This window comes from Loktanella sp. F6476L, from assembly GCF_023015725.1.
GTDB lineage: Bacteria > Pseudomonadota > Alphaproteobacteria > Rhodobacterales > Rhodobacteraceae > Yoonia.
The window spans coordinates 1-361,347 of the sequence record NZ_JALKAR010000003.1 but is presented as its reverse complement, the minus strand read 5'-3'; the positions used below and the strand labels follow the sequence as shown (position 1 = coordinate 361,347).

Below are 361,347 nucleotides of genomic sequence, written 5' to 3'. Positions count from 1 at the left end.
TAGCCCACTGGTCAATGCAATCCGCACCGCATCTTGGCGAAATTCGTCCGTACGTTTCAGTCCCATAGTTCATCTCCTTTGTTGCAGTAAATGCTATCAAAGGAGCGGCATCAAACCGCGACAGGTCCAGACTGTATCGAATGTGGATCGCGACGCCGATTGCACGATCAAGATCACGGCGCCAAACTTGGCGAAACTGATCAAAGGCAAGCTGAACCCGATGACCGGTGTTGTGACTGGTAAGCTGAAGGTGTCTGGCGATGCACGGATCGCGCTAAAGCTGGGCGAATTGCTAAAGTCCTAAAGAAATTGCCCCGCTGGCGCAGGCCAACGGGGCAGTACCACAATACCACTTAAGAACTACCCGCATGATGCGGATTCCTTACCGGTTCATCGTATGTTTGGGGCATTACGATATTCTGAACGCGGCTGGATTTATTCTATAGTCACGGTATTCAGCTGAGGAAGTTTCACAGGCTTCAGATTTTTTCTTTCGAGAGGCGTTCGAAATACGGCAGCGTTTCTTCCAACAATTCTGCGTCGCGACCAGTCAGTTCTGGCAATGGCCCTTCGGCGCCCGCGAACCCTGTGGATTTATGAACGGCCCCATACCAATGCTGCGCCCAAATCCCGTCCGCATCACGCGGGCCTGCATCCCACGCCAACATCGCCGGATCAAAATCCAGCCCGATGTAGTCGCACAGAAGGTGTAGCATTTCTTCGGGGTCTTCACGGATATCGCTGCTGTCGATGACCGCACCGCCGATTTTGTCGAACAGGTCGACCTGCTGTTTGAAACCGAGATCAGCCGCTGTGACCTGTTCGCGTTTTGCCGCATAACTCGCGATCACACGCGCCGGGTGACGGATCAGGTGGACGTTTTCACACTCTGCTGTCCAGTCCATCGGTATGCCATCAATCATGTGATGTGGCATGTGTTTCATGTAAAAATGCGGCTTTTCGTCAGGAATACAGCCTATGCACCGCGCGGCGACCTTAGCCGGATCATCCTCATGGGCTGCGATAATCTGATCGGCCATGGGATGATCAAGACCGGTTTGCTTCAAATACGCCGCATAAAACGGTTCGTCCCATGCCGCGAAATCCGCGCGGTTGCCGAAGGCGTACATCATGGCTGTCGACAGGTTACGCGGGCCAGACCACATCGCGATCCGCATTAGCTGCACTCCTGCGCGATAAGGTCGGCGTAAAGTTTACGGATGCGCTTTGTCATTGGGCCAAGTTCACCGTTTCCGATTTGCCGCCCGTCGATGGACCCGACAGGCGTTTGCGCCCCAAACGTGCCGGTCAAAAACACCTCGTCAGCGCCGTAGGTATCAACGAGCGAATAGTTGCGTTCGAACACAGGAATACCGTTCGCGCGGCACAGGTCGATGACCTTTTGGCGCGTGATCCCGTTCATGCAGTAATCACCTGTGGAGGTCCAAACAGCCCCCTTGCGCACGATGAAAAAATTGCAGGCGTTCGTCGTGTTCACGAAACCATGCACGTCGAGCATCAACGCCTCGTCTGCGCCGGCCTTTTGTGCGGCGATGCAGGCGAGGATGCAGTTAAGTTTGGAATGCGAATTCAGTTTCGGGTCCTGCGTCATCGGCAAGCCACGCTGGTGCGGCACGGTTGCAAGGCTGATCGGACGCGGAATTTTCGGTTTCGAATGTTCCACGATGATCACAAACGTCGGGCCAGATTGCGACAGGTTCGGGTGCTGGAACGGACGTACTTTAATCCCCCGCGTGATCATCAAACGCGCATGGGCGTCGGTGGTGATGCCGTTGGCTTTTTGCGTCTCTAACAAGGCGTCAAACACGCCTTTTCGGTCCATCCCGATATCAAGATCAATCGCTTTCGCAGCTTCAAACAAACGGTCGAGATGTTCGTCGGCAAAAGCCCAGTGATTATCGTGCAGACGCAGCCCTTCCCAGATGCCGTCGCCCAACATGAAACCGCTGTCATAAACGCTGACCACGGCCTGCGATTTGGGCACGATTTTACCGTCAACGTAGATCAGGATGTTGTCGTTACGCGCGTCTTCTTCGGCTTGGTGGGTGGTCAGGTGGTCATCGGTCATCGTTGGAAGGCCTGTACTTCGGAAAGATCGGGGATCACGTCGGCGGTGCCGTTTCGCGTGACCATCAATGCGCCTGCTTTCAGGGCCTGATTGATGGATTGTTCCATCGGTAAACCGCGGTCGAGGCCCGCCAAAACGTAGCCGGTGAACGTGTCGCCGGCACCAGTCGTGTCGACCGGATCAACCTTGATCGCGTCAAAATGCTGTTTGCCAACGCGGCTATACCAGTCCGCGCCATCCGCGCCCAACGTTACGATCACGTCGGCCACGCCCAAGTCTTTGGCGTCTTGGCCAGTTGCGTCTTTCAGCTGTGCGGCTTCGACTTCGTTCAGGATCAGGAAATCGATGTATTCGAGAACCGCTTTGACGCGTTCTGCATCAAAAGGAGCTGCTGCATATCCGACCTTCAGCCCCATCTTTTTGGCAAGCTGTGTTCCCGTGCGTTGTAGGTTCGTTTCGTTCTGCGTGATGAACCAATCGCCTGTTTGGGCTTCGGACAATGCGGTCTGCAAAATCGCCTGCGGGATTTTGGCGTTCGCACCCGGATGCAGGATGATCATGTTTTCTGAATCCGCATCCACCGCGATAATCGCATGGGCGGTTTCAGTGTCTAACGTGGTGATATGGCGTGTATCGACGCCATATTCGAGCAAGCGTTGCTTTGCCCACGCCCCATCATGCCCAACGGCACCGATGTGGTTTACTTGTGCCGCAGCTCGCGCCGCAGCAACGGACATATTGGCCCCTTTGCCGCCCAGAAAAACCTTCCGGTCGGTTGCTGCCAGTGTTTCGCCACGCGCGGGAATATGCGGCACCGCATAAACGTAATCCGCGTTGATAGAGCCTAGATTCCAGATCGCCATGATTTACCCAATACGACAAGCGGCGATGACCGCCATGTTCAAGATATCGTTCACCGTAGAGGTGGTTGAGCAAAGTTGTACAGGCTTTCCGACGCCTGACAAGATCGGCCCGATCACAGTCGCGCCCGCCATTTCCTGCATCAGCTTCACCGAGATCGAGGCAGAGTGCCGCGCAGGTACGACCAAAACGTTTGCCGGACCTGTCAGGCGTTGGAATGGATACTGCGCCATGACGGCTGGGTTTAGCGCCACATCGACGTTCATTTCACCTTCGTATTCGAAATCGACACCCCGTTGATCAAGGATATCCGGGGCAACGTGCATCTTTTCGGCGCGTTCAGACACCGGATAGCCAAAGGTCGAAAACGACACGAAGGCAACGCGCGGATCAAGACCCAGTTCACGCGCGACCGCCGCACCCCGTTCAGCGATATCCGCCAGATCGTTTTCGTCCGGCCATTCGTGCACCAGCGTATCCGCCATCAGCACGATTTTACCTTTGTTCAGGATCGCGGTGACACCTACAGCGCCGTCATGCGGTTCAGCGTCAAACACGCGGTTGATCAGTTCCAGAACATGTGCGGATTTCCGTGTCGCACCTGTGACCATCCCGTCGGCGTGACCATGTGCAACCATCAATGCCGCGAACACGTGGCGATCACGGGCTGCAAGACGGTGGACGTCCTGCATATCCAGCCCTTTGCGTTGTAGGCGTTTGTATAGAAAGTCCTTATACGTATCCAAGTGGTGTGTGTTGGCCGCATTCACGATTGTCAGTTCGTCGATTGCGTCAGCCATGCCTTCTGCTGTCAGCTTTTCTGCAACGTCATCTGCACGACCCACGACAAGCGCCGTCCCGAAGCCAGACCGCTGATACGTGACTGCAGCCCGCAAGACGCGCGGATCGTCGCCTTCTGCGAAAACGACTGTGGATTGATTGGACCGGGCGCGCGCGTTGAGGTTACGCAGCATGTTCGCGGTCGGATCCATGCGGGCCTTCAGCGATGCTTCGTATCCTTCCATGTCAACGATTGGCCGACGTGCAACGCCAGTGTCCATGCCTGCCTGCGCTACTGCGGTTGGGATGCGGTAAATCAGACGCGGATCGAAAGGGGTCGGAATGATATAGTCGCGGCCAAAGGACAATTTCTTGCCGTAGGCCATCGCGACCTCGTCTGGTACATCTTCGCGAGCCAGATCAGCAAGCGCTTGGGCGCAGGCGATTTTCATTTCGTCGTTGATCGCGCGTGCATGAATGTCGAGCGCGCCACGGAACAGGTAGGGGAAACCAAGGACGTTGTTCACTTGGTTCGGATAGTCGGACCGACCTGTGGCCACGATCACGTCGTCGCGGACTTCGTGGGCTTCTTCTGGTGTGATTTCCGGGTCGGGGTTTGCCATCGCGAAGATCACGGCATTGGGTGCCATCGACATCACCATGTCCTGCGTCACGGCCCCTTTTGCCGACACACCAAGGAAGACATCGCAGCCAGCCATTGCCTCGGCCAAAGTCCGTGTATCAGTGTTGGCCGCATGCGCAGATTTCCACTGATTCATGCCTTCGGTGCGGCCCTGATAAATCACACCTTTGGTGTCGCACATGATGCAATTGTCGTGTTTCGCACCCATCGCCTTGAGCAATTCAAGACAAGCAATCCCAGCAGCGCCAGCACCGTTCAGAACAATCTTCACGTCTTCAATTTTCTTGCCAGAGATATGCAACGCGTTGATCAGGCCTGCAGCACAGATCACAGCCGTCCCGTGTTGGTCGTCATGGAACACGGGAATGTCCATTTCTTCCTTCAGGCGTTGTTCGATGATAAAACATTCTGGCGCTTTGATATCTTCGAGGTTGATGCCACCAAAGGTCGGGCCCATAAGTTTCACAGCATTGCAGAACGCGTCGGGATCTTCTGTATCAAGTTCCAGATCGATCGAGTTCACGTCGGCGAAACGTTTGAACAAAACAGATTTGCCTTCCATGACCGGTTTCGACGCGAGCGCACCGAGGTTGCCCAAACCCAGAACCGCGGTCCCGTTCGAGATCACGGCGACCAAATTGCCCTTGTTGGTATAGTCGTACGCCGTCGCAGAATCGGCTGCGATTTCTTCGCAAGGGATCGCCACGCCGGGGGAATAGGCCAGCGACAAATCGCGTTGTGTGGTCATAGGCACGGTTGCCTGAATTTCCCACTTCCCCGGTGTTGGGGCAATGTGGAAAGACAGTGCGTCTTCCCGTGTCATTTTCGTCTTGGCCATGGTGTTCCTCCCGCATGCGTCCGACCTTTGTAAGGGGGGATCAAACCAAAGGGCAACGGGTGGATTTATGGGTTTCGTCGCTAACATTGCGTCGGTAATGTCGCCCCGATGACCGTGGGGGAAATGTCGTGGCTGCCGAGAAAAGCACAGTGACGCCGATGATGGCGCAATATCTGGAGATTAAGCAGGCGCATCCCGATGCGTTGCTGTTCTACCGGATGGGTGATTTCTACGAGATGTTCTTTGACGATGCTGTTCATGCGGCAGAGGCGTTGGATATCGCGCTGACCAAACGCGGCAAACACGATGGAAATGACATCCCGATGTGCGGCGTCCCCCATCACGCCGCCGAAGGGTATTTTCTAACGCTGATCCGCAAAGGGTTTCGCGTCGCAGTGTGCGAACAAATGGAAAGCCCTGCTGAAGCGAAGAAGCGTGGCTATAAAGCGGTTGTGAAACGCGAAGTTGTGCGGCTGGTGACACCCGGCACGCTGACCGAAGATTCATTGTTGGATGCACGGCGGCATAACTTTTTGGCCGCCTATGCCACTGTGCGTGATGAAGGTGCGCTGGCGTGGGTCGATATTTCGACGGGCGCGTTTCACGTGATGACATGCCCGCGTGTTGCGTTGGGGCCCGAACTGGCGCGACTGACACCGCGTGAAGTGATCGTCGTTGACGGGACCGAACCAGAATTCGCCGAATTAGTATCTGATGCGGGCGCTGCTTTGACCACGCTGGGGGCTGCGGCCTTTGACAGCACGGCTGGCGAAAAGCGACTGCTGAACCTCTACAACATCGGGTCGCTCGACGCTTACGGCACTTTTGCGCGGGCCGAGATTGCAGCAATGTCGGCCGTTGTTGAATATTTGGAAATTACCCAGAAGGGCAAATTGCCACTGCTGCGCCCGCCTGTGTCTGAAGGCCAACGCGCAACGATGCAGATTGATGCGGCAACGCGGCGGTCGCTGGAACTGACGCATGGGATGAACGGCGGTCGTGCCGGATCGTTGCTGGGTGCGATTGATAAAACCGTAACGGCTGGTGGTGCACGGTTGTTGGAACGGCGTTTGGCGTCGCCGTCTTGTAACCTTGCGGTCATTCAGGAACGGCAGGACGCGGTTGCGTTTTTGGCAGATGACAGCCGCCTGATCGGTGATCTGCGGGATCATCTGAAAGGCGTACATGATCTGGATCGTGCGTTGTCGCGGCTTGCGCTAGATCGCGGTGGTCCACGCGATATGGCCGCTATTCGCAACACAATTGGGCAGGCACAGACACTGTTTTCCACACTGCAGGGTGATCTGCCGGGCGTTTTGGTGAGTGCTGCTGCGGGGTTGCAAGGTCACGACGAATTGCTGGCGTTGCTTGATGCGGCATTGATCGCAGAACCGCCCTTGTTGGCCCGCGATGGTGGATTTATCGCGCAGGGCTATGACGCGGATCTGGATGAGGCGCGGACGCTGCGGGATGAAGGTCGGTCTGTAATTGCCGCCATGCAAACGGAATTTATTGAATTGTCCGGCGTGTCGGCTTTGAAGATTAAGCATAACAACGTGCTGGGCTATTTCATCGAAACCACAGCGACCCACGCTGAAAAAATGATGACGCCGCCTTTGAACGAAACATTCATTCACAGGCAAACAACGGCAAACCAAGTACGGTTCACAACTGTGGAACTGTCCGAAATCGAGACGCGGATTTTGAATGCCGGCGGACGGGCACTTGAGATTGAAAAGCGAATTTATCAGTCTCTAACACAGGCGATTGTGGCGCAAGCGGGTCCGCTGGGTGCGTTGGCCCGCGCCTTGGCTGAAATTGATTTGACCGCTGGTTTGGCGCATCTGGCTGCACAGGAAAACTGGGCGCGTCCCAAGATGGACGACAGCCGCGCGTTTGATTTGCAAGGCGGGCGGCATCCTGTGGTGGAAGCAGCCCTTAGCCAAGCGGGCGAGCCGTTTATCGCGAATGATTGCGATCTGTCGGATCAGTCGATCTGGTTGCTGACAGGTCCGAACATGGCGGGTAAATCGACGTTCCTGCGCCAAAACGCATTGATCGCGGTGCTGGCGCAGATGGGCAGTTTTGTACCTGCAAAGTCCGCACATATTGGAATTGTCAGCCAGATTTTCAGCCGCGTCGGGGCGTCGGATGATCTGGCAAAAGGACGATCCACGTTCATGGTCGAAATGGTCGAAACTGCCGCGATCCTGAACCAAGCGGATGATCGGGCCCTCGTGATTTTGGATGAAATCGGGCGGGGAACAGCGACCTACGACGGTCTGTCCATCGCTTGGGCCACTTTGGAACACCTGCACGATGTGAACCGCTGCCGCGCGTTGTTCGCCACGCATTACCACGAGATGTCCGCGCTTTCCGCGAAACTGGACGGCGTCGACAATGCGACGGTGACGGTAAAGGAATGGGAAGGCGACGTGATCTTCCTGCACGAAGTCCGCAAAGGCACCGCGGATCGCAGTTACGGGGTGCAGGTTGCGCGGCTTGCCGGACTGCCACCCGCGGTGGTTGAACGCGCAAAAGTCGTGTTGGAAGCGCTGGAAAAAGGCGAACGCGAAGGCGGGTCAAACCGCAAGGCGATCATCGATGATCTACCGTTGTTTGCCGCCGCGCCACCGCCCGCGCCAGTGAAAGAAGTCGTGAAGGAATCCGCAGCAGAGGAGCGGTTGAAAACAATCATGCCGGATGAATTGACGCCCCGCGAGGCGTTGGCGTTGATCTACGAATTGCGAGATTTGGCGGACGGATAAGCGTTACCAGCTACCGCTTGCGCCGCCACCGCTGGAGCTGCCACCGCCAAAGGATGATGATCCACCGGACGTTGATGAAAAGCTGCTACTTGAATTGCTTGAGACATTTTGATCTTCGATCTTTGGAATGACAAATGTGGTCACTGTTTCATGATCGCAGTTTTTGCAAAGCGCATAGGCTCTGCCGTGGCCTTGGCTGGTTCGCGTCGGATAGGTGTCGGTGATTTTGGTGATGTATTGCGTTTTGTAGCTGCAACTTGGGCAAACTTTGTGACTATTGAAGAGCGCTGGATAGGCTTCGACCCGCACATGTTCACATTGGCGGCAGGCCCAGACGTCGTGATCCATCGCCTTGATCTGTTCTTCGATGATCTGGCCTTGGCTTAGGAATGCGTCTTCTTCCTCTTCGGTCAGCCAGTACATCTTTGACCCGTCATTCCGACAAATGCGCGGTTTTGTCCGTTTGTGGTGACGGTACGCTTTGGTGCCGAAATAGAGCCCGAACGGCGTGCCGATTCCCAAGATCCACCAGAACGCCATCGCAACAAATCGGCCTGTTGCGTTTAACATTCGTGTCAGAAGGTTCGCGTCATATTCACCAGGATATCGACCTGTGACGGCTTGGATGATCTTAATCATGCCTTCGTCGATGCCGGTGTAATATGCATCTTCTCGAAAGGCGGGCGTGATAGTCGTGTCGATGATACGCTTCATTTCCGCATTGTATTCGGTACCATAACCGGCGCCGAGTTCGATCCGCAGTTTGCGATCCCGACGTGAAACGAGAAGAAGGATACCGTCGTTCGTGTCCGCATTACCGATTCCCCATTCATTGAATAGGTCAGTGGCGAAAGGTTCAATCGCGCCGCTGTGCCCGTAATCAGACATGCGATTGATGGTCAAAATGGTGAATTCGATGCCCCGAGCATCATTCAGTTCTTCAAGCCGATACCGCAGCCGTGACTCCCAAGAATTGGGAATTAAGCCCGCGTAGTCATTGACGTAAAGGTCTTCATAATCGGGATAGGTTGTTTGCGCCTGCCCCGCAGACGCAAAGAGCAGGAGCATCACTGCCCCCGCCCTGATCATATTTGCAAAAGCGCCGATTAGGACGCTGGTGTTGAGGAAACCCCAACTTGGGCTGCGCGCAGAAGACGGTCGTGCAACATGAAACCTTCGGCGGCGACTTGGATGATGTCGCCTGCTTTGGTGCCGGGCACGGGGGCTTCGAACATCGCTTCGTGCAGTTTTGGGTCAAATTTGTCGCCAACCTCAGGCACGATTGGGTCAATGCCGTGCTTTTTGAAGGTCGAGATCAATGCGCGCATTGTCAGTTCGACACCTTCGAGCAAAGCAGCGTTTGCGTCACCTTCGACTTCTTCCGCTGAATTCAACGCGCGGCGCATGTTGTCGTAGACCGGCAGCAAATCACGCGCGAGTTTGGACCCACCGTAGTTTTCCGCTTCACGCCGATCCCGATCAGACCGCTTGCGGATGTTTTCAACGTCGGCCAGTGCGCGCATGAATTTGTCGCGGAAATCGTCACGCTCTGTCTTGATGGCTTCGATTTCTTCAAAGCCGCCTTGATCAAAATCAGGCTCTTCACCCTCAGCAACAAGGTCATCCAAGGACATCGGTTCTGCGTTTTCGTCTACCATCTTTTTCTACCTCTAGGACCGGTCGGCAATCATTTTGCCCACCAGCTGTGCCGTATAATTTACGATGGGAACAATCCGCCCATAATTAAGGCGAGTCGGCCCAATGACGCCAACGGCGCCAATAATCTTCTGATCGGCGTTCATATAAGGAGAAACCACCAAAGAGGAACCCGAAAGTGAGAACAATTTGTTCTCTGACCCAATAAAAATGCGAACGCCATCGGCATCGTCTGCCAGTTCCAAGAACTGGGCGATGTCGCGCTTTGCCTCTAGGTCATCAAACAGGGTGCGAATGCGGTCGAGATCGGCCTCGGATTCGTTATCCGTTAACAGGTTTCCCCTGCCCCGCACGATCAGCCGTTCGGTTGTTTCGCCTTTGTTTTCCCAAATCGCCGCGCCTGTTTCGACGAGTTCAGCGGCAAGCGCGTCAATTTCCTGACGCCGCGCTGCGATTTCACGCGTGATGATGCCATCGAGTTCGGACAGCGTGTGGCCTTCGGCAATTGCGTTCAGGAAATTGGCAGCTTCACGCATGGATGATGGCGTTTGTCCGGCTGGCGGTGTGAACAGGCGGTTTTCGACGTGGCCATCGGCGAACACGAGAACCACGAGTGCCCGTTCGCGCGACAGCGACACAAAGTCGATATGTTTAATCGGCGCTTCGTGCTTTGGCGTCAGGACAAGGCTGGCCCCATGGGTCACGCCGGACAAGGCAGACCCGACACGGTCCAACAACGCAGTCACGTCGCTGTCTTTTTCGCCCATGGTCTGGTCGATCCGCTGGCGGTCTTCGGCACCAAGATCGCCCATTTCAAGAATACCATCGACGAACATCCGTAGACCTAGCTGCGTTGGCACACGACCTGCGCTGACATGGGGCGACCCGACAAGACCCAGATATTCGAGGTCCTGCATCACGTTCCGAACAGTCGCGGCAGAAACGCTTTCCGACAATGTCCGCGTCAATGTCCGCGACCCAACAGGTGCGCCAGTTTCAAGATAGCCTTCGACGACCCGCTGAAACACTTCCCGGGACCGATCGGTCATATCTTCGATTTGTAGCTTCTTGTCGGACATCAGACTTCTTCAAAAGGAGCAGTGCAATTAAGACCAAGTAGTTGCTGGCGTCAATCAGGCTTGGAATTTTCATGTGGGGCGCGTATCGCAGGTATGCAACCAATGACAGGAGTTCCCCCATGCGTCCATCAGGCCGTCAGACGAATGAAATGCGCGAAGTTTCCATCGAGACTGGTGTCACGATCCACGCCGAAGGATCCTGTTTGATCAAGATGGGCAACACCCATGTGTTGTGCACTGCGACGGTTGACGAAAAAGTGCCCCCTTTCATGCGCAATTCTGGTCTGGGTTGGGTGACTGCGGAATACGGGATGCTGCCGCGGGCAACGCATACGCGGATGCGCCGTGAAGCGAAGAATGGTCAATCTGGCCGGACCCAAGAAATTCAACGCTTGATCGGTCGGTCCCTGCGGGCTGGTGTTGATCGCGTGGCTTTGGGCGAACGTCAAATTCAGATCGACTGCGATGTGATCCAAGCCGACGGCGGCACGCGCTGTGCGGCGATCACCGGTGGTTGGGTTGCGCTAAAACTGGCCGTGAACCAATTGATGAAAGCGGGCATGATCACGTCCGATCCGTTGGTTGAACCTGTAGCTGCGATTTCATGCGGTATCTACGCGGGCCAAGAAGTGCTTGATCTGGATTACCCTGAGGATTCAGAGGCTGGTGTTGATGGCAATTTTATCATGACCGGCGACAAGTTGATCGAAGTGCAGATGTCCGCTGAAGGATCGACTTTTACCCGGGCACAAATGAACGGCTTGCTGGACCTCGCTGAAAAAGGCGTGTCCGAACTGAAAGCAGTTCAGCTGGCAGCGGTGTCCTAAGATGCGGAAGTTCACGGGTGATCAGCTGGTTGTGGCGACACACAACAAGGGCAAGCTGGAAGAGATTTCAGCGTTGCTTGCGCCCTTTGGCGTGAAGATTTCGTCTAACGACGATCATGGCCTGCCGGAACCTGTGGAAGACGGTCAGACATTTATCGACAATGCACGGATCAAGGCACATGCAGCGGCCAAAGCGACTGGTTTGCCTGCTTTGGCCGATGACAGTGGTTTATCCGTTGATGCGTTAGATGGCGCACCCGGAATTTACACAGCGGATTGGGCGGAAACGCCGAATGGCCGTGATTTCCCGATGGCGATGAAAAAGGTCGAAGATGCGCTGGCGGCGAAAGGCGCAGAAGTTTCACGTAAAGCGCAGTTCAACTGCACGCTTGTTCTTGCATGGCCGGATGGCCACGATGAAGTGTTCCCCGGTATCATGCCAGGTCAGCTGGTTTGGCCGATGCGCGGAAGTGAAGGCCACGGATACGATCCCGTGTTCCAACCAGACGGATACGACATCACGTTTGGCGAAATGGACCGTTGGGAAAAGAACAAGATCAGCCACCGCGCTGATGCGTTTGCCAAGTTAGTGTCTGGTTGCTTTGAATAACGATTGGGAAAACGGGGGCTTCGGCCTCTATATCCATTGGCCGTTTTGTCAGGCGAAATGCCCCTATTGTGACTTCAACAGCCACGTCGTGCGCGAGATTGATCAAGCGGTTTGGCGCGACGCGTATATCAGCGAAATCCGCCGGACCGCTGCGGAAACCGAAGGACGCGTTTTGCGATCCGTGTTCTTTGGTGGCGGCACGCCCAGCATGATGGACCCCGATCTGGTTGACTCGATCTTACGCGAGGTTCGCGCGGCGTGGCCTGCTGCGAACGATATCGAGATCACGCTTGAGGCAAATCCAACATCTGTCGAAGCGGGTCGGTTTCGAGGATATCGCGATGCTGGTGTGAACCGTGTGTCGATGGGTGTGCAGGCGTTGAACGATCCGGATCTGAAAGCGCTTGGACGTTTGCATTCTGCATCCGAAGCCATGGCTGCATTTGATGTCGCACGTGGTGTATTTGATCGGGTGAGTTTTGATCTGATTTATGCGCGTCAGGATCAAACTGTTGGGGCGTGGGAAGCTGAGCTGAAACAGGCACTAAACCTCGCAATAGACCATCTTTCCTTGTACCAACTAACGATCGAAGACGGCACTGCGTTTGGTGATCGCTACGCTGCTGGTAAGCTACGCGGCTTGCCCGACGAAGATCGCGCAACAGAAATGTACGAAGTCACGCAAGCGATCACGGTCGATGCGGGATACCATACCTACGAAGTGTCTAATCACGCAAAACCGGGACAGGAAAGCAGGCACAATCTGTTGTACTGGCATTATGGCGATTACGTCGGAATTGGACCTGGTGCGCATGGCCGCGTGACGATTGACGGGCAACGTTATGCGACCGAAGCTCCGCTTGGTCCGTTCGATTGGTTGAAAGCAGTACGCAAAGGCGGCAGCGGCGAAAGTGATCGCACCGCTTTATCCCTACCCGACCAAACTAGCGAATTTCTACTGATGGGGTTGCGCGTGACAGAAGGCGTATCATTGGCGCGTCTGCAAGCATTGTCCGGCGACACATATGACGCAAACATCGCAGGTTTGCGCGACATGGGCATGGTCGAAACGAAAGACGGCCAATTGCGCGTTACTGCAAAAGGCCGTCCATTATTGAATGCTGTGTTGAGCGAACTGTTACGGGACTAGCCGCCCAAAGCGCGCAGCAAATCGTCAAGCTGATCAAGGCTTTTGTAGTTCAGAATCATCTTGCCGCCCTCACCATCACCGGAATGATCAATGCTGACTTTCATGCCAAGATTGGCGGCAAGCTCTGCCTCGATCTGGAGCGTATCGGCGTCCTTTTTACCTGCAGGCTTTTTCGCTTTTGGTGTCTGATCGCCCGCGTTCGGGTCTTTTTTTGCAAGACGTTCGGCGTCGCGTACTGACAATCCATTCTCGACAATCTGCCGCGCCAGAGCACTGGCAAATGGATGACCGACCAAAGCACGCGCGTGACCTGCGGATAGCTGACCTTCAACCAACATCCGTTGCACGTCATCAGGCAGGTTCAGCAGGCGCAAAAGGTTCGCGATGTGGCTACGGCTTTTACCAAGCGCCTGCGACATCTGATCTTGGGTGTGCCCAAAACGATCCATTAACTGACGGTACCCTGCCGCTTCGTCCACTGGGTTCAGATCTGCACGTTGAATGTTTTCGATAATCGCGATTTCAAGAACTTCAGTGTCGTCGAATTCACGGACAATCACCGGCACTTCATGCAGCTGGGCGATCTGCGACGCGCGCCAACGGCGTTCACCCGCAACGATTTCAAAATGGTCGGGCCGATCTGCGATTGCACGGACGATCAAAGGCTGAATGATGCCTTTTTCTTTGATCGAAGACGCCAGTTCAGCCAATGCATCTTCGTTAAAAGCACGACGCGGCTGGTCCGGATTTGGGTGTACTCGTTCGACCGGCAGATGCGTTTCCGCTTTGCGTGGTGCTGCCGTCTGTTCAGGTCCGACATCCGCCATCAATGCAGACAAGCCACGCCCCAGACCACGGTTTTTGTTCGGTTTGTTCGACATGGTTTAGGCCCTTTGCTTAGCGGGCTGTTCACGCCCGATGATTTCTTTTGCAAGCGCGCGATACGCCTGACTGCCCTTGGATTGCGCGTCGTATTGCAGAACTGGCAGGGCAAAAGATGGTGCTTCGCTTAGCCGGACGTTCCGCGGGATTACGGTCTGGAACACAAGATCACCCAGATTGTCGCGCGCGTCCATTTCAACCTGTTGCGATAAGTTGTTGCGGCTGTCGTACATGGTGAGTGCCACGCCTTCGATCCGCAAATTCGGGTTCGCGGTTTGACGTACATCGCGGATTGTCAGCATAAGCTGCGACAGACCTTCCAAGGCGAAAAATTCACTTTGCAGGGGGACTACGACGGAATCGGCAGCGACCATCGCGTTCACCGTCAGAATATTCAACGACGGCGGGCAATCGATTAAAACATAGTCGAAACCATAGCGGTCGATATCGATCTGGCGCAGTGCATCATGCAGCAGGAAGCTGCGTTTTTCATTTGAGATCAGTTCGATATCGGCAGAACTTAAGTCAGTTGTCGCCGGAATAATCGCGAGGTTTTGGATATCTGTCGCTTGGATGGCTTCTTCGAGCGTCGCTTCGCCCGCGAGCAAATCGTACGTTGTAACATCACGATCGTCCTGTTCAACACCAAGACCAGTTGACGCATTCCCCTGTGGGTCTAAGTCAACCAACAACACGTGACGCCCAGCTTCGGCTAGTGCCGCGCCAAGGTTGATCGTCGTTGTTGTCTTGCCAACGCCACCCTTTTGGTTCGCAACAGCGATAATTTTAGGTCCGGTACTGCGGCGATTATGCGGCACGGGCGATCCTTTTCAGTGAGAGAATGCGTGAGTCTAGTTCGGTGATACTGGTGTATTCAGCCAAATCAAAGTCCCAATTACCACGAACGGCATTCAATTCTTCGGCGTATGTCCGACCCTTCATCAAAAGCGCCTGCCCCTCTGGACGCAGATGCACTTCGATCATCGGCAGCAAGTCTTCAATGCTCGCCAATGCACGCGCGCTTACTATATCTGCGTCTTGTGGAGCTGCATGTTCTATACGTTGTGGTATTACATAGGCGTTCAATCCGAGTTCGCGAATTGCGGTTCTCAGAAATGTGCACTTACGCGCATCGCTTTCGATCAGTGTGAACTTTGTATCTGGCGACAGTTCTTTTGCGATAATTGCCGTAACGATCCCTGGGAAGCCACCGCCACTGCCGATATCTACCCAATGCTTCGGGCTATCAGCAAACTGGAACACTTGCGCGGAATCGATAATATGTCGGTTCCAAATATCTGGGACTGTTGATTTTGCGATCAAATTGATCTTGGCAGTCCATTTTGCAGTAAGCTCACCAAATGCTTCGAGATGTTGAATTGTTTCACGTGAAACACTGACGCCAATTTTTTCGATCATATTAACTACCGGTCTTTTTAACTGAGGACTTCCGCAAACAGCTAAGAATTAACATGAGCGCTGCTGGGGTAACACCATCAACTCTACCAGCCTTCGCAATGGTTTCAGGTCGCGCTTTTGTCAGTTTTGCCACCATTTCGTTAGATAGCCCGTTGATTGACGCATAATCGAGGTCTGAGGGAATGATCTGCGCTTCATCCCTCTCCATTGCAGCAATGTCTTTCTCTTGCCGCGCAATGTAGTTGGCGTAAAGCGCATCGCACTTAACCTGCTGTTGGATCACGGGATCATCTGTCAAAGGCGCGTCTGACAACTGTTTGATATGAGAGAAATCAAAGTCGATCAAAGCCAGAGCATCCAATGCGGAGCGCCGCGGACCGTCGGCGTTCAACTTCACATCCTGCCCTGCTATTTCTCGCGCAGACAGTGAAATATCAGCCAAAGACGCCTTCGTTGCATCGATCGCCGTCATCTTTTCAGAAAACGCCCGCCACCGAGCATCTGAAACACAACCAACCTCACGACCTAGGCCTGTCAATCGCTGATCGGCGTTGTCAGCGCGCAGCGACAACCGGAATTCAGCCCGAGAGGTAAACATGCGATATGGTTCGCTGACGCCTCTAGTCGTGAGATCGTCAATCATAACCCCGATGTAGGAAGAGCGCCGGCTAAAGTGCAGCGCTTCTTTGCCCTTGATGCGTCGCGCCGCATTCAAACCAGCAACCAATCCTTGAGCTGCTGCTTCTTCGTATCCAGTAGTTCCGTTGATTTGACCGGCAAGATAAAGCCCCGGCACGTCTTTCAATTCCAATGTGAGGCTCAACGCACGCGGATCAACGTAATCGTATTCAATGGCGTATCCCGGTTGCAAAATTTTGGCGTCTTCCAGTCCGTAGATCGAATGAACGTAGTCGTCCTGAACATCCACCGGCAACGATGTTGAGATACCATTCGGATAGACGGTATGATCGGTAACCCCTTCAGGTTCCAAGAAAATCTGGTGTGACGTCTTATCCGCAAACCGAACGATTTTATCTTCGATTGAAGGGCAATACCGTGGCCCAATGCCATCTATGTGCCCACCATACATCGCCGAGCGCTTCAGGTTCTCACGAATGATATCATGCGTTGCTTCATTTGTATGGGTAATACCACACGAAATTTGCTGGGCGGTTGGCGTTTTTGACATGAAAGAGAACATCGTTGGCGCGTCATCACCCGCCTGCATCTCGAGCTTATCCCATGCGATCGTACGTCCATCTAAGCGTGGCGGCGTACCAGTTTTGAGTCGTCCAAGCGGAAGATCGAAGGAATCGATACGTTCGGCTAATTTAATCGAAGGCTGTTCCCCCATACGACCACCCGGCTTCGCGACATCACCTACATGAATAACCCCGCGAAGGAATGTACCCGTTGTCAAAATGACCGCTTGCGCATGAATCTCGCTCCCATCTGGGAGCGTGATGCCGGCGACCTTCCCGTCTTTCATGATGAAATCAGCGACTTCGCCTTCAATCACATCGAGATATTGCTGTTCGCTAGTAAGGTGTTGCATTTCACGACGATAGATTGCGCGATCAGATTGCGCACGCGGACCCTGCACTGCTGGACCTTTTGTACGATTCAGAAGCCTGAACTGGATACCTGCGAGATCAGCGACTGTACCCATGACACCATCAAGCGCGTCAATTTCACGAACGAGATGTCCTTTTCCCAGTCCGCCGATGGCCGGATTACAAGACATGACACCAATAGTATCTGCACGAAGCGTCACCAGAGCGGTTTCAACACCCATTCTGGCCGCCGCATGCGCAGCTTCGGTTCCGGCGTGCCCGCCGCCAACAACAATGACGTCGTAATGTTTCACGTGAAACACTCCTTATTTGCCGATGCAAAAACTCATGAAGATTTCGTCCAAGACGTGTTCAACATCTACACGACCAACAAGCGAATCGACAGCCCGAATTGCCGTGCGTAGATCTTCGGCAATGAGATCGCTCATTCCCAAGGGATCATCAATGGAACCGATTGCCACATCAAGCCCTTCGATCCCTTGTTTTAGCGCAATCCGATGACGTTCGCGCATCGCAACCCCAACAGAAGCAACACGTTGCTTTAACTCTGTTCCGATACGATTGATCAGTTCGTCAACACCTGCACCTGTTTTACCGGAAATGGCAAAATCGTCGGAAGGTTCAACATCTCCTTTGGCGCGCACGATAATATCACCATCTACCATATGTAGTTGAGCGGTTTCGCCATCAAGCAACATATACACGCGAAGATCGGCTGCGGTTGCTCGGTCTTTCGCACGCGCGACACCCATCATTTCGATCTGATCTTCGCTTTCGCGCAGTCCTGCAGTGTCCAGGAATGTGACAGGTAAACCGTCTAAGTCGAAACGCACCTCGATCACATCGCGTGTTGTACCCGCAATATCAGAAGTGATCGCTGCATCGCGCCCCGCAATCCTGTTGAGTAACGTAGATTTGCCAACATTAGGCGCGCCGACAATTGCAACTTCGAAACCGTCACGAACGCGTTCGGCAATCTGCACGCCGTCATGTTCGCGAACAAGGCTATCCCGTACATCAAGAATCAGTTCTTTCACTTCGGGCCGCGTGTCGACCGGTACCTCTTCATCTGCGAAGTCGATGGTTGCTTCCAACAAAGCTGTCGCTCTGATCAGCTTGCGCCGCCAATCTTCCGCCCGTTGCCCAAGTTCGCCGGAAAAAACGCGAAGCGCTTGTTTCCGCTGTCCTTCGGTTTCAGCGTCGATCAAATCGGCAAGACCTTCGACCTGTGCCAGATCGAGTCGTCCGTTTTCGAGCGCTCGTTTGGTAAATTCACCTGCTTCCGCTTGGCGCAGCAACGGATGATCGCCGAGAACACGTAGCACCGCCGCCACAACAGCCGGGCTTCCGTGTAATTGAAGTTCGACGACCTCTTCACCGGTAAAGCTTTGCCCAGATGGAAACCGCAGAACCAAGGCCTCATCAAGCAAGACACCATCTGCGTCGATAATGCGCCGCACACCGCGATCTGCTGGCACATTTGACATGATATCTTGCGCCGCGGCCACCGCATCAGGGCCAGACAAGCGCACAACTGCAACGCCTGCCCGTCCCTGTGCTGTCGCCAAGGCAAAAATCGTATCCATCATCCTAACCCATTGTTTAGGAATAATAATTTATGTGTTCATTGAGTCGAAGAAGTCTTCGTTTGTCTTTGTCTGCTTCAATTTCCCGATCAGGAATTCGATCGCATCCGTGGTCCCCATTGGGTTCAGGATACGGCGCAGCACATAGGTTTTCTGAAGATCAATCTTATCGACCAACAGCTCTTCTTTCCGCGTACCGGACTTGAGAATATCCATCGCTGGGAAGACGCGCTTATCTGCAACCTTACGATCCAGCACGATTTCGGAGTTACCCGTCCCTTTGAATTCTTCGAAGATGACTTCGTCCATCCGGCTGCCTGTGTCGATCAGCGCTGTCGCGATGATAGTCAAAGACCCGCCTTCTTCGATGTTCCGCGCCGCACCAAAGAAACGCTTTGGACGTTGCAAGGCGTTCGCATCCACACCACCGGTCAGAACTTTACCGGATGACGGCACTGTCGTGTTGAATGCACGGCCCAAACGCGTGATGGAATCGAGCAGAATGACAACGTCGCGTTTGTGTTCGACGAGACGTTTCGCTTTTTCGATAACCATTTCGGACACAGCCACGTGACGCGTTGCTGGTTCGTCGAATGTAGAAGACACAACTTCGCCCTTCACGGACCGCTGCATGTCTGTAACTTCTTCCGGCCGTTCGTCGATCAACAGAACGATCAGGTAGCATTCAGGGTGGTTCTTTTCGATGCTGTTCGCGATGTTTTGCAGCAGAACCGTTTTACCTGTCCGCGGAGGTGCAACGATCAAGGACCGCTGTCCTTTACCGATTGGCGACACAAGGTCGATAATCCGCGCAGATCGGTCTTTGGTGTTGTTCTCTGATTTGACTTCCATGTTCAGCCGCTCATCTGGATAGAGCGGTGTCAGGTTATCGAAGGCGACTTTGTGTTTTGCTTTTTCCGGTTCTTCGAAGTTGATAGATTCAACCGAGATCAGCGCGAAATAGCGTTCGTTTTCAAGTGGTTCTTTAATGACCCCTTGAACCGTATCCCCAGTCCGCAAGGAATGGAGCCGGATCATTTCAGGCGACACGTAAATATCGTCGGGGCCTGGTAGGTAGTTCGCTTCTGGTGAACGCAGGAAACCAAAGCCGTCTTGCAGCACTTCCAGAACGCCGTCGCCGCCGATTACCCATTCTTCATCCGCACGTTCGCGCAGAATGGCGAACATCATATCGCCTTTACGCATGGTGGACGCGTTTTCGATCTCGAGCTCTTCAGCGAGAGACAGCAGGTCCTTCGGGCTTTGCGCTTTCAGGTCGGCAAGGTTCAGACGGTGGGTCATATACAGTTATCCACGCGCAGGCCCATGGGTTGCGCGACTTTCAAAACAAATCTGGAAAATGCGGTCCCCGAACGGGGTGCGCCTGCTGTGTAGGTTTTTCAGCTTGCCGAGTCAATCAAAACGGACGAACGACAACAGCGACGAGAATGACAAGCATCAGAACTGTCGGAATTTCGTTTGCCATTCGGTATTGACGACCCGTCTTCGCCTGCCCGACTGCCACCGCTTTACGTTGCTTGCCTAACCACACGTGGAACACCGTCATAGCGATGACACCCAACAGCTTGGCCCAGCCCCATACGGCCCCTAAATCCAGCATCCCTAGCCCGATCATGATCAATCCGCAGACCCACGCAACCATCATCGCAGGGTTCATGATCACACGGTGCAGTTTTTCTTCCATCATCTGGAACGTTTGATCCATCTCTGACCCTGAACCAGGTGTTGTCCGTTCGACGTGATGCACCAATAATCTAGGCAAATAGAACAGCGCTGCCATCCAGCTGATCACGGCTGCGATGTGTAGCATTTTGATCCATGGATAGAGATAGCTAAGCAGGTCGATCATAGCGCTGTCCTTATTCTTTCTACTCTTAAATATATATTAAGTATTAGAAAGATGATGATGATTATAGTGTCGTCGTTTTCTGTGGTTTCTTTTTTTATCCGGCAAGTTATCCACCGGTTGAGACCGACCATATTTTGTGAACTTTTGTATACTTATTTCAGTATATTTAATTATTTCAATGGTTTATTCTTCATTCTTTGCGTTCGATGACTTAGCGTCATCCATTGACTCTCGCATAGCGTGCGATTCGTCCACAAGCCTGACTTATCCTCATCCACCGTGGACAAACGGGCTGAACTCTGGGCAAAAAGTCGGGGTTATACCCAAGCCGCTGGTTGGGTCGATTTACCCTCAGATGTGTGCTCAGATTCTTCACGCATTTTTCCAAAAGGTTATCCACATGGCTGATCCGATTATCCTTGCCTCTGGTTCTGAAATCCGCGCGACGCTTTTGCGCAATGCTGGTGTCGATTTCGATGTCGTTGTTGCCCGCGTGGATGAAGATGCGATCAAACAAGCCCTTCAGGCCGAAGACGCCCCGCCCCGCGACATTGCCGATACCTTAGCCGAGATGAAAGCCCGCAAGGTTGCGTCAAAACATCCCGATGCTTTGGTGATTGGCTGTGATCAGGTGTTAGCCTTTCAACAACAGACGTTATCCAAGCCCACATCGCCGGATGATGCCCTTGCCCAGTTGAAGATGATGCGCGGTAAGGTCCATCAGTTGTTGTCGGCTGCTGTTCTTTATGGCGAAGGGAAACCGCAATGGCGTCATGTTGGCGTCGTTCGTTTGCATATGCGCGATGCCTCTGACGCTTATCTTGAAGGTTATGTCGACCGGAATTGGGACAGCATTCGTCACGCGGTTGGTGCCTATAAACTGGAAGAAGAAGGCGCACGCCTGTTTCACCGTGTTGAGGGCGACTATTTCAATGTCCTTGGTCTGCCGTTACTAGAGTTACTATCGTATCTAACCTTGCGCGGGACTTTAGACGGATGAGTGTGACTGTTATTCCATTGGCTGGCGTGATCGGGAATCCGATCTCGCATTCGAAATCACCCAAAATGCACAAATACTGGCTGCGGAAATATGGCCTGTTGGGTGATTATGTGCCGCTGCACGTTCACGAGGACGATCTGGAACGTGTGATCCGTACGATGCCCTTGATGGGGTTCGCGGGCGCAAACGTCACGATCCCGCATAAGGTCAACGTGATGTCGATTGCTGATCAGGTCAGCGACCGTGCCACGTTAATTGGTGCCGCCAATACGTTGATTTTCAAGAAAGACGGTAAGATTTACGCCGATAACACCGATGGCTACGGGTTTATGGCGAATATCAAACAAAACGCGCCTGACTGGAATCCAAAGGCCGGCCCTGCTGCGATCTTTGGCGCGGGTGGCGCGGCGCGTGCTGTGATCGTCGCACTTGCTGATGCGGGTGTGCCCGAGATTTACCTGTCGAACCGGACGCGCCCGAAGGCCGAGGCGCTAAAGTCCGAATTTGGTGCGCGGATCAAAGTCGTGGACTGGGTGCAGGCGGGTAATATGCTGGATGATGCCAGCACAGTTGTGAATACGACATCGCTTGGGATGAAGGGTGCCGCCGAATTCCGTGTGCCGTTAGATGGTTTGCGCCCGGGAATGGTTGTGACCGATCTGGTTTATACGCCATTGCGCACGCGGTTGTTGGATGAAGCGGAAAAGGCGGGCTGTACCGTCGTTGATGGTCTTGGGATGTTGCTGCACCAAGGCGTGCCGGGGTTTGAACGGTGGTTTGGTGTTCGCCCCGAAGTTGACGATGATCTGCGGCAGGTGATGCTACGATGATCACACTTGGTCTGACGGGTTCGATCGGGATGGGAAAATCCACGACGGCGCAGATGTTCGCGGATCTTGGCGTGCCTGTCTGGGATGCGGATGCTGCTGTTCACCGGATTTACAGTGTTGGTGGGACGGCTGTTGGTCCTGTATCTGACGTCTACCCGATGGCGATCACCAATGGCGCCGTGGATCGTGGCAAGCTGAAAGATATGATGGCGGACCGTGAGGGCGTGTTGGAGAAAATTCAGGAAATCGTGCACCCACTTGTCGCTGCTGATCGTCAGGCGTTTCTGGACGATCACAAAGACGCCGATTTTGTTCTGCTGGATATTCCTCTGCTCTTTGAAACGGGTGCTGAGAAATGGATCGACGTGACGATCTGTGTCTCTGCCCCCGCTGACGTGCAGGAAAACCGCGTTCTATCGCGTAAGGGCATGACAAAACAGGCGTTTGATATGATCTTGTCACACCAAATGCCGGATGCGGATAAACGCGCCAAAGCGGATCATGTCATTGAGACACTTGAACTGGAAGCGACCCGTGATGCTGTCGCGAAACTGATGACTGACTTGAAGGCTACCCATGGCTGATCGCGAAATCGTTCTTGATACCGAAACCACAGGCTTTGAACCGCATGAAGGCGACCGGATCGTTGAAATCGGTGCGGTTGAACTGATTGGCCACGTGCCGACTGGCCGCACATATCACCAATATATCAACCCGATGCGGTCGATGCCGGAAGGTGCGTTCGGTGTGCATGGGATCGGTCCCGATTTGCTTGATGTGCCACGTGATCCGAAACCGGGTGAGGTAATTCTAAAGGACAAACCAGTCTTTGCTGATGTCGCACAGGATTTCATCGATTTTGTCGGGGATTCCCGCATGGTGATCCACAATGCAGCATTCGATATGAAGTTCCTGAACGCCGAACTGGGCTGGCTGAACCGTCCGCTTTTACCGATGGATCAATCGTTGGATACGCTGGCTATTGCGCGGCGCAAATTCCCCGGTTCGCCTGCGTCTTTGGATGCGTTGTGTCGCCGGTTTGGCATCGACAACACAAACCGGACGCTGCACGGCGCGTTGCTGGATAGTGAAATTCTGGCGGAAGTGTATCTGGAGCTGATCGGTGGTCGTCAGCCCGGCATGGTTTTGCAGGCGGCTACGACACAAAAGGCGGGCGAATCTGATGAAGATTGGCGGCCATCGCGCCGTCCTGATCCCTTGCCTTCGCGTATTTCCCAAGAAGAGGCCGCCGCCCACGCTAAATTCATTGATAGCTTGGGCGACGATGCTTTGTGGAAGACGCTAAATTAGCGTCCAAACCTTACTGAACAGGTGTTTCAGCTTTTTGCGCTTCAACGCGACGCGCGATTTCAGAGCGGTACAGCTGCAAGAAGTCGATTGTTTCGAGGTTCAGCGGCGGGAAGCCACCGTCGCGTGTCACATCGCTGACCACACGGCGCACGAATGGGAACGTGATGCGGGGGCATTCGATCAACAAGTACGGGTGCATCTGTTCTTCTGGCACGCCTTCAACGTGGAAGATTCCAGCATATTCCAGTTCCAGTACGAACAACGGCTCGCCGGAGTCTTTCGCGCTGCTGGTGATGTTCAGCTTTGTGATGATTTCGAACTGGTTTTCAGCAGACCGTTTTTTCGCATCAAGGTTTACCTGAACTTTGATTTCAGGTTTCGCATCAGGGCTGGCACCCTTTTGCGCAAGGATGTTTTCGAAAGAAAGGTCGCGGATGTACTGTGCCAAAACGCGGCTTTTCGCCTGCATGGCTTGTTCTTGCGGTGTTGCTGCTGCTGTCTCTGGTGTTTCGTCTGCCATGGGATGCTCCGGCCTTTAAAAATTGATTTCGCGAATTGGTAGCAGGACGTTGCACCAGCCTCAACCACGTTAGTGTTTTGTCCACCCCGATGGGCGACGTGGGCTGTCGTGGGTTTGTGTGACGTCGCTGAATTCACCGTCGATGACACGATCTTGCGGCCCGCGATGATGGTGTTCGTGGGGTTGGTGGTTTTCGGCGCCGCCCATTGTGAAGCTTTGCACGTTCACTCGCGATTTCAACGCGCGAAATGCAGCTGCGCGAAACTGCGGGACCAGCAGCGCAAATCCGAAGGCATCAGTGAAGAATCCTGGTGTCAGCAAGAGTGCGCCTGCAAAAAGGATCATCGCCCCGTTCGCCAATGGTTCGGTCGGGTCACGCAGTTCATTGAACGAACCACGTAGATTTGCCAGTTCACGCGCGCCTTGCGATTTAACCAGCCACGACCCGAGCATCGCCGTCAAAAGGACGATCAACAGCGTCGGCCAAAGGCCAATTGCGCCGCCGACTTGGATAAATAGACCGATTTCGATCAGCGGAACGGCGATAAATGCGAATAACAACCACATAAGGGTGCCTCTTGTGCGACTTCTTGGTGCGAAAGGTGGACTCGCACCCTTCTCGAACCTACATAAGCATTGCTATGCGTTTTTCCATGGTTTCCGAGGATGAGGTCCGAATGAACAACTCGATTATTCAGCTGCTGGTATTGGTTGGCATTGCTGTGTTTCTAATTTTGCGTCTGCGCAGTGTTCTGGGAACGCGGGAAGGTTTTGAAAAACCCGATGTGGTCCAGCCGCAGCGCCGCGGTCCTGATCTAGAAGTGATCGAAGGTGGTCCTGATCTGGACATCACAGATCATGCGGAAGAAGGCAGCGACATGGCGAAAGCCTTGGCTGCGATGAAACGCGTTGACCCATCTTTCCACGTGGGTGAATTCCTCGGTGGTGCTAAAGGTGCCTACGAGATGATCTTGATGGCGTTTGAACAAGGTGAATTGGAAGGCGTTGTGCCGTTCATTTCCGAAGACGTGTTCGAAGCGTTCGCCAGCGTAATTGACCAGCGCGAACAGCAAGGTCTGACGATTGAAGCCACGTTTGTTGGCCTGTCTGACCTAGCGCTTGTTGATGCGGAATTTGATGAGACCACAAAAGAGGCCGAACTGACGGTCCGCTTTAAATCCGAACTGGCCTATCTGGTTCGTGATAAAGGTGGCGACATCGTCGAAGGCGATCCAAACGAGATCAAACGCCAGAAAGATGTCTGGACCTTTGCCCATGACATGGGGTCCGACGATCCGAATTGGCGTCTTGTCGCCACGGGTGAATAACATTTCATGCTGGGTCGTGCGGTCGCATTTGCATGGCTTGGCTTGATGCCAGCGGGGGCCGCATTGGCTGATCCGACATATACAATGCTTGGGTTTGACGACCTGAATGGCTGGGCCGCTGATGATCATCAGGCGGCCCTTTCCACGTTTTTGAACACCTGCCGCGATATCAATGACCCCGAATGGGAAAATTTGTGCGCCTACGCGGCTGATGCACCTGATGCGAAGGCGTTCTTTGAATTGTTCTTTCAGCCTGTGCTGATCGAAGATGGTGAACCGATGTTGTTCACTGGCTATTTTGAACCGGAATTGCGCGGATCACGGACCCGCGGTGGTGAATACCAACATCCCATCTACGCGGTCCCTGATGATCTTGTGGCTGGTCAACCCTATGCCACCCGCCGTGAATTGCAGGAGGGTGATCTGCTGGCGGGCAAGGGATTGGAAATCGCTTGGCTGGCTGATCCCGTTGATCTGTTTTTTTTGCAGGTCCAAGGGTCCGGTCGGGTGAAACTGCCAGATGGTGGTGGTTTGCGCGTCGGATATGGCGGTAAGAACGGGCGAGATTATTCGTCCGTTGGGCTGGAACTGGTCAGCCGCGGGATTTTTGAACAGCATCAGGTGTCCGCCGATGTGATCCGTAATTGGGTGAATGACAATCCCGAAGAAGGTCGCGAATTGTTGTGGGTGAACGACAGCTACGTCTTCTTCCGTGAAGTCAGTGAAGTACCTGCCGACAAAGGCCCGCTTGGCGCGATGAACAGGTCGATTACGACGATGCGGTCGATTGCCGTTGATCCGTCGATCACAAAACTTGGCGCTCCGGTCTGGATTGAAAAAGAAGGCGCTGATCCGCTCAATCGTCTGATGATTGCGCAGGATACTGGTTCTGCGATCAAGGGTGCCCAACGCGCCGATATTTTCTATGGCACGGGTGATCAGGCAGGACGCGATGCGGGTCGGGTCAAGGACACGGGCCGCATTGTTGTGCTGCTGCCGATCCAGCGTGCTTTCGCGAAATTACCTGACGATGTGATTGAATAATGCGCAAGCCACGGCATCTGTCACCCGAAGAACGGGACCTATGGGATTCCGTGGCGGGCCGGATGAAACCGCTTGATCCAAAACGGCCAAAGACACCTGAACCGGCCGCACCACCTAAGAAAGCAGCCCCGCGCGAACGCGATATTATTCAGGATTTCATGGTTGGCGCGAAGGCCGACCCGAAACGCCCCAATGATGTGCTGAAACCTGTTGGTGCACGACTGCAATCGGCCCCCGTGAATATGGACGCCAAGAACTACGGGCGGATGACGAAGGGCAAGCTGAAACCGGAAGGACGGCTTGATCTGCACGGGATGACATTGTCCGAGGCGCATCCTGAATTGGTTGCGTTCATCCTAGGCGCGCAGGCTGTTGGCAAACGACTTGTGCTCGTGATCACGGGTAAGGGTAAAGAACGCGATGAAGGGTATGCGATCCCCGTGCGCAACGGGATTTTGCGGCATCAAGTGCCACAATGGCTTGCTTTACCGCCAATGGCGCAGGCGATTTTGCAGGTCACGCCTGCCCATCTGAAACACGGAGGGCATGGGGCCTATTACGTGTATTTACGGCGCAGTCGGTAGATCTTTGGATGCGTTTTTGAGCGGGACTAGCATCACCGAAATCGCGACGATAAACGATGCAGCGTACCCCAACATTTGCTGTTCAAACCCAACACCTACGTCGATCAACCAACCCGACAATCCGGGACCGATGGCGGAGCCCAGCACCATCACGGCCGTCGCCGCCGCCTTGATCGATCCGATGTGACGCGTGCCGTAGAATTCGGACCAGATCGCCATCAATACTGTCGCCTGCCCACCACCCGCGAGCCCCATGAGACATACGGCCAGCGCTGTCCATGCAAGGTGATCGGCGGACCAGTGCAGGGTGAACGCGGCGACCAACGGCAACAAGTAAAACGGCAGAATGGTCTTGGCGCCAATCCGGTCGATCAACCATCCGTAAGCGATGCTGGATACCGCAAGTACCCCCGTTCCGATTGGAAAGACGGACACGAGCGCGAGGTGGCTGTATCCTTTCAGTTCGGCGAAATGGACTTGGTGGAACCAAAAGGCGGTCGCGAAGGCGGGAAAGAACATGATGGTGGGCGTCAACGCCCAGAAAAGGGGGTGGCGCAAAGCGTCGCGGCGTGTCCAATGGTGGCCGCCCATACCGGGTGATGCATTTTCTTGGGTCACGGATTGTGGTGTGCGTTCAAGACGCAAGAGGCGGATCAACACAGGGATCATCGCAAGCGTGAAGATCGCTGCGCAGATCCACAACGTGCGCCAGCTTGCGAACGTTTTTAGCCAAACGAAGGTGAGCGGCAATGTTGCCTCGGCTAGCATGTAGCCAAGTCCGGCAATTGCCAGCGCCTTGCCCCGTGTCGCGACAAACCAGCGGGCCATAGCAACAACGGCAGTGTGGGTCATCATGCCTTGGCCAGTAAAGCGCAGCGCAAAGATCACAAATGGCAAGATGATCGTTGTGGTGTTGTAGGCCATTGTGAAACAGGCAGCGGCGAGCATGGCAGCGACGATAATGCCAAGGCTGCGTACGCGGAACCGGTCCGCCAAACCACCAGCGAACACCATCGCGACAGCGGATGCGCCCGTGCCCAACATATACAGCAGGCCCCAGTCACCGTGGGACAGATTGAATTCGGCCCTAATGTCCCCCGCGAACACAGCGATGAAAAACGTCTGCCCGAAGGAGGACAGAAACGATAAGAGCGCACCCGTCGCAAGGAAGGGTGCATTTTCGCGCATGAACTGGATGTAGCCTGGAGTCATGGCGCGACATTGCGCCGAAGCGGATTGGAAGGAAAGACCGCTTTTGCCCAGACAGGCGGGGGGCCAGCCCCCTGCACCCCCCGAGATATTTTTGATCAAAAGAAAGGGGGGTGCGGGATGTGGGTTTAGAGTACGTAACGGCTGACGTCTGTGGAACGGCTGAGTTCGCCCAAGTGTTCTTCGACGAAGGCTGCATCGACGGTGATTTCGTCGCCTGCTTTGTCGGGCGCGTTGAAGGACAGGTCTTCGAACACCCGTTCCATCACGGTGTAGAGCCTGCGCGCACCGATGTTTTCAACGCTTTCGTTCACTTCCGCGGCGATTTTTGCGAGCGCTGCGATGCCTTCAGGTGCGAAGGTGACTGTGACCTCTTCGGTTGCCATTAGCGCCGTGTATTGCAGAGTCAGCGCGTTGTCAGTTTCGGTCAGGATGCGGATGAAGTCGTCTTCAGTCAGCGCGCGTAATTCAACGCGGATCGGCAGGCGACCTTGTAGTTCTGGCAACAGGTCAGACGGTTTCGCGACGTGGAATGCGCCGGACGCCACAAACAGGATGTGGTCGGTTTTGATGGGGCCGTGTTTCGTGGACACGGTTGTGCCTTCAATCAACGGCAGCAGGTCGCGCTGCACACCTTCGCGGGACACGTCCGCGCCGCGCGCGTCGGATTTTGCGCAGACCTTGTCGATCTCATCAAGGAACACGATGCCGTTCTTTTCAACCGCCTCCAGCGCGACCTTTGTCACGCTTTCATCGTCGAGCAGTTTGTCGGCCTCGTCCGCGATCAAGGCGTCATAGCTGTCCGCAACGGACATCTTTTTCTTGACCGTGCGTCCGCCTGCCATTTTGCCGAACAGGTCGCCGATGTTCATCATGCCACCCATACCGCCGGGCTGACCGGGGACTTCGAAACCGCCCATGGGGTTCGAATTATCGGCCAGTTCAAGTTCGATGATTGTGGCGTCGAGTTCGCCAGATTTCAGCTTGCGCCGGAACATTTCGCGGGTCTGATCGCGCGCATCGGTGCCCGCGACGGCGGTGATCACGCGTTCTTCTGCCGCTTCACGCGCCTTGGCTTTCACGTCTTCGCGCATGTGGTCGCGCGTGTCGTTGATCGCGATCTCAATCAGGTCGCGGATGATCTGTTCGACGTCACGTCCAACATAGCCGACTTCGGTGAACTTGGTCGCTTCAACCTTGATGAAAGGTGCGCGTGCGAGTTTCGCCAAGCGCCGCGAGATTTCGGTTTTCCCGACACCGGTTGGCCCGATCATCAGGATGTTTTTCGGATACACTTCATCGCGCAGGTCGTCGGACAATTGATTGCGCCGCCAGCGGTTTCGCAAAGCCACGGCAACAGCACGTTTCGCGTCCTTTTGGCCGATGATGTAGCGGTCCAGTTCGGACACGATTTCGCGGGGGGTCAGGTCAGTCATAAGGGTCTCTTATTCAGCAGGAGGAAGACGGTGCAGCGGGATGAAACCGGGCATAAGGCGTAGCAGCCTTGCGCGGAATTTTTCCCAGAATGCACCTAAGATGAGAAGGATGATCCCAAGGGCAAGGATCGTGGTCGCGATGCCATCGCCACCAAAGACGGTGCCTGCGACGGCCACGACATAACCGATGGCCGTGATCAGGAACGACCGGCGGTCGATGATCATTGCGATGACAGCGATCACTGCGAGGAATGCCAGTAGAACGGTCATGTTTTCGTCGTTGATCAGCGACAGGGCGATGGTGTTCACAAGCGCGGGGGCGGCGACAACATGCAGCCAGAACCCGTTTGCGGCACGGCGCGTGACGCGGTGCGGATCGGACATATCAAACGCCATGGCGGCAATGAAGATTGCGATGCCAAGGCCAAGAGTGATCCACGCGAAGGGTCCGCCAGCGGACAGAAGAAACAGATCAGCGGGGTTTTGCGGGGTTCCTTGATTAATGGCTGCAATCATCATTGCGACAAAGAACAAGCTGACGGCAATCATCGCCATCGCAAAGGGTACACGGAACCGCAGCCAGAAAAGGCCGACAGCGACGGTGGTCATGGCAAGTGGGAAAGGCAGACTGCTGTAGTCTTGTTGGCCGATCATGAAGGGTTCGGCGAAGTAGGCGACAAGCGTAACGCCAGCGTTCAAACCAAACAGGATCGACAAGGCAATCGCGGGGCCAACCATGCGCCTGCGCCAGATGAAATATTCCGACAGCAGCCAAAGGAATGCCGCACCGGGCACCCCGTACCAGAGTGCTGCATCACGAAATCCGATAATTTGTGTGTCGAAGACGGCGGTGATCAGGCCGATCCAACCAAGCGACAGGATTAGTAGGCCCACGATGATGAAAATTTCGTTGAAGCCTTTGAACAGCTCAAACGGTTCATCGCCCGGATGCAGGCCTTCGCGCGCGCCACGGCGACTGTGCGCGAGGGCGGTCAGAGACGCGGCCTGCTTTTCCGACAGAATGCCTGCGGCGACGCTTGCGCGGATGTCATCAGTTTCGATCATGTCAGATACCTATGGTCTGTTGGGCCAAAGGCCAAGTGATGACATGATTTTCGCGACAGTTCACAAACGCGTATGCGCGGTATCCTGACAGATTTTTCGCCGCTAGGGTCTGTCGCAAGAGGCCATTTACTGGAGGATACCAATGGACCGTCGTACCTTTCTTGCTGCCGCACTTGCCACAACTGCTGCCCCTGCTGCCTTTGCTGGCGGGCATGGCCGGTTGTTCACCTTTCGCGGCATCAACAATCACACGGTGACAGGCACCGCAGAAATTGTCGGTAATACCGTGCATTTGCTGGATGATTTCAATTTCGACAGCGCCCCTGATCCCCGCATCGCGCTGGGCAAGGATGGTGTTTATGATCCCGCAACGGTCCATACGCTTGTCCTGCAGCCGAGCCAGTATAAGGGTGCGTCGTCATGGGAATTGCGCCCGAGCGTGAACCCTGATGATTACAATGAGGTCTGGATCTGGTGTGAGAAGTTCAGCGTTGGGTTGGCGATTGCATCGGCGAAGTAATTGGGGGCCAGCCCCCAAACCCCCGAGGTATTTAGGACCAAAAGAAAGGGCCCGCGTTTACGACGTGGGCTTTTTGATTGTTTCAACGGTGAGTTTGCCGTTGGTATAGACGCAGATGTCGGATGCGATGGCCATTGCTTTGCGTGCGATTGCTTCGGCGTCCAGATCGCTGTCCATTAGGGCGCGGCCCGCGGCGAGCGCGTAGTTGCCGCCGGACCCGATTGCCGTGACTTCATGTTCGGGTTCCAGAACGTCCCCTGCCCCTGTGATCACCAGTAGTTCGCGGCCGTCGGACACGATCAACATCGCTTCGAGTTTTTGCAGGTATTTGTCGGTGCGCCAGTCTTTGGCAAGTTCAACAGAGGCGCGCGCGAGTTGGCCTGGTGTTGCCTCGAGTTTCTTTTCCAGACGTTCCAACAGTGTAAACGCATCTGCTGTCGATCCTGCAAATCCACAGATCACGTCGTGCCCGCCTGGTGAAAGGCGTCGCACTTTACGCGCTGTCCCCTTAATCACCGTCTGGCCAAGGCTGACCTGACCGTCGCCTGCGATGACCACTTCGTCACCTTTGCGCACGCCGATGATTGTGGTGCCGTGCCAGCCGGGAAAGTCGTCGTTTGCCATGGGTCGCGTCCTTTGTTGCTTAGCGTCTATATGGCAATCCGAAGGTTTGCTGACAATAGCGGCTGCCAAAACGCAAAAGGGCGCCCCAATGGACGCCCTTTCGAACCAAAATGATTGGTTTAGATGGATTCTTCGATCCAGCCTTGGATCGCAGCCTTTGGTGCCGCGCCTGTTTTGTTAGAGACGACTTCGCCGCCTTTAAACATGAACAACGCGGGAATGCCGCGCACGCCCATCTGTGCTGGTGAATTCGGGTTTTCGTCGACGTTAACTTTGACGATCTTAACTTTGCCGTCCATTTCAGCGGACAGTTCTTCCAAAGACGGGCCGATCTGTTTGCAAGGACCGCACCATTCTGCCCAGAAATCCACAACAACGGGGATATCGGACTGACGGACTTCGGCGTCGAATGTGGCGTCGGTGACGGCTACTGTGGCCATGATGGCTCTCCTAGATTTATGTGCTTGGCCAGAACCTATGAACCAGCGCGGGTAGGGTCAAGCGGCGTTCACGCGTCAGTTACTGTACGGATTGCATCGCGGGTCAGGTCCGCAGGCAGCCGCATCAAATTTGCTGTGTGTGTCCAAAGGATTGCAGTTTCAATCGCGTGGTTTGGAAAGATTTGGTGCAACGCCGATTGGTAGGCCCCCATCTGACGCAATAGGCCGACGGGGACGTCCTGTGGTTGATCCGGCACCTTGTGGTTCGACTTGTAATCAATGGCCAGCACGTTGGTCGCTGTGACGATCAACCGGTCGATCGCGCCGTGAATACGGTCGTCGTTCAGTTCGGGCAGATCGGCGGTTACATCAACTTCGACAAGTGCATCGGGGGTGAAGATTGGCGTCAGGTCCGGCGTGTTCAGCAAACCAATGACGTGGTCAATCAGATCGGTGTCAAAGGTGTCATCCCCCTGCCCGTTTAGTATTTTCAGGCCAAGGTCATTGCGGTTTTCTGGTTCAGCAAGTGGCAGGTGTTCCAGCAAGAGGTGGATCATGGTGCCGCGTGCCTTTGCGGTTTCTTGATCGGCGTCGCGCGGATCGCCGGGTAGCACTTTGGCGCCTTTCAGATCGGACGGTGAGATGGTCTTTGATCGTGTCCCTTCGGGGGTTTCGCCGAATGTAATCTTCTGAACTTCTGCCTTTTTAGTGACTGTTTTTTCGCGACGTTCGCCTGCGTTCCAGTCAAGGTGTGAGACGCGGCGGATGTCGTGATACCCTACCCTCTCTACGATATCGCCAGCCTGCTTCATGCCGTCCGAAATGATGTTGTACCAACTGTCATCACCGTCTTTGACATCGCCCGCAGCGGCCACGATCAGCCACTTTTCCGCTCGCGTCATGGCAACGTAAAGCAGCCGCATCCGTTCTTCGGTCTGCTTGGCTTTGATTGCGTCCAGCTTTTCGGCGATTGCGGGTGGCGTGCTGTCGGATTTGGTTTTCCATAACGCGACACCGTTCTTTTCGATCAATTCACTGCGCACGATGTTTTTGCGTTCCGCCGTTTCGGGCAGGAATACGATCGGTGCCTCTAGCCCCTTGGCCCCATGCACGGTCATAACCCTGATCCGGTCGCCTTGGCTGTCCATTTGGCGTTTGACCTCTAGGTCGTCGGTCGCCATCCACGCAAGGAACCCCGTGAGGCTGGGGACGCCGGTGGATTCATAGGCCAGTGCTTGGGACAGCAGCGCGTCGATACCGTCTTCGGCTTCGGATCCCAACCGCGCGAGAAGTTTGCGACGCCCGTCGTGGCGCGTCAGAATGCGTTCGATCAGATCGTAAGGGCGTAAGAAATCGGCCTGTTTGCGAAGATCGCGCAAGACGGTTTTGGTAGTCTCGTATTGATCGCTGTCACGCAAGGCGGGCCAAAGGTACCCCTTTTGCGGACGATGGTGTGCGAGCGTGTAAAGATCCTGTTCGGTCCAGCCAAACAGCGGGGATTTCAACGCAGCGGCTAGCGACAGATCATCCTCTGGCAAAGCCAAGAAGGATAGAAGTGCTGCGAGGTCTTTGACGGCCAGTTCCGCCCCGACTCGCAATCGATCTGCGCCCGCGATCTTCAGTTTGGCGGTTTTGCAGGCGCGGATGATTTCCGAAAACAGCTCAGATCGCCGTTGCACCAGAATAAGAATGTCGCCTTCGGTCACGGGACGACGATCATAGGTGCCGGAATGGCCGATTTCGACTGGAATAGTCTCTTCTTTGATCATCCGTTTGATGTCGAATGCGATCTGATCGGCAAGCCGGACGACGTGATGATCGGGGCTGATCACATCAACAGGATTAGTCCAGTCAATATCGGGTTTTTCGTCAGATGGTTCGACCACGGGCCATAGATCAACGCGCCCCGGCATGTTTTGCTTGAACGCCAGATGCTGCACGTTTGGTTCCAGTCCAGCGGCGCGGTCGCGGGTGAATGTTTCGTCCACGACGCGCAGGATCGCCTGCGACGAACGGAAAGAATGCAGCAACGCTTCGCCATGCAAACGGTCGTCAACGGCTGCGAGACCTTCCTCAAAGTGACCGCGCATTTGGTCGAACGCGGCGGGATCAGCGCCCTGAAACGAATAGATCGACTGCTTTTTGTCCCCAACGACAAAAATGGTGCGGCGACGCGATGGATCAGCGCCCTCGCCTGCAGTGAATTCCTGCGTCAGTTGTTTGATCACGGCCCATTGGTCGGGGCTTGTGTCCTGTGCTTCGTCCACCAACACGTGGTCGATACCGCCGTCGAGACGAAACAGAACCCATTGGGCGACACGACGGTCGGTGAGCAAGGCTTTGGTTTTCTGGATCAGGTCGTCGAAATCTAGCATGCCCATCGCCGTTTTACGGGCTTCGTATGCGGGCACGAAGGCCGCGCCGAACCGGTTCAGCGCGGTCGAGCGTTCAAAAGCCATCAAAGCCAGACGGTCATTGCGGGCCTGTTCGACGGTTTCCATGATGATGTTCACGTCGTCGATCAGTTCTGCGTTCGCTTCGCGTGTGGCCTTAGTCGGGAATTTGTCGATCTTCGCGCCAAAGGGGGCCTTAGCAGTTGGACCGAACAGAAAAACAGACTCTAATACAGCTATATCGGCTAATCTTGGTGGCGCAGCAAAGTCGATTGATGCAAGCGCATTTGCTGCTTTGATCTCTGTGCTGCTGCCTTTCGCGAGCACCGCTTGCAGGCGTTTCAAGGTGTCGCGTTCTTCTGGCCCCAATACGGTGTCGAGCAGAACGTCCTTTGTCACCCCTTCCGCCAGATCGAGCGCTGCGTGCAGATCACTGTCTTTGGTATTTGCGGTGAATAGGCTGCGTTTGCTCGCGATTTCAGCCGTCAATGCCGCGACATCTGCTCCCGTGAAATGACGCAACATCGTGTGAACCGTGTCGGCGTGCGGGCCAAGCAGCAGGTCATCCATGACCTCTGCACGCAGCAATTCGGCCTGCCTGTCTTCCATTTCGCGGAACTGTGGGCTGACGGCGGCCTCTAGCGGGAACCGACGCAGCACGCCCGCGCAGAATGAGTGGATCGTTTGAATTTTCAGACCACCCGGCGTTTCAATCGCCTGCGCAAACAAAGTGCGGGCACGATTGAGTTCTTCTTTCGTAATCGTCTTGTCAAAACCTAGCGTCGTCAAATCAGCCCGCAACGCGTCGTCTGGCATCATCGCCCATGCGCCAAGCCGTTTGAACAGGCGGTTTTGCATCTCGGCAGCGGCGGCTTTGGTGTAGGTCAGGCAGAGAATGTTCTGCGGATCGACCTGTTCGAGCAAAAGCCGCGCCACGCGGTCGGTCAGCACCCGTGTCTTGCCCGACCCTGCATTGGCAGACAGCCATGTGGAATTTAGTGGATCGGCCGCGTTGACCTGTCGTTGGGTCGCATCATCACGCATCATGACAAATCCTCCGGTTTTGGCAGATCCGCCATCGTCCATTCGCCGAAGCGCGACAAGTGATCGTAGGGGCTGAAGTCGTCTTTGCTGAACATTGCCATACGGGCGCTGTAGCCCGTGGTTTGCGTGTTCCATTTGCCAAATAGCGTCTCTAACCCAGCGTAAACCGCTTCAATCGGGTTTTCATCCAAAGGTGCCGGCACGTCGCGCATGGCTGCATTCACGCCGAGAAAAACCGCTTCGTCTACGCGTTTTTCGCCAAGGTCCTTGAACGCGCCGCGTGATACCATCACGGCCTCTGCCAGAAGCTGTTTGTCGAACTTTTCCTGCACGTCCTTGGTGGGCACCGTTCCCGTTTTGTAATCGTAGATTAGGGCGGTGTTTTCCGGCGTCAGGTCGATCCGGTCCGCTTTACAGGTGATGCAGATGCCGACGGACGGCATGTGCATTTCGCCCCACCCTTCGGAGACTGCGAGACTGCCTTTGGCTTGCCGCATTGCTTCTGCCGCGAGGAAAACCGGCGCGAGCTTTTCCATGCGTGCCATCCATTGCGCCCGGATGGTGGGCCATGGGCAGTTTGCAGTGAAATGGCGTGCCGCGGTTTCCATCAGTTGCGTGAATGCGGCAGGGTTTTTCGCGTCAGGTTTGCTACCGATGAATTCATCAAGGATCGCATGGATGATGACGCCGCGCAGCGGTGCATCGGCCGTCGGGACAAGCGGGTCGAGATCACGCAGGCGCAGCACCTTCGATGCGTAAATGGCGTAGGGGTCCCTGATTAGGGTCTTGATCTGCGTGACCGAGATTGTGTCGGGACGTTCGCTGACCGGCGGTTTCGGGGATGGACGGTGCGCAGGTTTGGTCGGCGCGTCCGGCACGCTTAACTGTGCAGCCATCGCGATCCAACGGTTGCCTTCGGATTGCATCGCTTTCAACGCGGCAGGACCGTTTTGATCCGGCAAACCGCTGAGCAGGTTGGTCAGACGGTTCACCCAGCGCGACGGAACGGTTTCCGCATCGGCGTTGCGTTTGGCGCGTGTGATCCAGACCTCGGCCCCTGCGACGGCCTGCTGGTAATCGTGCGCGGATAATCCGATGCGCCGTTCGGGTAGCAATAGCCCCGCTTGTGCCCGCATTTTGCGGTTAAGCCATGGATCGGGTGTGGGTGCTTCTGGCCAGACACCTTCGTTCATGCCGCCAAGTATGACGAGATCGGCGCTTTGCACACGCGCCTCTAACGTCCCCCAGATTAGGATGTTCGGATGGCCCGCATCGCGGTCGCGCACGGTGCCTGCCGCCAAAAGCGCACCGAACAGGCCCGTGAATTCGGTGGCGGACATGTCGCCACTGGCGTCAGCGTCGCGCAGGATCGTATCGCAAACCTTGCGGGCTTCGCGACCGGCTGCTTCATCCCAAAGACCACCGGACCCTTCATCGCTTTGACCACGCGCAAGCGCCTCTGATAGATCAATAATGCGTCCAATATGACTTGTTAGAGACTGTTTTCGCGATGATGAAACGGATTGCAGGATCGTTTGCACCCATGCGGACCACTCCGGATCGACACGAAATCCCTTGTGATTTGAAGCGTCGATTAGCGTCTGTTCGTCTGGGAAAGGGACAGCGTTGCGGCGGATAAACAGCTCTAATTCTCGCGTGGATAACAAATGCGGACCACGGTCGTTCTCGGTGGAATGACACAACGGATGTTTGAGCAACGTCAGCAACGCTTCACTGGTAAAAGGGCGGTTCAATGCGTCAGTGACATGTCGCAGGAACCGACCGGGTGGGGATAGGGCAAGCGGCATACCCGCACTGTCGTCGGGCACGATGTTCCATAGATCAAGGGCAGCGGCGACTTGGCGCGTCAAGTTTCGGTCTGGCGTGATCAGGGCGGCGGTGACACCGTCTTCTGCTGCTTGGCGTAGGCGCAGGGCAATCGTTTCGGCCTCTGCCCGTGGGGATGGGGCTTCGACCAGCGTTAATCCTTTGCTCGCGGCGGTGAGATCACCAAGATCGGGGCCGTCCGCGAGCCATTGGTCTGTTACGGGGGCTGGGCGTAATGACAGCGAAACCAATGCGTTACGCGCAGGGTTCGGGGCAGGGCGGTTGCCCCATTGCTGGATATCGTTGGGCTGCAGATCCATCGCAGACATCAGTTTGCGAAACCTGAATTGCGGGTGATCTTCTGCGACGCCTTTGTCGCCATCAAGCGCATTCCAGACGTGCGTTGGCATGTCGAAATCGAAACCGGGCAAGACGATTGCGCCGTTTGGTAGGTTCGCAACTGCGCGCATGAACAATCCCGTTGCCCCGCGCGATCCGGTTGACCCTGCGACGATGATCGGATTGGCGGGCGGTGTATCGGCCCATGTCGCGATCAGTGTTTCAATGACTTGGCGTTGGCGGGCTTCGATATCGGGTTCTGCGCCGTCGGTCGCAAAGTAGGGCGCGATGATGTTCAGAAACTTTAACGCGCGGTCCCAATGCCCGGATTGATCGGTGATGTCGAGGCCGCTGATGTTGTCAGGCGTAACCCCTTCGCCTTGCATTTCATCCATCAATTTTGCGAGGCTGTCGGATAGATCGTAAAGTGCTGCGCGCGGGGCCAGTTCGGGTTCCTTGTCTAGTAAAGCAGACACGAACTTGGCCAATTCCAACCGTCTGCGCAATGGTGACACAGGTGCCGTTACATCCGTGGCGATGGGGTCTTTGGCTAAATCGGTGATCAATCGGATACGCGGCAGTATTCGTGCGGGGCCGGCGTCGAACACGTCTCTGATGCGGCGTTGCATGCGCGATGTGTTTACAAAAATCTGGATTTTCGCGAAGTCCTGCGGAGGCATGTCGCCTGCGTAGTCCAGCAATCCGGCCACTAGTGCGGTCGCGAAATCTGATCCCGGTGGCAGGCCGAAAATACGTGGTTTTGTGCTTGGTTCAAACATCTGCGTTCTTACCGATCAGTGTTTCTGCGATCGGGATGCTGTCAGGTTGACCCACGTCGCACCAACGCCCCGCATATGTGATCCCGTGCAAAGTGCCGCGTGCAATTGCGTTGTCCCACAGGCGGTTAAGGGAAAATACGTCGTCTGAAATCTCGGCCAACCCATCGGTGCGGATCATCTGCAGGCCGCTGTAAATGTGACCGGGTTGGCGGGTCAGGCGTCCTGTGTTGTCGATTACGAAGTCGCCCTTGCCTTTATGACCCAGAACTTGCGCGGTCGGGATCAGCATAAGCAGTCCCTCCATGTCGTCGCGCCATGCATTCAGCAGTTGCGCAATCGGATTTGGCCCGTTCCATATGGCGTCCGTATTCAGCGTGACAACAGGATCGGGGCCCAGCAGAGGAAGCGCGTGACGCAGCCCACCACCGGTATCGCGCAGCAAATCGGTTTCGTCGGAAAATACGACAGATCGATCATCTAAATGGCCACGCAGGATGTCTGCTTTGTAGTGCAGGTTCACGACAGGTGGGGTCAGCGGTTGGCTTTTGGTCAGATCAAGCGCGTAATCAATTAACGGGCGTCCTGCGACTTCTACCATCGGTTTTGGTTTGTCGGCGGTCAGTGGACCCATGCGCGTGCCAAGGCCCGCTGCGAATAACATGATGGAGGTCATAGCAGGTCCTTTATTGCCGCATTTTCCGGCGCAGGTAGTGTCTGTTCAACGCATTTTTGCAATTCTTGCAGGGCAGGGTGGGTAAGATCGGTTTGGATCATTTGCCACACATGCGGGATCATAGCCATGTATCGTGTTTTTCCGTCGCGACGGGCAAGACGCGCGAAAACACCCAAAATGCGTAGGTTCCGTTGGACAGCCAGACAGGCAAGTGCGGCTTGCATCGCATTGGGATCAGCGTCGGTTTTGACGATGAAATGATCCGTCATGGCGCGGGCCAGATCGGGATCAACGACGCGCCGGACATCACGGAGCAACGAAACAAGATCGTAGCCGCGCGGCGCGATAAATGCGTCTTGATAGTCAAGCAGGCCAACTCTGTCGCTGCCCTCTTTATCGGCGCGCCAAATCAGATTTTCGGCGTGGTAGTCCCGCAGCGCGATCTTATCAGCCATTGGACAGAGCCGCGCCATGTGGTCTGACATTTCGTCAGCGATCTGGGTTTGCAGGGGGTCACCGTACCATTCGGCGGTGATTTCCAGCATTTCGCCACCAACTTCCGGCGTCATGCGGACAAGGTCCGGTGGTGGCGTCGCGCGGTCAAGTGTCACCAGAATGTCGGTCGCAGCTGTATAAAGCTGGGTTGCTTGATCGGGTGCGTGGGTCAGCTGGATCGCGAAATCGGTGGGCCCGAGGTCTTCGAGCAGAAGTAGACCATTGTTCGGATCATGCAGCAGGTTACGTGGGGGGCACAGATGTTGATCCGTCAACCAGTCACCGATTTTCACAAATTTCGCAGTGCTTTGCCCTGTTTGCGGGTCCGCGTCCATGAGAATGACAGACTGGTTTTCGTTGGTCAGGCGCAGATAACGCCGCGATGATGCATCACCCGCAAGCGTGTGCTGCGTCCAAGTTTCCCACTGCGACCCTTTCAGGAAATCGCCGATCAACGATGCCCGATCAGTCATTGAGATGGTCCAACCGTTTGGCCCATGCTGGGTTTGGCGAATAGGTGACTGAATGACCATTTTCCAAGGCTTGGAAATGCAGGGTTAGGGCATTTGACGGGGCATCGTCGCCCAATCTATCCGGCCATTCGATCAAACATATTGCAGTTTCAAACGCCTCATCAAGCCCGAGTTCGAACGCTTCGTCCGGATGCGTGAGCCGATAGAGATCGCAGTGCCAAATCTCTGCGGTCTCCGTTTCGTATGTCTGCACAAGGGTGAAGGTCGGCGATGGAACGTCGATTTCTGCACCAACCATGGTCCGAATGACCGCCCTTGAAAATGCCGACTTTCCGGCCCCGATGTCACCTGACAGCAGGATCGTATCACCGGGGGCCAAGATAGCCGACATTTGCGCGGCAAAGCGCTGCGTATCGGATTCAAGCGGGAAAAATAGCGTGGTCGTGGTCATATCCCATGATTATGACCTGACGCTGTACCTGCAAGCGAATTCAGCCTTTCAGCCCGTAGATCGCTGGGTCAGGCATAGCCAATTTTTGCTGAACTCGTGGGCTCATCCGCGACAGGACGGAGAATGAAATCATCGTCTTACCGCCAGCAATTGGTTGCGCCTTACAGGTAAACTGTCGCCCATCGTCCAAAATCGCGCGATCGGTCCACAGTTTGCGATGCCCGCTTTTGCCAATGAATTCGCGCAATTCGCCCCAAATCGGTGCGGCGGCGCAATGGCTTTGCCACATCAGCATTTCTGCCCGTAGATCGTGCACGCGCACAGTTGTGTCATGATCGACATCCCAAAGGTCGACGTAGGCCTTGTTCCTTGTCACCAATGTGCCGTTTGCAGAAAATACAGCGATCGCATCGGGTAAAGCGTCCATAACGCCTTGTCCGGTTTCGAGGTCTGACCGAAAACGGCGGGTCATTGAAATTTCAGCAGTGATGTCTTCGAAGAAGAAGGCGTAAGATCCATCTCGTGCCGGTTGGCCCGTCACCTTAAAGGTTTGCCCGTCGGCAATTTCCCAGTTTTCGCAATAGGCTGTGCGTTTCGTGGATGAATCGTTCAGCGGGAATTGTTCTCTCCATTTGACGTAATCTTTGGGTTCCGGCAGCAGCCGGGCTTCTCTCAGGCTGTCCAAAAACATTTGCATCGATGGTTTGCTGCTTAGGAATTCTGGCGCCAGATTTGTCATTTCGATGAGCGCCGGATTAAACATCGTCAGGCGATGGTTCGCGTCAAAAGTTGCAAGTCCGGTCGAAAGTTGCGCGAATATACGGCCAAACATTTGAACGGCTTTGCGTTTCTCCTGTTCCGCAAGGACTGCCCTATTCGCATTGCTCGCGAAATGTAGCGCGTCGTTTCCGTTTTTGAAGGTTGTGATATCGAACCACGCTTCGCCATTTTTGGCCGGAATATCGATCGATTTACGCCGCGACACGTGATCGTCGTCGGTCATATCGTGATGCAAATCGGGGAAAGCAGGTTCGCTTGGCCACGATTTAACGGACTTATTCTGATCGTCAGATATGAGGTCGCACAGGTCGAGATATGCCTGATTGGCCCAATTTAGCTGCCCGTCGCTGTCTTGCTGCCAGACCATGTGCGGGGATTTGTCCGCGATGTTCCGAAGCATGGTCAGTTCATCAAGCATCGCATCCTGCGCGGCGATTGCGCTGATCGTCAAACTGTCTTGGGTGCATGTCCCGATCAGTTTTATTTGGATCAACCCGTCGATTTCAGTGACCTCAAGAGAAATGGCTGAATCGTCCGTTGCCGTTAGTGTTTGCACTTCATTTCGACCGATACGGTCCATGACTGTGTTCAATGTCGGAAAGCGTGCGCCTAAGATATGCAACATGGATTCCCGTTCGTTCATGTGCGGCGGGACGTCCTTAATCAACATCTGTGCGTCGGGTGTTGCGTCGCGCAATTCGTTCCCATCAAACAGAAATGTAGGAACGATGTTGTCTAATCCCGCGTAGCGATGGTTCAAACCGAGCGTGCAGTAGAACCAAAACCCAAATGCGACAACTGCAGTTCCACCCAACGATACGGTAGCGATCAACGCTACCTCCAAAAGCCCTAGTGATTCCATTTGCCCAACCTAATTTTGCCCAGGCTGAGAGTCGCTTTGTAAGGTTAATGTTGCGTAAACGTTTAGTGAGACTCAGAAAATTCGTGTCGATCGTTATGAAAATTGTTGGTTTTCGCCGAGCGGTTCATCGGTATCAGGGGTCGCGATGAATTCAATGTTGCGGGGCCAGCGGACAGATACGATCGCACCACCAAGCGGTTGTCCCGCCCAACCAGCTTGCCCTTTGATGCGGCTGTTGGCGAAGGTTAGCGTCGCGCCAGACCGTTCCAGCAACGTCTTTGCGATGAACATACCGAGCCCCATACCTTCGTACCCGGGACGGTCGTTGGTTTGGCGCCTACGCCGAACAAAGGGATCGCCGATGCGGCCGATAACCGACGCTGGAAACCCAGCGCCGTCATCCATGATCCGCACTTTGATCAGGTCTTCGCCCCATGCAACTTCGATCTGGACGCTTGTTTCTGCAAAATCGACTGCGTTCTGGATTAGGTTACGCAGACCGTGCACGATTTCAGGGCGGCGCGGAATGGACGGTTGCGCCAGTGAATCGTCATCCATCGGACCAACACGCAACATGACCGTTTTCCCGCGATTCATGTGGGGTTCAGCGGCTTCACGGACCACGGTTTCCAAAGGCGCATGCCGGACGTGAAGATCGTCTTTGCCGGCCCTGCCCATGGATCGCAGAATATCACGGCACCGATCGGCTTGTTCCCCAATCAAAACGACATCGTCGTAGTGATCCGTATTTTCGGATAGATCTTCCATCAATTCGCTGCTGATCAGCTTGATCGTTGATAATGGCGTGCCCAATTCGTGCGCCGCTGCGGCCACGACCCCACCTAGATCGGTCAGCTTTTGTTCGCGTGCCAATGCCAGTTGGGTCGCCAAAAGCGCCTCTGCCATCGTGTGCATTTCCATCGTGACTTGGCGGGCGTAGACCGCAAGGAACGTGATCCCGATGACCAAGGCGGTCCAAAATCCGAACTGGATTAAGGGGGGTAAGGTCAAAACGATCCCATCCGCCGTCGCAATGGGTTGCGAGAACTGCGAGATCAGTGAAATTAACGTGATCGCGACCATCCCCAGCACCAAAGTACTGCGCAACTGCAGAACGGTTGCGGCGATAGTGACGGGCGCCAAGATCAGGACCGCAAAGGGGTTCACCAAGCCACCGGTCACATACAGCAAAAGTGTCAGCTGAAAGATGTCGATGATCAGCATGAAGAACGCTTCACGTTCCGAAAGGCGCTTGTTCTCGGGATAGACGGACGTGAAATACAGGTTCGCGATGATCGCCAAACCAATCACTGCGGTCGCGTAACCCGTTTGCATCTGCAATCCATAGAGCTGGACCGCCACAAGGATTGCGGCAGATTGTCCCGCAATCGCAAACCATCGAACGCGCAAAAGCGTGCGTAGCCTGACCCAATTGCTGCGTTCGCGGTCTTCGCCGATGTGGTAGTCAGAAACGTCCATGTGATCGCCGTTTACCTGTCTGTTATGTACCCCTACATACAGGATACGTTATACACGGGCCATGCGACCAAAAAGGGACAGACTATGTCAAAGAAACTTGCGATAGCGGCGGCGACAGTTGTCGGTCTAGGGATTGGCGGAACGATTGCCGTGACACAACTTGGCGGCGGCATCGAAGAATGCGGTGCGACCGCTGTTGCGGGTGGGGATATTGGCGGATCGTTCGAACTGTTGGATAAAAACGGCGAACTGGTCACGGACAAAGACATTATCACGGAACCGACGCTGATCTATTTCGGGTTCACCTTTTGCCCAGATTTCTGTCCGGTCGATATGGCGCGCAATTCCCAAGCCGTTGATCTTTTAGCCGAACAGGGGATTGAAGCCACGCCAGTCTTCATTTCGATTGACCCAGAACGCGACACGCCTGAAATCGTGGGCGATTACGCCTATAATTTTCACGACAAAGCCATTGGTTTGACTGGTAGCGCAGAGCAGGTCGATGCGGCTTCAAAGGCCTACCGCACCTTTTATCAAAAGGATTCCAGCGGTGATCCTGACTACTACCTGATGCAACACACAACCCTGACCTATTTGACGTTGCCTGAAATAGGGTTTGTGGAATTCTTCCGAAACACCAATACTGCAGAGGAAGTTGCAGAGACGGTGAGCTGCTTCGTGAACGCCACTTAGGGGAAAAGGTCGCATTTGACCCGGCGTTCCGTTGGTCTAAGTCCTGTTTCGAACAAAGGAAACGGTGATGACTGCGGAAAATAATGCACTGCCCATCGGCGAAGACCCGTCACTTCTATTAGTTGATGATGATGAAGCTTTTCTGAAACGCCTCGCAAAGGCGATGGAAAAGCGCGGTTTCGCCGTTGAAACGGCCGATTCAATTGCAGCAGGAAAGGCCATCGCGACAGCGCGCCCACCTGCATATGCTGTCGTAGATTTGCGTCTTGGCGATGGGAACGGCTTGGATGTCGTCGAAGTTTTGCGCGAACGCAGGCCTGACGCCCGCATTGTTGTCCTGACCGGATATGGTGCGATTGCGACAGCGGTTGCTGCGGTGAAGATCGGCGCAACCGATTATTTGTCAAAGCCTGCGGATGCGACTGATGTCACGAACGCCTTGCTTGCCAACGGTGATGATTTACCACCACCCCCTGAAAACCCGATGAGCGCGGATCGCGTCCGTTGGGAGCATATTCAGCGGGTGTACGAGCTATGCGACCGCAATGTGTCTGAAACTGCACGTCGATTGAACATGCACCGCCGGACATTGCAGCGCATTTTGGCAAAGCGAAGCCCGCGTTAACGGGCTTTGCTAGGCGGCATTATTCAGATGCGGTGCGTACGTTCCATGTTTGATTGGCCGCGTTGTCATCTGTGCACGTTTCCAGTGACAGCACTTTGATCTGATTGGCATCGCTGCGCCCTGTGCGGGTGTCTTCGGCGACAGTGAAACACATCGTGTCATTGGAAACCGGTGTAATTGTACCTTCACCAGAGAAGTTGAATGCTTGGGCATCGCTGCCATCACAGGTCGCCAGATCAATGGTTGTACCCGCTTCGTCCGACGCAATTTCAGCACAAACGTCGAATTCAGGCATATACAGCACGTTATCCGCGAACTTTTCAGTATCAAAGATTTGGTCAACCATAAGTTCGCCGGATGGGCTGTAGCATGTATGGCCTTGCAAGCCGTCGTCTGGATTTGCGGCTGTTCCCTGCGCGCGTGCGATATCGACACAATAGCCGTTTTGCGTGTTGTCCAGCATATCGACCAGATAGATTTCAACGCTATCAGCGAAAGCAGGTGTCGTTGTCAGAATGGCAGCAGAGACGGCGGCAATGGCAGTGCGGTGTAACATGGCTTTTCGTAATCCTCTAAAAATGCGTTGATGGTTAAACGCAGACGTCACAGGTTTCCGTCGTTCGGAATGCAAAAGAAATGGACGTAAGCCGCAGAGCTACTTTTGCGACAGCAACCATTTGCGGAAAGTTTTGACCTTAGTGGTTTCGGCGCCGTCTTGGCTGACAACGTAGTAACCAAGGTTTCGCACCGCTGCGGCTTCTTGCACTACGATCAACCGACCCGATACGATGTCGTCTTCGACCATTGCGCGGATCACCACCGAAATCCCGCCACCTGCGCGTACGGCCGATGTGATCATGCTCATGGAACTAAGCTCGCGGATCGTGCAGACATCCACGTCCAACCCGTTTTCAGACGCCCAGCGCTTAAAGACGGGCAGGGTGGGGCTAAACAGCCAAGTCAAATCCTGCAGATCGGCTAACGTATTTACCCTGCGGTTCCCCAACAGGTCAGGTGTGGCGACGACGACGTAGTCGCCCGCCACCAAGAACTGCGATTGCAAACCTGGATAGTCGCCTTCGCCATAGCGAATGGCCATGTCGTATCCGTCGCGGCGCAGATCAATCAGGTCATTGCTTGCGTGGACAGTGACTGTGATCTCGGGATGCTGGCTCCAGAAACCACAGAGCCGCGGCATCAACCAGTATTCCGCAAAGTTCGGGGTCACAGTGACGGTTAAAGGGCGTGTATTCACGTCTTCAACGATGCGGGCCACCCCATCAATGATTGTGCTGAACCCTGTGCCCAGATCATTGGCAAGCTGCGCACCCGCATCGGTCAGGACCATTTTGCGGCCTTCGCGGTTAAGGAGGGACATGCCCAAGTGTGCTTCAACGGATCTGACGTGCTGTGCGATTGCGGCATGGGTGACGTTCAGTTCACGCGCAGCCGCGCTGAATGATCCCGCACGCGCGGCAGCTTCGAAACCCTTTAGGGCTGCAAGCGATGGGATGTCACGCCAGTTCATATGATAGTTCAGCTAACATATCGAAATTCTTCCTGACTCGGCGTCTGGACGCAAGTGTTTTATCAAAAATGCAGGAAAACACGAAAGGAACGCAAAATGTTTGGTATCTTCAACCGTACGATCAAGACTGCAACTATGATTGATGACTGGCGCGCGCCTGATCATTGGAAGCACAACTTGCACCAAGACACATATCACCGCCAGCAGCGCAAAGCGGATGAACACCGGATTCGCATGGCGAAAGACATCGGGCTTTGGCGATAGTTGAGGTTTAAAGCATTAGTCGCTTTGTAATCCGATCCATCGGCGTGCCGTCTGCCAGCGGCACGTCTTTGTCGATTGCGTGATCCGTAAAGCCCATCTTTGTATAGTACGCCAAACCGGGGACGTTATCCGCCCTGATCTTGGCGTTGATAAACGTGTAACCGGCGGCGATGGCGGCGGCTTTGGTCGCTTCAAACATAACAGACCCTGCACCCCCTACAGGGTTTTGTTGATCCGTAAAGCTGCCGATAGATAAGCCGTTGTCTGGCAGTGCAAAAACCGCTTGAAAACCGACGGGTTGGTCATCTTTCAGAACAGTGTGGACCATAACGGGGTCATCAAAATAGTAAGTTTTGAAGGTTGGCACGTCCCATTCTTCTTCGTGTGCTGTTGTGCCGCCCTGTCTGACCGTGTGGTTAAACAGCGCGGCGAGAGCAGGTAGATCGGGTTCTTGGGAAGGACGTGCCGTCAGGGTCATAATTGGCCTAAGAGTTGTGCGTGTTTTGTCGTAAATTCCGCCCGTACATCCGGCGCAGGGCGTAATGTAATGTTTAACCCGACAATCAGCGTTTGGTCTACTTTACCGAAAAACTTGTCCGCTTCTGCAACAGTAAAGCCTGCAATCTGCGTCGCTTCCATCCATGCACTGACCTTGTCCGCTTTTTTGATCTGTTTCTTAATGGTTGCGGGGATTTTCGCGGGCAAGCCGAACCGGATGTGAATGGCTGCGGCCAACCGTTCATCCAGCGCCTCATATCCCGGACCGACCGCGTTTTTCACGGGGCTGATCATGTCGCCAATCACATATTCAGGCGCGTCATGCAGTAACGCGGCCAATTGCCATTTTGCTGGGGCTTTGGGTTGCATGCGGCAGAACAGGTCCGTGACCAAGAGCGAATGTTCAGCGACTGAATAGGCGTGATCGCCCGCCGTTTGGCCGTTCCAACGCGCTACAAAGGCAAGGCCGTGCGCAATATCTTCGACTTCGATATCAACGGGCGTCGGATCAAGCAGATCTAACCTGCGGCCTGATAGCATCCGTTGCCACGCGCGTGGTTGTTTCATGTTTTATCTTTCCTAAGCTCCGCGTTCTTTTTTGCACCAGTGCGTCGCATTGTCGAGAACGGCTGGGAATGTTATGGCGACCCAAATTCACATGCATCAGGACTTTTCCCATGGCTGAAGACTATATCGTCAAAGACATCGCGCTCGCCGGTTTCGGCCGCAAGGAACTCGACATCGCTGAAACTGAAATGCCGGGCTTGATGGCGTTGCGCGCTGAATATGGCGACAGCAAACCACTCGCGGGTGCGCGGATCGTTGGTTCGCTTCACATGACTATTCAGACTGCGGTTCTGATCGAAACGCTGGTCGCGTTGGGTGCCGATGTGCGTTGGGCGTCTTGCAACATCTTTTCGACGCAGGATCACGCAGCCGCGGCGATTGCGGAATCCGGTGTGCCTGTGTTTGCGATCAAAGGTCAGTCATTGACCGAACATTGGGACTACCTTGACCGGTCCTTCATGTTCCCAGAAGGCGCGAACCTGATTTTGGACGACGGTGGCGATGCAACGTTGTACGTTCTGTTGGGCGCCCGCGTTGAAGCTGGCGAAACCGATCTGATCGAAGTGCCGACATCCGAAGAAGAAGAAGCCGTTTTCGCACAGATCAAAAAGCGGATGGCAGAAACACCGGGCTGGTTTACAAAAACCAAAGAAGCGATCCTTGGTGTATCGGAGGAAACAACAACAGGCGTTCACCGTCTCTATGAACTGCAGCGCGAAGGTCGTCTGCCGTTCCCAGCGATTAACGTCAACGACTCTGTGACTAAGTCCAAATTCGACAACAAGTACGGCTGTAAGGAAAGCCTTGTCGACGGCATCCGCCGCGCCACAGACACGATGATGGCTGGTAAAGTTGCTGTTGTGATGGGTTACGGCGACGTTGGGAAAGGGTCCGCTGCGTCTTTGTCCGGTGCTGGTGCCCGCGTAATCGTGACCGAAGTCGACCCAATCTGTGCGTTGCAGGCTGCAATGGACGGCTACCAAGTGACAACGCTGGACGATGTGGTCGAAACCGCTGATATTTTTGTCACCACAACTGGCAACAAAGACGTCATCCGCATCGAACATATGCGCCGGATGAAAGACATGGCGATCGTGGGCAACATCGGCCACTTTGATAACGAAATCCAAGTGGCGTCGTTGAAGAACCACAAGTGGACGAACATCAAAGAACAGGTCGACATGATCGAGATGCCGAATGGCAATCGCCTGATCCTGTTGTCTGAAGGCCGTTTGTTGAACCTTGGTAACGCGACTGGGCACCCATCCTTTGTGATGTCCGCGTCGTTCACAAACCAAGTGCTGGCCCAGATCGAATTGTGGAAGAAAACGGCGGAATACGCGCCAGGCGTCTACATTCTGCCAAAGCATCTCGACGAAAAGGTTGCGCGCCTGCACCTCGACCGCATCGGTGTGAAGCTGTCGACATTGGATGCCGAACAAGCAGCTTACATCGGCGTGAAACCAGAAGGCCCGTTCAAGCCAGAGCACTATCGCTACTAAGGCGTCTGGGTGAAACCTCACCTACGACCTGAAGACAAAAAACGCCGTCCGTCCCTGTTGGGGCGGGCGGTGTCTTTGCTTTTGGTCTGTGGTATTGTTTGGGGTGGTTACCAGGCGTTGTACCATCCGCAGACGCTATTGCCGCGCGGTTGGAATCCAACGTTGCCATTGCAAGTGGCGGACGACGTGACCCCAATTACCGGATGGAAATTGGATCGTGCGCTTGCGTCGACGCAAAGTTGTTTGGCTGCGTTAGAGCCTGCGGCCCAATATACGGCGATGCCGGATCTAGGGGCATCTGACACTTGCCACATCACAGGCCGCGTGGAATTGCGTGAGGTTGGTGACGCGTCTCTTGCTTCGATTGAAACGCGTTGCGCCATTGGATTGCGCATGGCGATGTGGGAAGAACACGCGCTTCAGCCCGCTGCACGCGACCTGTTTGGCGCGCAGGTTTCACAGATTGACCATATCGGCAGCTACAATTGCAGGCGGATCAGGGGGTCGTCCGAACGCTGGAGCACCCATGCGACTGCGAATGCGATTGATGTGTCGGGGTTTCGTCTAGACGATGGAACGCGCTTGCGGTTGATCAATGATTGGGATGACGGTGGACCGAAAGGCGCGTTCCTGCGTCGGGCGCGTGATAGTGCCTGCGATTGGTTCCGTGTGACACTTTCGCCGGACTACAACGCCCTGCATGCCGACCACTTTCATGTGCAATCAAGTGGCTGGGGTTTGTGTCGCTGATCCGCTCATGCAAAGTTTCCCCCTGATTTTTCCTTTACGCAGGACGAATCGACGGATTAACGTAACCGCAATGCGCGCGGAGACCGCGCGATACCCGGCCAAAATCGGCCAAATATATGAACGGGGACGACAAAATGGGTAAGAGAGACGATTGGATCGCAAAGTACGCGGAAGATCTTAAGGGCAAATGCAACATGACGCCTGACATGGATTTGCTGACAAAGGTTACGATTGGCTGCGGTCCTTCGATCTATAACGCCGATGCATCTACAGTTGCGGGCAGCCAAGCGTCAGAGCTTGAAACCGTCAAAAACAACTTCCTAATCAAAAAACTTGGCCTGAAAGACGGTCCAGAGCTGATGGAAGCGATCAATTCGGTGATCGAAGTTTACGGCAAATCAGAACGCAACAAATACCGCGCTGTTGTCTATTACATGCTGACAAAGCATTTCGGCAAAGAATCCGTTTACGGTTAAGCCGACGGTTTAGATTTAGGAAAGGCCCGTCCGTTGCTGGCGGGCTTTTTCGTTTTTGGTTCAAATTTTGGACAACGTTTGTTCGCGATTTGCGCCTGAGTGGTGTATCAAATCATCACGGCCAGAACGGCCCCGACCAGAATTCAGATACGCGTGTGGTGCTAGGGAGCACGCGGGGTGAAAGAGGGTCCGGTGGCGCGTCGGATCCTCTTTTTCGGTTCAGAACAGGCCCAAAACGGCCCCGATCACGGCACATCCAAAGGTGGCGTATCCTGCATCAATCAGCGTCAGTTTGAACGGCCGCATGCCGTAAGCGTTGTTGATCATGATCCAAGGACTGATGAAGAACAGACCAACACCAAGTCCGGAAATTAGGCCTTTCCCGAAGGTTTCGATGCCCGACAACGCAAATGTGTGCCGCATCATTCCTGCGACTAAAATCATCGCGATCATCGACATGATGTAGGGTGCCGCGGAATCCCCGACAGGTCTGCCGTTTTCGTCAACTTCGATCTTGGCCGCGGCCACCCATGGCTTTGACAGCGTCATGTACCACGCTGCCCCGAATGCCCAGCCAGCGACGGCCGCTACAATCACTGCAATAAATCCCATAGTCCCCTCCGTTATTTTGGATGGTGTGAACTATGGGCGACGTTTGGCCGGACGCCTAGGGTTTTGTATCGCCAAGCGCGCAGACGATGGCCCATTCGTCATCGGTGACCGGCTGCACTGAAAGACGCGACGATTTTACCAGCGCCATTTCAGACAACCTGTCGTCCGCTTTGATGTCCTGCAAGGTCACCGGTTTCGCGAAGGGACGCACCGCTTTGACATCGACGCAGTCCCAGCGTTCATCATCTGTTGTGCTGTCTTGGTGGGCTTCAGCGCAGACCTCGACGATCCCGACGATTTCCAGTCCGGACCGCGAGTGATAGAAAAACCCACGGTCCCCTTTGGCCATCGCCCGCATGTTGTTGCGTGCTTGGTAGTTGCGCACGCCGTCCCATTCTTCGCCTGCGTCGCCTTTGGCGGTTAGATCCTCCCAGCCGAAGACATCGGGTTCTGATTTGAAAAGCCAGTAGGCCATCAGCCAATTACCTTGTTCCATGCATCCAAAGTGACGCTTTCGAACAGGCCCGCCTTTGCATATGGGTCATTGTCTGCAAATGCTTGCGCTTGCGCCATGTCTTCGACGTTTAGCACGATCAGCGATCCGCACATGCCACCGTCTGCGTCCAGCAGTGGCCCAGCCATTTCAACGATACCGGACGCTTTGATATGCGCCAGATGTGCTTCGCGATTATCAAGCCGCGTTTGCAAAGCACCAGATTTATCGCGGGCCAATAGTGCAACAAGCATGTCTATTCTTCCTTTAGGGGACGGGCCATCAGCGCCTCTAGCGCCGTGGACACGTCGGTTTTTGCATCAATCAGATCAGCCACAACCGTGCAGATCGGCAGGTCCAATTCAAGCGATTTCGCGAGTTTAGTGACTGATTTTGCGGTGGCGGCACCTTCGACAGTCGTAGTTTTGTCAAAGCCGGTTTCGCGGGCCAGCGATTGCCCATACCGGAAGTTGCGGGATTGGGTAGAGGTGCAGGTCAGTACAAGATCACCGAAGCCGGAAAGTCCGCCAAGCGTTGCACGTTCCGCGCCCAATTTATCCGCGAGCGTCAGCATTTCAGAAAACCCGCGCGTCATAAGGGCGGCCCTTGCGCTATCACCGAGGCCTGCGCCGATGGCGACACCACATGCGATTGCCATCACGTTCTTTAACGCGCCGCCCAGTTCCGCACCAATCGTGTCGGTCGCGCGGTAGATGCGCAGCGTCGGGGTGGATAGCTGGGTCTGCAATGCTGTGCCGATGGCATCGTCAGAAATTGCGAGCGTCAGCGCGGTTGGTAGACCCTTTGCGATATCGGCGGCAAAGCTTGGCCCTGTGAGCATCGCGGCATTGGCGTCTGGTACGATTTGCCGGATCGTCGAAACTGGCCCTGTCATAGTGGTCAGGTCGATCCCTTTGCAGCACGCGATCAGCGATTTGCCGGAAAGAGCCTGTTTGTGGGTTTCCAAGAAAGGACGCATTGCCTGTGCAGGAAGTGCCAACGCGATCGTGTTCTGTGTAAAAGCAATGTCTAAATTGGCAGAACAGGTGATTTTTGCGGGTAGCGATACGTCCGGCAGGCGCGGCACCTTACGGTTTGTCTGCATAGCATTCATGACGTCTGCGTCACGGCCCCAAAGGGTGACGTCTTGACCTGATTGCGCCCATGTTATGGCCAATGCTGCGCCAAATGCGCCAGCACCAATGACTGCGATGCTCATGCTTTTGCGCCTTTCTTGCCAAACCCCAACATGGGTGCGGCGGTGTTATCCAAGGGCCAGCGCGGGCGCGCTGATAGGGTCAAATCATCGACGTCATTCTTGGCCAGTCGCGTTAGTCCAACATAGGCGATCATCGCTGCGTTATCGGTGCAAAGTGCCAAAGGCGGTGCAGTGAATGCGACATCGTGTTTCGCGCAAAGGTCTTGCAACCCCGCGCGGATCGCTGTGTTCGCAGCGACACCGCCTGCCACCGCCAAAGTTGGGGTCGTTGGGTTCAGTTTAAGGTATTCAGTCAACGCGCGACGCGATTTTTCGACAAGGACATCTGTGATCGCTGATTGAAATCCAGCACAAAGATCCGCCTGATCTGCTTGCGTTAGACCCTGTTTTTCGGCAACGACGCCGTCGCGGGCGCGCAGCATTGCGGTTTTAAGGCCCGAGAACGACATATCACATCCTTCCCGATCCAACAGTGGACGGGGTAGTTTGAACCGTTTGGGGTCACCGTTTGCCGCTGCCTTTTCAACTGACGGACCGCCCGGCTGTGGCAGGCCCAGAATACGGGCGGTCTTGTCGAATGCTTCGCCTGGTGCATCGTCGATGGTGCCGCCAAGTCGTTTGAAATCGTCGGGGCCCTTCGCGATCAGGAATTGGCAATGCCCACCTGATACGAGCAACATCAGGAATGGATAGGCGATGACGTCGGTCAGGCGCGGCGTCAAAGCGTGGCCCGCAAGATGGTTCACGCCGATTAGGGGAATCCCCGTCGCAGCGGATAGACCTTTGGCGCACATGACGCCGGACAACACACCACCGATCAGACCCGGACCGGCCGTGACCGCGATCCCGTCGAGATCTGATAGCGTCAGATTTGCCTGAGACAGGGCGTCTTCCACGCAATGATCCAGCTTTTCAGCATGCGCACGTGCTGCAATTTCTGGGACGACGCCGCCGAAATCAGCGTGCAGCGCAGTTTGGCCGTAGACGACAGAGGACAGCACATCAGCGGTGCCATTCAACCGGACCACGGCGGCGGCTGTATCGTCGCAGCTGCTTTCGATCCCAAGAACGGTCAGAGTATCAGTCATCATGCGCCCATTGCCTGTTTCCGTTTCGCAGGTAACACTCTGCACAGGGCAAAACAACGGCGGGGCGATCCGACATGTCAGCAACTGTGCTGATCACACGACCAAAAGCGCAGGCAGAAGCGTTTGCTGCATCATTGGAAGCGGCGCATGGTGGGCCTTTGCACTGTGTTATCTCTCCTTTGATTGAAATCGCGCCGGTTGCGGTTGTCGGGGCGCTGGATGAGGTGAAGCACGTCGTATTCACATCCATAAATGGTGTTTCGCAAGCGATGCGCGTGGGAATCCCTGTTGGCATAACAGCGTGGTGCGTTGGAACGCGGACCGCGCAGGCGGCGGCTGAGCTTGGGTTTGATGTACGGATCGCGGATGGGAATAATCGCAGCCTTGTGGCGCTTATTGTCGCACAGGCACCGGTTGGTCGGATGGTTCATCTGCGGGGTCGTCATGTCGCTGGCACTGTCGTCGATGATGTATCTGCTGCAGGTATCAATTGCGAAGCTGTGATCGCCTATGATCAGGTTGCGATTGCGCCCACGCAATTGGCGCTTGATACATTAAAAGGCGAAACCCCTATAATTGTGCCACTTTTTTCGCCACGCAGTGCGAAACTGTTCGGACAGATTGCGGATTTCAATGCACCGCTTCATCTCGTCGTCATAAGTGAAGCGATTGATGTCGTGCAGCAAAACGCGCCCGTCGTCAGTCGCGCAGTTGCAAAGTCCCGCGATGGGGCAGGGATGGTTGCGGCGACTTTGGCGCGATATGCCGAAATCTCCCCCTGATCATGACTTGAGGGTCTGTGCTACGCGTTATAACGTGAACCGTCGGCCTTTGGGTCGCGTTGATGAGTTGGGAAAGGGCGATACGTTGGCCAAGAAGAGCAAATCTAGTCAAAAGGCTAAGACCCCAGACGTGGTCGAAGCCGAAGAAACGATTGCCGAGGCAACGCCTGACGAAACACCGGAGGTGACAGAAGACGTCACCGAAGAAACGATCCCCGACACGCCAGAAGAAGTTGCTGTCGCCGAAGAGATTACGCCGGAACCTATCGTCGAAGAGACAGTCGTTGATGATACACCCGTGTCATCGCCGGAAACGCCTACGCAACAGGTCCACGCGTCCCCTGAACCACACGATTCCGCGTCGAATAGTGTGTTCTTGCCCGCCATTTTAGGCGGCCTGATTGCAGCGGGTCTTGGATTTGGCGCTGCTTATTATTTCATCCCACGGTTTGAACCTGCGATGGTTGAAACGATGAACACCAATGAAGCCGCGATTGCCGATCTGCAGGCTGAAATTGCGGGTTTGGGAACAGGTCCGGACATCACGCCTTTGGCGGATGAAATTGCGGCCCTTAGCGGTCAAGTGACTGACCAATTCGCGTCCGTTGACGAACGAATCACCTCTTTTGAAGACCGCCTTGTCGCGCTGGAAAAGCAGCCAAGTGCGGATGGTACGCTACAAGACACTGCGCTGCAGGCCTATCAGGCAGAGCTGGACAACCTGCGTGCCCAAGTCGAAGAACAAGCAAGCGCCGCTTTTGCGCAACTTGAATCGACCCGCGAAGAAGCGGCAGCGATTGAAGAAGCTGCTTTGTTGGCCGCGCGTAACGCGAAAGGCCGTGCAGCACTGGCGCAGATCCGCAGTTCTTTGGATACCGGTGCACCGATGACCGATGCATTGGCTGAACTCGAAGATGTGCTGGGCGAACCTGCGCCGGAGGCTTTGACGGCAGTTGCCGAAGGCGTGCCAACATTGGCGAAGCTGCAAGGCGACTTTCCACCTGCGGCCCGTCAAGCATTGTCCGATGCGCGATCTGATGGGTCATCCGGCGAAAGTACCGGCGCATTCGGATCGTTCTTGCGGGAACAATTTAACGTCCGGTCTGTTGCACCTCGTGATGGGGACGACGCAGATGCCATATTATCACGTGCGGAAGCTGCTTTGAAAGAAGGCCAGCTTGAAACCGCATTGTCCGAAGTGTCCGCCCTTCCTGAAGGTGCCGCTGGTCCATTGGCCGGCTGGGTGCAACAGGCGCAAGCCCGTGCTGATGCATTGGCTGCGGCGAACGACATTTCTACTTCCTTAAACGATAACTGAAGGTCAACGCGATGCTCTGGTCCCTGATCAAAATTCTGGCTTTCATTCTTATTGTCACTGGCCTGACATACGGCGCGACCCAATTGCTTGAGGTTGAAGGCGGTGTTGCCCTGACCATTGGCGGGGTCGAAATTACGCTGTCTGTGCTTGAAGCGGTGTTTGCCTTCATCGCGCTGATCGTTCTGGTGTGGCTGGGGCTGCGGTTGGTGAAATTGCTGATTGCGACGTTCAAGTTCCTGAACGGCGATGAAACCGCGATCTCGCGTTACTTTGACCGCAACCGTGAACGCAAAGGGTTTGAGGCGCTGTCCGAAGGGATGATGGCGCTGGCATCCGGCGAAGGTCACCTTGCGATGACAAAAGCGTCTCGCGCCGAACGCTACCTTGATAACCCGAAGCTGACGAACCTTCTGACAGCACAAGCCGCTGAAATGGCCGGTGATCGTCGCAAGGCCGAAGCGACGTACAAAAAGCTGCTGGCAGATGACAGCACGCGCTTTGTTGGTGTGCGCGGTATTCTCAAGCAAAAGCTGGATGATGGCGAAACCGATACGGCGTTGAAATTGGCGCAAAAGGCGTTCGCGCTGAAGCCAAAGCACACTGAAACACAGGACGTTCTGATCAAGCTGCAAGCTGAGAAAGAAGACTGGAAAGGTGCACGCGAAACGCTGAATGCGAAACTGAAAGCGGGGTCATTGCCGCGCGATGTACATCGTCGTCGTGATGCTGTTCTGGCACTGTCCGAAGCCAAGGATATCCTGAACGAAGGCAAAGATGTCGAAGCCCGCGAAGCTGCGATTGAAGCGAACCGGATGTCACCGGATCTGATCCCAGCTGCTTGTATGGCTGCCCGTGGTTACGTTGCCGCTGGCAATGCGCGCTATGCGTCACGTGTGATTGTTAAGGCGTGGACCGCCCAGCCACACCCTGATTTGGCGGCTGCCTTTGCCGAGATTGCACCGGACGAAACCGCCGCTGCACGTCTGAAGCGTTTCAAAACGTTGACGAAAGTGAAGCCGGATCATCCTGAAACGAAGATGCTGTTGGCCGAATTGAACATCGCTGCAGAGGATTTCCCAGAAGCAAAACGCGCCCTTGGCGATCTTGTCACAACGGATCCGACTGCGCGTAGTCTGACACTTATGGCGGCGATTGAACGTGGTGAAGGCAAAAGTGATGAAGTCGTTCGTGGTTGGTTGACCAAAGCGCTGACCGCATCACGTGGTCCGCAATGGGTCTGTTCAACATGTCAGCACGTGCATCCGGTTTGGGTTCCTGTGTGTGACAATTGTTCTTCTTTCGACACGTTGGCGTGGACGACACCGACCAAGGGCGATGTGGCGATGCCATCTGGAACCGAAATGCTGCCGTTGATTGTTGGTCAGTTGGCGAAGCCCGCAGAACCAGAAGATGTGGCGACCCCTGATAACGATGTCATCGTTGTTGAAATCGAAGACGCCGAAGAAGTTGTCGATGCGCCAGAGGTAGATGTGGCGACTGAAACCGATCCAAAACCAGGTCACGTCAGATAAAACCTATGCCGCGCTGTTTTTACGACGGCGCGGCGGTAGCTTCTTGGTCGTTTGCGTTGCCTGAAGCCAGTCAGGCACGTCGCTTGCTGGCATAGGATGCGCCACGCCGAACCCCTGAATGTGATCGCGGCCAAGCGCATTGAGCACGAGCCGTTCTTCGGGTGTTTCGATTCCTTCCGCCAATACATCGATCCGCAAAGAATGCACTAACCCGATCATCGCGGATGTGATGCGAGCGAGTTCGGAATATAGATGGACGTCTTTGACAAAGCTGCGATCAATCTTGATCCGGTCCACCCTGAAATGCCGTAGGTTTGATATCGACGCATGGCCTGTTCCAAAATCATCCAGTTCCACTTTGATACCTGCAGCGGACAGATTTTTGATATTCTCGATCATGCGCTTCGATGTGTTATCAATCATCGCGCTTTCGAGAATTTCAACGCTGATCTTGCTAGGATCGACCCCCGCATCGCTTGCCGCGAACAGAATGGTATCAACCAGATCGACATCTAACAGGCGGCTTGTTGTCAGGTTCAGGGAAACCTGTGGCACGTCGAGCCCTTGATCAATCCATGTACGGAGCGTGGTAAAGGTGCTGACCATCAGGTGCTGATCAAGCTGATCGAGCAATCTTGCATCTTCGGCGGCAGACAGGAAATGGAATGGTGTTAGCACCCCGCGTGAAGGGTGATGCCATCGCGCCAAGGATTCAAAACCAACGATTTTGCCAGATCGTCCTTCGACTTGCGGTTGGAAATACGGTCTGAATTCGCTTTTTTGCAAGCCCTCGCGCATGTCCGATTGTAGTTCTTCGACCTTCTCAATCTGGGTTCGCAATGTGGGCGAAAAGAACCTGCTTTTACCGCGCCCGTCGTTCTTTGCGGTATAAAGGGCGAGATCAGCGTTCCGAATGTATGAATCAAGCGGCAGACCATCCGCAAAACTGCCTGTTTCGATCCCAACGCTTGCCCCTGCGTAGCATTCCTTGCCCTCTACGATGAAAGGCGTGGAAATGGTGGCGATCAATTGATCAGCGATGTCCTTTAGCGCGTCAGAAACGAAGTCGCCAAATAGCAGGAGTACAAATTCGTCCCCACCGGTACGCGCGACAAACATGTTGGGATGATCGGCGGATATCATCGCAGCTGACGCGTGGCGCAGCGCCTTGTCACCGGCCGCATGCCCCATCGTGTCATTGATGATTTTCAAACGATCCAGATCGATCTGCATCACAGCGACGTTGCTATGGGGCCAATGCCCTGCGTCGTACCGTTGGATATGGTCATACAATGCGCGCCGATTTGGCAAACCAGTCAGTTCATCGACCGACGCCAATCTGGATGCGCTTTGATCCCCGATCTGGCCAACATGTCGGGCCGCCGCCAACAGCCCGTCTATCGTTTGATGCAAATCTTCGGTCACGATCCGCATTAGTTCACGCAATTCCGTTGTTTCAGGACGTTGATCAAACAGAAGCTGAGTGCAGATGCTAATGCCGATGTCTTCAAAGCATCTGAACGAATCCTCGGTTTGGCGCGTAAACGCTTTTGACATGATCTGAATGAGGTGGTTGTCGCTTCCGTGCAGAATGTGATCACCTGCATTTCGCAAACGGGCCCACAAACCGGATATTTCGCGCAATCGCTGACGCACAACACGCGCGTCGTTTGGCCCGCTATCGGACAATGTACTGGCAGATAAGCACAACATCGCGAAACTATGACTGGCAAGTCGCAGGTTATGCACTTCGTCTAGCAGCACACTGAAACGGGCCATGTGAAATGGTGTATGGCTTGTCGGTCGTTGTGTTTCTTCAGGTCCCACTTTCAGCAGCACCTTTCAGCATGGTAGTGCAAACCGCATTGAGTGCAGTCTGCCACGCATCCTGATGTGCAAGGGTCCAGTGATTATCCATGAGCGCAGAGATCGTTTCGATCAGAATCTGTGACACCAGTTCGTAATGTTCCGGTTCAGCGCCGTATTGCACGTGTCTGGCGCCAAGTTGTTTCAGCGCGTCCGTGATTTCACCAAGGTCGTCTGCACTTTCCACAACCATGACGATGGAATTCCAAAGTTTTTCGCTTTGGTTGAACATGTCGTCCGGAAACAGATTTCGGATGCTTGGTGCGGCTGAGAACAGGTTTGCGTAGAACGCATTTGTTGCCGCCACATTGGTTTCGGCAATGCGTTCGGCGGAATCCCTGATGAGATCAATTTGATTGTCCGTTAACATGAGGTCCACGTTCTTCATCCGTTGCGACGCCGAACATGACCCACATTTCCTAAGATTAAGTGACTCCAACCCAGAATGAAAAAGGCCCCGCAAATGGCGGGGCCTTCTGTTGTTTTCAATTGGTCTTAGCTGGCTTTCGAAACAGCCCGTCCGGTCATGACTTTGACCAGATGCGCCCGATATTCAGCGGTCCCGTGCAGGTCGCTGATCAGATCATCCGCTGGGACTGTCAGATCCGCCAAGGCGTCAGCTGAGAAGTTCGCGGAAAGCGCTTCCTCTGCGGCCGTCCAGCGATGCACGCCATCATTGGATGCGCCTGTCACGGCGACGCGTACACCGTCCGCGTATTTGGCGACAAACACCCCAACGAGCGCAAAGCGCGACGCGGGCTGCACGAACTTTTCGTAGTGCGCCTTTTCCGGAACTGGAAACGATACCGCCGTGACGATTTCGCCTTCTTCCAGTGCCGTCGTGAACATTCCTTGGAAGTAGTCGTCTGCTGCGATTTCACGTGTGTTTGTCACGATCGTCGCACCGGATGCCAACGCTGCCGCAGGATAGCACGCTGCCGGGTCGTTGTTGGCGATTGACCCGCCAATGGTCCCGCGATTGCGCACGGCAGGATCGCCAATGTTGGCCGCCAAACCGGCGAGCGCTGGATAGATCGCGCCAGCCTCGGATGCGACGGTCGCATGGATGGTTCCACCACCGATCCGCAGATTGCCGCCTTCCGACGACATGCCCTGCATTTCGGCGATACCAGACAGGCTGACCAGCTTTTCAGGGCTGGCGAGCCGTGCTTTCAGTGTCGGGATCAGCGTTTGACCGCCGCCCAGCGCCTGTGCGTCTTCGTTTGCTAACGCCGCGGCGGCGTCTGCCACCGTTGCGGGCCGTTCAATGTCAAATGCATACATGGTCCGCTCTCCTTATTCAGCGTTGTTCATGGCAGCCCAAACCCGATGCGGGCTGACAGGCATGTCGATGTGCGTGACGTTATTACCGCCGGACTGTAGCGCGTCGATTACGGCATTGACCACCGTTGGCGGTGACCCAATTGCGCCTGCTTCGCCGCAGCCCTTTACACCCAATGGGTTATGCGTACAGGCATTCCCTTGGCTATGATCGACGATGTAGTTCGGCAGATCATCGGCTCGCGGCATAGTGTAATCCATGTAAGACGCCGACAAGAGCTGACCGTTTTCGTCGTAGGTCGTGTTTTCGAGCAAAGCTTGCCCAATCCCCTGACCCAGACCGCCATGCACTTGACCGGTCACAACCATCGGGTTGATCACGTTGCCAAAGTCATCAACGGCCGTCATCCGGTCTACACGCACTTTGCCGGTTTCGGGGTCAACTTCGACCTCGCAACAATAGGCACCTGACGGATAGGTGAAGTTTGCAGGGTCGTAGAAGGCTGTTTCTTCAAGACCCGGTTCGATGTCTTCGAGTGGGAAGTTGTGGGGGATGTAGGCCTTCAACGCAACTTCGCCGAAGCTGACCTTTTTGTCGGTCCCAGCCACAGAGAATTCACCATCCGTGAAGTCGATATCACCTTCCGCTGCTTCCAACATGTGGGCTGCGATCTTCTTCGCTTTGTTGATGATTTTCTCGGTTGCCCGCACAACAGCAGACCCACAAACCGCGAGGGAACGCGACCCATATGTCCCCATCCCAAACGGGATTTTTGATGTATCGCCATGCACGATGTCGATGCTAGCCGGATCAATCCCCAGCATTTCAGCGACCACTTGTGGGAACACCGTTTCGTGGCCTTGGCCGTGGCTGTGCGCACCGACCATGACGGACAGATTGCCAGTCGCGTTTACACGCACCGTTGCAGCGTCATACAGCCCAACGCGCGAGCCGAGGATACCAACAAGGTTTGACGGCGCGATGCCGCAGGCCTCGATATACGCGTTCACGCCGAAACCACGCAGCATGCCTTTGGCTTCAGATTCCTTCCGACGGGCTTCGAAACCAGCCTTATCGGCGACTTCTTCCATCTTATCCATCAGGGCGTCGTAGTTGCCTGAATCGTATTCAAGACCAGCCGCAGAGGCGTATGGATATTGATCCGGTTTGATAAAGTTCTGGCGACGCAGATCTGTCGGATCACGACCGATTTCACGCGCGGCCATGTCGATGACGCGTTCTAGCGAATAGGTCGCCTCTGGACGGCCAGCACCACGGTACGCATCGACGGGAGCAGTGTTGGTGAACACTGCTTTGACGTTCACGTAGACGTTTGGAACGGTGTAGTTCCCCGCCATCAATGTGCCGTGCAGGAAGGTTGGCGTCGCGGTGGAAAAGTTCGACAGATACGCGCCGACGTTGGCGTGTGTTTCTGTGCGGAAGGCAAGAAAATTGCCGTCCTTGTCCAGTGCGAGTTCGATCTTGGTTACGTGATCGCGGCCATGGGCGTCTGTCAGGAACGCCTCTGTCCGGTCGGCAGTCCACTTAACCGTGCGACCGAGTTTCTTGGCGGCTGCCAGAACAAGCGCTTCTTCACCGTAGTGATAGATCTTGGACCCGAAACCACCGCCTACATCGGGTGCGATGACAGTCAGCTTGTTCTCAGGGATGCCCATCACAAACGCAGAAATCAGCAACCGTGTCAGATGCGGGTTCTGTGATGTGGTGTGCAGCGTGTAATCGCCTGTACCGGGGTGATAATGACCGATGGAACAGCGCGGTTCCATTGCGTTTGGCACAAGGCGGTTGTTGACCAATTCCAGCGTCGTCACGTGATGGGCGTTCTTGATGGCCTCGTCAGTGGCCGCGCGGTTGTCTTCGATCCAACCCCAGTCAAAACACTGGTTTGTCCCGATTTCGTCATGCACATAATTGTCGCCAGCAAGGGCGTCTTTCATATTCACGACGGCGGGAAGTTCTTCGATGTCGATCTCAATCGCCTCAACCGCATCACGGGCCTGTGCAGCCGTTTCAGCAATGACAGCGGCGTAAGCGTCGCCCACATGACGGACCTTGCCATGCGCCAGAACCGGACGCTTTGGTTCCTTCATTGGTTCGCCATCGCGGCTGTTGATCAGCCAGCCAGCGGGGTTGCCGCCAACCTCTGCGAAATCTTCCCCGGTGAAGATCGCAAGAACGCCGGGCATGCCTGCGGCTGCGGTTGTGTTGATTGATTTGATAACACCGTTCGCCACGGTTGAGCGTGCAAACACAGCCGCGCATTCGGCATTTGTTTGGATGTCGTCGGTATACGTTCCTGTGCCGGTTAAGAACCGGACGTCTTCGCGGCGCGTGGTTGCTGCGCCAATTCCACCATCTTTAGGCATTTACGTTCCTCCCTTTGTCCATCGCGCCCTCCTCGACACGACGTCCAAATTTTCTAGAAATTTGCTTACTCCGCAGCGATTGCGCTGACATCTTGACCCGATGCCGCCAAGATCGCTTTGACGATGTTGTGGTAACCGGTGCAGCGACAAATATTGCCTTCCAGATGCTCTCGCACTTCCTGTTCGGTCGGTTTCGGATTTTCTTTAAGCAGAGCAGCCGTCGTCATCACCATGCCCGGTGTACAGAACCCGCACTGCAGGCCGTGGTGATCCTGAAACGCCTGTTGGATCACGTTCAAAGACCCGTCTGCATTCGCTTGGCCTTCAATTGTGGATACCTGCGCGCCGTCCGCCTCTGCTGCAAACATCGTGCAGGATTTCACCGCTTTACCGTCGACATGCACAACACAGGCGCCGCACTGCGACGTATCACAGCCGATGTGAGTCCCCGTCATGCGCAAGTCTTCACGCAAGAAGGACGACAACAATGTGCGTCCTTCTACGTCGCCGGAAACCTCTTTTCCGTTGATGGTCATCATGACTTTTGTCATCGCATCCTCCCTTGGATTTCTTGTCTCAGCTGCCGGTCATGCGCCGGAACCAGCCTTTCTTTTTTGTATCGTCTTCTGCGTCGGCCGCATCTGGATCGGGTGGTTCCACCGCATCCTGAAAGTTCGCAAAGAACTGATCGGCCATCTTTTTGGCGAAACCATCAATGATCCGGCTACCAAGCTGCGCGAGCTTGCCGCCGACGTTTGCTTCGACATCGTAATGCAGGATCGTGGCGTCGCCATCGGCCTCTAGCCGCACGTTCGCGCCGCCCTTGGCAAAACCCGCAGGCCCACCTTTGCCTTCGCCCGTCATCACGAGGCTTTCGTTCTCGACCATGTCGGACAATTGAACTGCGCCTTTAAAGGTCGCCTTCACCGGCCCCACTTTTTGCACGACTGTGGCTTCGAATCCCTCTTCGGGGGATCCGGACATTTCGGTGCATCCTGGTACGCATTCTTTCAACACGTCAGGGTTCAAAAGCCCTGCCCAGATTGTGGTCACGTCCGCTTGAATAGTACGGCTATCGGTTAATTTCATAAGGTATTCCGTTTTGCTTGCGCAGCTTAGCCTAGGACCGCGATCTTCTTGGCGATATACGACCAAGGGCTTAGTGACGCAGGAGTCGTGTGCCGATGATGACACCAAGACCGCGCTTCGCCAAAACATTTTTGCGGTCGTGTCACAAGGCGGCCTTAGACCTTTGGTGTATTGGCGCGGCTGCAATTGGCTGATTTACTGGCGTTATGACAAGTGATCTTCAAACCGCTTCCGCTGATACGCGTTTTGCGCACACCCGCGGTTGGGCATTGATCATCGATGACCATCCGCTTTTCTGTGACGCGTTGGAATTGACGCTGAGCGCGTTGGATGACTTCACCGAAGTTGTCACCGCCGACTGTATGGAGCAGGGGCTTCGTGTGTTGGCGGACAGGGGATCACCCGGTCCTGCGTTGATATTGCTTGATCTGAATTTGCCTGACGTCAGCGGGCTAGATGGATTAATCCGCATCAAACGTGCCGCGGAAAAAACCCCCGTCGTGATTGTGTCGTCGATGACCGACAACGCGATCATCAGCGGGGCGATTGCCGCTGGTGCGTCTGGATTTGTGCCAAAGCATTCCGGCAGGGTCGTTTTCAAAGAAGCCTTGGCCGCGATTGCGCAGGGCGGCGTTTATAAGCCCGCAGGTTTTGTCGAATCGGCCCAAGGGGATGATCTGGAACAGGTACTGACCCGACTATCGTCTTTGACGAACCAGCAGGGGCGTATTCTGGAATTGATTTGCGAAGGCAAGCTGAACAAGCAAATCGCGTTTGATCTGTCGATCGCGGAAGGCACTGTTAAGGTCCACGTGACCGCGATCATGCGTAAATTGGGCGTGCAGCGCCGGACACAAGCGGTGTTGGTCGCACAAGAAGCACGGTTCTTTAACAGATTGCCAAACGGAGAGACCTGATCATATCTTTCGGTCAGGGAGAAACGACAATGACGACGACGGGGGGAGTCCGCCAGAGCGTGCTCTGTAAGGCGGAGGTGCGGTGTACGACAACCGCGCCAGTCAAAGCATTACGGCAATTGCTGGGTGATGAACCGCTTGCGCTATTGGCGCTTTTCGTCACGTCGCAGGCCGATTTTCCAAGCGTTGTTGCGGAAGCTGGCCAACTTTATCCGGATACTGATGTCGTTGCCTGCACCACGGCGGGCGAAATTGGCGCGATGGGCTACGATGATGGTTTGATCGTTGCGGTCGGCTTTCCAGCCGCTGATTTCGCGTCGAAGTCTTTGGCGTTCACCGATCTCGAAAACTTTCAGGTTGAATCCGAAATGGACCGCGTCGCCCAAGAACGTGTCGCCTTGCAAGACCGTAGCCCCGAGATGGAAGAAGGGTTCGCCTTTTTGATTGTTGACGGCTTGTCCCTGCGTGAAGATGCGCTGACGACGACAATTTCACCTGCACTGCGCGATATGCCGTTGTTTGGTGCGTCCGCTGGGGATGGCGCGGATTTCACTGAAACACTGGTCGCTTTGAACGGGCAAATCGTGGCGAATGGTGCTATCTTGAACATGATCCGCAGTCGCCACCGCACCAAAGTGTTCAGCCTTGATCACCTTGTGCCGACCGATATCCAAATGGTCGTGACCGATGCCGATCCAGAATTGCGGATTGTGAAATCGATCAACGCCGAACCCGCTGGTCGCGAATATGCGCGGATTGTGGGCAAAGACCCTGAACAGCTTGACCGGTTTACGTTCGCGTCGCATCCCGTGGTCGTACGGATTGGCGGTGATCACCATGTGCGGGCGATCCAGCAGGTGAATGACGCGGGCGAACTGGTTTTCTTTTCTGCGATTGATGAAGGCATGGTTTTGACGGTGGCGACGCCTCAGAACATGGCCAGCCATCTGTCGGATAAAATGGCCGACATGGCCGCTGATCAACCGTTCACGGATATCATCGGGTGTGATTGTATCCTGCGTCGTATTGAGGCCGAGCAAACCCAAATGACGAACGAATTATCGTCCATTATGGCCAAGAATAGCGTGACCGGTTTTTCTACATATGGCGAACAAATTGGCCCGTTGCATGTGAACCAAACGATGACTGGCGTTGCCTTTTACCGCAAAGATAGCACCGCATGTCGATCGTAAACCCGAATGATCCGTTAGAGCGGCAGAACGAAAAGCTGCTGGTGATTGCCCAGTCGTTGATGCGGCGTGTTGAACAGAAGAATGATCAGTCGGGCCTAGCGTATCAGCAGTTTGAACGCGCGGCGTTGCTTGAAACGCAGGTGCGGCAGCGAACGCAGGAACTGGAGCGGACGCTTGATCTGCTACAGGATTCCAATGCGCGGTTGGAACAGGCGAATTTCGAAACCGAAGCTGCGCGAACGAACATCACTGAAGCGATCGAAACGATCAACGAAGGCTTCGCGCTGTTTGATCCGGATGAACGGCTGGTGTTGTTTAATAGTCGGTTTTGCCGCGATATTGCTGATGTTGCCGACGATCTGGCCGAAGGATTACCGTTTCAGGAATACGTCGAATTGGTGTCGCGAAGCCCGCATTTGGCGCATGAAAGCGGGGAAAGCCCTGCAGATTGGGCTGCTGCCCGTTTGTCCCGTCATAGCCACGACCACGTCGTGTTTAACGTCAGGCTGAGATGGAATCGCTGGCTGCAGATTTCGGAACATCGCACGGCGCGGGGCGGGACGGTTATTCTGCAAACAGATGTGACCGACATGATGCGGTCCGAACGGCAACAGCGTGATCAATTGCTGGATCAACAAGCACGTATTCTGCAGGCCACGCTTGATCACCTGAACCAAGGTGTCTGCATTTTCAACCACGACAAAGAATTGGTCGGTTGGAATAAAACAATGAGCGATTTTGCCGCGATGCCAGCCGATGAAAGCGTACATGGGCTGACGTTTTCGGCGCTATTGGCCAACATCCGCAACGAATTGACGTTCCATGATGGTTTTGACGACGCGCGTTTGTCGCGCTGGGCCAATCATCGGTCGCGGCGCAAGCCGATTGCGTTTGAAGTCACCCGAAATGAAGTCCAAATCCTAAGCGTCTTTGCACAGGAAATGCCGGATCGGGGTTTTGTGATTAGTTTCACCGATGTCACGTCGGAACGCCAAGCGGCGCGGGCGTTGTTCGATATGAACGAAACATTAGAAGCGGGCGTAATTGCGCGGACCGAAGAACTTGGTGTGGCGCTGGCCGAAGCGGAACGTGCGAATGCGTCGAAATCGCGCTTTGTCGCGGCTGCATCGCATGACCTTTTGCAACCCTTGTCTGCCGCTAAACTGTTCATGTCGTCTTTGTCGGATCAGTTGGATACGCCGCAAACCCTGACCGTTCTAGGCAAAGCAGAGACAGCGCTTGCTGGCGTTGAAAACATCATCGCCGCCTTGTTGGATATTTCCAAACTAGACGCGGGCAAAGCCGTATTCGATGTTCAGCCTGTCAAATTATCAGCGATTTTTGGTCCGTTGCGCGATGAACTGACGCCTGTGGCGACGGCAAAAGGTCTATCCCTAACGATCATTGAAAGCAGCCTAAGTGTGCAAAGCGATCCGGGCTATCTGCGACGGATCATGCAGAACCTGATTTCCAATGCGATCAAATATACGACGGCTGGCCGCGTTGTGGTTGGGGTGCGCCGCCATGAAGGATCAGCGCGCATCGAAGTGTGGGACACCGGACCGGGTATCGCGGAAAAAGACCAGCAAACCGTGTTTCAAGAATTCGAACGATTGGATGGGGCGACGCCGAATGACGGGCTTGGCCTTGGGCTTGCGATTGTTGACCGCGCGGCAAAGGGCCTTGGTCATGATTTGAACCTGCGGTCCGAAATCGGGCGCGGCAGTTGTTTTACCTTGGATACAAAGATCGCGCTGGGCAGCGGTGATACACTTGGATCAATTCCGCAGTTTCAGGCGGATTGGGGAGATGCGCTTGACGGGATGATCGTCTTGTTAGTGGAAAACGACGCGCAGTTGGCCACAGCCATGACATTCATGATGGAAAGCCACGGAGCAGAGGTTCTGCCAGCAGGCAACGCGCAAGACGCGAAAGAGCTGCTCGAAGAAATTCAATTGGTGCCTGATGTGGTCCTGCTGGATTATCAACTTGGCAGCGACGTGACCGGCATTGATCTGTATCGCGATTTACAAGCGGCTTACGGGAACGTGCCTGCGGCTGTTATTTCGGCGGATCACAGTCAGGCGTTGCGCCGCGATTGCGCGGCGCTTTCGCTTAAGCTGCTGGCAAAACCGATCGACAAGGAAAAGCTGCTAAGTTTCCTTGTCGTGCTGCGAGAAGAAGGGGTTGAACAAACGTGACGGATTTTGATTGGGACGATGCATTCGCCAATTCTGCCTACATTCCGGGATCGGAAACCTTTCCGGATCGCTGGACATCCGAGGCCGCAGCATACCGCGACAGTGGCATCCAGATTGAACAAGACATCGCATATGGCGCAGCCCCGCGTGAAGTGTTTGACCTGATTTTACCGGATGGGGCACCGCAGGGCTTGGCCGTGTTTGTGCATGGTGGCTATTGGATGCAAACGGACAAATCCATGTGGACGGCATATGCCGAAGGGGCGCGTGCGCGGGGTTGGGCAGTGTGTTTGCCAAGCTATACACTGGCCCCAGAGGCGCGCATCACAGATATCACCGAACAGATCACCGCGGCGATTACCCATGCGGCGAGTTTGGTGTCGGGACCTATTCGTATTGCGGGGCATTCGGCTGGTGGGCATCTGGTTGCGCGGATGGTTTCAGCTGATAGCCCGATTGCGGATCGTATCGATCACGCGTTGTCGATCAGCGGCGTCCATGATCTGCGTCCGTTGATGCAGACAAAGATGAACGCGACTTTGCGCCTTGATGAAACAGAGGCTGACCGCGAAAGCCCAGCTTTGTTGACCCCACATCCGGCGGCCCGGATCACCGCGTGGGTTGGTGGCAACGAACGCCCTGAATTTATCCGCCAAGCGCAGTTGTTCGGGCGGGCATGGTCAGCGCAAGGTGCGCAAATCACCTGTCAAATCAACGAAGGTCGCGACCATTTCTCGGTGATTGAGGGGTTGAAGGACCCTGACAGTCGGATCACACATGCCTTTGTTGGCTAACGAAGGACGCGTATCATGACCCTGCCGCTGAAAGATCAATTCGTCTTGCCTGAGGGCATGATTTATCTTGATGGGAATTCTCTTGGCCCTTTACCCAAAGCGGTGAACGCGCGGCTGCAGGCTGCCGTGACTGATGAATGGGGCCAACATCTGATCAAGGCGTGGAACGTCGATGACTGGATGGGCCAACCGATGCGTGTCGGTAATATGGTCGGTCGTTTGATCGGTGCGCCGGAAGGATCCGTCACGATGGGCGATACCCTGTCGGTCAAGGTCTATCAGGCGTTGTCGGCTACGCTTGAAATGCGTCCGGATCGCAAGGTGATCTTGTCCGACAGTGGAAATTTCCCATCCGATTTGTATATGGCGCAAGGCCTGATTGCGCATCTTGGCAAAGGGCACGAACTGCGGATCGTGGAACCTGAAGATGTGATGGATGCGCTAACCGATGACGTTGCCGTCGCGATGATCACGCAGGTGGATTACCGGACAGGGCGGTTGCACGATATGGCATCGATGACGGCCAAGGCGCACGATGTGGGTGCCGTGATGCTGTGGGATCTGGCGCATAGTGCAGGGGCCTTGCCTGTTGATGTCACCACATGTGGCTGCGAATTCGCCGTTGGCTGTACCTACAAATATCTCAACGGTGGACCGGGTGCGCCCGCGTTTATCTATGCGCGTCCTGATATCGTTGGTGATATCTCTCCAGCCCTTTCAGGTTGGCTAGGCCACGACGCGCCATTCGCGTTTGAACCTGATTATCGTCCCGCAATGGGGATTGAACGCATGCGTGTCGGAACGCCACCTGTGCTGCAAATGACCGCGTTAGAGACTGCTTTGGCCGTTTGGGACAATGTCGATATGGATGATCTGCGGGCTGCGTCGGTCGCACTTTGTGATCAGTTCATTGAAGAGATTGAGGCGCGTTGCCCTGACCTGACGCTGGTCAGTCCTCGGGATGGGACGTTACGCGGCAGTCAGGTGTCGTTTGCGTTTGAGCATGGTTATGCCGCGATGCAGGCGGTGATTGCGCAGGGCGTCATCGGTGATTTCCGTGCCCCCAACATTATGCGTTTCGGGTTTACGCCGCTTTACATTGATGCGGCTGATGTGACGGGCGCCGTGGATGTTATTGCCAATGTGATGACCAATCGACTGTGGGATGATCCCAAGTTCAAACAAACCAGTCGGGTGACGTAAATGGATCGCGCAGATATTGTGCATGACGCGTTTATGACGCGTCTCGCGTCAGGTGATTTTCCGGACGGCGCGGCCCCTGAAGGCCCCTTGTCTAATGCAGAGGCGCTGGCGATATTTGAGGCGCAGTGCCTAAGCCGCAATCTTGATCGCAGGTCTCGCAAAATGCAGGCGGCGGGCGAAGGATTTTATACGATCGGATCATCCGGCCATGAAGGGATGGCTGCAGTCGCGTCGGCCCTGCGTCCAGATGACATGGCGTTTCTGCATTACCGCGATGGTGGGTTCCAGACACGTCGGTCCGCACAGGTCGGCGTCGATGCGACCCGCGACATGTTGCTCAGCTTTGCGACATCGACTGACGACCCAATTTCGGGCGGTCGGCATAAGGTGCTGGGATCGCGGGCCATGAATATTCCGCCGCAGACATCCACCATCGCCAGCCATCTGCCGAAGGCGGTTGGTGCCGCCTATTCGGTGGGGATGTGTCAGCGACATACGCCTGTGCAACAATCAATCCCAGACGATGGCTTGGTGATGTGTTCGTTTGGTGATGCGTCGTCGAACCATTCCACCGCGCAAGGGGCGATTAACACGGCCTGCTGGACGTCCTACCAATCGGTGCCCTTGCCGCTTTTGTTTGTGTGCGAAGATAACGGGATCGGCATTTCGACCCGCACGCCGCAGGGCTGGGTTCATGCGAATTTTGCGCAAAAACCGGGACTGAAGTACTTTCACGCCAACGGTCTTGATCTGTTCGAAACCTACCGTGTCGCGGCAGAGGCAGCGGCTTACGTCCGTACCCGCAAAAAACCGGCCTTCCTGCATTTGTCCCTTGTTAGGCTCTATGGTCATGCAGGTTCAGACATGCAGCAAAGCTATTTGCCCAAGACTGTTTTTGAAAGTTGGGAAGGCGACGATCCCTTACTGCATTCCGCACGTTTGTTGATTGCGTCTGGGGCTGCAACGGCGGATGAGATTGCCGCGATTTACACGCGGACCGAAGATGATTGCGCGCGCGTCGCGGCAGAGGTGATCACCCGACCGCGTTTGCAGAATGCCGCCCAAGTCATGGACAGCATCGTGCCGCCAAAGCGTGATCTTCCCGCGACCAACGGTCCGTCGACAGACGCCAGAAGCGCCGTGTTCGGGTCTGATTTGAAACAGATGACCCAACCGCAACCGATGTCAAAACTGCTGAATTGGGCGTTGACCGATCTGATGCTTGCGCATGGCGACATTGCGATGATGGGCGAAGATATCGGCGCAAAGGGTGGCGTTTACGGCGTCACGCAAAAGCTGTCTGCGCGGTTCGGGCGTGACCGGATGATCGACACGTTGCTGGATGAACAATCCATCCTTGGGCTGGCGATTGGCATGGCGCATAACGGCTTTACGCCAATGCCGGAAATCCAGTTCTTGGCGTATCTGCACAACGCCGAAGACCAGATCAGGGGCGAGGCTGCGACGCTGTCATTCTTTTCCAACGGTCAGTTCACGAACCCGATGGTCGTGCGGATCGCGGGGTTGGGGTATCAGAAGGGCTTTGGCGGGCATTTCCACAACGACAATTCACTGGCCGTGCTGCGTGATATTCCGGGGGTGGTCGTGGCGGTGCCAAGCCGTGGTGACGATGCCGTAAAGATGCTGCGCGAATGTGTGCGGCTTGCGCGCGAAGAACAGCGCGTCGTGGTGTTTGTAGAGCCTATTGCGCTGTATCCGATGCGTGATCTGAACGAAAAAGACGACAAAGGATGGATGCAAACCTATCCGGCGGTGGATGAAACCATTGCGCTTGGCCGCGTTGGCGTGACGGGTGACGGGCCTGTCGCGATTGTGACATACGGAAACGGTCATTACCTTAGCCAGCAGGCTGCGGCTGACTTGGCAGACAAAGGAATTGCGACGAGGATCATTGATTTGCGGTGGATTTCGCCTTTACCAGAGATTGATTTGATCGCAGCGCTTGCAGGTGCAGAACGCGTGCTGGTGGTCGATGAATGCCGGAAATCGGGCAACGTGGGCGAAGGCGTCGTGACGCTTTTGACTGAGCAGACCGATTTGCCCGTGAAACTGCTTGCCGCCGATGAAAGCTTTATCGCAACGGGGCCTGCCTATGCGGCCACGATGCCATCCAAGGACAGCATCGTGACGGCGGTTCTTAACGGCTAGATTGCGCCTGATATGGACCTGCCGGGATGACCTTGGCGGGCACCATTTTACCCAGAACATCGACCTCGACTGCGGTGCCTTCTGCGGCATATGCAGTCTCTACAAAGGCATATGCGATGTTCAGGCCGGTCCGGTAACCCCAATCACCCGATGTGACGGTGCCTACGACTTTGCCTTCGATCATGACCGATGACCCACCGTGTGCAGCCGCATCGGTGCTATCAAGTGCCATAGACACAAGCAGGTGTTTCGGGTCGCCCTTTTTTTCCAGCGCGGCTTTGCCGACGAAGTCTTCTTTGTCCATTTTAATGAAACGGTTCAGGTTCGTTTCGAACGGATCGAATTCGGTCAGAATATCGGCTTTCCAATGCAGGTAACCCATTTCCATCCGCATGGAATCGACCGCTTTTGCACCGAAAATTTTCATGCCATGAGCCTTGCCCGCTTCACGAAGCGTCAAATACGCACCGTAAAGAGACGCGTTCGGGATGTGCAATTCGTATGCGGTTTCGCCAGAGAAACTGACCCGCATCACGGTCGCTGGCGCGATCCCGATGTATGCCTCGCGCACGGCGAGGAACTTGAACGCCTCGTTCGACCAATCGCCACGGCTGACCGACGACAGTACGTCGCGGGCCTTTGGACCAGCGATGATCAGGATGGTTTGATCGTTCGTCAGGGATTTGATCTGCACGTCCTCGTCGTCGCGAATGTGCTGCTGCAACCAGTCCATGTCGTGCAATTCGGACGCGGCGGCTGACCCGTACCATACGCGATCAGGTCCACGATCCGACGCAGGAATGTTCGCGATTGTGGCTTCCGCTTTGACGTTGCCGAGGTGGTTGAGCAGATAGATCAGACCCATGCGGCCCGGTTTGCGTGGCACGGTGCTACATGACATCCGGTTCAGGAAATTGCTTGCGTCTGCACCTGTCAATTCGAACCGGTTGAACCCGTTGACTTCGCAGATGCCAACGCCAGTTTGCACCGCTTTGACTTCTTCGCCGACGGCATCGAAGCTTTCGTCGAACTTGAAGGTGTGGGTGTGGTGGAAGTCCGCTGATGGCTTGATGTAATCCACGCGTTCCCAGCCGTTTACGATGGTGAATTCCGCGCCTTCAGCCGCCATGACTGGTGTCAATGGCGTGGTTTTGGCATTACGGCCAGCTGGACGGTGTTCGTTGGGGAAATGGAAGCGGAATTCGTTTTGGTAATCTTCGATTGCTTTTAGCGCGGTCAGTTCGACGTTTGTGTGTTCGCCGAAGCGACGCGGATCGATGCACCATGTGTCATAAACCGCTTCGCCATGGACGATCTGTTGGGCCAGCAGCCAGCCGTGACCGCCGCCTTCACCAAGCCCCGCCCGCAGACCGATGCAGCAGAACGCGTTGCGCTTGCCGGGGATCGGTCCCACAAGCGGTGCGCCGTCGATGGTGTAGGTGATCGGGCCGTTCACGACATTCTTGATGCCGACTTCCATCAGGGCAGGCATCCGTTCAAACGCGCCCTCCAAAACGTCGGTAATCCGGTCGAGGTCGTCGGGGCAAAGCGCATTCACAAAATGCGGATCGATGCCGTCCATGCCCCACGTCTTACAGCCCTGTTCGTAGAAGCCGATCAAGAGGCCGTTCTTTTCCTGACGGCTGTAGTAATCGCTGATCGGGCAACGCAGCAGCGGCATACGTTTGTCGGATTCGACAATCGCAGGGATGTCTTCGGTGACAAAGTACTGGTGTTCCATCGACGTAACAGGATGTTCAACGCCCATCATCGCGCCGACCTCGTTCACGCGGTAACCACATGCGTTCACCACGATTTCACAGTCGATATCGCCATGTTCGGTGTGGACCGTCCAGCTGTCATCTTTGTGCTGCGTCAGGCCAGTCACAGGAGTGTTGCGATACACCTCGGCCCCCGCTTTGCGGGCGCGCCGCGCAAGCGCTTGGCAAAGCGATGCCGGATCAATGTCACCGTCGTTGGCATCCCACAGACCACCAAGCAGGTTGTCGGTTGAAATCAGCGGATGGCGGCGCGCGCATTCCTCGGCATCAAGGATTTCGAATTCAACGCCCATACCACGCGCCATAGACGCAAAGTGACGGTAGCCGTCCATCTGTGCCTCTGTGTTGGCAAGACGGATACCGCCGTCACCATGATTGTATTGTACCGGATAGTCGGCATCGTCGCGCAGTTCTTTGTAAAGATTAATCGAATGGGTCTTCAGACCAACCATCGTCTGATTGCCGCCAAAGTTCGTGACCTGTGCTGCGGAATGCCACGTCGTGCCGGATGTCAGTTCATTGCGTTCGACCAAGACAACATCGGACCAGCCTTCTTGGGTCAGGTGATAAAGAGTTGAGCACCCTGCAATACCACCGCCAATAACGACAACCTTTGTTTGCGACTTCATGTGACAGTTCCCTTGTGTGTTTAAACCCAATGACAGCGAAACACGGGCAGCGGTCAAATGGAATTTTCAGCGTTCTATTTTTGTCGAACGGGGCGTCAAGGAATCCGGAAAACGAGAGAAAGGTTTTGCTTTATCGTCGCTGAGGCATTTCAGTTTTTGTCAGGCAGCAAAGGAACGATGATGTCAGACAAACCGCGGCGGTCAGGACGTAATGCAAGGCTTGCGAAACGCGCAGCGCCGCCCACGGTGAATCCGGCACCTCCCGGGCAGCGGGGAGGTCAGTATCGTCCGTTGTCCGAGACTGATTTGCGTCAGGTTTACGATACAGCGCTGCGGTTGTTGGCAGAGCTTGGAATGGGCGAGGTGCCCGATCGGTTGCGTGCCGACCTATTAGGTGCAGGCGCACAATCCCGCGACGATGGGCGTGTTGTTTTCCCAAAGGCCTTGGTCGAAGATTGCATCGCAAGAGCTGCTAAAAAGTTCACGCTGCATGGTCGCGATCCGGATCGGTCAATCGAGGTAGGCGGTGACAAGGTATATTTTGGTACCGGTGGCGCGGCGGTGAACACGCTGGATCTGGACACGGGGCTTTACCGGCCATCGACGCTGCGCGACTTACATGATTTCACGCGTCTGCAGGATCAGCTTGATAACGTCGCGTGGTTCACGCGGTGTTGTATTGCGACGGACGTCCCCGACAATTTCGATTTGGACGTCAATACGGCATACGCATTGCTGCGCAATACGACGAAACCGACGGCGACTGCGTTCACAATAGCGGAACATGTCGATCCCATCGTGCGTATGTTCGATATCGCGGGAGGGGGTGAAGGGGCCTTTGCCAAGCGACCGTTTGTGAAGTGCCATATCTCGCCGGTTATCTCGCCGATGCGGTTTGGAGATGACGCTGTGGATGTTGTTTATAAGTGTATCGAACATAACATTCCGATGTCGTGCATTACGGCCGCCCAAGCAGGGGCGACGGCACCGGCCACGATGGCGGGTTTCCTTGCGCAGTCCTTAGCCGAAACGCTTGCGAGCCTAGTTATGGTGAACGTTATTGCGCCGGGATATCCGATGGTGTTTTCGAATTGGCCGTTGGTGATTGATCTGCGCAGCGGGGCCTTTGCGGGTGGTGGCGGGGAAACGACGTTATTGAACGCGGCCTCTGCACAGTTATCGAATTGGTTGGGGCTCCCGTCCGGTGTGGCGGCATCGATGACGGATGCGAAAGGGATCGATGCGCAATACGGGGTTGAAAAAGGCATGACGTCATTGGCGGCGGCGCTGGCTGGTGGAAACCTGATTTACGAAAGCTCAGGTATGACCGCCGCGTTGTTGGGGGCAAGTTTCGAAGCGTTCATTCTGGATGACGAAATGCACGCGATGACGTATCGGGCGCTGCGCGGCGTTGAAGTGACCGAAGATAATCTGGGGTTCGACGCTATCTGTGGCGCTATCTTGGGTGACGGGCATTTCCTTGGGGCAGATCATACGTATCAAGCGATGGAACGTGACTATCATTACCCAAAGTTCGCTGACCGCACCCAGCCGCAAGTTTGGGCAGATGCTGGCGCTGAGTCTGCATGGGACAGGGCCAATGCGCGGGCAAAGCACGTTTTGGGTGAAGACGGCCCTTCATATCTGACGACTGACCAAGATCAGGCTATCCGAGAACAGTTCCATATTCTGGACCATTAGCGATAAGTCGCCGATACGCCGAAAAATTTGACGTTATGGATCGCTGATCCTTTGTCGAATCATTTTCGCTTTGTCGTCTGATTGACAATTGATGCTGCGATGCAGCATTGCGGGTGCTGCTTTTGTGCGCATTTGCTGAAAAGTTTATCAAAAATCTGGATTTTGTTATTATAAATTAGCCCCTTAAAGTTTTAGGAAATTAGCCTTTGTCGGCGTTGCAGCGCGAATTATCAAAAATCAAATCAACTAATTCTACCTAAAAGCGATTAGAAATTGCCCTCAAAAATAATTACTATGGTTAACAGAGGTTTAGATTAGAATCGGAGATTCTTGCAATATTGCCATATACTTAAGAGATACTCGAAACCACCATTTGCTAAATTTGTTACGCTTTGTTAAGACCTCGAACTAGTTTATCGAAGAATAAGAAATTTCTAAGCACTACTAGTTCAGTTCCCGGGGGACACTGTGAAGCATCAACCAGTCGAAGAGTTTGCAGTTACTCCACGTGCCTCCAATGCGTCCGCAGCATTATCACCATGCCGTTCGCGCACTGTTGACCCGGGTTTGGTTTACACGGCAACGAAACGTGCGTTTGATATCGTAATGTGCGTTCTACTGGCACCAGTGATGCTTCTATCAGCGGTTGCACTTTTGGTTCTGAACCCGTTCAAAAACAAGGGCCCATTGTTTTATGTCCAAACGCGTATGGGCAAGGACTGCGTACCGTTCCGCGCTATTAAGTTCCGCAGCATGACGTGTGCACCTGTGATCGAGCGCGGCGCAAACGACCCGCTTGAAACGCACCGGATTACAAAGCTTGGCAACTTTCTTCGTAAGTCGCGTTTGGACGAGGTCCCGCAAATTATCAACGTTCTCAATGGCGACATGAGCATGGTCGGGCCACGTCCCGACTTTATCGATCATGCGATTGAATACGCTGAGACGATCCCCGGCTATAAAGAACGCCATGCTGTTCGTCCGGGCATTAGCGGGTATGCCCAGACTGAAGTTGGCTATGTCGAAAGCACAGAGGGTACGCGCAACAAAGTTGCCGCTGACCTCCACTATATCCAGAATAGATCGCTTGGTTTGGAAGCTTGGATTGTGTGGCGGACGATGCAAACTGTTATGCGCCGTGGCGGTGCGTGATCAACCGCTTAGCAGGATTGAATTCCCATCTTGATAATGTCTGACCCACGAAAGCGATAGACATCAACGATTTCGTAACGCCCTGTCTTCATATACCAATCTTTGAGAACTGCTGGGTAGTGCTCTGCCATGACCTTTGATGCTTCTTCGAAAAGCGCCGGTTCAAGCGGGCGTCCGTAGGAGCTGGGTCCGTGAAAGCCAAATGTCGTTGACGGTGAAACGCAAGTTTGCGGTAAACCTAGAAACATGGTGCATGTCGAATAGCAGATGTTGCCCGTGATCCTCACGCTTTGCCCAGTTCGGCGCAGTTGCTGCAGTTCAGCAATACGATCAAGTAGCAAGCCACCGCGATCGTTGGAAATCTCGACATAGTTGCCGGTCACGGGCGTTGATTGCAGTTGCGCTGACGCAGTCGACCCCACGATTATGGCCGCGAACGCGAATTTGAGTATGTCAAAGACCTGCGCTTTGGCATTGTAAAGGTGTTGCATTGATCACTCCTCGATATGAACGACCTTGGTTTGGTCGAACGTTTCACCGGGGACGAATTGATCATATCAGTCTTAATCAGCTATTTCTGGGATCTGGCAAAGTAGTTGGCATTTAATGGGACATTTTTCGTTTTTTGAATCAAGAAGGGCCGCAGTCGAAACTGCGGCCCTTCCAAAAACTAGTCTAAATTCGTATCGAATTTAGTTTGTGCCGCTTGTACCGCCGCTGTCACCGCCACCGGCGATCGCGCCGATTGCAATGATTGCGCCAAGACCAAGTGCGAGCGGGCCGGCTGCGCCGAGAGCCGCACCAGCAAGCGGTGTGAAGCCGGTCACAGGAGCAGCAGTGTTGTTCAGTGCTACAGTGCAGATGTCCAAGCCAGCGTTCGCAGCTACTGCGCAATCAATTTGCGGAGCTTCTGTGGTCTGAGCAAAAGCAGGTGCTGACGTCAAAGCCAAAAGTGCGGCAGAGATGATAACTTTAGTGTTCATTGGGTTCTCCAGATTTTCCTAGTATCGCATACCATGTTACAAACGCGATTCAAAGCCTTAGAGTGCTTGTTTTTATGGAAAATGCCGATTAGGACACGGGGAATTGCAGGTGTTTCACCACCCACGAAGTTCCCCGTAGTTTTTGCGGGGAAATTGGCATAGTTTGCCGAGATAGAAGAAATATGTGTGGCTAGTTGATATTGCTGCCGCCTAGCCGAACTGAGAAGCGGATAAGTCATTGGATCAAAAGCGTTTTGTTGAAGATGTCGATGACGACACAATTGATTTGTTTGCGCTGCTACGGACGGTTTGGCTTGGTAAGTGGATCATTGCGCTATTTTTCGTTATTGCTGCTGGTATTGGCGTATACGTCGCGTATTTTGCATCAACTCCGATTTACAGGTCCACAGCTGTTGTAATTCTGGAAACGAATCAACAGTCACCTGTGCTTGATTTGCAGAGCGTGGTAAGCGGTGCGTCGGGCGATTCAACTGAAGTGAAATCCGAAATTGAAGTTCTGCGCGCGCGCAGCCTGATGGAATTGGTCGTCAATCGTATGAATTTGACGAATGATCCAGAATTTAATGCGTCGTTGCGCCCCGAAACCAAAGTTGATCAGTGGAAATCCACTGCGATCGATTCCGTAAAGGGAGCTATTGGATCTATTACGGGCGCTGATTTGTCGGGCGCTGAAACCGAAGACATTCCCGAAGAAGTTGCAGAGCAACGTGCGTTGGATTCTGCAGTTGATACGCTGCTTGAAAAGACGTCTGTGCAGAACGTGAACGGCTCTCTCGTATTTCGGATTACTGCGGAATCCGAAAGCGCAATTAAGGCCGCGAAAATTGCCGATACAATTGTAGAATTGTACATCATCAATCAGGTCAATGTGAAATTCGAAGCGATGGAGCAAGCTACCGCTTGGCTAAGTAATCGCGTCTCCGAATTGAAGATTGAACTTGAGGATGCGGAAGGTGCCATTGCAGATTTTAACGCTGGCACCGATCTGGTGTCGCTGGAAATCATCAAAGATTCTGAATTAGAACTCAATGACTTACGACAACGTTCGGCTGATGCCCGCGAAACATTGAGCGAATTTGAAATCGCATTGGAGGCATTCGAATCCGCGACGAGCATCGAAGAAAAAGTTGCCGTTTCTAATGACCCGCAACTGCGTCGGCTGTCCGATACTGTGGCGTCCGACCCACGCAGCGTTGCAGCGTTTGATGTCCGTTTTGCGTCGCTGCTTTTGCGCGCCGAACAGAACGCCGAAAGCGCTGAATTGCAGGTCACGGCGTTGGATAACGCGGAGCAAGAATTGGAAGCGCGGATCGCGACGCAAAGCCGTGATTTGATCGCGCTTCAGCAATTGACGCGCGAAGCGGAAGCGACCCGTCTGCTTTACGAATATTTTCTGTCACGGTTGAAAGAAACCTCTGCCCAACAGGGTATCCAGCAAGCGGATAGCCGGATTCTTTCGGATGCGGTCATTCCGCGCAATCCGTCCGAACCTAAAAAGTCGCGGATCGTTGCGCTGTCCGGTATCCTTGGGATTATGTTGGGTGTTGGTGTTGTCTTGCTGCAGGCAAGTCGTCGGAACGGGTTCCAAACCGCAAGTGATTTGGAAAAACACACTGGCGTCACCGTCGTGGGACAAATCCCGACAATCCCAGCCCGTCGCCGGATGAAAGTTCTGGATTATTTGATCTCGAAACCAGCTTCTGCGGCTGCCGAAGCCGTTCGTGATTTGCGTACGTCAATCATGTTGTCTGATCTTGATAACCCGCCAAAAGTGATTGTTTCGACGTCATCTATCCCGGGTGAAGGTAAGACAACAAACTCTTTGGCATTGGCGCAAAATCTGTCTTCCATGGGTCAAAAAGTTCTTCTGATTGAAGGGGATATCCGCCGTCGCACGCTGAACCAATACTTCGATGCGAAACCGACCCATGGTATCGTTTCGGTTCTATCTGGTGACAAAGCGGTATCCGAAGTCGTGGAGCATTTCGAAGACAAAGGCTTCGACGTCATATTCGGGGAAAAGACCAGCGCGAACGCGGCTGATGTTTTCTCGTCTCGCCGCTTTAAAGACTTTATTGCGGAACAACGGGACAATTATGACATTATCATCATTGATACGCCGCCCGTTCTGATCGTTCCTGATTCACGGATTATCGCACAGGTCGCTGATGCGACGCTTTTCTCAGTGAAATGGGACAGTACATCGCGGCCGCAAGTCGACGAATCCTTGCGCTTGATTCAGAACGCGAACCAAAAAGTGACAGGGTTGATCCTAAGTCAGGTCGATGCGGCCGGTATGAAGAAATACGGTTATGGCGGTAGTTATGGCGCATACGCTGGATATGGCGCGCAGTACTATTCCAACTAACTATATGCGAACGAGACCGTCTTGTGACTGGATCACAAGCACTGAAACGGTATATGTTCGCGCAGATTGCGACGCTAATACGTGTCCGAACGATAAGATGAGGAGTACGCGGGTGCGTCTGATAGGAATGGCTGTGATTGCGTTGGCCTTAGCGGCCTGCGACTCTGTTTATCGGACACCTGACGTGATTGCGGGCGCCGGCCAAGGCACGAACGTGCGTGTTGTACCAGTCACTGCCGAAACTGTCGTACAAGCTAATCGGTCACCGTATACACCGGCGGCGCTGCCTGCGATCTTTTCGCAAACAGCTGGATCAGGTGGTGCAATTCGCGGCGCGGGCGCTTTGCCGGATGCGCCATTGCAGCCTGAAATTGCGCCTCAATCCTTGACCTTGCGTTTGCCGCCGGATGCGCCAGCGCAACCTTACCAGATTGGCGTGGGCGACGTTGTTTTGCTGTCTACGCCAACGCCGACCGGTGACACAGTTGCTGAATTGTCCGGCTTGCTGGCCGCACAAAACTCGCGCCAAGGTTACACTGTGCAAGACGACGGCACGATCAACATCCCGAACATTGGCCGGATTGATTTGGCTGGGCGGAGTATCGAAGACGCCGAAGCGCGGTTGTTCCAAGAATTAGTGCGCAATCAGGTTGATCCGAATTTTAGCCTTGAGATCGCAGAATTTAATTCGCAGCGTGTTTCAATCGGCGGTTCCGTATCGAACCCGACGGTTGTCCCTGTGACGCTCGTCCCGCTGTATTTGGACGAAGCATTGGCGCGCGCTGGTGGGATCGCAGTCAGCGACATCGATTTTGCCTCTGTCCGCCTGTACCGCGACGGTAGTCTGTATCAAATCCCGCTCGCACAGCTTTACGCGAATAGCCAACTTACACGGACCCGTCTGCAAGATGGTGATGTGTTGTTCGTCGATTCCGAATTTGAACTGGATCTCGCCCAGCAGTATTTCGAACAGCAGCTTACCATCGCCAACGTGCGTCAAAGCAATCGGCAGTCAGCGTTGCAGGAACTTCAGCTTGAAATCGGTCTGCGTCGTGCTGATTTGACCGAAGCGCGTCAGAACTTCCAAACACGGATCGATCTGGGTGCGGACAACCGCGACTATGTCTATCTGGCCGGTGAAGTGGGTCAGCAATCCCGGTTCCCATTGCCGTATGAAAGCCGTGCAAGTCTTTCCGATGCACTGTTTGAAAATGGTGGGATCGCGTCATCAACAGGCGACGTGAGTCAAGTATACGTCCTGCGCGGGTCCACTCATCCGCGGGAATTTGGCGCTGTCACGGCGTGGAATCTTGACCTGCGCAATGCTGCTAACTTCACGTTGGCCGCGCAATTTGAATTGCGCCCTGACGATACGATCTTTGTCGCGCAACAGCCTGTCACACGTTGGGATCGTGCGTTGTCGCAACTCATTCCGCAGATCATTAGCATTGGGACGCAGGTCACCAACTAGCAGCTCATTTTGTGAAGTGCGTGCTCGGTATGGGTGGATGTAAGCATTCCACCTATAGGATCCGTGTGGGCCTTTTTATAATGACCACGATCTCTTAAGTGGTCATTTCAAAGCCAAATTGATCGACAATACTAATGGTTAGTTCTCTTATTTCGCGTGACGGCGTTAACCATATTCGACTGCGACGTCGTAAAACTTAGGCTGTCGCTGTCCGACATGCATAAAGTGTATTAACGCGTTTCGATTTGCACGCTAAGGGTGAATCAAAGCAATGAATTGTGGGAACAAACGGGATTAACCAAGCGTTTGTGTGGTGGGAATAAAGAGTTCCTATTCGACAGTTATCCTACAAGGACGAACAAATGGCGTCATCACAACACTCGAACCGCATGAAAGAACAGCAGACCGAAGAAGGGCCATCGCAAAACTTTGATCAGGAAACACGCGACAAAAGTACTGACGCATTGTTTTCCCTTTTGACTCATTTGAAACGTCGAGATGAAGAGACGGACTACTAGTCTCTTACGCTTTTCTTGAGAATCCAAACCCTACGCAATCCCGGTACCTGTCCGTGCGAAAACGCGCCCCGTGCTCTCCTGCGATTTTCCGCAGCAATGGCACGGGGCCTGACATTCAAATGGATGAACGCGCGCGTTTCCGTCGTCGAAAGACTTGAGAAAGGCGAAAACGGAACAGGTTCGCGTCCGTATCATGCTACCAAATGGGTATGGATATACTGGCGAACCCCCGCACCCCCCTTTCTGGTCTTTACGATGTGCCTTGGCCCAGCAGCGACGCGGACCGTCCGATGGCGTTGCTACAACGATGCCCAGCCGCTGCGGTAACGCCATTGGTATCAGTGCCCGAATTGGCGGCGATGACTGGCGTCGCACATGTGTCAGTCAAAGACGAACGGGCACGCATGGGCTTGGGCAGCTTCAAGGCGCTGGGCGCTGCTTACGTGATTGCCTGTGACGCGGAAGCGAGCACCGCAAAGGGGCGAACATACGTCACAGCGAGCGCTGGCAACCACGGTCTGTCCGTGGCTGCAGGCGCTGCTGCATTTGGCGCAAAGGCGGTCGTGTACCTGTCGCAATCAGTCCCACATGCTTTCGCAGACCGCCTAGCCGCAATGGGGGCGACGGTTGTGCGCCACGGCGACATTTACGAAGACAGCATGGCCGGTGCGCAGGCCGCAGCGATGGAAAAGGGGTGGACCCTTTTGTCGGATAGTTCGTGGACTGGTTATATGGACCGTCCGCATCGGTTGATGGAAGGGTACCTGACCCTCATGGCCGAAGCCGTTGATCAAATGGATGCGCCACCGTCGCATATCTTTTTGCAAGCCGGTGTTGGTGGACTAGCGGTTGCTTGCGCGACATATGCCCGCAATGTGTGGGGTGCGTCGCCAAAGATCGTTATTGTCGAACCGACCGCAGCACCTGCCATTCATGCGTCAATCGCCGCAGGATCGGCGCAGACTACGACCGGACCAGTGTCTAACATGGGGCGGTTGGACTGTAAGGAACCGTCTTTGATCGCCCTGAAGGGGCTTGCAAGGGATGCGGATTTCTTTGCGCTGATTTCAGAGGATGAAGGGCAAATGGGGGCGGATGTCGCAGCAACGTTAGGCCTGCCATCAACGCCATCCGGCGCTGCGGGGATTGCCGGGCTGCTCGCCGCGTCTGGTCATCAAGCGGAGCTTGGACTGACGCCTTCGTCCCATGTCCTATGCATTCTCAGTGAAGAGGCAACATGACGCCGCCGCGCGGTTTTAAACCTGCTGAATTTCAACGACGGGTCGCGGCGGCCCAAAACCTTATGGCGCAAAACGGCATTGATGCGCTTCTGCTGACGACAGAGCCGGATGTGCGGTATTTTACCGGATTCCTGACACGGTTTTGGGAAAGCCCCACGCGGCCGTGGTTTGTGGTGATACCGTCTAAGGGGGCGCCGATCGCTGTCATTCCAGCCATTGGTGCGCATTTGATGGCGCAAACGTGGATCACGGATATCCGAACGTGGCGTGCGCCCGATTACGATGATGATGGTATTGGTCTGCTTGTTGATACACTAGCAGAATGCGCTCCACCCGGCGGTCGGATTGCATTGCCAGATCAGTTGGAAACACACGTGCGGATGCCCTTGGCCGCGCTGAAGGCCCTTGAACAGAGACTGCTTGATCGCGTCCTTGTCGGGGACAGCGCGCTTGTGCGCAATTTGCGGATGGTCAAGTCGGATGCCGAGATCGCTAAGATCGAGACGGCATGCCGGATCGCAGAACGCGCCTTTGATCGGGTGCACGAAATTGCGAAAACCGGAGTGCCGTTGTCAAAAGTCTTTCGCGGATTCCAGGCCTTGTGCCTGCACGAAGGGGCCGATTGGGTGCCGTATCTTGCTGGCGCTGCAGATCAGGGTGGATATGGCGACGTGATTTCACCAGCGTCTGATACGCCCTTGGCAAATGGTGATGTCCTCATGTTGGATACAGGCATGGTTTGGGACGGATATTTCTGTGATTTTGATCGAAATTTTGCGGTCGGGGCGCCGAATGCCGATGTTAGGAACGCGCATGATCGTTTGATGGAAGCGATACAAGCGGGTGCCAGCTTGGCCCGTCCGGGTTCAACGATGGCAGACCTTTTTTACGCCATGAACGATGTGGTCAATCCTGGAAAAACAGGCTCTGACGCTGGGCGTTTGGGGCATGGTTTGGGGATGCAGTTGACGGAATGGCCGTCGATTATAGCCGCGGATGAAACGGTGCTTGTACCGGGCATGGTGCTGACACTTGAACCCGGGATCGTGATGCAGAACGACAAGATGATGGTCCATGAAGAGAACATCGTGATCACAGATGGCGCAGCGCGGTTTCTGTCAGATTTCCGACCGAACCATATGAGAGCGTTGTAATGGCATTACCGTACAAATTGGTCGAAACCGGTCGAAAGTGCATCGGGTTAGCGGTTTTGCAAACCGACGAGACCTTGGAAAATGATATGCGGCGATTGTTGCCAGCTGATGTCGACGTTTATGTCTCGCGCGTGCCTTCCGGCACGACAGTTTCATCCGATACACTAGCAGGTATGGCGCAGGTTTTGACGTCCGCCACCGCGCTTTTTCCGCCGGGTTTAACGTTTGATGCGATTGGGTACGGGTGCACATCAGGAACGGCAGAGATTGGCCCTGCCAAGATCGCAAGCCTCGTCCGCGCGGGGGCACAAACGTCTGCTTTCACCGAACCGGTTTCTGCGCTAGTCGCGGCATGTCACAGGCAAAATATCACGCGTATCGGGCTGATTAGTCCCTATGTCGCTGAAGTGTCGGCCAAACTACGACAGGTGTTGGCGGCAAATGGGATCACGGTCACCAGCTTTGCCAGTTTTGATGAACCGGAGGAGCGAAACGTCGTTCGGATTGACCCCGCCGATATTCATGCGGCGGCTATTGGTTTGCAGGGCGATTTTGATGCCATCTTCTTGTCTTGCACAAACCTACGGACGCTTGATGTGATCGGTCCTATTTCTGCAGAGATCGGAAAACCGGTCATGTCGAGCAATCAGGTACTTGCCGATCACTTGATGGAGTTGATCGCGTAATAGTCGATCTTTCGCTTGTTGAGACTCTTTTTGGGTGGTCGCAGGCGGCATCGCTCCTATTTGCAGTCTATGGATGATCCAAGAAACAGATCGCGCGCTACCGCCGTCCCTGCGAGCCGCCTAAGCAGGTTGACGCGATTGGGGTCGATGACCGCTGGCGTCATGGGCAATATGGCGGTTGGCGGTGCTGCAAGCCTTGGTCGTGGTCAGCGCCCGTCCATGCGTGATTTGCTTTTGACGCCGCGCAATGTAGGTCGCGTCGCCGATGAACTGGCGAAAATGCGCGGTGCTGCGATGAAAATCGGGCAACTGGTGTCGATGGATACGGGTGACGTGCTGCCACCCGAGTTATCGCAGATCATGGCGCGGTTGCGCGATGATGCCCATATCATGCCACCCGCCCAGCTGAAAAAGATGCTGAACGCGCAGTGGCCTGATGGATGGCTTCGTTCGTTTACGAAATTCGATGTGCGTCCCATTGCGGCGGCGTCGATTGGGCAGGTGCATCGTGCGACGTTGAAAGATGGCCGCGATTTGGCGATTAAGGTGCAGTATCCGGGGGTGGCGCAAAGTATCGACAGTGATGTTGCGAATGTCGGCGCATTGATCCGGATATCGGGGTTGTTGCCCAAGGGATTCACGCTGGCACCCTATCTTGATGAAGCGCGCAAGCAGCTGCATGAGGAAACGGACTACACCCGTGAAGGGGCGCAAATGATGCGCTTTCGAGACCTGTTAAAGGATGACGAAACCTTCGCTGTGCCAGACCTACAGGATGATTGGTCGACGCGCCAGATTTTGGCGATGACGTATATGGATGGCGCAGCAATTGAGGATCTTGTCGATGCGCCTCAAACCGTACGCTACCAAGTTGCGACTGATCTGATCAGTTTGACGCTACGGGAACTTTTTACCTTTGGTTTGATGCAAACAGACCCTAACTTTGCGAATTACCGCTATGGTCAGACATCCGGTCAGATCGTTTTGCTCGATTTCGGTGCGACGCGTGTGATCGGGGCTGAGTTTGCCAATTTGTATCGGCAACTGATCCTTGCGGGCATCGCCCGAGATACCGCAGAGATAAGGCGCGTTGCGCTGGACATCGGATTTATTGACGGGACGACAAAACCTGAACACAGCGACCGGATTCTGACGATGATTGATATGGTCTTCGCAGAACTTACGGCAAAACCAGTGATCGATTTTGCCGATTCGACGCTGTCGCGGAAAATGCAGGCAGAGGGCATGAAATTGGCCGAAGACGGCTTTGTTCCGCCGCCATTGCCGATTGACGTGCTGTTCTTGCAGCGCAAATTTGCGGGAATGTTCCTACTTGCGGCACGGCTAAAAGCCGTTGTTGATGTTCGCAGCCTGATCGCGCCCTATTTGGCCTAAATCGGTACGGCCACCAAGCCCACGAAGTCCCCCATTTTCACCAGCCCAGGGACATGGCGTGCGGTCATAATACCAGCGCGCTGGGCATGGCAGATTGTTGGGGCCACACCCGTCCGATCAGCGGGCCAAATCCGCGCAATAGGTTGATCTATGGCGACAGTTTCCCCCAAATCAACAAGGTATTCGATCAACCCCGCATCGCGCGCGAACACGAAACATGTGTCGTCGGGCATATCGAGCTGAACGCTGTCCGTGATCTGCATCTCGCCTTGCAAAATACCGGTATGGATCAGTAGATTTTCGATGCCTTTGCTCGCAATAGACACGCTTTTTGCAGTCGCCGTGCCTGCACCGCCGAGTTCTGTGGTTATGAAGATTTTGCCTTGGCTTTCCACTTCGGTGTCTAACATGCCGACATTATCGATCTCTAACATTCGGACCGAATAGGGAGCGTTAAACGCCTGCATCGCGGCCATGCAGGCCGCTTCTTGGGTCTTGTCATCAAGGATATGAGCCGCAGCGAACGGCAGGAAATCGAGCGTGCGCCCCCCTGAATGAAAGTCCAAGACAAAGTCGGCTCGCGGAACCAGTTCCGTCGCAACGTAGTGGCATATTTTCTGCGTGACGGTCCCGTCAGATCTTCCCGGAAAACTGCGGTTCATATTCGCATCGTCAATTGGGGAACACCGCGTTCCCGCCGCAAACGCGGGTTGGTTCATCATTGGTAGGATGATGACACGGCCTGTGATCGTTGCAGGGTCCAAGGACGCGGCAAGATTTTGTAGCGCAATAGGGCCTTCGTATTCGTCCCCGTGGTTGGCACCCGTCAAAAGCGCGGTTGGACCGTCGCCATTTGAAACGACCGTGATCGGGATCATGATAGACCCCCACGCGCTGTCATTACGGCTATAGGGCAGTTTGAGAAACCCGTGATGGACCCCGTTTGCATCTAGCGGAATAGTTGATGTGATCATGCTTTGACCCATAGAGAACGAGGTGTGTTGCACAGGCATTCGTGACCCGTTTGTGTGATCAGGATGGGTTCCGTAATTTCGAGCCCACCGTCGTCAAGCCATAGCGCGGGCATAAAGTGGAACGTCATACCGGGTTCAAGGATAGTCGTGTCGCCGCGTCGAAATGAAATCGTGCGTTCCCCCCAATCAGGTGGATAACTGATCCCGATGGCATAACCACACCGACTGTCTTTTTCAAAACCGGCCTTATTCAGTGTCTGATTAAAGGCATTTGCGATGTCTTGCGCCTGATTTCCGGGTTTGGCTTGCGCCAGACCGGCTTCGATAGCGTCCAGCACGGCGGCCTCTGCATCGCGATATTTTTGTGGGACCTCACCTAGAAAAAGCGTGCGGGACTGCGGGCATTGATACCTGCGATGCGCGCCTGCGATTTCGAAAAACGTCGCTTCGCCCTTTTGCATAGGACGGTCGTCCCACGTCAGATGCGGGGCGGTTGCATCCAGACCAGAAGGGGCCATAGGCACAATCGCGGGGTAGTCGCCCCAATGCCCATCGGCACCACGGATCGCGGTCGCATAGATTTCGGCGATCAGTTCGTTCTTACGCAATCCCGGTTCAGCCAGTTCAAGGACCCGTTCGTGCATGCTTTCGACGATCCGCGCGGCGCGACGCATATAAGTGATTTCCAGCTCTGATTTCACAGCGCGTTGCCAGTTCACGAGACCAGTTGCATCTGTGAAGGTGGCATTGGGAAGATGGGCGAGAAGGACAGTGTGCGCCTTGGCGGTGTAATAATAATTGTCCATCTCGACACCAATACTGGCGTTTTGCAGGCCAAGCTCTGCCATCAATGACGCAAGTTTCTGCATCGGGTGTTTTTCAGGGTTCTGCACAAAGGTGTCGTCGTAGCCCCTGATGTGATCTCCATGGGACATGAAAACAGTGCGCTGCGCCCCGACGGCATCCATCGCACGGCCCCACCAAACTGGATCACCTTCCAAGGTGAGTATCACGCCTTGATGGACGTAAAAGGACCAACCATCGTAGCCCGTCAGCCATGCCATATTCGACGGGTCGGTGACAAAAATAGCCTGCAATCCGGCCTTTTCCATCGCTTTACGCACCTTGGTGATCCGTTGCCGGTATTCTGCGGTGCTAAAGTTATCGTCTTGGTCGGTCATCGGGTTTCACGCTTTCGTAATAGGCTGGCATGTTCAAATTTGACCGTTTTGAACAACCTGACAAGTCTGCTACCGACCATTTGCATGGCTAGTTTGTCGTGATTGGGGGTAGTTGTGCTGAAACGGATGTCCTAGCGTCGCGATGAACCACGGCGGAGCAATCGATGACCAACACCCTCACAAACGATCAATTGACCCAATGGGACCATGATCATTTTTTCCATCCCTCCACGCATCTTGCGCAATTTGCGCGGCGCGAGATGGGCAACCGGATCATTCAAGGGGCGAAAGGTGTGCACATCACTGACCGCGAAGGGCGGTCATCATTGGATGCCTTTGCGGGTCTTTATTGTGTGAATGTCGGATATGGCCGGACCGAAATTGCGGATGCGATTGCCGCGCAAGCCCAAGATCTGGCTTATTATCATTCCTATGTCGGGCATGGGACTGAAGCGTCGATTACGTTGTCCAAGATGATCGCGGACCGTGCGCCCGACGGACTAAACCATGTCTACTATGGGATGTCAGGGTCTGATGCGAATGAGACGAACATCAAACTCGTTTGGTATTACAACAACATCCTCGGACGCCCGCAGAAGAAAAAGATTATCTCGCGATGGCGGGGGTACCACGGGTCTGGTCTTGTGACAGGGTCGCTGACGGGGTTGGAACTGTTTCACAAGAAATTCGATCTGCCTTTAAGCCAAGTCATCCACACAGAGGCGCCCTACTATTATCGCCGCGCTGATCGCGACATGGATGAAGCCGCTTTTTCCGCTGATTGTGCCGCGAAACTAGAGGCGCTGATCAAGGCCGAAGGCCCGGACACCATCGCCGCATTCATCGGCGAACCCGTTTTGGGAACAGGGGGCATCGTGCCGCCACCTGCGGGGTATTGGGAGGCGATTCAGGCGGTTCTGAAAAAGTACGACATTCTGTTGATTGCGGACGAAGTCGTGACTGGTTTCGGGCGACTTGGCACAATGATGGGGTCCGATCACTATGGTTTGAAACCTGATCTGATCACGATCGCTAAGGGCCTGACATCTGCTTATGCGCCTTTGTCAGGGTCTATCGTGTCCGACAAAATGTGGGAGGTGTTAGAACGTGGCACCGACGAATTTGGCCCCATAGGTCACGGTTGGACCTACTCGGCACATCCGATCTGCGCGGCGGCGGGTGTTGCGAACCTGAAACTACTGGATGACCAGCAATTGGTGTCTAACGCAGGCGAAGTCGGCGCATATTTGAACAAAGCGATGACTGAAGCGCTGGGTGATCATCCGAATGTCGGCGAAATTCGCGGTGAAGGAATGCTGTGTGCCGTCGAATTGGTCAAAGATCGCGACGACCGTGTGTTTCTGGACGCAGCAGACAAAACAGCACCACGCATAGTGGCCGCAATGTTGGAGCGTGGCGTAATTGCCCGTGCGATGCCGCAAGGCGATATCATTGGTTTTGCGCCGCCCTTCTGCCTAACGCGCGATCAAGCAGACGAAGTGGTGGCGGTCACCAAAGCTGCCGTCGACGCGGTTCTTTAGGCGCAGCACATCAATCGCAGGGCGTCGTAAATCGCGGCATGCGTATTGCGGGCAGACACGGCATCACCAATCCGGAACAGCTGAAAAGCGCCATCTGGATTGGTAGTGATTCTCTGGGGTTTACGGTCGATGAAAGCGTCGTGATCCAGTTCGCCACGATTTGACGACATGTCCTTCAGGTCAAAATACAAATCATCCAGTGGCAACGTCCCATAATTTACGACCACTTGGTCGTAGTGTTGCACCGTGGTGCGATCCGAATAATCGGTGCCGATGGTAGCAGCCAATCGATTGCCATCTTTTGCCACGGCTTTCAGGCGCTGCGTGACCGTGAACGTCACGTTGTCCGCTTGCAACGCGCGCATGTAGGGGGTCAGGTTCATCGCCATGACTTCTGGTGCGAAGGTGCGGTCTGGCGTCATAATCTCGACGTTAGAGCCGGTTTTCATCGCAATCTCGGCCGCTTGCAGACCTGCATGATCACCCGCTTCATCATAGACCAGAATTGATTGCGCTGGTGTCGCGTCGCCAGAAATAATGTCCCATGACGACACAACGTGTTCCGCGTCTTGGCCCGTTTCATAAAGCGCAATGTTCGCCATCCCGCCTGTTGCGATGATCACGATGTCAGGGTTTTCTGCGGTGATGTCAGCAACGTCCGCGAAGGTGTTGTAGCGGATCGTCACACCAAGTCGTTCGCATTCTGCGATCCGCCAATCGATAATCTGCATCATCTCGGCACGCCGTGGTGTCTGTGCGGTTAACCGGATTTGACCGCCCGCCTGATCTGCGGCTTCGAACACAATAGCTGCGTGGCCGCGTTCGGCTGCGACACGCGCGGCTTCCAATCCGGCGGGACCTGCTCCGATGACCACGACCTTTTTCTTGGTCTCGGCCTTCGTAATCCTGTGCGGCATCTCCTGTTCGCGACCCGTCGACGGGTTGTGGATGCAAAGCGCCATACCACCCTGATAGATCCGGTCGAGACAGTAATTTGCCCCGGTGCAGGGTCTAATTTCTGCTTCGCGACCGGCCATGATTTTTTGCACGACATGCGGATCAGCCATATGGGCACGGGTCATTCCGACCATGTCGAGATGACCTTCCGAAATCGCATGACGGGCCGTTGAGACGTCTTGGATGCGGGATGCGTGGAAGGTTGGCAAATTTGTCGCTTTGCGAATTTCGGATGCGAAATCAAGGTGCGGCGCGCTGCGCATCCCAGCGACGGGGATCATGTCAGTCATCGCAGGATCGGTATGGATGCGACCACGGTTCACGTTGAAGAAATCGATCATGCCGCTGTCGCGCAGCATCGTGGCAATTTGCACGCCTTCCTCTGTTGTGATCCCGCCCTTTTGCATTTCATCGACAGTGCCCCGCACCCCAACGATGAAATCAGACCCGACCCGTTTGCGAATGGCTGTCAGCACATCCAGCGTCATCCGTACGCGGTTTTCAAGCGTGTCGGCGCCGTAAGGTCCCTGCAGTGTATTCGACAGCGGCGACCAGAATTGATCAAGCAAATGACCACCTGCATACAGTTCGATCCCGTCCATGCCGCCCGCCTGCATCCGTTCTGCGGCAGCAGCATAATCTTCGATAATGCGGGCGATGTCCCAGTCTTCCATCTTTTTCGGAAAAGCACGGTGCGCAGGTTCGCGGTCATGGCTGGGTGCCACCGACGGCAGCCAATCACCTTTGTTCCAATTCGTGCGTCGCCCCAGATGCGTCAGCTGGATCATGCAAGCGGCCCCATGTTCGTGCACCGCATCGGTCAGTTCACGCACCCAAGGCACGACTTCGTCCTTATAAGCCAGAATGTTGTTGAACACGGGCGGGCTATCGCGGGCAATTGCGGCTGAACCGGCGGTCATGGTGAGAGCAACACCGCCTTTGGCACGTTCCGCATGATAAGCCCGATAGCGCCCCTTTGGCATCCCGTCTTCGGGGTAGGCGGGTTCATGGCTTGTCGTCATGACCCTGTTTTTCAGGGTGAGATGCTTGAGCTGATAAGGCTGCAATAGGGGGTCGGTGGACATGAATGCAATCCTTTAGCGGTCAAGAATAATGTCGGTCAACGGACGGCTGGTGCAGGGCAGAATGAAACCGCGATCCATTTCGCGCTGCCGGATACCGCCCGCGTTTGTCATGTTCACTTCACCCGAATGCTTGAACGTTTTGCAAGTCCCACATTCACCTTTTAAACAAGACGACGGCATTGGCACACCAGCGTCTTTCGCGGCCCGCAGGATGTTCGTCCCTTCGGGGCAATCAAAGGTGACGCCTGTCTTGGCGAAGGTTATGCGCCGGAGCGGGGCGTCTGTTGCAGCATCTTCGACGTCCGCAACGTCCGCGAAGGTAAAGCTTTCCTGAAGGTAGTTCGCAGGTGGCACACCTGCGTCCATCGCGGCGTCATACACCATCGCCATAAAGGCATCTGGACCGCAGCACATGATGTTGCGATCAGCCAGATCCGGGATCAACAGTGATAGCACTTCGGGATCAAGTCGGGTAGCATGTGCGCCTTGGGATGGCAAAATGTGAGACACTAACAGGGGCAGTTTGCGATGTAAGACGGGAATCTCGTCTGCAGCGATTGCGGTTGTCGCGTCGCGGGTCACGTGAACGAAGACGCAGTCCAATGCGATGCCACGATCAGCGGCTGTGCGTAGAATTGACAGCATCGGTGTCACCCCGCTTCCCGCTGCGATCAAGGCGATTTTCTTGCCCTCAAACGGGATTGGCGTGAATTGTCCAGAAGGCCCGAAGGCTTCGATCACTGCGCCTACCTTCAGGGTCTCATGCAATGCGCCAGATGCGGCCCCGTCGGGTTGGTGTTTCACTGTGATTTCGATGCCGCCATTGCGCGCCGCAGATGATGCGATCGTGTAGCAACGTTCGGTGGTTCCGCCTGCCGTTTCGATGCGAAACGTCATGTATTGGCCGGGATTATGGGCGATGCGTGATCCTTCGGTTGGGGTCAGCAAGAAAGTACGCACACCGGGTGCATCGTCCCAAGCTGCGCGACAAGTCAGCATGCCCCACCGGTCTGATGGCCAAGCCCGTTTGCGTCGTGCTTCCCAGACGTTTTCCATGATCATGTCGCGTGTCCGTGGGCAGTCATGCGTTCAACGTACCAGGTCGCAAATTCATCCAATGCGCGTTCGGTGAATGGCGAATATGGGCCGGGGCGATACCCTGCTGAAGACACGCCCTGATGTGCCAGCGCCACCAGATTAGCATCTTCCGCATTCGTGGCTTTCCAAACGGCGGTCAGGTGATCAAGATCGTAATCTTCGCCTTCAACGGCGTCCTTGTTCACAAGCCATTTTGTACGAACGAGCGTCTTGTCAGGACCGATGGGAAACGCGGTAAAGATCACGGCATGATCCGCCATGATATGGTTCCACGAATTGATCCCCCACAGGTGCAGGTCGCCGCTGCCCGACATCGTCATATTCCCCAACGGGATTGCGCTGGCAGCACGGGTGTCCATGGTTTGCGATTCACCAAGACCTGCGATGATCAAGCGCTGCATGCGAAAATTCGTGGGATACCCAACGGTGTGTTCAATCGCGGATGGGTCTAACCCCTGCGTTTCCCATATCTTGCCCTGCTCTTCGTAGGCTTTGGCAAGCGCATCGGCCTCGTCTTTTTCGGTGGGCGTCAGGCCTTCTGGATCAAAACCGAAATCGGCTGAATGGAACGATAGGCTGAGTTCTGGATGGTTTGACGCGCAATGATAACATTCGCGATTGTTTTCCATCGTTAGTTTCCAATTGCCGTCTTCGATGATCTCGGTTTCGTATGCGACTTTGGCATTGGTCAGATCATAGGGTGCAAGGCGCGGTCCCACTTTGTTGATCAGATGTGTGATATCGTCGGGCGGTTCGTCTGATAGGCAAGCATATAAAATGCCGCCAATGGATCTAAGCGCGACCGGCTTGAGATGATGCAAACTGCGATCAAAGTCGACGCCCATCTGCGGGGCCAGCGCCAATGCGCCGTCCAAATCGTAGGTCCATTGATGATACGGACACACGAGTTTTCCAACGACCGAACGGCCCGGCGGAACCAAGCGCGATCCTCTATGTGAGCAGACATTATGGAAGGCGCGTATGTTCATGTCGTCGTCACGGACGATAACGATTGATGATGTCCCAATCTCGATTGCGATCACATCACCCGGTTCTTCGACGTCGCAGTCCACGCCAACAGCGATCCAATGCTTGGCAAAGATGGCATCGCAATCGGCCAGGTATGCCGCATGGCTAATATATATTTGCGCAGGTAACGTATGACCGACCTGCCTTTGGCGCAGTAACGATCCGATTGACGCATCGCCTGCGTGCAGATTTTTCTCATCTAACATGGGCAATCTCACGGTAATGATACGTAAGACTATCTGCAGATTTCGACGTGCGACAACTGCAGTAATTTGCTACCAATGCATGACTACTGATTATGTATTGGAGGCAGCCTTGCGCCGATTACGACGATCCATTCCATCGCTCGGTGCGCTAAATGCGTTTGAAGCGGCGGCACGATTGCAAAGTTTTACGGCTGCTGCCGCAGAGCTGGGTGTGACCCAAGCCGCCGTCAGCCGACGCATTAAAGAGCTGGAGATTGCATTAGAAACACAGCTTTTCGTTCGTGCAAACCGGCGCGTACAGGCGAACGGTGCCGGATTGGAATTGTTTGAAGCTGTGAATGAATCGTTCGATAAAATTGCGGTCGCTATCGACAACATCCGATCAGCGGCCGCTGTGGATAGCGTGACAATCGGCGTATCACTCGCGTTCGCGCATTTTCGGTTGATACCTGCGTTAACGGCGTTTCACACGCTTTACCCAGACATTCGAGTAAGGGTTATTTCCGAAGACGTTTGGACGCATTCACCAGATCAATCATTGGATTTGGAATTGCGCTATGGGACCGGTCAGTTTGACGGCCAAACTATCATCGCATCACTTCCGGAAGTCGTATTCCCAGTATGCTCGCCCGATTTCGCCGCGCATCACGGCATTGATCCCTCGCAAGAGATAACGGGCGCTACGCTCGCGGAGCTCCCATTGATCGAAGGGGAGCAACGATCGGGTCGGTTTTTGTCATGGGGACAATGGTTTCGTTGGATTGGCATGCCGACAACATCCATCAGTCCACGGCTTCAGTTCAGCAATTATTCGGACGCCGCATATGCGGCGATGAACGGTGATGGCGTCGCTGTCGGTTGGGGAAGTCTTTTGCAGCGACCAATATCTGACGGGCGACTTATTGCGCTCGGAACTACCCGTTTTACCCCGCCAGGGCAGCATCATCTACTTGTTAAGCAGGGGCGCAGTCCAAAGAAGTCCGTCGAGGCATTTGCCGAATGGTTCACGCAAGCGCTAGTACAGTCTAGAAGTCGTTAAGGCATTCAATAGGTTAGAATGGTTTACGCTCCCGTGACCGCTGGCGTGGTTGATCTGTTGCGTGATGAAAACGAAACTACGGTGTCGTCGTATTCGGCAACGGTAAACAATTTCAACAATTCCAGCAGGTTTGCCGCTTCTGATTGGAGCGCGCGAACGTTGTTCGTTGAATTGTCGACCATTATCGCATTTTGCTGGGTTACGCGATCTAGGTTTGTCACGCCGACATTAATCTCTTTAATGCTGCCGGCTTGATCGGTTGCCCCTGCAGAAACCGAAGCAATCAGCGTCGAAATCGTTTCGATGCGTTTCACAATTTCCAAAAGCATACCTTCCGTATCGCGGACCAGCGCCACGCCTGTTTCGACATTTGTTGCGCTGGTTGTGATGAGTTCTTTGATCTGACTGACGGCCTCTGTCGAACGCATGGCCAGTTGCCTGACTTCGGCTGCAACCACCGCAAAACCTCGGCCGGCATCACCGGCGCGGGCCGCCTCGACACCCGCATTTAAGGCGAGAAGGTTGGTTTGAAACGCGATATCGTCCACAACCCGAATGATAGACCCGATTTCCTTGGATGACTTTTCGATTTCGCCCATCGCACTTGTCGTATTTTCGACGACTGATCGCCCCTTTTTAGCATCTTCATCAACTTCATAGATCAGCTTTTCGGCTGATTTCAGCTCTTGCGTACTTTCCGCGATCTTGCTGGTGATTTGATCAATGGCAGCGGCAGTTTCTTCGAGCGTTGCCGCCTGATTTTCGGTGCGGCGCGATAGTTCTTGCGCCTCTTCGCCCATTTTTTCGGTTTGATTGCCGATCATTGTGGAAAACTGCTTCAAATTCTGGATCGTCGATCCAACGCTTTGGACGCTATTGTTATAATCAGCGCGGAGCGCGTCATATTCGGCGGCGAAAGTCTGTTCCAACGGCTTTGTAAAATCTCCGGCAGCAAGCCGCCTTAATCCGCTTCCCAATTCGTCAACGGCGTATCGTTGCGCGTCGGCTTTTTCGTTTTCTTCGATCAGTTTTTGGTCAAAGGCCCGCAAGCGATCCGCCATAAGTTCCAAGGTACGGGAGAGATCGCCAATTTCATCTTTGCGGCGCGTGTCTGGAATGGTGAAACTATAATCGCGGTCGCCGATCTTTTGCATTGCTTGCACAATCGAAGTCAGAGGATCTGTGAAGGTTTTGGATATGAACGAACCTACCAGTGCGACAAGCAACATGGCCGCTAACGTCAAAACGAAAACCTTGTTTCGCTCCTGTTTCGCAATCGCGTACACTTCTGAAAGTTCAAATTCCCCGACCAGAACCCAGTCTTTACCAAGGATGTCGATGACACGTGCGACGCCAATGGACAGCGCGCCATTTAAGTTTACGTCGTTTGCATAAGTGCTCGCCCCGGTTTCAAAGGCGTCGATCACTGACTGATTGGGGGTCAATGAGTCAAGCGTTGAATGGCGACTGTCAAAACGGGATTCGGACCGCGCCAGCATGTCGGGTGCTAGCATTGTCAATTCTCCGGTTTTACCAAGCCCATCCGCGCGCGCGATGACGTCGCTAACTGCACCCAAAGCCAACTGCACTGCAAAGACACCAATTATGGTCCCTTGCGCGTTTTCCACTGGTGTCGCGATAAAACCCGCGGGCGCGCCGTAGCTTGGTTCGTATGGTTTAATGTCATTGAAAACCGTTTTGCCGACAGGAATCGTGAGGGCCGTTTCAAACGCGGCAGCAAGGCCAGAATTTGCGTATGGCCCGGTCAGGAAATTAGTCGCAAAATCGGTTTCTTTATAAACGGAGTACAGCAGGTTGCCGTCTGTATCGAAAAGAAAAACGTCATAGAGGCTAAGCCGGTTTTTTATGTCCCGAAAGAACGGATGGAAGTTTTCGTGCTGAAAATTGTAGGGGATTGATGCAGGCGCGCGGTCGAAAAGGTCTTTTTCACCGACCGGGTTCGGATTTTCGTCGATGTAAGCCTTGTGCAAGTCAGCGACTGGATCATCCATGAGCAGCCCAAACGTTGAATTGAACCCTTGTATCGCTTGGATGACTGTGGGGTCGGACGCATAGCTTGCTACTTTTGAATCAAGGGATTCGAACCAGTTTTCCATCGCAAGCGAACGTTCAACCGTTAGAATTTCAAGCTTTGCCTGCGTTTGTTGCAACAGGCTGCTTTTGAAATCTTTGTAGTTTAGCCAGCTCAATGACAACGCCACGCTCAATGACAGCAAAACAAATGCCACTGGCAGTTTCGCGGTCATTCGGATGTCGTTGATGTTCATCGCGGCTTCTCCAACTCAAGCTGAAAGGTCCGCCGTCAATACAGGACACATTCTTAAGGAAGCGATAAACTCAGATTGTATTTGTTGGTGCTGCTGCTTTGACCTCTTCGGCGATTTGTTCCAGTTGCTGGGCAAGCGGATTGGTCTTACGCCATATCATGCCAATGGTTCGCGATGGTTGCGTGTCGCCGAACCGGTTGACGCAAACAGGTGCGGATCGGGTTTCGACGCTTAGCGCCATTTCAGGAATCAGTGTCACGCCGATCCCTGCGCCGACAAGTTGCACTAGTGTGGACAGTGAACTGCCGTCCAGACCTTCGCGTGCTCGCGCTGTTTGCATGTTGCAGTACGATAGAGCCTGATCGCGCATGCAATGGCCTTCCTCTAGCAGCAAAAGCCGCATGGTTTGTAGGTCATCAATATGTGGGATCGGTTCGCTAGCGTCTTTAGCGGGTCGGACCAAAACGAAGTCTTCGGTGAACAGCGGTGCAACCGTAAAGGACGGTTCAGCGATAGGAAGTGCCACGATTGCCGTATCGATCTGGCCATCCAGCAATTCTTGTACCAAGCGCGGGGTGGTTGTTTCGCGCACGTGGATATCGAGTTCGGGGTGCGTTTTTGTGAGCCGACCAAGAATATTTGGCAGCAGATAGGGGGCGATGGTGGGAATGACGCCAATCCGAAGGCGGCCAGCCATTTGACGGCCAGGCATGCGTACCAAATCTTCCAGTTCTTCAACACCACGCAGGATGTCCCGCACACGCAAAGCAAAGTCTTCGCCGAATCCCGTCAAACGAACCTGTCGCGCACTACGTTCGAATAGCGGCGCGCCAAGCGTTTCTTCCAACTCTTTGATCTGCATCGACAAAGCGGGCTGAGAGATGGCACAGGTATCCGCGGCCCTCCCAAAGTGGCCGTGTCGTGCGAGCGCTTCGAAATAGCGGAACTGTTTGAGGGTGACGTTTATCATAAGGTGAACTTATCGCATCAATCAGGATATTCAACTTAAACTAATTCTAAATTCTTGCTACGACTCGCGCAAACGGCACATCAACAACGGAGTATTCCCATGGACGGCAACGCCTTTGACACAAACGACAGCTCGGCAAAGTGTCCGGTTCTTGGTGGCGCACATCGCCACGGTGCAAAAGGCACCACTGCGAACCAGCACTGGTGGCCAGAACAGCTAAACCTGCGGATGCTGCATCAGAACACGCCCCAAGGAAACCCGATGGGCGACGATTTTGACTATGCGGAAGAGTTCAAATCGCTGGATATCGACGCTGTCAAAGAAGACCTGAAAGCGTTAATGACGGACAGCCAAGATTGGTGGCCTGCCGACTATGGCCACTATGGTCCGTTCATGATTCGGATGGCGTGGCATTCTGCGGGTACGTACCGTGTGGGTGATGGCCGTGGTGGCGCATGTTCCGGTAGCCAGCGTTTTGCACCGCTGAATTCATGGCCTGATAACGTCAGCCTTGATAAAGCGCGCCGCCTGATCTGGCCGATCAAAGCCAAGTATGGTCGCAAGATTTCTTGGGCTGACTTGATGGTTCTGACCGGCAACGTCGCGCTTGAAACGATGGGTTTCGAGACATTCGGTTTTGCAGGCGGTCGTGAAGATATCTGGGAACCAGAAGAAGACATCTACTGGGGTCCAGAAACTGAATGGCTGGACGATAAACGCTACACAGACGCCCACGACATGATCGGCGAACTGGGTGCGGTTCAGATGGGTCTGATCTACGTGAACCCGGAAGGTCCAAACGGCAATCCTGATCCGTTGCTGTCTGCACGCGACATTCGCGACACCTTTGCCCGTATGGCGATGAACGACGAAGAAACTGTGGCGTTGGTTGCTGGTGGTCACACCTTTGGTAAGGGCCACGGTGCCGCTGACCCAAATGAACACGTTGGCGTTGAACCAGAAGGCGCGGCGCTGGAAGCGCAAGGTCTTGGCTGGCATTCTACATACGGGTCCGGCAAGGGCGAACACACCATTTCGTCCGGTCTGGAAGGCGCTTGGACAAGCAACCCGATCGCATGGGACAACGGTTATTTCTCGAACTTGTTCGAACATGAATGGGAGCTCGGCAAAGGTGCCGGTGGTGGCCATCAGTGGTATCCGAAAAACGGTGAAGCCGATGTGCCGGACGCCCATGTTGATGGCAAAAAGCACCTGCCAACGATGTTCACATCCGACATCGCACTGAAAGAAGATCCCGCCTACCGCGAGATTTCCGAACGGTTCTACAAAGACCCGGCAGCGTTCCAAGAAGCGTTTGCGAAGGCGTGGTACAAGCTGACGCACCGCGACATGGGTTCATACGAGCGTGGCTTGGGTGATCACAAACCTGCAGAGCCACAGCTGTGGCAAGATCCGGTGCCTGCAGTTGATCACGAATTGATCAACGACACGGACATCGCTGACCTGAAAGCGAAAATCCTTGCGACGGACCTGACAACGGCTGAACTGATCTCCACCGCTTGGGCATCCGCATCCACATACCGCGGCTCTGACCGTCGTGGTGGTGCCAACGGTGCACGGATTGCACTGGCCCCTGCCAAGGATTGGGAAGCCAACAACCCTGCGCAACTCGCCAAAGTGCTGGACGTGCTGCGCGGTGTGAAATCTGACTTTGCCAAGCCTGTATCGCTTGCTGATCTGATCGTTCTGGGCGGTGTTGCTGCGCTGGAAAAAGCTAGCGGAATGGACGTGCCGTTTGCGCCGGGCCGGACTGACGCGACGCAGGACATGACCGATGTTGAATCATACGCATGGCTGGAACCAAAGGCAGACGGTTTCCGTAACTACTACAACAAGGACGCCAACCTGCGCACACCTGCAGAAATGTTGATCGATAAGGCACAACTGCTGACGCTTACTGCGCCGGAAATGGTTGTGCTGTTGGGTGGTATGCGCGCGCTTGGCGCGAACTACGACGGGTCAGCGGATGGCGTGTTCACCGACACACCTGGCACGCTGAACAATGCGTACTTTGTGAACCTGCTCGACATGGCGACCGAATGGAAAGCAACGTCCAAGGACAGCTATGAAGGCATCGATCGCGCTTCTGGCGACGTGAAGTGGACAGGCAAATCTGTGGATATCCTGATGGGGTCCAATTCCGTGATGCGTGCGGTGGCCGAAGTGTACGCGTCAGCTGATGCGGCGGATAAATTCAAGTCCGACTTTATCGCAGCTTGGACGAAGGTCATGACGGCTGACATCGTCTAAACCATCCGATGGTTCAAAATTTGAACGGCGCCCTGCTTGGTTGGGGCGCCGTTTTTGTTTGGGTCTGCCGTAGCGACTTGATACTGGGGACGTAACAAACAACTACAGGTAGCAGCATGTCCCAACACCAGCCGATAGGCATCGCATTGATTGGTGCGGGCATGATCGCCGAGCGCCATGTCAAAGCCATTTCCGCAGCGCAGGACGACATGCATCTGCGAGCTGTTGTGTCCCGTAATCCTGACCGCGCGCGGGGGCTTGCCGAGGCTTATGATGGACCCGCGCCCATCTTTACATCCGACCTTTCTGAAATCGCACGAGACCCAGATATTCACATGGCCATTGTTGCGACTCCGCCGAGTGTACGTGCCGACGTAATCGCGCCATTGGCAAATGCCGGCAAACATATCCTGCTCGAAAAACCGGTCGGGCGAACGACCGCAGAAGCAACCGAGGTCGTCGAGATATGCGAAGAAGCTGGTGTAACGCTTGGCGTTCTGTTCCAGCATCGTGTTCGCGACACCGCCCGTGCTGCTGCCAAATACGTGGCAGACGGAACGCTTGGCCGATTGGGTCATGTCGAAATTGCCGTCCCGATCTGGCGTGCGCAAAGCTACTACGATGAACTAGGGCGCGGGACCTACGCACGTGACGGGGGCGGGGTATTGCTGACCAATGCGATCCATTCGATTGACCTTGCGCTGTCTTTGACGGGCCCTGTGAAAAGCGTGCAGGCGATGACGGCGACATCGCCGCTGCACCGTATGGAAGCGGAAGACGTAGCCGTTGTTGGACTGCAATTTGCATCGGGTGCTGTTGGGTCACTGCTGGCCAGTACGGCCACGTTCCCGCATGGGACCGAAACGATCATGCTTCACTTTAGTCAGGCGTCATTGCGGATGACCAAAGACACATTGACTGTCAGTTGGCATGACGGGCGCGTGGAGACGCCTTTCAAAGATAACAGCGACGGTGTGGTGGTTCCACTTTCGGGTGGTCAGGTGGCTTGGCACCAAGACGTTATCGCCGATTTTGCCACCGCGATACGAACGGGCAGTGCGCCGCTTGTAACAGGACGACAGGCGCTCGAATCCCATGCATTAATCACTGCAATCGAAACCTCCTCGCGTTTGGGGCAGCGTGTAGACATGGGGGCGTGACCGCGTTGGACATGTCCTTTCTTTACGCGGGCCTTGATCCAGCGACGGCGGTTTTCCTGTTTGTGATCAGCTTCTTCGGGTCATTCATTACTGTCGCAATGGGGATTGGTGGCGGGGCAATGATGCTGGCGGTGATGGCGACCTTGTTGCCACCCGCCGCGTTGATACCGGTGCACGGGGTCATCCAATTCGGATCGAACGCCTACCGCGCTTTTGTATTGAAAGAGCATACGTTTTGGCCGCCCATCGCGGCATTTGCAATTGGCAGCCTGATTGGTGTCAGTGTTGGCGGTTTAATCGTTGTTGATCTACCGCCGAGTGCTGTTCAAATCGGCGTTGGCCTATTCGTGGTCTGGTCTGTCCTGCGTAAGCCGCCAAAGTGGCTGACGCATTGGCCGTTTCTGACGGGGCTTTTGTCGAGCTTCCTAACGATGTTCTTTGGCGCAACGGGTGTATTCGTTGCGGGCATCGTAAAATCCCATCAATTGGGCCGTGAAGCCCATGTCGCGACCCATGCGGTGATGATGACGTTGCAGCATCTGTTGAAGATCATCGTCTTCGGAATGCTCGGTTTTGCATTCGGGCCTTGGCTGGGTTTCATGGGGGCCATGATTACATCAGGATTTGTCGGAACATTGGCTGGCAGACATGTTTTACGCCGCATGAACGATGCAGTCTTTGGCAAAGTCTTGAATGTTATCTTGATGCTATTGGCCGCACGCCTGATCTGGCAAGGGATTGCGGGCCTTTAGCTGGTGAATTTCCAAGGTTGGATAACAGCAACCTGTTTCTGTGCTTCACCACGTTCCACAACCACCGCAACAGCGAGGCCTGGAAACAATTCACCCATGCCGAATTTGCGCAAGATATCGGCATGGACGAAGATTTCTTCGTTCGTGCGGAACAGCATGACGAAACCGTAACCTTTGACCGAGTCGAACCATTTCACGCATCCTGGTTCAAGCGTCTCTTTTTCCTCGGCCGTCAGGTCATCGTAGGTCACGACATCGTTGGGCTGGCGGATCTCAAGAACCCGCGCGACGCGGACACCACGGTCCGTGCCTTCGATAAGGAAGTCGACAACGACTTCCTTGGCTATTGTGTTGATGCCAAACTCGCGCAACGTGTTGACGTGCAACAGCACCTCATTCCCTGACTCGGCGTCGACGACGAAACCGAAGCCTTTTGCGGGATCGAACCATTTGACAGAACCAGAGTAACTTTTGTCGTCAGAATACATAATGTGACCGCGAAACATGATCAGAAGATTGGCATCTTCTTTGGGGTAAGCTTGGACTGCTGTGCAATCAATCGTCGTAACGTGCGACCTGACCTAAAGGTCAGGTTCAATTCGTGATTGTGCGCTGAACGGGTCAACATATTGTCAATGAAGTGTCGAAAAGCATGAAAAATAAACAAAATTTCGACGCTGTAGGTGACGAAGGCGTTAACTAAGAATCAACGAACTTGACCACTTTATACGATCATGATGACTTTAAGGCGAAATTTAATGATGCAGGTGAACGTATGACCCAGTTTGACATCCGTGATCCGGCTTTCTCTGATTTGTTTCCGGATGGCGCTGGGCTGCAAGAAATCGCGACAGGTTTCGGTTTCACGGAAGGCCCGATTTGGCACCCCCACGACAAGTGGCTCATGTTTTCGGATATCCAAGAAAGCAAACAATACATTTGGCGCGAAGGGGCGGGTCACAGTATTTTTCGCCAACCCAGCAATCAGGCGAATGGTAACTTCTTTGATCGCGACGGGCAGGTTCTGACGTGTGAACACGCGGCATCACAGGTGACGATCCACGACCACAGTGGGAAGCGGGTCAGGCCAATCGCGACCCACTATGAAGGACGCGCATTAAACAGCCCTAACGATGTCATTTGCGACAGCTTGGGGCGGATTTGGTTCACTGATCCGGCGTACGGACGGACGCGGGCCGATTTGGGCATCATTCGCGATCAGGAACTGGCGTTTCAGGGGGTTTACCGGCTTGATCCTGACGGGTCCCTTCACCTTGTCGCGCGCGATTTTGACCAACCGAATGGTCTATGTCTGTCGCAAGACGAAACCAGACTGTTCATTAACGATAGTCCGCGCGGCCATATTCGTGTGTTTGATGTCGCAGCTGACGGGGCGCTGTCGGGTGGTGAAATCTGGGCGAATGTCGTGGGCGATGGACCATGGGTGCCGGATGGCATGAAGACGACGACGCAGGACCATATTCTTTGCAATGGCCCTAGCGGGGTGCACGTCTTTACAGCTGATGCACAGTGCCTTGGCGTCATCCTGATGCCGCAAAAATCCACGAATTTTTGCTTTGGCGGTGCCGATATGACGTCGTTGTTCATCACGGCATCTGCGTCAGTCTACCGGATCGAAACGCGCATGACTGGACTGGCAATGTTTTGAACGAAAATGCCCTGCCGTTTCCGCGAAACGACAGGGCATTGGATTGGTTTCTAAAGGGTTGTTATAGGCCCAACTTAGAATTCTCTGTGTACATACCAACAACGGCGTTCATATCGGCCATCGTCTTGTTCAAACCTGTGAAGATCATCGCGCGGGTTGCTTCATCAACGGATCCGCCAGCCGATACGGTTGCCACGTGATCGCTGATCTCTGCCCAATCCGCTCGCACGATTTCCAGACCTGTCAGAATTTCTTCAGTCGGTGCGGGCGAAATGCCGGCGCCATCCATTCCGAAGATAAGCGCGTTCAACGAAGTTTCGAACATGCTGACAGTTCCGCCGAGCGTTTCAAGCGACGCATCCGCGTAGATGCCTGACGTGATCAAGCAGACCTCTTTCGAGATTTTCTGTGACAGCATGCGCTGACGGCCAGCAATATCGATGGTCAACGCGTCAGACTGCAACAAAGCGGTTGGATCGGCATATTGGCCTGAAATTTCACTGACGAGCAGTTTTGCTGCGTCCAGAACTTCCATGTTGTGTTCGGCTAGTTCCAGGACTTCTTCGTCGGTGCCGCCGGTAGCTTCGATGTCGTCAAATGCGGCATGGAGCGGATCGTATTTTGCATGAAGGTTTGCGATCGCGGCCAGTGTCTTGCGACGCTGTTCTTCACCGATGATGTTCAACGTCTCATCACCAAATTCAAGGGCAGCGATAATCGTGTCGAACTCTACTTTTGCAGCGTGCAAAACGGCGTTGCTTTGCTCCGGTGCGATACCAGCGTGATAAGTACAGGCCGCAGCAGGAATGCGCTGGCTTAACATTCGTAGTTTGCCCGATAGGTTGATCCGCTCGCTTGCGCCAATATCTTCCAGAAACTGGGTCAGCAGGATCGGATCTTCGGGTGGAATTGAAATAGCACCGGATTGCGCAACGCCTTGGGTTGCGGTCGAAAGCGTCAATGCAGCAACGGCACCGAGCGTTATTTGTGTAATACTTGAAGTGCGTTTCATCTTGATCTCCTTTTTCCACACCGCAAAGGGTGCAGGATATCACCGGCATGAATCGCAGCACGTGGGCAGATCGAAACCGGTTCTGAAAATTCAAAGTGCTGTTGGCAAAAGGATGCCAAACAGGCGACCCGTGGGTGATGCGGGCACAGCCATTTGACTGTGCCCGACAAAATTACCCGCGGGCAGCTTCGATCCACACTTCAACGCGACGGTTAATCGTGCGACCGTTTTCGTTGATGTTACATGCGGATGGTGCGATCTCGCCGAAGCCGGACACGCCCATTTCAAGGTTTGCGACACGATCACCTGCAAATGCAGCAAGTTCGGCCATCACTTGGTTCGCGCGGCTTTCTGAAAGTGTCCGGTTGCTATCAAACGCACCAACACCGTCTGTAAAGCCAACAAAACGCACTTTTGTGCCTTCTGGCTGCGCTTCAAGGAAGTCGGCCAAACGTGCCATATCAAGCAAGCCACGTTCATCCAAACGGGATGATCCTGTCGCGAAACGGAATGTTGTGGACAAGCGGTCGTAATCAACCATTTCAGACAACATTTCACGCATCACGCCGCCTTCGTAAGCGTCGACGTTTGGATCAAGCAATGCACGTGCGCGTGCGCCATCAAGCGCCTGTTCGCGGCGGCTGATGCCCAAGTCGATAAAGCCTGCTTTTGCGATCACGCCATCAGCATCTTTGGACACGGTATAGTCCACGAAATCTTGTGTGGATGCATCAATCGCGTCGCTACGGTTGTAGAGATACAGACGACGTTGCAGGGCGTATTCTTCTGTCTTGGCTGAGAACGCGTCAGGTGTCACCGAAATTCCGCATTCGTTCACAACGGACAAGGCTTTTGCGCCACGCTGGAAAGCGTAGCCAACATAACCCAGCGCAAATGGATCTTCGTTCACCATTGCGGCCATTTCGTTGTTGCCTTCGACAACTGCTGCCGTGGAAACGAGTGATGGTTCGATTTCACCAAAGATACGGCTTTCGAATACGGCACGTGTACCGGATCCGTCGACACGTGTGATCAGCTTGATTTCAGCGTCACCACCGCCCACTTCGGACCAGTTTGTGATGGCACCCGAATAGATACCGCGCAGTTGTTCCAGCGACAGTTCTTTGATTGGGTTTTCCGGGTGGGTGATAACCACAAGGCTATCCACCGCAATCACATGTTCCTGTTTTGCGCTGACCATGTTGCCAGCGCCGTTGTCACGCAATGCACGGGCTTCAGCTGGACGAATCCGGCGTGATGACATGCCGATTTGGGCTGTTCCATCCAGAAGGGTAGAGAACGCATCGCCGGACGATGTTGATGTCACAAGATAGCTGCCGATTTCATCGCCAAATCCGCCGTCACCAACAAGGTTCGCCAGAATTTGACCGCGGGTTTCTGTCGCGATGACCGATGCTTCTGCATTCAGGTGCGACGCGTAGCCGGAAATCAGCAATGGCATCATACCAAGACCAACTGTGTCAGACCCAGCGATTTGGATGTCTGCAGTGGCAGTATCAAAGACGGGGCATGCATCGCCTTCACAGCGAACGCGGTTCGCGGCAATCCGAAGATCGCCAAGGCCGGTGCGGATGACGTAGTTGTCGTCGACGAAATCGACGAATTCCCCAACAAGGTTTACGGTTCCGTCAGCAGACTTGAGCGTAACCTCGTCTGCGAGAACTGACATTGGCAAAGCGCCTGCAGCAAAAGTAATTAGGGCACGTGCCGCAATTTGGCGTGCGTTGTACTTGTTGAAAAACATATCGAAATCTCCTCATAACCAAACAAAAACGGGCGTCTAAACTTGAAAAAGCGACCCATCCACGAACGCAAACGTTTTCATTCGCGTCATTGATGGTGAGATTTGATAAGGTTTTGTGGAAAATTTATGACCAAACTGAGTGCGGAAGCTGACCTAACGGCAGTCTCATTTTTGGTCTACACGTAAGGGTTTAGTGCGGTTTTGGCCCTAAAGTTTAGATTTTGACCACGCACTGTGCAAATTTGCCATATTTTCAGACGCATAGCACAAAATAGCAGCTTCTGAAGAAGTCTTTACGATTGCAACAGATCCGGCTTCATCTAAGGCATCATTCAAGCAAATAAATCCTGTTGGACCCGCTAATTGTTCCACTGATTGAGAAAAACTGTCCCATTTTGCATCAATCGCTGCGCGTAATATCGCCAGTTTTGCGCCATCTCCGCCGGTTGTGTTCTCGGACCCGTCTTTCAAAACCACCCAAGCGGTGACAAAATCCCCGCAATCACGAACAAAAGAGATCATCGGTGTTAACGGCGCCGGGTTCAGGTCAACGCCCCAATGCGCCGCAAGATTCTGTGCGGTAAGACCCGCGTCAGACTGGCCACCCATCGCGTCGGGTTCGTCACTGACAACTGTCAATTCACCAGCCGTTGCAGTGAACTGATCAATGATACCATGCAGACCATCAATGACGTCCGGCGCATCGTGGGAAATCGATTTCCCCAACACACCCATCACGCCTGTGATGTCTTTTGATGCCTGCACCAAACCGCGCAGACGACGTCCGCCCGCGACCAAAGATATTTCGGATCCGTTCATCTTAAACGTCAGTTTGCGCGGCAAGACGGTCATGTCGATTTCGTTCAGGATCGCGGTCAGAATCGGCGGTTCTGTCCCGTCAGATACTACGCGCAGGCCGTTTTCAAAGCTCTCACCTTCAGATGAAAGCGCGGCGAGTTTCTGGGCAAGGGTTTGTTTATCCATCACAAAGGTGATCCTGCATCGTGCGACATGGGAAGGGTTGCGAGATCGATCATCATGATCCGCTGCTAATTTTTTGAAGCGTCGGGCGCGCTGCTGTCAGGAACGATGACACGTCAATATCTGGCTGACAGATGCAGCACAGAACATCAGACGGTTCGTTTGCTGCGCGCAAGAAAATGGTCAGTTGATCGCGTGTTGCGATCATTGCTGTGTCGCTTTGACCGTCGCCAAAATTTGGACTTCCGGGTTTACCAAGGCTTTTGGCCGCGTCTGCGCACAACGCGTTCAGCGCCTCGCGTTGCTGCGGGGCGTCGGTGTTTGTAACCAAAACCATCTCGGTGGACAGATCCGCAAACGCGAGCGTTTCACACTTTGGAAACTGGCTGTGCAGCGCGTCCAATTCTTCTGTGGCCATGTCTTGCGCACTCTATCCCGTTACACCCAAAGTCCTTTTATGACATTCGGGCACACAGGGAAAGGGACTGCAACATGCGTCGGTTGTTTAAGATGCAATCTGCGCTGGGTTTTCAACAGTCTCGTCGTCCATGTGGAAAACGGGACGTGATGTGTTTGGGCGCGGCCTGTGTGAATTGTCATCTGCAGCGTCTACGCGATGTGCGCTGACACGGCGCGGCACCACTGGTGCGGCTTCGGGATCGCGACCGTCTACAACGGGGTCTGTCAACAAAAGCGGCGAAGGTTCTGCGTCAGTTGCATCGACTTCTGTTGCTTCCGGAGCCGACACGTAAAGCGTTTCGGTTGTTCCTGCGACTGCGATGGTCAGTTCCTGAACCATTTCGATCAAATGTTCGGTGAACGCGCCAGCACCACTGGCGTCCCATGCATCGTAATCTTCGCCAGCATTCAATGCCTGAAGCAGGGATACGGGGAAGGTCGCGCCGAATTGACCTTTGGTTTCGTGCTTGACCCGCGCCAAGACGCGATTGCGGTCACGCTCTGTCGTCAACTTATCGAAACGCGTGATCAACAGGATAGACCGCTTGCGTACGGCTTCGGGCATCTGGGCCCAAACCGCAGCTTCGGACTGCCGCCATGCTTGGGTCGCGTGGGTACACCACAACACGGCGTCGACTTCTTCCAGCATCCGTTCCACCACATCAGATGACATGTTCGGGTCGGAAATGCCTGGAAAATCAATTAGATCACACACATCAAGGATATCACTTTCAAAGAACAAGCGGATCACGCGTGTGTTTTCAACGCCAATTTCTTCGAGATGCGACAGTGAAATCAGTTCTTCGGTGCCGTCCACATCAACGCGGTAAGGGGGCTGCGAACCGGATGCCATCCAAACAGGTGACAGGCGCGTTGCCGTTACCTTTTCCGGCAAGGGGCGTGAGCCCAGCAGCAGATTTGACAACGTGCTTTTGCCAGCACTGAATTCACCCATAAGCGCAATGCGTGGCTTACGGTTCAGCGAAGTGGAATGGGTCATGCGGCAGCACCTCCAGATATTTTTGGGTCAACGTCGTAGTCATCGTCATCAATCGCGAGATCTTCGAAAATGATGTCGAACAGTTCTTCACGTTCTTGCTGGGCTGTAATGCCGAACAGGCCTTCCAGATCACCAAGACCGATTTGAGATTTTTCAGCGATATCCGTCAGAATGCCGCGTTGTTCAGCCAAGAAATCGGCCATCTCGCCGAGGGCGGTTTGGCGGATGTCGTTCAACTGACGGTTTTTTAGGTCATCGACGATAGGGGCGGTTTCCGCCTCGATCAATTCATAGAAATTGCTGGCAAAGGCGCGGTATCCTTTGCGGCGTTGCCACCAACCTTTCCACCAAGATGTCTGCAGATCAAGCGCGATGGTTTGTCCCAAAGACACAGGAGCAGGCACGCCAGGTGCGTCTGGTGGTGTCACCGTGAAGTTTTCGACATCAACCGAAAATGCCTGTGCATATAGGTCAGTCAAATCAGTCGCGGCATCGCCAAAAGCGGCATCGCACATGGCGGTGAAGTCTTTCTTCATCACCTGATAACCGGTGCGCAACAGAATGCGCAGACCATCAGGAGAATACTGCCAAATCTCGTTTTCACCCTTAGTTTCAAGGTGTTGGATCAGCGTCTCAACCGCGCGGTCAAGGAATCGTTTGTTCGATTGATCAATACGGCGGCTAAACTTGGCAAAGACTTCGTCCAGACCGTCATTCAGTTTCTGAATATGCTTCGCGTCGATGGCATCAAGATGCGCTTTCAGCGTCGTTTCATCCATCGTTGTGACATTGTCGCCTTCCAGACGCATGGACACCAGTGAACTCGACGCCCGTAGGCCGCCCACATGGTTTTGCGCGCTCTTGCGGATGGACGTCAAACGTTCTGCGCCAGAACCTTCGGCGATCCGTTCGGAAATCGCGTCGAACAGATGTGGCAGGCCGGACAATTGCCAGACCATTTCGAACGCATCCATATCTGTGGCTTGGTCGCCAAGGATCGATTCGGCGTAATTGAACAAGGCATTGGCGCTGTCATCAACAATTTCGGTCAGATCACCGCCCAGCGCCATGTTGGCCCAGTAGGCAGACCCGAACAGCACTTCGCAGTTTTCGGGGCCGTTGTTGTCAGACAAAGTCTGCAGAATAGACGCACGAATTTCAGGGATCTGATTTGCTGGATCGGACAGTTCGTCGACACGGTTCACAAAAATCACGACTTCACGGCTTTTCACGTTTGAAATCAAACGGATCAAGCCCATGTCCATGGTCGACAACGCTTGGTGTGCAGACAGAACAACCACACAAATCCGGCTGTCACGCAGGGCTTTGATCGTGATCTGCTCACGCATCATGAACGTATCGTTCACGCCTGGCGTATCGCGGATACACAATGGCATCGGCAAGAAACTAGCGTCCATGTACAGGTCAGCTGATTTCGTAATATCGGCGAAACGACCCTGCTGTTCGGCCTGCGAAATCTCGTCGAAGTCATCGCCCATGCAGACGTAGCGCTGCATCAGGTCGTCGTCGAGTTCGGCGTAGTTGTGACGTTGCCCCAGCAGCAGTTCGAACTTACGTCCCAACCGTTCGCGGGTTTTTTCGTACATCTGGCCGATCTGTTCGCGGACCTTGTTCATTTCTTCATCGGCGCCAGCGCGGCTGGACAATTCGCCGATACGGCCACCGTTTTCGACCAAATGATCCCATTCGTTCTGGTCAAAGAACTGGAATGACGCACGCGGCGCATCGGGCGCCATCGGCGTGTTCAGGTGAAGTGACGTGATGACGGATGTCCACGGGTTCACGTCCGCTGGCAGCAAACCGGGACGGCCTGCCATGGCGTTCACGAGCGATGTTTTACCGGCCTTAATCTGGCCGATCATCGTGATGTTTGGTTCAAACGCACGTAGCTGCTTGACCAGCTTTTGCGCCTTTTTGGCCGCTTCTGGGCCGCCAATCTTTTCGATGTCGAAAAGGGTATCTTCAAGATCGCTCAGTTCGTCGTGGTAGGTCTCAAGCTTGTTCAGACCAATCCGCATGAATCCGGGCTGTGACACTTGGGCCTGCTCACCCTGATCGTTTGTCAACTTTTCCATATCCACGTTCTTTCCTGCCCGCGTTTTGTGCGGGTCGTTGGCTCTGGTTGGGGCCAATAGGCGGCCCGAACCCTAATTGATCCGTCTAAAGAAACAGTCTGCCGCGGCGGAATTAAGGCAAAAGTTCGCTTAAAAATTGAACCGTCGCTCGGTCGGCAGGGGCTGTTTCCCCTTATTTTATGCGGCTTGATGACGGTTTGTGTGACGGGCCAGCGCGATTTCAGATTCGAGATCGCGTTTCAATTGGATCACCAAGCTTAGCGCATCAAGCGCCGCAGAATCGTTTTTCTCGATCTGCATCAGCTGGACCAGTTCAGTGGCATCCAAGGCCCGCGTGCGGGACTTTTCGAGCACAGGATCATCAGCGATAGACAGATCTTCGAGATAGTCAGACAACCACATGATATTGTCCGCAGACGCGTTCATCAGGTGATCGGACGACAGGTTATCATTTGCGGCCATGTCTTGTGTCAGCGCACGCCCCTGCTTTGTCAGGTAAGCGATTGCTTCATCGTAGGCGGCGCATGTTTCGGGTGTCGCACGGGGAATGATCACCGTCGTGCGCGCCTTTGGCATAAAGCCAGGACGTGCCTTCTTCGGCGCAGGATCGGCCGCAGGTGCTGTTTCGACAGGCGCTTGTGGCGCGGGTGCCGGGGCTGCCTGCGGTTTTTGCGTAGGGCGCGATGGTTCGATGGCCACAAGTTTGGATTTGACCCGTGGGCGTGGTGCAGACTTAGCTGCCGCTTCGACCATATCGACAGGCTTGGCTGTCTTCATTTCAACGACATTCACAGGCTTTGAAGGCGTGATGACGGGTTCTTGCGCCACGGGTGTTTGTGCGACTGGTTCGGCGATTTTTGCGACTGGCGCATCTTTGTATTGCGCGACCATTGCGCCGGCTTCGTCAACAGCGCCTTGCAACCGCGCATCGACCTGTTTCAAGATCGAAGAAATCAGCGTCAATGCACCACTTTTTTGCATCATTGCTTTGTCGACGCTGCCGTCAGGTTGGCGCGCAGCAATAGCGCTTGGCGTCGCGATAGGCATGATTTTGTTGAACTGATAGGCGTGATTCTGACGGATGCTACCCAACAGATGATCCAATTCACCACGGGCCAAGGCCTGATCAGCGTGGGTCAGCAGCAAGTATGCGTTGTCTTTGATGGCATCGGGCATTGTGTCCCACAACGCCTGTTCAGACCGGTCAAAATTGTCGGTGCACCACAGCGCCAGATCGGTTCGTTTTGCTGCCCAATGCATTGCACGTTGTTGGTCCTGCAATACGGCAGGCGCCACAACTTCAAGCACATTGATCCGGCCGAGTGCTGCCAACGGCAAAGCCACTTCGACGAACATAGGTGCAGCTGCCGCGATCTGAAATGGATCAGCTTTATCCAGGGTTTCGCGGCGCCCATCGCTGAGCGTCATGACGGCTGACGGGTTTTCGCCATGGACATATTGCGTTGTCGGCAAGCTAATCCCGTCGGGGATAACCGCGTCGTTCAGCAATAAGTTGACCAAGGTGGATTTACCGGCACCGGGTAAGCCCAAAAGAGTGACCCGTACGGGCTGTCGCAGACGCTTGAGCAATGCGTTCGCAGCGTCAGCCACGTCAGCAGGAATTTTCCCAGACACCAGCGCGTCGTTAAGCGCGAGGTGAACTTGATCGGCGGCAGCCCGTACAGACATATTACTTTACTCCGGATACCAGTTTCAGTGCTGGTTCTTCATCAGATGCAGCGGATGCAGCATTTTTCTTAGCTTCGGCCACCTCATCCAGATGGACGACACGGGTCACGGACGCAGATGTGGTATCAACGATGTCGGTCGGTTTCACCCGAACGGCGCGATCCATCGGCTTGTTGTGGTTCAGCTTGATCACGGCAAAAGACACGTTGTCCTGATCCACATCACCCAGCTTTTCGATAGCCTCCAACAGATGCCCTGCAATTTCGGCGCTTTTACGGCGACGATACTTGTGCAGGATCTTTTGGATCACCGGTTCATCAAGATACTGAAGCCCATCCGAAGACACGACCACGATATCGCCAATCTCAAGACCAAACGGATCGTTCGGGCAATCAGACTTCGCGACGCGTTCGCCTAAGATCACCGACGTCAGACAGTTCCGATCAGGGTGGTTCTTGGCAACTTCCGGGTCCAAAAGGCCCGATTGCACCATGAAATCAATCTGCGGAGCCATTGAATGATCTTCGTTCAACTGGCGCAGTTTACCACCGCGCAACAGATACAACGGGCTGTCACCAATCGACATCCAGAACATCCGGTTTTCCACCATGACGAGCGAAACCAAAGTCGCACCCATACCGCGGGTTTGCGGGTTGTCTTGGACATGGTCGCGGACACATGCGTTCGCGCCAGCTGCCGCAGAGGTCATCATCGACGGGATGTCTTTTTCGAATTCGTGAAAGTTCGCAGATTGGAACTTCAGTTCGCTAAAGACTTCTGTGACGACGATCTTTGACGCCACATCACCAGCCGCATGGCCACCCATACCGTCAGCAAGGACGACAACACCGCTATCAGATCCAAACGGAAAGTCGGTGACAATCGCGTCTTCCTGATAGTCACGGCCGCCTTGGCACAACGCAGAGGCTACGTCGTAACGGGGTTCAGGCGATCGCCACATCGTCGGACTCCTCGTTGTCGGTGGTGCCTTCAGCTGCCCAGTTAAAGTCTGGGGAACAAAGCGGCACAAAGCGCAAAGTCGTCTCACCGATCCGGATCATATCACCGTCTTTCAGAGCTTCATTGCTGATCACTGGTTGGTCATTCAAGCGTACGATGTTGCTTTTGCCACCGTGACCCAACAGGAACGTGTGGTTTTCAGCATCATAGACAATCGCGGCATGGTTTGTGCGCGACACGGCGTTATCGCCGAAATCAAGCTGGATGGCTTGGTCTTCGCCACGTCCAATCTGGGACATACCGGATTCCAGCGAGAAACATTCGCCACGGCCTGGGCCGGACACAACAATCGCCCAACCAACTGGGAACTTTGCCCGTTTGGTAGGTGCTGCTGCCGGTGTGCTGTCAAACAGATCAACAACGCCAGAGCTGCTTTCGAAACCGATCAGGCGTGTCTTCGTGCGGCGTGCACGGGACGGGGCCTTTGCAGGTGCCGGAGCACTTGGGCGAATTTCTTCGAGCGACGCGACCGGTGGCAAGTCTTCTTCATCATCCCAGATGTTCACCTTAGGAGATTTATCGCCAACTTTTTCGTTCACATTGTCGATCAACGCATTGGTGTTGACCTGATCAAGCGTTGCGTCAGCGCGTGTCGCGACATCCGCAAAGTTTTCGATTGGTGCATCGGCCGGCTTGGCGTCGGAACGCTTGCGACTAAAAAGATCACTTAGAAATTTCATGGGTTATACCTCTTTTTTCCTTAGGGCACAGGCCGATTTCATTGCGCATTGCCAGCGTAATCGAGCGATGCAATCCACATCGTTCCGTCACGGTTGACAGCAAAGCTAAACAGCGATTTGCCGTCAGCAAGTTCACGATCCATGATCGTTTTCATTGATGTGCGATCATCCACAAGTTCGGATGTCAGCATGTATGCGATCAGTTGATCGCCGACCTTCAGGTCGCTTTTCGCGCTTGCCGGTGCATCAGTCACAGTTGTGACCCACGCATCGTCGATGCGACGTGTTTCAAAGCTGATCCCATTCAAAAGTGCTGTCTTTTGGATGATAGGAAGGGTCCAGTTTTGTTCAGTTTGATTGCCGGTTTCCGCATCTTTGATGCCGAAGCTGACCTGCAATTCAGTCTGATCTTCTAGTTCGATCGCGCTTTTCAGCGTATCGCCAATACCGTCGATGTTCGCGATTGCGCGGCCATTCACGGTATCAATTTCGACGCCTTCATTCACCCAAAGCGGGGCGACAGGGCCAACGTTGCCGATGACACGGGACGATGACGACGCTGCCGCAAACGGCAATTCAACGGTCCAGTTGGACAGAACGAACGAATTGTCTGCCGGTGGCTGGTTGACGATCTCGCGGCCCGGCGCGAACGCTGGGATTGCCTCTGACAACGCCAATGAAACAGATGTGAAACCTGAGGCGGTCTCGGGGAAGACGAAATCAGCTGTATTAGCGAAACCGGATGCGTTCGGACCTTCCGCCAGAATGGCTGCAAAGGCAGTCGCGGGCATTTCAGGTGCGCCGGTGATCCCGGCAAGCGCGATCAATTCGTTAGAATCCATCGGCGGTGTTGGAGTGTCCAGCGTCGCGGCGGCCAATGCTGCAGCTTCAGCTTTGCGCGCAGCTTCCGCAGCTTCCACAGCTGCAACACGTGCGGCTTCTTCGGCTGCTGCCTGAGCTGCGTCAGCTTCAGCTTGTGCAATGGCACGTGCTTCTGCTTCGGCGGCGTCCTGTGCTTCTTGCGCAGCACGTGCTTCGGCCAATTGGCGCGCTTCTTCAGCCGCTGCGGCTTGTGCTTCTGCGACAGCTTGTGCTTCGGCTGCTACGGCGGCGCGTGCTGCGGCTTCAGCTTGGGCTGCTTCGCGGATTGCCAATGCCGTGGCGCGTTCTTCGGCGAGCGCGATACGGCGTGCTTCGTTTTCAGCGGCGAGCGCTTCAAATTCGGCGGCCTTAGCGGCGCGTTCTTCTTCGGCGGCACGTTCCAGTGCAGCCAATTCGGCTTCGACTTGAGCTTGGGCTTCAAGAACAGTGGTGTCTGTTGCCTGCGCAGGTTCGACTGCGGCACTTTCTTCGATCGCATCTTGTGTCGCCGCTTCAACTAGCGCCAAAGCTTCTGCCATGGCGTCTGGTGTTTCAGCTACAGTTGCGGATGCGTCGGCCTCGACGACCTCTGCCGCGTCAAAAGCACCGGTTGAGAATGCGACGCCAACGCCGACAACAGCAATTGCTGCGGCTGATGCCATCAACATTGCTACTTTGGACTTGCCTTGTGATGACGGCGCTGTCGCTGCGACTGCTGATGCAACCGTTGCTTTGCTGCCTTGGGCAGTTGGCAAATGCTTGCCTGCAATCATGTCCAACCATTCCTGTGCGGACTGAACGCGGTTCTTTGGTAGGACTTCAAGCGCCTTATCAATAGCTGACAAGAAATTGGAATCGTAGCCCGGTATCGCGCCATTCAGCGGAACGTATGGATCGCTGTCACCGGATGCGATTGCAGCCAACCGTGCTTGTGAATTCGGCGGAACCTCACCTTTGATGAAGTGATAGAAGCTGGCGCCAAGTGCATACAAATCGGATGACGCGTTCTGGTCTGATCCGGCGATGTAGAATTCTTGCGGCGAATAACCGTCTTTCACAACGCTGAGTGCAGATAGCACACGGCTTTGCTTGGTGGCTTCTTCACGTGCTGCACCAAAGTCGATCAGAACCGGACGACCTGATGGTTCGATCAGGATGTTGTCTGGTGAAATATCGCGGTGCAGAATGTCTTGGCTGTGAATGAAGCCAACCGCGCCCAGCACGTCAATCAACATCGACTTGATGGTTTCCGGTGCCATGACCGCATCTGGATCATCTAGCGTATCCAGCATGTCGCGACCCTCAACAAAGTCGAGCGCCATGTAAGCGGTGTCGTTATCTTCAAAGACTTGGTGAACGCCCACGATGTTTGGATGGTTCAGTTTGGCAAGGCTCTTCGCCTCTTGCACAAACAAGCGCACCATCGAATTCAGTTCTTTCTGGTGGGCACGGGACCGTGCCTGCACAATCGACCGGCTGCGGCGGCAGAAAGATCCAGGGAAACATTCCTTGATCACGATCTTCCGATCAAGACTATCTCTGGCCAAGTACGTGATGCCAAAGCCGCCTGCATTCAGGAAGCTTTCGATCGTATACTGGCCGTGCATCAACTGCGTGCCCGGCTTCAGCTCGTCAACGAAATCCTCGTCGGTGCCGATTTCTGCTGCGTTCTCGTTGCCCATATCACATCCAGCTTTCAAACAAATAAATTGACGGGGGGATCCGTCTGACTTGGGATCGAGATTTGTCATTCAAATTAGGCTAAAAGGTGACGCGACTTTGTTGTTTCAGGGCCATTAATCATCTTTTCGGACGTTGATTGGAGTCAATCCGAGAACAATGGGGGTAAGTTTTCCGGAAACAATCACTAGCGGGCGGACCTATTTTGCACCAAACTTTACCTGCAATATAGGGGGTTTGGATGCCAAGCACTGCACAAGCGACAGCCTTAAACCACGTTGAACAATCAGCTGAAGACCTTTCAAAGGCATGCCAAACCATTTTCAACTTCGGTGAAACCGCATGGCGGGAATACGAATCTGCCGCGTGGTACGTCAAACGGCTGCGCGAAGAAGGATTCGCAGTTGAAGAAGGTAGCGCGGGGATGCCAACGGCATTCTGTGCAGATTGGTCGAATGGCGATGGTCCAATCATTGGGATGTATGCCGAATACGATGCTGTGCCTGGCAATTGTCAGGCGGCGACGACAGATCGTGCTCCACGTGATGGTCTCGGTTACCAAGCAGGCGGGCATACTGATCCGCATTCCGGTCTTGGGATCGCAGGGCTTGGCGGATTATTGGCGACCAAGGCCGCAATGGAAAAGCATGGGATCAAGGGAGGGCTGCGGTTTACCGGTGAACCTGCCGAAAAGGTGCGCGGGTCGAAACCAATCCACGCCGCTGCCGGATACTATGACGGGCTTGCTGCGATCCTATCGTTTCATCCGTTCTATATGCTGCCGATGTGTAACACGGTGCGGTGGGATACCCACTGTGGTGCCGCCTATTCCATGGTCTACCGCTTCCTTTGCGATGCGCCCGAAAAATGGGGCACGACCGACACACCGATCCCGCAAAGCCATTCGGCGGTTCGGGCGCCCGGTGCGAATGATGCGTTGAATATGATGTACCTCGCGTCGAAATCCCTACGCGACAACATGCTGCCGCATCAAGGTGGCTGGTCGATTTCCGAAGCCATCCTGACCGCAGGGCAAGCCACGGCTGATAACCTGCCAGCCGGACTGGCCGAGATACAATACATGATGCGCACGCCCGACATTGCGATGGCGGAGCAGATCACAGCTGTGCTGGACCGAAACGCGCAGGCCGCAGCGGATATGACTGGGTGCCGCTGGGAAAAACACTGGGTCTGCAAATCCCGACCCGGATTGGCGAACCACGCGATCGCGCGCACCGTTTGGGAAACGATGGTCGAAGTAGGACCACCGATTTGGGATGATGGGGCTAAGGCCATCGCACGTGAAATGCAAAAGAACCTAGGCTTAGCGCCAATGGAGGACCCGTTCATTCCAGAGATGTCGCGCCTGATTGATCCGGAAGCGGCAGAAGCGATTTTGCGACATGACCTACCGCCGTCGCAGACAAATTCAACATCTGACGACTATACAGACATGACGTGGCACGCACCGACAGCACGGTTCTATGTGGCGCGCCCTGCGTTGGCGGCTGCGTCCGGCGTGACTTACCCGTCGTGAGTGATGAATGCGCTTGGGGGTATCCCTGCAACGATTGACCCAATGGTACAGGCGGCGGCGAAAGTTCTCGCGATGTCTGCTGTTCGGCTGCTTGAAGACGAAGACGCGCGTGACGCCGCAATGGCTGAATTTCAATCGCGCACGGCAAAGGACCCGATCCCGCCTTTGTGTGACTACGATCCGCCGATCCATTTCCGTTGGCCGGAATATGTGACGACGGCGCGTGGGCGCGACTGGTGGATTCCCAAAGACATGGATGGTGCATGACATGACGAACGAATTTTCTTTGCAACGACGTAACGGGCAAGGTGGCACGCCGCTATTGGACACATGGGGCTTTGCCAATGAAACGGATCGGCTGACGGATGTCTTGCTGGGGTCGCCCGCGCAACTACGGCACCTGTCCACCAGTTCGTTGTCTCGTCATCATCTTCGCGAAAATCCGTGCAACGTTCAGGTTGCCCAAGCCCAGCATGCGGAATTGGTCAGCGCATACGAGCATTTCGATGTCACTATACATATGCATGACCCGCAACCTGAATTGCCAATGCAGGTCTACGCGCGCGATAGTTCGGTCATGACACCCTACGGCGCGGTGATCACGGCAATGTCCCAATGGTGGCGGCGCGGCGAAAATTATGCAGCGATCCGTACGTATGAACAGCTCGGCATCCCAATTTACGACATGGTCACGGCTGGCACTTTTGAGGGCGGCGATTTCAACGTCATCGAAGAAGGTTGTGTGCTGATCGGTTGTGGTGGTGCGCGGACCCAAGAAGAAGGGGCGCGTCAGGTTCAAGCGTGGTTCGACGCTGAAGGCTGGGAGACCCGGCTTGCCTTTATCGATGAATATTATGTGCATATCGACCTGATGGTTGTGCCGATTGCGGAAAAGCTGACAGCAGTATGTCTGGATTGCACGGAACCTGCGATTGTGGATTGGTTGAAAGCCAAGGGCCACGAAATCATCGACGTCCCGTTCCGCGATACCATGGCGCTGGGCTGCAATTTCATGTCGCTCGGCGGGGATCGCGTCATTGCGCCGACGTCTTCGCAGACGTTGATTGATCAACTGCGCGCGCGTGGTTTTGATGTTGCAGCGATTGATATGTCCGAGATCAGCAAAACTGGCGGTGGCATTCATTGTATGGCGCAGGCACTGAAACGGGTTGCGTGACTTGCTCGGGCGACAACCTTCGGCAATGGTGGTGTCATGACAGATGACACCCCGCAGATGACCGCCCTGATGGCCGCGATTGAAGATCGCCGCGACGACCTGATCCAGTTGACTGGGGATTTGATCCGTATCCCGACGCTGAACCCGCCGGGCGAGAATTATCAGGCGATCTGCGACTTCCTTGGCGAGCGTTTGAAAACATCGGGGTTCGAGATCCAGATGATCCGCGCCCATGGCACGCCCGGCGATAGCGAACGCTACCCCCGCTGGAACGTAATTGCGCGACGGGACGGCAAACATGAGGGCGATTGCGTGCATTTCAATTCGCATACGGATGTGGTCGAGGTCGGCAAAGGCTGGACTGTTGATCCCTTTGGTGGCGAATTGATCGACGGCAAAATCTACGGGCGGGGGGCCTGCGACATGAAGGGCGGGTTGGCTGCGTCGATCATTGCAGCAGAGGCGTTCATCGCGACTTACCCCGATTTTCACGGCGCGATTGAGATTTCCGGCACGGCTGACGAGGAATCCGGCGGCTATGGTGGTGTTGCTTATCTGGCGGAGAAGGGCTTCTTTGCGCCCGAACGGGTCCAGCACGTGATCATCCCCGAACCGTTGAACAAGGACCGCGTGTGTCTTGGGCATCGCGGCGGCTGGTGGGCCGAGATTGAGACGTTTGGCGAGATCGCCCATGGCTCTATGCCGTTCCTTGGCGATTGCGCTGTCCGCCATATGGGCGCGGTCTTGGACAAGTTTGAGAGCGACCTTTACCCCGCCATGGCCCTGCGCCGCACGGATATGCCCGTGGTGCCAGAGGGGGCCCGCCAATCGACGATGAACATCAACTCAATTCACGGCGGGATGGCCGAACAATCGGATGATTTCACCGGATTACCAGCTCATTGCGTACCGGATTCCTGTCGTGTGGTGATTGATCGACGGTTCTTGGTTGAGGAGCCGCTAGAGGACGTGCGGGGAGAGGTTGAGGCGTTGCTGGAAGGCTTGAAAGCCGACCGACCCAAGTTCGACTATGCGTTGACGGAATTGAACAGCGTCCTGCCGTCCATGACAGATCGGGACGCGCCCGTGGCCGCGACCGTAGCGGCAGAAATCGCGCATGTGTTGGGGAAAGAGGCGGAATTCGTGGCCTCACCCGGGACCTACGATCAAAAACACATCGACCGGATCGGGAAGCTGAAAAACTGCGTGGCCTACGGGCCGGGGATTCTAGAGCTGGCGCATAAGCCAGACGAATATGTGGGGGTCGATGATATGATCGACAGCGCGAAGGTGATGGCGCGGACGTTGGTGCGGTTGTTGGTGGACGAAAAAATGAACACGTCCTTCTCAAATAGTCACGGTGAATAGTATGGCGTCATTCGATCCCAGAAAAGCTGTCGCTGAAGCGTCTCGGACGAGATGGTACGATTTCCTTTTTCCTCGCCCCTTTCCCCCATTTAAGGACCAATCGTCACTTGACAGTGCAAATTGGTATGCCGCAATTTACTCTAGAGAAATACGTAACTTACAGCTCGGCAGAGCATTTTGGGCATGGATAGCGCTCATAGCTGTAGTAGTAGCGATTTGGGGATGGATGACGTAGAGTTCCCGAAAACGATGCATAGACTTCGGCGATTGAGTCAAACCGCAATATTATCAATCAACCGCACTCCAGCCAGCCAAGCTGCTGCGAACAACCGCGCCCCCTCAACTGGTTGATCCAGTAACCCAAGGTCCGTTCCGTCCCGCAGGTCGAGGTATTCCACCTCGTTGAACCCTGCGTTCACGATCTTCGCCTTTGCGTCTTCCAGCAGGTCCGACATCCGCCCACCAGCCAGCAAGGTCTCGCGCAATTCCTCCATCACTTCCGCCAATGCAGGCGCTTTCACACGTGCGCGATCCGAGATCAGCAGGTTGCGCGATGACATCGCCAGCCCGTCTTCTTCGCGGATCGTGGGGCAACCCACGACGTCGATTGGAATGTCCAAATCCATTGCCATGCGTCGCACGATTTGCAGTTGTTGGTAGTCTTTTTCGCCGAAAAACGCTTTGTCAGCGGAGGTCTGCAAGAACAGCTTGGACACCACCGTCGCCACACCATCGAAATGCCCGGGCCGGTGTGCGCCGCAGAGCATATCGGTCAGCCCGTTCACTGACACGTTCGTCGCAAAACCGTCAGGATACATCTGCGGCCCATCGGGATTGTAGATCAGGTCAACGCCGATGGATTCCAGTTTCTTTGCGTCTTCCTGTTCGGTGCGTGGGTAGTTTTTCAGATCGTCGGGGTTGTTGAACTGTTTGGGGTTCACAAAGATCGTGACGATCACGCGGTCGCAGGTTTCGCGGGCCGCCCGTGCGAGCGACAGATGCCCTTGATGCAGTGCGCCCATCGTCGGGACCACACCAATCGTTTCGCCAGCCTTGCGCCAGATCGCGGTCTGCGTGCGAAGACCCGCGAGCGTCTGTTCAATCGGGGCGATCATTTGCTTGGCGCTTTGTCAGAGAACACATGTTCAGCGGCAGGGAATGTCCGCGCGCGAACTTCCTCTGCGTAGGCTGCAATCGCGGCTTCGCCGTCGTCTGCAAGATGGGCGTAGCGTTTCACGAACTTGGCTTTGAACGCTGTGAACAGGCCGAGCATGTCGTCCACGACGAGGATTTGACCGTCACAACCCGCACTCGCGCCGATCCCAATGGTGGGGATGTCGACCTGCGCCGTGACCTCATCGGCGAGCGTTTCCGGCACCTTTTCAAGCACGACGGCGAAAGCGCCTGCTTCGGCCACAGCAATGGCGTCGGCCATCAGCGCGTCACCCGCGTCACCGCGACCTTGCACCTTATAGCCGCCCAGCGTGTTGATCGACTGCGGCGTCAAGCCGATATGGGCCATGACGGGAATGCCGCGCTTGACCAAAAATGCGATCGTCGGGGCCATTTCAACGCCGCCTTCCAGCTTCACCGCACCTGCGTTTGTTTCGGACATAAGACGTGCGGCGTTGCGGAAAGCTTGCTGCGGGCTTTCTTCATAAGACCCGAACGGCATGTCGATCACCATCATCGCGCTGGTCAATCCGCGCGACACCGCTTGTCCGTGCATCACCATCATATCCATCGTCACGCCAAGCGTGGATGGCAATCCGTGCAGCACCATCCCGACACTATCGCCGACCAGAACAAAGTCGCAATGCGCGTCCATCATCTGGGCCATCGGTGTCGTGTACGCGGTCAGACTGACCAGTGGAGTCCCACCTTTCGCCGCCCGAATATCATCAGGCATTGGGGCGCGTTTTTTGGCTGTGGCGCTCATATTGGCAGTCCTTGGTTAGCACATGTTGACGGGCCCAATAACAGTCACTCAGTTTGGTTTCTAGCCATTGGACTTGATTTGACCCAAGGTTGCGTCAACAGTGATGGGAACCAGAGGGGGTTCATCATGAAACGTTTCCAAACATTCATCGCGTCATCCTTTGTTGCGATCTGCGCGACCGGCGCATTGGCCAATGACAGTGTGACCATCGCCGTCCAGTTAGAACCGCCTAATCTTGACCCAACCGGTGGCGCAGCACAGGCGATTGATACGGTGGTCTATCATAACGTGTTTGAAGGTCTGACGCGGTTCGAGGCGGACGGCGCTGTGGTGCCAAGTCTTGCGCAAAGCTGGGATATTTCCGACGACGGTTTGGTCTACACGTTCAGCCTTGTACCCGACGTGATATTCCATGACGGCACGGCGATGGACGCGGATGATGTGGTGTTTTCGCTGGATCGTGCGCGGGCCGAGGATAGCACCAATGCGCAAAAGGCGTTGTTTGCCGGTATCGCAAGCGTCGAGGCGGTTGACCCTTTGACGGTGAAGGTCACCCTGTCCCAGCCAAACGGATCGTTCCTGTTTAACATGGCATGGGGCGATGCGGTAATTGTGTCAGAGGACAGTATTGCAGATATCGCGACGAACCCGATTGGTACGGGTGCTTATAAGTTCGGTGATTGGGCGCAAGGGGACCGGATCGAATTGGTGCGCAATGACGCCTACTGGGGCGATGCACCTGCGATTGAAACCGCGACATTCCGGTTCATTAGCGATCCAACGGCGGCTTTTGCGGCTGTGATGGCCGAAGATGTGGACGCCTTTGCCGGTTTTCCCGCGCCTGAAAACCTGCCGCAGTTCGACGCTGATCCACGTTTCACGGTGCTGCGCGGAAATACCGAAGGTGAGACGATCCTGTCCACCAACAACAAGATGCCGCCGTTTGACGATGTACGGGTACGCCAAGCTGTCGCCCATGCGATTGACCGCCAAGCGATCATTGACGGGGCGATGTTTGGGGTTGGAACGCCGATTGGGACACACTTCGCGCCGCATAACCCCGATTATGTCGATTTGACCGCGAATTCGAGCTATGATCCTGAAAAAGCGAAAGCGTTGTTGGCCGAGGCAGGCTTTGCTGACGGGTTTACGACGACGCTGAAGCTGCCGCCGCCATCCTACGCGCGGCGCGGCGGAGAGATTATCGCGGCTCAACTGCGCCAAGTCGGGATCGAAACCGAGATCAGCAATCTGGAATGGGCGCAATGGCTGGAAGAAGTGTTCAAGGGCAAGGACTTTGGCCTGTCGATCGTCAGCCATACGGAACCGATGGATATCGGGATTTATGCGAACCCCGACTATTACTTCCAATATGACAATCCCGACTTTCAGGCGCTGATGATGGACCTGACTGGAACTGCTGATCCAGCCGCGCGGTCGGATCTGTTGGCCCAAGCGCAGACGATAATCTCGGAAGATTATGTGAATGGCTACTTGTTTGAGCTCGCGTGGACCTCTGTCGTGAAGGCCGACTTGCAGGGTATGTGGGAAAACCAGCCGACGGCGTCAGTTGATCTGACAGCGCTTAGCTGGGCGGAATAATTGCAAAAGCCTCCGGCGATCAGCCGGAGGCATTCGACTTAGGCGGCTGCATGCATATTCTGATACACGCCCGTGATCGACAGCGCGGCCTTTGCCGCCTCGCGGCCTTTGACCTTGAAATGGTCGCGGTAGACCGCGGTGTGGTGCGCCGTTTCCTGAAAATGATGGGGCGTCAGGCTGACGGACAGGATCGGCGTGTCGGTTTGCAGACCAACGTCCATCAGCCCCTTAACCACAGCATCGGCGACAAATTCATGCCGGTATATACCGCCATCAACGACCAGCGCGGCACAGGCGATTGCGTCGTACTGCGGGGCAAGTCGTTTGGCGAGCAACGGCATTTCAAACGCGCCGGGCACGTCGAATACATCAACGGTTGGGATCAATTCCTGAAAACCTACAAGCGCATGATCAACGATATCAGCGTGCCAGTTGGCTTTGATGAATGCAAAACGGGGTGGTGTCATTTGTGATCTCCTTTTGTAACAATCGACACGTCACCCAAGGCATCACACGTCCACACTTGTCCCAAGGGACATGCGTGACCGCGTTCTCTTTCATCCAGACTATCACTGTCGGCTCAGGCATCGCACCTGATCTGCTTGACCCTTTCGCGGACGAAAGGCGCTCGCGGGCTCGTGTTGCCACATACCGCCGGTGGGGAGTTACACCCCGCCCTGAGAACGATCCGATTGATACACGATTGATATATGGGTGCAAGAGATGATCCGATATGTCTTGGGCCGATTTCTGTCACTCGTGATCAGTTTGATTGTGGCGTCTTTCGTGATCTTCGCAGTGATCGAAATTGCTCCAGGTGATCCGGCGTCGTTCATGTTGGGGATCAATGCGCAACCCGAAACAGTGGCGGCGTTGCGGACTGAACTTGGGCTCGATGTGGCGAAACCTGTGCGTTACTTGAATTGGGTAACAGGGATGATCACTGGCGATTTTGGTACGTCGTACACCTACCGCGCACCTGTGTCAGAACTGATCGCGGATCGCGTTGTCGTGTCTTTACCACTTGCCATTTACGCGCTGATTTTATCGACGCTCATCGCCTTTCCGGCGGGCATTTACGCTGCATCCCGCCGTGGCCGTGTCGGCGACATGTCGGTGATGGGGGCCACGCAATTGGGCGTTGCGATCCCGAATTTCTGGTTCGCGATGATCATGGTTCTGATCTTTGCCATCAATCTGCGTTGGTTTTCGGCGGGTGGATTCCCCGGTTGGGACAAAGGGTTCTGGGGCGGGATGAAGGCACTGACGCTGCCCGCCATATCTTTGGCACTGCCCCAAGCCGCGATCCTTGCGCGTGTGATGCGATCATCCTTGCTGGACATGCTGGGCGAGGATTTCATGCGCACCGCCCGCGCCAAAGGGTTATCGCAACGGCGAGCGCTTTGGAAACACGGGGTGCGCAATGCGCTGATCCCCGTGCTGACGATCATCGGTTTGCAGTTCTCGTTTTTGCTGGCCGGCGGGATCATCATCGAACAGGTGTTTTTCCTGCCCGGACTTGGGCGCCTGATTTTCCAAGCCATCAGTGCTCGCGATTTGATCGTCGTGGAAAGCGTGGTGATGTTGCTCGTCTTCGTCGTGATCGTGGTGAACTTCGTGGTCGACATCGCTTATGCCGCCGTCGATCCACGTTTGAGGACACGGGCATGAAGGGGCTGTGGATTGGCGCAATTCTATCGTTAAGCTTTATCGCGATGGCACTGCTATCCTTCGTGTGGACACCCTACGATATCGAGGTGTTCGATATCCCGAATAAGCTGAAATCACCGGATGCGGCGCACTGGCTTGGCACCGATCAATTTGGACGGGATATTCTGTCGATGATCATGATGGGCGCGCGGACATCCATCGCGGTGGCACTGCTCGCCGTGGGGATCGGTATGGCCATCGGGGTGCCGTTGGGCCTGTGGGCTGCTGCAAAGCGGGGCGCGTTCATTGACGAATTCATCATGCGTGGGAACGATTTGATCTTCGCTTTCCCGTCGTTGGTCATCGCGATCCTGATCACGGCTGTATTCGGGGCAGGGGCGGTTAACGCGATCATCGCCATCGGCATCTTTAACATACCTGTCTTCGCGCGATTAACCAGAGGGGCGGCGCTGTCGTTATGGGAACGTGATTTTATCCTCGCGGCCCGCGTTTGCGGGAAATCAGCTTACCGCATATCGTGGGAACACATCCTGCCCAACATCCTGAACTTGATGATTGTTCAAGGCACGATCCAATTTTCGCTTGGCATTCTGGCCGAAGCGGCACTGTCCTACATCGGATTGGGGGCGCAACCACCCACGGCAAGCTGGGGGCGGATGCTGGCAGACGCGCAAACGCTGGTTAGCTTCGCACCGCACACCGCCCTGATGCCGGGCGGGGCAATTGTTGTGATGGTCTTGGGTTTGAATTTGCTCGGTGACGGTTTGCGCGACGCGCTTGATCCACGGATCAGGGTAGACCGGAAATGACATTGCTACGCGTTCAAAACCTGTCCGTCGCAATCCACGAGACACCGATCCTGCACGACGTTTCGTTTGACGTGCAGGCAGGCGAGATCGTGGCAATTACAGGCGAAAGCGGTTCTGGAAAATCGCTGACAGCGCTGGGCGTGATGTGGCTTTTGCCGCGCGGGTCTGTCGCAACGGGTGCAATTGATCTTGACGGGCAAGACGTATTGCAAGCGTCTGAAGCGCAGTTGTGCGGGATGCGCGGGAATGATGTTGGCATGGTTTTTCAAGAACCGATGACCGCGCTCAATCCTGTGCAAACCATCGGTGATCAGGTATCCGAAACTATTCGCGTACACGGGGATGCTTCGCTTGCAGATGCGCGTAGACGGGCTGCTGAAATGTTGGCGCGCGTGGGTCTGCCCAATGATCGGTTCCCGCTATCGCGCTATCCCCACGAATTATCCGGCGGCCAACGTCAGCGCGTCGTCATTGCGATGGCAATCGCGTTGCGGCCAAAATTACTGATCGCGGATGAACCCACGACGGCGCTGGACGTGACGACGCAGGCGACCATCCTTGCGCTCTTGCAAGACCTCGTGGCCGAATTTGATATGGGCCTGCTGATGATCACCCATGATCTGGCGGTTGTGGCGAATATGGCTGACCGGATCGTTGTGATGCAAAAGGGGCGGATCGTAGAGCAGGGGGCAACCGCCGACCTTTTGCGTACAAAAAAACATCCATACACACGGGCGCTATTCGCGGCGTCTGGGCACAAGGTTGTCTTACCCCCCGTCGCTGCGCACAGTCCGCTCTTATCGGTCCAGCGCGTCAGCCGTGATTACCGCACGCCACGCCCTTCGTTTTTAGCGAAAACGGGGCGGTTTCGCGCTGTTGATGGTGTCAGCTTTGATTTGCGGAGCGGTGAACGGATTGGCCTTGTCGGGGAAAGCGGCTGTGGGAAATCGACCCTAACACGGGCTATCCTTGGGTTAGAGCCTGTTCAGGCTGGTACTATTACACTTGATGGCGATCCCGTCTTTGCTGGCAAACAGCCGAACCTGAGCGTTCGCCGCAAGATGCAAGTCGTGTTCCAAGATCCGTTTGGATCGTTCAACCCACGTCATCGTGTGGGTCGTTTGATTGCAGAGCCATTCCATTTGTCCGACCCCAGGCTGACACAGGCGGAACAGCACACCCAAGTGGCTCAGGTGCTATCCGACGTGGGTTTGAAACCGGCAGACGCACACAAATACATCCATGAATTTTCAGGCGGGCAGCGTCAGCGCATCGCCATTGCACGCGCCTTGATCACGCAACCCGATCTGATCGTTTTTGACGAAGCCGTCTCTGCGCTTGATGTGTCTGTGCGGGCGCAAGTGCTTGATCTGATCGCAGCACTTTGCGCGCAACGGTCGTTTTCTTACCTGTTTATCTCGCATGACTTGTCGGTTGTGCGGACGATCACGGATAAGGTGCTTGTCATGCAAGCGGGCAGGATCGTCGAACAAGGCGCGACCGAAGACGTTTTCCAAAATCCGCAGCATCCATACACGCAAACATTGCTTGCAGCCGCGCCGACTTTACCGGACGATGGGTGAAACCACTGAAAAGGGAACTGATGAAAACCGGCCCCCTCAATCTGATCACCGACGTGCGCGGTTTGCGGGTCGGGAATGCGCAAGACAGCGATGTCAAAAGCGGCGTGACCGTGGTGACGGCGGATGCCTCATTTACAGCTTCGGTGCATGTGATGGGCGGTGCGCCCGGAACGCGTGAAACGGATTTACTGGCCCCTGATAAATTGGTGCCTGCGGTTGATGCGTTGTTCTTGTCAGGCGGATCTGCATTCGGGTTGGACGCGGGATCAGGCGTAATGGACGGATTGCATGCCGCTGGACGCGGTTTTGCCGTAGGCAATGTGACAGTCCCCTTGGTGCCCGGTGCGATCTTGTTCGACCTGATCAACGGTGGCGACAAAACGTGGGATCAGAACCCGTATCGCGCGCTCGGGCGGGCGGCATATAATGCGGCAGGTTCAGAATTCGCGCTGGGCAGTCATGGTGCTGGCACGGGCGCGACGGCTGCGATGCAAAAGGGCGGGTTAGGGTCGGCTTCTGCTGTTTTGCCAGATGGGACGACTGTGGGCGCATTGGTTGCGGCTAATCCGATTGGGTCTGTTACGACGCTTGATACCCGCCATTTCTGGGCTGCGCCCTATGAGGTCGGCGAAGAATTCGGCGGCTATGGCGTCAATCCGTCTGCGCATCTGGGCGACCTACCAGATAGTCAAAAGGCGGCCGCAATGGCGTCGTCCGGCCAGCCAACTAATACAACGATCGCAATTGTTGCGACTGACGCCCCGTTGACCAAAGCGCAATGCCAACGCATCGCTGTTGCAGCACATGACGGTATGGCCCGTGCGATTGTGCCGTCGCATACGCCCTTCGATGGGGATCTCGTTTTTGCGGTATCGACAGGTGACGCTAAGACACCTGTCGATGATGGGGCGCTTTTGGCGATTGGACATGCCGCCGCCGTTTGCCTAAGCCGCGCGATTGCACGCGGCATCTACCACGCAACACCTGCGATAAATGATCTCTTGCCGTGCTGGTCAGAGACCCTGTAGCCATTGGTTGAATTTGAAGGACAGATAATGACGCGCAAAACAGTTCAGACCGCTCCGATTGATGGCCAGAAACCCGGAACTTCGGGTCTACGCAAAAAGGCGCGGGTGTTCATGGAGCCGCATTATCTTGAGAATTTCGTCCAATCGATCTTTGACGGGATCGGTGGTGTTGCGGGCAAAACACTGGTGGTTGGCGGCGATGGGCGGTTCCACAACGATGTCGCGGTCCGGACAATTTTGCGTATGGCTGCTGCGAACGGGGCGGCGAAAGCTATTGTGGGGCAAGGCGGTTTGCTGTCGACCCCTGCCGCGTCACACCTGATCCGGCTGCATAAGACGGACGGTGGCATTATTCTGTCGGCCAGCCATAACCCCGGCGGGATTGATGAAGACTTTGGTATTAAGTTCAACACGCCGAACGGTGGACCCGCGCCTGAGGCCGTGACAGACGCCATTTTTGAACGAACCACCACGATTGATACCTACCACATCTGGGAAGGTGACGCGCCGGATATCGACCAAATCGGCGACAGTATGCTTGGCGAGATGGCTGTCCAGATCGTCGATCCAGTCAGCGATTACGCGGATTTAATGGAAACCCTGTTCGACTTTGGGGCAATCCGAGCGCTTTTTGCCGATAATTTTACGATGCAGTTTGACGCAATGAACGCGATCACGGGTCCCTATGGGCGCGAGATTTTGGAAAACCGATTGGGCGCGCCCAAAGGGACTGTCGTGCACGGAACGCCGCAGCCGGATTTCGGTGGCATGCACCCTGACCCTAACCCGACGTGGGCGCATGAACTGATGGACACGATGTTTGCCGAAGACGGACCGGATTTTGGGGCGGCCTCTGACGGGGATGGTGACCGGAACATGATCGTGGGCCACCAATGCTACGTCAGCCCGTCCGACAGCCTTGCGGTTATCGCGGCCCACGCCACGGTGGCGCCGGGTTATAAGGACGGCTTGAGCGGTGTGGCGCGGTCGATGCCAACATCTGCAGCGGTGGATCGGGTAGCCAAATCGCTGGACTTAACATGCTTTGAAACCCCGACAGGATGGAAGTTTTTCGGTAACCTGATGGACCACGGGCAAGTGGCACTGTGCGGCGAAGAAAGCTTTGGCGCGGGGTCGGACCACATCCGTGAAAAAGACGGTCTTTGGGCTGTACTGATGTGGTTGAACATAATCGCGGCGACTGGGCAGGGCGTTGCGGAATTGCTGAAGGCGCATTGGGCTGTATATGGTCGGAACTACTATTCGCGGCATGATTTCGAAGCCATTCCAACGGAACAGGCTGATATCGTCTTTAACGGCCTACGCGATAAACAAGCGGGGCTTGTCGGGCAGGTTTTTGCGGGTCTAACCGTCACTGCGGCGGACGAATTCAGCTATAACGATCCGGTTGATGGATCCGTGTCCCACCAGCAGGGCCTACGTGTGATGTTTGGGGATGGAACGCGATTTGTCCTGCGCAAATCCGGCACGGGTACAACGGGTGCGACGCTGCGGTTGTATTTGGAAGCATTGGAAGAAGATCCGGCGAAGCTGGATCAAGATGCGCAGGCTGCTTTGGCTGATGTGATTGCTGCGGCGCATGCAATTCTGGGTATGGAAGCCGCGACAGGGCGCAGCAAGCCAGACGTCATCACCTAGATTGTCTGACCGAAATGGGCCTGCCAAGGCAGGCAAGACATTTTGGATAGCTGAACGCCGAAGCCAGTGGGGATGACAGCCCTGATGCCTCCGGCGGAGATATTTATGACCAAAAGAAGCGGCGTTAACCCACAGACGTCAGGCGTTTAAGAAGGGAAGAGGTATCCCACCGACCACCACCCAGCTTTTGGACGTCTTTGTAGAACTGATCGACAAGTGCTGTGACGGGTAAGCTTGCGCCGTTTTCTTCTGCTGTTGCCAAGCAAATTGCGAGGTCTTTGCGCATCCAATCCACTGCAAACCCATGATCGAATTCGTCGGCGATCATCGTCTTATAACGGTTCGCCATTTGCCAACTGCCAGCCGCGCCCTGACTGATCACCTCAACCACGGATTCGCCGTCAAGTCCGGCCTTATCGGCAAAGTGAAGCGCCTCTGACAGGCCCTGAACCAGCCCTGCGATGGCGATTTGGTTGCACATCTTGGTGACTTGTCCCGCACCACTGTCACCAATCCGGCGGCACAATTTGGCGTAAGTTGTGATGACTTTTTCGGCAGCATCATACTGGGCCTGCACACCACCACACATGATCGACAGTTGACCATTTTCAGCGCCTGCTTGACCGCCAGACACGGGCGCGTCGACGAAACCGATGCCCTTGTCGGCAGCAGCTTGGAATAATTCACGTGTCACGGCGGCGGACACCGTTGTGTGGTCTACGAACAATGTCCCGTCGGCCATTCCTGCAAATGCACCGTCATCGCCAAGTGTTACTGACCGCAGATCGTCATCGTTGCCGACGCAGGCCATCACCAAATCAGCGCCGATTGCGGCTTCGCGAGGTGTTTTTGCGGCTGCCCCGCCGTGTTCTTTGACCCAAGCGTCTGCTTTTGCAGCGGTCCGATTATAAACGGTGACGTCGTGGCCAGCAGCTTGCAGATGTCCGGCCATCGGATAGCCCATGACGCCGAGGCCCAAGAATGCGAGTTTTGCCATAAGAGGTCGCCTTTTGCTTTGGTAAGTTTCCTTGACCACAGCATGGCGAAAACAGCAGTCGTCGCAAGGTGAATTATAGATTTGGCAGAAGCTCTTGTATATCGTCGACGCCCATGGGACGCGCCAGACCGTAGCCTTGCAAGAAATCGCACCCAAGGCTTGCGAGAACATTCACGTGTTCTTGGGTTTCGACGCCTTCTGCGACGACTGAAATGCCTAGAACATGACCGATTTCGATGATGGAGGCCACGAGCCTGCGTTGTTGCTGACTACGGACGAGGGGCATGACCAATTGGCGATCAATTTTCAGTCGGTCAGGCCGGAGGTTCAGCAACCCCACCATGGAGGCATGGCCGGTTCCAAAATCGTCGACTTCGATCGCAATCCCGAGTTTGCGGATACAATCGAGATTGGTCGCGAGGTTATCATCCGCGTCGTCGAGAAATACGGATTCTAGCAGTTCGAAAGCGAAGTTTTGTTCTTCGTCGGCGAGGTGGGATATGCGCATGGCAAGCATCGGATCCAAGAGCCGCTTGGCCGAAACATTCACCGAGATTTGTGGAACGTATTTCCCTGCTGCGCGCCACCGCGTTGAATCTTTCAGTGCCTGTTCGAATACGATCTGATCGATCTTTGCAACGATATCAAGATCTTCGGCAACATCTAGAAAGGCATCGGGCGTTAACCTACCTCGTGTCGGGTGATCCCACCTGACCAATGCTTCGGCGCCGACGATCTCAAGCGTTTTACAGTCATATTGCGGTTGGTAGACGCACTGAAATTGGCCTTCATCAAGTGCGATGAGCATGTCGTCTGCGCATTGCCGTCGCGCCAGTGCCGCCGTTTTCAGGTCCGCAGTATAAAAGTGCAGTTGCCCGCGCCCGTCTTCTTTAGCGCGGTAAAGCGCCAGATCCGCGTTTGAAAACAGGGCGGTGTCATCCATCAGCAGATGGTCGTCTGTCGCGATGCCGATGCTCAGCCCGAAACGGCATTCGTGGCCTTCATACATAAAGGGACGTTTTGATTCCTGAATGATGCTGCGTGCCCAATACCCTAACAACGCATTGTGAGGAGCGTGATCCAAGAAAACGGCGAATTCATCACCGCCGACACGTGCAACGATGCAGTTTGGCGTCGCTGCACTGCGCAGGATATCAGCAACATGGCGCAAGACCGCATCACCGGCCGCATGTCCCAATGTATCATTGATCTGCTTGAATCGGTCGAGGTCGATATGTAGCACCGCACTGCGCATCTTGTTTTCAACGCGGCGGTCCCGAGCGTTTTTCAGATAGCGTTCGAGCATGCGCCGATTTGGCAAATCGGTCAGCGCATCGTGGTTGGATTGGTATTCCATTTCTGCGCGTGCGGCTTCCAAAGCAGCATTTTGTTCAACCGCTTTTTCGTTGGCTTCGCGCAGTGCTTCGGCCTGCTCATGTTCGCGTGTTGTATCCCAATTGATGCCAATCAGTTTGTCTACACCCTGCGCATCAGTAAAGTAATGCCCAGTCGAACGCAGGTGGCGCATCACGCCATCGCCGCGAATGATGCGATATGACAGATCGAAATCGACGCGATCGCGCATCGAAATTGCACTTGCTTCAACGATTTCATCGTAATCATCGGGGTGAAGCGAATCTTCCCAGATCGTTCGGGATTTTTGCTGATCACCATCGGGGATCCCATACATCGCGTACATTTGCCGGTCCCACGTTACAGTCTGCGTGTCGATGTTGAATTCCCAAACACCGAAACCTGACGTCCGAATAGCCAGTTCCAAACGCTTCGAAACGTCGTCGTATTGATTGCCGAGCTGCTTGAGGTGAGTGATATCTGTATCAGTGCCAATGATGCGTGTCGGTTTACCGTCGGGGTTACGCGACACAACCTGACCGCGTGACAAGATCCAAATCCAGTGTCCGTCAGCGTGCTTGTCGCGATATTCGTAAAAGAACTGATCAAGCTCTCCGCGCTCAACGGCATCCATAGATTTCATCAGGGCCGCGTGATCCAGTGTGTGGACGCGATTGAGTAAGTCACTGCTGCTCGTAACACCTGGGTGATCCGCAGGAAGGCCACGAATAAGACGCCACCCTTTAGAAAAATAGCGGATGTTCGCTGCGTTATCGATGTCCCACATGCCGTGCATTTCGCTGTCCATGGAGTGGAGCCAGCGAAATTTAAGTTTGTTGAGTTCTTCTAACGACGATTGGGTCTGTTCCAGCTGTGAAACATCGCTATCGGTCCCGATAATTCTAATCGGTTTTCCGTTTTCGTCGCGCTCCGTGACTCTGGCTTGCGACCGAATGAATATCCAATGCCCATCAGCGTGCTGTTCGCGAAATTGCACATCGCAGGCACCATCAAGCATCAATTTGCGGGTAGCCTGCAACACATTTGACAGGTCATTGGGGTGTATGCGGGCAAGTTGGGCCGCGCGCGATGTGTGCAGATGTTCGGATTTATCGAGGCCACGCAACGCAAACCATGCATCGGATCGAAATGATTCTTTCAGGGACCGATCATAGGACCAAAAACCGTCAGGCAGGTTGTTGATGACTTCGGACCAAAAGCAGCTTTCCGGTCGATAGCCATTGGGCTGCATGTCACAACTGCGGCTTGGGACAACAAGGCCTAGGATACCAGAATCCCATTTCTGGATCCCGCCCACAGCCGTGAACCAAATCGAACGCCCCTTGTGAGTGGTACGAAAAACGCAGCCATCCCCGTGGGTTAAGCCTATTGGACTAAGTCGATCTATAAACGCGCTGCGCTGGGATGGGTGAATAAGGCTACAAATATTTGGGCCAAAAACTGGGGTAGGGTCCGCGCTGATCCAATCGACCCAAGCATCGTTATGATGAATGATGACACCATCCGGCTTTAAATAGACTGCGGGAATCGTCAGCGGGTCAATCAGGCTAGCCGCTAGCAAGTCCGTCGGAGATTCACGCCCCATTCTCAACTTGTTTGCCTCGCTTCCACAATCGCCCACCCAGCTATCGCTAATAAAGGTTAAGATAGCGTTAAGAACTTAATTGCTGACACAATCAGCTGTGACATCTAGCCACTTGTACCGTGTGCCTGACAAAGTTACCCAACCGGTGAAACCTATGAGTAAAGGGATGATTCAGATGCTTAGATTTATGGCGGTTTTGGCAGCCGTTGCGATGCCATCACTGGTCGCAGCACACGAGTATAAGGTTGGTGATCTGGTGATCGACCACCCTGCCGCCAAGACAACACCTGCGTCCGCAATGACCGGCGCAGGCTACTTGACGATCACGAATAACGGCGACGCAGCTGATACATTGATTGCCGTTGAAGCTGATTTTCCGCGCGTTGAAATCCACGACGTGAAAGTCGAAAATGACGTGGCAACGATGTTCCAGATCGAGGGCGCAGAAATTGCACCGGGCGAATCTGTGACGTTCGCGCCGGGTGGCAAGCACATCATGTTTATGGGCCTTGATGGCGACCCCTTTGAAAAAGGTGAAACTGTGAACGCGACGCTTGTTTTCGAAACAGCGGGTAGCATCGAAGTCGTCTTTGACGTCGAAACGCTTGAAGAAATCGTCGAGCGCGTTGGTTCAGGGCATATGGACGGCATGAAGATGGATCACGGCGAAGGCCATGACGACCACCGCAACCACTAAGGCATGTCTTTAATTACTCTCCAGCGGTTCCATCGCGGGAGAGTAGATTGAATTTGCGCAGCTTCACATAAAGCGATTGCCGTGAAAGCCCCAGCATTTCTGCGGCGGCCACGCGGTTGTTCATGGTCAAAGCAACTGCTGTTTCAATACACATTTTTTCGACCACATTTGTCGTTTCTGCGACGATGTCTCTCAATGTGGCCTGACCGACAAGTTCCTTCACAGATTGCATCGTATCTTCAGCGGTCGCGCCGGTAGCCTCGCGGGCGGTGTCTGACCCCGTATTTTCGCGGATCACATATGCAAGTAGTGGCGTTTTACCGGCCATGATCTGCGAGACTGAGATGTCAACAGCGCGCGGGCTCCCATAATCGCCCGCAACACGGGTCGCGTAGAACCGCATCTTGCCGTTGCGAGCTGCATTTTCAGCCATGACTTTGACGTCGACCGTGCCCCTTTGGAGGTAGTTGGCAAGGTTATTGCCCCGCACCGATATATCATGTGCGATGTCGATTAGGTTCAGGAATCCGTCATTGGCCGACATGATCGTGCCGTCGTCGGTCGTGAAAACGATCGCGTCCGTGCTGCTTTTGTAAAGACCGCGCAAATTTGCTGATAGATCATCAGGGCGAACGGCTGTCTCATCTTTCGGGGCAATCCGGCACAACAGCACGCGTTCGCCCGCTGCCCGAAACAGGGTCGGGGTCATCAACAAATCAACACCGGATTTGCGCAATGTCGCTGTGACGGGTGTGTCTGTCTCTGCAATTGCTTGGGTCGTCATGTCCGCGACAAGATCACCCGCTTTGCGCACAGCAAATGAATCCGCGAAATGTCGACCGACCAAACTGTCACGATTGCTTTCCAGCAAGTTGGCGGCGATGTGATTCGCTTCAGTAATCAGACCGCTATGTGCCGACACAAAGACCATGGCGTCGGTTGTGTTTTCCATAAGAACCCGAAACCGCGTGTCATGTTCGCGCTGCGTTTCGTAGTCTTTTTCAAGCGCGATCTGGGCTTGGACCAATTGTTGCTGCATCTCTGCGACAGGACGCAGATCACGCCCAAGCATCAAAATAGCACCGTCTGGGCCAATGCTGTGGAAACTGTAACGGATGGGGAATTCCCACCGACCTGTTGCGCTGGCGTGGTTCAGTTCAACAGGTTTGACGTTCTCGTCTTCGCGCAAAAATGCAGCAAGGCGGCTTTCAAACTTTGGAATGCTTTCCGTTGTCAGGATCGTGCGGATGTCGCGATTTTCGAACCGTTCGAACGACTTGAATGAATCGTACAGCGGATTGACCAGCACCGATAACACGTGACCTTCGCTTGAAATCACGATGCCGAGGTCAGCGACCTCAGCAATGATGTTGCCCAGAATTTCAGGAGCGATCAGTGGAATGGAGCCGGAGTTCCAGTATTTTGTACCGCGCGATGTCATCGCTGTCGTACCGGTGTTTGGCACTTGGTCATGGTCTAGGTCCTGGCGGTATTTTGGGACGGCTGTTCTTTTAGGCCGCAAAATGTGATCGCCTCATCGATATTTGATGTCATGATGTCCGCCCCGGTCAGGGCCGCAACATCGGCTGATGTCTCTAAAACCGACCCGCCAATCGCAATCGGCAAACGGTGAAAAGTTAACGTCCGTACAAACTCTATCAAACGACGCAATTTATCAAGGCTTTCAGACCGCGCAGCCGAAATGAATATGGCGTCAAAGGCAATGCGATCCATCAAACTGGCAACAGATTGCCGGTCGGCATCAAATGCCATCCTGACTGAATACCCGTTACGGCGGAGTTGCCCTGCAATAACTGCCGCTCCAAGTGTGTGAGCGGCGTTCCGTGGGGTGATCAACAAGACGCCGGGTGCATTTGCGGGTGCTGTCGAATCTGCGGACCATTCGGGGCCGAGTTCGCGTAGCAATGCCTGTAGGCGGGCCACTCCAATGGTCACACTGGCAAATCCAAGAACGTCGCTGCACCAGTGATCGCCCAAAACCTTGGCAACCGCAGGAATGTAGTGATCGGCCAAAGTCATCTGCGCGATTCCGGCGCTGGCGGCTTGCGCTACGGTCAACTTGCAGTCTTCGCGGCTGGACGACAGCGCCGCATCGTAAAGCGACAAAAGGATGTCTGCGTTCAAAGCGGGGTTTGCGTTTGCAAGCTGTGCTTTCGTTTCAGACGCGCCAACCCGCAAACCCTGAGGCGCCTTTGTTGTTGATGATTGAGTCATCTACGCACCTTTGTGCCGTTTCGGAAAGGATCATTCAGTGGGATTGCAAGAAGTGACATGCAGTGTCTGCGCAAGTTGACGAATTGTCAAAGATAATTGACACTTTTTCTAACTCGGTTTTGCAACAATTGCCCTATCTTTATAATATATAGGGCGAAATTTGATAGGATGTTCATATTGTAAGCGCTAATATTTCCATCACAATGTGTAACTTAAAGTTGACACTTTGCGACTTTGGGACCTAGCATGACACATGCAAGCGTCAGGAAAAGTTTACATGAGCGTCCAAAGCATCGGTCAGAATAGCGGACAGTCAGCGGTCTTTCGGGGCGCGAAGAAATCTGTGACGCCCCTGTATACACCGGACCAAAAAGCACGTCGCGACGCGACACGTTGGACGCTCGTGCAGGGCGTTTTGGCGCCGCTTCAGTTTCTGGTCTTTCTCGTCTCGTTTGGCTTGGTGTTGCGCTATCTCGGGACTGGAACGGGGTACGAGGCCGCAACGGCATCAATCATTCTGAAAACCGGCGTCCTTCTATTGATCATGGTGACTGGCGCGATTTGGGAAAAAGTCGTTTTCGATCAGTACCTTTTCGCACCCGCATTCTTTTGGGAAGACGTATTTAGCTTTGCCGTTATCGCCCTGCATTTGCTTTACGTCTTTGCGCTGATCTCTGGCGCTTTTGCCCCAATGACCTTGATGTGGATCGCGCTCGCCGCCTACGCCACCTACGTCGTGAACGCCGCCCAATTCGTCTGGAAACTGCGCTTGGCGCGTTTGTCCGCAGAGGTGGTCGCATGAACCTGCCGCTAACTCCATCCAATGGTGGATGCCGTACCGCCCCAGTTCTGAAGGAACGCGGGCAGCGCGAAGTGTTCTGCGGTCTGACGGGAATCATCTGGCTGCACCGGAAAATGCAAGATGCCTTCTTTTTAGTCGTTGGGTCGCGGACCTGTGCGCATCTTCTGCAATCGGCGGCGGGCGTAATGATCTTTGCGGAACCACGATTCGGAACAGCGATTCTCGAAGAGACCGATTTGGCTGGCATGGCCGACGCGCACACAGAAATTGATCGTGAAGTCGCCCGTCTATTGGCGCGTCGCCCCGATATTCGGCAATTGTTCCTTGTCGGGTCCTGCCCATCTGAGGTCATCAAGATTGATCTGGCCCGTGCAGCCGAGCGCCTGACCCAAGTTCACTCGCCGCATGTGCGTGTGTTGAATTACTCTGGTTCGGGAATTGAGACCACATTCACGCAGGGCGAAGATGCCTGTCTTGCCGCGATGGTGCCGGTTCTAAAAGACACAACCGAGCGTGAGCTTCTTGTTGTGGGTGCTTTGCCTGATGTTGTCGAAGATCAAATGATTGATCTGCTCAGCAAACTTGGGATCGACAACGTGCGCCTGCTTCCTGCGCGGCGTATCGATGACACGACAGCAATTGGGGAAAACACTGTGTTTGCCCTGACCCAGCCGTTTCTGGGCGATACTCACGCAGCATTGGAACGGCGCGGGGCACGGCATATCGCGGCACCTTTCCCGTTCGGGGATGAAGGCACAACTGCTTGGCTGCGTGCAATTGCTATTGAATTTGGGGTATCTGAAGACCTGTTTGAACAGGTCACTGCAGCGCCACGTGCGCGGGCGCGCAAGGCAATTAGCCAAGCTGCGGACGTCTTGAACGGCAAGTCCGTATTCTTCTTTCCGGACAGTCAGCTGGAAATTCCATTGGCGCGGTTCTTGACCCGTGAATGCGGGATGACCGCGATTGAAGTCGGTTCTCCCTATATTCACGACGCTCTGCACGGTCCCGATTTGGACCTGTTACCTGCAGGACCACAAATTTCCGAAGGGCAGGACGTCGACAAACAGCTGGCGCGGGCACGTGTTGCGCGCCCTGATCTGACGGTCTGCGGGCTCGGCCTTGCGAATCCGCTAGAGGCGGAAGGCCTGTCCACAAAATGGGCCATCGAATTGGTCTTCACGCCTGTCCATTTCTACGAACAGGCGGGTGATTTGGCGGGCCTGTTTTCGCGCCCGTTGCGCCGCAAATCCGTGTTGAACCTAGAGGCCGCGGAATGAAGTTGACGGTTTGGACATATGAAGGCCCCACGCATGTCGGCGCGATGCGCGTTGCGACCTGTATGAAGGGGCTGCACTACGTTCTGCATGCACCGCAGGGCGATACCTACGCCGACTTGTTGTTCACCATGATCGAGCGGCGCAATCATCGCCCGCCCGTGACCTATACGACCTTCCAAGCGCGTGATTTGGGGTCTGACACAGCGTCGCTTTTCAAAGCGGCGGCCCAAGATGCAGTCGATCGGTTCAAGCCCGAAGCGATCATCGTGGGTGCGTCCTGCACTGCAGAATTGATCCAAGATGATCCTGCGGGATTGGCTGAAACTATGGGTCTTTCGATCCCTGTCATCCCTTTGGAATTACCTAGCTATTCCCGCAAGGAAAACTTCGGTGCGGATGAAACATTCTACCAGATCGTCAAAAACTTGACGCGTCCGGCTGAACGGACAAGGCACGTGACCTGCAATATTCTGGGGCCAACCGCGCTTGGGTTTCGGGCTCGCGATGACATTGAAGAAATCACCGGCCTTTTGGAAGACATCGGCGTTTCCGTGAATGTCGTAGCTCCTTACGGCGCAACGCCCACAGATATAGCTGCTTTGCCTGCCGCCCATTTCAACGTCCTTCTGACACCAGAGACGGGCGAGTCTGCCTGCCGCTGGCTCGAGAAAAATCACGATCAGCCCTACACCAAAACTGTCCCGATTGGCGTCGGAGCCACGCGCGATTTCATCGCAGAGGTCGCCGCAATCACGGGACTGCCGTGCCGCGCCGATGAAAGCCGGTTGCGCATGCCATGGTGGTCTAAATCCGTCGATTCGACATACCTAACCGGCAAACGCGTGTTCATTTTTGGTGATGGCACGCATGTTGCGGCGCATGCACGCATCGCGCAGGATGAAATGGGTTTTGAGGTCGTAGGCATCGGTTGCTACAACCGCGAAATGGCGCGGCCGATCAGAGCATTAGCCCAAGAATATGGTCTGACCGCGTTGATCACAGACGATTATCTCGCGGTTGAGGATGCGATCCAAGATGCGGCCCCCGAAATGATCCTTGGCACGCAAATGGAACGGCATATCGGCAAACGGCTTGGCATTCCTTGCGCCGTTATTTCCGCCCCTGTTCATGTTCAGGATTTCCCTGCGCGGTATTCGCCGCAAGTTGGGTTTGAGGGCGCGAATGTTATCTTCGACACGCTTATCCATCCGCTTGTGATGGGGCTGGAAGAACATCTGCTGACAATGTTCCGCGATGATTTTGAATTCCACGACGCAGCCGGTCCATCCCACCACGGCGGACATAGCCCGTTGCCCGCGCAAGAAGCCACTGTAGAGATCCCACCCCGAGACGTGCAAGCGCCCGCAGCTGATAACGTGGTTTGGCTGTCCGACGCTGAACGCGAATTGAAAAAGATTCCGTTTTTTGTGCGCGGTAAAGCGCGGCGCAATACCGAAGCGTTCGCGGCGCAAAGAGGTTTGGCTCAAATTTCATTGGATACGCTGTACGAAGCGAAGGCTCATTATGCGCGATAGTGGTCCCCCTAATCCGTACCGTTTTGTGATTGTCACGCTGGATAGTCACACAGCAGGTCCTGCGACACGGGTTCGCGACCGGCTGGTTGCCGATTTTCCAGGGCTAGAGATTGCAGTGCATGCGGCTGCCGAATGGGGCGAAAACCCCGCCGCTTTGGCTGATGCGAAGCAGTCGATTGCGCAGGCGGACATTATCGTCGCGAACCTGTTGTTTCTTGAGGATCATACGACGGCCATTTTACCCGACCTTTTAGCGCGGCGTGATGTCTGTGATGCGATGATCAATGTGATCGCCGACAGTGACATCGTGAAACTGACGAAGATGGGCGATCTGGACATGTCTAAGCCCGCCAGCGGCGCGATGGCATTGCTGAAAAAGCTTCGGCCGGCCCAGTCGAAAGAGGCAAAATCTGGTAAGTCGCAGATGAAAACGCTGCGCCGCCTGCCCAAAATTTTGCGGCTGATCCCCGGCAAGAGCCAAGATCTGCGGAACTGGTTCTTGTCGATGCAATACTGGTTGGGCGGATCTGACGCGAATATCGAACAGATGATCCGGATGTTGGTATCGCGCTATGCAGTTGGACAATCTTGGGCACCAGTGAAGGCAAATCCGCCGATCGAATATCCCGAGGTCGGTCTTTATCACCCTGATCTGGCCGAACCACATATCGTCACTGATTTTGACGAACTTCCACAGATCAACGATCCAATTGCGACTGTCGGGTTGTTGATGCTGCGGTCCTATATTCTGTCGTCGGACAAGGCGCACTATGACGCTGTTATCCGCGGTTTTGCGGCCCAAAATATCCAAGTTATCCCCGCTTTTGCTGGTGGATTAGACGGGACGCCCGCGATTGAAGCTTACTTCCAAGGTCGTGTCGATGCGATGGTGTCGCTGACTGGATTTTCGCTGGTCGGTGGGCCTGCATATAACGACAGTGATGCAGCAGTTGCCCTGCTAAAATCGCTGGACGTGCCCTATGTCGCGGCGCAACCACTCGAATTTCAGACACTGGGTCAATGGGCTGGTAGTCCGCAGGGGCTTGGTCCGATTGAAACGACCATGTTAGTTGCTTTGCCGGAAATCGATGGTGCGACGAACCCGACCGTCTTTGCAGGGCGGCATGGTAGCGGTGGCTGTCAGGGCTGTGCGCAAATGTGTCAGGCGACTTCTACCCACAAGGCGATGGCGCCGTGTTTTGAACGGATTACAACGCTTGTCGAAAAGACAAAACGGCTGGCATTGTTGCGGCGTAAGGCGAACGCGGACAAGAAAGTTGGCGTTGTTCTGTTCGGCTTCCCGCCAAATGCTGGTGCTGTTGGCACGGCTGCCTACCTCAGTGTTTTCGAGAGCCTTTTCAATACACTGACACGGATGAAGCGGGAGGGTTATACGCTTGATGTGCCACGTGATGTGGACGCATTGCGGGCGCTAATCTTGCAGGGCAATGCCGCACAATACGGGCAGGACGCCAATGTCGGGGCCTATGTTGATGCCGATACGATGGTCGCGAACACGACGCATTTGAGCGAAATCGAAGCGGTTTGGGGTCCTGTCCCCGGAAAACATCAATCCGACGGGCGTGGCGTATTCATACTTGGGTCGCAGCTTGGCAACGTCTTTATCGGCGTGCAGCCCGCATTTGGATACGAAGGCGATCCGATGCGTCTGTTGTTTGAGCGCGGATTTGCGCCAACACATGCGTTTGTACAATTCTATCGGTGGCTGCGCGATACGTTCGCAGCGGATGCCTTGCTGCATTTCGGTATGCACGGCGCGCTTGAATTTATGCCGGGCAAACAGGCGGGCCTTGGGGCACAGGATTGGCCGGATCGGTTGATTGGTGAGATGCCCAACATCTACCTTTACGCGGCCAACAATCCGTCTGAAGCATCACTGGCAAAACGGCGTGCGAACGCGATCACGATCAGCCATTTGACGCCACCTTTGGCGAAGGCGGGTTTGTATAAGGGGTTCGTAGATCTGAAAGACAGCCTGACGCGCTGGCGCGGGATGTCGCCGAACGATGCGGCGAAGGGTGATTTGGAAAAGCTTATTCGGGATCAAGCCAACGCGGTGGACCTGAATGCGCGTGATCTGGATGGGCTTTGGCTGAAAGTTCTGGAAACAGAAGGGTCGCTGATCCCTGACGGGTTACATGTTGTTGGCCAGCCGATGTCGGCGGCAGCATTGCACGATATGGCAACGTTAATGGGGCCGGACGCGCCAGTTGATCTATTGCACGAGGATCATGAACTGCCAGCGTTGATGCGGGCCTTGTCCGCACACTTCATTCCGCCAGTTGCGGGTGGTGATCTGATCCGGTCGCCCGAGATTGTCCCGACGGGCCGCAACATTCACGCGTTTGATCCGTTCCGGATGCCGACCACTTTTGCGATGACTGACGGCCATAAACAGGCGGATCTGTTGCTCTCCACCCCTGACTGCATGCCGCGCACTGTTGCGATGGTGTTGTGGGGGTCAGACAATATCAAGTCTGACGGGGTCCCAATTGCGCAAGCCTTGGCGTTGATGGGAGCGATTCCTCGGTTCGACAATTTTGGACGATTGTCCGGCGCTGATTTGATTCCATTGGCCAAGCTTGGGCGGCCACGCATCGATGTTGTGATGACGTTGTCGGGGATTTTCCGTGATCTCCTGCCGCTGCAAACACGGATGCTGGCCGAGGCCGCGTTGAAAGCAGCGCAGGCAGATGAACCGGTTGAGATGAACTTCATCCGCGCCCATGCGCTTGCCTATGCCGAAGAGATGGGTTGCACGTTAGAGGGCGCAGCGCTGCGGGTCTTTTCCAACGCGGAAGGTGCTTATGGGTCTAATGTGAATCAGCTGATCGATAGTTCTGCCTTTGGTGATGAGGACGAACTGGCAGATGCCTATGAGGCGCGGAAATCATTTGCATATGGTGTTGATGGCAAGGCGTCACAGAACCCAGCATTGTTGCAGAAAGCCCTGAAAGACGTCGATCTCGCTTACCAGAATTTGGAAAGTGTCGAGTTGGGCGTGACGTCGGTCGATCATTATTTCGACACGCTGGGTGGCATTGCCCGCGCTGTGAAGCGCGCCAAGGGTGGCGATGCGCCAGCGGTCTATATCGGGGATCAAACGCGTGGGGCCGCAAAGGTGCGCACCTTGCAAGATCAGGTGTCGCTTGAAACGCGTGCACGTTCGTTGAATCCGAAATTCTACGAAGGTTTGTTGAAGCACGGCCATGAGGGCGTGCGCCAGATCGAGGCGCATATCACGAACACCGTTGGCTGGTCGGCCACAACCGGCGAGGTCGAGCCATGGGTGTATCAACGGTTGTCCGAGACATTTGTGTTGGACGAAGACATGCGCGCGCGCTTGGCAGAGATGAACCCGCAGGCGTCAATGCGCATGGCGAACCGACTGCTGGAAGCATCGGACCGCGCCTATTGGGCCCCTGACGACGCGACCTTGGCCGCCCTGCAGAATGCGGCGGACGAGATTGAAGATCACATGGAAGGAGTTGCTGCAGAATGATGAGAGACGCTCGCTTTTGCAAAGCATCGCCCCTCCCACCATCCCGCATGGTGCGTTGTTTTGGACAGATGAAAACGGAAGGAGGCTCTGCATGAGCCCACGTGACGAAGTACCCAACATACGCGGATTGGATGGCGAAGGGTCTGTTCAGGTCCATCAGGATGAAAATACGAAGATCGAGGGCGCCAAGGTGTTTTCGGTTTATGGCAAAGGCGGGATCGGGAAATCGACCACGTCGTCGAACCTGTCAGCGGCCTTTTCGATGCTGGGCAAGCGTGTGTTGCAGATTGGGTGTGATCCCAAACATGACAGTACGTTCACCTTGACCGGCACGCTGGTGCCGACGGTCATTGATATCCTGAAGGACGTTGATTTCCATTCAGAGGAATTGCGCCCCGAGGATTTCGTCTTTGACGGGTTCAATGGTGTGAAATGCGTTGAAGCAGGTGGCCCGCCTGCGGGCACTGGCTGTGGTGGCTATGTTGTTGGCCAGACGGTCAAATTGCTGAAACAGCATCACATGCTCGAAGAGACGGATGTCGTGATTTTTGACGTTTTGGGTGACGTTGTTTGTGGTGGCTTTGCCGCCCCTTTGCAGCATGCCGATCGCGCGCTGATCGTTACGGCCAACGACTTTGACAGCATCTACGCTATGAACCGGATTATTGCCGCGGTGCAGGCGAAATCGGCAAATTACAAAGTCCGGTTGGCGGGCTGTGTTGCGAACCGTAGCCGCGAAACGGACGAGGTCGACCGCTACTGCAAGACCGTCGGGTTTAACCGCATTGCCCACATGCCGGACCTTGATGCGATCCGGCGCAGCCGCCTGAAAAAGAAAACGTTGTTCGAGATGCCGGACGACGAGGAAATTGTGCTGGTCCGCAAGGAATACATCCGGCTGGCAGAGACGCTTTGGAATGGCACGGAACCTTTGGCGCCCGCACCGTTGCCGGATCGCGAGATTTTTGAACTGTTGGGTTTTGATTGATGGATTACACCGCCACACGTGACCGCGTTGAAGATTACTTCGACCGCTCTGCGACCAAGGTTTGGGAACGGTTGACGTCGGATGCGCCGGTGTCTGGCATTCGTGCGACGGTGCGTGCGGGCCGTGATCGTATGCGTCGATTGATGTTGGATCAGTTGCCGCAGGACCTGTCGGGGTGCCGTGTGTTGGACGCCGGATGCGGGACGGGCGCTGCAGCCGTCGAATTGGCGAACCGTGGTGCCGATGTTGTTGCGATTGATATTTCACCCGCGCTTGTGAAAATCGGCCAAGATCGTGCCCCACGCACGTTAAAGGGTACGATTGATTGGCGGTCCGGCGATATGTTTGATGCCGGGTTGGGTCATTTCGATCATGGGATCGCGATGGATTCGATGATCTACTACACCAGCCCAGATGTCGCCCGCCAGCTGGCCGCAATTGGCCCCCGTGTATCGGGTAAATTCGTCTTCACGTTGCCGCCGCGCACCCCGTTGTTGATGGCGATGTTCGGGGCTGGAAAGTTGTTTCCGCGTGCTGATCGGTCCCCACAAATGGTGCCGCAAAATGGTCGTGCTGTTGAAAAGGCGCTACGCCGGCAGGACACGCAAGGCCGTGTCACTGAAATCGAACGTATCAAATCAAGCTTCTACATCTCGACCGCATTGGTTTTCGAGGGAGGTGCTGCGTGATCTTTAAGGCCAAATCCCTGCAATCCTTGTCGACCCGCCTTTTGCCGTTTGGCGACGCGGTGTCTGAAGATTTGCCGCTTGGCCAGTTGCTACGTCTGTCATTGTTTCAGGTGTCCGTGGGGATGGCCGCTGTGATGCTTTTAGGCACGTTGAATCGTGTCATGATTGTTGAGCTCGGCATCGGCGCGATGCTGGTTGCCGCGATGATTGCTATTCCGGTTTTGGTGGCCCCGTTCCGTGCCTTGGTTGGGTTTAAATCCGACAATTATCGGTCTGCGATTGGTTGGAAACGCATTCCATACCTGTGGTTTGGGACGATGTGGCAGTTCGGTGGTTTGGCGATTATGCCGATGGCTTTGCTGGTTTTGTCAGGTGACCGGGCGATTGATATTTCGTGGGCGGGCTATGTTGGTGCCGCACTTGCATTCCTGCTGACGGGCATCGGGATGCACATGACGCAAACTGCGGGGCTAGCACTTGCCGCGGATCGCGCCACCGAGGACACCCGTCCAAAGGTCGTGGCCCTGTTATACGTGATGCATCTGATCGGGATGGCCTTCGCGGCGATTATTATTGGGGCTTTGTTGCGCGATTATAGTGCTTTACGCCTTGTGCAAGTGGTGCAGGGGACCGCTGTTGTCACCCTGCTGCTGAACCTCATTGCGTTGTGGAAACAGGAAAACGTAGCCCCGATGACGAAGGCTGAACGCGCCGCCGAAGGGCCAACGTTCAAAGCGGCTTGGTCCGACTTCGCAAGCGGTGGTGACGCGGGCCGTCTGTTGGCGGTCGTGTTTATCGGGACAATGGCCTTCAACATGCAGGACGTGCTGCTTGAACCTTATGGCGGCGAAATCCTTGGCCTTTCTGTATCGGCCACGACATTGCTGACGGCCACTTGGGCAGGTGGCGCTTTGTTAGGGTTCGGGACGGCCGCAAAGTGGTTGGCCCGTGCAATGGACCCCTACCGGATGTGTGGGCGCGGCATATTGGTTGGCATTGCCGCCTTTGCTGCCGTGATCTTTGCGGCACCGCTTGGGTCGTCTGTATTGTTCTACGTTGGATCCGCATTGATCGGATTTGGAAGCGGGTTGTTTGGCGTCGCCACGCTGACGGCCGCGATGACTATGAAAACCACTGGAACAGCCGGGCGGGGTCTTGCCCTTGGCGCGTGGGGGGCCGCACAGGCCACTGGCGCCGGGTTGTCGATATTTATCGGGGGCACATTGCGTGACCTCGTGAACCATGCCGCTGGAACCGGCATGTTGTCAGAGGCGCTCGCCACGCCAGCCACCGGCTATTCGGTCGTCTATCACACCGAAATTGGCCTTCTTTTCATCACGTTGATTGTTCTGGGACCGCTTGTGCGGGTCAAGGCGATTACACATGGGGCTCAGACAAGAACCGGTCTTGCTGAGTTCCCGACCTGACCACCGAAAGGACCACATCATGGTTGGTACAACATTCCTTGGTAATTTCGATCTGGCGAGCCTTGCGATTTGGGGTTTCTGGATCTTCTTCGCGGGCCTCGTTTATTATCTGCAAACCGAGAATATGCGCGAAGGGTATCCGTTGATTGATGATGACGGAACGCCGTCGTCTGGCCCGGGAATTTTTCCAACACCTGCCGATAAGACGTTTGCATTGCGTGATGGTCGCGGTGAATTGACGGTGCCGTCTGGGCAAAACCCAGAGCGTGCTGATTTGCCATTGGCCCAGTCGTCGGTGTCTGCGGGTTCCCCAATGGTCCCAACAGGTGATCCGATGGTTGACGGTGTTGGTCCAGCAAGCTGGGCTGCCCGCAGAGATCACCCAGAACTGGACGCTCACGGTCACGTCAAGATCAAGCCGATGACGTCATTGGCAGATTTCAAGGTGTCCGCTGGTCGCGATCCGCGGTGTTTGCCTGTGATGGGTGGTGATGGCGAAGTGATTGGCCGCATCGTGGATATGTGGATCGATGTGCCTGAACAGATGGTGCGTTACCTGACTGTTGATTTGAACCCGGAAGGGTCCGGTCAGCACAGGTTGATCCCGATGAACATGGCGCGGATCAAGCCGGATCACGTGATGGTCCAATCACTGCATGCCCACAATTGGGCGGGAATTCCGCAAGCGAAATCCGCTGAGCAGATCACCTTGCTTGAAGAAGAAAAGGTGATGGCTTGGTTCGGTGGTGGCGCGATGTACGCCAACCCAAAACAATAACGTATTTGGGGTCCGGTTCGCCGCCGGTCCCCTTGTGATCTAATCCACAGAGGGATGCTGTGATGACCCATGATGACTTTCAGTTCGAACCCGTAAGGGGCCTGCCTGAAGAATTGCCCGAAGATGAACATATCTTGTGGCAAGGTGCCCCCAACCCTCGTGCATTAGCCCGCGAAGCATGGGGTATCCGATGGGTCATGGGGTATTTCGTTTTGCTGGCTGTGTGGCGTATCGGGGTGTCATCCACCCAAGTTTCACTGACCCAATCGATGGCACACGGCATCCCCTTTGTGATTATCGGCGGGATTGCCTGCGCGATCATCTACGGCATTGCTTATTTGCAGGCGAAATCCACCGTATATACGCTCACCAACAAGCGGGTTGGCATGCGGATCGGGGCTGCGCTGACCATGACGTTGAACTTGCCCTATACATGGATCGGGACGGCCAAGCTTGACACAAAACCCGCGGGCACGGGCACGCTTGCCTTTGAACTGATCGGTGAAACACGGCTGTCGTACCTGATGACCTGGCCGCATGTCCGGCCATGGCACATCAACCGCACGCAACCGGCACTACGCTGTATTCCGCATGCCGCCAAAGTGGCCGAGATATTTGCAGAAGCTGCCGAAACACGGATCAGCCAGCCGCAAATCACGCGTGTCGAACCAAACAGCGGCGCAGCCGTTGCAGCGGAGTAAAGCAATGACCAGTCTAGACCACCCCAACCGGCGTCCCGAGAAAGAAATGGTGCCGCGCATTCTTGTTCAAGCCATGTTTGCTCTGATGGTCGGAAGCTGTGCGCTGGTCGGTTATGCCCAATGGGCTGACGTGCCGGACACGGGCGTGCTGATTGAAGCGCCTGTTGTGCAGGAACGCACTGTCACCTTGGTCGGCGACCGGACTGGAAAATATACGGTGCGCGACGATACCGGAGCAGTGATTGCAGCGTCATCGGACGACAAGGCCGGGTTCTTGGGCGTGATGGGCCGCGTGATTGAACGCGAACGCGCGCTGCAAGCCCTAGCAATAGACGCGCCGATCCAAGTTGTCCGCCGCACCAACGGGCATGTTGGGATCGTCGATCCGTCCACGGGAATGGTCATCGATCTTATCGGTTACGGCACCGACAACGTCGCGGCATTTGCGAATTTACTGAAGTGAACGAAACCACCACTTGCGACGGATTAGCCATCCTGCAGCAGCATATGTGAAAGGGAACACACAGATGGGACTACTTTTCAGAACACGCGAAACGGCACCTTGCACGGTGACGATCAGCCACCGGTTCGAAGAACTTTCCGCGCACGTCAAATTTAACAACGGCGCTGTCGTTCATCCGGGCGACACGGTGCAGGTTCAGGGGCCTGAAATCATGGCGGCCTTCGGCGAGCTGGTTGAAGAAGACCGTACTGCGGTGATCACGCGGGCGAGCCGTATCGAACAAATTTGGACACGTGCCACGGGTGATTTCGAATTTATGGAATTGTGCGAATTTTCCTTTAGCGAAGAGGTGATGTCATGAATATTCATTCATCCGAGGCCCTGACCGCCGAAGACGCCATCGCCGCGCAAGAGGCACTTCCGCCACTGACCAACGAAGAAGCGACGCAAGTGGCCATGTCCAATACGCTGCTGACGCCGCGGTTCTACACAACCGATTTTGCGGAAATGGATGCGATTGATGTCACGCCTGTTCGCGCGGATTGGGACTCCCTGATCGCCCAGATGAAATCAGATCCGAACCGGGGTCATTTCAAGAAAAACGAAGATTGGGACACCGTCGACTGGGACGGGATGGAACCAAAGCTGAAGGCCGAATTCATCGACTTCTTGATCTCAAGCTGTACCGCCGAATTTTCGGGCTGCGTGCTGTACAAGGAAATGAAGCGGCGCGGGTCGAACAAAGATATCACAGAGCTGTTTCAATTGATGGCCCGTGACGAGGCAAGACATGCCGGTTTCATCAACGATGCGCTGCGCGAGGCCGGCATTGCGGTGAACCTTGGCTTTTTGACGCAAGCGAAGAAGTACACCTACTTCCGACCAAAGTTCATCTATTACGCTACTTACCTGTCTGAAAAGATTGGATATGCGCGTTACATCACGATCTACCGACACCTCGAGAAGCATCCGGAAATGCGGTTCCACCCGATTTTCAAATGGTTCCGCGAATGGTGCAACGACGAATTTTCTCACGGGGAAGCGTTTGCCTTGCTGTTGAAAACGGACCCTGCGCTGACCGAAAGCCGCGTTAATAAACTGTGGATCAAGTTCTTCCTGACAGCCGTGTTTTCGACGATGTGGGTGCGTGACCACCAGCGGCCAGAATTCCATAAGGCGCTGGGCGTTGATCCCAAATGGTATGGCCAAGAAGTGTTCCGCAAAACATCGGACATTTCGCGTCAGGTCTTCCCGATGGTGCTCGATATCGATCACCCGCGTTGGGAAAAGCAGTTGAATAAGGTGCAGGACGCAAATGTGCAAATCGCAGCAGGCAAACGTGCGGGCGGCGTTGGCGGGTTTGTGACGCGGATGATCGGTTCTGCAAGAGCAGGGGCCGCATTCCTGTCGCTGCTGACGATCCCTGCGATTGCGAGTGATGTGCCTGAAAGCCCTGTGATGGCACCTGCCTATTGATGGGGTGGAGGGCCCGCCCTCCCACCCCTTTTCGGGGCTTTGCCCCGGACCCCAAGATATTTGAAACCAAAAGAAGATGATGACGCCCTGACATGACACAGCCTTGGATCGCAGCATTATTTGCCTTGTTCATCTGGTGGTTTTCCACCGGCGTGATCATGATGGCTGTGCGCCGCGCGGACCGCGTTGATGGCCATGTCGCCTTGGTCATAGCAGGCGTGCCGGTTTTAGTGATCGGCGTCGCGTTGGTGAGTGCATCTTTGCAGGCCCAAACCATTGTTGGCGTCTACCAAGGGTTCTTAGGTGCCCTTGCAATTTGGGGTTGGATCGAGCTTGCATTTTTGGCTGGCGTTCTGACCGGTCCACGCCGCGTTGGTGCGATGTCCGGTGAACTGGGGTGGCCGCGCTTTGTGAACGCTGTGTCGGCGCTGGCCTATCATGAGGTGTTATTGCTGGTCGCGGCGATTGGGCTGAGCGTTGTATCTGATGGTGCATTGAACCAGATCGCGATTGCGACGTTTTTGATCCTGTTTCTGGCCCGTGTTTGCGCCAAGCTGAACTTGTTTTTCGGGGTTCCCCGAATCAATTTGGAATTCATCCCAGCGCGCCTGACCCACCTGAAAACCTTTTTCAAACAGGGACCTGTGACGTTGGCATTTCCGATTGCAATCACCGTGCTGACCGCCGTTTTAGCAGTTTGTGCTGAACGGCTTTGGACCGCCCAAACCGATGTGTCCCAGATTGGTTTTGCTTTGCTGACCGCTTTGGCAGCGCTTGCCTTGCTTGAGCATTGGCTGATGGTGATCCCGCTGCCGGATGCAAAACTATGGCGCTGGATGCTGCCGGCCCCACGACAAGATGACTTTGGAAGAAAGACGGATAGACACCATGGACTTTGATACGCTTTTCAATGCCCAGCTGGACCAGCTGAAAGCCGACGGCAATTACCGCTATTTCGCGGAGCTGGAACGCCAATGTGGGAAGTTCCCCAAGGCTGCTAATCATGCCGAGGATGGCGTGCGTGATGTAACGGTCTGGTGTTCCAACGATTACCTCGGCATGGGCCAACATCCTAAGGTGATTGCTGCAATGTGTGAGGCTGTTGAACGCACAGGCACAGGCGCAGGCGGCACCCGCAATATCAGTGGTACCAACCATGATCACCTGTTGTTGGAACATGAACTGGCTGACCTACATGGCAAGGAAAGCGCGTTGCTGTTCACGTCCGGTTACGTGTCGAACTGGGCCGCGTTGTCGACGCTTGGGTCGCGTTTAGACGGATGTGTGATCCTGTCTGATGCTGGCAACCACGCGTCGATGATTGAAGGTATTCGCCATTCCCGCGCCCAGAAAGTCATCTGGAAACATAACGACGTGGCTGATCTGGAAGAAAATCTTGCCGCATTGCCTGCGAATTGCCCAAAGATTGTAGCGTTCGAAAGCGTCTACTCCATGGATGGCGATGTCGCACCCATCCGAGAGATTGTCGACGTTGCAGAAAAGTATGGTGCGATGACCTATCTGGACGAGGTCCACGCCGTAGGCATGTACGGTTCACGCGGCGGCGGTGTATCTGAACGCGACAAGATTGCAGATCGGATCACTCTGATCGAGGGCACGTTAGGCAAAGCGTTTGGTGTTGTTGGCGGTTACATCACAGGGTCGGCAGCCTTGTGTGATTTCATTCGTAGTTTCGCCAGTGGTTTCATTTTTACGACCGCTTTACCGCCTGCAGTTGCGGCTGCTGCACGCACGTCCATCGCACACTTAAAGGCGTCAAACGCTGAACGGGAAGGCCAGCGCCGCCAAGTCGCCAGATTGCGTCAGGCGCTGGACCGCGAAGGTATTCCGCATATGCAGAACGAAAGCCACATCGTGCCTGTGATGATCGGTGATCCTGTGAAAACCCGTATGCTGTCGGACTATCTGATGCGTGAATGGGATATATACGTGCAGCCGATCAACTACCCGACTGTCCCTAAAGGAACGGAACGTCTGCGCTTTACGCCATCGCCATTGCATACAGATGATGACATTGATCATTTGGTAAAGGCGCTGCGTGTATTGTGGAAACAATGTGCCCTCGCGCATGCGGTGGCTTAACGCCGATCACGGAGAATTTTACGACTAGGGACTGGACGCCTCAAGCGCAGGCGCTAACGTATAGAGTGACGCTGATGTATCAGATACATGTGGCGACAGAATTAGATCGAGAGGAAGACGATCATGAAGACATTTAACATCGCAGCGGCGATCACGATGCTTGCCGCACCTGCATTTGCCGACGGTCATGCTGCATCCGGTGATGCGGCCGCGGGCGAAGAACAGTTCAACCGCCAGTGCGTATCCTGCCACGTGGTAGCAGATGCCGACGGCAACGTTTTAGCCGGTCGTGCCGCCAAAACGGGCCCTAACCTGTACGGTGTTGCGGGTCGCGTCCCCGGCACAGTTGACGGGTTCCGCTATGGCAACTCTATCGTTGAACTTGGCGAATCGACTGGTCTTGGTTGGACCGAAGAAAGCTTTGTCGCTTACGTCATGGACCCAACGGGTTACCTGCGTGAAGCGCTCGACAACAACCGTGCGCGTGGGAAAATGTCCTACAAAGTACGTGACGAAACGCAGGCTGTTGATATGTACGCATATCTCGCGACATTCGCCGAATAGGCCACTTTCGAATGATTTTTGCAAAGGCCGTTAGGGGAAACCTTGGCGGCCTTATGCATTTATGACTGAAGCGCGGACAGAATGATGTCGGCGATTTGGTCCGCATCTTCTTCGTGGGCAAGATGGCCAAGATTTGGCAATTTCAAAACTCGCGCGTTTGGCATATGCGCGGCTGCTTCCGCGCTAGTTTGCGGGGGGACCGCTTTGTCATTTGCGCATGCGATGAGGGTGGTTTTCACATCAATTTGCGGGAGGCGAGCAAGCAGCGGATCAAGCGACCACTGCGCCACCATCGACAAAGTTGCGCCCACATGACCCGTGTCTTGGACTAACCGCAGATAAAACGCCTCTCCCTCGGGGCCGATGTTTGATCCGGTTCCTTTGATTAATTTGTGTACGGATGCCGCCGTCGTGGTCGCGCAAAAAACGCTTGCCGTAAAAGGCGTCGCGGCTAGAAACTTGGCCATCGCCGGAAAAAGCCATCCCGCCACGCCTTTAAAATTTCCAAGTGCTGCGTTGATGCCGACAACGCCATGCGGCGGCCTGATCCCAAGATCACAAAGCCGTAGCGCAATCGCAGCACCCGCAGAATGGCCAATTATAAGGTCAGGTTTCGCGTCGATCTGATGCAGTAGCCGCAATAGGTCATCGGCCATCGTGTCCAGTCCGCATCGTCCCTGTCCACCCAGTTGCGTGAAACCCTGACCGGGCAGATCGATCGCCAACACTGTGTTGGTGGTCGCAAGAATAGGAAACAAGTGCCGGAAACTTTGCGTGGCTCCACCAGCGCCGTGGATCAAAAGAATAAGTGGCCCGCTTCCAGCTGTCTGCACATGCCAGCGATGAGGTTTGCACAGAATATGCTGGGAAAATTCGCGCATGGGCCAGTTGGACGCATCGCGTGGCCAGCGCACGTCAGACGTCCAACGCGGCGCTAACAGCACCGGACAGGCGGTGTGCATCGGCGCGCGGTAGCGGTAAGTAGGCCGCACCAAGTGTTGAAGCGAGGTGTTTCAGCATGGCTTCGGGCCGGTTGCCTGTATCAATGACCAGACTTTCGACACCGTGAGACCGCACAGCAATTGCCATGTCTTGCGCATCTTGGGCCGCTTGTTGTCTGTTTGTTGTGCCATCAAGAGCAATATTTGCGCGGCCATCCGTCAACATAACCACAGTTGGGGTCAAGCCTTTCTGCTTGGCATGCAGCGCTTGCATCAAGCTTTCCTGCAAACCTGCCGCAAGCGGTGTGCCGCCCCCACCGGGTAGGGCCGCCAGTCTGCGCTTTGTTTGCACAAGCGATCGTGTTGGCGGCAACAACAGTTCTGCGGTCGTTCCGCGAAACGCGATCAAACTGACGTGGTCGCGACGCGCGTAGGCCTGCGACAGCAGCAATTCGATTGCGCCTTTTGCTTCTGCCAGCCGTGCGATAGCCGCGGATCCGGATGCGTCGACGGCAAAGATCAACAAGCGGTCACTGCGGTTTTCATAGCGTTTGACGTGAATGTCTGACTGACGAATGTGCAGACGGTCACGCCCTGTCATTTGCCGCCTGATCGTCTGCCAAGGTGCAGCGCTGCGCAATGTGCCGATGAGGTCGATTCGTGCGCCGTCCGACAACCGCCCCTGACGTGCAGGTAACGGTCTACCGCGGCGGTTACTTTTTCGTGCGGCGCCACTCCCGTTGCCTTGTCCGGCTAGCGCTTTTTGTGCGGCGATCCGATCCAGTAAATCGTCGGGCAACATGGCCCGAATTGCGTCCAGCACCAGATCGTCGGGAATTTCCGTTGGCGTTTGTTGTCTCTCTGCCGATTGTTCTGGTGCGGGGGAATCGTCTGTTTCTTGCGGGAACTGTGTCGCGCGGTGAACGAGCGTCAACTGAGCGGCGGTTTCCAGGTCACCAGTCGCACGTAGCGCCTTTAGCGCAAATGCAGGCGCACGCAGCGACGCGACCCCCAACTGATTTGCAATCGCGATGATCTGGTGCAGGTCGTCGTCGGACGTTTTTGTCTGGTTCAGCGTATAAGAAACGCTAGAAACATCACCGATGCCCACCTCTGTGAGATCAATATTGAACGCGAGCCGTTCTAGTAGGTTCGCAGGGGCCGTTTCGTCAGGTGTCGCGCCTTCGTCCAATACAATCAGCCGCTTGGTTGGGTCTTGATCCAATACGCATCCAAGACGCGCCGCAAGTCCGACGGTACACCGTTCCCCCATCGCAAGAACGAAGGTATTGCCCGCCGTCAAAAGGCCCGGTTTTTCGACCAATGATCCAGACGCCAGCGTCGTGGTCAGATCAATCCCGCCAAGCAAAACATCATCCGACATCAGCGGGTGTAAACGGGTCACGCTGCCAAAATGTTCATTCACAGCGGTCATGAAAGCATCACGGACAGGACTTGACCGCGCACGCACAACCATGCCGTCAAGTCCCGAATTTTGCGCCAACACATGCAGCGCAAGCATCGCATTTTGCCATATTTCGCTACCCAAGGACATCGGCCACAACACGACCAACACGGGCACCTGACCCTGCTTCGTCCAGTGGATCGCGGCGCAGGCGGTGGCGCAACGCCATGCCTGCCACATCGCGCACATGCGCACGCGTCAGAGCGGTATCATCACGCCACGCCGCATAAGCACGCGCCGCTTTCAGTAAGGTTAATTCGCCGCGCAAACCGTCTGATCCCATCTTGAGGCAGAGTTCCGCGACATCGCGCAGCGTCGCATCGGGTGTTTTGAGGTCTTTCAATGCTTTGCGTGCAGTCAGAATGCGGTCGCGAATGGCGGCATCTTCAGCCTGCCACCGGATCATAAAGGCTGCGTTGTCATTTTCATAAGCGTCGCGTCGTTTGATCACGTCGATCCGCGTCTCGATGTCTTTTGGACTGGCGACTTCGACAGATAATCCAAATCGGTCAAGCAGTTGGGGCCGCAGTTCGCCCTCTTCAGGGTTGCCAGACCCCACGAGCACAAAACGGGCAGGGTGCCGGATCGAAAGCCCTTCCCGCTCCACAACGTTTTCACCGGATTGCGCGACATCAAGTAGTAGATCAACGATGTGATCTTCGAGCAGGTTCACCTCGTCGATATAAAGATATCCCCGATTTGCCCGCGCCAACAGGCCGGGTTGGAACGCTTTCTCGCCTTGTGACAAAGCCTTTTCAATATCTAGCGCGCCCGTCACGCGATCCTCTGTCGCGCCAAGCGGTAGGTCTACGACGGGGGTCGGAACTTCGTGTGTGGCTTTGGTTTTGAGGTTGGCCCAATCCGGAACCTCGCCCGCCTTTGCGCTGTTCACGGGGCATCCTTCGATAGCCGAAATGGGCGGTAAAAGGGCGGCCAATGCGCGCACAGCGGTGGATTTGCCAGTACCACGATCACCAAACACCAAGACACCACCAATTGACGGATCAATCGCTGTGAGGATCATCGAGCGTTTCATTTCTTCTTGGCCGACGATAGCAGAAAACGGGAAAGGCTGTGTCATGCGGGATCCAGTTCTGATCTGGTGAGGTTTGCAAGCGGCGACGTGCCGCCCCACGTGCCGATGTCGGATTGAACGACGAAGCGGGCGTAAAGTTCTTCTTTGAACCAGCCTTCTTGGCGTACCGCCTTGATCGCTTGGGCGTGGGGTCCGGTGCGGGCGAATGCGTCCAACGCGGCCTGCGATGGCCAAATGGAAAAAGTGACTTGATGCAGCATCGGGACCTCGCCAATCCCAATTTTGAACGCGACATTGCGGTCGGTCCCGATCGTCGCTGAAATATCCGGTACGCGCGCCCAAAAGCGTGACAAAATGCCGGGCTTTATCGTGGCTCGCGTCAGCGCCGCGAGAGGGCCGCTGTTGATCTGCTGTGGCAAAAACGGCCTTTCACCAGACCAATCCCCACGTACTGACGTGGGGGTCAAAAATACGGTCCAGTTCTCTACGGATTCGGCGCGGTAGCGTTGATAGATGGAGGTCGCGGCTACCCTCTCATGTGCAGTTTGCGCGTCCGGCCACGTGGCGAGGATTGCGAAGACATCCGGGGCGATGCGCGGCGTGAACCCTTCGCCCTTGCCGGACCCGCATAGTTTCCAAAATCCGATATCGGGAATGCGGGCCATAGGTCTGCGCGCAAAGCCCATCATAGCAAATGCCCACATCCGTGCGATGGGGCCTGCGAACCTGAAGAAAGAAAGAGTGACCGTTTGCGGCATGAAGATTCCTATTGTGTAAACTTACCCTGACATATGAATCTGCTTTTGCAAAGGTTGCATACGCATGGCTTGTACTTGCCAGTTCGAATTTCCCAACTTAGTGTAAATCTATGTTGACACATTTCACTTCACCCTCTGATTCCAATTCAGCACTTGTTGTGGGCGCAGGCTTGGGCGGTTTGGCGGCGGCCATGCGTCTTGGTGCGAAAGGTTATGCCGTTACAGTGTTGGATAAGCTTGATCGCGTGGGTGGCCGCGGATCATCCGTGATGCAAAGCGGACATCGTTTTGATCTTGGCCCGACGATTGTCACCGTCCCGCAGGTGTTCGAGACATTATGGGCAGATTGCGGTCGTGATTTTCGCAAGGACGTTGATTTGAAGCCGCTTGATCCGTTCTACGAGATACGCTGGCCGGACGGATCGAAATTTACCGCATGCGGAGACACCGATCGTATGGTCGCTGAGGTGGGTCGTTTGTCGCCGCGCGATGTGAAAGGCTACAAGCGTTTTCTCAAGGACAGCCAGCGCCGCTATGTTGTGGGCTTCGAAGGCATGGTCGCTGAGCCGATGCACAAGGCATGGTCCACAATTAAAGTGCTGCCAGAGTTCGCGAAACTGCGCGCGGATCGCTCTATCCTCGGTCTTGCAAAGGCCCGTGTGAAAGACCCGCGTTTGCAAATGGCGTTGTCGTTTCACCCGCTGTTTATTGGCGGTGACCCGATGAATGTGACGTCGATCTACGCTTTGGTCAGCCATCTCGAGAAGGAATATGGCGTCCATTACGCTGTCGGCGGCGTGCAGGCGATTGCCGACGCCATGGCGTCCGTGATCCGATCGCAAGGCGGCGTCATTCGGCTGGGTGAACAGATCGATGAAATCGTCGTCGAAGATGGTGCCGCTAAAGGCGTGCGCACAACCAATGGCGAAGCACTAGCCGCGCCTTTGGTCGTCAGTAACGCCGACGCGGGCCATACTTACAAAGAGATGTTGAAGAAACCAAAGAGGTGGATAGGTGCAAAGCTGGACCGCAAACGGTGGTCCATGGGATTGTTCGTCTGGTATTTCGGCACAAAAGGTACCGCTGATAAATGGGAAGACGTGGGTCATCACACGATCATGTCCGGTCCGCGCTACGAAGGGCTTTTGCGCGACGTTTTTATCAAAGGCAAACTTGCAGACGACATGTCGCTTTATGTGCATCGTCCTGCGGTGACTGATCCTACGGTCGCCCCGAAGGGTGATGATACCTTTTACGCGCTATCACCGGTGCCACATCTGGGCCATGCAAACCCCGTTGATTGGGGTAAGGAACGCGATCTTTATAAGGCTAAGGTCGCTGATGTTCTGGATGGTTTAATCCCCGGTTTCAGGGACCATCTGACGACCGAATTGATTTACACACCCGAAGATTTTCGTGACCGGTATCTGTCGCCGCATGGCGCGGGTTTCTCGCTTGAACCTCGTATTTTGCAATCGGCCTATTTCCGTCCGCACAATGTGAGCGAAGAAGCGAAAGGTCTGTATTTGGTAGGCGCGGGGACCCATCCGGGTGCCGGCCTGCCCGGTGTGGTATCAAGCGCAGAAGTGCTGGGCAAATTAGTGCCAGATGCGCCCGTACAGCGTGACATAAGGATGGCTGCGGAATGATTGATCCGGCTGATCTAGACCATTGCCGCGAGACCATCCGCACAGGATCGCTAAGCTTTCACGCGGCGTCCAAGATATTGCCGGCGTCTGTGCGTGATCCGGCTTTGGCGCTGTATGCGTTTTGCCGCTTAGCAGATGACGAAGTAGACGAAGGCACGTGTAAAACATCCGCCGTTTTACGCCTGCAGGATCGGCTTGATCTGGCCTATGCTGGTCGACCGCGCAATGCACCGGAAGACCGCGCTTTCGCTGCGATTGTCGCGGAATTTGAAATGCCGCGCGCGCTGCCCGAAGCTTTGCTTGAAGGGCTTGCTTGGGACGCGGATGAACGACGCTACAAGGACCTGTCAGGCGTGCGTGATTATTCGGCTCGCGTGGCAAGTGCTGTCGGTGCCATGATGTGCGTCTTGATGCGGGTGCGCAACCCTGATGCGCTTGCGCGAGCTTGTGATCTGGGTGTTGCGATGCAACTGACCAATATTGCTCGCGACGTCGGCGAAGACGCTCGAATGGGACGGATATACCTGCCGATGGATTGGCTGGCAGAAGCGGGGATTGATCCGTTCAATTTCACCCGCGACCCACTGCCGACCGATGCCGTGCGGATGATGGTGAAACGCCTATTGGCCGAGGCGCAGCGGCTCTATCTGCGATCTGAAGCAGGGATCAACGCGCTGCCTTTCAAAGCGCGTACCGGAATTTGGGCAGCGCGTTTGATTTATGCGGGCATCGGTACGCAAATTCGCCACCAAGGGTACGATACGATTTCGATGCGGGCGCACACGAGCAAGGTGCAAAAACTAGGGAGGTTACTGCAAGCTGGCACGCAAACGTCGGTGTCGACGTTTATGCCCAAATCAGCGGTGATCTATGCAAAGCCGCTCAATGAAGTCCAGTTCTTGGTCGATGCGGCGTCGCATCGCGTGCCTGATCAGCGCAGATCGTTGGCCGTGTTGGATATTCTTGCGGACCTGAAAGCGCGTGACCAAGAAGCCAGTGGAACCAATCGCCAAAAGGCATAGTTATGCAGGTACGACCCGTAACAAAGGGCTGATCCATGGACTTCGTTTACTTCGTCATTTTCCTCCTCGCGACATTCGGGGCCGCCGCCACAGGTGCGCTGTTTCCAACTGGGGAATGGTACAAGCAACTGAACAAACCAACCTGGGTGCCGCCCAACTGGGTATTTCCCGCCGCATGGACGTCGATTTATCTGTTGATCGCTTTTGCGGGCGCACGCGTTGCTGGCATCGAAGGATCGCAAATTGCGCCTGCCTTTTGGGCCCTGCAGATCGCGTTCAATACACTGTGGACGCCCGTGTTCTTTGGGTTGCGCGCGTTGAAGAAATCCTTGCCGATCATGGCTGCGCTTTGGTTGGCGGTATTGGGCTGCTTGATCACCCACTTTCAAGTCGATTTTTGGGCAGGCATGGCCTTTGTGCCCTACATGGTTTGGGTGACAATTGCGGCGGCACTGAACCTGAAAATGGTTCAGCTGAACCCTGACCAAAAACCGTTGGACATTGCGAAGCTCTAGACCTCTTGCGCCTTCCTCAAAACGGTGAAACCATTGGGGATGGAACAACACATTAAATCTTGGGCTGAAACCGCCCCCCGTTTGGTTGCAGTCGCCGCTGGTCGCGAACATGCCGATCTGGTGATCCAAGGCGGTCGCCTTGTAAACGTACAATCCCGCGAAATTCTGGACGGCTGGCAGGTCGCCATCGTCGAAGGCCGCTTTGCCTATGTCGGCCCTGATGCGTCGCATTGCATCGGCCCTAATACAGACGTTTTGGACGCCGCCGGACGTTACCTGATTCCCGGTCTCTGCGACGGTCACATGCATATCGAATCCGGTATGCTGACGCCCGCTGAATTTGCCGCAGCCGTGATCCCGCATGGGACGACAACGATGTTCACCGATCCGCACGAGATCGCGAACGTCTTGGGGCTGGAAGGCGTGCGGATGATGCATGACGAAGCGCTGATGCAGCCCGTGAACATCTATACGCAGATGCCGTCCTGCGCCCCGTCCGCCCCCGGTCTGGAAACAACAGGTTTTGAGATTTCCGCGGATGATGTGGCTGAAGCGATGGCTTGGCCGGGTATCATCGGACTTGGGGAGATGATGAATTTCCCGGGTGTGATCAACGGCGATCCGCAGATGCTGGCTGAAATGGCCGCGACAATGAACGCGGGCAAGACTGTGGGTGGCCATTACGCATCACCTGACAAGGGCATCCCGTTTAGCGCCTATGTCGCGGGCGGTGCCGCCGATGACCATGAAGGAACCGCCGAAGTAGATGCGATTGCCCGTGTCCGGCTTGGGATGAAGTCGATGATGCGGCTTGGCTCTGCGTGGTATGACGTCGAAAGCCAGATTACTGCTGTGACGGAAAAGGGGCTTGATCCACGCAACTTCATTCTGTGTACGGATGATTGCATGGCCGGAACCTTGGTCAACGACGGCCACATGAACCGCGTTGTGCGTCATGCGATTGATTGCGGGTGTGATCCTGTGATTGCGCTGCAAATGGCGACGATCAACACGGCGACACACTTTGGCTTGGAACGTGAACTCGGGTCGATTGCACCGGGTCGCAGGGCCGATGTCATTCTGACGTCTGATTTAAAGACACTGCCGATTGATGTGGTTTACGCACGCGGGGTGAAGGTGGCAGAGGCAGGCAAAATCACCGTCGATTGCCCGCATTACGCGTGGCCTGAAAAGGCGCGCCAGACGGTGCATATGGGCAAGACGCTTGCCGCCGCTGATTTTGAGATCGCAGCGCCTGCGGGCAAAAACACCGTGACCGCCAAGGTCATCGGCGTCGTCGAGAACCAAGCGCCAACAGAGGCCCTGACCGCGGACTTGCCCGTAGTAGAGGGTGTGGTGCAGGGTGAAGGTAAGACATGCCAAATTGCGCTTGTCGAACGGCATCGCGCGACCGGTGATGTGGTCAATGGCTTTGTGTCCGGCTTTGGCTACACAGGCGACATGGCAATCGGGTCGACCGTGGCCCACGATAGCCATCACATGATTGTGGTCGGCACAGACCGCGCTTGCATGGCGCAGGCGGCGAACCGTCTGGGTGAAGTTGGCGGCGGCGTAACTATCTGGAAAGACGGCAAGGAAATAGCATTGATCGAATTGCCTATCGCCGGATTGATGTCAGACAGACCCGCAGCGGAAGTGGCTGCAAACGCCGATCAGATGGTCGCGGCGATGGCCGCATGTGGATGTACGCTGAACAATGCCTATATGCAGCATTCGCTTCTCGCGCTGGTGGTCATCCCCGCGTTACGCATTTCTGATTTGGGTTTGGTCGATGTGACCAAATTCGAAATGACGTCGCTGTTTGAAGATGAAAACGAAAAATAAATAAGAATAAGTGAAGATAATCGTATGATGAATGAAAATACACGCACCTTGCTGACACCCGATGTGCCAGCCCCTGAAAGCTTTACCGATCCGGCAGCAGCCGTCGCCCGCTTGAATGAAATCTATCAAACCGCAACGCAGTTCCTGTGTGGGCATTTTGCGGAAGCGGTGTCGGGCAAAACGCCAGCGCATAAATATCGCGCGTTTTACCCTGAAATCCGCCTGACGACGACAAGCTATACAAAGGCGGACAGCCGTCTGTCTTTTGGCCACGTCGCAGAACCTGGTGAATATAGCACCACGGTGACCCGTCCCGATCTGTTTCAACATTATCTTGAGCAACAGATCGGTCTGCTGATTGAAAACCACGGTGTGTCTGTTGTGATCGGTTGTTCTGACACGGAAATGCCGGTGCATTTTGCGGTGGCGAACGATGCCACTATGACTGTTCCGCAAGAAGGGTCTATGGATTTCGCATTGCGCGACGTATTCGATGTGCCAGATCTCAGCACCACACACGATAACATCGTGAACGGGGCAGGGTTCCAGTACCCAGACGGGTCCGCACCATTGGCGCCATTCACAGCACAGCGCGTGGATTATTCGCTGGCGCGTTTGCAGCATTATACCGCCACTGCCGCAGAGCATTTCCAGAACCACATTCTGTTCACGAACTACCAGTTCTATGTCGAGGAATTCGAAGGTTACGCGCGTCAAATGTTGGCTGATCCTGACAGCGGCTACACAAGTTTTGTCAGCACAGGGAACGTGGAAATCTCTGATGCAGACGCACCGCTAAACACGCCCGCGAAACTGCCACAGATGCCGACCTATCACTTGAAACGCAAAGGCGGCGGCGGGATTACCTTGGTTAACATCGGTGTTGGCCCATCCAATGCGAAAACAGCGACTGACCATATCGCGGTGTTGCGCCCCCACGCGTGGTTGATGGTGGGGCACTGCGCTGGCCTGCGTAATTCGCAAAGCCTAGGTGATTTTGTGCTGGCCCATGCGTACCTGCGTGAGGATCACGTTTTGGACGATGATCTGCCGGTTTGGGTGCCGATCCCTGCGTTGGCCGAAATTCAGATTGCGTTGGAAACAGCCGTGGCCGACGTGACCAAGCTGAAAGGCTATGAGCTGAAGAAAATCATGCGGACCGGTACCGTTGCCACGATCGACAACCGGAACTGGGAATTGCGCGAACAAGCGGGCCCCGTACAGCGGCTGTCGCAGTCACGAGCGATTGCGCTAGATATGGAAAGCGCGACAATCGCGGCGAACGGTTTTCGCTTCAGGGTGCCGTATGGTACGCTCTTGTGTGTCTCGGATAAGCCGCTACATGGGGAACTGAAGTTGCCCGGAATGGCGTCAGATTTCTATAAAACACAGGTGGCTCGTCACCTGATGATCGGAATCAGGGCGATGGAAGGCTTGCGTGATATGCCGTTAGAACGCATTCACAGTCGTAAATTACGCAGCTTTGAGGAAACAGCGTTCCTCTAAAGGCGCAAAACCCGTAAAAAACAGTGGAAAACGCGTTATTTTCCTTGCGCAGGACACACAAATTGTAGTGGATAGCCACCATATACCGTTCGCTCAGACGGTAGGGGACCCTATGGGTTGTTAAAGTATAAAACGAGGGAGACTGAACCATGGCCACTAAGCCTATGACAAAAGCGCAGCTGGTAGCTGCACTCGCCGAAGAAACCGGCTTGGACAAAAAAGGCGCGACAGGCGCGCTTGATGGGATCGTTTCCATCATCACGAAAGAAGTATCCGGCGGCGGCGCTGTGACACTTCCTGGCGTTGGCAAAATCTATTGCCGTGAACGTCCAGAGCGTATGGTTCGCAACCCAGCCACTGGTGAGCAGATCAAGAAAGACGCAGACAAGGTTGTCAAAATGACAATCGCGAAAGCGCTGAAAGATTCCGTAAACGACTAAGTCGTTGCGCATCTTGCAAGATTGGGAAAGGGTCGCCGAAATGGCGGCCCTTTTTCGTTTGTGAGGTAAGATGGACATACGCGCAATTCTGATGGGCCTTGCTTTCGCGGCGATGTGGTCGTCCGCGTTTACGTCTGCTCGCGTGATCGTGGAATACGCGCCGCCGTTGACTGCGCTTGCCTTTCGGTTCCTTGTGTCCGGCACGCTCGGGGTACTTATCGCCGCCGCACTTGGCCAGAACATGCGTTTATCGCGCCAACAATGGGTTGGCGTCGTCGTTTTCGGTGTTTGCCAGAACGCGTTGTACCTTGGACTGAACTTCGTGGCGATGCAAACGATCGCCGCGTCGCTGGCTGCTATCATCGCGTCAACCATGCCGCTGCTTGTAGCCTTGGTCGGCTGGCTGTTCTTAGGGCAGAAAATCAAAGCGCTGGGTATTGCCGGCCTTATCGCCGGTGTAATCGGTGTCGTCGTCATCATGGGCGCACGGATCACAGGTGGCGTTGACCTTTACGGCCTCGTCCTGTGCTTGATCGGGGTCGTGTCCCTGACAATCGCGACGCTTGCTGTGCTTGGGGCTGCTTCAGGCGGCAATGTGCTGATGATTGTTGGCCTGCAAATGCTTGTGGGCAGTGCTATGCTTTGGGCCCCCGCATTCGCGTTTGAAACCTTCGACGTGACGTGGAATTGGCAACTGATCGTGGCCTTCATCTACACAACTATCGTGCCCGGGCTATTGGCAACGTGGGTTTGGTTCGTGCTTGTCGGGCGTATCGGCGCTGTCAAAGCGTCAACGTTCCACTTCCTCAACCCGTTCTTGGGCGTTGCAATTGCGGCGGCCCTGCTCGGCGAAACCATTGGTCTGCTCGACGTTTTGGGAGTTGTGATCATAGCAGGAGGTATCCTAGCCGTACAATTGAGCAAACAACCGGCCTAATTCTTCTTTTGGTCAAAAATATCCCGGGGGTTTGGGGGCTGGCCCCCAATTAACCGATCTGGCCACGCACGCCGCCTGTTTGACCGCGATCCAACAGCAAGTGATCCAAAATCACACAAGCCATCATGGCTTCACCCACAGGCACCGCACGAATACCAACGCATGGGTCGTGCCGCCCCTTGGTGATCACCTCTGTTGGTGTGCCATCCATCCGGATTGATTTCCGCGGGCTCAGGATCGACGACGTTGGCTTTACGGCGAACCGAACCACGATATCCTGGCCGGTGCTGATTCCACCCAAAATGCCGCCAGCGTGGTTTGACGAATACTCTGGACCGCCTTGGCCCATAAAAATCTCATCAGCGTTGTCGCGCCCTGTGAGCGCTGCTGCGGCCATGCCCTCGCCAATTTCCACGCCTTTCACAGCGTTGATAGACATCATCGCAGCCGCGAGATCGGTATCGAGCTTACCATAGATCGGTGCGCCAATCCCTGCAGGAACGCCGCGCGCGACGACTTCGATAATCGCACCGACGGAATTGTGATCGTCTTTGCGCAGCCATGCCAGGTAGTCGTTCCATTCCGATGCTGCATCGGCGTCTGGGCAAAAGAAATCATTCTTGTCGATCTGGCTCCAGTCCAGTTTGGACCGATCAATCTGTTTGGCGCCCATCTGGGTCATGTAACCGCGAATTTCGACATTGGGGGCGATCACTTTGATCGCCTCACGCGCGACACCACCAGCCGCAACCCGCGACGCGGTTTCACGCGCCGACGACCGTCCACCGCCCCGATAATCCCGCACACCGTATTTCTGGTGGTACGTGATATCCGCGTGGCCGGGGCGGAATGTATTGGCGATATCGCCGTAGTCTTTGGACCGCTGATCTGTGTTTTCGATCATCAACTGGATCGGGGTGCCCGTCGTGACTCCATCAAACACGCCGGACAGGATTTTGACTTCGTCCGCTTCTTGGCGCTGGGTGGTGTTCTTGTTCAAACCGGGGCGGCGTTTATCCATCCATTGCTGGATCATCGGTGCCTCCAGTTTCACGCCGGGAGGGCAGCCATCAACTGTCGCGCCCAACGCAGGCCCATGGCTTTCGCCCCATGTGGTGAACCGGAAAAGATGGCCAAAGCTGTTGATCGACATGAATGTCCCCTTCGTTTGGTCCCGAATAGGGCAATCGGCAGGTGCAGGAAAGGGGCACAAATGTATGGGCTGTTGGGTTTTCCCGCTGGTGTGGCGTAAATTGATCCGCCGTAGCGGCTTTATCGCCCGTCTAAATAGTCCGCGGACACATATCCGGAAACGCGCGGAGCATCGGCAAGCGCCACTTCGCACCACAATTGACCCACTTCGGTAACACAGTCGCGGCGCACAAGATCGGTCCCATCCGGCAACCCCAATACCACAGCAAACCCAAGCCCCGGTCCCGACCGCAGCTTCAGCAGATCGTCTGTACCGACACCAACGACGGTTGTTCGATCACGCCCTAAACCACCGCACGCGGACAAAAGGGTGGCAGCAAGAAAAACAAGGATAAGCGATGGACGCATGATGTAGCCTAAGGATTGGTTTTCAATTTCGTGCGCGGGACTTGCACTGCTTTGATTTGTAAAAGCAATGACAGCCAAAAGCGATGACAGTTTCGATGATACGGCCGAATCATACCAAGTGTCGCAATCATACGACCCACAATCCCAGCAACGTATCAGCCTTTGGTAGATAAAGGTAAGGAGGGAAAGTGGTGAGCCGTGATGGGTTCGAACCATCGACCTACTGATTAAAAGTCAGTTGCTCTACCAACTGAGCTAACGGCCCACTGGGGGCGCTTCTAGGAATACCGGTCGACAGCGTCAACCCTAAATTTGCGCGCATCTGGATAAGATCACAAACCTTGTCTATATGCGCCTGTATGAGCCAGAAAAATGTGACCAGAATCCCGTTTATGAAGATGCATGGACTGGGAAATGACTTTGTTGTCATTGATGAGCGGGAAATCACCCCGCGCGTTGATGCTGCATTGGCGATTGCTATCGCGGACCGCCATCGGGGGGTGGGCTATGACCAGCTCGCTGTTCTCAGTGATTCGCCTGGTGCAGACGTTCATTTGACGTTTTGGAATGCCGACGGATCACAAGCTGGCGCATGCGGGAACGCAACCCGTTGTATTGCCAGACACATGATGGACAATTCCGGGGCCGATTCCGTGACCTTAACCACCGAACGCGGCGCGCTTCAGGCTGTCGATGTGGATGGTATGGCGTCCGTGAATATGGGGCACCCGCAACTGAACTGGGATGAGGTGCCGCTGGCGCATGAGATGGACACGCTATCTTTGCCGATTGATGGTGCGCCAACGGCCACCGGAATGGGCAACCCACACTGTACCTTCTTTGTGGATGACGCTGATTCTGTTGATCTGGAGGCGCGTGGTGCCGAGATAGAACATCATCCGCTTTATCCGCAGCGCACAAACGTTCAGTTCGCCAGTCTGATTGGCCCTGATCATATCCGCATGCGTGTGTGGGAACGTGGCGTTGGCGTGACACTTGCGTCTGGGTCGTCATCCTGTGCGACTGCTGTGGCTGCCGCCCGCCGTGGTTTAACAGGGCGTAAGGTCCAGATTGATCTGGATGGTGGTACGTTGCAGATTGACTGGCGGGATGATGGCGTTTGGATGACGGGCCCGACGGCCCATGTGTTTGATGGTGTCTGGCATGGCTAAAGCTCCAATTTTTTCGAATCATGGGTGTCGTTTGAACGCCTATGAAACCGAGGCGATGAAAGATCTGGCGACCCAAGCGGGCGTGTCTGACGCGATTATCGTCAATACTTGTGCGGTGACGGCAGAGGCGGTGCGCAAGGCCAAGCAAGACATTCGTAAGCAGCGCCGCGCCAATCCGGATGCAAAGATCATCGTGACCGGATGTGCAGCGCAGACTGAACCCAAGACGTTTTCGGATATGGGTGAGGTCGACGTCGTCCTCGGCAATACCGAAAAGATGAACCCTGATACGTGGGTCCAGATGGCCCCTGACTTGATCGGGGCGACCGAACCTGTACAGGTCGACGACATCATGTCCGTGACCGAAACCGCAGGTCACCTGATCGACGGCTTCGGCACGCGCAGCCGCGCCTACGTGCAGGTTCAAAACGGGTGCGACCACCGCTGCACATTCTGTATCATTCCCTACGGTCGTGGTAATTCGCGATCTGTGCCAGCAGGCGTTGTGGTCGATCAGATCAAACGGCTCGTGCAAAAGGGTTATAACGAAGTCGTGCTGACCGGCGTTGACCTTACGTCGTGGGGGGCTGACCTGCCGTCAGAGCCTAAGCTTGGCGATCTGGTCATGCGAATCCTCAAATTAGTGCCTGACCTGCCACGCTTACGGATCAGTTCCATCGATAGCATCGAGGTGGACGAAAACCTCATGCAGGCCATTGCGACCGAACCGCGTCTGATGCCGCACCTTCATCTGTCGCTTCAGCATGGCGACGACATGATCTTGAAACGGATGAAACGGCGGCACCTGCGTGACGATGCAATCGCATTCACCGAACAGGCCAGCAAACTGCGCCCTGATATGACCTACGGGGCGGATATCATTGCAGGTTTCCCGACCGAAACCGACGCGATGTTCGCCAATTCACTGGCATTGGTGAAGGACTGCAATCTGACTTGGCTGCACGTCTTTCCCTATTCTGCACGTGAAGGCACGCCTGCTGCGCGTATGCCGGCGGTAAACGGTAAACTGATCAAAGCCCGCGCCGCCCAGCTTCGCGCAGCAGGTGATGCCCAAGTGCAGAATCATCTGAAGGCCCAAATCGGTCAAACCCATCACATTCTGATGGAAAATCCCCGCATGGGTCGGACCCAGCAGTTTGCCGAAGTTACCTTCGGCACCGACCAACCTGAATCCCAGATCGTGACCACCGCAATCACCGGTGCCACAGCCACGCAGCTGACGGCATAAACGCCACAACCCGCTTCTTTGACGTACTCTATATCCCCGCCGGAGGCTCCCGCATGACGCCCCAAACACCGATCCTTTGGTCTTTTCGCCGTTGCCCCTACGCAATGCGGGTACGTCTTACGGTTCTTTACACTGGTGTGACGGTCGATCTCCGCGACATTCTTCTCAAGGAAAAACCGGTCGAAATGACAACGGTCAGCCCAAAAGCGACTGTACCTGTCTTGAACGATAACGGGACAATCGTTGAAGAATCGCGCGACGTGATGATGTGGGCCTTGAGCAAGAATGATCCGGAAGGCTGGCTTGATATGCCTGCCGAAGGGCACGCGATGATTGATACCAATGACGGTCCTTTCAAAAAGGCGCTTGATCACACGAAATACGCGGTGCGTTTCCCTGAACGTGATGCGTCTGCTGATCGTGCGGCCGCCGCAGATGTGTTAATGGGTCTAAACGACCGGCTTACACATCAAACCAATCTCTTTGGCGATATGGTCAAAATGGCTGATACGGCGATCCTCCCCTTTGTGCGTCAGTTCGCGAATACGGATCGCGATTGGTTCAATGCCCAAGACTGGCCGCATCTGATCCGTTGGTTGACAGCGTTTGAAACCTCGGACAGCTTCGCCACCATTATGGTCAAGCGACCCATCTGGGTGCCGGGGGCTGAACCTACTTATTTTCCATAAGGCAGACCATGCATCCCAACCCGTCCTTCCGCAAACCTGACGATGTCCAAAACATCACCTTTGCGCGGGAACGTGGATTTGGCGTATTGGCGGTGAACCATGACGATGGGCCGCTGGTGTCGCATATTCCCTTTGCGCTGACTCCGGATGGGGTGACCGCCGATCTGCATCTTGTCAGGTCAAACCCGATCTTACGCCAGCTCGACAAACCCCAAAACGCCGTCATTGCCGTGACAGCGGCTGACGGATACGTGTCGCCCGATTGGTATGAGATTCCCGATCAAGTTCCGACGTGGAACTATGTTGCCGTCCACCTGCGTGGCACGCTCGAACGGCTCCCGCAGGATGCAATGCGCGAAATGTTGGATCGGCAGTCGGCGCATTTCGAAGATCAACTTGTGCCAAAACCGCCTTGGTTGACGACAAAGATGACGCCGGACGTGCTGGACAAGATGATGCGTCAGATTGTGCCGTGCCGACTGCATGTTAGTGCGATCAACGGCACATGGAAGCTGAGCCAGAACAAGCCTGATGATGTTCGCCTGCGCGCGGCTGACAAGATCGAAACATCAACGACAGGTATCGACACCCAAACCCTTGCGCATCTGATGCGTTATCCACCGCAAACTTAAGGAAGCCACATGAAACTGATTATGTCCCCGACGTCGCCCTATGTGCGCAAAGTACGTGTGTTGATCCGTGAAATGGGGTTGGAAGATGTCGTTCCGGAACAAGCCGTCGCCACGACGGCGTTTAACTCTGATGCGACTGTGATCGCGGCGAACCCGCTCGGGAAAATCCCTGCATTGGTCCGTGATGATGCCCCAACGTTGTTCGACAGTCGCGTTATCACGCGGTTCCTCAACGATACCAACAACGGCAGCATGTATCCTGCTGCACGGATTTGGGACACGTTGACTTTAGAAGCCACCGCAGACGGTATCATGGATACGACCGTTTCAATGGCCTACGAGGTACGTTTGCGTCCCGAAGCGGAACAATCCGCCGATTGGGTCGAAGCGCAATGGCAAAAGGCCAGCCGCGCAATCGCGTCGATCAATGACCGCTGGATGAGCCATTTGTCAGGGCCGCTAGATATGTCCCATATCGCGGTCGCTTGTGCGTTGTCTTATGTGGATTTACGGCACGATGTGCGGAACTGGCGTGACGGTAAGGGCGACTTGGCCGCTTGGCATGCCGCATTTGTGGAACGCCCGTCGATGCAGGCGACAGCGACTTAAAAGCTAAAGCTGACGCCGACGTTTAATGCGTTGGTAAAGATGTCGGACGTCAGCGATCCGCCGCCGTCCAATTCCACGTCGTTGGACGTGAACGTTCCTTTGTATTCGCCAAAGACCGACCATTCGTCGTTCACGGGATAGGTCACCCCTGCAAGCCACGTCGCGGCCACGCCGGTGATTTGGTATTCAAAGGTGTCGGACCCTTGGTAGCGGACTTCGACCCCAGGAGCTGAAATGCCGAGACCCGCGCCAACATAAGGCGTGGCGTCCCCGACGGCGTTTTGCCAGCGGCGGTACCCGTTGATCGTCCAAGTGTTCAGCCCGTCAGTGAATTCGAGCGCGGAAAAGCCCGCGGGCAATTCGCCGTTCGGTGGTCTGACCTTGTTATGGGCATAGTCCAGACCATAACCGTATTCTGGCGTGCGCCAGTTTGTGATGCGAAAACCTGCGTAGATCGGCCAGTTGAACGACTGTCCTTCCCACTTTTGTTCAAAGCTAAGGTCAGGAATCGTGCTGTCACCAGTAACGTTGATGTCGGATGGCGGCCCAGACTGGTTTCCCAGATAAAGGCTGACTTCGACTTCAGAAAGCGCCGCTGATGGCACTACAAAACAGAAAAGAATGGTCGAAATTGACCGGTACAGCATAGAAACGAATCCCTTTGGCAGTCGTCGTACCGAAAAGGTTACGCAGCTTCCCCTGATCGCGCAAATCAAACTCGCGCGAGATGCTAATTAAAAGTTGAAGCTCACCCCAACGTTGAGCGCGTTCGTAAAGATGTCGCTGGACACTGTTCCGCCAGTATCCAAGTCACCTTCGTTGACCGTGTAAGTGCCTTTGTATTCGCCAAAAATCGACCATTTGTCGTTAATTGGCATGCTGGCACCAGCGATCAGAGTGGCGGCAGGACCGGTCACCTGATAGCCAAGGGTCCGGCTGTCAGCGGTCAGAACCTCTACATGTGGGATAGACAGCCCGACACCGCCCCCGACATATGGTGTGATCTCGCCCAATGCGTCTTGCCAGCGGTAATACGCATTTGCCGTCAATGTGTTCAGACCATCGGTAAATTCTAACCGATCATACCCTGCCGGCAATTCGCCGTCCTGCGGGTACACTTTGTTATGTGCGAAATCGACGCCGTAACCAAACGATGCGCTCTGCCATTTTGTGACACGAATGCCATAGTAGACGGGTGCATCAAATGACCGACCTTCCCAATCGATGCCGAAAGTCGCGTCGGGAATCACATCGTCGCCTGCAATCGTTACATCAGACGAAGGCGCGTTTTGGATGCCGCCGTAAAAGCTAAGTTCAACCTCAGCAGCAGCAGTGTTTGCAGCGAAAAGCGGGATCAACAATGAAATAAGGCGGATGGCGGTCATGGCGGTGGTCCAGCGTTGCAGGTTCCATTCCGCTATAGACCCCTGTTTTGCCCTGCTCAACCATCCAAAACGCCACATCTGTTCACCTCTTCGCTAGTTTCCGCCGAGAATCGAATCAGCAATTACGCTTTCTTGCCCACGATTGCGCAGGTCTGGGGGAATCGCGCTGATAAGACGCAGGATATAGTCCCAGAATAAAGTATGGCAGGTTTAACGGGTTAGCGACGCGTAACACTTAGACATCAGATAACAGGCTGCGCCCGAATGTCCGCTGGACTGGCAGGGAATTGCCGTCTAAACACCGCCGCAATGGGCGGCCCTTTATGGAACGACCTCTATTCGTGCGGAATGTCCGCAACATTAAAACGGAGATGCACCCCGTGTCACATGCAGACGAACACCAGGGCACACGCCGCGACTTTATCTACTACGCCACCGCTGGTGCGGGCGCAGTGGTTACAGGCGCTGCTGTCTGGCCGCTGGTCAATCAGATGAACCCCTCTGCCGATGTTTTGGCCTTGGCCTCTATCCGCGTTGATATCAGCGCGATTGATCCCGGCACACAGATCACTGTGCTGTGGCAGGGTAAGCCGGTTTTCATCCGGAACCGCACAGAAGAAGAAATCGCAGAGGCCCGTGAGGTCAGCGTTGACGATCTGCCTGATGCAGAAGCGAACAACGACAACCTTGGCGAAGTGCCTGCGACCGACGAAAACCGGTCCTTGGACGAAGCTGGTCAATGGCTGGTGCAAATGGGTGTTTGTACGCACCTTGGCTGCGTGCCGCTTGGCGATGCTGGTGATTTTGGCGGTTGGTTCTGCCCGTGCCACGGTTCTCACTACGATACGGCTGGCCGTATCCGTAAGGGTCCAGCACCGCGCAACCTGCCTGTTCCCGTCGCGTCGTTCATCGACGAAACAACAATTCAACTCGGTTAAGGAGAGATACCCATGGGCGGCATTCCCCACGACCATTACGAACCAAAGACGGAATTCGAAAAGGGCCTTGATAAGCGCTTGCCAATTGTAGGCTTGCTGCACGGCACTTTGATGATCCCGACTCCGAAAAACCTGAACTGGATGTGGATTTGGGGCATTGTCCTGACATTCACATTGGCGCTGCAGATCATCACCGGCATCGTGCTGGTTATGCACTACACGCCACACGTTGATATGGCGTTTGCGTCTATCGAACACATTATGCGTGACGTGAACGGCGGCCATATGATCCGTTACTTCCACATGAACGGGGCATCCTTGTTCTTTGTGGCTGTTTACGCCCACATTTTCCGCGGTCTTTACTACGGGTCTTACAAGGCACCACGTGAAGTCACATGGATCATCGGTATGCTCATCTATCTTCTGATGATGGGGACCGCGTTCATGGGCTACGTTCTGCCATGGGGCCAGATGTCGTTCCACGGTACCGCCGTTATCACAGGCCTGTTTGGGGCGATCCCGTTCATCGGTGAAAGCATCCAGACATGGTTGTTGGGTGCTGGCGCCGTTGGCCAACCTGCGCTGAACCGCTTCTTCTCACTGCACTATTTGATGCCGTTCATCATTGCCGGTCTCGTGATCCTGCACATCTGGGCGTTCCACACGACAGGCAACAACAACCCAACTGGTGTTGAGGTACGTCGGACATCAAAAGAAGACGCACAAAAAGACACGCTGCCATTTTGGCCATACTTCGTGATCAAAGACCTGTTCGCACTCGCTGTGATCTTGGTCGTGTTCATGGCGGTTGTTGGCTTCATGCCGAACTACTTGGGCCACCCTGACAACTACATCCCTGCGAACCCGCTTGCGACACCTGCACACATCGTTCCAGAATGGTACTTCTTGCCATTCTACGCGATCCTGCGGGCCTTCACTGCAGACGTTTGGGTTGTTCAGATTGTTCAGTTCCTGAGCTTTGGCATCATTGATGCGAAATTCTTCGGTGTTCTCGCGATGTTTGGTGCGATTGCAGTCATGGCGTTGGCGCCTTGGTTGGACACATCTTCTGTTCGCTCCGGTCGTTACCGTCCAATGTTCAAATGGTGGTTCGCGCTGCTGGTTGCCGACTTCATATTGTTGATGTGGGTTGGTGCCCGTCCGGCTGAATTCCCGTATGACTGGATTTCTTTGATCGCCTCTACTTACTGGTTTGCCTACTTCCTCGTTATCCTGCCATTGCTCGGCGTGATCGAGAAGCCAGACACACCACCGGCGACTATCGAAGAAGACTTCAACGCGCACTACCCGGCCAAAGGCACTGATGGTGCCACACAGCCGGCAGAGTGAGGAAAGATACAATGACTATGTTCCGTAAACTCACCCTTTCAGCCGTTGCTGCCGTGTCCCTTCTGGGGACACAAGCGGCGGCTGCCGGATCCGAAGTGCACATTCATGACGTTGATTTTTCATTCGATGGCATGTTCGGGTCTTTCGACCAGATGCAACTTCAGCGTGGTCTGCAGATCTACACAGAGATTTGTTCGTCATGCCACGGTCTTGAACATGTAGCGATCCGCACACTTGGCGACGAAGGCGGTCCTGCACTGCCCGAGGATCAGGTTTTTGCCTACGCTGAATTCTACGAGGTCTTTGACCCTGCATTGTTCGACGGCGAAGGCGATTTCCGCACAGCCACACCAGCTGACAAATTCCCAGCTGTGACATCAGCAAACGCGCCCGACCTGTCCTTGATGGCAAAAGCGCGCGCTGGTTTCCACGGTCCATATGGCACCGGCCTTGCCCAGTTGTGGTACGGCATGGGTGGCGCTGAATACATCACAGCGCTGCTGTCCGGCTACGAAGAAGAACCAGAATGTGCGGCTGATGCGAACATGGATGGTTACTACAACACGGCGTTCGCGTCTGGTGGTTTCCCTGCAAGCTGCATCGATGAAAAAGGCAAGCACATGGTGCCTGGATCATGGATCGGCATGGCACAGCCAATCTACGGCGGCGACATCGACTTTGCTGACGGCCATTCCAACGACATCCACCACATGTCCGAAGACGTCGCAGCGTTTCTGATGTGGACAGCTGAACCAAAGATGATGGCGCGTAAGCAGGCTGGTCTGACCGGTGTGATCTTCCTCGCGATCCTGTCTGTACTGCTTTACCTCACAAACAAGCGTTTGTGGGCGCCGCACAAGCACAAAGACTGATATCGTCTTGAACCAATTTGAAAGGCCCGCCAGTTTGGCGGGCCCTTTGCGTTTCGGGTGCTAGCCCAGATAGGCTTTTAATGCCGCTGGTGGATCGTCGAAAATCTGTTGCCCGTCGACGGGTGGGTGCGCGGTGCCCTCAGCGACCAGCAGCACACGATCAGCGATACGTCGCGCATCGTCTGGATCATGCGTCACCATTACAATGGATTTGCCTGCCGCTGCCAAGGTCGATGTGACCAATTCCAGCATTTCGTCTTTGAGTGCAGGGCCCAAGGCCGCGAACGGTTCGTCCAGCAAAACCAAAGGTCGATCCGAAACGAGCACACGGGCCAATGCCGCGCGGCTTTGCTGGCCGCCGGACAGCGCGTTCGGTTTGCGCGATCCTAAATCGGTCAAGCCAACTTGCGTCAGAGTCTTCGCGACCGTCTCTTTTTGGGCGGTTGAAAGCTTTAGGTCGGGCCTAATCCCCAGACTGACGTTCTGTTCAATCGTTAGATGCGGAAATAGATTGTTGTCCTGAAACAACATGCTGGCGGGGCGTTCACCGGGCGGTTGCTTAGACAATGATTTATCGTTCCACAGGATGTCGCCTGCGGTCGGTGCGATGAATCCGGCAATCGCTGCCAAAAGCGTAGATTTGCCGCCACCGGACGGACCAATGATCGCGGTAATCCCCGTTGGGATCGTAAGGTGCGCAGCCAGATGGAACGTGCCCTGTGTCAGAGTTACTTGATCAAACGTCAGCATCAATGCGTCCTCCACGATCACAAATCCAAAACAGCAACAGGCTGAGCGCAACCAAGAGCAGCCCGGCACCCGCTGCCGCGTCCATCTGATACGCGCCCATCAGCCGGTACATCGCAAGCGGTAAGGTCGCGCCGTTTTCATCCGCGAATAAGGCGATCACTCCCAAATCTCCCATGGACAGCGCTGCCGCGAGGCCAAGCGCAAAGCCCAGTGGCCTGCGTATGCGGGGTAGCATGATCAGGCGCAGCCGTGTCCAGCCAGTGACATTCAGCTGGTCCATCAACCGGCCATAGTCGGCGACAACGCCATCAACGGCAGGCGCAATGGACCGCAGCGCAAATGGTAATGCCAGCGTCGCGTTGACCAATGCTGTGACAGGCAAGGCAAGATCGGATGGCCGCCAGAAGGGAAAGACAATTAGGAACAACCCTGTGCCCACGACCAGACCTGATGCGGAAAGAGGCAAAACGCCAATGATCGACACGATGCGCCCGCCTTGCAAGGCAAGCGCCAAGGCCATCGTGATGCAAAAAATTGCAGATACGAGGGCGACAAACACCGATCGGGTGGCGGCTTGGATAATGCTGAATGGTAATTCGGACAGGCTCATGATTCCGTTGATCACGACCATCGACAGGGGCACGATCAGAAATGCGGCGGCAAGGCCGATCCAAGCAAAATCGATGGACCGCGACCCATCCCAACGCTGCACCACACGGTCCAGACCCGCGCCGAAACCATCCACGGCCGTGACCTGCCAAGCAACGATGGCGGCGATAGTGCAGATGCCAAACTGGATACAGGCCAGCAAAGCGGCACGCCCAAGGTCGAAATCGAACCGGACAGCTTGATATATGGCGAGTTCCACTGTCGTTGCCTTCGGCCCACCGCCAAGGGTCAACGCGACCGCGAAACTGGTCAGGCAAATCAGGAAAATGACAAGAAACGTTCCGGGCAAAACGCTGCGCAACATCGGCCATTCCAACAGGCGACCGACAGGTGCGTTTAGCGTCGCCGCAAGCCGGAAACGTTCAGACGGGATCGCGAGCCAGCCTTGCAGAATGAACCGCGTCGCGAGTGGCAGGTTAAAGAAAACATGCGCCAGAACCACGCCATGAAAACCGTAGATCGTAAAGGTGGGTAGGCCCAACGCCTCTAACCCTGCATTCAAAATACCGTTGCGTCCGAAAACTGCGAGCAATCCAAGAACGGCCACGATGACGGGAAGAATAAACGGGGCACCAAGCAGGGTGATCAACGCGCCACGCCCGCGAAACGATTGTCGTGCTAAGGCGCGCGCGACGGGGATCGCGATGATAATGCTGACCAATGCAGATACAAATGCCTGCGATACCGTAAATTTGATCGCGGCCCAATCTGCGGCAGAAAGGCCAGTGCCCACTTCGGCCCGCATCGCAACTGCGATCAACGTGCCAAGCGTCAGCACCAGCACCAACATCCCCGCCATGACGGCGGGGATGCGCGTGATTATTGGGACAGCGCTGCGCGCCATTCGGCCAATGCCTCTTCACGGACCGCAAGCGCATCTTCCGGTGTTTTCAGCAAAGATGTGGCTGGCGCGATCAATGTGTCGAAACCGTCTGGCAGACCATCCGCAGGTGTGGCGGCTGGGTACATCCAGTTGGTTGTCGGGATGATTGATTGGAACTCGTCTGACACCATGAATTCCAAGAACTGGTCAGCCAATTCAGGCACATCGGTGCCGGCCACTTTGCCAGCGACTTCGACCTGCATGTAATGGCCGTCACTGAATTCCCATGCGACCTTGCTATCGTCTTCTTCGGCGATCAGGTGGTAGGCCGGTGATGTGGTGTAGGACAACACGGCATCCGCTTCGCCATCAAGGAACAGACCGTAGGCTTCGGACCAACCGGGTGTCACGGTGACAATGTTGTCAGCGATTGCGTCCCAGAATTGTGGGGCTTCGTCGCCATAGACTTCTTTCGCCCACATCAGCAGACCAAGGCCCGGTGTGGATGACCGTGGGTCCTGGATCACGACCTTGATGTCGCTCTCGGCCAATTCGCGCAGTGACGTAGGTGCGTCCGCGTCGGCGTTGCCCACAAACGCGAAATAGCCCCAGTCGAAAGGCATGAATTCCGTGTCGGTCCAGCCCAATGGCAGCGTCAGGTCAGCCGTGATGCCGTGCGGTGCAAAAAGACCTGTTTCACGGGCTGCGGCTGTCAGGTTTGTATCCAGTCCGAGCACGATATCGGCTTCGGTCCGTGGTCCTTCCAGCTGCAAACGTGCCAGCAATGCAGCGCCGTCACCAGCCCCGACAAATTCCAGATCACATGCGCAGATTTCTTCAAACGCCGCTTCCACCGCAGGGCCGGGGCCCCATTCGCTGGTGAAGCTGTCGTAGGTGAGAACAGACAATTTCGGGGTCTCTGCCGTGGCTGCAGTCGCCAAGCAAAGTCCCGCAACAGCTGTCAGATAAGTGGTTTTGAACATCGTATCCTCCAAATGCGACGGGCGGATTGGGGGATAGCGTGCGTGCTAAACCTTCCCTCCGCCGGTCTTAACCGGTTCAGGTTCAACGGGTCAGCTTGCGCAATCTCAGCCGTATTGGCCCCCCGAGGTAGGGCGTTGGTAGGATGCTTTATGGGGAAGGGCAAGGGTAGCGGTTAACGCATCTTAGCGGCTAGCCATCGTTTCTAGCGTTTGTGATCCACGTGATCAGCGTTTCGCGGGCGTCATCGTCCATCTGTATCGCGTTGGGGGGCGGCATGGCGTGTGAAACGCCAGCGTGTAGGTAAATCTGGGTTGCGTGTTTGGCGACGTCTGCTTGCGTTTCAAGGTACACGCCTTTGGGTGCCCAGCGAATGCCATCCCAGAACGGTTCGCGCGCGTGGCACATTGAACAATTGCCAAGCACGGTGTTGTAGGCGTCGTCGAACCCTTCGGCTGACGCATAATGCTGTTCATAGGGCGTCATCGCGCGGGCTTCGGCCTGTTCGATGGTTTCTGTGGACCTGACCGATGACAGCCAAGCGATGATCAGCATCAGCAGCACGGTGACCGCCCACGTCCAGTTTGGACCTGCACCCGTGGCGTGCATCGTGTTGAAGTAGTGCCGGATCGTAACGCCCGTCAGGAAAATCAGGCTGGCGATGATCCATGCGTATTCAGTCCCGAACGCCAGTGGGTAATGATTTGACAGCATCAAGAACACGACCGGCAAAGTTAGGTAGTTGTTATGTGTCGACCGGAGCTTCGCGATCTTTCCGTATTTTGCGTCAGGCGTGCGCCCTGCTTTCAGGTCTGCGACAACGATACGTTGGTTCGGCATGATCTGGAAAAACACGTTTCCGGTCATGATCGACGCGGTGAAAGCGCCAAGATGCAGTAGCGCGGCGCGTCCGGTGAATATCTGGTTATACCCCCACGCCATTACGACGAGGATGATAAACAGCAACACCATCAACGTGGTTGGTTGTTCGCCAAGCTTGGATTTGCACAGGAAATCATAGGCCAACCAACCGATGGTCAGTGATCCGCCAGAAATCAGGATGCCCTGCCACAACGTCAGATCAGCCTTGGTCGGATCGAGCAGGAATAACTCGCCACCGACCCAATAGACGATCATTAAAAGGGCTGCACCGGAGACCCACGTGATGTAGCTTTGCCATTTATGCCAGATCAGGTGTTCGGGCATGTTCGGCGGGGCGACCAGGTATTTCTGAATGTGATAAAAACCGCCGCCGTGCACCTGCCATTCTTCGCCATGCACACCGTCGGGCATGTTCGGTGCTTTCTTTAGTCCAAGATCAAGCGCAATGAAAAAGAACGATGCGCCGATCCACGCCATGGCCGTGATCACGTGCAGCCAGCGGACGGAAAATGCGATCCAGTCCCAAAGAATTGCCATGTCGTACATTAGGGTCTCCGCCGTGCCGTGTATAAAGTGCGGCCACACTAGGCCGCTTGTGATTGTTCTGCTATTGCTTGGAATGGCCAAACAGCATCAAAAAACCCAGAACAATGTCATACCTCGATAATATCCGAACTTTTGTGCGCGTCTACGAACTGGGCAGTATGTCTGCTGCTGGGCGTGATTTGCGGATATCGCCTGCTGTGACATCGGCGCGGATATCGCAACTTGAGGAAAAATTAGGCGTCCGGCTGTTCCAGCGGACCACGCGCAGCCTGACCGCGACCGAACAAGGCCAAGCGTTCTATGGTGGGGCCTGCGAGGTACTAGAGGCCGTCGATGCAGCCGAAGCGAAGGTCGTGAACATCACTGATCAACCGCGCGGATCGCTGTATGTTGCCGTGCCATTGGGCATTGGGAAACGCTTGATCGCGCCACTTATTCCCGGTTTTTTAGAAGAATATCCTGACGTGCAGGTCAGGTTGCGGTTGACGGACCGGACGGTTGATTTGACGACGGAAGGGTTAGATCTGGCGTTTTTCATGGGCCAACCGACGGACAGCAATCTGCGGATGCGCAAAATCGCCGATGTGGAACGCGTGCTTTGTGCGGCGCCCGACTACATCGCGGCCCGTGGTCATCCTCAGAACGGCACGGCGTTGATTGCGGACGGCCATGAATGTCTGAACCTGCGCTTTCCGGGTGCGACCGAATTCCAGTGGCGGTTAATGACCCCCGATGGGCCCAAGAAGTTTCAAGTCGCGGGACGTTACGAATGTGACGATGGCGATGTGTTGACCAATTGGGCGTTGGCTGGCTGCGGGGTTACGCTCAAGCCGGTATTCGAGGTCGCGGATCACATTGCGGCCGGACGACTTGTTGTGGTGGCGGATGAGACCCCCCCAACGCCTGTGCAGCTGGCCTGCTTGTTCACGCACCGACGCAATCAGGACCCCAAGACAAGGTTGTTCATGGACTACGTGATCAGTCGGATCGCACCGATTGTCCGCGCCGCCGATTAACTACCGCGATAGGTGCTGTAACCGAACGGGGATAACAGCAGTGGCACGTGATAATGCGATTGCTCTGACATGCCGAACCGGATCGGGATGATATCAAGGAACCGCGGGTCCTCAGCCGGCGTGCCGATCGCGTCAAGGTAGGCGCCCGCGTGAAACACCAATTCGTAGGTGCCGATGGTGAAATCTGCAGCAGGCAAAATCTGGCTGTCTGTGCGTCCGTCATCGTTGGTGGTCAGCGATGTGATGTGCGTCCGCGTGTCACCATCAATGCGGTACAGGTCGATTTTTAGACCCTGCGCAGGGCAGCCGCGCGCCGTATCGAGAACGTGAGTTGTCAAAAATCCGGTCATAACAGGTCTTTCCGCTGCAAAAGGTGCCTCTGGTGAGGTCGATCTATACGTCAGCCTGCCGCAAGTGCCAAAGGGGACGTGCAAGAGGCAGCTTCATGTTTTATTTGAAAACCAAGCTGATCAGTTTGATTTACAAGGTACCCGCATGATCAAGGAAAACAATGTGAACCGCTACCCCCGTGATATGACTGGTTACGGCGCCGTCCCGCCCGCAGCCAACTGGCCGAATGGGGCCAAGATTGCTGTGCAAATCGTGCTGAATTACGAGGAGGGCGGTGAAAACAATATCTTGCACGGTGATCCCGCGTCAGAGGCGTTTTTGTCCGAAATCACAGGGGCGCAACCTTGGCCGGGGATGCGTCACTGGAACATGGAATCCTTGTACGAATACGGATCGCGTGCCGGTTTCTGGCGTGTGCACCGGATGCTGTGGGATTTGCCAGTCACGGTTTACGGCGTCGCCACTGCGCTTGCACGTGCCCCTGAACAGGTCGCGGCGATGCAGTCTTCGGGCTGGGAAATCGCCAGCCACGGTCTGAAATGGATCGAACACAAAGACATGCCAGAGGACGAAGAACGCGCCGCAATCGCTGAATCCATCCGTTTGCACACCGAAGTCACCGGTACCCCGCCGCGCGGTTGGTACACAGGCCGCTGTTCGAACGATACGGTGCGGTTGGCCGCCGAAACTGGCAAGTTTGCGTATATCGCGGACAGTTACGCCGATGATCTGCCGTACTGGATGGAATTTGGGGATCAAGACCAGTTGATCGTGCCGTACACGATGGATTGCAACGACATGCGGTTCGGCATTCAGGCAGGTTTCACCGCAGGTGATCAGTTTGAAAGCTACCTGAAAGACAGTTTCGACACGCTTTACGCTGAAGGTGCGGCTGGTGCGCCAAAGATGCTGTCGATCGGTTTGCACTGCCGGATCATCGGCCGTCCTGGGCGTGCTGCTGCCCTGCGCCGCGCGATCGAGCATTTTCAGTCGCATGACGGTGTTTGGTTCGCCACGCGTGAACAGATCGCGGATCATTGGGCCGCGACACATCCGCACCAGCGTTTTGCCCGCCCGTCGCAGATGGATCGCGCGACCTTTGTCACTGAATATGGCAGCATTTTTGAACATAGCCCGTGGATTGCCGAAGGTGCGCATGCGTTGGAACTTGGGCCGACGCATGACACCGCACAGGGCGTGCATTCGGCACTTTGTCGCGTGTTCCGCACAGCATCCGATGATCAACGCTTAGGTGTGTTGCGCGCGCATCCAGATCTAGCCGGTAAATTGGCGGCGGCGAAAAAACTCACCGCCGAAAGCACCGCAGAACAGGCAAGCGCGGGCCTCGATGCGTTGACCGACGACGAACGTGAAATGTTCCAAGACCTGAACGCGCGTTACGTTGAAAAACACGGGTTCCCATTCATCATCGCAGTGGGTGACAATACGAAAGCGACCATCACAGCCGCCTTCAACCGACGGCTTTTCAACGACACGGCTGATGAATTGCAAGAGGCCTGCCGCCAAGTCGAACGCATCGCGCAACTCCGCCTAATCGCGAAGTTCGGCACATGACCGTCCTGCATTTGCAATCGCTGACGGTAGAGGCGTTCGCGCCGTTTGGTGATGTCTTAGAAGTCGCTGGCGACCCTGATAAAATCATCAACCAAGGGCTTTGTGGGCGGCATCATGACCTCGCCCAGCTCGACTTTGCAGATGGCAAGGCCGGGATCAGCTTGTTTAACGCGCAGGCCCGCAGTTTTCCGATCGCGCTGGATATGATGGAACGTCACCCCGACGGCAGCCAAGCGTTCATCCCGATGACGCACACGCCATTTGTTGTGGTCGTCGCTGCGGACGACAACGGCAAACCGGACCACCCACAGGCGTTTCTGACGCAAGCAGGCCAAGGCGTGAACTATCACCGCAACACATGGCACGGCGTACTGACGCCGATCAGCACACCGGGGCTATTCGCAGTGGTGGATCGGATCGGGAAGGGTCCGAACCTGCAAGAGCATTGGTTTGAAACAGCGTTTCAAATCGCGCAAAACGCATGACACTTGCGAAAAGAGACCAGCGTCAAGACTGGCAAAACGACCAACAAATAGGGACACAAAACAATGACAGACATAAGATATAGCGATCCAAATGTGACGCCACCCATCGCGCAAGCCATACCGCTGGGCTTACAACACGTGCTTGCGATGTTCGCATCCAACGTGACGCCATCGATTATCGTGGCAGGTGCTGCGGGCCTTGCTTTTGGCGGGCCAGAGCAGATTTATCTGATCCAAATGGCGATGCTTTTTGCTGGTATCGCGACCTTGTTTCAGACTGTCGGGATCGGACCAATTGGTGCGCGACTGCCGATCATGCAGGGCACAAGTTTTGCTTTCGTTGGCGTACTGGCCGGAATCGCCGCGACGATGGGTCTTGGTGTGGCGCTGACGGCCTGCATCATCGGCGGCGTTGTGCATTTCCTTCTGGGGGCAGTTATCGACAAGCTGCGGTTCCTGTTTCCACCACTGGTGATCGGGCTCGTTATTCTGGCGATCGGTCTGTACCTCATTCCAGTTGCGATCAAATACGCAGCCGGTGGTGCGGCTGATTTCCAAATGGCGGCTGAAAGTTTTGGGTCGCTGAAACACTGGTCGGTCGCGCTGACAGTGATCGTCGTGTCGCTATTGCTCAAGTTCTACACCAAAGGCGCATTATCCAATGCAGCGATCCTTGTCGGTCTGCTGGCAGGTTACGCCTTGGCATGGGTGCTGGGCATGGTCAGCTTTGGTTCTGTGGCGGGTGCGTCGTGGATCACGTCGATCCAGCCGTTGCCATACGGGTTTGAATTCAACCTTGGCGCCGTGATCGCCGTGACATTGGTGTCAATCGTATCCGCGATTGAAACTGTTGGCGACGCGTCAGCGACGGCCAAAGCAGGCGCACAGCGCGAAGCAACTGACGCGGAAATCGCTGGTGCGACCTATGCAGACGGTCTTGGGACAGCGGTTGCGGGTATCTTTGGTGGCCTGCCAAATACATCCTTCAGCCAGAACGTCGGCATTGTCGGGATGACCGGCATCATGAGCCGCCACGTTGTAACAATTGCAGGCCTGATCATGATCGTTTGTGGTTTGATCCCTAAGGTCGGGGCAGTGATCGCATCCATGCCTCTACCAGTGCTTGGTGGCGGCGTGATCGTGATGTTCGGCATGGTGGCTTCTGCTGGCCTTAACATGCTGACTGACGTCAACATGACACGCCGCAACATGATCATCATCGCGGTATCACTCGCCTTCGGGCTGGGCCTGAACTTGGTACCAACCGCTGTGCAATATCTGCCAGGCGTCGTGAAGGTCTTGGCAACGTCAGCAGTTGCACCGACGGCATTGATGGCGATTGTCCTAAACCTGATCCTGCCAGAAGAAGAGTAAAGACTAACAAAGCCGGTAAACAAATAAGGCACCTGCAAACGCGGGTGCCTTTTTCATTTGGTCAGCGGGTTAAGGGTTTCAATCCCATGTGCCGGTTCACGTCCTTGTATAACAGATACCGGAATTTGCCCGGTCCACCTGCATAACACGCTTGCGGGCAGAACGCGCGCAGCCACATGTAATCGCCGGCCTCGACCTCGACCCAATCGGTATTCAGCCGATAAGCGGCTTTGCCTTCCAACACATACAGCCCGTGTTCCATCACGTGAGTTTCCAAGAATGGAATCACAGCACCGGGTTCAAACGTCACAATAGTCACATGCATGTCGTGGCGCAGATCAGTCGGGTCGACAAAGCGGGTCGTACCCCATTTGCCGTCTGTATCCGGCATAATCGTTGGGGCGATATCATTTTCGTTCAAGATCAGCACCTCTGGGGCGGACAAACCGGGGACAGCTTCGTAGGCTTTTCTGATCCAATGGAACCGCAAAGTCGTGTCGGATGTGTTCCGCAAACTCCAGTCGCTGGCGGGCGGGATAAAGGCGTATCCGCCTTCGTCTAGCTGATGCGTCGCGCCGTTGATCGAAAGCGTGGCTTTCCCTTCCACGACAAACAAAACCCCCTCGGCGCTCGCGTCTGTCTCTGGCGTGTCAGAGCCACCGTTCGGGGCGACTTCCATGATGTAATGCGAAAATGTCTCGGCGAAGCCAGTCATAGGGCGTGCAATCACCCAAAGGCGCGTGTCGTTCCAAAATGGCAGGAAACTGGTCGTGATATCACGCATCGTGCCTTTAGGGATAACAGCGTAAGCGTCTGTAAAAACAGCACGATCCGTCAAAAGCTGAGTCTGCGGAGGATGCCCGCCGGATGGTGCGAAATACGTGTTAGACATGTTATCCCTTTGCGCGGCTTGAACACGACGATTATGTGCGACCCTGCCAGTGTGGACCAGCGATAACGCCGCAAAGGACTTTACAGATTGTTTTGATAATACGCGGCCTGCGCCGCTGCATCTTTTCCGAACTAAGGAAAATGGTGCCCAGAAGAGGACTCGAACCTCCACGTCCATACAGACACCAGCACCTGAAGCTGGCGCGTCTACCAATTCCGCCATCTGGGCACGGTTGGTAGCGGTGATCTAGTGACCTGCGCGGTGCCTGTCAACGCGATTCGCACGGGTTTTTGCACGAACACGGCTCTACCATGCGATCCTATCCGCAAAACCCGTTAAAACATGCGAAACCGAACTGTGCCTTTCGTCTTGTCTGCCACGGCTGTCAGGCGTAAACACGGGCGAAATCAATGAAAGGCCAGCCTCATGTCCAAGCTTGTTACCATTTTTGGCGGTTCCGGTTTTGTCGGGCGTTACATCGCGTTGCGGTTGGCCAAAGAAGGCTGGCGGGTGCGTGTTGCTGTACGCAATCCTGAACAGGCTGGTTTTGTGCGCCCTTACGGTGTGGTTGGTCAGGTTGAACCGGTGTTCTGCAACATCCGTGATGACGCAAGCGTCGCGGCTGTGACCCAAGGCGCCGATGCAGTTGTGAACTGCGTAGGTGTGCTGGCCGAGACTGGCAAAAACACCTTCGAAGCTGTCCAAGCGGAAGGCGCCGAGCGCGTGGCGCGGATCGCTGCGGGTATGGGCATTGACCGTATGGTGCATATCTCTGCCATCGGTGCGGACGCCGACGCTGACAGTGATTACGCTAAGACCAAGGCGCAAGGCGAAGCAGGCGTTCTTGAACATATGCCCAACGCGATGATCCTGCGTCCGTCGATTGTGTTCGGTGCGGAAGACGAATTCTTTAACCGTTTCGCAGGTATGTCCCGTTTTGGGCCAATCCTGCCTGTCGTTGGTGCGGACACGAAATTCCAGCCTGTCCATGTGGACGATGTAGCTGCCGCCGCTGTCAAAGGCGTGAATGGCGATGCGTCCGGCGTGTTTGAACTTGGTGGGCCAGAGGTGAAAACCTTCTGCGAACTGATGCAAGACATGCTTGCTGTCGTGCGCCGCCGCCGTTTGGTTCTGAACGTGCCGTTCTTTGTGGCAAAGATCATGGCATCGCTTTTTGGCATTGGGCAGTTTCTGACAGCCGGCATCGTCAAAGCACCGATCACGAAGGATCAAGTTATCAATCTGGCCGTTGATAATGTCGTGTCTGATGATGCGCGGGGCTTTGATGCGTTGGGGATCCGTCCTGCAACGATGGCGACGATCCTGCCCGATTATCTGTGGCGGTTCCGCCCGTCAGGTCAGTACGACGCTATCAAGGAATCTGCGAAAAACTTGCGGACCTAAAGGTTTGCGCGGCAGGGTAGTGTCACTTCAGACACCCCATCGCGCGCGCCTGTCGTGACACCAACCCGTATTACCGTCGCGACTTGAATTCAGTTTCATGGGCCGTTGCCTGATTCTGTTGACGTCGTGATTATCGGTGGCGGTGCTGTTGGTGTTTTTGCGGCTCTGTATTTGGCCGCTCTACTGATGGATCAAAGCTGAATATCGGGCCGGGGCTTTAGCTGTAGGCGATAAAAAGCAGAACCACGCCAAGGATGATCCGGTAAATGACATAGGGTGTGTAACTGACCGATTGCAGCAGCTTCATCATCAAGAAAAGTGCGGCGAGTGCGGCGATACAAGACATGGCCGCGACGATTGCGATATCGCTGATTACGCCGGGCGTTCCGATGACATCGAGGCTCAACAATGCCGCCGAGGCGATGATCGTCGGGATCGACATCAGCATCGCCAGCCGCGCCGCGTCGCGCCGATTATAACCCAGTTGCCGCGCGCCAGTAATGGTGATGCCTGACCGCGATGTGCCGGGGATCAATGCGATGCACTGCCACAGCCCCATGATAAACGCGTGCTTTAATGTCCATTCTTCGGCGCTGCGTGTCTCTGCGCCCTTTTGGTCGGCCCAATACAGAACGATACCAAAGATCAGCATCGACCAACCGATCACAGTGATCCCTCGCATTGCGTCAGCCAAACCAGTAACTTTTAGGATCAAGCCGACGGCAATGACAGGAATGGTTCCGATTAACAGGCAAAGGGCCAAAAAGGCACCTTTAGTGTCGATTTTGCCGCGCATCAGGCGCAACGTGCCAAACAGGGCCAGCTTCACGTCCGACCAAAAGTAGATGATGACCGCAATCAGGGTGCCAACATGGGCCGCGACGTCGATGACCTGACCTTGATCATCAAGACCAGTCAGGGACGGAAGAAGGATCAGGTGGCCCGATGAGCTGACTGGCAAAAACTCTGTCACGCCTTGAATAAGGGCAACGAGGATAAGATTGAACAGCGGCATGTGCGATCCTTGATTCGGTTTCGCGCACCATAGACCCCTTTAAAATTGGGGAAAGAGTCGAATTAGGGCTTGATCCGGACCTAAAAAATCAACCGGACCTCAAAATTATTATCGCTTTGACGTCAAAATCCGATTAATAGGTCAGTAGTGCTGACTTTTCATTTCTAACGCTCCCGCATAAAAGGGCGCTCTAGCCCTTTGACAGGAGGATGCCATGGCCGGCCAAAAGATGCTCAAGTTCGTAAACGTCGAACGCGATATGCCAGAAAAACGCGTACCTAATTTGCGCAACACGGATTTTCAGGAAATCTACGCTGAATTTGCGACGGCCAAAGCCGAAGAGCAGGCCAGCCGCTGTTCCCAGTGTGGTGTCCCTTATTGTCAGTCGCATTGCCCGCTGCACAACAACATTCCTGATTGGCTTCGTCTGACCGCTGAAGGCCGTCTGCGCGAAGCGTATGAAGTATCCCAAGCCACAAACACTTTCCCGGAAATCTGTGGCCGCATCTGCCCGCAGGACCGTCTGTGCGAAGGCAACTGTGTGATCGAACAATCTGGCCATGGGACTGTCACCATCGGCGCGGTTGAAAAATACATCACAGACACCGCATTCGAAGAAGGTTGGGTCGCCCCGATCCGTCCGCATGCTGAACGCACCGAAAGCGTTGGTATCATCGGTGCGGGTCCGGGTGGTCTTGCTGCCGCTGACATGCTGCGCCGTGAAGGTGTGCAGGTCACGGTTTATGATCGTTACGATCGCGGGGGCGGTCTGCTGACCTACGGTATTCCGGGCTTTAAGCTGGAAAAAGACGTTGTGATGAAACGCATGGCGCAGCTCGAAGATGGCGGCGTTGAATTCGTACTGAACTGCAATGTTGGCGAAGACATCTCATTCGACGCCATCCGAGGAAAGCATGACGCAGTCCTGATCGCGACGGGTGTTTACAAAACACGCGACCTTGAGGCGCCGGGTTCTGACGCGGACGGCATTGCCGACGCGATTGATTACCTGACCGCCAGCAACCGCAAATCTTTCGGCGATGTTGTCGAAGAATTCGAAAGCGGTGAACTGAACGCCGAAGGTAAACGCGTTGTTGTCATCGGTGGTGGTGATACGGCCATGGACTGTGTGCGTACTGCTATCCGTCAAGGTGCGACATCCGTGAAATGCCTGTACCGTCGTGACAAAGCGAACATGCCCGGCTCACAACGCGAAGTGCAAAACGCCGAAGAAGAAGGCGTCGAATTTGTCTGGCTGTCTGCCCCGAACGGTTTCGAAGGCAACACAGTCACTGGCGTGAACGTCCAGAAAATGCGTCTTGGTCAACCCGATGCGACGGGTCGTCAGGTGCCTGAGCTGATCGAAGGTGCTGATTACGTCGAAGAAGCTGATCTTGTGATCAAAGCGTTGGGTTTCACACCCGAAGACATTCCCGCCCTATGGGGTGTTGAAGGTCTGGAAGTCACGCGTTGGGGCACGATCAAAGCGCAATTCGAAACGGGCCAAACCAGCCTTGATGGCGTGTTTGCCGCAGGTGACATCGTGCGCGGTGCGTCGCTTGTTGTGTGGGCGATCCGTGACGGGCGTGACGCGTCAGCCGCAATCCTACAGTATTTATCCCAAGCCACATCAGTCGCAGCGGAGTAATCTTATGAAGAAGACACTGACTTGCCTTTTGATCAGCGCAGCGGTTCCTGCTGTCGCCCAAACTGCCGAAGTATTTGAATTGCCAGCGGGCTGCGATGCCTACCTGACAATCCAGACCGAAGCCTGTTCTGTCGACCATATCTTTACGTGTGAAGGTGACGCCGAAGGCCACCAGCGCCGGATCAGCATCGGCGAAAACGGCGTCACATACGCCGGTGAGATTGATGAAGAAACGCAGTGGGTTGAAAGTTTCCACGTCGGGTCCGGTCATGTTGAACGGCTCGAGGCGGAACCGCGTGATCGCGCGTCTTTCTCTGAACTGGTTGAGATGGGCATCGACACCTACGACTTTATGACCGAATCCGAAGAAGTCGGGAAAACACGCTATGTGGGTCAGGATTCGTTGACAGGTGAACAGATCACCATCGACGGCGTTGTGCTTGATCAGACGCAATACAACATCACCGCTTATGATGAAGCAGGTGATGTGAAATGGGCGTCTGAAGGGAATGAATATATTTCCCAGCGCTTCAACATGTTCTTGGCCGGATCCAGCAAAGTCACGACTGAAAACGGCACCTTTGATAACGACGACAATCCGGTTGAATTCATCTTCCCAGGTGAGCCCGGCTTTTTGTCAGCTAACCCAAAACACGGCTGCGGTGAGACTTTGTCGTCTGCCCCATCCCTGATCCAACGCTTGGAGTCCCTTAATGACAAACTATGATGAAAACTGGGTCGCCGCCGAAGAGGCAAAGCGCCAATGGATGAACGACAACGGCCTGTACCGTGAAGAAGAAGAACATTCTTCGTGTGGTGTTGGTCTTGTTGTCGCAATCGACGGTGAAGCGTCGCGTGGCGTTGTGCAAAAGGGCATCGATGCGCTGAAAGCGATCTGGCACCGTGGTGCTGTTGATGCGGACGGTAAAACCGGCGACGGCGCTGGTATCCACGTCCAGATTCCAGTGCAATTCTTCTACGATCAAGTACGCCGCACAGGTCACGAACCGGATCAGGATAAGCTGATCGCGGTTGGTCAGGTGTTCCTGCCACGGACAGACTTTGGCGCACAAGAACGCTGCCGGACTATCGTTGAGGCCGAAGTGCTGCGCATGGGCCACTACATTTACGGCTGGCGCCATGTGCCTGTGAATGTGAAATGCTTGGGCGATAAGGCCAACGCGACACGTCCGGAAATCGAACAAATCCTGATCCGCAATGAAAAGGACATCGACGAGGAACAGTTCGAACGTGAACTCTACATCATCCGTCGTCGTATCGAAAAAGCGGTGACAGGTGCAGGCGTTGCAGGCTTCTACTTCTGCTCATTGTCTTGCCGCTCGATCATCTACAAAGGCATGATGCTGGCCGAACAGGTTGCGGATTTCTATCCTGACCTGCTCGAGGATCGTTTTGAATCTGCATTCGCGATCTACCACCAGCGTTATTCCACAAACACATTCCCACAGTGGTCATTGGCCCAGCCGTTCCGCATGTTGGCACACAACGGCGAGATCAACACGCTGAAGGGCAACGTCAACTGGATGCGGTCCCACGAAATTCGCATGGCGTCCGGCGCATTTGGCGAAATGGCGGAAGACATTAAGCCGATCATCCCGTCAGGCACATCTGACTCAGCCGCGCTCGATTCCGTGTTTGAAGTTCTAGTGCGCGCAGGTCGCGACGCCCCTATGGCCAAGACAATGTTGGTGCCCGAAGCATGGGCGCATCAAGCCGTGGATATTCCGAAGGCTTGGCAGGACATGTACGGCTATTGCAACGCTGTGATGGAACCATGGGATGGTCCTGCGGCCCTTGCGATGACCGACGGTCGTTGGGTTTGTGGTGGTCTGGACCGGAACGGTCTGCGTCCGCTGCGTTATGTCGTGACTGGCGATGGCCTGCTGATCGCAGGTTCCGAAGTGGGCATGGTCACCATCGACGAATCCACAGTCGTTGAAAAAGGCGCGCTTGGTCCGGGGCAGATGATTGCCGTGGACATGAAAGAAGGCAAACTGTTCCACGACACCGAAATGAAGGACACATTGGCCGCAGCGCAGCCATTTGGTGATTGGGTGAGCAAGGTCAACAACCTATCACTGTCGATGCGCGATCTGCCAGAAACATCCGTTTTCGCGGGCGAAGAGCTGCGTAAACGTCAGGTGGCCGCTGGCTATTCCATCGAAGAACTGGAAAACGTGTTGGCCCCGATGGCCGAAGACGGCAAGGAAATGATCGCGTCCATGGGCGACGACACACCGTCCGCGGTTCTGTCCAAGAAGTACCGCCCGCTGTCCCATTTCTTCCGCCAGAACTTTTCTCAGGTGACAAACCCGCCAATCGATTCACTGCGCGAAAGCCGCGTGATGTCGTTGAAAACACGGTTCGGGAACCTCAAGAACGTTCTGTCCGAAGATAGCAGCCAAACCGAAATCGTCATGCTCGAAAGCCCGTTTGTGGCGAACGCAGAATTTGACAAGATGGTTGCGCATTTTGGGGACAACGTCGCGTTCATCGACTGTACGTTTGAAACAGGCCGCGACGCATTGCGCGCTGGGCTGCAACGCATTCGTGCCGAAGCAGAAGATGCCGTGCGTTCGGGTGCCGGTCACCTTGTTTTGACTGACCAACACCAGTCCGAAACACGCGTGCCAATGCCGATGATCCTTGCGACATCTGCTGTGCATTCCGGCCTGACCAAGAATGGTCTGCGGACATTCTGTTCGATCAACGTGCGCTCTGCTGAATGTATCGACCCGCATTACTTTGCGGTGCTGATCGGCTGTGGTGCGACAACTGTGAACGCTTATCTGGCACAGGATTCGATTGCTGATCGTATCGAACGTGGCTTGATCGAAGGCTCCTTGATTGATGCTGTGCGCCGTTATCGCGCAGCTGTGGACGCGGGTCTGCTCAAGATCATGTCGAAGATGGGTATTTCCGTGCTGTCGTCTTACCGTGGTGGTCTGAATTTCGAAGCCGTCGGTCTGGGCCGTGCGATGTGCGCGGAATATTTCCCAGGTATGCAGTCACGAATTTCCGGCATCGGAACCATCGGTATTCAAGCCAAGGTCGAAGAAGTCCACGCGAAAGGCTGGAAAGCCGCCAACGACGTGTTGCCAATCGGTGGGTTCTACAAATCCCGTCGGTCCGGCGAAAAACACGCGTGGGAAGCGCAGACAATGCATATGTTGCAGGCGGCTTGTAACAAAGCGTCCTACGCGATGTGGCAGCAGTTCTCGAAGTCCATGCAATCGAACCCGCCGATCCATTTGCGCGACTTGCTTGCAATCAAAACAATGGGCGACGCGATCCCGATTGAAGAAGTCGAAAGCATCACGTCGATCCGCAAACGCTTTGTGACACCGGGCATGTCTTTGGGGGCGTTGTCGCCAGAGGCGCACAAGACCCTGAACGTCGCGATGAACCGGATTGGTGCAAAGTCTGACTCTGGTGAAGGCGGCGAAGATCCGGCGCATTTCCATCCGGAACCAAACGGTGACAACCCGTCTGCGAAGATCAAACAGGTCGCATCTGGCCGGTTTGGTGTGACAGCCGAGTATCTGAACCAATGTGAAGAGCTTGAAATCAAGGTCGCCCAAGGTGCAAAACCGGGTGAGGGTGGTCAGCTTCCGGGGATGAAGGTCACCGACCTGATCGCGCGTCTGCGTCATTCGACCAAAGGCGTGACGCTGATTTCACCTCCACCGCACCACGATATCTACTCAATCGAGGATCTCGCGCAGCTGATCTACGATCTCAAGCAGATCAACCCACGTTGTAAGGTCACCGTGAAGCTCGTGGCGTCTTCTGGCGTTGGGACAATTGCGGCCGGTGTTGCGAAGGCGAAAGCCGACGTGATCCTGATTTCCGGCCACAACGGTGGGACAGGTGCATCCCCTGCGACATCCATCAAATACGCGGGCCTGCCGTGGGAAATGGGTCTGACCGAAGCACACCAAGTGCTCGCGATGAACAACCTGCGTGAACGCGTGACTTTGCGGACTGATGGTGGCCTGCGCACGGGTCGTGACATCGTCATGGCCGCGATGATGGGTGCCGAGGAATACGGCATCGGCACCGCCGCATTGATCGCGATGGGCTGCATTATGGTCCGTCAGTGTCAGTCCAACACTTGTCCGGTGGGCGTGTGTACACAGGACGAAGCACTGCGCGAAAAGTTCACAGGTAACGCCGATAAAGTCGTGAACCTGATCACATTCTACGCCACCGAAGTCCGCGAAATCCTCGCGTCTATTGGTGCGCGTTCCCTTGATGAAGTGATCGGTCGTGCTGATCTGCTGACGCAGGTATCACGTGGCTCTGCCCACCTTGATGACCTTGATCTGAACCCGCTTCTGATCACCGTCGATGGCGCTGGCGAGATCAAATATGACCGCAACAAACCACGCAACGCGGTGACCGATACGCTTGACGCGCAAATCGTAAAGGACGCGGCACGCTTTTTGAACGACGGCGAAAAGATGCAGCTTGATTACGCAGTGCAAAATACACTGCGGACCATCGGTACGCGTACATCCAGCCACATCGTCAAACAGTTCGGGATGCGCAACAACCTGCAACCTGACCACCTGACCGTGAAGCTACGCGGTTCTGCGGGCCAGTCACTGGGTGCCTTTGGCGCGCCGGGTCTGAAGCTGGAAGTGTCCGGCGATGCCAACGACTACGTGGGTAAAGGTCTGTCTGGCGCGACTATCGTTGTACGTCCGCCAATGGCGTCCCCACTGGTGGCTGCAAATAACACGATCATCGGGAACACTGTGCTTTATGGTGCGACCGCGGGTTATCTGTTTGCGGCGGGCCGTGCGGGTGAACGTTTCGCTGTGCGGAACTCTGGCGCGAGTGTCGTGATCGAAGGCTGCGGGACCAACGGTTGTGAATACATGACCGGTGGTGTGTCCGTAATCCTTGGGTCAATCGGTGCGAACTTCGGTGCCGGTATGACAGGCGGGATGGCGTACATCTATGATCCTGAGGGTGCCGCAGGCGACCTTATCAACATGGAAACGCTGGTGACATGCCCGGTGACTGTTCCGGCTTGGGAAGATCAGCTTCTTGGGCTGATCAAACGCCACTTGGCTGAAACAGACAGTCGCAAAGCTGCAGAGATTTTGCAGAATTGGGATACTGAAAAAGCCAACTTCGTGCAGGTTTGCCCGAAAGAAATGCTGGTGCACCTCAAGCATCCGCTGGCCACTGAAGAACAGGCAATTCCAGCGGAATAAGATCAAGGGGACAGCCGCAGGGCTGTCCCCTTTGCTTTTCAAGTCGCGTTGCACGTGTGCAACATTGCGGTGTGCCCGCTTCACGTCACCTTTTAGACAAAATCGAATAATAGTCTGTCTATACATGAGTTAGTGTATTGGACTTTTGACGTGGCTGATTTCACTCTAACCGCCCAAAATGTGAACGGAGATCCGTTTACGGATGGCAGCAATATCAACATCGTCGCGAATTCGACGACCCAATTGATATTTCAGGACGTCGATAACCAACTTGGTGGGCCGACCGGCGGCGAAACAGTGTCGATCGATGGTGGCGTTACCTTTTTGACCTATACATTCTTAGGTTATGGCGATGTGCGGGCGGATTCATCCCAAGACGCTGCTTTTGTCAGGGTGAATTTGGCGGATGGCTCAACGCAAACATTCGCGGTTGATATGAACGCCGATGGTGACGGCCTACCAAACCTAAGCAATGGTAACACAAAGCTGGCGACGACCGATCTGGATACGGATCGCGTGTCCAATTTTCCTGTCCCGCCCTGTTTCGTGTCAGGGTCATTGATCAGGACGGACAAAGGTTACCGGAAAGTCGAAGACTTGGTCGCAGGTGATCTGGTCTGGACGCGTGACCATGGATTTCAGCCTATCGTTTGGCACGGGCGGCGCAGCGTTTGGGGGGGCGGAGATTTCGCTCCGATCCGGTTCGCCCCTGGTGCATTTGGCAACGATACCGCACTGTTGGTGTCACCGCAGCACCGCATGCTCGTCACCGGTTGGATTCCGGAATTCTATTTCGGAGAGAAAGAAGTGCTTGTCGCCGCAAAGGATCTTGTCGATGGCGATCTGATCACATCCGAACCGGTTCAGACCGTGACGTACCATCACATTCTGTTTGCTCAGCACGAAGTTATTCAGGCTAACGGGACCTGGTCCGAAAGCTTTTATCCCGGGGACTACATTCTCGGGGCGATGCCGGGCGTTTCCGCAGAACTCTTTGCCCTGTTTCCCGAACTGAAGGATGACGGTGTGGATCACGGGCTTTGCATGGCCCGTCCGAACCTGTCAGGTCGTGAAGCAATTGTCCTACAATCCGAAGCAGTGTTTGCCGCTTGATCGGTGTGGCGACGCGTGTGAACACATGCAACCACGCTTGACCAGATGCCCGTGCCTATGACTTAAGACGTTATGGCCAAATCAACCCGTAAAACCAAAGCAAAGCCGCGCAAGCCTGCGAAAAAGGCGATGCCGGGGACGTCGCTTATCCAAAGGATGCGGCGCTGGTTTTGGCGGGTCGTGCTTGGCGCTATCGCTGTCGTCGTAGGGCTGACAGTGCTTTACGCCATCGTGAACCCACCAACGACGCCTTATATGTTTCAGGAAGGTCGCCGTGTCGGGGACGTGGCATATAACTTTGTTCCGCTCGAAAACATTGCACCTGTGATGGCGCGCTCTGTGGTGGCGGCAGAGGACGCGAATTTCTGCCTGCACTGGGGGTTGGATGTGAACGCGATCCGTGACCGGATTGAACGGGGTGGCACAGGCGGCGCATCCACGATTTCGCAGCAGGTCGTCAAAAATGTCTACCTGTGGCATGGTCGATCTTGGGTCCGCAAAGCGACGGAAGCATTGTGGACACCACTGACGGAACTGATCTGGACAAAACACAGGGTGCTGGAACTGTACCTGAACGTCGCAGAATTCGATGAAGGCGTGTTTGGGGTGCAGGCCGCAGCGCGTCATTATTTCGGCGTGAATGCGTCTGACCTATCGGCAGTACAAGCGGCACGACTTGCTGCGATCCTGCCGTCTCCAAAAACGCGATCTGCATCGAACCCGTCCAATGCGACCCGCAGGCGCGCGGCATCAATTCTGGACGGTGCTGCAACAATCCGCGTTGACGGGCGGGCCGCTTGTTTCAACGGCGAATAGAGACGCCCATTGAAACAGGACGCCGGTTGCGGCATTGAAGACAAGCACCACAAGAGGGACCCCAATGAATCGTTTGTACCATTACCCGCTGTCACCTTTTTCTCGCAAAGTGCGCCTGAGCCTTGCCGAGAAGAAAATTGAAGTGGAACTGGTCGAAGAACGGTACTGGGAACAGGACAGCGATTTCCTGCGGCGCAATCCTGCAGGCAAAGTGCCGATCTTGAAGCTGGGCAACCGGACAATGGCTGACAGTGCCGCGATCTGCGAATATTTGGAAGAAGCGCACCCGACGCCTGCTTTGCTGCCCAAAGGGGCCGAAGCACGTTACGAAGTCCGCCGTCTGGTCGCATGGTTTGATGACAAGTTTTACAAAGAAGTGACGTCGATGCTGGTTGGCGAACGCGTGTTTCGCAAGGTGATGGGCACAGGATATCCCGACAGCGCGAACGTGAAATCAGGTGCGAAGGCGATCCGGTATCATCTGGATTATATGACGCATCTTCTGGACCAGCGTCGGTGGTTGGCAGGCAATGAAATGTCATTGGCGGATTTCGCAGCTGCAGCGCAATTGTCCTGTTTGGATTATATCTCTGACGTGGATTGGAACCGCTCGGAGATCGTCAAAGACTGGTACGCGAAGATCAAATCGCGCCCTGCCTTCCGGACGTTGCTGGCGGACCAGGTGCCGGGTTTTCCACAACCGCGCCACTATGCGGACCTTGATTTTTAAACGCGGGACGATTTTTTTGCGATAAATCGGTTGGGGGCCAGCCCCCAAACCCCCGAGATATTTAGGACCAAAAGAAATATGGGCCTGCGTGATGATCTTGTCGCTTTCGCCACAGACGCAGGTTTTGCGAAGGTCGGCATTTGTCGGCCTGACGCGGCACCTGAAACTGCGGATCGACTAGCTGCTTTCGTTGATGCCGACATGCATGGTCAGATGGCTTGGATGGCAGAACGGATGCATTGGCGGGGTAATGCCGCAGCCCTTTGGCCCGCTGCAAAATCGGTGATTATGCTCGCCGAGGTTTATACGCCTGATCATGATCCGTTGGTTGTTTTGGAACAACCGGATTGCGCTGCGATTTCCGTCTATGCCCAAGGCCGCGATTATCATGACGTTGTCAAAAAGCGTCTGAAGCGGGTTGGTCGCTGGTTGATCGAACAGGACCCGAGCGCGGAAATAAAAGTATTTGTTGATACGGCTCCGGTTATGGAAAAACCGTTGGCACAGGCCGCCGGATTGGGCTGGCAGGGCAAGCATACCAATCTGTTGGGGCGTGATCTGGGGTCTTGGTTCTTTTTAGGCGCAATTTTCACGACGCTTGATTTTGAACCTGACGCGACTGAGCAAAGCCATTGCGGCAATTGCACCGCGTGTCTGGATATCTGCCCGACTAATGCTTTTCCCGCGCCTTACCGATTGGATGCCCGACGGTGCATTTCATATCTGACGATTGAACATAAGGGGCCTGTTGATCTCGAATTGCGGGCGTTGATGGGCAACCGGATTTACGGTTGCGATGACTGCTTGGCGGTTTGCCCGTGGAACAAGTTTGCCCAAGACGGGCGCGATGCGAAGTACGATCCGCGTGCAGACAACCTTGCCCCGTCTTTGGCTGTACTTGCCGCACTTGATGATGCGGATTTTCGCGCAAGGTTTTCAGGGTCTCCTATCAAACGAATTGGGCGGGACAGATTTGTGCGTAACGTTTTGTATGCAATCGGAAATTCCGGCAATCCAACGCTAGCTGATGCTGCAAAGCCATTGGTCAATGATCCCGATCCGGCCGTTGCTGATGCTGCCCGTTGGGCCATTGATTGCCTGACCACGGGAACTTGAATTGGCTTTAGGCAGTTGCACCTTACGCTGTGCATCAGCCCCAAGATAAGGATTGCGACCATGCGATTGAGCCTGTTGTTTTTTGTACTACCCACGCTGGCCATTGGTCAGGTCGAGCAGGGCGCGCCCAATGCCGGTTTTGACCCAGCATTTCCCGAACAAACCCGCGCCTCTGCGTTGGAAACAACACCCGTTACGACGACCATTTTGGCGGATGGGTTGCAGCGCCCTTGGGGGATCGCCGCATTGCCTGATGGCGGATTTGTGGTGACCGAACGACCCGGCAGAATGCGATTGATCGATGCGAATGGTGTGTTGTCTGACCCGATATCCGGTTTGCCTGATATCTGGGATCAAGGGCAGGGCGGTTTGCTGGACGTTGCTGCGTCCCCCAATTTTGCGACGGACCGTACGTTGTTCTGGACCTACGCAAAGCCAGTCGATGGTGGTGCTGTCACCGCCGCTGCGCGCGGCATACTTGGGGACGACAACACGTTAACAGACGTCCGCGACATCTTTGTGCAGTCGAACCCGACATCGAAGGGCCAGCATTTCGGCAGTCGCGTGATTCCGATGTCTGACGGCACCGTTTGGATCACAACCGGCGATCGCGGCGCCGGTGATGATGGCACATTGGTGCAAGATATCACGACGACGCACGGCAAGGTCATTCGCGTCACAGACACAGGCGGCGTTCTGACGTCGAACCCTTTTGTGAACCAGCTTGGCGATGACGCAGTTTGGTCCTACGGGCACCGCAATATGCAGGGTGCAACGATTGGGCCGGATGGTGCGCTTTACACCATTGAACATGGTCCGCGCGGTGGGGATGAGTTGAATAAACCGGTGGCTGGCGGCAATTACGGCTGGCCGCTTGTATCCTACGGGATCAATTACCGTGGTAGCGACGTTGGTGAAGGGGTGGCGGTGCAAGACGGCACAGAACAGCCGGTTTATTACTGGGATCCGGTGATCGCGCCGGGTGGTATGTCGTTTTACGACGGTCCTTATGCGGATTGGCAGGATGATCTTCTGATCGGATCGCTGAACCCCGGAGCGCTTGTGCGGCTGAAGATGACTGACGGGTTGGTCACGGGGGAAGAACGGCTGTTAACCGACGTGGGCCGCGTCCGCGATGTAGAGGTCACTGCAGACGGCCGCGTCTTTGTACTGATCGACGACACGGAAGGTGCGGTGCTTGAAGTTGTGGTGGGCGAATAATGCTGAAACTTCGTCTTGCCCGTATCGCCAGCGCGATTGAACGCCGCCTTGATCCGCTTATTCAGCGGCGACACGTGGCATCGGTAATTGCGCCTTATATCGGTTACGCGACGCCAGAACATCTTGTCGTGCGTGGGCGTGTGCTCGGCAACGCGCAGAAAACCGTAGCCCATGCCAGTCAAAGCAAATGGCGGAATTTACGTCAGATGGTGGCTCTATTCCTGACCGACGAAGTCGCCGATGTGACGGTGACCTGCGGCGACTACACGGCGGTGACGGATGAGGAAGGGTATTTTACCATTCTCGTGCCACGCGGTGATCAAACAGGTTGGACCGATCAGGTGATTTCGGCAGGCGACGTGACGGCTGTTTGCCCTGTGTTCGTCCCACACCCTGATGCGGATTTCGGCGTGATCTCTGATATTGATGACACGATGATGGAAACAGGGGCCTATTCGTTGTGGCGTAACCTGTGGACGTCTTTGACGGGTAATGCCTTGACGCGGAAGGTCTTTCCCGACGCGGTCACGTTGATGACGCAGTTGCACCAGAACGGGCGCAATCCTGTCTTTTTCATTAGTTCGTCACCTTGGAATATGCACGGTTTCCTTGATCAGATTTTCGCACGCACTGGATTGCCCAAAGCGCCCAAGTTCTTGCGCGATTACGGGATATCGGAAACGCAATTCATCACAGGCACTCATGGGGACCATAAGGGAAGCGCGATTGATCGTGTCCTTGCTGCAAACCCTGATTTGGCGTTCTATCTGATCGGTGACACGGGCCAGCACGATGCGCATGTGTATCGCGACGCCGTTCAGCGACACCCCGGTCGGATCAAGCAAGTCATCTTGCGCGCACCCGGCGATGGGGCCGATGCAGATGACATGTCTTATGTTGATGCGATCCGCGCGCTGGGCGTGCCGGTGGACGTCGCGCCCGATTATATCGATACAATTGCGGCCTTGCACCCAGATGAGCCAAGCCTAGTGTGACCCCGAAAGGGGCCGCCAATGCAACCTGTTCATGGTATCGCGCTCAAGGTAATTTCTGTCTGTATGTTTGTCTGTATGGCCAGCCTGATCAAGGCGACCGCTGACAGTGTACCGCCCGGCCAAGCCGTCTTTTTCCGGTCGTTCTTTGCGCTGCCGATTATCTTTGGCTGGCTCGCGATGCGGCATGAATTGCGGGACGGGTGGAAAACCAATAACCCCTTGGGCCATTTCTGGCGCGGATTGATCGGGACGGGCGCTATGGGGCTTGGGTTCACCGGTCTAGGCTTGCTGCCGCTGCCTGAAGTCACGGCGATTGGCTACGCAGCCCCCCTGCTGGTGGTTGTCTTTGCCGCGATGTTTCTGGACGAAAAGGTCGGGATATTCCGGTTGTCCACCGTCGCTTTGGGCATGGTCGGGGTTTTGATCGTGCTATCACCGCGCTTGTCAGCGGCGCTGGGTGTGTCCGAAACGCTGGGCGCATTAGTGGTCTTTATGGGGGCGGTTCTGGCGGCACTCGCGCAGGTATTTGTGCGCAAACTGGTCGCGACTGAAGGTACGGCAGCGATCGTGTTCTGGTTCACAGTCACATCAAGCATCCTGTCGTTGTTCACGATTCCTTGGGGCTGGGCATGGCCCGGCTGGTCAGCGGCGGCCTTGTTGATTTGTGCAGGACTGTTCGGCGGGATCGGTCAGATTTTTCTAACATCAAGCTATCGCTACGCTGACGCGTCTTTGGTTGCGCCCTTTGACTATACATCCATGCTGTTAGCGCTCGGCATCGGGTATTTCATCTTTGACGAAGTTCCCACAGCGACAATGCTGCTGGGCGCTGCGATTGTTATCTCAGCGGGTGTTTTGATCATCTGGCGTGAACGGACGTTGGGTCTGCAAAGGGCACAAGCACGCAAGGCGATGGGATCAATTGGCGGGAAGTGAGGCAAGGGCGCGTGATTTTCAACGGCCAACGACGCGCTGATCTGCTACAGTCTTGAAACGGGCTGCCGCAAAAGGAAAACACATGCGAAAAATTTCGATGGTCTTCATTGCGGCAATCGCTGCGCTGCATTTTTATATCGCATGGTTTGAAATCTTCGCGTGGACCACACGTGGCCCCAAAATCTTTACGACTTTTCCGGAAGAGCTGTTCGAACAGACAATCGTTCTGGCGGGCAATCAGGGCATCTATAATGCGTTTCTTGCTGTTGGTCTGGTGTGGTCGTTGTTGATCAAGGATCGGTACTGGTCGGCAAATGTCGCGACATGTTTTTTGCTTTTTGTGGCGGCTGCGGGATTGTTCGGGGCTGCGACCGCGTCGCCTAGCATCCTGTTTGTACAGACGGTGCCTGCGACCATCGCGTTAGTCCTTAGTTATTTGGGACGCAAGTCCGACAGCTAAATGTCGATAAAAAGGGGCGCCGAAGCGCCCCGATCTGATTACATGCGAACCAGTTTTTCGTAGTCCGATGCGATTTCTTGCGCCATGGCGCCAACTTCAAAGTTGTAGTCGCCGATTTGACCAACTGGGGTCACCTCAGCGGCAGTGCCTGTCAGCCAGCATTGTTCGAACCCTTCCAGTTCTGCTGGTTTGATGGTGCGTTCTACAACTGTGATGCCTTTGTCGCGCAGCATGCCGATAACAGTCTGACGGGTGATGCCGTTCAGGAATGCGGATGCGTCCGGCGTGTGCACTTCGCCGTCTTTCACGAAGAAGATGTTCGCGCCCGTAGCTTCGGCAACGTCGCCTTTGTAGTCAAACATCATCGCGTCAGAACACCCTTTGGCCTCTGCAGCGTGTTTGGACATGGTGGCGATCATGTAAAGACCAGCAGCTTTCGCTTGGGATGGTGCGGTTTCCGGCGACGGACGCTTCCATTTTGCAATATCGAGCTTGGCACCTTTGGTTTTCGCGTCACCGTAGTAATTGCCCCATTCCCAAACGGCCACGGCAAGGTGGACAGGGTTGGCGGCAGCCGCGACACCCATATCGGTGCCGGATCCGCGCCATGCAACTGGACGTACATACGCGTCTTTCAAACCGTTGGCGTCAAGGGCGGCCTGCTTGGCTGCTTCGATTTCATCCACTGTGTAAGGAATGTCAAAATCGATGAGCTGGCCGGACTTGATCAGGCGTTCAGAATGTTCACGTGATTTGAAGATTTTGCCAGAATAACAACGCTCACCTTCAAAGACAGACGACGCATAATGCATTGCGTGGGTCAGAATGTGGACGTTGGCGTCACGCCATTCCACAAGCTTTCCGTCGAACCAGATTTTGCCGTCGCGATCGTCATATGCAGCTGCCATTGCGGCCTCCCGATTTGCATTTGTTGCGCGGACATGTCCGAAATGGACTTAATGTTGCGCAATTTCTCAAAATCGCTAACAGTTGATTCTTGGAATGTCAACAAAGCTGACGTATTCTGAACGAGCCAGGTGGAGGAAGCCATGACACAAAGCGGTCAATCGACGACGGGTCAAAGCCTGCTGTTCCTAACGGATGAACAGCTGCGCAAAGGAACCGAGGCAATGTTCTTTGCCTATCGCGGATTTACCGCTGATCCGGATCGTATCCTATCCGAACGAGGCTATGGTCGTGCCCATCATCGTGCCGTACATTTCATTCATCGCAGCCCCGGAACGACGGTCAATAACCTGCTTGCGATCCTTGGCGTTACAAAACAATCGCTTAATCGTGTGTTGCGTACATTGGTCGAAGACGGTTTGGTGCTCAACACAGTTGGGACAAAAGATAAGCGGGAACGTCATTTGTATTTGACGGAAACGGGTACGGCGTTGGAACGTGCCTTATCTGACGCCCAGCGGGACCGGATGCGCGCGGCTTATCGTGCGGCTGGTCCTGTGGCTGTTGCGGGGTTCCGGCAAGTGCTGGAAGCCATGATGGACGAAGAAATGCGTCGCCACTACGACGCGCTGAAGGACAAAGCGGAATGAATGCAGACGACGCCCACCTGCTGATTGTTGATGACGACGAACGTATTCGGGGTCTTTTGCAGAAATTTCTGATGCGCAGCGGCTTTTTGGTCAGCAGCGCCAAAGATGCGGCCCACGCACGACGTATCCTCAGCGGGCTCGAATTTGATTTGATCGTGCTGGACGTCATGATGCCGGGTGAAGACGGTCTGTCGCTATGCCGCGATCTGCGGACACAGATGACCACGCCGATCTTGTTGCTGACCGCTAAGGGCGAAACGGACGACCGGATCACAGGGCTGGAAGCGGGGGCCGATGATTATCTGGCCAAACCGTTTGAACCCAAAGAACTGCTGCTACGGATTAACGCAATCCTGCGCCGTGTGCCTGCGGCCGAACCTGTGGTGGCAACCCCGAAGGTGCTGAACTTGGGTCCAGTGCGGTATGACATTGAACGCGGAGAGATGTGGCGGGGCGAAGAACTGGTGCGACTGACATCCACGGAAAGCCAGCTGATGCGGATTTTTTCGGGTGTGCCAAGCGAACCTGTGACACGGGCGAAGCTTGTGGAAGAGTTAAGCCGTTCCGGCGGGCAAACCCAAGAACGGGCGGTTGATGTTCAGATCACAAGGCTGCGTCGCAAGATTGAAGAAGACCCCAAGCAACCCCGCTATCTGCAAACTGTGCGTGGTGCCGGATACATGTTGGCCCCTGACCAATCCTAATCTACCAAGCTTGATCCCATTGTGCGGCTACGCCGCAAGTGATTAGTTTAGTTGTGGCTGCATCACTGTTGTCGTCCGCAGGGCGACGTAGGCACATGTTGCCACGGCGGACCCTCCGGGGGAGATATTTATGACCAAAAGAAGGGCGAATTGATGGCGACCGTTGTGATTACACACAAGGATTGTTTTGATCATGTAACACCGCCTGGTCATCCGGAACAAGTTGCGCGGCTGGATGCTGTTTTGACAGCGCTTGAGCCGTTGGATGTGCAGCAGGTCACCGCCCCGCTTGCTGCAGATGATGACATTTTGCGCGCTCATCCGAAATCTCATGTGGCGTCTATCAAGGCGGCCGCGCCTGCAGAAGGATGGCGGTCGTTGGACGCGGACACGCATATGTCCGTAGGTACTCTGGCAGCTGCGTATCGTGCAGCCGGTGGCGTCGTGAAGGCCGTGGATATGGTGTTAGGCGGTGAAGTTGGGAACGCCTTTGCCGCCGTCCGCCCGCCGGGCCATCACGCAGAACGTGAAACCGCGATGGGGTTCTGTTTCTTTGGCAGCGTCGCAATTGCTGCCAAGCACGCGTTGGACCATCACGGGCTGAAACGCGTCGCGATCCTCGATTTCGACGTGCACCACGGTAATGGGACGCAAGATTTGGTCGAGGATGATCCCCGGATATTGTTTTGCTCTAGCCACCAATCGCCGCTTTACCCTGGCACCGGGGCTGCCCACGAGACAGGCGTTGGGAATGTGTTGAACGTGCCCTTGCCAGATGGCACAGGGTCTGCTGCTTTTCGTAAGGCATGGGATGATATCGTGTTTCCACGCGTGGATGCATTTCAGCCCGAATTGATCCTCGTGTCTGCCGGATTTGATGCGCATCATGACGATCCGTTGGCCGGCATGATGTTGAAGACCGAAGACTTCGCGAGGATCACCCGCCGGATTTGCGCGCTTGCGGATTTGCATTGCGCGGGGCGCGTGGTATCCGCGCTTGAAGGCGGTTACGATTTGGATGCCCTTGGCGCCAGTGTTGCCGCGCATGTCGGTGTTTTAGAGGAAGCAAGCAGATGACAGACGCTGTTGATCAGATGAGTTTTGAAGACGCGATGAAAGAACTGGAAACCGTTGTTGGCCAGCTGGAACGCGGTGATGTGGCTTTGGATCAGTCGATTGCATTGTATGAACGCGGTGCTGCTTTGAAAGCGCGGTGTGAGGCGAAGCTGAAAGAGGCCGAAGAAAAGGTCGCGAAGATTACCCTTGGTGAAGGTGGCACGCCAAACGGGACTGCGCCGCTGGATGCTTAAGGCGGCGCTACAGGATGCGCAGAAACGCGTCGCTGCGATCGTTGATGCGGCCCTGCTCGATGTTGACCTGCCAGTTGCTGACGCGATGCGTTATGCTGTTGGTGGTGGCAAAGGTTTGCGCGGATTTCTGGTGTGCGAAGGTGCGCGTCTGCATCAGGAAACCGCCGCTGACCACGTTGCTGCCGCGATTGAATGTCTGCACAGTTATTCGCTGATACATGACGATATGCCTTGTATGGACGACGATGCATTGCGTCGTGGTCTACCGACTGTTCATGTAAAATGGGACGAAGCGACCGCCGTATTGGCGGGTGATGCGTTGCAATCGCTGGCGTTTGAACTGATCGGTAACGCGCCGATGGATGCGGCCCCGCGTGTCGACTTGATGACGTCGCTAGCCATTGCTGCGGGTGTACGCGGCATGGTCGGTGGGCAGGCGCTGGATATCGCTGCGGAAACCGCGCCGTCACCATTGACGCTTGATGAAATCACGACGTTGCAGGCAGGTAAAACTGGTGCGCTTATCACGTGGTCTGCCATGGCAGGCCCGCGTATGGCGCAGGCGGATACGGCAGCGTTGCAGGCATATGGCGATGCACTCGGGCTCGCTTTTCAAATTGCGGACGACATTCTGGACGTCGAAGGGGATGCTGCCACGGTTGGGAAGGCCGTCGGCAAGGATCAGGATGCGGGCAAGGCCACCTTTGTTTCGCTTCTCGGCTTGGATGCGGCAAAACGTCGGGCAAAGGTGCTGGTAGACGAGGCCTGTGATGCACTATCACCGTATGGGAATGATGCGGAAACGCTGCGGGATGCTGCCCGCTATGTGATTACTCGCGATAAGTAGGAGCCGACAAATGGCTGACCGTCCAACAACCCCGATCCTTGATCAAGTGACTGTGCCTGCGGATATGAAATCCCTGTCTGACGCGCAGTTGCGGCAGTTGGCGGATGACGTGCGTGAAGAGACGATTTCGGCGGTGTCTGTGACGGGCGGGCATCTGGGCGCTGGGCTTGGCGTGGTTGAACTGACGGTTGCGCTGCATGCGGTGTTTGATGCGCCGAAGGATAAAATCATCTGGGACGTGTCCCACCAATGTTATCCGCACAAAATCCTGACAGGTCGGCGTGACCGTATCCGGACCTTGCGGATGGAAGGCGGATTGTCCGGTTTCACGAAGCGGTCCGAAAGCGAATATGACTGCTTTGGCGCTGCGCATTCCAGTACGTCGATCTCTGCGGCTTTGGGCTTTTCGGTCGCCCGCGATCTGGGTGGTGAAGGTGGGGACGCAATCGCGATCATCGGTGATGGATCGATTTCTGCGGGTATGGCCTACGAGGCGATGAACAACGCGGGCCACTTGGGTAAGCGCCTTATCGTGATTTTGAACGATAACGAAATGTCGATTGCACCGCCTGTTGGGGCGATGTCGACCTACCTGTCCCAGCTTTACGCAGGCGAACCGTTTCAGGAACTGAAAGCCGCGGCCAAGGGCGCGGTGTCCTTCCTGCCGGAACCGTTCCGCGAAGGCGCCAAGCGCGCCAAGGATATGGTCAAACATATGACCGTGGGTGGGACCCTGTTCGAACAGTTGGGCTTTTCCTACATAGGTCCGATTGACGGGCACGATATGGACCAGTTGTTGGCTGTTTTGCGTACAGTGAAGGACCGCGCGACGGGTCCGGTGCTGATCCACGCGATCACCAAAAAGGGCAAAGGGTTCGCACCGGCAGAAGCCGCCCGTGATAAAGGACACGCCACAGGCAAGTTCAACGTCGTGACCGGCGAGCAGAAAAAAGCGCCGTCAAATGCGCCGTCTTACACCTCTGTTTTTGCGGAAAGCCTGCTGAAACACGCAGCGACCGATACGAAGATTTGTGCGGTGACTGCGGCGATGCCTGACGGCACAGGTCTGAACAAATTCATGGAACGTTACGCGAGCCGTTGCTTTGACGTCGGTATCGCTGAACAGCATGCAGTGACCTTTGCGGCAGGCCTCGCTGCGGGCGGGATGCGTCCGTTCTGCGCGCTCTATTCCACGTTCTTGCAACGCGGTTACGATCAAGTTGTCCACGATGTTGCGATCCAACGCTTGCCTGTGCGTTTTGCGATTGATCGCGCAGGGCTTGTTGGTGCGGATGGCGCGACACACGCAGGGGCGTTCGACGTCGCCTTCCTTGCAAACCTGCCCGGATTTGTTGTGATGGCGGCGGCTGACGAGGCGGAACTGGTGCATATGGTTGCGACCGCCGCGGCCCACGACGAAGGCCCAATCGCATTCCGTTTCCCACGCGGTGAAGGTGTGGGCGTTGATATTCCGGCAGACGCGCAAGTCTTGGAGATCGGCAAAGGTCGCATGATCCGCGAAGGGTCCAAGGTCGCGATCCTGTCTTTCGGGACCCGCCTGCAAGAAGTCGAAGCCGCTTGCGAAGCGCTGGGCGCGAAAGGTATTATGCCGACGATTGCGGACGCGCGATTCGCCAAACCGCTCGACCGCGATATGATCCTGAAACTGGCAGAAGACCACGACGCCTTGATAACGGTGGAAGAAGGCGCTGTTGGCGGCTTCGGGTCACATGTGGCGCAATTGCTGGCTGACGAAGGCGTGTTCGATCACGGCTTGAAGTTCCGGTCGATGGTGCTGCCCGATATTTTCATCGACCAAGCGAACCCGCGCACGATGTACGACGTGGCCGGATTGAATGCGGCTGACATCGAAGCCAAAGTGCTCGAGGTGATGGGCGTCGCAACGATCGAGAAACGTGCCTGACACGGGTATTTCGCGGATGTCTTGGGGGCTAGCCCCCAAACCCCCAAGGTATTTACGACCAAAAGAAGGGGGCGGCGCACGACCTAACGGTTGTTTGCATCCAGACGCCGTTCAATCGCGATAAGTTTTGCCATGACTTCGTCTCTGTAAGCATCCGTCGCGGCGTTTCCTTCTTCAGCGTGCGCATCTTGCATGGAATTCACGATCAGACCGACCAGCAGGTTCACAACGGCGAAGGTTGTGATCAGGATGAACGGGACAAAGAACGCCCACGCGGTCGGATAAACCTCCATCACGGGGCGCACGATGCCCATCGACCAGCTTTCCAACGTCATGATCTGGAACAAAGTGTAGGCGGACAGTGCGAGATTGCCGAACCAATCTGGGAAGGCAGCGCCAAATAGCTTTGTGGCTATGACCGCGCCGATGTAGAAAATGATGCCCATCAGCAAAAACACTGATCCCATGCCGGGCAGGGCGGTCACAAATCCTTCAACAACGCGGCGCAGCGAAGGCGCGACGGACAGCACGCGCAGGACACGCAGCACGCGAAGCGCGCGCAGAACGGATGCGCCTTGCGTGACGGGCACAAGCGATATGCCGACAACAGCAAAATCGAACAGGTTCCAACCATTGCGGAAAAACCGTGGGCCTTGCGCGAACAGCTTGGCTGCGATTTCCACGGTAAAGATGGTCAAACACAGCAAGTCGAGGAAACGGATCACGGAACCAGCCTGCGCCATGACCGTCGTCGACGTTTCCAGTCCCAAGATCACCGCATTGAACAAGATGACGACGATGATTGCGTTCTTAACGGGTTGGCGGTCGAGAAAATCAGATGTTTGTTGACGAAATGACATGCCGCGGCCCTTAATAAAGTCTCGGTTTCATATGGGTCGGACAAGCTAAATGCGCAAGGCGGCAATGGTGACGCCATGTCTTGCTGGACCGAAATGGTTTTCCACGTTTGACTGGTCCCAGGAGGACCCAAAGATATGATGAACAAACGGCGCATTTTCCGGTGGATCGTGTTTCTTTTGGCCGCGTTCTATTGCTTGCGCACCTTATTCTTTGGCGATTTTTCCGAATTTGGCGGCCCGTTCCGCTATTTGACGATCTGGGCGCTGTTCTGTTCGTTCTTTGCCGCAAGTCGGATGATGGCGTTGGAAGAAGGACGCAGCACGCGGCGCTGGGATGGCTTTGTGTGTATGACCGCTGTGATCAACGCGATGGTCGTTTTCTTGTATTGGCGGCTGTTTTTCGCGGACCCTGCGTCTGTCACCCGCGACGGCGAACTCGGGCAGATCTACCTCGAAATGTATCTGCACGGCCTTGGCCCCGCGTTGCAGATCGCTGACACGCTGTTTGTGCATCGCAGCTACAGGAAACTGACCGCACCATTGGCGTGGCTCTTTGGGGTGATCGCAGCCTACATCGCGTGGGCCGAATTGGTAGTTGGTCCAATGAACGATAGTCCGGTCGGTGCGGTGACAAGCGGTTTGCCCTACCCATTCCTGAACGATCTGGCACTAAACGGCAGGGCGGTTTTTTACGGATCAAACTTTGCGGTCGCGTTGGTTATGTTGCTTGTTTTTGCTGCGGTAGCTTGGCTTATCCGCCGGACATTTCCTGTGCAAACAGCGCCTTAAGTCCTGATTTGTAGTCGGGGTAAAGCAGATCAACACCCAATTCATCTTTGATCCGGTCGTTCCGCACCTTTTTGCTTTCGGCATAAAAACTGCGGGCCATCGGGGTCATTTCAGCCGTTTCAAAATCCTCGGCCTCTGGCACGGGCAACCCAAGCAGTTCGGCTGCGTAGGCGATCACGTCTTCGGGCGGGGCAGGGTCATTGTCACAGACGTTGTAGGCTGCTCCCGGATTGGGACGTTGAATTGAAGCGTCAAGAATACGGGCGATGTCAGCGACATGAGTTCGGCTAAACACCTGTCCGGGTTTGATAATGCGCCGCGCAGTCCCATTGCGGACCTTCGAAAACGGACCACGTCCGGGCCCATAAATACCAGCGAGCCGGAAAATATGCAGCGGTAGCCCGTCAATCTCTGACCACGCAGCTTCCGCTTTCACACGCGCGATGCCACGTTTGGTGGCTGGGGTCAGGGCCGCGCTTTCATCGACCCAATCGCCTTGGTGGTCGCCGTAAACGCCGGTGGTGGACAGGTAGCCGACCCACGCGAATTGATCGGCGCGTTTGCCGATTTCATCCCGCAATTCGGCCAGCACCGGGTCACCGTTTTCACCGGGGGCAGCTGAAATCAAAAGGTGCGTCGCCGCATCGAGGGCGGGGATCATGTCCGCGCCAGGCCAGATGCGCGGTTCAATCCCGTCTTGCATAAACGCAGCGGCCTTGTCCTCTGACCGTGTTGTGCCGATGATGCGCCAGTCGCGCGGCAGCAAAAGCCGCCCCAGTGCCTGCGCCGAATACCCGTGTCCAAATGAAAGCAATGTCTTTGTCATGGCACCTGTGGTGATACAGACAAGACAGATGCGCAAGTCCGTGCTAGCATTTCAGGATGAGCAAACCGCCGATTGTCAAAGACGCATACGCCCTGACCTCTGCCGAAGCGGTGAAGGAATTGTATCGCGATTGGGCTGTCAGCTACGACATTGGGTTCAGCGTTAGCCAAGGCTACCAAATCCCACGTGAAGTGGCGCTTGCATTTTTCGGGGCGGAAGGCGTTGGACCTGTGCTGGACGTTGGTGCCGGAACGGGGCTTGTTGGCGAACAACTGGCCGCACTTGGCGACGTCACCATTGATGGTGTTGATTTGTCCGCTGAAATGTTGGCGGTCGCGGCCACAAAGGGTCATTACCGGGACCTGATCGAAGCGAACATCCTGCAACCACTGCCGACGCAACAACGCTACATCGGGATCGTTAGTGCTGGCACCTTCACCCTCGGGCATGTCGGCCCCGAAGGGATCGTGGGCCTATTAGATGTCGCCGAACAGGGTGCCCTTTTTGTGATTGCGGTCAACGCGGAACATTTCGAAAGCGCAGGTTTTGCCGCGATGTTGGACGACATTCACAACCGCATCACCGACCTAAGCTTCAAAGACATCCGAATCTATGACGACCGCGCATCAGAAGATCACGTTGATGACATGGCCCGTTTGATCATCTTTCGCACCGTTTAGCGTCCCTTCCAAACCGGATCGCGTTTTTCGGCAAAGGCTTTTGCGCCTTCAAGCTGGTCTTCGCTGGAATAAAGCACATCAACGCTGGCCAATTGCCGCTGCGTGATCCGGTTCATGGCGTCTTGGAATTTGGAATCTTCCGCATCCCGCACAACCTCTTTGATCGCGGCATAAACCAACGGCGGACCGGACGCGATCAGGCGGGCCATGTCCCATGCTTGATCCATCAGATCAGCGGCAGGATAGGTGTGGTTCACCAACCCCCAACCCATCGCTTCTGACGTGTCGAACCATCGCCCCGTTAGCAGCAGTTCCATCGCGATATGATAAGGGATGCGTTTCGGCAGCTTGATCGACGCGGCATCCGCCACGGTACCAGACCGGATTTCGGGTAAGGCAAAGGTGGCGTGATCAGCGGCCAGAATAACATCGGCAGACAGCGCAAGCTCTAACCCGCCCCCGCAACAAATGCCGTTCACTGCGGCGATCACCGGTTTGTTCATCCCGCGCAGTTCCTGCAATCCGCCAAACCCGCCGACACCGTAGTCGCCATCGACGGCGTCACCTTCGCTGGCGGCTTTTAAATCCCAACCGGGGCAAAAGAACTTTTCCCCCGCGCCAGTAATAATCGCGACACGCAGGTCTGGATCGTCGCGAAAATCTGCGAACACATCCCCCATGATTCGCGATGTCGCAAGATCAATGGCATTCGCCTTTGGGCGGTCCAGCGTGATTTCCAGAATGCCACCTTCGCGGCGCGTTTTGATTGGGTTGGTCATCGGTTACTCCGGATAAGTTTGGCGCCACAGCGCGTCCGCGATCACAGCCTCGGTCGGCGTGCAAATCAGCGGATTGATTTCGATTTCGACAAAGCCGTCGGTCTGCATGGCGACGCAAGCCTGCAGTTTCAGGATCTGGTCAATAATGGCGGCGCGATCCGCTGCAGGCTTGCCGCGATATCCGTCAATCAACGGCGCGATCCGCAACTTACCTAAGGCAACATCAATCTGTTCGTGCGTCGCAGGCAACATCAGATGCTGGGTGTCCTGCCACAGCTCGGCCAAAGTGCCGCCCGCCCCAATCGTCAACATAATCCCGTGTGCCGGATCATGCGTCGCGGCGATCAATAGTTCGACAATGCCGCCTTGGGCCATTTCTTCGACAAAGTTGTGCCCGCCGCTGGGCGGCAACGTCGCCAGCGCCGCAGTCGCGTCATCAGCCGTGCGCACATTCAAAATAACGGCATTCGCCTCTGTCTTATGTGCTATCCGGTCCGCCTTTACGACAACCGGAAAATTGAGCGCTGCGATCTGGTCTGGATCCGTTTCCAACGCATTGCGCGGGACATTCAGGCCGTGACTGCGCAGCATCTCTTTCGCGGCACGTTCGCCGTGATCAATATGTTGATCGTACGTGGTGCCAGTCAGCAATCCCTCACATGGGGCTTGACGGGTCAAAGCGGCGGCAGCTGCCATCGCCTCTGCCAATCCCTGTAGTGGTGCCACGTTGTGGGCCAGCAATCGCTCGGCTACGGCTATCGGCATCGTTTCTGGCAGTGACGACACCATCGCAACAGGTCCGCCCTGTTCTTGCGCGCAGATTGCTGCATCAACCGCGCAATCCCAGTCCGTCGGGTCAGCACGGGCAGGATCAGGGACATCCACGACGGTCATCGTCAGGGCAACAGCAGGATCAACCATCGCAGACCACGCGGCTGTCATGGCAGCCGTGTCGCGCCAAATATAAGTGTGGTAATCCAGCGGGTTCGCCAGCGCGACTTTTGGGCCAAGAACATCGCGAAGCGTTGCTGTTTGCGCAGCGGTCAACGCCGGAAACGTCAACCCGTACGCCTGCCCCAGATCAGCAGCCAGCGATGCCTCGCCCCCCGAACAACTGATCGACGCCACCTGTTTGCTGTCTAAGCGGCCGCAAACATGGCCTAGCTTCAAGGCCTCTAGAAACTCGGGCAACGCATTCACACGGCCAATGCCAAGGAAAGATAGCAAAGCGTCGGCACTCGTATCCTCACCTGCTAATGACGCAGTGTGTGATTGCGTGGCCGCCCGGGCGGCTTCTGATCGGCCCGCCTTGATTGCGACAATCGGAATATCACGGGCATGCGCCTTGTGCGCGACCGCTTCCCATCCTGTGAGGTCGGTGAAACCCTCGACATGCACGCCAATCGCCGTGACCCTGTCGTCGTCTAACAATGCATCCATGATCGCCGCCTGCGATACCTGCGCCATGTTTCCACACGTGATCATCATCGCAATGGGCAGGTTACGGGCCTGAAACGTCAGATTGATCGCGATGTTCGATGATTGGGTCAGGATCGCGACACCACGATCCACACGCGATAACCCGTGCTGGTCGGGCCAGATGATTGCGCCATCCAAAGCGTTGATAAAGCCATAACAATTGGGGCCAAGGATCGGCATGTCGCCTGCCGCATGCAACAATCGGGTCTGGGCGTCGCCGGCAAGACCATCCTCGGCTTGCGCTTCGGCAAATCCGGACGCGAAACAAACCACGCCGCCCGCTTGCGCCTTCGATAACCGCTCTGCCGCACCAATCGTTGCATCGCGATTTATGCCGATAAAGGCGGCGTCAGGTGCGGCAGGTAAATCCGGCACACCTTGATATGCGGGTAAACCGGCAACTTCGGGTTTCACCGGATGGATCGGCCATATCTGACCGGCGAACCCAAAGGCCTGCGCCTGTTTCACAACCGCTTCACCCCATGCGCCACCGCCAATTACGGCCAGCGACTTCGGTTTCAAAAGCCGTTGTAAATCACTCGACATCCGCCGTCCCCCTTTTCTTTTGGCCATAAATATCCCGGGGAGCGCGAGGGGCTGGCCCCTCGTACTTGTCGGCTTGGCGCGCCAAGTCGAAACACATCACGCGCCCAAGGCCCGCAGCAAATCGCGACTAATGATATGGCGTTGAATTTCCGACGTCCCGTCCCAAATCCGCTCCACGCGGGCATCACGCCAGAACCGTTCGAGCGGGTAATCATCCATCAACCCCATACCGCCGTGAACTTGGATCGCGGCATCAGTCACACGCGATAACATTTCAGACGCGTACAGTTTCGCCGATGCAATTTCGCGGTTCGCGGGCAGGCCTTTGTCCAAACGATCCGCCGACGCGAGCGTGAGCAGATCAGCCGCATCAATCTCTGTGATCATGTCTGCAAGCTGGAAACTGACGCCTTGAAACTTCCCAATCTTCTGGCCGAATTGTTCGCGCTCAGCGGCGTAGTTCAACGCGTAGTCGAATACGCGACGTGCGCGACCCACAGACATCGTCGCGACTGTGATCCGCGTGGCATAAAGCCATGTGTTCATCACCTCGAACCCGCCATCGACCTCGCCCAAGACCTGTGCGTCAGGCAGGCGGCAATCATCGAATTCTAGGATCATGTTCTGGTAACCGCGGTGCGACACCGATTTGTATCCGTCGCGGATCGTAAAACCGGGTGTGCCGCGATCCACCAGAAACGCTGTGATCCGTTTCTTAGGGCCGCGCGGGGTCTGGTCTTCGCCCGTCGCGATGAAGACGATGATGAAATCGGCATGTTCAGCGCCGGAAATAAAATGCTTCGTCCCGTTCACGACCCAATCGCCGCCGTCACGAACAGCGCTGCATTTCATCCCGCGCACGTCCGATCCGGCCCCCGGTTCGGTCATGGCAAGTGCGTCCATCTTTTCGCCGCGCACCGCAGGCATCAGGTATTTTTCGACCTGATCACCTTCACACGCCATCAGGATGTTTTGTGGTCTGCCAAAGAAATGGTTCAGCGCCATCGACCCGCGTCCCAGTTCCCGTTCGACCAGCGCAAATTCTAGATGGTTCAGGCCGGCACACCCGACACTTTCGGGGAAATTGCAGGCGTAAAAGCCCAGTTCGATCGTCTTGCGTTTGATCTCTTGCGCGATCTCGGTGGGCACGTGGCCGGTGCGTTCGACCAGTTCTTCATGCGGGTAGATTTCGTTTTCGACGAAGCTGCGCACAGTCTCCGCAATCATCGTGTGTTCGTCAGTGGTGCCGTAAATTGTCATGGGGTCGCCTTGGGTTTGGGGTCAGGAAAAAGGGAAAAACCCTTTCACCCCCTCGGCGCCAAGCGTCGCGTGCTTTTCCACTGCTTTTTGTCGTCAAGCACGCTGCTAGCTCGCATAGGGCGACCCTTCTTCATCCAAGATGGCCTTCAGTTCGGCCAGATGTCGTTGATCTTGCTCAGGATAGCTTTCCAATTCAAGCGCGGTTTTTTCGGCGATGTCGTCGGGCAGCACGCGTAGGGGCTGGCCCGTTTGCAGCGCCCGAATGTAGGTTTCGCAGGACCGTTCGAAATAGAACATCCGGTTGAAGGTATCCGCGACCGTATCGCCGATCACCAACACCCCGTGATTGCCCATGATCATGACCTTTTTCTTCGGATCGCTGAACTGCGCCGCGCAGCGTTCGCCTTCATCCTCAAACGCCAAGCCACCATAACCATCGTCGATCACGTACCGATTGAAGAAGGTGCAGCAGTTCTGGTCAATCGGCGGTAGGCGGCTGTCCTGCAATGACGCCAACACCGTGGCGAACGTGGAATGCACATGCATCGCGCAGCGCGCATGCGGGACCAACCGATGAATACCGCCATGCAATCCCCACGCCGTTGGATCGGGCGCATCGGGCCCTTTCAACGTGTCGGGATCATTGGCGTCCACCACGATCATATCGGACGCTTTGACGCGGCTGAAATGCACCTGATTTGGGTTCATCAGAAACCGCGTGCCATCGTCATTGATCGCCAGCGAGAAATGGTTCGCCACCCCTTCATGCATGTTCAATCGGGCCGTCCAGCGAAACGCCGCCGCCAAATCAACCCGTTCTTCCCAATGATCAACCGTGTTGCGCATGTCGTCCTCCGTTTGGGGTACGCTGGCAGGCCATTGCGCCGTAATCAAGCGTTTTTGGTTTCATTATTTGGACAAAAATGACCCAAAATGGGATGGTTGGTGTCACATAGTGAGACTGGCCCAAACCCAAGCAAAATAAAGCGGTTTTGCGTCGTTTTTTGCCTTGTTTCGCGTTTGAGATTGGCGCGAACAGCGCGTATCAATTCCGAAACACCCAATAGCATCAAAACGAGGCAACCATGACCTTTCAGCCTGCCGAATGGCCCCGCAAACTCCGCTCTCAGGAATGGTTCGGCGGATCAAGCAAGGACGCAATTTACCATCGGTCGTGGATGAAGAACCAAGGTCTGCCCGCGGATCTTTTGGATGGTCGTCCGGTGATCGGTATCTGCAACACATGGTCCGAACTGACGCCCTGCAACGCCCACCTGCGCGATCTTGCCGAACGCGTGAAATTCGGCGTGTACGAAGCAGGCGGGTTCCCCGTCGAATTTCCCGTGTTTTCCCCGTCCGAGGTCGCACTGCGCCCCACCGCCATGATGTTCCGCAACCTATGTGCGATGGACGTCGAAGAATCCCTGCGCGGTAAGCCCATCGACGGCGTTGTGCTGCTCGCAGGTTGTGACAAAACCACGCCCGCCTTGCTGATGGGCGCGGCATCCGTCGACATCCCCGCGATCATGGTGTCCGGTGGCCCAATGCTGAACGGCAACTTCCGCGGCGAAGTTGTGGGGTCCGGCACCCACATCCGCCATTTCTCCGCCGAAGTTGCAGCAGGCAACATGACCCCCGAAGAATTCGTCGCGGCAGAGGCGTCAATGTCCCGCTCCGCTGGGTCGTGCAATACCATGGGCACCGCGTCCACAATGGCGTCGATGGCCGAAGCGCTCGGTATGGCGCTATCCGGCAACGCCGCGATTCCTGCCGTTGACAGCCGCCGCCGCGTAATGGCCCACATTACAGGCCGCCGTATCGTGGACATGGTCAAGGACGACCTGAAACCGTCTGACATCATGACCAAAGAGGCATTTGAGAACGCAATCCGCACCAACGGCGCAATCGGCGGGTCCACCAACGCGGTGGTTCACATGCTGGCACTTGCGGGGCGTTGCGAAATCGACCTGACGTTGGATGATTGGGATCGCTGCGGCAAAGGCGTGCCAACAATCGTGAATCTGATGCCGTCCGGCAAATACCTGATGGAAGAATTCTTCCACGCTGGTGGTCTGCCCGTCGTGATCAAACGCTTGGGCGAGGCGGGAATGCTGCATAAAGATGCGCTGACCGTATCCGGCGGAACCATCTGGGACGAAGTCAAAGACGTCACCAACTGGAACGACGACGTGATCCTGCCCGTTGAAAAAGCGCTGACCGCATCGGGTGGCATCGCAGTGCTGCGCGGCAATCTTGCGCCAAAAGGGGCGGTTTTGAAACCATCCGCCGCCAGTCCGCACTTGATGAAACACCGCGGCCGCGCCGTCGTGTTTGAAGACATCGACGACTACAAGGCGCGGGTAAACAGTGATGATCTGGATATCGACGAAACCTGCGTCATGGTTCTGAAAAATTGCGGGCCGCGTGGTTATCCAGGTATGGCAGAGGTCGGCGATATGATCCTGCCGAAGAAGGTCCTGCAAAAGGGTATCCGCGATATGGTGCGCGTGTCTGACGCGCGTATGTCCGGCACGGCCTTCGGGACAGTCGTCCTGCACACTGCACCAGAAGCTGCAGCAGGCGGGCCATTGGCGGTCGTGCAATCGGGCGACTTTATCGAACTGGATGTCGAAGGGCGCACGTTACACCTCGACATTTCCGACGACGAATTGGCGACTCGCCTTGCCGAATGGACACCTAACGTTCCCGCGCCCAAAGGAGGGTACGCCCAACTCTATCATGAGAGAACGATGGGAGCGGACACAGGCGCGGATTTTGACTTCCTCGTCGGATGTCGCGGAAATGAAGTCGCAAGGGAGAGCCACTGATGGGAACCAATATCTGCCTCGTCGGCATCGGCAAAATCGCGGTCGACCAACATGTGCCCGCGATCACCGCATCGGATGACTGGACCCTCGCTGCGACAGTCAGTCGGGCAGGGATCGTGGACGGCGTGCCGTCCTTCACCGACTTCGATCAAATGCTGGCGGATCGGCCCGACATCCCCGTCATCTCGCTTTGCCTGCCGCCTGTCCCGCGCTTTGATTACGCGGCAAAAGCCATCGCTGCGGGGCGCCACGTGATGCTTGAAAAGCCCCCCGGCGCGACTTTGGCAGAGGTGCATGCGCTGCAACAAATGGCCGCCGACAAGGGCGTCAGCCTGTTCGCGACTTGGCACAGCCGCGCGGCAAAAGCGGTGCAGCCTGCGAAGGCGTGGTTGGCGGACAAAACCATCACATCGGCCCATATCAACTGGAAAGAAGACGTGCGCAAATGGCATCCAAACCAAGACTGGGTGTTCGAAGCAGGGGGCATGGGTGTCTTCGATCCGGGCATCAATGCGCTGTCCATTATCACCGAAATTCTACCCTTCGAGATGCGCCTCAAACACGCAACTTTGGAATTTCCGTCCAATCGCGACACACCTATTGCGGCAAAAATGCAATGGGCAGACAACGTCAGCGGTGAATTTGACTGGCGTCAAACAGGTCCACAAAGCTGGGATATCACGGTTGAAACGACTGCTGGTACGGCGGAAATCAAAGACGGTGGAACGCGGTTCTTGATCGACGGAGCCGAACAAGACACTGGCGAAATCGGTGAATATCCAGCGCTGTACGCTCAGATGAATAATCTCGTGAAATCAAACGCTTCGGATGTCGATTTGCGTCCGATGGTGCATGTGGCGGATGCCTTCACTTTGGGCAAACGCACCGTGACTGACGCCTTCGAATTCTAGGCGCAACCGCCCCTTTATTTCGCTGAAACAACTCCCGCCGGAGGCACCCGAATGTGCCCCCGGCCATGGGCTCTGTTTTCATTTCGCCTAAAATTTACCATTTGATAAAAAAATTTTCTGTGCCAAGCTGAACGCAATTCAGGATAGACAGAGAGTTGCCCATGGCCACCCCATTGACTCCCGGTATTGCTGTCGGCCGCTTGCCCGCCGACGAAATCGCCGAGAACTTCAAAGACCTCCACGCGCCATACGCGCCGCACGAAGCGTCGGTTGCGGCTGATCGGTGTTATTTTTGCTACGACGCGCCATGCGTGACAGCCTGCCCTACGTCGATTGATATTCCGCTGTTCATTCGCCAGATCGCAACTGGCACGCCAGAGGCATCAGCGCAAACCATCTTTGACCAGAACATTCTGGGCGGCATGTGCGCCCGTGTTTGTCCGACCGAAGACCTGTGCGAACAGGCCTGTGTACGCGAAGCCGCCGAAGGTAAGCCCGTCGAAATCGGTCGCTTGCAACGTTACGCCACTGACACGCTTATGGACAAAAACAGCCATCCGTTTGAACGCGCAGCACCAACTGGCAAACGCGTCGCCGTGCTTGGCGCGGGTCCTGCGGGCCTGGCCTGCGCACACCGTCTTGCGATGCTGGGTCACGAGGTAAACCTGCTCGATTCCAAAGGCAAAGCAGGCGGTCTGAACGAATTCGGGATCGCGGCCTACAAATCCACAGACAACTTCGCCGCGAAAGAAGTTGAATGGCTGATGGGCATCGGTGGGATCACCTTCCACAAAGGCCAGATTTTGGGGGAAAGCTTCCAGCTGGACGAACTCGTCGCTAACCATGACGCGGTTTTCATTGGGGTAGGTCTTGGCGGTGTGAATGCGCTTGGCGTGCCGGGTGACGATCAGGATCAGGTGTTCGACGCGGTGCGCTTCATCGCCCATCTGCGGCAGTCCGATGATCTGTCCCAACTGCCTGTCGGGCGCAACGTTGTGGTGATCGGCGGCGGGATGACCGCGATTGATGCGGCTGTGCAATCCAAACTGCTGGGCGCGATGAACGTGACAGTTGCCTATCGTCGTGGGCGTGATGCCATGGGGGCCAGCACCTATGAACAAGACCTCGCTGCATCAAAGGGCGTCAACCTGATGTTCAACGTGCAGCCCAAAGCCTTGCATGCGGATGATGAAAACTACGTTGAATTCATCGAACTGGAATACACGCAAGACGACGGGTCTGGCCTGAAAGGCACAGGCGAAACCGTGAAGCTTGAGGTTGACCAAGTGTTCCGCGCCATTGGTCAAACCCTGACCACAGACGGCGGGCTTGCGCTGGACGGTCGCAAAATCGCCGTCTCTGAAACGGGCAAGACCAGCAACGACAAAATCTGGGCCGGTGGCGATTGTGCCGCGGGTGGTGACGATTTGACCGTGACTGCCGTTGCCGAAGGGCGTGATGCTGCGATGGATATCCACGCCACACTGATGGGTGCCGCCTAATGCGGATGGTGCCAACCTTGATCGGCGCAATGTCTGTTTGTTCTCCCGCGTGGGCAGACATTGCACCGTTCTTGGGCGCGCACTGTGGCACGAGCGAAGTGATCTACATCGAAGAAACCGGTGCCGGTTTCAACGAACATACGGTGTGTGATTACTTGTCCGATCCGGTGATCAAATCCCGTTCCATCGAGGCGTCATTGGCATGTCGCAATGTCTACGTGCTGGATGCCTCGACCGATCCCATTACGGTGGAAGAAACCGACCACCAAAACATCGTCCTGCGGATGCATCGCACCGCGGACAACGAAAATTATGATGCGTTTATCGACGGCGCGCCCATCGGGCGTTACGGCGCTTGCGGTTAAGGAGGCTACACAATGGCTGATCTCACAACTGAATTTCTGGGTATCAAAAGCCCGAACCCATTCTGGCTGGCCTCCGCGCCGCCAACGGACAAAGAATACAACGTGCGCCGCGCTTTTGAAGCAGGCTGGGGCGGCGTCGTGTGGAAAACACTCGGGTCCGAAGGCCCGCCAGTCGTCAACGTCAACGGCCCGCGTTATGGCGTGATCTACGGCAAAGACCGGACCGTTTTGGGGATCAACAATATCGAATTGATCACCGACCGCGATCTGTACACCAACCTTGAAGAGATCAAGCGCGTCAAAGCCGACTATCCGGACCGCGTGATCATCGCGTCCATCATGGTGCCTTGCGAAGAAGAAGCATGGAAAGCCATTTTGCCGTTGGTCGAAGACTGCGGCGCTGACGGGATCGAACTGAACTTCGGGTGCCCGCACGGCATGGCCGAACGCGGCATGGGCAGTGCTGTGGGTCAGGTGCCTGAATACATCGAAATGGTGACGCGCTGGTGCAAGCAGTACTACAGCAAGCCAGTCATCGTGAAACTGACGCCGAACATCACCGACATCCGCAAACCAGCGGCTGCGGCGAAACGTGGTGGCGCGGATGCGGTCAGCTTGATCAACACGATCAACTCGATCACCTCTGTCGATCTTGATGCGATGGCCCCAGAACCGACAATCGATGGCAAAGGCACGCACGGCGGCTATTGTGGTCCAGCGGTGAAACCAATCGCCATGTCCATGGTGTCCGAGATCGCGCGCGACCCTGAAACGCACGGTCTGCCGATGTCCGGTATCGGTGGTATCACCACATGGCGTGATGCGGCGGAATATATGGCGCTGGGCTGTGGCAACGTACAGGTTTGTACGGCTGTCATGACTTACGGCTTTAAAATCGTTGAGGAAATGATCAGCGGTCTGTCCCAGTGGATGGATGAAAAGGGTTACACCAACACGTCCGATTTCGTCGGCATGGCTGTGCCAAACGTCACCGATTGGCAGTACCTGAACCTGAACTACGTCGCCAAAGCCCAAATCAGCCAAGACGACTGCATCAAGTGTGGTCGGTGCTACGCAGCCTGCGAAGACACATCACACCAAGCGATTGCAATGACCGAAGACCGGACATTCAGCGTCATTGACGAAGAATGCGTCGCCTGTAACCTTTGCGTTGATGTTTGTCCGGTTGAAAACTGCATCACAATGGTCGCGATGACACCGGGCGAGGTTGATCCGCGCACGGGCAAAGTTGTCGAAAAAGAATACGCCAACTGGACGACGCACCCGAATAACCCGAGTGCCGTCGCCGCTGAATAGCGGAACCAATCATGGCTTTGGTCGTTGCTCTGTCGAAAGGAGACCACGATGACCAAAGACCACGGACCAACCATTAAGGATGACGAAACATACGAGGCCTTGCGCGAAGACGGGGCCTCTAAACAAAAAGCGGCTCGGATCGCGAATGCACAGGCCAGCGACGACCAGAACCCGTCGGAAAAGGGTGGCAAAGCCCCGCCTTACGAAGATTGGACCAAAGATGATCTGTACGAACGGGCGCAAGAGTTAGAAATCGACGGGCGGTCAGATATGACCAAAGACGAATTGATCGACGCGCTGCGAAATTCATAAATTAGAAAGCCCGCCAAGCGATCTTGGCGGGCTTTGTGCTGGGGTTTACCAGCCGTCTTCGGTGATAATTTTGTCGTCAGCCACGCCCATATCTTTCAAGGCATCGCGCATCGCATCTACAAAACCACCCGGACCACAGATGTAGAATGGTTGGGCCTTGTCAGTAATCAGCTTTTCCAACTCAGCTTGGTCGACTTTGCCTTTGGTGTAGGCCGTATCATCCTGATCCGAGACGTAGAAAATTGGATCAACACCGGCCAACGATTCCCACGTTTCTTTCAGAATAATGTCATCATCGGTCTTGTTCGCAAAGATCAGCGTGTCGCCTATAATCCCTTCGCGTTCGTGCTTTTTCAGGATAGCAATAAACGGCGTCACACCGGCACCTGCGGCCAGAAAAACGCCGGCGCCATGGTCTTGGATCGCGCCAAACGGACCATCGGCCTGCGCGATATCGCCGATCCCAAGATCAGGCACATGTTCGGTCACACCGTCATGATCTGGGTAGGATTTGATCACAAAGCTCAGGCTGGATTCGTCGGGTTGCGACACCATCGTGAACGGGCGTCCTTCATCCTTGATCCCGTCTTTCTGAAACGCCAGCTCAGCGGCCTGTCCAGGCGCGAATGTGAAATCCTTCGGTCGTCCAAACATCAACTGGTATGTATCGTGCGTCACCGGAGTGATCTCTTGCAAGACTAATTTATGGGTCATTTCAATCTCCTTTGGCGGCATAACCGGTTAGGTTTTGAAATGTTCCGGTGTGCAGTTAGACGGCCAAAAGACGGCGGAAAACATCATCCAAGTGGGATTCTGCAGATACAAACGGATCCGTGTCGCCCAAAATAGACCGGACCTGCACATCAAAATCCGCGTAATGCTGGGTTAGTGACCAGATCGAAAAGATCAGATGAACGGGATCGACAGGTCTGATTTTGCCATCCGCGATCCAGCCTTCAATGACTGTTGCTTTGGCTTCGACAAGTTCACGCAGCTCACCAGCCAAAACATCTTTGATCCGTGGCGCACCTTGCAAAATTTCATTAGCGAACAGGCGGCTTTCACGAGGGAAATCGCGACTCATGGCCAGTTTGCGGTTCGCGTAAGCCAGAATTTCTTCAACGGGATCGCCGTTATCATCCATCTGGTGCAGGGGTTCTAGCCAGTTTTCCAGCAGTCGCGACAGCAGCGCACTGTAGATCGCATCTTTTGAAGGGAAATAATACAGCAGGTTCGGTTTCGACAGTCCGGCAGCGTCCGCGACCTGATCTAACGTCGATCCACGAAAGCCAAACTGGGAAAAAACCTCCAACCCTGCGGCCATGATAGCGGCTTGGTTTTTTTGCTGAATACGGGTGGCTGACTTAGGCATGAGTTACACTTTGCACAAAAAGGAAGCGAGGGAAGCAATTTCTACGCCGGGGGCGCACTTTTTTTAGGAATAACGAAGGTAGGCGGCAGAAAGCTTGACTGAGTCTTGCCCTCTGTTAGCGTGTCTTTGACCAGATGGTCAAATAAGCAAGCAGTAGACGGGGGTCGCCATGCCAGCACCAGGTGAAAATCTCAAAGTGAACGGATCTCGTTTGTGGGACACGCTGATGGAGATGGCAAAAATCGGGCCCGGCATTGCAGGCGGGAATAACCGCCAGACTGTCACGGACGAAGACAGCGAAGGTCGGCATCTTTTCCAGGATTGGTGCACTGCCGCGGGTTGCACTATGGGCGTCGACACAATGGGCAACATGTTCGCCCGTCGCGAAGGCACGGATCCCGATGCGCTGCCAGTCTATGTTGGCAGCCACCTTGATACGCAGCCGACAGGCGGCAAATACGACGGTGTGCTTGGCGTGCTCAGCGGTCTCGAAGTGATCCGCACGATGAATGATCTGGATATCAAGACGAAACACCCGATCGTTGTGACCAACTGGACGAATGAAGAAGGTACACGTTTTGCGCCCGCCATGCTCGCGTCCGGTGTTTTTGCTGGCATGCATACCCAGGAATGGGCGTACGACCGCGAAGATGCGGAAGGTAAGAAATTCGGCGAGGAACTCGCGCGGATTGGCTGGAAAGGTGACGAACCCGTTGGCGAACGGAAGATGCATGCGTTCTTCGAATTGCACATCGAACAAGGACCGATCCTAGAGGCCGAAGGCAAACAAATTGGCGTCGTTACGCACGGCCAAGGTCTGTCTTGGACCCAAGTCACGATCACCGGCAAAGAAAGCCACACGGGTTCAACCCCCATGCCGATGCGCAAAAACGCGGGTCTGGCGATGGCGCGTGTACTTGAAAGGGTTGAAGAAATCGCGCTGTCTCATGCGCCTCATGCTGTGGGTGCTGCTGGCCACATCGACGTGTACCCCAATTCGCGCAACGTGATTCCGGGTAAGGCAGTCTTTACGATTGATTTCCGGTCGCCAGAACTTGCCGTGATCCAAGATATGGAAGCACGGCTAAAGACCGAAGCGCAGGCCATCGTCGATGCGATGGGCATGTCGATTGAATTCGAAAAGGTTGGCGGCTTTGATCCGGTCACCTTTGACGAAACCTGCGTGACAGCGGTGCGCAACGCGGCTGAACGGTTGGGGTATTCCCATATGAACTTGATCTCGGGCGCTGGGCACGACGCATGTTGGATCAACCGGATGTTCCCGACGGCGATGGTGATGTGCCCCTGCGTGGACGGCCTATCGCATAACGAAGCGGAAGAAATCAGCCAAGAATGGGCCACCGCTGGCACGGATGTTTTGTTCCACGCAGTTGTCGAAACGGCAGTGATCGTCGGTTGAATGGGGCGTGGTCATGTCGAAGGGCTGGTCACTGATGGTTAATGTGTGGCACCACTACGCCCAGTAACCCAAGACCCAGTCTTATAAGATGATGACCAAGAATAAGTGAGAAGTTAATGAAACGTCTGATCCCACTCCTTGTACTGCCGCTGGTTGCGGCCTGTGCAGATCTGACCCCCGGTCCTGTTGACGAAAATGGTGTGCCAATTCCGCCGCCACCGCCGCCTTTGCCGCCACAAGTGCAGGCCGCAATGCCTGACGGCATGCCGCGTGATTTTGTGTTCGAAGCTGCGAACGGATGTTGGGCTGTTGGGATCGAAGCGGGTGAACCGCGCACTGGCAGGCCTTTGCGTGATGCCGCTGGCAACTGGGTCTGCAACGAAGGCGTGATCGCGCCAGATCAGATCGAAACGACAGCCGCGACGCTGCCTGCTGCGACCTGATGCACGCGGGGGTGATCATAACCGCCCTCGGGACGTTGGCTGCGTGCCAGCGTCCATTGCCCCCACAGGGGTTTGTTCAAACGGACGGGATTGTACCGCTGACGGTCGAACAATCCCTGCCGGACGACGTTTCTGCCTTCAGCGTCCTGCAACGCAACGGCTGCTATTATTACCCATCGTTCGACAGGCTAATCCTGATCGAAACAACAGCGGCGCCCGACGCCGCTGTTCAATGCAACGCATAATTTCAGAAAGTGACTTCCATGTTTTCCATCACACACAAAACACTTGCCGCCCTGACACTTGCCACCTTTGCGTCCGCTTGTTCCGGCCCTGTCGTAATCCCGGTAGGTCAACCAGAACCAGTTGAACCGGGCCCGATTGTTGCAGCAACCCAACCATTCCCGGCCGAAGTAACCGCAGCGCTGCCACCTGAAATCCCCGCCTCTGCCGTGAAAGTCCAAGACGGCTGCTATTTCTACCGCTTCGGCGACGACATCCGGCCTGTGTCCTTTGACGGCGTGAACCCGGTTTGTCCGACAGCAACCGCAGCCGCTGCTGCTGCTGCGCCACCCGCTTAACGCATTCTGACTGCAGGAGACCCCCAATGACCACCAAAGTGATAAAAAACGGCACCGTTGTCACAGCTGATCTGACCTACAAGGCAGACGTGCTGATCGAAAATGGAACGATTATTGAAATTGGGCCGAACCTGTCAGGCGACGAACAACTAGATGCCACCGGCTGCTACGTCATGCCCGGTGGCATCGATCCCCATGTGCATCTTGAGATGCCGTTCATGGGCACCTATTCGACCGACGATTTCGAAAGCGGTACGCGCGCGGGCCTTGCTGGCGGCACCACGATGGTCGTCGATTTCTGCCTGCCGAACCAAGGCGAAGGGTTGATGGACGCAATCAAGCGGTGGGACAACAAATCAACCCGTGCGAACTGCGATTATTCCTTCCACATGGCCGTGACATGGTGGGGCGAACAGGTCTTCAACGACATGGAAACCGTGATCAAGGATCGCGGGATCAACACGTTCAAACACTTCCTCGCCTATAAAGGCGCGTTGATGGTGAATGATGATGAACTCTTCTCATCCTTCAACCGCCTCGCTGACCTTGGCGGCATCGCTATGGTCCACGCCGAAAACGGGGATGTGGTGGCGGAACTGTCCGCGAAACTGCTCGCCGAAGGCAACACAGGGCCAGAGGCGCACGCCTATTCCCGCCCGACCCAAGTCGAAGGCGAAGCGACGAACCGCGCGATCATGATCGCCGACATGGCGGGCGTGCCTTTGTACGTCGTGCACACATCCTGCGAAGAAGCCCACGAGGCGATCCGCCGTGCGAAAATGCAAGGCAAACGCGTCTGGGGCGAACCGCTGATCCAGCACCTGACGCTGGACGAATCTGAGTATTTCAACGAAGACTGGGATCACGCCGCCCGCCGCGTCATGTCCCCACCTTTTCGCAATAAGATGCACCAAGACAGCCTGTGGGCCGGTCTTCAGTCCGGCACGCTGTCCGTCGTGGCGACAGACCACTGTGCGTTCTCAACCGAACAAAAACGCTTCGGCGTGGGCGACTTTACAAAGATCCCGAACGGCACAGGTGGTCTTGAGGACCGTTTGCCGATGCTCTGGACCCACGGGGTTGCAACGGGCCGCCTGACGATGAACGAATTCGTGGCAGTGACATCCACAAACATCGCGAAAATCCTGAACTGCTACCCGAAAAAGGGCGCTATTCTGGTCGGGGCAGATGCGGACATCGTCGTTTGGGACCCAGAGAAATCCAAGACCATCACGGCAGACAGCCAGCAATCTGCAATTGACTACAACGTCTTCGAAGGGAAAGAGGTGAAAGGCCTACCACGCTTCACCCTCACACGCGGCCACGTCGCGATCCACGACGGCGAAGTCCGCACCCAAGAAGGCCACGGCAAATTCGTGCAACGCGAAGCCAACACGCCAGTCAATCGGGCGCTGTCATCCTGGAAAGACCTGACAGCACCACGACCCGTCCAGCGGTCCGGCATTCCGGCGACGGGGGTTTAATAGTGCCGCAGGTTAGCAGACGTTATGGCGTTGTTTTCAGTTGGATTTCCGCGACGTTTGTCGTTCTCGTTGTGCTAACCGCGAGGACGTTCCTAGTCGAACCTATCGAAGCTTCTCTAATTCTTATGCCAATTGTGTTGTTGCCGTTTGCACTGATTTTCACGGTCCCCGCGCTGGCTATAAGGCTTATTTTCTTAAACAATGCTCGGCCATTATTGTTTGCAATTGCGGGCGCCGGATATGCAATCGCCCTTATGGCAATTCCGGATATGAGCCTAATGGATCGTCATAATCCAGCAGATTGGGTTGTTGCTACAATTGCGGGTGCAGCAGGAGGTTATGTTTGGGGGCGCATGGAAAAAGTTGCACCTGAAGCACCTTGTGCGGAGTTCAAGAAAGTTTGATGCGGAGTGCATGATTTGAAGCCCTTAATTGTCTGTTTGTGTGTTGTGCCTGGGATTCTACAAGCCCAAGTGTTCGGCGACGCCGCCGGTTGCGCGTGGCTTGCGGGGGAACCTGTCGCGACGGATAGCCTGTACCTCTACGACCAAAACACGATCCAACGGGCCGAAAGCACATGCCCAGTGACAGGTGCCCTGCAAGTCGGATCAGGGGCCACGGTTGTGACTGTCGAATGTTCGGGCGAAGGCGACACGTGGGAAGATTATTACATGATCATGACCTCTGCGGACGAAAACACGCTGCTGATCCACCCCGAAGCCTACCCCGAATTTGTGACTGAAATGAAGGTCTGTGTACCCCAATGACCAATCCACCCATCCCATTAGGCCGGACAATCTTTGAAGCTGGTATTTTCACGCAAGAAAACCAGATCGTTGGTAAAAACCGCTTTGATGTCGAACGGTGCATGGGTTTCAACGCAGGCCATCTGGCGCAGGGTTACACCGTGGCGCACCTGCAAATAGCGCCGAAATACAACGATTGGACCTTCCGGCGGTACACCCAGATGCACGGACACGCCGCCGACTGGGACCCCGAAGAAATGGGCGAAGATACACGCACAGCCGAAGAGGCGCTGATCGCGAATGGCTACACAGTCGACACCATGAAAAACGAAGTCATGATGATGGAATTTCACACATCCGGCCCGAAACGCTTGATCAAGATTATCCCGGCTGTGAACCCCACCGCATGGCCGCAATACCCCGAATCCGCTGGTGCGCCGCAATGGATATTGCATCACCCGCTCGCGATGACGGTCGCCGCTTTTGTTGGACCCAAAGACACCTATACGATCTGAAATAGAAAGAACGCGCATGCCCACAGTCGCCGAATTGGCCGCGAAACAACTAGGCTCTGGCCCGACAGGAACAAACCCTGCGGCAAGCGCTGTGATCACGGCCCGTAATCTGGATCTGACGTTTCAGACAAACGACGGTCCGGTGCATGCGTTGAAAGACGTGAACCTTGATATCAACAAGGGTGATTTCGTCAGTTTTATCGGGCCATCGGGCTGCGGAAAGACCACATTCTTGCGCTGCATCGCGGGTTTGGAAACGCCAACGGCAGGCGACATTTCGGTAAACGGTATGACGCCAGATGAAGCGCGACGCGCGCGCGCCTATGGCTATGTTTTCCAAGCAGCGGGCCTATACCCATGGCGCACAATCGGGGGCAATATTCGGCTACCGCTTGAAATCATGGGCTTCGACAAGGCCGAACAGGCCAAGCGCGTTGAACGTGTGCTTGATCTTGTGGACCTCAGTGGATTTGACCGCAAATTTCCATGGCAGTTGTCAGGTGGCATGCAGCAGCGGGCGTCGATCGCGCGCGCGCTCGCGTTTGATGCGGACATCCTGCTGATGGATGAACCCTTTGGTGCGCTTGATGAAATCGTGCGTGATCACCTCAATGAACAATTGTTGCAGCTTTGGGCGCGGACCGAAAAAACCATTGGCTTTGTAACCCATTCGATCCCAGAGGCGGTGTATCTATCCACCAAGATCGTCGTCATGTCCCCACGTCCGGGGCGTATTTCTGACGTCATCGAAAGCACGCTGCCCCGCGAACGCCCCTTGGATATCCGCGATAGTCCCGAGTTCATCGAAATTGCCCACCGCGTGCGCGATGGATTGCGGGCGGGGCATCAAGATGACGTCTAGGGTTTCTCAAATAATCTCTCTCGTCGTTCTAATGCTTATCGGAGGTGGGGCTATGCTTGTTGCATCTGCGGCCCGGTCAGACTTTGTCTTTCGAGGGTGCGATGAAATCCCAAGATCAGAATGGGCCTCTACCGCAAATTGCGCCGATGGATGGTTCGCCCAGATTCTGTTTGCGTGCGTTGGGTTGTTCTGCGTTGCAAGCGCCATCGTTCTTTGGCGACGGTGGTACATGATATGAAATCAATCCTCCCAATTGTGACTGTTGTCGGCGCGATCCTGTTGTTCTGGGTCGTCTGTGTGCCGCCGATGAATATGCATCTGGTGGCAGATCAGGCGCAACGCGACGAACTGGTCGTCACGCCTGACACACCTGCTGCGCGGCAGGATTATTCGGGTGCGGGGCTGGCACTGCGCAACACGCATCTGATCCCGCTGACCTACACCTTCGTGCGCCCCCGTCTGCCGTCACCGCATCAGGTGGCGGGCGAGATGTACGACACGATCATCGACAAGAAAATCACGTCGAAACGCAGTCTGGTCTACCACGGCTGGGTGACGCTCGCGCCTACTCTGCTCGGGTTTTTGATCGGAACGGGGCTGGGTATTCTGCTGGCCGTGGGGATCGTTTACAGCCGGGTGATGGATAAATCGGTGATGCCGTGGGCGATTGTCAGTCAGACCATCCCGATTTTGGCGCTTGCCCCAATGATTATTGTCGTCCTTGGATCAATGGGCATTCAGGGGCTTTTCCCGAAATCGATCATCGCGGCCTACCTGTCGTTCTTTCCGGTCGTGGTCGGCATGGTCAAAGGATTACGTAGCCCTGACGGGATGCAGCTCGATCTGCTGCGCACATATAACGCTTCGAAATCACAAGGGTTCTGGGCACTGCGTTTGCCAGCCTCTGCGCCCTATCTGTTCGCATCGCTCAAGATCGGCATTTCGGCATCTCTTGTCGGGACCATCGTGGCGGAATTGCCGACAGGCGCCAAAGCAGGTTTCGGCGCGCGCATGTTGGTAGGCGATCAATACGGGCAACCGTTGGTGTCTTGGGCCGCGCTATTTGCGGCTGCATTGACGGCAGCGGCGCTCGTCGGACTATTCAGCCTCATCGAACGGATCACGCTGAAACGGATGGGGATGGCCGCGACATGATCGTTCTTTATGCAATCCTGATTTGGGCCGCCGGATGGTGGTTGAATGTGAAATTGGCCAATGGGCCGCAATCCGAAAACCCGATTGTGAAGGTACTGATCCCCGCGATTTTCGGGATCACTGTTGTGATCGTCTGGGAACTGCTGGTGCGCGGGTTCGACGTGAACCCTGTGATTCTGCCTGCACCATCATCCATTGGTGCGCGGTTGATGGTCGAAGGACCGCGGCTTTGGGCAGATTTCCAACAGACGATCATCAAAGGGGCGATGACCGGATATATCTTCGGGGGGCTCGCGGCGTTTGGTGTGGCCATCTTGGCCGACAGGTCCGATTTCCTAACGCGCGGCATTCTGCCTGTCGGTGGCTTTATGGCCGCTTTACCGATCGTCGGCACCGCGCCGATTTTCGTGAAATGGTTGGGCAGCGATTGGGAATCCAAAGCCGCAGTTGTGGCCGTGATGGTCTTTTTCCCGATCCTCGTGAACACCGTCGCGGGGCTGAAAGACACAAGCGCGATGCAACGCGACCTGATGCGAACATATGGGGCAGGCTATTGGCCGACGCTGTTCAAACTGCGCCTGCCTGCGGCGATGCCGTTTATCTTTAACGGGCTTAAGATTGCGACCACTTTGGCGCTGATCGGGGCCATTGTTGCTGAATTTTTTGGCTCTCCCACGGTGGGCATGGGTTTCCGGATATCAACCAGCTTTGGTCAGCTTGCGCTGGACATGGTCTGGGCAGAGATTGTCATCGCAGCCCTTGCGGGTAGTGCGTTTTATGGCGCGATGACTTTGATCGAAAAGCGGGTGACGTTTTGGCACCCGTCTCAACGATAAGACGACGATAAAAACGACGCCAAAATGGCGCGCATTTTTGAACAAGGAGAGAAACATGAACAAGATTATGATCGCGGCTGCATTGGCAGCTGGCATGGGTACGACTGCAATCGCTGACGAGGCAAACGAAGTCACGTTGCAATTGCAGTGGGTCACGCAAGCGCAGTTCGCGGGCTACTATGTCGCTTTGGACAAGGGTTTCTACGAAGAAGAAGGCCTTGATGTGACTGTTCTGGCCGGTGGCCCAGACATCGCACCGCCACAGGTTCTGGCAGGTGGCGGCGCTGACGCGATGCTGAACTGGATGCCGTCTGCGCTGGCGGCACGTGAAAAGGGTCTGCCCGTTGTGAACATCGCGCAGCCGTTCAAAACATCCGGCCTGATGCTGACCTGCTGGAAAGACACCGGCATCGAAACCGTCGCGGATTTCAAAGGCAAAACAATCGGCGTTTGGTTCTTCGGCAACGAATATCCGTTCCTGTCATGGATGTCCCAAGAAGGCATTTCAACTGATGGCGGCGAAGACGGCGTGACGGTTCTGAAGCAAGGTTTCAACGTTGATCCGCTGTTGAACCGCGAAGCTGATTGTATCTCGACTATGACCTACAACGAATATGGTCAGGTGCTCGACGCAGGCGTGAACCCTGATGAACTGGTGACCTTCAAGTACGAAGAACAAGGCGTGGCGACGTTGGAAGACGGTATTTACGTGCTGGAAGAGAACCTTGAAGATCCAGTGTTCGTCGACAAAATGGTCCGCTTTGTACGTGCGTCTATGGAAGGCTGGAAATACGCGGAAGCCAACCCTGAGGAAGCAGCTGGCATCGTTTTGGATAACGACGAAACCGGTGCGCAAACTGAGGCAGCGCAGGTGCGCATGATGGGCGAAATCGCGAAACTGACAGCGGGTTCCGACGGCACGCTTGATCCGGCGGACTACGAACGCACAGTGGCGACGCTACTGGCAGGCGGGTCTGATCCGGTGATTTCTGCGGCTCCGGAAGGCGCATGGACACATGCGATCACGGACGAAGCGCTGAAGTAAGCAGGTTTTCGTTGAAATAATGCGCCTCGGTCTTCGGACCGGGGCGCTTTTTTGTTTGTGCAGGAGCCTCCGGCGGGGATATTTTGGGCCAAAAGAAACGTGTGTCGCATTTAGACTGGCAAGCCTTTGCGATTGCGGCATATCTGGCGCAAAGGAGAGCACATGGCATATCTTTTGGGCATAGATACGGGTGGCACCTACACCGATGCTGTCATTCTTGATGAAGCTGCAGATGCAGTTGTCGCCACAGCGAAATCACTGACCACGCGCCCAGACTTGTCCTTGGGTGTTGGGGCCGCGATGGATGCGGTGTTGGATACCATTGATCCGGCGGATATCGCTATGGTGTCGCTGTCCACGACACTTGCCACGAATGCGCTGGTTGAAGGGCAAGGTGGACGGGTTGCGCTGATTCTGATCGGTTTTGAAGAGGCCGAACTGAACCGCGCTGGTCTGAATGACGCGTTGCGCGGTGATCCAGTTGTGTTTTTGGCGGGTGGGCATTCCCACGCCGGTGCGCCGCTGCATGACTTGACCGAGGATGATGTCGCGGCTGCCATCGCGGATTTACCTGATGGGTTAACCGGATTTGCTGTTGCTGCCAGTTTTGCCACCCGCAATCCCGAACATGAAATTATCGCGCGTGACACCCTTCGCCGCGCAACGGGTCTGCCTGTGACCTGTTCGCATGAACTGTCCCAAGCGCTGGGTGGACCGAAACGTGCCCTGACCGCTTTGCTGAACGCCCGCCTCATCGGGATGATCGATGGGTTAATCACGGCTTGCGAAACGCACATGGCCGGACGCGGGATCAATGCGCGGCTGATGGTTGTGCGGGGCGACGGGGCGTTGGTGTCTGCCGACGTGGCCCGCGAAAAGCCGATTGAAACGATCCTAAGTGGACCAGCTGCGTCGATCGCGGGGGCTGCATGGCTCACGGGCGAACAGAACGCTTTGGTTAGTGATATCGGTGGGACGACGACAGATGTTTGCCTGTTGCGCGACGGGCGCCCGCAAATTGACCCGCAGGGCGCGCGCGTCGGTCCGTTTCGCACAATGGTCGAAGCGGTCGCGATGCGCACAAGCGGCTTGGGCGGCGACAGCGAAGTCCATGTCGTCGAAGGGTTGCAAGCAGGATTACGGCTTGGGCCGCGTCGTTTGATGCCTGTCGCACTTGCCGCCACCCATTACCCCGACATTGCGCACCTCGCGCTTGATCAGGCGTTAAGTGTGGACCGTCCGGCGGTCGACGGTGGTCAGATTGTGATCCCGCTCTGGGAGACGTTCCCGCGAGGATTAGACCCGCGCGAAACCATCGTTGCAGAACGGCTGCGGCAAGGACCTGTCCGTTTCGGAGAGGCCGTGACGACGCGGATGGAAAGCCCCGCGTTGATGCGCCTTGTGGGGCGCGGTCTTGTGATGCTGGCTGGGGTGACGCCGTCTGACGCGGCGCACGTCCTTGGGCGCGTCGCGACGTGGGATGCAGACGCCGCCGAAAAGGCGCTGACCCTGTTTGCGCGCAAACGCAGCGGCAGCGGTGACCGAATCGCACCTGACGCGCAGCACTTGGCGCAGATGATTGTCGATCAACTGACAGCGCAAACTGTCGATTGCCTGCTCGAGGCGGCTTTTGCCGAGGACCACCGCGATTGGGACATGGACCCCGCTGACCTAAGCATGCACGCGTTGACCAAAGCTGGGCTCGATCAACATCGCGGGGTTATCGAGACGACCGTGAAGCTAGGCGTGCCCGTCATCGGGCTTGGTGCGTCGGCGTCGTCCTATTACGGGGCGGTCGGCGATCGGTTGAACACGCGCATGATCCTGCCGGAACACGCAGGCGTGGCGAACGCCATCGGCGCTGTCGTGGGGCAGGTCGCGATGCATGAAACGGGCACGGTCACCAGCAACGGGGCAGAACATTTTGCGACACTGGGGCAAAGCTTCACGGACCAAACCGCTGCGATGACAGCACTTGAAGCACAGCTAAAATCGACCGCGACCGACAAAGCAAAAGCCGCCGGTGTCGAAGACATCAGGTTCACCATCAGTCGAGACATCAAAGAGGCCACCATCGAAGGGCAGCCCATGTTCCTTGAGGCAACCATCAAGGTTACGGCGCAAGGGCGACCGCGGATTGCCGATACGGCATGACCCGCCACTAACAGTTGTCTCACAATTCCGTCAGTTCAGTTGCGCGGATAGGGGGGATAGGTCAGAACAGCGGCATGATAGATGGCCGCGTTCGCACATTAATTGATCCACCACTGAACGCCTTCGGGCGGTCGCTTGCCGCGCGCGGTGCGACTGCAAATGGTGTGACGCTTGCAGGTCTCGGGATCGGTCTGATTGCGGCCCTGATGATCTGCTGCGGCCTACCGGGTCTTGCGGTGGTGCCGCTTTTGATCAGTCGGATTGCTGACGGGTTGGACGGCGCGGTCGCACGTGCGACACAGAAAACGGACTTCGGCGGATACCTTGATATTGCTGCAGATTTTCTGTTCTACGGGATGATCCCGCTGGCATTTGTCGTGATGGACCCCCAATCAAACGGGCTGGCCGGTGCGTTTCTGCTGACGTCGTTCTACTTCAACGGAACGTCCTTCCTTGGCTTCGCGATCCTCGCGGAAAAGCATGACATGACGACACGGGCGCAGGGCGAAAAATCGCTCTATTACTCCAATGGCATTCTGGAAGGCACGGAAACGATTGTCTTCTTCGTGCTCCTTTGCCTGCTGCCTGCATGGTTCGTGCCAATGGCCTACCTCTTTGGGACAGCTTGCTTTGCAACTGGAATCCTGCGCATCTATGGGGCCCACCGGACCTTTTCGACAACGACCACTCACCATGAGGACTAAACTATGAAATACCTTGCCGTTCTTGCAGCTTTGACGCCCTTCGCGGCCTACGCTGACGTTGATCCCGCTGATTGGGATGCGGTCATTGCCGAAGCTGATGGGCAAACCGTTTATTGGAACGCGTGGGGGGGATCGACCAACACCAACGATTTCATCGCATGGGTCGGTGAACGCGTGTCCGAGGATTACGGCGTCACGCTCGAACATGTCAAATTGACGGATACGGCCGACGCCGTGACCCGCGTCCTTTCTGAAAAGCAGGCGGGCGAAGACGACGACGGTGCGGTCGACATGATCTGGATTAACGGCGCAAACTTCGCGGCTATGAAAGACGCGGACCTGCTGTTCGGCCCATACGCAGAACAACTTCCGAATTGGGCTTTGGTCGATGTCGACGGTAAGACTGTCCAGACAGATTTCACAGTGCCAACAGATGGTTACGAAAGCCCGTGGGCGATGGCGCAGGTGGTATTCGACTACGACACGGCAGACATTGACGCACCTTTGGCGTCCATGAACGACATTCTGGAATGGACCAAAGCAAACCCCGGTCGTTTCACGTACCCACAGCCACCTGATTTCCTTGGCACGACATTCCTCAAGCAGGTTCTGGTTGATATCCTGCCTGACCCGTCTGTCCTGCAAGTCGCAGCAACGGATGAAACCTACGATGACGTCACCGCACCGCTTTGGGCGTATCTTGATGAACTGACGCCAAATTTGTGGCGCGAAGGACGGGCATATCCGCCAACAGGCACCGCGATGTTCCCGATGATCGCAGATGGCGAAATTGATCTGTCGATTTCGTTCTCTCCGGGGGCGGCATCTGCTGCAATCGCGAACTTCGAATTGCCCGACACGGTGCGGACATTCGTCTTGGAAAAAGGGACAATCGGCAACGCATCCTTCGTCGCGATCCCTTACAATTCAGGGTCTAAAGCCGCGTCCATGGTTGTGGCTAACTTCATCATGTCACCAGAGGCACAGGCGCGCGCGCAAAATCCTGATCTGCTTGGCTACGGCACCGTTCTGAACATGGATGCGCTGGGCGCAGATGACCGTGCGTTGTTCGACGCGATTGAACTAGGCGTTGCGACACTGTCGCCTGCCGAACTTGGTACGGCTGTCGCAGAACCACACCCAAGCTGGATGACACGCATCGCAGACGACTGGGCAGGCCGCTACGGCGTTGCGCAATAAGCTATTGGCGGGGCTACATAAATGAAGTCCCGCCGTTTTCTACCAATCCTGCCCGCGCTGACGCTATTGGCGATGCTTGGGCCGGTTTTGGCGGGTCTGTACGGAACTGTTTTACCGGCATTCGGACACTTGCCAGCGGCAGGTGAAACGGGCCCAAACCTGAATGCGTTCCGCGCGTTATTCGATTGGCCGGGCTTGGCAGACGCCGCACGGCTATCGGTGACGACAGGTCTGCTGGCAACCGCGATATCGTTGCTGATTGTCATGCTCATCACCGCAGGTTGGTCCGGCACACCCGCCTTCCGCGCGCTCGAACGTCTGCTGTCACCGCTGCTTTCTGTCCCACATGCGGCAGCGGCCTTCGGTCTCGCGTTTATCATTGCGCCATCAGGATGGATCGCGCGTCTGTTTTCGCCTTGGCTAACAGGCTGGGACCGCCCACCCGACCTGTTGATCGTACAAGACGAATGGGGACTGGCCCTGACGCTCGGCATGATCACCAAAGAGGTGCCATTCCTGTTGCTCATGACCCTCGCGGCGCTGGGCCAAGCTGACGCCGCGCGGTCCGTGACCATCGCACAAGCCTTAGGGTACAGCCGCATGACCGGATGGCTGAAAACGGTGTTTCCAAGGGTCTATGCCCAAATCAAATTACCGATCTACGTCGTGTTGGCCTACGCAATGTCGGTCGTGGATGTCGCGGTGATCTTGGGGCCGAATACGCCGCCCACGCTATCCGTCCAAATCGTCAAATGGATGTCGGATCCCGACCTTGCCATGCGTCTACAGGCCGCCGCGGCAGCGCTTGTGCAACTTGGTATTGTCATCGGTGTGCTCGCCTTTTGGTGGTGCGGTGAAAAGGTGGTAGCGGCACTGGGCAGGCGTTGGATCGCAGCGGGCGGTCGCGGTCGCGCAGACCGCGTGATCAGCGGCATCGCGATGGTGCTAGGCACGACATCCGCCCTCATGATCCTACTCGGCATTACGATCCTCGCAACATGGTCGTTCGCCGCACAATGGAGCTTCCCAAACGCGCTTCCCGATTCCTTCACGTTGCGTTCATGGATGCGACATGGACCGGGGACAACCGACGCCTTGATCGAAACGGCGATCATTGCGATCACGACGACCTTTATCGCCATCACGCTGACCATTGGCTGTCTTGAGGCCGAATGCCGTTACAATCTCAAGTTCGGTAAAATCGGCACATGGCTGTTGTATCTACCGCTCCTCATTCCGCAAATCGCCTTCCTGCCGGGTCTACAAACATTGTTCCTCAATGTGGGGGCCAGCGTCGGGCGTTGGCCGGTCATCGCGGCACACCTAATTTTTGTTTTGCCCTACGTTTTCTTATCGTTAGCTGATCCATTCCGCGCGTGGGATCCACGCATTGACACCATCGCAGCAGCATTGGGAAGCAGTCCGGACCGTATTCTGTGGCGGATCAGATTACCGATGCTTTTGCGTCCGATATTGACGGCGATGGCCGTCGGGATCGCGGTGTCTGTGGGGCAATATCTGGCAACATTGCTGATCGGCGGCGGACGTGTCGCAACACTCACGACTGAAGCACTGGCGCTTGCATCAGGCGGCGATCGGCGCGCAATCGGGGCATACGGATTGATGCAAACAGGTGCGGCACTGGTACCTTTTGCTCTGGCGCTTCTGATCCCGACATTGGTCTGGCGGAACCGAAAAGGATTACGACATGGATAAAGGTTTGACGCTATCGGACGTGCAGATCCACAAGGACAACAAACCCTTGGTCGGTGTGTCGCGGCACATCGCACCAGGCGAAGTTTTGACGATCATGGGGCCTTCTGGCGTCGGGAAATCGACGTTGCTTGCTTTCGTGACTGGTACGTTAGCGTCTGATTTCAAATCAACCGGAGCGGTCATTTTGAACGGCAAAGACATCACCGCAACGCCACCGCATCTGCGGCGCGTCGGTATTTTGTTCCAAGACGATTTGCTGTTCCCACATCTTTCTGTCGGGGCGAACTTGTCGTTCGGATTGCCGCCCGGCGGCAGCAAATCAGCGCGCAACGCAAAGGTGGATGAAGCGCTGCAAGAAGTAGGCCTAGACGGTTTCGCAGATCGCGATCCCGCGACGCTTTCAGGTGGACAAAAAGCACGGGTGGCATTGATGCGCATGCTGCTGTCCGAACCCTGTGCGCTGTTGCTTGATGAACCGTTCTCTCGGCTCGATACTGCGTTGCGCGCGCAGGTCCGCGAGATGGTGTTCGCGCGGGCCAAGGCACGGGCGCTGCCGATCTTGATGGTCACCCATGATGCCGAAGACGCGCAGGCGGCAGGCGGCGACATCATCGTTCTCGAAGCAAACTAGATTTCGGTCCGCATACAGTCCCTCGGGCGTTAACACATTGTAACCGCAACGGGCGTCTTTCCCGCGGGGAAGGTTTCACCACGCCCAACCCGCCCGACGCGGAACACGACAGGCCAGCATCGGTTTCAGGAACGGCGATCTGAAACGGTCCAAATCCAATGCTTCATGCACGCCGGTGACGACTTCGCCATTGATTTGGGTTTGAACTGCAGACCGCGAATAGAATGGCGCATCTAGCATCGGCAGCACTTGTTTAGGCACGACGCCGACGTCGGCCCGCGTCGTGCGTTTGACCTGCCAAAGTGACCGTTTGAATGGCACCGCTGGCGGTGCGCCAATCAACTGCGCAGCGCCCGTTTGGTCAAATGCAATTGCGGTATCAATGACAGTGCCATCGCGCCGTTGGGCATCATAGATACAGGTCGCACCGACAGCAGTCGGATACCGTCCCCATGTCCAAAATGAAAAGTCTGTTTCAAGCGCACGTATCCCGAAGTTCGCATCGAAATACCCGTGCCCGTCCCATTTCCACCCCTCCGCTTCCAGCGCCACTGATATGTCGCTATCCGGCGCAAATGGCCGCCAGATATGTGCGCCATCTTCGGTCAGCGCCAATTCCACAGATGTGATCGCTTTGGGTGTCACAGTGATTGTCCCTCGCACGCGTGACACAAGCGGTAAGCTGCTGATCTCGTTGATCGAAATGATCAGCTTTTCACCATCCCAGTGCATCTCTGATGGGCCAACTTGCAGCGTGTCAGCGGACGTGCGCAGCGCGTCGCGCCCCCTGTCCGTCATGGTGAAACGCCCACCCTTGCCATAGGTCGCAACGTTGATGCAGCAGTGGTTCGCAGGGTCACGCCGCCCTGACCATTTGTACCACGGCGAAAAAACCGACCCGATAAAGCCGATGACGGAAACGGCCTTTGTCCCGCACGCGCTTATGCCGTCGACATACCACCATGCATAGCCGTCTGGCGGAACCGCAAGGTCAAAGTAAGGTCGGTCATGATCGCGTCTGCCACGTGGCGCCCTGAGAGCGTCGCCATCGGCACCCCCGCCCCCGGATGTGCCCCGCCGCCGCACAGGTACAGCCCCTTGATCCGGGTGCGTGCCGTCGGACGTTTGAAAGCTGCCATCATCCCATGTGGGGACCGCCCGTAAAGGGACCCCAGACTGCCGGGAAACAGCGTTGCAAAGTCTTGTGGCGTGGTCAGCGCGTTCACTGGCGGCGCGTGATCGAACGTGAGGCCAAATGCCTTTAACCTTTGGAAAGTCTGCGCGTGACATTCTGCGATCTCCTTTGGCGATTGCGACAGATCGGGTGGTGCGTTGCGAATAATCTCAAAGCGGCCCGGACCTGTTTCGGGGTGGTCCTGCGAACACAGATAAAGGGTCGCATCATCAGGTGTGCGTCCGGCGGATAGGGCTTCAAATTCGGCGCGTTCTTTCTGCGCGAAAAACACCGTGTGATGCTCTAAAGGTATGCCTTTCGGGGTCGCGGCAAAGGTATGAACATGTGCCGACAGGCTCCTTGGTGCGACGGACACTTCTGGCACGGCTGACGTGATTGCGTCGCCCAGCAGGCCCGTTTGCAAAGCGTGGGGGTCGCCGTTGAAAATGACAGCGTCAGCACAGATGCGCCCTGTAGGGGTCTCGACGCCAGCGACCCGCCCGCCTTGTTGGCTGATCCGCAATGCTGGTGTGTCGTAATGAAACGTCGCGCCTTTCGTCTCTGCTAGGGCCGCGATTGTCTGCGGGATCTGGTGCATGCCACCCTTGACCGACCAAACCCCTGCGGCTTCCGCATGCCAGATCAGCGAAAGAATGGCTGGCGACTGAAACGGTGATCCGCCGACATATGTGGCGTACCGGCCAAAGAGCTGCACCAATTTCGGATCGCTGAAAGAGTTGCGCAGCAATGTATGCAACGACTGGTGCGGGGCCATGTCAGCCACCAGTTTCGGTTGTCGCAAGACGCATTTCGCAAGAGTAATCGACTGCGGCGATGGATGCTGCATCATCGGTGCGTCAAAAGCCGAAAACAGACGTTTCGCGCGGTCTGAAAAGGTCAGAAATTCTGCGCGGGCGCGGATGCCGAAGGCTTGTTTGATCTCCTCGGCTGACGCGTCGATATCTGCCATCAGGTCAAGCGTTTGACCGTCGTCCCAATAGTGGCGCGCCAAGGTATCAAGTGGTTGTAACGTGATGTGGTCGCCTAGTGTTTCGCCCACATCCGCGAACAGATCTTCGAACACATGTTTCATCGTCAACACGGTTGGACCCGCATCAATCGGCCCCGCAGCAGAGGGCACCGTCCGCATTTTCCCGCCCGGTCCGCTGTGGGCTTCCAACACCGTCACCTCATAGCCCGCGTGCGACAACCGCAGCGCTGCGGCTAACCCGCCGATGCCCGCGCCTATGATGATGACCGATGGTGTTTTCATGACTGCTCCTGTCCAGAGTGTTGACTCGTTGCGGCAATATGTCCAGTTTAGTTTACATATACGCTGTCATGCGTAAGTGACACACGAGGATATCATGAAGATAGCGGAACGGATCGACGCGACGATGGCAGACGCTATTCGGTCGGGGCAGGGCGGGGTCGCGCCAGCCAAATTGTCCGCTGCGCTGAACTATGCGGTCACGCCGGGTGGTGCGCGCATTCGACCGACGATCTTGACGTCGGTTGCATTGGCCTGTGGTGACGACAGGCCCGCGTTGACAAATGCCGCTGGCGTGGCGCTTGAACTTATTCATTGCGCCAGCCTCGTGCACGACGATCTGCCTTGCTTCGATGATGCGGACATGCGGCGCGGTAAACCTGCACTGCACAAAGCGTTTTCCGAACCGCTGGCGGTTTTGGCGGGCGATAGTTTGATTGTCATGGGGTTTCAGATTTTGGCCCGCGCTGCAGGTGATATGCCACAGCGTACCTTGGGCCTGATTGATATCTTGGGCACCCGAACGGGAATGCCCTTTGGGATTTGTGCGGGGCAGGGATGGGAAAGCGAAGCGACGATTGACCTTTCCGCCTATCACCAAGCGAAAACAGGTGCATTGTTCATCGCGGCGACGCAGATGGGGGCGGTGGCCGCTGGACAAGAACCGGCACCCTGGGAAGAATTGGGTGCGCGTATCGGCGAGGCGTTTCAGGTCGCCGACGATTTGCGGGACGCCTTGTGTGACGAAGCAACGTTGGGCAAACCCGCAGGTCAGGATGATCTGCATGGGCGTCCAAATGCTGTTGCTGTTTATGGTGTGCAGGGTGCGATCCAACGGTTCGATAACATTTTGGGCGGGGCAATTTCGTCTATTCCCGCTTGTCCGGGGGAAGCCGCCTTGGCTCAAATGGTGCGCGCTTATGCGGATCGCTTGGTTCCTGCAGATGCACGACGGCCGCGTGTTGCGGGCGAATAATGGCGGACACCGCATTTCCAGCCGATAAGTTAACCACGCAGAGCGGACCTAAGACCAGCCGCTGGTTGCGTCTTCTGGCGAACCCGAAATTCCAGACATGGGCGGCGCGTTTCCCGCCGACGCGACGGTTGGTGCGGCGCGAAGGCGAGGCGATGTTTGATATCGTCGCGGGGTTTTGTCATGCGCAGATTTTGCAGGCCGTCGTAAAATTTCAATTGCCTGATTTGCTGCTTGAACAACCAATGCCAGCCGATGCGCTGGCATGTGCTTGCAACGTTCCGATTGAACGGATGATTGTCCTAATCAACGGCGCTGCTGCGCTAAAGCTGGTCAAGGTACGACGCGACGGCTTGATCGGTTTGACGAGCAGGGGGGCAGCGCTTGCTGGGGTGCCTGGTCTACAAGGGATGATCGCCCATCATGATGTCCTTTACCGTGATTTATCTGATCCAGTTGCATTTTTTCGCGGTGAAACCGAAACAGAACTAGCCGCTTTTTGGCCTTACGTGTTCGGCGCAGATGGCGCGACGGATGCGTCAGTCACCGCGCGCTATTCGGAATTGATGGCTGATAGCCAGTCGTTGGTCGCCGCCGACACATTGGATGTTGTCCCGCTTCACGGGGTGCGCCGTTTGATGGATGTTGGCGGTGGAACGGGTGCGTTTTTGTCTGCTGTCGGCGCGCGCTATGGCGATGTGAACCTGACGCTGTTTGACCTGCCTGCCGTTGCGCCTTTTGCGCAGGATCGATTCGAAAAGCTTGGTTTGACCGGTCGCACGCGCATCGTTTCGGGGTCATTTCGCGACGATCCTTTGCCCGATGATGCTGACATGATCAGTCTGGTGCGGGTGCTTTACGATCACGACGACGACACAGTTCGGCGGCTCTTACGTGTGGTTTTTGCGGCGTTGCCGGCAGCCGGACGGGTCCTGATTTCTGAACCGATGACGGGCGGGGCACAGCCGGAAAAGGCCGGAGACGCCTATTTCGCACTGTATTGCATGGCGATGCGTACAGGACGCGCGCGGTCGTCTGCCGAAATCGCAGGGTTACTATCCGATGCAGGTTTCACCGATGTCCAAATCCCCCGTGCGAAGCGTCCTTTCATCACGTCAGCGGTTGTCGCTGTAAAGCCAGCCTGACACAAGCGATGTCCATAATGATTGACATAATGATGTGTCAGGCTAAACTGACACAAAGACAAAATGTCGCATCGTGATTCACGCACCGCGACGGGGAGAAATAGTTGGAAACGCAGGCGGTTATCTTAAACGCATCGGGCAAGCTTGATCTTAATGTCGTGGGTGTGACGCCGCCAACTGCGACTGATATTGTTGTCGCCGTCCGCCATTCTGGCATCTCTAGCGGTACTGAAAAATTGTTCTGGTCAGGTGACATGCCGCCATTTCCGGGCATGGGTTACCCGTTGATCCCGGGTTACGAAGCGGCTGGTGAGGTCGTCGAGGCGGGGCGCGATTCCGGTTTTCGGGTCGGCGAACATGTATTTGTACCGGGTGCCAGTTGTTACGAAGGTGCCTTTGGTCTGTTTGGCGCTGCCGCGGCGACGCTTGTCACCGATGCGGATCGTGTGACGCGGATTGATCGCGGTCTGGGGGCCGCTGGCGCATTGCTGGCGCTTGCTGCGACTGCGCGACATGCCATGGCTGGTGAAGGAAAGGCTGTCCCTGACCTGATCGTCGGGCACGGTGTCTTGGGGCGGCTATTGGCCCGTTTGACGGTTGCTGCCGGTGCGCCTGCCCCGACAGTTTGGGAAATTGATCCGGCTCGCATGCATGGGGCGGCGGGGTACGATGTTGTGCGCCCCGCAGATGACGCGCGCCGCGACTACCGGTCGATCTACGATGCCTCCGGTGATGCCAGCCTGTTGAATGACCTGATGGGTCGTATCGCGAAGGGCGGTGAGATTGTTCTGGCGGGTTTTTATACGGCCCCGATCAGCTTTGCGTTTCCGCCTGCCTTTATGAAAGAGGCGCGTTTGCGGATCGCGTCAGAATGGGTCGCTGACGATATGGCCGCGACGAAGGCTTTGGTCGAAAGCGGGACGTTGCGCCTTGATGACCTGATCACCCACACCGACACGGCTGCCAATGCGCCGGACGCTTACACGACGGCGTTCACGGACCCCGCATGCCTGAAGATGATTTTGAATTGGAGCGCTGCATGAAGGATGAAATCCCGAACCTGAAGGACTACGACCAAGCGCTCCGTGATGAAGCGGCGGAGCCGTCGTTGGAAGTACCGCAGGGCGAACCAACCTCAAAAACGCAGATCATCGCGATTTACGGCAAAGGCGGGATCGGCAAATCGTTCACGCTCGCGAACCTGTCACACATGATGGCTGAAATGGGCAAGCGCGTGCTGCTGATCGGGTGTGATCCCAAGTCAGATACGACCAGTCTGCTTTTCGGCGGTAAAGCCTGCCCCACGATCATCGAAACCTCTGCGAAAAAGAAGATCGCGGGCGAAGAGGTCAAGATCGGTGATGTCTGTTTCAAGCGCGGTGGCGTATTTGCAATGGAACTGGGCGGGCCCGAGGTCGGGCGCGGTTGTGGTGGTCGCGGGATCATTCACGGGTTCGAATTGCTCGAAAAATTAGGATTCCACGATTGGGACTTTGATTATGTGTTGCTCGATTTCCTGGGCGACGTTGTTTGCGGCGGCTTCGGTCTGCCGATTGCGCGCGATATGGCGCAGAAAGTTATTCTTGTAGGCTCTAATGATTTACAATCGCTATATGTTGCTAACAATGTCTGTTCGGCAGTCGAATACTTCCGCAAGCTTGGAGGTAACGTTGGGGTTGCCGGTCTTGTTATTAACAAGGACGATGGAACAGGCGAAGCGCAAGCATTCGCCAAAGCTGTAGATATTCCCGTTCTTGCGGCGATCCCGCAGGACGACGATCTTCGTAAAAAATCAGCAAATTATCAAATCGTTGGCACCAAACAAAGCCAATGGGGTGAAATGTTTGAAAGACTGGCAGAGGCCGTTGGCGTAGCCCCACCCGTCCGGCCAACACCGCTGGATCAAGACGGTTTGTTGGGCCTTTTCGATGCCAAAGATACCGGCGCGGATTACCAACTGATCCCTGCAACTGACATCGATATGCGCGGCAAAAACGCGAAACCCAAAGAAAGCTTGGAGGTCATCTATGATGAAGTCTGAGTCTGAAATTGTAGATATCTCAAACATCTACGCGTTGTTGCTGCGAGCCATGCCAGAAATCGCGACGCGTCTGCAACAAGATGATCGCGAAACCGAAAATCGGCCAGAAACACAGCGTGCTCATGACAGCTGATACCGACATCCAAGGTTATGACGTGGGCTATGATGCCGCCGGAAACGTGCAGATCACGGCTGGTGGCGGGCGGTCAAACGTCGATGAAACCACAGCCCTTCAAGGCGGATGCACTGCTGGCGCTGCAACGATGAAAGCTGCCGCAGTCGCTGCCGGTCAATCTGAAATGCTGGACCAATTCGCTCGCGACTACCCGCAAGGCCCCCACGATCAACCGCAATCCATGTGCCCTGCCTTTGGGTCGTTGCGCGTTGGGCTGCGAATGAAACGCGTGGCGACAGTGCTGAGCGGGTCGGCGTGTTGCGTTTATGGGCTGACGTTCGTGTCCCATTTTTACGGCGCGCGACGGTCCGTAGGTTATGTGCCGTTCAATTCGGAAACACTGGTGACGGGCAAGTTGTTCGAAGACATTCGCGCCAGCGTCCACGACATGGCCGATCCCGACAAATACGACGCGATTGTTGTGACGAACCTATGTGTGCCAACCGCGTCTGGCGTGCCATTGCGGCTTTTGCCTAAGGAAATCAACGGCGTCAGGATCGTTGGGATTGATGTGCCGGGTTTCGGCATTCCCACGCACGCCGAAGCGAAAGATGTCCTCGCGGGCGCCATGCTGAGCTACGCGCGCGAAGAAATTAACGCAGGACCGGTCCAAGCGCCCGTTGGCGGAAAATCTGATCGGCCGACCGTCACCTTGTTAGGCGAAATGTTCCCTGCGGACCCAATGATGATTGGTGCGATGTTGGCCCCGATGGGCCTTGCCGCTGGTCCAACCGTGCCGACACGCGAATGGCGCGAACTATATGCGGCACTTGATTGCGGCGCAGTTGCCGCGATCCATCCGTTCTACACCGCGTCGATCCGCGCATTTCAGGCGGCAGGTCGTCCGGTTGTCGGGTCCGCGCCTGTTGGCCACGACGGGACGGCGGCGTGGCTCGCGGGGATTGGTGACGCGTTTAATATCAAACCGGATCAAATCGCAGCCGCGCAGAACGCGTTTTTGCCTGCAATCAAAGGTGCACTGGCTGGTGCCCAGATCAATGGAACAATCACGCTGTCCGGTTACGAAGGGTCCGAACTGTTGGTGGCCCGCCTGCTAATCGAAAGCGGCGCGCAGGTGCCATATGTCGGCACGGCCTGCCCGATAACACCTTGGTCTGCTGATGACGCAGCATGGCTTGAAGCCAAAGGTGTTACCGTGAAATTCCGTGCGTCGCTCGAGGATGATCTGGCTGCAGTTGATGCGATTAAACCCGATCTTGCGATTGGTACGACGCCTGTCGTCCAGCACGCCAAAGAACGCGCTATTCCATCGCTTTACTTCACGAACTTGATTTCTGCGCGTCCTTTGATGGGGCCTGCCGGGGCAGGGTCGCTTGCGCAAGTGGTCAACGCGGCCATCAACGGCGCAGAGAAAATGAACAAGATGAAGGCGTTTTTTGAAGGTGTCGGCGCGGGCGACACAGCTGGCGTTTGGTCAGATAACCCGAATTTGCGTCCAGATTTCCGTGCCGCACATCAAAAGAAGATCGACAAAGCAGCCCGCGTCGCCAAAGCGCAGGAGATGATCTGATGCTTGTCACCGATCATGATCGCGCGGGCGGATATTGGGGCGCTGTTTACGCATTTTGCGCCGTCAAAGGCCTGCAAGTGGTGATCGACGGCCCAGTCGGCTGCGAAAATCTGCCTGTGACGTCCGTCTTGCATTACACCGACGGCCTGCCGCCGCACGAATTGCCGATTGTCGTAACTGGCCTTGGCGAAACCGAGATGGGCGAAGGCACCGAAGAAGCGATGAAACGCGCTTGGGACGTGCTTGATCCCGCTTTGCCCGCCGTCGTTGTGACAGGGTCAATTGCCGAAATGATCGGTGGCGGGGTCACCCCGCAAGGCACAAATATCCAACGGTTTTTGCCACGCACGATTGATGAAGATCAGTGGGAATGTGCGGATCGTGCGATGACGTGGATCTTTGCGGAATTTGGCATGACCAAGGGCCGGATGCCGCCGGAAAAGAAGCGCGACGAAGACGCAAAGCCGCGCGTGAATATCCTTGGGCCGATGTATGGCACGTTCAATATGCCGTCCGATTTGGCAGAGATACGGCGTCTGGTCGAAGGCATCGGCGCCAAGATCAACATGGTCATGCCGCTGGGTGCGCATCTGGCTGAAATGCGCAATCTGGTGAACGCGGACGTCAACATCTGCATGTACCGCGAATTCGGGCGTGGCTTGGCCGAAGTGTTGGGGAAACCCTATCTTCAAGCGCCGTTTGGAATCGATTCAACGACAAAATTCCTGCGCAGTTTGGGCGATCTTACGGGCCTCGACCCTGAACCGTTCATTGCGCGTGAGAAGCATTCGACGATCAAACCCGTGTGGGATTTGTGGCGGTCCGTTACGCAGGATTTCTTTGCGACTGCTGAATTCGGCATCGTCGCGTCCGAAACCTACACGCGTGGCGTCCGCAATTATCTTGAAGGCGATCTTGGGTTTCCCTGCGCGTTTGCGGTGTCGCGGTGTCGCGGTAAGAAGACCAATAACGACGAAGTCCGCAATCTGATCCACACAACGCGGCCCTTGGTTGTTTTAGGGTCGATCAACGAAAAAATGTATATGGCAGAAATGAAAGCGGGCTTTGGGCCTGCGCCGAATTTCATTCCTGCCAGCTTTCCCGGCGCGGCGATCCGGCGACATACCGGGACGCCTTTCATGGGCTACAGCGGTGCGACGTATCTGTTGCAAGAGGTCTGTAATGGGCTGTTTGACAGCCTGTTCCATATCCTGCCGCTGGCTACGGATATGGACGAAACGGATGCCACTTTGACGCCCTTGCGGCGCGATTTTCCTTGGGATGCAGATGCGCAGGCCAAGTTGGATCAGATCGTAGCATCGCATCCAATACTCACACGAATTTCCGCAGCGAAAACGCTGCGTGATGCGGCTGAACGGGCCGCTCTCGATGCAGGGGCCGACCGCGTGGTTCTGGAAACTGTCGAGACTTTGCAGACTTCAACGGGAGGACGATCATGACCGATTTCACCACAGATGCGCCGCTGGTGCGCGAAAAGACGGCCCCGCCGACGCGTGAATACTACGTCTATTTCGGCATCATCTTTCTGGCGACATTGCCGCTGTCGGCTTTGACGTGGACGCTGACCGCTGCGCGTCAAATGGCCTTTCCGGACAAAGGCCCAGTCGCACGGGCATGGACCCAAGCCCGCATCATTACGCCGCATATTTTCTCGGCCTGAGATCACTGCGCATAGTTTCGTCGTCCCCCCTCGGTACGGCGGATTAGGGCAGGGGATGAGCCCCTGTCGTAACCCAGCCGCGGGGGGTGCGCGGTGTCAGAACCAATATTTGGAGACAAAACATGGCTGACAAATCTGACCTGTCTTTCACAGGTCTCACTGACGAGCAGGCCCAGGAGCTGCACTCAGTCTATATGAGCGGTTTCGCGATCTTCACGATCGTCGCGGTCGTCGCTCATTTTCTGACGTACATCAAGCTCCCTTGGTTTGCTTGGGGTTAAGGAGACCTATCGATGGCACAGTTCTATAAGATCTGGTTGGTATTCGACCCGCGCCGCGTGTTCGTGGCACAGGGCGTATTCCTATTCTTGCTAGCTGCGATGATTCATCTCGTCCTGCTCAGCAACCCCCAGACAAATTGGTTCGAGCGCGCATTCGCAGTTGAAGCTGCTGAATAAGCGCCTCGTGATCCTTCAAAAAAGCTGCGGGCGGACAACATCTGCCCGCCCGTAGCAAACACCAATGAAGAGAGCGACAGGACAGGCCCGGCGTGGCCGCGCGGCCTGTCATGGATGGAGTAAGACACATGGCGCAACTCAGTTTTGAGAGAAAGTATCGCGTCAAGGGCGGCACCCTGTTGGGTGGGGACCTGTTCGACTTCTGGGTTGGCCCGTTTTACGTGGGCTTCTTTGGGGTCACCACGTTCTTTTTCGCAGTCCTTGGGACGATTTTGATTTTTTACGGGGCCAGCCAAGGCCCGACGTGGAACCCGTGGTTGATATCAATTAACCCGCCACCGCTTGAATACGGCTTAGGCGCCGCACCGCTATTGGAAGGCGGCTTGTGGCAGTTGATTACGATTTGCGCAGTTGGCGCTTTTAGCAGCTGGGCGTTGCGCGAAGTTGAGATTTGTCGCAAATTAGGCATGGGAATACATGTTCCTTTAGCATTTAGTGTCGCAATCCTTGCCTACGTCACACTCGTCGTCATCCGTCCGGTGTTGCTGGGCGCATGGGGGCACGCGTTCCCATACGGTATTTTCAGCCACCTCGATTGGGTGAACAACGTGGGCTACGCCTACGGCAACTTTCACTATAATCCGGCCCATATGATCGCGATCTCGTTCTTCTGGATCACGGCTGTGGCATTGGCGCTACATGGATCGCTGGTCTTGTCTGCGGTGAACACGCCGAAGGGCACAGAGATTAAATCACCTGATCACGAAGACACCTATTTCCGCGATCTGATCGGCTATTCGATCGGGCCATTGGGTATTCACCGGCTTGGCCTTTTCCTCGCGTTAAGCGCTGGGTTCTGGTCGGCGGTCTGCATCGTGATTTCAGGCACCGTCTGGTTCGATGTGTGGGCTGACTGGTGGTATTGGTATGTCGACCTGCCGTGGTGGGTCAATCTGGAGGGCGGCATCAATGGCTGAGTATCAGAACATCTTCACGCAAGTTCAGGTTCAAGGGCCTGCTGAAATGGGCGTCTCTGGCGGTGCAACCACCGACAGAGAACGGACTAAAAGTGCGGGCTTTTCCACCATAGCTGGGTGGTTCGGAAATGCCCAATTGGGTCCCGTTCATCTTGGGTCATACGGGCTTGTTGCGGTCGTATCTTTTGCGGCGTGGTTCTTCATCATCGGGATGAATTTCTGGGCGCAGGCGGGTTACCACCCCGGTGTCTTTGCCCGCGACCTGTTCTACTTTTCACTCGAACCGCCCGGTCCTGAATATGGTCTCGGGTTTGCGCCCCTTGCCGAAGGCGGTTGGTGGCTAATCGCCAGCTTCTTCTTCCTCGTCGGCTGCTGCACATGGTGGATCCGTACGTACAATCGGGCCGCAGCCCTTGGCATGGGGATGCACGTCGCTTGGGCCTTTACCGCCCTTCTGTGGTTGATCTTTGTGTTGAACTTGATCCGGCCGATCATGATGGGCAGTTGGTCAGAGGCAGTGCCTTACGGCATCTTCAGTCACCTTGATTGGACGAACCTGTTCTCCATCACGCACGGCAACCTGTTCTACAATCCGTTCCACGCGCTTTCGATTGCGTTCTTGTACGGATCAGCCCTGCTGTTTGCGATGCACGGCGCGACGATCCTTGCGGTCAGCCGTTTTGGTGGGGAACGCGAGATCGAACAAATCGTGGATCGCGGAACAGCGTCCGAACGGGCCGCATTGTTCTGGCGCTGGACCATGGGCTTTAACGCCACGATGGAAGGTATCCATCGTTGGGCGTGGTGGTTCGCCGTGTTGACGCCATTGACTGGCGGGATCGGCATTCTGCTGTCCGGCACGGTTGTTGAAAATTGGTTTGTCTGGGCGCAGATCCACGGCTTTGCCCCTGTGAATTAAGGAGAAACGCAATGAGCGACGATAATGATATCCTTGGCACGGACGGGCGCAGCCGACTGACAGCCGACATCACCTTTTTGATGCTCAAGGGTGGGGGGTACGCCTTGGTATTTTGCCTCGCACTTTGGTTGCTGTTCGCAGTCTTGGTCGGCATCAGCAAGGTCTTGCCGGAAGACAGCAAATTCAATCCTGATCCTAACTTGCAAGGGTCGCTTGCTCTGCCCACGGCACCCTTGCTGATCACGTAAAGCATTGGTCGCCGGCGGCGCAGATGCCACCGCCTGCGACCTACGCCGTCGGGCCACCCTCCCTGGTCGGTCCGTCTTGAGAGGGTCCACACCCTTTCAGTTCCCTCCTGTTGGCTACAGGATCTTGGCGTCGCAACTTTAGATTTTCTATCGGTGCGGCGCCTTTTTCATTGCGAAAGGTGGCTCCAATGAACCGTTTTCCGACGCCGTTCCTCAATAAAATCGCAGGCCCCGCTGACCTGAAAGGGTTGCCTGATAGCGCTTTGAAATCACTCGCCGACGAAGTGCGTAACGAAGTCATCGAAGCTGTATCGCAAACTGGTGGCCATCTTGGATCGTCATTGGGCGTGGTGGAATTGGCCGTCGCGATCCACGCGGTGTTTGATACGCCGCGGGACAAATTGGTCTGGGATGTTGGGCATCAGTGCTACCCCCATAAGATACTGACGGGCAGGCGTGACCGCATGACGACACTGCGCCAAGAAGGCGGACTGTCCGGTTTCACAAAACGCGCCGAAAGCGACTATGATCCATTTGGCGCGGCGCATTCATCGACCTCTATTTCGGCCGCACTTGGCTTTACTGTCGGGCGGGATATGGGAATGCCGACGGGTGACGCAATTGCGGTCATCGGCGATGGATCAATCAGCGCAGGCATGGCCTATGAAGCGATGAACAACGCGGGTTCCGAAGGGCGGCGCATGTTTGTCATTCTCAACGATAACGAGATGTCGATCGCGCCACCCGTGGGTGCGATGTCGAAATATATGTCTTCGCTTTACGCATCACCTTTGGGCGATATGCATCGTATGGCCGAAGGGTTCGAGGCCGCTCTTCCTGGTCCAATCCGTGACCACGCGCGACGGGCACGGCAGTTGGTCACGGGTGCGACGGGCGGGCAAAGCACGTTATTCGAAGAGCTTGGTTTTTCTTACATTGGTCCAATAGATGGCCACGATATGGACCAAGTGTTGCAGGTATTGCGGACTGCCAAAACACGGGCAACTGGCCCTGTTTTGATTCACGCCTGTACAGTGAAAGGCAAGGGGTACGCGCCTGCAGAAAGCAGCAATGATAAATACCACGGTGTGTCCAAATTTGATGTTGGCACGGGCCAGCAGGCGAAATCCCGTCCTAATGCGCCAAGTTATACGAAGATTTTTGGAGGCGCATTAACCGTTGAGGCGCAGCATGATCCTACAATTGTGGCAGTGACTGCGGCAATGCCGTCCGGTACCGGCCTTGATATCATGGCCAATTCATTCCCCAAAAGGGTCTTCGATGTCGGGATTGCCGAACAGCACGGGGTGACCTTTGCAGCGGGAATGGCTGCCAGCGGGTTGAAACCATTTTGCGCGATCTATTCCACCTTTTTGCAACGGGGATACGATCAGGTTGTGCATGATGTTGCTTTGCAAAATTTGCCCGTACGCTTTGCGATTGATCGGGCGGGATTGGTCGGGGCGGATGGGCCGACCCATGCGGGTGCCTTTGACATCGGCTATCTGACTGCCTTGCCCAACATGGTGCTCATGGCTGCTGGCGATGAAGCAGAACTGATGTCTATGGTGCGAACAGCGGCCGCCCACGATTCCGGCCCTATTGCATTCCGGTATCCGCGTGGCGAAGGCGAAGGTGTCACTTTGCCCGCACGTGGCGAAGTTCTTGAAATCGGCAAAGGGCGCATTGTCCAGCAGGGCGAAGACCTTGCGATTTTGTCGTTCGGGGCGCATCTCGGCGAAAGCAAAAAGGCCGCCCAATTGATTGAGGCGCAAGGGTATTCAGTCACAATTGCTGATGCGAGATTTGCAAAGCCGTTGGATCATAAAATGATCACCGACTTGGTGCGGCAACACCGGGCGCTGGTGACTGTCGAACAGGGCGCGAAAGGCGGGTTTGGCGCGATGGTCCTTCATCTGCTGGCCAATGACGGGTTTCTTGATGGGCGTTGCCAAGTGCGGACCATGACTTTGCCAGACCGTTTCATTGATCAAGCTGCGCCAGATGCGATGTACGCCGACGCAGGGTTGGCTGCCGTCGATATTGCCGCGTCAGCGCTGCAAGCGATGGGTCAGAGGGCACATCGTGGTCGTGCGTCTGTTTCTAGCTAGCTGTCCGAAAAGTGAAGTCAGTGGGTGCCAAATATCGCAATGCGTCTTCGCAAAGTGCGATGTTATGCGCAGATCCGGTGACGGCTGCTTCGGTATTGGCTTTGATTTGACTGACATCGCGCGTCAATGACGCAAAGCTGGGAAGCTGGGCAGCAATGTTGGCGCGGAAGCTGGATAACTGTTGGCCAAGCCCGTTGATTTCCTGTTCAGCGCCTTCCGCGACTAGAACGCTGCTATCAGTCTGGGAATACGCCTGCCGCAATCGTGTTTCCACGCTGCTCACTTGACTGGTTAGTCTTTCAAGCGTGTCTTCTAATGTTCCCAAGACATTCGCAATCGTTGCGGTGTCGATGTTCGATTGTTCAGCCAGCGCACGTACTTCTTCAGCGATAACGCTAAAACCCCGACCGGCGTCACCTGCGCGTGCTGCTTCAACAGATGCGTTCAGCGACAAGAGGCGCACTTTCATACCCAATTCGTTCAGTGCTGCGGTTGCGTCCTTTACAGACGCAAACTGAGCCGAAAAATCACGCGCAATCGCGATGAACTTGGTTACGTCTTCAACAACATTTGCGGTGTCTTGGCGCAGATCGCTGATGCTGGTTGTTACCTGATGTGCATTGGTCTGTACGGTTTGAATTGCGGACGAAGTGTTGTCCGCATCTGCGCTAAGATGGCTCACATCGTCATTTATTTTTTCGCACCTCTGAATGAGATCATCGATGAATTGCACCCGTTCGGTCGATGATGTGTTCACGCGCAGTGCGTTGCTCTTAATTTCTGAAATTGTCGCCTGTGCATTGGTGAAATCGAAACTCGGTTCGGGTTCAGCTTGGGGTGCAGGCACGGCAAATTCAGGCTTGAGTATCAATGTTTCAGGTTGATCAGGTGCAATCTTATCTGGCTGGGGTTGGCCCGCCAAAACAGTTGCGATAACGACCAGAAATGGCATCGCAGCAGCGAAACCGATCTGAAGCCAATCCAACGTCGCAGTGTCGGTCAGTGCGTCAAATTGAGTCAAAGCGGTCGAAACCACAGTTGCTAGAACGGAAAAGAGCAGCGCGTAAAGAAGGATTCCGTTGGATATTCTTGGCACGGGGAATCACCTGAATTAGGATAATTTTGGTGATAATCCTCCAGAAACCATAAGGTGGCGTTAACGGCCTAACCGACACGCGCCATATCGCCAAAAATAAGCGACATATGGTCTGCTAAATAGATCCGCAGCCATGGCGTATATTTATCGGGATGCCGCTCAACCTCTGCGGCTAGATCGTAGATATCAACCCAACGCGTCGCCATGACTTCATCCGGGTTTGGCGCAATGTTCAAATCCGACTGTGCTTCAGCCACGAACACCGCCACGACTTCGTGTTCGATGAGGCCGTCACCGACATCCGCGCGATATTCGATGGTGTCTTTGTAAACCGGAAATAGACCCTTAATACCAAGCTCTTCGTCCAGCCGGCGCACGGCGCAATCGGCGTCGTTTTCGTCCCAATCCGGATGGGTGCAACACGTATTCGCCCACAGGCCCGGCGTATGGTATTTGTGCATTGCGCGCTGCTGGATCAGAACGCGCCCTTGGTTCATGACAAACACACTCACGGCCTTATGCTTTAGCCCGCGCACATGTGCGTCCAGCTTTTCAACAGGCGTCAACGTGCCGTTTACCCAGGCCGGGATCATGATCGTCATGTGCGCAGTACGGAAACCAGTCCAGAGAGATGTGCCAAGTTTTTCAGTCCGATTTTTAAATGGGCCATTGGGCGGGCCTTCACAAGCTTCTTGTTCATATAAGCCTCAAAGGTCAGCTTTTGCACGTCGACATCATGACACAGGGACACAAAACGTTCGCGGCGTTCGTCGGAACGGTAATACGCATTTTGCATCGCACCCAAAACCCTGAACACTTGCTTATGTTCGCGCATGAACAGCTTCCGCGCCAGTTGCAGGTCTTTGACGCGTCCGGACGCCAGGCTGGCCGCAGCAGCCGTCGCCGCAACACGTCCCCCGACCATAGCGTAATAAATGCCTTCGCCAGATGAAGGCGCGACAACACCGGCGGCATCGCCAGCGAGCACAACATCCTTGCCATTGTCCCACCGTTCCAAGGGTTTCAAAGGGATCGGCGCGCCTTCTTTGCGGATGGTTTTGCAGTCCGTCAGTCCGGCGGTTTCGCGCAAGGATGCGGTTGCAACTTTCACGTCAACAGACTTGATCATTGACCCCATTCCGATGCTGGCCTGCCCACCGTGCGGGAATATCCAGCCGTAAAAGTCAGGCGAAATCGCGCCATCATAGATCACATCGCAGCGCTCCGGATCGTATGTTGCTGTCTTTTTCGGTGCTTCAATAATCTCGTGATAGGCAATGACATAAGGGATTTTGTCACCGCCGGGGACTTCGGCTTTGGCGACATTGGACCGCGCGCCATCCGCGCCAATGACAAGTTTGGTTGTCAGTTTCGTGGTATTGCCGCCGATTTTGTCGCGGAACAGAACATGCGTACCCTCCGCATCACGTTCAATTTTTGTAAATGTTCCCGTGTAAGGATGCACGCCAGCGGCGACCGCGCGTTTGCGCAGGAAGGGGTCAAAACTTTCGCGATCCACCATCCCTACAAAGCCGTTTTCAATTGGGATATCGACGTGGCGTTGCGTTGGGGAAATCATGCGAGCCGTATTCACTTTGGCGACGATCATGTCGTCTGGGATAAAGAAATCAGCGATTAGGCGTGGTGGGATTGCCCCGCCGCATGGTTTGATCCGTCCATCACGATCAATCATCGCGACCTTGTGCCCAGACCTTGCGAGGTCTTCAGCTGCGGTCGCACCAGACGGGCCACCGCCAACAACAACAACGTCATATGTCATGATTATTCCCCCGGAACCATTGCAGCCCGTGGCGGGCTGCGGTCCATAATTTTTGCAGCCATCAATGTGGCCGCGATGAACAATGCGCCTTCAAATATGAAAACGAATCCAAACGCTTGGGCGTCTGTCGTTGCAAGGCGCAACAAATCGACCATCGCCGCACCAATCAGGCCGCCAAATCCGGCGGCGACAGCCTGTGCCGCCCCCCAAAGACCCATGCGGGTGCCTTCGCGTTGTGTGTGGCCTTCGCCTGCCAGTGCCATCATCGACCCAATGGCCGCGACCGCGAACATGCCGTTAAAGAACCCGAGCGTTACGACCGCTGGCATCAATGGCGCACCCGGCCCGATAGGGCCAAGTAAAGTGATCACGGCTAATGCTGCGGCCGATCCCATACAGCCCGCCATGACCCAATTGCGCAATGATCCGCGTTTGAACCCCGTTGCAATGATCCCAACTGTCAGCATCCCGATGAAAACGCCGCCGTTTTGCGCGCCTGACAAGGACGTCGATTCACCCGGCGTGAAGGCAAAAACCAAACCAGCATAGGGTTCGAGGATGAGTTCTTGCATGAAATATGCGGTCATCGACAGAAAGACGAACAATGTGAAGTTTCGGGCTTTTGGTTCCGACCAAACGTCGTGCATGCCGTCCCAAAACGGTGTTGCGTCAGGCGTGCGCACAATCGCAAGCCTTCTTTCGATGCCCCAGACGGCGAGCACGGTGATCACGACTGCTCCGGTCACCACAACGCCTACGATTTTCAGCAAAAGTGCGGGCGTGTATGGATCAAGCAGTGTTCCGACGACGCCCGCCGTCACAGCGATCCCAAAGATCATCATGAGCCATGTAATTGTCGCGGCTGCCGCCCTGCGCATCGGTGCGGTTGTCGTCGCCAATAGCGCCAAAAGCGATGTACCTGACGCACCAACGCCAAGCCCGATCAATGCGTAGGCAACGATCGAAAGCGCCATCCCAAATGCAAAAGATGTGGCCAAAACCAGCACGCCGACCGCCGCCAGCATTGCGCCTGCGGCCAAAGCAACCATCCCGCCAATGATCCATTGCGTGCGGTGTCCGCCTGCGTCCGATGCGAACCCCCATTTAGGTCGCGTCATTTGGATGCCGTAATGCAGCGCGACCAGTAAGCCGGGCAAAACGGCAGGCAGCGATAGCTCGACAACCATCAACCGGTTCAGCGTGGATGTGGTCAACACAACAATCGACCCAAGCGCCATTTGCACGATGCCAAGTCTTACAATCTGAAGCCATGATAATGTCATTTTAAATGCCCCGCAGTGCAAAGGCGGCGATCATCATGCCGCTGATGTAAAAGAGAATTCCCATGCCTTGATACCAAGGAGTCCGCCCTTCAGGGTCGCGCAGCAGCACCCGCATGGCACCCATTTGAATGCCCAGCATGGCGACGATACCAAGCGCGTGGAACGGTTTACCCCAGACGGCCAACATTGCGATCACAGCGACTTGGGGCGCGACCATAACGATACAGGCGATCCGCGCAGCTTTGTCTGCGCCTAACATCACAGGCAGCGATGAAAGACCCATTTGGCGATCACCGCGAATGGCCTTGAAATCGTTCAGCGTCATGATCCCATGCGCGCCGATCCCGTAGAGCAGCGCAATTAGCAGAACCGGCCCGCTTGGGGCTCCGGCGGACATAACCGCAGCCCCCGTGACCCAAGGCAACGTTTCGTAGGCAAGCCCGCACAATCCGGGGCCCCAGACGCCGGACTTCTTCGCCCGAATAGGCTCTGCGGAATATGCCCATGCAGCGATAACCGCGAGGATCGTTGCGCCAAACCCCCAAGGCCCCAGCAGTGACCCGACCCAAAGTGATAGAACCGTCATAAAAAGGGCGATCCACAGGCCCCACGTTCCGGGGATGCGTCCGGACGGAATGGGGCGATCCGGTTCGTTGATCGCGTCCACGAAACGGTCGCACCAATCATTCGCGGCTTGGGACATGCCGCATACGATTGGACCAGCAAGCACGATGCCCAAGATCACCAGACCCCAGCGTCCCGAAGGAATCGCGCCTGCGGACACAACACCGCATAGGTAAGCCCACATCGGCGGAAACCACGTGACGGGTTTGATCAGTTGCAACACCGCGCGGGGCTGCGGGTATCGCCGTGTGGGCGAGATCTGTAAGGTGGATGTGACGCTCATGTGTCAATTAAAGTGGACATACTGAGTCTATGCAAGTGTAAATTGAAGTTTACACATGTCGCCCGCAACGCGTCCTTGGTCCAGCCTGCTTGATCGCAAAGCGATTTGTGGACACAGTGGGACGTCACTGTTTTAGGTTTTGTCATGTCTCGTTCTACATCACCGACTGCGTTTTTCTTCCATGCGGATGCGATCGAAGGCGATGGGCGCGACCTTGTTGGTCGCCGATCTGCGGGGCAATCGTTTCTTCGTGGCTACCTTGATCATGCGGCTGACAATCCGGTCCATGTTTTGGCGCAAAAGAAACGCGATATCGAAACATTTCAGACCGTCGCGCGCAATTTAGGATCGCAAAGCGATATCGACGGGCTGACATTGCGCGGACGCGATGACTTTACCCGTTTTGGCACCGTCTTTTTTCCGGGTCCGGGCTATCTTGATGCGGCGTGGCGCAGGCAACATCTGGATGTGACGGCCTGTTCGCTTGTGGGGATCACGCATACGGTGTCGACCAAGCGGGTGATGGACAGCCTGTTTCACCTGATGTTGCAGCCGATCAAACCATGGGATGCGCTGATTTGCACATCGCGTGCCGTGCAATCAGTGGTGCAAACGCAATTGGATCAGCAGGTCGATTACATCAAAGCGCATTTTGGCGCGTCGCGCGTCACAGTCCCGCAGTTGCCGGTGATCCCGTTGGGCATTCATGCGGCAGATTTTGCGCATGAACCTGATGCAAGGGGAACACTTCGCGATACTTACGGTGCGACCGAAGACACAGTCGTCGTCATGTCGATGGGCCGCCTGACGGTCGTGGAAAAGGCAAACCCGATCCCGTTGTTCATGGCCTTGGAGGAGATCGCGAAAGCGACTGGCAAAGACATCCAGTTCTGGCTCGTCGGCTGGGCCAGTACGCCGGATGAACATCAATTGCACGTGGATGGTGCGGCCACTTTTTGCCCTTCTGTCACGGTGCACATAATTGATGGTCGCGATGCGGATATTCGTCGGACGATCTGGTCTGGTGCCGACATCTTCACGCTGCCCGTTGATAATATCCAGGAAACCTTTGGCCTCGTTCCTGTCGAAGCCATGGCCGCTGGTCTGCCCGTGGTGATGCCAGATTGGGACGGGTTCCGCGACACGGTGGTGAACGGTGAAACCGGATTTCTGATCCCGACGATGATGGCTCCGGCCAGCGGGATTGGGCGTGATATCGCAAGGCGTTTCGCGAATGGCACCGATGGATACTTGCAATATCTGATGATGATCGAACAACAGACGGTTATCGATATGCGGGCCTATGTGACGGCATTGACCGCATTGATCCTGAACCCGGATTTACGGCAGCGGATGGGACAAGCAGGGGTAAGGCATGTGCGATCAAATCTGGATTGGACAAATGTTGTGCCGCGCTACCAAGAACTCGCCGACGAACTGGCGCAAATGCGCGGGGCTGCGGGCGCTGACGATGCAGGCACGAGGGCTACCAATCCGACGGAGATTGATCCTTTCGCGCTTTATGCCAGTTATCCAACACAATCGGCGCAGCCGACCGTCACGGTCACCCATCGTAAACCATTGACGGCTGAGGCATTGCATTTGCTGGATAGCCTAAACGGGCGTCATCTATATCGCCGACGTTTGCTCCCCGATGCCCAAACGCTGCGGATCGCGGAACTGGTGGCGCAAGCGGGGGCAACTGATGCGGCTCAGGTCGCGCAACAGGCGGGTGTTTCGTTGCCCGCGACGCTTGGAACGCTTTTGTTTCTCGCGAAATACGATTTCCTTACCATTGACGGCTTAGAACAAAATAACGCCCGAATTGGGTGATATTCACCCGTCTAAGCTGCAAAAAGTAGCATTGAAGAGCAGTAAAAGGGACAGCACATGCAGTTGTCAGTGAATTTTGAAAATACCCGCGGAACAGAACCGGGGTCTGGACCCGTGCAGGTCGGGTGGTTTTTGACCACTCAAAAGGGCGGCATCATTTACGATCCACCGACCCGTGTCCGATCCGCTGACGTGAACAAGAAGCACGCGAAATCCGCGTCGCGTTGTCCGGCTGTGATCAATCTGGAAAGCCGGTATTTCGCGATCAAATGTCCCTTCGACATCAACATCGGTTTTGCGCGCGATAAAGATGGCAAACCTGTACTGCGTAACTTGTCTGGCGAAGCAAGCGCCGTGCGGGCCAGCAAGCTTGGCCAAAAATTGCACATCACGAATGAAGTCGAATGGCGTTACCCCGGTGTGCCGTCGATCCAGCTGGAATTGCCCTACGTCTTTATCGCGGATGAAGGGGTCTACATGTCGCAGGTTGCGCCATTCATGCATTACGCCAAAGAACCACTCCCCGGCACGATCTTCGGTGGACGGTTCCCGATCAATGTCTGGCCGCGTCCATTGATGTGGGCTTTTGAATGGCACGACACCAGCAAACCGATCAAAATTAACCGCGGTGATCCGTTGTTTTACGCTACTTTTGAAACGATGCCGCAAGACCGCAGCGTTGTCGTGTCCGAGGTCGAAGTCACACCCGAACTGACCGACTACATGGAACTGATTTCGGGTGCGGTGAATTACGTGAACCAGACGTTTTCGCTGTTCGAAGCGGCAGAGGCGCGACGCCCTGAAACGCTCGTGAAGCCCATCAAATGTAAGTCGGGCGGTTAAACGACCATGGCGTCCCGCGTTCTAACAAAAGACCAAGCAGCATTGCGTCGCGCGGCCCACAAGGCGCATACCGATGGCGCGCCCGATGCCGTGCAGGCCTATGCGGCCTATCTCGCGCAGGTGCCTGAAGATGCGCCCTTTTGGTCAAATCTAGGTGCGTTGTTCCGTAAACAAGGGCAGTATCATCAGGCGTTGCGTGCCCAAGAACGGGCACAGCGTTATGCGCCGAACGACGTTGGCCTGCGGAACAATTACGCCAATATTCTCAGCGATTTAGGCCACTACAACAGATCCATTGCTGCGCGTCGTTGGATTTTGGAACAGCGGCCAGATGATACGAACCAAAAGGCCATGATCGGGCGGTGTCTTCGGGGTCAGGGTGACTATCGGGGGGCGATTGATTACCTTTCCAACGTCATTCCGGATCATCCGGACGACACCGAATTGCAAATGCAGCTGGCATTCGCGCAATTGGGCGCTGGATTATACAATGAAGCTTTCGACACGTATCGGGCCCGTTGGAATACGGATGAACTGACGCCGCGCAACATACCGTTCCCCGAATGGACAGGTGAACCGTTGCAGGGCAAAACGATCCTTGTGCTGCCAGAACAGGGATTTGGCGACGCTATATTGTTCATGCGGTTTCTACCTGCGCTCAAGGCGCTGGGCGCGACCGTCTGGGTTCTGGCTGAAAAACCGGTCTACCCGCTATTCAAAGACCTTGAAGCTGCGGATTGGGTCGGGACGACCTTGCCACCAAATGCTGCGGTCGATTGCTGGATCAACCTGATGGACATGGCCCGCGTCCATTTCGCTGATACAAACGATGTGCCGGCGCCTGCGCGTTTGGCAATTCCGGACGATGCACATGAACGGGCTGCCGCAATCGTCGCCCCGTTCAAAGACGTGATGAAAGTCGGCGTCGTTTGGACCGGTTCCGTGACGTACAAAGGCAATGGTTTTCGGTCCTTTTCACACACCGAATTCCTACCGCTGGCGGATATCCCCGGTGTGCAATTGTTTTCGCTCTACAAAGGTCCTGAATTGGCCAAGTTTCATGCGGACGGAAGTGACGCGTTCATCGTGGATGCGGCCGCAACGGAACGTAATTTTGGTGATAGCGCCGCGATGATGCAACAAATGGATTTGGTCATCAGTTCCGATACCGCCACTGCACATCTGGCGGGTAGTGCCGGCGTTCCCACTTGGACCATCCTGCATTGGGATCCGTTCTGGGTGTGGCGACACGCGGGGGATACGACGGACTGGTATCCGGGAATGCGGCTTTTCCGTCAGAGCAAAGCCTTAGAATGGACCGATGTATTGGCAGAGGTCGGCACCGCGCTACGTGCCAGAATTGGAGACCGCGCATGAACGATATTTTAGTACCCATCGCCCCTGGCGAACTCATTGATAAACTCACAATTCTGCAGTTGAAGTTGGAAAACATAACCGATCCGGAAAAGTTGGCTCATGTTCGGCATGAATCTGATGCTCTGCAAGGCGTCGCTGACAGCGCCTTGCCGCCTTCGGATGCGCTTCAACAGCTTTGGCAACGCCTGTACCGGATCAACGCGGACCTGTGGGTCATTGAAGACGATATTCGTGAATTCGAAGGGCGCGGCGACTTTGGACCCGGCTTTGTGGCGCTGGCGCGGTCCGTCTATGTGACAAACGATGAACGAGCAGCCATCAAGAAAGAAATCAATCTGCTTTTGGGATCCGCGATCGTAGAAGAGAAATCCTATTATTCGCCATCGGAAAACGCATGATTTCTCAGCGACGCATGGATGAAATCCGCCGTGAACTGCTCAAGGCGCAATCCGAGATCAGTCAAGCGCTGAAATCAGAAAAGACCCGCAAACGCGCTGATCTCAATCGCAAGGCCCATGAAATCCGGCAAATGCTGACGCCCGCTTACGCGTTCATGTCGCAAGCCGGACAAGACGTCGTCGTGGACCATCATTTTCGCCAGAAACGGGGCGGCACCTTTGTTGATGTCGGTGGATACGATGGCGTAACGGGTTCCAATACGGTTTTTCTCGAACAATGGCGCGGTTGGACTGGCGTTTTGGTCGAACCGGTTGCCGCGAATCTGGAACGGGCCAAAGCGGCACGCAGTTGCCCCTGTCTGGGGTATGCAGTCGCCGATCAGGAAGGAACGGCCGAATTTATCACCGTTACCGAAGGTTTTACGCAAATGAGTGGTTTATCGCATAGCTACGACGAAGCGATGCTTAAACGCGTGCGTGACAACCCGCGCCACAAAGAAACCACAATTGAAGTCCCGACAAAGCCGCTTGCAGCGATCCTGATTGAGGCCGGTATCACCGATCCAGACTTCGTGTCGCTTGATATCGAAGGTGGCGAACTGGCTGCTTTGCAAAGCTTTCCCTTTGCGGATCACCGCGTCGGCATGTGGTCGATCGAAAACAACACCGGCACCCGCGAGATCGTCGAACTGATGCGCGAACACAATTACGACTTAATTGATTTCTGCGGCCCAGACGAGATTTATGCGCTGCGCAAGAACTAAGAATCTCATAAAAATCAGTATTTAAGGCTCTCTTTACGCGCCGCACCCTTATTGGCTGCAAGTCAACAAAAGGGTGCACAAAATGAGCGCAGCAGCAGGCGATAACCGTCCGATCATCATTAAGAAAAAGAAGGTCATTCAAGGCGGAGGTCATCACGGCGGCGCGTGGAAAGTGGCCTATGCCGACTTCGTGACCGCGATGATGGCGTTCTTCATGTTGATGTGGCTGCTGAACGCATCCAGCGAACAACAACGCGCTGGCCTAGCTGATTATTTTGCGCCGACTGTGACAATCAACAAAACCTCTGGTGGTGGTGATGGCATGTTCGGTGGCGACAGCACGACCTCTCAAGACAACCTGCAAAAAGACGGGGAAGGCGCCAGCATGCGGCATTCCGGCGAAGAGATTAATTCAGCCGAAACCCCTGACGAGGCGCAAGCAGGCGGCGAAGAACAGGCGATGGTGAAAGCGCTTGAAAACCTTGAAGAAGAACTGATGGGACGCGGTGGCGAAAGCATCATTGCAGAACTCGCTTTGCGTCACATTGTGACACGTCAAACTGATGAAGGTCTGGTGATTGAATTCTACGACCTACCCGATGCGTCATTGTTTGTAGAAGGCACGGACGAACCGATGCCTGTGGCCTATGACATCGCCAAAATCCTCGCGGACATTATACCAATCGTTGATAATCCGCTCGCAATTCAAAGCCATGTGCGGACCCAACCCATTGTCGTGCGCGATAATTCGGTTTGGGAATTGTCGACGTCACGGGCGACGAAAATGCGCGAACTCCTCGAAGCGGATGGGTACAATCCGCAAAAGATCATGCGGACCACCGGTGAAGCGGACCGTGATCCCGTCGCCGATGACCGTACCGATGTCCGAAACAACCGGATCGAAATCATCGTTCTCAGAAGTGATATCTAAAATTTGCGGCATTAGGGGGGCGTTAAGGGGAAATCGGATAGGCGTGAAAGGAAGCAGTCATTCCTGAAGCAGAAAGGCCCCGATATGACGATTTCCTCTTCCCTCAACGCTGGTGTTGCGGGGTTATCCGCCAATGCCACGCGGTTGGCCACAATTTCGGACAACATCGCGAACTCTTCGACGTTTGGGTATAAACGGGCCGTGACTGATTTTCAGTCTTTGGTGATCTCTGACAGCAATAGCCGTTACACGGCAGGCGGCGTACGCACCACGACCGGGCGTTTGGTGGATGAACGCGGATCGCTGGTGTCGACATCGAACTCCACAGATTTGGCCGTGCGTGGTCGGGGCATGTTGCCTGTAACCACAGAGGCGTCAGTTCAGGTTGGGAACGGTGAAAACCCGCTATTGCTCGCGACAACAGGGTCGTTCAGGGCTGATGAAGAAGGATATTTGCGCAGTCCGGCGGGTCTTGTCCTGCTGGGGTGGGCCGCAAATGCAGATGGCACGATCCCGACGCAACCGCGCGATTCTGTGGACGGGCTTGAACCGATCAAGATCAACAGCAACCAATTCGCGGGCGAACCAACGACCGAAGTAGACCTTGCCGTAAATCTTCCCGCGACATCTACAGAAGCAGGGTCAACCACAGGCGCTGAAACCCTATCGATCGAATACTTTGATAACCTCGGCAAGTCGGCAAACCTGACCATGACATTCAGCCCGACGGTGCCCGCAACAGGCACAGCGAACGAATGGCAGCTACAGATTTTCGATTCGGCTTCTGGTGGTACGCTTGTTGGGGACTACCAGCTAGACTTTGATCCTTCGCGCGCGGGCGGCGGTACGCTACTCAATGTGACTGACAACCTTGGGACCGCGCCCTATGATCCTGCAACGGGGTCAGTGACGCTTGCCGTCGCGGGTGGGCCGTTAGAATTGACCGTCGGAACACTGGGCAGCGCGACTGGCTTGACCCAATTGTCTGATACATTTGCACCAACGTCCATTTCCAAAAACGGGTCCGCCGTTGGTAGCCTGACTGCCATTGATGTGGACGCCAACGGGTTCGTGCGGGCGTCCTTCGACAGCGGTATCAATCGGGTCTTGTATCAAGTGCCACTTGTGGATGTGTCCAACGTGAACGGATTGGAAGCGTTGGATCAACAAAGCTATCGGGTGTCCCCTGACAGCGGCAGTTTCTTCCTTTGGGACGCGGGGGACGGGCCAACCGGTGATGTCGTCAGCTTCGCGCGCGAAGAATCGGCCACGGATGTTGCAGGCGAACTGACGCAATTGATTCAGACGCAGCGGGCCTATTCGTCAAACGCAAAGGTCATCCAGACCGTGGACGAAATGCTGCAAGAAACCACAAATATTAAACGCTAACCCTTCCTTGAAAGGATGAAGACATGGCTATTTCCAGCGCCTTTAACATCGCATCTGGTGGTTTAACCGCCTCTGCACGCATGGCAGAAGTCGTGTCTTCCAATCTGTCGAATGCTTTGACCGACGGATATGGAAAGCGTGAACTGACGCTTTCGTCGGGCATCCTTGGGGGTGTCAAAATAGACGGAGTCTCCCGTCTTGTGGACGCGGGCGCTTTGCGGGAACGGCGTAATGCGGAAGCTGATGTTGGCGCTCAGCAGCGCGGCGCGACGGCGTTGTCGCAGCTAGAGCAAGCATTCGGACCTGTGGGTGATCCAAGTGGGGTCGCAGGTCGCATAGCTGCTCTGGAACAATCGTTGATCAGCGCCAGCAGCAACCCTGCGTCTGAGCAGCGTCTTCAAACGGTTTTGTCGCGTCTCGAAGACGTAACAACCGCGATGCGATCGGATTCCGACGCAATCCAAACGCAACGCCAGGACGCCGACAAAGCCATCGCATCTGATGTTGAAACTCTCAATACAACTCTCAAACAGGTCGAAAAACTGAATGCAGATGTCACGCGGTTGATTGGGTCGGGGAATGATCCTTCTGCAGCGATTGATGCGCGCCAGACGGCGATCGATAAAATCACCTCAATTGTCCCTCTCACTGAAATTGATAGGGGACGGGGCCAGGTGGCGCTTTATACAAAAAGCGGCGTTGCGCTGATTGATGGATCGCCCGCAAATTTTGGTTTCTCTCCGGTCGGGACGATCGTCGCGGATATGACTTTGGCGTCGGGGGCTTTGGCTGGCGTCACACTCAATGGCGATCCTCTTGATCTAGGAAACGGATACGGACGGATGAAAGGTGGCTCTCTAGAAGCAGCTTTTGTTTTAAGGGACCAGACTTTGACCGGACTTCAAACTGGTCTGGACGAAATGGCTGCCGATTTGATCCAACGATTTGTATCCTCATCAACGGACCCAACATTAACTGTCGGTGACCCGGGTCTTTTCACGGATCGGGGTGCTGCCTTTGATCCCTTGGACATCGGTGGGCTTGCGGCGCGCTTGACCGTAAACACGAACATTGACCCGGCGCAGGGCGGTGCGCTCTCGCGCTTGCGCGATGGTGTGAACGCGACCGTTTTGGGTCCAGTAGGCAACAACGCTCAGATCGACAGCTGGTTGGGTGCGTTACAAGATCCCGTCGCGCTTATCGGCGGGGGAACAGCGCGCAGCGCCGTTGGTCACGCAAGTGATCACATCAATACCGTGGGGCGCCTACGTTTGGATGCCGAAGAAACCCTTGGCTTCGAAACGGCCCGATTCGACAGCCTCAAAACAGCAGAGCTCGCCGGTGGTGTTGACAGTGATCAAGAACTTCAAAATCTCTTGAGAATAGAACAATCCTACGCGGCAAATGCACGTGTATTGCAAACGCTTGACGCCATGATGTCACGCTTAATGGAGATTTAAAATGAATTACGCATCTCTCGGCGATGGCGTCCGTCAATTCCAACAAGCGCGCCAAAATCTGTCCATCAAAACAACTCTCAATACCCTCGTGAATGAGCTAAGCAGTGGTGAGAAAAGCGATAAGGTGAAAGCCACAAACGGGGATTCATCCCGTTTCAGTGCAATCGACAACCGTTTGAAAGTCCTTTCGTCGCAAGCCTTTGTTGCGAAGGAAGCCCAACTTACGCTTTCCGCGATGCAAACCGCTCTAAACAACTTTGATGCGCAGCGCGGCGCTCTTGCTGATCAGCTATTGCCGATCACGCCTGACAGTCCCGATTTTCAAGTCACGCAAGCCGCTGCGGCAGGACGTTCCCGCCTAGACGGATTGGTCACTACACTGAACACCAAACTCGGTGACGATAGCCTATTCGCTGGAACTGCCTTTGATCAGGCCGCCTTGACGTCGTCTGATGCCATGTTGGCGGACATAGTTACACAAATCGGGGGGGCAACGTATGCCGCGACGATACTATCCACCGTGGACACGTGGTTCGACGACCCGGCGGGCGGCTTTGCCACCCTTGGTTACACTGGCGATACGGGTGCGCAGCAGCAAAAACGATTGGACGGCGACAGTAAAATTGCGATCGAAGCTAGAGCAGACGACGACGGCATCAAATCTGTGCTGAAAGGCGCCGTTATTGCCGCCCTTGTTGACGACATCCCGGGGCTAGACAAGTCGGTCAAGACTAGCTTGTTGTTTGAAGCGGGACTTCAATTGCAATCCGCCGCAAGTGACGTCGCGGGAATTCAAGGGCGTCTGGGGTACGCAGAAGAAGAAGTCGAAAGGATTTCGGTGGCACAAAGTGCAGAGCAAGCCGCGCTAAATATTGCGCGCAATCTAATCATGCAGGCAGACCCGTTTGATACGGCTTCGGAATTGCAAGCAGTACAGCTGCAACTTGAAACACACTATGCGATGACGGCGCGCTTGTCCCGACTAAGCCTGTCGGAGTATTTACGTTGATCTTCCTCAAGCGCATTCTAATTTGGTCAATTTGTATATTCGTGCCGGTTGCTACGGCGGCCACACCTATCCGGTTGAAAGATTTAGTAGAATTCGATGGTGTGCGATCGAACGATTTGTTGGGCTATGGCTTGGTCGTTGGCTTGAATGGGACGGGAGATGGCTTGCGAAACGCGCCGTTTACCGAAGACATTATGACGAACATCCTAGAACGGCTTGGCGTCAACGTTACAGGTGAACAGTTCCGGCCAAAGAATGTCGCAGCAGTTCTCGTCACCGCAAGTCTTCCGCCATTTGCACGGGCCGGCAGTCCGATGGATGTGACTGTGTCTGCAATTGGGGACGCGACAAGCCTTCTTGGTGGGACTTTGATCATGACGCCATTGAATGCGGCTGATGGCGAGATCTACGCGGTTGCCCAAGGTACAATTATTGCGGGGGGCGTGACCGCCGAGGGACAAGGTGCGCGTGTAACGCAGGGCGTCCCGACAGCGGGGGTCGTTCCGTCCGGGGCTATTATCGAACGAGAAGTTGATTTCGATTTCGCGGGGCTCACCAGTTTACGTCTTGCGCTCCGAACGCCGGATTTTACGACAGCTGCCCGCATCGAACAGGCGATCAACGCGACTTTTGGGAATCCCGTGGCTGTCATGCTGGATGCGGGAACCGTCCGGATTGATATTGCCGGTACGCATGCAAGGTCGCCCGCACACGCTTTGGGACGTATCGAGAATGTAATGGTCGAACCTGAACGGCGTGCGCGTGTGGTCGTTGACCAAAGATCAGGTACGATCGTAATGGGAGATGACGTTAGGATCAGTCGTGTCGCTGTCAGTCAGGGTGGATTGACGCTACGAATTGAAGAAGCACCACTGGTCTCGCAACCAAATCCGTTTTCGCCAGGTGAGACCGTTGTTGTCCCGCGCACAAATGCTGGGATCGAAGAAGAGCCGGGTATTGGGCTTGCAGAGATTCGTGAAGGCACTTCGTTAAGCGAAGTTGTGGCTGGTCTAAATGCGCTGGGCGTTGCGCCGCGCGACATGATCGACATCTTAAAAAGCATCAAGGCAAGCGGAGCATTGCACGCTGAATTTATTGTCCGCTAATTTCGCGTAAATTGCCAGAAGGCACGTAGTATGAGCGCAATTGCGCCAACTTGTGGATCATTTTACCGATTATCGAACGCGACAGGCCCTGCGTTAACTTGCCCTGTTCCAGCCATAATAGTGTTAATCGTTTGAAGTGGACCATCTTTGGCGGGGTTGCCCAAAAGGTATGCAACTACAGGCTACCCATGTGTTTCTCACCGCGCAACCGCGCCAAAGCCACCTGTTTCTGTCTTTCGCGGAAACGTTCTTTATCGTCTTCCGATTTTTCATTGAAGCACTGGTGGCACGACACCCCTTCTTCGTATTCGGCGCGGTTCTTATCTTCAGGCAGAATCGGGCGGCGGCATGCATAACAGAGCATATGTGGGCCTTCTACTAACCCGTGCCCGACGCTAACCCGCGCGTCAAAAACAAAACACTCTCCGTCCCAAGTGCTTTCTTCTTTAGGGACCTCTTCAAGGTATTTTAGGATTCCGCCCTTAAGGTGGTAAACATCCTCCACACCTTGACCAATTAGGAAATTTGTAGACTTTTCACACCGAATGCCGCCCGTGCAGAACATCGCGATTTTCTTGTTATGAAAGCGTTCCTTGTTTTCTTCCCACCATGCTGGAAATTCACCGAAGCTTTTTGTTTCAGGGTCAATGGCACCTTCAAACGTTCCAATGCCCACTTCGTAATCGTTACGTGTATCAATAACTGCGACATCGGGCGACGTGATCAATGCGTTCCAATCTGAAGGATCGACGTAGTGGCCGGTGCCCGCCAGCGGGTCGACATCGGGTTGGCCCATGGTCACAATCTCGCGCTTGAGACGGACTTTCATGCGATTGAAAGGCGGCGTGTCAGATAGGCTTTCTTTGTGCTCAAGATCGGCGCAACCAGGTAGTCCGCGCAAATGTGTGAGCACGGCATCGATGCCGGCACGGGTTCCGGCAATCGTGCCGTTCACGCCTTCATGGGCCAGCAACAATGTGCCGCCGATTCCGTGCGTTTTGCACAATTCCAGTAATGGTTCACGCAACGCCTTGGGATCAGCGAAGCGGGTGAAGTGATATAGGGCAGCGACGATATACATAACTTTGGATTACGCCTGTCCAGCGCAAGGGGCAAGAGCATGCATGCCGAAACGCTGTATGTCGTTCAAAGCGTTAACAATAAGACCTTAGCGCCGTCCGTCGGCTGCGGCGGCCGCGATGGCCAGACCACTTGCAACGGCTGTAAATGCTTCGGAATCAACGAAACGCGCGTCGGGGAACAGGCCCTGCATTTCATCGCGAACGACATGCATCAAGCTTGACCCACCGACGAAGACAACGCTGTTTATTTTGTCCGGCGTGATGTCCGCACGTTGAAGCGTTTCGATCGCGCATTGTCGGATCGCTGCGCCATGGTCCGACAGCGTATCGCGTAGAAGCGTGTTGGTCATTTTGGCCCGCAGATTGGATTCCAGCACAGACAGATCAATCGCTGCGTCCGACGCGTCGGGCTTGTTTACCATGATTTTGCCGCGTTCCACGGCAAAAGCGATGTCGTGCCCCAGTTCTAGATCCAGCGTGTCGAACAGCCGCTGAAAAAGCGCTTTGTCTACGCCCTGTTTCGCAAAAACGGTCGCCATCCTGCGGGTGTCCGCATTGTATTGAAAAGGAATTTTTTCCCAACTGGCCAAGTCGTTATAGATCGCATTGGGGGCAATGTAGGTGCCCGGTCCCATATCATTACGGATTTCTGCACCGCGCCCAAGCAGTGGCATTACACGCGCAAGGCTGATTGACTTGTCAAAATCCGTTCCGCCAACACGGACGCCATGTGACGCGATGATTTTGGTTTCATCGTGTTCGCGCGTGAAGATCGAAAAATCGGACGTCCCGCCGCCAATATCTACAATCAGCCCAAGACCTTTGGTCGCCCCCGCGGCAAGTGCGGCGGCCTCTGGTTCGAACAAAAACTCAACGCTATCAAAGCCTGCGATCCCGTATGCTTCGCGCAGGTCCACCAAGGCTTGTTCATTGCGGGCGGCATCTTTGGAATGAAATAAAACAGGGCGACCGGACACCGCATGCTTTAACGACAATCCGGTCGCTTTTTCGGCGCGTTCGCGGATCGTGCGTAGAAAACGTGCGACCACCTCAATCAAGGTCAGCGTTTCATAGGCAACCTGACGGCGTTCGCGCATCAACGGTGTGCCAAGTACAGATTTCAACGCACGCATAAAACGGCCCTCGCGTCCGTCGATCAGCGCGGCATTGGCGGCAGACCCGTAGGTCGTCACCTTGCGTTGTGTGTCGAAAAACACCGATGTGGGCAGGGTCGTTTGCCCTGGTTCGACTTCAATCAGGTAAGGGCGATCACCCGCCATCACGCCTGCAGCGGTGTTGGAGGTGCCAAAATCAATGCCAAGTGTTTGGGGGAACATGTGCCGCTCCATTGCCGAAAAACGCGGCGATAAATCAATCAACGTGGACTGCCAAGCCCTGTTGGTCTTGTGCGTCGAAAAATTGAAAGGCATGTTCGCCTCATGATAGATTTTGACCCACAAAGAACGGTCCGCTCTATGCGACGCGTGATGATTAACGGCGGGCCGGGGTCAGGTAAAAGCACGCTTGCTCGCGCGCTGGGACAGGCGACTGATCTCCCTGTTTTTCATATGGATCAGATACATCACATGCCGGGCTGGGTGCCACAACCGATGTCCGAAAAGGTTAAGCTGGCCAACGAAATTGAGGCAAAAGACGCTTGGATTTTTGAAGGGGGGATGTCGGCGACTTATGACAATCGCGCCGCCAATGCCGATACGCTTGTCTGGATCGACCTGCCTGTCGGCCTTCGGTTCTGGCGGGTTTTAAAACGTCTGTTCACGTCTTACGGCAAAACGCGCCCTGATTCCGCACCAAACTGTCCCGAACGGATTGATCGCGACACAGCCGCCTTTTGGAAATGGATCTGGGATACGCGCAAGTCCCATCGGGTGCGCCTGTTGCGCCTGATCGCCGAACATCCCCATTTGACCGTCATTCACCTGAAAAGCCGTCGGGCCGTGGGTGACTTTTTTGTTCAAATCGGTCAAAATCCGCGCAAGTTTTAAAGGAATAGCCATGCAAGCCCTCATCGTGATCGACGTACAAAATGATTTTTGCCCGGGTGGTGCGCTCGCCGTGGCCGAAGGCGACCTTATCGTGCCCGGTATCAATGCGCTGATGCAGGATTTCGGTGCGGTAGTCTTGACGCAAGACTGGCATCCCGCAGGCCATTCGTCCTTTGCTTCGACGCACGACGCGGCCCCGATGAGCATGATGGACATGCCTTACGGCCCCCAAGTTTTGTGGCCGGATCACTGTATTCAGGGCACCGACGGCGCTGCATTTCATAAGGATTTGAACACGAATGCGGCGGATTTGATCATTCGTAAAGGGTACAATCCGGCCATCGACAGCTATTCTGCGTTTTTTGAGAACGACCATGAAACGCCAACGGGTCTGCACGGGTATCTGCAAACACGTGGCATCAATGATCTTGTGATGGTTGGCCTTGCGACTGATTTTTGCGTGAATTTCTCCGCGGTTGATGCGGCGCAGCTTGGTTATAAAGTCACTGTGAATACGTCGCTTTGCCGCGCGATCGACTTTGACGGGTCCTTGGATGCCGCAAAGTCCGGGATGGAAAAGGCTGGCGTCACTCTGTTGTGACTTGCTTTTCATGGGCTGACCTAGGGTACACTGCTGACAACCGCATCGCAGCAGGAGCCCAATATGAAACATATCCAAAAGCTAGCCGCGCTTCTGGCCGTTATAGCTGGCCCTGCCGCCGCCGCTGATGAAGGCAAACGTGTCCAAATCACCGGCGAAATAATGGATACGTGGTGCTATTTTTCGGGCGTGATGGGTGGTCCTGACGCCGTCGTTGGCACCGCGCACCACACCTGTGCCTTGTGGTGTTCGGCGGGGGGGATCCCTGTTGGTTTGCTCGGCGATGATGGCACCGTCTACATGGTTCTCAAGATCGAAGACGACGACGGAAGCGCGGGTGGTGACACCCAACTGCGCCTTGCCAGTCACACCGTCACGGCTGACGGGATGCTGTATGAACGTGATGGCCTGAATTATTTGGTGGTCGAAGAAGTGGTAGAAGACTTTGATATTCAAGTCTTTAACGCCGAAGGCTACGGAACGGTTCCGCCTTTCGCCATTCCGGAAGGGGACCGTTAAGATGTGGAAGTCTATACTCGTCCTGAACACGTTCCTCGCGGCGCCTGCATTGGCGCAAGATGTCAATTTCGAAGAAGGATCAGAAGCACGATCTTGGAACCTATATGCCGAATATCCAGCGCGTTTCGAAGCAACGGTCGTCGATCTGTTGTGCGAGGTCGCGGGGCAATGCACGGACAACTGCGGTGATGGACGACGCCAGTTAGGTCTGCTGCGTAGCGTTGATGGTGTCTTGGTCTACCCAAACAAAAACAGTCAAACCGTTTTTTCCGGTGCGACTGTCGAACTGCTGCCCTACTGCGGTCAAGACGTCGAAGTTGACGGTTTGGAAATCTACGATGAAGACTTGGGTGCGGTGAACATCTACCTCGTCCAGAAAATCAGGCGGGTTGGCGAAGACGAATGGGTCACGGCGAATAACTGGACGAAAAACTGGGCGGAAGAAAATCCAGATGCTGCAGGACGGGGCCCGTGGTTCCGTCGTGATCCGCGCGTCTTATCTGAAATCGCAGCTGAAGGGTATTTTGGTCTTGGCATTGCCGAAGATGAAGCCCTGAAAGATGTGGTATTCCCAGAATGAATCGTCTCGCCATCTTATTTGCGCTGATGCCCATGTTGGCGTCCGGTCAGGGGCTGCCGTTTTTGGTCGGCGGTGCTTACGAGCTGACGGATCAAAATGGTGCGCAGCGCACACATATTGACCCCAACGGGCACGCCCAATTATTGTTCTTCGGTTATGCGAATTGCTTGCAGATCTGTTCGTCAGTGCTGCCGCAAATGGCTGATATCACGGATGAACTGGCGACAGATGGACACATCGTTCGCCCAATCATGATCACCGTTGATCCAGAAATAGACACTGTCGATACACTGGGTCCTGCGCTCACAGCCTACCACGACGCATTCGTGGGCTTGACCGGCACCGAAGCTGAACTGCAGGTCGCCTACGACGCCTTTTCGGTTGAAAAAGAGTTCCTGTTCGATGACCCCGAATACGGGCCGGTCTACGCGCATGGCAGCTTCATCTATCTGCTTGATGGCGACGGAACGACACTGACGTTGATCCCACCGGTGCTTTCGGATGACGAAATCATCGCGATAATTTCAAAGTATATAGGCTAATTCATGGACAGACGTGCATTTCTTGGGGGCGGGGCTTTGGTCCTTTTATCCGCTGGTGGTTTTGTTGCCGCCGACGGGCAAAACCTGTTCTACTCCGCAATTACCGAAGATTTCCCGGGTGGTATCCTCACGGCCCCAGAGGCGTTTGATCAGACCGCGCGCGGTGAAATCACGCTGATCGATATCCGCCGTCCTGATGAATGGGCGCGGACGGGATCGGGGGAAGGCGCGCACCGGATTGATCTACGCGACGATGATTTCGCGGCGCGTGTCCAAGCAGCGGCCGGCGGCGATCTGAACGCGCCCGTTGCGTTGATTTGCGCCCGTGGCGTGCGGTCGGCACGGGTATCGAACCAACTGATACAAGCCGGTTTCACCAACATCATCGACATTCCCGAAGGGATGTTAGGCTCGGCCGCAGGGCCGGGATGGATCGCGCGAGGATTGCCGCTTGTCACAGATAACTAAAGGCGCTGCAGCGCTGTGCTTGACGCTTGTTGGGTCAACGGCACAGGCTGGGTGTGGCCCCGACCCCGATCCATGCGACGTGCCTTTGGGCACCTATCACATCGCGCTGCCTGACACCGCGAATGGTCCAATTCCCGCGCTGATGTTCTTGCACGGTGCAGGCGGGTCCGGCACGGGTTCGACCCGGTCTGGGGGCATGGCCGACAATTTAAACAGCCGCGGTTACGCCGTCATTGGCCCGAACGGTTTGCAGCGCGAGAACACGCGTTTTGGCCCCGGTTGGTCGTTTCACCCCGATCGTCTGCAACAACGCAACGAAATGGCGTTTCTGCTGCAAGTCGCTGAAGACGCGGCTTCGCGGTTTGGGGTGGATCGCGATGCGATCATCCTTGGTGGGTTTTCGATTGGTGGTTCCATGACCAGCTATATCGCCTGTGACGATCCGACCGCGTTTGCGGCCTATGCGCCCGTTGGGGGCAGCTTTTGGCGACCGCACCCTGTGGATTGCGCTGGGCCGGTTCAACTGCTGCATACGCATGGCTGGAAAGACAAAACCGTGCCGCTAGAAGGCCGTCCGTTGGGGAATGGCACTATCCTGCAAGGGGATGTGTGGCATGCAATGGGCCTGTGGCGCGCGGAAAATGGGTGCGATGGACTGCGGGCCGACACCTTTGACACATCAGGTGATTTTTGGGTGCGAACTTGGGAGGAATGCGATGCGGGCACGGCGCTTGAATTCGTCTTGCATCCCGGCGGTCACGGTATTCCGCGTGGTTGGTCAACCTACATGCTAGACTGGTTCGAAGCGCTGTCTGATTGATCTATTCAGCGGCGATGCCATTTTCAGGCGTCGCCAGCACAGCTGCAAAACGCTGCCGTTCCGCCATTGCCACGCGGATGATGCGAGGGGCATTCAGGTGCTCGGGCGTCCCCATTTGCCGACCGGACCAGCCTTTCGCACCAAGGTTCACACCACTCAGCGCCGACAGCGGCACAGCGCCAATTAGGCTGATCGCAATCGGCAAAAGCCAGAGCGTGACAAGACCTTGGGTCATGCCCGCGATCATCGCGGCCCCCATGATCGTTTCAACGATGTGGAATTTGATCATCACGCCAAGGCTATATGTGCCGCCCCGTCGTTGCTGAGGGTTCCACTTCTCCTGATATCCGATCGCTGTGCGAAGGACTGCAATCGTCTGCTGCACCATCATGATCGGCGCGTACAAAATCGACAGCATGATCTCGGCGATCAAAGACCCCAAAAACTGGAACAGCCCGCCCATGTCGCGCATCGTGATGCCCGAACGTGACGCCGCAGCGGCGCTCATCAGTTTGGGCGCCAGCAGCATTCCGTACATAAATGCCAAGATCGCGAGCGAATTTGCGGTCGACATAACCGGCCAGCTCACCTGCGGATCAAAGCCGGAAAAATAGCGGATCGCATTTGTTTCTTGGCCATTACCGACCAGCGCCCACACCAGCAGCAAGGCGAACCATGCAGGCGACATCAGGTAACCCATAGCGCCGCTGATTAAATGAAACCGCGACACGGCGTGAAATCCACGGGACCCCAGCAAACCAAGATGCTGCAAGTTGCCCTGACACCAGCGACGGTCGCGTAGGACATAGTCAATCAACGTCGCTGGGACTTCTTCATAGGACCCGCCGATGCGCGGCAAGAACCGAACAGACCAGCCAGCACGACGAAGTAGCCCCGCTTCGATAAAGTCGTGGGATAGGATCAAGCGCCCGTTGCCCTTACGGTTTTTCACCTTTGGCAGACCGGCGCAGGACGCAAACGCGGCCGACCGGATGATCGCGTTATGCCCCCAGTAGTTGCCTTCGCGGTCGGTCCATTTGGCCAAACCTTCGGCCAACGCAGCGCCATAAACGCGGTTCGAAAACTGCTGGACGCGTCCGAAAACGGACTGTGCGCCGAACAATGTCGGGAACGATTGGATCAACCCAGCCGAAGGATCACACGCCAACGCATCGGTCAGGCCGATAATCGCTTCGCCAGCCATCAAGCTGTCGGCGTCCAGCACCAACATGGCGTCATACGCGCCGCCCCAGTTTTCGATCCAGTCGGCCAGATTGCCGACTTTACGATCCACGTTTTCGATACGGCGGCGATAAAAGACTTCGCTGCCAAGACCCATTTGGGCGCGCAGTGCCAAAAACGCGCGTTCTTCTTGGTCCGCGATCACGGGGTCACGCGTGTCGGACAGGATGAACAAATCAAAGCTATGAACGTGTTTTTGTTCGTCCAAGGCCTGCAACATCGCGGCAGCGTTGCCGAACACGTCCGCGGTATCTTCGTTATAGACGGGGATCAGCAAGGCGACCTTCATCGCGGGCACCGGACCGTCATGCGCAATGCGCGGGCGGGCCCACAGCAAATTCGCCACGCCAAGAAACGACGTACTGACCGACAGTGCGATCCAGAAAAATGTGAAGGCGATCAGGGCGATCACGACCCCTTCAAAGGCCGAAAACCCGTCCATCGCGAACCAGTCCGTGAAGGCAGCGATTAACGCGCAAGTTGCTGCGATTGCTGGCAAAAACGTTGCTGCCCGCCACCAAACTGTTCGTGACTTTGCCGTGCCCTGCGCAGGGGCGGTCGCATCCCGATAGGGCTGATCCAGTGACTGGATCGGCATCGCGCGTGCAGCTTCGGATGGCATCCATCCGGCTTGGTTCTGGCGGTCTAGATCGTCCATCTATAAAGCCATACCTCGCTGACAGGAGTGCCGTTCACATGCATTTGCGCCCGCATTTCCACGGCTTGCGCGTCGCCCGGCAATAGTGAAAAGGCAAGCCGTACGCCGCCAGTGCCAGGATTGCGCTGCAATATTCCTGGCGAAATCTCTCCGGTATTTGACCTGATCGTCAGGCTGACCTCGTCCAAGTCGTCAGGCAAATCCGGATGATCCGTAAAATCGATGGCAAAGACGGTTTTGACCTGGTCGAACCCTTTCCCAACGCGGGTGTTCGTCACGCGCGCCACCTCTGGCAGACCTGTCGGTTCGTCGCCCCACGCCATCGTGTAGCTGAAGCGATGCTCGGACCCCGTCATCAACGGTTCAGACGGACGCCAGTATGCGACGATGTTATCATAAATTTCCTTGTCCGCTGGAATTTCAACAAGTTCCACAACGCCTTTTCCCCAACCGTCTTTCGGGGTGATCCACAAAGACGGACGGCTCTCGTAATGGGCTTCAAGATCGGCGTAATCGTCTGCAGTCCGGTTCCGCTGCATCAGGCCAAAGCCCTGCGGGTCCATATCGGTGAAAGACGACACCTGCACGCGGGTCGGATTCGCCAATGGCCGCCATATCTTTTCGCCGTTACCGTTCAGGATCAGCAAACCTTCGCTGTCATGCACGGCGGGGCGGAAATCATCAAAACGGTTCCGGTTCGTTTCATCAAACAAGAACATTGACGTCAGCGGACCGACCCCGACATGCATCAGATCAACACGCGGAAACAGCGTTGCGTCGACCTCCATTACGGTCGATTCACCAACGTCACCATGACCAATGCGGAAGGTGTAGGCACCCGTCGTAGACGGCCCATCCAGCAGGGCATGCACGACGTATTCGGTATCGCCGGGCTTCGCGGCTTCGATCCAGAACTTCGTGAAATCTGGGAATTCTTCGCCATTCGGATCGCCCGTGCGCAAGGCAAGACCACGCGCGGATAGACCGTAGGTTTGACCGTTCCCGATCGCGCGGAAATAGGACGCACCTTGGAAGACCACAAACTCTTCAAAAATATCAGGTCTGTTCAGCGCGGCACGCAGACGAAACCCAGAATAACCCATCGTATCGCCAATCGGCAGATCTGGGAATTCGTCGGTAGTATCAAACAGGTTAATGTCAAAGCCAAGCGTCTTGGCCATACCGTCCTCGACAAGGTTCACCTGCGCGGGACGCGGGACATAAAGGCCAGCGTTGAACAGGTCCATTTTCAGCGGACGATCTTCATCGACCCAGATACCGTTGCGCGGATCGAACCAGATGTGGGCAAACTGATCATAGGTCAGATCAAGCCATTCCTGCGGGATTTGCGGCACAGGTTCATACGCAGATTGGGCCAGCGTGCGGGCCATATCGACGACAGTGTCGGGCGTGAATGGGGCCTCCGCAATAACCAATTCAGGCTTCGCCCATGCGGGACAAGCGGCGGCAGCGGCCATGCTGGCAAGAAGAGCGCGTCGTGAAATCATCCTGTTGCAGACTTTCTCCAAGGTTGGCTTTTGAACCAAGCGGCGGTGTAGGCGATGAACACTAAGAAGGCCCATCCCAGAATATTTCCGGCAGCGACCATCGTGTGTGACTTGAAGGCCGTGACATCATCAGCCGTCGTTCCTGTTTCAGTAAGGATCGCCCCTACAAAAATCGAGAGCATCATCGACACGATAAACACGGCAAGCGATTGTTGGCCGACTTTCGTCAGCAACGCGATCAGTCTTTCGCCGATCCTTGCAAACACGTTACGGCCCGTGACGATCAAACGCCGTCCACCATCGCCCGCAACCGCATAGGCGAGGTAAGCAAGCGCCAGAAAATGGGTGTAACGGGCTAGACCGAAATCGGTTTTTGTCACCAAATGCGGATTGGCACGGCGCCAATCACCGGCCCAGCTAAACCCCCATTCGCGTATCGCGACGTGCGATAGCGTCATCATGCCAAGCACGATAATCGCAGCGATCGTCACTAGCACCACGTTCACTGGTGGGCGTGGAATCCAACCGCGCACCAGCGCGAAACCTGTGAAAAACACCAATTGCCAGGCGAACGGGTTAAAAAACCACGGCCTATCGCTCGTCAAAGAGGCGGGAAGGGATACGGCAAATTGTTCAATTCCAAGCATCATCATGATGCGTGTTTGCGCAATAAACCAAAGGGCTGCACAGAACGCGAAAGCCAGACCAACATGCACCGACGCCAGCCCCATAACGATCGGCATCATCAGCAGGATGGCAATATACATCGGCAGAATGTCGAAATAGTTCGGAACATAGGTCAAGGTCAGTAACCCGAACAGGTGGTCCTTGGTGCCGTTGAAAAACTGACCAAGATTCAAACTATTCACGTAGTTCTTTTCGAACCCGAAACTGTCGAGCGCGATCAGCATGAACGCCAAAGCGAAGAACAAACAGATATGCGCCCAATAGACCTGCCAACACCGGAAAAGCACCCGCGCGGTGCCCAAAACCCAGCCGCGACGGTCATAACTCCCGCCAAACGCGATGGCTGATGCCATGCCCGAACAGAACACGAAGATCTCTGTCGCGTCTGAAAATCCGAAACGACCGGGAATCCAGTCGCCCCAGAAATTTCCGGGCGTGTGCGACGTGAAAATGATCAACATCGCAATTCCGCGATAAAAATCGAGCCGCGGATCGCGCACGCGTGGGGGCATTGAAGAAGAGGCAGTGGCCATCAAAGGGTGTCCTTGGATCCGGTTTTATTGGGCCGGAAAACGGGCAGCAACACCAGCGGCGGCACGGCCCTTTGAAATCAAGGACCGGCGTGCAGCGGCATAGCCATCTTCGTGGCCATTCCGACGCATCGTACGGGCGGCAAGGATGTCTTCGGCTTCGTCCAAGTAGCCAGCGCGAATACCACTGTCGATAGTTAATCGTTCAAAAACATCACGCTGGGCATGTGACCCACCGGCATCTTGCATGGTTTTGCGCGCACGGGCGAGATTGACGAAGGCTTTGTCAAATTCTGCCTCGCCAAAGGCCTCCAGCCCAACGGCCGCGGCAACGCCGGGCGCAGCCATGGCTTTTTGCATGTCGTTTTTGCTCTCGGATGCATCGCGGTGCAAACGTCCCAAAAGCGTCGCGATCTCGGTTTCGCGGTTGTCGCCAACAAGGGCGAGCATGTAGTGCAGATCAGCAAAGATCAGACAGCCATCTTCAGTACGGTTCGCCGACAGATCAGCCAGTTCTTCCCAGCGATCACCGACATTGACCCCGTCCAATTCCAACCGAGACAGGAGCGATGTCGCGTTAGAAATATCGCGGTAGTCATCCGTTTTGTCCTGACGGATTTCACGGTCATACAGGTCCAAAACGGTTTCATGCTGGCCCAGATCCAAGTGCATCAACGCCTTGTGCCACCACACGTGGTAGCGGAAGTTGTTACAATGGGACCACGCGTTTTCACGCCCTGTCAGCCATTCGATCCCGCCTGCGGCATCCGCTGTCATATCATGGACGTGGGCAACCGCGTGCAATCCCCACGCATCGTCAGGCGAAATCAGCATACCTTCGCGACCAACCGACTTCGCGCGGGAATAATCGCCGGTTTCTTCCAACGCAAAAGCGTAGCACCCCATCAAATACCCGCGACCCGGATGATCAGGACCATAAGCAGGCATCACCTTTTCCAGCATCTGGCGCATGCCGACGTTATCGCCGACGACAAAACGTGTGGCGTGATCAAGTTTGACTGCAAGAATATCGTCCGGCGCTGCAGCAATGATGGCTTCAAAATGAACCAGCGCGGCCTTTGGTTGTCCAACAACCCAACAGGCCAATGCGTCAATGAAATGCTGTTCTCTGGTGCTGACCGGCGTGGCTTGCGCGGCGGCACGGGCGGCGGCGAGCGCTTCAATCGCGGTTTCCATCAACTCGCGGCGCCCCAAAAGCGTGTAGAACATCCCCTTCACGGCCTGCGCTAACGCAAAATCGGGTGCCGCCTTCAGCGCGTCACCCAAATGAACAGGCGTTGCAGCGCCGTGCGCCAAAAACGCCAATTGTGTCTTGTTCCACGCGTCCAAAGCGGGGCCCGCAGCCACGGTCGTTGTTTGGCCAAAAATATCCTGCGTCATGCGTTCGTCCCGTTCTACAAAAAGATACTACACGGACACGCCGCGCTTCTGTTAAGTCTGACATACAGGGTGTGCAGCAAGATTTAATCTCACAGACCCGTGAATAACGGACCTGTTATCTCGATGACAGTGGGTAAGTGATTGTTAAATCAGCGTTTCGGCTGAATTTCGCCTAAAACGTGTTCTGTGTCCTGCCCAAAATGCGGGGGCGGGCGGCGATAGGTTACAGGCGTTTTCGACAATTTCAGGGGATTCCCGATGACCCGCACTTCACCGTCTTTCGTATCTTCACACGGAATCGTCGCGATCATGTCGCGGGCTTTGACCTGATCACTGCCAAAAACCTGATCCAACGTTTGCACAGGACCAACAGGCACTTTGCGTTCCTCGAGCCCCGCAATCACGTCATCCATCGGCAATTCTGCCAAAAGTGGAATGATCTTCGCGAGAAGACTGTCACGGTTTTCAATGCGCGCCGGATTGGTTGCATACAGCGGATCATCGGCCAGATGCGCGACGTTCAGGAATTCGCAAAACCGGCGAAACTGGCTATCGTTTCCGACCGCTGCAATCACATGGCCGTCGTTGGTGGCAAAAACCTGATAGGGCACGATATTCGGATGACCGTTGCCGCGTCTCTTCGGCAATTCACCGGTCGTCAGATGGTTGACGCCTTCATTGATCAGCCACGCGATCTGACTGTCGACAAGGGCGACGTCGATATGTTGGCCTTCACCGGTTTTGTCGCGGTGACGTAGCGCCGCCAAGATCCCGATGGTCGCGTACATGCCGCACATCACGTCAGCGATCCCAACACCAACCTTCATCGGCTCTCCGTCCGGCACACCAGTCAGGGACATCATGCCACCAAAACCTTGCGCCATTAGGTCGTAACCGGGTTTGTTCGCATTCGGTCCGGTTTGACCGAAGCCAGAGATCGAACAATACACGAGACCCGGATCATTCTCGAGCATCGTCGCGGCATCAAGCCCGTATTTGGCAAGCCCGCCGGGTTTGAAATTCTCAATGACAACATCACATTCGGTGGCCAATGCGCGGATTGTATCTTGGCCTTCGGGTGTTGCGATATCAACGGCCACGGACAGCTTGTTACGGTTCGCACACATAAAATACGCGCTCAGGTCAGTTGGTTCACCATCCAAACCTTCGGCGAAAGGCGGCCCCCAACTGCGCGTATCATCCCCGCCAGTACCTGGGTTCTCAATCTTCAACACTTCAGCGCCAAGATCACCTAATAATTGCGTACACGTCGGACCCGCCAAAATACGGGTCAGATCAAGGATACGCAGACCATCCAGTGCACCCGCCATCAGATACGTCCATCATATGCATGTTTGTCGATCACAGCCGCGATCAACGTGTAATTGTCAGCTGTTTGTGCCGCCTCCAACGCAGCGCGTAGTTCCGCCCTATTTGTTACAGTTGCACCATGTCCGCCAAACGCGCGCCCAATGGCGGCATAGTCATGGCCCCTGAAATCAACGCCATTGTTGTCCAGCTTACGACCGCGTTGTTTCAAATCAATTAACGCGAGCGATTGATCGACAAAGACGACGAAAATCGTGTTCTGGGCATTTTCAGCCGCAGTAGACAGATCACCAGCCACCATCAGCAAACCGGCATCGCCAGAAAAACTAACCACAGTACGCTCAGGCGCGGCGAGTTTGGCCCCAATGGCAAGCGGAACCGCACATCCCATCGTGCAAAGCGCGGTAGATTGCAGCAAGGTTCGCGGGTCGGCGCATTCCCACATCTGTGACAGCAAAATCCGGTGCGCCCCACTATCAACGGTCGCAATCGTGTCCATCGGCAATACGTCGCGGCATTCAGCAATCACAGCGCCGGGCCCCCATTCTTCATCACGAGGAAACGCGTCGAAAAGCGCTGTCTTAACGTTCGCAATTTCACCGTCTGGCCACGTTGTGCAAGGCGGAATGCCTTCGGACAAGGCGGCAAGCGTAGCCCCCGTATCGGCAATAAAACTGAGCGTGGCTTGATGCATAAAGTGATGGTTGGGCGCTGCCGTAATATCGATGACATTCGTCACCATCGGATCCCACGCATTCTGCCAACCCGGTCGCATTTCAATGGGATCATAGCCGACACAAATGATCAGGTCGGCCTCGTCGACGAAAGGCAACAAGTGTTTGTCGGCCAACGGCGACAGGCCAGCACCGCCTAGGCAAAGCGGGTGATCTTCAGGCAAAACACCTTTCGCCTTGTAGGTCGTGATGACAGGAACACCGTGGATTTCGGCAAACGCACGAAGTGTTTCGGTGGATTTGTCTTTGATAACATCCAAACCCACAATCATCACCGGACGGCTGGCCTCGGCAAGCCAATCGCGTGCGGTGCTCAAATCGGTTCCGACGGGAACAACTTCACTCGCGACAGCGCGGCGGAATGGTGCAGGCACGGCAGGGGCGTCAGCAACCGAGATCGGTACGTCGATATGCACGGGGCCAGAACGCCCTTCGGTCGCGATACCAACCGCTTTTTCGGCCATAATCCCGGCGGCAGCAGCATCCAGCGTGAACGTCGCCTTTGTGATCGGGTCGAAAACCTTCCGATGATCAAGCACTTGGTGCGTATATTGTTCGGCTTCAGCGGCATCAACGCAGCCCGTTAGCACGATTAATGGCACACGATCCTGTTCCGCGTTCGCAACAACGTTCACGCCGTTCATCGCCCCTGGGCCAACGGTCGCGACCAAGATCGCAGGCGCGCCGTCCACGTGATGAACACCTTCGGCCATAAAACCGGCAGCATTTTCGTGCCGTGCCAGATGAAACTGAATGCCAGCAGCTTCCAACGCGTCGATCAGCGTCAAAACTTCACCACCGGGCATGCCGAATGCGCGCCGGCACCCTGCTTCATACAATCGACGGGCAAGCACATCAGCGGCGCGCAAAGTCTCGGTCATGTTGTATCCTTGAACTGTTTAGAATGTCTTAGCGGGCGGCGGTGGCAATCGCCAGAAAAATGGCGTCCAACTCGGTCGCTGCGGCCAAGAGATCGGGATCGGCGTCATCGACATAGGGGGCGAACACAAACGAAGGTGTCTTATAAGACAGGGCCGCCGCGCCATCTTCTGTCTCGGTAAGGTAGAACCGGATCGGGGCTTCGATCATCGCAGGCGTGGACAGGTTCAGGATGCGGACGGCGAACAGATTGTTGAAAACACCGACAACACGGTTGTTGGGGATCGTGATGCCACGGTTCGCAGCGGCCCCAGTCGGGCCCGCTTGGGTCACGACGGCCATCTGATTGGCGCTGACAGCTTCGCGTAGATCGCTCAGCAGCACATCAAAAGGTTTGTCACTATCCATAACAACCCAACCATCGCGCGAGGTCACGGATTGGGCCATCGCAGAGGCGGACCAGAGGGCAAGTATCGCAATCAAAATCAAACGCATCGGGACATCCTTTGTTATCAGGCCTCTTGCATCCATCACTTCGTGCGTTTGGTAAATTCACGTTTGCGACAGATCGCTTATTTCGCGCGGCCCGCCGCCCAGATAGATCCAGCACCAGCGGTGATAATCACGGCGAGGCCTAACAAGGCAATTGAATCGGGCCATTCGCCAAAGAACAGGAACCCAAACACAGTCGCGATGATGATCTGGCTATAGATCAATGGGGCGATCACAGATGCCTCTGCCGCGCGATTTGCGTGCACAAGCAACAGGTTACCGATAGCCGATCCCATCGCGCTGATCGTGATGAAACCGACAAAGGGCAACGTCAATGACGGCAGCGGCGCGATCGCGAGCGGGGCCAAGACAATGGAACCGATGACAAGCTGCGAAAACAGCAAAAATCGTGGGCGGTAAGATCCAGCCAACCACCGCGTCGCGACAAGGTAGCTGCCGTGGAAAACGCCAGCCAACAACGCAAACCCAAGGCCCGGTGTCATCCCAAACCCCGGCTTCACAACCAACAAAACGCCGCCAAAGCTGACCAACAACAGAACCGTGCGCGGGATCGTTACCTTTTCCTTAAGGAATATGGCAGACAATGCATACGAAATAATCGGCCCAACGAAGAAACCGCCAAACACGGTCGCCAGCTGTTCGGTCTTCAGCGCAGTCAGGATTGACGCGATGCCGCCCGCGATCAGGCAGGCGCGGAACATTAATGCAGGTTTCAGCAAAAGCCGCATTTCACCTTTTTGAAGGCCTACGACTGGAGCAAGAACGATGGCCGCCAAGGCAAAACGGGCCCACGCTACGAAAAACTGTGAAAATCCCGCGCTAGTCAACATCCGACCGGCCACATCACCTCCGACGATCAAGATCATCGCACCGACAACCATGGCGACCACACGAAGCTGAAATGAACCGGTCATGTTTTATCCTTCAAAATCAGCTGCACACTCTGCTTTGACCCGACCGTGGTCAAGCGCCCTTCGTACTGCGTCAGACGCAAAACCCCGATGGTTTGGGGGCTAGCCCCCAAAGCGGCGCACGGCTAGACTTCGTTAACGACATTCCGGAGCTTCACCATGTTCGATCGCATTTTGTCCATGTTTCATAAAGAAACCAACGTCACCAAGCTGCCAGAGGCAGATGCACAGCATGCGCTGGGGGCTTTGTTAGTGCGCGCGGCGAAAATCGACAAAGCGTATCTTTTTGAAGAAATTGAACAGATCGATGACGTTTTGGCGCATCGCTACGGATTAAACCCTGTTCAGGCCGCGAAAATGCGGGCCGAATGCGAAAAACTGGAAGAAGCGATGCCAGACACCGACGCTTTGTCGACCATCTTGCATGACGCGATTAGTCTCGAAGAACGCGAAGCCACAGTTGCGGCACTTTGGGCTGTTGTTTTTGCGGATGGCGTTGAAGCGGAAGCAGAAGATCAACTTTTGCATCAAGTAGAAGCAATTTTGGGCGTATCACCCGACGTCAGTAAAAAACTGCACGATGCCGCAATGGCAGCCCGCAATCAGGGCTAGAACGCGCACTGTCAACGTTAAAACACAGGCTTCGCGTTCACCAAGGGCCTGTCCGCTTTATCCCGCACGCGCCGCCTGTCTGTCGCCACACGCCTTTCGTTGGCTGCGGGCCATGGTTTCTGCGGTCCACGACGATCCTTTTTACGTCGTTATGGGGTCGGGTTGGCCAACGCGCGGGTGACATCGCTACGCGCGATTTGGTTCACATCAAGCGGTCCCAACGATCGACGCAGGGTGTCAAGGCGGCGCTGCACCATACCCACCGTGTAACAATCGCGCGCTGGCGGCCCATTCAGAGGGGCATCGGGAACGATCGGGGCGCCAAATATGTGTCGCAACGCCCTTCTTTGATCGTCTGACAACAGCGCCAACACCATTGGCCCCAATAAAAGCGTTTCCGACCAGCAGTCATTCGCAAGAACAATTTGATGGGCATCACAGACAAAATGAACCCACGTGACGTTCTTCTTGCCGTTCATATGGCGAACACCCGGCAAAGCGGTCAGTGATTTTGCAGGCGCGAAGGCTTCTTCCGTGAATAAGGCTTCCAATTGACCTTTGCCTCCAACGAACAAGCGGTGCTGTGGTGACACCACCATGTCAGTCGACGGTCGCCCTTTGCCCATGGCGTTTGCAGAGATCAAGACAGGTTTCGCATCGGGTGACGTATCTTCTAGCGGTTGGGTATCCGACCTGACCCACCGGATCGGCACACTGCCGTCGTCCAACGTAACGACCAGATCACCGGGTTGTAGGTATTCAACCGGTCTGGGGCCGTCAGGTGTCGTGATAAGCGTGCCTTCAGCAAAACAAACGGCCTGATATGTTTCGGCTGCGTTCTGGTCACTGGTCCAAAAGGCGTTCGGGCTGTCTGGCCCGCCGCCGTTGTCCCAATACCAGCTTTCCAAATCAAATCCGGGGGACCAAACCATTTGAAATAGCTCGCCAGTAACAGAATTCGTGCCTTCAAAGACTACGGCGCCTTCGCCCGGACCAACGTAGTCGCTGCGAATAATGGTCGCGTCCTGCATGTCACCACCGCCGCCATGACCAGACCACGTTAGGTCGTAGGTTTCCCCGACTTCAAACAAAATCGGTTTATCGTCCCCCATATTCGACGTGATTTCGAGGTTAGTCGTCGATCCCGGCGGGTGGTCGAAATAACTATAGTCCTGATGGACGTCTACATTGCTACCGGACGCGGCAGCAAATTCGTTATCGAGCGCATAGAAAGTTTTGGTCATGATCGGTTCCTTCGGGTACCCGATACGCCCACTTCGTTGAGGTTCGATAAACAGCGACAAATTGAACTATTTTGGAACGCCCTTGCCAATGTGTCGTGCCCTTGGTCTAACCTGCTGTAAGTCAAAGGGAACACGCACATGGTCGACATCGCTACACGGGTTTGGAACCACAAATGGAAGATCGACCCCATCGTGCGGTCGCTCATCGACACGGATTTCTACAAGCTCCTGATGTGCCAATCCATTTTCCGGAACCATCCGGACACCAACGTCACATTCTCCCTGATCAACCGGTCCAAACACGTGCGCCTCGCGGACCTCGTCGACGAAGGCGAATTGCGCGAACAACTCGACAATATCCGGTCGTTGTCCCTGTCACGCGGTGAATCCACATGGCTGCGGGGGAACACCTTCTACGGCAAACGGCAAATGTTCCGGCCCGACTTCATGGAATGGTTCGAGAACCACAAACTCCCGCCCTATCATCTCGAAAAACGGGACGGGCAGTACGAACTTACCTTCGAAGGCAAATGGCACGAAGTCATGCTCTGGGAAATTCCGGCGCTCTCCACCCTCATGGAACTGCGGGGGCGGGCGGTGCTCAAGGACATGGGGCGGTTCGAACTGCAGGTCCTCTACGCGCAGGCCATGACCAAAGTCTGGTCCAAAGTCGAAAAACTCCGCGACGTGCCCAACCTCAAACTCGCGGACTTCGGGACGCGGCGGCGGCATTCCTACCTCTGGCAGGACTGGTGCGTGCAGGCGCTGAAAGAAGGGCTGGGGGACAACTTCACCGGCACCTCCAACTGCCGGATCGCCATGCAGCGCGAAATCGAGGCCATCGGGACCAACGCCCACGAACTGCCCATGGTCTACGCGGCCATGGCGGACACGGACGAAAAACTGCGGCAATCGCCCTACGACGTGCTGGCGGACTGGCAGGAAGAACACTCCGGCAACCTGCGGATCATCCTGCCGGACACCTACGGGACGCAAGGGTTTCTGGACGACGCACCGGACTGGCTGGCAGGCTGGACAGGCATGCGGATCGATAGCGGAGACCCGGCAACAGGGGCAGAGCGGGCGATCGACTGGTGGACAGCGCGTGGGGAAGACCCGCGCAAGAAACTGGTCATCTTCTCGGACGGGCTGGACGTCGATAAAATCGCAACTCTGCAAGCGCAATTCGCAGGGCGGGTGCGGGTGTCCTTTGGGTGGGGAACCATGCTGACCAACGACTTCAAAGGGCTGGCGCCCAACGACGCGCTGGCACCGTTTTCCCTGGTCTGCAAAGCGGTCGCGGCCAACGGCAACCCCACAGTCAAACTGAGCGACAACCCCAACAAAGCCATGGGCCCTCTTGACGAAATCACACGTTATAAGAGAGTGTTTGGGGTGGGTGATCAGGAAAAAGTTGAGGTTGTGGTTTGACGAAGAATGGTATCACGTCCGAGCTTGCGACAGAACTTTCCAATTCGACTGGCGCACCGTTCCTATTTGTAGGCTCGGGCTTCTCTCGTCGATACATTGGCTTGGAGCAATGGGACGAGCTTCTTGAGAAGTTCACCAAGGGCCTAAAAGATTACGGTTACTACGTTGCATCAGCTGATGGCTCATTGCCTGAAGTTGCGGCGCTAATCGCGGAGGATTTCCATGAATATTGGTGGTCTGCACCTCACTTTGAAGATTCTCGAAAAGAACATGGCGACAAGGTTAAGAAGAAATCCTCGGCAATAAAATTTGAACTATCAAAATATCTTCGGGATAAGGGGATTGATGGCGCAATCGAAGATGGGATGAACGATGAAATCCAAGCGCTTAGAAAACTAAATGTTGATGGCGTCATTACAACAAACTGGGATATGCTTGTTGAAGAGATATTCCCAGATTACAGGGTTTTTGTCGGACAGGAAGAATTAATTTTCTCAAATCCGCAATCGATAGCTGAAATCTATAAAATCCACGGCTGCGCGACACAACCAGACTCATTGGTCCTTACATCCGAAGATTATAGCAGGTTTGATCAAAAGTACCCTTACCTTGTAGCCAAACTAATAACCATATTCATCGAACATCCCGTCATCTTTTTGGGGTACAGTCTTGCGGACAAAAACATTCAGGACATGTTATCGAGTATCGCTAGATGCCTGAGCCCGTCTCAAGTGGAAATCTTTTCAAAGAACCTGTATTTTGTACAAAGAATGAAAGGGCAGGAGCAACCATCAATTGCTCAGTCTATAATTCAGATCGGTGAATCTAACGTTTCTATACAATTAATTCGAACTAACGATTTTTCGGAAGTTTACGAGGCTATCGAATCTGTAAAGCGTAAAGTGCCTGCGCGGGTGTTGCGCTTCTGTAAGGAGCAGATGTACGAACTTGTTAAGTCTAATGAACCTCAAGAAAAGCTTTCGGTCGTAGACTTCGATGGCATTGAATCTCATGACGACATCGAGTTTGTTGTTGGAATCGGAGTTGCGAAGGAGAAAGAGGCGCAGAAAGAATTAGCGAAGAGTGGGTACAAAGGCATAAGCTTGGAAGACTTGTTCCGAGATGTCGTGCTCGATGATAAGGACTTTCATCCGGCGACCGTTATCGAAGAAGTGTTCCCTGCATTCAAGAAGCTAAACAATACATTTTTTCCGGGATACAAATATTTGTACAAATCCGGTATTAAATCTCTACCAGAACTTTCAGATTCTGAATATTCGCCTGTCCTATCGCTTTTCAACAAATATGGCAGGAAGCGATTTGAGGTTGAGCAATATCGAGGCCAATTTAATCGTGAAGCTTCTAAACTAACAACGTCTGAGATTATTGCCAATTTTCCGGCTGACAGAGCGGCTGTATTGATCCCCTTTCAGCCGGATGCGGAAATCGAACTTCCTGCGTTAGCCAATTTTCTATCGAATAACTTGGAGAACTTATTTAATCCTATGCACAGTTATGCATCCAGCTACCGAAAGTTGGCAGTATTCTACGATATGATCCGTCACGGTTTCTGAGAAACACCTCACTCCTCCCCAACCTTCCCCCGCAATTTCTTCACAGCCCCGCGCACCTTCTTCCCCTCAAGCCGCCGTTTGACCGACCCGTAGGTCGGTTTTGTCCCGATCCGGCGTTTGGGCACATGCAGCGCCTGTACGATCATCTCGGCCAGACGGTCCCGCGCGATTTCGCGGTTCCGTGCTTGGGACCGCGTGTCTTGCACAAACAGCACCACCGCTCCGTCCTTCGTCCATTTCTGGCCCGCTACCCGCCGCAGCCGCCGCTTCACGGCCTCGGTCAAATTGGGCGACCGCGCCGCTTCAAACCGCAGTTCCACCGCCGTCGAAACCTTGTTCACGTTCTGCCCACCCGGACCGGACGACCGCGCGAACTGCTCGGTCAATTCCCAATCTTCAAGCGTGATCTGATCGTTGATTTTCATCTGTCCACTACAACTCATCAGCGGCCGCGACGCAAATGCCGTGGCCAATCTTCATGATGCGTTAACACTTCTGGAATTCAGGGGCTGACAACGCGGTGCACGCCTTGTGTACGCGTTGTGCACGCAAATCACACCCCCGCGGATGCCATCCCTAAACGACACGTGACCCCACCGTCACGCACCCCGTTCGCCAGCGCCCGCCCCATCAGATTCAGTCCGCAAAACACGCCCAAACCCCAATGAAAAAGGGCCGCCCCGGCGTGGGGTGGCCCTTCTCTGAATAGCGGAGGGGGGTCGGTTAGGTCGCCCACCCTGTGGTTTTCTCAGCTAAGGGCTGCCCTAGTTGAAGACCCCACAAGTTGTCCCGACTGCCTTCTCCAATACTTCATGATGCACTGGATCACCTCCTTTCAAAATGTTTCGCCTATACTTTGAAGGTGGCATACCTGATCTTAAAATCAAGATAATTTTTTGTGACAACGCAGATTAAGCCCGCGCATCCACAAATCGCCCAACAATAATCCGGAACGGCACCAAAGCGAGCAAAGCAATCACAAGCTTCACACCCCAGTCCGCAACCGCCAAAGAAACCCACAACGGCGCGTCCGGACCTACGGTCAAAAACGGAACAGCATCCTGCGCCCAGCTCACTTCCATCGTGGCAGATTCGGATAACCCATTGAAAAGCGAAGAAAAAGCGATGGTGAAAAAGATAGCTGTATCCACGGTGGAACTAACCAAAGTGGACCCAAGCGGTGCTTTCCACCACGATCCGTCCCGCAATTTGTTGAACACTGCGACGTCCAGCAGTTGTGCCACGCCGAACGCAATCGCAGACCCGATCGCAACACGTAACGCAACGGCTGCGTACGGCCCATATTCGCTGTCAAAAATGATTTGCGTCCCGATCAAGGAACAGATGATCCCCGTGACCAAACCTGCGAACACAACTTTGCGGGCTGTCGCAGCCCCGTAAAGTCGGTTCATGATGTCTGTTACCAGAAAGGCGAGCGGATAAGTGAATGCCCCCCACGTCAGCAACCCATCAAGGATCAGATATTGCACGAGAATATTGGATGCGACCACAATGGCGGCCATGGCGAGAACGCCGGGGAGAATACGTGTCATGTCATTGGTTCCGTTTTGACAAGGGTGCGGCACTTGGTCCTCGAACCGTTCAAGGACGCGCCCACTTAGGCCCCGTAGGTCGACAGGTCAACCGTCGATACGGTATTCCGCGATCTCGTTCGTCAGAATACTGCGGAAATTGTTATCCGCGATCAGGGTCATGATCACTTGACTATCTGCCGTCTGCCATACGGAAATGCCTTCCATATTTCCGTGAACGCCAATTCCGGTTTCAAGGATCGTTTCGGCAGTTGCGGCATCCAGATCGAGACGACGCACGCGCGTATAGAAACCGAAACCGCTGAAATCCCGTTCCAGCACATAAAGCATGCCGTCAGGCCCAAAATCCGCGCCGACCATCAGATAGGCACCGGTGCGCGGGATGGCATAAGGTTGATCCCATTTGCCGTCTTTGTAGCGATATACTGGGAAAGGCCGATCGTACCGACCAGACCGTTCAGGGATTGTGTAAAGGGCGCCGTCAGCGTCGATTGCCAAGGCTTCTAAGCTGCTGTTGTCCTGCAAAGCCTCAAATTCGCGGGGCACTGGCAGGGTTTGTTCGGCGGCCCCAAAGTTTGCGAATTTCCCGACCCGATGCTGTCCTTCGAAAGAGACATAGATCGTGCCATCGGGCGCCACAGCGATACCTTCGGAATCGTTGTTTGTCAGACCTCCTGGCAGGTCCGCGTTTTCTATCGAAACGGGTGTGCCCATGGCAATGCCGCTGATCTGTCCCTCTGCGTCCCGTGAAATTGTGCCTTGCATCAACATGCCGCGATCGCTGACCGCAATGATGGTGCTGCCATCATCACCGATATGCACCGCAGAAAGGCCACCGATCCGCCCGCCATCCGTGTGGATGACAAAACGCCCGAAAAGGGCGGTCTCGGTGAAACCAAGACCGCCCATCAGAAGAATGGCCGCTGAAAACAGAATTTTTAGCATTTAGTCCGCGTTCAAAACACTCAGGCATTGGCCGGGTAGATTAGCCATTGTGATCGGCCCGCGCGGCGGACGCGGTGTCGGGTTGGGATTTGGGGGTGGCGGGTTCAGGATGTTATTCACCCAATCCTGCGCATCTGCACAGCCATCACCTGCTGGGGGCGGCGCTTGATCGACGCAAGTGTTGTCACCCGCCGGGCATTTCAGGCGGACGTGGAAATGGTAGTGGTGCCCGTACCAAGGGCGGATTTTGTTTAGCCAGCTGCGATCACCCGTCGCAGAATTACACATCGCAACCTTTGCGCCCGGGAACACAAAAATGCGCGCGACACGCGGATCAGAGGCAGCCGCTTTCAGCACCGCTTCATGTTCGGCGGTCCAGCGGCTGTTCGTGTAGGCCCCGCTGGCACGACGCATGGAGATCGAAGAGATGTTTTCGCGTTCTTGCGCAGACAGGTTCAACCGATCAGGCGGCAGCATCCAGATATCGGCATCAAGCCCGACTTGGTGGCTGGCGTGTCCCGTCAACATCGGGCCGCCACGTGGCTGGCTAAGATCGCCGACGTACAGACCTTCCCAGCCGGGTAAGCGCGCAACTTCACGGCTTAGGTCCTGAATATAGTCGATCAGCGCAGGTTGGCCCCAGTTCCGGTTTCGGCTCAGGCGCATCGCCTGCCACGTTGGACCGGTTTCGGCCAATTCAACAGCGCCCGCTTGGCAGCCCTTTGCGTAACCGCCAATCGCTTCGGGTGTTTGGTTCGATCCGCGTGGGATGTGGCCGAAAAGCGTCTTGGCCACACGAGTATCACCCGCGTTCGACGTCGAAATGGCTGCCGCTTGGCTAACCGATGCCGTGTCTTCGCTTTGGCATGCCGCCAAAGCCGTTAACAATGAAAGTATGCCTATGAAGCGGACCATGCTGCGCGATCTCCGTCTTTGTTGACCCATGATAGCATCACAAGACCAAGAAGAAAGAGGAAGATCACAGGCAAGAAACCAAGCTGCACATTACCGGTCCATGCGGTGAAAACCCCAATGAGCAGGGGGGCCATGAACGCAGTCGCTTTGCCGGAAAGTGCAAATAGACCAAAGGCTTCGGTTGGACGTTCGGGGTTTGTATGGCGCACCATCATGGACCGCGATGCGGCATAAATTGCGCCGCCTGCACCACCAATAACAGAACCACACACGAAAAAAATAATGTCGGGGACCATCGAATCTGCCGCAAGCGGGACGCCAAACACCTGTGTGCGGGACATGCCGACGATGATCGTGCTGACGACCAGAAGGCAAAGAATGCAGAAAATGATGACTGGTTTTGGTCCCAGTCTCGCGTCAAACCGACCGCCGACATAGGTAAATACGGCGGCTGTAATGACGCTGATGATCCCGAAAACACCCAGCCAGATCGTGCCCCAACCCAACACGAGCGTCGCGTACACGCCGCCAAATGCATACAAAGCGTTCAGGGCGTCACGGTAAAACATCGACCCGAGCAGGAACGATGCGGTGCTTTTGCGGCGTGCGACATTGCGTAGGGTTTGTTTCAGATCGCCCCAAACCTTCGACATTTTGGGGACCTCGCCCGCGTCAGCAGGATTGTCGCGCACCCATAAGAAGAACGGAATCATGAAGATTGCAAACCAAACCGCCATGAACGGACCAACGGCACGTGTGCCTTCGCGCGCGCTTGGGTCCAGCCCAAACAGCGGGTCCAAACCGATCAGCGTTTTACCGGTCTGCGCGTCCTCAGCGAGCAGCAGCAACATAATGATCAAAGCAACCAAGCCGCCCCAGTAGCCAAATGACGCACCAGTGCCCGAGATCCGACCGACTTCCTCCGGGGTGCCAAGCGATGGCAAATAGGCGTTGATAAAGTTCAGCGCCGATTCTGCCGCAATAAAGCCGACATAAAACAGGATCAGGAACAGCATCAGGCTGCTGCTGTCGGGGGTCAAAAACCAGAGTGACCATGCGCCGATGACATATAGAAGGGAAAAGCCGATGATCCACGGCATTTTGCGACCCGTGTTGTCCGCAAAAGCGCCAAGGAACGGCGCGGTAAAGGCGATGACAAGGCCCGCACAGGTTTGGCCAAAGGCCCAAGTGCTTTGTGCTGACGCGCCTGCGGCTTCTTGGTCAAGTCCTTGACCGAGAAAGTAATTCGCAGCGACGACCGCAAAGTATGGCCCAAAGATAAAGGTCAACCCAAGCGTGTAGTATGGTTGCGCTGCCCAATCAAAGCTCATCCAGCCCCAGATGCGCTTTTTTGCCGATATTGTCATGGTCGTCCCCCGTCAGTGCCGCGATAAGACACCGAAGGGACGGCACATTGCAAGTGACGTGTTTATGACTGTGTGTCTGGTGTCACTTCTGGGGGCCAAGGACGTGTTTGGTCGGCGTCGATCCAGTTTTGTGCCCACGCAGGTAACGGCGGTCGGTCGCCTTCGTAGCCGATGTGATCAAACAGTTGTCGGGGGCGCACGATCCCGTTTTTGTCAGTCACAGCAGACCGGTACAGGGCCTGAACGGCGCATTCGTTTCCGATCCAGATGGATTGTTCGAGGTAGAAGAATTTATCGTCCCAACCCACAGCGCGACTGACAGTCTTGAATTTCACAAACGGACGAATGCGCTTACGGTAACGCACGCTGACACCGGCCATTGTAAGGCCCCAACGCTTTTCCTTAAGCGCGTCTAGCAGGCCGACCCGTTTGGCCAAAACTGTGCGCCCAAGATCAAGAATTGTTAAGATACGTCCGTTATTCATTTCAATGAAAGCGTCGATATCTTGTGGCCAGCACCGGTGTTGCGACACGTGAATACCCATAATGGGCAAGTCAGGTGCGCGGCGGGCAAGATACATATCTTTGATAAGCCGTACGAAAGGATACATCGGGACAACCTTTAGGTGACGATTACCCCCTCCATCTGCTTTGTTGACGTAAACGTCAACTTTGACCCTACGGAAGCTGGGGCTTGCAGGACTGTCACTTAGAACTTACTTGAACGGTGCACAAATTGAAGGCGATACCATGCAGTCCATCTTTGAAATCTTGTTGATGCTCATCGGCGTCGCCCGTTTCTTTATCTTTGCGCATTTCATCATGAGCTGGTTGATCAGCTTTGATGTCTTGAACGTGCGTCAGCCGTTGGTCGGCCAAATTTGGTACACGCTGCAACGTATCTTGGAACCACTTTACGCCCCGATCCGTCGGTTTTTGCCCGATTTGGGTGGCATTGATTTATCGCCGATTGTCGCCCTTTTGGGACTGGAGGCGATCCGGATCGTCCTGATCAACAATGCGAGCGTATTTTTCTAAAGCCACGCGTAGATTTCGCATCAGAAACCGCACATGGCGCAAATGTGCGGATCGTGGTCGCGGATGGCCTGTCTTAACTTGCACGAAAGTGGTGTAGTTTGCTCTGAGGATGAGGAGCACCACCATGGCCGAGATCAAATTTACACTCGACGGAAAGTCAGTGACCGCCCAGCCGGGTGAAACGATTTGGGAAGTGGCCAATGGCCGTGGTCTTGTGATCCCGCATCTTTGCCACAAACCGCAGCCCGGCTACCGGTCCGACGGAAACTGCCGCGCCTGTATGGTCGCGATTGATGGCGAACGAACTTTGGCGGCGTCCTGCATCCGCGAACCATCTGAAGGCATGGTCGTCACGACAGACCAGCCGCGCGAAGTGCAGGCGCGTAAAATGGTCATCGAAATGCTGGTTGCAGACCAGCCTGAACAGGCTGTCGCGCACGATAAATCGTCCCATTTATGGGACATGGCTGCCCAACAGGACGTCAGTGAAAGCCGTTTTCCGACGATGGACAGCGACCACATCCCACTGCTGGATGATAGTCACGTCGCGATGTCGGTAAACTTGGATGCGTGTATTCAATGTGGGTTGTGCGTGCGGGCCTGCCGTGAAGTGCAGGTCAATGATGTGATCGGCATGGCGGGTCGGGGCCACAATGCCTACCCAGTCTTTGATATGGATGATCCGATGGGTGCATCCAGCTGCGTAGCCTGCGGTGAATGCGTACAGGCTTGCCCAACTGGGGCGTTGTTGCCCGCGACCGTGACGGACGAAAACCAAATCGGCGATACGGCGGACTACGACCGCGAAGTCAAAAGCGTTTGCCCATTCTGTGGCGTCGGCTGTCAGGTGTCGTTGAAGGTGAAGGACGACAAGGTCAAGTTCGTCGAAGGTATCAATGGCCCTGCGAACGAAGGTCGTTTGTGCGTCAAAGGCCGGTTTGGTTTCGACTATATTCACCACGATCATCGGCTTACTAAGCCTTTGATCCGGCGCGACGATGCGCCCGCAAAGGGCCTGAACGTTGATCCGGGCAATTGGGGTGAAGTTTTCCGCGAAGCGTCTTGGGATGAGGCGCTGGATTTTGCCGCGAATGGCATGAAGAACCTTGGCGGAACCAAGATCGCGGGCTTTGGATCGGCGAAATGCACCAACGAAGAAGCGTATCTTTTCCAGAAGATGATCCGCCAAGGCTTTGGTCACAACAATGTCGATCACTGCACACGGTTATGCCACGCGTCATCCGTCGCGGCGTTGATGGAAAACGTCGGATCGGGTGCCGTCACCGCGACATTTAACGAGATTGAAAACGCGGATGTTGCCATCGTCATCGGTGCGAACCCGATTGAAAACCACCCCGTCGCCGCGACCTATTTCAAGCAGTTCACCAAGCGCGGTGGCAAGCTTATTGTGATGGATCCGCGCGGTCAGGCATTGAAGCGCTTCTCGACCCATATGCTGCAATTCCGCCCCGGTGCGGATGTGTCGATGCTGAACGCGATCATGCATGTGATCGTTGAAGAAAAGCTTTACGATCAACAGTATATCGATGCCTATACCGAAAACTGGGAAGCGGAAAAAGCGCATCTCAAGGATTTCTCGCCAGAGAAGATGGAAGGCATTTGCGGCATTCCAGCCGATGAATTGCGCGCCGTTGCCCGTACCTTTGCGGGGGCCAAAGCGGGGATGATTTTCTGGGGCATGGGGGTGTCGCAACACATCCATGGGACCGATAATTCGCGTTGCCTGATCAGCCTTGCCTTGATGACAGGCCAAGTTGGTCGTCCGGGCGCCGGACTGCATCCGTTGCGGGGGCAAAACAACGTGCAAGGCGCGTCTGACGCAGGCCTCATCCCAATGTTCCTGCCTGATTATCAGCCCGTCGGTGACGACGGCGTGCGGTCTGCGTTTCAAGAGGTTTGGAACGAAGGCAACATTGACCCTAACAAGGGTCTGACCGTCACTGAAATCCTTGATGCGGTGCACGCGGGTGACATTCAGGGGATGTATATTCTGGGTGAAAATCCGGCGATGTCTGATCCCGACGTCGAACATGCGCGGGATGCTTTAGCAAAGCTTAAGCATCTGGTCGTGCAGGACATTTTCATCACAGAAACGGCGAACTTCGCTGACGTGATCCTGCCTGCTTCGGCTTTTGCCGAAAAGACCGGGACGGTGACCAACACAAATCGGCAGGTGCAAATGGGGCGGCCAGCCGTCGCACCTCCGGGTGATGCGAAGGAAGACTGGTGGATCGAAGTTGAGCTCGGCAAACGGCTTGGCCTCGACTGGACCTATACCCACCCGAGCGACGTGTTCGACGAGATGACGCAAGTGATGAAATCGCTCGATAACATCACATGGGACCGGCTTGAGGCTGAAAATGTCGTGACCTATCCGTCGCTGTCTGCGACGGATCCAGGGCAGCCGATTGTTTTTGCCGATGGTTTTCCGCGCGAAGACGGGCGCGCCAAATTCACACCGGCCAATGTGATCGCGCCGGATGATGTGCCTGACGCGGACTATCCGATGATCCTGACAACCGGACGACAGTTGGAACATTGGCACACTGGGTCTATGACACGCCGTTCAAAGGTGCTGGATGCGGTTGAACCGGAAGCGAACTGTTCGCTTCACCCGTCGACGCTGCGCAAGCTTGGTGTTGAACCGGGTGGGTTGTTGCGACTGACAACAAAGCGTGGGTCGATCGAAATCATGGCGCGGTCGGATCGGGCTGTCGCGCCTGACATGGTCTTCTTGCCGTTTGCCTATGTTGAGGCAGCCGCGAACATTCTAACGAACCCAGCGGTGGACCCATTCGGCAAGATTCCCGAATTCAAGTTCTCTGCAGTGCGTGTCGAGAAGGTCGAAACGACCATCGCAGCCGAATAACGTAGTGCAGCCCCAGCCACTTCTTGGGCTGCATTATGACCTAGTCCAGAACGTTGCCGATAAAGCCGCCAGCGTAAATCAGATCTTCGTTGTTGCCGCGGAACGTTCAGATAACTTTGTCATGGGTCAGGCCGCCGCTTTTGATCGGCACAACCCGAATCTGTTGCGACGTCTTGTGCAGGAATAGAGCCGGACAGAATTGCTGCGGCGGCGATTAGGTTGATCGTCGTGAGTTCCTTTTAGGTTTTCGTCAAAAACTATCTGGGCACTGCTCCTTCAATTTCCGTACCTCGTGGTTCACCATTCAAGCGGCTTTGGTTTGGCTCCGAAATCAGATGTGTTTCGACGCCAAACGCCTTGGAAATGGCAGTAGCATCTAAGAGATAGCTGCAATTGTGCCCTTTTGTGAGGCCGGTTCTGTGGTGTCACTTTCGCGCTGAATCGGCTTGCAAAAAAGGCGTCCGCGACGGCTTCGGGCTGGGCATCATCACCTGTTCAGATAAATTAAATGAACGCTTGTTCAAAAAACCATTTGACGGATCGCAGGTGGTCGGCACAGTATCAAACCTAAGCACTGGATCGCGGGGAGGCGATTCAATGTGGGGGAGGAAAATCAATGGCGACAGGGCAACCCCTTGCGGGTCCAACGTCCATACCAGCACTATTGGCGCGCAATGTTGAACAGCATGGTGCCAAGGCTGCGTATCGTGAAAAAGAATTTGGGATTTGGCAAAGCTGGACTTGGGCCGAAGCCGCAGTAGAGATCGATGCGCTCGCGCTTGGTCTGCTGTCGCTTGGGGCCAATGTTGGTGACCACGTTGCCATTGTTGGTCGCAATCGGCCCGCGCTGTATTGGGCGATGGTCGCGGCGCAAAAGGCGGGCTGCGTGCCTGTGCCGATGTATCAGGACGCGGCTGCCGAAGAGGTCGCCTATGCGATGGATCACTGCGGTGCGCGCTTCGCGATTGTGGGTGATCAGGAACAAGTTGATAAGCTGGAAGACGTCCGCGATCAGCTGACCGGACTGGACCACGTGATCTATTTGGACGGTCGCGGTCTGCGTAAATACGATCACTCTGCCATGACATCCTATACCGATGTGCAGGCTGCTGGACGTGCGTCAAATCTGGAAACGGTGATGGCGGAACGAACCGCGGCGTTGAATTACAACAGCACCTGCGTGATGCTTTACACATCAGGTACGACCGGGCGCCCCAAAGGCGTTGTGCTGTCGAACCGCAATGTGATCGAGACATCCCGCAATTCGTCCGAGTTCGATCATCTGCAAGCTGGCGATGAAGTTTTGGCTTATTTGCCAATGGCGTGGGTCGGTGATTTTATTTTCTCGATTGGGCAGGCGATGTGGACGGGATTCTGTGTGAACTGTCCGGAAAGCCCCGATACCATGCAGTTCGATCTGCGCGAAATCGGTCCGACCTACTATTTTGCCCCGCCGCGCGTGTTCGAAACGCAACTGACCAACGTCATGATCCGGATGGAAGACGCGGGTCGTTTCAAGAAATGGCTGTTCGACAAATACATGGCTGTTGGTCGTCGGATTGGGCCGCGCCTTTTGGATGGCGATGACGTCAGTTTTGGTGATCGGTTGCAGTATAAGCTGGCCGATTTGCTGGTGATCGGACCACTGAAGAACACACTTGGCCTTAGCCGTGTGCGGGTTGGTTATACCGCTGGTGAAGCAATTGGACCCGAAATTTTCGATTTTTATCGGGCCTTGGGGATCAACCTGAAACAACTTTACGGTCAGACGGAAGCGACTGTTTTCATTACACAACAGCCTGATGGCGAGGTGCGGTCTGATACCGTTGGCGTCCCAAGTCCGGGTGTTGAACTGAAGATCGCGGACAATGGCGAAGTGTTCTATCGGTCGCCGGGTGTCTTTGTGGAATACTACAAAAACGCGGACAGCACCGCGTCTACGAAAGACGCGGAAGGTTGGGTCGCGACAGGCGATGCGGGCTTTATCGAAGAGAAGTCTGGCCATCTGCGGATCATCGACCGCGCAAAAGACGTGGGCAAAATGGCAGATGGATCGCTGTTTGCGCCGAAATACGTGGAAAACAAGCTCAAGTTTTTCCCGAATATCCTTGAGGCCGTTGTCTTTGGCGCGGATCGGGATCGCTGTACCGCGTTCATCAATATTGATCTGACCGCGGTGGGCAATTGGGCGGAACGCAACAATATCGCTTATTCGTCGTACCAAGAATTATCGCAGCATCCGCAGGTGCTTGATACGATCGCGGAACATGTCGCCGAGGTGAATGCATCGGTTGCAGCTGATCCCATGTTGGCGGGTTGCCAAGTGCATCGGTTCCTGGTTCTGCACAAGGAGTTGGACGCGGATGACGGGGAGATGACCCGCACACGCAAAGTGCGCCGCCGGATCGTGGAAGAGAAATTCAACGATCTGATTGCGGCACTTTATGACGGAAAATCAGAGATTTATACTGAAACGGAAGTCACTTACGAAGATGGCCGCAAGGGTAAAATCACCGCCACTTTGGATATACGTGACGCCATTGTAGCACCTGCCGTGAAGGTTGCGGCGGAATGATGGTGCGACGCTTTTGCTGCGCAATGCGCCCCGCCCACCATCCCATGCCACACGAAGGAGACGCGTTATGCTAGATGAAGGATACGTCACTGCGGACGGGCGTCAGATTGGCGGCGTCATGATGGACATGCGTGGCATTACCCTGCGATTTGGCGGTGTCGAGGCAATCAAGAATATTTCGTTTGATATTCGCGAAGGCGAAATTCGCGCCATTATTGGGCCAAATGGCGCTGGTAAGTCGTCGATGCTGAACGTGATTTCCGGTTTCTATAACCCGCAAGAGGGCGAAGTTTGGTTTCATGGCAGTAAACGCCCGCCTATGAAGCCGTTTCAAGTCGCCCGTCAGGGGATTGCCCGTACGTTCCAGAACATTGCTTTGTTCGAAGGGATGTCTGTGCTCGATAACGTCATGACGGGTCGTTTGACGAATATGAAAGCTGGAATGCTTGCCCAAGCGATCTGGAAGGGGAAGGCGGAACGCGAAGAGACGGCGAACCGTGAAGTCGTTGAGAAGATTATTGATTTCCTTGAAATTCAAGCGATCCGGAAGACCCCAGTGGGGCGTTTGCCTTACGGTTTGAAGAAGCGCGTTGAACTGGCGCGTGCGTTGGCCGCCGAGCCGAAGTTGCTGCTTTTGGATGAACCTATGGCGGGCATGAACGTCGAGGAAAAAGAGGACATGTCCCGCTTTATCCTTGATGTGAACGATGAATTCGGCACCACGATTGCCCTGATCGAACACGACATGGGCGTGGTGATGGACTTGTCTGACCGCGTTGTTGTTATGGATTACGGTCGCAAGATTGGTGACGGCACGCCGGATGAAGTCCGCAATAATCAAGAAGTGATTGATGCATATTTGGGGGTCGCGCATGACTGATTTTTCACTTGTGACCCGCGTGCACAATGCGTGCACAACCCGTGCACCGCAATTCCGGGAGATAACCCATGTCAGCTGATTTTCTGTACGGGATTGAAGTGGTCATCAATGGCCTGATGGCGGGGGTTCTGTATGCCCTTGTCGCCCTAGGCTTTGTTTTGATCTTCAAGGCGTCCGGCATTTTCAATTACGCCCAAGGTGTGATGGCGCTGTTCGCGGCGCTGACCCTTGTTGGTGTCATGGAAGGGCAGGTGCCCTTTGCCCATATGATCAACGCGATCTTTGGGACTGAAATTCATCATTTCGGCTGGGAGGTGCCCGCGCTACTGGCGATTTTCGTGACCTTATTGGTGATGATATTGTTTGCGTGGATCGTGCAGCAGTTCGTGTTTCGCCACCTTGTGGGCCAAGAACCAATCATTCTGTTTATGGCCACCATCGGGCTTGCCTATTTCCTTGAAGGTGTGGGCGATCTGATGTGGGGATCTGAGATCAAGACGATCGCCTTGGGCCTGCCGCAGGGTGGATCGCGTGTGGTCGAAGATTTCACCGCCAGCCTTGGCGGAGACGATTTTTACGGCTTCTTTATCGACAAGCTGGATATGGTTGCCACGGTTGTCGCGATCATCTTGGTCGCGGCGTTGATTGGGTTTGCCCAATATACCAAACAAGGCCGCGCCATGCGTGCTGTGGCGGATGACCACCAAGCCGCGTTGAGCGTTGGGATTTCGCTGAACTTCATCTGGGTGCTCGTGTGGTCTTTGGCAGGGCTTGTGGCCTTGGTCGCGGGGGTCATGTGGGGCGCGAAATCGGGTGTGCAGTTTTCGCTGTCGTTGATTGCGCTGAAGGCGTTGCCGGTACTGATGTTGGGCGGCTTTACGTCGATCCCCGGTGCCATTGTTGGCGGTTTGATCATCGGCGTGGGTGAAAAACTGTTTGAATATATGATTGGCCCGATGGTGGGTGGTGCGACTGAAAACTGGTTCGCCTATGTGCTGGCGTTAATCTTCTTGGTGTTCCGACCACAGGGCCTATTCGGGGAGAAAATCATTGAACGTGTTTGATGTGACTGACCCGCAAATTGAGTTGTTAGGGCGCAATAAAGGAGGCTGTCATGCTGTATCGTGAGGCCGGTGATTTTTCGACGTCCTATCCTGAGGATAGCCAGACGTTCCCAATTAGATTTGACCGTTATCGTTACTGGGCTGTGTTGGCCGTTGCGTTTTTGGTCATCCCGTTTGTGGTCAATGACTATTGGGCGTCGTCGCTTTTGGTGCCGTTCCTGATCTATACGATTGCTGCGATTGGCCTGAATATTCTAACCGGATATTGCGGTCAGGTATCGCTGGGTACGGGTGGTTTCATGGCTGTGGGGGCTTACGCCTGTTACAAGTTGATGACCGCCTTTCCTGATGTGAATATCGTATTTCATATCGTGATTGCTGGCGGGATCACGGCGGCTGTTGGTGCAGCGTTTGGTCTGCCAAGCCTACGGATCAAGGGGTTTTATCTGGCGGTGGCGACGTTGGCCGCCCAGTTTTTCCTCGTTTGGCTGTTCAACAAAGTGGCGTGGTTCTACAACTATTCCGCCTCTGGCCAGATCAACGCGCCCGAACGGTTCGTGTTCGGACAGGCCGTCACGGGCCCGAATTCAACGGCAATGTCCCAATATATGATCTGTCTCGTGTTTGTGACCGTCTGTGCGATCATCGCCCGCAACCTGACCCGGGGCACATTGGGCCGGTCATGGATGGCGATCCGTGATATGGACATCGCCGCAGAGATCATCGGGGTGAACCCGCTGAAGGCGAAACTGACCGCCTTTGCTGTGTCGTCGTTTTTCATCGGCATCTCGGGCGCGCTATTCTTTGCGGTCTATCTGGGCGCGGTCGAAGTGGGTGAAGCATTTGGCATCCAGAAATCGTTCCTCGTCTTGTTCATGATCATCATCGGCGGGCTTGGCTCGATTTTTGGTAGTTTCGCGGGGGCCGCGTTCCTTGTGCTGTTACCCGTCGCCCTTAAGGTGTTGGGCGTGGATGTTCTGGGTTGGCCCACTGATCTGGTGGCGCATTTGCAGCTTGTGATCGTGGGCGGTTTGATCATGTTCTTTTTGATCAAGGAACCGCATGGGTTGGCCCAACTTTGGCGGCTGGCAAAAGAGAAATTACGGCTCTGGCCGTTTCCATATTGACCCGAGGCGGGGACCAACCCGCCCGGACGCCGGACACACCGGCACCCACATAATCGGTATAACCAATGGGAGGAAATTTCCGATGACACTTAAGGCATTAGCAGCCATGGCCCTTGCGGGTACGATGGCAGCAGGACCGGCGCTGGCCGATCTTGTGATCCCCGACCTGAGCTATCGCACCGGCCCTTACGCGGCTGGCGGCACACCGTTTTCGGACGGCTATCAGGACTATTTCAACCTGCTGAACGCACGCGATGGCGGGATCGGCGGCGAGCCTGTCCGCATCATTGAATGCGAAACAGGCTATAACACCGAAAAGGGTGTGGAGTGTTACGAGAGCACCAAAGGTGAAGGCGCGCTGATCTATCAACCGCTGTCCACCGGCATCACCTACCAGCTGATCCCGAAAGCAACGGCGGATGGTATCCCGATCCACACGATGGGTTATGGGCGTACGTCGGCTGCGAATGGTGAGGTGTTCAACTGGGTGTTCAACTATCCTGCGAACTACTGGGACGCGGCGTCGGTTGCCGTGAACTATCTGCTAGGTGAAAACGGTGGATCGCTGGATGGCAAGTCCATCGCGCTGGTTTACCACAACTCTGCTTACGGTAAGGAACCGATCCGCACGCTGGAAGAGTTGTCAGCGATGCACGGGTTTGATTTGACGCAGATTGCCGTTGATCACCCCGGTCAGGAGCAGAAATCGCAGTGGCTGCAAATCCGCCGCGAACGTCCTGATTATGTCCTGATGTGGGGCTGGGGCGTGATGAACCAAGTCGCCGTGCAGGAAGCTGCGAACATCGGGTTCCCGATGGAAAACTTTATCGGCAACTGGTGGGCTGGTGCGGAACATGACGTGGGTCCTGCAGGTGATGCGGCCAATGGTTACAAATCACTGAACATGAACCCGATCCGCAACTATCCTGTTCTGGATGAAATCCGCGCGATGGTAGTCGATGCGGGCAATGCTGCCGGTGACGGATCCAACGTGGGTTCTGTGCTGTATGTACGCGGGATGTACGCCGCGATGCTGGCATCTGAGGCGATTGCCACAGCGCAGGAAATTCACGGTGTGGCTGACGTGAGCGCCGCAATGGTCCGCGACGGGATGGAAGCGCTGGATATCACAGCGGCCCGCATGGCCGAACTGGGCATGGAAGGCATCGGGCCGGAATTTGCCGTGTCGTGTCAGGACCACGGTGGGTCGGGCCTTGGCATCGTGCAGCAGTGGAATGCGTCGACCGGCACATTCGATCCGCTGACCGATTTCATCGCACCTGATGATTCCGTGATCGCGCCACTGGTGGCTCAGGATTCAGCTGCATTTGCCGCTGAAAACAACATCGAGGCTGGTTGTCTCTAAAACATGTCGGGCGGCCCGATTGGGTCGCCCGATTTCCACGAATTTTTGGCAAGACAATATGAAAGTTGCTCCATGCTAGATGACACCGCGCAGACCGAGACGTTGCTTGAGGTCAACAACATCGAAGTGATCTATAATCACGTGATCCTTGTGCTCAAGGGCGTGTCGCTGTCCGTTCCGAAAGGTGGGATCACCGCGCTTTTAGGCGGCAACGGCGCTGGCAAGACGACAACGCTGAAGGCGATTTCGAACCTGCTGCATTCCGAACGCGGCGAGGTGACAAAAGGGTCGATCAACTATCGCGGGGATCGGGTTCAAGACCTGTCGCCGTCTGATCTGGTGAAACGCGGCGTGATCCAAGTCATGGAAGGCCGCCATTGTTTTGAACACCTGACCATCGAAGAAAACCTGATGACTGGCGCCTATACGCGTGGTGACGGGACCGGTGCTGTGAGCGCCGATCTTGAGATGGTGTATGATTATTTTCCGCGGCTGCGCGAGCGCCGCAAATCGCAGGCGGGCTACACATCGGGCGGTGAACAACAGATGTGTGCGATTGGTCGCGCCCTGATGTCGCGCCCTGAAACGATCCTGCTGGATGAGCCATCCATGGGTCTTGCCCCGCAGTTGGTCGAAGAAATCTTTACCATCGTGAAGAACCTGAACGAAAAGGAAGGCGTGTCCTTCCTGCTGGCCGAACAGAACACCAACGTTGCCCTACGTTTTGCCCATCACGGGTATATTCTGGAAAGCGGACGTGTCGTGATGGAAGGCCCCGCTGCTGAGTTGCGCGAAAACCCCGATGTGAAGGAATTCTATCTGGGCATGTCCGATGATGGCCGCAAATCATTCCGTGACGTACGCAGCTACCGCCGTCGTAAGCGTTGGCTCGCCTAATTTTCAACCGATATCGTATAACAATACCATGATGCCCTAGTCTTTGACTGTGCTGACCGCCAGAGTGAACAAAAGACTGGGCGGCAGGACAGGAGAGAAGATGACTCATTTTGACGACCTTGAAACACGTAGCGCTGATGCCCGTGAAGCGGATCAAACCGCTGCGTTGAACGCACAGATTGCGCGTGTTGGTGGCATGGATCAGGTCACGTCGCTGGCGGATTTGGCCAAACTGCCTGTGCTGCGCAAATCTGATCTGAGTGCCCGTCAAAAAGAACAGCCGCCGTTTGGCGGCATGATCGCCACGAACCTGAGCCATGTTTTTCAATCCCCCGGTCCGATCTATGAACCGGGCGGGTCTGCGCATGATTGGTGGCGTTTTGGGCGTTTTTTGGCTGCCTGCGGGATCGATGCCGACGATATTATTCAGAACTGTTTTAGCTATCACCTGACCCCTGCTGGCACGATGTTTGAAAACGGCGCGAGGGCTGTAGGGGCTGTTGTGCTGCCTGCGGGGACTGGCCAGACAGAATTGCAAGCGCAGGCGGCCCACGATATTGGCTGTACCGCCTACGCTGGTACGCCGGACTATCTGAAGATTATCCTCGAAAAAGCAGACGAGATGGGTCTGCCGTTGAAAATCACGAAGGCCGCCGTGTCTGGCGGTGCATTGTTCCCGTCGTTGCGCGATTTCTACGCCGACCGTGGCATCACCTGTTTGCAATGCTACGCGACCGCTGATCTGGGCCACATCGCCTATGAAACCACCGTTGGCGAAGGCATGATCGTCGACGAAGGCGTGATCGTCGAAATCGTTACCCCCGGTACGGGCGATCCGGTAGCGGAAGGCGAGGTCGGCGAAGTCGTCGTCACGTCCCTGAACCCCGATTATCCGCTGATCCGTTTTGCAACGGGCGATTTGTCTGCTGTGATGGCGGGGCAAAGCCCCTGTGGTCGTACCAATATGCGGATCAAAGGTTGGATGGGTCGCGCCGACCAAACCACCAAGATCAAAGGTATGTTTGTGCGCCCCGAACAGGTCGCGGCCTTAGTCGCAAAGCATGACGGTATGACCCGTGCGCGGGTGATTGCGGATCGTGCAGGCGAGACGGATGTCATGTCCGTGCAATGCGAAGGTGATAACCTTGACGCCGCAGCAATCGCTGCCAGCCTACCTGCTATTTTGAAACTAAACGGTGACGTCGCGGTTGTTGCTGACAACACGATCCCGCGCGACGGGGTCGTTATCGAAGATCGTAGAACCTACGACACATAACAAAACGGAGGTGCCCTGATGCGCCGGATTATCCTGACTACTGCCATTGCCCTTTGGGGTAGCACGACGCTCGCTGACGATCAGGCGCTTTTGCTGGGGGTGGATCGATACGCGACCCTTGATCGGGTCAGTGGTGCTGCGGATGTCGCCGATGCGGCGGACGCGTTGCAGGCTGTAGGGTTCAATGTGCAGACGCAGGTCAACGGCGTCGGTCGCGATATGACCCGACGGTCGACGGGATTTGTGTCGGGGATTGATGGCGCTGACAGGCTGGTCGTCGGGATGTCGGGTGCCTTTGTCACCGATGGTGATCGCAGCTGGTTGCTGCCCGTTGATGCAAGCGATCCGGTTTTGTTTAACCTCGCGGGTGCTGTCTCTGTGGAAAGCGTCCTGCATGTTCTGGCCGCCACACCGGGGCAGGCGGTGCTGGTATTGGGCGCGGATCAGTCTGCGAATGATCGCTACGGTCCATATATGCGCGACGGGATCGGGGCATTGAGGGTGCCAAATGGGGTGACGGTGGTGACGGGAACCACGGGGGCCGCGTCCGATCTGTTGCAAGAAATGGCCGAACCGGGTGCGGATGTGATGGCGCTGGTGCGTGGGAACAATCGGTTGTCTGTGCAAGGTTACACGCCTGCGTCGTTGGTGCTGGTCGCGGCTGATGTGACCCCTGTTGCTGTGCCTGACGCGCCGGAACCGACTGATGATGAACGCGCGGCTGAAACCGCGTTGTGGGAAGGCGCGCAGGCGCTGGATACCGCAGATGCGTACCGCAATTACCTGACGCGTTATCCTGACGGGACCTATGTCGAACAGGCTAATACCCTGATCTTAGAGATTAACACAGAACCAAACCGCGCCGCGCGGCTGGCCGAAGAGGCGTTGTCGCTGTCGCGCGATGCGCGACGTGATATCCAACGTGACCTGACAATCTTGAACTTCGATCCGCGTGGGATCGACGGTATTTTTGGTCCCGGATCGCGGTCTGCCGTCACGAATTGGCAGCAGCAAAACGGGTTCTCGCAGACGAGTTATCTGACGACCGAACAGATTAACCAGCTTGATGCGCAAGCGGCCCGCCGCGCGGCAGAACTCGAGGCCGAAGCAGAACGCGCGCGCGCCGAAAAGGAACGGCTTGATCGTGCGTTTTGGGCTGAAACGGGCGCGCAAGGCGATGAGCCGGGGCTGCGGGCCTATTTGGAACGGTTCCCTGACGGGTCATTTGCCGCGCAAGCGACTGAACAGCTTGGTGAGATTGAAGCGGCAAAACGCCAAGCCGCTGCCGCCGAAGATAAGGCCGCTTGGGACACCGCGACCGAAACCAATACGCAAGCGGCCTACCAGACCTACCTGCAACTTTTCCCTGCCGGGTCCTTTGTTGCAGAAGCCGAAGCGCGAATTGCTGCGTTGAACGCGCCAGAGCCATCGGATGATGCCGCAATTGCAGCAGAAAACGCATTGGGCTTGGACGGCATCACCCTGCGTTTGATCGAGGCGCGTCTGGCGCAGCTTGGTTTAGAACCGGGATCCGTTGATGGTGGTTTGGACGAAGACACACGTCGTGCGATCCGCAATTTCCAAGACGATCGTGATTTGGATATCACCGGATTTATCAACGAACAAACGATCGTTCGTCTTCTGGCCGACGGTTTCCAAGCGCTTGGGCAGAATTGATAAAGGTCGACAATATTGCTGATGTTGCAGGCTGTGACGACGCATTGGTCGATCTGCTGATGACCACATGGCCCGCGTATTACGGCGCGGTCGGTGTAGGGGATGCGGCCCAGACTATCGCTCAGAGGCGTCAACATCGGTCCGGCGGCGTGGCTTTGTTGAACGGTCAAATTGTCGGAACTGTCGCGCTATCTGAAACATCATTTGGTGCGCAGTCTGGCGACGAAGGTTTTTGGCTGATCGGCCTGTGTGTTACGCCATCCGCAAGGCAAATGGGCGCTGGCACCGCGTTGGTGCGTTGGGCAATGGCGCAAGCTGATGCGCCACTTTTCACGACAACGCAAAACGCCGCAGGATTACTGCGGCGTTTAGGGTGGACCGATCTGCGCGAGGTCACGGATGACAGCGGTAGGTGGTCGGTTTTGAAAGCCCCACCCAAGATGGGTGAGGCCTAAAAATCAACGCGCTGCGGTGTAGCGTTCGAAGACCATGCGCACGTCGCCTGTCATGCCTTCTTCCAATTGGCGGACGCCAACCAGATATGTGCCGGCATTGACCCGTGCGGCGATCAAGCTGTCGTAGCCTTCGCCGTAATCGTCGTTCTGGCCAACTTTGCGGCCAAGGTCATCATAAGCCACCAACCACGGATCGCCTTCGCTGCCAACGGACACGGCTTCGATCAACATCAAGCCAGCCTCTGGCATATCCACGGTAAACCACGTCATTTCGCCAGTTGTGGACACGTCTTGGCGCAACCGATTGTCCAAGCTGCCGAGTGCGGTAAACGGGATGGACCCGTCAAGCGGAGGTGCAACATCGCCGCTTGCATAAAGCGCAAGCTGGGCTGCGACCGGATCGTATTCGATGACCCCGACTGTGATTGGCAAATCGTTGCTGTCCAAGGCACCGATTTCGATGCAGTAATCACCTGCAGCAAGAGCGTCGATATATTCGAGCCGCGAATTCAAGCCATCGAAATCATCGTTGTCGTTGATGTAGTTCCCGTCGGCGTCCAACAGGGTCATGGTTGGATCGGCTTCTTCATTTTCAGCCGTCATGGTGAGGGCTGTGTCTTGCGACAGGCTAAAGCTCCAGTAGGCATTTTCGGCAACCGATGCGGTGCCGAACAACCCGTCCGCCAGTGACCCTTCCAAAGGACGCGCGTCAGCGCAGCTGCCTGTCGCGACGTTGGTATCTGTGTCGGTGTCGGTGTCCGCATCAGGAACCACGACGGCTGCCCCTGCGGTCAGTGCTTCTTGTTCTGACCGACCAACGCGGACAAAGGCCGTCAATGGCGCGCCATCGTAGCTTTTTACTGCGACGCAATATGTGCCCGCATCAAGCTGTGTTTCCGCGCGCGCCGCGCCATTGCCGCCGCTATCGTCGTCGGACAAGATGATGCTGCCCGTGCTGTCGAGCAATTCAAGTAACGGATCGCCCGCGCCACGCCCCTGTGCTTCAAGCCGGACATCAGTGGTGCCGGACAGGGTGAAGAGTGAAACGTAGGCATTGCCGCCCAGCACCAACGCCATCTGTTCCTGATGGGAAGACGCTGTTGTCATGTCCGATGATGCTTCGCTACCGCCGATCCATTGCCCGTCGCCGAGACCGCACACATCTTGGGCGAATGCAGGGGAAGCGACTGCCAATGTCGCTGCTGCCAATGCAATCGAAGGTAAATGGGATGTCTTCATCGAACGGATCCTTACATTATTTTGGTCGTGATGCGTGATCCTAGGCTTAGGGCAGGTCATCTGGCCAGTGCCTAGCGCACAAAGGTAAGGAAATCCGGATATTTGAGAGCCAATATTGTCAGAAATGCACGCAAGCGTTGAATGAAAGTATCATTCTTGTGGTCGCAAACAAAAAGGGCCGCTTCAAATGAAGCGACCCTTTTCGAATGCTATTACAGCGGTTTAACGCAGGATTAACCCTGACGTGCTTTAAACCGACGCTGCGTCTTGTTGATCACGTAAACGCGGCCCTTACGGCGCACAATGCGGCAATCGCGATGACGATTTTTCAGCGAGCGGAGGGAGTTACGTACCTTCATGGCAGAATCCTCTTTCTTTTCGCGGCGCGCGGATTGCGCCTTGGGTTACAGTTATGGCCCGTGAAGGCCGAAATTCATGGTGGACGATACTGGGATCGAACCAGTGACCCCTTCGATGTCAACGAAGTGCTCTACCGCTGAGCTAATCATCCATAACCTCAGTGGTTTACTAGCATCTCGTCGCAAAACGAGACGCGGGAAAACCGCGTCGGGTTCCGGTGCTATAAAAGGAGTCGCGAGGGGGATCAAGGGCTTTTGAAAAAACCATTTCGTGGACTAAGTTATAAATCAAAGGAAACTGAATGACAGCACCCCACGCCCCTACGGCATACCATCTTTTTCAGCCGAAAAGCCGGACAACGTCCGTTGTTTTTGCGTCCCCGCATTCCGGTCGGGCCTACCCCGAAGAGTTCCTGAAGCGCACAATTTTGAACGAACGAGAGGTCCGTTCATCTGAAGATGCCTTTGTAGATCAACTATTTAGCGCTGTTCCGGAACATGGTGCACCGTTTCTGACGGCCTGTGGACCCCGTGCGTTTCTAGATTTGAACCGCGGGACCGAAGAACTGGATCCCGCGTTGATCGAAGGTGTGCGCCGTATGTCACACAATCCGCGCGTTGCGTCGGGTTTGGGGGTGATTCCGCGTGTCGTGGCCAATGGTCGCGCGATTTATCGGGGAAAATTGTCGTTGTCAGAGGTGCATCGCCGCCTGACCGAGTATTGGCGACCGTATCACGACCAGCTGCAAACCCTGCTGGATCAGAGTTTGAATACCTTTAACGAAGCGATTCTGATCGATTGCCATTCCATGCCGCACGAAGCGCTTGAAAATGTGGGCCCGCCCGGTGCTGCGCGTCCGCATATCGTGCTTGGTGATCGGTTTGGTGCCGCCGCTGCCGGGTCTATCGTCGAAAAAGTGGAAGCTGCGTTTTCACAGTCCGGATTCCGTGTCGCTCGTAACATGCCGTTTGCGGGGGCCTATATTACGCAGCATTACGGGCGGCCGTCGCGCAGGCAACACGCGCTTCAAGTCGAGATTGATCGCGCGTTGTACATGGATGAAAAAACGATGACGCCGCACGCAGGTTACGACGATTTTGTGACCGCTCTGAATGGAGCCATCGCAGATGTTGCGGCAATCGGCGCTAGTGAACGCAGATTGGCCGCCGAATAATCAGCCCCAGCGGATCAATCCGATGATGGCCGACGCGGCATAAAAAAACTGCAGCGCGAAGAAGGCCCAACGTTTGTCGAGAAAGCCCCAGCCTGCGAACAACAGGGCAGAAATCAGCAACAGCGAAAACCCGAGGATTTCGTTGCCGGTATTGGATGCGATCAACAGCGCATAGGCCATGGCAAGAACGGAACCCGCGATTTCGCAGATTGATATGATGGTATTTTTTTGCATGAAATGTGCCCTTCGCAGTCCCTGATCTTCGGTAGCAGATGCGTGTGAAACTGTCGAAGCGGATTAACGGGCCTGTTTGAAAACCGCGCGGTACGTGGTGAACAGCAGGACTAAGCCGAGGCCGATTTTGGTGAAGGTTTCCATTGTGCCGTCGATCAAATAGGCATGCAGTACCGTCGTCAGCACGATGATCACCGCCAGTGCTTTGTGAATGTGCCGCCAAGTGCGCGGGCGAAGACGTCGCCGGTAAACAGCAAGCGCAGCGGTCGCGAATATCCCCCACATCGCGATGACACCCCATAGTGAAAACGAGGTGGGCGAGGCAAAGAGCAACGCATCAATGACGTCAGGCGGGCTGGAGATCCAAAGCCCCCCAACATGCGCGATAATTGCCGCGACCAATACGCCCCCCATGATCCGGTGCAATTTGCGTTGCGTCATCGGATGAATGGTTGGCAGCGCGCGGGATGCGAGCAGCGTTTGCAGCAAAAGCCCCACCATCGCGGTTATGCCCGCAAACCCAGCGACAATGTAAATCGGGTCACGCCATGCCAGCAGTGGACTGAACCCAGCCGCCGCAATGGGGACCGTGACCGCGCAGAACAGCCCGATCCAAAAGGCAATTGGGCGGGTCATAAGTGTCTAGGCAGGTGTCAGAACGAAACCGACGTTGAGACTGGTATCCGTCGGCTTTGCCATGACAGGACGTAGGAACACTGTCTCGAATTCACCGCTGTCGTAGGCCAAATGCCCATGCGCCTGCCCGAAGGCGGGCACGATCTGCGGCATTTCCAAGCGGAACACGCCATCTGCATCGCTAAGTGTCGCACCATGGCTTTGCGGATCGCGTTCATGACCTTCGGTCGTATGGGCCCAGACCTGAATGCGTTGGTTGGCTAAGGGCGCACCATCCCCCGCACGGCGCACAGTACCGGTCATCCAAAAACCACCGCCGCCTATTTTATCAACAAGGGGCGCATTGGGCAGGTAGTTGTTCGCACCGCCGCGCATTGTGCGTGTGGCGGACAAGTTTTGCGCAAGGGCAGGCATGGCGAGTCCACTGGCAGCGCCGGCAATCAATGTGCGTCGGGTGATCAAAAGCGGGGGCATTACGATCTCCTTTTTGGGCGGGTCGATCTATAGATATGGCGACTTTACAGAATTTCGAATGTGAAGTGGGGCGATGGGCTGGAATTCGCCTTCACCCTTGCGTGATCTGACCCAATATTCGTCAGTGGTGCGTAGCATATTCCCGCCTGCCGCGCGATTTGAGCGCGACAGGCGATTGGACTTCGCAGAAACGCCGCCTTTAGGTCGTTACGCCCTAGTGGTCGGCGAGCGCGCTTTGAAAGAACGGTTCGGGGCTGTCGACCTCGACCAGTTTGTTCCGTTCAACCTGCCAGAACCGATTGCCGACCGCCCGAATGAAGCTGCGGTCATGGCTAACAAGGAGGCAGGATGCGCCGTGCGCGACCAGTTCGTCCTCCAACGCTTCTTGTCCTTCGATATCCAGGTGGTTCGTCGGTTCATCCAGCAGGTAGAAATTCGGATGCGTCAGGCGCAGCACCAACATCGCCAGTCGCGCTTTTTGTCCGCCTGACAGCTTTGCTGCTGGGGCGTCTTGCATCGCGATTGTCATGCCAGCCCCGGCCAATTGCCTGCGCGCCCGTTGATCGCCCACATCAAAGCGATGGGTGATATTCTGCAAAGGGCTTAGCGTCAGATCGAGCTGCGATAACGCCTGGTCGGAATAGCCGGTCACGACGCTGGGCGCGTGTTTGATCCCGTTTTCGGTACCACCTAACGCTGCTTGCACCATCCGTACCAATTGCGTTTTGCCGACACCGTTATGCCCCAGGACAACAACGCGATCACCGCGCGAGATCCATTTTTGACCTGTCATATACAGATCGCGGCCATCGGGCGTCTTAACTTGGATATTATCGAGCGTGATCAGGGCCTTCGCATGCGTGCCGCTGTTGCCCAATTTGATATCACCGGCAGAGCGCTCTTTGTAGGCAGGTTTAGCCGCGGCTTCCATGTTTTCGGCACGTTCGTTTAGCTGCTTGGTCTTTTTCACCAGCAGATCAGAGCCGGAGTTGATGCCAACGTTCTTGAGCTTAGCCGCCTGTTTACGTAGCTGCTGGGCCTGTTTCATCTCGTTAGTAAAACGGCGTTCGTCGGCGGCGTCGGCTTCGTCCAACGCATCGCGGGCCTTTGTGTAGGGGAGCGCGAAATCGCGTGATACCTCGCGGCGCAGAAATAGCGTGCGGTTTGTCGTTTCATCAAGAAATGCACGGTCGTGGCTGGTGATGATCACGGGCACATCGCGGGGAAGGCCGGACAGCCAGTTTTGCAGCAGTCCGATGCGGGACAGATCAAGGTGGTTCGTCGGTTCGTCCAACAACAACACGTCGGGTTCAGTCACCCACGCGGCTGCCAACATTGCGGTCCGTTGCCATCCGCCAGACAATTCACGTAAGGCGGAGTGGTGCAGATCGAACGGGATTTTCAGATCATCGAGCACAACGTCGACGCGCCAGCCTTCGAAATCCTGTTGTTCGGGGGCGAGCGCGGACAGCACAAAATCGTAAAGTGACTGATCCAAACGGTTGTCGGGGACATATTGCGCAACGGCTGCGATTCGGCATCCGCGTGCGGTTGTGATGTCGCCGGTGGTTTGTTCCAGTTCGCCTGTCAGGCACGCCAGAAGGGTTGATTTTCCAGTGCCGTTGGCCGCGACAAGCCCCAATCGGTCGCCTTTGGAAAGCGTTAGGTTGAGGTCGGTAAACAGCGGTTCGCCAAGGGTGACGCCAAGGTTGCGTAGATTAATAATGCTCATGAAATTCTCTGGTCTGTTGCGCATAGGCGCGTGGCCCCGAAAGGGCGGATAGGGCAGACCGTGGGATATTTCACCCGATGATCAGCCCTGCAAAATGTCTTGCAGGGCAGCGCGGGGACCATGCTGAAGCATGCGGGTGATACGTGGCATCAGCGTTGTCCTCCTGTCAGGTTCGTGTTTCGCATTGGTAGCAGGGTAAGCCGTTGTGCGCGTGCTGGCAAGCCTGTCTCAGTCGTCGACGTGGTGCTGCACAAATCGCAATGTGCCGCAAACCGGTGCTGCCGTGCCTTTGTCGGAGGGATGATTAACGCCATCGTTCACGATCACTTCGTCGAAATCAAAGGGGCTGACGCCGTCAAGACAGGCCACGTTGACGCCAAATTCGTTTGGATTCGACCGCCGTTGGTGATGGGTATAAATTCCGCATGTGGAGCAGAAGTAGTGCTTCGCCGTTCCTGTGTTGAATTGGTACAATGTCAGGTTTTCGGCACCTTTGGTAAACCTGATCCCGTCGAGGTTGGCGCTGACCGCCACCGCCCCACGCATGCGGCAAAAACTGCATGAACAGCGGCGTGCCGTGTTCAGACCGTCCGTCAGTGTGACGTCAAACTGAACCGCGCCGCAATGACACGCTGCATGGTGTTTGTCTGGCATTGGGTGTTTCCCCTTCAATCGTTAGCGCAAGGCACGCCCTTTGATAATGGCGGCATCGCCAAATTTTTCGCGGATTTTGTCGGCTGCCCGTTCTGCATCCGCGCGTTTGCCTGCATCTGGATCAAGCAGATCACCTTCGCGATCCGCATCCCCGTCTGATCCGATTTCCGACATGCCGACGCCCAGCAGCCGAAACGGTCCCCGATGGCTGACCTGATCGAACAGACCACGTGCTGTTCGGTAAATGGTATCGGCCATCTGGGTCGAATGGTGCAGGCTTTGCCGTTTCGACACCAGCTTAAAGTCCGAGGTTTTCAGTTTCAGCGTCACCACGCGCCCTGCTTTGTTCTTGGCTTTGGCGCGCGCGGATACCTTTTCGGCCATGCGCCACAGGTGCCCGTCCAGCAAGTCGATGTCTGCCGTGTCTTCGTTGAACGTTGTCTCGTTCGATAGCCCTTTGACGGGCGTGTGCGATGAAATCCGGCGACCATCTTCGCCACGGGCCAGCGCGTAAAGCCGTTCGCCCATTCCGCCAAACCGGTCATGCAGGTCGCGGCGGTCCCAGCGCAGCAAATCATCAAAGGTTTTGATCCCCGCTTTTTCAAGCGACTGCTGTGCAACGGGGCCAATGCCCCAGATCAGGCGGACGGGTTTCGGGCGCAAAAAGGCGGTGGTTTCCGCCTTGCCGATAATCGAAAAGCCCCGTGGTTTTTCCAGATCAGACGCGACTTTTGCGAGAAATTTGTTGTGGGACAGACCGATTGATCCGGTCAGGCCGACCTCGTCTTTCATCCGCTTGACCAGTCGCGCTAGCATGACGGCAGGCGGCGCACCGTGTAGGCGCGCGGTGCCGGTCATGTCCATGAATGCCTCGTCCAATGACAAAGGTTCAACCACGGGCGTCAGTTCATCCATCAAGGCACGGATCGCGCGTGATGCTTCGGTGTAGGCGTCGAACCGCGGTTTCACGACGACCGCTTCTGGGCACAGCTTAAGCGCTTGGAACATCGGCATCGCGGATTTCACGCCTTTGATCCGCGCCACATAGCAGGCCGTTGAAACCACGCCCCGCCGCCCGCCGCCGATGATGACGGGTTTGTCTTCAAGTTCAGGATTGTCGCGCTTTTCGACACTGGCATAGAACGCGTCGCAATCCATGTGGGCGATGCTGAGGTCCCACAATTCGTCGTGACGGGTGAGACGCGGCGACCTGCACGACGGGCAACGTGCGCCGTCTTCAAATTGGGTTAAACATTCGCGGCAAAGGGCGGGCATGGACCTAAGATACGTCTTGCAGGGCAGGGTCACAATGGGCGACGCTGCGGGCATGACAGATGAATTTAACGGCGCAAAGGTGGCCCTGTTCATAGGCGATGAACTGTTAGTGATCTTGCGGGATGATGATCCGGGCATCGCTTTCCCGAACCTGTGGGATTTTCCGGGTGGCGGGCGCGAGGGGGATGAGACCCCGTTTGAAACCCTTGCGCGAGAGGTCAAAGAAGAAGTCGGGCTGATCTTGCTGCACGACGCGATCATCTGGGAAAAATGCCTGCCGTGGTCACAAGATGCGACGCAAAAGATTTGGTTTTTTGTTGCGCAAATGCCTGCGGGGACTGAGGGGAAGATCGTGTTTGGCGACGAAGGTCAAAGATGGGCGTTGATGACCCCTGATGCCTTTATGACCCACGAAGAAGCGGTGCCAAACTTGGGCCAACGGCTGCGGCTTTGGATGGATGACGCGACCTAGGGTATGGCGTTTACGTTGAATTACGGTGCAGCCCGATCTGGCGCGACCTATGCATTGCTTTGGAAAACACCCCGGATCAAAAGGATCACTTCATGCTGAACATCGGTCTTCTTGGCGCATCTTGGATTGCGCCCCAAGCTATCATTGATCCGGCAAGCATCGTGCAAGGCACCCGTATTGCCGCCGTTGCTGCACGTGATCTGGGCAAGGCGCAATCCTATGCGGACACCTACGGTATTCCGGCGGCTTACGGCAGTTACGATGATCTTTTGGCGGACCCTGGATTAGACGCGATCTATATCAGTTTGCCGCCTGCCTATCATGCGGTGTGGACCATTCGCGCGCTGCAGGCAGGCAAACATGTGATTTGTGAAAAACCGACAGCGATGACGCTGACAGAAGCCCAAGCGATGGTGGACGTGGCAAAATCCACTGGCAAGCGTCTGATTGAAGCGTTCCATTCGCGCTATCACCCGGCGTTTTTAACCTGCATGGATTGGGTCGCGTCGGGCGACATTGGCGATGTGCAAAGCATGACCGCGCATTTCGGCGTTGGATTTCCGGATGATGGCGTAAAGAACCAATATCGTCCCGAATTGGGCGGTGGCACGATTATGGATATGGGGTGCTACCCGTTGCATTGGGTCCGGCAGTTGGCGGGCGGGGCCATTGCCGATGCAAAGGTAGACACGACGTTGGCGGAGTCGGGGGTTGATCTGACCATGGCGTCGGAACTGACGTTTGATAATGGCGTGACGGCCAAGATTTCGTCGTCCATGCATCCTGACACCGAATTTGGTGCCTACCTTGAGGTGACTGGCTGCAAAGGAACGATCACCTTCAAGAACCCGCTGGTGCCGCATCAGGGCGGGGCGCTGTCCAAGACCGTTGATGGCGTGACGACGGATGCGCCGGTGTCCACAGTGACGACCTATTGCTACCAGCTAAAGGCCATCGCGGAGGCGTTGCAGACGGGCGATGTGCTGCCAACCGAAGCTGCGGGACTTTTGGATCAGCAGGCCGAAATCGACCGGCTTTATGACGCTGCTGGCCTGTCACATCTGCGGATCACGACGCAGGATTATACTTAGGCCGTGAACGTCCACGTTGTGACCTGCGTATAGGTTTGGTCAGGCGTCAGGATGATCGACGGGAAATCGCGATTGTTCGGGGCGTCGGGCCAGAACTGCGCCTCTAGCGCGAGCCCTTCGTGCGTGGACCGGCCAGGGCGCGCGCCGTCTTTGTTGTCGTAAATCTGAATGCCAGGTTCGGTTGTCGCAATCGTAAGCGATACGCCGGATGCGCCGGTTAAGGTCAGCGCATCGTGCAACGGGCGGCGGTGATCTGCGAGGCAAAAGTTATTGTCGAACGTATCCGTCTGCCGCGAGATTTTGCGCGGTTTGCGGAAATCCATCGGTGTGCCGTCTACCGCGACGATTTCGCCTGTTGGGTAACACTGTGGCGTGCCCGGCAGGTAGCTGTCCGCGTGAACCGTCAGCGTGTGATCGTCCCAGCTGTCGCTGCCATCAAGGTTCCAATAGCTGTGGTTGGCAAAGCTCAAGGCGGTCGTCGTGTCGGTTGTTCCGGTGATTTCCATCGACAGGGTGCCGGGGGCTGCCACGCGGTAGGTGACGGTGAAATCGCGGTTGCCCGGAAGGCCGCATTCGCCGTCACGCATCGTGCAAGTCAGCGTCGCGTGGGTGTCGGATGCATCGACCAACGTCCACGCACGGCGATGGGTGGCCTGTGCGCCGGAATGCAGGTGGATCGCGCCGTCCTGATTGCGTTCGAGTTCGTACATCATGCCGTCGATTTTCACGCGGGCATTGCTGATCCGGTTCGCAATAGGGCCAATCAGTGACCCGTGATGACGCAATCCACCTTCGTAATCGGCCAAATCGTCAGAGCCTAAGGTCAGGCTGTGATCGACGCCAGCCAGCCGCACATCTTGGATAATCGCGCCCCATGTCAGGATGCTGACGCTGAGATCACCCGCGCTGATCGTCACTTTTTCGACGTCAACGCCCGTGCTGCTGGTTCCAAAATGCATGGCTTAGATTTCCTCCCAGTGGACCCCCGCTGCCGGAATGATCACATCGCCCCATTTGCGGGCCTTCGGTGCATAGTTGAACACAAACCGATGGGTAGCGGTATCCCTGATCCGCAGACCTTTAGGTAAATCGAACGTCGCAATTTCAAGCGTGTCGCACAGGTTGCCGATAATCTGGTCAAAGGTGTCATCACTGGGCCAACCGGCTAAGTAACGCACATTGTCGCTGCCCATGATCGCAGGCTGGCCCGCTTTGGTGGACAAATAAACGTCGGCGTCACCTTCGAGATGATCGAACCAATGCAGGAATTTCCCACCGTTTTGCAGTTTGATCGCATCGGATGGCGGCAGGCTTTCGGCCATTACGACACTGACGTCAGTATTTGGCAGATTAGGGCCGAGCGGGGTCGGAATCGCCAGTTCATCCGTTTTGGTGTCGGTGCGTGGACCAATCAGAGCGATGCCGTCGAATGTGTCCAAAGCGGCGCGGAACGGATCGGACAGCGTCATGAGACCGGGTGCCAGTACCAGTTTATAGGCGGACAGATCGGCGGTTTCGGGGTGGATGATGTCCACGCTTAGACCCGCGCGACGCAACCCGCGATAGGCGGCAAAGGCGAGGCGGAACATATCAAAATCAGCGCCTTGCGGCTGCACGTCCCATGCCCATGCGCTTTCGTAATCGAAGACGAGTGCGACGGGCGATGCGGCTGTGCCGACATCTGGCAATTGGGCGATTTCCTCGGCTACTTGCGCGGCTTCGGCCAATGCAGGTGCCGGTTCTGCATCAGGACGCAGCAATGCCGCATGCATTTGTTCTTGCGCAAAAGGTGCCTGCCGCCAGCGGAAATAGCACACGGTTTCAGCGCCATGGGCGAATGCTTCCCATGCCCACAGACGCGCCATTCCCGGCAGCGGGGCAGGGTTGTAAGGCGCCCAGTTTACAGGGCCGGGTTGCTGTTCCATCACCCACATACGGCCACGGCCAACGGCGCGGTATAGGTCGTGGTGGAAGGCTTGGTTATCGGGGTGGCCTTGGCGCAGATAGGTCTGCTTTTCCTTTGGCGTCCCTTCGATCCGGTCAGACAGGAACCCAATCGGGTAGCTGTCCCAAGACGCGATATCGAGATCAGCGCCGACTTTCCAATGATCAAAGGTCGTGATGCGACCCATGTAGTTGTGGATCAACGGGGCGTCCGTGTGCGGACGAATGACGTCGACTTGGGCTTTGTTGAACGCGACCACTTGGTCAGACGAATACCGCCGGAAGGCCAACTGATGCGGATGGTTCGGTTCCGTCACGGTCAGGTTTGGCAATTCGATCTGATCGAACGTGTCGTATTGCATCGACCAGAATACGTTGCCCCACGCACGGTTCAGCGCATCGGTCGATTGGTAGCGCTGGGCGAGCCAATCTTGGAAACCCTTTTTGGCAGCTTCGGAATAGGACAGCGTCGTGTCGTGGCAGTCGTATTCGTTGTCGATTTGCCATGCGGCGATGTATGGATTTTTGCCATAGCGTTCGGCCATAAGGCGGGCTATGCGCACCGCTTCGGCCCGAAATCCGAGATGGCTGAAATCATAGTGACGACGCGAGCCGAATTTGCGTGTTTGATTATTTGCATCCACAGCAAGCATATCTGGATGTTTATCAATCATCCAGCGTGGCGGGGTGGCCGATGGTGTACCCAGCACAACTTTCAAACCAGCCTTGCCCAACACGTCAATCGCGCGATCAAGCCAGCCCCAGTCGTAGGTGCCGGGAGTGGGTTCCATCAAGGACCAAGCGAATTCGCCGATCCGAACCCATGTCAGGCCATTCGCGACCATTTGGGCGGCGTCGGTTTCCCAACGCTCCTCTGGCCAATGTTCAGGATAATAACAAACGCCGAGCGTGCGGTTCATGGCGGTGCCTTTTGAGTTGTTTTGGACAGATGAAACAGAGGGCCGCGATCAGAGGATCACGCGGTGCTCTGCTTGGCCAGTGGTTGTGGTGGGTACGGCAAATGTTTTGCCGTCATCAATTGCGGGCGACGTCATGCCTTCTGTGGCGGACGTGCAATATAACGTCTTCAGATCAGCGCCGCCAAACGCGGGGCACGATGTCTGGCTGGCGGGAAACGTGACCGCTTGCAAGAACGTCCCGTCGGGCGCGTATTGTGCCACGCGCGATGCACCCCATTGCGCATTCCAGATATTACCATCGGCGTCCACAACGGCACCGTCGATCCCGAAATCCTCGTCGCTGAGATCAACGATCAGGCGCGGTTTGCCGGTCGGCCAGCCATCTGCATCAAGATCTGTCGCCATAAGTTTGCCAACGATTGTATCGGTGTAATACGCGATGGCCCCACAGGGTGCGAAGCAAATGGCGTTTGTGATCGTCACGTTATCAAACAAACGGCGCAGTTCGCCGCGGTAGTAACGGTAGATCGCCCCTGCTTTTTCTTCAGCGTTAAAGCCCATGGTCCCGATCCAGAATCCGCCTTGCGGATCAGCGCGGCCATCGTTGGAACGGGTCACGGCGTTATCGCTTTCGAGACCGCAGACGTAGGTTTCTTCTTCGGTTTCAACGTCGAAGGTGAACAACTGCGTGGCGGATGCGATCAGGAATGTGTCTTTGTCGACCCAGCCTGCGGCAGACACGTATTCGTCGAATTCCCAGTATTTGCCCACTGTGTGCAGCCGCTTGTTCAGGATGTCGAACCAGAAGAACTGCTGGCATTCGGGATGCCAGATCGGACCTTCGCCCAAAGCGCATGGTGTATCGTCGATAATCATTTGGCAGCCTTGTAAGCCGCGACCATGCCTTTCGCCCGTTCAGCGACATCAGCAACAGAGAAGCCGGGTTTGAACAATGCTGAACCAATGCCAAAGCCGTCGGCGGACGCATCCATCCACAAACGGAAGTTATCTGCGCCAGCACCGCCAACCGCGTAGACTTGGGTACCTGCCGGCAACACCGCACGGATGGCCTTGATGCCGTCCGGGCCAAGCAATCCGGCAGGGAAAATCTTAAGACCGTCAGCGCCTGCTTTGAGCGCGGCGAAGCATTCGGTTGGGGTCATAACACCCGGCCAGCTGGCCATGCCAGCGGCTTTGGTCGCCATGATCACGCGCTGATCGCAGTTGGGCGACACGATCAATTCGCCACCCGCATCACGTACACGACCAACGTCGTCGGTGGATAACACGGTGCCCGCGCCGATGATTGCCGCGTCATCAACGGCGTTTTTCATGGCTGTGATGCTGTCGAACGGCGTCGGTGAATTCAGCGGAACTTCGATCTGGGTAATACCTGCATCGACCAAGGCTGTGGCCATGGCTGGGGCTTCTTCAGTTGTAACACCGCGCAAGATCGCGATCAGGGGAAGGTGGGACATAGAATTAACCTTTCAAGCGGCGGTAGGCCGCGATGAGACCAGCAAGGGTGACGCTATCACCTTGCACTTGGGTAGCGGGCGCGCCTTGCAAACCAAGGGCTTTGACGTAAAGGCCAGCAATGTCACCAGCACCAATCACGGCGATCTGTTGACCTAACCAATAAGGGCGTGCACCAGCAAGTTCGGCACCAATCAACAGGCCGGACAGGCGGCTACGCGCCGCTTCGTTCGTCATGTTATGCAGCAGACCATCGGCGCGGAGTGAAAACAGGTTCGCGGCCAGCTTTTCTGGGCGTGACATCGTTTCGGAAACGGCAGTTTCAAACACGCTATCGTCCCAGCCGATACTATCTACCGAATGCTTCAACACGGTGTGACCAGAGATAGCCGCAAACAATTCGCCCGTCATATATGTTTGGAAACTGACGATTTCGTCGGCGCTGACATGAACCCATTTGGTGTGGCTGCCGGGCAGACAGATGATGCCATCCCAATTCGGATTGCGAGACAGGAAGCCCGCGATCTGGGTTTCTTCGCCGCGCATCACATCAGCGGGGCTGTCCTGTGAAATACCGGGGATAATGTGGACCGACAGATCGGGGTCGTCGGTCGGAACCTTGGTGAAACCTGTCGTTGCCGCAGGACATGGCACGCGGTCATATTTCGCTTCGGCCCAGCCTTGACGTGCACCAACCATGCCGCAGGCGACGACGGTCATCGGGCCGTTGATCCACTTGCCAGCGACATCGCGCAGCGCTGGTTCAAACCCTGCGCGGTCTAGTTTGCCCATGCCTTGGTCAGAGCTTGCTTCGGCCAAGATATCGCCGCTGGCTGACATCGCCCACACACGCAAGTTGCTGGTACCCCAGTCGGCGGCGATCCAGTCTGGTGTGATCGTGTCAGTCATGATGTCTCCTTTGAGGCGCCCGTCAATCGCGTGCCTTCGATGACCCACATACGGTCAGGGAAGGTCCACGGCAATGTCACACCGTGGCGCATCAGATAAGCACCGGATACTTCGATTTCTTGGGTCTTGAGGATTTGATCGCCACGCGACAGCGCAGGCGCGCTGGTCCGGTTGGCAAGGTTGATCCGATATGTCGCTGTGGGAACCAAATTGGTTAACCGCAGTGGGCGCGGTGAGATTTGTGCGCTGGTCGCGGCTTTGCCCGCAAACACGACAAACTGGTCGCCGTCCTGCGCCATTTGCTGTTCTGCGATGACGGCGGGGTCGGCGCTATCCAGACGCAGAATGTCCGCCTGTTGCATCCAATGGCGGTTGTGTTTCCACCATGATGTTACTTCGGTCAGTACGGCGACTTCGTGGTCGTCCAGTTCGCGCGGGTCCATTTCGAAACCCATGTGCCGTTGTGCGGCGACCCATGCGCGGAACGCGATATCCAACACACGACCGGACGTATGGCAGATGCGCGGGCCGACGTGTGATCCGGTCACGGACAGAGGCAGGAATAGCGCCGCATCATGTTGAATACGCAGGCGTTCCAGCGCGTCGTTGCTGTCGGACAGCCAAACACGTTGGGTCCGTTCCATGATACCGAAATCGATGCGACCACCGCCTGATGCGCAGCTTTCGATCTCTGTATTCGGGAAGTCAGCACGCAGCCGGTCGATCAAGGCGTAAGACCCGCGGGTCTGTGCCGCATCGGGCATCGGCAACACGCGGTTGTGGTCCCATTTGATGTAATCGACGTCATGATCACGCAGAATCGCGGACATCCGGTCGTACAGGAAATCGCGGACTTCCGGCAGCGCCATGTTTAGCGCTTTTTGCTGACGGCCCAGCGTCTGGTCTTCGCTGCCCAAAGCCCAATGCGGATTGGCGCGGTGAATGTCGCTGTCTTCGTTAACCATTTCAGGTTCAAACCAGATGCCAAAAGTCATCCCGAGGCTATGCACGTGATCCACCAATGGGCCAAGGCCATCGGGATATTTGCGGGGGTCAACGGTCCAGTCAGACAGGCTGCGGGTGTCGTCATCGCGCTGGCCGAACCAGCCGTCATCCAGCACAAAACGTTCCGCGCCAAGTGATGCGGCCTTTTCGGCGATTTCTTTCAACACGGGCAGTTTGTGGTCAAAATAGACAGCTTCCCAGCAGTTATAATGCACCGGACGTGGCGCATTTGGCTTTGGCCACGTCACGATCCGGTCGCGCAGGTGACGTTGGAAAGACACCGCGCAGCCGTTCAGGCCGCTGTCGGAATATGTGATGTAAAGCGGGGCGGTTTTAAATTGCTTGGATGGCTCTGTTTCCATCCGCGCGGCGTGACCCCATTGGATTTGACGACGACCGTCTTGCAATTCTTCGGCGATCATCCGGTGTCCACCGGACCAACCGTAGTGGAAACCATAGGCTTCGCCTTGGGTGTTCGTCGCACCCGTACATGGCACGATCAGGCCAGGGAAATGTTCGTGACCCGTGCGGCCCGTCCGGTTTTCGCGGTAACGGATGCCTGCACCCCACGCGGTGCGGTTGGGCTGGAATTCACCACACCAACGGCCAGAGAAATCGATCATTTCGTCAGATTGCTGCGGGCCTGGCAGAACAGGTGCTGCAAGCCAGTGCAGGTGCACAGGGCGGTCTGCATCAAGCGTTGTTTGGCAGGTAATAATATGCGTGTGCGGATCTGGTTTGAAGCTGACGGTTAGTTGCAGACCGTTGTCGGCATCACGGTATGTCAGTACGATCCCGTCTGTTTCATCGACGCTTTCAAAGCAGAATTTCGGCAATAGCGGCGTGCCATCGCTGTCGCGGACAATCAGACCGGGTTGGCCGGGGAAAGACCGCGTGGCTTCGGGACAAATGGACAGGTCAGGGTTTTCGTCTAGCATCCCGCCCGTCACGTCCAGCGCGCCTGCGGCATGGATTGTTGTCAAATCTTCGTCCATCGGCAGGGCGGCACCCCAGTAAACGACTTCGTGCAGGCGGTCATTGCGGGCCGCAAGAACAAGTGTTTGGCGGTCATCATCAAGGCGATAAGTGCGTGTCATGGAAACTCTACAGGCGATCAGGTCCGGAAGCGGACGGCTTCTTGTTTCAATAGTTGAAACTAGGTTTTGAATATTGATACTAAAGCGGCTATCGTCGGAAAATGTCAACTGCTGCAATAGGGGAGGTCGCCGCAATGTCACGTGACCATGAGGATGGAACTGTCGGTAAGGCACTGGCGGTCTTGGATCAAGTTGCTGCATTTGGACAGCCTGTGCGTTTTGGAGAAATCCTTGCGCAGTCGGCGTTTCCGAAGCCCACATTGTACCGATTTGTCCAAACGCTGACGAATCAGGGCATGCTGGCCTATGATCCGGATCGGCAAACCTATTCCCCCGGTGTGCGTTTGGTGCGACTTGCGCATGCGGCATGGGCGCAATCCACATTGGCCCCGATCGCGCGACCGCATCTGGATGCGCTTAGCGCAGAAGTTGGCGAAACGGTGCATTTGGCCCAGCTAGACAATGCGCAAGTTCTGTATCTGGAAAAACGCAACGCGGCCCAGCCTGTCAAAATGTATTCCCAAGCCGGTAAAGTTGGCCCTGCGTATTGCACTGGCGTGGGGAAGGTTATGCTGGCTTACACCGAAGATGCGGCGTTGGATCGGATCATTGCACAGCAGTCTTTTCACGAATTTACACCCAAAACCCTAACCAACTCTGAAACGTTGATGGAAGAATTGGATGCGATTGTCGCCCGAGGTTACGGGTTTGACGATGAAGAACACGAACCGGGGATCATCTGTATCGCGGTCCCGATCCTGACTGAAAAGGGGCGGCCGCTTGGTGCGTTGTCTGTGACCAGCACCACGGCGCGTCAATCATTGGAACAGATGGAAAAGCTTGCACCGATGTTGCAACAAACCGCCCGCGACATCGCATTCGATGCCGCGAACTGGCATATTCGGGACGAAGATTCTTAGCGTTTACCGTAGTAAAGACCGACAACGTGTTCGGCTTGCGCGAAGAACAACCAGCGCAGCGTCAAGACGCCCGCGATGTGGCTCAGCACTGCGAGCAGCGCGAAAAAGTGGTTGAACGGCAAGATCAGAAGCAGGACGGGCAGGACAAAAGCCAAGCCCATTGCGATCATCCGCAGCTTTTCCGCATGTTTGCGGCCCACAACGTGCACGAATTCGCGCAGCAGATAGTTGGTGCCGGTATGCGGTGGTTCGAACGCGCGGACCTCACCGATGTTGCCAAGACCTGTCGCCGTTTTCAGGTCTGTCCCTGATTCCGCCAACCGCGTATCGCCAGACATCCATGCGTAATATTGCAGTGCGGCCGCTGCCGCGAGCAGGACAATTGCGATCCAGACTTGGCCAGCAAACAACGCACCGCCGCCGATGGACAGTGTCAGGAACAACGCAGGCGTCGTCCAATGTTTCCAGCGCGGCACTGTTTTTAGCTGGGCGTAGATCATCGACGTTGTGAAAACCGTGGCCAATGCGCCTAACGCGCCCAGAAAGCCAAGGAACCCCATGTGCGTGCCAAACAATGCGCCAAGGGCATAAATCCCCATGATGACAAGCGTGACGACAGCTGCACTCCCTTCGCGGGACAACCAACTGGTGCGCCATTGGCTAAACGCTTTGATTGCGCGTTCGGGGTGACCAAGGTGGAAAGTGGAGGCGAGCAAGCCGCCAACAGCCATCGCATAGGCAATCGCAAACCAGATGAAAGCGCCGAACCCCGTGGGTTGCAACGCGCCGATGCCAAGCCAGAACAGCAAGCCAAACCCGAGGCCAGAGAAGGTGGTGAAGATGATAACACTTGGTGCGGGATGCATTAGTTTGTGCCTCCGGGTAGGGCGTTCAGCGCTTTGTCGAGCCAGCCAACAAAGCCTTTGGCGTCTGCGGCGATTGGTTCAAGGTATGGTGCAAGCACGTCAAATTCAGGTGCGACGTCTTTCGGGCGCGGCGGCAGGTATTTGTTGACGGGCTTTGTGCCTTGTTCGGGCATCAAATCCATCCCGCCGCGTTCTTTGGTCAGAATGCTCACGTTGCTTTCTGGATCGGCGAAATCGCCAAAGTGACGCGCACCAGCGGGACAGGTCCGGACGCAGGCTGGCTGACGGTCTTCTTCTGGCAGGTTTTCGTTGTAAATCCGGTCCACACACAGGGTGCATTTCTTCATCACCCCTTCGTCCGCATCCAGTTCACGTGCGCCATAAGGACATGCCCATGCGCACAGCCCGCAGCCGATGCAATCCTGTTCGTTGACCAGTACGATCCCGTCTTCGACCCGCTTGTAGCTTGCGCCAGTCGGACAGACGGTCACGCAAGGGGCGTCTTCGCAATGCAGACAGGATTTCGGGAAATGGATCAGTTGTGCTGCAGGTTGCGGTTCGTCTTTCAGCTTGGGTGGCTGAACTTCGTAGGAATGCACGCGGTTTAGGAACGTGCCCGTTGGATTGGCACCGTAAGGGTCCTGATCCGACAGCGGCGCGCCGTAGTTTTCGGTGTTCCAGCCTTTGCAGGAAATCACGCAAGCATGGCAGCCGACGCAAGTATCAAGGTCGATGACAAGGCCCAGCTTTTTCTGCGTGGAGGTAGGTAAGGTGGTCATGATTGGCCTCCTAAATGTGTGGACTGTGCCAGAGATTTCGGCAGGAATTTGTTTGGGCAGAGGGAATGATAGGTCATTTGCCCACCTTCCACGTCAGTTTGTCGGGGCCTTTGCCAACTGGCGATTTGATCGCAGGGATCGCTGGTTGCGCCTCGTTTGGAACACTGGATTTGCTGATTTTGACACGCAGGTCGAACCATGCGGCCTGACCTGTGATCGGGTCTGAATTCGCCCATCGCAGGCCATCACCTTTGGGTGGCAACAGTTCGTGGATAAGGTGGTTCAGCAGGAAGCCCTTGGTGGCTTCTGGGGCTTTTTCATCCAAGGCCCACGCGCCTTTGCGTTTGCCGATGGCGTTCCATGTCCAGATTGTGTTTTCGTTCAAACTGGCCTGATGTGCGACGGGCACCACAATTGCGCCATGGGCGGATTCAACTTTCGCCCAATCGCCTTCTTTGAACCCGTTTGCTTCCCAAATCTTCGTCGGGACATAGAGCGGGTTATGTCCGTGAATTTGACGGAGCCACGCGTTCTGGGTGCCCCATGAATGGTACATCGCCATCGGGCGTTGGGTCAGCGCGTGGACGGGATATTCGTCGACGTCCACGTGGCTGTCTTCAAAGGGCGCATACCAGATCGGCAGCGGGTCCATGGTTTTCTTGATCCGCTCGCGCAGGTGTTCAGGTGGCTGACGGTCCCCAACGCCTTCTGCTGCAAGTTGGAATTTGCGCATCGGTTCGACGTAAAGCTGGAAGATGTAAGGCTGCACCGCGTCGTAGAACCCCATCTCGACTGCCCAATCTTGGTAGGCTGCGTTGAAAGGTTTGAAATAGGCGGCTTCGGCCGGGACATGTTCCATCCAGAAGCCCCCGTTGTCGATGTAGGCCTGCAACTGATCAGGGTTCACGTCGCCGCGCCCTTTCCCGGACCCGTCTTCATTGCGGAAACCAGCCAGCGGCCCAACACCCGGACGGCGGATGTGGTTGGTAATGTAGTCGCCGTAGTCTTTGTATTTCTGGCTGCCGTCTTCGTTCACAAAACCGGGCATGTTCAGCATCGCGCCAAGTTCACAGAGCACGGATTGGAAGCCGCGCACGTCACGATCAGGTTCGACCACTGGCCAGCGGATCGCATCGGCCACAGCATCGGCTTCACAAATCGGACGGTCGAGCAGAGAGATACAATCGTGCCGTTCCAGATAGGTCGTGTCGGGCAGGATCAGGTCGGCGTATGCCACCATTTCGCTCGAGTACGCATCCGAATAGATGATGTTCGGGATCACATAGGACCCGTCTTCGTTCTTGTCCGTAAGCATTTTCATGACGCCGGACGTGTTCATCGACGAATTCCACGCCATGTTCGCCATATACATGAACAAGGTGTCGATTTTGTACGGCACGCCCGCGTGCGCGTTCGAGATGACCATATGCATCAGCCCGTGGGCGGACATGGGGTTGTCCCATGAATAGGCTTTGTCGATGCGGGTCGGGGTGCCGTCGTCCTGCAACAACAGGTCTTCGGGGCCGTGCACATAGCCGAGGTGCGGGCCGTCCAATGGCGCACCGACTGTGACCTTGCCGTGTGGTTTTGGATGCGCCGTTGCGGGTTTTGGGTAGGGCGGTTTGAACCGCATCCCACCGGGGGTCTCAACCGTGCCGAGCAGGATTTGCAGGACGTGCAACGCGCGGCAGGTTTGGAAACCGTTCGAATGTGCCGAAATCCCACGCATCGAATGGAAAGAGACGGGACGTCCGACCATCTTGTCATGCTTCTTACCGCGGAAGTCGGTCCACTCGCGTTCAATCGTGATTTCTTCGTCAAAGGCGACACGTGCCAATTCGGCAGCCATCGCACGGATTTTCTCCGCAGGGATGCCGGTCTTTTCGGCGACATTTTCTGGTGCGTATTTGTCCGACAGATATTTGTCGGCCATCTGGTGGAACACGGGACGATGCGTGATCCCGTCTTTTTCATAGGTGCCCGACAGATCAGGGTCGACGCCTTGACCGTTCCATGGTGCCAGCTTGCCGGTGTTGCGGTCGATGACCTGCGGTTGGCCGTTGCTGTCTTTTAAAAACAACCCGCGGTCATCGCTATTTGGGTCTTCGTTTACCAAAACAGACGCGTTGGTGAACCGCGCGAGATATTCCAGATCGACCTTACCGGCCTTCATCAAGCAATGGATCATCGACAGGATATACAGCCCGTCGGTGCCCGGTGTGATGCCAACCCATTCGTCGGCGACAGCGTTATAACCTGTGCGGATCGGGTTCACGCCGATGATCTTCGCGCCGTTTTTCTTGGCGCGTCCGATGCCCATCTTGATTGGGTTACTATCGTGATCTTCGGCGACGCCAAAGATCATCACCATCTTGGTCAGGTCCCAGTCAGGCTGACCGAATTCCCAGAAAGCACCGCCCATCGTGTAGATCCCAGCGGCGGCCATGTTCACCGAACAGAACCCGCCGTGGGCCGCAAAGTTCGGTGTGCCGTAGGCCTGCGCCCAGAAGCCTGTAAACGACTGCGACTGATCGCGACCGGTGAAGAACGCCAGCTTTTCAGGGGCTTCATTGCGGATCGGTTCAAGGTGGCCTTTTGCAATCGCCAGTGCCTCGTCCCACGAAATTTCTTCGAACTCGCCTGAACCGCGTTCGCCAACACGTTTCATGGGGGCGCGCAAACGGGATGGCGCGTTGTGCTGCATGATACCGGCAGAGCCTTTGGCACACAGCACACCTTGGTTTACCGGGTGGTCACGGTTGCCTTCGATGTAGGCGACCTTTCCTTCCTTCATATGCACGTTGATGCCGCAGCGACAGGCACACATGTAACAGGTCGTTTTGCGAACCTCGTCTGACACTTTCGGCGAAGTGTCGAGGTTGGGCTGGTGATGCGTCATGCGGGCCTCCCTATGGCGTACGTCGGCAATGCAATCACCGCTTTCGCGGCGCGTGCAGTGAATGTGGTGCGGTGGTCCATCATGTGGCCACCGTGCGGATCAGGCTGAAACCGGCCAGCGACATTAGCAGCGTCAGGCAGAACGGGCGGTAATACGGGGCCAACCGTTCGGTGAACGTTTGTTGGCCTGCGTAGACCCCTGCGGCTGCGAACACGGCCAGCGATAGACCGCGCGCTGCGGCTTGGCCGTTCATGACGCCAGTGACCAAATAGGTGATCATCGTCGTGGTGCTGCTGATGAAAAGAAACAGAACAAGCGCTGCCCGCATTTTCGCGGCGGGCGCATCTTGAGAAAGTACGTAAAGGGCGACAACCATGCCGCCAACGGATGCGAGACCCGTCGCAATTCCGGCGCAAAAACCGGACAGGTACAGTCCGGGTTTTGTGGCGAGAAACGCAAAGCGTACTTTGGCTAATTGGGTCGCAGACAAGATAATCAGAACCACCAAGACAACCAGTTTCGACGTGGCAACCGGCAATGCCATCATGGTTAAAACGCCGAACGGCACCCCGACGGTTGAACCGACGACCAGCCCGAGAACGACGCCGCGATCTGCTTCTTGCCAGCCGCCACGCGCCATAAGGACGGATGCGGTAAGCTCTAGCACCAAACAAATCGGGATCAGTTCAATCGGGGGTAGGATCAAAACGCCAGCGGCCATAACCAACGCCGACAATGCAAAGCCCGAAAATCCACGCACGACGCCCGCCAAGGTGACGATCACCGCCAGCCAAGCAAAGTCTTGCGAAGAGAGGGCCAGCAATTCCATCTACGCGCCCATCATTGACAAGGCGTCGCGGGCAATCGCTTTTTCTTCGTCCGCCGCAATGACATGAACGGTTGGCGTCCCAAAACAGGCCAGATGCCCCATGATTTGATCACGGATCGCTGGTGCGTTTTCGCCAATGCCACCTGTAAAGGCGACGGCATCTACACCGCCCATCGCGACGATAGCTGACCCCGCGTGACGTGCGGCCCAATAACAGAAATGGTCCACTGCAAACTTGGCCGCGTCATCGTCGCGGTCCAGCAGCGTTTTCATGTTGTTGTCGCCCGCCAACGCCTTGAGACCAGAGTTTTTGTTCAACATGCGGTCGGTTTCGGATTCGCCCAGAGCGTCCGAAATCCGTAGCACAGCGGCACCGTCGATATCGCCGGAACGGGTCCCCATGGTCAGGCCCGACAGTGGCGAATACCCCATGGATGTCGCGACGGATTTGCCGTCTTTAATCGCACAAAGCGAAGCCCCATTGCCAAGGTGAAAAGCCAGCAAGCGTTTCGGCAGCGCGTCACCAAATTCCGCAACCATATTGGCGTAGGACAACCCGTGGAAACCGTAGCGGCGAATGCCCGCGTCATGCTGAATTTGCGGGATTGCGTATCGCGTCGCGACCTCTGGATTTGTGGCGTGAAACGCTGTCCCGAACGAACAGAACTGCGGCAGATCGGGCGCTTTTTCGCGCAAAGCTATGATCGCAGCAAGGTTGTTGGGGTTGTGCAATGGCGCCAGCGGAATACAGTTTTCGATGGCTTTGATGACCGGATCAGTGACCTTTGCCGGCTGCGTCAGGATCGTGCCGCCATGCACCACGCGGTGGGCAGCAGCGGTTAGGTCCTTCAGTGCGACACCGTTGGATGCCAAGGCAGCAAGCATTGCGTCCAACGCGTCAGCATGGGTGGCCGTCGTGAGTGTTTCGCGTTTGTCACCAAGCCGCAATTCACCTTCGGTTCCAATATTTGTCACTGCACCACTGACGATCGACGCAAGCGACAGGTCAAAGACCTCTACTTTCAACGACGATGATCCCGCGTTCAGAACAAGTATCATTTTGGTAACCCGCAGCGAATAGATGCAAGGGCGGCTGACGCCATGCGCGCCGCCGCTGGATCAGCCCGCGATGTCAGCAAGATCGGTACCTTTGCGCCCGTGACAAGACCTGCTGCACAGCCGCCGCCGACGTAAACCAGCGATTTGAACAACGCGTTGCCGGACACGATATCGGGCACGATGATTGCGTCAGCTTGGCCAGCAACGGGATCATGGGTCAGTTTCTTGGTTTTCACGGCGTCCATCGACAGGATCAAGTCCAAGGCAAGCGGGCCGGACACATCCGCGTCTTCGATGTGCTTTGCAGCCCAGTCGGCCAATTCGCGGCCTTCCATGGATGAAGGGACGGCAGGGATCGGGCTTTCTGTCGCGGAAAGGATGGCAACCTTCGGGCGGGACGTGCCCAAGCGTTGCAGCAGATCGACAACCTCTTCGATTGCGCTTTGGCGTGTTTCGATATTCGGAGACACGTTCACTGCGGCGTCGGAGATCAGGATCGGTTTGCCGCCATCGGGGTGTGAAATATGGAAGATATGGACGAAGCGTTTATCGGTGCGTAGCCCATTGGCGCGACTGACGGCGGATTTCATGAAGACGTCGGTGTGCAACTGGCCTTTCATCAGGACATCAGCCTCGCCCGCGCCACAAAGCTGGGCGGCGGTCATGCCTGCCTCTTCTTCGCCGGTCGTGTCGTGGATCGCGTAGCCAGAGATGTCCCAATCCAGTTTTGCGGCCTCGCTGCGGATCGCGTCTGCTTCGCCCACGAACACTGGGATCATGATGCCGGCTTTGGTCGCATCTTCGGCGGCTTCCATCGGCAAGGGGGCACCTGCACGGGCGATGGCAACGCGCGGCGCTGCGAATCCCTGTGCGAGATCAAGAAGGTTCTGCGGGCAAACCGCTTCGCGACTGGAAACAAATGGGGAAGACATCAGAACCTCACAATAGCGCCCGGAGAAGTCCGAGCATCGACAGTATCAATAGTATAGCAATTGCAAATTTGCGAAAGCCTTGCGGGCTTGTTGAATTGAATTTTCTGCTGCCCAGCCAAATGCCAAGCCCCAGAAACGGCATTGCGCAGAGCGCGCCGATGCCTGTTTCCACCGTGATTAACCCGCCGTGCCACATCCATGGCATCGTGATCAGGTCCAATCCGGTGAGATAGACGATCATCGTTGCACGAAAGACGGGGGCCGCGATCGGCTGTGCTGTCAGGAACGCCGCGACCGGTAGACCGCCAATGCCTGCCGCGTTGCACATGCCCGATATGACGCCGACACCCGTAAACCCCGCTAAGGGGATCGTGCGTTGGATCGTCCATCCAGTCAGCAAAATCAGGGACATGGTGAATACGATGGCTGAAACGGCCAGTCGTGCGGTTTGATCGCCGACCGACAAAATCACGCTGATTGCAAATGGTAGGGCCAGTGCCGCCCCCAGCAACAACGCCCCAACGCGCCGCCAGTCGATGTGACCGCGAATGCCGCGTGCTTGAAGTGCTGTCATGATGATTTCGCACGAAAAGACCACCGGAATGAGGGGAAGCGGATTGGTGATGAGCGCTGCAAAAGCGATGAAAATCGCTGAAAAGCCAAAACCAGAATAGCCTCGGACATAGGCCGCAAATAGCAAAGCAATGCTAAGTGCGCCCAGTTGCCCGAGGCCGAGATCAAATAGCAAACTTACTCAGCTGCCATGTCGGATGCGTCGATCCCTGCCACTTTGACAGGTTTCTTCATCGCATCGCGGCGGAATGGTTCGCCAAGTTCTTGGTTCAGGATGACTTCGATCAACGTGGTAGTGTTGTTCTCCATCTGATCCACGATCGCTTGCTTCAGGGCTGCGGTGGTTTCCTCCATCGTGCGCGTTTGCACGCCTTTCAGGCCACAGGCTTGCGCGATACCAGCGTAAGACACTTTCATGTCCAGTTCGGTGCCGACAAAGTTATCGTCGAACCACAGTGTGGAGTTCCGCTTTTCAGCCCCCCACTGGTAGTTACGGAAAACGATCTGTGTGATGGCTGGCCATTCGTCGCGACCAATCGCTGTCAGTTCGTTCACGGAAATCCCGAACGCACCGTCACCCGCAAAACCGATCACAGGCACATCGCGCTGGCCGATTTTCGCGCCGATGATGGACGGAAGACCGTAACCACAAGGACCAAACAGACCCGGTGCCAGATATTTACGACCTGTTGGGAAGCTTGGGTAAGCGTTACCAATCGCGCAGTTGTTGCCGATGTCGGACGAGATGATCGCATCTTCTGGCATTGCGGACTGGATCGCACGCCAAGCCTGACGCGGTGACATCCAATCAGGACGCGCGTCGCGTGCGCGTTCGTTCCAAGTGGTGCCCGGATCATCCTGTTCGTGATCCAGAGACGTCAGTTCCTGCGCCCAAGCGGATTTGGTTGTAGCGATCAGGTTCTTACGCTCTTCACGACCCGCGTCACCGGCTGTGTCTGCCAGTTGGGACGTGATGCCGTTCGCCACTTTGGTCGCGTCGCCGACGATACCGACTGTGACCTTTTTGGTCAGACCGATACGGTCAGGGTTGATATCAACCTGAATAACCTTGGCGTTTGTTGGCCAATAGTCGATGCCGTAACCCGGCAAGGTTGAGAACGGGTTGAGACGTGTGCCAAGAGCCAGAACAACGTCTGCCTTGGAAATCAGTTCCATACCCGCTTTTGAGCCGTTGTAGCCCAATGGGCCTGCGAACAGCGGGTGATTGCCCGGGAATGCGTCGTTATGCTGGTAGCCTACGCATACCGGTGCGTCGAGCTTTTCAGCCAGAATGCGGGATGCTTCGATGCCGCCTTCGGCCAAAACAACGCCAGCGCCGTTCAAGATGACAGGGAATTTCGCTTCTGACAGCAGGGCCGCCGCGCTTGCGATGGAATCTGTGCCGCCTGGTGAGACCTCAAAATTGATTGGCTCTGGAATTTCGATGTCGACCACTTGCGTCCAGAAATCGCGCGGGATGTTGATCTGGGCAGGGCCGGACAAACGGTGCGCTTTGGAAATCACGCGCGCCAACACTTCGCAAATGCGGGATGGATCGCGGACTTCTTCTTGGTAGGCCACACAGTCAGCGAACAGGTTCATCTGTTCCATTTCCTGGAAGCCACCCTGACCGATTGTTTTGTTCGCAGCCTGTGGCGTGACAAGCAAGCAAGGTGTGTGGTTCCAGTAAGCGGTTTTCACGGATGTGACGAAGTTCGTGATGCCCGGACCGTTTTGCGCGATCATCATGGACATTTCGCCAGTCGCACGGGTGTAACCGTCGGCCATCATGCCGGCTGTCATTTCGTGGGCGCAATCCCAGAACGTGATGCCAGCAGCAGGGAAAATATCAGAAATTGGCATCATGGCAGAGCCGATGATCCCGAACGCGTGGCGAATGCCGTGCGCTTGCAACGTTTTGACGAAGGCTTCTTCGGTCGTCATTTTCATGGGAAATTCCCTCCAGACAGTTTGACAGGCGTGGCTTAAAGCCTCGTTGGTATTGGGGCGACACTAAGAATTGGTCAAGACCCGCGATAGGTCCAATAGGTCCAGCTCATTAGTGCCAGCGGCAAAATTAATGAGACTTTGTGTCTCAAAATTAATGATAGGTCGGATTTAGCAGCTATTCAGGCTTTTGCATACCCTAAAGTCACGCATGTCCCTTTTCTTCCAATGTCCGCAAGGCATCAGCGATGTGACCAATCCCTGCGGAAATCCGGCTTGCGGGGATAGAAGAGTATGCAACGCGGAAATAGTTTTCCGGTGGATTGGTGCTGTGGAAGAACGGTGCGCCGGGTTCGATCAGCACACCCTTCGCCCGCAGAATGTCCGCAAGGTGTTGTGTGTCGATATGCGGTGCGGCTTTCATCCAGATCGAACTGCCACCAAACGTACCTTGCCCCGCGACGGTAAGGCCGTTGTCGGCAATCGCCTGATCAATCACCATGCGCCGTTGTTCATACGCCTTGCTCATCCGGCGGACCAACGCGTCGTAGTGGCCTAGCGACAGATAGTAGGCGACGGTGCGCTGAATTTGGCCCGGTGGATGACGCAGGATCGAGGCCCGCAAGGCGCGTGCTTCGCGAATAAAGGGGGCAGGACCGACAAGGTAACCAAGCCTTAACCCCGGAAAGAGAGACTTCGAAAAAGAACCCACATAGATGACCCGCCCGTTCTGATCCAAGGATTTCAAAGACGGAGAGGGCGCCTTGAGAAAGGACATTTCGAATTCGTAGTCGTCTTCCACAATGAGAAAATCGTCGTCTTCTGCTTTTTGTAACAACGCTTTACGTCGATCCAAGGGCATCGTGCATGCGGTCGGACAGTGATGGCTTGGCGTTGTGAACACAACATCGGTTCCGTCAGGAATGGCTTCCGGTGGCAGGCCGTCTTTGTCCACGGACACGGGGCTTAACTGGCAACTGGACTGCGTCAGGATCGTGCGTAACGCGGGGTAGCTGGGGTCTTCGATGGCGGCGCGGCGACGCGCGTTCAGCACAACCTGCGCCGTCAGCCAGAGCGCGTTTTGCGCTCCCATTGTGACCAGCACTTCTTCCGGACCCGCGAGAATCCCGCGCCGTGGTAGAATCTGACGCGCAATGAATTCGATTAGCTTTGGGTCGTCGCGGTCATAATAATCCGCCGTCATCGCGCTGAAGTCGCGCTTACCAAGCGCCTGAAGCGCGCAGAGCCGCCAATTGGCGCTGTCAAACAGGGTAGGGTCGGTTTGGCCGTAAATGAACGGGTACTTATAGCTGGCCCAATCTTTCGGTCGGTCCATGTTAAACGCAGGCAGATGTTTGTGCCCGATCACGCGGCCCCAATCGACCGTACTATTGGGGGCCTGCTGGGCGGGGAACGCGGGTGGTTCAGGCGCATTTTCCGAAACGAAATAGCCGGATCGCCCTTTCGAAGTCAGGTAATCATCCGCAACCAATTCCGTATAGGCCAAGGTCACAGTGATGCGGCTGACACCAAGATGTTGTGCCATGCGACGTGATGACGGTAGCCGTTCACCGGGGCGGAAACGACCGGCCAGAATACCCTGCGCGACCATCTGCTGGATGCGGGCTTGCAGCGTGCCTTCGGCATCGGAATCGAGGAAAAAGGTTTCGATGGAAATTGGCATGGAGATTCTTCTGGACCTAAGGGCCTGATCAGGGTGGACCCATTCAAGTTAACGAACAAGGTTATTTTGAAGGTCTGATTGGAAATGCTGCACATGAAACCTTCCCCGCGGGGAAGGCGCGCGTCGTGCTTAGCAAAAGATGAATCCCTAGATGGTGTGGAAAGTGCACGATCTAGAAACGAAAAAGGGCACCGCAGATCGCGATGCCCTTGATGATGGCCTTAACCTTTAGCCCAGAACGCGCGTGATCGCTTGGTCGACCGCATCTGTGACGTGATCGATGTCGTCTGGCGTCGCGATCAGCGCTGGCGCAAACAACAAGGTGTTGTTGAAGCCCGGAAGCGATTTGTTTGTCGCCCCGATAATCACGCCTTGGTTCATACAATCGGCAACGATAGCTGCGACCAGTTTTTCGTCGACTGGTTCTTTGCTGTCGCGGTCTGTCACAAGTTCCGCGCCTGCAAACAGACCCATGCCACGCACGTCACCGATCCAGCTGTGCTTTTCCATGAGCGCGTGAAGGTTGTTCTTCAGGTGTTCACCTGTGCGGACAGAGTTGCCGCGCAAATCTTCTTCTTCGATGATCAACATGTTTTCGATCGCCGCTGCAGGCCCCGCAGTACACCCACCGAAGGTCGAGATATCGCGGAACATCGACAGTTTGTCGGTGTCGTCTTTGAACTGGTCGAACACAGCGTTGGTTGTCACACAGCACGAGATCGCAGCGTAGCCAGATGCCACGCCTTTCGCCATTGTCACGATGTCCGGCTGCACACCGAACTGCTGGTAGCCAAACCACGTCCCTGTCCGGCCAACGCCGCAGACGACTTCGTCGATGTGCAGTAGGATTTCGTATTTGCGGCACAGTTCTTGCACGCCTTCCCAGTACCCAGTTGGCGCGACGATGATGCCGCCGCCCGCAGTGATTGGTTCAAGGCAGATGGACCCGATGGTGTCCGCGCCTTCGCGCAAGATGACGTCTTCGATGGCTTTCAGTGATGCGGCTGCATATGCCTCGCCGGTCGATCCGTCTTGGGACCGGTATTCAAGGCAATGCGGCACAGGAATGAAGCCTGGCGTGTACGGGCCGTATTGTGCGTTGCGTTCTTCTTGGCCGCCCGCAGACAGGCACGCAATTGTTGTGCCGTGATAATCGCGTTCGCGGTAGAGGATCTTGGACTTTTTGCCGCCATGATGTTTGTGGCTGATCTGGCGGACCATTTTGAAGGCTTTCTCGTTCGCCTCTGAGCCAGAATTGGCGTAGTAGACGCGGTCGAGACCCGGCATTTTATCGATCAGCAGTTCCGCAAAGTTCGCGCCCGGGATCGTTCCCATCGTGCCGCCGAAGAAGCACATCTTGGATACCTGATCAGCAATTGCTTTGCCGATACGTTCGCGTCCGTAACCCACGTTGACGGTCCAAACACCGCCGGACACGGCATCGATATGTTCTTTGCCTTTGATGTCCCAAACCTTCAGGCCTTTGCCTTCGACGATGATGCGTGGGTCAACGCCAGAATCGTATGGTTTGTGCTGGGAAAGGTGGTGCCACACATGAGCCCGGTCGGCTTCGACAACATGGCCTGGGTCATTGGAAAGCGTAAAGTCCATCGGGACACTCCTTATTTGTATGGGTTTCGGGTGCACGAATCCGTAGATTCTGCTATTGCCTCGTTTTCAGACATTGCGCCTAACTGTTGGTTTCTCAGTAGGGCCAGAGTAGGTGCAAGCATATGTCCAGAATTAGTATGGAATGCGTCATCTGATCTGTGATTTGCACCAAGTTACTTAGAAAACTGGTACTTACAGCCAAAAATTCGCGAAATGCCGGTTTTCAGCCGTTCAGGCCTGATCGTTCGCGGCTGTTGACGGATCGGATTGTTCTGCTTTTGACTGCCCATTGCTACTGGGGGGTCAATTGCGAACGCCTTGGTGAACAACTTGTGTCCGCGAACGGGGGTGGTGAATTGCCTCTTTTCATGGTCATCTGAAAAATGACGAGGCGGGAAACACCTGTCCGGCAAACCGGTCTGCAGAAGGCCAACCAACGTGGAGAGAAACAAAATGAAACTTACCAACAAATTGATGAGCGCTGCTGCTGGCGTTGCAATGATGACTGGTGCAACGGCTGCGTTCGCAGACGGTCACGGTGAAATCACTGTCGGTTACTTCCTTGAGTGGCCAATGCCATTCCAGTTCGCAAAAGTGAACGGCACATACGACGAAGCGCTGGGCGCGAAAGTGAACTGGGTATCTTTCGATTCCGGTACTGCGATGTCCGCAGCTATGGCGTCTGGTGACGTGCAGCTGTCCGTATCCCAAGGTGTGCCGCCATTCGTAGTTGCTGCATCCGCTGGTCAGGATCTGCAGATCCTCGACGTTGCTGTGTCCTACGCTGAAAACGACAACTGCGTTGTGTCTTCCGGTCTCGAAATCGACGCGTCTTCTGCGGCTGAACTGGCTGGCAAGAAAGTTGCTGTTCCGCTTGGTACCGCTGCGCACTACGGTTTCCTGCGTCAGATGGACCACTTCGGTGTAGATGTTGCATCTTTGGATGTTGTTGACATGGCGCCTGCTGATGGTGCTGCTGCGATCGCACAAGGCCAAGTCGACATGTCTTGCGGCTGGGGCGGTGCATTGAACCGCATGAAAGAGCACGGCAACGTGTTGCTGACAGGCGCTGAAAAAGAAGCGCTCGGCATTCTTGTTTTTGACGTCACATCAGGTCCAGCCGACTTTGTCGCTGAAAACTCTGAAATGGTTTCCAAGTTCCTGAAAGTGACTGCAGACGCAAACGCGGCATGGGCATCTGGCGAAAACGAAGCTGAAATGCTGGCAGTGATCGCCAACGATTCCGGTATGGACGTTGAAGCGGCTGCTGCATCTTTGGCAACATTCGTTTTCCCAACAGTGGAAGAACAGCTGTCTGAAGCATGGCTTGGCGGCGCGGCGCCTGCGTTCATGAAGGGCGTGGCTGATGTGTTCGTAGAATCTGGCTCTATCCCATCATCTTTGGATGATTACGCTGGCGCAGTGAACACTGGCCCATTGGCTGCTGCTCAATAAATTAAACGGTAAGGGCGCGGCGCAAATGCTGCGCCCTTATTGCAAAAGCAGGTCGCGATTTTTCATGACGAAATTCGGTAACAGCGAATTTTCTCAGGGAAAATAACAACAGGGAGCAGGATATGTCTGGTTTACAGATGGATAAAATATCCATGCGTTTCGATCTGCCAAACGGCAGCTCCGTCCAAGCATTAAAAGATGTGTCGCTTGATCTTAAGGCTGGCGAATTACTGTCGGTCCTTGGGCCGTCCGGGTGTGGTAAGACCACGCTTTTGAACATTGTCGCCGGGTTTTTGGCCCCGACAGAGGGCAAGATCGTCCTGAACGGAAACACTGTTCACGGCCCCGGTGCTGAACGCGGCATGGTGTTTCAGCAGGGTGCATTATTCGAATGGATGTCCGTGCGTGAAAACGTGGGCTTTGGCCCGAAGATGAAAGGCATGGCGGCTGGTCCGAAGCGCGAGATCGTGGATCATTTGCTGGATGTCGTCGGTCTTGGTGATTTCAAGGAAAAGGCGGTTTACGAATTGTCCGGCGGGATGCAGCAACGTGTTGCTTTGGCCCGCTGTCTGGCGAATGAACCTGATGTCATCTTGATGGACGAACCGCTGGGTGCGCTTGACGCGCTGACCCGCGAAAAGATGCAGGGTCTGGTTCTGAAGCTTTGGAAAGAGACTGGTAAGACGATCATTCTGATCACGCACTCTGTTGAGGAAGCGCTGTTGTTGGGTGAACGCTTGCTGGTCATGGCACCACGTCCGGGCCGTATCCATAAAGAATACCGTTTGCCGTTCGCTGAAATGGGCGTTGATCAAGATCTGCGCGACGTCAAAAAGCACCCCCAGTTTGGTCAAGTCCGCGAGGAGATCCTTGGCATGATTTGGGACATGGAAGAAGAAATCATGGGCCGGAAGGAGGGCGCGTAATGGGTATCATTTCACAACTCGGCGCTGAACTGGGCGCGGTCTTGGCCACGTTGTTTGGCGCGTTGCCGTATATCTTGGGCTACGTGCTGCTAATTTTGGCGTTCTCGTTCATCTGGCAGGCCGTCAAGCGGTTCCTGACCCCAAAAGCGGACTATGGTTCGTTGAAAACGGTGACTTTCGGGGACGAAAGCGCGGTCACGTCGAATTCTGTCGCATCGGTCGTTTCGATTGTTCTTATTTTCGTTTTATGGGGGGCGTTTACCGGATCTAAACTGTTGCCGTCCTTTATGCATGCGCCCGGTGCGTTCACCGGCGAAGGGTCGTTCACATACACGGTCACGACGCCAGACGGTCAGTCTGACGATGCGACTGTTTCGGTTATTGTATTCGAGACTGGCGCGCCTGTTGATGCACCTGACGTTGACCCCGGTGAAGGTTTTGCCAAGAACGACAGCATCGCGTTGGCTGCTTATCGGTCCGCATTGCTGCGCGTTGACGAGAACGATGAAATCGGTCGTGCCGAAGAAGCTACAGTGACGGCAATTAACGGTGAAGCGATTGAACCGGGCGGGTCTGTCAGCACCGACTTTGGTCGTGTGGAGCTGTCTGGGAAAGGCACACCAAACGTCTATCCATCAAAGGGTATACAGATGGAGCCAATCTGGCTGCCAGCGCCCGAAGCCGTGTGGAGCCGTTTGACGGAAATCGCCACCGAAGGGTACCGGAATTCGACCTTGGCGGAACACCTTGGTTTCTCGCTTTTCCGCGTGATCGTAGGCTTTATCCTTGGTGCCATCGTCGGCATTCCGCTTGGCTATGCGATGGGTCTGTCGAACTGGTTCCGTGGCTGGTTTGACCCGATTGTGGAATTCATGCGCCCTGTGCCGCCGCTGGCCTTGATCCCGCTTGTGATCATCTGGGCGGGTATTGGTGAAGTTGGTAAGATCATCCTGCTGTTCCTCGCCGCCCTTTGGATCATGGCGATTGCCGCCCGATCCGGTGTGTCTGGTGTTCGTATTTCCAAAGTGCATGCGGCCTATTCGCTGGGTGCATCGAAGTGGCAGATCATGCGGTATGTCATCATTCCAAACTCGCTTCCTGAAATCTTTACAGGTGCGCGTGTTGCGATGGGTGTTTGCTGGGGTACCGTTGTTGCGGCTGAATTGGTTGCTGCAGAAAAAGGGGCCGGCATGATGATCATGGTCGCGTCCAAGTTCCAATCGACGGACATCGTTCTGATGGGGATCATCCTGATTGGTGTCATCGGCTTTAGCATTGATATGCTGATGCGCTGGGCGGAACGCTGGTTGGTGCCTTGGAAGGGTAAGGGTTAACGCCCCCTCGGATTTCCTAAATCGGCTTTCAGCCAACCAAAACACATCAAGGCAAGGCGGTTTCACGCTTTGCCTTTTTGTTTGTCCATGGCCATGTGGCGCTGACACCTAAGGAGTTTCACGATGGCCGAGTATCTGAAAACCGCAAGCCGGACCGCCGAAGAAGACCACGCCGATGTCAGCGTTGCCGTGCGCGCGCTGTTGGATGAGGTTGCACAGGGCGGAGAGGCCGCAGCGATCGCTTTGGCAAAGCGGTTCGACAAATGGGATGGACCGATTGTTGCGACACGCGCCGACATTGACGCGGCCAAAGCAAATCTGCCGGAGCAGGTGAAAAAAGACATCCAATTCGCGCATGCCAATGTGAAAAGGTTTGCGCTGGCGCAACGCGAAACGATTGTCGACACACAGGTCGAAATCATGCCGGGGCTGATTGCGGGGCAAAAGCAAATTCCGGTGAATGCGGCCGGTTGTTATGTGCCGGGCGGACGGTATGCGCATATTGCGTCTGCGATTATGACCGTGACGACGGCCAAGGCTGCTGGCGTTGGTCATGTCACCGCGTGTTCGCCGCCAACACCCGGCAAAGGTATCCCCGATTCCATCCTGTATGCGATGGACTTGTGCGGCGCTGATACGATCCTGAACATGGGCGGTGTGCAGGCTGTCGCGTCGATGGCGACCGGTTTGTTTGATATCCCGAAGGCAGACATTTTGGTTGGTCCGGGCAATGCCTTTGTCGCTGAAGCAAAACGCGTTTTGTTTGGTCAGGTGGGGATTGATATGGTTGCCGGTCCTACGGATTCGCTCGTGCTTGCCGATAGTTCCGCTGATCCGGAAATCGTGGCTGTGGACCTTGTGGGTCAGGCTGAACATGGCCCCAATTCACCGGTTTGGCTGGTGACAGACGATCGCGCATTGGCCGAAAAGGTGATCGCCCGCGTGCCTGCGCTGATCGACGATCTGCCAGAGCTGAACGCAAACAGTGCTCGCGCTGCGTGGCGGGATTATGCCGAAGTGATCCTGTGCGAAGACCGCAATGAAATTGTCGCAGAATCCGACCGTATCGCGCCCGAACATTTGACCGTTATGTGCGCTGATCTGGATTGGTATCTGGATAGTTTGACGAACTACGGGTCGTTGTTTTTGGGTGAAGAAACGACAGTTGCCTTTGGTGACAAAGCGTCAGGTCCAAACCATGTTTTGCCGACTTCAGGTGCCGCGCGTTACACTGGTGGTTTGTTCGTTGGTAAGTTCATGAAAACAGTGACGTGGCAGCGATCAACGCGCGATGCGGCCAAACCGGTTGCAGAGGCGACAGCCCGTATTTCTCGGATGGAGGGGATGGAGGGCCATGCCCGTTCTGCGGATATTCGTTTGGCAAAGTTCTTTCCGGACGAGACTTTCGATCTTGGCACGACTGCGGACTAGTGTTGCATTCGGCATGCCGCCTTGATTCAAGTGCGGCATGCTTTCTGATCTCCTTTTGCTTGCTCCGGCGGCGATCATCTTTGTCATACTTCTGCTGTTGCGACTGCAGGGGAGGGCGACAGATGCTGTGCCGTCCGAAGACACTGCGCCGCGCAATGCGATTGTTGTCGATGGGTCTAACGTGATGCATTGGGGCGGCGATCCATCTCTGGATGTTGTGTCGCGGGTTTTGCGAAGGCTTGAGACAGCAGGCTTCAGCCCTATCGTCTTTTTTGACGCAAATGTGGGGTATAAGGTGGGTGAACGCTACTATACTGAGGAAACGCTTGCCCCGCTCATTGGTGTCCGATTTGATCATATTGTGGTCGTCGATAAGGGCGTTGTCGCGGACGAAATGATCTTGCAGTGCGCGACCGATCTTGGTGCGCGGATCGTGACGCAAGACAAATTCCGTGACTGGCGCGTCCGGTTCCCGCACGCCGCAAAGAAGGGGGTGCTTGTCAGCGGTAAATACACTAATGGCAATGTGAAATGGGCGCGACCATTGAAGGTCTAGCGCCTATTTCTTACCACCATAGCGCGATTTTCCGCCACGCATCCCGCCGCGACCGCCGGTACTGCGCCCTGATTTGACACCCGCCTCGACCACCGCTTTTTCGACGGCTTGTTGCCGCGCGAGTGGATCATCGGACACGGCAAGATCGACAGCTTCGAGGCGTTTGACCTCGTCACGCAAACGCGCCGCTTCTTCGAATTCAAGGTTCTCAGCCGCTTTACGCATGTCGGTCCGCAGCCCGTCGAGAACGGTTTGCAGGTTTCCGCCCGCAAGCGGATTGTCGATTTTGGCGGTGACGCGGTTCATGTCGGCGTCGCCTTTGTACAGACCCGCAAGAATGTCTTCGACGTTCTTCTTAACTGTCATCGGCGTGATGCCGTGTTCTTCGTTGTATGCCTGTTGTTTGGTACGACGGCGTTCGGTTTCTTTCATCGCACGTTCCATCGAACCGGTGATCCGATCGGCGTACATAATCACGCGTCCTTCCGCGTTTCGTGCCGCACGACCGATGGTCTGAACTAGGGACGTTTCAGAGCGCAGGAAGCCCTCTTTATCCGCGTCCAAGATAGCGACGAGGCCACATTCGGGGATGTCGAGACCTTCGCGCAAAAGGTTAATGCCGATGAGGACATCAAACGCGCCAAGCCGCAGATCCCGCAGGATTTCGATCCGTTCAATTGTGTCAATATCCGAGTGCATGTAGCGCACGCGGATACCTTGTTCGTGCATGTATTCGGTCAGGTCTTCGGCCATGCGTTTGGTCAGCGTGGTGCACAGTGTACGGTAGCCATCAGCGCTGACTTTACGGACCTCGTCGAGCAGATCGTCGACCTGCATCTCGACTGGTCTAATCTCAATTTTCGGGTCAATTAGGCCGGTAGGGCGGATGATTTGTTCAGAAAACACACCCCCGGCTTGATCGAGCTCCCACGCGGATGGGGTCGCAGACACGAAGACAGACTGCGGGCGCATGGCGTCCCATTCTTCGAATTTCAGCGGACGGTTATCCATACAGGACGGCAACCGGAACCCGTGTTCGGCCAGCGTCATTTTGCGTCTAAAGTCACCTTTATACATGCCGCCGATTTGCGGGACGGATACGTGGGATTCATCGGCAAACACGATGGCATTGTCAGGGATAAATTCGAACAGGGTGGGGGGCGGTTCGCCCGGCGCGCGACCCGTCAGGTAGCGCGAATAGTTTTCGATGCCGTTACAAACGCCCGTCGCTTCAAGCATTTCGAGGTCGAAGTTTGTCCGCTGTTCGAGGCGTTGTGCCTCTAACAATTTGCTGTCCGCGACCAATTGATCCAGCCGCATGCGAAGTTCTTTTTTGATCCCAACGACAGCTTGCTGCATGGTTGGTTTTGGCGTCACGTAGTGTGAGTTCGCATAAATGCGGACCTTATCGAAAGTGCCAGTTTTTTGGCCCGTCAAAGGGTCAAATTCTGTAATGCTTTCCAGTTCTTCGCCAAAGAACGACAGTTTCCATGCTTTGTCATCAAGGTGAGCTGGCCACACTTCTAGGCTGTCGCCGCGCACACGGAAACAGCCACGCTGGAATCCCTGATCGTTGCGGCGATATTGCTGCGCCACTAGGTCGGCGATGATACCGCGCTGGTCGTAACTTTGACCGACGTAGATATCCTGCGTCATGGCTCCATATGTTTCGACGGACCCGATACCGTAAATGCAAGACACGGACGCCACGATGATCACGTCATCGCGTTCTAACAGCGCACGCGTGGCCGAATGGCGCATACGGTCGATTTGTTCGTTAATCTGGCTTTCTTTTTCGATGTAGGTGTCGGACCGCGCAACGTAGGCTTCGGGTTGATAGTAGTCATAATAACTTACGAAATATTCAACGGCGTTTTCGGGGAAGAACCCTTTGAATTCGCCGTACAATTGGGCGGCGAGCGTTTTGTTCGGGGCCAGAATAATCGCAGGACGTTGGGTTTCTTCAATGACCTTAGCCATCGTGAACGTTTTGCCGGTACCGGTGGCGCCCAACAACACTTGGTTCTGTTCACCAGACAGCACACCTTCGGACAATTCTTTGATCGCGGCGGGCTGATCGCCCGCTGCATCGAATTCGGTCACGAGCTTAAATCGTTGACCGCCCTCAAGTTTTTCCCGCGTCCGCACATCCGGAGCAGGGTTCGCCATGAAGGGCATATCTGGCGATTTGTCGGTCTGGGCGTACGGCATTGGGGGCTCCTTGCGGGATACCATACATTTGGCGTTTCGCAGCAAAGCTTCAACCCCTGATTGGAGGGTGATGCCACGCGACAGAGTTCGTTAATCCCATTGATCGGGAAACCTTGCATTATCCGCCCGATTTTTACATAAGTCGGCCATCAAGGAGATCCTCATGCGTGCACGTATTTTCAAGCCTGCGAGAACAGCCATGTCATCCGGCACGGCAAAGACCCGTCATTGGGTTTTGGAGCATGTAAACGAGACTGGTCGCGACGTTGACCCGTTGATGGGATGGACGTCGTCATCGGATACGCAAGCGCAAGTGCGCCTGACGTTCGATTCGAAAGAAGCCGCCCTTGATTACGCAAAAGACCACGGAATCGACGCGGTCGTGCAAGAACCAAAAACCCGCAAGGCGAATGTGCGCCCCGGCGGTTACGGCGAAAATTTTGCGACAAACCGTCGTGGGGCTTGGACCCACTAAGCGGTTCGTCCCCCATCGCTATCCGAAGGCGGCCAGCTCGGTCGCCTTTTTTCATTCTGATTGATCAATATCGACCCTGCGGAGCTATCAATGACCATTACACATCTTGTCACCCATTCTGGCGGTTTTCACGCCGATGAGTTGATGTCCTCGGTCATTTTGACCCGCCTATTTCCGGATGCGACGTTGCTTCGGACCCGCGACAAAGCCTGGATCACACCGGGCGAGGACAAGATCATTTATGATGTCGGTGGTGACTATGACGCCGCCGCCCAGATTTTCGATCATCACCAACGGCCCAGTCCATTGCGTGAGGACGAGCAGCCATTCAGTTCGTTTGGTCTGATATGGAAGCATTTCGGGTCCGACTATCTGGCCGCGCTGGACGTTCCAGAGGCTGATATTGATCTGGTTCATGCGACTGTTGATACCAAGTTCGTGCTGCCGATTGATCTGCTGGACAATGGCGCAATGGAGCCTTCGGTTGCGGGTCCTTTGTCCGTTCTGACGTTGCCAAGCCTTCTTGGCAGTCTGAAACCGGTTTTTGATGACACGTCTCCAACCGCTGATGATGATGCATTCCACAACGCTTTGCCAATTGCGCGCAGTTTCGTTGAAGCGTTTGTCGCAAACATTGCCGCGAAATACCGGGCCACTGGGATCGTCGAAGCCGCAATTGAAGCGGCTGGCGAGTCCGAAATTCTTGAACTGCCAATGGGCATGCCTTACCGGTCGACGTTGCTTAAGATGGAAGCGGATCACATTCTATTCGTTGTTAACCCGCGCGGCGGTGATTGGACGTTGAATGGGATCAAACTGTCCCATGACACCTTTGATCAGCGTGCTGATCTTCCTGCGTCATGGGCTGGTTTAACCGATGCAGCGCTTGAAGCCGCGACAGGCGTTCAGGGGGCAAAGTTCTGCCACAACGCTCGTTTCATTGCCGTTGCGAATAGCCGTGACGCGATCATGGAAATGGCTGAAATTGCGGTTAAAGAAGCATCGCAGGCGGTCGCTGAACCGACCACCTGAGACGAAGGGACGCGTCTACCAGAGGTCGATTTGAAGCTGGGCCTGACTGTCGCTGGTGCGTTCGGCGGAATGCCCTTTGGGGCCAACGACACCCCGAATACGCGTGCGAAAGTTCGTGAAGCTATCGGAGGTCACGACGTCAACGGGTTCATCCAGCTGTAGTTCCAGTTCGTGCCAGCCGGGCCTAACCACCGAAGCGGCGATCACCCGCGCGGTGAACGGTTGTGACAAGTACGTCCCCTTTACGGTGTCACCGATGGCCCATCCCTTTGGCGGTTCGTTTCCGATAGCCGCAAACATAGTGTTCCAATCGCGGTAACCATATTGGTGAGCGATAAACTCAAGCGATTTGGCATGCCCGATTGGCGTCCCATCGGTGGTCATCTTTGTGCGTAAGCGCTTTGCCTGTTCTTTCGCTTGCGCTGCTGAGGGAAGTTGCGTGTTCATAGTGGTGCTCCTTCGTTCGTGTGGAATAGACCCCATTTGAGGGGCTGTGTGCGTGCAACGTTCCAGAGAATGAATGCTGTCAGGCATAACAGCATCATTTCTGCGACGGGGCCCGCGTACCAAATCCCTTCTTCACCAAAGAAGATCGGCAAGGCGAACGTCAGAGGGATCGCAAAGGCGTAAGGTTTGGTCAGCCCTAAGATTGCGGCTTTGGTGGCAGATCCGATGGCCTGAAAATAGGAGGCGACCATCATCAATGGGCCGACCGCAAAGAAGACACTGGTCATTATCGGCAGAATGCGGGTGACTTCGGCGATGACAGCGTGATCGTCCACAAATGCGCGCGCGATTTGGCTTGATATGGTCATCACGACGATCTGCACGGTGCTGCAATAGGCAAACGCGGCCCAAAGCGCCACGCGCAGGCTGGCGTCTGATCGTTGCCAAAGTGCTGCCCCGTAATTGTTGCCCGTGATCGTTTGCATCGCGAAAGACAGCCCTAGAAGCGGCAAAAAGGCAAATGTGATGACCCGCGTGATGATCCCATAGGCCGTAATCGTATCGGCGTAGCCGGGCCGACCGACCCACTGAAGCGCGCTGATAATTGCCGCAGACCCCAGCGCCAAACCGATGAAATTCAGGCTTTGTGGTGCGCCCAATGCAAGGATGCGTGCCCATTTCCTGTACATCGAATGCGACAGCAACGTTGCAGGCCGTAAAGGGGTGTCGCCGACAAAACGAAATGTCGTGATAATGCAAAAGGCAAGGGCTTGCGCGGCGGCTGTCCCATAGGCTGATCCCGCGACGCCCATGTCCAAAATCGCAATCAAAACATAGTTGAAAACGATATTGGCAATCGACACCAGCAGGCTCATTGCTGCCATGAGACCTACGCGCCCTTCGTTCCGCAATGCGTCAGAATTCACCGACAAGACGAATAAAAGCGGCGCGAAAAAGACTGTGATCCGCAGGTAGGTCAAACCCATTTCTGCAAGTGTTTCGGACCCGCCTGCAGTGCGTAAGGCGACGGGCTTGCCCAACAAAACAAACAACCCGATCAGAACAGCCCCCAACGCAATCGCAAGTCCATGTGCCCCCGCAAACGTCGCCCGCGCATTTTCCATATCGTTGGCCCCAAGCGCCCGAGCCAACAGGCTGGACATCCCGTTTGCCACAAGCGTGGAAAGTGCCACAATCAACATATAAATAGGGAACATCAGGGTCACCGCTGCCAACGCATCGGGTCCCACATATATCCCCAAAAACAGTGCGTCGGCCACCGACAACAACCCGTTCATACCCATCACAAAAATGATCGGCAGCGCGGTTTTGAGGTAGACGGAACCAAGTGGTCCATCGGTAAATGAATTCGTAGGGGTATTTGTCATATCCCGTATCTCTCTTGCCTGATCGCGCAGTTTAAGATGGGACCCGCGTTACCATCCGCGCGATGTGCGGAAAGAGGTATATAGAGATTTACGCCGTAGAACTTAACCAAGACAAACGTCAGCGGGAGGCAGGTGTCTACAACCTGCTCTTGGGTTATTGTGAAAATCTTGGCACGTCAAGCCGCTGTCATTCGGTTGGCTTTGTGAGAGCGGCACGCGGTAATCCACGTCGTCCAATGGCTGTGCGGCGCCGAGTGCGCATCTGGTAATGACCTATCGCGTCGGCGCGCGGGCAATTCGTGCGGAAGCCTGGTTTAGGATTTGTTTGGTGACCCCGGCAGGATTCGAACCTGCAACCTGCCCCTTAGGAGGGGGTTATTAATCATCTGTATTTCCTTTCTTTTTTCGTGGTTTAGGCTGTTTTGAATTCTTGTGCTGTACCGGTTTTGTACGAAAATGCTCTCTTAGAGAGGCCTCGTCGGTCTCAGGATGGGCGTAAACGCGCATGGGCAAAGAAGCGTCTGACCATCGTCCAGCCTCGGCTGCATCGATCGGATTCACGTTCAGCCTGACGACTAGTTCAGTGAAGAAGCCATGCCGACCGGCAGCGTGCGCTGATAGATACGGGATGCCCGCCTTCTTGCAGATCGTTTTCCAGCGGTTGTTGTAGCTCGTCGAGCTGTTGTAACCGAACACCCTCTGTTCCAACAGCTTTCCGGTGCGCGGGTTTCGCGTGAACTTTTTGGGAAGTGCCATCAGATCAGCCATCATTTCTTTCGATACCTTAACCCACCCTGCGGCGTGACCTTTCTGGGCTTTAAGCCAGACCTGACATTTCTCCTCATCAACATCGATTGGCGTCATGGAAACCGCTTGATCGATCCGCGCTGCCGTCTCGAACATGAGCCTCAGCATGGCGGCATTATGTGGATCAGCGACTTTGCAGAAGGCTGCAACCCAGTCGCGATCTGACGGAGTGCGCGTGACACGACTGGCTTTCTTACGTCTAGTATCCTGCGCGACCCGCTCGTTGCTGGAGTATTGGCGGACCTTGATCGCCGGCGTGCCTTTCAGCTCGTGGGCGTTGTTGATCACAGCGCGGGCGGGGGTCACGATCTCACGCCACCATGTGTCGGTTGAGGCAAGGGGCTTCATCTTCGGGCCAAGTGATTTGAGCAGTTTGCCAGTGATTTTTGTTAGCGGTGTCGCCCCGATCTCGCGGTCGATTGGCAATAACTGCCTCGCTGTCTTGGTATTGGCATTGTAGATCAGCACTGCATCAGAGAATGTCTGGGCCGCTTCTTCGCCAACCATGTGTTTATGCCGTTGATACTTCGTCTCGGCTGCTATCCAGTTTTCCGCGCCAGCCTTAGTAGGTGAGCCTGAGCTGCACCGGTATGGCCCCGCGATCCGTGCCCCTTCGAACTCGACCCAGCCTTTGATCCAGAGATTGCTGCTTGTTTTGTGTTTGTAGGATTCGAGAGGCATGGCTCAGGCTCCGTTAGAATTCGGTCCATCTGTTCACCGGTAATGATCATTGCATTACCCAGTTTGCAGCATGCTCCCAGCCGGTTGGCTTTTCCGCGTAACGTTCGTTCTGTGATTGCGAAGCCCCGAGACGAAAGAACTTCCACCCACTGGGTCGGGGACTTTCCGTTATCCAGAACTTCCGATCCAAGGGACCGGATAGATTGATTTGGCATTCTCAGTCTCCCGACGGTTGACCGTTGCTGGTCTCCGAAGATGCGATGATCAAACTTTCAATCTGGAGCGGTGTAAGAAGCATGGACCTGTCGCGGTTTGATGCCGCTCCTTTGATAGCATTTACTGCAACAAAGGAGATGAACTATGGGACTGAAACGTACGGACGAATTTCGCCAAGATGCGGTGCGGATTGCATTGACCAGTGGGCTA

General features: G+C 55.4%; 333 protein-coding genes, 3 tRNA genes, 1 pseudogene and 2 riboswitches. Of the genes and pseudogenes, 187 read left to right on the top strand and 150 right to left on the bottom strand.

Features of this window, described 5'->3' with window-relative positions; translation table 11 throughout:
* Window positions 1–145 precede the first annotated feature (145 nt).
* Window positions 146–304: pseudogene (locus tag MWU61_RS09535) on the top strand (SCP2 sterol-binding domain-containing protein); the annotation flags it as partial.
* Window positions 305–479: 175 nt separating this feature from the next.
* Here MWU61_RS09535 and MWU61_RS09530 read toward each other — a convergent pair.
* Genes MWU61_RS09530 through MWU61_RS09515 form a run of 4 tightly spaced genes read right to left on the bottom strand, consistent with a single transcriptional unit; the run spans window position 480 to window position 5,211 of the window.
* On the bottom strand, window positions 480–1,178 hold the full coding sequence (locus MWU61_RS09530; RefSeq protein WP_247128120.1) for an HAD family hydrolase: 699 nt from the start codon (window positions 1,176–1,178) through the stop codon (window positions 480–482).
* Window positions 1,178–2,089: an aminotransferase class IV gene (locus tag MWU61_RS09525; RefSeq protein ID WP_247128119.1), complete on the bottom strand. Its 912-nt coding sequence runs from the start codon at window positions 2,087–2,089 to the stop codon at window positions 1,178–1,180. Before MWU61_RS09525 ends, MWU61_RS09530 begins: the two co-directional genes overlap by 1 nt.
* Window positions 2,086–2,952 (bottom strand): ribokinase, encoded by an 867-nt coding sequence (locus tag MWU61_RS09520; protein ID WP_247128117.1) that lies wholly within the window; start codon window positions 2,950–2,952, stop codon window positions 2,086–2,088. Before MWU61_RS09520 ends, MWU61_RS09525 begins: the two co-directional genes overlap by 4 nt.
* A 3-nt stretch (window positions 2,953–2,955) precedes the next feature.
* Entirely contained in the window at window positions 2,956–5,211 is a 2,256-nt protein-coding gene (locus MWU61_RS09515) for an NADP-dependent malic enzyme (protein WP_247128116.1), read from the bottom strand.
* A gap of 158 nt (window positions 5,212–5,369) precedes the next feature.
* Here MWU61_RS09515 and mutS point away from each other — a divergent pair, with 158 nt between their 5' ends.
* Entirely contained in the window at window positions 5,370–7,979 is a 2,610-nt protein-coding gene (gene mutS / locus MWU61_RS09510) for a DNA mismatch repair protein MutS (RefSeq protein WP_247128135.1), read from the top strand.
* Window positions 7,980–7,982: 3 nt separating this feature from the next.
* Here mutS and MWU61_RS09505 read toward each other — a convergent pair whose 3' ends face one another.
* Genes MWU61_RS09505 through hrcA form a run of 3 tightly spaced genes read right to left on the bottom strand, consistent with a single transcriptional unit; the run spans window position 7,983 to window position 10,714 of the window.
* A complete protein-coding gene (locus tag MWU61_RS09505) occupies window positions 7,983–9,047 on the bottom strand; it encodes a TPM domain-containing protein (protein ID WP_247128114.1) in 1,065 nt (354 codons plus the stop codon).
* A 38-nt stretch (window positions 9,048–9,085) separates the two neighbouring features.
* Window positions 9,086–9,637, bottom strand: coding sequence for a nucleotide exchange factor GrpE (locus MWU61_RS09500; RefSeq protein WP_247128112.1), 552 nt, complete (start codon window positions 9,635–9,637; stop codon window positions 9,086–9,088).
* Window positions 9,638–9,649: 12 nt separating this feature from the next.
* Complete coding sequence (hrcA, locus tag MWU61_RS09495; protein WP_247128111.1) at window positions 9,650–10,714, bottom strand: heat-inducible transcriptional repressor HrcA; 1,065 nt, start codon at window positions 10,712–10,714, stop codon at window positions 9,650–9,652.
* 119 nt (window positions 10,715–10,833) lie between these two features.
* Here hrcA and rph point away from each other — a divergent pair, with 119 nt between their 5' ends.
* Genes rph through hemW form a run of 3 tightly spaced genes read left to right on the top strand, consistent with a single transcriptional unit; the run spans window position 10,834 to window position 13,301 of the window.
* On the top strand, window positions 10,834–11,541 hold the full coding sequence (gene rph / locus MWU61_RS09490) for a ribonuclease PH (RefSeq protein WP_247128109.1): 708 nt from the start codon (window positions 10,834–10,836) through the stop codon (window positions 11,539–11,541).
* A 1-nt stretch (window position 11,542) separates the two neighbouring features.
* Window positions 11,543–12,151 carry an RdgB/HAM1 family non-canonical purine NTP pyrophosphatase gene (gene rdgB / locus MWU61_RS09485; RefSeq protein ID WP_247128108.1) on the top strand — a complete coding sequence of 203 codons (609 nt, stop codon included), beginning with the start codon at window positions 11,543–11,545 and terminating at the stop codon, window positions 12,149–12,151.
* The gene (gene hemW / locus MWU61_RS09480) at window positions 12,144–13,301 is read left to right on the top strand and encodes a radical SAM family heme chaperone HemW (RefSeq protein WP_247128107.1); all 1,158 of its coding nucleotides are present in this window, start codon (window positions 12,144–12,146) and stop codon (window positions 13,299–13,301) included. The genes rdgB and hemW overlap by 8 nt, the downstream gene beginning before the upstream one ends.
* On the opposite strand, the gene MWU61_RS09475 is transcribed toward hemW, so the two are convergent.
* The 7 genes from MWU61_RS09475 to MWU61_RS09445 all read right to left on the bottom strand — a co-directional run bounded on the left by MWU61_RS09475 (window position 13,298) and on the right by MWU61_RS09445 (window position 20,632).
* Window positions 13,298–14,182 carry a ParB/RepB/Spo0J family partition protein gene (locus MWU61_RS09475; RefSeq protein ID WP_247128106.1) on the bottom strand — a complete coding sequence of 295 codons (885 nt, stop codon included), beginning with the start codon at window positions 14,180–14,182 and terminating at the stop codon, window positions 13,298–13,300. The genes hemW and MWU61_RS09475 overlap by 4 nt on opposite strands.
* 3 nt (window positions 14,183–14,185) lie before the next feature.
* Complete coding sequence (locus MWU61_RS09470) at window positions 14,186–15,001, bottom strand: AAA family ATPase (protein WP_247128104.1); 816 nt, start codon at window positions 14,999–15,001, stop codon at window positions 14,186–14,188.
* Complete coding sequence (rsmG, locus tag MWU61_RS09465; protein ID WP_247128102.1) at window positions 14,991–15,602, bottom strand: 16S rRNA (guanine(527)-N(7))-methyltransferase RsmG; 612 nt, start codon at window positions 15,600–15,602, stop codon at window positions 14,991–14,993. The genes MWU61_RS09470 and rsmG overlap by 11 nt, the downstream gene beginning before the upstream one ends.
* Window position 15,603: 1 nt before the next feature.
* A complete protein-coding gene (gene mnmG, locus MWU61_RS09460; RefSeq protein WP_247128100.1) occupies window positions 15,604–17,469 on the bottom strand; it encodes a tRNA uridine-5-carboxymethylaminomethyl(34) synthesis enzyme MnmG in 1,866 nt (621 codons plus the stop codon).
* A 12-nt stretch (window positions 17,470–17,481) separates the two neighbouring features.
* Window positions 17,482–18,762, bottom strand: coding sequence for a tRNA uridine-5-carboxymethylaminomethyl(34) synthesis GTPase MnmE (gene mnmE, locus MWU61_RS09455; protein ID WP_247128099.1), 1,281 nt, complete (start codon window positions 18,760–18,762; stop codon window positions 17,482–17,484).
* Between the two features lie 30 nt (window positions 18,763–18,792).
* Window positions 18,793–20,064 carry a transcription termination factor Rho gene (rho, locus tag MWU61_RS09450; RefSeq protein WP_247128098.1) on the bottom strand — a complete coding sequence of 424 codons (1,272 nt, stop codon included), beginning with the start codon at window positions 20,062–20,064 and terminating at the stop codon, window positions 18,793–18,795.
* A 115-nt stretch (window positions 20,065–20,179) separates the two neighbouring features.
* A complete protein-coding gene (locus MWU61_RS09445) occupies window positions 20,180–20,632 on the bottom strand; it encodes a CopD family protein (RefSeq protein WP_247128097.1) in 453 nt (150 codons plus the stop codon).
* Between the two features lie 400 nt (window positions 20,633–21,032).
* Here MWU61_RS09445 and MWU61_RS09440 point away from each other — a divergent pair, with 400 nt between their 5' ends.
* The 4 genes from MWU61_RS09440 to dnaQ are packed head-to-tail and all read left to right on the top strand — an operon-like array spanning window position 21,033 to window position 23,773.
* Entirely contained in the window at window positions 21,033–21,632 is a 600-nt protein-coding gene (locus tag MWU61_RS09440; RefSeq protein ID WP_247128096.1) for a nucleoside triphosphate pyrophosphatase, read from the top strand.
* Entirely contained in the window at window positions 21,629–22,462 is an 834-nt protein-coding gene (locus MWU61_RS09435) for a shikimate dehydrogenase (protein WP_247128095.1), read from the top strand. Before MWU61_RS09440 ends, MWU61_RS09435 begins: the two co-directional genes overlap by 4 nt.
* Entirely contained in the window at window positions 22,459–23,046 is a 588-nt protein-coding gene (gene coaE, locus MWU61_RS09430; RefSeq protein WP_247128094.1) for a dephospho-CoA kinase, read from the top strand. The genes MWU61_RS09435 and coaE overlap by 4 nt, the downstream gene beginning before the upstream one ends.
* A complete protein-coding gene (dnaQ, locus tag MWU61_RS09425; protein ID WP_247128093.1) occupies window positions 23,039–23,773 on the top strand; it encodes a DNA polymerase III subunit epsilon in 735 nt (244 codons plus the stop codon). Before coaE ends, dnaQ begins: the two co-directional genes overlap by 8 nt.
* Window positions 23,774–23,783: 10 nt before the next feature.
* Here dnaQ and secB read toward each other — a convergent pair whose 3' ends face one another.
* Window positions 23,784–24,293 (bottom strand): protein-export chaperone SecB, encoded by a 510-nt coding sequence (secB, locus tag MWU61_RS09420; protein WP_247128092.1) that lies wholly within the window; start codon window positions 24,291–24,293, stop codon window positions 23,784–23,786.
* Window positions 24,294–24,362: 69 nt separating this feature from the next.
* Complete coding sequence (locus tag MWU61_RS09415; RefSeq protein ID WP_247128091.1) at window positions 24,363–24,860, bottom strand: FxsA family protein; 498 nt, start codon at window positions 24,858–24,860, stop codon at window positions 24,363–24,365.
* Between the two features lie 110 nt (window positions 24,861–24,970).
* Here MWU61_RS09415 and MWU61_RS09410 point away from each other — a divergent pair, with 110 nt between their 5' ends.
* The 3 genes from MWU61_RS09410 to MWU61_RS09400 are packed head-to-tail and all read left to right on the top strand — an operon-like array spanning window position 24,971 to window position 27,249.
* Entirely contained in the window at window positions 24,971–25,621 is a 651-nt protein-coding gene (locus tag MWU61_RS09410) for a Tim44/TimA family putative adaptor protein (RefSeq protein WP_247128090.1), read from the top strand.
* Window positions 25,622–25,627: 6 nt separating this feature from the next.
* Window positions 25,628–26,665: an MltA domain-containing protein gene (locus tag MWU61_RS09405; RefSeq protein WP_247128089.1), complete on the top strand. Its 1,038-nt coding sequence runs from the start codon at window positions 25,628–25,630 to the stop codon at window positions 26,663–26,665.
* Entirely contained in the window at window positions 26,665–27,249 is a 585-nt protein-coding gene (locus MWU61_RS09400) for a Smr/MutS family protein (protein WP_247128088.1), read from the top strand. The genes MWU61_RS09405 and MWU61_RS09400 overlap by 1 nt, the downstream gene beginning before the upstream one ends.
* On the opposite strand, the gene MWU61_RS09395 is transcribed toward MWU61_RS09400, so the two are convergent.
* From MWU61_RS09395 to MWU61_RS09385, 3 genes are all read right to left on the bottom strand, one after another.
* A complete protein-coding gene (locus MWU61_RS09395) occupies window positions 27,232–28,461 on the bottom strand; it encodes an MFS transporter (RefSeq protein WP_247128087.1) in 1,230 nt (409 codons plus the stop codon). The genes MWU61_RS09400 and MWU61_RS09395 overlap by 18 nt on opposite strands.
* A gap of 125 nt (window positions 28,462–28,586) precedes the next feature.
* On the bottom strand, window positions 28,587–29,894 hold the full coding sequence (gene hslU, locus MWU61_RS09390) for an ATP-dependent protease ATPase subunit HslU (protein ID WP_247128086.1): 1,308 nt from the start codon (window positions 29,892–29,894) through the stop codon (window positions 28,587–28,589).
* A gap of 9 nt (window positions 29,895–29,903) precedes the next feature.
* Window positions 29,904–30,959: a hypothetical protein gene (locus MWU61_RS09385; protein ID WP_247128085.1), complete on the bottom strand. Its 1,056-nt coding sequence runs from the start codon at window positions 30,957–30,959 to the stop codon at window positions 29,904–29,906.
* A gap of 142 nt (window positions 30,960–31,101) precedes the next feature.
* On the opposite strand from MWU61_RS09385, the gene MWU61_RS09380 reads away from it, so the two are divergent.
* The gene (locus MWU61_RS09380) at window positions 31,102–31,479 is read left to right on the top strand and encodes a DM13 domain-containing protein (protein ID WP_247128084.1); all 378 of its coding nucleotides are present in this window, start codon (window positions 31,102–31,104) and stop codon (window positions 31,477–31,479) included.
* A gap of 57 nt (window positions 31,480–31,536) precedes the next feature.
* On the opposite strand, the gene hslV is transcribed toward MWU61_RS09380, so the two are convergent.
* From hslV to MWU61_RS09335, 9 genes are all read right to left on the bottom strand, one after another.
* Window positions 31,537–32,103 (bottom strand): ATP-dependent protease subunit HslV, encoded by a 567-nt coding sequence (gene hslV, locus MWU61_RS09375; protein WP_247128083.1) that lies wholly within the window; start codon window positions 32,101–32,103, stop codon window positions 31,537–31,539.
* A gap of 119 nt (window positions 32,104–32,222) precedes the next feature.
* The gene (gene trxA / locus MWU61_RS09370; protein WP_247128081.1) at window positions 32,223–32,543 is read right to left on the bottom strand and encodes a thioredoxin; all 321 of its coding nucleotides are present in this window, start codon (window positions 32,541–32,543) and stop codon (window positions 32,223–32,225) included.
* A 68-nt stretch (window positions 32,544–32,611) separates the two neighbouring features.
* Window positions 32,612–35,983, bottom strand: a complete 3,372-nt coding sequence (gene addA, locus MWU61_RS09365; protein ID WP_247128080.1) for a double-strand break repair helicase AddA — start codon at window positions 35,981–35,983, stop codon at window positions 32,612–32,614.
* Entirely contained in the window at window positions 35,980–38,925 is a 2,946-nt protein-coding gene (gene addB, locus MWU61_RS09360) for a double-strand break repair protein AddB (protein WP_247128078.1), read from the bottom strand. The genes addA and addB overlap by 4 nt, the downstream gene beginning before the upstream one ends.
* Window positions 38,918–39,598 carry a nucleotidyltransferase family protein gene (locus MWU61_RS09355; RefSeq protein WP_247128077.1) on the bottom strand — a complete coding sequence of 227 codons (681 nt, stop codon included), beginning with the start codon at window positions 39,596–39,598 and terminating at the stop codon, window positions 38,918–38,920. The genes addB and MWU61_RS09355 overlap by 8 nt, the downstream gene beginning before the upstream one ends.
* Complete coding sequence (locus MWU61_RS09350; RefSeq protein WP_247128075.1) at window positions 39,595–40,566, bottom strand: phosphotransferase; 972 nt, start codon at window positions 40,564–40,566, stop codon at window positions 39,595–39,597. The genes MWU61_RS09355 and MWU61_RS09350 overlap by 4 nt, the downstream gene beginning before the upstream one ends.
* A complete protein-coding gene (gene tsaE, locus MWU61_RS09345) occupies window positions 40,559–41,017 on the bottom strand; it encodes a tRNA (adenosine(37)-N6)-threonylcarbamoyltransferase complex ATPase subunit type 1 TsaE (protein ID WP_247128074.1) in 459 nt (152 codons plus the stop codon). Before tsaE ends, MWU61_RS09350 begins: the two co-directional genes overlap by 8 nt.
* Window positions 41,018–41,057: 40 nt before the next feature.
* A complete protein-coding gene (locus MWU61_RS09340; protein WP_247128073.1) occupies window positions 41,058–42,659 on the bottom strand; it encodes a PAS-domain containing protein in 1,602 nt (533 codons plus the stop codon).
* A gap of 93 nt (window positions 42,660–42,752) precedes the next feature.
* Complete coding sequence (locus MWU61_RS09335) at window positions 42,753–44,138, bottom strand: sensor histidine kinase RegB (protein ID WP_247128071.1); 1,386 nt, start codon at window positions 44,136–44,138, stop codon at window positions 42,753–42,755.
* Window positions 44,139–44,222: 84 nt separating this feature from the next.
* On the opposite strand from MWU61_RS09335, the gene MWU61_RS09330 reads away from it, so the two are divergent.
* Together MWU61_RS09330 and MWU61_RS09325 are read left to right on the top strand one after the other, a co-directional pair.
* The gene (locus MWU61_RS09330) at window positions 44,223–44,831 is read left to right on the top strand and encodes an SCO family protein (RefSeq protein ID WP_247128069.1); all 609 of its coding nucleotides are present in this window, start codon (window positions 44,223–44,225) and stop codon (window positions 44,829–44,831) included.
* 67 nt (window positions 44,832–44,898) lie between these two features.
* Entirely contained in the window at window positions 44,899–45,456 is a 558-nt protein-coding gene (locus tag MWU61_RS09325; protein ID WP_247128068.1) for an ActR/PrrA/RegA family redox response regulator transcription factor, read from the top strand.
* A 19-nt stretch (window positions 45,457–45,475) separates the two neighbouring features.
* Here the strand turns inward: MWU61_RS09325 and MWU61_RS09320 are convergent, their stop codons facing one another.
* Complete coding sequence (locus tag MWU61_RS09320; RefSeq protein ID WP_247128067.1) at window positions 45,476–46,012, bottom strand: ricin-type beta-trefoil lectin domain protein; 537 nt, start codon at window positions 46,010–46,012, stop codon at window positions 45,476–45,478.
* Window positions 46,013–46,111: 99 nt separating this feature from the next.
* Window positions 46,112–46,984 (bottom strand): LysR substrate-binding domain-containing protein, encoded by an 873-nt coding sequence (locus MWU61_RS09315; RefSeq protein WP_247128065.1) that lies wholly within the window; start codon window positions 46,982–46,984, stop codon window positions 46,112–46,114.
* Window positions 46,985–47,080: 96 nt separating this feature from the next.
* Here MWU61_RS09315 and MWU61_RS09310 point away from each other — a divergent pair, with 96 nt between their 5' ends.
* The gene (locus MWU61_RS09310; protein ID WP_247128064.1) at window positions 47,081–47,248 is read left to right on the top strand and encodes a hypothetical protein; all 168 of its coding nucleotides are present in this window, start codon (window positions 47,081–47,083) and stop codon (window positions 47,246–47,248) included.
* A gap of 7 nt (window positions 47,249–47,255) precedes the next feature.
* Here the strand turns inward: MWU61_RS09310 and MWU61_RS09305 are convergent, their stop codons facing one another.
* Both MWU61_RS09305 and MWU61_RS09300 read right to left on the bottom strand, forming a co-directional pair.
* Entirely contained in the window at window positions 47,256–47,726 is a 471-nt protein-coding gene (locus MWU61_RS09305; protein ID WP_247128063.1) for a GNAT family N-acetyltransferase, read from the bottom strand.
* Window positions 47,723–48,313, bottom strand: a complete 591-nt coding sequence (locus tag MWU61_RS09300; protein ID WP_247128061.1) for an HD family hydrolase — start codon at window positions 48,311–48,313, stop codon at window positions 47,723–47,725. Before MWU61_RS09300 ends, MWU61_RS09305 begins: the two co-directional genes overlap by 4 nt.
* Before the next feature lie 110 nt (window positions 48,314–48,423).
* Between MWU61_RS09300 and ahcY the strand changes: the two genes are divergently transcribed.
* The 3 genes from ahcY (at window position 48,424) to MWU61_RS09285 (ending at window position 51,041) form a co-directional block, all read left to right on the top strand.
* Complete coding sequence (gene ahcY, locus MWU61_RS09295) at window positions 48,424–49,815, top strand: adenosylhomocysteinase (RefSeq protein WP_247128060.1); 1,392 nt, start codon at window positions 48,424–48,426, stop codon at window positions 49,813–49,815.
* Window positions 49,816–49,824: 9 nt separating this feature from the next.
* Window positions 49,825–50,565, top strand: a complete 741-nt coding sequence (locus MWU61_RS09290; RefSeq protein ID WP_247128059.1) for an extensin family protein — start codon at window positions 49,825–49,827, stop codon at window positions 50,563–50,565.
* Between the two features lie 134 nt (window positions 50,566–50,699).
* Entirely contained in the window at window positions 50,700–51,041 is a 342-nt protein-coding gene (locus tag MWU61_RS09285; protein WP_247128058.1) for a DUF2853 family protein, read from the top strand.
* Window positions 51,042–51,260: 219 nt separating this feature from the next.
* On the opposite strand, the gene MWU61_RS09280 is transcribed toward MWU61_RS09285, so the two are convergent.
* From MWU61_RS09280 to tsaD, 5 genes are read right to left on the bottom strand one after another with little or no spacing between them, the layout of a single operon-like run.
* Window positions 51,261–51,653, bottom strand: a complete 393-nt coding sequence (locus MWU61_RS09280) for a DUF1761 domain-containing protein (RefSeq protein WP_247128056.1) — start codon at window positions 51,651–51,653, stop codon at window positions 51,261–51,263.
* Window positions 51,654–51,708: 55 nt separating this feature from the next.
* A complete protein-coding gene (locus MWU61_RS09275; RefSeq protein ID WP_247128054.1) occupies window positions 51,709–52,128 on the bottom strand; it encodes an EVE domain-containing protein in 420 nt (139 codons plus the stop codon).
* Window positions 52,128–52,400 (bottom strand): YciI family protein, encoded by a 273-nt coding sequence (locus tag MWU61_RS09270; protein WP_247128053.1) that lies wholly within the window; start codon window positions 52,398–52,400, stop codon window positions 52,128–52,130. The genes MWU61_RS09275 and MWU61_RS09270 overlap by 1 nt, the downstream gene beginning before the upstream one ends.
* Before the next feature lie 2 nt (window positions 52,401–52,402).
* Window positions 52,403–53,365, bottom strand: coding sequence for an NAD(P)H-dependent glycerol-3-phosphate dehydrogenase (locus MWU61_RS09265; RefSeq protein WP_247128052.1), 963 nt, complete (start codon window positions 53,363–53,365; stop codon window positions 52,403–52,405).
* Window positions 53,362–54,453: a tRNA (adenosine(37)-N6)-threonylcarbamoyltransferase complex transferase subunit TsaD gene (tsaD, locus tag MWU61_RS09260; protein WP_247128134.1), complete on the bottom strand. Its 1,092-nt coding sequence runs from the start codon at window positions 54,451–54,453 to the stop codon at window positions 53,362–53,364. The genes MWU61_RS09265 and tsaD overlap by 4 nt, the downstream gene beginning before the upstream one ends.
* Window positions 54,454–54,527: 74 nt before the next feature.
* Between tsaD and MWU61_RS09255 the strand changes: the two genes are divergently transcribed.
* The 3 genes from MWU61_RS09255 to MWU61_RS09245 all read left to right on the top strand — a co-directional run bounded on the left by MWU61_RS09255 (window position 54,528) and on the right by MWU61_RS09245 (window position 58,085).
* A complete protein-coding gene (locus MWU61_RS09255) occupies window positions 54,528–55,235 on the top strand; it encodes a uroporphyrinogen-III synthase (protein ID WP_247128050.1) in 708 nt (235 codons plus the stop codon).
* An 85-nt stretch (window positions 55,236–55,320) separates the two neighbouring features.
* The gene (locus MWU61_RS09250) at window positions 55,321–56,553 is read left to right on the top strand and encodes a hypothetical protein (RefSeq protein ID WP_247128049.1); all 1,233 of its coding nucleotides are present in this window, start codon (window positions 55,321–55,323) and stop codon (window positions 56,551–56,553) included.
* A gap of 11 nt (window positions 56,554–56,564) precedes the next feature.
* Window positions 56,565–58,085, top strand: coding sequence for a heme biosynthesis HemY N-terminal domain-containing protein (locus MWU61_RS09245; protein ID WP_247128048.1), 1,521 nt, complete (start codon window positions 56,565–56,567; stop codon window positions 58,083–58,085).
* Between the two features lie 3 nt (window positions 58,086–58,088).
* Here the strand turns inward: MWU61_RS09245 and MWU61_RS09240 are convergent, their stop codons facing one another.
* The 6 genes from MWU61_RS09240 to MWU61_RS09215 form a co-directional block, all read right to left on the bottom strand.
* On the bottom strand, window positions 58,089–59,864 hold the full coding sequence (locus MWU61_RS09240) for an EAL domain-containing protein (RefSeq protein ID WP_247128046.1): 1,776 nt from the start codon (window positions 59,862–59,864) through the stop codon (window positions 58,089–58,091).
* A 37-nt stretch (window positions 59,865–59,901) separates the two neighbouring features.
* Entirely contained in the window at window positions 59,902–60,321 is a 420-nt protein-coding gene (locus MWU61_RS09235; RefSeq protein ID WP_247128133.1) for a globin domain-containing protein, read from the bottom strand.
* A 125-nt stretch (window positions 60,322–60,446) separates the two neighbouring features.
* The gene (locus MWU61_RS09230; protein ID WP_247128045.1) at window positions 60,447–61,235 is read right to left on the bottom strand and encodes an FAD binding domain-containing protein; all 789 of its coding nucleotides are present in this window, start codon (window positions 61,233–61,235) and stop codon (window positions 60,447–60,449) included.
* A 12-nt stretch (window positions 61,236–61,247) separates the two neighbouring features.
* The gene (locus tag MWU61_RS09225; RefSeq protein ID WP_247128044.1) at window positions 61,248–63,620 is read right to left on the bottom strand and encodes a xanthine dehydrogenase family protein molybdopterin-binding subunit; all 2,373 of its coding nucleotides are present in this window, start codon (window positions 63,618–63,620) and stop codon (window positions 61,248–61,250) included.
* Window positions 63,621–63,685: 65 nt separating this feature from the next.
* On the bottom strand, window positions 63,686–64,171 hold the full coding sequence (locus MWU61_RS09220; protein WP_247128043.1) for a (2Fe-2S)-binding protein: 486 nt from the start codon (window positions 64,169–64,171) through the stop codon (window positions 63,686–63,688).
* A gap of 25 nt (window positions 64,172–64,196) precedes the next feature.
* Window positions 64,197–64,709, bottom strand: a complete 513-nt coding sequence (locus MWU61_RS09215; protein ID WP_247128042.1) for a carbon monoxide dehydrogenase subunit G — start codon at window positions 64,707–64,709, stop codon at window positions 64,197–64,199.
* A gap of 206 nt (window positions 64,710–64,915) precedes the next feature.
* Between MWU61_RS09215 and MWU61_RS09210 the strand changes: the two genes are divergently transcribed.
* From MWU61_RS09210 to MWU61_RS09185, 6 genes are read left to right on the top strand one after another with little or no spacing between them, the layout of a single operon-like run.
* A complete protein-coding gene (locus MWU61_RS09210; RefSeq protein ID WP_247128041.1) occupies window positions 64,916–65,626 on the top strand; it encodes a response regulator transcription factor in 711 nt (236 codons plus the stop codon).
* 29 nt (window positions 65,627–65,655) lie between these two features.
* On the top strand, window positions 65,656–66,819 hold the full coding sequence (locus MWU61_RS09205) for an FIST N-terminal domain-containing protein (RefSeq protein WP_247128039.1): 1,164 nt from the start codon (window positions 65,656–65,658) through the stop codon (window positions 66,817–66,819).
* Window positions 66,807–69,020, top strand: coding sequence for a PAS-domain containing protein (locus MWU61_RS09200; protein ID WP_247128037.1), 2,214 nt, complete (start codon window positions 66,807–66,809; stop codon window positions 69,018–69,020). Before MWU61_RS09205 ends, MWU61_RS09200 begins: the two co-directional genes overlap by 13 nt.
* Window positions 69,017–69,814, top strand: a complete 798-nt coding sequence (locus tag MWU61_RS09195; protein WP_247128036.1) for an alpha/beta hydrolase — start codon at window positions 69,017–69,019, stop codon at window positions 69,812–69,814. Before MWU61_RS09200 ends, MWU61_RS09195 begins: the two co-directional genes overlap by 4 nt.
* A 15-nt stretch (window positions 69,815–69,829) precedes the next feature.
* Window positions 69,830–71,017: a kynureninase gene (gene kynU / locus MWU61_RS09190; protein WP_247128034.1), complete on the top strand. Its 1,188-nt coding sequence runs from the start codon at window positions 69,830–69,832 to the stop codon at window positions 71,015–71,017.
* Entirely contained in the window at window positions 71,018–73,186 is a 2,169-nt protein-coding gene (locus tag MWU61_RS09185; protein ID WP_247128032.1) for a thiamine pyrophosphate-dependent enzyme, read from the top strand.
* On the opposite strand, the gene MWU61_RS09180 is transcribed toward MWU61_RS09185, so the two are convergent.
* Window positions 73,176–75,596 (bottom strand): FAD-dependent oxidoreductase, encoded by a 2,421-nt coding sequence (locus tag MWU61_RS09180; RefSeq protein ID WP_247128030.1) that lies wholly within the window; start codon window positions 75,594–75,596, stop codon window positions 73,176–73,178. The two genes, MWU61_RS09185 and MWU61_RS09180, sit on opposite strands and share 11 nt — an antisense overlap.
* A 177-nt stretch (window positions 75,597–75,773) precedes the next feature.
* Between MWU61_RS09180 and MWU61_RS09175 the strand changes: the two genes are divergently transcribed.
* Entirely contained in the window at window positions 75,774–77,297 is a 1,524-nt protein-coding gene (locus MWU61_RS09175) for a trimethylamine methyltransferase family protein (protein ID WP_247128029.1), read from the top strand.
* Between the two features lie 567 nt (window positions 77,298–77,864).
* Window positions 77,865–78,449, top strand: coding sequence for a sugar transferase (locus tag MWU61_RS09170; RefSeq protein WP_281502066.1), 585 nt, complete (start codon window positions 77,865–77,867; stop codon window positions 78,447–78,449).
* 8 nt (window positions 78,450–78,457) lie between these two features.
* Here MWU61_RS09170 and MWU61_RS09165 read toward each other — a convergent pair whose 3' ends face one another.
* The gene (locus MWU61_RS09165) at window positions 78,458–78,940 is read right to left on the bottom strand and encodes a hypothetical protein (protein WP_247128026.1); all 483 of its coding nucleotides are present in this window, start codon (window positions 78,938–78,940) and stop codon (window positions 78,458–78,460) included.
* A 201-nt stretch (window positions 78,941–79,141) separates the two neighbouring features.
* On the bottom strand, window positions 79,142–79,432 hold the full coding sequence (locus MWU61_RS09160; protein ID WP_247128024.1) for a hypothetical protein: 291 nt from the start codon (window positions 79,430–79,432) through the stop codon (window positions 79,142–79,144).
* Between the two features lie 238 nt (window positions 79,433–79,670).
* Between MWU61_RS09160 and MWU61_RS09155 the strand changes: the two genes are divergently transcribed.
* The 7 genes from MWU61_RS09155 (at window position 79,671) to MWU61_RS09125 (ending at window position 88,286) form a co-directional block, all read left to right on the top strand.
* Complete coding sequence (locus MWU61_RS09155; protein WP_247128023.1) at window positions 79,671–81,821, top strand: polysaccharide biosynthesis tyrosine autokinase; 2,151 nt, start codon at window positions 79,671–79,673, stop codon at window positions 81,819–81,821.
* Window positions 81,822–81,933: 112 nt separating this feature from the next.
* The gene (locus MWU61_RS09150; RefSeq protein WP_247128022.1) at window positions 81,934–83,292 is read left to right on the top strand and encodes a polysaccharide biosynthesis/export family protein; all 1,359 of its coding nucleotides are present in this window, start codon (window positions 81,934–81,936) and stop codon (window positions 83,290–83,292) included.
* A 362-nt stretch (window positions 83,293–83,654) separates the two neighbouring features.
* Window positions 83,655–83,810 carry a hypothetical protein gene (locus MWU61_RS09145; protein ID WP_247128021.1) on the top strand — a complete coding sequence of 52 codons (156 nt, stop codon included), beginning with the start codon at window positions 83,655–83,657 and terminating at the stop codon, window positions 83,808–83,810.
* A 209-nt stretch (window positions 83,811–84,019) separates the two neighbouring features.
* Window positions 84,020–85,051: a pyridoxal-phosphate dependent enzyme gene (locus tag MWU61_RS09140; RefSeq protein WP_247128019.1), complete on the top strand. Its 1,032-nt coding sequence runs from the start codon at window positions 84,020–84,022 to the stop codon at window positions 85,049–85,051.
* Window positions 85,048–86,205: a Xaa-Pro peptidase family protein gene (locus MWU61_RS09135; protein ID WP_247128017.1), complete on the top strand. Its 1,158-nt coding sequence runs from the start codon at window positions 85,048–85,050 to the stop codon at window positions 86,203–86,205. The genes MWU61_RS09140 and MWU61_RS09135 overlap by 4 nt, the downstream gene beginning before the upstream one ends.
* Window positions 86,205–86,891: an Asp/Glu racemase gene (locus MWU61_RS09130; protein ID WP_247128015.1), complete on the top strand. Its 687-nt coding sequence runs from the start codon at window positions 86,205–86,207 to the stop codon at window positions 86,889–86,891. The genes MWU61_RS09135 and MWU61_RS09130 overlap by 1 nt, the downstream gene beginning before the upstream one ends.
* A gap of 147 nt (window positions 86,892–87,038) precedes the next feature.
* On the top strand, window positions 87,039–88,286 hold the full coding sequence (locus tag MWU61_RS09125) for an AarF/ABC1/UbiB kinase family protein (RefSeq protein WP_247128014.1): 1,248 nt from the start codon (window positions 87,039–87,041) through the stop codon (window positions 88,284–88,286).
* On the opposite strand, the gene doeB is transcribed toward MWU61_RS09125, so the two are convergent.
* Both doeB and doeA read right to left on the bottom strand, forming a co-directional pair.
* Window positions 88,283–89,272, bottom strand: a complete 990-nt coding sequence (doeB, locus tag MWU61_RS09120) for a N(2)-acetyl-L-2,4-diaminobutanoate deacetylase DoeB (protein ID WP_247128132.1) — start codon at window positions 89,270–89,272, stop codon at window positions 88,283–88,285. The genes MWU61_RS09125 and doeB overlap by 4 nt on opposite strands.
* Window positions 89,257–90,441 (bottom strand): ectoine hydrolase DoeA, encoded by a 1,185-nt coding sequence (gene doeA / locus MWU61_RS09115; RefSeq protein WP_247128012.1) that lies wholly within the window; start codon window positions 90,439–90,441, stop codon window positions 89,257–89,259. Before doeA ends, doeB begins: the two co-directional genes overlap by 16 nt.
* 164 nt (window positions 90,442–90,605) lie before the next feature.
* On the opposite strand from doeA, the gene MWU61_RS09110 reads away from it, so the two are divergent.
* Window positions 90,606–91,982, top strand: a complete 1,377-nt coding sequence (locus MWU61_RS09110; RefSeq protein ID WP_247128011.1) for an aspartate aminotransferase family protein — start codon at window positions 90,606–90,608, stop codon at window positions 91,980–91,982.
* Here MWU61_RS09110 and MWU61_RS09105 read toward each other — a convergent pair.
* Genes MWU61_RS09105 through MWU61_RS09095 form a run of 3 tightly spaced genes read right to left on the bottom strand, consistent with a single transcriptional unit; the run spans window position 91,979 to window position 96,357 of the window.
* Complete coding sequence (locus tag MWU61_RS09105) at window positions 91,979–94,024, bottom strand: NADH:flavin oxidoreductase (RefSeq protein WP_247128010.1); 2,046 nt, start codon at window positions 94,022–94,024, stop codon at window positions 91,979–91,981. The genes MWU61_RS09110 and MWU61_RS09105 overlap by 4 nt on opposite strands.
* Window positions 94,025–94,036: 12 nt before the next feature.
* Window positions 94,037–95,086, bottom strand: a complete 1,050-nt coding sequence (locus MWU61_RS09100; protein ID WP_247128009.1) for an iron-sulfur cluster-binding domain-containing protein — start codon at window positions 95,084–95,086, stop codon at window positions 94,037–94,039.
* On the bottom strand, window positions 95,083–96,357 hold the full coding sequence (locus MWU61_RS09095) for an aromatic ring-hydroxylating dioxygenase subunit alpha (RefSeq protein WP_247128007.1): 1,275 nt from the start codon (window positions 96,355–96,357) through the stop codon (window positions 95,083–95,085). Before MWU61_RS09095 ends, MWU61_RS09100 begins: the two co-directional genes overlap by 4 nt.
* Window positions 96,358–96,436: 79 nt before the next feature.
* Here MWU61_RS09095 and MWU61_RS09090 point away from each other — a divergent pair, with 79 nt between their 5' ends.
* Window positions 96,437–97,396 (top strand): LysR substrate-binding domain-containing protein, encoded by a 960-nt coding sequence (locus tag MWU61_RS09090; RefSeq protein ID WP_247128006.1) that lies wholly within the window; start codon window positions 96,437–96,439, stop codon window positions 97,394–97,396.
* A 23-nt stretch (window positions 97,397–97,419) separates the two neighbouring features.
* Here the strand turns inward: MWU61_RS09090 and MWU61_RS09085 are convergent, their stop codons facing one another.
* Window positions 97,420–99,684, bottom strand: a complete 2,265-nt coding sequence (locus MWU61_RS09085) for a methyl-accepting chemotaxis protein (protein ID WP_247128005.1) — start codon at window positions 99,682–99,684, stop codon at window positions 97,420–97,422.
* 70 nt (window positions 99,685–99,754) lie between these two features.
* Window positions 99,755–100,654: a hydrogen peroxide-inducible genes activator gene (locus MWU61_RS09080; RefSeq protein WP_247128004.1), complete on the bottom strand. Its 900-nt coding sequence runs from the start codon at window positions 100,652–100,654 to the stop codon at window positions 99,755–99,757.
* Between the two features lie 99 nt (window positions 100,655–100,753).
* Between MWU61_RS09080 and katG the strand changes: the two genes are divergently transcribed.
* The 3 genes from katG (at window position 100,754) to MWU61_RS09065 (ending at window position 104,837) form a co-directional block, all read left to right on the top strand.
* Window positions 100,754–102,925 carry a catalase/peroxidase HPI gene (gene katG / locus MWU61_RS09075; protein ID WP_247128003.1) on the top strand — a complete coding sequence of 724 codons (2,172 nt, stop codon included), beginning with the start codon at window positions 100,754–100,756 and terminating at the stop codon, window positions 102,923–102,925.
* A gap of 116 nt (window positions 102,926–103,041) precedes the next feature.
* Window positions 103,042–104,085: a Gfo/Idh/MocA family oxidoreductase gene (locus tag MWU61_RS09070; RefSeq protein WP_247128002.1), complete on the top strand. Its 1,044-nt coding sequence runs from the start codon at window positions 103,042–103,044 to the stop codon at window positions 104,083–104,085.
* An 11-nt stretch (window positions 104,086–104,096) separates the two neighbouring features.
* On the top strand, window positions 104,097–104,837 hold the full coding sequence (locus MWU61_RS09065) for a sulfite exporter TauE/SafE family protein (RefSeq protein WP_247128001.1): 741 nt from the start codon (window positions 104,097–104,099) through the stop codon (window positions 104,835–104,837).
* On the opposite strand, the gene MWU61_RS09060 is transcribed toward MWU61_RS09065, so the two are convergent.
* A complete protein-coding gene (locus MWU61_RS09060) occupies window positions 104,834–105,325 on the bottom strand; it encodes a cold shock domain-containing protein (RefSeq protein ID WP_247127999.1) in 492 nt (163 codons plus the stop codon). The genes MWU61_RS09065 and MWU61_RS09060 overlap by 4 nt on opposite strands.
* Before the next feature lie 287 nt (window positions 105,326–105,612).
* Here MWU61_RS09060 and MWU61_RS09055 point away from each other — a divergent pair, with 287 nt between their 5' ends.
* Window positions 105,613–106,506: an SMP-30/gluconolactonase/LRE family protein gene (locus MWU61_RS09055; RefSeq protein ID WP_247127997.1), complete on the top strand. Its 894-nt coding sequence runs from the start codon at window positions 105,613–105,615 to the stop codon at window positions 106,504–106,506.
* A gap of 61 nt (window positions 106,507–106,567) precedes the next feature.
* Here MWU61_RS09055 and MWU61_RS09050 read toward each other — a convergent pair whose 3' ends face one another.
* From MWU61_RS09050 to MWU61_RS09005, 10 genes are all read right to left on the bottom strand, one after another.
* On the bottom strand, window positions 106,568–107,518 hold the full coding sequence (locus tag MWU61_RS09050; RefSeq protein WP_247127996.1) for a type IV pili methyl-accepting chemotaxis transducer N-terminal domain-containing protein: 951 nt from the start codon (window positions 107,516–107,518) through the stop codon (window positions 106,568–106,570).
* A gap of 172 nt (window positions 107,519–107,690) precedes the next feature.
* Window positions 107,691–109,283, bottom strand: coding sequence for a phosphate ABC transporter substrate-binding/OmpA family protein (locus MWU61_RS09045; protein ID WP_247127995.1), 1,593 nt, complete (start codon window positions 109,281–109,283; stop codon window positions 107,691–107,693).
* Between the two features lie 207 nt (window positions 109,284–109,490).
* On the bottom strand, window positions 109,491–110,267 hold the full coding sequence (locus tag MWU61_RS09040) for a hypothetical protein (protein ID WP_247127994.1): 777 nt from the start codon (window positions 110,265–110,267) through the stop codon (window positions 109,491–109,493).
* A gap of 52 nt (window positions 110,268–110,319) precedes the next feature.
* The gene (locus MWU61_RS09035; RefSeq protein ID WP_247127993.1) at window positions 110,320–110,682 is read right to left on the bottom strand and encodes a hypothetical protein; all 363 of its coding nucleotides are present in this window, start codon (window positions 110,680–110,682) and stop codon (window positions 110,320–110,322) included.
* A gap of 87 nt (window positions 110,683–110,769) precedes the next feature.
* The gene (locus MWU61_RS09030; RefSeq protein WP_247127991.1) at window positions 110,770–111,723 is read right to left on the bottom strand and encodes a dynamin family protein; all 954 of its coding nucleotides are present in this window, start codon (window positions 111,721–111,723) and stop codon (window positions 110,770–110,772) included.
* Entirely contained in the window at window positions 111,720–113,819 is a 2,100-nt protein-coding gene (locus MWU61_RS09025; RefSeq protein WP_247127989.1) for a dynamin family protein, read from the bottom strand. Before MWU61_RS09025 ends, MWU61_RS09030 begins: the two co-directional genes overlap by 4 nt.
* A 177-nt stretch (window positions 113,820–113,996) precedes the next feature.
* On the bottom strand, window positions 113,997–115,508 hold the full coding sequence (locus tag MWU61_RS09020; protein ID WP_247127988.1) for a hypothetical protein: 1,512 nt from the start codon (window positions 115,506–115,508) through the stop codon (window positions 113,997–113,999).
* A gap of 1 nt (window position 115,509) precedes the next feature.
* A complete protein-coding gene (locus tag MWU61_RS09015) occupies window positions 115,510–116,469 on the bottom strand; it encodes a protein phosphatase 2C domain-containing protein (RefSeq protein ID WP_247127987.1) in 960 nt (319 codons plus the stop codon).
* Window positions 116,453–117,208 carry an FHA domain-containing protein gene (locus tag MWU61_RS09010; protein WP_247127986.1) on the bottom strand — a complete coding sequence of 252 codons (756 nt, stop codon included), beginning with the start codon at window positions 117,206–117,208 and terminating at the stop codon, window positions 116,453–116,455. The genes MWU61_RS09015 and MWU61_RS09010 overlap by 17 nt, the downstream gene beginning before the upstream one ends.
* Window positions 117,209–117,246: 38 nt before the next feature.
* Window positions 117,247–119,751 (bottom strand): serine/threonine-protein kinase, encoded by a 2,505-nt coding sequence (locus MWU61_RS09005; RefSeq protein WP_247127985.1) that lies wholly within the window; start codon window positions 119,749–119,751, stop codon window positions 117,247–117,249.
* Window positions 119,752–119,990: 239 nt separating this feature from the next.
* Here MWU61_RS09005 and MWU61_RS09000 point away from each other — a divergent pair, with 239 nt between their 5' ends.
* From MWU61_RS09000 to MWU61_RS08985, 4 genes are read left to right on the top strand one after another with little or no spacing between them, the layout of a single operon-like run.
* On the top strand, window positions 119,991–121,286 hold the full coding sequence (locus MWU61_RS09000) for an amidohydrolase (RefSeq protein WP_247127983.1): 1,296 nt from the start codon (window positions 119,991–119,993) through the stop codon (window positions 121,284–121,286).
* Window positions 121,287–121,328: 42 nt separating this feature from the next.
* Entirely contained in the window at window positions 121,329–121,553 is a 225-nt protein-coding gene (locus tag MWU61_RS08995; protein ID WP_247127982.1) for a hypothetical protein, read from the top strand.
* A 1-nt stretch (window position 121,554) separates the two neighbouring features.
* Window positions 121,555–122,463, top strand: a complete 909-nt coding sequence (locus MWU61_RS08990) for a dimethylarginine dimethylaminohydrolase family protein (RefSeq protein ID WP_247127980.1) — start codon at window positions 121,555–121,557, stop codon at window positions 122,461–122,463.
* Window positions 122,464–122,499: 36 nt separating this feature from the next.
* On the top strand, window positions 122,500–123,831 hold the full coding sequence (locus MWU61_RS08985; RefSeq protein WP_247127978.1) for an acetylornithine deacetylase/succinyl-diaminopimelate desuccinylase family protein: 1,332 nt from the start codon (window positions 122,500–122,502) through the stop codon (window positions 123,829–123,831).
* A 272-nt stretch (window positions 123,832–124,103) separates the two neighbouring features.
* On the opposite strand, the gene panC is transcribed toward MWU61_RS08985, so the two are convergent.
* Together panC and panB are read right to left on the bottom strand one after the other, a co-directional pair.
* Complete coding sequence (gene panC, locus MWU61_RS08980; protein WP_247127977.1) at window positions 124,104–124,946, bottom strand: pantoate--beta-alanine ligase; 843 nt, start codon at window positions 124,944–124,946, stop codon at window positions 124,104–124,106.
* Window positions 124,943–125,770, bottom strand: coding sequence for a 3-methyl-2-oxobutanoate hydroxymethyltransferase (gene panB, locus MWU61_RS08975; protein ID WP_247127976.1), 828 nt, complete (start codon window positions 125,768–125,770; stop codon window positions 124,943–124,945). The genes panC and panB overlap by 4 nt, the downstream gene beginning before the upstream one ends.
* A 126-nt stretch (window positions 125,771–125,896) precedes the next feature.
* Between panB and MWU61_RS08970 the strand changes: the two genes are divergently transcribed.
* Window positions 125,897–127,372 carry an ABC transporter substrate-binding protein gene (locus tag MWU61_RS08970; RefSeq protein WP_247127975.1) on the top strand — a complete coding sequence of 492 codons (1,476 nt, stop codon included), beginning with the start codon at window positions 125,897–125,899 and terminating at the stop codon, window positions 127,370–127,372.
* 38 nt (window positions 127,373–127,410) lie between these two features.
* On the opposite strand, the gene MWU61_RS08965 is transcribed toward MWU61_RS08970, so the two are convergent.
* Window positions 127,411–127,839, bottom strand: coding sequence for a 6,7-dimethyl-8-ribityllumazine synthase (locus tag MWU61_RS08965; RefSeq protein ID WP_247127974.1), 429 nt, complete (start codon window positions 127,837–127,839; stop codon window positions 127,411–127,413).
* Window positions 127,840–127,917: 78 nt separating this feature from the next.
* Window positions 127,918–128,061, bottom strand: a riboswitch (FMN riboswitch).
* Between the two features lie 34 nt (window positions 128,062–128,095).
* Here MWU61_RS08965 and MWU61_RS08960 point away from each other — a divergent pair.
* From MWU61_RS08960 to MWU61_RS08940, 5 genes are read left to right on the top strand one after another with little or no spacing between them, the layout of a single operon-like run.
* Window positions 128,096–129,043, top strand: a complete 948-nt coding sequence (locus tag MWU61_RS08960) for an ABC transporter permease (RefSeq protein WP_247127973.1) — start codon at window positions 128,096–128,098, stop codon at window positions 129,041–129,043.
* Window positions 129,040–129,852, top strand: a complete 813-nt coding sequence (locus MWU61_RS08955; RefSeq protein WP_247127972.1) for an ABC transporter permease — start codon at window positions 129,040–129,042, stop codon at window positions 129,850–129,852. The genes MWU61_RS08960 and MWU61_RS08955 overlap by 4 nt, the downstream gene beginning before the upstream one ends.
* Entirely contained in the window at window positions 129,849–131,435 is a 1,587-nt protein-coding gene (locus MWU61_RS08950; RefSeq protein ID WP_247127971.1) for a dipeptide ABC transporter ATP-binding protein, read from the top strand. Before MWU61_RS08955 ends, MWU61_RS08950 begins: the two co-directional genes overlap by 4 nt.
* A 20-nt stretch (window positions 131,436–131,455) precedes the next feature.
* Window positions 131,456–132,463: a P1 family peptidase gene (locus MWU61_RS08945; RefSeq protein ID WP_247127969.1), complete on the top strand. Its 1,008-nt coding sequence runs from the start codon at window positions 131,456–131,458 to the stop codon at window positions 132,461–132,463.
* Window positions 132,464–132,490: 27 nt separating this feature from the next.
* Window positions 132,491–134,122 carry an alpha-D-glucose phosphate-specific phosphoglucomutase gene (locus tag MWU61_RS08940; RefSeq protein ID WP_247127968.1) on the top strand — a complete coding sequence of 544 codons (1,632 nt, stop codon included), beginning with the start codon at window positions 132,491–132,493 and terminating at the stop codon, window positions 134,120–134,122.
* 124 nt (window positions 134,123–134,246) lie between these two features.
* On the opposite strand, the gene MWU61_RS08935 is transcribed toward MWU61_RS08940, so the two are convergent.
* Both MWU61_RS08935 and MWU61_RS08930 read right to left on the bottom strand, forming a co-directional pair.
* Entirely contained in the window at window positions 134,247–135,119 is an 873-nt protein-coding gene (locus tag MWU61_RS08935; RefSeq protein WP_247127966.1) for an NAD(P)-dependent oxidoreductase, read from the bottom strand.
* A 73-nt stretch (window positions 135,120–135,192) separates the two neighbouring features.
* A complete protein-coding gene (locus tag MWU61_RS08930) occupies window positions 135,193–137,724 on the bottom strand; it encodes a PAS domain-containing protein (protein ID WP_247127965.1) in 2,532 nt (843 codons plus the stop codon).
* 529 nt (window positions 137,725–138,253) lie between these two features.
* On the opposite strand from MWU61_RS08930, the gene MWU61_RS08925 reads away from it, so the two are divergent.
* On the top strand, window positions 138,254–138,775 hold the full coding sequence (locus MWU61_RS08925) for a copper chaperone PCu(A)C (protein ID WP_247127963.1): 522 nt from the start codon (window positions 138,254–138,256) through the stop codon (window positions 138,773–138,775).
* A 13-nt stretch (window positions 138,776–138,788) separates the two neighbouring features.
* On the opposite strand, the gene ppsR is transcribed toward MWU61_RS08925, so the two are convergent.
* Together ppsR and MWU61_RS08915 are read right to left on the bottom strand one after the other, a co-directional pair.
* Window positions 138,789–140,240: a transcriptional regulator PpsR gene (ppsR, locus tag MWU61_RS08920; protein ID WP_247127962.1), complete on the bottom strand. Its 1,452-nt coding sequence runs from the start codon at window positions 140,238–140,240 to the stop codon at window positions 138,789–138,791.
* 11 nt (window positions 140,241–140,251) lie between these two features.
* Window positions 140,252–141,010, bottom strand: a complete 759-nt coding sequence (locus tag MWU61_RS08915) for a cobalamin B12-binding domain-containing protein (RefSeq protein WP_247127961.1) — start codon at window positions 141,008–141,010, stop codon at window positions 140,252–140,254.
* Window positions 141,011–141,287: 277 nt separating this feature from the next.
* On the opposite strand from MWU61_RS08915, the gene bchF reads away from it, so the two are divergent.
* From bchF to MWU61_RS08840, 15 genes are all read left to right on the top strand, one after another.
* Window positions 141,288–141,812, top strand: coding sequence for a 2-vinyl bacteriochlorophyllide hydratase (gene bchF / locus MWU61_RS08910; protein ID WP_247127960.1), 525 nt, complete (start codon window positions 141,288–141,290; stop codon window positions 141,810–141,812).
* Window positions 141,809–143,092 (top strand): ferredoxin:protochlorophyllide reductase (ATP-dependent) subunit N, encoded by a 1,284-nt coding sequence (locus MWU61_RS08905; protein WP_247127959.1) that lies wholly within the window; start codon window positions 141,809–141,811, stop codon window positions 143,090–143,092. The genes bchF and MWU61_RS08905 overlap by 4 nt, the downstream gene beginning before the upstream one ends.
* A complete protein-coding gene (gene bchB / locus MWU61_RS08900; RefSeq protein WP_247127958.1) occupies window positions 143,089–144,627 on the top strand; it encodes a ferredoxin:protochlorophyllide reductase (ATP-dependent) subunit B in 1,539 nt (512 codons plus the stop codon). Before MWU61_RS08905 ends, bchB begins: the two co-directional genes overlap by 4 nt.
* Window positions 144,617–148,150 (top strand): magnesium chelatase subunit H, encoded by a 3,534-nt coding sequence (locus MWU61_RS08895; protein ID WP_247127957.1) that lies wholly within the window; start codon window positions 144,617–144,619, stop codon window positions 148,148–148,150. The genes bchB and MWU61_RS08895 overlap by 11 nt, the downstream gene beginning before the upstream one ends.
* Before the next feature lie 91 nt (window positions 148,151–148,241).
* Window positions 148,242–149,138: a ferredoxin:protochlorophyllide reductase (ATP-dependent) iron-sulfur ATP-binding protein gene (bchL, locus tag MWU61_RS08890; RefSeq protein ID WP_247127955.1), complete on the top strand. Its 897-nt coding sequence runs from the start codon at window positions 148,242–148,244 to the stop codon at window positions 149,136–149,138.
* Window positions 149,138–149,827 carry a magnesium protoporphyrin IX methyltransferase gene (bchM, locus tag MWU61_RS08885; protein WP_247127954.1) on the top strand — a complete coding sequence of 230 codons (690 nt, stop codon included), beginning with the start codon at window positions 149,138–149,140 and terminating at the stop codon, window positions 149,825–149,827. The genes bchL and bchM overlap by 1 nt, the downstream gene beginning before the upstream one ends.
* On the top strand, window positions 149,824–151,254 hold the full coding sequence (locus MWU61_RS08880) for a PucC family protein (RefSeq protein ID WP_247127953.1): 1,431 nt from the start codon (window positions 149,824–149,826) through the stop codon (window positions 151,252–151,254). Before bchM ends, MWU61_RS08880 begins: the two co-directional genes overlap by 4 nt.
* Before the next feature lie 19 nt (window positions 151,255–151,273).
* Window positions 151,274–152,032: a photosynthetic reaction center subunit H gene (gene puhA / locus MWU61_RS08875; protein WP_247127952.1), complete on the top strand. Its 759-nt coding sequence runs from the start codon at window positions 151,274–151,276 to the stop codon at window positions 152,030–152,032.
* 62 nt (window positions 152,033–152,094) lie between these two features.
* Window positions 152,095–152,733, top strand: a complete 639-nt coding sequence (puhB, locus tag MWU61_RS08870; protein WP_247127951.1) for a photosynthetic complex putative assembly protein PuhB — start codon at window positions 152,095–152,097, stop codon at window positions 152,731–152,733.
* 4 nt (window positions 152,734–152,737) lie between these two features.
* On the top strand, window positions 152,738–153,196 hold the full coding sequence (gene puhC / locus MWU61_RS08865) for a photosynthetic complex assembly protein PuhC (protein ID WP_247127950.1): 459 nt from the start codon (window positions 152,738–152,740) through the stop codon (window positions 153,194–153,196).
* A gap of 64 nt (window positions 153,197–153,260) precedes the next feature.
* Complete coding sequence (locus tag MWU61_RS08860) at window positions 153,261–153,557, top strand: hypothetical protein (protein ID WP_247127949.1); 297 nt, start codon at window positions 153,261–153,263, stop codon at window positions 153,555–153,557.
* Window positions 153,554–154,672: a magnesium-protoporphyrin IX monomethyl ester (oxidative) cyclase gene (acsF, locus tag MWU61_RS08855; protein WP_247127948.1), complete on the top strand. Its 1,119-nt coding sequence runs from the start codon at window positions 153,554–153,556 to the stop codon at window positions 154,670–154,672. The genes MWU61_RS08860 and acsF overlap by 4 nt, the downstream gene beginning before the upstream one ends.
* A 92-nt stretch (window positions 154,673–154,764) precedes the next feature.
* Window positions 154,765–155,571, top strand: coding sequence for a putative photosynthetic complex assembly protein PuhE (gene puhE, locus MWU61_RS08850; RefSeq protein WP_247127947.1), 807 nt, complete (start codon window positions 154,765–154,767; stop codon window positions 155,569–155,571).
* A complete protein-coding gene (hemA, locus tag MWU61_RS08845) occupies window positions 155,561–156,775 on the top strand; it encodes a 5-aminolevulinate synthase (RefSeq protein ID WP_247127946.1) in 1,215 nt (404 codons plus the stop codon). Before puhE ends, hemA begins: the two co-directional genes overlap by 11 nt.
* 123 nt (window positions 156,776–156,898) lie before the next feature.
* Window positions 156,899–157,339 carry a c-type cytochrome gene (locus MWU61_RS08840; RefSeq protein WP_247127945.1) on the top strand — a complete coding sequence of 147 codons (441 nt, stop codon included), beginning with the start codon at window positions 156,899–156,901 and terminating at the stop codon, window positions 157,337–157,339.
* A gap of 59 nt (window positions 157,340–157,398) precedes the next feature.
* Here the strand turns inward: MWU61_RS08840 and bchO are convergent, their stop codons facing one another.
* From bchO to crtA, 4 genes are read right to left on the bottom strand one after another with little or no spacing between them, the layout of a single operon-like run.
* Complete coding sequence (bchO, locus tag MWU61_RS08835) at window positions 157,399–158,253, bottom strand: alpha/beta fold hydrolase BchO (protein ID WP_247127944.1); 855 nt, start codon at window positions 158,251–158,253, stop codon at window positions 157,399–157,401.
* Window position 158,254: 1 nt separating this feature from the next.
* Window positions 158,255–159,802 carry a magnesium chelatase subunit D gene (locus tag MWU61_RS08830; protein WP_247127943.1) on the bottom strand — a complete coding sequence of 516 codons (1,548 nt, stop codon included), beginning with the start codon at window positions 159,800–159,802 and terminating at the stop codon, window positions 158,255–158,257.
* 19 nt (window positions 159,803–159,821) lie between these two features.
* The gene (bchI, locus tag MWU61_RS08825; protein ID WP_247127942.1) at window positions 159,822–160,826 is read right to left on the bottom strand and encodes a magnesium chelatase ATPase subunit I; all 1,005 of its coding nucleotides are present in this window, start codon (window positions 160,824–160,826) and stop codon (window positions 159,822–159,824) included.
* A complete protein-coding gene (crtA, locus tag MWU61_RS08820; protein WP_247127941.1) occupies window positions 160,823–161,539 on the bottom strand; it encodes a spheroidene monooxygenase in 717 nt (238 codons plus the stop codon). Before crtA ends, bchI begins: the two co-directional genes overlap by 4 nt.
* 110 nt (window positions 161,540–161,649) lie before the next feature.
* Between crtA and MWU61_RS08815 the strand changes: the two genes are divergently transcribed.
* The 7 genes from MWU61_RS08815 (at window position 161,650) to MWU61_RS08785 (ending at window position 169,453) form a co-directional block, all read left to right on the top strand.
* Complete coding sequence (locus MWU61_RS08815) at window positions 161,650–163,188, top strand: phytoene desaturase (protein ID WP_247127940.1); 1,539 nt, start codon at window positions 161,650–161,652, stop codon at window positions 163,186–163,188.
* Complete coding sequence (gene crtB / locus MWU61_RS08810) at window positions 163,185–164,210, top strand: 15-cis-phytoene synthase (RefSeq protein WP_247127939.1); 1,026 nt, start codon at window positions 163,185–163,187, stop codon at window positions 164,208–164,210. Before MWU61_RS08815 ends, crtB begins: the two co-directional genes overlap by 4 nt.
* A gap of 35 nt (window positions 164,211–164,245) precedes the next feature.
* Complete coding sequence (locus tag MWU61_RS08805) at window positions 164,246–164,725, top strand: TspO/MBR family protein (protein WP_247127938.1); 480 nt, start codon at window positions 164,246–164,248, stop codon at window positions 164,723–164,725.
* Window positions 164,726–164,764: 39 nt separating this feature from the next.
* Window positions 164,765–166,570 (top strand): adenine deaminase, encoded by a 1,806-nt coding sequence (locus MWU61_RS08800; protein WP_247127937.1) that lies wholly within the window; start codon window positions 164,765–164,767, stop codon window positions 166,568–166,570.
* Window positions 166,571–166,597: 27 nt separating this feature from the next.
* Complete coding sequence (locus tag MWU61_RS08795) at window positions 166,598–168,076, top strand: AMP nucleosidase (protein WP_247128131.1); 1,479 nt, start codon at window positions 166,598–166,600, stop codon at window positions 168,074–168,076.
* 149 nt (window positions 168,077–168,225) lie between these two features.
* Window positions 168,226–168,516, top strand: a complete 291-nt coding sequence (locus tag MWU61_RS08790; protein ID WP_247127936.1) for an HU family DNA-binding protein — start codon at window positions 168,226–168,228, stop codon at window positions 168,514–168,516.
* A 70-nt stretch (window positions 168,517–168,586) separates the two neighbouring features.
* Window positions 168,587–169,453, top strand: a complete 867-nt coding sequence (locus tag MWU61_RS08785) for a DMT family transporter (RefSeq protein WP_247127935.1) — start codon at window positions 168,587–168,589, stop codon at window positions 169,451–169,453.
* Window positions 169,454–169,502: 49 nt separating this feature from the next.
* On the opposite strand, the gene aroC is transcribed toward MWU61_RS08785, so the two are convergent.
* From aroC to MWU61_RS08770, 3 genes are all read right to left on the bottom strand, one after another.
* On the bottom strand, window positions 169,503–170,606 hold the full coding sequence (gene aroC, locus MWU61_RS08780) for a chorismate synthase (RefSeq protein ID WP_247127934.1): 1,104 nt from the start codon (window positions 170,604–170,606) through the stop codon (window positions 169,503–169,505).
* 119 nt (window positions 170,607–170,725) lie between these two features.
* A complete protein-coding gene (locus MWU61_RS08775) occupies window positions 170,726–171,013 on the bottom strand; it encodes an SH3 domain-containing protein (protein WP_247127933.1) in 288 nt (95 codons plus the stop codon).
* Window positions 171,014–171,202: 189 nt separating this feature from the next.
* Window positions 171,203–171,278 (bottom strand) — tRNA-Lys (locus MWU61_RS08770).
* A gap of 94 nt (window positions 171,279–171,372) precedes the next feature.
* Here MWU61_RS08770 and dapF point away from each other — a divergent pair.
* From dapF to MWU61_RS08745, 5 genes are read left to right on the top strand one after another with little or no spacing between them, the layout of a single operon-like run.
* On the top strand, window positions 171,373–172,185 hold the full coding sequence (gene dapF / locus MWU61_RS08765) for a diaminopimelate epimerase (protein ID WP_247127932.1): 813 nt from the start codon (window positions 171,373–171,375) through the stop codon (window positions 172,183–172,185).
* Complete coding sequence (gene mtaB / locus MWU61_RS08760; RefSeq protein ID WP_247128130.1) at window positions 172,166–173,434, top strand: tRNA (N(6)-L-threonylcarbamoyladenosine(37)-C(2))-methylthiotransferase MtaB; 1,269 nt, start codon at window positions 172,166–172,168, stop codon at window positions 173,432–173,434. Before dapF ends, mtaB begins: the two co-directional genes overlap by 20 nt.
* Before the next feature lie 53 nt (window positions 173,435–173,487).
* The gene (locus tag MWU61_RS08755) at window positions 173,488–174,123 is read left to right on the top strand and encodes a glutathione S-transferase (RefSeq protein WP_247127931.1); all 636 of its coding nucleotides are present in this window, start codon (window positions 173,488–173,490) and stop codon (window positions 174,121–174,123) included.
* 8 nt (window positions 174,124–174,131) lie between these two features.
* Window positions 174,132–174,755, top strand: a complete 624-nt coding sequence (locus MWU61_RS08750; protein ID WP_247127930.1) for an FMN-binding negative transcriptional regulator — start codon at window positions 174,132–174,134, stop codon at window positions 174,753–174,755.
* A gap of 9 nt (window positions 174,756–174,764) precedes the next feature.
* On the top strand, window positions 174,765–175,364 hold the full coding sequence (locus MWU61_RS08745; protein ID WP_247127929.1) for a glutathione S-transferase: 600 nt from the start codon (window positions 174,765–174,767) through the stop codon (window positions 175,362–175,364).
* Here MWU61_RS08745 and MWU61_RS08740 read toward each other — a convergent pair.
* Complete coding sequence (locus MWU61_RS08740; RefSeq protein WP_247127928.1) at window positions 175,361–176,011, bottom strand: outer membrane beta-barrel protein; 651 nt, start codon at window positions 176,009–176,011, stop codon at window positions 175,361–175,363. The two genes, MWU61_RS08745 and MWU61_RS08740, sit on opposite strands and share 4 nt — an antisense overlap.
* An 87-nt stretch (window positions 176,012–176,098) precedes the next feature.
* Complete coding sequence (locus tag MWU61_RS08735; RefSeq protein WP_247127927.1) at window positions 176,099–176,749, bottom strand: outer membrane beta-barrel protein; 651 nt, start codon at window positions 176,747–176,749, stop codon at window positions 176,099–176,101.
* 380 nt (window positions 176,750–177,129) lie between these two features.
* On the opposite strand from MWU61_RS08735, the gene petA reads away from it, so the two are divergent.
* From petA to MWU61_RS08720, 3 genes are read left to right on the top strand one after another with little or no spacing between them, the layout of a single operon-like run.
* Window positions 177,130–177,687, top strand: a complete 558-nt coding sequence (gene petA, locus MWU61_RS08730) for a ubiquinol-cytochrome c reductase iron-sulfur subunit (protein WP_247127926.1) — start codon at window positions 177,130–177,132, stop codon at window positions 177,685–177,687.
* Window positions 177,688–177,699: 12 nt separating this feature from the next.
* Entirely contained in the window at window positions 177,700–179,037 is a 1,338-nt protein-coding gene (petB, locus tag MWU61_RS08725) for a cytochrome b (protein ID WP_247127925.1), read from the top strand.
* Between the two features lie 11 nt (window positions 179,038–179,048).
* Window positions 179,049–179,909, top strand: coding sequence for a cytochrome c1 (locus MWU61_RS08720; protein WP_281502013.1), 861 nt, complete (start codon window positions 179,049–179,051; stop codon window positions 179,907–179,909).
* 60 nt (window positions 179,910–179,969) lie between these two features.
* On the opposite strand, the gene MWU61_RS08715 is transcribed toward MWU61_RS08720, so the two are convergent.
* The 4 genes from MWU61_RS08715 to MWU61_RS08700 all read right to left on the bottom strand — a co-directional run bounded on the left by MWU61_RS08715 (window position 179,970) and on the right by MWU61_RS08700 (window position 184,560).
* Window positions 179,970–180,659 carry an ATP-binding cassette domain-containing protein gene (locus tag MWU61_RS08715; protein ID WP_247127924.1) on the bottom strand — a complete coding sequence of 230 codons (690 nt, stop codon included), beginning with the start codon at window positions 180,657–180,659 and terminating at the stop codon, window positions 179,970–179,972.
* Window positions 180,646–182,172 (bottom strand): thiamine/thiamine pyrophosphate ABC transporter permease ThiP, encoded by a 1,527-nt coding sequence (locus MWU61_RS08710; protein WP_247127923.1) that lies wholly within the window; start codon window positions 182,170–182,172, stop codon window positions 180,646–180,648. The genes MWU61_RS08715 and MWU61_RS08710 overlap by 14 nt, the downstream gene beginning before the upstream one ends.
* A complete protein-coding gene (thiB, locus tag MWU61_RS08705; RefSeq protein ID WP_247127922.1) occupies window positions 182,148–183,134 on the bottom strand; it encodes a thiamine ABC transporter substrate binding subunit in 987 nt (328 codons plus the stop codon). The genes MWU61_RS08710 and thiB overlap by 25 nt, the downstream gene beginning before the upstream one ends.
* 36 nt (window positions 183,135–183,170) lie before the next feature.
* Window positions 183,171–183,269, bottom strand: a riboswitch (TPP riboswitch).
* A gap of 55 nt (window positions 183,270–183,324) precedes the next feature.
* Window positions 183,325–184,560 carry a urate hydroxylase PuuD gene (locus tag MWU61_RS08700; RefSeq protein WP_247127921.1) on the bottom strand — a complete coding sequence of 412 codons (1,236 nt, stop codon included), beginning with the start codon at window positions 184,558–184,560 and terminating at the stop codon, window positions 183,325–183,327.
* A 104-nt stretch (window positions 184,561–184,664) separates the two neighbouring features.
* Between MWU61_RS08700 and MWU61_RS08695 the strand changes: the two genes are divergently transcribed.
* Window positions 184,665–185,576 carry a LysR family transcriptional regulator gene (locus MWU61_RS08695; RefSeq protein ID WP_247127920.1) on the top strand — a complete coding sequence of 304 codons (912 nt, stop codon included), beginning with the start codon at window positions 184,665–184,667 and terminating at the stop codon, window positions 185,574–185,576.
* Here the strand turns inward: MWU61_RS08695 and uraH are convergent.
* The gene (uraH, locus tag MWU61_RS08690) at window positions 185,573–185,926 is read right to left on the bottom strand and encodes a hydroxyisourate hydrolase (protein ID WP_247127919.1); all 354 of its coding nucleotides are present in this window, start codon (window positions 185,924–185,926) and stop codon (window positions 185,573–185,575) included. The two genes, MWU61_RS08695 and uraH, sit on opposite strands and share 4 nt — an antisense overlap.
* A 163-nt stretch (window positions 185,927–186,089) precedes the next feature.
* On the opposite strand from uraH, the gene puuE reads away from it, so the two are divergent.
* The 3 genes from puuE to MWU61_RS08675 all read left to right on the top strand — a co-directional run bounded on the left by puuE (window position 186,090) and on the right by MWU61_RS08675 (window position 189,361).
* A complete protein-coding gene (gene puuE, locus MWU61_RS08685; protein WP_247128127.1) occupies window positions 186,090–187,502 on the top strand; it encodes an allantoinase PuuE in 1,413 nt (470 codons plus the stop codon).
* On the top strand, window positions 187,499–187,987 hold the full coding sequence (locus MWU61_RS08680) for an ureidoglycolate lyase (RefSeq protein WP_247127918.1): 489 nt from the start codon (window positions 187,499–187,501) through the stop codon (window positions 187,985–187,987). The genes puuE and MWU61_RS08680 overlap by 4 nt, the downstream gene beginning before the upstream one ends.
* A 63-nt stretch (window positions 187,988–188,050) precedes the next feature.
* The gene (locus MWU61_RS08675; protein ID WP_247127917.1) at window positions 188,051–189,361 is read left to right on the top strand and encodes a nucleobase:cation symporter-2 family protein; all 1,311 of its coding nucleotides are present in this window, start codon (window positions 188,051–188,053) and stop codon (window positions 189,359–189,361) included.
* Between the two features lie 61 nt (window positions 189,362–189,422).
* On the opposite strand, the gene MWU61_RS08670 is transcribed toward MWU61_RS08675, so the two are convergent.
* Both MWU61_RS08670 and MWU61_RS08665 read right to left on the bottom strand, forming a co-directional pair.
* A complete protein-coding gene (locus tag MWU61_RS08670) occupies window positions 189,423–190,253 on the bottom strand; it encodes a bifunctional allantoicase/(S)-ureidoglycine aminohydrolase (protein WP_247127916.1) in 831 nt (276 codons plus the stop codon).
* Between the two features lie 141 nt (window positions 190,254–190,394).
* Window positions 190,395–190,481 (bottom strand) — tRNA-Leu (locus MWU61_RS08665).
* Window positions 190,482–190,679: 198 nt separating this feature from the next.
* Between MWU61_RS08665 and MWU61_RS08660 the strand changes: the two genes are divergently transcribed.
* Window positions 190,680–191,657, top strand: a complete 978-nt coding sequence (locus MWU61_RS08660; RefSeq protein WP_247127915.1) for a complex I NDUFA9 subunit family protein — start codon at window positions 190,680–190,682, stop codon at window positions 191,655–191,657.
* Between the two features lie 217 nt (window positions 191,658–191,874).
* Here the strand turns inward: MWU61_RS08660 and MWU61_RS08655 are convergent, their stop codons facing one another.
* A complete protein-coding gene (locus MWU61_RS08655; protein ID WP_247127914.1) occupies window positions 191,875–192,672 on the bottom strand; it encodes an undecaprenyl-diphosphate phosphatase in 798 nt (265 codons plus the stop codon).
* Window positions 192,673–192,886: 214 nt separating this feature from the next.
* On the opposite strand from MWU61_RS08655, the gene MWU61_RS08650 reads away from it, so the two are divergent.
* From MWU61_RS08650 to MWU61_RS08600, 11 genes are all read left to right on the top strand, one after another.
* Entirely contained in the window at window positions 192,887–194,320 is a 1,434-nt protein-coding gene (locus MWU61_RS08650; protein ID WP_247127913.1) for an NAD(P)-dependent oxidoreductase, read from the top strand.
* Window positions 194,321–194,324: 4 nt separating this feature from the next.
* Window positions 194,325–195,047 (top strand): hypothetical protein, encoded by a 723-nt coding sequence (locus MWU61_RS08645; protein ID WP_247127912.1) that lies wholly within the window; start codon window positions 194,325–194,327, stop codon window positions 195,045–195,047.
* Window positions 195,034–199,566, top strand: coding sequence for a glutamate synthase large subunit (gltB, locus tag MWU61_RS08640; RefSeq protein ID WP_247127911.1), 4,533 nt, complete (start codon window positions 195,034–195,036; stop codon window positions 199,564–199,566). Before MWU61_RS08645 ends, gltB begins: the two co-directional genes overlap by 14 nt.
* A 150-nt stretch (window positions 199,567–199,716) precedes the next feature.
* Window positions 199,717–200,679 (top strand): Hint domain-containing protein, encoded by a 963-nt coding sequence (locus MWU61_RS08635; RefSeq protein WP_247127910.1) that lies wholly within the window; start codon window positions 199,717–199,719, stop codon window positions 200,677–200,679.
* Window positions 200,680–200,751: 72 nt separating this feature from the next.
* The gene (mtgA, locus tag MWU61_RS08630) at window positions 200,752–201,495 is read left to right on the top strand and encodes a monofunctional biosynthetic peptidoglycan transglycosylase (RefSeq protein WP_247127909.1); all 744 of its coding nucleotides are present in this window, start codon (window positions 200,752–200,754) and stop codon (window positions 201,493–201,495) included.
* Window positions 201,496–201,559: 64 nt separating this feature from the next.
* Window positions 201,560–202,225, top strand: coding sequence for a glutathione S-transferase family protein (locus MWU61_RS08625; protein ID WP_247127908.1), 666 nt, complete (start codon window positions 201,560–201,562; stop codon window positions 202,223–202,225).
* A gap of 78 nt (window positions 202,226–202,303) precedes the next feature.
* A complete protein-coding gene (queG, locus tag MWU61_RS08620) occupies window positions 202,304–203,341 on the top strand; it encodes a tRNA epoxyqueuosine(34) reductase QueG (protein ID WP_247127907.1) in 1,038 nt (345 codons plus the stop codon).
* Between the two features lie 60 nt (window positions 203,342–203,401).
* Window positions 203,402–204,562, top strand: coding sequence for a PQQ-dependent sugar dehydrogenase (locus MWU61_RS08615; protein WP_247127906.1), 1,161 nt, complete (start codon window positions 203,402–203,404; stop codon window positions 204,560–204,562).
* Window positions 204,562–205,557: a phosphatase domain-containing protein gene (locus tag MWU61_RS08610; RefSeq protein ID WP_247127905.1), complete on the top strand. Its 996-nt coding sequence runs from the start codon at window positions 204,562–204,564 to the stop codon at window positions 205,555–205,557. The genes MWU61_RS08615 and MWU61_RS08610 overlap by 1 nt, the downstream gene beginning before the upstream one ends.
* A gap of 18 nt (window positions 205,558–205,575) precedes the next feature.
* Complete coding sequence (locus MWU61_RS08605) at window positions 205,576–206,493, top strand: DMT family transporter (RefSeq protein WP_247127904.1); 918 nt, start codon at window positions 205,576–205,578, stop codon at window positions 206,491–206,493.
* Window positions 206,494–206,575: 82 nt separating this feature from the next.
* Window positions 206,576–206,953 (top strand): DUF1304 domain-containing protein, encoded by a 378-nt coding sequence (locus tag MWU61_RS08600; RefSeq protein WP_247127903.1) that lies wholly within the window; start codon window positions 206,576–206,578, stop codon window positions 206,951–206,953.
* A gap of 38 nt (window positions 206,954–206,991) precedes the next feature.
* On the opposite strand, the gene MWU61_RS08595 is transcribed toward MWU61_RS08600, so the two are convergent.
* A complete protein-coding gene (locus MWU61_RS08595) occupies window positions 206,992–207,861 on the bottom strand; it encodes a branched-chain amino acid aminotransferase (RefSeq protein ID WP_247127902.1) in 870 nt (289 codons plus the stop codon).
* Window positions 207,862–208,002: 141 nt separating this feature from the next.
* Here MWU61_RS08595 and MWU61_RS08590 point away from each other — a divergent pair, with 141 nt between their 5' ends.
* The 6 genes from MWU61_RS08590 to dxs (MWU61_RS08565) all read left to right on the top strand — a co-directional run bounded on the left by MWU61_RS08590 (window position 208,003) and on the right by dxs (MWU61_RS08565) (window position 213,294).
* Window positions 208,003–208,509 (top strand): MarR family transcriptional regulator, encoded by a 507-nt coding sequence (locus tag MWU61_RS08590; RefSeq protein ID WP_247127901.1) that lies wholly within the window; start codon window positions 208,003–208,005, stop codon window positions 208,507–208,509.
* Entirely contained in the window at window positions 208,506–209,213 is a 708-nt protein-coding gene (locus MWU61_RS08585) for a response regulator (protein WP_247127900.1), read from the top strand. Before MWU61_RS08590 ends, MWU61_RS08585 begins: the two co-directional genes overlap by 4 nt.
* A 153-nt stretch (window positions 209,214–209,366) precedes the next feature.
* Window positions 209,367–210,290, top strand: coding sequence for a histone deacetylase family protein (locus tag MWU61_RS08580; protein WP_247127899.1), 924 nt, complete (start codon window positions 209,367–209,369; stop codon window positions 210,288–210,290).
* The gene (locus MWU61_RS08575; protein ID WP_247127898.1) at window positions 210,287–210,523 is read left to right on the top strand and encodes an exodeoxyribonuclease VII small subunit; all 237 of its coding nucleotides are present in this window, start codon (window positions 210,287–210,289) and stop codon (window positions 210,521–210,523) included. The genes MWU61_RS08580 and MWU61_RS08575 overlap by 4 nt, the downstream gene beginning before the upstream one ends.
* Entirely contained in the window at window positions 210,516–211,370 is an 855-nt protein-coding gene (locus tag MWU61_RS08570) for a polyprenyl synthetase family protein (protein ID WP_247128125.1), read from the top strand. Before MWU61_RS08575 ends, MWU61_RS08570 begins: the two co-directional genes overlap by 8 nt.
* 10 nt (window positions 211,371–211,380) lie before the next feature.
* Complete coding sequence (gene dxs, locus MWU61_RS08565) at window positions 211,381–213,294, top strand: 1-deoxy-D-xylulose-5-phosphate synthase (RefSeq protein ID WP_247127897.1); 1,914 nt, start codon at window positions 211,381–211,383, stop codon at window positions 213,292–213,294.
* An 83-nt stretch (window positions 213,295–213,377) separates the two neighbouring features.
* Here the strand turns inward: dxs (MWU61_RS08565) and MWU61_RS08560 are convergent, their stop codons facing one another.
* Window positions 213,378–214,154, bottom strand: coding sequence for an ion transporter (locus MWU61_RS08560; protein WP_247127896.1), 777 nt, complete (start codon window positions 214,152–214,154; stop codon window positions 213,378–213,380).
* Window positions 214,155–214,289: 135 nt separating this feature from the next.
* On the opposite strand from MWU61_RS08560, the gene MWU61_RS08555 reads away from it, so the two are divergent.
* Window positions 214,290–214,943 (top strand): androgen-induced gene 1 family protein, encoded by a 654-nt coding sequence (locus MWU61_RS08555; RefSeq protein WP_247127895.1) that lies wholly within the window; start codon window positions 214,290–214,292, stop codon window positions 214,941–214,943.
* Here the strand turns inward: MWU61_RS08555 and MWU61_RS08550 are convergent.
* On the bottom strand, window positions 214,906–215,769 hold the full coding sequence (locus MWU61_RS08550) for an SDR family oxidoreductase (RefSeq protein ID WP_247127894.1): 864 nt from the start codon (window positions 215,767–215,769) through the stop codon (window positions 214,906–214,908). The two genes, MWU61_RS08555 and MWU61_RS08550, sit on opposite strands and share 38 nt — an antisense overlap.
* Before the next feature lie 56 nt (window positions 215,770–215,825).
* On the opposite strand from MWU61_RS08550, the gene MWU61_RS08545 reads away from it, so the two are divergent.
* Entirely contained in the window at window positions 215,826–216,449 is a 624-nt protein-coding gene (locus tag MWU61_RS08545; RefSeq protein WP_247127893.1) for a methyltransferase domain-containing protein, read from the top strand.
* Here the strand turns inward: MWU61_RS08545 and MWU61_RS08540 are convergent.
* From MWU61_RS08540 to MWU61_RS08525, 4 genes are all read right to left on the bottom strand, one after another.
* Complete coding sequence (locus MWU61_RS08540; protein ID WP_247127892.1) at window positions 216,446–217,228, bottom strand: carnitinyl-CoA dehydratase; 783 nt, start codon at window positions 217,226–217,228, stop codon at window positions 216,446–216,448. The two genes, MWU61_RS08545 and MWU61_RS08540, sit on opposite strands and share 4 nt — an antisense overlap.
* 3 nt (window positions 217,229–217,231) lie before the next feature.
* Window positions 217,232–219,253 carry an acetate--CoA ligase family protein gene (locus MWU61_RS08535; protein WP_247127891.1) on the bottom strand — a complete coding sequence of 674 codons (2,022 nt, stop codon included), beginning with the start codon at window positions 219,251–219,253 and terminating at the stop codon, window positions 217,232–217,234.
* Between the two features lie 96 nt (window positions 219,254–219,349).
* Entirely contained in the window at window positions 219,350–220,513 is a 1,164-nt protein-coding gene (locus tag MWU61_RS08530; RefSeq protein ID WP_247127890.1) for an acyl-CoA dehydrogenase family protein, read from the bottom strand.
* 105 nt (window positions 220,514–220,618) lie between these two features.
* Window positions 220,619–221,359, bottom strand: a complete 741-nt coding sequence (locus tag MWU61_RS08525; RefSeq protein ID WP_247127889.1) for a class II aldolase and adducin N-terminal domain-containing protein — start codon at window positions 221,357–221,359, stop codon at window positions 220,619–220,621.
* Between the two features lie 239 nt (window positions 221,360–221,598).
* Between MWU61_RS08525 and araD the strand changes: the two genes are divergently transcribed.
* The 6 genes from araD (at window position 221,599) to MWU61_RS08495 (ending at window position 227,748) form a co-directional block, all read left to right on the top strand.
* Window positions 221,599–223,341, top strand: coding sequence for an L-arabinonate dehydratase (araD, locus tag MWU61_RS08520; RefSeq protein WP_247127888.1), 1,743 nt, complete (start codon window positions 221,599–221,601; stop codon window positions 223,339–223,341).
* Window positions 223,341–224,252, top strand: a complete 912-nt coding sequence (locus MWU61_RS08515) for a Gfo/Idh/MocA family oxidoreductase (protein ID WP_247127887.1) — start codon at window positions 223,341–223,343, stop codon at window positions 224,250–224,252. The genes araD and MWU61_RS08515 overlap by 1 nt, the downstream gene beginning before the upstream one ends.
* Before the next feature lie 161 nt (window positions 224,253–224,413).
* Window positions 224,414–225,754, top strand: coding sequence for an NAD(P)-dependent oxidoreductase (locus MWU61_RS08510; RefSeq protein ID WP_247127886.1), 1,341 nt, complete (start codon window positions 224,414–224,416; stop codon window positions 225,752–225,754).
* Window positions 225,754–226,119, top strand: a complete 366-nt coding sequence (locus MWU61_RS08505; RefSeq protein WP_247127885.1) for a hypothetical protein — start codon at window positions 225,754–225,756, stop codon at window positions 226,117–226,119. Before MWU61_RS08510 ends, MWU61_RS08505 begins: the two co-directional genes overlap by 1 nt.
* A gap of 12 nt (window positions 226,120–226,131) precedes the next feature.
* Complete coding sequence (gene preA, locus MWU61_RS08500) at window positions 226,132–227,436, top strand: NAD-dependent dihydropyrimidine dehydrogenase subunit PreA (protein ID WP_247127884.1); 1,305 nt, start codon at window positions 226,132–226,134, stop codon at window positions 227,434–227,436.
* Between the two features lie 48 nt (window positions 227,437–227,484).
* Window positions 227,485–227,748: a Rho termination factor N-terminal domain-containing protein gene (locus tag MWU61_RS08495; protein WP_247127883.1), complete on the top strand. Its 264-nt coding sequence runs from the start codon at window positions 227,485–227,487 to the stop codon at window positions 227,746–227,748.
* A 45-nt stretch (window positions 227,749–227,793) separates the two neighbouring features.
* Here the strand turns inward: MWU61_RS08495 and MWU61_RS08490 are convergent, their stop codons facing one another.
* Together MWU61_RS08490 and MWU61_RS08485 are read right to left on the bottom strand one after the other, a co-directional pair.
* Window positions 227,794–228,462 carry an FAD-binding oxidoreductase gene (locus MWU61_RS08490; RefSeq protein WP_247127882.1) on the bottom strand — a complete coding sequence of 223 codons (669 nt, stop codon included), beginning with the start codon at window positions 228,460–228,462 and terminating at the stop codon, window positions 227,794–227,796.
* Between the two features lie 55 nt (window positions 228,463–228,517).
* Complete coding sequence (locus MWU61_RS08485) at window positions 228,518–229,120, bottom strand: TetR family transcriptional regulator C-terminal domain-containing protein (RefSeq protein WP_247127881.1); 603 nt, start codon at window positions 229,118–229,120, stop codon at window positions 228,518–228,520.
* 169 nt (window positions 229,121–229,289) lie between these two features.
* Between MWU61_RS08485 and MWU61_RS08480 the strand changes: the two genes are divergently transcribed.
* From MWU61_RS08480 to MWU61_RS08400, 17 genes are all read left to right on the top strand, one after another.
* On the top strand, window positions 229,290–230,540 hold the full coding sequence (locus MWU61_RS08480; RefSeq protein WP_247127880.1) for a Zn-dependent hydrolase: 1,251 nt from the start codon (window positions 229,290–229,292) through the stop codon (window positions 230,538–230,540).
* A 116-nt stretch (window positions 230,541–230,656) separates the two neighbouring features.
* Window positions 230,657–230,983 carry a hypothetical protein gene (locus MWU61_RS08475; RefSeq protein ID WP_247127879.1) on the top strand — a complete coding sequence of 109 codons (327 nt, stop codon included), beginning with the start codon at window positions 230,657–230,659 and terminating at the stop codon, window positions 230,981–230,983.
* Between the two features lie 11 nt (window positions 230,984–230,994).
* Entirely contained in the window at window positions 230,995–231,228 is a 234-nt protein-coding gene (locus tag MWU61_RS08470) for a hypothetical protein (RefSeq protein ID WP_247127878.1), read from the top strand.
* 18 nt (window positions 231,229–231,246) lie between these two features.
* On the top strand, window positions 231,247–231,564 hold the full coding sequence (locus MWU61_RS08465; protein WP_247127877.1) for a hypothetical protein: 318 nt from the start codon (window positions 231,247–231,249) through the stop codon (window positions 231,562–231,564).
* A gap of 26 nt (window positions 231,565–231,590) precedes the next feature.
* A complete protein-coding gene (gene hydA, locus MWU61_RS08460) occupies window positions 231,591–233,048 on the top strand; it encodes a dihydropyrimidinase (protein WP_247127876.1) in 1,458 nt (485 codons plus the stop codon).
* A 2-nt stretch (window positions 233,049–233,050) separates the two neighbouring features.
* The gene (locus tag MWU61_RS08455) at window positions 233,051–233,452 is read left to right on the top strand and encodes a hypothetical protein (protein ID WP_247127875.1); all 402 of its coding nucleotides are present in this window, start codon (window positions 233,051–233,053) and stop codon (window positions 233,450–233,452) included.
* 15 nt (window positions 233,453–233,467) lie between these two features.
* Window positions 233,468–233,815 (top strand): hypothetical protein, encoded by a 348-nt coding sequence (locus tag MWU61_RS08450; RefSeq protein WP_247127874.1) that lies wholly within the window; start codon window positions 233,468–233,470, stop codon window positions 233,813–233,815.
* Window positions 233,812–234,309 (top strand): hypothetical protein, encoded by a 498-nt coding sequence (locus tag MWU61_RS08445; RefSeq protein WP_247127873.1) that lies wholly within the window; start codon window positions 233,812–233,814, stop codon window positions 234,307–234,309. Before MWU61_RS08450 ends, MWU61_RS08445 begins: the two co-directional genes overlap by 4 nt.
* A gap of 16 nt (window positions 234,310–234,325) precedes the next feature.
* A complete protein-coding gene (locus MWU61_RS08440) occupies window positions 234,326–235,171 on the top strand; it encodes an ABC transporter ATP-binding protein (RefSeq protein ID WP_247127872.1) in 846 nt (281 codons plus the stop codon).
* A gap of 234 nt (window positions 235,172–235,405) precedes the next feature.
* Entirely contained in the window at window positions 235,406–236,326 is a 921-nt protein-coding gene (locus MWU61_RS08435; protein WP_247127871.1) for an ABC transporter permease, read from the top strand.
* Window positions 236,323–237,162: an ABC transporter permease gene (locus MWU61_RS08430; protein WP_247127870.1), complete on the top strand. Its 840-nt coding sequence runs from the start codon at window positions 236,323–236,325 to the stop codon at window positions 237,160–237,162. The genes MWU61_RS08435 and MWU61_RS08430 overlap by 4 nt, the downstream gene beginning before the upstream one ends.
* Before the next feature lie 55 nt (window positions 237,163–237,217).
* Window positions 237,218–238,207, top strand: coding sequence for an ABC transporter substrate-binding protein (locus MWU61_RS08425; protein WP_247127869.1), 990 nt, complete (start codon window positions 237,218–237,220; stop codon window positions 238,205–238,207).
* 162 nt (window positions 238,208–238,369) lie between these two features.
* The gene (locus MWU61_RS08420; protein ID WP_247127868.1) at window positions 238,370–240,361 is read left to right on the top strand and encodes a hydantoinase/oxoprolinase family protein; all 1,992 of its coding nucleotides are present in this window, start codon (window positions 238,370–238,372) and stop codon (window positions 240,359–240,361) included.
* A 74-nt stretch (window positions 240,362–240,435) separates the two neighbouring features.
* Complete coding sequence (locus MWU61_RS08415) at window positions 240,436–241,065, top strand: CDP-alcohol phosphatidyltransferase family protein (RefSeq protein ID WP_247127867.1); 630 nt, start codon at window positions 240,436–240,438, stop codon at window positions 241,063–241,065.
* 3 nt (window positions 241,066–241,068) lie between these two features.
* Window positions 241,069–242,265, top strand: coding sequence for an ABC transporter substrate-binding protein (locus MWU61_RS08410; RefSeq protein WP_247127866.1), 1,197 nt, complete (start codon window positions 241,069–241,071; stop codon window positions 242,263–242,265).
* Window positions 242,266–242,286: 21 nt separating this feature from the next.
* Window positions 242,287–243,981: an ABC transporter permease subunit gene (locus tag MWU61_RS08405; protein WP_247127865.1), complete on the top strand. Its 1,695-nt coding sequence runs from the start codon at window positions 242,287–242,289 to the stop codon at window positions 243,979–243,981.
* Complete coding sequence (locus MWU61_RS08400) at window positions 243,974–244,612, top strand: ATP-binding cassette domain-containing protein (RefSeq protein WP_247127864.1); 639 nt, start codon at window positions 243,974–243,976, stop codon at window positions 244,610–244,612. Before MWU61_RS08405 ends, MWU61_RS08400 begins: the two co-directional genes overlap by 8 nt.
* A 75-nt stretch (window positions 244,613–244,687) precedes the next feature.
* On the opposite strand, the gene crtC is transcribed toward MWU61_RS08400, so the two are convergent.
* Together crtC and crtD are read right to left on the bottom strand one after the other, a co-directional pair.
* Window positions 244,688–245,557, bottom strand: a complete 870-nt coding sequence (gene crtC / locus MWU61_RS08395; protein ID WP_247128124.1) for a carotenoid 1,2-hydratase — start codon at window positions 245,555–245,557, stop codon at window positions 244,688–244,690.
* The gene (crtD, locus tag MWU61_RS08390) at window positions 245,554–247,059 is read right to left on the bottom strand and encodes a 1-hydroxycarotenoid 3,4-desaturase CrtD (protein ID WP_247127863.1); all 1,506 of its coding nucleotides are present in this window, start codon (window positions 247,057–247,059) and stop codon (window positions 245,554–245,556) included. Before crtD ends, crtC begins: the two co-directional genes overlap by 4 nt.
* 94 nt (window positions 247,060–247,153) lie before the next feature.
* Between crtD and MWU61_RS08385 the strand changes: the two genes are divergently transcribed.
* The 14 genes from MWU61_RS08385 to dxs (MWU61_RS08320) all read left to right on the top strand — a co-directional run bounded on the left by MWU61_RS08385 (window position 247,154) and on the right by dxs (MWU61_RS08320) (window position 259,315).
* Window positions 247,154–248,032, top strand: coding sequence for a polyprenyl synthetase family protein (locus MWU61_RS08385; RefSeq protein WP_247127862.1), 879 nt, complete (start codon window positions 247,154–247,156; stop codon window positions 248,030–248,032).
* Entirely contained in the window at window positions 248,032–249,174 is a 1,143-nt protein-coding gene (locus tag MWU61_RS08380) for a methyltransferase (RefSeq protein WP_247127861.1), read from the top strand. The genes MWU61_RS08385 and MWU61_RS08380 overlap by 1 nt, the downstream gene beginning before the upstream one ends.
* Before the next feature lie 104 nt (window positions 249,175–249,278).
* A complete protein-coding gene (bchC, locus tag MWU61_RS08375; RefSeq protein WP_247127860.1) occupies window positions 249,279–250,217 on the top strand; it encodes a chlorophyll synthesis pathway protein BchC in 939 nt (312 codons plus the stop codon).
* Window positions 250,214–251,215: a chlorophyllide a reductase iron protein subunit X gene (locus MWU61_RS08370; protein WP_247127859.1), complete on the top strand. Its 1,002-nt coding sequence runs from the start codon at window positions 250,214–250,216 to the stop codon at window positions 251,213–251,215. Before bchC ends, MWU61_RS08370 begins: the two co-directional genes overlap by 4 nt.
* Window positions 251,205–251,348, top strand: a complete 144-nt coding sequence (locus MWU61_RS08365) for a hypothetical protein (RefSeq protein WP_247127858.1) — start codon at window positions 251,205–251,207, stop codon at window positions 251,346–251,348. The genes MWU61_RS08370 and MWU61_RS08365 overlap by 11 nt, the downstream gene beginning before the upstream one ends.
* On the top strand, window positions 251,338–252,921 hold the full coding sequence (gene bchY, locus MWU61_RS08360) for a chlorophyllide a reductase subunit Y (RefSeq protein WP_247127857.1): 1,584 nt from the start codon (window positions 251,338–251,340) through the stop codon (window positions 252,919–252,921). The genes MWU61_RS08365 and bchY overlap by 11 nt, the downstream gene beginning before the upstream one ends.
* Complete coding sequence (gene bchZ / locus MWU61_RS08355) at window positions 252,921–254,381, top strand: chlorophyllide a reductase subunit Z (protein ID WP_247127856.1); 1,461 nt, start codon at window positions 252,921–252,923, stop codon at window positions 254,379–254,381. The genes bchY and bchZ overlap by 1 nt, the downstream gene beginning before the upstream one ends.
* A complete protein-coding gene (gene pufQ, locus MWU61_RS08350) occupies window positions 254,378–254,602 on the top strand; it encodes a cytochrome PufQ (RefSeq protein ID WP_247127855.1) in 225 nt (74 codons plus the stop codon). The genes bchZ and pufQ overlap by 4 nt, the downstream gene beginning before the upstream one ends.
* Window positions 254,603–254,724: 122 nt before the next feature.
* Window positions 254,725–254,883, top strand: a complete 159-nt coding sequence (gene pufB, locus MWU61_RS08345) for a light-harvesting antenna LH1, beta subunit (protein ID WP_247127854.1) — start codon at window positions 254,725–254,727, stop codon at window positions 254,881–254,883.
* Window positions 254,884–254,895: 12 nt separating this feature from the next.
* Complete coding sequence (gene pufA / locus MWU61_RS08340) at window positions 254,896–255,060, top strand: light-harvesting antenna LH1, alpha subunit (protein ID WP_247127853.1); 165 nt, start codon at window positions 254,896–254,898, stop codon at window positions 255,058–255,060.
* A 128-nt stretch (window positions 255,061–255,188) separates the two neighbouring features.
* Window positions 255,189–256,037 (top strand): photosynthetic reaction center subunit L, encoded by an 849-nt coding sequence (pufL, locus tag MWU61_RS08335; RefSeq protein WP_247127852.1) that lies wholly within the window; start codon window positions 255,189–255,191, stop codon window positions 256,035–256,037.
* Window positions 256,030–256,956 carry a photosynthetic reaction center subunit M gene (gene pufM / locus MWU61_RS08330; protein ID WP_247127851.1) on the top strand — a complete coding sequence of 309 codons (927 nt, stop codon included), beginning with the start codon at window positions 256,030–256,032 and terminating at the stop codon, window positions 256,954–256,956. The genes pufL and pufM overlap by 8 nt, the downstream gene beginning before the upstream one ends.
* Window positions 256,957–256,967: 11 nt before the next feature.
* Entirely contained in the window at window positions 256,968–257,204 is a 237-nt protein-coding gene (gene pufX, locus MWU61_RS08325) for an RC-LH1 core complex protein PufX (RefSeq protein WP_247127850.1), read from the top strand.
* Between the two features lie 188 nt (window positions 257,205–257,392).
* On the top strand, window positions 257,393–259,315 hold the full coding sequence (gene dxs / locus MWU61_RS08320) for a 1-deoxy-D-xylulose-5-phosphate synthase (protein WP_247127849.1): 1,923 nt from the start codon (window positions 257,393–257,395) through the stop codon (window positions 259,313–259,315).
* Here the strand turns inward: dxs (MWU61_RS08320) and MWU61_RS08315 are convergent.
* The 5 genes from MWU61_RS08315 to chlG form a co-directional block, all read right to left on the bottom strand.
* Window positions 259,308–260,411 (bottom strand): methyl-accepting chemotaxis protein, encoded by a 1,104-nt coding sequence (locus tag MWU61_RS08315; protein WP_247127848.1) that lies wholly within the window; start codon window positions 260,409–260,411, stop codon window positions 259,308–259,310. The two genes, dxs (MWU61_RS08320) and MWU61_RS08315, sit on opposite strands and share 8 nt — an antisense overlap.
* A gap of 68 nt (window positions 260,412–260,479) precedes the next feature.
* Window positions 260,480–261,013, bottom strand: a complete 534-nt coding sequence (gene idi, locus MWU61_RS08310) for an isopentenyl-diphosphate Delta-isomerase (RefSeq protein ID WP_247127847.1) — start codon at window positions 261,011–261,013, stop codon at window positions 260,480–260,482.
* Window positions 261,010–262,191, bottom strand: a complete 1,182-nt coding sequence (locus MWU61_RS08305) for a geranylgeranyl diphosphate reductase (RefSeq protein WP_247127846.1) — start codon at window positions 262,189–262,191, stop codon at window positions 261,010–261,012. Before MWU61_RS08305 ends, idi begins: the two co-directional genes overlap by 4 nt.
* A gap of 2 nt (window positions 262,192–262,193) precedes the next feature.
* Window positions 262,194–263,474 carry a BCD family MFS transporter gene (locus tag MWU61_RS08300; protein WP_247127845.1) on the bottom strand — a complete coding sequence of 427 codons (1,281 nt, stop codon included), beginning with the start codon at window positions 263,472–263,474 and terminating at the stop codon, window positions 262,194–262,196.
* Between the two features lies 1 nt (window position 263,475).
* Window positions 263,476–264,381, bottom strand: coding sequence for a chlorophyll synthase ChlG (gene chlG / locus MWU61_RS08295; protein ID WP_247127844.1), 906 nt, complete (start codon window positions 264,379–264,381; stop codon window positions 263,476–263,478).
* Between the two features lie 144 nt (window positions 264,382–264,525).
* Between chlG and MWU61_RS08290 the strand changes: the two genes are divergently transcribed.
* The 10 genes from MWU61_RS08290 (at window position 264,526) to MWU61_RS08245 (ending at window position 275,491) form a co-directional block, all read left to right on the top strand.
* Window positions 264,526–266,214, top strand: a complete 1,689-nt coding sequence (locus MWU61_RS08290; RefSeq protein WP_247127843.1) for a glycosyltransferase family 4 protein — start codon at window positions 264,526–264,528, stop codon at window positions 266,212–266,214.
* Window positions 266,215–266,271: 57 nt separating this feature from the next.
* Window positions 266,272–267,057, top strand: a complete 786-nt coding sequence (locus MWU61_RS08285) for a hypothetical protein (RefSeq protein ID WP_247127842.1) — start codon at window positions 266,272–266,274, stop codon at window positions 267,055–267,057.
* Between the two features lie 6 nt (window positions 267,058–267,063).
* Complete coding sequence (locus MWU61_RS08280) at window positions 267,064–268,434, top strand: tetratricopeptide repeat-containing glycosyltransferase family protein (RefSeq protein ID WP_247127841.1); 1,371 nt, start codon at window positions 267,064–267,066, stop codon at window positions 268,432–268,434.
* Complete coding sequence (locus tag MWU61_RS08275; RefSeq protein ID WP_247127840.1) at window positions 268,431–268,832, top strand: DUF6165 family protein; 402 nt, start codon at window positions 268,431–268,433, stop codon at window positions 268,830–268,832. The genes MWU61_RS08280 and MWU61_RS08275 overlap by 4 nt, the downstream gene beginning before the upstream one ends.
* Window positions 268,829–269,596, top strand: a complete 768-nt coding sequence (locus MWU61_RS08270; protein ID WP_247127839.1) for an FkbM family methyltransferase — start codon at window positions 268,829–268,831, stop codon at window positions 269,594–269,596. The genes MWU61_RS08275 and MWU61_RS08270 overlap by 4 nt, the downstream gene beginning before the upstream one ends.
* 82 nt (window positions 269,597–269,678) lie before the next feature.
* Window positions 269,679–270,527, top strand: a complete 849-nt coding sequence (locus MWU61_RS08265; RefSeq protein WP_247127838.1) for a flagellar motor protein MotB — start codon at window positions 269,679–269,681, stop codon at window positions 270,525–270,527.
* A gap of 84 nt (window positions 270,528–270,611) precedes the next feature.
* On the top strand, window positions 270,612–271,916 hold the full coding sequence (locus MWU61_RS08260; RefSeq protein ID WP_247127837.1) for a flagellar hook-basal body complex protein: 1,305 nt from the start codon (window positions 270,612–270,614) through the stop codon (window positions 271,914–271,916).
* A 23-nt stretch (window positions 271,917–271,939) separates the two neighbouring features.
* A complete protein-coding gene (flgK, locus tag MWU61_RS08255; RefSeq protein WP_247127836.1) occupies window positions 271,940–273,376 on the top strand; it encodes a flagellar hook-associated protein FlgK in 1,437 nt (478 codons plus the stop codon).
* A 1-nt stretch (window position 273,377) separates the two neighbouring features.
* The gene (locus tag MWU61_RS08250) at window positions 273,378–274,385 is read left to right on the top strand and encodes a flagellin (protein ID WP_247127835.1); all 1,008 of its coding nucleotides are present in this window, start codon (window positions 273,378–273,380) and stop codon (window positions 274,383–274,385) included.
* Between the two features lie 14 nt (window positions 274,386–274,399).
* A complete protein-coding gene (locus tag MWU61_RS08245; protein WP_247128123.1) occupies window positions 274,400–275,491 on the top strand; it encodes a flagellar basal body P-ring protein FlgI in 1,092 nt (363 codons plus the stop codon).
* Between the two features lie 175 nt (window positions 275,492–275,666).
* Here MWU61_RS08245 and MWU61_RS08240 read toward each other — a convergent pair whose 3' ends face one another.
* Window positions 275,667–276,572 (bottom strand): rhodanese-related sulfurtransferase, encoded by a 906-nt coding sequence (locus MWU61_RS08240; RefSeq protein WP_247127834.1) that lies wholly within the window; start codon window positions 276,570–276,572, stop codon window positions 275,667–275,669.
* A gap of 87 nt (window positions 276,573–276,659) precedes the next feature.
* Window positions 276,660–277,910 carry an Hsp70 family protein gene (locus MWU61_RS08235; protein WP_247127833.1) on the bottom strand — a complete coding sequence of 417 codons (1,251 nt, stop codon included), beginning with the start codon at window positions 277,908–277,910 and terminating at the stop codon, window positions 276,660–276,662.
* A 138-nt stretch (window positions 277,911–278,048) separates the two neighbouring features.
* On the opposite strand from MWU61_RS08235, the gene MWU61_RS08230 reads away from it, so the two are divergent.
* The 7 genes from MWU61_RS08230 (at window position 278,049) to MWU61_RS08200 (ending at window position 282,109) form a co-directional block, all read left to right on the top strand.
* Complete coding sequence (locus tag MWU61_RS08230; RefSeq protein ID WP_247127832.1) at window positions 278,049–278,579, top strand: AAA family ATPase; 531 nt, start codon at window positions 278,049–278,051, stop codon at window positions 278,577–278,579.
* 10 nt (window positions 278,580–278,589) lie between these two features.
* Window positions 278,590–279,180, top strand: a complete 591-nt coding sequence (gene pncA / locus MWU61_RS08225) for a bifunctional nicotinamidase/pyrazinamidase (protein ID WP_247127831.1) — start codon at window positions 278,590–278,592, stop codon at window positions 279,178–279,180.
* Between the two features lie 63 nt (window positions 279,181–279,243).
* Window positions 279,244–279,699 (top strand): hypothetical protein, encoded by a 456-nt coding sequence (locus MWU61_RS08220; protein WP_247127830.1) that lies wholly within the window; start codon window positions 279,244–279,246, stop codon window positions 279,697–279,699.
* 1 nt (window position 279,700) lies between these two features.
* Window positions 279,701–280,279 (top strand): hypothetical protein, encoded by a 579-nt coding sequence (locus tag MWU61_RS08215; RefSeq protein ID WP_247127829.1) that lies wholly within the window; start codon window positions 279,701–279,703, stop codon window positions 280,277–280,279.
* Window positions 280,276–280,821, top strand: a complete 546-nt coding sequence (locus tag MWU61_RS08210; RefSeq protein WP_247127828.1) for an SCO family protein — start codon at window positions 280,276–280,278, stop codon at window positions 280,819–280,821. Before MWU61_RS08215 ends, MWU61_RS08210 begins: the two co-directional genes overlap by 4 nt.
* A 3-nt stretch (window positions 280,822–280,824) precedes the next feature.
* Complete coding sequence (locus MWU61_RS08205; protein ID WP_247127827.1) at window positions 280,825–281,289, top strand: rhodanese-like domain-containing protein; 465 nt, start codon at window positions 280,825–280,827, stop codon at window positions 281,287–281,289.
* The gene (locus MWU61_RS08200; RefSeq protein ID WP_247127826.1) at window positions 281,273–282,109 is read left to right on the top strand and encodes a PHB depolymerase family esterase; all 837 of its coding nucleotides are present in this window, start codon (window positions 281,273–281,275) and stop codon (window positions 282,107–282,109) included. Before MWU61_RS08205 ends, MWU61_RS08200 begins: the two co-directional genes overlap by 17 nt.
* A gap of 1 nt (window position 282,110) precedes the next feature.
* Here MWU61_RS08200 and mdoH read toward each other — a convergent pair whose 3' ends face one another.
* The 8 genes from mdoH to MWU61_RS08160 form a co-directional block, all read right to left on the bottom strand.
* Complete coding sequence (gene mdoH / locus MWU61_RS08195; protein WP_247127825.1) at window positions 282,111–284,009, bottom strand: glucans biosynthesis glucosyltransferase MdoH; 1,899 nt, start codon at window positions 284,007–284,009, stop codon at window positions 282,111–282,113.
* Entirely contained in the window at window positions 283,997–285,517 is a 1,521-nt protein-coding gene (locus MWU61_RS08190; RefSeq protein ID WP_247127824.1) for a glucan biosynthesis protein G, read from the bottom strand. Before MWU61_RS08190 ends, mdoH begins: the two co-directional genes overlap by 13 nt.
* Window positions 285,514–286,737, bottom strand: a complete 1,224-nt coding sequence (locus MWU61_RS08185; protein WP_247127823.1) for an OpgC domain-containing protein — start codon at window positions 286,735–286,737, stop codon at window positions 285,514–285,516. The genes MWU61_RS08190 and MWU61_RS08185 overlap by 4 nt, the downstream gene beginning before the upstream one ends.
* 24 nt (window positions 286,738–286,761) lie before the next feature.
* Window positions 286,762–288,135 carry a tetratricopeptide repeat protein gene (locus tag MWU61_RS08180; RefSeq protein ID WP_247127822.1) on the bottom strand — a complete coding sequence of 458 codons (1,374 nt, stop codon included), beginning with the start codon at window positions 288,133–288,135 and terminating at the stop codon, window positions 286,762–286,764.
* A gap of 149 nt (window positions 288,136–288,284) precedes the next feature.
* Window positions 288,285–289,466 carry a CoA transferase gene (locus MWU61_RS08175; protein WP_247127821.1) on the bottom strand — a complete coding sequence of 394 codons (1,182 nt, stop codon included), beginning with the start codon at window positions 289,464–289,466 and terminating at the stop codon, window positions 288,285–288,287.
* The gene (locus MWU61_RS08170) at window positions 289,466–291,079 is read right to left on the bottom strand and encodes a thiamine pyrophosphate-binding protein (protein WP_247127820.1); all 1,614 of its coding nucleotides are present in this window, start codon (window positions 291,077–291,079) and stop codon (window positions 289,466–289,468) included. The genes MWU61_RS08175 and MWU61_RS08170 overlap by 1 nt, the downstream gene beginning before the upstream one ends.
* 28 nt (window positions 291,080–291,107) lie before the next feature.
* Window positions 291,108–291,572: a DUF302 domain-containing protein gene (locus MWU61_RS08165; protein ID WP_247127819.1), complete on the bottom strand. Its 465-nt coding sequence runs from the start codon at window positions 291,570–291,572 to the stop codon at window positions 291,108–291,110.
* Window positions 291,573–291,649: 77 nt separating this feature from the next.
* Window positions 291,650–292,504, bottom strand: coding sequence for a DMT family transporter (locus MWU61_RS08160; RefSeq protein WP_247127818.1), 855 nt, complete (start codon window positions 292,502–292,504; stop codon window positions 291,650–291,652).
* A gap of 156 nt (window positions 292,505–292,660) precedes the next feature.
* Here MWU61_RS08160 and MWU61_RS08155 point away from each other — a divergent pair, with 156 nt between their 5' ends.
* The gene (locus MWU61_RS08155) at window positions 292,661–293,113 is read left to right on the top strand and encodes a TerB family tellurite resistance protein (RefSeq protein ID WP_247127817.1); all 453 of its coding nucleotides are present in this window, start codon (window positions 292,661–292,663) and stop codon (window positions 293,111–293,113) included.
* A 149-nt stretch (window positions 293,114–293,262) separates the two neighbouring features.
* On the opposite strand, the gene MWU61_RS08150 is transcribed toward MWU61_RS08155, so the two are convergent.
* Window positions 293,263–294,357, bottom strand: a complete 1,095-nt coding sequence (locus tag MWU61_RS08150) for a Hint domain-containing protein (RefSeq protein ID WP_247127816.1) — start codon at window positions 294,355–294,357, stop codon at window positions 293,263–293,265.
* A gap of 138 nt (window positions 294,358–294,495) precedes the next feature.
* Between MWU61_RS08150 and pncB the strand changes: the two genes are divergently transcribed.
* Both pncB and MWU61_RS08140 read left to right on the top strand, forming a co-directional pair.
* Window positions 294,496–295,788 (top strand): nicotinate phosphoribosyltransferase, encoded by a 1,293-nt coding sequence (pncB, locus tag MWU61_RS08145; protein ID WP_247127815.1) that lies wholly within the window; start codon window positions 294,496–294,498, stop codon window positions 295,786–295,788.
* Entirely contained in the window at window positions 295,785–297,362 is a 1,578-nt protein-coding gene (locus MWU61_RS08140; protein ID WP_247127814.1) for an SIR2 family protein, read from the top strand. Before pncB ends, MWU61_RS08140 begins: the two co-directional genes overlap by 4 nt.
* Window positions 297,363–297,370: 8 nt before the next feature.
* Here MWU61_RS08140 and arfB read toward each other — a convergent pair whose 3' ends face one another.
* The 6 genes from arfB to MWU61_RS08110 all read right to left on the bottom strand — a co-directional run bounded on the left by arfB (window position 297,371) and on the right by MWU61_RS08110 (window position 302,753).
* Entirely contained in the window at window positions 297,371–297,787 is a 417-nt protein-coding gene (arfB, locus tag MWU61_RS08135) for an alternative ribosome rescue aminoacyl-tRNA hydrolase ArfB (protein ID WP_247127813.1), read from the bottom strand.
* A 486-nt stretch (window positions 297,788–298,273) separates the two neighbouring features.
* A complete protein-coding gene (locus MWU61_RS08130) occupies window positions 298,274–298,915 on the bottom strand; it encodes a queuosine precursor transporter (protein ID WP_247127812.1) in 642 nt (213 codons plus the stop codon).
* An 87-nt stretch (window positions 298,916–299,002) separates the two neighbouring features.
* Complete coding sequence (locus MWU61_RS08125) at window positions 299,003–299,860, bottom strand: esterase-like activity of phytase family protein (protein ID WP_247127810.1); 858 nt, start codon at window positions 299,858–299,860, stop codon at window positions 299,003–299,005.
* Window positions 299,861–300,775 (bottom strand): penicillin-insensitive murein endopeptidase, encoded by a 915-nt coding sequence (gene mepA / locus MWU61_RS08120; protein WP_247127809.1) that lies wholly within the window; start codon window positions 300,773–300,775, stop codon window positions 299,861–299,863.
* Window positions 300,760–302,142, bottom strand: a complete 1,383-nt coding sequence (locus MWU61_RS08115) for an MFS transporter (RefSeq protein ID WP_247127808.1) — start codon at window positions 302,140–302,142, stop codon at window positions 300,760–300,762. Before MWU61_RS08115 ends, mepA begins: the two co-directional genes overlap by 16 nt.
* Before the next feature lie 62 nt (window positions 302,143–302,204).
* Window positions 302,205–302,753 (bottom strand): acyl-CoA thioesterase, encoded by a 549-nt coding sequence (locus tag MWU61_RS08110; protein WP_247127807.1) that lies wholly within the window; start codon window positions 302,751–302,753, stop codon window positions 302,205–302,207.
* A gap of 139 nt (window positions 302,754–302,892) precedes the next feature.
* On the opposite strand from MWU61_RS08110, the gene MWU61_RS08105 reads away from it, so the two are divergent.
* The 11 genes from MWU61_RS08105 to MWU61_RS08055 all read left to right on the top strand — a co-directional run bounded on the left by MWU61_RS08105 (window position 302,893) and on the right by MWU61_RS08055 (window position 317,387).
* The gene (locus tag MWU61_RS08105) at window positions 302,893–303,180 is read left to right on the top strand and encodes a YggT family protein (protein ID WP_247127806.1); all 288 of its coding nucleotides are present in this window, start codon (window positions 302,893–302,895) and stop codon (window positions 303,178–303,180) included.
* Between the two features lie 124 nt (window positions 303,181–303,304).
* Entirely contained in the window at window positions 303,305–306,070 is a 2,766-nt protein-coding gene (fdhF, locus tag MWU61_RS08100; RefSeq protein WP_247127805.1) for a formate dehydrogenase subunit alpha, read from the top strand.
* A gap of 616 nt (window positions 306,071–306,686) precedes the next feature.
* Window positions 306,687–308,645, top strand: a complete 1,959-nt coding sequence (locus tag MWU61_RS08095) for an AMP-binding protein (protein ID WP_247127804.1) — start codon at window positions 306,687–306,689, stop codon at window positions 308,643–308,645.
* 67 nt (window positions 308,646–308,712) lie between these two features.
* Entirely contained in the window at window positions 308,713–309,525 is an 813-nt protein-coding gene (locus MWU61_RS08090; RefSeq protein WP_247127803.1) for an ABC transporter ATP-binding protein, read from the top strand.
* A gap of 68 nt (window positions 309,526–309,593) precedes the next feature.
* Window positions 309,594–310,589, top strand: coding sequence for a branched-chain amino acid ABC transporter permease (locus tag MWU61_RS08085; RefSeq protein WP_247127802.1), 996 nt, complete (start codon window positions 309,594–309,596; stop codon window positions 310,587–310,589).
* A gap of 50 nt (window positions 310,590–310,639) precedes the next feature.
* Complete coding sequence (locus MWU61_RS08080; protein ID WP_247127801.1) at window positions 310,640–311,716, top strand: branched-chain amino acid ABC transporter permease; 1,077 nt, start codon at window positions 310,640–310,642, stop codon at window positions 311,714–311,716.
* Between the two features lie 82 nt (window positions 311,717–311,798).
* Window positions 311,799–313,082 carry an ABC transporter substrate-binding protein gene (locus MWU61_RS08075; RefSeq protein WP_247127800.1) on the top strand — a complete coding sequence of 428 codons (1,284 nt, stop codon included), beginning with the start codon at window positions 311,799–311,801 and terminating at the stop codon, window positions 313,080–313,082.
* 72 nt (window positions 313,083–313,154) lie between these two features.
* Window positions 313,155–313,979, top strand: a complete 825-nt coding sequence (locus tag MWU61_RS08070) for an ABC transporter ATP-binding protein (RefSeq protein WP_247127799.1) — start codon at window positions 313,155–313,157, stop codon at window positions 313,977–313,979.
* A 100-nt stretch (window positions 313,980–314,079) separates the two neighbouring features.
* Window positions 314,080–315,255 (top strand): AMP-binding protein, encoded by a 1,176-nt coding sequence (locus tag MWU61_RS08065; RefSeq protein ID WP_247127798.1) that lies wholly within the window; start codon window positions 314,080–314,082, stop codon window positions 315,253–315,255.
* 18 nt (window positions 315,256–315,273) lie between these two features.
* Window positions 315,274–316,932 (top strand): peptidoglycan-binding domain-containing protein, encoded by a 1,659-nt coding sequence (locus MWU61_RS08060; protein ID WP_247127797.1) that lies wholly within the window; start codon window positions 315,274–315,276, stop codon window positions 316,930–316,932.
* Window positions 316,929–317,387 carry a GNAT family N-acetyltransferase gene (locus MWU61_RS08055; protein WP_247127796.1) on the top strand — a complete coding sequence of 153 codons (459 nt, stop codon included), beginning with the start codon at window positions 316,929–316,931 and terminating at the stop codon, window positions 317,385–317,387. The genes MWU61_RS08060 and MWU61_RS08055 overlap by 4 nt, the downstream gene beginning before the upstream one ends.
* Before the next feature lie 3 nt (window positions 317,388–317,390).
* On the opposite strand, the gene MWU61_RS08050 is transcribed toward MWU61_RS08055, so the two are convergent.
* The 3 genes from MWU61_RS08050 to MWU61_RS08040 form a co-directional block, all read right to left on the bottom strand.
* Window positions 317,391–318,626 carry a PPC domain-containing protein gene (locus MWU61_RS08050; RefSeq protein ID WP_247127794.1) on the bottom strand — a complete coding sequence of 412 codons (1,236 nt, stop codon included), beginning with the start codon at window positions 318,624–318,626 and terminating at the stop codon, window positions 317,391–317,393.
* A gap of 233 nt (window positions 318,627–318,859) precedes the next feature.
* Complete coding sequence (gene ykgO, locus MWU61_RS08045) at window positions 318,860–318,985, bottom strand: type B 50S ribosomal protein L36 (protein WP_039685556.1); 126 nt, start codon at window positions 318,983–318,985, stop codon at window positions 318,860–318,862.
* A gap of 77 nt (window positions 318,986–319,062) precedes the next feature.
* Window positions 319,063–319,137 (bottom strand) — tRNA-Val (locus MWU61_RS08040).
* 150 nt (window positions 319,138–319,287) lie between these two features.
* Between MWU61_RS08040 and MWU61_RS08035 the strand changes: the two genes are divergently transcribed.
* Window positions 319,288–320,160, top strand: a complete 873-nt coding sequence (locus MWU61_RS08035; RefSeq protein ID WP_247127793.1) for an N-formylglutamate amidohydrolase — start codon at window positions 319,288–319,290, stop codon at window positions 320,158–320,160.
* Here the strand turns inward: MWU61_RS08035 and MWU61_RS08030 are convergent, their stop codons facing one another.
* The 6 genes from MWU61_RS08030 to MWU61_RS08005 form a co-directional block, all read right to left on the bottom strand.
* The gene (locus MWU61_RS08030) at window positions 320,161–320,394 is read right to left on the bottom strand and encodes a hypothetical protein (protein ID WP_247127792.1); all 234 of its coding nucleotides are present in this window, start codon (window positions 320,392–320,394) and stop codon (window positions 320,161–320,163) included.
* A gap of 63 nt (window positions 320,395–320,457) precedes the next feature.
* Complete coding sequence (locus MWU61_RS08025; protein ID WP_247127791.1) at window positions 320,458–321,030, bottom strand: ferric reductase-like transmembrane domain-containing protein; 573 nt, start codon at window positions 321,028–321,030, stop codon at window positions 320,458–320,460.
* A 6-nt stretch (window positions 321,031–321,036) separates the two neighbouring features.
* Window positions 321,037–321,504: a twin-arginine translocation pathway signal gene (locus MWU61_RS08020; RefSeq protein ID WP_247127790.1), complete on the bottom strand. Its 468-nt coding sequence runs from the start codon at window positions 321,502–321,504 to the stop codon at window positions 321,037–321,039.
* A 214-nt stretch (window positions 321,505–321,718) separates the two neighbouring features.
* Complete coding sequence (locus MWU61_RS08015; protein WP_247127789.1) at window positions 321,719–323,236, bottom strand: ABC-F family ATP-binding cassette domain-containing protein; 1,518 nt, start codon at window positions 323,234–323,236, stop codon at window positions 321,719–321,721.
* A gap of 228 nt (window positions 323,237–323,464) precedes the next feature.
* Entirely contained in the window at window positions 323,465–323,890 is a 426-nt protein-coding gene (locus tag MWU61_RS08010) for a GFA family protein (RefSeq protein ID WP_247127788.1), read from the bottom strand.
* Between the two features lie 21 nt (window positions 323,891–323,911).
* Window positions 323,912–325,165 carry a DNA polymerase IV gene (locus MWU61_RS08005; RefSeq protein ID WP_247127787.1) on the bottom strand — a complete coding sequence of 418 codons (1,254 nt, stop codon included), beginning with the start codon at window positions 325,163–325,165 and terminating at the stop codon, window positions 323,912–323,914.
* On the opposite strand from MWU61_RS08005, the gene MWU61_RS08000 reads away from it, so the two are divergent.
* Entirely contained in the window at window positions 325,164–325,637 is a 474-nt protein-coding gene (locus MWU61_RS08000) for an NUDIX hydrolase (RefSeq protein ID WP_247127785.1), read from the top strand. The genes MWU61_RS08005 and MWU61_RS08000 overlap by 2 nt on opposite strands.
* Window positions 325,638–325,729: 92 nt before the next feature.
* A complete protein-coding gene (locus MWU61_RS07995; protein ID WP_247127784.1) occupies window positions 325,730–326,728 on the top strand; it encodes a Gfo/Idh/MocA family oxidoreductase in 999 nt (332 codons plus the stop codon).
* On the opposite strand, the gene MWU61_RS07990 is transcribed toward MWU61_RS07995, so the two are convergent.
* The 6 genes from MWU61_RS07990 to MWU61_RS07965 are packed head-to-tail and all read right to left on the bottom strand — an operon-like array spanning window position 326,725 to window position 334,079.
* On the bottom strand, window positions 326,725–327,687 hold the full coding sequence (locus tag MWU61_RS07990) for an aldose epimerase family protein (RefSeq protein ID WP_247127783.1): 963 nt from the start codon (window positions 327,685–327,687) through the stop codon (window positions 326,725–326,727). The two genes, MWU61_RS07995 and MWU61_RS07990, sit on opposite strands and share 4 nt — an antisense overlap.
* Window positions 327,688–327,690: 3 nt before the next feature.
* The gene (locus MWU61_RS07985) at window positions 327,691–329,592 is read right to left on the bottom strand and encodes a beta-galactosidase (protein WP_247127782.1); all 1,902 of its coding nucleotides are present in this window, start codon (window positions 329,590–329,592) and stop codon (window positions 327,691–327,693) included.
* Between the two features lie 48 nt (window positions 329,593–329,640).
* A complete protein-coding gene (locus tag MWU61_RS07980) occupies window positions 329,641–330,468 on the bottom strand; it encodes an SMP-30/gluconolactonase/LRE family protein (protein ID WP_247127781.1) in 828 nt (275 codons plus the stop codon).
* Complete coding sequence (locus MWU61_RS07975; protein WP_247127780.1) at window positions 330,465–331,070, bottom strand: 2-dehydro-3-deoxy-6-phosphogalactonate aldolase; 606 nt, start codon at window positions 331,068–331,070, stop codon at window positions 330,465–330,467. The genes MWU61_RS07980 and MWU61_RS07975 overlap by 4 nt, the downstream gene beginning before the upstream one ends.
* A 4-nt stretch (window positions 331,071–331,074) precedes the next feature.
* Window positions 331,075–331,977, bottom strand: a complete 903-nt coding sequence (locus MWU61_RS07970; protein WP_247127779.1) for a 2-dehydro-3-deoxygalactonokinase — start codon at window positions 331,975–331,977, stop codon at window positions 331,075–331,077.
* The gene (locus tag MWU61_RS07965; RefSeq protein ID WP_247127778.1) at window positions 331,974–334,079 is read right to left on the bottom strand and encodes an alpha-galactosidase; all 2,106 of its coding nucleotides are present in this window, start codon (window positions 334,077–334,079) and stop codon (window positions 331,974–331,976) included. The genes MWU61_RS07970 and MWU61_RS07965 overlap by 4 nt, the downstream gene beginning before the upstream one ends.
* Window positions 334,080–334,213: 134 nt before the next feature.
* On the opposite strand from MWU61_RS07965, the gene MWU61_RS07960 reads away from it, so the two are divergent.
* Entirely contained in the window at window positions 334,214–334,999 is a 786-nt protein-coding gene (locus tag MWU61_RS07960) for an IclR family transcriptional regulator (protein WP_247127777.1), read from the top strand.
* On the opposite strand, the gene MWU61_RS07955 is transcribed toward MWU61_RS07960, so the two are convergent.
* From MWU61_RS07955 to MWU61_RS07910, 10 genes are all read right to left on the bottom strand, one after another.
* Window positions 334,996–335,865 carry a DmsC/YnfH family molybdoenzyme membrane anchor subunit gene (locus tag MWU61_RS07955; RefSeq protein WP_247127776.1) on the bottom strand — a complete coding sequence of 290 codons (870 nt, stop codon included), beginning with the start codon at window positions 335,863–335,865 and terminating at the stop codon, window positions 334,996–334,998. The genes MWU61_RS07960 and MWU61_RS07955 overlap by 4 nt on opposite strands.
* The gene (locus MWU61_RS07950) at window positions 335,865–336,644 is read right to left on the bottom strand and encodes a 4Fe-4S dicluster domain-containing protein (protein WP_247127775.1); all 780 of its coding nucleotides are present in this window, start codon (window positions 336,642–336,644) and stop codon (window positions 335,865–335,867) included. Before MWU61_RS07950 ends, MWU61_RS07955 begins: the two co-directional genes overlap by 1 nt.
* Window positions 336,645–336,717: 73 nt before the next feature.
* Window positions 336,718–339,543, bottom strand: coding sequence for a molybdopterin oxidoreductase family protein (locus tag MWU61_RS07945; protein WP_247127774.1), 2,826 nt, complete (start codon window positions 339,541–339,543; stop codon window positions 336,718–336,720).
* A 79-nt stretch (window positions 339,544–339,622) separates the two neighbouring features.
* Window positions 339,623–340,372 carry a sulfite exporter TauE/SafE family protein gene (locus tag MWU61_RS07940; protein ID WP_247127773.1) on the bottom strand — a complete coding sequence of 250 codons (750 nt, stop codon included), beginning with the start codon at window positions 340,370–340,372 and terminating at the stop codon, window positions 339,623–339,625.
* Window positions 340,373–341,431 carry an acetate kinase gene (locus MWU61_RS07935; protein ID WP_247127772.1) on the bottom strand — a complete coding sequence of 353 codons (1,059 nt, stop codon included), beginning with the start codon at window positions 341,429–341,431 and terminating at the stop codon, window positions 340,373–340,375.
* Complete coding sequence (locus MWU61_RS07930) at window positions 341,428–342,363, bottom strand: phosphate acyltransferase (RefSeq protein WP_247127771.1); 936 nt, start codon at window positions 342,361–342,363, stop codon at window positions 341,428–341,430. The genes MWU61_RS07935 and MWU61_RS07930 overlap by 4 nt, the downstream gene beginning before the upstream one ends.
* A gap of 7 nt (window positions 342,364–342,370) precedes the next feature.
* On the bottom strand, window positions 342,371–343,111 hold the full coding sequence (locus tag MWU61_RS07925; protein WP_247127770.1) for a TSUP family transporter: 741 nt from the start codon (window positions 343,109–343,111) through the stop codon (window positions 342,371–342,373).
* Between the two features lie 2 nt (window positions 343,112–343,113).
* Entirely contained in the window at window positions 343,114–344,886 is a 1,773-nt protein-coding gene (gene xsc, locus MWU61_RS07920; protein WP_247127769.1) for a sulfoacetaldehyde acetyltransferase, read from the bottom strand.
* 202 nt (window positions 344,887–345,088) lie between these two features.
* Entirely contained in the window at window positions 345,089–346,567 is a 1,479-nt protein-coding gene (locus MWU61_RS07915) for a PLP-dependent aminotransferase family protein (protein ID WP_247127768.1), read from the bottom strand.
* 228 nt (window positions 346,568–346,795) lie between these two features.
* A complete protein-coding gene (locus MWU61_RS07910) occupies window positions 346,796–348,178 on the bottom strand; it encodes an aminotransferase class III-fold pyridoxal phosphate-dependent enzyme (protein ID WP_247127767.1) in 1,383 nt (460 codons plus the stop codon).
* A gap of 453 nt (window positions 348,179–348,631) precedes the next feature.
* Here MWU61_RS07910 and MWU61_RS07905 point away from each other — a divergent pair, with 453 nt between their 5' ends.
* From MWU61_RS07905 to MWU61_RS07885, 5 genes are all read left to right on the top strand, one after another.
* Window positions 348,632–349,633 carry an ABC transporter substrate-binding protein gene (locus MWU61_RS07905; protein ID WP_247127766.1) on the top strand — a complete coding sequence of 334 codons (1,002 nt, stop codon included), beginning with the start codon at window positions 348,632–348,634 and terminating at the stop codon, window positions 349,631–349,633.
* A gap of 122 nt (window positions 349,634–349,755) precedes the next feature.
* Window positions 349,756–350,559 (top strand): ABC transporter ATP-binding protein, encoded by an 804-nt coding sequence (locus MWU61_RS07900; RefSeq protein WP_247127765.1) that lies wholly within the window; start codon window positions 349,756–349,758, stop codon window positions 350,557–350,559.
* Entirely contained in the window at window positions 350,559–351,893 is a 1,335-nt protein-coding gene (locus MWU61_RS07895; protein WP_247127764.1) for an ABC transporter permease subunit, read from the top strand. Before MWU61_RS07900 ends, MWU61_RS07895 begins: the two co-directional genes overlap by 1 nt.
* A 123-nt stretch (window positions 351,894–352,016) precedes the next feature.
* Window positions 352,017–353,324 (top strand): histidinol dehydrogenase, encoded by a 1,308-nt coding sequence (gene hisD / locus MWU61_RS07890; protein WP_247127763.1) that lies wholly within the window; start codon window positions 352,017–352,019, stop codon window positions 353,322–353,324.
* Between the two features lie 37 nt (window positions 353,325–353,361).
* On the top strand, window positions 353,362–353,880 hold the full coding sequence (locus MWU61_RS07885; protein WP_247127762.1) for a hypothetical protein: 519 nt from the start codon (window positions 353,362–353,364) through the stop codon (window positions 353,878–353,880).
* A 3-nt stretch (window positions 353,881–353,883) separates the two neighbouring features.
* Here the strand turns inward: MWU61_RS07885 and uvrB are convergent, their stop codons facing one another.
* Complete coding sequence (uvrB, locus tag MWU61_RS07880) at window positions 353,884–356,091, bottom strand: excinuclease ABC subunit UvrB (RefSeq protein ID WP_281502005.1); 2,208 nt, start codon at window positions 356,089–356,091, stop codon at window positions 353,884–353,886.
* Window positions 356,092–356,254: 163 nt separating this feature from the next.
* Between uvrB and MWU61_RS07875 the strand changes: the two genes are divergently transcribed.
* The gene (locus MWU61_RS07875) at window positions 356,255–356,566 is read left to right on the top strand and encodes an ETC complex I subunit (RefSeq protein WP_247127761.1); all 312 of its coding nucleotides are present in this window, start codon (window positions 356,255–356,257) and stop codon (window positions 356,564–356,566) included.
* Between the two features lie 90 nt (window positions 356,567–356,656).
* Window positions 356,657–357,598, top strand: a complete 942-nt coding sequence (locus MWU61_RS07870) for an MYG1 family protein (protein ID WP_247127760.1) — start codon at window positions 356,657–356,659, stop codon at window positions 357,596–357,598.
* A gap of 15 nt (window positions 357,599–357,613) precedes the next feature.
* Here the strand turns inward: MWU61_RS07870 and MWU61_RS07865 are convergent, their stop codons facing one another.
* The 3 genes from MWU61_RS07865 to MWU61_RS07855 all read right to left on the bottom strand — a co-directional run bounded on the left by MWU61_RS07865 (window position 357,614) and on the right by MWU61_RS07855 (window position 360,921).
* Window positions 357,614–358,045 (bottom strand): glyoxalase superfamily protein, encoded by a 432-nt coding sequence (locus tag MWU61_RS07865; protein WP_247127759.1) that lies wholly within the window; start codon window positions 358,043–358,045, stop codon window positions 357,614–357,616.
* Window positions 358,042–359,433, bottom strand: a complete 1,392-nt coding sequence (locus tag MWU61_RS07860) for an MATE family efflux transporter (protein ID WP_247127758.1) — start codon at window positions 359,431–359,433, stop codon at window positions 358,042–358,044. Before MWU61_RS07860 ends, MWU61_RS07865 begins: the two co-directional genes overlap by 4 nt.
* Before the next feature lie 378 nt (window positions 359,434–359,811).
* Complete coding sequence (locus MWU61_RS07855) at window positions 359,812–360,921, bottom strand: tyrosine-type recombinase/integrase (RefSeq protein WP_247127757.1); 1,110 nt, start codon at window positions 360,919–360,921, stop codon at window positions 359,812–359,814.
* Window positions 360,922–361,347: the final 426 nt, after the last annotated feature.

What these genes read in the sequence shown, in the direction of transcription:
- MWU61_RS08930 (WP_247127965.1), bottom strand. Translation starts at nt 137,724, where the DNA reads ATGCAGCCCAATGGCTATCGACCGGAAAGCTGCTTTTGGTCCGAAGTC.
- MWU61_RS08485 (WP_247127881.1), bottom strand. Translation starts at nt 229,120, where the DNA reads ATGCCTAAGTCAGCCACCCGTATTCAGCAAAAAAACCAAGCCGCTATC.
- MWU61_RS08265 (WP_247127838.1), top strand. Translation starts at nt 269,679, where the DNA reads ATGAGCGCAGCAGCAGGCGATAACCGTCCGATCATCATTAAGAAAAAG.
- MWU61_RS08700 (WP_247127921.1), bottom strand. Translation starts at nt 184,560, where the DNA reads ATGTACGACATGGCAATTCTTTGGGACTGGATCGCATTTTCCGTCCGC.
- MWU61_RS09240 (WP_247128046.1), bottom strand. Translation starts at nt 59,864, where the DNA reads ATGGCCCGTTTCAGTGTGCTGCTAGACGAAGTGCATAACCTGCGACTT.
- MWU61_RS08185 (WP_247127823.1), bottom strand. Translation starts at nt 286,737, where the DNA reads ATGGCCACTGCCTCTTCTTCAATGCCCCCACGCGTGCGCGATCCGCGG.
- MWU61_RS08125 (WP_247127810.1), bottom strand. Translation starts at nt 299,860, where the DNA reads ATGCTAAAAATTCTGTTTTCAGCGGCCATTCTTCTGATGGGCGGTCTT.
- crtA (WP_247127941.1), bottom strand. Translation starts at nt 161,539, where the DNA reads ATGCCGCAAACGGTCACTCTTTCTTTCTTCAGGTTCGCAGGCCCCATC.
- MWU61_RS08905 (WP_247127959.1), top strand. Translation starts at nt 141,809, where the DNA reads ATGAACCTGCCGCTAACTCCATCCAATGGTGGATGCCGTACCGCCCCA.
- MWU61_RS07905 (WP_247127766.1), top strand. Translation starts at nt 348,632, where the DNA reads ATGAAACTTACCAACAAATTGATGAGCGCTGCTGCTGGCGTTGCAATG.
- hslV (WP_247128083.1), bottom strand. Translation starts at nt 32,103, where the DNA reads ATGGCAAACGACGACTTTCCCGGCTGGCACGGCACCACAATCATCGGC.
- MWU61_RS07945 (WP_247127774.1), bottom strand. Translation starts at nt 339,543, where the DNA reads ATGACGCATCACCAGCCCAACCTCGACACTTCGCCGAAAGTGTCAGAC.
- hrcA (WP_247128111.1), bottom strand. Translation starts at nt 10,714, where the DNA reads ATGTCCGACAAGAAGCTACAAATCGAAGATATGACCGATCGGTCCCGG.
- MWU61_RS09500 (WP_247128112.1), bottom strand. Translation starts at nt 9,637, where the DNA reads ATGGTAGACGAAAACGCAGAACCGATGTCCTTGGATGACCTTGTTGCT.
- MWU61_RS09235 (WP_247128133.1), bottom strand. Translation starts at nt 60,321, where the DNA reads ATGTTAACGGACAATCAAATTGATCTCATCAGGGATTCCGCCGAACGC.
- dxs (WP_247127897.1), top strand. Translation starts at nt 211,381, where the DNA reads ATGGCTGACCGTCCAACAACCCCGATCCTTGATCAAGTGACTGTGCCT.
- MWU61_RS08600 (WP_247127903.1), top strand. Translation starts at nt 206,576, where the DNA reads ATGCGAAAAATTTCGATGGTCTTCATTGCGGCAATCGCTGCGCTGCAT.
- MWU61_RS09230 (WP_247128045.1), bottom strand. Translation starts at nt 61,235, where the DNA reads ATGTATGCATTTGACATTGAACGGCCCGCAACGGTGGCAGACGCCGCC.
- puhC (WP_247127950.1), top strand. Translation starts at nt 152,738, where the DNA reads ATGACCAGTCTAGACCACCCCAACCGGCGTCCCGAGAAAGAAATGGTG.
- MWU61_RS08420 (WP_247127868.1), top strand. Translation starts at nt 238,370, where the DNA reads ATGGCATATCTTTTGGGCATAGATACGGGTGGCACCTACACCGATGCT.
- MWU61_RS09145 (WP_247128021.1), top strand. Translation starts at nt 83,655, where the DNA reads ATGGCGTCATCACAACACTCGAACCGCATGAAAGAACAGCAGACCGAA.
- MWU61_RS09175 (WP_247128029.1), top strand. Translation starts at nt 75,774, where the DNA reads ATGATGTCAGACAAACCGCGGCGGTCAGGACGTAATGCAAGGCTTGCG.
- bchF (WP_247127960.1), top strand. Translation starts at nt 141,288, where the DNA reads ATGAGCGTCCAAAGCATCGGTCAGAATAGCGGACAGTCAGCGGTCTTT.
- MWU61_RS08940 (WP_247127968.1), top strand. Translation starts at nt 132,491, where the DNA reads ATGACGCGCAAAACAGTTCAGACCGCTCCGATTGATGGCCAGAAACCC.
- MWU61_RS07910 (WP_247127767.1), bottom strand. Translation starts at nt 348,178, where the DNA reads ATGGACTTTACGCTTTCCAATGACCCAGGCCATGTTGTCGAAGCCGAC.
- preA (WP_247127884.1), top strand. Translation starts at nt 226,132, where the DNA reads ATGGCTGATCTCACAACTGAATTTCTGGGTATCAAAAGCCCGAACCCA.
- MWU61_RS08490 (WP_247127882.1), bottom strand. Translation starts at nt 228,462, where the DNA reads ATGACCCATAAATTAGTCTTGCAAGAGATCACTCCGGTGACGCACGAT.
- MWU61_RS09340 (WP_247128073.1), bottom strand. Translation starts at nt 42,659, where the DNA reads ATGGAATCACTAGGGCTTTTGGAGGTAGCGTTGATCGCTACCGTATCG.
- MWU61_RS09050 (WP_247127996.1), bottom strand. Translation starts at nt 107,518, where the DNA reads ATGAAACGCACTTCAAGTATTACACAAATAACGCTCGGTGCCGTTGCT.
- MWU61_RS08515 (WP_247127887.1), top strand. Translation starts at nt 223,341, where the DNA reads ATGGGAACCAATATCTGCCTCGTCGGCATCGGCAAAATCGCGGTCGAC.
- trxA (WP_247128081.1), bottom strand. Translation starts at nt 32,543, where the DNA reads ATGGCCACAGTAGCCGTCACCGACGCCACATTCGACGCCGAAGTCCGT.
- MWU61_RS08065 (WP_247127798.1), top strand. Translation starts at nt 314,080, where the DNA reads ATGACTCATTTTGACGACCTTGAAACACGTAGCGCTGATGCCCGTGAA.
- MWU61_RS08280 (WP_247127841.1), top strand. Translation starts at nt 267,064, where the DNA reads ATGGCGTCCCGCGTTCTAACAAAAGACCAAGCAGCATTGCGTCGCGCG.
- MWU61_RS08580 (WP_247127899.1), top strand. Translation starts at nt 209,367, where the DNA reads ATGGCGACCGTTGTGATTACACACAAGGATTGTTTTGATCATGTAACA.
- MWU61_RS09020 (WP_247127988.1), bottom strand. Translation starts at nt 115,508, where the DNA reads ATGTCTGTACGGGCTGCCGCCGATCAAGTTCACCTCGCGCTTAACGAC.
- MWU61_RS09125 (WP_247128014.1), top strand. Translation starts at nt 87,039, where the DNA reads ATGACCGCTGGCGTCATGGGCAATATGGCGGTTGGCGGTGCTGCAAGC.
- MWU61_RS08545 (WP_247127893.1), top strand. Translation starts at nt 215,826, where the DNA reads ATGAGCAAACCGCCGATTGTCAAAGACGCATACGCCCTGACCTCTGCC.
- MWU61_RS07895 (WP_247127764.1), top strand. Translation starts at nt 350,559, where the DNA reads ATGGGTATCATTTCACAACTCGGCGCTGAACTGGGCGCGGTCTTGGCC.
- MWU61_RS08795 (WP_247128131.1), top strand. Translation starts at nt 166,598, where the DNA reads ATGAATGAAAATACACGCACCTTGCTGACACCCGATGTGCCAGCCCCT.
- MWU61_RS08540 (WP_247127892.1), bottom strand. Translation starts at nt 217,228, where the DNA reads ATGACCAACCCAATCAAAACGCGCCGCGAAGGTGGCATTCTGGAAATC.
- MWU61_RS08650 (WP_247127913.1), top strand. Translation starts at nt 192,887, where the DNA reads ATGGCCGGCCAAAAGATGCTCAAGTTCGTAAACGTCGAACGCGATATG.
- pufL (WP_247127852.1), top strand. Translation starts at nt 255,189, where the DNA reads ATGGCGCAACTCAGTTTTGAGAGAAAGTATCGCGTCAAGGGCGGCACC.
- MWU61_RS08605 (WP_247127904.1), top strand. Translation starts at nt 205,576, where the DNA reads ATGCAACCTGTTCATGGTATCGCGCTCAAGGTAATTTCTGTCTGTATG.
- MWU61_RS08275 (WP_247127840.1), top strand. Translation starts at nt 268,431, where the DNA reads ATGAACGATATTTTAGTACCCATCGCCCCTGGCGAACTCATTGATAAA.
- MWU61_RS08165 (WP_247127819.1), bottom strand. Translation starts at nt 291,572, where the DNA reads ATGCGTTTGATTTTGATTGCGATACTTGCCCTCTGGTCCGCCTCTGCG.
- MWU61_RS07940 (WP_247127773.1), bottom strand. Translation starts at nt 340,372, where the DNA reads ATGGAATTGCTGGCCCTCTCTTCGCAAGACTTTGCTTGGCTGGCGGTG.
- MWU61_RS09275 (WP_247128054.1), bottom strand. Translation starts at nt 52,128, where the DNA reads ATGGCCTACTGGCTTTTCAAATCAGAACCCGATGTCTTCGGCTGGGAG.
- MWU61_RS08215 (WP_247127829.1), top strand. Translation starts at nt 279,701, where the DNA reads ATGTGGAAGTCTATACTCGTCCTGAACACGTTCCTCGCGGCGCCTGCA.
- MWU61_RS08050 (WP_247127794.1), bottom strand. Translation starts at nt 318,626, where the DNA reads ATGAAGACATCCCATTTACCTTCGATTGCATTGGCAGCAGCGACATTG.
- arfB (WP_247127813.1), bottom strand. Translation starts at nt 297,787, where the DNA reads ATGAAAATCAACGATCAGATCACGCTTGAAGATTGGGAATTGACCGAG.
- rph (WP_247128109.1), top strand. Translation starts at nt 10,834, where the DNA reads ATGCGTCCATCAGGCCGTCAGACGAATGAAATGCGCGAAGTTTCCATC.
- pncB (WP_247127815.1), top strand. Translation starts at nt 294,496, where the DNA reads ATGGTCGACATCGCTACACGGGTTTGGAACCACAAATGGAAGATCGAC.
- MWU61_RS09080 (WP_247128004.1), bottom strand. Translation starts at nt 100,654, where the DNA reads ATGATAAACGTCACCCTCAAACAGTTCCGCTATTTCGAAGCGCTCGCA.
- MWU61_RS08205 (WP_247127827.1), top strand. Translation starts at nt 280,825, where the DNA reads ATGGACAGACGTGCATTTCTTGGGGGCGGGGCTTTGGTCCTTTTATCC.
- idi (WP_247127847.1), bottom strand. Translation starts at nt 261,013, where the DNA reads ATGACGATCATGATCCCGGCCTGGGTAAACGGCACGTTGACGCCTGTT.
- MWU61_RS09140 (WP_247128019.1), top strand. Translation starts at nt 84,020, where the DNA reads ATGGATATACTGGCGAACCCCCGCACCCCCCTTTCTGGTCTTTACGAT.
- MWU61_RS07980 (WP_247127781.1), bottom strand. Translation starts at nt 330,468, where the DNA reads ATGATTATCGACGATACACCATGCGCTTTGGGCGAAGGTCCGATCTGG.
- MWU61_RS08525 (WP_247127889.1), bottom strand. Translation starts at nt 221,359, where the DNA reads ATGCGCAACACGGTTGATCATTGGGAAGAACGGGTTGATTTGGCGGCG.
- MWU61_RS08270 (WP_247127839.1), top strand. Translation starts at nt 268,829, where the DNA reads ATGATTTCTCAGCGACGCATGGATGAAATCCGCCGTGAACTGCTCAAG.
- MWU61_RS08695 (WP_247127920.1), top strand. Translation starts at nt 184,665, where the DNA reads ATGTCATACCTCGATAATATCCGAACTTTTGTGCGCGTCTACGAACTG.
- MWU61_RS08005 (WP_247127787.1), bottom strand. Translation starts at nt 325,165, where the DNA reads ATGCCCGCCCTTTGCCGCGAATGTTTAACCCAATTTGAAGACGGCGCA.
- MWU61_RS09400 (WP_247128088.1), top strand. Translation starts at nt 26,665, where the DNA reads ATGCGCAAGCCACGGCATCTGTCACCCGAAGAACGGGACCTATGGGAT.
- addB (WP_247128078.1), bottom strand. Translation starts at nt 38,925, where the DNA reads ATGTTTGAACCAAGCACAAAACCACGTATTTTCGGCCTGCCACCGGGA.
- MWU61_RS07915 (WP_247127768.1), bottom strand. Translation starts at nt 346,567, where the DNA reads ATGCCAATTTCCATCGAAACCTTTTTCCTCGATTCCGATGCCGAAGGC.
- MWU61_RS08030 (WP_247127792.1), bottom strand. Translation starts at nt 320,394, where the DNA reads ATGCAAAAAAATACCATCATATCAATCTGCGAAATCGCGGGTTCCGTT.
- MWU61_RS09090 (WP_247128006.1), top strand. Translation starts at nt 96,437, where the DNA reads ATGACTACTGATTATGTATTGGAGGCAGCCTTGCGCCGATTACGACGA.
- MWU61_RS08560 (WP_247127896.1), bottom strand. Translation starts at nt 214,154, where the DNA reads ATGTCATTTCGTCAACAAACATCTGATTTTCTCGACCGCCAACCCGTT.
- MWU61_RS07935 (WP_247127772.1), bottom strand. Translation starts at nt 341,431, where the DNA reads ATGATACTTGTTCTGAACGCGGGATCATCGTCGTTGAAAGTAGAGGTC.
- fdhF (WP_247127805.1), top strand. Translation starts at nt 303,305, where the DNA reads ATGGCCGAGATCAAATTTACACTCGACGGAAAGTCAGTGACCGCCCAG.
- MWU61_RS08415 (WP_247127867.1), top strand. Translation starts at nt 240,436, where the DNA reads ATGATAGATGGCCGCGTTCGCACATTAATTGATCCACCACTGAACGCC.
- MWU61_RS08860 (WP_247127949.1), top strand. Translation starts at nt 153,261, where the DNA reads ATGGGACTACTTTTCAGAACACGCGAAACGGCACCTTGCACGGTGACG.
- MWU61_RS08800 (WP_247127937.1), top strand. Translation starts at nt 164,765, where the DNA reads ATGGAACAACACATTAAATCTTGGGCTGAAACCGCCCCCCGTTTGGTT.
- secB (WP_247128092.1), bottom strand. Translation starts at nt 24,293, where the DNA reads ATGGCAGACGAAACACCAGAGACAGCAGCAGCAACACCGCAAGAACAA.
- MWU61_RS09310 (WP_247128064.1), top strand. Translation starts at nt 47,081, where the DNA reads ATGTTTGGTATCTTCAACCGTACGATCAAGACTGCAACTATGATTGAT.
- MWU61_RS09225 (WP_247128044.1), bottom strand. Translation starts at nt 63,620, where the DNA reads ATGCCTAAAGATGGTGGAATTGGCGCAGCAACCACGCGCCGCGAAGAC.
- MWU61_RS08595 (WP_247127902.1), bottom strand. Translation starts at nt 207,861, where the DNA reads ATGGCAGCTGCATATGACGATCGCGACGGCAAAATCTGGTTCGACGGA.
- MWU61_RS08260 (WP_247127837.1), top strand. Translation starts at nt 270,612, where the DNA reads ATGACGATTTCCTCTTCCCTCAACGCTGGTGTTGCGGGGTTATCCGCC.
- MWU61_RS08535 (WP_247127891.1), bottom strand. Translation starts at nt 219,253, where the DNA reads ATGTCGAGTGATTTACAACGGCTTTTGAAACCGAAGTCGCTGGCCGTA.
- MWU61_RS08645 (WP_247127912.1), top strand. Translation starts at nt 194,325, where the DNA reads ATGAAGAAGACACTGACTTGCCTTTTGATCAGCGCAGCGGTTCCTGCT.
- MWU61_RS09130 (WP_247128015.1), top strand. Translation starts at nt 86,205, where the DNA reads ATGGCATTACCGTACAAATTGGTCGAAACCGGTCGAAAGTGCATCGGG.
- MWU61_RS09035 (WP_247127993.1), bottom strand. Translation starts at nt 110,682, where the DNA reads ATGGCCACAGAAGAATTGGACGCGCTGCACAGCCAGTTTCCAAAGTGT.
- MWU61_RS08530 (WP_247127890.1), bottom strand. Translation starts at nt 220,513, where the DNA reads ATGACAATTTACGGCACCACTGACGAACACACGATGATTGCGGAGACT.
- bchM (WP_247127954.1), top strand. Translation starts at nt 149,138, where the DNA reads ATGGATTACACCGCCACACGTGACCGCGTTGAAGATTACTTCGACCGC.
- MWU61_RS09525 (WP_247128119.1), bottom strand. Translation starts at nt 2,089, where the DNA reads ATGACCGATGACCACCTGACCACCCACCAAGCCGAAGAAGACGCGCGT.
- MWU61_RS08675 (WP_247127917.1), top strand. Translation starts at nt 188,051, where the DNA reads ATGACAGACATAAGATATAGCGATCCAAATGTGACGCCACCCATCGCG.
- MWU61_RS09520 (WP_247128117.1), bottom strand. Translation starts at nt 2,952, where the DNA reads ATGGCGATCTGGAATCTAGGCTCTATCAACGCGGATTACGTTTATGCG.
- katG (WP_247128003.1), top strand. Translation starts at nt 100,754, where the DNA reads ATGGACGGCAACGCCTTTGACACAAACGACAGCTCGGCAAAGTGTCCG.
- MWU61_RS08105 (WP_247127806.1), top strand. Translation starts at nt 302,893, where the DNA reads ATGCAGTCCATCTTTGAAATCTTGTTGATGCTCATCGGCGTCGCCCGT.
- MWU61_RS08740 (WP_247127928.1), bottom strand. Translation starts at nt 176,011, where the DNA reads ATGCTGTACCGGTCAATTTCGACCATTCTTTTCTGTTTTGTAGTGCCA.
- MWU61_RS07885 (WP_247127762.1), top strand. Translation starts at nt 353,362, where the DNA reads ATGCTTTCTGATCTCCTTTTGCTTGCTCCGGCGGCGATCATCTTTGTC.
- rho (WP_247128098.1), bottom strand. Translation starts at nt 20,064, where the DNA reads ATGACCCACCGTCTGAACCTTGCCGACCTGAAAGCGCAAAGCCCGAAG.
- MWU61_RS08130 (WP_247127812.1), bottom strand. Translation starts at nt 298,915, where the DNA reads ATGACACGTATTCTCCCCGGCGTTCTCGCCATGGCCGCCATTGTGGTC.
- bchL (WP_247127955.1), top strand. Translation starts at nt 148,242, where the DNA reads ATGAGCCCACGTGACGAAGTACCCAACATACGCGGATTGGATGGCGAA.
- MWU61_RS08585 (WP_247127900.1), top strand. Translation starts at nt 208,506, where the DNA reads ATGAATGCAGACGACGCCCACCTGCTGATTGTTGATGACGACGAACGT.
- MWU61_RS07875 (WP_247127761.1), top strand. Translation starts at nt 356,255, where the DNA reads ATGCGTGCACGTATTTTCAAGCCTGCGAGAACAGCCATGTCATCCGGC.
- MWU61_RS08160 (WP_247127818.1), bottom strand. Translation starts at nt 292,504, where the DNA reads ATGACCGGTTCATTTCAGCTTCGTGTGGTCGCCATGGTTGTCGGTGCG.
- MWU61_RS08550 (WP_247127894.1), bottom strand. Translation starts at nt 215,769, where the DNA reads ATGACAAAGACATTGCTTTCATTTGGACACGGGTATTCGGCGCAGGCA.
- MWU61_RS08960 (WP_247127973.1), top strand. Translation starts at nt 128,096, where the DNA reads ATGATCCGATATGTCTTGGGCCGATTTCTGTCACTCGTGATCAGTTTG.
- MWU61_RS08475 (WP_247127879.1), top strand. Translation starts at nt 230,657, where the DNA reads ATGAAACGTCTGATCCCACTCCTTGTACTGCCGCTGGTTGCGGCCTGT.
- MWU61_RS09445 (WP_247128097.1), bottom strand. Translation starts at nt 20,632, where the DNA reads ATGATCGACCTGCTTAGCTATCTCTATCCATGGATCAAAATGCTACAC.
- uvrB (WP_281502005.1), bottom strand. Translation starts at nt 356,091, where the DNA reads ATGCCGTACGCCCAGACCGACAAATCGCCAGATATGCCCTTCATGGCG.
- bchZ (WP_247127856.1), top strand. Translation starts at nt 252,921, where the DNA reads ATGCTTGTCACCGATCATGATCGCGCGGGCGGATATTGGGGCGCTGTT.
- MWU61_RS09280 (WP_247128056.1), bottom strand. Translation starts at nt 51,653, where the DNA reads ATGGGATTTATTGCAGTGATTGTAGCGGCCGTCGCTGGCTGGGCATTC.
- MWU61_RS08990 (WP_247127980.1), top strand. Translation starts at nt 121,555, where the DNA reads ATGACGAACGAATTTTCTTTGCAACGACGTAACGGGCAAGGTGGCACG.
- MWU61_RS08895 (WP_247127957.1), top strand. Translation starts at nt 144,617, where the DNA reads ATGCGCGATAGTGGTCCCCCTAATCCGTACCGTTTTGTGATTGTCACG.
- mutS (WP_247128135.1), top strand. Translation starts at nt 5,370, where the DNA reads ATGATGGCGCAATATCTGGAGATTAAGCAGGCGCATCCCGATGCGTTG.
- MWU61_RS09255 (WP_247128050.1), top strand. Translation starts at nt 54,528, where the DNA reads ATGTCAGCAACTGTGCTGATCACACGACCAAAAGCGCAGGCAGAAGCG.
- MWU61_RS08480 (WP_247127880.1), top strand. Translation starts at nt 229,290, where the DNA reads ATGCCAGCACCAGGTGAAAATCTCAAAGTGAACGGATCTCGTTTGTGG.
- MWU61_RS08750 (WP_247127930.1), top strand. Translation starts at nt 174,132, where the DNA reads ATGCATCCCAACCCGTCCTTCCGCAAACCTGACGATGTCCAAAACATC.
- MWU61_RS09100 (WP_247128009.1), bottom strand. Translation starts at nt 95,086, where the DNA reads ATGATCATGGAAAACGTCTGGGAAGCACGACGCAAACGGGCTTGGCCA.
- MWU61_RS09315 (WP_247128065.1), bottom strand. Translation starts at nt 46,984, where the DNA reads ATGAACTGGCGTGACATCCCATCGCTTGCAGCCCTAAAGGGTTTCGAA.
- MWU61_RS09395 (WP_247128087.1), bottom strand. Translation starts at nt 28,461, where the DNA reads ATGACTCCAGGCTACATCCAGTTCATGCGCGAAAATGCACCCTTCCTT.
- mepA (WP_247127809.1), bottom strand. Translation starts at nt 300,775, where the DNA reads ATGGTCCGCTTCATAGGCATACTTTCATTGTTAACGGCTTTGGCGGCA.
- araD (WP_247127888.1), top strand. Translation starts at nt 221,599, where the DNA reads ATGACCTTTCAGCCTGCCGAATGGCCCCGCAAACTCCGCTCTCAGGAA.
- MWU61_RS09405 (WP_247128089.1), top strand. Translation starts at nt 25,628, where the DNA reads ATGCTGGGTCGTGCGGTCGCATTTGCATGGCTTGGCTTGATGCCAGCG.
- MWU61_RS08380 (WP_247127861.1), top strand. Translation starts at nt 248,032, where the DNA reads ATGGCGGACACCGCATTTCCAGCCGATAAGTTAACCACGCAGAGCGGA.
- MWU61_RS08020 (WP_247127790.1), bottom strand. Translation starts at nt 321,504, where the DNA reads ATGCCCCCGCTTTTGATCACCCGACGCACATTGATTGCCGGCGCTGCC.
- MWU61_RS08155 (WP_247127817.1), top strand. Translation starts at nt 292,661, where the DNA reads ATGTTCGATCGCATTTTGTCCATGTTTCATAAAGAAACCAACGTCACC.
- MWU61_RS08170 (WP_247127820.1), bottom strand. Translation starts at nt 291,079, where the DNA reads ATGACCGAGACTTTGCGCGCCGCTGATGTGCTTGCCCGTCGATTGTAT.
- MWU61_RS08815 (WP_247127940.1), top strand. Translation starts at nt 161,650, where the DNA reads ATGTTGACACATTTCACTTCACCCTCTGATTCCAATTCAGCACTTGTT.
- crtB (WP_247127939.1), top strand. Translation starts at nt 163,185, where the DNA reads ATGATTGATCCGGCTGATCTAGACCATTGCCGCGAGACCATCCGCACA.
- hisD (WP_247127763.1), top strand. Translation starts at nt 352,017, where the DNA reads ATGGCCGAGTATCTGAAAACCGCAAGCCGGACCGCCGAAGAAGACCAC.
- MWU61_RS08015 (WP_247127789.1), bottom strand. Translation starts at nt 323,236, where the DNA reads ATGAGCATTATTAATCTACGCAACCTTGGCGTCACCCTTGGCGAACCG.
- MWU61_RS09200 (WP_247128037.1), top strand. Translation starts at nt 66,807, where the DNA reads ATGTCGATCGTAAACCCGAATGATCCGTTAGAGCGGCAGAACGAAAAG.
- MWU61_RS09355 (WP_247128077.1), bottom strand. Translation starts at nt 39,598, where the DNA reads ATGACCTCCATCATGTTATTCGCAGCGGGCCTTGGCACGCGCATGGGT.
- MWU61_RS08250 (WP_247127835.1), top strand. Translation starts at nt 273,378, where the DNA reads ATGAATTACGCATCTCTCGGCGATGGCGTCCGTCAATTCCAACAAGCG.
- MWU61_RS09095 (WP_247128007.1), bottom strand. Translation starts at nt 96,357, where the DNA reads ATGTTAGATGAGAAAAATCTGCACGCAGGCGATGCGTCAATCGGATCG.
- petB (WP_247127925.1), top strand. Translation starts at nt 177,700, where the DNA reads ATGGGCGGCATTCCCCACGACCATTACGAACCAAAGACGGAATTCGAA.
- MWU61_RS08180 (WP_247127822.1), bottom strand. Translation starts at nt 288,135, where the DNA reads ATGACGCAGGATATTTTTGGCCAAACAACGACCGTGGCTGCGGGCCCC.
- MWU61_RS08300 (WP_247127845.1), bottom strand. Translation starts at nt 263,474, where the DNA reads ATGACATTATCATGGCTTCAGATTGTAAGACTTGGCATCGTGCAAATG.
- MWU61_RS08670 (WP_247127916.1), bottom strand. Translation starts at nt 190,253, where the DNA reads ATGTCTAACACGTATTTCGCACCATCCGGCGGGCATCCTCCGCAGACT.
- ykgO (WP_039685556.1), bottom strand. Translation starts at nt 318,985, where the DNA reads ATGAAGGTACGTAACTCCCTCCGCTCGCTGAAAAATCGTCATCGCGAT.
- mdoH (WP_247127825.1), bottom strand. Translation starts at nt 284,009, where the DNA reads ATGGACGATCTAGACCGCCAGAACCAAGCCGGATGGATGCCATCCGAA.
- MWU61_RS08080 (WP_247127801.1), top strand. Translation starts at nt 310,640, where the DNA reads ATGCTGTATCGTGAGGCCGGTGATTTTTCGACGTCCTATCCTGAGGAT.
- MWU61_RS07985 (WP_247127782.1), bottom strand. Translation starts at nt 329,592, where the DNA reads ATGAACCGCACGCTCGGCGTTTGTTATTATCCTGAACATTGGCCAGAG.
- MWU61_RS08785 (WP_247127935.1), top strand. Translation starts at nt 168,587, where the DNA reads ATGGACATACGCGCAATTCTGATGGGCCTTGCTTTCGCGGCGATGTGG.
- MWU61_RS09010 (WP_247127986.1), bottom strand. Translation starts at nt 117,208, where the DNA reads ATGAAATTTCTAAGTGATCTTTTTAGTCGCAAGCGTTCCGACGCCAAG.
- dxs (WP_247127849.1), top strand. Translation starts at nt 257,393, where the DNA reads ATGAACCGTTTTCCGACGCCGTTCCTCAATAAAATCGCAGGCCCCGCT.
- MWU61_RS09335 (WP_247128071.1), bottom strand. Translation starts at nt 44,138, where the DNA reads ATGGACGTTTCTGACTACCACATCGGCGAAGACCGCGAACGCAGCAAT.
- doeB (WP_247128132.1), bottom strand. Translation starts at nt 89,272, where the DNA reads ATGGGTCAAAGCATGATCACATCAACTATTCCGCTAGATGCAAACGGG.
- MWU61_RS08445 (WP_247127873.1), top strand. Translation starts at nt 233,812, where the DNA reads ATGACCAATCCACCCATCCCATTAGGCCGGACAATCTTTGAAGCTGGT.
- MWU61_RS08435 (WP_247127871.1), top strand. Translation starts at nt 235,406, where the DNA reads ATGAAATCAATCCTCCCAATTGTGACTGTTGTCGGCGCGATCCTGTTG.
- MWU61_RS08370 (WP_247127859.1), top strand. Translation starts at nt 250,214, where the DNA reads ATGAAGGATGAAATCCCGAACCTGAAGGACTACGACCAAGCGCTCCGT.
- MWU61_RS09030 (WP_247127991.1), bottom strand. Translation starts at nt 111,723, where the DNA reads ATGACCCATTCCACTTCGCTGAACCGTAAGCCACGCATTGCGCTTATG.
- MWU61_RS08230 (WP_247127832.1), top strand. Translation starts at nt 278,049, where the DNA reads ATGCGACGCGTGATGATTAACGGCGGGCCGGGGTCAGGTAAAAGCACG.
- MWU61_RS09330 (WP_247128069.1), top strand. Translation starts at nt 44,223, where the DNA reads ATGTCAAAGAAACTTGCGATAGCGGCGGCGACAGTTGTCGGTCTAGGG.
- MWU61_RS09060 (WP_247127999.1), bottom strand. Translation starts at nt 105,325, where the DNA reads ATGTATTCTGACGACAAAAGTTACTCTGGTTCTGTCAAATGGTTCGAT.
- MWU61_RS07930 (WP_247127771.1), bottom strand. Translation starts at nt 342,363, where the DNA reads ATGTCTTCCCCATTTGTTTCCAGTCGCGAAGCGGTTTGCCCGCAGAAC.
- MWU61_RS08955 (WP_247127972.1), top strand. Translation starts at nt 129,040, where the DNA reads ATGAAGGGGCTGTGGATTGGCGCAATTCTATCGTTAAGCTTTATCGCG.
- MWU61_RS08025 (WP_247127791.1), bottom strand. Translation starts at nt 321,030, where the DNA reads ATGACCCGCCCAATTGCCTTTTGGATCGGGCTGTTCTGCGCGGTCACG.
- MWU61_RS09005 (WP_247127985.1), bottom strand. Translation starts at nt 119,751, where the DNA reads ATGGGCAACGAGAACGCAGCAGAAATCGGCACCGACGAGGATTTCGTT.
- coaE (WP_247128094.1), top strand. Translation starts at nt 22,459, where the DNA reads ATGATCACACTTGGTCTGACGGGTTCGATCGGGATGGGAAAATCCACG.
- MWU61_RS08365 (WP_247127858.1), top strand. Translation starts at nt 251,205, where the DNA reads ATGAAGTCTGAGTCTGAAATTGTAGATATCTCAAACATCTACGCGTTG.
- rsmG (WP_247128102.1), bottom strand. Translation starts at nt 15,602, where the DNA reads ATGATCGAAAAAATTGGCGTCAGTGTTTCACGTGAAACAATTCAACAT.
- MWU61_RS09105 (WP_247128010.1), bottom strand. Translation starts at nt 94,024, where the DNA reads ATGTCCACCGACCCCCTATTGCAGCCTTATCAGCTCAAGCATCTCACC.
- bchY (WP_247127857.1), top strand. Translation starts at nt 251,338, where the DNA reads ATGACAGCTGATACCGACATCCAAGGTTATGACGTGGGCTATGATGCC.
- MWU61_RS09530 (WP_247128120.1), bottom strand. Translation starts at nt 1,178, where the DNA reads ATGCGGATCGCGATGTGGTCTGGCCCGCGTAACCTGTCGACAGCCATG.
- MWU61_RS08935 (WP_247127966.1), bottom strand. Translation starts at nt 135,119, where the DNA reads ATGGCAAAACTCGCATTCTTGGGCCTCGGCGTCATGGGCTATCCGATG.
- MWU61_RS08000 (WP_247127785.1), top strand. Translation starts at nt 325,164, where the DNA reads ATGGACCTAAGATACGTCTTGCAGGGCAGGGTCACAATGGGCGACGCT.
- MWU61_RS08710 (WP_247127923.1), bottom strand. Translation starts at nt 182,172, where the DNA reads ATGGCGCGCAGCGCTGTCCCAATAATCACGCGCATCCCCGCCGTCATG.
- puhE (WP_247127947.1), top strand. Translation starts at nt 154,765, where the DNA reads ATGACACAGCCTTGGATCGCAGCATTATTTGCCTTGTTCATCTGGTGG.
- MWU61_RS08495 (WP_247127883.1), top strand. Translation starts at nt 227,485, where the DNA reads ATGACCAAAGACCACGGACCAACCATTAAGGATGACGAAACATACGAG.
- MWU61_RS09160 (WP_247128024.1), bottom strand. Translation starts at nt 79,432, where the DNA reads ATGAACACTAAAGTTATCATCTCTGCCGCACTTTTGGCTTTGACGTCA.
- MWU61_RS07990 (WP_247127783.1), bottom strand. Translation starts at nt 327,687, where the DNA reads ATGCATTTTGGAACCAGCAGCACGGGCGTTGACGTCGAAAAAGTGACG.
- flgK (WP_247127836.1), top strand. Translation starts at nt 271,940, where the DNA reads ATGGCTATTTCCAGCGCCTTTAACATCGCATCTGGTGGTTTAACCGCC.
- MWU61_RS07870 (WP_247127760.1), top strand. Translation starts at nt 356,657, where the DNA reads ATGACCATTACACATCTTGTCACCCATTCTGGCGGTTTTCACGCCGAT.
- MWU61_RS09025 (WP_247127989.1), bottom strand. Translation starts at nt 113,819, where the DNA reads ATGGAAAAGTTGACAAACGATCAGGGTGAGCAGGCCCAAGTGTCACAG.
- MWU61_RS07960 (WP_247127777.1), top strand. Translation starts at nt 334,214, where the DNA reads ATGTCACGTGACCATGAGGATGGAACTGTCGGTAAGGCACTGGCGGTC.
- pufQ (WP_247127855.1), top strand. Translation starts at nt 254,378, where the DNA reads ATGACCGATTTCACCACAGATGCGCCGCTGGTGCGCGAAAAGACGGCC.
- MWU61_RS08210 (WP_247127828.1), top strand. Translation starts at nt 280,276, where the DNA reads ATGAATCGTCTCGCCATCTTATTTGCGCTGATGCCCATGTTGGCGTCC.
- MWU61_RS09220 (WP_247128043.1), bottom strand. Translation starts at nt 64,171, where the DNA reads ATGACAAAAGTCATGATGACCATCAACGGAAAAGAGGTTTCCGGCGAC.
- MWU61_RS09185 (WP_247128032.1), top strand. Translation starts at nt 71,018, where the DNA reads ATGGATCGCGCAGATATTGTGCATGACGCGTTTATGACGCGTCTCGCG.
- panB (WP_247127976.1), bottom strand. Translation starts at nt 125,770, where the DNA reads ATGAGCGCCACAGCCAAAAAACGCGCCCCAATGCCTGATGATATTCGG.
- MWU61_RS08590 (WP_247127901.1), top strand. Translation starts at nt 208,003, where the DNA reads ATGACACAAAGCGGTCAATCGACGACGGGTCAAAGCCTGCTGTTCCTA.
- MWU61_RS08090 (WP_247127803.1), top strand. Translation starts at nt 308,713, where the DNA reads ATGCTAGATGAAGGATACGTCACTGCGGACGGGCGTCAGATTGGCGGC.
- MWU61_RS09135 (WP_247128017.1), top strand. Translation starts at nt 85,048, where the DNA reads ATGACGCCGCCGCGCGGTTTTAAACCTGCTGAATTTCAACGACGGGTC.
- MWU61_RS09070 (WP_247128002.1), top strand. Translation starts at nt 103,042, where the DNA reads ATGTCCCAACACCAGCCGATAGGCATCGCATTGATTGGTGCGGGCATG.
- MWU61_RS08575 (WP_247127898.1), top strand. Translation starts at nt 210,287, where the DNA reads ATGACAGACGCTGTTGATCAGATGAGTTTTGAAGACGCGATGAAAGAA.
- MWU61_RS09505 (WP_247128114.1), bottom strand. Translation starts at nt 9,047, where the DNA reads ATGCTCCTGCTCTTTGCGTCTGCGGGGCAGGCGCAAACAACCTATCCC.
- thiB (WP_247127922.1), bottom strand. Translation starts at nt 183,134, where the DNA reads ATGTTCAAAACCACTTATCTGACAGCTGTTGCGGGACTTTGCTTGGCG.
- queG (WP_247127907.1), top strand. Translation starts at nt 202,304, where the DNA reads ATGGGCCTGCGTGATGATCTTGTCGCTTTCGCCACAGACGCAGGTTTT.
- MWU61_RS08150 (WP_247127816.1), bottom strand. Translation starts at nt 294,357, where the DNA reads ATGACCAAAACTTTCTATGCGCTCGATAACGAATTTGCTGCCGCGTCC.
- MWU61_RS07900 (WP_247127765.1), top strand. Translation starts at nt 349,756, where the DNA reads ATGTCTGGTTTACAGATGGATAAAATATCCATGCGTTTCGATCTGCCA.
- MWU61_RS09245 (WP_247128048.1), top strand. Translation starts at nt 56,565, where the DNA reads ATGCTCTGGTCCCTGATCAAAATTCTGGCTTTCATTCTTATTGTCACT.
- MWU61_RS08385 (WP_247127862.1), top strand. Translation starts at nt 247,154, where the DNA reads ATGAAGATAGCGGAACGGATCGACGCGACGATGGCAGACGCTATTCGG.
- MWU61_RS09435 (WP_247128095.1), top strand. Translation starts at nt 21,629, where the DNA reads ATGAGTGTGACTGTTATTCCATTGGCTGGCGTGATCGGGAATCCGATC.
- uraH (WP_247127919.1), bottom strand. Translation starts at nt 185,926, where the DNA reads ATGACCGGATTTTTGACAACTCACGTTCTCGATACGGCGCGCGGCTGC.
- rdgB (WP_247128108.1), top strand. Translation starts at nt 11,543, where the DNA reads ATGCGGAAGTTCACGGGTGATCAGCTGGTTGTGGCGACACACAACAAG.
- pufM (WP_247127851.1), top strand. Translation starts at nt 256,030, where the DNA reads ATGGCTGAGTATCAGAACATCTTCACGCAAGTTCAGGTTCAAGGGCCT.
- MWU61_RS07970 (WP_247127779.1), bottom strand. Translation starts at nt 331,977, where the DNA reads ATGACTGACACGATCACACCAGACTGGATCGCCGCCGACTGGGGTACC.
- MWU61_RS08680 (WP_247127918.1), top strand. Translation starts at nt 187,499, where the DNA reads ATGACCGTCCTGCATTTGCAATCGCTGACGGTAGAGGCGTTCGCGCCG.
- MWU61_RS08660 (WP_247127915.1), top strand. Translation starts at nt 190,680, where the DNA reads ATGTCCAAGCTTGTTACCATTTTTGGCGGTTCCGGTTTTGTCGGGCGT.
- MWU61_RS09265 (WP_247128052.1), bottom strand. Translation starts at nt 53,365, where the DNA reads ATGAGCATCGCAGTCATTGGTGCTGGCGCATTTGGCGCAGCATTGGCC.
- mnmE (WP_247128099.1), bottom strand. Translation starts at nt 18,762, where the DNA reads ATGGATACGATTTTTGCCTTGGCGACAGCACAGGGACGGGCAGGCGTT.
- doeA (WP_247128012.1), bottom strand. Translation starts at nt 90,441, where the DNA reads ATGACCGACCAAGACGATAACTTTAGCACCGCAGAATACCGGCAACGG.
- gltB (WP_247127911.1), top strand. Translation starts at nt 195,034, where the DNA reads ATGACAAACTATGATGAAAACTGGGTCGCCGCCGAAGAGGCAAAGCGC.
- puhA (WP_247127952.1), top strand. Translation starts at nt 151,274, where the DNA reads ATGGTTGGTACAACATTCCTTGGTAATTTCGATCTGGCGAGCCTTGCG.
- chlG (WP_247127844.1), bottom strand. Translation starts at nt 264,381, where the DNA reads ATGAGCGTCACATCCACCTTACAGATCTCGCCCACACGGCGATACCCG.
- MWU61_RS08400 (WP_247127864.1), top strand. Translation starts at nt 243,974, where the DNA reads ATGGATAAAGGTTTGACGCTATCGGACGTGCAGATCCACAAGGACAAC.
- MWU61_RS09165 (WP_247128026.1), bottom strand. Translation starts at nt 78,940, where the DNA reads ATGCAACACCTTTACAATGCCAAAGCGCAGGTCTTTGACATACTCAAA.
- MWU61_RS08095 (WP_247127804.1), top strand. Translation starts at nt 306,687, where the DNA reads ATGGCGACAGGGCAACCCCTTGCGGGTCCAACGTCCATACCAGCACTA.
- MWU61_RS09350 (WP_247128075.1), bottom strand. Translation starts at nt 40,566, where the DNA reads ATGACTGATCGGGCATCGTTGATCGGCGATTTCCTGAAAGGGTCGCAG.
- MWU61_RS09325 (WP_247128068.1), top strand. Translation starts at nt 44,899, where the DNA reads ATGACTGCGGAAAATAATGCACTGCCCATCGGCGAAGACCCGTCACTT.
- MWU61_RS09055 (WP_247127997.1), top strand. Translation starts at nt 105,613, where the DNA reads ATGACCCAGTTTGACATCCGTGATCCGGCTTTCTCTGATTTGTTTCCG.
- MWU61_RS07855 (WP_247127757.1), bottom strand. Translation starts at nt 360,921, where the DNA reads ATGCCTCTCGAATCCTACAAACACAAAACAAGCAGCAATCTCTGGATC.
- MWU61_RS08290 (WP_247127843.1), top strand. Translation starts at nt 264,526, where the DNA reads ATGTCTCGTTCTACATCACCGACTGCGTTTTTCTTCCATGCGGATGCG.
- MWU61_RS08075 (WP_247127800.1), top strand. Translation starts at nt 311,799, where the DNA reads ATGACACTTAAGGCATTAGCAGCCATGGCCCTTGCGGGTACGATGGCA.
- MWU61_RS08625 (WP_247127908.1), top strand. Translation starts at nt 201,560, where the DNA reads ATGAATCGTTTGTACCATTACCCGCTGTCACCTTTTTCTCGCAAAGTG.
- MWU61_RS09320 (WP_247128067.1), bottom strand. Translation starts at nt 46,012, where the DNA reads ATGTTACACCGCACTGCCATTGCCGCCGTCTCTGCTGCCATTCTGACA.
- MWU61_RS08430 (WP_247127870.1), top strand. Translation starts at nt 236,323, where the DNA reads ATGATCGTTCTTTATGCAATCCTGATTTGGGCCGCCGGATGGTGGTTG.
- MWU61_RS08945 (WP_247127969.1), top strand. Translation starts at nt 131,456, where the DNA reads ATGAAAACCGGCCCCCTCAATCTGATCACCGACGTGCGCGGTTTGCGG.
- MWU61_RS08060 (WP_247127797.1), top strand. Translation starts at nt 315,274, where the DNA reads ATGCGCCGGATTATCCTGACTACTGCCATTGCCCTTTGGGGTAGCACG.
- tsaE (WP_247128074.1), bottom strand. Translation starts at nt 41,017, where the DNA reads ATGACCACGACCACGCTATTTTTCCCGCTTGAATCCGATACGCAGCGC.
- MWU61_RS08410 (WP_247127866.1), top strand. Translation starts at nt 241,069, where the DNA reads ATGAAATACCTTGCCGTTCTTGCAGCTTTGACGCCCTTCGCGGCCTAC.
- MWU61_RS08405 (WP_247127865.1), top strand. Translation starts at nt 242,287, where the DNA reads ATGAAGTCCCGCCGTTTTCTACCAATCCTGCCCGCGCTGACGCTATTG.
- MWU61_RS08510 (WP_247127886.1), top strand. Translation starts at nt 224,414, where the DNA reads ATGGCCACCCCATTGACTCCCGGTATTGCTGTCGGCCGCTTGCCCGCC.
- MWU61_RS08555 (WP_247127895.1), top strand. Translation starts at nt 214,290, where the DNA reads ATGATGAACAAACGGCGCATTTTCCGGTGGATCGTGTTTCTTTTGGCC.
- MWU61_RS07950 (WP_247127775.1), bottom strand. Translation starts at nt 336,644, where the DNA reads ATGACCACCTTACCTACCTCCACGCAGAAAAAGCTGGGCCTTGTCATC.
- MWU61_RS08285 (WP_247127842.1), top strand. Translation starts at nt 266,272, where the DNA reads ATGCAGTTGTCAGTGAATTTTGAAAATACCCGCGGAACAGAACCGGGG.
- MWU61_RS07995 (WP_247127784.1), top strand. Translation starts at nt 325,730, where the DNA reads ATGCTGAACATCGGTCTTCTTGGCGCATCTTGGATTGCGCCCCAAGCT.
- MWU61_RS09210 (WP_247128041.1), top strand. Translation starts at nt 64,916, where the DNA reads ATGACAAGTGATCTTCAAACCGCTTCCGCTGATACGCGTTTTGCGCAC.
- MWU61_RS08805 (WP_247127938.1), top strand. Translation starts at nt 164,246, where the DNA reads ATGGACTTCGTTTACTTCGTCATTTTCCTCCTCGCGACATTCGGGGCC.
- MWU61_RS08240 (WP_247127834.1), bottom strand. Translation starts at nt 276,572, where the DNA reads ATGTATATCGTCGCTGCCCTATATCACTTCACCCGCTTCGCTGATCCC.
- MWU61_RS08830 (WP_247127943.1), bottom strand. Translation starts at nt 159,802, where the DNA reads ATGCTTGCGCTGCATGTGTTGGCGCAAAATTCGGGACTTGACGGCATG.
- MWU61_RS09065 (WP_247128001.1), top strand. Translation starts at nt 104,097, where the DNA reads ATGTCCTTTCTTTACGCGGGCCTTGATCCAGCGACGGCGGTTTTCCTG.
- dapF (WP_247127932.1), top strand. Translation starts at nt 171,373, where the DNA reads ATGAGCCAGAAAAATGTGACCAGAATCCCGTTTATGAAGATGCATGGA.
- mtgA (WP_247127909.1), top strand. Translation starts at nt 200,752, where the DNA reads ATGGCCAAATCAACCCGTAAAACCAAAGCAAAGCCGCGCAAGCCTGCG.
- MWU61_RS09300 (WP_247128061.1), bottom strand. Translation starts at nt 48,313, where the DNA reads ATGAAACAACCACGCGCGTGGCAACGGATGCTATCAGGCCGCAGGTTA.
- MWU61_RS09040 (WP_247127994.1), bottom strand. Translation starts at nt 110,267, where the DNA reads ATGGATAAACAAACCCTTGCCCAGAAACTCGCCGCGCTTTCATCTGAA.
- MWU61_RS07955 (WP_247127776.1), bottom strand. Translation starts at nt 335,865, where the DNA reads ATGCATCCCGCACCAAGTGTTATCATCTTCACCACCTTCTCTGGCCTC.
- MWU61_RS08440 (WP_247127872.1), top strand. Translation starts at nt 234,326, where the DNA reads ATGCCCACAGTCGCCGAATTGGCCGCGAAACAACTAGGCTCTGGCCCG.
- MWU61_RS08950 (WP_247127971.1), top strand. Translation starts at nt 129,849, where the DNA reads ATGACATTGCTACGCGTTCAAAACCTGTCCGTCGCAATCCACGAGACA.
- MWU61_RS08615 (WP_247127906.1), top strand. Translation starts at nt 203,402, where the DNA reads ATGCGATTGAGCCTGTTGTTTTTTGTACTACCCACGCTGGCCATTGGT.
- MWU61_RS08720 (WP_281502013.1), top strand. Translation starts at nt 179,049, where the DNA reads ATGACTATGTTCCGTAAACTCACCCTTTCAGCCGTTGCTGCCGTGTCC.
- MWU61_RS09380 (WP_247128084.1), top strand. Translation starts at nt 31,102, where the DNA reads ATGGACCGTCGTACCTTTCTTGCTGCCGCACTTGCCACAACTGCTGCC.
- MWU61_RS08425 (WP_247127869.1), top strand. Translation starts at nt 237,218, where the DNA reads ATGAACAAGATTATGATCGCGGCTGCATTGGCAGCTGGCATGGGTACG.
- MWU61_RS07965 (WP_247127778.1), bottom strand. Translation starts at nt 334,079, where the DNA reads ATGACACGCACTTATCGCCTTGATGATGACCGCCAAACACTTGTTCTT.
- MWU61_RS08715 (WP_247127924.1), bottom strand. Translation starts at nt 180,659, where the DNA reads ATGCTGACGTTTGATCAAGTAACTCTGACACAGGGCACGTTCCATCTG.
- bchI (WP_247127942.1), bottom strand. Translation starts at nt 160,826, where the DNA reads ATGACACAGCCTTTCCCGTTTTCTGCTATCGTCGGCCAAGAAGAAATG.
- MWU61_RS09385 (WP_247128085.1), bottom strand. Translation starts at nt 30,959, where the DNA reads ATGATCGAAACTGATGACATCCGCGCAAGCGTCGCCGCAGGCATTCTG.
- MWU61_RS08070 (WP_247127799.1), top strand. Translation starts at nt 313,155, where the DNA reads ATGCTAGATGACACCGCGCAGACCGAGACGTTGCTTGAGGTCAACAAC.
- MWU61_RS08915 (WP_247127961.1), bottom strand. Translation starts at nt 141,010, where the DNA reads ATGACTCAATCATCAACAACAAAGGCGCCTCAGGGTTTGCGGGTTGGC.
- MWU61_RS08655 (WP_247127914.1), bottom strand. Translation starts at nt 192,672, where the DNA reads ATGCCGCTGTTCAATCTTATCCTCGTTGCCCTTATTCAAGGCGTGACA.
- kynU (WP_247128034.1), top strand. Translation starts at nt 69,830, where the DNA reads ATGACCCTGCCGCTGAAAGATCAATTCGTCTTGCCTGAGGGCATGATT.
- panC (WP_247127977.1), bottom strand. Translation starts at nt 124,946, where the DNA reads ATGATCGCCCCGATTGAACAGACGCTCGCGGGTCTTCGCACGCAGACC.
- tsaD (WP_247128134.1), bottom strand. Translation starts at nt 54,453, where the DNA reads ATGACTGATACTCTGACCGTTCTTGGGATCGAAAGCAGCTGCGACGAT.
- MWU61_RS08735 (WP_247127927.1), bottom strand. Translation starts at nt 176,749, where the DNA reads ATGACCGCCATCCGCCTTATTTCATTGTTGATCCCGCTTTTCGCTGCA.
- MWU61_RS09285 (WP_247128058.1), top strand. Translation starts at nt 50,700, where the DNA reads ATGGGTAAGAGAGACGATTGGATCGCAAAGTACGCGGAAGATCTTAAG.
- MWU61_RS09515 (WP_247128116.1), bottom strand. Translation starts at nt 5,211, where the DNA reads ATGGCCAAGACGAAAATGACACGGGAAGACGCACTGTCTTTCCACATT.
- MWU61_RS08085 (WP_247127802.1), top strand. Translation starts at nt 309,594, where the DNA reads ATGTCAGCTGATTTTCTGTACGGGATTGAAGTGGTCATCAATGGCCTG.
- MWU61_RS09415 (WP_247128091.1), bottom strand. Translation starts at nt 24,860, where the DNA reads ATGTGGTTGTTATTCGCATTTATCGCCGTTCCGCTGATCGAAATCGGT.
- MWU61_RS08305 (WP_247127846.1), bottom strand. Translation starts at nt 262,191, where the DNA reads ATGACATATGACGTTGTTGTTGTTGGCGGTGGCCCGTCTGGTGCGACC.
- puhB (WP_247127951.1), top strand. Translation starts at nt 152,095, where the DNA reads ATGACCCATGATGACTTTCAGTTCGAACCCGTAAGGGGCCTGCCTGAA.
- MWU61_RS09475 (WP_247128106.1), bottom strand. Translation starts at nt 14,182, where the DNA reads ATGTCGAACAAACCGAACAAAAACCGTGGTCTGGGGCGTGGCTTGTCT.
- MWU61_RS07975 (WP_247127780.1), bottom strand. Translation starts at nt 331,070, where the DNA reads ATGTCCCACCTTCCCCTGATCGCGATCTTGCGCGGTGTTACAACTGAA.
- MWU61_RS08755 (WP_247127931.1), top strand. Translation starts at nt 173,488, where the DNA reads ATGACGCCCCAAACACCGATCCTTTGGTCTTTTCGCCGTTGCCCCTAC.
- aroC (WP_247127934.1), bottom strand. Translation starts at nt 170,606, where the DNA reads ATGTCGATCAACAGCTTTGGCCATCTTTTCCGGTTCACCACATGGGGC.
- pufB (WP_247127854.1), top strand. Translation starts at nt 254,725, where the DNA reads ATGGCTGACAAATCTGACCTGTCTTTCACAGGTCTCACTGACGAGCAG.
- MWU61_RS08010 (WP_247127788.1), bottom strand. Translation starts at nt 323,890, where the DNA reads ATGCCAGACAAACACCATGCAGCGTGTCATTGCGGCGCGGTTCAGTTT.
- MWU61_RS08965 (WP_247127974.1), bottom strand. Translation starts at nt 127,839, where the DNA reads ATGACACCACCCCGTTTTGCATTCATCAAAGCCAACTGGCACGCTGAT.
- MWU61_RS09180 (WP_247128030.1), bottom strand. Translation starts at nt 75,596, where the DNA reads ATGAAGTCGCAAACAAAGGTTGTCGTTATTGGCGGTGGTATTGCAGGG.
- MWU61_RS08995 (WP_247127982.1), top strand. Translation starts at nt 121,329, where the DNA reads ATGGTACAGGCGGCGGCGAAAGTTCTCGCGATGTCTGCTGTTCGGCTG.
- MWU61_RS08925 (WP_247127963.1), top strand. Translation starts at nt 138,254, where the DNA reads ATGCTTAGATTTATGGCGGTTTTGGCAGCCGTTGCGATGCCATCACTG.
- pufA (WP_247127853.1), top strand. Translation starts at nt 254,896, where the DNA reads ATGGCACAGTTCTATAAGATCTGGTTGGTATTCGACCCGCGCCGCGTG.
- MWU61_RS08190 (WP_247127824.1), bottom strand. Translation starts at nt 285,517, where the DNA reads ATGATTTCACGACGCGCTCTTCTTGCCAGCATGGCCGCTGCCGCCGCT.
- MWU61_RS09215 (WP_247128042.1), bottom strand. Translation starts at nt 64,709, where the DNA reads ATGAAATTAACCGATAGCCGTACTATTCAAGCGGACGTGACCACAATC.
- hydA (WP_247127876.1), top strand. Translation starts at nt 231,591, where the DNA reads ATGACCACCAAAGTGATAAAAAACGGCACCGTTGTCACAGCTGATCTG.
- MWU61_RS09305 (WP_247128063.1), bottom strand. Translation starts at nt 47,726, where the DNA reads ATGACCCTGACGGCACGTCCTTCCCAAGAACCCGATCTACCTGCTCTC.
- MWU61_RS08035 (WP_247127793.1), top strand. Translation starts at nt 319,288, where the DNA reads ATGACAGCACCCCACGCCCCTACGGCATACCATCTTTTTCAGCCGAAA.
- acsF (WP_247127948.1), top strand. Translation starts at nt 153,554, where the DNA reads ATGAATATTCATTCATCCGAGGCCCTGACCGCCGAAGACGCCATCGCC.
- crtD (WP_247127863.1), bottom strand. Translation starts at nt 247,059, where the DNA reads ATGAAAACACCATCGGTCATCATCATAGGCGCGGGCATCGGCGGGTTA.
- MWU61_RS08175 (WP_247127821.1), bottom strand. Translation starts at nt 289,466, where the DNA reads ATGGCGGGTGCACTGGATGGTCTGCGTATCCTTGATCTGACCCGTATT.
- pncA (WP_247127831.1), top strand. Translation starts at nt 278,590, where the DNA reads ATGCAAGCCCTCATCGTGATCGACGTACAAAATGATTTTTGCCCGGGT.
- MWU61_RS08115 (WP_247127808.1), bottom strand. Translation starts at nt 302,142, where the DNA reads ATGACAATATCGGCAAAAAAGCGCATCTGGGGCTGGATGAGCTTTGAT.
- MWU61_RS08745 (WP_247127929.1), top strand. Translation starts at nt 174,765, where the DNA reads ATGAAACTGATTATGTCCCCGACGTCGCCCTATGTGCGCAAAGTACGT.
- MWU61_RS09440 (WP_247128096.1), top strand. Translation starts at nt 21,033, where the DNA reads ATGGCTGATCCGATTATCCTTGCCTCTGGTTCTGAAATCCGCGCGACG.
- MWU61_RS09270 (WP_247128053.1), bottom strand. Translation starts at nt 52,400, where the DNA reads ATGCTTGTTGCACTATTGGCCCGCGATAAATCTGGTGCTTTGCAAACG.
- pufX (WP_247127850.1), top strand. Translation starts at nt 256,968, where the DNA reads ATGAGCGACGATAATGATATCCTTGGCACGGACGGGCGCAGCCGACTG.
- MWU61_RS08985 (WP_247127978.1), top strand. Translation starts at nt 122,500, where the DNA reads ATGACAGATGACACCCCGCAGATGACCGCCCTGATGGCCGCGATTGAA.
- MWU61_RS09015 (WP_247127987.1), bottom strand. Translation starts at nt 116,469, where the DNA reads ATGTGGCGATCGCCTGAACCCCGTTACGACGTAGCCTCTGCGTTGTGC.
- xsc (WP_247127769.1), bottom strand. Translation starts at nt 344,886, where the DNA reads ATGAAAATGACGACCGAAGAAGCCTTCGTCAAAACGTTGCAAGCGCAC.
- ahcY (WP_247128060.1), top strand. Translation starts at nt 48,424, where the DNA reads ATGGCTGAAGACTATATCGTCAAAGACATCGCGCTCGCCGGTTTCGGC.
- MWU61_RS08570 (WP_247128125.1), top strand. Translation starts at nt 210,516, where the DNA reads ATGCTTAAGGCGGCGCTACAGGATGCGCAGAAACGCGTCGCTGCGATC.
- MWU61_RS08505 (WP_247127885.1), top strand. Translation starts at nt 225,754, where the DNA reads ATGCGGATGGTGCCAACCTTGATCGGCGCAATGTCTGTTTGTTCTCCC.
- MWU61_RS08110 (WP_247127807.1), bottom strand. Translation starts at nt 302,753, where the DNA reads ATGTATCCTTTCGTACGGCTTATCAAAGATATGTATCTTGCCCGCCGC.
- hemA (WP_247127946.1), top strand. Translation starts at nt 155,561, where the DNA reads ATGGACTTTGATACGCTTTTCAATGCCCAGCTGGACCAGCTGAAAGCC.
- MWU61_RS07860 (WP_247127758.1), bottom strand. Translation starts at nt 359,433, where the DNA reads ATGACAAATACCCCTACGAATTCATTTACCGATGGACCACTTGGTTCC.
- MWU61_RS08220 (WP_247127830.1), top strand. Translation starts at nt 279,244, where the DNA reads ATGAAACATATCCAAAAGCTAGCCGCGCTTCTGGCCGTTATAGCTGGC.
- MWU61_RS08840 (WP_247127945.1), top strand. Translation starts at nt 156,899, where the DNA reads ATGAAGACATTTAACATCGCAGCGGCGATCACGATGCTTGCCGCACCT.
- MWU61_RS08465 (WP_247127877.1), top strand. Translation starts at nt 231,247, where the DNA reads ATGTTTTCCATCACACACAAAACACTTGCCGCCCTGACACTTGCCACC.
- MWU61_RS07865 (WP_247127759.1), bottom strand. Translation starts at nt 358,045, where the DNA reads ATGAACACGCAACTTCCCTCAGCAGCGCAAGCGAAAGAACAGGCAAAG.
- MWU61_RS09085 (WP_247128005.1), bottom strand. Translation starts at nt 99,684, where the DNA reads ATGAACATCAACGACATCCGAATGACCGCGAAACTGCCAGTGGCATTT.
- MWU61_RS09000 (WP_247127983.1), top strand. Translation starts at nt 119,991, where the DNA reads ATGCCAAGCACTGCACAAGCGACAGCCTTAAACCACGTTGAACAATCA.
- MWU61_RS08610 (WP_247127905.1), top strand. Translation starts at nt 204,562, where the DNA reads ATGCTGAAACTTCGTCTTGCCCGTATCGCCAGCGCGATTGAACGCCGC.
- MWU61_RS08790 (WP_247127936.1), top strand. Translation starts at nt 168,226, where the DNA reads ATGGCCACTAAGCCTATGACAAAAGCGCAGCTGGTAGCTGCACTCGCC.
- MWU61_RS09205 (WP_247128039.1), top strand. Translation starts at nt 65,656, where the DNA reads ATGACGACGACGGGGGGAGTCCGCCAGAGCGTGCTCTGTAAGGCGGAG.
- MWU61_RS09110 (WP_247128011.1), top strand. Translation starts at nt 90,606, where the DNA reads ATGACCAACACCCTCACAAACGATCAATTGACCCAATGGGACCATGAT.
- MWU61_RS08775 (WP_247127933.1), bottom strand. Translation starts at nt 171,013, where the DNA reads ATGCGTCCATCGCTTATCCTTGTTTTTCTTGCTGCCACCCTTTTGTCC.
- MWU61_RS09410 (WP_247128090.1), top strand. Translation starts at nt 24,971, where the DNA reads ATGAACAACTCGATTATTCAGCTGCTGGTATTGGTTGGCATTGCTGTG.
- MWU61_RS08970 (WP_247127975.1), top strand. Translation starts at nt 125,897, where the DNA reads ATGAAACGTTTCCAAACATTCATCGCGTCATCCTTTGTTGCGATCTGC.
- mtaB (WP_247128130.1), top strand. Translation starts at nt 172,166, where the DNA reads ATGGTGTCTGGCATGGCTAAAGCTCCAATTTTTTCGAATCATGGGTGT.
- hslU (WP_247128086.1), bottom strand. Translation starts at nt 29,894, where the DNA reads ATGACTGACCTGACCCCCCGCGAAATCGTGTCCGAACTGGACCGCTAC.
- dnaQ (WP_247128093.1), top strand. Translation starts at nt 23,039, where the DNA reads ATGGCTGATCGCGAAATCGTTCTTGATACCGAAACCACAGGCTTTGAA.
- addA (WP_247128080.1), bottom strand. Translation starts at nt 35,983, where the DNA reads ATGATGCGTGATGATGCGACCCAACGACAGGTCAACGCGGCCGATCCA.
- MWU61_RS08235 (WP_247127833.1), bottom strand. Translation starts at nt 277,910, where the DNA reads ATGTTCCCCCAAACACTTGGCATTGATTTTGGCACCTCCAACACCGCT.
- MWU61_RS09045 (WP_247127995.1), bottom strand. Translation starts at nt 109,283, where the DNA reads ATGTTTTTCAACAAGTACAACGCACGCCAAATTGCGGCACGTGCCCTA.
- bchB (WP_247127958.1), top strand. Translation starts at nt 143,089, where the DNA reads ATGAAGTTGACGGTTTGGACATATGAAGGCCCCACGCATGTCGGCGCG.